This window comes from Pseudomonas sp. LS1212, assembly GCF_024741815.1.
In the GTDB taxonomy this organism is placed as follows: Bacteria; Pseudomonadota; Gammaproteobacteria; order Pseudomonadales; family Pseudomonadaceae; genus Aquipseudomonas.
In genome coordinates, this window is the sequence record NZ_CP102951.1 from 1,565,001 (window position 1) to 2,024,918 (window position 459,918).

The 459,918-nt window shown below is 59.9% G+C and carries 416 protein-coding genes, 4 tRNA genes, 5 rRNA genes, 1 other RNA gene and 20 pseudogenes (2 of these 446 running past the window's edge); 273 read left to right on the forward strand and 173 right to left on the reverse strand.

Annotated elements, in window-relative coordinates; all coding sequences use genetic code 11:
• Both NVV94_RS07340 and rrf (NVV94_RS07345) read left to right on the forward strand, forming a co-directional pair.
• Positions 1-1,685: ribosomal RNA gene (locus NVV94_RS07340) — 23S ribosomal RNA — on the forward strand; it begins 1,207 nt to the left of the window's first position.
• Positions 1,686-1,830: 145 nt separating this feature from the next.
• A 5S ribosomal RNA gene (gene rrf, locus NVV94_RS07345) occupies positions 1,831-1,946 on the forward strand.
• Positions 1,947-2,049: 103 nt separating this feature from the next.
• Here the strand turns inward: rrf (NVV94_RS07345) and NVV94_RS07350 are convergent.
• A pseudogene (locus tag NVV94_RS07350) lies at positions 2,050-2,466 on the reverse strand (xylose isomerase); the annotation flags it as partial.
• Between the two features lie 472 nt (positions 2,467-2,938).
• Between NVV94_RS07350 and NVV94_RS07360 the strand changes: the two are divergent.
• The 7 genes from NVV94_RS07360 to NVV94_RS07390 all read left to right on the forward strand — a co-directional run bounded on the left by NVV94_RS07360 (position 2,939) and on the right by NVV94_RS07390 (position 9,353).
• Positions 2,939-3,919, forward strand: a complete 981-nt coding sequence (locus NVV94_RS07360; RefSeq protein WP_258446550.1) for a quinone oxidoreductase — start codon at positions 2,939-2,941, stop codon at positions 3,917-3,919.
• Positions 3,920-3,933: 14 nt separating this feature from the next.
• The gene (locus NVV94_RS07365) at positions 3,934-4,782 is read left to right on the forward strand and encodes a TauD/TfdA family dioxygenase (protein ID WP_258446551.1); all 849 of its coding nucleotides are present in this window, start codon (positions 3,934-3,936) and stop codon (positions 4,780-4,782) included.
• Between the two features lie 92 nt (positions 4,783-4,874).
• Entirely contained in the window at positions 4,875-5,927 is a 1,053-nt protein-coding gene (locus NVV94_RS07370; RefSeq protein ID WP_258446552.1) for a 3-keto-5-aminohexanoate cleavage protein, read from the forward strand.
• A 102-nt stretch (positions 5,928-6,029) separates the two neighbouring features.
• Positions 6,030-7,361 (forward strand): MFS transporter, encoded by a 1,332-nt coding sequence (locus NVV94_RS07375; protein WP_258446553.1) that lies wholly within the window; start codon positions 6,030-6,032, stop codon positions 7,359-7,361.
• A complete protein-coding gene (locus NVV94_RS07380) occupies positions 7,358-8,023 on the forward strand; it encodes a DsbA family oxidoreductase (RefSeq protein ID WP_258446554.1) in 666 nt (221 codons plus the stop codon). Before NVV94_RS07375 ends, NVV94_RS07380 begins: the two co-directional genes overlap by 4 nt.
• The gene (locus NVV94_RS07385; protein ID WP_258446555.1) at positions 8,020-8,346 is read left to right on the forward strand and encodes a Rieske 2Fe-2S domain-containing protein; all 327 of its coding nucleotides are present in this window, start codon (positions 8,020-8,022) and stop codon (positions 8,344-8,346) included. The genes NVV94_RS07380 and NVV94_RS07385 overlap by 4 nt, the downstream gene beginning before the upstream one ends.
• On the forward strand, positions 8,343-9,353 hold the full coding sequence (locus NVV94_RS07390) for a YeiH family protein (RefSeq protein WP_258446556.1): 1,011 nt from the start codon (positions 8,343-8,345) through the stop codon (positions 9,351-9,353). Before NVV94_RS07385 ends, NVV94_RS07390 begins: the two co-directional genes overlap by 4 nt.
• Positions 9,354-9,810: 457 nt before the next feature.
• Here NVV94_RS07390 and NVV94_RS07395 read toward each other — a convergent pair whose 3' ends face one another.
• Positions 9,811-10,833: an AraC family transcriptional regulator gene (locus NVV94_RS07395; protein ID WP_258446557.1), complete on the reverse strand. Its 1,023-nt coding sequence runs from the start codon at positions 10,831-10,833 to the stop codon at positions 9,811-9,813.
• A 244-nt stretch (positions 10,834-11,077) separates the two neighbouring features.
• On the opposite strand from NVV94_RS07395, the gene NVV94_RS07400 reads away from it, so the two are divergent.
• The 8 genes from NVV94_RS07400 (at position 11,078) to NVV94_RS07435 (ending at position 24,000) form a co-directional block, all read left to right on the forward strand.
• The gene (locus NVV94_RS07400; protein ID WP_258446558.1) at positions 11,078-11,644 is read left to right on the forward strand and encodes an alpha/beta hydrolase; all 567 of its coding nucleotides are present in this window, start codon (positions 11,078-11,080) and stop codon (positions 11,642-11,644) included.
• Positions 11,645-11,770: 126 nt separating this feature from the next.
• Entirely contained in the window at positions 11,771-13,783 is a 2,013-nt protein-coding gene (locus tag NVV94_RS07405; RefSeq protein ID WP_258446559.1) for a DUF1302 domain-containing protein, read from the forward strand.
• Between the two features lie 40 nt (positions 13,784-13,823).
• Positions 13,824-15,182 carry a DUF1329 domain-containing protein gene (locus tag NVV94_RS07410; protein ID WP_258446560.1) on the forward strand — a complete coding sequence of 453 codons (1,359 nt, stop codon included), beginning with the start codon at positions 13,824-13,826 and terminating at the stop codon, positions 15,180-15,182.
• Positions 15,183-15,308: 126 nt separating this feature from the next.
• Positions 15,309-16,382, forward strand: coding sequence for a YCF48-related protein (locus NVV94_RS07415; RefSeq protein ID WP_258446561.1), 1,074 nt, complete (start codon positions 15,309-15,311; stop codon positions 16,380-16,382).
• Between the two features lie 31 nt (positions 16,383-16,413).
• Positions 16,414-18,873: an RND family transporter gene (locus NVV94_RS07420; RefSeq protein ID WP_258446562.1), complete on the forward strand. Its 2,460-nt coding sequence runs from the start codon at positions 16,414-16,416 to the stop codon at positions 18,871-18,873.
• Positions 18,874-18,966: 93 nt separating this feature from the next.
• Entirely contained in the window at positions 18,967-20,745 is a 1,779-nt protein-coding gene (locus tag NVV94_RS07425) for an acyl-CoA dehydrogenase C-terminal domain-containing protein (RefSeq protein ID WP_258446563.1), read from the forward strand.
• Between the two features lie 51 nt (positions 20,746-20,796).
• Complete coding sequence (locus tag NVV94_RS07430) at positions 20,797-22,443, forward strand: fatty acid--CoA ligase (RefSeq protein WP_258446564.1); 1,647 nt, start codon at positions 20,797-20,799, stop codon at positions 22,441-22,443.
• A gap of 234 nt (positions 22,444-22,677) precedes the next feature.
• Positions 22,678-24,000 (forward strand): DUF1329 domain-containing protein, encoded by a 1,323-nt coding sequence (locus tag NVV94_RS07435; protein ID WP_258446565.1) that lies wholly within the window; start codon positions 22,678-22,680, stop codon positions 23,998-24,000.
• 53 nt (positions 24,001-24,053) lie between these two features.
• Here NVV94_RS07435 and ppk2 read toward each other — a convergent pair whose 3' ends face one another.
• The 4 genes from ppk2 to NVV94_RS07455 are packed head-to-tail and all read right to left on the reverse strand — an operon-like array spanning position 24,054 to position 30,629.
• Positions 24,054-24,878 carry a polyphosphate kinase 2 gene (ppk2, locus tag NVV94_RS07440; RefSeq protein WP_258446566.1) on the reverse strand — a complete coding sequence of 275 codons (825 nt, stop codon included), beginning with the start codon at positions 24,876-24,878 and terminating at the stop codon, positions 24,054-24,056.
• Positions 24,879-24,881: 3 nt separating this feature from the next.
• On the reverse strand, positions 24,882-26,330 hold the full coding sequence (locus tag NVV94_RS07445) for an efflux transporter outer membrane subunit (protein ID WP_258446567.1): 1,449 nt from the start codon (positions 26,328-26,330) through the stop codon (positions 24,882-24,884).
• 1 nt (position 26,331) lies between these two features.
• Entirely contained in the window at positions 26,332-29,541 is a 3,210-nt protein-coding gene (locus NVV94_RS07450; protein ID WP_258446568.1) for an efflux RND transporter permease subunit, read from the reverse strand.
• Positions 29,538-30,629, reverse strand: a complete 1,092-nt coding sequence (locus NVV94_RS07455; protein WP_408733483.1) for an efflux RND transporter periplasmic adaptor subunit — start codon at positions 30,627-30,629, stop codon at positions 29,538-29,540. The genes NVV94_RS07450 and NVV94_RS07455 overlap by 4 nt, the downstream gene beginning before the upstream one ends.
• Positions 30,630-31,101: 472 nt before the next feature.
• Here NVV94_RS07455 and NVV94_RS07460 point away from each other — a divergent pair, with 472 nt between their 5' ends.
• The 6 genes from NVV94_RS07460 to rrf (NVV94_RS07485) all read left to right on the forward strand — a co-directional run bounded on the left by NVV94_RS07460 (position 31,102) and on the right by rrf (NVV94_RS07485) (position 38,623).
• The gene (locus NVV94_RS07460) at positions 31,102-32,883 is read left to right on the forward strand and encodes a SulP family inorganic anion transporter (RefSeq protein ID WP_258446570.1); all 1,782 of its coding nucleotides are present in this window, start codon (positions 31,102-31,104) and stop codon (positions 32,881-32,883) included.
• 541 nt (positions 32,884-33,424) lie between these two features.
• Positions 33,425-34,963: ribosomal RNA gene (locus NVV94_RS07465) — 16S ribosomal RNA — on the forward strand.
• A gap of 123 nt (positions 34,964-35,086) precedes the next feature.
• A tRNA-Ile gene (locus tag NVV94_RS07470) sits at positions 35,087-35,163 on the forward strand.
• 10 nt (positions 35,164-35,173) lie between these two features.
• A tRNA-Ala gene (locus NVV94_RS07475) sits at positions 35,174-35,249 on the forward strand.
• A 221-nt stretch (positions 35,250-35,470) separates the two neighbouring features.
• Positions 35,471-38,362 (forward strand): 23S ribosomal RNA (locus tag NVV94_RS07480).
• A 145-nt stretch (positions 38,363-38,507) separates the two neighbouring features.
• Positions 38,508-38,623, forward strand: a 5S ribosomal RNA gene (gene rrf, locus NVV94_RS07485).
• The 16S, 23S and 5S rRNA genes sit together here with 2 tRNA genes alongside, the layout of an rRNA operon.
• Positions 38,624-39,021: 398 nt before the next feature.
• On the opposite strand, the gene lpdA is transcribed toward rrf (NVV94_RS07485), so the two are convergent.
• From lpdA to NVV94_RS07505, 4 genes are read right to left on the reverse strand one after another with little or no spacing between them, the layout of a single operon-like run.
• Positions 39,022-40,410, reverse strand: a complete 1,389-nt coding sequence (gene lpdA, locus NVV94_RS07490) for a dihydrolipoyl dehydrogenase (RefSeq protein WP_258446571.1) — start codon at positions 40,408-40,410, stop codon at positions 39,022-39,024.
• Between the two features lie 2 nt (positions 40,411-40,412).
• The gene (locus tag NVV94_RS07495) at positions 40,413-41,714 is read right to left on the reverse strand and encodes a dihydrolipoamide acetyltransferase family protein (protein WP_258446572.1); all 1,302 of its coding nucleotides are present in this window, start codon (positions 41,712-41,714) and stop codon (positions 40,413-40,415) included.
• Positions 41,715-42,773 (reverse strand): alpha-ketoacid dehydrogenase subunit beta, encoded by a 1,059-nt coding sequence (locus tag NVV94_RS07500; protein WP_258446573.1) that lies wholly within the window; start codon positions 42,771-42,773, stop codon positions 41,715-41,717. It lies immediately after the preceding gene.
• A gap of 1 nt (position 42,774) precedes the next feature.
• Positions 42,775-44,007 carry a 3-methyl-2-oxobutanoate dehydrogenase (2-methylpropanoyl-transferring) subunit alpha gene (locus NVV94_RS07505; protein ID WP_258446574.1) on the reverse strand — a complete coding sequence of 411 codons (1,233 nt, stop codon included), beginning with the start codon at positions 44,005-44,007 and terminating at the stop codon, positions 42,775-42,777.
• Between the two features lie 232 nt (positions 44,008-44,239).
• Between NVV94_RS07505 and bkdR the strand changes: the two genes are divergently transcribed.
• The 3 genes from bkdR (at position 44,240) to NVV94_RS07520 (ending at position 47,883) form a co-directional block, all read left to right on the forward strand.
• On the forward strand, positions 44,240-44,725 hold the full coding sequence (gene bkdR, locus NVV94_RS07510) for a Bkd operon transcriptional regulator BkdR (RefSeq protein WP_166364004.1): 486 nt from the start codon (positions 44,240-44,242) through the stop codon (positions 44,723-44,725).
• A 360-nt stretch (positions 44,726-45,085) separates the two neighbouring features.
• Complete coding sequence (locus NVV94_RS07515) at positions 45,086-46,327, forward strand: glutamine synthetase family protein (RefSeq protein ID WP_258447640.1); 1,242 nt, start codon at positions 45,086-45,088, stop codon at positions 46,325-46,327.
• Positions 46,328-46,437: 110 nt separating this feature from the next.
• A complete protein-coding gene (locus NVV94_RS07520; RefSeq protein ID WP_258446575.1) occupies positions 46,438-47,883 on the forward strand; it encodes an MFS transporter in 1,446 nt (481 codons plus the stop codon).
• Positions 47,884-47,922: 39 nt separating this feature from the next.
• Here NVV94_RS07520 and NVV94_RS07525 read toward each other — a convergent pair whose 3' ends face one another.
• The 4 genes from NVV94_RS07525 to flgA all read right to left on the reverse strand — a co-directional run bounded on the left by NVV94_RS07525 (position 47,923) and on the right by flgA (position 50,500).
• Positions 47,923-48,618 (reverse strand): flagellar brake protein, encoded by a 696-nt coding sequence (locus tag NVV94_RS07525; protein WP_408733484.1) that lies wholly within the window; start codon positions 48,616-48,618, stop codon positions 47,923-47,925.
• A 141-nt stretch (positions 48,619-48,759) separates the two neighbouring features.
• Positions 48,760-49,227 carry a flagella synthesis protein FlgN gene (locus tag NVV94_RS07530; protein ID WP_258446578.1) on the reverse strand — a complete coding sequence of 156 codons (468 nt, stop codon included), beginning with the start codon at positions 49,225-49,227 and terminating at the stop codon, positions 48,760-48,762.
• A gap of 46 nt (positions 49,228-49,273) precedes the next feature.
• Complete coding sequence (flgM, locus tag NVV94_RS07535; RefSeq protein ID WP_258446580.1) at positions 49,274-49,588, reverse strand: flagellar biosynthesis anti-sigma factor FlgM; 315 nt, start codon at positions 49,586-49,588, stop codon at positions 49,274-49,276.
• A gap of 159 nt (positions 49,589-49,747) precedes the next feature.
• Positions 49,748-50,500 (reverse strand): flagellar basal body P-ring formation chaperone FlgA, encoded by a 753-nt coding sequence (gene flgA, locus NVV94_RS07540; RefSeq protein WP_258446581.1) that lies wholly within the window; start codon positions 50,498-50,500, stop codon positions 49,748-49,750.
• Positions 50,501-50,556: 56 nt separating this feature from the next.
• On the opposite strand from flgA, the gene NVV94_RS07545 reads away from it, so the two are divergent.
• The 63 genes from NVV94_RS07545 (at position 50,557) to NVV94_RS07855 (ending at position 117,565) form a co-directional block, all read left to right on the forward strand.
• Positions 50,557-51,483, forward strand: coding sequence for a chemotaxis protein CheV (locus NVV94_RS07545; protein ID WP_258446583.1), 927 nt, complete (start codon positions 50,557-50,559; stop codon positions 51,481-51,483).
• A 51-nt stretch (positions 51,484-51,534) separates the two neighbouring features.
• Positions 51,535-52,362, forward strand: a complete 828-nt coding sequence (gene cheR, locus NVV94_RS07550) for a protein-glutamate O-methyltransferase CheR (RefSeq protein ID WP_258446584.1) — start codon at positions 51,535-51,537, stop codon at positions 52,360-52,362.
• Positions 52,363-52,606: 244 nt separating this feature from the next.
• Positions 52,607-53,014 (forward strand): flagellar basal body rod protein FlgB, encoded by a 408-nt coding sequence (gene flgB / locus NVV94_RS07555; RefSeq protein ID WP_258446585.1) that lies wholly within the window; start codon positions 52,607-52,609, stop codon positions 53,012-53,014.
• 3 nt (positions 53,015-53,017) lie between these two features.
• Positions 53,018-53,461, forward strand: coding sequence for a flagellar basal body rod protein FlgC (gene flgC / locus NVV94_RS07560; RefSeq protein ID WP_258446586.1), 444 nt, complete (start codon positions 53,018-53,020; stop codon positions 53,459-53,461).
• 16 nt (positions 53,462-53,477) lie between these two features.
• The gene (gene flgD, locus NVV94_RS07565) at positions 53,478-54,179 is read left to right on the forward strand and encodes a flagellar hook assembly protein FlgD (RefSeq protein WP_258446587.1); all 702 of its coding nucleotides are present in this window, start codon (positions 53,478-53,480) and stop codon (positions 54,177-54,179) included.
• A 28-nt stretch (positions 54,180-54,207) separates the two neighbouring features.
• Complete coding sequence (gene flgE / locus NVV94_RS07570; protein ID WP_258446588.1) at positions 54,208-55,527, forward strand: flagellar hook protein FlgE; 1,320 nt, start codon at positions 54,208-54,210, stop codon at positions 55,525-55,527.
• A gap of 475 nt (positions 55,528-56,002) precedes the next feature.
• Positions 56,003-56,743: a flagellar basal body rod protein FlgF gene (locus NVV94_RS07575; RefSeq protein ID WP_258446589.1), complete on the forward strand. Its 741-nt coding sequence runs from the start codon at positions 56,003-56,005 to the stop codon at positions 56,741-56,743.
• 46 nt (positions 56,744-56,789) lie between these two features.
• Positions 56,790-57,575, forward strand: a complete 786-nt coding sequence (flgG, locus tag NVV94_RS07580) for a flagellar basal-body rod protein FlgG (RefSeq protein WP_258446590.1) — start codon at positions 56,790-56,792, stop codon at positions 57,573-57,575.
• Between the two features lie 52 nt (positions 57,576-57,627).
• Positions 57,628-58,323 carry a flagellar basal body L-ring protein FlgH gene (flgH, locus tag NVV94_RS07585; RefSeq protein ID WP_258446591.1) on the forward strand — a complete coding sequence of 232 codons (696 nt, stop codon included), beginning with the start codon at positions 57,628-57,630 and terminating at the stop codon, positions 58,321-58,323.
• 12 nt (positions 58,324-58,335) lie between these two features.
• Entirely contained in the window at positions 58,336-59,445 is a 1,110-nt protein-coding gene (locus NVV94_RS07590; RefSeq protein WP_258446592.1) for a flagellar basal body P-ring protein FlgI, read from the forward strand.
• A 9-nt stretch (positions 59,446-59,454) separates the two neighbouring features.
• The gene (flgJ, locus tag NVV94_RS07595) at positions 59,455-60,669 is read left to right on the forward strand and encodes a flagellar assembly peptidoglycan hydrolase FlgJ (RefSeq protein ID WP_258446593.1); all 1,215 of its coding nucleotides are present in this window, start codon (positions 59,455-59,457) and stop codon (positions 60,667-60,669) included.
• A gap of 10 nt (positions 60,670-60,679) precedes the next feature.
• Complete coding sequence (flgK, locus tag NVV94_RS07600; protein ID WP_258446594.1) at positions 60,680-62,725, forward strand: flagellar hook-associated protein FlgK; 2,046 nt, start codon at positions 60,680-60,682, stop codon at positions 62,723-62,725.
• Between the two features lie 13 nt (positions 62,726-62,738).
• Complete coding sequence (locus NVV94_RS07605) at positions 62,739-64,307, forward strand: flagellar hook-associated protein 3 (RefSeq protein WP_258446595.1); 1,569 nt, start codon at positions 62,739-62,741, stop codon at positions 64,305-64,307.
• 109 nt (positions 64,308-64,416) lie between these two features.
• Positions 64,417-68,007, forward strand: coding sequence for a glycosyltransferase (locus tag NVV94_RS07610; RefSeq protein WP_258446596.1), 3,591 nt, complete (start codon positions 64,417-64,419; stop codon positions 68,005-68,007).
• 171 nt (positions 68,008-68,178) lie between these two features.
• The gene (gene vioA / locus NVV94_RS07615) at positions 68,179-69,297 is read left to right on the forward strand and encodes a dTDP-4-amino-4,6-dideoxy-D-glucose aminotransferase VioA (protein WP_258446597.1); all 1,119 of its coding nucleotides are present in this window, start codon (positions 68,179-68,181) and stop codon (positions 69,295-69,297) included.
• A 9-nt stretch (positions 69,298-69,306) separates the two neighbouring features.
• Positions 69,307-70,032 carry a WbqC family protein gene (locus NVV94_RS07620; protein WP_258446598.1) on the forward strand — a complete coding sequence of 242 codons (726 nt, stop codon included), beginning with the start codon at positions 69,307-69,309 and terminating at the stop codon, positions 70,030-70,032.
• Positions 70,025-71,005, forward strand: a complete 981-nt coding sequence (locus NVV94_RS07625; RefSeq protein ID WP_258446599.1) for a hypothetical protein — start codon at positions 70,025-70,027, stop codon at positions 71,003-71,005. Before NVV94_RS07620 ends, NVV94_RS07625 begins: the two co-directional genes overlap by 8 nt.
• Positions 71,002-71,568 carry a GNAT family N-acetyltransferase gene (locus tag NVV94_RS07630; protein WP_258446600.1) on the forward strand — a complete coding sequence of 189 codons (567 nt, stop codon included), beginning with the start codon at positions 71,002-71,004 and terminating at the stop codon, positions 71,566-71,568. Before NVV94_RS07625 ends, NVV94_RS07630 begins: the two co-directional genes overlap by 4 nt.
• Entirely contained in the window at positions 71,565-72,344 is a 780-nt protein-coding gene (locus NVV94_RS07635) for a phytanoyl-CoA dioxygenase family protein (protein ID WP_258446601.1), read from the forward strand. The genes NVV94_RS07630 and NVV94_RS07635 overlap by 4 nt, the downstream gene beginning before the upstream one ends.
• 4 nt (positions 72,345-72,348) lie before the next feature.
• Positions 72,349-73,101 (forward strand): bifunctional 2-polyprenyl-6-hydroxyphenol methylase/3-demethylubiquinol 3-O-methyltransferase UbiG, encoded by a 753-nt coding sequence (locus NVV94_RS07640; protein ID WP_258446602.1) that lies wholly within the window; start codon positions 72,349-72,351, stop codon positions 73,099-73,101.
• Entirely contained in the window at positions 73,098-76,631 is a 3,534-nt protein-coding gene (locus tag NVV94_RS07645; RefSeq protein WP_258446603.1) for a glycosyltransferase, read from the forward strand. The genes NVV94_RS07640 and NVV94_RS07645 overlap by 4 nt, the downstream gene beginning before the upstream one ends.
• Positions 76,632-76,919: 288 nt before the next feature.
• Positions 76,920-77,846 carry a ketoacyl-ACP synthase III gene (locus NVV94_RS07650; RefSeq protein ID WP_258446604.1) on the forward strand — a complete coding sequence of 309 codons (927 nt, stop codon included), beginning with the start codon at positions 76,920-76,922 and terminating at the stop codon, positions 77,844-77,846.
• A 341-nt stretch (positions 77,847-78,187) separates the two neighbouring features.
• The gene (locus tag NVV94_RS07655) at positions 78,188-79,036 is read left to right on the forward strand and encodes a flagellin domain-containing protein (RefSeq protein WP_258446605.1); all 849 of its coding nucleotides are present in this window, start codon (positions 78,188-78,190) and stop codon (positions 79,034-79,036) included.
• Between the two features lie 69 nt (positions 79,037-79,105).
• Positions 79,106-79,459 (forward strand): flagellar protein FlaG, encoded by a 354-nt coding sequence (locus NVV94_RS07660; protein WP_258446606.1) that lies wholly within the window; start codon positions 79,106-79,108, stop codon positions 79,457-79,459.
• An 83-nt stretch (positions 79,460-79,542) separates the two neighbouring features.
• Positions 79,543-80,967 (forward strand): flagellar filament capping protein FliD, encoded by a 1,425-nt coding sequence (fliD, locus tag NVV94_RS07665; RefSeq protein ID WP_258446607.1) that lies wholly within the window; start codon positions 79,543-79,545, stop codon positions 80,965-80,967.
• Between the two features lie 150 nt (positions 80,968-81,117).
• The gene (fliS, locus tag NVV94_RS07670; RefSeq protein WP_258446608.1) at positions 81,118-81,510 is read left to right on the forward strand and encodes a flagellar export chaperone FliS; all 393 of its coding nucleotides are present in this window, start codon (positions 81,118-81,120) and stop codon (positions 81,508-81,510) included.
• A gap of 22 nt (positions 81,511-81,532) precedes the next feature.
• The gene (gene fliT / locus NVV94_RS07675) at positions 81,533-81,826 is read left to right on the forward strand and encodes a flagellar protein FliT (protein WP_258446609.1); all 294 of its coding nucleotides are present in this window, start codon (positions 81,533-81,535) and stop codon (positions 81,824-81,826) included.
• A 166-nt stretch (positions 81,827-81,992) separates the two neighbouring features.
• The gene (locus NVV94_RS07680; protein ID WP_258446610.1) at positions 81,993-83,468 is read left to right on the forward strand and encodes a sigma-54 dependent transcriptional regulator; all 1,476 of its coding nucleotides are present in this window, start codon (positions 81,993-81,995) and stop codon (positions 83,466-83,468) included.
• Between the two features lie 213 nt (positions 83,469-83,681).
• Positions 83,682-84,887 (forward strand): PAS domain-containing sensor histidine kinase, encoded by a 1,206-nt coding sequence (locus NVV94_RS07685; protein ID WP_258446611.1) that lies wholly within the window; start codon positions 83,682-83,684, stop codon positions 84,885-84,887.
• Between the two features lie 2 nt (positions 84,888-84,889).
• Complete coding sequence (locus NVV94_RS07690) at positions 84,890-86,278, forward strand: sigma-54 dependent transcriptional regulator (protein ID WP_258446612.1); 1,389 nt, start codon at positions 84,890-84,892, stop codon at positions 86,276-86,278.
• Between the two features lie 112 nt (positions 86,279-86,390).
• Entirely contained in the window at positions 86,391-86,720 is a 330-nt protein-coding gene (gene fliE / locus NVV94_RS07695) for a flagellar hook-basal body complex protein FliE (RefSeq protein WP_258446613.1), read from the forward strand.
• Between the two features lie 15 nt (positions 86,721-86,735).
• Complete coding sequence (fliF, locus tag NVV94_RS07700) at positions 86,736-88,514, forward strand: flagellar basal-body MS-ring/collar protein FliF (RefSeq protein WP_258446614.1); 1,779 nt, start codon at positions 86,736-86,738, stop codon at positions 88,512-88,514.
• Positions 88,507-89,526: a flagellar motor switch protein FliG gene (gene fliG, locus NVV94_RS07705; RefSeq protein WP_258446615.1), complete on the forward strand. Its 1,020-nt coding sequence runs from the start codon at positions 88,507-88,509 to the stop codon at positions 89,524-89,526. The genes fliF and fliG overlap by 8 nt, the downstream gene beginning before the upstream one ends.
• 282 nt (positions 89,527-89,808) lie before the next feature.
• On the forward strand, positions 89,809-90,579 hold the full coding sequence (gene fliH, locus NVV94_RS07710; RefSeq protein ID WP_408733485.1) for a flagellar assembly protein FliH: 771 nt from the start codon (positions 89,809-89,811) through the stop codon (positions 90,577-90,579).
• Entirely contained in the window at positions 90,569-91,927 is a 1,359-nt protein-coding gene (fliI, locus tag NVV94_RS07715; protein ID WP_258446617.1) for a flagellar protein export ATPase FliI, read from the forward strand. The genes fliH and fliI overlap by 11 nt, the downstream gene beginning before the upstream one ends.
• Before the next feature lie 6 nt (positions 91,928-91,933).
• Positions 91,934-92,383 (forward strand): flagellar export protein FliJ, encoded by a 450-nt coding sequence (gene fliJ / locus NVV94_RS07720; RefSeq protein WP_258446618.1) that lies wholly within the window; start codon positions 91,934-91,936, stop codon positions 92,381-92,383.
• Between the two features lie 89 nt (positions 92,384-92,472).
• Positions 92,473-92,778 carry an STAS domain-containing protein gene (locus NVV94_RS07725; protein WP_258446619.1) on the forward strand — a complete coding sequence of 102 codons (306 nt, stop codon included), beginning with the start codon at positions 92,473-92,475 and terminating at the stop codon, positions 92,776-92,778.
• A 7-nt stretch (positions 92,779-92,785) separates the two neighbouring features.
• On the forward strand, positions 92,786-94,489 hold the full coding sequence (locus tag NVV94_RS07730; protein WP_258446620.1) for a fused response regulator/phosphatase: 1,704 nt from the start codon (positions 92,786-92,788) through the stop codon (positions 94,487-94,489).
• 71 nt (positions 94,490-94,560) lie between these two features.
• Positions 94,561-94,866, forward strand: a complete 306-nt coding sequence (locus NVV94_RS07735) for an Hpt domain-containing protein (RefSeq protein ID WP_258447641.1) — start codon at positions 94,561-94,563, stop codon at positions 94,864-94,866.
• Positions 94,867-94,945: 79 nt separating this feature from the next.
• A complete protein-coding gene (locus NVV94_RS07740) occupies positions 94,946-96,229 on the forward strand; it encodes a flagellar hook-length control protein FliK (RefSeq protein ID WP_258446621.1) in 1,284 nt (427 codons plus the stop codon).
• Positions 96,230-96,353: 124 nt separating this feature from the next.
• Complete coding sequence (gene fliL, locus NVV94_RS07745) at positions 96,354-96,851, forward strand: flagellar basal body-associated protein FliL (RefSeq protein WP_258446622.1); 498 nt, start codon at positions 96,354-96,356, stop codon at positions 96,849-96,851.
• Positions 96,852-96,860: 9 nt separating this feature from the next.
• Positions 96,861-97,829 (forward strand): flagellar motor switch protein FliM, encoded by a 969-nt coding sequence (fliM, locus tag NVV94_RS07750; RefSeq protein ID WP_258446623.1) that lies wholly within the window; start codon positions 96,861-96,863, stop codon positions 97,827-97,829.
• Between the two features lie 48 nt (positions 97,830-97,877).
• Positions 97,878-98,336: a flagellar motor switch protein FliN gene (gene fliN / locus NVV94_RS07755; RefSeq protein ID WP_258446624.1), complete on the forward strand. Its 459-nt coding sequence runs from the start codon at positions 97,878-97,880 to the stop codon at positions 98,334-98,336.
• Positions 98,337-98,771: a flagellar biosynthetic protein FliO gene (fliO, locus tag NVV94_RS07760; protein ID WP_258446625.1), complete on the forward strand. Its 435-nt coding sequence runs from the start codon at positions 98,337-98,339 to the stop codon at positions 98,769-98,771.
• A complete protein-coding gene (fliP, locus tag NVV94_RS07765; protein ID WP_258446626.1) occupies positions 98,771-99,523 on the forward strand; it encodes a flagellar type III secretion system pore protein FliP in 753 nt (250 codons plus the stop codon). The genes fliO and fliP overlap by 1 nt, the downstream gene beginning before the upstream one ends.
• Before the next feature lie 28 nt (positions 99,524-99,551).
• Positions 99,552-99,821 (forward strand): flagellar biosynthesis protein FliQ, encoded by a 270-nt coding sequence (gene fliQ, locus NVV94_RS07770; protein ID WP_258446627.1) that lies wholly within the window; start codon positions 99,552-99,554, stop codon positions 99,819-99,821.
• Between the two features lie 9 nt (positions 99,822-99,830).
• On the forward strand, positions 99,831-100,607 hold the full coding sequence (gene fliR, locus NVV94_RS07775) for a flagellar biosynthetic protein FliR (RefSeq protein WP_408733486.1): 777 nt from the start codon (positions 99,831-99,833) through the stop codon (positions 100,605-100,607).
• A 3-nt stretch (positions 100,608-100,610) separates the two neighbouring features.
• A complete protein-coding gene (gene flhB, locus NVV94_RS07780) occupies positions 100,611-101,747 on the forward strand; it encodes a flagellar biosynthesis protein FlhB (RefSeq protein WP_258446629.1) in 1,137 nt (378 codons plus the stop codon).
• A gap of 209 nt (positions 101,748-101,956) precedes the next feature.
• A complete protein-coding gene (flhA, locus tag NVV94_RS07785) occupies positions 101,957-104,086 on the forward strand; it encodes a flagellar biosynthesis protein FlhA (protein WP_258446630.1) in 2,130 nt (709 codons plus the stop codon).
• 11 nt (positions 104,087-104,097) lie between these two features.
• Complete coding sequence (gene flhF / locus NVV94_RS07790; RefSeq protein ID WP_258446631.1) at positions 104,098-105,420, forward strand: flagellar biosynthesis protein FlhF; 1,323 nt, start codon at positions 104,098-104,100, stop codon at positions 105,418-105,420.
• 119 nt (positions 105,421-105,539) lie between these two features.
• Positions 105,540-106,373, forward strand: coding sequence for a flagellar synthesis regulator FleN (gene fleN / locus NVV94_RS07795; RefSeq protein ID WP_258446632.1), 834 nt, complete (start codon positions 105,540-105,542; stop codon positions 106,371-106,373).
• Positions 106,367-107,110, forward strand: a complete 744-nt coding sequence (gene fliA / locus NVV94_RS07800; RefSeq protein ID WP_258447642.1) for an RNA polymerase sigma factor FliA — start codon at positions 106,367-106,369, stop codon at positions 107,108-107,110. Before fleN ends, fliA begins: the two co-directional genes overlap by 7 nt.
• Before the next feature lie 145 nt (positions 107,111-107,255).
• On the forward strand, positions 107,256-107,630 hold the full coding sequence (locus NVV94_RS07805) for a chemotaxis response regulator CheY (RefSeq protein WP_258446633.1): 375 nt from the start codon (positions 107,256-107,258) through the stop codon (positions 107,628-107,630).
• Between the two features lie 19 nt (positions 107,631-107,649).
• Positions 107,650-108,438, forward strand: coding sequence for a protein phosphatase CheZ (locus NVV94_RS07810; protein WP_258446634.1), 789 nt, complete (start codon positions 107,650-107,652; stop codon positions 108,436-108,438).
• A gap of 10 nt (positions 108,439-108,448) precedes the next feature.
• On the forward strand, positions 108,449-110,650 hold the full coding sequence (locus tag NVV94_RS07815) for a chemotaxis protein CheA (protein WP_258446635.1): 2,202 nt from the start codon (positions 108,449-108,451) through the stop codon (positions 110,648-110,650).
• A gap of 47 nt (positions 110,651-110,697) precedes the next feature.
• On the forward strand, positions 110,698-111,813 hold the full coding sequence (locus tag NVV94_RS07820; protein ID WP_258446636.1) for a chemotaxis response regulator protein-glutamate methylesterase: 1,116 nt from the start codon (positions 110,698-110,700) through the stop codon (positions 111,811-111,813).
• A complete protein-coding gene (locus NVV94_RS07825) occupies positions 111,813-112,553 on the forward strand; it encodes a flagellar motor protein (RefSeq protein ID WP_258446637.1) in 741 nt (246 codons plus the stop codon). Before NVV94_RS07820 ends, NVV94_RS07825 begins: the two co-directional genes overlap by 1 nt.
• 3 nt (positions 112,554-112,556) lie before the next feature.
• Positions 112,557-113,444 (forward strand): flagellar motor protein MotD, encoded by an 888-nt coding sequence (gene motD, locus NVV94_RS07830; protein WP_258446638.1) that lies wholly within the window; start codon positions 112,557-112,559, stop codon positions 113,442-113,444.
• A gap of 45 nt (positions 113,445-113,489) precedes the next feature.
• A complete protein-coding gene (locus tag NVV94_RS07835) occupies positions 113,490-114,278 on the forward strand; it encodes a ParA family protein (RefSeq protein WP_258446639.1) in 789 nt (262 codons plus the stop codon).
• Positions 114,278-115,147: a CheW domain-containing protein gene (locus tag NVV94_RS07840; RefSeq protein WP_258446640.1), complete on the forward strand. Its 870-nt coding sequence runs from the start codon at positions 114,278-114,280 to the stop codon at positions 115,145-115,147. The genes NVV94_RS07835 and NVV94_RS07840 overlap by 1 nt, the downstream gene beginning before the upstream one ends.
• A gap of 67 nt (positions 115,148-115,214) precedes the next feature.
• On the forward strand, positions 115,215-115,694 hold the full coding sequence (locus NVV94_RS07845; RefSeq protein WP_166364148.1) for a chemotaxis protein CheW: 480 nt from the start codon (positions 115,215-115,217) through the stop codon (positions 115,692-115,694).
• Positions 115,695-116,087 (forward strand): DUF2802 domain-containing protein, encoded by a 393-nt coding sequence (locus tag NVV94_RS07850; RefSeq protein WP_258446641.1) that lies wholly within the window; start codon positions 115,695-115,697, stop codon positions 116,085-116,087.
• A 365-nt stretch (positions 116,088-116,452) separates the two neighbouring features.
• Positions 116,453-117,565 (forward strand): CapA family protein, encoded by a 1,113-nt coding sequence (locus NVV94_RS07855; RefSeq protein WP_258446642.1) that lies wholly within the window; start codon positions 116,453-116,455, stop codon positions 117,563-117,565.
• A gap of 57 nt (positions 117,566-117,622) precedes the next feature.
• Here the strand turns inward: NVV94_RS07855 and NVV94_RS07860 are convergent, their stop codons facing one another.
• The gene (locus NVV94_RS07860; protein WP_258446643.1) at positions 117,623-117,925 is read right to left on the reverse strand and encodes an EscU/YscU/HrcU family type III secretion system export apparatus switch protein; all 303 of its coding nucleotides are present in this window, start codon (positions 117,923-117,925) and stop codon (positions 117,623-117,625) included.
• Positions 117,922-119,487, reverse strand: coding sequence for a flagellar hook-length control protein FliK (locus NVV94_RS07865; RefSeq protein WP_258446644.1), 1,566 nt, complete (start codon positions 119,485-119,487; stop codon positions 117,922-117,924). Before NVV94_RS07865 ends, NVV94_RS07860 begins: the two co-directional genes overlap by 4 nt.
• Before the next feature lie 260 nt (positions 119,488-119,747).
• Between NVV94_RS07865 and ccmA the strand changes: the two genes are divergently transcribed.
• From ccmA to NVV94_RS07930, 13 genes are all read left to right on the forward strand, one after another.
• Positions 119,748-120,329 carry a cytochrome c biogenesis heme-transporting ATPase CcmA gene (gene ccmA / locus NVV94_RS07870; RefSeq protein ID WP_258447643.1) on the forward strand — a complete coding sequence of 194 codons (582 nt, stop codon included), beginning with the start codon at positions 119,748-119,750 and terminating at the stop codon, positions 120,327-120,329.
• Entirely contained in the window at positions 120,326-120,994 is a 669-nt protein-coding gene (ccmB, locus tag NVV94_RS07875; protein ID WP_258446645.1) for a heme exporter protein CcmB, read from the forward strand. Before ccmA ends, ccmB begins: the two co-directional genes overlap by 4 nt.
• Positions 120,995-121,053: 59 nt before the next feature.
• Positions 121,054-121,818, forward strand: a complete 765-nt coding sequence (locus NVV94_RS07880) for a heme ABC transporter permease (protein WP_258447644.1) — start codon at positions 121,054-121,056, stop codon at positions 121,816-121,818.
• Complete coding sequence (gene ccmD / locus NVV94_RS07885; RefSeq protein WP_258446646.1) at positions 121,815-121,991, forward strand: heme exporter protein CcmD; 177 nt, start codon at positions 121,815-121,817, stop codon at positions 121,989-121,991. The genes NVV94_RS07880 and ccmD overlap by 4 nt, the downstream gene beginning before the upstream one ends.
• Positions 121,988-122,455, forward strand: coding sequence for a cytochrome c maturation protein CcmE (gene ccmE / locus NVV94_RS07890; protein WP_258446647.1), 468 nt, complete (start codon positions 121,988-121,990; stop codon positions 122,453-122,455). Before ccmD ends, ccmE begins: the two co-directional genes overlap by 4 nt.
• Positions 122,456-122,474: 19 nt before the next feature.
• A complete protein-coding gene (locus NVV94_RS07895) occupies positions 122,475-124,448 on the forward strand; it encodes a heme lyase CcmF/NrfE family subunit (RefSeq protein WP_258447645.1) in 1,974 nt (657 codons plus the stop codon).
• Positions 124,445-124,981, forward strand: coding sequence for a DsbE family thiol:disulfide interchange protein (locus NVV94_RS07900; RefSeq protein WP_258446648.1), 537 nt, complete (start codon positions 124,445-124,447; stop codon positions 124,979-124,981). The genes NVV94_RS07895 and NVV94_RS07900 overlap by 4 nt, the downstream gene beginning before the upstream one ends.
• Positions 124,978-125,454 (forward strand): cytochrome c-type biogenesis protein, encoded by a 477-nt coding sequence (locus tag NVV94_RS07905; RefSeq protein WP_258446649.1) that lies wholly within the window; start codon positions 124,978-124,980, stop codon positions 125,452-125,454. The genes NVV94_RS07900 and NVV94_RS07905 overlap by 4 nt, the downstream gene beginning before the upstream one ends.
• Complete coding sequence (ccmI, locus tag NVV94_RS07910) at positions 125,447-126,655, forward strand: c-type cytochrome biogenesis protein CcmI (protein WP_258446650.1); 1,209 nt, start codon at positions 125,447-125,449, stop codon at positions 126,653-126,655. Before NVV94_RS07905 ends, ccmI begins: the two co-directional genes overlap by 8 nt.
• 12 nt (positions 126,656-126,667) lie before the next feature.
• Positions 126,668-127,078: a hypothetical protein gene (locus NVV94_RS07915; protein ID WP_258446651.1), complete on the forward strand. Its 411-nt coding sequence runs from the start codon at positions 126,668-126,670 to the stop codon at positions 127,076-127,078.
• 286 nt (positions 127,079-127,364) lie between these two features.
• Positions 127,365-127,787: a GFA family protein gene (locus tag NVV94_RS07920; RefSeq protein ID WP_258446652.1), complete on the forward strand. Its 423-nt coding sequence runs from the start codon at positions 127,365-127,367 to the stop codon at positions 127,785-127,787.
• 41 nt (positions 127,788-127,828) lie between these two features.
• Positions 127,829-128,314, forward strand: coding sequence for an adenosine-specific kinase (locus NVV94_RS07925; protein WP_258446653.1), 486 nt, complete (start codon positions 127,829-127,831; stop codon positions 128,312-128,314).
• A gap of 61 nt (positions 128,315-128,375) precedes the next feature.
• Entirely contained in the window at positions 128,376-128,801 is a 426-nt protein-coding gene (locus NVV94_RS07930; protein WP_258446654.1) for a group II truncated hemoglobin, read from the forward strand.
• Between the two features lie 8 nt (positions 128,802-128,809).
• Here the strand turns inward: NVV94_RS07930 and NVV94_RS07935 are convergent, their stop codons facing one another.
• The 3 genes from NVV94_RS07935 to NVV94_RS07945 all read right to left on the reverse strand — a co-directional run bounded on the left by NVV94_RS07935 (position 128,810) and on the right by NVV94_RS07945 (position 132,009).
• Positions 128,810-130,651, reverse strand: a complete 1,842-nt coding sequence (locus NVV94_RS07935) for a potassium transporter Kup (RefSeq protein WP_258446655.1) — start codon at positions 130,649-130,651, stop codon at positions 128,810-128,812.
• Between the two features lie 206 nt (positions 130,652-130,857).
• Positions 130,858-131,454 (reverse strand): glutathione S-transferase family protein, encoded by a 597-nt coding sequence (locus NVV94_RS07940; RefSeq protein WP_408733453.1) that lies wholly within the window; start codon positions 131,452-131,454, stop codon positions 130,858-130,860.
• Positions 131,455-131,751: 297 nt separating this feature from the next.
• The gene (locus NVV94_RS07945) at positions 131,752-132,009 is read right to left on the reverse strand and encodes a bacteriocin immunity protein (protein ID WP_258446656.1); all 258 of its coding nucleotides are present in this window, start codon (positions 132,007-132,009) and stop codon (positions 131,752-131,754) included.
• 115 nt (positions 132,010-132,124) lie between these two features.
• Here NVV94_RS07945 and NVV94_RS07950 point away from each other — a divergent pair.
• Positions 132,125-133,344 (forward strand): IS3 family transposase gene (locus NVV94_RS07950; protein WP_408733454.1). Its coding sequence is split into 2 segments (ribosomal slippage): positions 132,125-132,470 and positions 132,470-133,344, totalling 1,221 coding nucleotides; the frame shifts between segments, so codons are not numbered across the junction.
• Here the strand turns inward: NVV94_RS07950 and NVV94_RS07955 are convergent.
• The 3 genes from NVV94_RS07955 to NVV94_RS07965 all read right to left on the reverse strand — a co-directional run bounded on the left by NVV94_RS07955 (position 133,341) and on the right by NVV94_RS07965 (position 136,291).
• The gene (locus tag NVV94_RS07955) at positions 133,341-134,357 is read right to left on the reverse strand and encodes an S-type pyocin domain-containing protein (protein ID WP_258446658.1); all 1,017 of its coding nucleotides are present in this window, start codon (positions 134,355-134,357) and stop codon (positions 133,341-133,343) included. The two genes, NVV94_RS07950 and NVV94_RS07955, sit on opposite strands and share 4 nt — an antisense overlap.
• Positions 134,358-134,633: 276 nt before the next feature.
• Entirely contained in the window at positions 134,634-134,894 is a 261-nt protein-coding gene (locus NVV94_RS07960; RefSeq protein ID WP_258446659.1) for a bacteriocin immunity protein, read from the reverse strand.
• Positions 134,894-136,291 (reverse strand): S-type pyocin domain-containing protein, encoded by a 1,398-nt coding sequence (locus NVV94_RS07965; protein WP_258446660.1) that lies wholly within the window; start codon positions 136,289-136,291, stop codon positions 134,894-134,896. Before NVV94_RS07965 ends, NVV94_RS07960 begins: the two co-directional genes overlap by 1 nt.
• A 501-nt stretch (positions 136,292-136,792) precedes the next feature.
• Here NVV94_RS07965 and NVV94_RS07970 point away from each other — a divergent pair.
• On the forward strand, positions 136,793-137,731 hold the full coding sequence (locus tag NVV94_RS07970) for a class I SAM-dependent methyltransferase (RefSeq protein WP_258446661.1): 939 nt from the start codon (positions 136,793-136,795) through the stop codon (positions 137,729-137,731).
• Between the two features lie 7 nt (positions 137,732-137,738).
• Here NVV94_RS07970 and NVV94_RS07975 read toward each other — a convergent pair whose 3' ends face one another.
• The 3 genes from NVV94_RS07975 to NVV94_RS07985 form a co-directional block, all read right to left on the reverse strand.
• Entirely contained in the window at positions 137,739-139,778 is a 2,040-nt protein-coding gene (locus NVV94_RS07975) for a mechanosensitive ion channel family protein (protein ID WP_408733455.1), read from the reverse strand.
• Positions 139,779-139,947: 169 nt separating this feature from the next.
• Complete coding sequence (locus NVV94_RS07980; RefSeq protein WP_258446662.1) at positions 139,948-140,946, reverse strand: sulfate ABC transporter substrate-binding protein; 999 nt, start codon at positions 140,944-140,946, stop codon at positions 139,948-139,950.
• Positions 140,947-141,038: 92 nt separating this feature from the next.
• Complete coding sequence (locus tag NVV94_RS07985) at positions 141,039-141,863, reverse strand: ion transporter (RefSeq protein WP_258446663.1); 825 nt, start codon at positions 141,861-141,863, stop codon at positions 141,039-141,041.
• Between the two features lie 565 nt (positions 141,864-142,428).
• Here NVV94_RS07985 and NVV94_RS07990 point away from each other — a divergent pair.
• Positions 142,429-142,770: a hypothetical protein gene (locus NVV94_RS07990; protein ID WP_258446664.1), complete on the forward strand. Its 342-nt coding sequence runs from the start codon at positions 142,429-142,431 to the stop codon at positions 142,768-142,770.
• Between the two features lie 3 nt (positions 142,771-142,773).
• On the opposite strand, the pseudogene NVV94_RS07995 reads toward NVV94_RS07990, so the two are convergent.
• The 10 genes and pseudogenes from NVV94_RS07995 to gcl all read right to left on the reverse strand — a co-directional run bounded on the left by NVV94_RS07995 (position 142,774) and on the right by gcl (position 154,627).
• Positions 142,774-143,936: pseudogene (locus NVV94_RS07995) on the reverse strand (IS3 family transposase).
• A 612-nt stretch (positions 143,937-144,548) separates the two neighbouring features.
• The gene (locus NVV94_RS08000; RefSeq protein ID WP_258446665.1) at positions 144,549-144,884 is read right to left on the reverse strand and encodes a DUF3077 domain-containing protein; all 336 of its coding nucleotides are present in this window, start codon (positions 144,882-144,884) and stop codon (positions 144,549-144,551) included.
• Positions 144,885-145,213: 329 nt separating this feature from the next.
• Positions 145,214-145,789: a PIN domain-containing protein gene (locus tag NVV94_RS08005; protein WP_258446666.1), complete on the reverse strand. Its 576-nt coding sequence runs from the start codon at positions 145,787-145,789 to the stop codon at positions 145,214-145,216.
• Positions 145,786-146,253 carry a helix-turn-helix domain-containing protein gene (locus tag NVV94_RS08010; RefSeq protein WP_258446667.1) on the reverse strand — a complete coding sequence of 156 codons (468 nt, stop codon included), beginning with the start codon at positions 146,251-146,253 and terminating at the stop codon, positions 145,786-145,788. Before NVV94_RS08010 ends, NVV94_RS08005 begins: the two co-directional genes overlap by 4 nt.
• 710 nt (positions 146,254-146,963) lie before the next feature.
• Entirely contained in the window at positions 146,964-147,881 is a 918-nt protein-coding gene (locus tag NVV94_RS08015; protein WP_258446668.1) for an urea transporter, read from the reverse strand.
• A 211-nt stretch (positions 147,882-148,092) separates the two neighbouring features.
• Positions 148,093-149,508 (reverse strand): pyruvate kinase, encoded by a 1,416-nt coding sequence (gene pyk, locus NVV94_RS08020; protein ID WP_258446669.1) that lies wholly within the window; start codon positions 149,506-149,508, stop codon positions 148,093-148,095.
• Complete coding sequence (locus NVV94_RS08025; protein WP_258446670.1) at positions 149,498-150,778, reverse strand: glycerate kinase; 1,281 nt, start codon at positions 150,776-150,778, stop codon at positions 149,498-149,500. Before NVV94_RS08025 ends, pyk begins: the two co-directional genes overlap by 11 nt.
• 165 nt (positions 150,779-150,943) lie before the next feature.
• Entirely contained in the window at positions 150,944-151,834 is an 891-nt protein-coding gene (locus tag NVV94_RS08030; RefSeq protein WP_258443234.1) for a 2-hydroxy-3-oxopropionate reductase, read from the reverse strand.
• A 175-nt stretch (positions 151,835-152,009) separates the two neighbouring features.
• Positions 152,010-152,792: a hydroxypyruvate isomerase gene (gene hyi, locus NVV94_RS08035; RefSeq protein WP_258443233.1), complete on the reverse strand. Its 783-nt coding sequence runs from the start codon at positions 152,790-152,792 to the stop codon at positions 152,010-152,012.
• A gap of 59 nt (positions 152,793-152,851) precedes the next feature.
• Positions 152,852-154,627: a glyoxylate carboligase gene (gcl, locus tag NVV94_RS08040; protein ID WP_258446671.1), complete on the reverse strand. Its 1,776-nt coding sequence runs from the start codon at positions 154,625-154,627 to the stop codon at positions 152,852-152,854.
• 254 nt (positions 154,628-154,881) lie between these two features.
• Between gcl and NVV94_RS08045 the strand changes: the two genes are divergently transcribed.
• Entirely contained in the window at positions 154,882-155,322 is a 441-nt protein-coding gene (locus tag NVV94_RS08045; RefSeq protein WP_258446672.1) for a heme-binding protein, read from the forward strand.
• A 166-nt stretch (positions 155,323-155,488) separates the two neighbouring features.
• Here the strand turns inward: NVV94_RS08045 and NVV94_RS08050 are convergent, their stop codons facing one another.
• Entirely contained in the window at positions 155,489-156,097 is a 609-nt protein-coding gene (locus tag NVV94_RS08050; protein ID WP_258446673.1) for a TetR/AcrR family transcriptional regulator, read from the reverse strand.
• A 119-nt stretch (positions 156,098-156,216) separates the two neighbouring features.
• Complete coding sequence (locus tag NVV94_RS08055) at positions 156,217-156,660, reverse strand: DUF3757 domain-containing protein (protein WP_258446674.1); 444 nt, start codon at positions 156,658-156,660, stop codon at positions 156,217-156,219.
• 224 nt (positions 156,661-156,884) lie between these two features.
• On the opposite strand from NVV94_RS08055, the gene NVV94_RS08060 reads away from it, so the two are divergent.
• The gene (locus tag NVV94_RS08060) at positions 156,885-157,811 is read left to right on the forward strand and encodes a DUF808 domain-containing protein (protein ID WP_258446675.1); all 927 of its coding nucleotides are present in this window, start codon (positions 156,885-156,887) and stop codon (positions 157,809-157,811) included.
• Here the strand turns inward: NVV94_RS08060 and NVV94_RS08065 are convergent.
• From NVV94_RS08065 to puuE, 8 genes are all read right to left on the reverse strand, one after another.
• Positions 157,801-158,181 carry a profilin gene (locus NVV94_RS08065; protein ID WP_258446676.1) on the reverse strand — a complete coding sequence of 127 codons (381 nt, stop codon included), beginning with the start codon at positions 158,179-158,181 and terminating at the stop codon, positions 157,801-157,803. The genes NVV94_RS08060 and NVV94_RS08065 overlap by 11 nt on opposite strands.
• 251 nt (positions 158,182-158,432) lie before the next feature.
• The gene (locus NVV94_RS08070; protein ID WP_258446677.1) at positions 158,433-159,218 is read right to left on the reverse strand and encodes an outer membrane protein OmpK; all 786 of its coding nucleotides are present in this window, start codon (positions 159,216-159,218) and stop codon (positions 158,433-158,435) included.
• Between the two features lie 413 nt (positions 159,219-159,631).
• A complete protein-coding gene (locus NVV94_RS08075; RefSeq protein ID WP_258446678.1) occupies positions 159,632-160,987 on the reverse strand; it encodes a nucleobase:cation symporter-2 family protein in 1,356 nt (451 codons plus the stop codon).
• A gap of 196 nt (positions 160,988-161,183) precedes the next feature.
• Positions 161,184-162,494 (reverse strand): urate hydroxylase PuuD, encoded by a 1,311-nt coding sequence (locus NVV94_RS08080; RefSeq protein ID WP_258446679.1) that lies wholly within the window; start codon positions 162,492-162,494, stop codon positions 161,184-161,186.
• Positions 162,495-162,542: 48 nt separating this feature from the next.
• A complete protein-coding gene (locus NVV94_RS08085; RefSeq protein ID WP_258446680.1) occupies positions 162,543-163,046 on the reverse strand; it encodes an ureidoglycolate lyase in 504 nt (167 codons plus the stop codon).
• Positions 163,047-163,172: 126 nt separating this feature from the next.
• The gene (alc, locus tag NVV94_RS08090; RefSeq protein WP_258446681.1) at positions 163,173-164,168 is read right to left on the reverse strand and encodes an allantoicase; all 996 of its coding nucleotides are present in this window, start codon (positions 164,166-164,168) and stop codon (positions 163,173-163,175) included.
• Positions 164,169-164,206: 38 nt separating this feature from the next.
• Positions 164,207-164,722: a 2-oxo-4-hydroxy-4-carboxy-5-ureidoimidazoline decarboxylase gene (uraD, locus tag NVV94_RS08095; RefSeq protein WP_258446682.1), complete on the reverse strand. Its 516-nt coding sequence runs from the start codon at positions 164,720-164,722 to the stop codon at positions 164,207-164,209.
• On the reverse strand, positions 164,719-165,648 hold the full coding sequence (gene puuE, locus NVV94_RS08100) for an allantoinase PuuE (RefSeq protein ID WP_258446683.1): 930 nt from the start codon (positions 165,646-165,648) through the stop codon (positions 164,719-164,721). The genes uraD and puuE overlap by 4 nt, the downstream gene beginning before the upstream one ends.
• Before the next feature lie 386 nt (positions 165,649-166,034).
• Here puuE and uraH point away from each other — a divergent pair, with 386 nt between their 5' ends.
• Positions 166,035-166,388: a hydroxyisourate hydrolase gene (uraH, locus tag NVV94_RS08105; protein ID WP_258446684.1), complete on the forward strand. Its 354-nt coding sequence runs from the start codon at positions 166,035-166,037 to the stop codon at positions 166,386-166,388.
• A 165-nt stretch (positions 166,389-166,553) separates the two neighbouring features.
• On the opposite strand, the gene NVV94_RS08110 is transcribed toward uraH, so the two are convergent.
• Complete coding sequence (locus NVV94_RS08110; RefSeq protein WP_258446685.1) at positions 166,554-167,183, reverse strand: LysE family translocator; 630 nt, start codon at positions 167,181-167,183, stop codon at positions 166,554-166,556.
• Positions 167,184-167,265: 82 nt separating this feature from the next.
• Entirely contained in the window at positions 167,266-168,615 is a 1,350-nt protein-coding gene (locus tag NVV94_RS08115; protein ID WP_408733456.1) for an NCS2 family permease, read from the reverse strand.
• Positions 168,616-168,977: 362 nt separating this feature from the next.
• Between NVV94_RS08115 and NVV94_RS08120 the strand changes: the two genes are divergently transcribed.
• Positions 168,978-169,751 carry a GntR family transcriptional regulator gene (locus NVV94_RS08120; protein WP_258446686.1) on the forward strand — a complete coding sequence of 258 codons (774 nt, stop codon included), beginning with the start codon at positions 168,978-168,980 and terminating at the stop codon, positions 169,749-169,751.
• 165 nt (positions 169,752-169,916) lie between these two features.
• Positions 169,917-170,612, forward strand: a complete 696-nt coding sequence (gene aqpZ / locus NVV94_RS08125; RefSeq protein WP_258447648.1) for an aquaporin Z — start codon at positions 169,917-169,919, stop codon at positions 170,610-170,612.
• 49 nt (positions 170,613-170,661) lie between these two features.
• Here aqpZ and guaD read toward each other — a convergent pair whose 3' ends face one another.
• The 4 genes from guaD to xdhA all read right to left on the reverse strand — a co-directional run bounded on the left by guaD (position 170,662) and on the right by xdhA (position 176,752).
• Entirely contained in the window at positions 170,662-171,966 is a 1,305-nt protein-coding gene (gene guaD, locus NVV94_RS08130) for a guanine deaminase (RefSeq protein ID WP_258446687.1), read from the reverse strand.
• 7 nt (positions 171,967-171,973) lie between these two features.
• Positions 171,974-172,819, reverse strand: coding sequence for a xanthine dehydrogenase accessory protein XdhC (xdhC, locus tag NVV94_RS08135; protein ID WP_258446688.1), 846 nt, complete (start codon positions 172,817-172,819; stop codon positions 171,974-171,976).
• A gap of 83 nt (positions 172,820-172,902) precedes the next feature.
• Positions 172,903-175,305 carry a xanthine dehydrogenase molybdopterin binding subunit gene (gene xdhB / locus NVV94_RS08140; RefSeq protein ID WP_258446689.1) on the reverse strand — a complete coding sequence of 801 codons (2,403 nt, stop codon included), beginning with the start codon at positions 175,303-175,305 and terminating at the stop codon, positions 172,903-172,905.
• Complete coding sequence (gene xdhA, locus NVV94_RS08145) at positions 175,298-176,752, reverse strand: xanthine dehydrogenase small subunit (RefSeq protein ID WP_258446690.1); 1,455 nt, start codon at positions 176,750-176,752, stop codon at positions 175,298-175,300. Before xdhA ends, xdhB begins: the two co-directional genes overlap by 8 nt.
• Positions 176,753-177,063: 311 nt before the next feature.
• On the opposite strand from xdhA, the gene NVV94_RS08150 reads away from it, so the two are divergent.
• From NVV94_RS08150 to istB (NVV94_RS08185), 8 genes are all read left to right on the forward strand, one after another.
• A complete protein-coding gene (locus tag NVV94_RS08150; RefSeq protein ID WP_258446691.1) occupies positions 177,064-177,723 on the forward strand; it encodes a GntR family transcriptional regulator in 660 nt (219 codons plus the stop codon).
• A gap of 2 nt (positions 177,724-177,725) precedes the next feature.
• Positions 177,726-181,214: a chromosome segregation protein SMC gene (gene smc / locus NVV94_RS08155; protein WP_258446692.1), complete on the forward strand. Its 3,489-nt coding sequence runs from the start codon at positions 177,726-177,728 to the stop codon at positions 181,212-181,214.
• 205 nt (positions 181,215-181,419) lie between these two features.
• On the forward strand, positions 181,420-182,265 hold the full coding sequence (gene zipA / locus NVV94_RS08160) for a cell division protein ZipA (RefSeq protein WP_258446693.1): 846 nt from the start codon (positions 181,420-181,422) through the stop codon (positions 182,263-182,265).
• Between the two features lie 184 nt (positions 182,266-182,449).
• The gene (gene ligA, locus NVV94_RS08165; protein WP_258446694.1) at positions 182,450-184,807 is read left to right on the forward strand and encodes an NAD-dependent DNA ligase LigA; all 2,358 of its coding nucleotides are present in this window, start codon (positions 182,450-182,452) and stop codon (positions 184,805-184,807) included.
• A gap of 151 nt (positions 184,808-184,958) precedes the next feature.
• On the forward strand, positions 184,959-186,122 hold the full coding sequence (locus tag NVV94_RS08170) for a putative zinc-binding metallopeptidase (protein WP_258446695.1): 1,164 nt from the start codon (positions 184,959-184,961) through the stop codon (positions 186,120-186,122).
• 165 nt (positions 186,123-186,287) lie between these two features.
• An RNA gene (gene ffs, locus NVV94_RS08175) (signal recognition particle sRNA small type) lies at positions 186,288-186,384 on the forward strand.
• Positions 186,385-187,202: 818 nt separating this feature from the next.
• Positions 187,203-188,717 carry an IS21 family transposase gene (gene istA / locus NVV94_RS08180; RefSeq protein WP_258443136.1) on the forward strand — a complete coding sequence of 505 codons (1,515 nt, stop codon included), beginning with the start codon at positions 187,203-187,205 and terminating at the stop codon, positions 188,715-188,717.
• Between the two features lie 17 nt (positions 188,718-188,734).
• On the forward strand, positions 188,735-189,490 hold the full coding sequence (istB, locus tag NVV94_RS08185; RefSeq protein ID WP_258443137.1) for an IS21-like element helper ATPase IstB: 756 nt from the start codon (positions 188,735-188,737) through the stop codon (positions 189,488-189,490).
• Between the two features lie 345 nt (positions 189,491-189,835).
• On the opposite strand, the gene NVV94_RS08190 is transcribed toward istB (NVV94_RS08185), so the two are convergent.
• Positions 189,836-190,468, reverse strand: coding sequence for a LexA family transcriptional regulator (locus NVV94_RS08190; protein WP_258446696.1), 633 nt, complete (start codon positions 190,466-190,468; stop codon positions 189,836-189,838).
• Between the two features lie 126 nt (positions 190,469-190,594).
• Here NVV94_RS08190 and NVV94_RS08195 point away from each other — a divergent pair, with 126 nt between their 5' ends.
• The 8 genes from NVV94_RS08195 (at position 190,595) to NVV94_RS08230 (ending at position 198,616) form a co-directional block, all read left to right on the forward strand.
• Complete coding sequence (locus NVV94_RS08195; RefSeq protein ID WP_258446697.1) at positions 190,595-190,789, forward strand: hypothetical protein; 195 nt, start codon at positions 190,595-190,597, stop codon at positions 190,787-190,789.
• Between the two features lie 230 nt (positions 190,790-191,019).
• Complete coding sequence (locus NVV94_RS08200) at positions 191,020-191,508, forward strand: phage regulatory CII family protein (protein WP_258446698.1); 489 nt, start codon at positions 191,020-191,022, stop codon at positions 191,506-191,508.
• Complete coding sequence (locus tag NVV94_RS08205) at positions 191,501-191,704, forward strand: TraR/DksA C4-type zinc finger protein (protein WP_258446699.1); 204 nt, start codon at positions 191,501-191,503, stop codon at positions 191,702-191,704. Before NVV94_RS08200 ends, NVV94_RS08205 begins: the two co-directional genes overlap by 8 nt.
• A complete protein-coding gene (locus NVV94_RS08210) occupies positions 191,701-194,475 on the forward strand; it encodes a bifunctional DNA primase/polymerase (RefSeq protein ID WP_258446700.1) in 2,775 nt (924 codons plus the stop codon). Before NVV94_RS08205 ends, NVV94_RS08210 begins: the two co-directional genes overlap by 4 nt.
• A 327-nt stretch (positions 194,476-194,802) precedes the next feature.
• Positions 194,803-195,300: a hypothetical protein gene (locus NVV94_RS08215; RefSeq protein ID WP_258446701.1), complete on the forward strand. Its 498-nt coding sequence runs from the start codon at positions 194,803-194,805 to the stop codon at positions 195,298-195,300.
• Positions 195,301-195,503: 203 nt separating this feature from the next.
• Positions 195,504-195,851: a phage holin family protein gene (locus tag NVV94_RS08220; RefSeq protein ID WP_258446702.1), complete on the forward strand. Its 348-nt coding sequence runs from the start codon at positions 195,504-195,506 to the stop codon at positions 195,849-195,851.
• 169 nt (positions 195,852-196,020) lie between these two features.
• Complete coding sequence (locus NVV94_RS08225; protein WP_258446703.1) at positions 196,021-196,590, forward strand: terminase small subunit; 570 nt, start codon at positions 196,021-196,023, stop codon at positions 196,588-196,590.
• Between the two features lie 4 nt (positions 196,591-196,594).
• Positions 196,595-198,616 carry a phage terminase large subunit family protein gene (locus tag NVV94_RS08230; protein ID WP_258446704.1) on the forward strand — a complete coding sequence of 674 codons (2,022 nt, stop codon included), beginning with the start codon at positions 196,595-196,597 and terminating at the stop codon, positions 198,614-198,616.
• A 1-nt stretch (position 198,617) separates the two neighbouring features.
• Here the strand turns inward: NVV94_RS08230 and NVV94_RS08235 are convergent, their stop codons facing one another.
• Complete coding sequence (locus tag NVV94_RS08235) at positions 198,618-199,058, reverse strand: hypothetical protein (RefSeq protein WP_258446705.1); 441 nt, start codon at positions 199,056-199,058, stop codon at positions 198,618-198,620.
• On the opposite strand from NVV94_RS08235, the gene NVV94_RS08240 reads away from it, so the two are divergent.
• From NVV94_RS08240 to NVV94_RS08365, 26 genes are all read left to right on the forward strand, one after another.
• Entirely contained in the window at positions 199,057-199,299 is a 243-nt protein-coding gene (locus NVV94_RS08240; RefSeq protein WP_258446706.1) for a hypothetical protein, read from the forward strand. The two genes, NVV94_RS08235 and NVV94_RS08240, sit on opposite strands and share 2 nt — an antisense overlap.
• A gap of 40 nt (positions 199,300-199,339) precedes the next feature.
• Complete coding sequence (locus NVV94_RS08245) at positions 199,340-199,546, forward strand: phage head-tail joining protein (protein WP_258446707.1); 207 nt, start codon at positions 199,340-199,342, stop codon at positions 199,544-199,546.
• Positions 199,543-201,024, forward strand: coding sequence for a phage portal protein (locus tag NVV94_RS08250; protein ID WP_258446708.1), 1,482 nt, complete (start codon positions 199,543-199,545; stop codon positions 201,022-201,024). The genes NVV94_RS08245 and NVV94_RS08250 overlap by 4 nt, the downstream gene beginning before the upstream one ends.
• Positions 201,021-202,160, forward strand: coding sequence for a head maturation protease, ClpP-related (locus tag NVV94_RS08255; RefSeq protein WP_258446709.1), 1,140 nt, complete (start codon positions 201,021-201,023; stop codon positions 202,158-202,160). The genes NVV94_RS08250 and NVV94_RS08255 overlap by 4 nt, the downstream gene beginning before the upstream one ends.
• 2 nt (positions 202,161-202,162) lie before the next feature.
• Positions 202,163-202,510 carry a head decoration protein gene (locus tag NVV94_RS08260; protein WP_258446710.1) on the forward strand — a complete coding sequence of 116 codons (348 nt, stop codon included), beginning with the start codon at positions 202,163-202,165 and terminating at the stop codon, positions 202,508-202,510.
• 62 nt (positions 202,511-202,572) lie between these two features.
• Positions 202,573-203,562, forward strand: coding sequence for a major capsid protein (locus NVV94_RS08265; RefSeq protein WP_258446711.1), 990 nt, complete (start codon positions 202,573-202,575; stop codon positions 203,560-203,562).
• 2 nt (positions 203,563-203,564) lie between these two features.
• The gene (locus NVV94_RS08270) at positions 203,565-203,879 is read left to right on the forward strand and encodes a hypothetical protein (RefSeq protein ID WP_258446712.1); all 315 of its coding nucleotides are present in this window, start codon (positions 203,565-203,567) and stop codon (positions 203,877-203,879) included.
• On the forward strand, positions 203,876-204,538 hold the full coding sequence (locus tag NVV94_RS08275) for a hypothetical protein (RefSeq protein WP_258446713.1): 663 nt from the start codon (positions 203,876-203,878) through the stop codon (positions 204,536-204,538). Before NVV94_RS08270 ends, NVV94_RS08275 begins: the two co-directional genes overlap by 4 nt.
• Positions 204,531-205,043 (forward strand): hypothetical protein, encoded by a 513-nt coding sequence (locus NVV94_RS08280; RefSeq protein ID WP_258446714.1) that lies wholly within the window; start codon positions 204,531-204,533, stop codon positions 205,041-205,043. The genes NVV94_RS08275 and NVV94_RS08280 overlap by 8 nt, the downstream gene beginning before the upstream one ends.
• A 26-nt stretch (positions 205,044-205,069) precedes the next feature.
• Entirely contained in the window at positions 205,070-205,600 is a 531-nt protein-coding gene (locus NVV94_RS08285) for a phage baseplate assembly protein V (protein WP_408733487.1), read from the forward strand.
• Positions 205,601-205,641: 41 nt separating this feature from the next.
• On the forward strand, positions 205,642-205,863 hold the full coding sequence (locus tag NVV94_RS08290) for a hypothetical protein (RefSeq protein WP_258446716.1): 222 nt from the start codon (positions 205,642-205,644) through the stop codon (positions 205,861-205,863).
• Between the two features lie 3 nt (positions 205,864-205,866).
• On the forward strand, positions 205,867-206,193 hold the full coding sequence (locus NVV94_RS08295) for a GPW/gp25 family protein (RefSeq protein WP_258446717.1): 327 nt from the start codon (positions 205,867-205,869) through the stop codon (positions 206,191-206,193).
• Positions 206,190-207,071 (forward strand): baseplate J/gp47 family protein, encoded by an 882-nt coding sequence (locus NVV94_RS08300; protein ID WP_258446718.1) that lies wholly within the window; start codon positions 206,190-206,192, stop codon positions 207,069-207,071. The genes NVV94_RS08295 and NVV94_RS08300 overlap by 4 nt, the downstream gene beginning before the upstream one ends.
• A 1-nt stretch (position 207,072) precedes the next feature.
• Positions 207,073-207,678 carry a phage tail protein I gene (locus NVV94_RS08305; RefSeq protein ID WP_258446719.1) on the forward strand — a complete coding sequence of 202 codons (606 nt, stop codon included), beginning with the start codon at positions 207,073-207,075 and terminating at the stop codon, positions 207,676-207,678.
• Entirely contained in the window at positions 207,675-209,186 is a 1,512-nt protein-coding gene (locus NVV94_RS08310) for a phage tail protein (RefSeq protein WP_258446720.1), read from the forward strand. Before NVV94_RS08305 ends, NVV94_RS08310 begins: the two co-directional genes overlap by 4 nt.
• Positions 209,183-209,575 carry a phage tail assembly chaperone gene (locus NVV94_RS08315; RefSeq protein WP_258446721.1) on the forward strand — a complete coding sequence of 131 codons (393 nt, stop codon included), beginning with the start codon at positions 209,183-209,185 and terminating at the stop codon, positions 209,573-209,575. The genes NVV94_RS08310 and NVV94_RS08315 overlap by 4 nt, the downstream gene beginning before the upstream one ends.
• An 88-nt stretch (positions 209,576-209,663) precedes the next feature.
• On the forward strand, positions 209,664-210,830 hold the full coding sequence (locus NVV94_RS08320; RefSeq protein WP_258446722.1) for a phage tail sheath family protein: 1,167 nt from the start codon (positions 209,664-209,666) through the stop codon (positions 210,828-210,830).
• 12 nt (positions 210,831-210,842) lie between these two features.
• Positions 210,843-211,352: a phage major tail tube protein gene (locus tag NVV94_RS08325; RefSeq protein WP_258446723.1), complete on the forward strand. Its 510-nt coding sequence runs from the start codon at positions 210,843-210,845 to the stop codon at positions 211,350-211,352.
• A 12-nt stretch (positions 211,353-211,364) separates the two neighbouring features.
• Entirely contained in the window at positions 211,365-211,670 is a 306-nt protein-coding gene (locus tag NVV94_RS08330) for a phage tail assembly protein (protein ID WP_258446724.1), read from the forward strand.
• Between the two features lie 132 nt (positions 211,671-211,802).
• Entirely contained in the window at positions 211,803-214,331 is a 2,529-nt protein-coding gene (locus NVV94_RS08335; RefSeq protein WP_258446725.1) for a phage tail tape measure protein, read from the forward strand.
• Between the two features lie 9 nt (positions 214,332-214,340).
• Positions 214,341-215,186: a phage tail protein gene (locus NVV94_RS08340; protein ID WP_258446726.1), complete on the forward strand. Its 846-nt coding sequence runs from the start codon at positions 214,341-214,343 to the stop codon at positions 215,184-215,186.
• Positions 215,161-215,367: a tail protein X gene (locus NVV94_RS08345; RefSeq protein ID WP_258446727.1), complete on the forward strand. Its 207-nt coding sequence runs from the start codon at positions 215,161-215,163 to the stop codon at positions 215,365-215,367. The genes NVV94_RS08340 and NVV94_RS08345 overlap by 26 nt, the downstream gene beginning before the upstream one ends.
• Positions 215,368-215,433: 66 nt before the next feature.
• On the forward strand, positions 215,434-216,489 hold the full coding sequence (locus NVV94_RS08350; RefSeq protein ID WP_258446728.1) for a phage late control D family protein: 1,056 nt from the start codon (positions 215,434-215,436) through the stop codon (positions 216,487-216,489).
• Between the two features lie 23 nt (positions 216,490-216,512).
• A complete protein-coding gene (locus tag NVV94_RS08355; RefSeq protein WP_258446729.1) occupies positions 216,513-217,064 on the forward strand; it encodes a glycoside hydrolase family 19 protein in 552 nt (183 codons plus the stop codon).
• A complete protein-coding gene (locus NVV94_RS08360) occupies positions 217,061-217,576 on the forward strand; it encodes a lysis protein (RefSeq protein ID WP_258446730.1) in 516 nt (171 codons plus the stop codon). Before NVV94_RS08355 ends, NVV94_RS08360 begins: the two co-directional genes overlap by 4 nt.
• Before the next feature lie 155 nt (positions 217,577-217,731).
• Positions 217,732-218,526 carry a DNA adenine methylase gene (locus tag NVV94_RS08365; RefSeq protein WP_258446731.1) on the forward strand — a complete coding sequence of 265 codons (795 nt, stop codon included), beginning with the start codon at positions 217,732-217,734 and terminating at the stop codon, positions 218,524-218,526.
• 52 nt (positions 218,527-218,578) lie between these two features.
• Here the strand turns inward: NVV94_RS08365 and NVV94_RS08370 are convergent.
• A pseudogene (locus NVV94_RS08370) lies at positions 218,579-219,271 on the reverse strand (SOS response-associated peptidase).
• 557 nt (positions 219,272-219,828) lie between these two features.
• On the opposite strand from NVV94_RS08370, the gene NVV94_RS08375 reads away from it, so the two are divergent.
• The 4 genes from NVV94_RS08375 to NVV94_RS08390 all read left to right on the forward strand — a co-directional run bounded on the left by NVV94_RS08375 (position 219,829) and on the right by NVV94_RS08390 (position 223,105).
• Positions 219,829-220,227, forward strand: a complete 399-nt coding sequence (locus tag NVV94_RS08375) for a hypothetical protein (RefSeq protein WP_258446732.1) — start codon at positions 219,829-219,831, stop codon at positions 220,225-220,227.
• 511 nt (positions 220,228-220,738) lie between these two features.
• Positions 220,739-221,500, forward strand: coding sequence for a hypothetical protein (locus tag NVV94_RS08380; RefSeq protein ID WP_258446733.1), 762 nt, complete (start codon positions 220,739-220,741; stop codon positions 221,498-221,500).
• A gap of 36 nt (positions 221,501-221,536) precedes the next feature.
• Positions 221,537-222,526, forward strand: a complete 990-nt coding sequence (locus NVV94_RS08385; RefSeq protein ID WP_258446735.1) for a hypothetical protein — start codon at positions 221,537-221,539, stop codon at positions 222,524-222,526.
• 348 nt (positions 222,527-222,874) lie between these two features.
• Positions 222,875-223,105, forward strand: coding sequence for a hypothetical protein (locus NVV94_RS08390; RefSeq protein ID WP_258446736.1), 231 nt, complete (start codon positions 222,875-222,877; stop codon positions 223,103-223,105).
• Between the two features lie 417 nt (positions 223,106-223,522).
• On the opposite strand, the gene NVV94_RS08395 is transcribed toward NVV94_RS08390, so the two are convergent.
• From NVV94_RS08395 to NVV94_RS08435, 9 genes are all read right to left on the reverse strand, one after another.
• Positions 223,523-224,083: a hypothetical protein gene (locus tag NVV94_RS08395; protein ID WP_258446737.1), complete on the reverse strand. Its 561-nt coding sequence runs from the start codon at positions 224,081-224,083 to the stop codon at positions 223,523-223,525.
• 440 nt (positions 224,084-224,523) lie between these two features.
• Complete coding sequence (locus NVV94_RS08400; RefSeq protein WP_258446738.1) at positions 224,524-224,928, reverse strand: hypothetical protein; 405 nt, start codon at positions 224,926-224,928, stop codon at positions 224,524-224,526.
• 569 nt (positions 224,929-225,497) lie between these two features.
• Complete coding sequence (locus NVV94_RS08405) at positions 225,498-225,824, reverse strand: hypothetical protein (protein ID WP_258446739.1); 327 nt, start codon at positions 225,822-225,824, stop codon at positions 225,498-225,500.
• A 184-nt stretch (positions 225,825-226,008) separates the two neighbouring features.
• Positions 226,009-226,332, reverse strand: a complete 324-nt coding sequence (locus NVV94_RS08410; RefSeq protein WP_258446740.1) for a DUF3077 domain-containing protein — start codon at positions 226,330-226,332, stop codon at positions 226,009-226,011.
• A 420-nt stretch (positions 226,333-226,752) separates the two neighbouring features.
• Positions 226,753-227,463, reverse strand: a complete 711-nt coding sequence (locus tag NVV94_RS08415; RefSeq protein ID WP_309304293.1) for a TonB-dependent receptor domain-containing protein — start codon at positions 227,461-227,463, stop codon at positions 226,753-226,755.
• A 13-nt stretch (positions 227,464-227,476) separates the two neighbouring features.
• The gene (locus NVV94_RS08420; RefSeq protein ID WP_258446741.1) at positions 227,477-227,677 is read right to left on the reverse strand and encodes a hypothetical protein; all 201 of its coding nucleotides are present in this window, start codon (positions 227,675-227,677) and stop codon (positions 227,477-227,479) included.
• A gap of 304 nt (positions 227,678-227,981) precedes the next feature.
• A protein-coding gene (locus NVV94_RS08425) for an IS3 family transposase (protein WP_258446742.1) occupies positions 227,982-229,144 on the reverse strand; the annotation gives its coding sequence in 2 pieces (ribosomal slippage) (positions 227,982-228,889 and positions 228,889-229,144; 1,164 coding nt in all).
• A gap of 114 nt (positions 229,145-229,258) precedes the next feature.
• Positions 229,259-230,032, reverse strand: a complete 774-nt coding sequence (locus NVV94_RS08430) for a ParA family protein (RefSeq protein ID WP_258446743.1) — start codon at positions 230,030-230,032, stop codon at positions 229,259-229,261.
• Positions 230,033-230,302: 270 nt separating this feature from the next.
• Positions 230,303-231,067: a tetratricopeptide repeat protein gene (locus NVV94_RS08435; protein ID WP_258446744.1), complete on the reverse strand. Its 765-nt coding sequence runs from the start codon at positions 231,065-231,067 to the stop codon at positions 230,303-230,305.
• Between the two features lie 680 nt (positions 231,068-231,747).
• On the opposite strand from NVV94_RS08435, the gene NVV94_RS08440 reads away from it, so the two are divergent.
• On the forward strand, positions 231,748-231,981 hold the full coding sequence (locus tag NVV94_RS08440) for a hypothetical protein (RefSeq protein WP_258446745.1): 234 nt from the start codon (positions 231,748-231,750) through the stop codon (positions 231,979-231,981).
• A 48-nt stretch (positions 231,982-232,029) separates the two neighbouring features.
• A complete protein-coding gene (locus tag NVV94_RS08445; RefSeq protein ID WP_258446746.1) occupies positions 232,030-232,995 on the forward strand; it encodes a J domain-containing protein in 966 nt (321 codons plus the stop codon).
• Positions 232,996-233,107: 112 nt separating this feature from the next.
• Here NVV94_RS08445 and NVV94_RS08450 read toward each other — a convergent pair whose 3' ends face one another.
• Positions 233,108-233,392: a type II toxin-antitoxin system RelE/ParE family toxin gene (locus NVV94_RS08450; protein ID WP_258446747.1), complete on the reverse strand. Its 285-nt coding sequence runs from the start codon at positions 233,390-233,392 to the stop codon at positions 233,108-233,110.
• Entirely contained in the window at positions 233,382-233,624 is a 243-nt protein-coding gene (locus NVV94_RS08455) for a CopG family ribbon-helix-helix protein (RefSeq protein ID WP_258446748.1), read from the reverse strand. The genes NVV94_RS08450 and NVV94_RS08455 overlap by 11 nt, the downstream gene beginning before the upstream one ends.
• A gap of 173 nt (positions 233,625-233,797) precedes the next feature.
• Here NVV94_RS08455 and NVV94_RS08460 point away from each other — a divergent pair, with 173 nt between their 5' ends.
• A complete protein-coding gene (locus NVV94_RS08460; RefSeq protein ID WP_258446749.1) occupies positions 233,798-234,700 on the forward strand; it encodes a helix-turn-helix domain-containing protein in 903 nt (300 codons plus the stop codon).
• On the opposite strand, the gene NVV94_RS08465 is transcribed toward NVV94_RS08460, so the two are convergent.
• The 10 genes from NVV94_RS08465 to glaH all read right to left on the reverse strand — a co-directional run bounded on the left by NVV94_RS08465 (position 234,697) and on the right by glaH (position 248,050).
• Complete coding sequence (locus NVV94_RS08465; RefSeq protein ID WP_258446750.1) at positions 234,697-236,133, reverse strand: cytosine permease; 1,437 nt, start codon at positions 236,131-236,133, stop codon at positions 234,697-234,699. The genes NVV94_RS08460 and NVV94_RS08465 overlap by 4 nt on opposite strands.
• The gene (locus NVV94_RS08470; RefSeq protein ID WP_258446751.1) at positions 236,130-236,285 is read right to left on the reverse strand and encodes a hypothetical protein; all 156 of its coding nucleotides are present in this window, start codon (positions 236,283-236,285) and stop codon (positions 236,130-236,132) included. The genes NVV94_RS08465 and NVV94_RS08470 overlap by 4 nt, the downstream gene beginning before the upstream one ends.
• 77 nt (positions 236,286-236,362) lie before the next feature.
• Positions 236,363-237,874 carry an aldehyde dehydrogenase gene (locus tag NVV94_RS08475; protein WP_258446752.1) on the reverse strand — a complete coding sequence of 504 codons (1,512 nt, stop codon included), beginning with the start codon at positions 237,872-237,874 and terminating at the stop codon, positions 236,363-236,365.
• Positions 237,875-238,050: 176 nt separating this feature from the next.
• Positions 238,051-239,529 carry a DUF1254 domain-containing protein gene (locus NVV94_RS08480; RefSeq protein WP_258446753.1) on the reverse strand — a complete coding sequence of 493 codons (1,479 nt, stop codon included), beginning with the start codon at positions 239,527-239,529 and terminating at the stop codon, positions 238,051-238,053.
• A 370-nt stretch (positions 239,530-239,899) separates the two neighbouring features.
• Positions 239,900-241,276 carry an aspartate aminotransferase family protein gene (locus tag NVV94_RS08485; protein WP_258446754.1) on the reverse strand — a complete coding sequence of 459 codons (1,377 nt, stop codon included), beginning with the start codon at positions 241,274-241,276 and terminating at the stop codon, positions 239,900-239,902.
• A gap of 68 nt (positions 241,277-241,344) precedes the next feature.
• Positions 241,345-242,757, reverse strand: a complete 1,413-nt coding sequence (gene gabP, locus NVV94_RS08490) for a GABA permease (protein ID WP_258446755.1) — start codon at positions 242,755-242,757, stop codon at positions 241,345-241,347.
• Between the two features lie 110 nt (positions 242,758-242,867).
• Positions 242,868-244,148: a 4-aminobutyrate--2-oxoglutarate transaminase gene (gene gabT / locus NVV94_RS08495; protein WP_258446756.1), complete on the reverse strand. Its 1,281-nt coding sequence runs from the start codon at positions 244,146-244,148 to the stop codon at positions 242,868-242,870.
• A gap of 99 nt (positions 244,149-244,247) precedes the next feature.
• Complete coding sequence (gene gabD, locus NVV94_RS08500) at positions 244,248-245,696, reverse strand: NADP-dependent succinate-semialdehyde dehydrogenase (protein ID WP_258446757.1); 1,449 nt, start codon at positions 245,694-245,696, stop codon at positions 244,248-244,250.
• Between the two features lie 13 nt (positions 245,697-245,709).
• Positions 245,710-246,978 carry an L-2-hydroxyglutarate oxidase gene (gene lhgO, locus NVV94_RS08505; protein WP_258447650.1) on the reverse strand — a complete coding sequence of 423 codons (1,269 nt, stop codon included), beginning with the start codon at positions 246,976-246,978 and terminating at the stop codon, positions 245,710-245,712.
• Positions 246,979-247,072: 94 nt separating this feature from the next.
• On the reverse strand, positions 247,073-248,050 hold the full coding sequence (gene glaH / locus NVV94_RS08510; RefSeq protein WP_258446758.1) for a glutarate dioxygenase GlaH: 978 nt from the start codon (positions 248,048-248,050) through the stop codon (positions 247,073-247,075).
• Between the two features lie 195 nt (positions 248,051-248,245).
• Here glaH and csiR point away from each other — a divergent pair, with 195 nt between their 5' ends.
• The 3 genes from csiR to NVV94_RS08525 all read left to right on the forward strand — a co-directional run bounded on the left by csiR (position 248,246) and on the right by NVV94_RS08525 (position 251,099).
• A complete protein-coding gene (gene csiR, locus NVV94_RS08515; protein WP_258446759.1) occupies positions 248,246-248,965 on the forward strand; it encodes a DNA-binding transcriptional regulator CsiR in 720 nt (239 codons plus the stop codon).
• A gap of 95 nt (positions 248,966-249,060) precedes the next feature.
• The gene (locus tag NVV94_RS08520; RefSeq protein WP_258446760.1) at positions 249,061-250,422 is read left to right on the forward strand and encodes an erythromycin esterase family protein; all 1,362 of its coding nucleotides are present in this window, start codon (positions 249,061-249,063) and stop codon (positions 250,420-250,422) included.
• 2 nt (positions 250,423-250,424) lie between these two features.
• The gene (locus NVV94_RS08525) at positions 250,425-251,099 is read left to right on the forward strand and encodes a phosphoribosyltransferase (protein ID WP_258446761.1); all 675 of its coding nucleotides are present in this window, start codon (positions 250,425-250,427) and stop codon (positions 251,097-251,099) included.
• On the opposite strand, the gene NVV94_RS08530 is transcribed toward NVV94_RS08525, so the two are convergent.
• From NVV94_RS08530 to NVV94_RS08600, 15 genes and pseudogenes are all read right to left on the reverse strand, one after another.
• Positions 251,096-251,260, reverse strand: coding sequence for a hypothetical protein (locus NVV94_RS08530; protein ID WP_258446762.1), 165 nt, complete (start codon positions 251,258-251,260; stop codon positions 251,096-251,098). The genes NVV94_RS08525 and NVV94_RS08530 overlap by 4 nt on opposite strands.
• Positions 251,261-251,344: 84 nt before the next feature.
• Complete coding sequence (locus NVV94_RS08535) at positions 251,345-252,055, reverse strand: GntR family transcriptional regulator (protein WP_258446763.1); 711 nt, start codon at positions 252,053-252,055, stop codon at positions 251,345-251,347.
• 21 nt (positions 252,056-252,076) lie between these two features.
• Positions 252,077-252,781 carry a FadR/GntR family transcriptional regulator gene (locus tag NVV94_RS08540; protein WP_258446764.1) on the reverse strand — a complete coding sequence of 235 codons (705 nt, stop codon included), beginning with the start codon at positions 252,779-252,781 and terminating at the stop codon, positions 252,077-252,079.
• Between the two features lie 82 nt (positions 252,782-252,863).
• A complete protein-coding gene (locus tag NVV94_RS08545; RefSeq protein WP_258446765.1) occupies positions 252,864-254,177 on the reverse strand; it encodes a C4-dicarboxylate transporter DctA in 1,314 nt (437 codons plus the stop codon).
• Positions 254,178-254,367: 190 nt separating this feature from the next.
• Positions 254,368-255,594 (reverse strand): RtcB family protein, encoded by a 1,227-nt coding sequence (locus NVV94_RS08550; protein WP_258446766.1) that lies wholly within the window; start codon positions 255,592-255,594, stop codon positions 254,368-254,370.
• A gap of 206 nt (positions 255,595-255,800) precedes the next feature.
• Positions 255,801-256,298: an Lrp/AsnC family transcriptional regulator gene (locus tag NVV94_RS08555; RefSeq protein ID WP_258446767.1), complete on the reverse strand. Its 498-nt coding sequence runs from the start codon at positions 256,296-256,298 to the stop codon at positions 255,801-255,803.
• 13 nt (positions 256,299-256,311) lie between these two features.
• Positions 256,312-257,166, reverse strand: coding sequence for an ABC transporter ATP-binding protein (locus NVV94_RS08560; RefSeq protein WP_258446768.1), 855 nt, complete (start codon positions 257,164-257,166; stop codon positions 256,312-256,314).
• A gap of 3 nt (positions 257,167-257,169) precedes the next feature.
• Entirely contained in the window at positions 257,170-257,883 is a 714-nt protein-coding gene (locus tag NVV94_RS08565; RefSeq protein WP_258446769.1) for an ABC transporter permease, read from the reverse strand.
• The gene (locus NVV94_RS08570) at positions 257,880-258,584 is read right to left on the reverse strand and encodes an ABC transporter permease (protein WP_258447651.1); all 705 of its coding nucleotides are present in this window, start codon (positions 258,582-258,584) and stop codon (positions 257,880-257,882) included. Before NVV94_RS08570 ends, NVV94_RS08565 begins: the two co-directional genes overlap by 4 nt.
• A gap of 93 nt (positions 258,585-258,677) precedes the next feature.
• On the reverse strand, positions 258,678-259,457 hold the full coding sequence (locus NVV94_RS08575; RefSeq protein WP_258446770.1) for an ABC transporter substrate-binding protein: 780 nt from the start codon (positions 259,455-259,457) through the stop codon (positions 258,678-258,680).
• 259 nt (positions 259,458-259,716) lie between these two features.
• A complete protein-coding gene (locus tag NVV94_RS08580) occupies positions 259,717-260,763 on the reverse strand; it encodes an ornithine cyclodeaminase (protein WP_258446771.1) in 1,047 nt (348 codons plus the stop codon).
• 42 nt (positions 260,764-260,805) lie between these two features.
• On the reverse strand, positions 260,806-261,723 hold the full coding sequence (gene ctlX / locus NVV94_RS08585; RefSeq protein WP_258446772.1) for a citrulline utilization hydrolase CtlX: 918 nt from the start codon (positions 261,721-261,723) through the stop codon (positions 260,806-260,808).
• 266 nt (positions 261,724-261,989) lie between these two features.
• Positions 261,990-262,439 carry a hypothetical protein gene (locus tag NVV94_RS08590; protein WP_408733457.1) on the reverse strand — a complete coding sequence of 150 codons (450 nt, stop codon included), beginning with the start codon at positions 262,437-262,439 and terminating at the stop codon, positions 261,990-261,992.
• 204 nt (positions 262,440-262,643) lie between these two features.
• Positions 262,644-262,949 carry a hypothetical protein gene (locus tag NVV94_RS08595; RefSeq protein ID WP_258446773.1) on the reverse strand — a complete coding sequence of 102 codons (306 nt, stop codon included), beginning with the start codon at positions 262,947-262,949 and terminating at the stop codon, positions 262,644-262,646.
• 31 nt (positions 262,950-262,980) lie between these two features.
• A pseudogene (locus NVV94_RS08600) lies at positions 262,981-263,280 on the reverse strand (sensor histidine kinase); the annotation flags it as partial.
• On the opposite strand from NVV94_RS08600, the gene NVV94_RS08605 reads away from it, so the two are divergent.
• Positions 263,197-263,427, forward strand: a complete 231-nt coding sequence (locus NVV94_RS08605) for an alpha/beta hydrolase (RefSeq protein WP_258447652.1) — start codon at positions 263,197-263,199, stop codon at positions 263,425-263,427. The pseudogene NVV94_RS08600 and the gene NVV94_RS08605 overlap by 84 nt on opposite strands.
• 124 nt (positions 263,428-263,551) lie before the next feature.
• On the opposite strand, the gene NVV94_RS08610 is transcribed toward NVV94_RS08605, so the two are convergent.
• Positions 263,552-267,979 carry an NEL-type E3 ubiquitin ligase domain-containing protein gene (locus NVV94_RS08610; protein ID WP_258446774.1) on the reverse strand — a complete coding sequence of 1,476 codons (4,428 nt, stop codon included), beginning with the start codon at positions 267,977-267,979 and terminating at the stop codon, positions 263,552-263,554.
• A gap of 235 nt (positions 267,980-268,214) precedes the next feature.
• Here NVV94_RS08610 and NVV94_RS08615 point away from each other — a divergent pair.
• A pseudogene (locus NVV94_RS08615) lies at positions 268,215-268,367 on the forward strand (MbtH family protein); the annotation flags it as partial.
• Between the two features lie 58 nt (positions 268,368-268,425).
• Complete coding sequence (locus NVV94_RS08620; RefSeq protein WP_258446775.1) at positions 268,426-269,094, forward strand: thioesterase II family protein; 669 nt, start codon at positions 268,426-268,428, stop codon at positions 269,092-269,094.
• Positions 269,095-269,370: 276 nt separating this feature from the next.
• Here NVV94_RS08620 and NVV94_RS08625 read toward each other — a convergent pair whose 3' ends face one another.
• From NVV94_RS08625 to NVV94_RS08640, 4 genes are all read right to left on the reverse strand, one after another.
• Complete coding sequence (locus NVV94_RS08625) at positions 269,371-270,267, reverse strand: patatin-like phospholipase family protein (RefSeq protein WP_258446776.1); 897 nt, start codon at positions 270,265-270,267, stop codon at positions 269,371-269,373.
• A 39-nt stretch (positions 270,268-270,306) separates the two neighbouring features.
• Complete coding sequence (locus tag NVV94_RS08630; RefSeq protein ID WP_258446777.1) at positions 270,307-271,821, reverse strand: FAD-dependent oxidoreductase; 1,515 nt, start codon at positions 271,819-271,821, stop codon at positions 270,307-270,309.
• Between the two features lie 254 nt (positions 271,822-272,075).
• Positions 272,076-272,579 (reverse strand): DUF1772 domain-containing protein, encoded by a 504-nt coding sequence (locus NVV94_RS08635; protein ID WP_258446778.1) that lies wholly within the window; start codon positions 272,577-272,579, stop codon positions 272,076-272,078.
• Between the two features lie 158 nt (positions 272,580-272,737).
• Complete coding sequence (locus NVV94_RS08640) at positions 272,738-272,968, reverse strand: hypothetical protein (RefSeq protein ID WP_258446779.1); 231 nt, start codon at positions 272,966-272,968, stop codon at positions 272,738-272,740.
• A gap of 168 nt (positions 272,969-273,136) precedes the next feature.
• Between NVV94_RS08640 and NVV94_RS08645 the strand changes: the two genes are divergently transcribed.
• A complete protein-coding gene (locus tag NVV94_RS08645) occupies positions 273,137-275,500 on the forward strand; it encodes a DNA polymerase II (protein WP_258446780.1) in 2,364 nt (787 codons plus the stop codon).
• A 37-nt stretch (positions 275,501-275,537) separates the two neighbouring features.
• On the opposite strand, the gene NVV94_RS08650 is transcribed toward NVV94_RS08645, so the two are convergent.
• The 8 genes from NVV94_RS08650 to NVV94_RS08685 form a co-directional block, all read right to left on the reverse strand.
• Entirely contained in the window at positions 275,538-276,758 is a 1,221-nt protein-coding gene (locus NVV94_RS08650; protein ID WP_258446781.1) for an aminotransferase class V-fold PLP-dependent enzyme, read from the reverse strand.
• Positions 276,759-276,893: 135 nt separating this feature from the next.
• Positions 276,894-277,790 (reverse strand): EamA family transporter, encoded by an 897-nt coding sequence (locus tag NVV94_RS08655; protein ID WP_258446782.1) that lies wholly within the window; start codon positions 277,788-277,790, stop codon positions 276,894-276,896.
• Between the two features lie 80 nt (positions 277,791-277,870).
• On the reverse strand, positions 277,871-279,100 hold the full coding sequence (locus NVV94_RS08660; protein WP_258446783.1) for an acetyl-CoA carboxylase biotin carboxylase subunit family protein: 1,230 nt from the start codon (positions 279,098-279,100) through the stop codon (positions 277,871-277,873).
• Between the two features lie 93 nt (positions 279,101-279,193).
• Positions 279,194-280,522 (reverse strand): acetyl-CoA carboxylase biotin carboxylase subunit family protein, encoded by a 1,329-nt coding sequence (locus NVV94_RS08665; RefSeq protein WP_258446784.1) that lies wholly within the window; start codon positions 280,520-280,522, stop codon positions 279,194-279,196.
• A gap of 39 nt (positions 280,523-280,561) precedes the next feature.
• The gene (locus NVV94_RS08670) at positions 280,562-281,941 is read right to left on the reverse strand and encodes an acetyl-CoA carboxylase biotin carboxylase subunit family protein (protein ID WP_258446785.1); all 1,380 of its coding nucleotides are present in this window, start codon (positions 281,939-281,941) and stop codon (positions 280,562-280,564) included.
• Between the two features lie 13 nt (positions 281,942-281,954).
• Complete coding sequence (locus NVV94_RS08675; protein ID WP_258446786.1) at positions 281,955-282,707, reverse strand: hypothetical protein; 753 nt, start codon at positions 282,705-282,707, stop codon at positions 281,955-281,957.
• A gap of 103 nt (positions 282,708-282,810) precedes the next feature.
• The gene (locus NVV94_RS08680; protein WP_258446787.1) at positions 282,811-283,107 is read right to left on the reverse strand and encodes a (2Fe-2S)-binding protein; all 297 of its coding nucleotides are present in this window, start codon (positions 283,105-283,107) and stop codon (positions 282,811-282,813) included.
• A gap of 105 nt (positions 283,108-283,212) precedes the next feature.
• Complete coding sequence (locus NVV94_RS08685; RefSeq protein WP_258446788.1) at positions 283,213-284,490, reverse strand: MFS transporter; 1,278 nt, start codon at positions 284,488-284,490, stop codon at positions 283,213-283,215.
• Between the two features lie 157 nt (positions 284,491-284,647).
• Between NVV94_RS08685 and NVV94_RS08690 the strand changes: the two genes are divergently transcribed.
• On the forward strand, positions 284,648-285,097 hold the full coding sequence (locus NVV94_RS08690) for a helix-turn-helix domain-containing protein (RefSeq protein WP_258446789.1): 450 nt from the start codon (positions 284,648-284,650) through the stop codon (positions 285,095-285,097).
• An 855-nt stretch (positions 285,098-285,952) separates the two neighbouring features.
• On the opposite strand, the pseudogene NVV94_RS08695 reads toward NVV94_RS08690, so the two are convergent.
• A pseudogene (locus NVV94_RS08695) lies at positions 285,953-286,267 on the reverse strand (transcriptional regulator); the annotation flags it as partial.
• Positions 286,268-286,283: 16 nt separating this feature from the next.
• Between NVV94_RS08695 and NVV94_RS08700 the strand changes: the two are divergent.
• A pseudogene (locus NVV94_RS08700) lies at positions 286,284-286,523 on the forward strand (FAD-dependent oxidoreductase); the annotation flags it as partial.
• Positions 286,524-286,534: 11 nt separating this feature from the next.
• Here the strand turns inward: NVV94_RS08700 and NVV94_RS08705 are convergent.
• From NVV94_RS08705 to NVV94_RS08720, 4 genes are all read right to left on the reverse strand, one after another.
• Positions 286,535-287,269, reverse strand: a complete 735-nt coding sequence (locus NVV94_RS08705; RefSeq protein WP_258446790.1) for an ABC transporter substrate-binding protein — start codon at positions 287,267-287,269, stop codon at positions 286,535-286,537.
• A 347-nt stretch (positions 287,270-287,616) separates the two neighbouring features.
• The gene (locus NVV94_RS08710; RefSeq protein WP_258446791.1) at positions 287,617-289,029 is read right to left on the reverse strand and encodes a hypothetical protein; all 1,413 of its coding nucleotides are present in this window, start codon (positions 289,027-289,029) and stop codon (positions 287,617-287,619) included.
• A gap of 265 nt (positions 289,030-289,294) precedes the next feature.
• Positions 289,295-290,131 carry a nitrilase family protein gene (locus NVV94_RS08715; protein WP_258446792.1) on the reverse strand — a complete coding sequence of 279 codons (837 nt, stop codon included), beginning with the start codon at positions 290,129-290,131 and terminating at the stop codon, positions 289,295-289,297.
• Positions 290,128-291,594, reverse strand: coding sequence for a cytosine permease (locus NVV94_RS08720; protein ID WP_258446793.1), 1,467 nt, complete (start codon positions 291,592-291,594; stop codon positions 290,128-290,130). The genes NVV94_RS08715 and NVV94_RS08720 overlap by 4 nt, the downstream gene beginning before the upstream one ends.
• Before the next feature lie 201 nt (positions 291,595-291,795).
• Here NVV94_RS08720 and NVV94_RS08725 point away from each other — a divergent pair, with 201 nt between their 5' ends.
• From NVV94_RS08725 to NVV94_RS08760, 8 genes and pseudogenes are all read left to right on the forward strand, one after another.
• Positions 291,796-292,698 carry a LysR family transcriptional regulator gene (locus tag NVV94_RS08725; RefSeq protein ID WP_258446794.1) on the forward strand — a complete coding sequence of 301 codons (903 nt, stop codon included), beginning with the start codon at positions 291,796-291,798 and terminating at the stop codon, positions 292,696-292,698.
• Between the two features lie 89 nt (positions 292,699-292,787).
• Positions 292,788-293,220 (forward strand): annotated as a pseudogene (locus NVV94_RS08730) (DUF2063 domain-containing protein); the annotation flags it as partial.
• Between the two features lie 352 nt (positions 293,221-293,572).
• Positions 293,573-295,950 (forward strand): annotated as a pseudogene (locus NVV94_RS08735) (type VI secretion system Vgr family protein).
• Positions 295,951-295,976: 26 nt separating this feature from the next.
• A complete protein-coding gene (locus NVV94_RS08740; RefSeq protein ID WP_258446795.1) occupies positions 295,977-298,619 on the forward strand; it encodes a pesticin C-terminus-like muramidase in 2,643 nt (880 codons plus the stop codon).
• Entirely contained in the window at positions 298,616-299,098 is a 483-nt protein-coding gene (locus NVV94_RS08745; RefSeq protein ID WP_258446796.1) for a hypothetical protein, read from the forward strand. The genes NVV94_RS08740 and NVV94_RS08745 overlap by 4 nt, the downstream gene beginning before the upstream one ends.
• Positions 299,099-299,242: 144 nt before the next feature.
• Positions 299,243-299,737, forward strand: coding sequence for a lysozyme inhibitor LprI family protein (locus NVV94_RS08750; RefSeq protein ID WP_258446797.1), 495 nt, complete (start codon positions 299,243-299,245; stop codon positions 299,735-299,737).
• 354 nt (positions 299,738-300,091) lie between these two features.
• The gene (locus NVV94_RS08755) at positions 300,092-300,538 is read left to right on the forward strand and encodes a cupin domain-containing protein (RefSeq protein WP_258446798.1); all 447 of its coding nucleotides are present in this window, start codon (positions 300,092-300,094) and stop codon (positions 300,536-300,538) included.
• An 85-nt stretch (positions 300,539-300,623) separates the two neighbouring features.
• Positions 300,624-300,959, forward strand: coding sequence for a hypothetical protein (locus NVV94_RS08760; RefSeq protein ID WP_258446799.1), 336 nt, complete (start codon positions 300,624-300,626; stop codon positions 300,957-300,959).
• On the opposite strand, the gene NVV94_RS08765 is transcribed toward NVV94_RS08760, so the two are convergent.
• Positions 300,939-301,385 (reverse strand): Lrp/AsnC family transcriptional regulator, encoded by a 447-nt coding sequence (locus NVV94_RS08765; protein ID WP_258446800.1) that lies wholly within the window; start codon positions 301,383-301,385, stop codon positions 300,939-300,941. The genes NVV94_RS08760 and NVV94_RS08765 overlap by 21 nt on opposite strands.
• Positions 301,386-301,537: 152 nt before the next feature.
• Here NVV94_RS08765 and NVV94_RS08770 point away from each other — a divergent pair, with 152 nt between their 5' ends.
• On the forward strand, positions 301,538-302,377 hold the full coding sequence (locus NVV94_RS08770; protein ID WP_258446801.1) for an alpha/beta fold hydrolase: 840 nt from the start codon (positions 301,538-301,540) through the stop codon (positions 302,375-302,377).
• Positions 302,378-302,443: 66 nt separating this feature from the next.
• Here NVV94_RS08770 and NVV94_RS08775 read toward each other — a convergent pair.
• Positions 302,444-302,698 (reverse strand): annotated as a pseudogene (locus tag NVV94_RS08775) (OsmC family protein); the annotation flags it as partial.
• Between the two features lie 289 nt (positions 302,699-302,987).
• Between NVV94_RS08775 and NVV94_RS08780 the strand changes: the two are divergent.
• Positions 302,988-303,560, forward strand: coding sequence for a DUF922 domain-containing Zn-dependent protease (locus NVV94_RS08780; RefSeq protein WP_258446802.1), 573 nt, complete (start codon positions 302,988-302,990; stop codon positions 303,558-303,560).
• Positions 303,561-303,658: 98 nt separating this feature from the next.
• On the opposite strand, the gene NVV94_RS08785 is transcribed toward NVV94_RS08780, so the two are convergent.
• The 3 genes from NVV94_RS08785 to NVV94_RS08795 form a co-directional block, all read right to left on the reverse strand.
• Positions 303,659-304,801 (reverse strand): glycerate kinase, encoded by a 1,143-nt coding sequence (locus tag NVV94_RS08785; protein WP_258446803.1) that lies wholly within the window; start codon positions 304,799-304,801, stop codon positions 303,659-303,661.
• Between the two features lie 81 nt (positions 304,802-304,882).
• A complete protein-coding gene (locus NVV94_RS08790; RefSeq protein WP_258446804.1) occupies positions 304,883-306,016 on the reverse strand; it encodes a sugar diacid recognition domain-containing protein in 1,134 nt (377 codons plus the stop codon).
• 102 nt (positions 306,017-306,118) lie between these two features.
• Positions 306,119-307,027: a LysR family transcriptional regulator gene (locus NVV94_RS08795; RefSeq protein ID WP_258446805.1), complete on the reverse strand. Its 909-nt coding sequence runs from the start codon at positions 307,025-307,027 to the stop codon at positions 306,119-306,121.
• A gap of 136 nt (positions 307,028-307,163) precedes the next feature.
• Here NVV94_RS08795 and NVV94_RS08800 point away from each other — a divergent pair, with 136 nt between their 5' ends.
• From NVV94_RS08800 to NVV94_RS08825, 6 genes and pseudogenes are all read left to right on the forward strand, one after another.
• Positions 307,164-308,219: a tartrate dehydrogenase gene (locus tag NVV94_RS08800; protein WP_258446806.1), complete on the forward strand. Its 1,056-nt coding sequence runs from the start codon at positions 307,164-307,166 to the stop codon at positions 308,217-308,219.
• A 106-nt stretch (positions 308,220-308,325) separates the two neighbouring features.
• The gene (locus NVV94_RS08805) at positions 308,326-309,681 is read left to right on the forward strand and encodes a dicarboxylate/amino acid:cation symporter (protein ID WP_258446807.1); all 1,356 of its coding nucleotides are present in this window, start codon (positions 308,326-308,328) and stop codon (positions 309,679-309,681) included.
• 518 nt (positions 309,682-310,199) lie between these two features.
• Positions 310,200-310,675 (forward strand): annotated as a pseudogene (locus NVV94_RS08810) (GNAT family N-acetyltransferase).
• Between the two features lie 662 nt (positions 310,676-311,337).
• Positions 311,338-313,569 carry an S-type pyocin domain-containing protein gene (locus tag NVV94_RS08815; protein ID WP_258446808.1) on the forward strand — a complete coding sequence of 744 codons (2,232 nt, stop codon included), beginning with the start codon at positions 311,338-311,340 and terminating at the stop codon, positions 313,567-313,569.
• The gene (locus NVV94_RS08820; RefSeq protein ID WP_258446809.1) at positions 313,566-313,823 is read left to right on the forward strand and encodes an immunity protein; all 258 of its coding nucleotides are present in this window, start codon (positions 313,566-313,568) and stop codon (positions 313,821-313,823) included. Before NVV94_RS08815 ends, NVV94_RS08820 begins: the two co-directional genes overlap by 4 nt.
• 192 nt (positions 313,824-314,015) lie before the next feature.
• Entirely contained in the window at positions 314,016-314,282 is a 267-nt protein-coding gene (locus NVV94_RS08825) for a bacteriocin immunity protein (protein WP_258446810.1), read from the forward strand.
• 93 nt (positions 314,283-314,375) lie between these two features.
• Here NVV94_RS08825 and NVV94_RS08830 read toward each other — a convergent pair whose 3' ends face one another.
• On the reverse strand, positions 314,376-314,993 hold the full coding sequence (locus NVV94_RS08830) for a LysE family translocator (RefSeq protein ID WP_258446811.1): 618 nt from the start codon (positions 314,991-314,993) through the stop codon (positions 314,376-314,378).
• A gap of 209 nt (positions 314,994-315,202) precedes the next feature.
• Between NVV94_RS08830 and NVV94_RS08835 the strand changes: the two genes are divergently transcribed.
• Positions 315,203-316,090, forward strand: a complete 888-nt coding sequence (locus NVV94_RS08835) for a LysR substrate-binding domain-containing protein (protein WP_258446812.1) — start codon at positions 315,203-315,205, stop codon at positions 316,088-316,090.
• Positions 316,091-316,103: 13 nt separating this feature from the next.
• Here NVV94_RS08835 and NVV94_RS08840 read toward each other — a convergent pair whose 3' ends face one another.
• The 12 genes from NVV94_RS08840 to NVV94_RS08895 form a co-directional block, all read right to left on the reverse strand.
• On the reverse strand, positions 316,104-317,723 hold the full coding sequence (locus NVV94_RS08840) for a methyl-accepting chemotaxis protein (protein ID WP_258446813.1): 1,620 nt from the start codon (positions 317,721-317,723) through the stop codon (positions 316,104-316,106).
• Between the two features lie 479 nt (positions 317,724-318,202).
• The gene (locus NVV94_RS08845; protein ID WP_258446814.1) at positions 318,203-319,057 is read right to left on the reverse strand and encodes an SPFH domain-containing protein; all 855 of its coding nucleotides are present in this window, start codon (positions 319,055-319,057) and stop codon (positions 318,203-318,205) included.
• 39 nt (positions 319,058-319,096) lie between these two features.
• The gene (locus NVV94_RS08850; protein ID WP_258446815.1) at positions 319,097-319,534 is read right to left on the reverse strand and encodes an NfeD family protein; all 438 of its coding nucleotides are present in this window, start codon (positions 319,532-319,534) and stop codon (positions 319,097-319,099) included.
• Between the two features lie 142 nt (positions 319,535-319,676).
• Positions 319,677-320,057: a hypothetical protein gene (locus tag NVV94_RS08855; protein ID WP_258446816.1), complete on the reverse strand. Its 381-nt coding sequence runs from the start codon at positions 320,055-320,057 to the stop codon at positions 319,677-319,679.
• On the reverse strand, positions 320,054-321,469 hold the full coding sequence (locus NVV94_RS08860; protein WP_258446817.1) for a PAAR domain-containing protein: 1,416 nt from the start codon (positions 321,467-321,469) through the stop codon (positions 320,054-320,056). The genes NVV94_RS08855 and NVV94_RS08860 overlap by 4 nt, the downstream gene beginning before the upstream one ends.
• 449 nt (positions 321,470-321,918) lie before the next feature.
• Positions 321,919-322,107 carry a hypothetical protein gene (locus tag NVV94_RS08865; RefSeq protein WP_258447849.1) on the reverse strand — a complete coding sequence of 63 codons (189 nt, stop codon included), beginning with the start codon at positions 322,105-322,107 and terminating at the stop codon, positions 321,919-321,921.
• A 166-nt stretch (positions 322,108-322,273) separates the two neighbouring features.
• A complete protein-coding gene (locus tag NVV94_RS08870; protein WP_309304282.1) occupies positions 322,274-322,969 on the reverse strand; it encodes a tRNA (adenine(22)-N(1))-methyltransferase TrmK in 696 nt (231 codons plus the stop codon).
• A gap of 152 nt (positions 322,970-323,121) precedes the next feature.
• Positions 323,122-325,320, reverse strand: a complete 2,199-nt coding sequence (locus NVV94_RS08875; protein WP_258446819.1) for an OsmC domain/YcaO domain-containing protein — start codon at positions 325,318-325,320, stop codon at positions 323,122-323,124.
• Positions 325,321-325,326: 6 nt separating this feature from the next.
• Positions 325,327-325,611, reverse strand: coding sequence for a hypothetical protein (locus tag NVV94_RS08880; RefSeq protein ID WP_309304283.1), 285 nt, complete (start codon positions 325,609-325,611; stop codon positions 325,327-325,329).
• Positions 325,612-325,948: 337 nt separating this feature from the next.
• Positions 325,949-326,599: a DUF2459 domain-containing protein gene (locus NVV94_RS08885; RefSeq protein ID WP_258446820.1), complete on the reverse strand. Its 651-nt coding sequence runs from the start codon at positions 326,597-326,599 to the stop codon at positions 325,949-325,951.
• A 278-nt stretch (positions 326,600-326,877) separates the two neighbouring features.
• The gene (locus NVV94_RS08890; protein ID WP_258446821.1) at positions 326,878-327,204 is read right to left on the reverse strand and encodes a DUF3077 domain-containing protein; all 327 of its coding nucleotides are present in this window, start codon (positions 327,202-327,204) and stop codon (positions 326,878-326,880) included.
• A gap of 566 nt (positions 327,205-327,770) precedes the next feature.
• Positions 327,771-328,640 (reverse strand): LysR family transcriptional regulator, encoded by an 870-nt coding sequence (locus NVV94_RS08895; protein WP_258446822.1) that lies wholly within the window; start codon positions 328,638-328,640, stop codon positions 327,771-327,773.
• 127 nt (positions 328,641-328,767) lie between these two features.
• Here NVV94_RS08895 and NVV94_RS08900 point away from each other — a divergent pair, with 127 nt between their 5' ends.
• From NVV94_RS08900 to NVV94_RS08960, 13 genes are all read left to right on the forward strand, one after another.
• Positions 328,768-329,484, forward strand: coding sequence for an AzlC family ABC transporter permease (locus NVV94_RS08900; protein WP_258446823.1), 717 nt, complete (start codon positions 328,768-328,770; stop codon positions 329,482-329,484).
• Positions 329,474-329,782 carry an AzlD family protein gene (locus NVV94_RS08905; RefSeq protein WP_258446824.1) on the forward strand — a complete coding sequence of 103 codons (309 nt, stop codon included), beginning with the start codon at positions 329,474-329,476 and terminating at the stop codon, positions 329,780-329,782. Before NVV94_RS08900 ends, NVV94_RS08905 begins: the two co-directional genes overlap by 11 nt.
• A gap of 49 nt (positions 329,783-329,831) precedes the next feature.
• A complete protein-coding gene (locus NVV94_RS08910; RefSeq protein WP_258446825.1) occupies positions 329,832-330,473 on the forward strand; it encodes a LysE family translocator in 642 nt (213 codons plus the stop codon).
• A gap of 365 nt (positions 330,474-330,838) precedes the next feature.
• Positions 330,839-331,306 (forward strand): Lrp/AsnC family transcriptional regulator, encoded by a 468-nt coding sequence (locus tag NVV94_RS08915; RefSeq protein WP_258446826.1) that lies wholly within the window; start codon positions 330,839-330,841, stop codon positions 331,304-331,306.
• Positions 331,307-331,854: 548 nt separating this feature from the next.
• Positions 331,855-333,294, forward strand: a complete 1,440-nt coding sequence (locus NVV94_RS08920) for an APC family permease (protein ID WP_258446827.1) — start codon at positions 331,855-331,857, stop codon at positions 333,292-333,294.
• A 136-nt stretch (positions 333,295-333,430) separates the two neighbouring features.
• Positions 333,431-334,267, forward strand: a complete 837-nt coding sequence (locus tag NVV94_RS08925; RefSeq protein ID WP_258446828.1) for a polysaccharide deacetylase — start codon at positions 333,431-333,433, stop codon at positions 334,265-334,267.
• Positions 334,264-335,343, forward strand: coding sequence for a C45 family peptidase (locus NVV94_RS08930; protein WP_258446829.1), 1,080 nt, complete (start codon positions 334,264-334,266; stop codon positions 335,341-335,343). The genes NVV94_RS08925 and NVV94_RS08930 overlap by 4 nt, the downstream gene beginning before the upstream one ends.
• Before the next feature lie 22 nt (positions 335,344-335,365).
• Positions 335,366-335,785 (forward strand): VOC family protein, encoded by a 420-nt coding sequence (locus NVV94_RS08935; RefSeq protein ID WP_258446830.1) that lies wholly within the window; start codon positions 335,366-335,368, stop codon positions 335,783-335,785.
• Positions 335,786-335,811: 26 nt separating this feature from the next.
• Positions 335,812-336,627, forward strand: a complete 816-nt coding sequence (locus tag NVV94_RS08940; protein ID WP_258446831.1) for an SDR family NAD(P)-dependent oxidoreductase — start codon at positions 335,812-335,814, stop codon at positions 336,625-336,627.
• A gap of 44 nt (positions 336,628-336,671) precedes the next feature.
• Entirely contained in the window at positions 336,672-337,700 is a 1,029-nt protein-coding gene (locus NVV94_RS08945; protein WP_258446832.1) for a Rieske 2Fe-2S domain-containing protein, read from the forward strand.
• Positions 337,697-338,656, forward strand: a complete 960-nt coding sequence (locus NVV94_RS08950) for a PDR/VanB family oxidoreductase (RefSeq protein ID WP_258446833.1) — start codon at positions 337,697-337,699, stop codon at positions 338,654-338,656. Before NVV94_RS08945 ends, NVV94_RS08950 begins: the two co-directional genes overlap by 4 nt.
• Before the next feature lie 73 nt (positions 338,657-338,729).
• Complete coding sequence (locus NVV94_RS08955) at positions 338,730-339,446, forward strand: amidotransferase (RefSeq protein ID WP_258446834.1); 717 nt, start codon at positions 338,730-338,732, stop codon at positions 339,444-339,446.
• A gap of 343 nt (positions 339,447-339,789) precedes the next feature.
• Positions 339,790-340,245: an REP-associated tyrosine transposase gene (locus tag NVV94_RS08960; protein ID WP_258446835.1), complete on the forward strand. Its 456-nt coding sequence runs from the start codon at positions 339,790-339,792 to the stop codon at positions 340,243-340,245.
• A gap of 144 nt (positions 340,246-340,389) precedes the next feature.
• On the opposite strand, the gene NVV94_RS08965 is transcribed toward NVV94_RS08960, so the two are convergent.
• Positions 340,390-341,295: a cation diffusion facilitator family transporter gene (locus tag NVV94_RS08965; protein WP_258446836.1), complete on the reverse strand. Its 906-nt coding sequence runs from the start codon at positions 341,293-341,295 to the stop codon at positions 340,390-340,392.
• A gap of 269 nt (positions 341,296-341,564) precedes the next feature.
• Here NVV94_RS08965 and NVV94_RS08970 point away from each other — a divergent pair, with 269 nt between their 5' ends.
• Positions 341,565-342,107 (forward strand): DUF4174 domain-containing protein, encoded by a 543-nt coding sequence (locus tag NVV94_RS08970; protein WP_258446837.1) that lies wholly within the window; start codon positions 341,565-341,567, stop codon positions 342,105-342,107.
• Positions 342,108-342,121: 14 nt separating this feature from the next.
• Here NVV94_RS08970 and NVV94_RS08975 read toward each other — a convergent pair.
• From NVV94_RS08975 to NVV94_RS08985, 3 genes and pseudogenes are all read right to left on the reverse strand, one after another.
• Positions 342,122-343,157: pseudogene (locus NVV94_RS08975) on the reverse strand (class I SAM-dependent methyltransferase).
• Between the two features lie 245 nt (positions 343,158-343,402).
• Positions 343,403-344,302 carry a bile acid:sodium symporter family protein gene (locus NVV94_RS08980; RefSeq protein WP_258446838.1) on the reverse strand — a complete coding sequence of 300 codons (900 nt, stop codon included), beginning with the start codon at positions 344,300-344,302 and terminating at the stop codon, positions 343,403-343,405.
• A gap of 126 nt (positions 344,303-344,428) precedes the next feature.
• Positions 344,429-345,040 carry an HD domain-containing protein gene (locus NVV94_RS08985; protein ID WP_258446839.1) on the reverse strand — a complete coding sequence of 204 codons (612 nt, stop codon included), beginning with the start codon at positions 345,038-345,040 and terminating at the stop codon, positions 344,429-344,431.
• A gap of 554 nt (positions 345,041-345,594) precedes the next feature.
• Between NVV94_RS08985 and NVV94_RS08990 the strand changes: the two genes are divergently transcribed.
• From NVV94_RS08990 to NVV94_RS09000, 3 genes are all read left to right on the forward strand, one after another.
• The gene (locus NVV94_RS08990) at positions 345,595-346,365 is read left to right on the forward strand and encodes a phytanoyl-CoA dioxygenase family protein (RefSeq protein ID WP_258446840.1); all 771 of its coding nucleotides are present in this window, start codon (positions 345,595-345,597) and stop codon (positions 346,363-346,365) included.
• A 146-nt stretch (positions 346,366-346,511) separates the two neighbouring features.
• On the forward strand, positions 346,512-347,297 hold the full coding sequence (locus tag NVV94_RS08995; RefSeq protein WP_258446841.1) for a sulfite exporter TauE/SafE family protein: 786 nt from the start codon (positions 346,512-346,514) through the stop codon (positions 347,295-347,297).
• A gap of 274 nt (positions 347,298-347,571) precedes the next feature.
• Positions 347,572-347,751: a hypothetical protein gene (locus NVV94_RS09000; RefSeq protein WP_258446842.1), complete on the forward strand. Its 180-nt coding sequence runs from the start codon at positions 347,572-347,574 to the stop codon at positions 347,749-347,751.
• 44 nt (positions 347,752-347,795) lie between these two features.
• On the opposite strand, the gene pbpG is transcribed toward NVV94_RS09000, so the two are convergent.
• The 3 genes from pbpG to NVV94_RS09015 all read right to left on the reverse strand — a co-directional run bounded on the left by pbpG (position 347,796) and on the right by NVV94_RS09015 (position 349,412).
• Positions 347,796-348,731: a D-alanyl-D-alanine endopeptidase gene (pbpG, locus tag NVV94_RS09005; RefSeq protein ID WP_258446843.1), complete on the reverse strand. Its 936-nt coding sequence runs from the start codon at positions 348,729-348,731 to the stop codon at positions 347,796-347,798.
• A gap of 248 nt (positions 348,732-348,979) precedes the next feature.
• The gene (locus NVV94_RS09010) at positions 348,980-349,153 is read right to left on the reverse strand and encodes a hypothetical protein (protein ID WP_258446844.1); all 174 of its coding nucleotides are present in this window, start codon (positions 349,151-349,153) and stop codon (positions 348,980-348,982) included.
• 85 nt (positions 349,154-349,238) lie between these two features.
• Positions 349,239-349,412: a hypothetical protein gene (locus NVV94_RS09015; protein WP_258447850.1), complete on the reverse strand. Its 174-nt coding sequence runs from the start codon at positions 349,410-349,412 to the stop codon at positions 349,239-349,241.
• 203 nt (positions 349,413-349,615) lie between these two features.
• Between NVV94_RS09015 and NVV94_RS09020 the strand changes: the two genes are divergently transcribed.
• Positions 349,616-350,434, forward strand: a complete 819-nt coding sequence (locus NVV94_RS09020) for a shikimate 5-dehydrogenase (RefSeq protein WP_258446845.1) — start codon at positions 349,616-349,618, stop codon at positions 350,432-350,434.
• 6 nt (positions 350,435-350,440) lie between these two features.
• On the opposite strand, the gene NVV94_RS09025 is transcribed toward NVV94_RS09020, so the two are convergent.
• Complete coding sequence (locus NVV94_RS09025) at positions 350,441-351,085, reverse strand: YceH family protein (protein WP_258446846.1); 645 nt, start codon at positions 351,083-351,085, stop codon at positions 350,441-350,443.
• A 99-nt stretch (positions 351,086-351,184) separates the two neighbouring features.
• Between NVV94_RS09025 and NVV94_RS09030 the strand changes: the two genes are divergently transcribed.
• Positions 351,185-351,694: a DUF1993 family protein gene (locus tag NVV94_RS09030; protein ID WP_258446847.1), complete on the forward strand. Its 510-nt coding sequence runs from the start codon at positions 351,185-351,187 to the stop codon at positions 351,692-351,694.
• 48 nt (positions 351,695-351,742) lie between these two features.
• Here the strand turns inward: NVV94_RS09030 and sstT are convergent, their stop codons facing one another.
• Positions 351,743-352,972 carry a serine/threonine transporter SstT gene (sstT, locus tag NVV94_RS09035; RefSeq protein WP_258446848.1) on the reverse strand — a complete coding sequence of 410 codons (1,230 nt, stop codon included), beginning with the start codon at positions 352,970-352,972 and terminating at the stop codon, positions 351,743-351,745.
• A gap of 223 nt (positions 352,973-353,195) precedes the next feature.
• On the reverse strand, positions 353,196-354,104 hold the full coding sequence (gene nhaR, locus NVV94_RS09040) for a transcriptional activator NhaR (protein ID WP_258446849.1): 909 nt from the start codon (positions 354,102-354,104) through the stop codon (positions 353,196-353,198).
• Positions 354,105-354,236: 132 nt separating this feature from the next.
• On the opposite strand from nhaR, the gene NVV94_RS09045 reads away from it, so the two are divergent.
• Together NVV94_RS09045 and NVV94_RS09050 are read left to right on the forward strand one after the other, a co-directional pair.
• Positions 354,237-354,482, forward strand: a complete 246-nt coding sequence (locus tag NVV94_RS09045; RefSeq protein WP_258446850.1) for a hypothetical protein — start codon at positions 354,237-354,239, stop codon at positions 354,480-354,482.
• 31 nt (positions 354,483-354,513) lie between these two features.
• Positions 354,514-355,272 (forward strand): TerC family protein, encoded by a 759-nt coding sequence (locus NVV94_RS09050; protein WP_258446851.1) that lies wholly within the window; start codon positions 354,514-354,516, stop codon positions 355,270-355,272.
• A gap of 67 nt (positions 355,273-355,339) precedes the next feature.
• On the opposite strand, the gene NVV94_RS09055 is transcribed toward NVV94_RS09050, so the two are convergent.
• On the reverse strand, positions 355,340-355,510 hold the full coding sequence (locus tag NVV94_RS09055; RefSeq protein ID WP_258446852.1) for a hypothetical protein: 171 nt from the start codon (positions 355,508-355,510) through the stop codon (positions 355,340-355,342).
• A 220-nt stretch (positions 355,511-355,730) separates the two neighbouring features.
• On the opposite strand from NVV94_RS09055, the gene NVV94_RS09060 reads away from it, so the two are divergent.
• Entirely contained in the window at positions 355,731-356,411 is a 681-nt protein-coding gene (locus NVV94_RS09060; protein WP_258446853.1) for a peptidase C39 family protein, read from the forward strand.
• A gap of 63 nt (positions 356,412-356,474) precedes the next feature.
• Here the strand turns inward: NVV94_RS09060 and NVV94_RS09065 are convergent, their stop codons facing one another.
• Complete coding sequence (locus NVV94_RS09065) at positions 356,475-357,758, reverse strand: FAD-binding oxidoreductase (protein ID WP_258446854.1); 1,284 nt, start codon at positions 357,756-357,758, stop codon at positions 356,475-356,477.
• Positions 357,759-357,942: 184 nt separating this feature from the next.
• On the opposite strand from NVV94_RS09065, the gene NVV94_RS09070 reads away from it, so the two are divergent.
• Positions 357,943-358,019 (forward strand) — tRNA-Val (locus tag NVV94_RS09070).
• Positions 358,020-358,209: 190 nt separating this feature from the next.
• Here the strand turns inward: NVV94_RS09070 and NVV94_RS09075 are convergent.
• On the reverse strand, positions 358,210-358,458 hold the full coding sequence (locus NVV94_RS09075) for a hypothetical protein (RefSeq protein WP_258446855.1): 249 nt from the start codon (positions 358,456-358,458) through the stop codon (positions 358,210-358,212).
• Positions 358,459-358,632: 174 nt separating this feature from the next.
• Here NVV94_RS09075 and NVV94_RS09080 point away from each other — a divergent pair, with 174 nt between their 5' ends.
• The gene (locus NVV94_RS09080; protein ID WP_258446856.1) at positions 358,633-359,193 is read left to right on the forward strand and encodes an SPOR domain-containing protein; all 561 of its coding nucleotides are present in this window, start codon (positions 358,633-358,635) and stop codon (positions 359,191-359,193) included.
• A 103-nt stretch (positions 359,194-359,296) separates the two neighbouring features.
• The gene (locus tag NVV94_RS09085; RefSeq protein ID WP_258446857.1) at positions 359,297-359,722 is read left to right on the forward strand and encodes a GTP pyrophosphokinase; all 426 of its coding nucleotides are present in this window, start codon (positions 359,297-359,299) and stop codon (positions 359,720-359,722) included.
• A gap of 4 nt (positions 359,723-359,726) precedes the next feature.
• On the opposite strand, the gene NVV94_RS09090 is transcribed toward NVV94_RS09085, so the two are convergent.
• Together NVV94_RS09090 and NVV94_RS09095 are read right to left on the reverse strand one after the other, a co-directional pair.
• Complete coding sequence (locus NVV94_RS09090; protein ID WP_258446858.1) at positions 359,727-360,416, reverse strand: endonuclease I family protein; 690 nt, start codon at positions 360,414-360,416, stop codon at positions 359,727-359,729.
• A gap of 4 nt (positions 360,417-360,420) precedes the next feature.
• Positions 360,421-360,669: a DUF1654 domain-containing protein gene (locus NVV94_RS09095; protein WP_258446859.1), complete on the reverse strand. Its 249-nt coding sequence runs from the start codon at positions 360,667-360,669 to the stop codon at positions 360,421-360,423.
• Positions 360,670-360,951: 282 nt separating this feature from the next.
• Between NVV94_RS09095 and NVV94_RS09100 the strand changes: the two genes are divergently transcribed.
• On the forward strand, positions 360,952-361,140 hold the full coding sequence (locus NVV94_RS09100; RefSeq protein ID WP_258446860.1) for a YgdI/YgdR family lipoprotein: 189 nt from the start codon (positions 360,952-360,954) through the stop codon (positions 361,138-361,140).
• A 47-nt stretch (positions 361,141-361,187) separates the two neighbouring features.
• Here the strand turns inward: NVV94_RS09100 and NVV94_RS09105 are convergent, their stop codons facing one another.
• Positions 361,188-362,276, reverse strand: coding sequence for an asparaginase (locus tag NVV94_RS09105; RefSeq protein WP_258446861.1), 1,089 nt, complete (start codon positions 362,274-362,276; stop codon positions 361,188-361,190).
• A gap of 394 nt (positions 362,277-362,670) precedes the next feature.
• Between NVV94_RS09105 and NVV94_RS09110 the strand changes: the two genes are divergently transcribed.
• The 7 genes and pseudogenes from NVV94_RS09110 (at position 362,671) to NVV94_RS09140 (ending at position 369,278) form a co-directional block, all read left to right on the forward strand.
• Positions 362,671-363,630, forward strand: coding sequence for a sugar ABC transporter substrate-binding protein (locus NVV94_RS09110; RefSeq protein WP_258446862.1), 960 nt, complete (start codon positions 362,671-362,673; stop codon positions 363,628-363,630).
• 46 nt (positions 363,631-363,676) lie between these two features.
• Complete coding sequence (locus tag NVV94_RS09115) at positions 363,677-365,230, forward strand: sugar ABC transporter ATP-binding protein (protein ID WP_258446863.1); 1,554 nt, start codon at positions 363,677-363,679, stop codon at positions 365,228-365,230.
• Positions 365,227-366,216: an ABC transporter permease gene (locus tag NVV94_RS09120; RefSeq protein ID WP_258446864.1), complete on the forward strand. Its 990-nt coding sequence runs from the start codon at positions 365,227-365,229 to the stop codon at positions 366,214-366,216. The genes NVV94_RS09115 and NVV94_RS09120 overlap by 4 nt, the downstream gene beginning before the upstream one ends.
• Before the next feature lie 2 nt (positions 366,217-366,218).
• On the forward strand, positions 366,219-367,247 hold the full coding sequence (locus tag NVV94_RS09125) for a LacI family DNA-binding transcriptional regulator (RefSeq protein WP_258446865.1): 1,029 nt from the start codon (positions 366,219-366,221) through the stop codon (positions 367,245-367,247).
• A gap of 9 nt (positions 367,248-367,256) precedes the next feature.
• Complete coding sequence (gene rbsK, locus NVV94_RS09130) at positions 367,257-368,174, forward strand: ribokinase (RefSeq protein ID WP_258446866.1); 918 nt, start codon at positions 367,257-367,259, stop codon at positions 368,172-368,174.
• Positions 368,171-368,263: pseudogene (locus NVV94_RS09135) on the forward strand (RbsD/FucU domain-containing protein); the annotation flags it as partial. The gene rbsK and the pseudogene NVV94_RS09135, both read left to right, overlap by 4 nt.
• A gap of 46 nt (positions 368,264-368,309) precedes the next feature.
• Entirely contained in the window at positions 368,310-369,278 is a 969-nt protein-coding gene (locus NVV94_RS09140) for a nucleoside hydrolase (protein WP_258446867.1), read from the forward strand.
• 21 nt (positions 369,279-369,299) lie between these two features.
• On the opposite strand, the pseudogene NVV94_RS26820 reads toward NVV94_RS09140, so the two are convergent.
• Positions 369,300-369,479: pseudogene (locus NVV94_RS26820) on the reverse strand (hypothetical protein); the annotation flags it as partial.
• A 187-nt stretch (positions 369,480-369,666) separates the two neighbouring features.
• Here NVV94_RS26820 and NVV94_RS09145 point away from each other — a divergent pair.
• On the forward strand, positions 369,667-369,969 hold the full coding sequence (locus NVV94_RS09145; RefSeq protein WP_258446868.1) for a hypothetical protein: 303 nt from the start codon (positions 369,667-369,669) through the stop codon (positions 369,967-369,969).
• Between the two features lie 126 nt (positions 369,970-370,095).
• Positions 370,096-370,413, forward strand: a complete 318-nt coding sequence (locus NVV94_RS09150) for an I78 family peptidase inhibitor (RefSeq protein ID WP_258446869.1) — start codon at positions 370,096-370,098, stop codon at positions 370,411-370,413.
• Between the two features lie 55 nt (positions 370,414-370,468).
• Here the strand turns inward: NVV94_RS09150 and NVV94_RS09155 are convergent, their stop codons facing one another.
• Complete coding sequence (locus NVV94_RS09155; protein ID WP_003179963.1) at positions 370,469-370,681, reverse strand: cold-shock protein; 213 nt, start codon at positions 370,679-370,681, stop codon at positions 370,469-370,471.
• Positions 370,682-370,973: 292 nt separating this feature from the next.
• Entirely contained in the window at positions 370,974-371,273 is a 300-nt protein-coding gene (locus NVV94_RS09160) for a hypothetical protein (RefSeq protein ID WP_258446870.1), read from the reverse strand.
• 385 nt (positions 371,274-371,658) lie between these two features.
• Between NVV94_RS09160 and thrS the strand changes: the two genes are divergently transcribed.
• From thrS to NVV94_RS09205, 9 genes are all read left to right on the forward strand, one after another.
• Positions 371,659-373,581, forward strand: coding sequence for a threonine--tRNA ligase (thrS, locus tag NVV94_RS09165; protein WP_258446871.1), 1,923 nt, complete (start codon positions 371,659-371,661; stop codon positions 373,579-373,581).
• On the forward strand, positions 373,581-374,132 hold the full coding sequence (gene infC / locus NVV94_RS09170; RefSeq protein ID WP_178118997.1) for a translation initiation factor IF-3: 552 nt from the start codon (positions 373,581-373,583) through the stop codon (positions 374,130-374,132). Before thrS ends, infC begins: the two co-directional genes overlap by 1 nt.
• A gap of 60 nt (positions 374,133-374,192) precedes the next feature.
• A complete protein-coding gene (gene rpmI / locus NVV94_RS09175; protein ID WP_002553160.1) occupies positions 374,193-374,387 on the forward strand; it encodes a 50S ribosomal protein L35 in 195 nt (64 codons plus the stop codon).
• 29 nt (positions 374,388-374,416) lie between these two features.
• Positions 374,417-374,773: a 50S ribosomal protein L20 gene (rplT, locus tag NVV94_RS09180; protein ID WP_085577453.1), complete on the forward strand. Its 357-nt coding sequence runs from the start codon at positions 374,417-374,419 to the stop codon at positions 374,771-374,773.
• Positions 374,774-374,879: 106 nt separating this feature from the next.
• A complete protein-coding gene (pheS, locus tag NVV94_RS09185; RefSeq protein ID WP_258446872.1) occupies positions 374,880-375,896 on the forward strand; it encodes a phenylalanine--tRNA ligase subunit alpha in 1,017 nt (338 codons plus the stop codon).
• A 36-nt stretch (positions 375,897-375,932) separates the two neighbouring features.
• The gene (pheT, locus tag NVV94_RS09190) at positions 375,933-378,311 is read left to right on the forward strand and encodes a phenylalanine--tRNA ligase subunit beta (RefSeq protein ID WP_258446873.1); all 2,379 of its coding nucleotides are present in this window, start codon (positions 375,933-375,935) and stop codon (positions 378,309-378,311) included.
• A 3-nt stretch (positions 378,312-378,314) separates the two neighbouring features.
• Positions 378,315-378,617, forward strand: coding sequence for an integration host factor subunit alpha (ihfA, locus tag NVV94_RS09195; protein ID WP_002553164.1), 303 nt, complete (start codon positions 378,315-378,317; stop codon positions 378,615-378,617).
• Positions 378,598-378,954, forward strand: a complete 357-nt coding sequence (locus NVV94_RS09200) for a MerR family transcriptional regulator (protein ID WP_258446874.1) — start codon at positions 378,598-378,600, stop codon at positions 378,952-378,954. The genes ihfA and NVV94_RS09200 overlap by 20 nt, the downstream gene beginning before the upstream one ends.
• A 91-nt stretch (positions 378,955-379,045) precedes the next feature.
• A tRNA-Pro gene (locus NVV94_RS09205) sits at positions 379,046-379,122 on the forward strand.
• A gap of 78 nt (positions 379,123-379,200) precedes the next feature.
• Here the strand turns inward: NVV94_RS09205 and NVV94_RS09210 are convergent.
• From NVV94_RS09210 to NVV94_RS09235, 6 genes and pseudogenes are all read right to left on the reverse strand, one after another.
• Positions 379,201-379,800 (reverse strand): annotated as a pseudogene (locus tag NVV94_RS09210) (tyrosine-type recombinase/integrase); the annotation flags it as partial.
• 240 nt (positions 379,801-380,040) lie between these two features.
• Positions 380,041-380,940 carry an alpha/beta hydrolase gene (locus NVV94_RS09215; protein WP_258446875.1) on the reverse strand — a complete coding sequence of 300 codons (900 nt, stop codon included), beginning with the start codon at positions 380,938-380,940 and terminating at the stop codon, positions 380,041-380,043.
• A 99-nt stretch (positions 380,941-381,039) separates the two neighbouring features.
• On the reverse strand, positions 381,040-381,990 hold the full coding sequence (locus NVV94_RS09220; RefSeq protein ID WP_258446876.1) for a PDR/VanB family oxidoreductase: 951 nt from the start codon (positions 381,988-381,990) through the stop codon (positions 381,040-381,042).
• Positions 381,991-382,015: 25 nt separating this feature from the next.
• Positions 382,016-383,068, reverse strand: a complete 1,053-nt coding sequence (locus tag NVV94_RS09225) for an aromatic ring-hydroxylating dioxygenase subunit alpha (protein ID WP_258446877.1) — start codon at positions 383,066-383,068, stop codon at positions 382,016-382,018.
• A gap of 47 nt (positions 383,069-383,115) precedes the next feature.
• The gene (gene fdhA, locus NVV94_RS09230; protein WP_258446878.1) at positions 383,116-384,309 is read right to left on the reverse strand and encodes a formaldehyde dehydrogenase, glutathione-independent; all 1,194 of its coding nucleotides are present in this window, start codon (positions 384,307-384,309) and stop codon (positions 383,116-383,118) included.
• Positions 384,310-384,366: 57 nt separating this feature from the next.
• A complete protein-coding gene (locus tag NVV94_RS09235) occupies positions 384,367-385,809 on the reverse strand; it encodes an NAD-dependent succinate-semialdehyde dehydrogenase (protein WP_258446879.1) in 1,443 nt (480 codons plus the stop codon).
• A gap of 271 nt (positions 385,810-386,080) precedes the next feature.
• Between NVV94_RS09235 and NVV94_RS09240 the strand changes: the two genes are divergently transcribed.
• From NVV94_RS09240 to NVV94_RS09305, 14 genes are all read left to right on the forward strand, one after another.
• Positions 386,081-386,920 (forward strand): p-hydroxycinnamoyl CoA hydratase/lyase, encoded by an 840-nt coding sequence (locus NVV94_RS09240; RefSeq protein WP_408733488.1) that lies wholly within the window; start codon positions 386,081-386,083, stop codon positions 386,918-386,920.
• Between the two features lie 19 nt (positions 386,921-386,939).
• A complete protein-coding gene (locus NVV94_RS09245) occupies positions 386,940-389,045 on the forward strand; it encodes an acetate--CoA ligase family protein (protein ID WP_258446881.1) in 2,106 nt (701 codons plus the stop codon).
• A 55-nt stretch (positions 389,046-389,100) separates the two neighbouring features.
• On the forward strand, positions 389,101-389,565 hold the full coding sequence (locus NVV94_RS09250; protein ID WP_258446882.1) for a DUF3237 family protein: 465 nt from the start codon (positions 389,101-389,103) through the stop codon (positions 389,563-389,565).
• 9 nt (positions 389,566-389,574) lie between these two features.
• Positions 389,575-391,230 carry a GMC family oxidoreductase gene (locus NVV94_RS09255; protein ID WP_258446883.1) on the forward strand — a complete coding sequence of 552 codons (1,656 nt, stop codon included), beginning with the start codon at positions 389,575-389,577 and terminating at the stop codon, positions 391,228-391,230.
• Positions 391,227-392,309 carry an aromatic ring-hydroxylating dioxygenase subunit alpha gene (locus tag NVV94_RS09260; protein WP_258446884.1) on the forward strand — a complete coding sequence of 361 codons (1,083 nt, stop codon included), beginning with the start codon at positions 391,227-391,229 and terminating at the stop codon, positions 392,307-392,309. The genes NVV94_RS09255 and NVV94_RS09260 overlap by 4 nt, the downstream gene beginning before the upstream one ends.
• Positions 392,293-393,102, forward strand: a complete 810-nt coding sequence (locus NVV94_RS09265) for an alpha/beta fold hydrolase (protein ID WP_258446885.1) — start codon at positions 392,293-392,295, stop codon at positions 393,100-393,102. Before NVV94_RS09260 ends, NVV94_RS09265 begins: the two co-directional genes overlap by 17 nt.
• Before the next feature lie 53 nt (positions 393,103-393,155).
• Positions 393,156-394,565 (forward strand): NAD-dependent succinate-semialdehyde dehydrogenase, encoded by a 1,410-nt coding sequence (locus NVV94_RS09270; RefSeq protein ID WP_258447654.1) that lies wholly within the window; start codon positions 393,156-393,158, stop codon positions 394,563-394,565.
• Positions 394,566-394,579: 14 nt separating this feature from the next.
• Entirely contained in the window at positions 394,580-396,031 is a 1,452-nt protein-coding gene (locus NVV94_RS09275) for an aldehyde dehydrogenase (protein WP_258446886.1), read from the forward strand.
• 21 nt (positions 396,032-396,052) lie between these two features.
• Positions 396,053-397,744, forward strand: a complete 1,692-nt coding sequence (locus NVV94_RS09280; protein ID WP_258446887.1) for a GMC family oxidoreductase — start codon at positions 396,053-396,055, stop codon at positions 397,742-397,744.
• Positions 397,741-399,231 (forward strand): aldehyde dehydrogenase, encoded by a 1,491-nt coding sequence (locus NVV94_RS09285; protein WP_258446888.1) that lies wholly within the window; start codon positions 397,741-397,743, stop codon positions 399,229-399,231. The genes NVV94_RS09280 and NVV94_RS09285 overlap by 4 nt, the downstream gene beginning before the upstream one ends.
• A gap of 876 nt (positions 399,232-400,107) precedes the next feature.
• Positions 400,108-401,202: a methyl-accepting chemotaxis protein gene (locus tag NVV94_RS26825; RefSeq protein WP_408733489.1), complete on the forward strand. Its 1,095-nt coding sequence runs from the start codon at positions 400,108-400,110 to the stop codon at positions 401,200-401,202.
• A 216-nt stretch (positions 401,203-401,418) separates the two neighbouring features.
• A complete protein-coding gene (locus tag NVV94_RS09295; protein WP_258446890.1) occupies positions 401,419-402,378 on the forward strand; it encodes a LysR family transcriptional regulator in 960 nt (319 codons plus the stop codon).
• 44 nt (positions 402,379-402,422) lie between these two features.
• On the forward strand, positions 402,423-403,895 hold the full coding sequence (locus tag NVV94_RS09300; protein WP_258446891.1) for a carotenoid oxygenase family protein: 1,473 nt from the start codon (positions 402,423-402,425) through the stop codon (positions 403,893-403,895).
• A 418-nt stretch (positions 403,896-404,313) separates the two neighbouring features.
• The gene (locus NVV94_RS09305; RefSeq protein ID WP_258446892.1) at positions 404,314-405,348 is read left to right on the forward strand and encodes an aromatic ring-hydroxylating dioxygenase subunit alpha; all 1,035 of its coding nucleotides are present in this window, start codon (positions 404,314-404,316) and stop codon (positions 405,346-405,348) included.
• Positions 405,349-405,641: 293 nt separating this feature from the next.
• Here the strand turns inward: NVV94_RS09305 and NVV94_RS09310 are convergent, their stop codons facing one another.
• A complete protein-coding gene (locus tag NVV94_RS09310; protein WP_258446893.1) occupies positions 405,642-406,694 on the reverse strand; it encodes an amidohydrolase family protein in 1,053 nt (350 codons plus the stop codon).
• 163 nt (positions 406,695-406,857) lie between these two features.
• On the opposite strand from NVV94_RS09310, the gene NVV94_RS09315 reads away from it, so the two are divergent.
• The 12 genes from NVV94_RS09315 to NVV94_RS09370 all read left to right on the forward strand — a co-directional run bounded on the left by NVV94_RS09315 (position 406,858) and on the right by NVV94_RS09370 (position 421,610).
• A complete protein-coding gene (locus tag NVV94_RS09315; RefSeq protein WP_258446894.1) occupies positions 406,858-408,021 on the forward strand; it encodes an acyl-CoA dehydrogenase family protein in 1,164 nt (387 codons plus the stop codon).
• 34 nt (positions 408,022-408,055) lie between these two features.
• Positions 408,056-408,277 carry a hypothetical protein gene (locus NVV94_RS09320; protein ID WP_258446895.1) on the forward strand — a complete coding sequence of 74 codons (222 nt, stop codon included), beginning with the start codon at positions 408,056-408,058 and terminating at the stop codon, positions 408,275-408,277.
• A 225-nt stretch (positions 408,278-408,502) separates the two neighbouring features.
• Positions 408,503-409,822, forward strand: coding sequence for an MFS transporter (locus NVV94_RS09325; RefSeq protein ID WP_258446896.1), 1,320 nt, complete (start codon positions 408,503-408,505; stop codon positions 409,820-409,822).
• 43 nt (positions 409,823-409,865) lie between these two features.
• Positions 409,866-412,004, forward strand: coding sequence for a PQQ-dependent dehydrogenase, methanol/ethanol family (locus NVV94_RS09330; RefSeq protein ID WP_258446897.1), 2,139 nt, complete (start codon positions 409,866-409,868; stop codon positions 412,002-412,004).
• Positions 412,005-412,052: 48 nt separating this feature from the next.
• Entirely contained in the window at positions 412,053-412,241 is a 189-nt protein-coding gene (locus NVV94_RS09335) for a carotenoid oxygenase family protein (protein WP_258446898.1), read from the forward strand.
• Between the two features lie 231 nt (positions 412,242-412,472).
• Complete coding sequence (locus tag NVV94_RS09340) at positions 412,473-414,083, forward strand: DUF1302 domain-containing protein (protein WP_258446899.1); 1,611 nt, start codon at positions 412,473-412,475, stop codon at positions 414,081-414,083.
• A gap of 64 nt (positions 414,084-414,147) precedes the next feature.
• Entirely contained in the window at positions 414,148-415,512 is a 1,365-nt protein-coding gene (locus NVV94_RS09345; protein ID WP_258446900.1) for a DUF1329 domain-containing protein, read from the forward strand.
• 73 nt (positions 415,513-415,585) lie between these two features.
• Positions 415,586-416,635 (forward strand): YCF48-related protein, encoded by a 1,050-nt coding sequence (locus NVV94_RS09350; protein ID WP_258446901.1) that lies wholly within the window; start codon positions 415,586-415,588, stop codon positions 416,633-416,635.
• Positions 416,636-416,651: 16 nt separating this feature from the next.
• A complete protein-coding gene (locus NVV94_RS09355) occupies positions 416,652-419,150 on the forward strand; it encodes an RND family transporter (protein ID WP_258446902.1) in 2,499 nt (832 codons plus the stop codon).
• A gap of 35 nt (positions 419,151-419,185) precedes the next feature.
• Positions 419,186-419,677, forward strand: coding sequence for a DUF3237 domain-containing protein (locus NVV94_RS09360; RefSeq protein ID WP_258446903.1), 492 nt, complete (start codon positions 419,186-419,188; stop codon positions 419,675-419,677).
• A 77-nt stretch (positions 419,678-419,754) separates the two neighbouring features.
• Positions 419,755-420,363 carry a TetR family transcriptional regulator gene (locus NVV94_RS09365; RefSeq protein ID WP_258446904.1) on the forward strand — a complete coding sequence of 203 codons (609 nt, stop codon included), beginning with the start codon at positions 419,755-419,757 and terminating at the stop codon, positions 420,361-420,363.
• 84 nt (positions 420,364-420,447) lie between these two features.
• Positions 420,448-421,610, forward strand: a protein-coding gene (locus NVV94_RS09370; protein ID WP_258443255.1) for an IS3 family transposase whose coding sequence is annotated in 2 segments (ribosomal slippage) — positions 420,448-420,703 and positions 420,703-421,610 — 1,164 coding nt in all. Because the reading frame shifts where the segments join, the coding sequence is not laid out codon by codon here.
• 119 nt (positions 421,611-421,729) lie between these two features.
• Here the strand turns inward: NVV94_RS09370 and NVV94_RS09375 are convergent.
• On the reverse strand, positions 421,730-422,200 hold the full coding sequence (locus NVV94_RS09375) for a MarR family winged helix-turn-helix transcriptional regulator (RefSeq protein WP_258446905.1): 471 nt from the start codon (positions 422,198-422,200) through the stop codon (positions 421,730-421,732).
• Between the two features lie 291 nt (positions 422,201-422,491).
• Here NVV94_RS09375 and NVV94_RS09380 point away from each other — a divergent pair, with 291 nt between their 5' ends.
• Positions 422,492-423,454, forward strand: a complete 963-nt coding sequence (locus tag NVV94_RS09380) for a MarR family transcriptional regulator (protein ID WP_258446906.1) — start codon at positions 422,492-422,494, stop codon at positions 423,452-423,454.
• Between the two features lie 167 nt (positions 423,455-423,621).
• Here NVV94_RS09380 and NVV94_RS09385 read toward each other — a convergent pair whose 3' ends face one another.
• The 3 genes from NVV94_RS09385 to NVV94_RS09395 all read right to left on the reverse strand — a co-directional run bounded on the left by NVV94_RS09385 (position 423,622) and on the right by NVV94_RS09395 (position 426,372).
• Positions 423,622-424,116 (reverse strand): flavin reductase family protein, encoded by a 495-nt coding sequence (locus NVV94_RS09385; RefSeq protein ID WP_258446907.1) that lies wholly within the window; start codon positions 424,114-424,116, stop codon positions 423,622-423,624.
• Between the two features lie 143 nt (positions 424,117-424,259).
• Positions 424,260-425,756: a 4-hydroxyphenylacetate 3-hydroxylase family protein gene (locus tag NVV94_RS09390; RefSeq protein WP_258446908.1), complete on the reverse strand. Its 1,497-nt coding sequence runs from the start codon at positions 425,754-425,756 to the stop codon at positions 424,260-424,262.
• Positions 425,731-426,372: a TetR/AcrR family transcriptional regulator gene (locus NVV94_RS09395; protein WP_258446909.1), complete on the reverse strand. Its 642-nt coding sequence runs from the start codon at positions 426,370-426,372 to the stop codon at positions 425,731-425,733. The genes NVV94_RS09390 and NVV94_RS09395 overlap by 26 nt, the downstream gene beginning before the upstream one ends.
• 523 nt (positions 426,373-426,895) lie before the next feature.
• Here NVV94_RS09395 and istA (NVV94_RS09400) point away from each other — a divergent pair.
• The gene (istA, locus tag NVV94_RS09400; protein WP_258443136.1) at positions 426,896-428,410 is read left to right on the forward strand and encodes an IS21 family transposase; all 1,515 of its coding nucleotides are present in this window, start codon (positions 426,896-426,898) and stop codon (positions 428,408-428,410) included.
• Positions 428,411-428,427: 17 nt separating this feature from the next.
• On the forward strand, positions 428,428-429,183 hold the full coding sequence (gene istB / locus NVV94_RS09405) for an IS21-like element helper ATPase IstB (RefSeq protein ID WP_258443137.1): 756 nt from the start codon (positions 428,428-428,430) through the stop codon (positions 429,181-429,183).
• Between the two features lie 674 nt (positions 429,184-429,857).
• On the opposite strand, the gene NVV94_RS09410 is transcribed toward istB (NVV94_RS09405), so the two are convergent.
• From NVV94_RS09410 to NVV94_RS09450, 9 genes and pseudogenes are all read right to left on the reverse strand, one after another.
• Positions 429,858-431,285: a carotenoid oxygenase family protein gene (locus NVV94_RS09410; RefSeq protein ID WP_258446910.1), complete on the reverse strand. Its 1,428-nt coding sequence runs from the start codon at positions 431,283-431,285 to the stop codon at positions 429,858-429,860.
• Positions 431,286-431,478: 193 nt separating this feature from the next.
• Positions 431,479-432,221: pseudogene (locus NVV94_RS09415) on the reverse strand (radical SAM protein); the annotation flags it as partial.
• The gene (pqqD, locus tag NVV94_RS09420; protein WP_258446911.1) at positions 432,193-432,468 is read right to left on the reverse strand and encodes a pyrroloquinoline quinone biosynthesis peptide chaperone PqqD; all 276 of its coding nucleotides are present in this window, start codon (positions 432,466-432,468) and stop codon (positions 432,193-432,195) included. The pseudogene NVV94_RS09415 and the gene pqqD, both read right to left, overlap by 29 nt.
• Positions 432,465-433,220, reverse strand: coding sequence for a pyrroloquinoline-quinone synthase PqqC (gene pqqC, locus NVV94_RS09425; RefSeq protein ID WP_258446912.1), 756 nt, complete (start codon positions 433,218-433,220; stop codon positions 432,465-432,467). Before pqqC ends, pqqD begins: the two co-directional genes overlap by 4 nt.
• 11 nt (positions 433,221-433,231) lie before the next feature.
• Positions 433,232-434,143 (reverse strand): pyrroloquinoline quinone biosynthesis protein PqqB, encoded by a 912-nt coding sequence (gene pqqB / locus NVV94_RS09430; protein ID WP_258446913.1) that lies wholly within the window; start codon positions 434,141-434,143, stop codon positions 433,232-433,234.
• 67 nt (positions 434,144-434,210) lie between these two features.
• Positions 434,211-434,282: a pyrroloquinoline quinone precursor peptide PqqA gene (pqqA, locus tag NVV94_RS09435; protein WP_258447655.1), complete on the reverse strand. Its 72-nt coding sequence runs from the start codon at positions 434,280-434,282 to the stop codon at positions 434,211-434,213.
• A gap of 376 nt (positions 434,283-434,658) precedes the next feature.
• Positions 434,659-434,778 (reverse strand): annotated as a pseudogene (locus NVV94_RS09440) (transposase); the annotation flags it as partial.
• Between the two features lie 11 nt (positions 434,779-434,789).
• Positions 434,790-435,065: pseudogene (locus NVV94_RS09445) on the reverse strand (aldolase/citrate lyase family protein); the annotation flags it as partial.
• Positions 435,062-435,226, reverse strand: a pseudogene (locus NVV94_RS09450) (MaoC family dehydratase N-terminal domain-containing protein); the annotation flags it as partial. The pseudogenes NVV94_RS09450 and NVV94_RS09445, both read right to left, overlap by 4 nt.
• 1 nt (position 435,227) lies before the next feature.
• Here NVV94_RS09450 and NVV94_RS09455 point away from each other — a divergent pair.
• Positions 435,228-435,779: pseudogene (locus NVV94_RS09455) on the forward strand (LysR substrate-binding domain-containing protein); the annotation flags it as partial.
• Positions 435,780-435,884: 105 nt separating this feature from the next.
• Here the strand turns inward: NVV94_RS09455 and NVV94_RS09460 are convergent.
• From NVV94_RS09460 to NVV94_RS09480, 5 genes are all read right to left on the reverse strand, one after another.
• A complete protein-coding gene (locus NVV94_RS09460; protein WP_258446914.1) occupies positions 435,885-436,334 on the reverse strand; it encodes a DoxX family protein in 450 nt (149 codons plus the stop codon).
• A gap of 221 nt (positions 436,335-436,555) precedes the next feature.
• Positions 436,556-436,762: a hypothetical protein gene (locus NVV94_RS09465; protein ID WP_258446915.1), complete on the reverse strand. Its 207-nt coding sequence runs from the start codon at positions 436,760-436,762 to the stop codon at positions 436,556-436,558.
• A gap of 328 nt (positions 436,763-437,090) precedes the next feature.
• Positions 437,091-437,969, reverse strand: coding sequence for a response regulator transcription factor (locus tag NVV94_RS09470; protein WP_258447656.1), 879 nt, complete (start codon positions 437,967-437,969; stop codon positions 437,091-437,093).
• A gap of 86 nt (positions 437,970-438,055) precedes the next feature.
• Positions 438,056-439,474, reverse strand: a complete 1,419-nt coding sequence (locus NVV94_RS09475) for an aminotransferase (protein WP_258446916.1) — start codon at positions 439,472-439,474, stop codon at positions 438,056-438,058.
• Positions 439,475-439,529: 55 nt separating this feature from the next.
• Positions 439,530-440,630 carry a polyamine ABC transporter substrate-binding protein gene (locus NVV94_RS09480; RefSeq protein ID WP_258446917.1) on the reverse strand — a complete coding sequence of 367 codons (1,101 nt, stop codon included), beginning with the start codon at positions 440,628-440,630 and terminating at the stop codon, positions 439,530-439,532.
• Positions 440,631-440,851: 221 nt separating this feature from the next.
• Between NVV94_RS09480 and NVV94_RS09485 the strand changes: the two genes are divergently transcribed.
• Positions 440,852-441,292 (forward strand): hypothetical protein, encoded by a 441-nt coding sequence (locus tag NVV94_RS09485; RefSeq protein WP_258446918.1) that lies wholly within the window; start codon positions 440,852-440,854, stop codon positions 441,290-441,292.
• Positions 441,293-441,440: 148 nt separating this feature from the next.
• Here NVV94_RS09485 and NVV94_RS09490 read toward each other — a convergent pair whose 3' ends face one another.
• A complete protein-coding gene (locus tag NVV94_RS09490) occupies positions 441,441-442,193 on the reverse strand; it encodes an enoyl-CoA hydratase-related protein (protein WP_258446919.1) in 753 nt (250 codons plus the stop codon).
• 150 nt (positions 442,194-442,343) lie between these two features.
• Between NVV94_RS09490 and NVV94_RS09495 the strand changes: the two genes are divergently transcribed.
• The 3 genes from NVV94_RS09495 to NVV94_RS09505 are packed head-to-tail and all read left to right on the forward strand — an operon-like array spanning position 442,344 to position 445,513.
• A complete protein-coding gene (locus tag NVV94_RS09495; RefSeq protein ID WP_258446920.1) occupies positions 442,344-442,802 on the forward strand; it encodes a MarR family winged helix-turn-helix transcriptional regulator in 459 nt (152 codons plus the stop codon).
• Positions 442,795-443,985 (forward strand): HlyD family secretion protein, encoded by a 1,191-nt coding sequence (locus NVV94_RS09500; protein ID WP_258446921.1) that lies wholly within the window; start codon positions 442,795-442,797, stop codon positions 443,983-443,985. The genes NVV94_RS09495 and NVV94_RS09500 overlap by 8 nt, the downstream gene beginning before the upstream one ends.
• A complete protein-coding gene (locus NVV94_RS09505) occupies positions 443,978-445,513 on the forward strand; it encodes an MDR family MFS transporter (RefSeq protein ID WP_258446922.1) in 1,536 nt (511 codons plus the stop codon). The genes NVV94_RS09500 and NVV94_RS09505 overlap by 8 nt, the downstream gene beginning before the upstream one ends.
• A 9-nt stretch (positions 445,514-445,522) precedes the next feature.
• Here NVV94_RS09505 and NVV94_RS09510 read toward each other — a convergent pair whose 3' ends face one another.
• Positions 445,523-446,131, reverse strand: coding sequence for a cupin domain-containing protein (locus tag NVV94_RS09510; RefSeq protein ID WP_258446923.1), 609 nt, complete (start codon positions 446,129-446,131; stop codon positions 445,523-445,525).
• A gap of 49 nt (positions 446,132-446,180) precedes the next feature.
• Positions 446,181-448,139 carry an FAD-dependent oxidoreductase gene (locus NVV94_RS09515; protein WP_258446924.1) on the reverse strand — a complete coding sequence of 653 codons (1,959 nt, stop codon included), beginning with the start codon at positions 448,137-448,139 and terminating at the stop codon, positions 446,181-446,183.
• A gap of 187 nt (positions 448,140-448,326) precedes the next feature.
• Between NVV94_RS09515 and NVV94_RS09520 the strand changes: the two genes are divergently transcribed.
• The 10 genes from NVV94_RS09520 to NVV94_RS09565 form a co-directional block, all read left to right on the forward strand.
• A complete protein-coding gene (locus NVV94_RS09520; RefSeq protein ID WP_258446925.1) occupies positions 448,327-449,376 on the forward strand; it encodes an ABC transporter substrate-binding protein in 1,050 nt (349 codons plus the stop codon).
• A gap of 101 nt (positions 449,377-449,477) precedes the next feature.
• Positions 449,478-450,227, forward strand: a complete 750-nt coding sequence (locus NVV94_RS09525; protein ID WP_258446926.1) for a class II aldolase/adducin family protein — start codon at positions 449,478-449,480, stop codon at positions 450,225-450,227.
• 122 nt (positions 450,228-450,349) lie between these two features.
• The gene (locus NVV94_RS09530) at positions 450,350-450,997 is read left to right on the forward strand and encodes a TetR family transcriptional regulator C-terminal domain-containing protein (protein WP_258446927.1); all 648 of its coding nucleotides are present in this window, start codon (positions 450,350-450,352) and stop codon (positions 450,995-450,997) included.
• Positions 450,998-451,107: 110 nt separating this feature from the next.
• Complete coding sequence (locus tag NVV94_RS09535; RefSeq protein WP_258446928.1) at positions 451,108-451,830, forward strand: response regulator; 723 nt, start codon at positions 451,108-451,110, stop codon at positions 451,828-451,830.
• Positions 451,831-451,835: 5 nt separating this feature from the next.
• The gene (locus tag NVV94_RS09540; protein WP_258446929.1) at positions 451,836-452,609 is read left to right on the forward strand and encodes an ABC transporter substrate-binding protein; all 774 of its coding nucleotides are present in this window, start codon (positions 451,836-451,838) and stop codon (positions 452,607-452,609) included.
• On the forward strand, positions 452,606-454,900 hold the full coding sequence (locus tag NVV94_RS09545) for an ATP-binding protein (RefSeq protein WP_258446930.1): 2,295 nt from the start codon (positions 452,606-452,608) through the stop codon (positions 454,898-454,900). Before NVV94_RS09540 ends, NVV94_RS09545 begins: the two co-directional genes overlap by 4 nt.
• A gap of 177 nt (positions 454,901-455,077) precedes the next feature.
• Complete coding sequence (locus tag NVV94_RS09550; protein ID WP_258446931.1) at positions 455,078-456,487, forward strand: amino acid permease; 1,410 nt, start codon at positions 455,078-455,080, stop codon at positions 456,485-456,487.
• A gap of 393 nt (positions 456,488-456,880) precedes the next feature.
• Positions 456,881-457,672, forward strand: a complete 792-nt coding sequence (locus NVV94_RS09555; protein ID WP_258446932.1) for an enoyl-CoA hydratase/isomerase family protein — start codon at positions 456,881-456,883, stop codon at positions 457,670-457,672.
• A gap of 15 nt (positions 457,673-457,687) precedes the next feature.
• Positions 457,688-458,848 carry an acyl-CoA dehydrogenase family protein gene (locus NVV94_RS09560; protein ID WP_258446933.1) on the forward strand — a complete coding sequence of 387 codons (1,161 nt, stop codon included), beginning with the start codon at positions 457,688-457,690 and terminating at the stop codon, positions 458,846-458,848.
• A gap of 14 nt (positions 458,849-458,862) precedes the next feature.
• Positions 458,863-459,918, forward strand: the 5' portion of a protein-coding gene (locus tag NVV94_RS09565) for an acetate--CoA ligase family protein (protein WP_258446934.1). 1,035 nt of this gene lie beyond the right edge of the window; only the first 1,056 of its 2,091 coding nucleotides appear in the window; it begins with the start codon at positions 458,863-458,865; its stop codon lies beyond the right edge, outside the window.

Here is a 459,918-nt window from a genome sequence, read left to right on the forward strand (position 1 = left end):
AGTTGAGAAGCTGGCTGGAGGTATCAGAAGTGCGAATGCTGACATGAGTAACGACAATGGGTGTGAAAAACACCCACGCCGAAAGACCAAGGTTTCCTGCGCAACGTTAATCGACGCAGGGTTAGTCGGTCCCTAAGGCGAGGCTGAAAAGCGTAGTCGATGGAAAACAGGTTAATATTCCTGTACTTCTGGTTATTGCGATGGAGGGACGGAGAAGGCTAGGCCAGCTTGGCGTTGGTTGTCCAAGTTTAAGGTGGTAGGCTGGACTCTTAGGTAAATCCGGGGGTTCAAGGCCGAGAGCTGATGACGAGTGCTCATTAGAGCGCGAAGTGGTTGATGCCATGCTTCCAAGAAAAGCTTCTAAGCTTCAGGTAACCAGGAACCGTACCCCAAACCGACACAGGTGGTTGGGTAGAGAATACCAAGGCGCTTGAGAGAACTCGGGTGAAGGAACTAGGCAAAATGGCACCGTAACTTCGGGAGAAGGTGCGCCGGTGAGGGTGAAGCATTTACTGCGTAAGCTCATGCCGGTCGAAGATACCAGGCCGCTGCGACTGTTTATTAAAAACACAGCACTCTGCAAACACGAAAGTGGACGTATAGGGTGTGACGCCTGCCCGGTGCCGGAAGGTTAATTGATGGGGTTAGCTAACGCGAAGCTCTTGATCGAAGCCCCGGTAAACGGCGGCCGTAACTATAACGGTCCTAAGGTAGCGAAATTCCTTGTCGGGTAAGTTCCGACCTGCACGAATGGCGTAACGATGGCGGCGCTGTCTCCACCCGAGACTCAGTGAAATTGAAATCGCTGTGAAGATGCAGTGTATCCGCGGCTAGACGGAAAGACCCCGTGAACCTTTACTATAGCTTTGCACTGGACTTTGAATTTGCTTGTGTAGGATAGGTGGGAGGCTTTGAAGCGTGGACGCCAGTTCGCGTGGAGCCATCCTTGAAATACCACCCTGGCAACTTTGAGGTTCTAACTCAGGTCCGTTATCCGGATCGAGGACAGTGTATGGTGGGTAGTTTGACTGGGGCGGTCTCCTCCTAAAGAGTAACGGAGGAGTACGAAGGTGCGCTCAGACCGGTCGGAAATCGGTCGTAGAGTATAAAGGCAAAAGCGCGCTTGACTGCGAGACAGACACGTCGAGCAGGTACGAAAGTAGGTCTTAGTGATCCGGTGGTTCTGTATGGAAGGGCCATCGCTCAACGGATAAAAGGTACTCCGGGGATAACAGGCTGATACCGCCCAAGAGTTCATATCGACGGCGGTGTTTGGCACCTCGATGTCGGCTCATCACATCCTGGGGCTGAAGCCGGTCCCAAGGGTATGGCTGTTCGCCATTTAAAGTGGTACGCGAGCTGGGTTTAGAACGTCGTGAGACAGTTCGGTCCCTATCTGCCGTGGACGTTTGAGATTTGAGAGGGGCTGCTCCTAGTACGAGAGGACCGGAGTGGACGAACCTCTGGTGTTCCGGTTGTCACGCCAGTGGCATTGCCGGGTAGCTATGTTCGGAATAGATAACCGCTGAAAGCATCTAAGCGGGAAACTAGCCTCAAGATGAGATCTCACTGGAGCCTCGAGCTCCCTGAAGGGCCGTCGAAGACTACGACGTTGATAGGTTGGGTGTGTAAGCGCTGTGAGGCGTTGAGCTAACCAATACTAATTGCCCGTGAGGCTTGACCATATAACACCCAAGCAATTTGCTGCTCCTGTAAAGAGCAGGGCCAAATTGCGGTAGTGAAGACGAAACGAACCGAAAGTTTGCGACGCACAAATCATCACATACCCGATTCGCCAAGACGTCGAAAGACGGCCTGGCACCAGAATTTCTTGACGACCATAGAGCATTGGAACCACCTGATCCCATCCCGAACTCAGCAGTGAAACGATGCATCGCCGATGGTAGTGTGGGGTTTCCCCATGTGAGAGTAGGTCATCGTCAAGATTAAATTCCGAAACCCCATCTGCGTAAGCAGATGGGGTTTTGTTTTTGCCCCGCAAAAACTCCAGGCGACACCGACGCTGTAGATACCGTTTTGCCCCTTACCGGGCAAGTCATCCTCGGCGCTGCCCTGCAGCACACCGTAATGGCCGAAACCGTTTTGCTCGGGGACGATGCGAACGCCTTTCAGATGGACCTGGCAGATATTCGGAGCCAGCGCCTGCAGTGCCGGTAGTGGCTGTTCTTCGTGTTGCTCGAAGTCGAAGTACAGATCGTGCAGGTCGGCCTGTTGGGCCAGGTAATGCAGGTCGGACTCGATAAGGTCCATGACCCGCGAGAGGTGACCTTCATAGCGTGAATAGACACGGATGTTGCGGGTGCCTATCGCCCTGGCAATGGCGATTACCTGGTCGACATCCTCTTTGCGCGTGCTGCTGATCTCCAGATGAACATCGAGGCCCAGCGCCAAGGCTTTGCGGGAAAAGTCCTGGAGTTGCTGCGAAGTCATGTTGCCAAGGCTGTTCTATCCGAGACAACGCCTGTTCTTTGCACAAGGTGCGTGTCGAGGGAAGGCGAGTGCCTCCCAGCAACCGGCCCGCGAGAATTTGCTGACGGATTTGCAGATAGAGCCGGCGATACAGTGGAACCGAACGGGTGCGATCCAGCTCGATGCCTGTCAGCAGCCTGCCGTCGGAGAGCTTCACTCTGTTTTTTACCTCGATGGTTTTGGCTTGCCCGGGTACTTGCCCGGCGCATTATGTAGCGTCTGTTGCGCAGAGGAAAATTTGATCCGCTGAGCCGCAGTCATTGTCGGTTCCAGCATCGCGGTGCATGGCAGCCCCAGGCTCAGGCGTTCTCAACGGCACCGGGCTTGTCACGAAATGAAAAGCCGTTGTCGTCTGATGAGAAGCGTCCCGTCAGCCTGCGTCATACAGTCAGTCCAATCAGAACAAAACGGCGCACTACGCCAAAATCGCAGATTGGAGAAAACAGGCATGGCCAAAGCCGTACGCTTCTACGAAACCGGTGGTCCCGAAGTCCTTCGCTATGAAGACGTCGAGGTTGGCGATCCCGGCCCGGGTCAGGTTCGTCTTCGTCATGTGGCTGTCGGCCTGAACTATGCCGACACCTACTTTCGCAATGGCACCTACCCGATCCCGCTCGCCAACGGCATGGGGGTCGAGGCATCCGGCGTGGTGCAGGCAGTGGGCGAAGGCGTGACCCATGTGGGGGTCGGCGACCGCGTCACTTACACCGGCTTTCTCAACACCCTGGGTGCCTACAGCACCGAGCGTCTGATCTCGGCCGCGCCCCTGATCAAACTGCCGGAAACCATCGGTTTCGAGACCGCAGCGGCCATGACCATGCGCGGCCTGACGTCATCGTACCTGATGCGCCGCATTTACAATTTCAAGGCCGGCGACAGCATTCTGCTGCACGCCGCCGCGGGTGGTGTCGGTCTGATCGTCTCGCAATGGGCCAAGCTCCTTGGGCTGACAGTCATCGGCACCGTGTCCACCGAAGCCAAGGGCGAAATCGCCCGGGCCCATGGCTGCGACCACGTCATCAACTACAGCCACGAAGACGTCGCCCAGCGCGTTCGCGACCTGACTGACGGCGTTGGCGTCAATGTGGTGTTCGACAGCGTCGGCAAGAACACTTTCATGGGGTCTCTGGATTCGCTCAAGCGCCGCGGTCTGATGGTCTGCGTAGGGACTGCCTCCGGTCCGATCCCGGCCTTCGACCCGGTGCTGCTGGCGATGAAGGGATCGCTGTTCCTGACCCGCCCAGCCCTGGCCGACTATATCGCCGAACCGGCAGAGAAGGCTGCCCTGGCCGGCGAGTTGTTCGACCATGTCGGCAGCGGCCGGATCAAGATCGAGATCAACCAGCACTACGCATTGCAGGACGCGGTGCAGGCCCATCGTGACCTGGAGTCGCGCAAGACCACGGGCTCGTCGATTTTCGTCATTTAAGGAAGCCACCTGCCATGAAAGTCGAACAATTGGCCAGCAACATCGGCGCGGAACTGGTCGGCGTCAACCTCGCCGACGCCCTCCATGACGACGGCCTTTTCGCCGAGATACGGGCCCAGTTGCTCAAGCATCGAGTGGTGTTCCTGCGCGACCAGGACATCAGCCGCGCCGAGCACGTGGCCTTCGCCCGCCGCTTCGGCGAGCTGGAGGATCACCCGGTGGCCGGCAGTGATCCGGAGCACCCGGGCCTGGTGCGCATCTACAAGAACCCGGACCAGCCGATGGACCGCTACGAGAACGCCTGGCACACCGATGCCACCTGGCGCGAAGCTCCGCCCATGGGCTGTGTACTGCGTTGCGTGGAGTGCCCGCCGGTGGGGGGCGACACCATGTGGGCGAACATGGCGGTGGCCTACGAGCGTCTACCCGATGACGTGAAGGTGAAGATCGCCGAACTGCGCGCCCGCCACAGCATCGAGGCGAGCTTTGGCGCGGCCATGCCGATCGACAAGCGCCTCGCGCTCAAGGCCCAGTATCCGGACGCCGAGCACCCGGTGGTGCGCACCCACCCGGAAACCGGCGAGAAGGTGCTGTTCGTCAATGCCTTCACCACCCACATCAGTAACTACCATACCCCCGATCGCGTGCGCTTCGGCCAGGACGCCAACCCGGGCGCGGCCGACCTGCTGCGCTACCTGATCAGCCAGGCATACATCCCCGAGTATCAAGTGCGCTGGCGCTGGAAGCCCAACAGCATCGCCATCTGGGACAACCGCAGCACCCAGCACTACGCCGTAATGGATTACCCGCCTTGCCATCGCAAGATGGAGCGCGCCGGCATCATGGGCGACAAGACTTACTGAAAACCGCTACTGAACAGCCCCAGCTGCACGCATACATCCGCCCGTTCCGGCAAACCCCGCCGGGCGGACAATCATAATAAAAGGAGTAATTCATGCAATTTTTCGACGATTCCCTGCACCCCGAAAACATGGAGAAGGTGGTCATTACCGTCGCTCCGTACGGCCCGGAGTGGATGCCGGAAGACTTCCCCGAAGACATTCCACTGACCATGGACGAGCAGGTGCAGAAAGCGGTCGATTGCTTTGATGCCGGTGCCACCGTATTGCACCTGCACGTGCGTGAACTGGACGGCAAGGGCTCCAAGCGCCTGTCCAAGTTCAACGAACTGATTGCCGGGGTGCGTGAAGCCGTGCCGGACATGATCATCCAGGTCGGTGGTTCGATTTCCTTCGCACCCGAAAGCGATGGCGAAGCGGCCAAGTGGTTGAGCGACGACACCCGCCACATGCTGGCTGAGCTGACGCCCAAGCCAGACCAGGTCACCGTGGCCATCAACACCACCCAAATGAACATCATGGAGTTGCTCTATCCGGAATATCTGGAAGGCACTTCCCTGGCCAACCCGGCCTATCAGGCCGCCTACAGCGAAATGACCGTGCCGGCCGGCCCGGCCTGGGTCGAAGAGCACTTGCGTCGCCTGATGGCGGCGGGCGTGCAGCCGCATTTCCAACTGACCGGCATGCATGCGATGGAAACCCTCGAGCGCCTGGTGCGCAAGGGCGTCTACATGGGCCCGCTGAACCTGACCTGGATCGGCATCGGTGGTGGTTTCGATGGCCCCAATCCGTTCAACTTCTTCAATTTCATCCACCGCGCACCGGACGGTTGCACCGTGACGGCCGAATCGCTGTTGAAGAACGTGTTGCCGTTCAACACCATGGCACTGGCCATGGGCATGCACCCACGGGTGGGTATCGAAGACACGATCATCGACCAGAAAGGCAAGCGCTTCACCTCCGTGCAACAGATCGAGCAGACCGTGCGCGTCGCCCATGAACTGGGTCGCGAAATCGCCACCGGCAAGGAAGCGCGCGAGATCTACCGCATCGGCGTTCAGTATCAAAGCATCGAAGAAACGCTGCTGGCCAACGGCATGGCGCCGAACCGCAAGGCCGGTCAGAAAGGCGTGCCCCAGCGCGGTTGATCGGAAGTGGGGCGGGGGGCTGACGGCTTCTCGCCCCGCTCATGGGAACAAGCTCGACTAGCCTTATAACAATAAATAGCAGTAAAGCTCCGAGGAGGCAGCATGGCCTTTCACCCCAGCACAGCAGACGATGATGAGCATACCTCTGTCGGTATTGCGCGCCGTTACGCCTGGATCGTCTTCGCGCTGACTTTCGGCCTGTTGATTTCCGACTACATGTCGCGTCAGGTGTTGAACGCCGTGTTCCCGATGCTCAAGAGCGAGTGGGTGTTGAGCGACGGCCAACTTGGCCTGCTCAGCGGCATTGTCGCCTTGATGGTCGGTCTACTGACGATTCCCCTGTCGCTGATGGCCGATCGCTTCGGTCGGGTCAAAAGCCTGGCGCTGATGGCGCTGCTGTGGAGCCTGGCCACCCTTGGCTGCGCCCTGGCGCAGGACTACCAGCAGATGTTTATCGCCCGTTTCCTGGTCGGCGTCGGCGAGGCCGCGTACGGCAGCGTCGGCATCGCGGTGGTGATCTCCGTGTTTCCCAAGCACATGCGTGCAACGCTCGCCAGTGCCTTCATGGCCGGCGGCATGTTCGGGTCGGTATTGGGCATGGCCCTGGGCGGTGCGATTGCCGCGAAGCTCGGCTGGCGCTGGTCGTTCGCCGGTATGGCGCTGTTCGGCCTGCTGCTGGCGGTGCTTTATCCGATTATCGTCAAGGAGGCACGCATCGCCCCGCAGCGTGCTGCAAAGGTGGCGAACAAGGCCGCAGCAGCGGTCAAGCGACCGTTGCGCACGTTGTTTTCCAGCCGTTCGGTGATCGCGACCTATGTCGGCAGCGGCTTGCAGCTGTTCGTCGGCGGCACCGTGATTGTGTGGATGCCCAGTTACCTGAATCGCTACTACGAAATGGGTACCGACAAGGCCGGTGGCGTAGCGGCGATCATTGTGCTGTGCAGCGGTGCGGGGATGATTCTCTGTGGCATGCTCAGCGACCGTCTGTGTCGCCAATCGCCAGAGCGCAAGGTCGCCCTGGCCATCGCTTACTGCCTGGGCAGCTGCCTGCTGCTGTCGCTGGCGTTCGCCCTGTCGGCCGGGCCCGCGCAACTGGCGTTGATCTGCCTGGGGATGCTGATTGCCGCAGGCACCACCGGCCCTGCCGGGGCCATGGTTGCCAACTTGACGCACTACTCGGTCCACGGCACTGCCTTCGCCACGCTGACGCTGGCCAACAACATGCTGGGCCTGGCCCCGGGGCCGTTCATCACCGGCCGGGTATCTGATGCCATCGGCCTGCACGCAGCCTTCCAGCTGGTGCCCCTGGTCAGCATCGCGGCGGCGGCGGTGTTCTTCTATGCCAGGCACCATTACCACAACGATATTGCTCGCCTGAAGGGTGAGTGCGTCAATGACACGGCCAGCGGAGCGGCGTTCGAGGTGAAATCGTGAGTCGTAGTTTGCGTATCGATGTGTTCTTCGACTTCATCTGTCCCTGGTGCCTGATCGGCAAGCGCCAACTGGAGCGCGCCCTGGCCCAGTTGCGCGCCCGGCAGCCGGATGTCGAGGTTGAACTGGCGTGGCAGGGTGTTCAGTTGCTGCCACACCTGCCGGCGCGGGGCGAGCCCTTCGCCGCGTTCTACCTGAATCGACTGGGTAGCGCCGAGGCCGTGCGCCAGCGCCAGGCCCAGGTACAGCAGGCCGCCGCGGCGGTTGGACTGTCCATCGACCTGAGCGCGATTGGCAAGATGCCCAATACCGCCGATGCCCATCGCCTGCTGGAGCGTGCCGCCGCACTTGGCACCCCGGCGCAGCGTGACGACTTGCTCGAGCGCCTGTTCGCCGCCTACTTCCATGACGGCGAGGACCTGGGTTGCAGTACCACCTTGTTGGCCATCGCCGAGTCGTGCGGCTTCGACCGCGCGGCCGTGGCCGACTGCTTGCGGGGTGACGCCAGCCCCTTTGTCGGCAGCACAACACGAGGCGTCAGCAGCGTGCCCTGTTTCCGCTTCAACCGTCACCTGACGATAGCCGGGGCACAGCCTGCCGAAGTGCTGCTCAGTGCGATGTGCGAAGCGCTGCTGCATAGCGAACCCGAGCAGCAGCCGTCATGAGCCCGCGTGTAAAAGTGCCTGCCGACAAAGTCCCGCAGGCCGGGGGCCGCACGCTCTTCGAATTCGATAGCAGGAGCGTGGCGCTGTTCAACGTAGATGGGGCGCTCTATGCCATCGACGACAGCTGCCCGCATCAGGGCGCCTCGCTCTGCGGCGGGCGCCTCGATGGACGGGTGATTCAGTGCTGTGCCCATGGCCTGCGCTTCGACCTGTCCAGTGGCTACCTGCTCAACTCGACCAAGCTCAAGGTCGCCAACTACCCGGTCGAGGTCGTCGACGGCCAGGCATTCATCGTTATCGCCCCAGAGGAGTCCGCGCCATGAGCGCCATTGCTCTCACCAGCATCCATAGCCGAGCGCGCGAACTGGCGCCCGGTTTTATCGTCAGCCTGATCGTCGCGGCGGCGGCGACCTTCCTCTCCGAACACTATGGTGCACCGGTCATGTTGTTCGCCCTGCTGCTTGGCATGGCGCTGAACTTTCTCTCCGGCGACAGCAGTTGCAAGGCTGGCATCGAGTTCACCGCGCGTACCGTGTTGCGTATCGGGGTAGCCCTGCTGGGCATGCGCATCACCCTTGAACAGATCGCCGCGCTCGGCTGGAAGCCGTTGGCCCTGGTGGTGATCCTGGTGGTGGTGACGATTGGCATCTCGGTGGTAGCGGCCAAGGCCCTGGGCTTCCAGCGCCTGTTCGGTATGCTCACTGGCGGGGCCACCGCGATCTGCGGTGCATCGGCCGCGTTGGCACTGGCGGCGGCGCTGCCCAACCACCCGCAGAAAGAGCGCGCCACGCTGTTCACCGTGATCGGCGTGTCGGCGCTGTCTACTGCGGCGATGATCGTATACCCCATGATTGCCAACTGGTTCGAGCTGTCGCCGCAAGTCGCCGGGGTGTTCCTTGGCGCGACCATCCATGATGTCGCCCAGGTGGTCGGTGCCGGTTACAGCATGTCGACCGAGACAGGCGATACGGCCACGGTGGTCAAGTTGATGCGCGTCGCCATGCTGCTGCCGGTGATCCTCTGTGCCGCCATGATCACCCGCATGCAAGGCGCCGACCCGACCGGCAAACGGCCGCCGCTGCTGCCCTGGTTCGCCGTCGGCTTCCTGGTTCTGGCCTGCGTCAACAGTACCGGCTGGGTGGCACCGGCGGTACAGGGCTCGATCAACGAACTGTCGCGCTGGAGCCTGGTGGTTTCCATCAGTGCACTGGGCATGAAGACCCAGCTCAAGGAGCTCGCTGCGGTCGGCATCAAGCCGATCCTGCTGATGGTGGGGGAAACGGTATTCCTCGTCGCCCTGGTGCTGCTGTTGTTGCACTGGGGGCTGTAAACCCTGGCAGCCAAAAGCTGCACAATCTTGCGCTAGCACAGCCGCACTACGTTGACTCCATGGCGTAGTGGGGCGCTCGACCGGGGCCACAAGCGACGGTTCCTTTGCGGGCGGCTGTGACGGCAGCTGCCCGTTTTTTTATGGGCGTTGCAAATTTCTGTAGCCGCTGCCGCAGGCTGCGCTGGAGTCCCGCAGGGGCTCCTTGACGGTCTTGAGATCTTGCGCCTGCTTCGCAGGCGAGCGCAGCCTGGCGGCAGCGGCTACGCCGACCGTAGTACGCCGAACTCTTGTAGCCGCTGCCGCAGGCTGCGCTGGAGTCTCGCAGGGGCTCCCCGGCGGTCTTGAGATTTTGTGCCCGCTAACGCGCGCGAGCGTCGCGGCGGCGCATCGAGCCTTCAGCAGCGGCTACATAGACCAGCAGCGCCAGACTCCGGAATTCTGTGAAGAGCCTTTTTGTTCAGCTGTCGCTCTTAAGCGTGTGTGTTTTTTGCGCACTGCGCCAAGAGGCAGGCGGCATCCCAAACTGGCTGATGAACCAGCGTGTAAAGGAACTCGCCATGGAATAGCCCAGCATATCGGCAATACGCCCCAACGAATAACCCGGGTTCTCCAGGTAGCGCAGCACCAGATCGCGGCGAACTTCGTTTATCAGGTCATTGAAGGTGCAGTCGTCCTCTTTCAAGCGACGCTGCAGGGTGCGCACGTTCATGCCCTGGGTCTGGGCGATCTGCTCGATGGTGGCGCGTCCCATCGGCAACAGCAGGTAGATGGCTTTGCGTACTTCAAACAGGATCGACGGCCCTTCGCTGCTCTCCAGCGAGTCGAGGTAGCGTTGGGCGTAGCGTGCCATCCCTGGGTCGGCATGGGGGTTGGCCATGTCCAGGTTGGCGTCGGGGCAGACAATGCCATTGAATTCGCTGCCGAACTCCAGCTTGCACCCAAACAGCCGGCGATGCAGTTGCAGGTTATCGGGGGGCTGGTGGGTGAAGTTGACGCTGTAGGGGTGCCAGTGCGTACCGAGCAGGGCGGCGCACAGGCGGAACATCACGCCGATGGCCAGCTCATTGGCTTGCCTGCAGGGCATTGGCGACTCGGTGACCACTTCCTCGCGGATGATCACCATCCTGCCTGCTTCCTCGATAAAGATTGCCAATGAATCGTTCATCAGGTGGCGGTAATGCACCAACACCTGCAGCGCGTCGCGCAGCGTCCGTTGGTGGGTGAGCAGCAGGCTGACGACACCGAAGTCCGAGAGCTGACGCGACTCGGCCATGCTCAGGCCAAAGAACTGGCAACCACTGGCAGAGGCCGAGTTTTCCAGCAGGCGCACCGCTGCGTCGATGGGAATACGGTGCTCGGGGGTTTGCAACAGGGCTTTGCTCAGGCCGACATCGGCCAGCAGGGCTTGTGAGTTCAATCCCAGGTACTGGGCCACTTCAAGGTAGTTGGTCAAGACGGCGGCGCGAACGAGCTTTGTCATGGCGTTTCCTGGAGTGGTTCCGGTGGAAATGAGCGTGGCTGACTATATCCAGCAAGTCATGAAATGAAAAGTTTCTGGTTCCACTGTTTGGTATCGGATCAGGGCAATTTGCAGGGTGTCATCAAAAGAAAAGCGGCTGACGTCAAATGAAAAGCGCACGGGATGGGGGCTCTTTAATGTCGGTACTACAAAAAGCTTCTGGCGCATCAGCCAGTCGAGTCATCGAGAAGGCGAAGGTGTTCAAGTGGACAAACTACAAACTGCCGCAACCGTTCTGATCGTACCGGGTTTGCGCGAGCATGTTGCCGAGCATTGGCAAACGCTGCTTGAGGCCAGATTGAGCAAAGTGCACAGCGTGCCGCCGCTTGAGACCGACAAGCTCGACTGCGCCGCCCGGGTCCGGGCCATCGAGCACGAACTCGCGCAGATCGAAGGGTCGGTGATTCTGGTAGCACACAGCGCCGGTGTGCTGATGGTGGCGCACTGGGCTGCCAGGCACAGCCGCCCGATCAAGGGCGCTCTGCTGGCCGCGCCGCCCGACCTCGATGCCAGCTGGCCGCAAGGTTATCCGACCCCTGAAACCCTGCGTGCCAATGGTTGGGATCCTCTGCCCAAAGGCGCGCTGCCTTTTCGCAGCATAGTCGCCGGCAGCAGCAACGATCATCTGGCCAGCCTGGAGTCCGTCACCCGCATGGCCCGCGGCTGGGACAGCGAATTGGTCAATCTTGGTGAAGTCGGCCACCTCAACCCGGCTTCGGGCTTTGGCCACTGGCCGCAGGCCGAAGCACTCATCCTGGAACTGGATCGCTAGTCAGGTACCTGCCTGGACGCAAGCGTCCGGCAACTACACTAACTGCTGAAAAACGCAGCCCTTTCACCGGGTTTGCGCAAGGACGGCTGCGCTTAAAAACAAGTACAAAAAGGCGGAGACAGCGTAATGCATAACAATAAGAATCATAGCCACACACCCTCGCGCCGCAGTCTGCTGGCGTTGGCCATTCTCGCCGCCTCCATTCCGGCTGCCCATGGTTTCGAATTCGAAACCGGCAACCCTGACTGGTCCGTGCGCCTGGACAACACCGTCAAGTACAACTATGGCGTGCGCACCGAAAGTGCCGACAAACGCATGCTGGGGACGCCGAACAACAACGACGGCGACTACAACTTCCGCAAGTCCGGGACCAATATCACCAACCGTATTGACCTGTTGACCGAGATGGATGTGGTCTACCAAAGCAGCATGGGCTTTCGCGTCAGTGCCGCCAGCTGGTACGACAAGGCGTATGAAAACACCGGTTCCAATTCCAATCCGTTCGTCAACGGCAATGGCGAAACCTCGGGCCTGGTGGCCAACGACCCACGTCTTGCTCCAGTCACCGGGGACAATGTCGGCAATGGCAGCCCCCACCTGAGCAACTACGCCCAGCGCTATTACACCGGCCCCTCCGGCGAGATTCTCGATGCCTTCGTGTTCTACAGCACCGAAGTGGGTGAAGAGTCCCTGTTCAGTGCCAAGGCCGGGCAACACAATGTGTTCTGGGGCGAGACGATTCTGAACCCGGTGCATTCGATCAGCTATGGCCAGTCCGGCCTTGACCTGGCCAAGCTGGCGGCTTCGCCCGGTACCGAGGCCAAGGAACTGTTCGTCCCGCGCAACCAGGTTTCGATGTCCTTCACCGTCAATCCCGAGTTGACCGTGGGTGCCCAGTATTTCCTGGATTGGAATGCCGCCCGCCTGCCTGAGGCCGGTACCTACTATGGCGGTTCCGATCTGCTGGGTTTCGGCGCGCAATCGTTCCTGCTCGGCAACACCAATGCCGTGATCCCTGGAAGCCCGCTGGGTTGTGGCCTGGCGCCATGCAATGCGTTGACCAATGTGCGTCGTGGCCATGATCTGAAACCGGACAAGCACGGTGACTGGGGCGTGATGGCCAAGTGGTCGCCGCAGTGGCTGGACGGAACCCTGGGTGTCTACTACCGCAAGACCTCGGACATCCTGCCGCAGGCCTGGCTGAACGGCACTGGCTTGAGTTCGGCCAATCCCAACGGTACGCCGCCAGCGGGCATGGGGCCGGCGGTGGTCAACACGCTGAACTCGCTGAGCACCGCCACGTATCAATTGGCCTATGGCGACGACATTGACGTCTTTGGCTTGAGCCTGTCCAAGGATATCGCCGGCATCAGCGTCGGCAGTGACTTGAACATCCGTCACAACATGCCGCTGGCCAGTATCCCGGCCGTGCTCAGTTCCACCTCACCGTTGAGTCTGGGTAACGGTCTGGACCTGTTGCCTCCTCGTACGGCTGCCACCGGTATCGTCTACGACACCCCGGAAAAAGGCGACAGCATGAGCGCCACCGGCGAGACGCTGCACTGGACGATCAACGGCCTGATGACCATTCCCAAGACGCCGCTGTTCGACTCGGCCGTGCTGCTCACCGAGCTGTATTACAGCAACCTGCTCAAGCTCGATAGCAAGAACGAGGCGCTCTACAAGGGCAAGAGCAGCTACCGCGGCATCGATGCACCGACCCGGGACAACTGGGGCATCGCGGTCAACTTCACGCCGACCTGGTACCAGGTGTTCCCGGGTGTGGACATGAGCATGCCGATGTCCGTCAACGTGGGGCTGGACGGCGTTTCACCCGTGTCCGGCGGTGGCGCGGAAGATACCGGCAACTATGCGGTCGGCATCGGCGCTGCGGTTTACAACAAATACTTTGTCGACCTCAAGTACGTGGACGCCTTCGGCAAGGCGGACAAGTGCGATGTCAGCGGTGTTGGTGGCGGCGCTGCAAATTCTGGAAGTGGCGATGGCTCCACGCCGAACGCCTTCAGCGGTAATGAAAACTATGCGTGCTACGCCGGTGGCTATTCAGCCTTCTCGGGCGGCGGTGCGACCACCGAAGACCGTGGCGCCCTGTACCTGACGCTGAAAACCACCTTTTGATTCACCCATTGCTTAGCAATTAAGCAGGAGAAAAACAAAAATGAAATTCACGCAAACTCTGCTGGCCGCTTCCCTGGCCATGATCGTTGCCGCTCAAGCACAGGCAGCCGTACCGGCGCAGGATGCGGCCAAACTGGGCAGCAGCCTGACCCTGGTGGGCGCCGAAAAGGCCGCTAACGCCGATGGTTCCATTCCCGCCTATGCCGGCGGCCTGACCACGGCCCCGGCAAGCTTCAAGGCCGGCGACAGCATGCGCCCGGACCCTTTTGCCGGCGAAAAACCGCTGTTGGTGATCAATGGCAAGAACGTCGATCAGTACAAGGGCATGCTCACTGCCACCACGGTGGAGCTGGCCAAGCGCTTCGAAAGCTTTCGTGTCGACGTCTACCCGACCCATCGCACCGTCGCACTGCCGCAGGCGGTGCTGGACAACAGCCTGAAGAATGCCAACGGCGCCAAGTCCCTTGAAGGCGGGTTGGCCATCGACAACGTACTGCCCGGCGTGCCGTTTCCGATCCCGCAATCGGGCAGCGAGGCGATGTGGAACTTCCTGCTGCGCTACCAGGGGGTCAACATCAACTCCAAGTACGATTCCTGGAACGTCGACTCGGCCGGCGTGCCGAGCCTGGCAACTACGGGGCAAGCGTTCATCACCTACCCGATCTACGAGAACCTGTCGCAGCCGATCAGCAGCGCTGACGTGTACTACCAGATGAAGCTGTACTACACCGGCCCCGCGCGCCGCGCCGGTGAGGCGATCATGCTCAAGGACGCTGCCAACCCGCTGGAGCAGCCGCGCCGCGCCTGGCAGTACCTGCCTGGCCAGCGTCGGGTCAAGCTGGCACCCAATCTGGCTTATGACACGCCTAACCCCGGTACCGCAGGTGCGGGCACTTACGACGATGTTTTCGTGTTCAACGGCGCACTGGATCGCTACGACTGGAAACTGGTCGGCAAGCAGGAAATGATCGTGCCCTACAACACCTACAAGCTGACCTACGCCCAGGATCCCAAGGCCCTGACCACCCCCAACCATCTTGCACCCGACTTCGTACGCTGGGAGAAACACCGCATCTGGGTCGTAGAGGGCAACCTCAAGGCCGGCGCACGGCACGTCTACCAGAAGCGCCGCTTCTACCTGGATGAAGACAGCTGGGCTGCTCTGGCCTCCGACCAATACGACGCACGTGGCCAGCTCTACCGTGGCTCGTTCGCCTTCCTCAGCCAGAGCTATGACAAGCAGGTTCCGGATTCCACGCCCTTCATGATCTACGACCTGATCGGCGGCTCCTACAACATCAACGGCGTGGTAGGCCCTTACGGTGGCATCCGCTACATCGAGTCGCTGTCCAAGGCGCAGTGGTCGCCGGAGTCCCTGGCGGGCGCCGGCATTCGCTAAGCACAATGTGACAAGGCGCCTGCTCGGTCCATTGTCGGTGTGGTGGCCGAGGGTCCAGGGTGCCTGATTTCAACGCCGGGTCGCACGCTGTGTGCCCCCGGCGCAGTTTCCTCAAGAGGACGCCGTATGTGTTCGTTCAAGAAGTGCGTGCAGCTGGCGTTGGGCGCCACGCTGGCACTGTTGCAGGGAATCGCTCAGGCGGCCAGCTACGTTGACGTGCTCGACCTGCCGGCCAGGCCCAGTGCCTTGGCGGTACACAGCCCCTTGCTGGACACCGCCCGTGCGGGAGAGCGTCTGGTCGCCGTCGGCCAGCGTGGGCACATTCTTTATACCGATGATGCCGGCAAGCACTGGCAGCAGGCCGGCGTACCGGTCAGCGCCGACCTCAATGCCGTGTATTTTCCTTCAGCTATGCAAGGTTGGGCGGTCGGCAACGATGGCGTGGTGCTGCACAGCAGTGATGCCGGCGCGACCTGGAGCAAACAGCTCGATGGCCGTGAGATCGGTGCCTTGCTGGTCAAGCATTACGATGCGCTGGCCAGTGCCGAGCCTGCCAGCGAACAATGGGTCCAGCTTGCCTCCGAAGGCCAGCGGCTGATCGAGGATGGCGCCGACAAGCCGCTGCTCGACGTCTGGTTCGCCAATGACAAAATCGGCTACGTGGTCGGTGTGTTCAACCTGATCCTGCGTACCGAAGACGGCGGCCAGCACTGGACGCCCTTTCAGGACCGTACCGATAACCCGCAGGGTTTTCACCTAAACGCCATCGCCTCCACTGGTGATGCGCTCTACATCGCCGGAGAACAAGGCCTGCTGCTCAAGTGGGATGACGCCCACCAGCGCTTCATGGCCCTCCAGACACACTATCAGGGCAGCTTTTTCGGTGTTGTTGGCAAGCTTGGCGAAGTACTGGCGTACGGCCTGCGCGGCCATGTGTTTCGCAGCACTGATGGCGGCTCCAGCTGGAACCCGCTGGATACAGGCCTGCAGGTCAACATCACCGCCGCCACGGTGGGCGCCGACGGCCGCTACCGGCTTTTCACCCAGGCCGGGCACATGCTGGTCAGCCAGGCGCAGGGTGCGCGACTGCAGCTGGTGGCGCAGCAAAACCAGTCACCGGTAGCCGGCGCCATCATGGCCGGCGATGGTTCGCTGGTACTGGTTGGCAGTCGTGGTGCACGTGCGCTTTCCCAAGAATAAGAACCAGATAAATTAGAGCGAGTACTCTGACATGGGCAATATTCAGCAAGACACCATGCCGGTGATTTGCGACTTGCACGACTTCGATCGAAGCTCCGGTAACCTGCTGGAACGGTGGGTGTTCAACTACCGTCCGCTGTTCATACTGCTCATGGCACTGATCACCCTGGTGCTGGGCTACATGATGGTGACTCGCCTGGAGTTGCGCCCCAGCTTCGAGAAGATGATTCCGCAAAGCCAGCCGTATATTCAGAATTTCCTGGAGAACCGCAAGTCGTTGCGCGGCCTGGGCAGCTCGGTACGGGTGGTGGTCGAGAACACTCAGGGCGATATCTTCGACCCCGAGTATCTGGGCGTGCTCAAGCAAGTCAACGACGAGCTGTTCCTCACCGAAGGCGTCGACCGCGCCTGGATGAAGTCGCTGTGGAGCCCGGCGGTACGCTGGACCGAAGCCACCGAGGAGGGTTTCCAGGGCGGCCCGGTCATGCCCGATACCTACCAGGGGTCGCCCGAAGACATCGAACAGCTGCGCCAGAACATCAACCGCGCCGGCATTGTCGGTAGCCTGGTCGCCAGCGACTTCAAATCGACCATGTTGATCGTGCCGTTGCTGGACAAGGCTTCGGCCACCGGTCAGGGCATCAACTACCATCAGTTCTCTCGGGCTCTCGAAGAGCAGTTGCGCGACAAGATCGAGTTCGCCGGTGACAGCGCGGCGCGCAAGGCCGGGGAGGAGGGCGAGGGCAAGTACAAGGTCCGCGTGATCGGTTTCGCCAAATTGATGGGCGACCTGATCGACGGCCTGATCCAGGTGATGATGTTCTTCGGCCTGGCCGTGATCACTTCGCTGGTCATCATTTACCTGTACACCCGTTGCATCCGCAGCACCCTGTTGGTGATCTTCTGCTCGCTGACGGCGGTGGTCTGGCAACTGGGCATCGTTGCCTGGCTGGGTTACGCCATCGATCCCTACTCGGTGCTGGTGCCGTTCCTGATCTTCGCCATCGGCGTGTCCCATGCGGCACAGAAGATGAACGGGATCATGCAGGACATCGCCCGCGGCACCCACAAGCTGATTGCCGCACGCTACACCTTCCGCCGCCTGTTCATCGCCGGTGTCACCGCGCTGCTGGCTGACGCGGTCGGCTTCGCGGTACTGATGCTGATCGACATTCCGGTGATCCAGGACCTGGCCATTACCGCCAGTATCGGCGTGGCCGTGCTGATCTTCACCTCCCTGCTGCTGATGCCGGTGGCACTGTCCTATATCGGTGTCGGCCGCAAGGCCGCCGCGCGTGCATTGAAAATCGACACCCGGGCCGCCGAGCATCGCGGCTTCGGCAAGCTGTGGGATTTTCTCGACCGATTCACTACCCGCAAGTGGGCCCTGGGCATTGTGCTGGGGGCATTGGTGATGGGCATCGCCGGCTTCGTGGTCAGCCTGCAGCTGAAAATCGGCGACCTTGACAGCGGCGCCCCGGAGCTGCGCGCCGACTCGCGCTACAACCGCGACAACGCCTACATCACCAGTCATTACGCGCTGTCCAGCGACCTGTTCGCCGTGATGATCAAGACCCCGCCCGAAGGCTGCCTGAACTATCAGACGCTGATCCTGGCCGACCGCCTGGCCTGGGAGCTGCAGCAGTACCCGGGCGTGCAAGCGACCTCATCGCTGGTCAACGCGGTACGCCAGATCACCGCCGGCTCCTTCGAGGGCAACCCCAAGCTCAACAGCATCCAGCGCAACCAGAATGTACTGAACTATGCCGCGCAACAGGCCTCGGTCAATGCGCCGGAGTTGTTCAATACCGACTGTTCGGTGATGCCGGTGATCGCCTTCCTCAAGGATCACAAGGCCGAAACGCTGGACGCCGTGGTGGCGATCGCCGACAAGTTTGCCAGGGAAAACAGCACCGAGGATCGCCAGTTCCTGCTGGCCGCCGGCACCGCCGGCATTGAGGCGGCGACCAACATCGTGGTGCGCGAGGCCAATCGCACCATGCTGCTGTACGTCTACCTGGCGGTGACGCTGTTCTGCCTGATCACCTTCCGCAGCTGGCGCGCGACGCTGGTGGCGCTGCTGCCGCTGGTGCTCACCTCGATCCTCTGCGAGGCGCTGATGGTGGTCATGGGCATCGGCGTGAAAGTCGCGACCCTGCCGGTCATCGCTCTGGGTGTGGGGATTGGCGTTGATTACGCGCTGTACCTGCTCAGCGTGCAGTTGCACTACCAGCGCCGCGGCATGTCGCTGTCGGAGGCCTATCGCAATGCGGTGGCGTTTACCGGCCGGGTGGTCGGCCTGGTCGGCATCACCCTGGCTGCCGGTGTGGTGTGCTGGGCCTGGTCGCCGATCAAGTTCCAGGCCGACATGGGCATCCTGCTGACCTTCATGTTCGTCTGGAACATGATCGGTGCGCTGATCCTGATTCCGGCCCTGTCCTGGTTCCTGCTGCAAAGGACCGGCACGCAGCCGATCGAGGCCCACTCATAACCTCTCTGGAATTTATTGCGCACACCCGAGCGCGTGACACTTCTATTGATCAGGGCATGTGCGATGCCCTCAATTTGACTGAGTATTGGAATCATGTCTGATTACAAAGCCCCCCTGCGTGACATTCGCTTCGTACTGAACGAGGTCTTTGAAGTATCGAAGTTGTGGGCCGAGCTGCCGGCCATGGCCGATGTAGTCGACGAAGACACCGCCAATGCCGTGCTCGAGGAAGCGGGCAAGGTTGCCACTGGCCTCATCGCACCGCTCAATCGCAGTGGCGACGAACAGGGTTGTTCCTGGAGCGACGGCGTGGTGACCACGCCGGAAGGTTTCCCGGCAGCCTATCGTGCCTTTGCCGAAGGTGGCTGGGTCGGCGTGGGCGGTGACCCGGCGTATGGCGGAATGGGCATGCCCAAGGTGATCGGCGCCCAGGTCGAGGAAATGGTCAACGCGGCCAATCTCTCCTTCGGCCTGTATCCGATGCTGACCGCCGGTGCCTGCCTGGCGATCAAGGCCCACGCCAGCGACGAGTTGAAGGCCGCCTACCTGCCGAATATGTATGCCGGCGTCTGGACCGGTTCCATGTGCCTGACCGAGCCGCACTCCGGTACTGACCTGGGCATCATCCGCACTCGCGCCGAACCGCAGGCCGATGGCTCCTGTAAAGTCAGCGGCACCAAGATCTTCATCACTGGTGGCGAGCACGACCTGACCGAAAACATCATCCACCTGGTGCTGGCCAAGCTGCCCGACGCACCGGCCGGGCCGAAAGGCATTTCGCTGTTCCTGGTGCCGAAGTTCCTGGTCAATGCCGACGGCAGCCTGGGTGAGCGCAACCCGGCCAACTGCGGTTCGATCGAACACAAGATGGGCATCCTGGCGTCGTCCACCTGCGTGATGAACTTCGATGAGGCGGTCGGCTATCTGGTCGGCGAACCGAACAAGGGCCTGGCGGCCATGTTCACCATGATGAACTACGAGCGCCTGGGTGTCGGCATCCAGGGCCTGGCGTGCGGCGAGCGTTCCTACCAGAACGCCATCGAGTACGCCCGCGATCGCCTGCAAAGCCGTTCGCCGACCGGCCCGCAAGCCAAGGACAAGGTCGCCGACCCGATCATCGTGCACCCGGATGTGCGCCGCATGTTGCTGACCATGAAAGCCTGCAACGAAGGCAGTCGTGCGTTTTCGACCTACGTGGCCATGCAGCTCGATACGGCCAAGTTCAGCGAAGACCCGGCCGCGCGCAAACGCGCCGAGGAGCTGGTGGCGCTGCTGACGCCGGTGGCCAAGGCCTTCCTCACCGACCTGGGCCTGGAAGCCACCGTGCACGGTCAGCAGGTGTTCGGTGGCCATGGCTATATTCGCGAGTGGGGTCAGGAGCAACTGGTGCGTGACGTGCGCATCACCCAGATCTACGAGGGCACCAACGGCATTCAGGCGCTGGACCTGATCGGGCGCAAGGTGGTGGGCACCGGTGGTGCGTTCTACCAGTTGTTCGCCGACGAAATCCGCCACTTCACGGCCACCGCCGACGCCAGCCTCGCCGAGTTCGTCAAACCGTTGAACGCGGCCCTGGACAACCTTGATGAGTTGACCGCCTGGGTACTGGATCGCGCCAAAACCAACCCACATGAAATTGGCGCCGCTTCGGTGGAATACCTGCAGGTATTCGGTTACACAGCCTATGCCTACATGTGGGCGTTGATGGCCAAGGCCGCCATGGGCAAGGAAGCGCAGGACGAGTTCTACGCCAGCAAAATGGGCACCGCACGCTTCTACTTTGCGCGCCTGTTGCCACGTGTCCATTCATTGGCAGCATCGGTCAAGGCCGGTAGCGAATCGCTTTACCTGCTCAATGCCGATCAGTTCTGACCCCGTGAGCTGGAGAGTGATCTCCAATTAACAGAATTAGGAAGACCCACCGTGGTGACAACAAAAATAATCGCGCCCGCGCAAGGCGCATATGCCTACCCATTGTTGATCAAAAGCCTGTTGCTCTCGGGCGCGCGCTACGCACCGGAGCAGGAAATCGTCTACGCGGACAAGCTGCGTTACAGCTACCGGACGCTCAATGAGCGAATCAAGCAATTGGCCAACGCGCTGACGAACGCCGGCGTAAAGGCAGGGGACACGGTGGCGCTACTGGATTGGGACAGCCACCGCTATCTGGAGTGCTTCTTTGCCGTGCCAATGATCGGTGCGGTGTTGCACACGGTCAATATTCGCCTTTCCCCGGAGCAGGTGCTGTACACCATGAACCACGCCGAGGATGACCTGGTGTTGGTGCATGATGATTTCCTGCCCTTGATCGAGCAGATTCATGGTGAGCTGACGACCGTCAAGGGCTATATCCAGCTCAGTGATGTCGGCGCGACGCCGACCGAGCTGCCGGTGGTGGGGGAATATGAAAGCCTGCTGGCGCAGGCTGACGGTCACTTCGACTTCCCTGACTTTGACGAGAACTCGGTGGCGACCATTTTTTACACCACCGGTACCACTGGAAACCCCAAGGGCGTGTACTTCACGCACCGCCAGTTGGTGCTGCATACACTCAATGCGGTGGGCACGCTGGGCGTGTACCAGGGCTTGCCGTTGTTACGCTCCGACGACGTGTATATGCCCATCACGCCGATGTTTCATGTGCATGCCTGGGGCGTGCCTTATGTCGCGACGCTGATGGGGATCAAGCAGGTTTACCCGGGGCGGTACGAGCCCAATAGCCTGGTCAGGTTGTACCGCGAAGAAAAGGTCACCTTTTCCCATTGCGTGCCCACGATTCTGCAGATGATCCTGGGTTGTGATGAAGCGGCGCAGACTGACTTCAACGGTTGGAAAATGCTTCTGGGGGGAAGTGCATTGACCCAGGGCATCGCTGCCCAGGCGACGGCAAGCGGTATGCGCGTCCATAGCGGGTACGGGATGTCCGAGACCTGCCCGTTGCTGTGTTTGACCCACTTGCGTGAGTCGGATCTGGAACAACCGGCGCAAGCACAACTGGCTGCTCGCACCAAGACCGGGGTTGCAGTGCCGATGGTCGATTTGCGGATCATCGATGCCAACGGAATCGACGCGCCTCACGATGGCGTGGCGCAGGGTGAGATCGTGGTGCGTGCGCCCTGGTTGACCCAAGGCTACCTGAAGGAGCCCGAGCAAGGCGCGCAGCTCTGGGAGGACGGTTGGATGCACACCGGCGACATCGCCTCGATCGATGCCCTGGGTGTGGTGGAGATCAAGGACCGGATCAAAGACGTCATCAAGACGGGCGGGGAGTGGATCAGCTCGCTGGAATTGGAGAGCCTGATCAGCGAACACCCGGCCGTCGCTTCGGTTGCGGTGGTGGGCATTCCTGACCCGCAGTGGGGTGAACGTCCCGTGGCCCTGGTGGTGTGCGCGCCGGGAGAAGAGGTTGACTCCAAAGTGCTGGAGGCCCATCTGCATCAGTATGTTGAAAGCGGCCGTATCAACAAGTGGGCGATTCCCAGGCAGATCAGATTCGTTGCCGATATCCCCAAAACCAGTGTCGGCAAGATCAACAAGAAGCTGATCCGGGAAAACGAGTTGTCTCGGTAAGCGCTGCAAATCGAGCGTACTGGTCAAAAGGCCCTGTTATCTGGGCGGGGCCTTTTTTCCTGGTCGGGGGAGGGCTATGCCGACTCGGATAGCATCAAAACTGTCATCAATAGCAAAGTAACTGACGTCAAATGAAAAGCGCACCGGATGAGGACTCCTTAATGTCATCACTATAAAAGCTTCTGGCGATTGAGCCAGTCGAATGCTTAGCCCACTAAGCAGGAGAATAACAAAATGAAATTCGTGAAAAGCCTACTGGCTGCTTCGCTGGTCATGGCGCTGGCCATTGATGCTCAGGCGTCCGTGTCGAGTCAGGAAGCAGCCAAACTGGGCGCCAGCCTGACCCTGGTGGGTGCTGAAAAGGCTGGTAATGCCGATGGCTCCATTCCAGCCTATGACGGCGGTTTGACGACCGCTCCGGCCAGCTTCAAGACGGGCGATAGCATGCGGCCGGACCCTTTTGCCGGCGAAAAACCGCTGCTGGTGATCAATGGCAAGAACGTCGACCAGTACAAGGGCATGCTCACTGCCACCACGGTGGAGTTGGCCAAGCGCTACCCAAGCTACCGCATCGACGTGTATCCGACCCACCGCACCGCAGCACTGCCGCAGGCGGTACTGAACAACAGCCGCAGGAATGCCACCGCCGCCAAGTCCCTCGAAGGCGGGTTGGCCATCGACAACGCACTGCCCGGCGTGCTGTTCCCGATCCCGCAATCGGGCGCCGAGGCGATGTGGAACTTCTTGCTGCGCTACCAGGGGGTCAGCATCAATTCCAGGTACGACTCCTGGAACGTCGACTCGGCTGGCGTACCGAGCCTGGTTGTCACCGGCGAGGCGTTCATTTCCTTCCCGATGTACGAAAACTTGTCGAAGCCCATCGATAACTCTGAAATTTACCATCAGATGAAGTTGTCCTACACCGGTCCTGCGCGCCGGGCCGGCGAGTCGATCATGCTTAAAAACGCCGTCAACCCGACGCAGCAGCCGGGTCGAGGCTGGCAGTACCTGCCTGGCCAGCGCCGCGTCAAACTGGTATCGATCCTGGCCTACGATACGCCTAACCCCCATACCGCCCGCGCACTGGATCGTTACGACTGGAAGCTTTTGGGCAAGCAAGAAATGATCGTGCCCTACAACACCTACAAGCTGACCTACGCCCAGGATCCCAAGTCGCTGACCACCCCCAACCACCTCGCACCCGATTTCGTGCGCTGGGAGAAACATCGCGTCTGGGTCGTGGAGGGCAACCTCAAGGCGGGCGCACGGCACATCTACCAGAAACGCCGCTTCTACCTGGATGAAGACAGCTGGGCCGCTCTGGCCTCCGACCAGTACGACGCGCGTGGCCAGCTCTACCGTGGCTCCTTCGCCTTCCTCAGCCAGAGCTATGACAAGCAGGTTCCGGATGCCACACCTTTCATGACTTATGATCTGGCGCTCGGCACTTACAACATCAATGGTGTGGTAGGCCCTCACGGCGGTATCAAGTACATCGAACCGCTGTCGACTGCTCAGTGGTCGCCGGAGTCCATGGCGGGCGCGAGCATTCGCTAAGCACAGTGTGGCAAAGCGCCCGTTCGGACTCCCTCGCCTTGCGGCGAGGGGCCTCAGAAGGGTTCGGCAATGTATTTGAAGGGGTAATCGGTTGCCTTGTAATCACCGATCTTGCGTTTGGGCAGCTTGATCCTGGGTTGCTTGATCTTCTTGTAGGGGATGTGCTCCAGCAGGTGAGTGAGCAGGTTCAGCCGCACGCGTTTCTTGTCTTCCGAACGGGCGACATACCAGGGGGCCCATTCGGTATCGGTGGCTTCGAACATCTCGTCCCGGGCCCGGCTATAGTCGTCCCAGCGATCATAGGAGCGGATGTCCATGGGCGACAGCTTCCAGGTCTTGCGGCCGTCGGTGATGCGGTCTTCGAGGCGTCGCGTCTGCTCTTGCGGGCTGACTTCCAGCCAGTACTTGAACAGGAGGGTGCCGGAGTTGACCATAAGGCGTTCGAAACTGGGCGTCAGTTCGAGGAAATTGCGCACTTGGCTTGCGTCGCAAAACTCCATGACCCGCTCGACGCCCGCACGGTTGTACCAGCTGCGGTCAAAGATCACCACTTCACCGGCCGCCGGAAAATGTGGCATATAGCGCTGCAGGTACATCTGGCTTTTTTCCCGGTCGGTCGGCGCCGGTAATGCCACGACGCGGAAAATCCGCGGGCTGACGCGTTCGGTCAGTGCCTTGATGGTGCCGCCCTTGCCCGCACCGTCGCGGCCTTCGAGTACCACCACGACCTTGGCCCCGGTGGCGACCACCCATTGCTGCAACTTGACCAGTTCGACGTGCAGCTTTTCGAGCTGTTTCTCATAGTCCTTGCGGCTGAGCTTCTGCTCTGGTTGTGCGGCAGGATCAAGCGTTGCACGATCACGTTTTTTCTTCGCCATTGCTCAGCCTCCAGGTGCGTTTGAAACCTCGGCACGCCCGCTGCCCGTCAGGTCGTCAGCCTTGCTCACCCAACCGCCACCGGTCGCCTTGTACAGATCGATCATGGCTGTGAACACCGAGCCCTGTGTGCGGGTGTAATTCAACTCGGCGTCGAACAGGCTGCGTTCGGCGTCCAGCACCTCAATGTAGCTGGTGTAGCCGTTGTCGTAACGCAGCCGCGCCAACCGGGCGTAGGTACGCAGCGCCTCGACCTGTTTTGCCTCGGAGGCCAACTGTTCGCGGGTTTTGCTCGATGCGACCAGGGCGTTCTCCACATCCCTGAAGGCCGACTCAATGGCTTGCTGGTAGGTCAGCAGGGCTTGTTGTTGAAAGGCTTCTGCTTGTTGCACCTGCCCGGCAATACCGCCGGCCGTGAAGATCGGCATGCTCGCCGCGACACCATAAGACCAGGTTTCGGCCGGCCCGGTGAACAGGTCCGAGAGTTGGTTGCTGACCGAACCGAGCAGCCCGGTCAGGGAAATGGTCGGGAAGTACAGGGCCTTGGCCGCGCCGATCCGGGCATTGGCTGCAATCAGGTTCAGCTCGGCCTGGCGCAGATCGGGTCGCCGCTCCAGCAAATCCGAAGGTAAGCCGGCAGGCACCGATGGCAGCGTCAACCGGGCCAGCTCGCGCCCTCGTATGATGGGCCCCGGGTTGCGCCCAAGCAGCACGGCCAGCGCGTTTTCCTGTTGCGCGACCAGGGATTCGAATTGCGGTACGGCGGCCAGGGCACGCTCGTACTCCGATTGGTTCTGGGCCAATTCCATTTCGGAGATGACGCTGGCGCCGAAGCGCAGTTTGAATATTTCGTAGGAGTCGCCCCGTACCTTGGCGGTGGTGCGGGCAATTTCCAGCTCCCGGTCCAGATCGCGCAGGGTCACGTAACTCGATGCCACCGACGCTACCAGGCTCAGTATCACGGTGCGGCGTCCTTGCTCGGTGGCAAAGAGTTCGGCTCGGGCGGCTTCATTCAGGCGCCGCAATCGGCCCCAGATATCCAGCTCCCAGCTGGCGCTGAGAATGGCCTGGTAATTGTTGAAAATGGGATCGATGGACGAATCGAGGGGGACCGGGCCGTTGTCTCGGGCCGCCCGGGACCGTTGACCCTGCGCATCGGCCCCCATTTGTGGAAACATCCGCGAACGCACCTCGCCGTAGCGGCCCTGGAATTCCTCTACCCGTGCAGCGGCGATCCGCACGTCCTTGTTCTCCAGCAATGCCGTGCGGATCAGGTCATTGAGGACGGGGTCCTGGAATTGCTCCCACCACAGTGTATTGGATAGATCCCTGGCCTCCTGGTCCGCATAGCGATAGGCCGCGGGAGTATCTATTTCCGGGCGCTGGTAGTCCGGGCCCAGCATGCAGCCCGCCAGAACCAGGCACAGCCACAGTGACAGGGGGCAGGTGCGCATCTCATTGCCCCTCCTGCTGGTCTTGCGCTGCACCGCTGGGTATCTGCGGCACCGGTGTCGAGTCGTCCGGCTGAACGGGCTGGGGGGCGCCTCCCATTTTCCCGGACATTCGCTCCACCAAGTAGTAGAACAGCGGGATGAAGAAAATCGCGATCACTGTCGCCGCCAACATCCCGCCAATCACCCCCGTGCCGATGGAGTGACGGCTGTTTTCGGATGCACCGACGGCAATGGCCAGCGGAACGCAGCCCAGGATGAATGCCAGGGACGTCATCACGATAGGCCGCAGGCGCTCCCTGGCGGCGGTCATCGCGGCATCGTAGGCAGACATTCCGCTTTCCCGGTTCAGCACCGCGAACTCGAAGATCAGGATGGCGTTCTTTGCCGCCAGGGCCACCAGCATGGTCAGGCCGATCTGGAAATACACGTCATTGCTCAACCCCCGGAGCAAGACGGCGAGCATGGCGCCGAATATCGCAAAGGGCACCGCCAGCAGTACGCCTACGGGCAGGGACCACTTCTCGTACTGGGCCGCCAGGATCAGGAAGACCATGACCAGGCCAAAAACGAACACCCGGGAGGAGGTGCCGCCGCTCTTTTTCTCCTCGAATGCCTCGCCACTCAAGGCCAGGGCATAGTCGATGGTCATGATCTCGGCGCTCACTTGCTCCAGGGCCTGGAGCGCTTGCCCGGAGCTGTAGCCAGGTGCCGCGTTGGCGGTGAGCTTGACCGCCGGGAAGTTGTTGAAGCGCGTCAGCAGATCGGGCCCGGTGACGTAGCGGGTGGTCAGCAGGGCCTTGAGCGGCACCATCTCAAGGTTTTTGCTGCGTACGTAGATCTGTTGCAGATCGTCGGCCTTGAGGCGATAGCTGGGCTCGGCCTGCAGGATGACCTGCCACAAACGGCTGAATTTGTTGAATTGGGAAACGTACAGGGAGCCGAACATGGTTTGCATGGTGCTGTAGACGTCTTCCACCGGCACGCCCAGCGTCTCGGCCTTTTCTCGATCCACGTCGACCAGCAATTGCCGGGAGTACGCGTTGAAGGTTGAGGTAATGGCGCCCAGCTCCGGGCGCTGCCTGGCTTTTGCCAAAAGGTTTGCGACCATCTCGGCCAATTGGTCGGTGGTGGCGTCCCCCTTACTCTGGACCCACACCTCCATGCCGCCGGTGGTGCCCAGGCCGGGAATGGAGGGCGGATTGACGGGCAGGATGATGCCCTCCTGGATCTGAGAGAAGGCCTTGGCAGATGCCCGGATGACGGCCGGGGCGCTTTGTTCGCTGATGGTGTCCGAGTCCTTGTAGCGCTTTTCGAAATCCTTGAACCCCACGAAGAAGGTCCCGGCATTGTTCTTGTTCTGGCCGTCGAGCAGGCTGTAGCCGTTGACGATGGCAACGCCCTCGACGGCTTCATTGGCCATGAAGAAGTCACTGGCCACTTTGCCGACCGCACCGGTGCGATCCAGGCTGGCGGCATCGGGCATGATCACGGCGCCCAGCAGATAGCCCTGGTCTTCCGGCGGCAGGAAGGCGCCGGGAATGCGCTGCGCCATCAACAGGATCAGCACAATCATGCCGGCAAAGAGCAACAACGCCAGCACGAAACGCTTGATCATGAAGGCCACCGAGCGGGAGTAGCCTTCGGTCATGCGTTCGAAGCTCCGTTCGAACCAGCGGAAGAATCTGTTCTTTTCACCATGCTGGGGCTTGAGCAGCAGCGCTGCCAGGGCCGGCGACAACGTCAGCGCCACCACGCCGGAAATCACCACGGAGATGGCGATGGTGATGGCGAACTGCTTGTAGAGTTGGCCGGTGATACCGCCCATGAACGCCACGGGGATAAACACCGCACACAACACCAGCACGATGGCCACCACCGGGCCTGCCACTTCATCCATGGCCCGTTTGGCGGCTTCCTTGGGTGGCATCTTGTGCACCTGCATGTTGCGTTCGACGTTCTCGATCACCACGATGGCATCGTCCACCACGATGCCGATCGCCAGGACCATGCCGAACAGCGTCAGCATGTTCACGGAAAACCCCAGGGCCGACATGCCGATGAAGGTCCCGACGATGGACACCGGCACCGCCAGCACCGGGATCAGGGTGGCACGCAGGCTCTGCAGGAAGATGTAAACCACCACCACGACCAGCACCAGGGCTTCGAAGAAGGTGTGTATCACCTCAGAGATCGACGCACGGGTAAACGCGGTCGTGTCCATCACGATCTTGTATTCGATCCCCTCGGGAAAGGTCGTTTTCATTTGCGCCAGGGTCGAGGTGACCGCCGCAGAGACGTCGAGGGCGTTCGCGCCGGGCTGCTGATACACGGCGATCATTGTTGCCGGACGTCCCTGGTAGGTGCTGCGCAGGGAGTAGTCTTTCTGGCCGAGCTCGGCCCGCCCGATGTCCTTGAGGCGAACGATCGCCGCGCCGTCCTTGCTGGCGCGCAGGATGATGTTCTCGAATTCCGCAGGTTCGGTCAGACGGCCCTTGGTGGTCACGGCAAAGGACTGCTCCACGGGCTGGCCCGTGGGCGATTGACCGACGCGGCCGACCGCGAACTGCTGGTTCTGGTTGGCCACGGCTTTCTGCACGTCGGCGGCGGTGATGCCCAGCTGGGCCATGCGGTCGGGCTTGAGCCAGATCCGCATGGCGTAATCCGGGGTGCCGAAAATGCTGGCCTGGTTGGCACCGGGGATGCGTTTGATCGCATCGAGAATGTAGAGGTTGGCGTAGTTGGCGACGTAGGTGCTGTCATAGCGGTCGCCGGCGGAGTACACGGCGAGGACCATCATGAACGCCGAGGACTTCTTCTGCACCTGTATACCCTGGCTCTGGACGGCAGAGGGCAGTTGCGGCAAGGCCAGGTTGACCCGGTTCTGCACGTCGACCTGGGCCAGGGCGGGGTCGGTGCCAATCTCGAAGAAGACGTTGAGGGTCATGTTGCCCGTCGCCGAACTCGACGAGTTCATGTAGATCATGTTGTCGGCGCCGTTGACCTGCTGCTCGATGGGCGCCGCCACGTTATTGGCCACGACCTGCGCATCGGCCCCCGGGTAGGTGGCGGCAACCGTGATTTGCGGCGGCGTGATGTCCGGGTACTGGGCGACCGGCAGTTGGACCATGGCCACTGCACCGGCCAGGGTGATGATGATGGAGATCACCGAGGCGAAGATGGGCCGATCGATACAGTAGTGTGAAATGCTCATGGGCTGTGCCCGGTATCTTTAGCCGGCGGGCTGGTTTTAGGCGGTTGCGTCGGCGCTCCGCCTACAGTCGCTGGCGCAGGCGCCTCGATGATATTCAGCGGCCCTCCAGACGTGACCCTGATCGCACCATCGACCACTATGCGCTCGCCGGCTTGCAGGCCCTGGGTGATAAACCAGTCATTGCCCTGCCAATCACCCACCTCGACAATGCGTTGCTCGGGCTTGCCTTGTGCATCGATCACCCACACGAAATGGCTCTTGGCACCCTCCAGGACAGCCTTCTGCGGCACCAGGATGGCATTTGGTCGGGACGCTCCCTTGGCCAGTGCCCGCACGAACTGTCCGGGACGCATCAGGCCATTCGGGTTGGCGACAACCGCCCGGACCAGAAAGGTACCGGTTTCCTGGCTGAAAGAGGGCGCTGTAAAGTTGAGGCGGCCGCGGTCAGGTACCACTGTGCCGTCGGCCAGCACCACTTCGACGACAAAGTCGTTATTGGGCGGGAACTTCAGACGCCCGGAAGCCACCTCGTCGCGGTGCTTCAGCGTCTCGTTTTCCGAGAGGCTGAAGTTGATGTAGATAGGATCCATTTGTGACACGGTCGTCAGCAGTCCCTGCTCGCCTGGCGTCACGTAACTGCCTTCCTGCTTTTTGGCAAAGCTTGAAAGGCCGGTGAGGGGAGAGGTGATAGTGGTGTAACCGAGGTTCAGTTGCTCGGTGCGCACGACACCCTCGGCGGCGAGTACGGCGGCGCGGGTCTGGCGCTCGTCGCCGACGGCGGTGTCCAGATCCATCTGGCTGACCGCGTTCTGTTTCGCCAGGGGGCGGACACGGGCCAGGGTTGCCTTGGCCACTTCCCAGCGCGCCTGTTGCTGGGCCAGTTGCCCCTTGGCCGACAGCAGGGCCGCCTCGAAAGGTTTGCGGTCCATCTGGAACATGACTTGCCCGGCCTTGACCAACTCGCCTTCGGTGTAGAGCCGTTTTTCCAGGAAGCCGGCGACACGGGCGCGGATTTCCACCTCGCGGGAGCTCTGGGTCTGGGCGACAAATTCGAAGGTCACCGGGGTATCGCGCGCGGTGACGGTCATGACCGTGACATCCGGGACCTGCCGCGCCAGGGTGGCCGGCTCTTCGCCGCAGCCGACAAGCAGGGCCAGGGCACCCGCCACAAAGGCGACAGACAAGCCGGTTATGCCCATGCCCATGCCCATGCCCCATGAAGGTCTCTGGAAAACAGCGTGGCCACGATTGCTTCACAGAAGCTGACCCGTGGTCGGCGGCATTTCTTGATCAAAAACTGGCTTGTGAAGCGTAGTCCAATCTCGTGACCACGAAGACGAGGGGGGCCGGCCAAACCGGGCTTGCCTGACGCTACTTCTCGTTCCCACGCTCGTGGGAATGCCTCTCCTGACGCTCTGCGTCTCTTTGCTGCGCGTCTGCCACTGCATTCCTTTGCGGCGCGTGGGAACGAGGGGACAGCTATGCTGCTTTTCAGCACTTCAGAGCGCAAATGCCTTTCTCAAACGCATCTGTGCTGCCCACCAAGGGGGCCACGGTTTTATGAGCGATTCCAATGCTTCGCCCCCCCTCCCGGAGCCGGGTCGGATTGCACGGCGAGTGAAGGCGGGTGATCAGACCGGTTGGGGGCACTGGATGCCGGGGCTGCAGACGCTGCGCGGATACCAAACGGCCTGGTTGCGGCACGACATCATGGCCGGACTGGTGCTGACCACCATGCTGGTGCCTGTCGGTATCGCCTACGCACAAGCTTCAGGCCTCCCCGGCATCTATGGCCTCTACGCGACCATCATCCCGCTACTCGCTTACGCGTTGTTCGGGCCTAGCCGGATTCTCGTGCTGGGCCCGGACTCCTCATTGGTGGCGGTCATCCTCGCCGTCGTCCTGCCACTCTCCGGCGGCGATCCGCAACGCGCGGTTGCCCTTGCGGGCATGATGGCAATCGTATCGGGGACGGTATGCATCCTGGCCGGGGTGGCGCGTCTTGGCTTTGTCACCGAGCTTCTATCCAAACCGATCCGCTACGGGTACATGAACGGGATAGCGCTGACCGTATTGATCAGCCAACTGCCCAAGCTCTTCGGCTTATCGATCGAAACCGACGGACCGCTGAGAAACCTGTGGGCCATCGCCACAGCGGTGATGGAGGGAAAGACCAACTGGACCACGTTCATGGTCGGTGCTGCCACCCTGGCGGTAATCCTGCTGCTCAAGGGCTACAAGCGCCTGCCAGGCATCCTGATCGCCGTGGCAGGCGCGACCGTCGCCGTTGGTGTGCTGGACCTTGCCGCGCGCGCCGGAGTGTCGGTCCTCGGCTCCCTCCCGCAAGGCCTGCCCGGGTTCGCCATCCCCTGGATCAACACCACCGATATCGTCCCCGTCCTGATCGGCGGTTGCGCCGTGGCCCTTATCTCGTTCGCCGACACCAGCGTACTCTCGCGTGTCTATGCGGCGCGGACCCGCACCTATGTCGACCCGAACCAGGAGATGGTGGGGCTTGGCATCGCCAACCTCGCCGCCGGATTCTTTCAGGGCTTTCCCATCTCCAGCAGTTCGTCGCGTACGCCCGTGGCCGAAGCGGCAGGGGCCAGAACCCAGCTGACCGGCGTTGTCGGCGCGCTTGCCGTGGCCTTGCTGCTGCTGGTAGCGCCCAACCTGCTGCAACATCTACCTACCAGCGCACTGGCTGCGGTGGTGATTGCATCGGCCATTGGCTTGATCGAGGTCAGTGACCTGCGGCGAATTTATCGCATCCAGCGCTGGGAGTTCTGGCTATCAATCGCCTGTACGGTCGGCGTGGCCGTGTTCGGCGCGATTGAGGGCATCGGCCTTGCGATCGTGATTGCCGTCATCGAATTCCTGTGGGATGGCTGGCGTCCGTATTGCGCGGTGCTTGGACGCGTCGAGGGTATCAAGGGCTACCATGACATCAAGCGCTATCCCGACGCGCGCCTGATCCCCGGGCTGGTTCTGTTTCGCTGGGACGCCCCCTTGTTCTTCGCCAACGCCGAGCTGTTCCATGACCGAGTGCTGGATGCAGTGGCCGTATCTCCTACGCCAGTGCGTTGGCTGGTAGTGGCGGCGGAACCGGTCACCAGCGTGGACGTGACCTCCGCCGACATGCTGGCCGAATTGATCGAAACCTTGCAGGCGGCTGACATCGAGTTGTGCGTTGCCGAAATGAAGGATCCCGTCAAGGACAAGCTCAAGCGAATCGGGCTGTTCGCGCGGCTTGGCGAACAGGCGTTTTTTCCTACTGTAGGTGCCGCCGTCGACAGCTATCTATTGATCCATCCGGTTGACGGGAACGCTGAGGGTCGCTGAGCCAAGTAGTTGTGTTTTCGGGCTATAAAAGGCTAATTTCAAGGGGCTTTGAATTAACCCTTGACGCCCCTGTGGATCTCTCTATAATTCGCCCCACTTCCGGCGCAGACGAAACGGAAAACTCCTTGAGAATCAAAGAGTTAACCGAAGTAAGCAGCGAAGAAGCCGCTTCGATCTTCCGATCGAAGGTGGTGGAAAAAGGTGGTTGACAGCGGTTTGAAACGCTGTAGAATTCGCCTCCCGCTGACGAGTGATCGAAGCGAGTCAAGTGCTTGAAGTTAAACGAGAAAATCGAAAAACTTCTGAAAATAAACGCTTGACAGAGACAGAGGAAAGCGTAGAATTCGCGCCTCGGTTGAGACGAAAGAATCAACCAACCGCTCTTTAACAACTGAATCAAGCAATTCGTGTGGGTGCTTGTGAGCTCAGACTGATAGTCAGAAAGATTATCAGCATCACAAGTGGCTACATGAGTAATCATATAGTTCATTTTGAGATTGCTGAGCCAAGTTTAGGGTTTTCTCAAAACCCAAGCAGTATTGAACTGAAGAGTTTGATCATGGCTCAGATTGAACGCTGGCGGCAGGCCTAACACATGCAAGTCGAGCGGCAGCACGGGTACTTGTACCTGGTGGCGAGCGGCGGACGGGTGAGTAATGCCTAGGAATCTGCCTGATAGTGGGGGATAACGTTCGGAAACGGACGCTAATACCGCATACGTCCTATGGGAGAAAGTGGGGGATCTTCGGACCTCACGCTATCAGATGAGCCTAGGTCGGATTAGCTAGTTGGTGGGGTAAAGGCTCACCAAGGCGACGATCCGTAACTGGTCTGAGAGGATGATCAGTCACACTGGAACTGAGACACGGTCCAGACTCCTACGGGAGGCAGCAGTGGGGAATATTGGACAATGGGCGAAAGCCTGATCCAGCCATGCCGCGTGTGTGAAGAAGGTCTTCGGATTGTAAAGCACTTTAAGTTGGGAGGAAGGGCATTAACCTAATACGTTGATGTTTTGACGTTACCGACAGAATAAGCACCGGCTAACTCTGTGCCAGCAGCCGCGGTAATACAGAGGGTGCAAGCGTTAATCGGAATTACTGGGCGTAAAGCGCGCGTAGGTGGTTCGTTAAGTTGGATGTGAAATCCCCGGGCTCAACCTGGGAACTGCATCCAAAACTGGCGAGCTAGAGTAGGGCAGAGGGTGGTGGAATTTCCTGTGTAGCGGTGAAATGCGTAGATATAGGAAGGAACACCAGTGGCGAAGGCGACCACCTGGGCTCATACTGACACTGAGGTGCGAAAGCGTGGGGAGCAAACAGGATTAGATACCCTGGTAGTCCACGCCGTAAACGATGTCAACTAGCCGTTGGAATCCTTGAGATTTTAGTGGCGCAGCTAACGCATTAAGTTGACCGCCTGGGGAGTACGGCCGCAAGGTTAAAACTCAAATGAATTGACGGGGGCCCGCACAAGCGGTGGAGCATGTGGTTTAATTCGAAGCAACGCGAAGAACCTTACCAGGCCTTGACATCCAATGAACTTTCCAGAGATGGATTGGTGCCTTCGGGAACATTGAGACAGGTGCTGCATGGCTGTCGTCAGCTCGTGTCGTGAGATGTTGGGTTAAGTCCCGTAACGAGCGCAACCCTTGTCCTTAGTTACCAGCACATTATGGTGGGCACTCTAAGGAGACTGCCGGTGACAAACCGGAGGAAGGTGGGGATGACGTCAAGTCATCATGGCCCTTACGGCCTGGGCTACACACGTGCTACAATGGTCGGTACAGAGGGTCGCCAAGCCGCGAGGTGGAGCTAATCTCAAAAAACCGATCGTAGTCCGGATCGCAGTCTGCAACTCGACTGCGTGAAGTCGGAATCGCTAGTAATCGCGAATCAGAATGTCGCGGTGAATACGTTCCCGGGCCTTGTACACACCGCCCGTCACACCATGGGAGTGGGTTGCACCAGAAGTAGCTAGTCTAACCTTCGGGAGGACGGTTACCACGGTGTGATTCATGACTGGGGTGAAGTCGTAACAAGGTAGCCGTAGGGGAACCTGCGGCTGGATCACCTCCTTAATCGAAGACATCAGCTGTCTTATAAGCTCCCACACGAATTGCTTGATTCATTGAAGAAGACGATAGAAGCAGCTTTAAGCTCCAGGCTGATAGCGCCAAGCTAACAGTTACAAGCTCGAAATTGGGTCTGTAGCTCAGTTGGTTAGAGCGCACCCCTGATAAGGGTGAGGTCGGCAGTTCGAATCTGCCCAGACCCACCAATTTTGTTATGGGGCCATAGCTCAGCTGGGAGAGCGCCTGCCTTGCACGCAGGAGGTCAGCGGTTCGATCCCGCTTGGCTCCACCATAAACTGCTTCGAAAAGCTTAGAAATGAGCATTCACTTTGAATGTTGATTTCTAGTCTTTTGATTAGATCGTTCTTTAAAAATTTGGGTATGTGATAGAAAGATAGACTGGATAGCACTTTCACTGGTGTTTATTCAGGCTAAGGTAAAATTTGTGAGTTTAATCGCGAATTTTCGGCGAATGTCGTCTTCACAGTATAACCAGATTGCTTGGGGTTATATGGTCAAGTGAAGAAGCGCATACGGTGGATGCCTTGGCAGTCAGAGGCGATGAAAGACGTGGTAGCCTGCGAAAAGCTTCGGGGAGTCGGCAAACAGACTGTGATCCGGAGATGTCTGAATGGGGGAACCCAGCCATCACAAGATGGTTATCTTGTACTGAATACATAGGTGCAAGAGGCGAACCAGGGGAACTGAAACATCTAAGTACCCTGAGGAAAAGAAATCAACCGAGATTCCCTTAGTAGTGGCGAGCGAACGGGGATTAGCCCTTAAGTTGATTTGAGATTAGCGGAACGCTCTGGAAAGTGCGGCCATAGTGGGTGATAGCCCTGTACGCGAAAATCTCTTGTCAATGAAATCGAGTAGGACGGAGCACGAGAAACTTTGTCTGAATATGGGGGGACCATCCTCCAAGGCTAAATACTACTGACTGACCGATAGTGAACTAGTACCGTGAGGGAAAGGCGAAAAGAACCCCGGAGAGGGGAGTGAAATAGATCCTGAAACCGTATGCGTACAAGCAGTGGGAGCAGACTTGTTCTGTGACTGCGTACCTTTTGTATAATGGGTCAGCGACTTATATTCAGTGGCGAGCTTAACCGAATAGGGGAGGCGTAGCGAAAGCGAGTCTTAATAGGGCGTTTAGTCGCTGGGTATAGACCCGAAACCGGGCGATCTATCCATGGGCAGGTTGAAGGTTAGGTAACACTGACTGGAGGACCGAACCGACTACCGTTGAAAAGTTAGCGGATGACCTGTGGATCGGAGTGAAAGGCTAATCAAGCTCGGAGATAGCTGGTTCTCCTCGAAAGCTATTTAGGTAGCGCCTCATGTATCACTGTAGGGGGTAGAGCACTGTTTCGGCTAGGGGGTCATCCCGACTTACCAAACCGATGCAAACTCCGAATACCTACAAGTGCCGAGCATGGGAGACACACGGCGGGTGCTAACGTCCGTCGTGAAAAGGGAAACAACCCAGACCGTCAGCTAAGGTCCCAAAGTTATGGTTAAGTGGGAAACGATGTGGGAAGGCTTAGACAGCTAGGAGGTTGGCTTAGAAGCAGCCACCCTTTAAAGAAAGCGTAATAGCTCACTAGTCGAGTCGGCCTGCGCGGAAGATGTAACGGGGCTCAAACCATACACCGAAGCTACGGGTATCACCTTAGGGTGATGCGGTAGAGGAGCGTTCTGTAAGCCTGTGAAGGTCAGTTGAGAAGCTGGCTGGAGGTATCAGAAGTGCGAATGCTGACATGAGTAACGACAATGGGTGTGAAAAACACCCACGCCGAAAGACCAAGGTTTCCTGCGCAACGTTAATCGACGCAGGGTTAGTCGGTCCCTAAGGCGAGGCTGAAAAGCGTAGTCGATGGAAAACAGGTTAATATTCCTGTACTTCTGGTTATTGCGATGGAGGGACGGAGAAGGCTAGGCCAGCTTGGCGTTGGTTGTCCAAGTTTAAGGTGGTAGGCTGGACTCTTAGGTAAATCCGGGGGTTCAAGGCCGAGAGCTGATGACGAGTGCTCATTAGAGCGCGAAGTGGTTGATGCCATGCTTCCAAGAAAAGCTTCTAAGCTTCAGGTAACCAGGAACCGTACCCCAAACCGACACAGGTGGTTGGGTAGAGAATACCAAGGCGCTTGAGAGAACTCGGGTGAAGGAACTAGGCAAAATGGCACCGTAACTTCGGGAGAAGGTGCGCCGGTGAGGGTGAAGCATTTACTGCGTAAGCTCATGCCGGTCGAAGATACCAGGCCGCTGCGACTGTTTATTAAAAACACAGCACTCTGCAAACACGAAAGTGGACGTATAGGGTGTGACGCCTGCCCGGTGCCGGAAGGTTAATTGATGGGGTTAGCTAACGCGAAGCTCTTGATCGAAGCCCCGGTAAACGGCGGCCGTAACTATAACGGTCCTAAGGTAGCGAAATTCCTTGTCGGGTAAGTTCCGACCTGCACGAATGGCGTAACGATGGCGGCGCTGTCTCCACCCGAGACTCAGTGAAATTGAAATCGCTGTGAAGATGCAGTGTATCCGCGGCTAGACGGAAAGACCCCGTGAACCTTTACTATAGCTTTGCACTGGACTTTGAATTTGCTTGTGTAGGATAGGTGGGAGGCTTTGAAGCGTGGACGCCAGTTCGCGTGGAGCCATCCTTGAAATACCACCCTGGCAACTTTGAGGTTCTAACTCAGGTCCGTTATCCGGATCGAGGACAGTGTATGGTGGGTAGTTTGACTGGGGCGGTCTCCTCCTAAAGAGTAACGGAGGAGTACGAAGGTGCGCTCAGACCGGTCGGAAATCGGTCGTAGAGTATAAAGGCAAAAGCGCGCTTGACTGCGAGACAGACACGTCGAGCAGGTACGAAAGTAGGTCTTAGTGATCCGGTGGTTCTGTATGGAAGGGCCATCGCTCAACGGATAAAAGGTACTCCGGGGATAACAGGCTGATACCGCCCAAGAGTTCATATCGACGGCGGTGTTTGGCACCTCGATGTCGGCTCATCACATCCTGGGGCTGAAGCCGGTCCCAAGGGTATGGCTGTTCGCCATTTAAAGTGGTACGCGAGCTGGGTTTAGAACGTCGTGAGACAGTTCGGTCCCTATCTGCCGTGGACGTTTGAGATTTGAGAGGGGCTGCTCCTAGTACGAGAGGACCGGAGTGGACGAACCTCTGGTGTTCCGGTTGTCACGCCAGTGGCATTGCCGGGTAGCTATGTTCGGAATAGATAACCGCTGAAAGCATCTAAGCGGGAAACTAGCCTCAAGATGAGATCTCACTGGAGCCTTGAGCTCCCTGAAGGGCCGTCGAAGACTACGACGTTGATAGGTTGGGTGTGTAAGCGCTGTGAGGCGTTGAGCTAACCAATACTAATTGCCCGTGAGGCTTGACCATATAACACCCAAGCAATTTGCTGCTCCTGTAAAGAGCAGGGCCAAATTGCGGTAGTGAAGACGAAACGAACCGAAAGTTTGCGACGCACAAATCATCACATACCCGATTCGCCAAGACGTCGCAAGACGGCCTGGCACCAGAATTTCTTGACGACCATAGAGCATTGGAACCACCTGATCCCATCCCGAACTCAGCAGTGAAACGATGCATCGCCGATGGTAGTGTGGGGTTTCCCCATGTGAGAGTAGGTCATCGTCAAGATCAAATTCCGAAACCCCATCTGCGTAAGCAGATGGGGTTTTGTTTTTGCCCCGCAAAAACTCCAAGCGACACCGATGCTGTAGCCGCTGCCGCTGCCGCTGCCGCTGGCTCGGTGCGCCGTTGCGACGCTCGCGCGCGTTAGCGGGCGCAAGATCTCAAGACCGCCGGGGGAGCCCCTGCGGGACTCCAGCGTCGCAGCGGCGCACCGAGCCTGCGGCAGCGGCAAAGATCGGCGTTGATTCGGGTTTTCGGACATAAACTCAGTCGTGCACTGCTGTTTTTCGTTCCCCACGCACAGCAAAGGAATGCATCCCGCGATCAGGAGACCGAGTGGAGTCTGAAACGCACAAGGCCCGCCATATTGGCGGGCCTCGTGTGATCAGGCAGACAACCTCAACCTAGAGGTGCAACGCATGCCCCAATGCGCGCAACGCCGCTTCCTGTACCGCTTCACCCAGGGTAGGGTGGGCATGGATGGTACCGGCGACATCTTCAAGCGTTGCGCCCATCTCCAACGATTGGGCAAAGGCCGTCGACAGCTCCGAGACCCCGACCCCGACGGCTTGCCAGCCCAGGATCAGATGGTTGTCCCGACGCGCGACCACGCGCACGAAGCCGCTTTTGGATTCCAGCGTCATCGACCGGCCATTGGCTGCGAAGGGGAACTGTGCCACCAGACAATCCAGGCCCGCTTGCTGCGCCGCCTCCGGTGTCGTGCCGGCCACCACCAGTTCCGGGTCGGTAAAGCACACGGCGGCGATGGCGGTGGGGTTGAACTCGCGGTGCTTGCCGGCAATCAGCTCGGCAACCATCTCGCCCTGGGCCATGGCCCGGTGTGCGAGCATCGGTTCGCCGGTCAGGTCGCCGATCGCCCAGACATTGCGCATGCTGGTCAGGCAACGGTTGTCGATTGCGATCGCCGGGCCGTTCATCTTCAAGGCCAGGGTTTCCAGGTTGAAGCCCTGAGTGCGCGGGCGGCGACCGACCGCGACCAGCACCTGGTCGGCCTGCAGTTCCATCTGTTCGCCGTCCGGCGTGCGTACCTGCAAGGTCTGGGTAGCCTCGCTGTAACCTTCGACACTGTGCTTGAGGTAAAGCTTGAGGCCCAGCGCCTTGAGTGACTCGGCTACAGGCAAGGTCAATTCGGCATCGTAGGTTGGCAGGATCCGCTCGCGCGCTTCGACCACGCTGACCTCGACCCCCAGCTTGCGGTAGGCGATGCCCAGTTCCAGGCCGATGTAGCCGGCACCGACCACGATCAGGTGCTTGGGCAGGGCGCGCGGGGCGAGGGCTTCAGTGGAGGAAATGATCGGGCCACCGATGGGCAGCATCGGCAGGTCGACGCTCTGCGAACCGGTCGCCAGCAGCAGGTGTTCGCACTGGATGCGCACATTGGCGCTTTGGACCTCGACCGTCTTGCCGTCGATGATCCGGGCCCAGCCTTGGACCACTTCGACCTTGTTCTTTTTCAGCAGCGTGGCGACGCCGGTGGTGAGGCGATCGACGATGCCGTCCTTCCAGCTGACGCTCTGGTTGATGTCCAGGCTCGGCGCCTGGACCTTGATGCCCAGGTTCGACTGCTGGCTGTGCTTGTGGGTCTGATGAAACTGCTCGGCGACGTGTATCAGCGCCTTGGACGGGATGCAGCCGATGTTCAGGCAAGTGCCGCCCAGGGCCTGGCCCTCGACCAGAACGGTCGGGATGCCCAGCTGACCGGCACGAATGGCCGCGACATAACCGCCGGGGCCGCCGCCGATGATCAGCAAGGTGGTGTTCAAAGTCTGCATACTCACTCCACAAACAGGCTGGCGGGTTGTTCGAGCAGGCCGCGAATGGCCTGGATGAATTGCGCGGCGTCCATGCCGTCGACCACCCGATGGTCGAAGGAGCTGGAGAGGTTCATCATTTTGCGAATGACAATCTGGCCCTTGATCACCATGGGCCGTTCCACGATGCGGTTGACGCCGACGATGGCCACTTCCGGTGCGTTGATCACCGGGGTACTGGCGATGCCGCCTAGGGCACCCAGGCTGGTCAGGGTGATAGTCGACCCCATCAGCTCGTCACGGGTTGCCTTGTTGGTGCGGGCAGCCGTGGCCAGGCGTGCGATCTCGCTGGCGTTGCTCCACAGGCTGCCGGCTTCGGCATGGCGCAACACCGGCACTTTGAGGCCGTCGTCACTCTGGGTGGCGATGCCCACATGCACCGCGCCGAGCCGGGTGATGACCTGCGCTTCGTCGTCATAACGGGCGTTGATCTGCGGGAACTCACGCAGGGCCACAACCATGGCCCGTACCAGGAACGGCAATAGGGTCAGGCGACCGCGGCTGTCGCCCCACTTCTGATTGAGGTGCACGCGCAACTCTTCGAGTGCGGTGACGTCGATCTCTTCGACATAGCTGAAATGCGCGACACGGCGTTTGGTGTCCTGCATGCGCTGGGCGATCTTGCGGCGCAGGCCGATGACCGGAATCTGTTGCTCGTCGGTGCGCTTGGCATAGGCGGCGACCGCGGCCTGGGTGGCATCTTGCGGCGCGTTCAGGAAGGCGTCGAGGTCTTCGTGAAGGATCCGCCCGGCGGGACCGCTGCCGTGCACATAACGCAGCTCGATACCGGCATCCCAGGCGCGCTTGCGCACGGCAGGGGAGGCCAGCGGGCGCTCGTCGGCCTGACGCGGCACCGGAACGTTGCGTGCAGGGGCAGGGGCGCTGGCAGCAGGCGATAGCGGCTGCGGCGCAGATTGTTCTGCCGGTTTGCTCGCGGCCACCGGCGCAGGTGCAGGCGCAGGTGCAGGTGCCGGGGCTTCTGCGACCGTGGCGTCCTTGGCCGACGGCTGATAATTGCCGGCGCCTTCGACTTCGATGCTGATCAGCACGCTGCCTACCGCCATGACTTCACCCGGCTGCCCACCGAGGGCAATGACCTTGCCGTGTACCGGGGAGGGGATATCGACCATCGCCTTGTCTGTCATGACATCGGCCAGTATCTGGTCTTCGACCACCATGTCGCCGACCTTGACGTGCCACTGCGACAGTTCTACTTCAGCGATGCCTTCGCCAATGTCCGGCATCTTGATGACGTGCGTACCCATTCAGACCTCCATGACCCGTTGCAAAGCCGCACCCACGCGTGAGGGGCCAGGGAAATACGCCCATTCCTGGGCATGGGGATACGGCGTATCCCAACCGGTGACGCGCTCGATCGGGGCTTCGAGGTAGTGGAAGCAATGCTCCTGGACCAGTGCTACCAGCTCGGCGCCGAAACCGCAGGTGCGGGTAGCCTCGTGCACGACCACGCAGCGGCGGGTTTTCTTCACCGAGTTGACGATGGTTTCCAGGTCCAGCGGCCAGAGGCTGCGCAGGTCGATGACTTCGGCATCGATACCGGTTTCCTCGGCGGCGACCTGGGACACATAGACCGTGGTGCCGTAGGTGAGAATGGTCACTGCGTTGCCTGGGCGGGTGATCGCGGCGCTGTCCAGCGGTACGGTGTAGTAACCGTCGGGCACAGCGCTGGCCGGGTGTTTCGACCAGGGCGTAACCGGGCGGTCGTGGTGGCCATCGAACGGGCCGTTATACAGGCGCTTGGGTTCGAGGAAGATCACCGGGTCGTCATTCTCGATCGAGGCGATCAACAAGCCCTTGGCGTCGTAGGGGTTCGAGGGCATGACCGTGCGCAGGCCGCAGACCTGGGTGAACATGGCCTCCGGGCTCTGGCTGTGGGTCTGGCCACCGTAGATGCCGCCACCGCAGGGCATGCGCATGGTCATCGGGGCGATGAACTCACCGGCCGAGCGATAACGCAGGCGAGCCGCTTCCGAGACGATCTGGTCGGAGGCCGGGTAGAAGTAGTCGGCGAACTGGATTTCGACCACTGGGCGCAGGCCGTAGGCACCCATGCCCACTGCCGTGCCGACGATGCCGCTTTCGGAAATCGGTGCATCGAATACCCGCGAGCTTCCGTATTTGGCCTGCAGGCCTTCGGTGCAGCGGAACACGCCACCGAAGTAGCCGACGTCCTGGCCGTAGATCACGACGTTGTCATCACGCTCCAGCATGATATCCATGGCAGAGCGCAGGGCCTGGATCATGGTCATGGTGGTGGTAGTCATGGCGTTTTCTACCTGAATGTTAGTGTTGTGATCGTTCATGTCAGATCCCCAGCTCCTGGCGCTGCCGACGCAAGTGCTCTGGCATTTCCTTGTAGACGTCCTCGAAAATCGTCGCGGCGCTCGGCATCTGGCCGCCGGCGAGGGTTCCGTAGCGTTCGGCTTCTTTCTGCGCGGCGATGATCTGGGCTTCAAGCTCGGCGCTGACCGCCTGGTGCTCTTCTTCGGACCACTGGCCGATGGCGATCAGGTGCTGCTTGAGACGTGCGATCGGGTCACCCAGCGGGAAGTGGCTCCAGTCGTCGGCAGGCCGGTACTTGGACGGGTCGTCCGAGGTCGAGTGCGGGCCGGCGCGGTAGGTCACCCATTCGATCAGGGTCGGGCCAAGGTTGCGCCGGGCGCGTTCGGCAGCCCAGGCCGAGGCGCTGTAGACGGCCATGAAGTCGTTGCCGTCGACGCGCAGTGAAGCGATCCCGCAACCCACGCCGCGGCCGGCAAAGGTGGTGGACTCACCGCCAGCGATGGCCTGGAAGGTTGAAATCGCCCACTGGTTGTTGACCACGTTGAGAATCACCGGGGCGCGGTACACATGGGCGAAGGTGAGGGCGGTGTGGAAGTCCGATTCGGCGGTGGCGCCATCGCCGATCCAGGCCGAGGCGATCTTGGTGTCGCCCTTGATCGCCGACGCCATGGCCCAGCCGACTGCCTGGACGAACTGGGTGGCGAGGTTGCCGGAAATGGTGAAGAAGCCGGCATCGCGCACCGAATACATGATCGGCAGCTGCCGTCCCTTGAGCGGGTCGCGCTCGTTGGAAAGCAGTTGGCAGATCAGGTCGACCAGGGGCACATCGCGCGCCATCAGAATGCTCTGCTGGCGGTAGGTCGGGAAGCACATGTCCGTCATGTTCAAGGCCAGCGCCTGGGCGCTGCCGATGGCTTCCTCGCCAAGGCACTGCATGTAGAAGGACATCTTCTTCTGGCGCTGGGCGACGACCATGCGACTGTCGTAGATACGGGTCTTGAGCATGGCGCGCATGCCCTGGCGCAGGATCTCTACCGGAATGCCCTCGGCCCACGGGCCAAGTGCCTGGCCGTGTTCGTCGAGCACGCGAATCAGGCCATGGGCCAGGTCGGCAGTGTCGGCGGGGTCGACATCGATAGGGGGCTTGCGAACCTGGCCGGCATCGCTCAGGTGCAGATAGGAGAAGTCGGTCTTGCAGCCAGGGCGGCCGGTCGGTTCGGGAACATGCAGACGCAGGGGTTCATAGGAGTTCATGCTTTCTCTACGCTCGCTCAGTCTTGTGTTTTTGTTGGGCGTCGGAGCTGTGCAACCTTTGATACTTAGTCTGGCTCAGGGTGCGGGACCCTGCTGACTCATCAGTCATCAAAATTGACGTGGCTTAATCATATTCCTGGGCCTGGAGAATATTTCTCTCAAGTTCGTTGCGTTTGCGCTGAGTTGTGGATAAATATTCTCTATAAATTAAAAAGACAGGTGAATTTATCTCATGCGCAAACTGGACCGTACCGATATCGGCATTCTCAACAGCCTTCAGGAAAATGCCCGCATCACCAATGCCGAGCTCGCCCGCTCGGTGAACCTGTCGCCCACGCCCTGTTTCAACCGGGTCAAGGCCATGGAGGAATTGGGCGTGATTCGCCAGCAGGTGACGTTGCTGGCGCCTGAGGTACTGGGGCTGGACGTGAACGTTTTCATTCATGTCAGCCTGGAAAAACAGGTCGAGCAGTCCCTGCACCGTTTCGAAGAAGAAATCGCCGTGCGCCCGGAGGTCATGGAGTGTTACTTGATGACGGGCGATCCGGACTATCTGTTGCGTGTCCTGCTGCCGAGCATCCAGGCCCTGGAACGATTTCTCGATTACCTGACCCGCCTGCCGGGCGTGGCCAATATCCGCTCCAGCTTTGCCCTCAAGCAGGTGCGCTACAAGACGGCGCTGCCGTTGCCGGCCAATGGGCTGACCCTTCCCGGCTAAGCGTCATGCCGATACCTGTAGCCGCTGCCGAAGGCTGCGCTCGCCTGCGGAGCAGGCGCAGGATCTCAAGATCGCAGAGGAGCCCCTCCGGGACTCCAGCGTCGCAACGGCGCACCGAGCCTTCGGTAGCGGCTACAGGACGTGTTTCGTCATTGGATATATGATTTATCCGCGAGGTGCTTGATATTCCGAACGCCCGGTGCATATGTTGTACATATCACCGTTCGCGGTTTTTCCAGGCAGTTCAAGGATCGAGTCATGACCCCCAAAAGCCAGCGCTCACTTGCCGAGCGATTGCAGGGTATCGAAGAGGTCGAGTGCGTCACGCCCGACCTCAATGGCGTCCCGCGCGGCAAGGTAATGACCCTGGAAGGGTTTCTGGAAGGACGGCGCCTGCAGATGGCGCGCGGGGTGCTGTTGCAGTGCATCATGGGCGGCTACCCGCCCATGCGGTTCTATGGCAGCGATGACGGCGATCTCGCGCTGGTAGCCGACCCCAATCACATCCACCACCTGCCCTGGAGCGAGCGGCCGCGTGCCCTGGCCATTTGCGATGCCAATGAGTTGAGTGGCCAGGGTTCGGGCCTGTCGACCCGCAGCCTGCTCAAGACCGTGATTGCCCGTTACGCGGCGCGCGGGCTGGCCCCGGTGGTGGCCACGGAACTGGAGTTCTTTGTCTTCGCACCCAACACTGACCCCATGCAACCCTTCGAGCCGCCGGTGGGCCTGGATGGTCGCCGCGAAGGCGGGCAGTCGGCATTCAGCATCAGCTCCAACAATGGCCTGCGTCCGTTTTTCACGCAAGTGTATGAATGCATGGCGGCGTTTGGCCTGCCGCGCGACACCTTCATGCATGAGATGGGCGTCAGCCAGTTCGAGATCAATTTGCTGCACGGCGATCCCTTGCTGATGGCCGACCAGACCTTCCTGTTCAAGCACTTGCTCAAGGAAGTCGCGCTCAAGCATGGCTTGAGCGTGGTGTGCATGGCCAAGCCGCTGGCGAAAACGCCGGGCAGTTCGATGCACATCCATCAAAGCGTGGTCGAGCTCGGCAGCGGGCGAAACGTGTTCAACGATGAGGCCGGAAAACCGACGGCTGCCTTCTACCAATTCATCGCCGGGCAGCAAGCCTGCATGGCGGAGTTCACCGCGCTGTTTGCGCCCAACGTCAATTCCTATCAACGCCTGTCCCACCCTTATGCCTCGCCGAACAATGCCTGCTGGTCAGAAGACAATCGCGCCGCAGGCCTGCGAATTCCAGCCAGTGCCCCGACCGCGCGCCGGGTCGAGAACCGCTTGCCGGGTGCCGATGCCAACCCATACCTGATTATCGCGGCGAGCCTGGCGGCAGGGTTGCACGGTATCGAGCATAGGTTGCAGCCCACCGAGGCGATCCAGGGCGAGTTCGAAGTGCCCGATCATTTGTTGCTGCCATGTACCTTGCCGGCAGCATTGGAACGTCTCAAACGCAGTGAGTTGGCCAGGGCACTTTTTGGCAAGGAATTCATCGAAGGCTACATCGCCACCAAGACCATGGAGTTGGCCAGCTACCTTGATGAGATCAGCCCATGGGAGCGTCGAGTACTGGCGTCGCAGGCTTGATGACCACGGCGCAGTTGCTGTTTATTTCGTCACTGCACCAGCGCGGGGCGCTTTTTCACTTATTCTTGTAAACACTTTTTCACCTCACTCAAGGAGCGCACGGAACGCCGATGCGACAGATCTGGAAATCTTTTCGTGCGCTGTACTTCGCAACGCTGATGATGTTGATCGGTTCTGGCCTGTTGAGTACCTACCTTGCCCTGCGGCTGGCTGCCGCTCATACCGACGGCCTGTGGGTCGGCGCCTTGATGGCGGCCAACTATTTCGGCCTGGCCCTGGGTGGCAATATCGGTCACCGCTTGATTGCCCGGGTAGGGCATATCCGCGCTTATGTCACCTGTGCCGGCATTGTCGGTGCGGCGGTGCTGGGGCACGGCCTGATCGACTGGCTGCCGGCCTGGTTGTTCCTGCGGGTGATCGTCGGCCTGGGGATGATGTGCCAGTACATGGTCATCGAGAGCTGGCTCAATGAGCAGGCCGATGCCAAGCAGCGTGGCGCGGTGTTCAGTGGCTACATGATCGCCTCGTACCTGGGGCTGGTGCTCGGGCAGTTGATTCTGGTCATGCACCCGCAGCTGGGGCTCGAGTTGCTGATGCTGGTCGCGATGTGCTTTACCTTGTGCCTGGTGCCCGTGGCGTTGACTCGGCGGATTCACCCGGCCCCCCTGCACCCGGCGCCGATGGAGCCACGCTTCTTCATCAAGCGCGTTCCGCAATCGCTCAGTACGGTTCTGGGGGCGGGGCTGATCGTCGGTTCCTTCTATGGCCTGGCCCCGCTTTACGCGTCGCAGCAGGGCCTGAGTACCGAGCAGGTGGGTCTGTTCATGGGCAGTTGCATCCTTGCCGGGCTGCTGGTGCAGTGGCCGCTGGGCTGGCTATCGGATCGCTACGACCGGGCAGTGTTGATCCGTACGGCGGCCATCTGCATGGCAGTGGCGGCCTTGCCGCTGGCCATATTGCCGACGGTGCCGCTCGAAGTACTGTTCGCCGTCGGCTTCATCGTGTCCTTGCTGCAGTTCTGCCTCTACCCGCTGGCGGTAGCCTTTTCCAATGACCACGTCGAAGGCGAGCGTCGGGTCTCGTTGACGGCGATGCTGTTGGTGACCTACGGCGTGGGTGCCAGTATTGGTCCGCTGGTGGCTGGCGTGTTGATGAAACTGTTCGGCAGCCAGATGCTGTACGCTTTTTTCAGCTTCTTCGCGCTGGTGCTGGTGTGGCGCATCCGGCCCAAGGCCGTCACCAATTTGCATCAGGTCGACGATGCACCCCTGCTTCACGTGGCGATGCCGGCCGCCAGCTCGCCCTTGGCGGCGGCCCTTGACCCGCGTGTGGATGAGCAAGTGGTACATGACCAGATGTACACCACGGTTGAACCTGAAGGCGACGCCGTGAGCACGCCAACCGAGCCCGTGCCCGATCAAGTGCCAGAGCCGCAGCCACAGGAACAGGCAGTGCCGCAAGCCGAAGTGCAGGCACCGCTGGCAACGCCGCTGCGCGCTGAACCCGCTGCCGATCTGGAGCAGGGACTGCGCAGGCACAAGCGCGAAGGGGAGTGAACAGCTTCCCTCGCCCGGGCCGGGCGAGGGAATCGAGGCTCAATAGTCGTCGTCTTTATCGAAGCGACGGGCTTCGCGCTGCAGTTGATAGACGAAGCGCTCGACCTCCCGTTGCACCAGGCCGCTCATGTTGTGGAAGCGCACACCGGCAAAGGTGGTGTTGAGCCTTTCTTCGAAGTGCAGGTAGCGCAGTTCTACCGGCGCGCTCATTTTGCCAAAGGGCAGTGCGGCACCGAAGCGTTCATAGACCTGGCCCAATTGCAGGCGTTCGCTGACATCACCCTCGAACCGCAGCTTGCAGCCCGTCGCGGAGATGTCCAGCAGCTTGCCTGCGAGCACGCCCTTGCCTTTGAGCTTGCTGCCGTCAAGTTCCACACTGACCAGTTGCGACAGCTTCAACGCAGCCCGGAAGGCATTGCGGCGTTGGTGATACACCACCTCTTCGGGCAGGCTGCCCCGGTAGCAACGACCGCTGTCGGCGTCGTCGATGGTCATTGCCTGGGTCGATTCCCAGGCAATCCGCACGCCATCATGAAACCCTTCGATGCGGAAGGGCTCACCCTTTTCCAGGAAACGCTCGCCATCGCGCGGGACCATTTCGTCCAGGGCAATGGTTTGCGCATCGCGGTCCAAGGCAACAAGATAAGTCTGGAAGCGCTGGTTGCGTTCGTGAAAGGTGATGATCAGAGGATCATTACTCTCGAGCAGCATCCGCAGGTTCGCGGCGATTTCCATAGGTGTGCTGAGCACTTTCGGAGGCTGCGGGGCATCTTCCGCGCTTTGGGCATTGAACACGGTTCATCAATCTCCAGGCTAAAACGACATCACGCAAGAGCTGCTATTTTGCCATCAAGCTCCACGCCGAATACAGAAAAATCAAGCCTGCGAGAATGTTCGCGGCTTGGAAAGCGGGGAGGTCGAGCCTCGGTTGTCGTAAAGCGAAGGGGATTCGCCGCCCATCAGAATTCTGAGCTGATTGGACGTGGCCATCTGCTGCAATTGAATGGACCGGCCATTGCTGGCGTTGGCGGCGTGACAATCGCTCATCAACCGAGCCAGAACATCCAGCCGGGCGAGCAATTGGCTACCCAGGTGCGACTGGCTGGCCAGAACCTCCACGCCACTGCGCTCAGGGCTCAAGTTCAGGCTGGCCAGCAACTCGCTGCGCAAGCGGCCGTGTTGATCGAGCAACACGATCAGCGATTGTTTCTGGGCCAGGATATTTTCCAGCAGCGGCATATCACGACCATGCAAGGCGAGGGCTTCGGCCTGCAGCAACTCCAGCAGATGTTGTGCAGGGAGAATGTCTTCTTCGATCAATTGCAATAATTTGGTGTCGTGCATGGCTGGCTCTGGTTTTCAGCGTCCAGAAGGTCGCGCAGGCGAAGGCCTAGCGCTGGGCTTCGAAGTTAAGCAGTTTGCTGGCGACACGGTTGCTGTCGACTTTATAGCTGCCGTCGGCGATCGCGGCTTTCAACTCGGCGACTCGCGCCTTGTCGACAGCCGGTTGCTCGCGCAGCTTGTCAGTGACCTTCTGCAACTGTTGTGCCTCTTGACTCAAGTGCACCGACTCCCCGCTGATACTGCTGTCGGCAGCCTTGGGCGCTGCAGCAGGCTGGCTGGCTGCTGCTTCCTGGGTGCCGCCGGTGCGAGTACTACTCGTCACCGCAGGGGCGTTATTCAGACGACTGATGTCGATAACCATGATGGAAAAAACCTCTGGGAATTTGGACGCTTGCCTTGTTTTCGGCCAAACCCAAAAAAACTTTAGGCGCAAATCAAGCAGGGCTTCACGCCAAGGCCGTGGACCTCGATCAGACACAGTGTAGGAAAAGCGGTTCCCTGCCGCCAGCAGTCGTTTGCTCTACATGGCGACTTCCACTTGCCCCGGGCCTGTGACCCGCGCCTTGACCACGCGCCTGGAGTTCAGGTTGCGCACCCGGATCTGCTCGCTGACGCCGCCCTTGGACAGGGCTTCGCCCGGCATGCGCACGCTCAGCGTGCCGCTGCGGGCAGTAATGACGACCTGGTCGCCCTTGCGAATCACCTCGGCCTGTTCCATATGGGTGGGTGTCAGGACCTGGTCGATGACCGTTGCGCGGACCAGCTTCTGTCCGAGTGCCTGGTCCAGGGATGTCAGGTAACCCTGGCTTAGCAGGCCGACATCCCGTTCGCGCAGGGTGATGTCCTGCTCGCCCAGGACGCTTTCGCGCTTGAGCGGCCGGGTGGTGGTGACCACCTCGCGAAACAGGCGTACCTGCGCGGGCACGAATACCGTCCAGGGGGCCGTGCCATCGCAACGAACCCGCACTGTAACCCGGCCCAGCGGCTGCGCCGGACTTTCCAGGCTTGCTGTCAATTCCTTGTCGCAGTGCGGCATGCGCAGGCGCGGGTCGAGCTGATTGACCTGGATCTCATAGCGCCCTTCGGTTTGGCTGGTCGCCAAAAAATCTTCGACGGTGAATTCAAGAAACCCTTGAGTGACACCGATAAGCTGTTCGGGCAAGGTAACGGAGTCCGCCAGCAGCCGATTGCCAGAGAGCATCAGGCAGGTCGCGGTCAGGACACAGAACAAGCTGCGTGTCAGGCGTCGAAAAAATGTCGTTTTGGTGTTCATAAGATTTGAAAAAGCAAGGCCCGTGCCGATTGATGACACGCCCTAAGGAGTCTGACATGGCTGGTGTAATGGATTCGGTGAACCAGCGCACTCAACTGGTAGGGCAGAATCGCCTTGAACTTCTGCTGTTTCGGCTCAATGGGCAGCAGTTGTACGGGATTAATGTGTTCAAGGTTCGCGAGGTGCTGCAATGCCCCAAGCTGACCCTGCTGCCCAGATCCAGCCCGGTAGTGCGCGGTGTCGCGAGTATTCGTGGGGCGACCATCCCGATCCTCGATCTGGCGATGGCGACCGGGTTGCCCGGTCGATTGGATATCAAGGACACCTTCGTGATCATCACGGAGTACAACACCAAGATTCAGGGGTTCCTGGTGCATTCGGTCGAGCGCATCGTCAACATGAACTGGGAAGAGATTCATCCGCCACCCAAGGGGACGGGGCGCGATCATTACCTGACGGCGGTGACGCGAATCGATAACCAGTTGGTTGAAATCATCGACGTGGAGAAAATTCTCGCCGAGGTGGCGCCGACCTCCGAAGCCATTTCGGTGGGTGTGATCGACCCCCAGATCCAGCACAAGGCGACTTCCCTGCGGGTGCTGACGGTGGATGACTCCTCGGTGGCGCGCAAGCAGGTGAGCCGTTGCCTGCAGGCGGTCGGCGTCGAGGTCGTGGCCTTGAACGACGGGCGTCAGGCCCTGGAGTACCTGCGCAAGCTGGTGGAGGAGGGCAAGCGGCCGGATGAAGAGTTCCTGATGATGATTTCCGACATCGAGATGCCGGAAATGGACGGCTATACCCTCACGGCCGAAATCCGCAACGACCCACGCATGCAGAAACTGCACATCACCCTGCATACTTCGTTGTCGGGTGTATTCAACCAGGCGATGGTCAAAAAGGTTGGGGCCGATGACTTTCTGGCCAAGTTCAAACCCGACGACCTGGCATCCCGGGTGATTGACCGGATCAAGGCAACGCAATAACGGCCAGGGGCGCGGCCCCTGGCGGTACTGATGATTTAAGAGGCGGCATCTTTGTCTACGGGTAATTTGGATTTCGAACAGTTCCGGGTCTTCCTGGAAAAAGCCTGTGGCATCTTGCTGGGCGAGAATAAGCAGTACCTGGTCTCCAGCCGTCTCAACAAGCTGATGGAGCAGCAGGGCATCAAGTCACTGGGTGATCTGGTGCAGCGGATTCAGACGCAGCCGCGCAGTGGTCTGCGCGAAATGGTGGTCGATGCCATGACCACCAACGAGACGCTCTGGTTTCGCGATACCTATCCCTTCGAGGTGCTCAAGAACAAGGTCTTGCCCGAGCAGATCAAGGCCAACCCCGGTCAGCGCCTGCGCATCTGGTCGGCGGCCTGTTCGTCGGGGCAGGAGCCGTATTCGATCTCCATGGCGATCGATGAATTCGAGCGCAGCAATCTCGGCCAGTTGAAACTGGGCGCCCAGATTGTCGCCACTGACCTGTCGGGCAGCATGCTGACCAACTGCAAGACGGGTGAGTACGACAGCCTGGCGATTGCCCGCGGGTTGTCCCAGGAGCGCTTGCAGCGTTACTTCGATCCCAAGGGGCCGGGGCGCTGGGCAGTGAAGTCGCCGATCCGAAGCCGGGTCGAGTTCCGTTCGTTCAACCTGCTCGACAGCTACGCGGTGTTGGGCAAGTTCGACATCGTGTTCTGTCGCAACGTGCTGATCTACTTTTCGGCGCAAGTGAAGAAGGACATCCTGATGCGTATCCATGGCACGCTCAAGCCGGGCGGCTATCTGTTCCTGGGGGCGTCAGAGGCGCTCAACGGTTTGCCGGATCATTACCAGATGGTTCAGTGCAGTCCGGGGATCATTTATCAGGCAAAGTAAAACCTGTGAAGAACTGAGGAGGCCAGCGGCCTCCTTTTTTTTCGCGCTGCAGAAACTGGCAAAAAAACGGCAGTGCACTTGCCGCTTTACTGGCACGCAGCGGAAATGCCTTGCCGCTTTTCTGGCATTGCCGCTTGCCTGCCTGTCTGGAAACCCTTGAATTAAAGGACTTTGCTCGCTTGGCACGAGGCTTGCTAAATCTTCGTCAACGAACCATCAGGTCAGCCCTTTAAGGTTTCCCGACATGAGCATCAGCTTCGACAAAGCGCTCGGCATCCACGAACAGGCACTGGGCTTTCGCGCCCAACGCGCCGAAGTGCTGGCCAATAACATCGCCAACGCCGACACCCCGAACTACAAGGCGCGCGATCTCGATTTCGCCACGGTGCTGGCATCGCAGAACGACAAGGTCAAGAACGGCACCTTCTCGCTGGAGCGGACCAACTCGCGACATATCGATGCTCGGGGCTTGAACATGGCGGATGCGTCACTGCAATACCGCACGCCGATGCAGCCATCGATCGACCAGAACACCGTCGATGCTCAGTTGGAACAGTCCAGCTACGCCGAAAACGCAGTCGGCTTCCAGGCCAGCTTCACGCTGCTCAACAGTAAATTCAAAGGGCTGGTATCGGCCCTGCGCGGAGAGTAGTTCATGTCTCTAGCCAGTGTTTTCAATATTGCCGGTAGCGGCATGAGTGCCCAGACCACTCGCCTGAACACCGTCGCCAGTAACATCGCCAACGCCGAGACCGTCTCTTCGAGCATCGATCAGACCTACCGTGCTCGTCACCCGGTGTTCGCCACCACCTTCCAGCAGGCACAAGCCGGCGGCAGCGCGTCGCTGTTCGAGGATCAGGATGCGGCAGGGCAGGGTGTGCAGGTCTTGGGTGTGGTCGAGGACCAGAGCAATCTCGAAGCGCGTTACGAGCCCAATCACCCCGCCGCCAACAAGGACGGCTACGTCTATTACCCCAACGTCAACGTGGTTGAGGAAATGGCCGACATGATCTCGGCCAGCCGCTCCTTCCAGACCAACGCGGAATTGATGAACACCGCGAAAACCATGATGCAGAAAGTCCTGACCCTGGGTCAGTGATAAGGGGCCAGGCGCGATGAGCACGACAGATACCAGCAACAGTGTCAGTAATTCGGTACTGACATCGCTGCAAAAGAAGACCGACACCACCAACGCCAATACCGGCACCGCCGGCAGTGCCCTGGGCAAGGATGCTTTCCTGCAATTGCTGGTCACCCAGATGCAGAACCAGAACCCACTCGACCCGCAGGACAACGGCGAGTTCGTGGCGCAACTGGCGCAGTTCAGCAGCCTGGAGAGCATGCAGTCGCTTAACAGCTCGGTGAACACCATTGTCAGCTCCTTCCAGTCTTCCCAGGCGCTGCAGGCTTCGTCGCTGGTAGGGCGCAGCGTCATCGTGCAATCCGACACAACGGAGGTCGACACCAGCAAGGGCATGACCGGCTCGGTCAACCTGAGCTCGTCGAGCACAGCGACCTCGGTCGGTGTGTATGACAGCAAGGGCGCGCTGGTGCGTACCCTCGATCTGGGTACCCAGGCCGCAGGCGCCGCGAGCTTTACCTGGGACGGCAAGAATGGCGACGGCGAATTGGCAGCGGCGGGCAAGTACACCTTCAAGGCCACCGCCACCATCAATGGCGTCGCCACGGCCATGACCACCAACCTGCCGGCTACTGTCAACAGCGTGACCATGGGCACAAACGGCGGTGAGATGAGCTTGAACCTGGCAGGGCTGGGCAGCGTCGCCCTGTCGAAAATTCAGTCGATTGGAATCTAGAGCCGGCTAACGCGGCGGGAGTGAGAACATGTCTTTCAATATCGGCCTCAGCGGGCTCTATGCGGCCAACAAAGCGCTGAACGTTACCGGCAACAACATCGCCAACGTGGCCACCTCCGGCTTCAAGTCCTCGCGTGCCGAGTTCGCCGACCAGTATGCGGCGTCGATCCGTGGTACCTCCGGCAAGACGGTTGTCGGAAGCGGCGTAACTACCGCGGCGGTGTCCCAATTGTTCACCCAGGGCAACATCAGCTCCACCGGCCAGAGCCTGGACCTGGCAATCAACGGCAATGGCTTCTTCGTGCTCAGCGACAATGGCTCGAAGATCTATACCCGTTCCGGTGCCTTCTATAGCGACAAGCAAGGTTATGTAGTCAATTCCAGCGGCAGCAACCTGCAGGGTTATGCCGTCGATGCCAACGGCAAATTGATGAATGGCGTGTTGACCAATCTACAGATCGACACCACGAACCTGTCGCCAAGCCCTACCGGGCAGATCAAAGAGACGGTGAACCTCAACTCCACGGCGACCACGCCTACCATCACGCCCTTCGATGCCACCAACGTCGCGAGTTACAATTACACCTTCAATACCGACGTCTACGACAGCCAGGGCAATGCCCACCAGATGAACCAGTATTTCGTCAAGGATGCAGTCGCCAACTCCTGGACCATGTACACCACCATCGACGGTCGCAACCCGGCCGATCCGACGTTGACCACCCCCCTCAGCAACAAGCTGCCGTTCAAGTCCGACGGCACGCTGGACACTGCCAGCATGACGGCCGGCGCAGTGGCCGGTGGCCTGACCATCAACGCCGACAAGACCTTCAGCCTTGCCGGCTGGCTACCCGCGGCGAAACAGCCCAATGGTACCTGGGCCGCCAACGGTGCCGCCGCCAAGGCGGGTGGCATTGGCCTGGATATGCTCTCGACTACTCAGAACAACGCAGCTTCAGCCACCACTGCCAAGAGCCAGGATGGTTATGCGACAGGTGAGTTGGCCGGTCTGGTCGTCGACACCAGCGGCAACCTGTTCGCCAGGTTCACCAATGGCCAGGACAAGGTCATTGGCCAGGTCGCCATGGCGAATTTCGCCAACCCCCAGGGCCTGACTCCGGTGGGGGGTACCGGCTGGACGGAGTCCTATGCGTCGGGCGTGCCGATCATCGGCGAGCCGGATACCGGCACCCTGGGGGCGATCGCCTCCGGTGCGCTGGAAGATTCGAACGTCGATCTGACCAGTGAACTGGTCAACCTGATCAAGGCGCAGAGCAACTACCAGGCAAACGCCAAGACCATCTCCACCGAAAGCACCATTATGCAGACCATCATTCAGATGACCTGACGGGTAGCCATATAGCCATGAAGCCCCTGCCAGCAGGGGCTTTTTTATAAGTGACAGGTTATGGATTCAGGAACTGAAATGCGTGACTCGTTGAAGCGTTCTCACGGCTCCCTGGGCAAGGCAGTGCTCATCGTCCTGCTACTTTTCCCCGCGCAGTTTCAGGCTGCGCCAGCGCCCTGGTTTCAATGGCAGAGTCTGGCGACAGGGCGCTATTTCTGCACGCAGACAAACCTCGGGGAGGGCTGGGTGAGGTTTTCCGGGCCTTATAACAACGCCGGGTGTCGGCGCTGACGGCAGGCCTTGCCGGTAGCGGCAATTCACCGCCGTATTTCCGACTCGATACATTCCGCCTGCCGTATCCGTAATTGGCTGTAAGGCCTTGTTTTATTGGGCTTTCGAGTCGTTCCGCGAAGTTGGTTCAAAAATTGCTTTTGCATACGTCGAAGCGATCGCGGGTTCGTGAGAGGAGTGCGTTGTGGACAAGATGCTTTACGTGGCAATGACCGGTGCCAGCCAGAATGCGCTGGCACAGAAGGCGCACGCCAACAATCTGGCGAACATTTCCACCAGTGGTTTTCAACGTGACCTGGAGCAGGCGCGATCGATGCCGGTGTTTGGTGACAGCTTTCCGGCGCGTGCCTATGCCATGGCTGAGCGGCCGGCGACCGATTTCACCCCGGGCGCGCTACAGGAAACCGGGCGCGATCTGGATGTGGCTGTCGGCGGTGATGGCTGGATTGCCGTGCAGACCCCTGATGGCGGCGAAGCCTATATGCGTACCGCCAGCCTGAATGTCGATGCGCTGGGCGTGTTGCGCGCCGGCAACGGCATGCCGGTGATGGGCAACGGCGGGCCGATCGCGGTGCCGCCGGAGCAGAAGATCGAAGTCGGTCAGGACGGCACCATCAGCATCCGCGCCATGGGCGAGGGGCCGCGGGTGATGGCCGAGGTCGACCGCATCAAGCTGGTCAACCCCGACCTCAAGAACATGACCAAGGGCACCGACGGCATGATCCACACCAAGGACGGCAAGCCCGCCGAGGTCGATGCCAACGTCCAGGTCGTCTCCGGCTTTCTCGAGGCGAGCAACGTCAACGCCGTCGAGGAAATGACCTCGGTGTTGGCGCTGTCGCGTCAGTTCGAACTGCATATCAAGATGATGACCACGGCCAAAGAAGGCGATGAAGCCATGGCTCGGGTTTTGCAAATCAGCTAACCAAACATGACGTGGCGCCGTAAAACAGGCGTGCGAGGAGAACAGAATGCTTCCGGCTCTTTGGGTCAGCAAGACAGGCCTGTCCGCTCAGGACATGAACCTGACCACCATTTCCAACAACCTGGCCAACGTGTCCACCACCGGCTTCAAGCGTGACCGCGCCGAGTTCCAGGACTTGTTGTATCAGGTGCGTCGCCAGCCGGGCGCGCAATCGACCCAGGACAGCGAGCTGCCTTCGGGCCTGCAACTGGGTACCGGTGTGCGGATTGTCGGCACTCAGAAGAACTTCAGCGCCGGTAGCCTGCAAACCACCGACCAGCCCCTGGATATGGCGATCAACGGCCGTGGGTTCTTTCAGATCCTGCAACCCGATGGCACCGTTTCCTATACCCGTGACGGTACCTTCCACCTGAACTCCGACGGCCAGATCGTCACCGCCAGCGGCATGGCCCTGGAGCCCGCAATCGTCGTGCCTGCCGATGCGCAGACCTTCACCGTCGGCCAGGACGGCACCGTCTCGGTGACCACGGCCGGCAACCCCGCCGCCCAGGTGATCGGTAACCTGCAAACCGCCGACTTCATCAACCCGGCCGGTCTGCAAGCGGCAGGCAGCAACCTGTTCCTGGAAACCGCCGCCAGTGGCGCGCCGCAAGTCGGTACCCCGGGCCTGAACGGTTTTGGCACCACGCAGCAGAACACCCTGGAAAACTCCAACGTCAGTACCGTTGAAGAGCTGGTCAACATGATCACGACCCAGCGCGCCTACGAGATGAACTCCAAGGTGATTTCCACCGCCGACCAGATGCTCTCGTTCGTTACGCAAAACCTGTAAGCGCATTCATCAGCAAGCCGCAAGGCGCCTGCAACACCGTGAGGTCAGTGTCATGAGTCGGTTGTTTTCTGTTCTTGCCCTGGGTGGCTGTGTTCTGCTGGCCGGCTGCGTCAGCCCGCCGCCCAAGCCCAACGACCCTTACTACGCGCCGGTGTTGCCACGCACGCCACTGCCGGCGGCGGCCAACAACGGCTCGATCTACCAGGCCGGGTTCGAACAGAATCTGTACGGCGACCGCAAGGCATTCCGGGTCGGCGACATCATCACTATCACCCTCGATGAGCGCACCCAGGCCAGCAAGAACGCCGGCTCCCAGGTCGCCAAGGACAGCAAGGCCGACATTGGTTTGTCCTCGCTGTTCGGGTCGAGCCTGACCACCAACAATCCATTCAGTGATGGCGACCTGAGCCTCAGTGCCGGCTACAGCGGGTCCCGCGCGACCAAGGGCGACAGCAAGGCCGCCCAGGGCAATACCCTGACCGGCTCGGTCACCGTGACGGTGGCCGATGTGCTGCCCAACGGCATCCTCGCCGTGCGCGGCGAGAAATGGATGACGCTCAACACCGGTGATGAGCTGGTTCGCATCGCCGGCCTGGTCCGCGCCGATGACATCACCACCGACAATACCGTGTCGTCGACCCGGGTCGCCGATGCGCGCATCACCTATTCCGGAACCGGTGCCTTCGCCGATGCCAGCCAACCGGGGTGGTTCGACCGCTTCTTCCTCAGCCCGCTTTGGCCTTTCTAGGTTCCGATGACCATGCTCAATTTCAAGCATCTGCTGGCCACGGCATTGCTGCTGTGCGCAGCCTTCCCGGTCCAGGCCGAGCGGCTCAAGGATATCGCCAGTATTTCCGGCGTGCGCAGCAACCAGTTGATCGGTTACGGCCTGGTCGTGGGGCTCAACGGCACGGGTGACCAGACTACCCAGACGCCTTTCACCCTGCAGACTTTCAACAACATGCTCTCGCAGTTCGGCATCAAGGTGCCGCCGGGTTCGGGCAACGTGCAATTGAAGAACGTCGCGGCCGTGTCGATCCACGCGGATCTGCCGGCGTTCGCCAAGCCGGGGCAGGTGGTCGACGTCACCGTCTCGTCCATTGGCAACTCCAAGAGCCTGCGCGGCGGCAGCCTGCTGATGACCCAGCTCAAGGGGATCGACGGCAACGTCTATGCGATCGCCCAGGGCAACCTGGTGGTCGGTGGCTTCGATGCCGAAGGCCGCGACGGCTCGAAGATCACCGTTAACGTTCCGTCGGCAGGACGGATTCCCGGCGGTGCGTCGGTCGAGCGTACCGTGCCCAGTGGTTTCAACCAGGGCAACAGCCTGACCCTTAACCTCAACCGTTCCGATTTCACCACCGCCAAGCGTATCGTCGACAAGGTCAACGAATTGCTCGGACCGGGCGTGGCGCAGGCCATCGACGGTGGTTCGGTCCGGGTTACAGCGCCATTGGACCCAAGCCAGCGGGTCGATTATCTGTCGGTGCTGGAGAACCTGGAAATCGATCCGGGCCAGGCCGTGGCCAAGGTCATCATCAACTCGCGCACGGGCACCATCGTCATTGGTCAGAACGTGAAGGTTTCGCCTGCGGCGGTGACTCATGGCAGCCTGACCGTGACCATTACCGAGGATCCGATCGTCAGTCAGCCCGGGCCGTTTTCCAACGGCGAGACTGCTGTGGTGCCGCGTTCGAAGGTCAATGCCGAGCAGGAAGCCAAGCCAATGTTCAAGTTCGGCCCTGGCACCACCCTCGACGAGATCGTGCGGGCGGTCAACCAGGTCGGTGCGGCACCGAGCGACCTGATGGCGATTCTCGAAGCCCTGAAACAGGCCGGCGCCTTGCAGGCCGACCTGATCGTGATTTGAGGTAGCGCCATGGACATGCCCAAGCGGGGAATTACCAGCGTCGCCGACAGCGGCGCCTATACCGACCTCAACCGCCTGAGTGCCTTGAAGGTCGGGGACCGCGACAGCGAGGGCAACCTGCGCAAGGTCGCCCAGGAATTTGAATCGCTGTTCCTGAATGAGATGCTCAAGTCGATGCGCTCGGCCAGCGACGTGCTGGCCAAGGACAACCCGCTCAACACCGAAACCACCAAGCAGTATCAGCAAATGTACGACCAGCAGCTGTCGGTCAGCCTGTCCAAGGAGGGGGGCGGTATCGGGCTGCAGGACGTGCTCATGCGTCAACTGTCCAAGAGCAAGGCGCGCACGCCGGCGCCCACCAGCAGCCCCTTCGCCCATGCCGAGCCGGTCCAGCGGCCGCTCTGGGCGACCCGCAGCGCGGCGGTCGACAGCAAGGCCGGCGACGGCGCGCCGAGCACTGTGCGCAACGACACGGCGCTGCTCAATCAGCGGCGCCTGGCGCTGCCGGGCAAGCTCACCGACCGACTCCTGGCCGGTATCGTGCCGTCGGCGTCGGCCGATGCCACGGCAGGCGCGAACAAGAGCATCGACACCTCCGGCATCAGCAAAAGCGAAGTGGTCAGGGGCAGTTGGGAACCGGCCCGGGCCTATGCCGCGCCGAACACGGAGATGCGGATCCTGGGGCGCAGCATTGTCCAGCCACCGTTGGCGCCGGGCAAAAAAGCCTTCAGTTCGGCTGACGAGTTTGTCGCCACTATGCTGCCAATGGCCAAGGAGGCCGCCGCGCGCATCGGCGTCGACCCCACCGTGCTGGTGGCCCAGGCCGCGCTGGAAACCGGCTGGGGCAAATCGGTCATGCGCCAGGGCGATGGCAGCAGTAGCCACAACCTGTTCGGCATCAAGGCCACCGGTAACTGGCAGGGCGACCAGGCGCGGGCAATCACCAGCGAATTCCGCAATGGGCAGATGGTTCGCGAGACGGCCGAGTTCCGTTCCTACGACTCCTACCAGGACAGTTTCCACGACCTGGTCAGCCTGCTGCAGAACAACGATCGCTATCAAGGTGTGCTGAAGTCGGCCGATAACCCGGAACAGTTTGTGCGCGAGCTGCAAAAGGCCGGCTATGCCACCGACCCGGACTACGCCAGCAAGATCACGCAAATCGCCAAGCAGATGAAGTCTTATCAGAACTACGCCATGGCAGGCAGTTCCACGAATCTATAAGGGTTGAACCATGTCGAATCTGATCTCGATCGGGCTGAGTGGGCTGAATGCCAGTCAGACGGCTCTGTCTGTCACCAGTAACAACATTACCAACGTTTCGACCTCTGGTTATTCGCGCCAGCAAACCGTTACCACGGCCAGCCCTCTTCACAATATCGGCGTGGGGTACATCGGGACCGGCACGACCCTTTCCGATGTGCGCCGGATCTATAACGACTACATGGACAACCAGCTGCGCACCAGCACCGCGCTGAACGCCGATGCGACGGCGTACCAGGCCCAGGCCAGTGGCATCGACAAGCTGTTGTCGGACAACAGCACGGGCATCAGCTCGGTATTGACCAGTTTTTTCTCTGCCTTGCAAAGCGCTTCGGCAGCGCCAGCCGATAGTGCCACTCGCCAGTTGCTGTTGACCCAGGCGCAGACCCTGACCGGCCGCTTCAATGCGATCTCGTCGCAGATGGCGCAGCAGAACGAGAGCATCAATACCCAACTGTCGACGCTGACCGGTCAGGTCAACAAACTGTCGTCGTCGATTGCCTCGCTCAACCAGCAGATATCTGCCATGTCGGCCAGTGGCTCGACGCCTAACAGCCTGCTCGATGCCCGTAACGAAGCCGTCCGCTCGTTGAACGAATTGGTTGGCGCCACCGTGCAGGAACGCGATGGCATGTACGACGTGTACCTGGGCAGCGGCCAGGCGCTGGTTACCGGCGTCAACGCCAACACGTTGACGGCCGCACCGAGTGCCGCGGACAAGAGTCAGTATGGGCTGACCATCAACTATCAGGGGTTCAGCTCCGATGTCACTTCGGTGGTGACCGGTGGCGAAATCGGTGGCCTGTTGCGCTACCGCAACGACATCCTCAATCCGGGGATGAATGAGCTTGGCAGGGTGGCGATGGTGGTCTCCGATGCCATCAACCAACAGCTGGGGCAGGGTGTCGATGCCAACGGCGAGTTCGGCTCCTTGTTGTTTTCCAGTATTAATAGCGCCACCGCGATCACCCAGCGCAGCCTGGCTGCAAGCGGCAACAGTGCAGGCTCCGGCAACCTGAACGTGACCATCGGCGATTCCAGCAAGCTGAGCACCCACGACTATCAGGTCAAGTTCACCAGCGCCACGGGTTACACCGTTACCCGTTCCGATGGCAGCGCCATGGGCAGCTTCGATCTTGGCGATAACCCGGCGCCGGAAATCGATGGCTTTACCTTGTCGCTCAATGGCGGCGGCCTGAGCGCAGGCGACAGCTTCAAGGTGATTCCGAGCCGTGCCGGTGCCGGCGCCATCACCTCCAATCTTACCGATGGCAACAAGCTTGGCCTGGCCGGGCCACTGACCGCCACGGCGACCGGCAGCAACACCGGCACATCGACTATCACCCAGCCGAACCTGACCAGCAAACTCGATATCTACGACAGTGCCGCGTTGGCCGAGCTGCAGGGTGCCGTGGAGAATTCGACACCGGTCAAGCTGGTCTTTGGGGCTGCCAGTGGCGGCTCGCAGGGCTATACCCTCTACAACGCCAAGGGTAACCCCATTGGCACTGGCACCATCGTGCCCGGCCAGGACAACAAGCTGAGCATCAATGTGCCGATGGTCGATGCCAGCGGCAACCCGATCAACGACGCCGGTGGCGTGCAGAAGACCTTCGCCTTCGAGACGACCATCGGTGGAACGCCGGACAGTACCGATAGCTATACCATCGCCTTCAACACCGCTGGCAAGTCGGACAACCGCAACGCCCAGGAGCTGCTGAAACTGCAGACGGCGGCCACGGTCGGGGTCAGCAATGGTAATGCCGGCACCAGTTTGACCGGTGCCTATGCCTCGTTGGTGGAGACGGTCGGCGCCAAGACGGCCAAAGCCGCTGTCGACGTGAAAGCGACCAGCGCGGTGGTGACCCAGGCCAAGGCCAACCGCGACTCGGTATCCGGGGTCAACCTGGACGACGAAGCGGCTGCGCTGGTCAAGTTTCAGCAGTACTACACCGCGTCTTCGCAAATCATCAAAACTGCGCAAGAAGCTTTCAGCACCCTGATGAACGCCCTCTAAGGATTAGTCGACCATGCGTATTTCCACTTCTCAGTACTTCGAGACCAGCGCGGCCAACTACTCGAAGAGTTTTGCCGATACCTCCAGGATCCACGAGCAGATCGTCTCGGGTGCGCGAATCCAGACCGCCTCCGACGATCCGATCGGTGCGGCCCGGCTGCTGCAGTTGCAGCAGCAGAGCTCATTGCTGACCCAGTACAGTGGCAACATGACGACCGTGACCAACTCGCTGAACCAGTCCGAAAGCGTGCTCGATAGCATCACCACGGCGCTGCAGCGTGCGCGCGAGCTGACGATCGGGGCTGGCAGCGGTTCGCTGAGTGATGTCGACCGGGCCTCCATCGCCAGCGAGATCGGCGAAATCGAAGCGAACGTCTTCAGCCTGCTCAACAGTCGTGATGCCAACGGCCAGTACATTTTCTCTGGCTCGAAAACCACCACCCCACCGTATGTGCGCAACGGTGATGGCACTTATACCTATCAAGGCGATCAGACCCAGCTCAGCCTGCAGATCTCCGATACCTTGAGCGTAGCGACCAACGACACGGGTTTCAGTGCATTCGAGCAGGCGGTGAATACCGCTCGCACCCGTTCGGCCCTGACCTTGCCAGCCACGGACGATGGCCGGGTGACCGTCTCGGCCGGGCATATGAACTCCCAAGGCAGTTACAGCAAGGCCTATACTGCCGGGCAGCCCTACACGCTGACCTTCGTCAGCAGTACGCAGTACACCATCACCGATGGCGCGGGCAACGACATCACCGCTGAAACCGCCAACAACGGCACGTTCGATCCCAACAAGGAAGGGGGGTCGGAAATCAACCTGCGTGGTGTGAGTTTTGACCTGGACATCACCCTGCAGCCGACCGACACCAACCCCGATGCGGTAATCGCCGGGCATGTCTTCACCCTGGACAGCAAACCGGACAACCTCAATGCCAGTCGTGCAGCGGCCAACGCATCGACTGCTCAAATCACCGGATCGAGTATCAGCAACAGCGGCGACTATGCCAGCACCTTCCCCAGTACCGGGGCAGTGATCAAGTTCACCAGCGCTACCGACTATGCCGTTTATGCCCAGCCCGTGACGGCTGACAGCAAGGCCATTGCCAACGGCACCATGAGCGGCAGTTCGATCACTGCTGCCGGTGTGACGTTCGACATCAGCGGTGCGCCGGCATCGGGCGACCAGTACGTGGTTCAGGTCAACAGCCACAAGACCCGGAATGTGCTCGACACCTTGAGCAATCTGCGTACCGCGCTGAACACGCCGGTAACAGGCGATCGCCAGGCTCAGCTCAAACTGCAGAATTCCCTGGACGAGGCGCTGGGCAACATCACCAGCGCCAGTGAGCGTGTCGACGTTACCCGTGGCTCGATCGGTGGCCGCGGCAATATGCTGGATATCCAGAAAGCGGAGAACACCAGCCTGGCGCTCGCCAACAAGAGCACTCAGTCGGCCATTGGCGACACCGACATGGCGACCGCTTCGATTGCCCTGACCCTGCAGCAGACCATGTTGCAGGCATCGCAACTGGCGTTCGCCAAGATTTCTCAGCTCAGCCTGTTCAACAAACTCTGAGTTTCGTGCTTTGACTGGCTGGTGGCGCCTGATTGAAAGGGCGCTGCCAGCACCCTGAATGTCTTTTTCCCCCGGTCGTCGTCGACGGCTGCCACACGAGTCCTGTTTCATGAGCCCGATGCCTCTCGTCACTATCGCTATTGCGGCCCAGCAACCTTACGGTTTCAGCCGTGCGTTGCGCAGCGCGTTGAGCCAGCAGTATGAAAACCTTGAGGTGTTGGTCTGCGATGACAGCCAGGGTGGCGAGATTCGGGCGATGGTCGAGCAGATCAGAGCGCAGTCAAGCGTGCCGGTGCGCTATCTGGCCAACGCGCTACCCCTGGGCCTGGGCGCCAACCTCCAGCAATGTGTCGAACAGTCACGTGGCGAGTTCATCAAGATTCTTCATGATGAGGATTGGTTGTTCGATAGCAATGTCAGTCTGCTGGCCAAGGTGCTGGTCGACTATCCCGATGTCACTGTTGCCGCCAGCCAGCGCTACCTGGTGGACTCATCGGACCGGGTGTTGCCAACCAAAGTAGAAAACGCGGGCTTTATCTTCGCTGATACATTGCTCAATGGCTCAGACTTACTGAATCTGTTTGAAGTCAACGACACGGATCTGATTGGCAGTTTAAGCAACACGTTGCTGCGGCGCGCGCAGGTTGTCCCCATCATTGCTGCGCTGACGATACCTGGCGAAAGCTTTCAGGTCATATTGGACCACATGATGGTGGTCTGTTTGTTGCGCAAGGGTAATCTGGTGCTATTGAACCAGGTGCTCGGCGCACAGCGTTATGAGCCATTGCGCATCAGCAGGCTGTCGGACTGGCAGGCCCTTAAATCACGTGAGATGAGCATTGCCCGTGAACTGCTGGCGGCCCGTGGGGGCAAGTCCGCTTCAGCGGGTAACCTGGATATCCGGCATATAGCGCTGCTCGATATGCCGGTCCAGGAATCGGAGCGTGAGTACGAGCCACTGCCGTTGATTCGTCTCATGGCGGTTCAACAAGACACCCTTATGGAGTATGTGGGGACCTACAGCCGTACTTACGATGAAGTCTATGCGCAGTGGCTCGAGTCCAAGGATTTCTCGAGCGCCCAGCGCGCGGCCCTGCCAGGCAGGATCGAAAAGTGGAGTTCAAAGGCAGGTTTTGTGGTGGTGGTCATCGATGACCAGCGTGCCTGCGAGTTGCAATCGACATTGCACAGCCTCGCCGCACAGAGTTATGCAGCGGTGGCGACGCTTGTGTTGTCGGTCAACTGCCATGCCCCTGAAGTCGTCGGCAATACGCTGTATGTGCCACTTTCATCCGATTGGCCGACGCAGCTCAATCAATTGTTGGGGGAGGTGGACGGCTACGACTGGTTCTACCTGTTGCGTGCTGGCGATAGTCTGGTTGAGCACGCCCTGTTATTGCTGGCTGAGCGTATCGCCGAGCGACCGCACATGCAGGCCTGCTATAGCGATGAGGATTTCCTGGACGGTGAGTGCTACCGCGATCCGGTATTCAAACCGGACTTCAACCTGGACCTGCTGCGCAGTTATCCCTATGTCGGGCGGACACTGGTGTTCAGCCGGGAAATGTTCATTGAGCTGGGTGGTTTCAGCCCCGGGCTGAGCGAGCTGAGCCCCCATGATTTGTTGTGGCGGATCGTCGAGTGCAAAGGGCTTCAGGCGATCGAGCATATTGCGCAGGTGCTCGTTCATTGCCGTCAATCCTACTCCCAATGGTTGAGCCTGCCTGACGTCAGCAGCCAAAGCGCCGGGCTGGTTTCGCGCCATCTCAATCGCATGGGGCTGGCTCATGAGCTGTTGCCTGGCGGGTTCGCCCTGGTCAATCGGATTCGCTACGCCCATGGCGTACAACCCATTGTATCGATTGTCATTGTCAGTCAGGGGCGTTTGAGTCGTCTGCAAAACTGCCTCGATAGCTTAATGGAGCGCACGCAGTACGCTGCCTACGAGATTGTGATCGTCGCCGCTGCGAATGAGTCCCGCCAGAGCCGGAGCTGGTTGCAAGGCATCGCAGCGCTGGGAAGCGATCAATTGAGCGTGGTTTGGGCAGATCAGGTGCATGACACACTGGCCAAGCGAATCAATGTCGGGGCTCGACAGGCACGCGGCGAGTACCTCTTGATGCTCAGCCAGGACTGCGGCGTTATCGACGGCAGTTGGCTGGCGGAGATGATGAACCACGGCCAGCGCAGTGAAGTGGGTATCGTGGGCGCCAAACTGTTCAACCAGGCCGGCACCGTGGAGCATGCCGGGCTGATCTTTGGTCTGGGCGGCGTAGCGGGACCGGCATTCAAAGGCGAACAACCCAATAGCCCCGGTTACATGCATCGGCTTAGCGTCGTGCAGAACTATGGCGCTGTCAGCGGTGCCTGTCTGCTGGTTCGCAAAGCGCTGTTCGATAAGCTCGGCGGGCTCGATGAAGGATTGCAGCAGGGGGTCGGTGTCGAAGTGGACCTCTGTCTTCGCGCGCATGAGGCAGGCTATCTGACGGTTTGGACACCCTATGCAAAGTTGCTGCTGCGTGCGGCGCCGGCCAATGAATCGACTCAAGTCAGCGCCCCGGACTCGATCGCGGACACCGAAAAGCTGACGCTGACGAAATGGGCGCCGAAGTTGGCCCGCGATCCGGCTTACAACCCCAACCTGACGCTAGGCGGTACGGGCTTCAGCTTGAGCGCCACTCCCCGTCTGGGCTGGCAGCCTTTCGCGAGCAGTCCCGTCTTGAGAGTTCTCGGCTTGCCCGTCAACAAGGGGGCGGTTGGGCATTATCGTCTGATCAACCCACTGACCGAGCTCGAACGTCAGGGGCAAGTTGAAGGTGTCCTGCATTACCGAACGCCGCAGATCCTCGAAATCGAGCGCATGGCGCCCGACGTGATCATCTTTCAGGGGCGTTACAGTGCCGGGCCCGTCGAAGGAATGGCAACGATCAAGGCGAGCACGCGGGCGTTCAATGTTTTCGAACTGGATGATTATCTTTTGGACATCCCGGCGCAGAACGAGCACAAGCGTTACTTGAGCAAGGATCTCAGGGAAAGCTTGAAAAAGGGCGTCGGCCTGTGCGATCGATTGGTGGTCTCCACCGAGCCACTGGCCGACGTGATGCGCGAGATGAATCAGGATATTCGCGTGGTGCCGAACATGCTCGCGCCGCAGTTGTGGGATGGCCTTCAGAGCCTGCGCCGAACCACCCGCAAGCCTAGAGTCGGCTGGGGTGGCGGCACCAGTCATACCGGCGATCTGATGCTCATTGCCGAGGTGGTCAAGCAATTGGCCGAGGAGGTGGATTGGGTATTTTTCGGTATGTGTCCTGCGCAACTATTGCCCTACGTCCATGAGTTCCACCCGACGGTGCCGCTGGACCTGTACCCGCGCAAGCTTGCCAGTCTCAACCTGGATCTGGCGTTGGCACCGTTGGAGCAGCACGTTTTCAACGACTGCAAGAGTAATCTGCGCTTGCTGGAATACGGCGCCTGCGGCTATCCGGTGATTTGCAGTGATACGAAGGCGTATCGCGGCAATCTGCCAGCCACCCGGATCGCTGGCAACTCGACAAACGAGTGGGTAGAAGCGATCCGGATGCATCTGGCTGACCGCGATGCCAGCGACAGGATGGGGGACGGTCTGCGCGAAGCGGTAATGCGCGATTTTGTTCTGCGTGGCGATTGCCTTCAGCAGTGGCTGCAGGCCTGGCGGCCCTGATGCGGGAGCGCGATAGCGGCGGCAAAACCTGCCGCTGTCGCGCTCAAGGTTCGTTCGCTTTTTTGGCCGACTTTTTGCTCTGACTATAGAAGGTCGGGTAAACGTCATTTTCATGGCGAGCGCTCGCTGTGATGCCTCAGGGCATTTCCAATCGACAAGAGCGCCGTATCCATGGTCAAGACTACGCCCGTCACCAGCCCTTTACTGCCTCCTTTGGAGGAGTTCATTCCCTATCTGGAGCAGATATGGAAGAGCAAATGGCTGACCAATGGCGGCACCTACCATCAGCAGCTTGAGCGAGAGTTGAGCGAGTACCTGGGGGTGGAGCATCTGTGCCTGTTCGCCAATGGCACCCTGGCGCTGGTAACAGCGTTGCAAGCCTTGCGCATTACCGGCGAGGTCATCACAACCCCTTATTCTTTCGTGGCTACGGCGCATTCGCTGCTTTGGAACAGCGTAAAGCCGGTGTTCGTCGACATCGATCCGCACACCTTCAACCTTGATCCGGACCGGATCGAAGAAGCCATTACCCCGGCAACCACGGCGATCATGCCGGTCCACTGCTATGGCATTCCCTGTCAGGTCGAGGCGATTGAGCGCATTGCCGATACCTACGGCTTGAAAGTCATCTACGATGCCGCGCATGCGTTCGGTGTCCGCCAGGGTGGCATGAGTGTTCTCAAGCATGGCGATCTGTCGGTGCTCAGCTTTCATGCCACCAAAGTCTTCAACACCTTCGAGGGCGGCGCGATCATCTGCCCGGATGCGAAAATCAAGCAGCGTATCGACTACTTGAAAAACTTTGGCTTTGCCGACGAAACCACGGTCATGGCGCCGGGCATCAACGGCAAGATGAATGAAGTGCAGGCGGCTTTCGGTGTCCTGCAACTGCGTCATATCGAAAAGGCACGTGCAACGCGCCAACGGATTTTCGAGCGTTACCGCAGCGCCCTGGCCAAAGTACCCGGGGTACGAATGCTGGCGCCGGGGGCGGATGTCGAGTGGAATTACGCCTACTGCCCGGTGCTGATCGATGAGCAAAAGTTCGGCATCAGCCGCGACGAGCTGTATGACGTCTATCGCGCCCGTGACATTCTCGTGCGGCGCTATTTCTATCCGCTGATCAGCGAATTCCCCATGTACCGTGGCTTGCCGAGTGCCGATATCACTCGCTTGGGCAATGCTTTCGAGGTTTCCCGGCAAGTGCTTTGCCTACCGATCTTTCCGGACCTGGCGCCGGAGAAGCAGGAAGAGATCATTGAGATTCTTCTTGGCGCGCGGGCTGATTGAGTGAGTCCAATGCCAGCAGTCCAACCCGTTAGCAAACGCATCGTCTTGATGCAGCCTTATTTCCTGCCGTACCTGGGTTACTTCCAGCTCATGGCCGCTGCCGACTGCTTTGTGATCTACGACAATGTCCAGTTCATCAAGAATGGCTGGATCGAGCGCAATCGCTACCTGCTCGATGGGGAAGCGAAGTGGTTCGGCGTGCCGCTTGGCAAGAGCAGTCATACCCGTCTGATTCTGGAAAGGCAGGTCTCGCCATTATTTGACCTGGACGCGTTGCTGAACCGTCTCGACTTTGCCTACCGAAAGGCGCCTCGCCAGCGCCTGATGCTGGACTGGCTCAAGGCCTTGCTGTCACCGGCAGCGGCAAACATCGCCGAGCTCAATGAGCGACTGTTGCGCGCGTGTTGCGATCTTTTGGGGTTGCAGGTTCCTATCCTGCGCGCCAGCGAGTTGATCGAAAACAGTCGGTTCAGCGGTGAGGCGCGGGTCATTGAAATGGTTCAGGCCCTCGGCGGCACCCATTACCTCAACCCCATGGGTGGCAAGGCGCTCTACCAGCAGGAGCATTTTGGCCGTGAGGGTTTGATGCTGGAGTTTCTGCGGCCGTACTTGCCGGCTTATCCACAAGGAGGGCGGGATTTCCTGCCGGGCTTGTCCATCCTCGATGCGTTGATGTTCAACGAGCCTGCGGTGGTGGCCGACTGGGCGCGTCAGGGAGTAGTAGAGCGTGGCTGAAGCAATTGGAGGCTATTTCGAACTCGAGTTGGGAAAGGGCAGCGTTCTTTATCCACGGGCCCAGGCTTTCAACAGCGCTCGATCGGCCTTGCAAGCGTTCCTCAAGTGCGCTGAGGTGCGGCGTCTTTTCCTGCCTGATTTCATTTGCCCGGTGATGATCGATGCGGCTCGCGCTGCTGGCATCGAAGTGCTGCGCTATGAGGTCGATCATCGGTTGGAGCTGGCTGGCTCTCCGTCGCTCGGTTCCGGTGACTACCTGCTTTATGTCAATTACTTCGGACTCATGGATGGGTATGTTCTGCATACCCTGGCACAGCAGTACCCGGGGCAGTTGATCATCGATAATGCCCAGGCGCTGTTCTCCCCGCCGGTGCTGACGGTGCCCACCCTGTACTCGCCACGCAAATTTGTCGGCGTACCGGACGGGGGGTGGCTGCTCAACGCCCCCAGCGTCTCGCCCATGCCTGTGGCAGCCGATAGCAAAGGGCGGCTGGGTGCGCTGCTGGGGCGTCTTGGCGGTGAACCGGAGAGTCACTATGCGGACTTCATCGACGTGGAGCAGGCCATCGCCGACGATGGCCTGTTGGGGATGTCGGCCGTCACGAGCAAGCTCCTCGCCAGCCTGGATTACCCAGCGCTATGCCAGCGCCGCACGGATAATTTTCAACGGGTCGGGCAGGGGCTGGGTGAGCTGAATGGCTTTGCAGGCGTTGCCGACGCGCCTGTGGCTGCGCTGTGTTACCCACTGTTGCTCGACAGTGCGCAGCGGGCCCGCCAGGTCCGCGCCTTTCTTCTCGAGCAGCGGATCTATGTGCCGACCTATTGGCGTGAGCTGTTGAATGACCCGGCGGCAGGCAAGGCTGCCCGGGACTTGAGCGAGCGTCTGCTGCCGTTGCCGATCGATCAGCGCTATGGCGCCAATGATATGGATCGGCTGGTCTCAACCCTTTATCAAGCTGTGAGGTGTTCGTGAGTATTCGTGGCAATCGAGTCCTGCTGAGGGCGCTTGAGCTTGATGACCTGCCATTGCTGCATCGCTGGAGTAATGACGAGGCGCTCTGGTCATTGCTCGGCGGTTGGCATTTCCCGACCTCCCTTGACGCTCAGCGCGATTGGTTGCTGCGGCTCAAGGACGATCGGCTGAATCAGCGCTTCGGCATCGAGACTGTCGATCACGGCCTGATCGGTACCGCCAACCTGGTCAGCATCGACTGGAAAAACGGCACGGCCGAACATGGCATGATGATCGGCGAAAGCGACCTGAGAGGGCAGGGCTATGGCGTCGACACGATCGCTACGGTCATGCGCTATGCCTTCGACGAGCTGGGCCTGAGCCGCCTCGACACGACCATCATCGAGTACAACGAAGCCTCACTGGCCACCTATACGCGCAAGTGCCCATGGCGCGTGGAAGGTGTTCAGCGCAAGTGGTACTACCGCAACGGCCGACGCTGGGATCGTTATCTGGTTGGGGTCACCTGCGAGGATTACCGCCAATGGCTTGAACAGGCCGGTGAGTCGGGGCCAAAGGCATGACCGACTACTGGCAATCCTTGCGTCAGAACGGTTTCGTTTGTTTGCCGTCCCTGATCGACGACGCCTTGCTCGAACCGTTGCGAGACGACTTGGCTTGCGCCATCGAAACCTGTCGCGTGGTTCAGCAGGAGAACGGCATCACCCAGCGCACCGAGCAGACTGCGCACCATGTGCTGACCCATGACAGCCATTTCATCGAGCTGCTGGAGCGTTTTTCCGGCTGGGGTATTACCGAGCTGTTGCAACGCATGCTCGATGGGGCGGTGATCCTCAATTCTTTCGGTGGGCTGAACAATCTCAATTCCACCAATGCCTACGTTCGCAATGTTCACCGTGACGTGCGGTCCTGGTCGGCCGAATCCATGCAGATGGCCCAGGCGCTGGTGCTACTGGACGACTTTACCCAGGACAACGGCGCGACCCTGTTCCTCCCCGGCTCGCATCATTCGGCACAACGGCCCGATGAGGCCGTATTCGAACGCGAGGCGGTCAAGGCATTGGGGCGCGCCGGCTCCATCTACCTGTTCGACTCACGGATCTGGCACGCCGCCGGGGTCAACGCGACCAACAACCCGCGTCGCTGCCTGACCCTGACCTTCACTCGCAGTTTTCACAAGCCGCAGTTCGATTACTGCAGGGCCCTGGGCGAAGCGTTCTGCCTGGGGCAATCGCCGCACGTGCAGCAACTGCTGGGCTGGTATGCCCGTACACCTTCCACTCTTCACGAATGGTATCAGCCTGAAGACCAGCGCTTTTACCGTAAAAGCCAGGGATAAGCCCATGACTGCCCGCGACTACAACCAGGAATTCCAGGACAACAACCACCGCAGTTATTTCTATGACTTCGATGGGCGTCTGCGCCGCTATATGATCGACACATTTTCACCTTGGCTGGTTAACGGGCCAGCGCTGGAAATGGGTTGTTTCGAGGGTGAGTTCACACAACTGTTCGCTGACCGCTTCGATGACCTGACAGTTATCGAAGCGGCCAGCGATCTCATCGAGCATACGCGCGCGCGCGTGCCGGGTTCGGTCAAGTTCGTCTGCAGCACATTCGAGACTGCCGAGTTGGACCAGCGTTACGACAATATCTTCCTGGTTCATACCCTTGAGCATCTCGATGATCGTCAGGCCGTGCTGCAACGCTTGAGCCGCTGGTTGACGCCAGGCGGCCGATTGTTCATAGCGGTGCCCAACGCCAATGCGCCGTCACGGCAGATTGCGGTCCACATGGGGCTGATCGAGCACAACAGCGCCGTCACCGAAGGCGAGCGCCTGCATGGTCACCGGATCACCTACACCCTGGACCGCCTGGAGCATGAAGTGCGCAGTGCTGGCTGGAAGGTGCGGCACCGCGGTGGGGTTTTCTTCAAGCCACTGGCTAACTTCCAGTTGGACAAAGGCTTGCAGGAAGGGTTGATCGATGACCGCTACATGGATGGCTGTCATGCCTTGGGCATGCAGTATCCGGAGCTTTGCGCGAGCATTTTCGTGGTCTGCGAGCATGCCATGGCGACAGGAGTGAACGCATGACCAGTCGTCTGCATGGCAAGCTGGCCAGCCCCTATTACATTTACGCGCCTGCCTACCGCGAGACGTCTTCGGGCGTCTGCGTATTGCACTACCTGTGTCATGCCTTGAACCTGAGCGGGCATGAGGCCTATGTCACCGGCACCGACGTGGTCAATCCGGATCTGCGCACGCCCGTGCTGGACAACGTCATGTTGGCGCGACACCAGGGCGCGGGCCGTGAGCCGATCATGGTCTACCCCGAAGTGGTGACTGGAAACCCACTGGGTTCGCAGGTGGTGGTTCGTTATCTGCTTAATCGTGACGGGTTCCTGACAGGCAAAGGTGTGGAGTTCGGTGAGGATGATCTGATCTTTTACTATGCCCATGACTTTCGCGGCCGGGCCGGTGAGGAGAACATGCTCACGCTGCCGGTGATTGACTCCGAGCTTTTTTCGCCGCCCGCATCCCCCGTGAAGCGCAGCGGGGCTTACCTCTATCAACACCGTTTCCCTGCCAACCAGATCGACTTCTCTCAACTGCCTGACGACGTCGAAGTGCTTTCGCTGGCCAATCCAAAGACCTTGGCGGAGTTGGCCGACGTATTCAAGAGCGCGGCGGTGCTGTACAGCTACGAAGTGTCGGCGACCTGTACCGAAGCCATGCTATGTGGTTGCCCGGTTATTTACCTGAAGGGTGGCAGTATCGAAACGCTGCCCTTTACCGAGCATTTCGGTGAGGCCGGCGCAGCCATGTGCGACGAGCCTGGCGGGCTGGAGCGGGCGCGAGCCACGGTGCTGGAGGCTCGACAACGCTGGCTGGAGATCGAAACGACCTTTTGGCCGCAACTTGAACGCTTCATCGCCTTGACCCAGAAAGCGGTCAGTGACCATGCCGAAAACCGCGAGCGACGTATGCTGGGGAACTGGCTGAAGGCTCGACGCCTGACGGCTGTACAGCATCGGCTGGTGGAACAGTACCGCCAGGCACAGACCGCGCAGCCGCGCCTTGCGGTATTGGTTCGCGACCTCCATGGCAATGCAACTGCCATGCAGTCAACGCTCGACAGTCTGGCAATCTGGCGCAACCAGTCGCCCACGTTACAGCAGGTGGTACTGAGTATCCTGCCGCCGCCGCCTGAACTTTCACCGGATGTCGAATGGCTGGCGTGCCAGGCCAATCTTGCCGGCCAGCTCAACGGGTTGATACAGAAAGCTGGTTTTGACTGGTTTGTCCTGCTGGAGGCCGGTGACCAGATCATTGAAAGCGGTGCCCTGATGATTGATCTGGAGCTGCCGGCCGCGCAGTCCTGCCAGATGATCTACTGCGATGAAGTGCACCGTAGCGGTGAGGAACAGGGGCTCGCGCTGCGCCCGGGTTTCAATCTGGATTATCTCCTGAGTTTCCCGCTGGGTATGGCCCGCCACTGGTTGTTCCAGCGCGAGCGCGTGATCGCTGCCGCAGGCTTCGATGCCGACAGCGAGCAAGCGCTGGAGTTCGACTTGATCCTGCGCATGATCGAAGTCAACGGAATGGACGGCATCGGTCATATCGACGAGCCGCTGTTGATCTGCAATGCGCCAGTGCTGCAGGACAACCCCCATGAACTGAAAACCTTGCGCCGGCATTTGCAGGTTCGGGGTTATGAACGGCATCAGATCAGCCAGCCGTTGCCTCGGCATTACCACGTTCAGTATGGACATGCCGAGCAGCCGCTGGTGTCGATCATCCTGACGTGCCATGAGCAGTTGGCCGAACTGCAGCGCTGCCTGCAAAGCATTCTGGAAAAAACCGCCTATCGTCGCTTTGAGGTCCTGATTGTCGATAATGACAGCCAGTCACCCGAGGCGCTTGAATGGCTGGCGGGGGTCGATGCGCTGGACAGCGAGCAGATACGCGTGCTGCGCCACGGCGGACGCTACAACCGCGCGGCCATGCTCAACCGGGCTGCGACCGTGGCTCGCGGTGAATACCTGATGCTGCTCGACAGCAACACGGCGGCAGTGCGCGAGGACTGGCTGAGCGAAATGCTCAATCATGGCCAGCGACCGGAGGTAGGTATCGTCGGGGGGCGCCTGGTCAACCCGCAAGGCAAGGTCGAGCAGGCGGGGCTGATTCTGGGGCTGCAAGGGGCAGCCAGTTGCCCGTTCGCCGGGCGGCCGATGAACAGCCCGGGGTACATGCAGCGCTTGTTGCTGGAGCAGAATTTCAGCGCCGTCAGCGGCGATTGTCTGCTGATTCGAAAAGCGCTATTCGAGCAGGCGGGAGGCTTCGACGAGGCGGTTTTCCAGGTCTCGGGCCACGACGTCGACCTGTGCCTGAAAACCGCCAACCTGGGCTACCTGACGGTGTGGACTCCCCACGCCGTGCTGTTGCAGGACCCTGCCACAGCAGACAGGGCGTCCGGCCTCGCTCCGGCGGCCTTGCAGGCGCAGCGCGAACAAGAACGCGATGCGCTGTACGCGCGCTGGTTGCCGAACCTTGCCAGCGACCCTGCCTACAATCGAAATCTTTCGCTCAGCGGCAATGGCTTCGACCTTGAGCGCAACCCTGAGTTGAGCTGGCGGCCTTTGTCCTGGCGGCCGTTGCCGGTTGTGCTGGGCTGCCCGCTGGAGGGTCAATGGCCGCGCGCCGAGCGACTCATGGAGCCTGCCGGCAGATTGCGTGACGCCGGTTATATCGACGCCCTGCAGAGCAGCCGGCTGTTGTCACTGGTTGACGTGCAGCGTTTCAATCCTGATGTGCTGGTCATGCAGGGCGCGCTCGAACCCGAGCGGATGAAGCTGATGGCTTCAGTCCAGGCCTGCACCGGTATTTTCAAGGTGGCCGAGCTGGATATCCGCTTGCCTGGTTTGCACGGTGACGGCATCACCGCCGAGGGCCTGGAGAAACTGCGTGCCGGGTTGGCGCTGGTCGATCGGGTAGTGGTCGGCAGCCCGTCGCTGGCCGAAGCACTCCGGGATTTGCACGGTGACATTCGAGTTGTGCAGAGCCGGCTACCGGCTGACCCCTGGCTGGGGCTCAAGCCCGTGCGTCAGGCAGCGGCCAAGCCGCGGCTTGGTTGGATACTGCAGCCGGACCATGAATTCGATCTGGCGCTTTTACTGGAGATCACCAGAAGCCTGGCCGACGAGGTGCAGTGGACCATGATTGGTGAATGCCCGGCCGCTGTGCGCCCCTGGATCGAAGATTTGCGCAATCGGGTCGATGATCATCTGCTCCCGGGCGCATTGGGTGCGCTGAATCTGGACCTGGCGCTGGTGCCCCTGGGGTCCAACCTGATCAACCGATGCCGCGACAACCTGCATCTGCTACAGCTCGGTGCCTGCGGTTATCCAGTCGTGACAAGCGATGTGGGTTGTCACGTCGATGGCTTGCCACTGACGCGGGTCGACAACAGTCTGGAGCCGTGGCTCGAGGCGATCAGGGCACACCTGGCGGACCTGCCGGCTACGGCCGCGCGCGGGGATCAATTGCGCCGGTGTGTAAGGGAGCATTGGATGGCGGATCAGGCCTATCTCGACCAATGGCGCGCCGCCTGGCTGCCGGATTGATCCCTCGGCGCAGGGTTGTCACGTCCTCTCTGGCGACGAGGATGGCCCTGCGCCACCGAAGAAAATGCGATCGTGCCTTTAATTGGTGGTGACCTATGAGTCATATTGCGCATCTTCACTGTAATGTAATCTTGGGTGATGATGGCGCATAGCTTCTTGTGCAACCTTGCGCAAGCCTGCGGTATCCCTCGCTGTCGCTCGAAGCAGACGGCGGGTCATCCCCGTTTTGTTGGCACCGCCGGCTCATGCGAGCGGTGATTATCAGCGATCTTTTATTGGGAAGCCGTGATGATTGGCATAAAAAGCATAGCGAGTTACGTCCCGGCGGACGGTCTGGACAACTACGCGCAGGGTGCCAAATTTGCCAAGGATGAAGAGTTCATTCTGGGAAAAATCGGCTCGCAGTTCCTGCCGCGCAAGAGCGACATGCAGGAAACCTCCGACCTGTGCGTCGAAGCGGTCAATGCACTCTTCGCCAACAATCCCGAGCTCAAGCGCGAATCCATCGACGCGCTGATCGTCGTCACCCAGAATGGTGACGAAGAAGGGCTGCCGCATACCGCTGCTATCGTTCAGGACAAGCTCGGTCTGCCGACCCACGTCGCCGCTTTCGATATTTCCCTGGGATGCTCTGGCTATGTTTATGGCATTTACGCACTCAAGGGGTTCATGGAAGCAGCCGGCCTGAAGAATGGCTTGCTGGTAACCGCTGACCCTTACTCGAAGATCGTAGATCCAGAAGATCGCAACACCACCATGCTTTTTGGTGATGCCGCTACGGCCACCTGGATGGGCGAAGAGGCGCCCTGGCAGTTGGGCAAGGCGAAATTCGGTACCGATGGCTCGGGTGCTCCGCACCTGAAGGTCAGCGACGGTGTGTTTTTCATGAACGGTCGTCAGGTGTTCAATTTCGCACTGCTCAAGGTTCCTGCGCACTTGCACGAATTGCTGGGCGAGTCAGGGCTGACATCCGCCGATATCGATGCCTTCTGCATTCACCAGGGCAGTGCGGCGATCGTCGATGCCGTCGCTCGGCGTTTCGAGGAAGCGCCGGAGAAGTTCATCAAGGACATGGTCGAGACCGGTAACACTGTGTCTTCGAGCATCCCCTTACTGCTGGAAAAGCACGTCATGGATGCCTCGTGGAAGCGCGTGGCCCTGAGTGGTTTTGGTGTTGGCCTGTCGTGGGGGTCGGCGATCATCTATCGCCCTTGACCTGGCCGGTACTGAAAAAGGCGCTCCTGCGAACAAACGCGGAGCGCTTTTTTTATGCTTTCTGAACAGCATTCCACGCTTGTCTGCCCAAGCCCCATCGCGATGCTGACGACTCGGTCAACCAGGCAAACCACCCCCAACGCCTTTCCCAGAGCCCCAGCCCCTCGAATACCTCGCCAACCCATTGATTTCCGGGAGGTGGCAGCATGATGGCATTTTTTTTTATAAAAGCCCTCAAGCAACCTGCGAAGTCGACGATAACCATTACGAAGGTTCTCTAGGCCACACCCGGCGCTTGCCAGGGCCGGAAGCCGCAGTATCCAACCCACGAGGAATTCGTCATGGCTTTAACCGTAAACACCAACATTTCGTCTCTGGCTGTTCAAAAGAACCTGAACAAGTCTTCCGACGCGCTGGCTACTTCGATGAACCGCCTGTCGTCCGGCCTGAAAATCAACAGCGCTAAAGACGACGCAGCCGGCCTGCAAATCGCCAGCCGTCTGACCACTCAGATCAAAGGTCTGACCGTTGCTACCAAGAATGCCAACGATGGTATCTCCATCGCTCAGACTGCTGAAGGCGCAATGGTTGAAACGACGAACATCCTGCAGCGTATGCGTGAACTGTCCGTTCAGTCCCGCAACGACTCCAACAGCGCCGCAGAACGTACCGCACTGAACTCCGAATTCCAGGAAATGGGCTCCGAGCTGACCCGTATCGCCAACAGCACCACCTTCGGCGGCGGCCTGAAGCTGCTCGACGGTACTGCCGGTACCCTGCAGTTCCAGGTTGGTTCGGCTGTCGGTACCGATGAGCGCATTTCCCTGACCCTGACCGGTGTATTCACCGCCAGCGGCCTGGGCCTGGGCACTTCCACCATTTCCGGTGCTGCCGGTTCTGCTGCTCACGCTGCTATCGACTCCGCAATCACCACGATCGACGCCGCTCTGGTAACCGTGAACTCGGCTCGTGCCGACCTGGGCGCCAAGCAAAACCGTTTGTCCAGCACCATCTCCAACCTGAACAACATCGTCGAGAACGCCACTGCTTCGCGCAGCCGTGTACAAGACGCCGACTTCGCGGCCGAGACTGCTGAACTGACCAAGCAGCAAACCCTGCAACAGGCTTCCACCGCGATCCTGTCCCAGGCTAACCAGCTGCCGTCCGCTGTACTGAAGCTGCTCGGCTAATATCGGTCTTGCGGTGAGCGACGGAAGGGCATTGCATGCCCTTCCGTTTTTGATTTGTGAGGTGTGGACATGGATATGAGCGTCAAGCTGAACTTGTCTTATCCGGCGGCTGCAGCTCAGGGCAGCGCTGGCAAAAATGCCGCGCAGTCAGCGCTGCAGGCATCGCCCGACCTCAAAGCCGACGCTGCGAAAGAACCGCCAAGGGCAGAATTGGATAAAGCGGTGAAGGAAATCCAGGACTTCGTGAATTCCGCGAAGCGTCAACTGGACTTCTCCGTCGATGACTCGACCGGCAAGGTCGTGGTCAAGGTCATTGCGACCGACAGTGGGGAGGTGGTCAGGCAGATCCCTTCCGAAGCTGCGCTGAAGCTGGCGCAAAGTTTGAGCGATGCCGGCAGCCTGTTGTTTGAAGGCAGGGTCTGAAGCTGGCACAAGATATGTAGCTGTCGATGGCTGGGCGCGCGCTCGTCAGAATAGCGACAGCCACCGACCGAAGGAGATGAACGATGGCCACACTATCCGTACCCGGTATTGGCAGTAACATTGACACCGGCGCAATCGTGAAGGCGCTGGTCAATGCCGAGAAGGCGCCCAAGCAGGCGCAGATCACTGCCCAGAAAACCACGGCGTCGGCGACACTGTCGGCCATCGGCTCGATCAAGAGTGCTCTGGATACATTTCGAGAGGCGCTGGCCAAGCTCAATGGTACCAACTCGTTCATCGGTCTGACGGCGACGTCTTCCAATGACAAGGTGGCAACCGCGACGTCCAACAACAAGGCGGCGGCCGGTAATTACGCCTTGGTGGTCGACCGTTTGGCCACTGCATCAAAGGTCACGAGTGCCAAGGTTGTGGGCGGGGCGTCCACGGTCATGACGGCGTCGGCTACAACCCTGACGTTGACCCAGGGCACTGGCACTGATCCAGGTGATGTGGCCAATTCGTACTCGATCGACATCGCGGCCAATGCGACCTTGCAGCAAGTGCGTGATGCCATCAACACACAGGTGCAGTCCAAGGGTATCACTGCCAACCTTGTGACCGACTCCAACGGTGACTCTCGCCTGGTGATGTCCTCGACCACCACAGGCGCCGGCACCGAGCTCTCGCTCAGTGGCATTCCTGCACTGACAATCGACGGCACAGTAGCGGGGGGAGCCGGTGCGGCAGGACGTCTTGGCGATGCGCCGCAAGATGCGGCCTACACAATCGACGGCCTGTCGATGACCAGCTCGACCAATAGCATCGATTCTGCGATCAGCGGGGTAGCCCTGAAATTGACCGGTGCTGGCAGTTCGACCGTGTCGGTCTCTTCAAGCACCGATAGCTTGAAGACCTCGGTGCAGGCTTTCGTCGATGCGTATAACACCTTGATGACGGCAGTCAACGCCCAGACCAAAGTGACGGTCACTGCTGGTGCTGCCAGCACCAGCGCGGGCACTGCCACGGCTGCGGGAGCGCTGACGGGTGACGCCACCATGCGCAGCCTGATGAGTTCGGTGCGCACCGAGCTCACCAAGGTGACTGGCAGTGGCTCGTTGAATGTGTTGTCCCAGATTGGTGTCAATACCGTACAAAAGACCGGACTGCTCGAGCTCAATTCGACCAAGTGGGACACTGCGATGAAAACCGGCGCTGGCGATGTGGCCGGGCTGTTCACGGGCGATGATGGGCTTCTCAAGCGCTTGACGGCTGCGACCGATGCCTATGCCCAAACGGGTGGCATTCTCGCGTCGCGTCAGACTTCCCTCAACACCAGGTTGACCAATCTGGGTAAAGATCAGGCTGCCCTGGATCGTCGGATAGAGAGCCTGACCACCTCCCTGACCTTGAAATACAACGCCATGGATACGCTGGTCGCCCAGCTGACTGCGACCAATTCCAGTATCATGACCACCCTTAATGCGCTGAATAACTCCAAATCCAATTGATCGGTGACGCGGCTTGCGGGCCCGGGCGCTTCCTCAGGATGCGCCTGGGCCTTGTTGTTTTCGGCATGTGTGAGGCTAAAGTTTTTTACGACCAAGTCGACACAAAGGGTATGAAGGCCATTTACTTTTGGCGTGTATCGAGGAACGAATATGAATCCCATCAAAGCCCTTCGGCAATACCAGAAGGTCAGCTCCGTGGCGCAGACATCCGAAGCCAGCCCCCATCGTCTTGTGCAGATGCTGATGGAAGGTGGTCTGGATCGCCTGGCCCAAGCCAAGGGCGCGATGAGTCGCGGTCAGATCGATCAAAAAGGCATCATGCTCAGCAAGGCGATCGAGATCATCGGAGGCTTGCGCGAGGGCCTGGATCCCGAGAAAAGTGAAAGCCCCGAGTCGCTGCAAGAACTGGACAGCCTCTATAGCTACATGATGGTCCGTCTGGCTGAGGCCAATCGCCTGAACGATGCCGATATGATCGATGAAGTTGCTCGGCTGCTGATCACCGTCAAGAGCGGTTGGGATGCGATCGCCACTGCCGAGTGAGACCGGTGCATGAGGATCCGACATGAGTGCATTACAGCGTATTGAAGAAACCCGGCACGCCCTGATCGATGCCTTGCAGGCGCGCGACTGGCAGGCCATCGGTGAGCTCGACATGGCCTGCCGTGCTTGTGTCGAGACGGTCTTGCAGGAACAGCTGCTCAACGAGGGTGAGCTGCGCGACAACCTCGAAGGGCTGCTCGGCGTATACCGGCAGTTGATTGAAATTACAAGCGGCGAGCGTCAAGCAATAGTTGATGAGATGACGCAGATCAACCAAGCGAAGAGCGCGGCAAAGGTTTACCATTTGTTCCGCTGACTGGGTTGATCGAAAAGTAGTGCGCCATAAATTTGACTGTGTACGGTTTTTTGACTTAACTAGTGGCTGATTCAATAATTCAGGCGTCTACGAGCTGAACAGAGCCAAAGATGTCGAGCATGCCCTGCTTACGGGGCGCCGAGTTGACTAGGGAAGTTGCTATTGCATGTGGCGTGAAACCAAAATTCTGCTGATCGATGACGATAGCGTCCGCCGCCGCGACCTGGCGGTGATCTTGAATTTTCTCGGCGAAGAAAATTTGACCTGCACAAGCCATGACTGGCAGCAGGTGGTCGAGTCGTTGTCATCCAGTCGTGAAGTACTCTGCGTCCTGGTCGGGACCGTCAATGCTCCGGGTGCTCTTCTGGGCCTGCTTAAGACAGTGGCAACCTGGGATGAGTTCCTTCCGGTTCTGCTTTTAGGTGAAAATTCTTCGGTCGACCTGCCCGAAGAACAGCGCCGCCGTGTGCTGTCGAGCCTGGAAATGCCTCCCAGCTACAGTAAATTGCTCGATTCGCTGCACCGGGCCCAGGTCTATCGCGAGATGTACGACCAGGCGCGCGAGCGCGGCCGCCAGCGCGAACCGAACCTGTTCCGCAGCCTGGTCGGCACCAGCCGTGCCATCCAGCATGTGCGCCAGATGATGCAGCAAGTCGCCGACACCGACGCCAGCGTATTGATCCTGGGCGAGTCGGGCACCGGCAAGGAAGTGGTAGCGCGCAACCTTCACTACCACTCCAAGCGTCGCGATGCGCCTTTCGTGCCGGTCAACTGTGGTGCCATTCCCGCCGAGTTGCTCGAGAGCGAATTGTTCGGCCATGAGAAGGGCGCCTTCACCGGTGCGATCACCAGCCGTGCCGGCCGCTTCGAGCTGGCCAATGGCGGCACCCTGTTCCTCGACGAAATCGGCGACATGCCGCTGCCCATGCAGGTCAAGCTGCTGCGCGTGCTGCAGGAGCGCACCTTCGAGCGGGTCGGCAGCAACAAGACCCAAAGCATCGATGTGCGGATCATTGCCGCTACCCACAAGAACCTGGAAAGCATGATCGAGGCCGGTACCTTTCGCGAGGACCTGTACTACCGCCTGAACGTGTTCCCGATCGACATGGCGCCGTTGCGCGAGCGCGTCGAAGATATTCCGTTGCTGATGAACGAGCTGATCTCGCGCATGGAGCACGAAAAGCGCGGCTCGATCCGCTTCAACTCGGCGGCGATCATGTCGCTGTGCCGGCACGGCTGGCCGGGCAACGTCCGTGAGCTGGCCAACCTGGTTGAGCGTATGGCGATCATGCATCCTTATGGGGTGATCGGTGTAGTCGAGCTGCCGAAGAAATTTCGCTATGTCGACGACGAAGACGAACAGTTGGTCGACAGCCTGCGCACCGACCTGGAAGAGCGGGTGGCGATCAATGGCCATCCGCAGGAGCTCAACGCCGGTGCGATGCTGCCACCTGAAGGCCTGGACCTGAAGGATTACCTGGGCGGGCTTGAGCAGGGGCTGATCCAGCAAGCGCTGGACGATGCCAACGGGATCGTCGCACGCGCCGCCGAACGTCTGCGCATTCGCCGTACCACGCTGGTGGAAAAGATGCGCAAGTACGGCATGAGTCGCCGTGAAGGTGATGAACAGGCGGATGATTGACGCTGGTCGGTTGCAACAGGGGCACATGGAAGTGCCCGGTGCAGTCAATGCGCACCCTGCCTGATCTGGCGCAATGCCCTGTCTGGTTGAATGTCCGCAGTTTGTTAACCTTCTGAAACATCCCCCATCGTCTGCTGAAATTTTCCGGCACGTCTATTGCTATAACCCTCGCAACACACCGTTTTATGACGGTTAGCCACGCGAGAGAGCACGATGCCAAAGGCCGCCCCCACTTGTGTCCCCGATCTCGAAGGGCGAGGCGCCATCGAACAGGAAAGCCGACCCGGCCTCGAGCAGGCCTTCGCGCTGTTCAATCAAATGTCGACCCAGCTCAATGACTCCTACAGCCTGCTCGAAGCGCGGGTGACCGAGCTCAAGGGCGAGCTGGCCGTGGTCAGCGCCCAGCGCATGCAAGAGTTGGCGGAGAAGGAGCGGTTGGCCAACCGTTTGCAGAACTTGCTCGACCTGCTGCCTGGCGGGGTCATTGTGATCGATGGGCAGGGCGTGGTGCGCGAAGCCAATCCGGCGGCCTGTGATCTGCTCGGGCGGCCGCTGGTGGGTGAGCTGTGGCGGCATGTGATTGCTCGCTGCTTTGCGCCACGTGTCGACGATGGCCACGAAATCTCTTTGCGCGACGGTCGGCGCCTGTCGATTGCCACGCGCTCGCTGGATGCGGAGCCTGGTCAGCTTGTGTTGCTGAACGACCTGACCGAGACCCGTCATTTGCAGGATCAGTTGGCCCGCCATGAGCGGTTGTCTTCGCTGGGGCGCATGGTCGCTTCATTGGCGCACCAGATCCGCACGCCGTTGTCGGCAGCGTTGCTCTATGCCAGTCATTTGACCGAGCAAGCGTTGCCGGTGGAAACCCAGCAGCGCTTCGCCGGGCGCCTTAAAGAGCGGTTGCACGAGCTTGAGCATCAGGTGCGCGACATGCTGGTGTTTGCCCGAGGCGAATTGCCGTTGACCGACCGTATTGCCCCCAGGGCGCTGTTTCAGGCCTTGCAGGCGGCGGCGCAGAGCCACCTGCAGGGCCAGCCGGTCTGCTGGCAGTGCGACAGCCATGTCGGTGAGCTGCTGTGCAATCGCGACACGCTGGTCGGGGCCTTGCTCAATCTTGTTGAGAATGCGATCCAGGCCAGTAGCGAACCGGTTCGCTTGAAAGTCCATCTGTATACCCGTGGGCAGACCGTGCGCCTGTGCATCAGTGACAGTGGCGCGGGCATCGAGCCCGAGTTGCTGGCGCGCCTGGGCGAGCCTTTCCTGACGACCAAGGCCACGGGTACGGGCTTGGGGCTGGCGGTGGTCAAGGCTGTGGCGCGGGCACATCAGGGTGGTCTGCAATTGCGCTCGCGGCAGGGACGAGGCACTTGTGCGCTGGTCGAGCTTCCACTGATCGGCCCTGCGGCGCAAAAGGAGTAGCCATGAAGGCCATTAACGTACTGCTGGTCGAAGATGATCGCGCTTTGCGCGAAGCACTGGGCGATACCTTGCTGTTGGGCGGTCATGCCTATCGCGCGGTGGGTTGCGCCGAGCAAGCCCTGGAGGTTGTCGGCACTGAGGCGTTCAGCCTGGTGATCAGCGACGTCAACATGCCGGGCATGGACGGTCATCAGTTGCTTGCGCAGTTGCGCGCACGCCAGCCGCAGTTGCCGGTATTGCTGATGACGGCTCATGGTGCGGTGGAGCGGGCGGTCGACGCCATGCGCCAGGGCGCGGCGGATTATCTGGTCAAGCCGTTCGAGCCCAAAGCGTTGCTCGATCTGGTGGCAAGGCATGCGTTGGGCTGTGTCGGTGCTGCCGAGGCCGAAGGGCCGATCGCTGCCGAGCCGGCCAGTGCCCAGTTGCTGGAGCTGGCCGCACGGGTGGCGCGCAGTGATTCGACGGTGCTGATCTCCGGCGAGTCCGGCACCGGCAAGGAAGTGCTGGCCCGCTACATCCATCAGCAGTCGCCCCGCGCCAGCCAGCCCTTCATTGCCATCAACTGCGCAGCGATCCCCGACAATATGCTCGAGGCCACCCTGTTCGGTCACGAAAAGGGTTCGTTCACCGGCGCCATCGCCGCGCAGCCGGGCAAGTTCGAACAGGCCGATGGCGGCACCTTGCTGCTGGACGAAATTTCGGAAATGCCCTTGGGCTTGCAAGCCAAGCTGCTGCGCGTATTACAGGAGCGTGAAGTGGAGCGGGTAGGGGCGCGCAAGCCGATTGCCCTGGATATTCGCGTAATCGCCACCACCAACCGGGATCTGGCTGGTCAAGTGGCCCAAGGGCTGTTTCGCGAGGACCTGTTCTATCGTCTGTCGGTTTTTCCCCTGGCCTGGCGGCCGCTGCGCGAACGCACCGCCGATATTCTGCCGCTGGCCGAGCGCCTGCTCGCCCGGCATGTCAACAAAATGAAACACACGGCCGTGCAGTTATCGCCACAGGCCCGGGCGTGCCTGCTGGCCCATGCCTGGCCGGGCAATGTCCGGGAGCTGGACAATGCCATCCAGCGGGCCCTGATCCTGCAGCAGGGGGGCATCATCCAGGCCGGGGATTTCTGCCTGCAGGGGCTGCCGTCGGCGTTGCCGCAAGGTGCCGGTGCCCCAGTGCCGGCCCCGATGGCTTTGAGTGTCAATGATTCGGCAGGCGCGCTCGGCGATGACCTGCGCCGGCGCGAATTCCAGGTGATCATCGACACCCTGCGCGCCGAGCGCGGGCGGCGCAAGGAGGCCGCCGAACGGCTGGGGATCAGCCCGCGCACCTTGCGCTACAAGTTGGCGCAGATGCGAGATGCGGGCATGGACGTCGAGGCCTGTCTGTACGCCACATGATGGCGGCGGCGTTTTTGTCGGTGGTTTGCTGGAGCTGGCACCCTTGTTGCTATCTCCTGTGCAGTAGCGGCGTGAGCGTCAAAAAATTGCGGGCCGTCGGAGAGAGAAGTCCATGAGCCAAGGTATTGAATTCAATCGATTGATGCTGGACATGCGGGCCATGCAAATGGACGCAATGGCCCAGCCGAAATCTGCTGTGCAGGCGCCTGAAATCGGCTCCAGCAGCTTCTCGGACATGCTCGGTCAGGCCGTCAACAAGGTCAACGACACCCAGCAGGCCTCCAGTCAATTGGCCAGTGCCTTCGAGATTGGCAAGAGCGGCGTCGACCTGACCGATGTGATGATCGCTTCGCAGAAAGCCAGCGTCTCGTTCCAGGCACTGACCCAGGTTCGCAACAAGCTGGTTCAGGCGTATCAAGACATCATGCAGATGCCGGTATAAGGGCGAGATTGAGTCATGGCAGAAGCAGTCGATAACGTGCCGGCCAAGAGCACCCTGGCGGCTGGCAAGCCGCCGCTGTTCGGGCTTTCGTTCCTGGAAAACCTTTCCGAAATGACGGTGCTGCGTCAGGTGGGCCTGTTGGTCGGCCTGGCGGCGAGCGTTGCGATTGGTTTCGCCGTTGTGTTGTGGTCGCAACAGCCTGACTACCGACCGCTGTTCGGCAGCCTGGCCGGGATGGACGCCAAGCAGGTGATGGATACCCTGGCGGCCGCCGATATTGCCTATACCGTGGAACCCAACTCTGGCGCACTGCTGGTCAAGGCCGAGGATTTGTCTCGCGCCCGCTTGAAGCTGGCTGGCGCCGGCGTTACGCCGAGCGACGGCAACATCGGTTTCGAAATTCTCGACAAGGACCAGGGCCTGGGCACCAGCCAGTTCATGGAGGCCACTCGCTATCGGCGTGGCCTGGAAGGTGAGCTGGCGCGGACCATTTCCAGCCTCAACAACGTCAAGGGTGCTCGCGTCCACCTGGCCATCCCGAAAAGCTCGGTGTTCGTGCGCGATGAGCGCAAGCCCAGTGCTTCGGTACTGATCGAACTCTACTCGGGCCGATCGCTGGAGCCGGGCCAGGTCATGGCCATTATCAATCTGGTTGCCACCAGCGTTCCCGAGCTGAGCAAGTCGCAAGTCACTGTCGTCGACCAAAAGGGCAACCTGCTCTCCGATCAGGCGGAAAACTCCGAACTGACCATGGCTGGCAAGCAATTCGATTACAGCCGCCGCATGGAAGGCATGCTGACCCAGCGCGTGCACAACATCCTGCAGCCGGTGCTGGGTAACGATCGCTATAAAGCCGAAGTCTCCGCCGATGTGGATTTCAGTGCCGTCGAGTCGACCTCCGAACAGTTCAACCCGGACCAGCCGGCCCTGCGCAGCGAGCAGTCGGTGAACGAACAGCGTTCGAGCAGCATGGGCCCGCAAGGGGTGCCGGGCGCGTTGAGCAATCAGCCACCGGGCCCGGCCTCGGCACCGCAACAGACCGGCCAGGCCCAGGCCGCCGCCGGCATGGTTCAACCCGGTCAGCCGCTGCTCGATGCCAACAGCCAGCAGATCATGGACCCGGCCACCGGCCAGCCGATGCTGGCGCCGTACCCGGCTGACAAGCGTCAGCAGTCGACCAAGAATTTCGAGCTGGACCGCTCCATCAGCCACACCCGCCAGCAGCAGGGGCGTCTGAACCGCCTGTCGGTCGCGGTCGTGGTCGACGATCAGGTCAAGGTCGATCCGGCGACCGGCGAAACCACCCGTGCACCCTGGGGCGCCGACGAATTGGCGCGCTTCACCCGGCTGGTGCAGGATGCCGTCGGTTTCGATGCCAGCCGCGGCGACAGCGTCAGCGTGATCAACGTGCCGTTCGCCGCCGACCGTGGGGAAGTCATCGCCGAAATTCCGTTCTACTCCCAGCCGTGGTTCTGGGACATCGTCAAGCAGGCCATGGGGATCATCTTCATTCTGGTCCTGGTCTTCGGTGTGTTGCGTCCGGTCCTGAACAACATCACCGGCAAGGGCAAGGAGCTGGTCGGCGTCGATGGCGATCTGGAACTGGGCGGCATGGGCAGCCTGGATGGCGAGCTGGCCAACGACCGGGTCACCCTGGGCGGGCCGCAAAGCATCCTGTTGCCGAGCCCGAGCGAGGGCTATGACGCCCAGTTGAATGCAATCAAGAGTCTGGTGGCTGAAGACCCGGGCCGTGTGGCTGAGGTCGTAAAAGAGTGGATTAACGCCGATGAGTGATAACCGAGCCTTGACCGCCAAACTGACTACGGTCGACAAGGCGGCAATCCTGTTGTTGTCTTTGGGCGAAACCGATGCTGCGCAAGTCCTGCGGCACATGGGGCCAAAGGAGGTCCAGCGCGTGGGCGTGGCCATGGCGCAAATGCGCAATGTGCACCGCGAGCAAGTCGAGCAGGTCATGAGCGAATTCGTCGATATGGTCGGCGACCAGACCGGCCTGGGTGTCGGTTCCGATGATTACATTCGCAAAATGCTCACTCAGGCCCTGGGAGAAGACAAGGCCAATGGCCTGATCGACCGCATTCTGTTGGGCGGCAATACCAGTGGCCTCGATAGCCTGAAGTGGATGGAACCGAGGGCCGTGGCCGACGTGATTCGTTTCGAGCACCCGCAGATCCAGGCCATCGTGGTGGCCTACCTGGACCCCGACCAGGCCGGCGAGGTGCTTGGGCACTTCGACCAGAAGGCGCGCCTGGATATCATCTTGCGGGTATCGTCGCTCAACACCGTGCAGCCAGCCGCCTTGAAAGAACTCAACCAGATTCTCGAGAAGCAGTTCTCCGGCAACTCCAATGCCGCGCGCACCACGCTGGGCGGTATCAAGCGTGCGGCCGACATCATGAACTTCCTCGACAGCTCCATCGAAGGCCAGTTGATGGACGCCATTCGCGATGTCGACGGCGACCTGTCCGAGCAGATCGAAGACCTCATGTTCGTCTTCAACAACCTCTCCGATGTGGACGACCGCGGTATCCAGGCGCTGTTGCGCGAAGTGTCGTCCGATGTCCTGGTGCTGTCGCTCAAGGGTGCCGACGAGCGGGTCAAGGAAAAGATTTTCAAGAACATGTCCAAGCGCGCTGCGGAGCTGCTGCGCGACGACCTGGAAGCCAAGGGGCCGGTGCGGGTCAGCGACGTGGAAACCGCGCAAAAGGAAATTCTCACCATCGCCCGCCGTATGGCCGAAGCCGGAGAAATCGTGCTCGGCGGCAAGGGCGCGGAAGAGATGATCTGACGGCGGTGTGCCGAACCTGTAGCAGCTGCCGCCAGGCTGTCGCAGTGGCGCACCAGCTGGAGTCCCGCAGGGGCTCCCCGGCGATTTCAAGATCTTGCGCCCGCTTCGCACGCGAGCGCAGCCTGCGGCAGCGGCTACGCCGACCGAGGTGAGTCGAACATTTGTAGCCGCTGCCGCTAGGCTGCGCTCGCGTGCGAAGCGCGCGCAAAATCTCAAGATCGCCAGGCAGCCCTAGCGGCCGCGGCTACAGAGGCGGCGATGTATTAACTTTGAGTGCGTGGAATCATGTCGAACAACGAGCATTTGAGTGAGCTGATTCGCGCCAGGGATGTCGGGGCCTTCGATGTCTGGTCATTGCCCAGCTTCGATCCGCACCAGCCCGAGCCTGAACCGGAGCCCGAGCCCGAGCCACCCTTCGAGGAAGAAATCGAAGAGGTCCCGCTCGAGGAAGTCCAGCCGCTGACTCTCGAAGAGCTCGAAAGCATTCGTCAGGAAGCTTACAACGAGGGCTTTGCCACCGGCGAGAAAGAGGGCTTTCACAGCACCACGCTCAAAGTCCGCCAGGAAGCGGAAGTAGCGCTTGCGGCCAAGCTTGGCCGGCTCGAAACGCTGATGGCGAATTTGCTCGAACCGATTGCCGAACAGGACACCCAGATCGAAAAGTCGCTGATCAGCCTGGTCAGTCATATCACCCGTCAGGTGATCCAGCGCGAGCTGCGCAGCGACTCCAGCCAGATCGTCCATGTGCTGCGCGAGGCCCTGAAGCTGCTGCCAATGGGTGCCGACAACATCCGCATTCATGTCAACCCGCAAGACTTCGAGCTGGTCAAGGCGCTGCGTGAGCGGCATGAAGAAAGCTGGCGCCTTCTCGAAGACGAAGCGTTGCAGCCCGGCGGCTGCCGCATCGAAACCGAGCACAGCCGCATCGACGCGACGATCGAAACGCGGATCGAGCAGGCCCTGGCACAACTGTTCGACCAGCTGCATGACCAGAACCTGCACCCGGCGGCTGCGGATCTGACCATCGACCTGGACAACCCCGATGCGCCTTGACCGCACCAGTTTCGGCAAGCGCCTGGATGCCTATGCAGGTGCCGTCGACCTGCCCGGCCAGCCCGTGGTCGAAGGGCGTCTGTTGCGCATGGTCGGCTTGACCCTGGAGGCTGAAGGCCTGCGTGCGGCCATGGGCAGCCGCTGCCTGGTGATCAACGACGACAGCTACCATCCGGTACAGGTCGAAGCCGAGGTCATGGGCTTTTCCGCCGGCAAAGTGTTCCTCATGCCAGTGGGCAGCGTCGCCGGCATTGCGCCGGGGGCGCGTGTCGTACCGCTGGCCGATACCGGTCGCTTGCCCATGGGCATGAGCATGCTCGGGCGTGTGCTCGACGGCGCCGGTCGGGCCCTGGACGGCAAGGGCGGAATGAAGGCTGAAGACTGGGTGCCGATGGATGGCCCGACCATCAACCCGCTCAAGCGCGACCCGATCAGCCAGCCGCTGGACGTGGGCATTCGCAGCATCAACGGCCTGTTGACCGTCGGCCGTGGTCAACGCCTGGGCCTGTTCGCCGGTACCGGCGTGGGCAAGAGCGTGCTGCTGGGCATGATGACCCGTTTTACCGAGGCCGACATCATCGTGGTCGGGCTGATCGGCGAGCGGGGCCGGGAGGTCAAGGAATTCATCGAACACATTCTGGGCGAAGAAGGCCTGAAGCGGTCGGTGGTGGTGGCTTCACCCGCTGACGATGCACCGCTGATGCGTCTGCGCGCTGCCATGTATTGCACGCGTATCGCTGAATATTTCCGCGACAAGGGCAAGAACGTCCTGTTGCTGATGGACTCGCTCACCCGTTTCGCCCAGGCCCAGCGCGAGATCGCCCTGGCCATCGGCGAACCGCCGGCGACCAAAGGCTACCCGCCTTCGGTGTTCGCCAAGCTGCCCAAGCTGGTGGAGCGAGCCGGTAACGCCGAAGCCGGCGGCGGTTCGATCACGGCGTTCTATACCGTCTTGTCCGAAGGCGATGATCAGCAGGACCCGATTGCCGACTCGGCGCGGGGCGTTCTTGACGGGCATATCGTCCTGTCCCGACGCTTGGCCGAGGAGGGGCACTACCCGGCCATCGACATCGAGGCCTCGATCAGCCGGGTCATGCCTCAGGTCGTCAGCCCCGAGCAGATGAGTCGCGCCCAGCATTTCAAGCAACTCTGGTCGCGCCTGCAGCAGAGCCGCGATCTGATCAGCGTCGGCGCCTACGTGGCCGGTGGCGACCGGGAAACCGACCTGGCCATTTCGCTGCAATCATCGTTGGTGCAGTTCTTGCGCCAGGGGCTGCACGACAACGAGAGCCTGCAGCAGAGTCGCGAACAGCTTTCGTCGATCTTTGCGCCGGCGGCAAAGGGGTAAGCGGTCATGGCCCAAAGCCGTGCGGCACGCTTGACCCCGGTCGTCGAAATGGCCGAAGACGCCGAGCGCAAGGCCGCCCAGCGCCTAGGGCATTTCCAGGGGCAGGTCAGCCTGGCCGAAACCAAGCTGGCCGAACTGGACCGCTTTCGCGCCGATTATCAACAGCAATGGATCACCGAGGGCAGCAAGGGCGTTTCCGGGTTGTGGCTGATGAACTATCAACGCTTTCTCAACCAGCTCGAAACCGCCGTAGCCCAGCAAAAGCAAAGCCTGGCCTGGCACCAGAACAACCTCAGCAATGCCCGGGGCACCTGGCAGCAGGCCTATGCCCGGGTCGAAGGCCTGCGCAAGCTGGTCCAGCGTTATATCGACGAGGCGCGGCAAATCGAAGACAAGCGTGAACAGAAACTGCTCGACGAATTGTCCCAGCGCCTGCCCCGGCATGACCACTTCTGATCGGGTAATTGCCAGGGTGCGTTGCTGCACCCGCGACAGGCTGCTAAACCTCCACGGTAGGGAACTGCCAACACCAGGGAGCACACACCATGGCCGTAGAAACTGATTTGTCCCAGGATGGGAGCGAGTTGACCATCACCATCAAGGGTCGATTCGACTTCGGCAAGCATCAGCAATTTCGCGAGGCTTACGAGTGCCTCGACTGCACGTCAAAATCGATCGTCATCGATCTGAAAGAAGCCACCTATCTCGACAGTTCCGCACTGGGCATGCTTCTCTTGCTCCGCGATCATGCCGGTGGCGAGGATTCCAACATTCGCATGGTCAACCCCAATTCGGATGTACGAAAGATTCTCGCCATCTCCAATTTCGAAAAACTGTTCGACATCCGTTGACCTGACCATGTCGACCCTCGACGCGTTGACGGTACTGATCGCCGAAGACAATGCTGCCGACCGCTTGCTGCTGTCGGGCATCGTCCGGCGTCAGGGCCATGTTGTCCTGGCCGCCGAAAATGGCGCGCAGGCCGTCGCGCTGTTTTCACAGCAGCGCCCGCAGCTGGTCCTGCTCGACTTGATGATGCCGGTGATGGACGGCCTGGAGGCTGCGCGCCGGATCAAGGCGCTGGCGGGCGAAGCCTTGGTGCCGATCATCTTTCTCACCTCGTCGGTCGACGATCAAACGCTGGTGCGCTGTCTGGAGGCTGGCGGTGACGACTTTCTGACAAAGCCTTACAGCCAGATCGTCCTGGGCGCCAAGATCAAGGCAATGGACCGCTTGCGACGCTTGCAGGCCACGGTCCTGGAGCAACGCGACCAGCTTGCCCGTCATCACGAACACCTGCGCGGCGAGCAACGTGTCGCCAAGGCGGTGTTCGATCAAGTGGCGCACTCCGGTTGCCTGAGCTCACCGAATATCCGCTACCTGCAGTCGCCTTATGCCTTGTTCAATGGCGATCTGTTGCTGGCGGCATTCACCCCCGCTGGCGATATGCAGGTGTTGCTGGGTGACTTCACTGGCCACGGGCTGCCGGCGGCGGTGGGCGCCATGCCCCTGGCGGAAGTCTTCTACGGCATGACGGCCAAGGGCTATGGGTTGGCCGAGACCCTGCGCGAAATGAACGCCAAGCTCAAGCGGATCCTGCCGGTGGACATGTTCTGCTGTGCGACCTTGCTGTGCCTGCGTTTCCAGCAGCAGGTAGTAGAGGTGTGGAACGGGGGTATGCCCGATGGCTACCTGCACCGCGTGGCCACCGATGAGCGCGTGCCACTGGTATCGCGGCATTTGCCGCTGGGCATCCTGCCGCCCGAGCGTTTCGATGACAAGACCGAAGTAGTGCCGCTGGCATTGGCCGATCGGATTTTCCTGCTGTCCGATGGCGTGATCGATACCTGTAATGCGCAGGAGCAATTGTTTGGTGTCGAGCGTTTACAACAGGTCTTTACTGCCAATCGGCAACCGGAGTTATTGTTCGAGGACATCCTTCAGGCATTGGCGACCTTTGGCGGTAAAACCCGTGACGATGTCAGCATGGTCGAAATCAGCATGGTCGAACCCGGCGTGCTCGTGCCGCCCCCGCTGGTCTATTCCGATAGCGGTGCATCGAGCCCGCTGGACTGGTCGATGACCTTTGAATTGCGTGCCGAGACCCTCAAGCGATTCAACCCTGTGCCCCACTTGTTGCAGCTGCTGCAGGAAATTCACGGCTTGCGAGCCCAGAGTGGCGCGCTGTTCAGCGTGCTGGCCGAACTCTATTCCAATGCCCTGGAGCACGGGGTGCTCGGGCTTGATTCCAGCCTCAAGCGCGATGTCGCCGGGTTTACCCGCTACTATCAAGAGCGCAACCATCGGCTGGCGCTTCTGCAAAGCGGTTTTGTGCGCCTGCACCTGCAGGTCGTGCCTCACGCGCTGGGCGGGCAGTTGTGCATCGAGGTCCAGGACAGCGGCAAGGGCTTTGACGTGCGCCAGGTTCTGGCGCGGCCGCAGGCCGAACGAGGATTGTCCGGGCGCGGGCTGGACCTGATACGGCAGTTGAGCAGCAATGCCCACTGGACTGACGGTGGTCGAGTTGCGCGCGTAGAGTTTGCCTGGGAAGCTCTGGCATAATCCCGGCTTGATCAAGGAGTGAACAAGTGAAGCATCTCGATTACGACGTGCTCAGAGCTTTGCAGGACGTCATGGAGGATGAGTACCCGTTGTTGCTGGATACCTTTCTCGACGATTCGCAAAAGCGACTGAGGCAATTGCAAAAAGCCAAGACCGTCCAGGAGCTTGGCGAGGCTGCCCATACCCTCAAGGGCAGCAGCAGCAATATGGGGGCCGTGAAGCTGGCCGACCTGTGTCGGCAGATGGAAGTGTGTATAACGCAACAGCCCCTGCGTGGCGTGGAGTACCTGCTCAACAGGATTGATCAGGAGGTCGCCCTCGTTCTGAAACTTTGTCGCGAGGAACGCCGGCGCTTTCCCTCAAGCCCGGTGCGTTGATCGGTTTTTCAGCGGCTGGCCCGGTTTTTGCCTTGTCTGTCTCGACTGTGCCATGCGCCGTGTACAGAGGAGACCATTCATGCCGCTCGCTTCCAATCCATTATTGCAGTCCGCCTCTGTGGCCAGACCACAGTCAGTCGGCGCCAGCTCACCCGACAAGGTCGCCGATGCGGGCAAGGACAAGGCGTCCGGTTTCGCCGAGGTCTATGCGCAGCAATCGGAGGGCAAGCCCGCTGCGGTCAAGGATGCGCCCGGCACGGCGGCGCGCGACAAGGTTGCCGACAGATCTTCCGGCGATACCGACGAGCAAGGCATTGCCGCTGAACAGTCAGGCGTTGCCGCTGGCGGCAACGCCTTGCCTGCCGATGCGGTGCAGGCAGTGGCCGATGACTTGGCCTGCATCACTGAGCCGGGAGTGGTGGACGGCGATCCCGCCAGCGTCCTGCTTGACGCGCAACTGCTGCAGGCGGCAACCGTGACGCCACCGGCCGCGCCGGCAGCCCTGGCGGCTACCGTTCAGGCACCGACACAGGAGCAGGTGCAGCCTGCTTTCGACCCCTCCAGCGATCCGCTGGCGGACCTGCCGGTGGTACGCCTGGCGCTGGAGCAATCGGCGCAGGCCCTGGGAACCACCTCGGCCCATGCGGCGAGCCAGTCGGCGGATGCGGGGCAGCCCGAAGCGATGCCGGGGCAGGGGACTGTCAATGGCTTGGCGGCCATGCTCGACAAACAGGCCGCCGACAGCACGGGCGCGGAACCCGGTGAACAATCCTTCAGTGGTTTGCTCGACGACGGCCTCAAGGACCTCAAGGGGGCCTCAAGCGACACCCGGGTCGATAACTTTGCCGACCGCCTTGCTGCATTGACCCAGGCGGCTACCCCCAAGTCGGCCAATGCCGTGCCCGTGGCCGCGCCATTGAATCAGCCGCTGGCCATGCATCAGGGCGGTTGGACCGAAGGCCTGGTCAACCGGGTCATGTACCTGTCCAGCCAGAGCCTGAAGTCGGCCGATATTCAACTGGAGCCCGCTGAACTCGGCCGGCTGGACATTCGGGTCAATCTGACAGCGGATCAGCCCGCGCAGGTCGCGTTCAGCAGTGGCCATGCCGGCGTTCGCGAAGCGCTCGAAGGGCAGGTCCATCGGCTCAAGGACATGTTCGCCGAGCAGGGGCTGGGGCGGCTGGACGTCAGCGTGTCCGATCAATCCCGGGGCCAGGAGCAGGGCCGCGAGGCTTCGCGCGGCGGTGCTTCCTCTGCGCGACGCGCTGATGGTGGCGAGCCTGTCGAAGGCGTTGACGCAGTGGCTCAAGCCGACACCCCAAGCGTAGTACTGGGCTCAAGCGCAGTGGACTACTACGCCTGATCCGGTTCTATCCTGCGACCGCAGCGCGGTCGCGTTCAAGAGGGTGATCCATCCGTTCTGGCATAACACTTGCTCCAGCCAATTCGTGTGACTGTGAACACTCGAATAGCGACGGATTATTGGCATGGCAAAGAGCGACGCATCGAAAGACCCCGCCGGCAAAGGCAGGCTCAAGCTGATACTTCTGGTGGTGTTGGCCTTGCTGCTGGCTGTCGGTCTGTCCGTGAGCGCGACCTGGTATTTTCTGCACAAGGCCGACAGCAAGCCGGCGGCTGCTCCTGAAGTGGCGGTCAATGCCAAGGCTGCTGCGGTTTACGAAGCGCTGACGCCTGCCTTCGTGGCCAATTACAACCAGAACGGTCGCCCACGCTACATGCAGGTCAGCATCACCTTGCAAGGGCGGGACCGGGCGGCGCTGGACGCCTTGAAAGTGCACATGCCGCTGATTCGCAACAACCTGGTGATGCTGTTCTCCGCCCAGAGTTTCGACGGCCTGGCGACGCCGGTCGGTCAGGAAATGCTGCGTCAGAAAGCGACTGCCAGCGTGCAGGAAGTCGCACAGAAAGAACTGGGCAAAGTGGTCATTGACCAATTGCTCTTCACCAACTTCGTACTGCAGTAGGAACACGACATGGCCGTGCAGGACCTGCTGTCCCAGGATGAAATCGATGCCCTCTTGCATGGTGTCGACGATGGGTTGGTTCAGACCGAGAATGCCGCCGAGCCTGGCAGCGTCAAAAGCTATGACCTGACCAGCCAGGATCGGATCGTGCGCGGACGCATGCCGACCCTGGAGATGATCAACGAGCGGTTTGCACGCTATACCCGCATCAGCATGTTCAACATGCTGCGGCGTTCGGCCGATGTGGCCGTCGGTGGCGTGCAAGTGATGAAGTTCGGCGAATACGTCCATTCGCTGTACGTGCCGACCAGCCTGAACCTGGTCAAGATCAAGCCGTTGCGCGGCACGGCACTGTTCATTCTCGACGCCAAGCTGGTGTTCAAGCTGGTGGACAACTTTTTTGGTGGCGACGGTCGCCACGCCAAGATCGAAGGGCGCGAGTTCACGCCGACCGAATTGCGCGTGGTACGCATGGTGCTGGATCAGGCCTTCATCGACTTGAAGGAAGCCTGGCACGCGATCATGGAAGTCAATTTCGAGTACATCAACTCGGAAGTGAACCCGGCCATGGCCAACATCGTCGGGCCGAGCGAGGCGGTCGTGGTTTCGACCTTCCATATCGAACTCGATGGGGGCGGTGGCGACCTGCATGTGACCATGCCGTACTCGATGATCGAGCCGGTGCGCGAGATGCTCGATGCCGGTTTCCAGTCCGACCTGGACGACCAGGACGAACGCTGGAGCAAGGCCCTGCGCGAGGACGTGCTGGACGTCAGCGTGCCGCTGAGCGCCACCGTCGCCCGCCGTCAGTTGCGCCTGCGTGACATTCTGCACATGCAGCCGGGCGATGTGATTCCGGTCGAGTTGCCGGACGAACTGATCATGCGCGCCAATGGCGTGCCGTCGTTCAAGGCCAGGCTGGGTTCCCACAAGGGCAACCTGGCGCTGCAAATTGTCGAGCCGATCGAGCGCCGCTGATTGGCGCTGCGGCATTCAACTTGATTTTCTGCCCGTCGAGGACTTCTGATGGCTAACGAATACGAAACAACTTCTGCCGAAGACCAGGCTCTGGCCGATGAGTGGGCTGCCGCCCTGGGCGAGGCCGGTGAAGGCGGGCAGGCCGATATCGATGCCTTGCTGGCCGCGGATGTGCCGTCCTCCCAGCGGCTGCCGATGGAAGAGTTCGCAAGCATGCCGCGCAACAACGAATTCGTGAGCCTCGAGGGCCCGAACCTGGATGTGATCCTGGACATTCCGGTGACCATTTCCATGGAGGTGGGGGCCACCGACATCAACATTCGCAACCTGCTGCAGCTCAATCAGGGCTCGGTGATCGAACTCGACCGGCTGGCCGGCGAGCCGCTGGACGTGCTGGTCAACGGTACGCTGATCGCCCATGGTGAAGTAGTCGTGGTCAACGAAAAGTTCGGTATCCGTCTGACCGACGTGATCAGCCCAAGCGAACGTATCAAGAAGCTGCGCTGAGTGAACAGGTTACTGGCAATTCTGGTGTGCCTGCCGTTGACCGCGCTGGCAGGGCAAGCGGACGCCCCGGCGGTCGCCCCGGCAACCACTGACGGTGTGGCCGGGCAGTTGACCCAGCTGGTGCTGGGTCTGCTGCTGGTGCTGGGGCTGATCTTCTTCCTCGCCTGGCTGCTGCGACGGGTGCAACAGGTCGCACCGCGTGGCGGGCAGGTCATCGAGCTGGTGGCTTCGCGGGCGCTGGGGCCGCGCGACCGCCTGGTGCTGGTGCAGGTGGGCAACGAGCAGATCCTGCTTGGGCTCACGCCTGGGCGCATCACCCCCTTGCATGTCATGGCGCAGCCGGTCGAGGTGCCAGCCACTGCCCAGCAGGCCACGCCCGAGTTCGCCCAGCGCCTGATGGAGCTGTTGGGCAAGGATCATAAGGACAAGAAGTGATGGGCGCGTTGCGCATTTTGTTGACGCTGCTGTTGCTGTTGGCAGCGCCGCTGGCGCTGGCCGCCGATCCGCTGTCGATCCCGGCGATTACCTTGTCCAGTGGTGCCGATGGGCAGCAGGAGTACTCGGTCAGCCTGCAGATCCTGCTGATCATGACGGCGCTGAGTTTTATCCCCGCCTTCGTCATGCTGATGACCAGTTTCACCCGGATCATCATTGTCTTTTCGATCCTGCGCCAGGCCCTGGGCCTGCAGCAGACGCCGTCGAACCAGATCCTGACCGGCATGGCGCTGTTCCTGACGATGTTCATCATGGCGCCGGTGTTCGACCGGGTGAACCAGGATGCCTTGCAGCCCTATATCAACGAGAAGCTCAGCGCCCGGGATGCGATCGCCAAGGCCGAGGTGCCGATCAAGGACTTCATGCTGGCGCAGACCCGCCAAAGCGACCTGGACCTGTTCATGCGCCTGTCCAAACGTACCGACATCGACGGCCCCGACCAGGCGCCGTTGACCATCCTGGTACCGGCCTTTGTCACCTCGGAGCTGAAAACGGCCTTCCAGATCGGCTTCATGATCTTCATTCCGTTTTTGATCATCGACCTGGTCGTGGCCAGTGTGTTGATGGCCATGGGCATGATGATGCTGTCGCCGCTGATCATCTCCTTGCCGTTCAAGATCATGCTGTTCGTGCTGGTCGATGGCTGGGCGCTGATCATCGGTACGCTGGCCGGCAGTTTCGGGGGCGTATAGGTGTTCGGAATCTTGCGAGGAATACACCATGACACCTGAGGTGGCAGTCGATCTGTTCCGTGACGCGTTGTGGCTCACCACCTTGATGGTGGCCGTGCTGGTCATACCCAGCCTGTTGGTGGGGCTGCTGGTGGCGATGTTTCAGGCGGCGACCCAGATCAACGAACAGACCTTGAGCTTTTTGCCGCGCCTGCTGGTCATGCTGGTCACCCTGATCGTGGCGGGGCCCTGGCTGGTGCAGACGTTCATGGAATACATACTGTCGCTGTACGGCAGTATCCCGCAGTTGATCGGCTGAGCCATGTCCTTGTTGCAGCTGACCGACGGCCAGATCGGCACCTGGGTGGCGAGTTTCATCCTGCCGCTGTTTCGCGTGACGGCCGTGCTGATGACGATGCCCATATTTGGCACTCCGCTGGTTCCGGGGCGAATTCGGCTGTATTTCGCCCTGGCGATCACGGTCGTCATTGTGCCTGGCTTGCCAGCGATGCCTGAGGTTCGCGCGCTCGATCTAAGCGCCTTGATGCTGATCGCTGAGCAAATCATTATCGGCGCGTTGCTCGGCTTCTCGCTGCAACTGTTTTTTCAGGCATTCGTCATCGCCGGGCAAATCGTCGCGATTCAGATGGGCATGGCCTTCGCTTCCATGGTCGACCCAACCAATGGCGTGTCGGTCGCGGTCATCGGGCAGTTTTTCACGATGCTGGTGACGTTGCTGTTTCTGTCCATGAATGGCCACTTGGTGGTGTTCGAGGTGCTCACCGAAAGCTTCACGACGCTACCGATCGGCAGCGGGCTGCTGGTCAATCACTTCTGGGATCTGGCAGGAAGGCTGGGCTGGGTGCTGGGGGCGGCATTGTTACTGGTGTTGCCGGCGGTCACCGCATTGCTGGTGGTCAACGTCGCCTTCGGTGTCATGACGCGGGCGGCGCCGCAGTTGAACATTTTCTCCATCGGCTTCCCGCTGACGCTGGTGCTGGGGTTGGTCATCCTCTGGATTGGCCTGGCCGATATCCTCAACCAATACCAACCGCTGGCTTCCGAAGCCTTGCAGTGGTTGCGTGAATTGTCCCGGGCGCGCTGACAAATGGCAGAGAGCGAAAGCGGTCAGGATAAAACAGAAGACCCCACGGAGAAGCGCAAGCAGGACTCGCGCGAAAAGGGCGAGATTGCGCGCTCCAAGGAGCTCAACACCCTGGCCGTGATGCTGGCTGGCGCAGGCGGCCTGTTGGTATTCGGCGGTGGCCTGGCGCAGATGATGATGGATCTGATGCGGATCAATTTCACCCTGTCGCGTGAAGTTATCGTCGATGAGCGCTCGATGGCCCTGTTCCTGCTGGCCTCCGGGAAAATGGCCCTGGTGGCGGCGCAGCCGCTGCTGCTGGTGATGTTGATCGCTGCGGTGGTCGGGCCCATTTCATTGGGTGGCTGGTTATTCGCAACAGGCTCGCTGGCACCCAAGTTCAGTCGGATGAACCCCCTTTCCGGGCTCAAGCGGATGTTTTCCACGCATGCACTGACAGAGTTGCTCAAGGCGCTGGCGAAATTCTTTGTCATATTGCTGGTGGCGTTGCTGGTGCTCTCTTCGGATCGCGATGACTTGCTGGCCATTGCCCACGAGCCCCTGGACCTGGCGATTATTCACAGTGTTCAGGTGGTTGGCTGGAGCGCCTTGTGGATGGCTTGTGGCTTGTTGTTGATCGCGGCGGTGGATGTGCCGTTGCAGCTCTATCAAAGCCGTCAGAAGCTGTTGATGACCAAGCAGGAAGTGCGCGACGAACACAAGAACACTGAAGGCCGTCCGGAGGTGAAGCAGCGCATCCGTCAATTGCAGCGTGAAATGTCGCAGCGACGAATGATGGCGGCGATCCCTGAAGCCGACGTGGTCATCACCAACCCGACTCACTATGCGGTCGCGCTCAAGTACGACCCGGAGAAGGGGAGTGCGCCGGTGTTGCTGGCCAAGGGCAGCGACTTCATCGCCTTGAAGATTCGCGAGATCGCCAGCGAGCACAATATCCAGTTGCTTGAATCGCCGGCGCTGGCGCGTTCGATCTACTACTCCACCGAGCTTGAGCAGGAGATTCCGGCGGGGCTTTATCTGGCGGTGGCGCAGGTGCTGGCGTATGTCTATCAGATTCGCCAATACCGCGCCGGCAAGGGCAAGCCGCCGGAGCCGTTGAAGGACTTGCCGATTCCGCCGGATCTGCGTCGCGATTCCTGATTCTCTAGCGGCCGATAGGGCCTCATCGCTGGCAAGCCAGCTCCCACAGAGATCCGGCTACTGTGGGAGCTGGCTTGCCAGCGATGAGGCCCTGACAGGCAATCCATGATTCCTCCGAACATCCCGCAAGAGTTGGAAAGCTTCTTGCAATGGCAGCTGCTGCAACGCCTCTGGCGTCAAAAGTTTGCTTGAGTTCACGAGGAAGACCGGTGGATCGCTCTCAATTAATCAACACTGCCCGCAGCAACCTGGTCGGCCTCGGTCGAGGCAACCTGGGTGTGCCGCTGTTGCTGTTGGTCATGCTGGCGATGATGATGTTGCCGGTGCCGCCGTTTCTGCTGGACGTGTTCTTCACGTTCAACATCGCACTGTCCATCGTCGTGTTGCTGGTCTGCGTGTACGCCTTGCGCCCGCTGGATTTTGCCGTATTTCCCACCATTCTGCTGGTGGCGACCCTGCTGCGCCTGGCCCTGAACGTAGCGTCCACGCGAGTGGTGATGCTCCATGGGCATGATGGCCACGCCGCTGCCGGCAAGGTGATCCAGGCCTTCGGCGAGGTCGTGATCGGCGGTAACTACGTGGTCGGTATCGTGGTGTTCGCGATCCTGATGATCATCAACTTCGTGGTGGTCACCAAGGGCGCCGGGCGGATTTCCGAGGTCAGCGCGCGCTTCACCCTCGATGCCATGCCCGGCAAGCAGATGGCGATCGATGCCGACCTCAATGCCGGCCTGATCGACCAGGCCCAGGCCAAGAGTCGGCGTACGGAAGTGGCCCAGGAAGCCGAGTTCTATGGGTCGATGGACGGTGCCAGCAAGTTCGTGCGCGGCGACGCTATTGCCGGCCTGTTGATTCTGTTCATCAACCTGATCGGCGGTATGGCCGTCGGTATCTTCCAGCACGACATGACCTTTGCCGATGCCGGCAAGGTGTACGCGTTGTTGACCATCGGTGACGGTTTGGTGGCGCAATTGCCATCACTGCTGTTGTCGACTGCTGCCGCCATCATGGTAACCCGGGCTTCGGGCTCCGAAGACATGGGCAAGCAGATCAATCGGCAGATGTTCGACTCGCCCAAGGCCCTGGCCGTTTCCGCCGGCCTGATGCTGGTCATGGGGCTGGTGCCGGGCATGCCGCATGTGTCCTTTATCAGCCTGGCGCTGGTGGCCGGCGGCGCTGCGTATCTGGTCTGGCGCAAGCAGAACATGGTCAAGGTCCAGGCGCTTGCCGAAGTCCAGCGTCAGCAGGACCTGCTGCCTTCGCCCCAGCGCGCCATGGAAACCAAGGAGCTGGGCTGGGATGATGTCACCCCGATCGACATGATAGGCCTGGAGGTCGGTTACCGACTCATTCCGCTGGTCGATCGCAATCAGGGTGGTCAACTCCTGGCGCGGATCAAGGGGGTGCGCAAGAAGCTCTCCCAGGACCTGGGGTTCCTGATGCCCACGGTGCATATTCGCGACAACCTGGACCTTGCGCCCAGCGCGTATCGCTTGACACTGATGGGGGTGATTCTCGCTGAAGCCGAGATCTATCCGGAGCGCGAGCTGGCGATCAACCCTGGTCAGGTATTCGGCGCCCTCAATGGCATCACCGCCAAGGATCCAGCCTTCGGTCTGGATGCGGTGTGGATCGAAGTCAGCCTGCGCAGCCAGGCGCAGTCGCTGGGTTACACGGTGGTCGATGCCAGCACCGTGGTCGCCACGCACTTGAACCAGATCCTGCACAAGCATTGCCATGAGCTGATCGGTCACGAAGAGGTTCAGCAACTGCTGCAGGTGTTGGCCAAAAGCTCGCCGAAACTGGCCGAAGAAGTCGTGCCTGGCATTCTCTCGCTGTCCGGCTTGCTCAAGGTGCTGCAGGCGCTGCTGGCCGAGCAGGTGCCGGTGCGCGATATTCGCAGCATTGCCGAGGCCATCGCCAACAATGCCGCCAAGAGTCAAGATACTGCCGCGCTGGTCGCTGCGGTGCGCGTCGGATTGTGTCGCGCTATCGTGCAAAGCATTGTCGGGCTTGAGTCCGAGCTACCTGTGATCACCCTTGAGCCAAGGTTGGAACAAATATTGCTCAATAGTTTGCAGAGGGCCGGCCAGGGTCAGGAAGAAGGCGTTCTGCTGGAGCCAAGCATGGCCGAGAAGCTTCAGCGTTCGTTGATCGAAGCGGCCCAGCGTCAAGAGATGCAAGGCCAGCCGGCGATCCTGCTGGTGGCAGGGCCGATACGTGCGATGCTGTCGCGATTCGGCCGCCTGGCCGTACCGAATCTGCATGTACTGGCCTACCAGGAAATACCCGATAACAAGCAAGTCACCATCGTTGCGACAGTAGGGCCCAACGGCTGAGGTAGGGGGTTATGCAAGTTAAGCGTTTTTTCGCCGCCGATATGCGTCAGGCCATGAAGCTGGTTCGTGATGAGCTGGGGGCTGATGCCGCCATCATCGGCAACCGGCGGATTGCTGGCGGTGTCGAGCTGACGGCAGCGCTGGACTACAAACTGTCTGCGCTGGCGCCGCGGGTGCCAAATGTCGAACTCGAAGACGAGCTGCGCAAGACCCAGTCGCGCATCGTCTCGGCCCAGGCCGAATTGAGCACCCGGGGTGACAGCGATGCGACCACCAACCGCCAATTGTTTGCCGGCTTGCCGCTGACCGCTTCCGAACCTTTGGTCGAGCCGCACTTCGATGAGCCGCCGCCCCGTCCGGCCGCTGCTGCGCCGGCTTCGGCCGCCGTCGATCAACGTGTGTTCGAATCGATGCGTTCGGAACTCAACGGCCTGCGCGAACTGCTCGAAGTACAACTCGGCTCGTTGGCATGGACCCAGCTGCAAGGCTGCAAGCCGCAGCAGGCCAACCTCTGGCGTCGCCTGCAACGCATCGGCCTGGCAGGCCCCTTGTCGCGCGAGCTGCTGGAACTGACCTGCGAGATCGAAGAGCCGCGGCACGCCTGGCGCATGCTGCTGGCACACCTGGCGCGCAAGATCGCCACGCCCGAGGTCGAGCCGCTCGAAGAGGGCGGGATCATCGCGATGGTCGGCCCGGCCGGCATGGGCAAGACCACCACCCTGGCCAAGCTGGCCGCCCGCTATGTGCTCAAGTACGGCGCGCAGAACCTGGCGCTGGTGAGCATGGACAGTTTTCGTATCGGCGCCCAGGAGCAACTCAAGACCCTGGGGCGAATCCTCAATGTGTCGGTCACCCATGTCGACCCCGGCCAGTCCCTGGCCCAGGCGCTGGAGCCGCTGCTGCGCAAGCGCGTGGTACTGATCGATACCGCCGGCCTGCAGGCCAGCGATCCGGCCTTGCGCATGCAGCTCGAGAGCCTGGCCGGGCGTGGGATCAAGGCCAGGAACTATCTGGTGCTGGCCACGACCAGTCAGAAGCAGGTGCTCAGTGCCGCTTATCACAGTTACAAGCGTTGCGGGCTGGCCGGCTGCATCCTGACTAAACTGGACGAAACCGCCAGCCTCGGCGAAGTGCTGAGCCTGGCTATCAGTCACCAATTGCCGGTCGCCTATCTAACCGATGGCCCGCGCATTCCGGACGATTTGCATCTGCCGCGCAGGCATCAGCTGGTCAGTCGCGCAGTGAGCGTGCAAATGCAGGAGGAGCCCAGCGAAGAGGCCATGGCCGATATGTTCGCTGATCTCTACCACAGCCCGAACAAGCGTGTTGGCTGAGGTGAATATGAAGACGTTGCAATCTACCTACATCGATGGTCTGCCGTGCATTTTTCAAGGTGTTGAAAGCGCAGCCAGTCATGTGGCCTCGGTCTAAGTAAGACAAGGTAAAAACGAACATGGGCAGCATGCATCCCGTACAGGTGATCGCGGTGACCGGCGGCAAAGGTGGCGTCGGCAAGACTAACGTGTCAGTGAACTTGTCCCTGGCCCTGGCAGAGCTTGGCCGGCGAGTCATGCTGCTGGACGCCGATCTGGGGCTGGCGAACGTCGACGTCCTGCTGGGGTTGACCCCCAAGCGAACCCTGGCCGATGTCATAGAGGGGCGCTGTGAGCTGCGCGATGTCCTGTTGCAGGGCCCTGGCGGCGTTCGTATCGTGCCGGCGGCGTCCGGGACCCAGAGCATGGTGCATTTGTCGCAGGCCCAGCACGCAGGCCTGATCCAGGCTTTCAGCGACATCGGCGACAATCTCGATGTGCTGGTGATCGACACGGCTGCCGGCATCGGCGATTCGGTGGTCAGTTTCGTCCGTGCGGCCCAGGAAGTCTTGCTGGTGGTCTGTGACGAGCCGACGTCGATCACCGATGCCTATGCACTGATCAAGCTGCTTAACCGCGACTACGGGATGAACCGTTTCCGGGTGCTGGCCAACATGGCGCAAAGCCCGCAGGAAGGGCGCAACCTGTTCGCCAAGCTGACCAAGGTCACCGATCGCTTCCTGGACGTCGCCTTGCAGTATGTGGGCGCGGTGCCCTACGACGAATGCGTACGCAAGGCCGTGCAGAAGCAGCGAGCTGTCTACGAAGCCTTCCCTCGTTCCAAGTGCGCGCTGGCATTCAAGGCCATTGCGCAGAAGGTCGATACCTGGCCATTGCCGGCCAACCCGCGCGGGCATCTGGAGTTCTTCGTCGAGCGCCTCGTGCAGCGGACCCATGCAGGACCGGTATCATGAGTGCGAGCGGCTATCGGATGTACAGCAGGGCCTCGCGTGACTCGCAGTATGAATTGATCGAACGCTATGCGCCGTTGGTCAAACGCATTGCCTATCACTTGCTGGCACGTTTGCCGGCCAGCGTTCAGGTCGAAGACCTGATCCAGGCCGGGATGATCGGTTTGCTCGAGGTGTCGACCAAGTATGACTCCAGCAAGGGGGCCAGTTTCGAGACCTACGCCGGGATCCGCATTCGCGGGGCGATGCTCGACGAGGTCCGCAAGGGCGACTGGGCACCACGTTCGGTGCATCGCAACACCCGCATGGTGAGTGACGCAATTCGTTCAATCGAAGCTAAAACCGGACGTGACGCTAAAGATCACGAGGTTGCGGCCGAACTCCAATTGAGTCTCGATGATTATTACGCAATCTTGAACGATACATTGGGCAGCCGACTGTTCAGTTTCGACGACCTGTTGCAGGACGGCGAGCATGAAGGGCTGCATGAGGATGGCGCCAATACGTCGCTCGAGCCTTCGCGTGATCTTGAGGATGAACGCTTTCAGGCGGCACTGGCCGATGCGATTGCCAACCTGCCGGAACGCGAACGCCTGGTGCTGGCCCTGTATTACGACGAGGAACTGAACCTCAAGGAAATCGGCGAGGTTCTGGGCGTCAGCGAGTCCCGGGTCAGCCAGTTGCATAGCCAGTGTGCCGCGCGTCTGCGCGGGCGCTTGGGGGAATGGCGAGCGCGTTGAAGGCTGTGTGAAATGCTCAGGGCCGAGCGCAAACCGCATGCGCACACTGCGCTGCAGTCACGAAGTAAATAACCGCTTTTGATTGAATGCGTGCCCAGGTGCTGGGCGCGTTTAAGACTGCTTGGAGGTCGAATTGGACAAGAACATGAAAATCCTCATCGTTGACGATTTCTCGACGATGCGGCGGATCATCAAGAACCTGTTGCGCGATCTGGGTTTTACCAACACGGCCGAGGCCGATGACGGCGTGACTGCGTTGCCGATGCTGCACAGCGGCAACTTCGATTTCCTGGTCACCGATTGGAACATGCCCGGCATGTCCGGCATCGACCTGTTGCGCCAGGTGCGCGCCGATGACCGCCTCAAGCACCTGCCGGTGCTGATGGTGACTGCCGAAGCCAAGCGCGAGCAGATCATCGAAGCGGCCCAGGCCGGTGTGAACGGCTATGTGGTCAAGCCCTTCACCGCACAAGTGCTGAAAGAAAAGATCGAAAAGATCTTCGAGCGCGTCAATAGCTGATATCTGTCACGGGGGCGCTATGGAGCACAACATTTCGTCTTTGGGGGACTTTGAGTCGACCCTGAAGAAACATGCCAACGAGTTGGTGAGCAGCCTGGAAAAGGGCAAGTTCGGCGACGCGGTGCAACTGATCCATGAGCTGAACCAGACCCGTGATCGCGGCCTGTACCAGGAAGTGGGCAAGCTCACCCGCGAGTTGCATAGCGCGATCGTCAGTTTCCAGATTGACCCGCACATGCCGCAGGCCGAGGAAGTTTCACAGATCACCGATGCCACCGAGCGTCTTTCCTACGTGGTCAGGCTGACCGAGGGTGCGGCCAACCGCACCATGGACCTGGTCGAGAAGAGTACCCCGGTGCTCAACGAGCTCAGCGAAGAGGCCAAGGGCCTCGGTGCCGATTGGCAGCGCTTCATGCGCAAAGAAGTGGCGGTGGCGGAGTTTCGTGAACTGGCCCAGCGTGTCGACGCTTTTCTGACACGCAGCGAGCAAGGTACGCGCGCGGTTGCCGAGAACCTGCAGGACATCTTGCTGGCCCAGGACTATCAGGACCTGACCGGCCAGGTTATCAAGCGCGTGACCCAGCTGGTGACCGAAGTCGAGAGCAACCTGCTCAAGCTCGTGCTGATGGCCAGTCAAGTCGACCGCTTCGCCGGTATCGAACACGACCGCGAACAGCTGCGTGCGGAAAAAGATCAAGAAAAACATCCGACTCGGGGTGAAGGTCCGCAGATTCATGCCGATAAGCGTGAAGACGTCGTAAGCGGTCAGGACGATGTCGACGATCTGCTATCCAGTCTAGGGTTCTAGGGAGCACCAAATGAGCTTCGGCGCCGATGAAGAGATCCTTCAGGATTTTCTGGTAGAGGCCGGCGAAATTCTTGAGCAATTGTCCGAACAGCTGGTCGAGCTTGAAAGCCGCCCGGATGACGCCGATTTGCTCAATGCAATTTTTCGCGGTTTTCACACTGTAAAAGGGGGCGCCGGCTTCCTCCAGCTCAATGAGCTGGTGGAGTGCTGCCACATCGCCGAGAACGTCTTCGACATCCTGCGCAAAGGTGAGCGCCGGGTCGACTCCGAGTTGATGGACGTGGTGCTCGAGGCGCTGGATGCGGTGAACGGCATGTTCGGCGAAGTGCGCGAGGGCACTCGGATCACCGCGGCCACGCCGCAGTTGCTCGAAGCCCTGGCGCGCCTGGCAGAACCTGCAGGTGAGGAGCAGGCAGCGGCGTCGATGGCCGTTGCCGCAGCACCGGAGGTCGTAGCCGAGCCGGCTGCGGAGGACATCACCGACAATGAATTCGAGCAGCTGCTCGACTCGCTCAATGCCGTCAAGGCCGAGGCCGAGGCTCAGGTTTGCGCTGCGCCTGCCAGCGATGAAATTACCGACGCCGAATTCGAATCACTGCTCGATCAGTTACACGGCAAGGGGCAGTTTGCGCCCGATGCGATCAGCCCTGTGGCCAGCCAGGCGCCTGTTGCGGCTGCCGGCAGCGAAGCCAGCAATGAAATCACCGACGATGAATTCGAAGCACTGCTCGATCAGCTGCATGGCAAGGGTGCCTTCAGTGTCGAGGCTGTCGCGACGCCAGCAGTGGCGGTCGGTGAGTCGTCCGCAGGCCCGGCTCGCGGCGATCACATCAGCGAGCAGGAATTCGATGCCCTGCTCGACGAGCTTCATGGCAAGGGCAAGTTTGCCGGCGCACCGACTGCCTCGGTACCGGCAGCAGACACCGCAATAGCCCAGCGGCCGGTTACGAAGAAGCCCGAGCCTGCTGCACCGGCCTTGGCCCCGGCTCCGGCGCCGGCCCGTCAGGCCTCGCCGGCACCGGACAAGCCCGCTGCCAGCGAAGCCGAGACCACCGTGCGGGTCGATACCGCGCGACTGGACGAAATCATGAACATGGTGGGCGAGCTGGTGCTGGTGCGTAACCGCCTGGTGCGGTTGGGCCTCAACACCGGCGACGAGGCGATGTCCAAGGCGGTATCGCACCTGGATGTGGTCACTGCCGACTTGCAGACGGCGGTGATGAAGACCCGCATGCAGCCGATCAAGAAAGTCTTCGGTCGCTTCCCGCGACTGGTACGCGACCTTGCCCGGCAGTTGAAGAAAGAGATCAACCTGGAACTGGTCGGCGAAGAAACCGACCTGGACAAGAACCTGGTCGAGGCCCTGGCCGACCCGTTGGTGCACTTGGTGCGCAACGCGGTCGACCACGGTGTCGAGACGCCGGAGGAACGCGAAGCATCGGGCAAATCCCGTGGCGGGCGCGTGGTGTTGTCGGCCGAGCAGGAAGGCGACCATATCCTCTTGTCGATCTCCGACGACGGCAAGGGCATGGACCCGAGCGTGCTGCGCGCCAAGGCCGTGGAAAAAGGCCTGATGGACAAGGATGCGGCCGATCGCTTAAGCGAATCGGACTGCTACAACCTGATCTTCGCCCCGGGCTTCTCGACCAAGACCGAGATCTCCGACGTGTCCGGCCGTGGCGTGGGCATGGATGTGGTCAAGACCAAGATCGCCCAGCTCAATGGCTCGATCAACATCTACTCGACCAAGGGGCAGGGGTCCAAGATCGTCATCAAGGTGCCGTTGACGCTGGCGATCATGCCGACGCTGATGGTCATGCTCGGCAATCAGGCGTTTGCGTTCCCGCTGGTCAACGTCAACGAGATCTTCCATCTGGACCTGTCGCGCACCAACGTCGTCGACGGCCAGGAAGTGGTGATCGTGCGCGACAAGGCACTGCCGTTGTTCTACCTCAAGCGCTGGCTGGTCAGTTCCGCCGCCCATGAAGAGCAACGTGAGGGCCATGTGGTGATCCTTTCGGTGGGCACGCAGCGGATCGGATTCGTCGTCGACCAACTGGTGGGCCAGGAAGAGGTGGTCATCAAGCCATTGGGCAAGATGTTGCAGGGGACGGCGGGCATGTCCGGCGCCACCATCACCGGTGATGGCCGCATTGCGCTGATTCTCGACGTCCCGAGCATGCTCAAGCGCTACGCCGCGCGACGTATTTGACCCCGGTGGCGCGGGCCGCAAGGCTCGCGTCGCCTAATGGAGTGTTTATGGCAGTCAAGGTCCTGGTGGTGGATGATTCCGGTTTTTTCCGCCGCCGCGTTTCGGAGATCCTTTCGTCCGATCCGAGTATCCAGGTCGTCGGTACCGCGACCAACGGCAAGGAAGCAATCGAACAGGCGCAATCGCTCAAGCCCGATGTCATCACCATGGACTATGAAATGCCCATGATGGATGGCATCACCGCCGTACGGCATATCATGCAGCGCTGCCCGACGCCGGTGTTGATGTTTTCCTCGCTGACCCACGAGGGGGCGCGTGTGACCCTCGACGCACTGGACGCCGGTGCGGTCGATTATCTGCCGAAAAATTTCGAAGACATCTCGCGCAACCCCGAGAAGGTCAAGCAACTGCTGTGTGAGAAAGTCCACACCGTTTCCCGCAGCAATCGCCGTTTCAGCGGCTACGGCCAGCCGTCGCCAGCGCCGGTCAGCAGTGTGCAACCGACTGTCAGCAGCTTGACGGCCGCAGCACCGGCTGCTGCGCGCAGCGTGCCATCGCGGGCACCGGCACCGGCCGTTGCCGCACCTGCGCCCAAGCGCAAGGCCTACAAACTGGTGGCAATCGGCACGTCTACCGGTGGCCCGGTCGCGCTGCAGCGGGTGTTGACTCAGCTGCCCGCCAACTTTCCGGCACCCATCGTATTGATCCAGCACATGCCGGCGGCCTTCACCAAGGCATTCGCCGAGCGTCTGGACAAGCTGTGCCGCATCAGCGTCAAGGAGGCCGAGGACGGCGATGTGTTGCGTCCCGGCCTGGCCCTGCTGGCACCCGGTGGCAAGCAGATGATGGTCGACGCGCGCGGCACGGTGAAAATCCTGCCGGGCGACGAGCGCCTGAACTACAAGCCAAGCGTGGATATCACCTTCGGCTCGGCCGCCCGCGCCTACGGAGACAAGGTTCTGGCGGTGGTGCTCACCGGCATGGGGGCCGACGGCCGTGAGGGTGCGCGCCTGCTCAAGCAGGGCGGCAGCCATGTCTGGGCCCAGGATGAGGCCAGTTGCGTGATCTATGGCATGCCCATGGCCATCGCCAAGGCCAACCTCGCCGATGGGATTTATAGCCTGGACGAGATCGGCCGGCACCTGGCCGAGGCGTGCATCTGATGGATGTACTGAGCCTTATCGGACTGATCCTGGCCTTTGTCGCCATCATCGGCGGCAACTACCTTGAAGGCGGCCATCTGATGGCCCTGCTCAACGGTCCGGCGGCCCTGATCGTGATCGGCGGGACCCTGGCAGCTGCCTTGCTGCAGTCGCCGATGAGCGCCTTCAAGCGCGCCTTGCAGATCTTCGGCTGGATTCTGTTCCCGCCACGCATCGACCTGGCAGGCGGTGTCGATCGCGTCGTCAACTGGAGCCAGACCGCGCGCAAGGAAGGCTTGCTGGGCCTGGAGGCGATTGCCGACACCGAACCGGACAGCTATGCACGCAAGGGCCTGCAGTTGCTGGTCGACGGTGCCGAGCCGGAAGCCATTCGCAGCATTCTCGAAGTGGATTTCTACACCCAGGAAAACCGCGATGTGCAGGCCGCCAAGGTATTCGAATGCATGGGCGGCTACGCGCCGACCATCGGCATCATCGGTGCGGTCATGGGCCTGATTCATGTGATGGGCAATCTGGCCGACCCCTCGCAATTGGGTGATGGCATCGCCGTGGCGTTCGTCGCCACCATTTACGGTGTGGCCAGTGCCAACCTGGTGCTGTTGCCGGTTGCCAACAAGCTCAAGTCCATCGCCATGCGCCAGTCGCGCTACCGGGAAATGCTGCTCGAGGGCATTCTCTCAATCGCCGAAGGCGAGAACCCGCGTTCGATCGAACTGAAGCTTCAGGGCTTCATGGAGTAGCGCATGGCTCGTCGTCGTCCGCCCCAGGAGCATGAAAACCACGAGCGCTGGCTGGTCTCCTATGCCGATTTCATCACCCTGTTGTTTGCGTTTTTCGTGGTGATGTATTCGATCTCATCGGTCAACGAGGGCAAGTACAAGGTGCTGTCCCAGGCGCTGATCGGGGTATTCAACGACGCCGATCGCAGCCTCAAGCCGATTCCGATCGGCGATGAACGGCCAGTGACGATCAAGCCGGCCGAGCCATTGATCAAGGATAGCGAGCAGCTCGATGCAGGGCTGGCCCAGGCCTCGATCGATCCATTGCAGACCATCGCCAACGACGTGCGCGATGCCTTCGGCGACTTGATCAAGTCCGATCAGTTGACCGTGCGTGGCAACGAGCTGTGGATCGAAATCGAGCTCAATTCCTCGCTGTTGTTCGGCAGCGGCGATGCCATGCCCAGCGACGTGGCCTTCACCATCATCGAGAAGGTCGGGAAGATCCTCAAACCCTTCGATAATCCAGTGCATGTCGAAGGCTTTACCGATGACCTGCCGATCCGTACGGCGCAATACCCGACCAACTGGGAGCTGTCGTCGGCGCGGGCGGCGAGCATCGTTCGCATGCTGGCGGTGGAAGGGATCAACCCGGTCCGCATGGCTTCGGTCGGTTACGGCGAATTCCAGCCGATTGCCAGCAACGGCACGGCCGAAGGGCGGGCGCGCAACCGCCGCGTGGTGCTGGTGATCTCCCGTAACCTGGAAGTGCGCCGCAGCATCACTGGCGCCGGTAGTGCCAATGTCAAACCCGATGCCGCGTTGAAGCGTGCTGGCACACAAACTGCACCGGTGCCCGTATCGCAGTCGGTCGGGGCCAAGGTCGTCAATTCCCCGTCACCGACCTTATAACGTGTCTCGGTCGGGCCAACTGCCGTGCCGGGAGGAAGCCGCACAATGAGAGTCTGGGCAGTAGCCAATCAAAAAGGTGGGGTCGGCAAGACCACCACGTCCATCGCTTTAGCCGGCTTGCTGGCAGAGGCGGGCAAGCGCGTGGTCGTGGTCGATCTCGACCCCCACGGCTCCATGACCAGCTATTTCGGGCATAACCCCGATGAGCTGGAACACAGCTGCTTCGATCTGTTCCTGCACAAGGGCGCGGTGCCGCAGGGGCTGCCTGGGCAATTGCTGTTGCCGACCAGCGACGAACGCATTTCGCTGTTGCCGTCGAGCACTGCGCTGGCGACCCTGGAGCGTCAATCGCCCGGGCAGAGCGGCCTGGGCCTGGTGATCGCCAAGAGTCTGGCGCAGCTGTGGCAGGACTTTGACTACGCCGTGATCGACAGCCCGCCGTTGCTGGGTGTGCTGATGGTCAATGCGCTGGCGGCGAGCCAGCAGCTGGTGATCCCGGTGCAGACCGAATACCTGGCGGTCAAGGGGCTCGAACGCATGGTCAGCACCCTGGCGATGATCAACCGCTCGCGCAAGCAGGCGCTGCCGTTCCAGATCGTACCGACGCTGTTCGACCGCCGCACTCAGGCCTCGCTGGGCACCTTGCGGGTGCTGCGTGATGGCTATCCGGACAACATCTGGCAGGGTTTCATTCCGGTCGATACGCGGCTGCGCGATGCCAGCCGGGCCGGGCAGACGCCCTCGCAATTTGACGGCAAGAGCCGCGGGGTAGTGGCCTACCGCACGCTGCTCAAGCATTTGCTCGCCCAACAACTTGTCGCGCAGGTGGCCTGATGAATCGTCCGGTCAATATCGCCGTTCGGCCGCAACTGGCCCTGCAATCCTACCTCGATGCGCTGTTGCAGGAGGCCACTGAAGAGCTGGCGCCCGAGCCTGTGCCGATGCCTGAGCCGGTTTCGCAGCAGAGCATCGCGCTGGACGAGTTCCAGGCTGCAGTGCTGGAAGAACAGGCCCGCGATGCGGCAGTCGCTTCGGTGGCCAAGGCCATCGGCAGCGTTACACCGGTCGTGCCTGTCGAGCTCAAGGCAGCGCCGGTCAAGGTCGAGGTCCCCGAGCCACCGGCGGCTGCGATCCAACCGCTGGAACCGTTGGTGGACGTGTACTTGCCGGCCGCCAACCATGCCGCACCGCCGCGCGTGACCAGCGATGGACGCCCGGCCTGGGCGGCCGAGCCCTTCGAGTGTCTGTTGTTCGATGTGGCGGGCCTGACCCTGGCCGTGCCGCTGGTCTGCCTGGGCTCGATCTATTCACTGGCCGGGCACGAGCTGACGCCGCTGTTCGGCCAGCCTGATTGGTTTCTCGGCATCCTGCCCAGCCAGGGCGGTAACCTCAAGGTGCTCGACACGGCGCGTTGGGTCATGCCCGACCGCTATCGCGATGATTTCCGGCAAGGCCTGCAATACGTGATCTCGGTCCAGGGCTACGAGTGGGGGCTGGCGGTACATCAGGTCAGCCGGTCGCTGCGCCTGGACCCCAACGAAATCAAATGGCGGACCCAGCGCGGGCAGCGGCCCTGGTTGGCCGGAACCGTCATTGAACACATGTGCGCGTTGCTGGACGTGTCTGAACTGGCCGAGCTGATTGCCAGCGGTGCGGTCAAGCAGATGCAGGGCGCAACACCTGCGGCCAAACATAAAAAATAAAGGGGTCGCGCCTGGCGCGCGGCTGAACTGAGCAACCGTCAACGGCGGATTTTGAGGGGTTATGGGTATGAACAAATCGTCTGCACAAGGTTCCGAAGATCCTATTCTGCAGTGGGTAACCTTTCGCCTGGACAACGAGTCGTACGGCATCAATGTGATGCAGGTCCAGGAAGTCTTGCGCTACACCGAGATCGCTCCGGTTCCCGGTGCGCCGAGCTACGTGCTGGGCATCATCAACCTGCGCGGCAACGTGGTCACGGTGATTGACACCCGCCAGCGTTTTGGCCTGGCGCCGGTGGAAGTCAGCGACAATACCCGTATCGTGATCATCGAGGCCGACAAGCAAGTGGTCGGGATTCTGGTCGACAGCGTGGCCGAAGTGGTCTATCTGCGCCAGTCGGAAGTCGAAACCGCACCGAACGTCGGTAACGAAGAGTCGGCCAAGTTCATTCAAGGCGTGTGCAACAAGAACGGCGAATTACTGATCCTGGTCGAGCTGGACAAGATGATGACCGAGGAAGAGTGGTCCGAGCTGGAGAGCATCTGATTGATCTTCGAGGTCGCCGTTATCCTCCTGGGCATTCTCTGGGCTACGAGCCTGGGGATGTTCCTGGCGCATACCAAAAAACTGCGCCTGCTTGCCGAGCAGCAGGCCCGGGACAATGTGCTGCGCGACCAGCGCATCAAGGACCTGGGCAAGCGGCTCGATGACTACCAGAACGGTAGCGTCGGCATGGGTGAGGTGCTGCACGAGTTGAAAGCGGTCGTCGCGCCGCTGCCGGACAAGCTTGCCCAGCTGGAACAGCGCGACCCCAGCAGCCTGTCCTTCGCCCAGGCCGCCAAGCTGGTGGGCATGGGCGCCAGCGTCGACGAGTTGACCCAGTCCTGTGGCCTGACTCAGGCTGAAGCGGAATTGATGAGCAAGGTGCATCGCGGCTGAGCCCCTGGCGCCTACCCGCTACGTGGCAAACGGGTAGGCCACTTGTGGGGTAGGCGCGTGCCCCCTGCAAACGACGACAGTCAATGTGCTTTCAGGTGTGCTTCCAACTGTTCGAACCACCGATTTCAGCGATGCGATCAAGGGGGACGCGTTTGTCTGGGCGCGGGAAATTGGAGAGTTTGCTGCGAACGAAGTTTATTCCTTTCGGGCCTACGTACGGACTCATGGCAATCACCGTGTTTGAGAGGAATCATGTCGAATGATCTTCTCTGCGGTTCCATCGCCACTGCAGATGGCAACTATTCCACGTAATATTTATTTATACGTTGCCGGTTTACGTTATTCGGGATATCCGGGAGGGTGCCATGGCAGCTGTTACCGATACGCTGAAGCTGTTTCTCGCCGGCGACGTCATGACCGCCCGCGGCATCGACGCAGTACTGCCGCATCCCGGCGATCCGCGGCTTTATGAAGCTTACGTCAAGAATGCCGGCGATTACGTCCAGCTGGCAGAAGAACTCAATGGTCCAATTACCCGCCCAGTCGATTTCTCCTATGTCTGGGGCGCTGCGCTGGATGAGTTCGAACTTCGCCAGCCACACGCACGCATCATCAATCTGGAAACTGCGGTGTCCCGCCGCGGACGACCGGAGCCAAAGGGCATCAATTACCGCATGAGCCCGGAGAACTTCCCGGCCATCAGCGCAGCCGGCATCGACTGCTGCGTGCTGGCCAACAACCATGTGCTGGACTGGGGGCCAACCGGCCTGGCCGATACGCTAGATACCCTGTCGAGCAAGGGTATATGCAGCGCCGGCGCCGGGCACAACCGGCAATCTGCCGAAGCGCCCGCCGTGCTGCCGCAGCCTGGCGGGCGGCGCTTGCTGGTGTTTGGCCTCGGCGCACCCGACAGCGGCATTGCGCCGGACTGGGCCGCCACGGATAGGCGCGCGGGCGTCGCGCGGCTGGAGGATCTGTCGATGCAAAGCCTGTGCCCTGTGGCCAAACGGATTATCGAGGGCAAAAAACCGGGGGATCTGGTGGTCGCCTCCATTCACTGGGGCGGCAACTGGGGGTTCGATGTCCCGCGCGAGCAGGTCCGGTTCGCCCATGCCTTGATCGACGAGGCCGGAGTTGACTTGGTGCACGGGCATTCCTCGCACCACATCAAGGGCATCGAGGTGTACCGCGAACGCCTGATTCTCTATGGCTGCGGTGATCTCCTGAACGATTACGAAGGCATCGAGAACCACACAACCTTTCGCGGCGACCTGGGGCTTCTCTACTTTGCCGCGTTGGACCCGGGCGGGCACCTGCAGTCGCTGGACCTGATACCCACTCGCCTGCGTCGCTTTCGCATCTGTCGCGCCGAAGGGGATGACCGTCAATGGTTGCACGACACCCTTTCTCGCGAGTGCGCACGCTTGGGCAGCAGCATCCAGCCGGGCGCGAAATATGCCTTCGAGTTGCGTTGGTAGGAGCACGACGATACCGGCCTGGTGACGCAGAGCGTGGTAACGAGATCAACCGCCGATTCAACTGTTGGGCATTGCATCCCGCTCGGACGCTTCAACCTGCGGCGCCTTGCCCTTCAAGTGCCAGGCAAACGCAATGATCTCCGCAATCGCGCGGTACATCGCTTCGGGTATGCGGTCGCCCAGCTCCATGCGCGCCAGCAGCTTGACCAGCTCGGCATTCTCATAGATTGGCACTTCATAGTCGCGAGCGATCGCCAGGATCGCCTCGGCCAGTTCATCGTCGCCCTTGGCGGTCAGCACAGGGGCCTGGTGGCCGTCGTAGTGCAGCGCAATGGCCTGGCGCGGTGGTTTTTCATTCATGCGGTTTCATCGACCCAACGTTGTTCAAGGTGCGTACGCGGACCTTGCGGCGGCGTTCCGTGATGGCAATTCAGCTCGGCGACCGTCAGGCCGCTGGCGATCAGGCGTTCGCGCAGCAAGCCCAATTGACTGTCGACCAGGCGGGCAGTGGCGGGGTGTTCGGCCCACAGTTGGCTGGACAGGCTGCCGCGAACCAGTTGCGCCTGCACTTGCAGGGGGCCTAGCGGGTACATGTCGAATGCCAGTTCCACGCGCCAGAGCAACTCTTTGGGGTCGCGTTTTTCGGCGTGTTGTTCGGCCTGCTGCTGTGGGGTTTCTTCGCGTTGCAGCTTGACCTGCAAGGGTATGAACTCCTGCTGGTTGCGCAGAGGGATTTCCAGTTGCCAAGTCGTCTGCAGGTTGCCTTCAGGGGTGCTGCCAGTTTGCGCAAGGCTGGCCAGCTGATGGCTTTGCACGCGCGAGACAGCCGCTGCGGCAAGCTTGAGCAGGTGTTCCAGGTCGCCCTCATCCTCCTGGGCCGACAACAACCGGGAGGGCAGGGGAAAGGCCCCCGGGTGCGGCTTGGCACTAACCTGGCCCAGGGTTCCCAACGCGCTGCGAACAAAACCCGGTAGCACCTGGGCGAGGGTGGAGGCGGCAGCCGCCGGGTTGAATTCGGTGTTGCCCGGTAGCGCCGGCAGAATCTGCGCGACCAGACGAAACAGCTGGGCTTTCAGATCCGGAGCCAGCGCCTGGGTTTGCCCACTGAGCAGCCTGGCTTCCAGAAAAGCGCCGCTGTCCCCCAGCGCCTGGGCGAGCCCCTTGGCATCGCTGAGTTGACGGATGTCGGGCAGGCTCGCCAACAATTGGTCGGCGTTGACACGTACTGCGGCGGGCAGCTGCTCGCTGTCAGAGAGTTTTTGCAATGCACTCAGCAAGCCTTGCACAGAGCCCTGGCGTGCTTGCTGGCTTGCCAGTTGTTGGGTGAGCGCCAGTTGATCGAGGCGACCGCCCAGAGGCACGAAACTCAGCGCCCGGGAACCCTGCACCTGGGCGCTGAGCAGGCTGCCCAGCGCCAGTGGGCGAGGGCTGTCCAGGCTCAGCGTGGCGCCGGCCTGGGCGGTATTGAGCAGGCTGACCATCGCGCGGTAAACCGCAGGCAGGCCCGGGCCTTGTGGCAACAGTTGGCAGGTCACGACCTTGCCCTGCAACAAAGTGCCTACCGGCAGTTGCCGGGTATCAAGCTGTGTCAGGGTGGTGGCACTGAGCGCTTGCTGCAGGCTGATCATCAGGTTGTTGGGCGAAGCCTGCGTCACCGCCAGCTGTGTGCCCTGGGACAACGGCTGCTTGCTTGAGACCTGGACGTTGGTTTCGCGCCCACTGGCCAGGGTCAGCTTGAGCAGCAGCTGGAAGTCCTGTGCCGTCTGTTTCAGCGAAAGCACTTCGGCCTTGGCGGTTTCGCCAGTTGGCAACAAGCCATCGAGCGATTGCATCAACTTCAATATTTCCCCACCGGGTACTGCCGGTCGTGGCGTTCCGGGTGTGGCGGCCACGGGGGCGAGGCTGTTGATTTCGCCTGTCATCGAGTCACAACCTGTCGAAATTGCCCTCTTTGCAGTAGGACATGGCATGTATAATGCCGCCCGATCTTTCGGGGAGCCTGGAAGCGCAGGTGTACACACGGCTCTTTCGAACAGGCCGGCATTCTTTCGCTACGCAACCAGTATAACGGCTGCCAGGCAGCCGACTTGAACCGCGGCACAGACCGTCATTTCATTGATAAGGCGATTGCGTGACTCCTCATCTCGAAGCCGTAGGGCTGGCTTGTGAGCGTGACTGGCGGATGCTGTTCGAAAATCTCGAACTGCAACTGGGCGCCGGTGACATGCTGCAAATCAGCGGCCCCAATGGCAGTGGCAAGACCAGCCTGTTACGCCTGCTCGCCGGGTTGATGCGGCCGACCCACGGCCAGGTGCTGCTCAACGGCAAGCCGCTTGAGCGACAGGACAGCGAACTGGCGCGGATTCTCCTGTGGATCGGCCACGCCGCCGGGATCAAGGACCTGCTCAGCCCCGAAGAAAACCTGGCCTGGCTCTGCGCGCTGCACCGTCCTGCCGAGCGCAAGGCCATCTGGCAAGCCCTGGAAGCGGTCGGTTTGCGGGGCTTCGAAGACGTTGCCTGTCATACCCTGTCGGCCGGCCAGCAGCGCCGGGTGGCGTTGGCCCGCCTGTACCTGGACAGCCCGCCGCTGTGGATCCTCGACGAGCCCTTCACCGCGCTGGACAAACAGGGCGTGGCCCAACTCGAGCAGCACCTGACCGAGCATTGCGAGCAGGGCGGCATGGTGGTCCTGACCACCCATCACACTCTCGAACGCAAGCCTGCCGGTTATCGGGAAATCAACCTGGGGCAATGGGCCGTATGAGTGTTTTTACCTTGTTGCTCAGCCGCGAAGCCCGGCTGTTGTGTCGCCGCCCCGCAGAGCTGGCCAACCCCTTGGTATTCTTCGCGATTGTGATTGCGCTGTTCCCGCTGGCAGTCGGCCCCGAGACTCAATTGTTGCAAACATTGTCACCGGGACTGGTCTGGGTCGCGGCTCTTTTGTCCGTCCTGCTCTCGCTGGACGGGCTTTTCCGCAGTGATTTCGAGGACGGATCGCTTGAGCAGTGGGTCCTTTCGCCGCACCCCCTGCCTCTTCTGGTACTGGCCAAAGTACTGGCACACTGGTCGTTTTCCGGGTTGGCGCTAGTGCTGCTGGCACCGCTGCTGGCGCTGATGCTGGGCTTGCCAGCGGCCTGTTTGCCTGTATTGTTGGCATCGTTGCTGCTTGGTACGCCCGTCCTGAGTCTGCTGGGCGCCGTGGGTGCGGCCCTGACAGTCGGTTTGAAGCGTGGCGGGCTGTTGCTGGCATTGCTGATTCTGCCTCTCTATATCCCGGTGTTGATCCTCGGTAGTGGCGCCTTGCAGGCGGCCCTGCAAGGAATGCCGGCGACCGGTTACCTGCTCTGGCTTGGTAGCCTGACCGCCCTGGCGGTAACCCTGACACCCTTTGCAATAGCGGCTGGCCTGAAGATCAGCGTCAGCGAATAATGAGGTTCCGGCCATACATGGACCGGCAAAGCCCTGGATGTACCGTGATGAAAAGCAGCGTGATTAGCTGGACGTGGTTTCATAAGTTGGGCTCGCCCAAGTGGTTCTATGGTATCAGCGGGCGAATGCTGCCCTGGCTGAGCATCGCCGCCTTGCTGTTGATGGGTGTCGGCGTGGTCTGGGGCCTGGCCTTCGCGCCGCCGGACTACCAGCAGGGCAACAGTTTCCGCATCATCTATATCCATGTGCCGGCGGCCATGCTGGCCCAGTCCATTTATGTGATGCTGGCGGTGGCCGGCGTGGTCGGGCTGGTCTGGAAAATGAAAATCGCCGACGTCGCCCTGCAATGCGCCGCCCCCATCGGCGCCTGGATGACCGCCGTGGCGCTGGTCACCGGTGCCATCTGGGGCAAGCCGACCTGGGGCAGCTGGTGGGTCTGGGATGCCCGACTAACGTCGATGCTGATCCTGCTGTTCCTGTACTTCGGTCTCATTGCATTGAGCCAGGCGATCAGCAATCGTGAGAGCGCGGCCAAGGCCTGCGCAGTACTGGCCATCGTCGGGGTGATCAACATCCCGATCATCAAATACTCGGTAGAATGGTGGAACACCCTGCACCAGGGCGCGACCTTTACCCTCACCGAGAAACCGGCGATGCCGGCCGAGATGTGGCTGCCGCTGCTGCTCACGGTTTTGGGTTTCTACTGCTTCTTCGGCGCCGTGCTGCTGCTGCGCATGCGTCTTGAAGTGCTCAAGCGCGAGGCGCGCAGCAACTGGGTCAAGGCCGAAGTGATGAACACCCTGGGTCAGGAGGCGGCACGATGAGTTTCGCCTCGTTCAGTGATTTTCTGGCCATGGGACACCATGGCCTCTACGTCTGGTCGGCCTATGGCATCTGCCTGCTGGTACTGGCCGTCAACGTCGCCGCGCCGTTGCTGGCACGTCGTCGTTATCTGCAAGAAGAGGCGCGTCGTCTGCGCCGGGAGAGCCGCAAGTGAATCCGCTGCGTAAAAAGCGTCTGTTTATCATTCTGGCTTTGCTGGCGGGGGTGGGTATTGCCCTGGCCCTGGCCCTGAGCGCCCTGCAGCAGAACATCAACCTATTCTACACCCCGACCCAGATCGCCAATGGCGAAGCGCCACTGGATACCCGCATCCGTGCCGGCGGCATGGTCGAGAAGGGCTCCCTGCAGCGCTCCGGCGACTCGCTGGACGTACGTTTCGTCGTCACCGACTTCAGCAAGTCGGTGACCATCACCTACCGTGGCATTCTCCCGGACCTGTTCCGCGAAGGGCAGGGCATTGTCGCCCTGGGCAAGCTCAACGCCGACGGCGTAGTGGTCGCCGACGAAGTCCTGGCCAAGCATGACGAGAAATACATGCCGCCGGAAGTGACCAAGGCGCTCAAGGACAGCGGCCAGTCCGCGCCGGCGCCAGCCCCTACACCCGCCAAGCAGGGTTGAGACCATGACCGTTGATCTGATGATTCCCGAGCTGGGTCACCTGGCCATGATCCTGGCGCTGTGCTTTGCCATCGTCCAGGCGATCGTGCCGCTGCTTGGCGCCTGGCGTGGCGACCGCTTGTGGATGAGCCTGGCGCAGCCCGCTGCCTGGGGGCAATTTGCCTTCCTCGCATTTGCCTTCGGCTGCCTGACCTACGCCTTTATGGTCGACGATTTTTCCGTCGCCTATGTGGCCAGCAACTCCAACAGTGCCTTGCCGTGGTACTACAAGTTCAGCGCGGTGTGGGGCGCCCATGAAGGCTCGCTGCTGCTCTGGGCCCTGATTCTCGGTGGCTGGACCTTCGCCGTGTCGATCTTCTCCCGGCAGTTGCCGCAGGTGATGCTGGCGCGGGTACTGGCCGTGATGGGCATGATCAGCATCGGTTTCCTGCTGTTCCTGATCATGACCTCCAACCCGTTCGAGCGCCTGTTGCCACAGGCGCCGATGGATGGTCGCGACCTCAATCCGTTGCTGCAGGACATCGGCCTGATCGTCCACCCACCGATGCTGTACATGGGTTACGTCGGGTTCTCGGTGGCATTCGCCTTTGCCATCGCCGCCTTGCTGGGCGGGCGTCTTGACGCGGCCTGGGCGCGCTGGTCGCGGCCCTGGACCATCGTCGCCTGGGCCTTTCTCGGCATCGGCATCACCCTGGGCTCCTGGTGGGCCTACTACGAATTGGGCTGGGGCGGCTGGTGGTTCTGGGACCCGGTCGAAAACGCCTCGTTCATGCCGTGGCTGGTCGGTACTGCGCTGATCCATTCGCTGGCCGTGACCGAAAAGCGCGGCGTGTTCAAGAGCTGGACCGTTTTGCTGGCCATTGCCGCGTTCTCGCTGAGCCTGCTGGGTACCTTCCTGGTCCGTTCCGGCGTCCTGACCTCGGTGCATGCCTTTGCTTCGGATCCTGCGCGCGGCGTGTTCATCCTGATCTTCCTGCTGTTCGTGGTCGGCGGCTCGCTGACCCTGTTCGCCCTGCGCGCGCCGGTGGTCAAGAGCCAGGTGGGCTTCGGCCTGTGGTCACGCGAAACGCTGCTGCTGGGCAACAACCTGGTGCTGGTGGTGGCGGCCTCGATGATTTTGCTCGGCACCCTGTACCCGCTGGTGCTCGATGCCCTGACCGGGGCCAAGCTGTCGGTCGGCCCGCCGTACTTCAACGCCTTGTTCATTCCGTTGATGGGGCTGTTGATGGTGGTCATGGCGGTCGGCGTGGTGGTGCGCTGGAAAGACACGCCGGTCAAATGGTTGGCGGGCATGCTGACCCCGGTGCTGGTCGGCAGCGCCATCATTGCGCCACTTTGTGGGCTGATCGTCGACGACTTCGATTGGCCGGTATTGACCACCTTCGCCCTGGCCGCGTGGATCGTGCTGGCTGGCGTGCGCGATATCCTCGACAAGACCCGCCACAAAGGCCTGATCAAGGGCATGCGCGGCCTGAACCGCAGCTACTGGGGCATGCACGTTGCGCACATCGGCATCGCCGTTTGCGCCATGGGCGTGGTGCTCTCGAGCAACAACAGCGCCGAACGTGACCTGCGCCTGGCGCCGGGCGAGTCGATGGACCTTGCCGGTTACCACTTCATCTTCGACGGTGCCAAACATTTCGAAGGGCCGAACTTCACCTCGGACAAGGGCACCGTGCGGGTCATCAAGGATGGCCGCGAAGTCAGCGTGCTGCACCCCGAGAAGCGCCTGTACACCGTGCAGCAGTCGGTCATGACTGAAGCCGGGATCGACGCCGGGTTTACCCGTGACATCTACGTGGCCCTCGGCGAGCCGCTGGGCGAGGGCGCCTGGGCGGTGCGGGTGCACGTCAAACCGTTCGTGCGCTGGATCTGGTTCGGTGGCCTGTTGACCGGCCTTGGCGGGCTGCTCGCAGCCCTCGACCCGCGTTATCGGGTCAAGATCAAAAGCCGTGTACGTGATGTCCTGGGCATGTCTGGAGCGACTGCATGAAACGTTGGATCATGGTGTTGCCGCTGGCGCTGTTTCTGCTGGTGGCGGTGTTTCTCTATCGGGGCCTGTACCTGAACCCGACCGAATTGCCATCGGCGATGATCGGCAAGCCGTTCCCGGCGTTCTCCCTGCCTGCAGTGCAAGGCGACAAGACCCTGACCCAGGCCGACCTGCTCGGCAAGCCGGCACTGGTCAACGTCTGGGGGACCTGGTGCATTTCCTGCCGGGTCGAACACCCGGTGCTGAACAAGCTGGCCGAGCGGGGAGTGGTCATCTACGGCGTCAATTACAAGGATGACAACGCCGCGGCACTGAAGTGGCTGAGTGAATTCCACAACCCCTACCAGCTCGACATACGCGACGAGCAGGGCACCCTGGGCCTCGACTTGGGCGTCTACGGTGCACCGGAAACCTTCCTGATCGACAGCAAGGGGGTGATCCGGCACAAGTTCGTCGGCGTGATCGACGAAACCGTCTGGCGTGAACAACTGGCCGGCCTCTACCAGGGCCTGGTCGACGAGGCCAAACCATGAGGCGCTGGCTCGTTGCCGCCGTCCTGGGCCTGAGCTTGGCGGGCGTGGCCCATGCGGCCATCGACACCTATGAGTTCGCCAACGACGCTGAACGCGAACGCTTTCGCCAGCTGACCAAAGAGCTGCGTTGCCCCAAGTGCCAGAACCAGGACATCGCCGATTCCAACGCGCCGATCGCCGCCGACCTGCGTCGCGAGATCTTCCGCATGCTGGGCGAAGGCAAGGACAATCAACAGATCGTCGACTTCATGGTCGACCGCTACGGTGATTTCGTGCGCTACAAGCCGGCGCTCGACTCGCGTACCTGGGTGCTCTGGTTCGGCCCGGCCGGGCTGCTGCTGGGCGGCGTCGTGCTGATTGCCGTGATTGTCCGGCGTCGTCGCAGCCGGCGTCCCGAGGGTGCCACCGAACTTTCCGAAGCGGAGCGTCAACGCCTCGCCAAACTGTTGGACAAAGACCAAACCCATGATTGATTTCTGGCTCGCTGCAGGCCTGCTGTTGCTGGTAGCCCTGAGTTTTTTGCTGATTCCCGTCTTGCGTGGCCGTCGTGCCCAGCAGGAAGAAGACCGTACCGCGTTGAACGTTGCCCTTTATCAGGAGCGTGTGGCCGAGTTGCAGGCCGAGCAGGACGAAGGGGTGCTCAGCAGCGCGCAAATGGACACGGGGCGCGCCGAGGCCGCGCGTGAATTGCTTGCCGACACCGAAGGCGCCGATGTTGCGCGCGAATCGCGTCTGGGCAAGCCGTTGCCGATTCTCGCGGCACTGCTGGTACCGGTGCTGGGCTTGGGCCTGTACCTGCATTTCGGTGCCAGCGACAAGGTCGAACTGGCCCGCGAGTTCGCCCAGGCGCCCAAGACCATGGAAGAAATGACCCAGCGCCTGGAGCGCGCCGTCGCCGCCCAGCCGGACTCGGCCGAAGGTCTGTACTTCCTGGGCCGCACCTACATGGCCCAGAACCGTCCAGCCGATGCGGCGAAAATCTTCGAACGCACCCTGGCCGTGGCGGGTCGCCAGCCTGAGCTGCTGGGGCAATTGGCCCAGGCCCAGTATTTCGCCAACGGCAAGAAATGGAACCCGCAGATCCAGGCGCTGACCCACGAAGCCCTCAAGGCCGACCCCAAGGAGGCCACCAGCCTCGGTCTGCTGGGCATCGCCGCGTTCGAGGGCGAGCGTTACCAGCAAGCCATCGACTATTGGAAACGCCTGTTGGAGGTATTGCCGGCCGACGACGCTTCGCGGCCTGCCCTTGAAGGCGGCATCAACCGGGCCAGCGAGAAACTGCAGGCCAGTGGCGGCAAGGTTGAAACGGCGCCAGCCGTTGCAGCGAAGGGCGAAGTTCGGCTCAAGGTCCGCGTCGAGCTGAGCGCCGAGCTCAAGGCCAAGGTCCAGCCGGGTGACAGCGTGTTCATTTTCGCCCGCGCAAGCTCGGGCCCGCCCATGCCGCTGGCGGCCAAGCGCCTGACGGTCGCCGATTTGCCGGTCGAAGTCGAGCTGAGCGATGCCGACGCAATGATGCCGCAATTGAAACTGTCGAGCTTTCCTGAAGTCCAACTGGTGGCGCGCATCTCGCGTGCTGGCCAGCCGACCAAGGGTGAGTGGATCGGTCGCAGCAAACCGCTGGCCAGCAGCACCACGGCGCAGCAACACCTGACCATCGACAGCCCGGATTTGTAAGAGAAGACTGCTATGACCGCCATCGCTCGCATCACCCTTTTGACACTGGCACTGGGATTGAGCGCCTGTGCGGTCCAGCCACCCAGCCCTACCGCGCCGCCCGTACCGACACGGCCACCCTCGGGGCCCGCCGTAAAGCCGGTGCCGGGCCCGGGCACAGCCCCGACCAAGCCACCGGCACAAACGCAAAAGCCCATGCCGCGCACCTCGGCCAGCTTCGCCCCGCCACCCGGCGGCGCCAGCCACTGGGACCCACGGCTGGGCGTCTACGTGTTGGAAAACGAGACGGACACCTTCTACCGGCAACGTACCTATTACCGCTGGAACAACGGCTGGAGCTGGTCGACCAGCCTGAAGGGGCCGTGGCAGGAGACCGATAGCAGCGGGGTGCCGGGCGGATTGGGACGGGCGTTCGGGCAGTAGCATCTGTGTCCGGCCCGGATGAAGGTCCTTCGGCCCTTGGCGCAGCCTAAGGGCAGCGGCTACAAGAGTTCGGCGCACCACGCTCGGCGTAGCCGCTGCCGCTAGGCTGCGCTCGCCTGCAAAGCAGGCGCAAGATCTTGAGATCGCCGGGGAGCCCCTGCGGGACTCCAGCGCAGCCTCCGGCAGCGGCTACGCCGATCGTGGAACGTCCTGTAGCCGGCAAAATTTTTTGGTCTATCCTTTCGAGTTTCCACCCACCGCAGCAGACCCTCTGCAGGAGGAACTCATGGAACAAACCATCGAAAAGCAAGGCCGTTGCCTTTGCGGCGCCGTCGAGTTTTCGCTCAGCCTCAGACACCCGACCTTTGGCGCCTGCCACTGCAGCATGTGCCGCAAGTGGGGCGGTGGGCCGCTGTTGACCGTCGACACCGATATCCCGGTGCAGTACACCCGCCAGGACCAGATCCAGGTCTATTCTTCTTCCGATTGGGCCGAACGCGGCTTCTGTGCCACCTGCGGCAGCCATCTGTTCTATCGTCTCAAGCAGAGCGGGTTTTATGCGGTGCCGGTCGGCCTGCTTGATGAACCCGAGGACCTGACCTTCGACCTGCAGGTGTTCATCGACGAAAAACCGTCCGCTTATTGCTTCTCCAATCAGACTAAAACCATGACGGGAAAGGAGGTCGCGGCTTTGTTCAGCCAGCAATGATCGCAAAGGGCTGCCACGCTCAACGGTAGGAGCATCGCACCATGCAATTGACTACAGTGAAAGTCGACAAGCCGGATGAGACCAACTTCATCCTGGGCCAGGCGCACTTCATCAAGACTGTCGAGGACCTCCATGAAGCGTTGGTGGCGGCCGTGCCCGGCATCAAGTTCGGCCTGGCATTTTGCGAGGCTTCCGGCCAGTGCCTGGTGCGCTGGTCCGGCACGGACCCGGCCATGATCGAACTTGCCCAGAACAACGCGACGGCCCTGGCTGCCGGGCATAGTTTCATCATTTTTCTAGGGGACGGCTTTTACCCGCTCAATGTGTTGAACACCGTCAAGGCCGTGCCCGAGGTCTGTCGTATTTTCTGCGCAACGGCCAACCCCACCGAAGTGATTGTTGCGCAGACGACGCAGGGGCGGGGAATCCTGGGCGTGGTCGATGGGTTCTCGCCGAAGGGGCTGGAGGGCGACGACGACATTGCATGGCGCAAGACCTTGCTGAGGAAGATCGGCTACAAGCTTTGAGCGTGTCTGCCGCCTGCATGTGCCGGAGGTATACTGCCTTTTTTTCCAGAGGGTTTGTCTTGTGAGCAGCAGTATCCCTTTCGGCGTTGGCGATGCCTCCTACCAGGCAGCAGGCGGCATCGACGGCCTGCGTCGGCTGGTCGACGACTTCTACCGGCTCATGGATGAACTGCCCGCAGCGGCCGAGCTGCGTCGCATGCATCCGGCCAGCCTTGAGCCAGCGCGCGACAAGTTGGCCTGTTTTCTCAGCGGTTGGCTGGGTGGCCCGAAACTCTACAGCGAGAAGTACGGTGCCATCTCGATTCCGGCCTTCCATGCGCAGTGGCCTATCGATGAAGCCGGCAGTGGCGCCTGGTTGAATTGCATGGAGCAGGCCATCGCGCTGCAAGGCTACCCGGCGGATTTCGCCGAGTACCTGCTGGCCCAGTTACGGGTGCCTGCGCAGCGTGTGGTTCAGGCCAGTGCCAACCGTCATGGGCAGCGTTAGGCGCTACCTTACATTTCGACCTGAGTGCCCAGCTCGATCACCCGATTCAACGGCAGGTTGAAGTACTTCAGGTTGCTGTTGGCATTCTTCAACAGAAAGGCGAACAGCGTTTCTCGCCAGCGCGCCATGCCGATGCGCTTGGTCGGGACAACCGTCTCGCGGCTCAGGAAATAGGTGGTACGCATCGGGCTGAAATCCAGGTCACTCAAGTGACAGAGGCTCAATGCTACCGGTATGTCAGGCTCCTCGATAAAGCCAAAGTGCAGGTTCACCCGGAAGAAGCCTTCGCCATAAGCTTCGACCTCGAAGCGCCGATCCGCAGGGACGCGAGGGCTGTCTTCGGACACCACGGTGAGCAACACCACCTGTTCGTGCAAAACCTGGTTATGCAGCAGGTTGTGCAACAGCGCATGCGGGACAGCGTCCGCCCGGGCAGTCAGGAACACGGCGGTGCCTTGTACGCGATGCGGGGGCTGTGCACCGATGCTGCTGATGAACAGAGGAAGTGGAAGAGTGGTCTCGTCCAGCCGCTCGACAATGATCCTGCGGCCGCGTTTCCAGGTCGTCATCAGCGTGAACAGCGCAATGCCGGCGATGACGGGAAAGGCACCGCCTTGAAAAATCTTCGGCGCATTGGCCGCGAAATAGAAGCTGTCCACCACCAGAAAACCGAGCAGCATCGGAATCGCCAGCCAGCGAGGCGTTTTCCAGAGCAGCAGGACCACCGCCGATGCCAGTAGTGTGGTTATCAACATGGTGCCCGTCACGGCAACCCCGTACGCTGCGGCCAGTGCACTGGAAGATTCGAAGCCGATTACCAGAAACACGACGCCCACCATCAGTGCCCAGTTAACCATGCCTATGTAAATCTGCCCCTTCTCCTGGCTGGAGGTATGCTGGATGAACATACGCGGTACATAGCCAAGCTGAATGGCTTGGCGAGTCAGGGAAAAGGCCCCGGAAATCACCGCTTGCGAGGCGATGATGGTTGCCAGCGTAGAGAGCCCGACCATCGGCAAGAGCGCCCAGTTCGGCGCCAGGAGATAGAAAGGGTTGCGCACAGCCTCAGGATTTCCCAGGATCAAGGCGCCCTGGCCGAAGTAATTCAACACCAGGCCTGGCAGTACCAGGATGAACCAGGCGCGAGCAATCGGCTTGCGGCCGAAGTGGCCCATGTCTGCATACAGTGCTTCTGCGCCTGTCAGTGCGAGCACTACGGCGCCGAGAATGGCCACGCCAATCCCCGGATGAACGATGAAAAATTGCACTGCCCAAGCGGGGTTGAGTGCTTGCAGCACTTCGGGACGTTGCAGGATACCGTAGATTCCCAGGGCGCCGAGTACCAAAAACCAAAGCACCATGACCGGGCCGAACAGGATGCCGATCCGTGCGGTACCGTGTTTCTGGATCAGGAACAGAGCCACCAGAACCACCACGGACAAGGGGACAACCCAGTGCTCTATCCCATCGAACGCAAGCTGCAGCCCCTCGACAGCGGAAAGTACCGAGATAGCCGGGGTGATCATGCTGTCACCATAGAACAGCGCAGCACCGAACAAACCCAGCAAGACCAGTATTTTACTCAGTTGCGGAAAGGGCGTAGCGGCGCGACGGGCCAGGGCCGTCAAGGCCATGATGCCGCCCTCGCCCTGGTTGTCGGCGCGCAGGATAAACAGCACATACTTGATCGAGACCACCCAGATCAGCGACCAGAAAATCAGCGAAAGTACACCGAGCACACCATCATGGTTGGCCTGCACTCCATAGTGCCCGGCGAACACCTCCTTGAGGGTGTAAAGCGGGCTGGTGCCAATGTCGCCATACACCACACCCACGGCTGCAACCAGCATGCCTGCCGCTGAAGTTTTTGCATGGGACTCTTCGATTGCGGGGGGAGCTGGTTGATTCACTGGTTGTTTCTCGTAAATAGAGGTGCGAAGTGTTGCGCAGGCATGTAGGCGCTGTGCCTGGGTCAAGGCGACCAGTATCGTTGCGGGGCAAAATGTCTGCCGTAAAAAAGCCGTAAAATTCTTGCTGGCGGCGCGGTCCCGACCTGTCAATCAGCCGCCGGAATCGTCAGCCCGCGCACCACCGCAGGTCGCGCCAGGAACCGCTCGAGCGTGCCGGTGACGTTGGGGAAGTTGTCGATCCCCACCAGTTCTCCCGCCTCGTAGAAATTGATCAGGTTGCGAACCCAGGGGAAGGTGGCGATGTCGGCGATGGTGTAGGTATCGCCCATGAGCCATTCGCGGTTTTCCAGTTGTTGATTCAGGACATTGAGCAGGCGCCGGGATTCTTCGACGTAACGGTCACGCGGGCGCTTGTCTTGGTAATCCTTGCCGGCAAATTTATTGAAGAAGCCGAGCTGGCCAAACATCGGCCCGATCCCGCCCATTTGGAACATCAGCCACTGGATGGTCTGGTAACGGGCGGCGGGGTCTTGCGGCAACAGTTGGCCGCTCTTTTCGGCGAGGTACAGCAAAATCGCACCGGACTCGAACAGCGGCAGCGGTTCGCCGCCGGGGCCGTCGGGGTCAATGATGGCCGGGATCTTGTTGTTGGGGTTGAGCGACAGGAACTCCCGTGACAGCTGGTCGTTGGTATCGAAGGCGACCCGATGGGGCTCGTAGGCCAGCCCGGTTTCTTCGAGCATGATGGGGTTTGGGGAGCAATGGAACCGAAAACCAACGTAAGCCAGAATTAGAGTTCGTTTTACTCGTCAGCGACTGTGCATTAACGGACTTTGATTCGTGAAACGGGTTTATGGCACTGTTTTTCGGGTGTTGATGGCCTTTCTGGTGATCGCCGAAACGGGGCGGTTTCATAAAACGGTGGTTTTATCGAACCCTCCACGCAGCACACGGGTTTGCGGCAGGCCGCTGGCCTTAAGTGCACTTTCTGTTTCATTGCTCCCCGAACCCCCGAAACTGGGATTTCCCTGAAAGGTCGATCAGAAGCGCGGTTTAAAGCCCGGTAAACCGTTGGCCAAGCACCAAGCCTGAATTATCTGCACGACACCGTCAGGTGACTCATCAGTACCGTCTTCTGGGTAATAAAGAAGATCCGATCCTGCTGGGTGAGGCACTACTTTGTTGAAATGTTCTACTAGCACGCCTCGTTCCTCCTCAGTTCCCGAATCGTCGATAGCTTTGATCAGGGCTTTGAATTCCTGTTCAGTGTAATCCGCAAGGTTGGTCTTCAGCTTCATCACTTCGTCCCTCGATGTATGTCTATATGGTGCTTTGATGTAACATGAACGAGCCCCATGAAAGACAGGACACCGTTTCCCCCTTACGATAAGGGATAGGCAAACGGTGATGTTTATGACTAACAGCAACGATAAGAGTGGGGAGCTTTTGGGTCAGGAGCGGCGGCGCCGCTGGAGCCCGGAGCAAAAACTGGCCATGGTTCGCGAGAGTCTTGAGCCAGGGCAAAGCGTTTCGGTGGTGGCTCGGCGCAACGGTATCAATGCCAACCAGCTGTTCCTGTGGCGCAAGCTGTACCAGGATGGCAGCCTGTCGGCGGTCAGTGCTGGCGAAGCCGTGGTGCCTGCCTCCGAGCTGAGCGATGCGCTCAAGCAGATCCGTGAACTGCAACGGATGCTGGGCAAGAAAACGATGGAAGCAGAAATCCTCAAAGAGGCTGTGGAGATCGCCCGGTCGCGAAAATGGATTGCGCACTCACCCTTGTTGCCGGGGGACGACCAGTGAAGCGGGTCAGCGAATGTCTCGGTGTGGCGCGCTCGCAATTAACGGTTCGAATCAAGCAATCAGCCTTGCCCAAGGTACGGCGAAACAGGCCCGTGGACGACGCTGAACTGGTGGTTGAAATCCAGCAACAGGTCAGCGAGCTGCCCAGCTATGGCTACCGTCGTGTCTGGGGATTACTGCGTCGCGCACGTGAAATCCAGTTGCTGCCCGCGATCAACGTGAAGCGGGTTTACCGGGTCATGCGTGATCACAATCTGCTGCTTGAGCGTCGACTCAAACAGCCCGGCGTGCCACGTCGACACGAAGGCCATATTGCCGTGAAAACCAGTGATACGCGTTGGTGCTCGGACGGCTTTGAGTTCCGTTGCGAGGACGGCGCCAAACTGAGCGTGACCTTCGCCCTGGACTGCTGTGATCGCGAAGCCATCGGCTGGGTCGCCAGTCCAACGGGATACAGCGGGGATGATATCCGTGACTTGATGCTGGAGAGCGTGGAAAAGCGCTTTGGCGACCAACTGCCCGCCACGCCGGTGCAATGGCTAAGCGATAACGGTTCGGCCTATACCGCCGAACAGACGCGCCTGTTTGCTCGGCAGATCGGTTTGCAACCGGTGACCACGCCAGTACGCAGCCCGCAGAGCAACGGCATGGCTGAGAGCTTCGTGAAGACGATCAAGCGTGATTACGTGGCGCATATGCCCAAGCCGGATCGAGAAACGGCGCTACGCAACCTGGCAATTGCCTTCGAGCATTACAACGAGCAGCATCCGCACAGCGCCCTGAAATATCGCTCGCCGAGGGAGTTCAGGCGCTTGGCCGCAGCATCAATTTAACGGGGAGTTGGTGTCCGGTTTTTTAGGGGCAAGTCCATAACAGCTCTCAGGTTGTCCACGTCGTACACTGCACCACCATCTTTAATCAGCTCGACGTGGTGCAGCTCGAAGGAAATACGCTTTCCTACATGCTCGCTCTTAGGTGCCGCTGGGGCAAAACCTTTCGCCATGTCTGAGAGATTGCGTGGTTTGAATTGTCGACTCAATTCTGGATCGGCAGCGACGGCTTTCCAAAATGCCTTCCTGAAGGCATCGAAGCTTGAAAACTCGCGGCCTCTGAGCTGGTCGGCAATTCGCGTTGGGACTGGGGAACCCAGTCCGGTACTTGCGCCGGCGAGCCAAATCCCCGTCACGTCTTGACCAACGCCTGTGACCACGCCCGGCGCACCACGCACATTGAGCGAGATATAGACCGGCAGGATTTGCGGCTGACTCGGGAACCAGATAATGGCGTCCCGGAAGTCGGGTGGGTTTGCCGGATGCTCATAGCGTTGCTCGGCCTGTTCGGCTTCGGGAAAGACAAACGCCGCAGGTAATTGCGGGGCACCTTCCAGCGCTGGAATACCCAGCACCCTGCTGGTATCGACGGCAGGTGTCCAGATCAACTCTACGCCGTCGCCCAGATCCGCGACCAGTTGATCACCGCGTGCGGTGGCAGCAATCACCGGGACACTTCGCCACGCGGAGTTGTTGCCGGTGTATACCCCGAACGCGCTGACCGATTCTCCAGGCAGGTGTTTGACGTTGACCCGCACACCGATGTTGGCCACGGCCAGATTGGCGAACTCTTCGGTGCTGTAAAACGCGGTGTCAGACGCAAAGGTATTGGGCCAGAGCATAGCAACGGTGCCCGCAATGCCACCTGCGACAACGCCTGCGCTGACGGCAGCACCGGACAAACCCAGCGACAACGAGCCACCGACTCGCCCAGCCAAGGTCAGTGCCGTGGTTGAGCCACCGATCAGTTGAAGAGGTGTGCCCGCCGAGGTGATGGCCTCACGGGTGCTGAGCACGGCATAGGTGCCGTAATTGCCCAACCCCTCAAATGGCGCTGGGCCATCGGGATAGCAGACCTGCCCATTAACCACGCTGATGGATTTGGCAAATGTGCAATCCTGGACGGCAGGTGATTTTAATTGTTCGGCTTTTTCGCGTTCTTCATATCGGCGATGGCCTTCATCTTGTCGAGCGCGGTCGGCCTTTTGAGCTGCTTGATATCGGCGGCGTATCTCTTCCTCTTGCGCCTAAGTTTCGCGGGCGCAAAACTTGGATCTCCCCTGAAAGTTCGATCAGAAGCGCGGCTTAAAACCCGGTAGACCGTTGGCCAAGCACCAAGCCTGAATTGTCTGCACGACTCCTTCTGCTGAGTTGTCCGAACCATCTTCAGGATAGTAGATCAGGTCAGAACCACCTGCACCCGCAGCAAGGCTGTTCAGGTGTTCTATTAACCCAGCCTGGAAATCCTCTGTTCCTTCACAGTCTTTTATACACTGAATCAATGCTTTGAACTGGTCTTCGGTGTAGTCAGAAAGTGCGCCCTTAAGCTCCATCACTGAGCCTCCCTATGAATATCTATATGATTTTTGGGGGTGTTAGCCCGCAGGTTATCCACGTCATAAACAGCACCGCCGTCAGCGATATGCTCAACATGGTGCAGCTCAAAGGAAATCCGCTTTCCTATCTGATCGCGCACGCGAGTCGTTGGTGCTAGTCCCTTTACAAGCCTTTTAATGTTGTCTTGATTGAATTGACTGCTCAGGGCTGGATCATTTCCAACCTCGATCCAAAACGCTTTCCTGAAGGCATCGAAACTGGAAAACTCGCGGCCTCTGAGCTGGTCGGCAATGCGCGTTGGGACAGGGGAACCCAGTCCGACACCTGCCCCGGCGAGCCAAATCCCCGTCACGTCTTGACCAGCGCCTGTGACCACGCCCGGCGCACCACGCACATTGAGCGAGATATAGACCGGCAGGATTTGCGGCTGACTCGGGAACCAGATAATGGCGTCCCGGAAGTCGGGTGGGTTTGCCGGATGCTCATAGCGTTGCTCGGCCTGTTCGGCTTCGGGAAAGACAAACGCCGCAGGTAATTGCGGGGCACCTTCCAGCGCTGGAATACCCAGCACCCTGCTGGTATCGACGGCAGGTGTCCAGATCAGCTCTACGCCGTCGCCCAGATCCGCGACCAGTTGATCACCGCGTGCGGTGGCAGCAATCACCGGGACACTTCGCCACGCGGAGTTGTTGCCGGTGTATACCCCGAACGCGCTGACCGATTCTCCAGGCAGGTGTTTGACGTTGACCCGCACACCGATGTTGGCCACGGCCAGATTGGCGAACTCTTCGGTGCTGTAAAACGCGGTGTCAGACGCAAAGGTATTGGGCCAGAGCATAGCGACGGTGCCCGCAATGCCACCTGCGACAACGCCTGCGCTGACGGCAGCACCGGACAAACCCAGCGACAACGAGCCACCGACTCGCCCAGCCAAGGTCAGTGCCGTGGTTGAGCCACCGATCAGTTGAAGAGGTGTGCCCGCCGAGGTGATGGCCTCACGGGTGCTGAGCACGGCATAGGTGCCGTAATTGCCCAACCCCTCAAATGGCGCTGGGCCATCGGGATAGCAGACCTGCCCCTTGGCCACACTAGTGGATTTGGCAAATGTGCAGTCCTGGACGGGAGGTGGTTTTAGTCGCTCGGCTTTTTCACGTTCGTCACATCGACGAAGGAATTCATCTTGTCGGGCACGCTCGGCTTTTTGAAGCGCTTCGTATCGACGTATCTCTTCCTTTTGTTCCCGCTCACGCACTAAGGCAATTTGTGCTTTAGAGGGTCCAGATGGCTCCATTCTGCGCGGTAAGACACCAATGACGTAGGGCCATTTTTTAGACCGTATCAACCCTCGACGTTTGAGTGACTCATCACTTTCCTCAGACAACTTCTGGGACATTATCGGTACCCTGCACAAGTCAAATCCATTTACCAGGGCCGAAGAGTAACCGCAGTAAGCCAGTGGTCAAATACTGGCTTATAGCCATTTTGATTGAGGGAGGGGCAGGTAAGGGAGCCTACAGAATCAGGTTGAGCTAAGCGGCCTGAGTCCTATTGAATACAGGGGTTTGCGGACAGGCGCTGGGCTTAAGAGCACTTTGCTGTTCCGGCGCTCCCTAAACCGGGATTCATGGCTTACGTTGGTTTTTGGTTCCATTGATGATGCCCACGGTAAAGCTCGGAAAGGGAGGAGACGGGCTGGCCCGACACGACGAAACCTCGAACGAAGATAATTCGCAAATGGGAAATTGTTGCGGATGCGAATGCTGTCATGTTGGGGCGGGGCGTACAAGTGGGATGTTGCCCGCGATGCAGGCGACGCGGTCCCTCTTCAATCAGCAAGGCCAGCCGCAACCATTGTGTTTAAAATGCCCCCCATCACGAATGACTGAAAACCCCCATGACCCCCGACGCCATCGCCACCCTGCAACACCTTCTCGTCAGCGCCCTGAGCCCCCCACCTGAAGAAACCCGCCGCCTGTTCCACGGCCGGGGCCGGCGCTGGCCGGGGCTTGAACATGTCACGGTCGACTGGTTGCAAGGCATTGTCCTGGTGTCGCTGTTCAGGGAACCAGCCGATGCAGAGCTGGCTGCCCTCAAACACATGCTCATGGCACTGACCCAATCGCCCGCCTGGTCGCAAAGCCAGGCGCACACCCTTGTGTTGCAGCACCGTTACCTGCTGGAGAGCACGGCCGAGTGGCTGCTCGGTGAAGTCGTCGATGAGTGGCTCATCACCGAAGGTGGCCTGCGCTACAAACTGGATCTGGGTAAAAAGCAGAACACCGGTTTGTTTTTGGACATGCGTTACGGCCGCCGCTGGGTTCAAGCCCAGGCCCAGGGCAAGCGCGTGCTGAACCTGTTCGCCTACACCTGCGGTTTCTCGGTAGCGGCCATGGCCGGTGGCGCCGAGCATGTGGTGAACCTGGACATGGCCAAGGCGGCGTTGAGCCGTGGGCGGGAGAATCATCGGCTCAACGGGCATGATCTGGATCGGGTGAGCTTTCTGGGGCATGAACTGTTCAAGTCCTGGGGCAAGGTCAAGAAATATGGCCCTTATGACCTGATCATCATCGACCCACCCTCGTTTCAGAAAGGCAGCTTTGCCCTGACCAAGGATTACCAGCGTGTCCTGCGCCGGCTACCCGAGTTACTGACCGCCCAAGGCACGGTGCTGGCCTGCGTCAACGACCCCGCCATAGGCTCCGATTTCCTGATCGAAAGCGTCGCCAACGAGGCGCCGGGCCTGAGGTTTGAACAGCGCCTGGAAAACCCGCCCGAGTTTGCCGATGCCCATGCCGAGGGTGGGTTGAAGGCGCTGGTGTTTTCGCAGGCATGAGCCGTGCTCACGCTATCTCGCCGGTTCGAGGTAACGAAGCCTGTGGATAGTACTGGGCAAAACTCACCTTGTCGGTCTGGTCCACCAGTTTCTTCAGGCGCTCGTTGAAGGCGCGATTGATGCCATATTGGCCGCCGGAAATGGTGCGGAACTGTGCGGTCAAGGTGATGCCGTTGAGGTCCATCTTGTCGACCCCGAACACTTGCAGTGGCCCTTGCAGGTTGTGCTTGAGCAGCGGGTCGTCGCTGATCGAATGGCCGACCTGGCGGATCATGTCCAGGGCGGTATCGATGTCGCTTTCGTAACTGACCTGGATCGAGAAAAACGCATAGGCGAATTGCCGCGACTGGTTGGTAACGGCCTTGATCTGGCCGAACGGCACCGAGTGCACGAAGCCTTTGCCGTCGCGCAGGCGCAGGGTGCGGATGGTCAGGCTTTCGACGGTGCCGGCGTGGCCGGAGTCCAGTACCACCCAGTCGCCGATGGCAATGGTGTCCTCGATCAGGATGAACAGGCCTGTAATTACGTCCTGGACCAATTGCTGCGAGCCGAAGCCGATGGCCAGGCCGACGACGCCTGCACCAGCCAGCAAGGGCGCGACGTTGATGCCCAGGTTGGCCATGGTGGTGATCGCGCAGATCACCACCAGGATGATTTTGACGGCATTGCGCAGCATCGGCAGGATGGTTTTGGCCCGGGTGCTCGGCTGGTGGCCGCCACGGCGCCCGACCGGGGGCTTGAGGGCTTCCTGGATCGCAGTGTCGATGACCACCCACAGCAGCCAGGTGACCAGCAGGACCAGACCGATGCTGCTGAGTGAATCGCTGATGGCGCGGGCCATGGAGTTCTTCAGGGCGAACTCGATGACCGAGAAACCCCAGATCCTTCCTGACAGCTCGATGAAGGCGATCGCCAGGATGATCCGCAGTGCGGCGTGGGTCAGGCTGCGCAGTAATTCCTTGTAGGGTTGCAGGCGTTGCTCGGCGACTCGCGCGGGCACCTTGAACATATGCTGGAACAAGGTACTGAGAAACACCGTGGCGATGAGCAACAAGGACGTGAGCAGAGCGTTTTGCAAAACCCTCTGGCTTTCCTGGCCGGCGCCGATCAGGTTCACCGCCGAAACCAGGATCATCAGCAGGATGGGGTAGTACCAGAGGCTGGAAAATATCCGCAGCGTTTCCTGTACCGCGTGGTTTTGCCGGCGCTGGTCAAAATCGCGATTGCGGATCAGATGTGCCACGGGTCTGCGCAATTTGACCACCAGTATGGCAAAGGCCAGGGTCGCCAGCAGGCCGGTCAGCACGGCAACCGTACTGGTGACATTGCTGCCCAGTTGCCGGGCGATCTGCGGGCTGGTCAGGGCGTCGCTCAAGGCCACCAGAGAACCGACCAGGAACAGGGGCCGGGGCAGGTAGTGGCGGATGATGCGCACGGCGGCGCGCCGGTGTCCGCTGTCGAATGCGGTGATCAGGCACAGCACGATACAGTTGATGATCAACCCGCAGCTGGTGGCGTAGCCCAGGCACAGGGCCAGCGCTCGTGCAGGCGAAGGCTCGAAGAAACGACTGGCGTACAGCATCAGGGGCAAGCTGATCATTGCCGGGAGTATGTAGTGCAGCAAGTAGCCCAGCAGGCGTTGCGCACGCGGCCGCTCAAGCAATAGTGATTGGCGGTTGAAATGGCGGGTGAGCATTTGGCCGAGCAGGTTCAACGGCGCAAAGGTACCCAACCAGGCCAGCGAGAGCAATGCGAAGTCACCGATCAGGCCGAGCGTCGAGCGGGACGCTTGCTGATTGACCAGTTGATCGATTTCATCGGCGGCGCGATCGGCACGCAGGCGCCAGTCATCGAGCACATGGCCGTCCAGCTCAAGGCTGTGCTGTATATCGTCCAGGCCCGACGAGATCGTCTCCAGCAAGCCGCCCTGCACGATCACCACCGGCTCGGCCTTGGCCGGTTGGGCGGGGGGCGGTGCTTCGGCGTAGGCGTTGGAACCGAGGATACAGCTCAGCAACAACAGATATTTGAGCGTTGATCTGAACACGGCCTGGGTCACTCCTGTGAAGTCTTGCTGGACAGAAGATACTGAGGAACAGATCAGAAAGGATAGGGGAAGATCGCTGTGTCGGTCATATGCGCAATCCCCCGGATTGCGCAAAAACCTGTAGGAGCTGCCTTGGCTGCGATCGCCCGCAAAGCGGGCACCGACAGTCTTACTGCCCGCTATAAATCTGGTCGAACACCCCGCCATCATTGAAGTGCGTCTTCTGCACCGTACGCCAGTCCCCAAACGTCTTCTCCACCGACAGGAAATCCACTTTAGGGAAACGATCGGTGTACTTGGCCAACACCGCCGGATCACGCGGGCGCAGGTAATTGGCCGCCGCAATTTCCTGAGCCTCGGGCGACCACAGGTACTTCAGGTATTCCTCGGCAGCAGCGCGAGTGCCTTTCTTGTCGACCACCTTGTCGACCACACTGACCGGTGGCTCGGCCTCTGCCGAAACACTTGGGTAGATCACCTCGAACTGATCGCGACCGAACTCGCGGGCAATCATCTCCGCTTCATTCTCGAAGGTCACCAGCACGTCGCCGATCTGGTTGGTCATGAAGGTCGTCGTTGCGGCGCGGCCACCGGTATCGAGCACCGGCGCCTGCTTGAACAGCTTGCCGACAAAATCCTTGGCCTTGTTCTCGTCGCCGCCGTTCTTGAGCACATAGCCCCAGGCCGAGAGGTAGGTGTAGCGGCCGTTACCCGAGGTCTTTGGGTTGGGCACAATCACTTGTACGCCATCCTTGAGCAAATCCGGCCAATCCTTCAGCGCCTTGGGGTTGCCCTTGCGCACGATAAACACCGTGGCGGAGGTGAACGGCGCACTGTTGTTCGGCAGACGGGTGACCCAGTTGTCCGGCACCAGTTTGCCGTTGTCGGCCAGGGCGTTGATGTCGGTGGCCATGTTCATGGTGATGACATCGGCAGGCAGGCCGTCGATCACCGAACGGGCTTGCTTGCTGGAGCCACCAAAGGACATCTGCAGGGTGATGTTTTCCTTGTGCTCGGCTTGCCAGTGCTTCTGGAAGGCGCTGTTGTAGTCCTTGTAGAAATCACGCATCACGTCATAGGAGACGTTGAGCAGGGTGGGGGCGGCCTGGGCAACGCTGCCCAAAGCCAGGCCTGCGGCCAGGAGCGAGGCGCTGAAGAGTTTTTTCACTGCGCAATCCTTGTGGGTGATGAGACGAAGGCAATATGCCCGCAACTATAACGGCCGCGGGTTTGTCGTAAAAAGACTAAAAGGTACTTTGGTTATTCTACTTTCCTGAACAGCGCATTGCTGCACCGCGAACAATAGGCAGCACCGTGTTCATGGTTGTTTTTCCGGCACACTGGGCAGTCGTGCTGCAAGCGTTCACCGCGCATGGCGTTGGCCAGCTCTGCGGTGAAAATGCCGGTGGGCACGGCAATGATCGAATAGCCCGTGATCATCACCAGCGACGACAGCACCTGGCCCATGGGCGTGCGCGGCACGATATCGCCAAAGCCGACGGTGGTCAGCGTGACAATGGCCCAGTAGATCCCAGTGGGGATGCTGGTGAAACCATGCTCGGGGCCTTCGATCACATACATCAGCGTGCCGAACACCGTCACCAGCGTCGAGACACCGAGCAGAAACACAGTGATTTTCTGCCGGCTGCCGGCCAGGGCCGACAACAGGTAATTCGCCTGCTTGAGGTGTGGGCCGAGCTTGAGCACCCGGAAGATCCGCAGCATCCGGATGATACGGATGATCAACAGGTACTGCGCGTCGGCGTAGTAGAGGGCGATGATGCCCGGCAGGATCGCCAGCAAATCCACCAGCCCGAAGAAGCTGAAGGCATAGCGCAGGGGCTTGGGCGAGCAGTACAGGCGCAGCAGGTACTCGATGGCGAAGATTGCGGTAAAGCCCCACTCGATGCCGGCAAGCAGGCCTGCATAGTCGCGATGGATGCTTTCGATGCTGTCCAGCACCACGATGATCAGGCTGGTCAGGATGATCAGCAGCAGGGCGCTGTCGAAGCGTCGGCCGGCTACGGTGTCGGTCTGGAGAATGATGATGTAGAGCTTTTCTCGCCAGGGTTGGGGCTTGTCCATGGAAATTGGGTTCCGATTACGATGGCGGACAGACTAGGTGGCGGGGGGGAGATTGTGCAATATGTCGAGGTTCAGTGAATGGGCTTACCTATTAGTTCTGCCAGGGGCTATCCGGGTTCTCGCTCAGCGATCCCGGCATGGAGGAACGCTTTACGAAATATCCGGATGATACGGATGATCAACAGGTATTGAGCGTCGGCATAGTAGAGGGCAATGATGCCTGGCTATATAACATTTAGTTATATGGTTTTGTATCTTATCCAATAATATCGGATTGATAAACAGGAGCCTAGGCTCAAGCGTTCATTACGGGTCCATCAGGTGCGAAGTACTCACTAGCGGGGAACTCTGAAAAAGACTTCCAAATTGGGTGAAATACCCACCTCAGGCGGGTATCTCACCAGAGATGGGAGTCTTTTTCACAGTTTCCTTAGTGATGGGAGCGCTGCTTACTCATGAGTGAGCGCTTCAGACCTAGCAGAACTGATAGGTAGACAGCGCTGAATAAGAAAATTTATAGTTTGTTCGCAAGTCGCTAGCTATCAATCATTTTGAGGGAACCATAATGAGCGATTCTGAGGAAGAAATTAATGGGTTCATCGTGCATAAGGGCGGTCTTGAGGACATGGAACCGGGTGTAACATATAGCCGCCTCGATGACGAAATTCGTGGGATGACCATAACGGACAATTTCGCGGAAGAATTAAGAGCGATTCCTATTGGTGAATATCTTCGGGTTTGGGGGAAATTTGACAATATCACAATGGGCGATCAGTGCGAACAGGGAGAATTGTCCCGCGTCGATATTGGCGCTGGAAAAATCTATCTTAAATCAACTACCTACAATAGAACAAATGAAGTTTCGATAGGTAAGATCTCCTGGATTGAAAAAGGCCATACAGTGTAGTGGTCAACTAATCCCGGACACTGCGTTAAGTTTTTCCTCAACCACGGCGGGCGCCAGCCCGCCGTTGAATTGATGTGGCCGTTGCCAGTTGTACCTGTGCATCAGAAATCGGCCAATATCCTGCTGAGCCAGCTTTGCACTCATGTAGCCCACGGCCGGCACCCATTCCGTTTTCAGACTGCGAAACAACCGTTCCATCGGCGCATTGTCGTGGCAGTTTCCGCGTCGGCTCATGCTCTGCTTGAAGCGATAGCGCCACAGTCGCTGACGGAAGCTTCGGCTGCCATATTGGCTGCCTTGATCCGAATGAAACAGCACGTTCTGAGGCCGACCACGCTGCTCATAGGCCATGTCCAAAGCCTTGATCACCAGGTCGGCATCGGGCTTCGATGAAAACGCCCAACCCACCACGCGGCGGGCGAACAGATCGATCACAGCAGCCAAATAGTGCCAGCGACCTTAAGCCCAGACATAAGTGATGTCACCGCACCAGACCTCATTTGGCGCCGACACAGTGAACGCCCGATCCAGCACGTTCGGGATATCCGGCCGCTCCACCGTCGCCTTTTTGTAGGCATGTGAGCCGGGTTGCTTGCTGATCAGTTTCATTTCGCTCATCAGCTTGCGCACCTTAAATCGCCCAATCTCTATGCCGTCCTCTCGCATCATGAACATGATGCTTCGGCTGCCCGCCGCGCTGCGGCTTTGGGTGAACAGCTCGTTCACGCGGCTGCGCAAAACCAGCCGCTCAACGTCTGGAGATCGACGTTTGCGGCAGTACATGTAATAGCAAGATCGGGTGACTTCAAATACCGAGCACAACAGATCAACAGGCTCTTCAGCACGGAGTTGATCAATTAACGCGAACGCTCGTGTTCCTCGGCCATCAAGAGCGCGGTGGCCTTTTTTAATATAGATTTTTCCCGTTCCAGCCGACTGATCCGGGCTTCCAACTCCTGGATTTTTTGCTGTTCGGGCGTCAGCGCTTTACTGGTCGGAGTTACACCATTTCGCTCTTCCTGAAGCTGGTTAACCCATCGACGCAGGGCCGACTCCACCAGCCCAAGCGAACGGGCAGCTTCGAAATGACTGTAGCCCTGGTCGAGCACCAGACTGGCAGCTTCGCGCTTGAATTCGGGCGTAAAGGAACGACGTTGCTTGGTCATCAGACACCTCTCTATGGCGAGCATTCTCGCCTAAATGGGTGTCCGGATTCATTAGACCACTACACAGGGTCTGGTGCGTCGATCTGTGCAGAATCCAGATAAAGTGTTTGACCCTAACATCGGTGTATACGGTGGATGGAGGGATAAAACCTATAAGGATTACAGTGGAAGCTAGCGTTGTGGCCGGTGTGATCCATAGCACCGGTTCAAACATTAAGTAATCTCAGCTCACAAGGTAAGAGCTGAGATTTTTATGTAATTTTCCAACACAATAGTCAATGCTCCGCGCTAACCGTCTATCGATTTGGTCTTTCCCTTCCTAGGGAAGGTGTTAACTAGCCACCTATATTTTGATGCCCCTGCCATTTGGGACTCAAAAAATCGGTGGCCTGCCAACAATCAGTCTTTGGCTCTTCTTAATTCATTGCTTTTTCTTGAATAGCGCCTTTTCTCCGCGCGTTTCGCGCATCACAGGCGCACCTCTCCTAAGCCAGCGATAGCACACTTTCGTATGGTCAAATCACTTCGGGTACACGCAACGGACGTTGAAGGGATTGCCGCGTTAACCGAGGGTGTCTGATGTGCCCTCTCCGCTTGGGAGAGGGCGTTGATTTAAAGGTTTGCGTGGGCAGGCTCAGTGGCTCGTTTCACTGCCTGGTTCTCAATCCCATCCAGCAGCGCGTCGACCAGCCCCTTCGCAGCTTCAGCCGAGTGCAGGTTTGCCCATAGCAGGCCTTTTCTTTCGTGTCCGGCAGGATGCTCGCAAGCTTGCTGCGCCGTGTCGCAGACGCCTGCGAGCAACAGCGAGATATGCACCAGGGCATCTTCCAGATCGATACCTTCACGCACGGCGAACAGTGGGTCGTGGCCGGCGTCGCAGGAGCCGAAGGCGGTAGAGGCGGTTTTTGAGAGAAGGTAGGAAGGTGGATCGGGAACGATTTTATTCATGGCAAAGTTCTCATTAGAAATGTGGAACTGCCACGCTTTGCGACCAAACAAATTGGGTGGCAGCTGTACGCAGGTTGGTCGACCGGTCCCAATGAGCAAACACCGGCAGGGCACGAGGCCCTCCATACGCACAGCTGCCATAACAATTATCGCAGACGTTAAAAAACGCCAGCGACAGAAGTACGGGCGTCTGTGCGCTCATCGGTTCGGGCGACCAAGCCCGGTCGCTGAATTGGCAGCGACCGGGCAAGCCTAACGTGCACGGGAGCGCGGTGCAAGGCTCCCCTTGGCATTGAGGTTTATGCTAAGTGTCGACGTACCGGACTGGCTTAAAGCATGCCTATGTAAGGAGTCAGGTTCCTCACTGTTTGAGTGAGTCCCTGACGCAGGATCATCTCGAGGTATTGCTGCCCGGTCATCGGCGGACTTTTCAACGATCGCCGCTGGTCTTGCACAGCTGAGAGCACTGCAGCTTGGTCAAGATCCCAGAGATCCGCGATGAAATCGTCGGGATGTATCGCTTCAATGTCGTAGCCATCCAGCCTTTCGACCGGGAAATCCTTCAAGTTGAAGGTCACGATAACCTCAGCCTTGCAGCGGATTGCAGCAGCAAGCACATGGCGATCGTCAGGGTCGGGCAGACTCAAGTCTGCACAGAGGGATTCATAGCCTGTGACCAATGCATCAGGAATGGACCTGTCCATTAGCTCGGAAGTGCGGTCCAACTGCTCCCTGGTCAAGTCGTCTCGATTGATAAGAAGATTACGCTTCCATTCTTCATGTATTTGTTCAGTCCAGCGAGCCCGATACAAACCTGTAAGGCTCAACCACATGAGGAGTGAGCGAAGTGGAGCGGGATAAAGTACGCAAGCGTCGAATACTGCCGTGAAGGGGGAGTGTCTCATTCATAGCCCATCCGAAGCTCCTGATCCAGTTGGGTCAATGACTCCATGGTCTGGCGACTGTCCTCGTCTCGATGCTGTTTGTACGCCATCAAATCGGAGAAACGAACGCGGCGATGACGGCCGGTCCTGGTAAATGGCAAAGCTCCTTCCTCCAGCAGCTTGATCAGGTGCGGACGCGAAACGTTCAGCAGGTCAGCGGCTTCCTGGGTTGTCAGTTCTGCATGAATTGGCACTACCTTCACCGCGTTGCCTATTGCAAGCTCTCCCAGAATATCGACGAGTAAACGTAAGGCAGAGGTGGGTAGCTCGATCTTGTGCGGCTTGTCGTCCTTGTCGAAAATTTCTATGAGTTGAGTTTCGCGCTGGGTAGAGAGGAACGTCGCGAGCGTGCGTTGACCTTCCGTAGCTGCCGCCACTTCTCGCTCTACAGGAAGAATCGTTCTGGAAAGCTCGGTGGCGATCATGATTGAACTCCGTCTTGGGGCATAAATACTGACCCGGTCAGGCTAATCGAAATAATCGAAAATCGCAATAAACGAAACGAGGTTGCGCAAGCTTTGGTAATGTATACCGCCCGTCGCTATCTATCGGTTCTGCCCGGGGGGGCCGGTGCAATCGCGGGGTGCCGCCATTGGGCTGGCCCTACGTGATTCGGACGAATCAACCAGGAGCATGGATGGTTCGGCGCACCACAATCGGCGTAGCCGCTGCCGCCAGGCTGCGCTGGAGTCCCGCAGGGGCTCCCTCGGCGGTCTTGAGATCTTGCGCCCGCTAACGCGCGCGAGCGCAGCCTTCGGCAGCGGCTACAGGATCGCGTTCGACCTCGACTGGGGGCAAACGCAACCCTGCTGGGCGCGCGAACGCCGTGCAAGGTTGTGCAACCTTTGGTCATGCATGACGACCGTTACTACCTGTTCTGCTAGTTGTGCACCGGAGGGGGGCGGTGCAATGGGGGGGCGCCATTGGCTGGCCCTACGTGATACAGAAGAATCAACCAGGAGCATGGATGGTTCGGGGCACAACGATCGGCGTAGCCTCTGCCGCCAGGCTGCGCTGGAGTCCCGCAGGGGCTCCCCGCCGATCTTGAGATCTTGCGCCTGCTATGCAGGCGAGCGCAGCCTTCGGCAGCGGCTACGCCGGGCCAGTTACGCCCAACCCTACAGGGAACGCAGGCTTATTGTGCGCGCGAACGCCGTGCGAGATTGCGCAGGGTCTGGTCCATCGGGGCACTGGCTTGCGTCGTCTTGGGCAGCAAGCGGCCACCGGCATGGAGTAGCCAGCAGGCGAGGATGAATGGCGCCGTCAGCGCAGGCATTGACAACGCTATGAAGCCAAATTGCAGTGCAATCGCCAGGACGATGGCCAGCAAGGGCCGCCAGGGTTGTTGGCGCGTATGGCTCAACGCCAACGCCGCGAGGGCTGCGTTGAACCCGAAAAGGCCGTAGAGCGCAGCGTTGGCGTCGCCACTGAGCAGTGCAACGCTGCCGCCGATGGCCGACCCCAAGAGTGCCCAGGCCGCCGCATAGCGGTCGGCGATGAGCAGGCCGATGGCGATCAGCAGGCCCGCCAGCGGTTGATCGAGCAGGAAGATCTGGCCCAGGCCTCGAGCCAGGGCGAACAGGGGGTTGGGTTCTACCTGTACCGTGCTGGCGCTGGTGGGTTCGATTGCCATCAGCAATGCCCAACCCAGCAGGACGAAGGGGCTGGTGTAGGCGGGCAGGTGTTGGCCGCGGTCGGCGCGCTTGAGCCATTGGTGCACGAGGATGCTGCTCAGGCCGCTGGCGGCGATGATCAGCGGCGGCAGGATGGCTGACCAGGGCAGTTGATGGCAGATCAACAGGCCGATCAGCACGCCGTTGTAGCTGTACAGGCCGCTTTGACGGTCGCTGCGGTTGTAGCCGCGCCGTTGTGCGGTGAGCAAACCGGTGAGCGCGCCGAGCAGGGCGCCGCCGAACAGGTCGGGGGCGGTGATAAGGATCGCCAACAGGCAGAACAGGCCGCACAGCGGGTTGCGCTGGAGCAGGACCTGGCTGAAGCCGTTGAGCAGGGCAGTGGCCCAATCGGGGCAGTGGATCAGGTTCTTCGTGGACATGGGGGGCAGTTGAAAGGGTGGGGTGGACCGGAGGCGCTTCGTGTGAGCGCGGTTCTTCCGGAGTTGTGGTACTCGGATTGTGAGCGGTGTCTCCTGTGGGAGCGGGCTTGCCCGCGATGCAGGCACCGCGTTGTTTCAGTTGATCCGTGTCGATGCAATCGCGGGCAAGCCCGCTCCCACAGGGGGCAGGCATTGCCCGAGAAAACGTGGCTTAGATCAGGGTCTCAATCCGCAATGAATTAGTCGAACCTGGCTGCCCAAAAGGCACACCCGCGGTGATCAACAGCGTGTCGCCACGGCCAGCCATGCCCTGGGCCTGGGCGATCTCCAGCGCCGTGGAGCAGACTTCATCGACCTGGCGCAGGCGATCGTTGACCACCGAGTGCACGCCCCAGGCCACGGTGAGGCGACGAGCGGTTTGCAGGTTCGGTGTCAGGTTGAGGATCGGCACGCTCGGGCGCTCACGGGCAGCGCGCAGGCTGGAGCTGCCCGACTCGCTGTAGTTGACCAGTACGGCCACCGGCAAGATGCTGCTGATACGGCGGATCGCGCAGCTGATCGCATCCGATACCGTGGCTTCGGCCTTGGGCCGGTTGACATCCAGCTGCGCCTGGTAATCGGGGCCGCTTTCGACCTGGCGAATGATCTTGCTCATCATCTGCACGGCTTCGAGCGGGTAGTCGCCCGAGGCGGTTTCGGCCGAGAGCATCACCGCGTCCGCACCTTCGGCCACGGCATTGGCGACGTCGGTGACTTCGGCGCGGGTCGGTGCCGGGGAGAAGCGCATCGACTCGAGCATCTGCGTGGCCACCACCACCGGTTTACCCAGCTGACGGCAGGTGGCGATGATGCCTTTCTGGATTTGCGGCACGCTTTCGGCCGGGACTTCGACGCCCAGGTCGCCACGGGCAACCATGATCGCATCGCTCAGTTCGGCGATTTCCCGCAGGTGAGTGACGGCCGAGGGCTTTTCGATCTTGGCCATGAGAAAGGCGCGTTCGCCGATCAGCTCACGGGCTTCGCGGATGTCTTCCGGGCGCTGCACGAACGACAGGGCCACCCAGTCCACGCCCAGCTCCAGGCCGAAGTTCAGGTCACGGCGGTCCTTGGCGGTCAGCGGGCTCAGGGCCAGCACAGCCTGGGGCACGTTGACGCCCTTGCGATCGGACAACTCGCCGCCGTTGAGCACTTCGGTGTCGATGGCATCGTCATGCTTGGCGGTCACGCGCAGGCGCAGCTTGCCGTCGTCGAGCAGCAGGTCCATGCCTGGCTCCAGTGCGGCGATGATTTCCGGGTGTGGCAGGTTGACACGAGTTTCGTTGCCAGGGGTGCTGTCCAGGTCCAGACGCAATACCTGGCCGCGTTGCAGCTGGACCTTGCCGTCCGCGAAACGGCCCACGCGCAGCTTCGGCCCTTGCAGGTCCATGAGGATGCCCAGCGGGTAGTTCAGCTGGCTTTCGACTTCGCGGATCCACTGGTAACGCATGGCATGGTCGCTGTGCTCGCCGTGGCTGAAGTTCAGGCGAAAGATGTTCACCCCGGCTTCAACCAGCTGACGAATGTCGTCGATGCCCTGGGTGGCAGGACCGAGCGTCGCGAGGATTTTTACTTTTTTATCAGGCGTCATGGTGGGGGCTCTCGAGGATCAGGATGGCGCGGAAATCGTTGACGTTGGTCCGGGTCGGCTCTGTCACGATCAAGGCGTCGAGGGCGGCGAAGTAGCCGTAGCCGTTGTTGTTGTCCAGTTCGTCGCTGGCGCTCAGGCCCAGGGCCTCGGCGCGGGCATAACTGTCGGGCGTCATCAGGGCACCGGCGTTGTCTTCCGAGCCGTCGATGCCGTCGGTGTCACCGGCCAGCGCGTAAACGCCGGGCAAGCCCTTGAGGTTTTCGGTCAGGCTCAGCAGGAACTCGGCGTTGCGCCCGCCACGGCCATTGCCGCGCACGGTCACGGTGGTTTCGCCACCGGAGAGGATCACGCAGGGCGCGGCCAGCGGCTGGCCGTGCAGGACGATCTGCCGGGCGATGCCGGCATGCACCTTGGCCACTTCCCGCGACTCGCCTTCCAGGTCGCCGAGGATCAGCGGGCTGAAGCCGGCCTGACGGGCCAGTACGGCGGCCGCCTCGAGCGATTGCTGGGGGCGGGCGATCAATTGGAAGTGGCTGCGGGCCAGGCACGGGTCGTCGGCCTTGATGGTTTCGGAGTCAGGATTTTGCAGCCAGTTGCGTACGGCCACCGGGGCTTCGATGCCATAGCGCTTGAGGATCGCCAAGGCTTCGGCCGAGGTGCTCGGGTCGGCCACGGTGGGGCCGGAGGCGATGACCGTGGCCAGGTCGCCCGGTACATCGGAAATCGCATAGGTGTAGACAGTGGCCGGCCAGCAAGCCTTGGCCAGGCGGCCGCCCTTGATCGCCGAGAGGTGCTTGCGCACGCAGTTCATCTCGCCGATGGTGGCGCCGGATTTGAGCAGGGCCTTGTTGATGGTCTGCTTGTCCGCGAGGCTCAGGCCGTCGGCGGGCAGGGCGAGCAGGGCAGAGCCGCCGCCGGACAACAGGAAGATGACGCGGTCGTCTTCGCTCAGGTCGCTGACCATTTCCAGCACGCGTTTGGCCACGGCCAGGCCGGCGGCGTCAGGCACCGGATGCGCGGCTTCGACCACTTCGATTTTCGAGCAATTGGCGCCGTGGCCGTAGCGGGTCACGACCAGGCCGGACACTTCGCCTTCCCAGCAGCGTTCGACCACTTCGGCCATGGCCGCGGCCGCCTTGCCGGCACCGATGACGATGACCCGGCCGCTGCGGTCCTTGGGCAAGTGGGCTTCGAGGACCTGGCGTGGGTGCGCGGCTTCGATGGCCGTGGCGAACAGCTCGCGGAGGATTTTTTGCGGATCGACCGACATGGCAGGCTCCCGTTTGTTGTTTTTTTTGGTTGGCCGGGAGAGCTGTGTCGTGGCCATCGCTGGCAAGCCAGCTCCTACAGGGTAGATGCGCTTAACCTGTAGGAGCTGGCTTGCCAGCGATGAGGCCCTGACAGGCACCCCATCATCCCCGGCCTTACAAACTGCTTACTTATCGCGAATCGAGAAATTCGCCATGTGCTCCAGCCCCTTGATCAGCGCCGAGTGGTCCCAGTTGCTGCCACCGATGGCCGCGCAGGTGCTGAACACCTGTTGCGCGTTGGCGGTGTTGGGCAGGTTGATCGACAGCTCGCGCGCACCCTGCAGGGCCAGGTTCAGGTCCTTCTGGTGCAGGCTGATGCGGAAGCCCGGATCGAAGGTGCCCTTGATCATGCGCTCGCCGTGCACTTCGAGGATCTTCGACGAAGCGAAGCCACCCATCAGCGCTTCACGCACCTTGGCCGGGTCGGCGCCGTTCTTGGCGGCGAACAGCAGGGCCTCGGCGACGGCCTGGATGTTCAGGGCGACGATGATCTGGTTGGCCACCTTGGCGGTCTGGCCATCGCCGTTGCCGCCGACCAGGGTGATGTTCTTGCCCATGCTCTGGAACAGCGGCAGTGCGCGCTCGAAGGCATCGGCGTCGCCACCGACCATGATGCTCAGGGTCGCGGCCTTGGCGCCGACTTCGCCACCGGAAACCGGTGCGTCGAGGTACTGCGCGCCCTTGGCGTTGACCTTGGCGGCGAAGCCTTTGGTCGCGGATGGCGAGATCGAGCTCATGTCGATGACGATCTTGTTCGGGCTCAGGCCGTCGGCGATGCCGTTTTCGCGGAACAGTACGTCTTCGACCTGCGGGGTATCGGGCACCATGATGATGATGAATTCGGCTTCCTGGGCCACTTCCTTCGGGTTGGCCAGGGCCACGGCGCCTGCGGCGATCAGGTCAGCCGGTGCTGGATCGTGGTGGGCGGACAGGAACAGGCTGTGGCCTGCCTTCTGCAGATTGAGTGCCATGGGGTGGCCCATGATGCCGGTGCCGATAAAGCCGATTTTAGCCATGAGAATTGCCTCTTTTCTTGTAAGGGGGCCGATGTAGCCGCTGCCGAAGGCTGCGCTCGCCTGCACAGCAGGCGCAGGATCTCAAGATCGCCGGGGAGCCCCAGCGGGACTCCAGCGCAGCCTGCGGCAGCGGCTACAGGTGTTCAGTCAGTCGGGGCCAATCGGCGCCCTGGTTTCAGATCACGTTATGGGTTTTCAACCAGCCCAGGCCGGCTTCGGTGGTGGTCAGCGGCTTGTATTCGCAGCCCACCCAGCCCTGGTAGCCGATGCGGTCCAGGTGTTCGAAGAGGAAGCGGTAGTTGATCTCGCCCGTGCCCGGCTCGTTGCGGCCGGGGTTGTCGGCCAGCTGGATGTGGTTGATCTGCGGCAGGTGCGTGGCCATGGTCCGCGCCAGGTCACCTTCCATGATTTGCATGTGGTAGATGTCGTATTGCAGGAACAGGTTGGCGCTGCCGACCTTCTCCTGGATCGCCAGGGCCTGGCGGGTGGTGTTCAGGTAGAAGCCGGGAATGTCGCGGGTGTTGATCGCTTCCATGACCAGCTTGATGCCGGCCGCTTGCAGCTTGTCGGCGGCGTACTTGAGGTTGGCGACGAAGGTCTCTTCGACCACGGCGCACTCAAGGCCTTGCGGACGGATACCGGCCAGGCAGTTGACCTGGGTGTTGCCCAGCACCTGGGCGTAGGCGATGGCCAGATCCACGCCAGAGCGGAACTCCTCGACGCGGTCCGGGTGGCAGGCGATCCCGCGCTCACCCTTGGCCCAGTCGCCGGCAGGCAGGTTGAACAGCACCTGGGTCAGGCCGTTGGCATCGAGTTGTGCCTTGATGTCAGCCGAGGTGAAATCGTACGGGAACAGGTACTCGACCCCGGTGAAGCCGGCATCGGCGGCAGCCTTGAAACGGGCGAGGAAGTCCTGCTCGGTGAACAGCATGGACAGGTTGGCGGCGAAACGCGGCATGGTTGTCTCCTTGCGTAAACGGTGTGCCCTCTCCCCAGGCGGGGAGAGGGACGGGTCAATCAATCGAGCATCGAAATCGCGGTTGGCGCATCGTCGCCGACCAGGGCGAGGTCTTCGAACTCGTTGACGGCGTTGATTTCAGTGCCCATGGAAATGTTGGTCACGCGCTCCAGAATAATCTCGACCACGACCGGTACCTTGAACTGAGCCATCAATTCCTGGGCCTTGCGCAGCGCCGGCTGGATTTCGGCCGGTTCGAACACGCGCAGGGCCTTGCAACCCAGGCCTTCGGCGACGGCGACGTGGTCGACGCCATAGCCATTGAGTTCCGGTGCGTTGAGGTTCTCGAACGCCAGTTGTACACAGTAGTCCATGTCGAAGCCGCGTTGCGACTGACGAATCAACCCCAGGTAGGAGTTGTTCACCACGACGTGGATGTATGGCAGGTGGAACTGCGCGCCCACGGCCAGTTCTTCGATCATGAACTGGAAGTCATAGTCGCCGGACAAGGCCACGACCTTGCGCGCGGGATCCGCCTTGACCACGCCCAGGGCTGCCGGAATGGTCCAGCCGAGCGGGCCGGCCTGGCCGCAGTTGATCCAGTGGCGTGGCTTGTACACATGCAGGAACTGCGCGCCGGCAATCTGCGACAGACCGATGGTGCTGACGTAGCAGGTGTCCTTGCCGAACACCTGGTTCATCTCTTCATACACACGCTGCGGCTTGACCGGCACGTTGTCGAAGTGGGTCTTGCGCTGCAGGCTGCCTTTGCGCTGCTGGCAGTCTTGCAGCCAGGCGCTGCGGTCCTTGAGCTTGCCGGCGGCTTTCCACTCGCGTGCCACTTCCAGGAACATGTCCAGGGCAAAACCTGCATCGGAAACGATGCCCAGGTCCGGGGTGAATACGCGGCCAATCTGGGTCGGTTCGATGTCGACGTGAATGAAGCGGCGGCCTTCGGTGTAGACGTCGACCGAACCGGTGTGACGGTTGGCCCAACGGTTGCCGACACCCAGAACCACGTCGGATTTCAGCAGGGTGGCGTTGCCGTAGCGGTGCGAAGTCTGCAGGCCGACCATGCCGACCATCAGCGGGTGGTCATCAGGAATAATGCCCCAGCCCATCAGGGTCGGGATGACTGGGATGCCGGTCAGTTCAGCGAATTCCACCAGCTTGTCGCTGGCATCGGCGTTGATGATGCCACCACCGGCAACCAGCAACGGACGTTCAGCGGTGTCGAGCATGGCCAGGGCTTTTTCGACCTGGATGCGGCTGGCGGCCGGCTTCTGTACCGGCAGCGGCTCGTAGGCTTCGATGTCGAATTCGATTTCGGCCATCTGCACGTCGAACGGCAGGTCGATCAGCACCGGGCCTGGGCGGCCGGAGCGCATTTCGTAGAAGGCTTTCTGGAACGCGTAAGGGACCTGGCCGGGTTCCAGTACAGTGGTCGCCCACTTGGTCACCGGCTTGACGATGCTGGTGATGTCGACGGCCTGGAAGTCTTCCTTGTGCATCCGTGCACGGGGTGCCTGGCCGGTAATGCAGAGAATCGGGATGGAGTCGGCAGAGGCGCTGTACAGGCCGGTGACCATGTCGGTGCCGGCAGGGCCGGAGGTGCCGATGCACACACCGATGTTGCCGGCCTTGGTGCGGGTGTAGCCCTCGGCCATGTGCGAGGCGCCTTCAACGTGGCGAGCGAGGACGTGATCAATACCGCCGACTTTCTTGAGGGCAGAGTACAGCGGGTTGATGGCTGCACCGGGAATGCCAAAGGCGGTGTCAACACCTTCGCGGCGCATCACCAGAACGGCTGCATCAATTGCTCTCATTTTGCTCATGGTTTTGTGCCTCTTGTGTTTTGTAATTGTATACAACTTGCTTTGCGCAGAGTGTATTCACGGGTGGCGAGTAAGGTCAATCCATTTTCGTCGCTGCCAGTGGATTCGCTGAAACGCCCGTTTGAACGGCTCATTGGTCGGTTTGAATCGACGAGTTGAAAATATTGTATACAAATAAATATCTCATTGTGTTCTATTTGTCGTACGGAATTTTCACTTGCCCTTTGGGCTTCTCATAACAAGAGGACGTACGCATGAACGCTCTGACCTTGAAAGTCGCTGTCAGCCTGGTAAACGAGGCCCTCGCGGCCGGGCGCAGGATCGCTGCCGCGCCGTTGACCGTGGCGGTACTCGATAATGGTGGTTACCTGCTGGCGCTACAGCGCGAGGATGGCGCCAGCCTGGTGCGCCCGGACGTGGCGCAAGGCAAGGCCTGGGGCGCCATTGCCCTGGGCAAGGACTCGCGCCTGCTGGCTCAGGATGCGCAGCAGCGGCCCTGGTTCTATGCGGCGTTGAATGAACTGGGGCGTGGCACGGCGGTGCCGGCACCGGGTGGGGTGCTGATTCGGGATCAGGCCGGGGTGGTGATCGGGGCGATCGGGATCAGTGGGGATACTTCGGACATCGACGAGCAGTGCGCGATCAGTGCGATCGAGGCGTTGGGGTTGCAGGCGCAGGTGGCAGTGGTTGCCTGATTAACGAGCGCTGCGCGCTCGATCGCGGGCAAGCGGAGCGCCGCCCGGCCCGCTCCCACAAGGTTTGATGTCGTCCACGAAATTGTGATTCAACACAGATCCGATGTGGGAGCGGGCCGGGCGGCGCTCCGCTTGCCCGCGATAAGGTCCGTAGGACCTTCCAGAATCAAACCTCCGGCGCACACCCCTTGAGCACCAACCGAATAATGGTCTGCGCCGCCGCTTCATAATCGACATCGTCAAGCTTGGCCTTGCCGGTCACCACCGAAATCTGCCAGTCGAAGTCCGCGTAGGTCTGGGTCGCGGCCCAGATGCTGAACATCAGGTGATTGGGGTCGACCGGGGCGATCTGGCCACGGTCGATCCAGGTCTGGATGCAGTCGATGTTGTGTTTGGCCTGGGCGTTGAGGTGCTCGACCTGGTCCGGGCTCAAGTGCGGGGCACCGTGCATGATTTCGCTGGCAAACACCTTCGAAGCGAAGGGCAGGTCGCGCGAGATGCGGATTTTCGAGCGAATGTAGCCACTCAACACTTCATTGGGTTCACCGTCCGGATTGAACGGCGTGGACGCCTGCAGAATTGGCTCGATGATACTTTCCAGGACCTCGCGGTAGAGGTTTTCCTTGGATTTGAAGTAGTAGTAGACATTCGGCTTGGGCAACCCGGCCTTGGCCGCGATATCGCTGGTCTTGGTGGCGGCAAAGCCCTTGTCGGCGAACTCTTCACTGGCTGCGCGCAGAATCAGTTCTTTGTTGCGCTCGCGAATGCTGCTCATGGTGCTGGGGGGTCCTTAGATGCTGCGAGCGCGGATGGTAGCACCGAAAAACACCCGGGAGAATGCGACGCACTTGTAAGGACGCTGACCCGACCCGGAATTTCCGGGTCGGGGGGGCTTCACTGGGGGATTTCGCTGAACGCGCAGGCACCGCTGGCTTTAGATTCGCATTCGAAGTACTTGATGCCGAAATGGCCTTCCTTCTCTTCCCAGTTCTCGACTTTTTCGAGTTTGACCCGGATGTCGGGATTCACTTCCGGACGGTAGCGCAAGTCCACCAGGCTGGCGTTCTGGGTCTTGTAGGTGCACTTGGAGAGAACCCCCATCTGGGTGCCTTTTTGTTCGTCCGGGTAGAACAGGCCGCTGCTGAACTCGGTCACGTCACCGGTGGTGGCGCCTTGGGCAACGCCGATCCACTCGTACATGCCATTGGCCGTTGGGGCTGTGTAGACACCGTGGGTGTTCTTGATGCTGGAAACGTCCGGGCAGTATTCGATGTCGGCGGCCAGGGCACCACCGGCGAACAGGACCGAAAAAAGCAAAGGTAAAGTGCTATAACGCATGGGTTGCTCCATGATTTTCAGAAAGGGTATGCCTGTGAGGGAAGGGGTTCGCCTCTGGTCAGCAGGCCAGACCATGCTAGGGGGCAACGGGACAGGAAAAAGCAGGGACAACGGCTCAGAGCGTGTAATCCAATACGGATTCTGTTGTGTGAACGGGTTTTATGTGCGGTTACAGGCAGCCCGTGATAAAAGCCACCTGACATTCAGAACTCAAGGATATTGATATGGCAGGAAGCAGTTTGCTGCTCTTGATCGATGACATCGCCACGGTGCTCGATGACGTCGCCCTGATGACCAAGCTGGCCGCGAAGAAGACCGCCGGCGTGCTGGGCGATGACCTGGCGCTCAACGCTCAACAGGTCAGCGGGGTTCGTGCCGAGCGGGAACTGCCGGTGGTCTGGGCGGTGGCCAAGGGCTCGTTCCTGAACAAACTGATTCTGGTGCCGGCAGCCCTGGCGATCAGTGCCTTCATACCTTGGGCGGTGACGCCGCTGTTGATGGTGGGTGGCGCCTTCCTCTGCTATGAAGGCTTCGAAAAGCTGGCGCACAAACTCCTTCACAGCAAAGCTGAAGACGCGGCCGAGCACGCCGAGCTGGTCGAGGCGGTAGCCGACCCTGCCATCGATCTGGTGGCATTCGAAAAAGACAAGATCAAAGGCGCAGTGCGCACGGACTTTATTCTCTCGGCGGAAATCATTGCCATCACCCTGGGCATCGTCGCCGATTCGCCGCTGACCCAACAAATCGTCGTGCTCTCGGGCATTGCCATCGCCATGACCATCGGCGTGTACGGCCTGGTCGGCGGCATCGTCAAGCTCGATGACCTGGGGTTGTGGCTGACGCAAAAAACAGGGCGAGTGTCCCAGGCTATTGGTGGCGCGATACTGCGCGCGGCGCCTTACATGATGAAGAGCCTGTCGGTCATCGGCACGGCGGCGATGTTCATGGTCGGCGGCGGGATTCTGACCCACGGTATCCCCGCGGCCCACCACTGGATCGAGAACGTCACGCAACGACTCGAGCCAATAGTCGGTGCCTTCACCTTGATAGTGCCGACCCTGCTCAGTGCGCTGGCCGGTATCGTCGCGGGTGCCGTGGTGCTGATGCTGGTCACTGGAGTGGGAAAGCTGTGGCGGTCGGTCAGAAGTTGAGGACGACCAGGTAGGCGGCAAATCGATCGAGGATTCTCAATGCCTTGTTGCAAGGAAAGTCTTCGTCATAGATCCCAATCAGGATCTCCTCTGATGTCTTGACGCACACACAGCCTTGCGAGCCTTTCCTTCCATGAAGAATCCAGCGATCGGCCATTAGCGTGAAATATTTGGCGCCTTCTATCCTGAAGCCGTAATACAGTGCCTCTGTCGGGGCACTGAACGTACTCATCAGCCCCAGCACTTCATCCGGCATAAGGTCAAAGCCGGCAGATGCAGCCCATATCTGCCCATCTTGTCCCGCGATGGCGGCCTGTTTGAGACCCGCACCTACCAGGTTCACGTCAACATAAGACTTCCAGATATTCATGACGTACCTTCCAGAAATTAGCCGCCCATTCGACAGTTCCACTGTGTGGAAGTCCTGAGTTGCCGGGTACTATCAGTTCTGTCAGGTTTTGGCGGTTTCGTAGATTAAATTGGCATATAAAAGATTTTTTTATCGTGTTCTGGATTGTTTCGCCGGTTTTTCCGCTTGAACCCAAAGCGCCCGACCCGATTGACTCGGGCCGGGCGCCGGCAGGCTGCAGGTCAGGGCGCTTATACAAACGCCATGCTTGATCAGAAGTGCACTTTGACCAGCAGACTGGCGGTGTTCTGATCGGTGTCGAACGAAGGCGAGTCTTCGATGCCGTACTTGTCTTTCCAGTAGTCGTATTCGATACCGACGTACAGTTGCTTCTCACCCCAACGCAGCGCCTTGCCCAGGTCGTACTTGATCTGGGGGTTGAAGTGCAGGTTGGAGTGGTAGGTGCCGCGCGCGTTTTCGTCGTTGTCGACGATCCAGTCCATGAAGCCGTCGATCTTGATATCGGAGCGGCCCACGGGAATGGTGTAGGACCAGACCGGGGTGATCTGCCAGACATCGTCGCCCGGGCGGTCACCATCGCTGGTGCGCTGGTAGAAGTTCAACTGGAAGTAGTCAAAGCCCGGAATCGCCAGATCGAAACCTGGACCGATCAGGTAGGAGTCTACGTCGCCTTCGCCAAACTCGTAGGTCATGGCCAGCAACACATCCTTGATCGGGCCGAACTCGAACTTGCGATCGAAGATCTTGCCCATCGACAGGCGCGGGCTGACTTCACCGTAGTAAGTGTTGTCGCCGACCAGGAAGTCCTTGTCACCGTTGTAAAAGATCTTGTCGACGAACAGGAAGTTGTCGCCGTACTTCCAGCCGTCGGCATGTTCGAAGGTGACGGTTTGCTGGGTCGACGGGTTGACGGTGAAGTCCTTGCCGTACAGGTAAGTCAGGCTGTTGTCCTGCCAGTGAAGCCAATCGCCGGCCATGGCCTGGCTGCCGGCCAACAGGCTGCCTGCCAAGATCACGTTCGAGATAGTGCGTTTCATTCGGTTGCTCCCAGGGTAGATGGTTCTCGTTTTTTTGTTTGTTCCAGCGCTCTCGATCGGCGCCGTTTTCAGGTAAAGCTGTCTTTTGGGTCAGTTTTTTTCATCTGGCCGCAGTTTGTTGGCAAGAGCTGGGCCGCAATGCTCGATCGGCCGCAGATATCCTGCTCGACAAAGGTCTGAACAGAGGAAAGTTGTACGTGCTGACTTTGACGCATGCCAACCGATGGTCTGCTTGACTGATCGGTCAGTAATCTCGGGCGAGATTCTTTACGCCTGGCTTGAGCGGCCGCGGAGGATACTGGCTCGCGTGGTACTGCTCAAGCGTTCCGTTATGTTACGGGCGTTGAAAAATGGAGCACTTGGTCAGAAAAGAGACCAAGGGGCAGCGTCATCCGGACCGCTGCCCTGTTCGATCAATGATGCTGTACCGCTTGCTCGAGTTCCCGGCGCTCCGCACCGCCCAGCACATTGAACAACAGGTTCAAGAACAGGGCGCTGAGGGTCGCCATGGCGATGCCACTGTGGGTAATCGGTTCCAGCCAGTGGGGCATATGGGCGAAGAACTCCGGGCGTACGACCGGAATCAGGCCCATGCCGACGCTGACGGCCACCAGCAACTGGTTGCGGCGGTCGCTGATGTCGGTTTCCTGGAGGATCTTGATACCGGTCGCTGCGACCATGCCGAACATGGCGATGGCCGCACCACCCAGAACAGCCGGTGGAATAGAGGCCACCAGGAACGCCGCCTTGGGCAGCAGGCTCAGGCCGATCAACAGGCCCCCGGCTACCGCCGTGACGGAGCGGCAGCGCACGCCGGTCATCTGCACCAGGCCGATGTTCTGGGCGAAGGAGGAGTGAGTGAAGGTGTTGAGAAAGCCGGCGAAGAACGAGGCGGTCGCATCACACAGCAGGCCACGACGCAGCATGCCTGGCGTGACTTCCCGGTCGGTGATCTTGCCCAGTGCCAGGAACATCCCGGTGGACTCGACGAAGATGATCACCACCACCAGGCACATCGACAGGATCGGTGCGAGGCTGAAGGTCGGCATGCCGAAATGCAGGGGCGTGACCACGCGCAGCCACGGCGCTTCGGCCAGGCCACTGAGGTCGACCATGCCGATCATGCCCGCGATCACATAACCCAGGCCCATGCCGATCAGCACCGAGACATTGACCCAGAAGCCGCGCATGAAACGGTTGATCAGCAGAATGGTGGCCAACACCAGAGCGGCAACGGCCAGGTAGACAGGCGCGCCGAATTGCGCCGCGCCACTGCCGCCTCCGGCCCAGTTGACCGCAACCGGGAACAGCGACAGGCCAATGGATGTGATCACGGTACCGGTGACCAAAGGCGGGAAGAAGCGCACCACCTTGGACATGAAGGGCGCAATCAACATGCCGAAGAATCCGGCGGCGATGGTCGCGCCAAAGATACCGGTCATGCCGACGCCTTCCATGCCGGCCATGGCGACCATGCTGCCGACGGCGGCAAAGCTGGCACCCATCATCACCGGCATGCGAATGCCGACCGGGCCGATACCCAGCGATTGCACCAGGGTGGCAATGCCGGCGACCAGCAGGTCGGCGTTGATCAAGAAGGCGATTTCTTCACGGGAGAGGCCGGCGGCTTGTCCGATGATCAGCGGCACCGCGATGGCGCCTCCGTACATCAGCAGCACATGTTGGATACCCACCAGGATCAGTTGCAGCAGTGGCAAGGGCTCTCGTGGTGGCGCAGGAGGGACGTGCGCCTTGAGTGACTCGGACATGCAACACCTCGGATTTTGTTCTTATTGTTCAGCATTTTTACGGTGTCAGGCTGGACGCCTGTAGCCGCTGCCGCAGGCTGCGCTCGACCGCAACGCGGTCGCAGCCTTTGGAAATCGCCGGGAGGTCCTGCGGACCTCAGCGCAGCCTGCGGCAGCGGCTACAGAGATTGGCGGCCGTCAGGGGCCGCCGGGTACATCAATGGGTCGGAGCCCCCTTGGCAATCCAGGCGCCGATCAGGTCACGTTCCTGCTGGGTCATCTGGGTGATGTTACCCAATGGCATGATCTGGGTGGCTACAGCCTGGGCCTGGATGCGCGGCGCCATTTGCTGGATTTGTTGGGGGGTGTCGAGCATCACGCCACCAGGCGCGGAACTGAACAGCGGGCTGGTCGGCTTGGCCGAGTGGCACACGGCGCAACGTTCCTGGATGACGCTGTGGATCTTGTCGAAGCCGGCGTCATCGAGGCTTGCCACCGGCGCTTGCTCGACCGCCTTGGCCGGTGCGGCCTCGAGTGCAGGGGCTTCGCTCGCTTTCTTGCCACCCTGAGCGGTTTCCGGCAGCGGCTGGTATTCGATCTTCGGCGTGGCAGCGACTTCAGGGCCTTTGTTCATCTGCGCAGGGCCGGTGACGTAGGCCAGGCAGATCATGCCCAGGGCAGCGACAGGCAGGGTCCAGGCGAACTTGTGGCTGTCGTGGCGGGTGTTGAAGTAGTGACGCACCAACACGGCCAGCACCGCGATCCCGGCCAGGATCAACCAGTTGTACTGGCTGCCGTAAGTGCTCGGGAAGTGGTTGCTGATCATGATGAACAGCACCGGCAGGGTGAAGTAGTTGTTGTGGCGCGAACGAAGCAGCCCCTTGGCCGGCAGCGTCGGATCGGGGGTGCGGTTCTCGGCGATCGCCGCAACCAGCGCGCGCTGGGCCGGCATGATGATGCGGAACACGTTGCCGACCATGATGGTGCCGATGATGGCGCCGACATGCAGGTAGGCACCACGGCCGCTGAACACTTTGCTGAAGCCGTATGCGGCGGCAATGATCAGCACGAACAGGATCAGGCCGAGCAGTGCAGGGCGCTTGCCCAGTGGCGAATCGCAGAGCAAATCATAGATGAACCAGCCGGCAACCAACGAACCGATGCCGATGGCAATCCCTTCGGCGCCGGTCAGGCCGCTGCCTGGCGCGAGCAGGTAAAGCGTCGGGTTGGAGTAGAACACCACGCACAGCAGCGCAACGCCCGACATCCAGGTGAAATAGGCTTCCCATTTGAACCAGTGCAGGTTGTCCGGCATGGTCGGCGGGGCCAGCTTGTATTTTTCCAGGTGGTAGATACCGCCACCGTGAATCGCCCACAAATCACCCGCCAACCCGTTTTTGGGGTTGACCCGGTTAAGGTTGTTTTCCAGCCAGACGAAATAGAACGAGGCACCGATCCAGGCGACCCCGGTAATCATGTGAACCCAGCGCACGCTCAGGTTCAGCCATTCAATCAAATGTGCTTCCACAGTACTAACCTCTTGCCTGTCACCGTCGGTCGATGGCCAGGCCTTCTCTTATTGGTGGGGGTCGAGGATCAACAGCTCATCCTCATTGAAAAAATGCTCATCGCAGTTATTGCCTGTGCCACTGCGATCAACCACCAGGAAGTCATCCCGCTTTTCGATCGTCAGCACCGGGTGGTGCCAGACGCCGCGATGGTAATTAATGCCCTGCCTGCCATTACTGACAAAGGCGCGGACCAAACCTGATACAGGTGCATCGCCAAGTGGCGCGACCACGATCAGAAAGGGGTTGCCGAGCAGCGGTATGAACGCCTGGCTGCCCAGCGGATGGCGCTCCAGCATGCGGACGGTCAAGGGCATGTCCTGCGCGTCGGCGCGGAAGATGCTGATGATCGCCTTGTCCTCCGGCGAGGCGGTTTCGACCTCGGCCAGACGATGGAAACGCATGGTCGAGCCATTGTTGATCATGAAGTGGTCGCTGCCGTCGGTTTCGATCACGTCACCGAAGGGGGCGAAGGCTTCTTTGGTCAGGGGCTCAATCACTAGTTTGCGCATGCTGGTTCTTCTTTTCTGAATGTTCGTTGTTGTCTGGTCTATCGCATCGCTGGCAAGCCAGCTCCCACAGGGATCGAGGTGTACTCCGGACCTGTGGGAGCCGGCTTGCCGGCGATAGGGGCCACGCTATTTAGCGACCTTGCCCAAAACGCGCAGACGGCTTACACCACCATCCGGGAACACGTTCAGGCGAATGTGCGTGATCGGGCCCAGTTCCTTGATCTGCTCCTTGAAGCTGTGCTCCTGGTGCATCTCCAGTTTCTGGCTCGGCAACAATTCACGCCAGAACAGGCTCTGGGTTTCGATCTGGCTATCGGTACCGCCTTTGACGAATGCACCCTGGATCGAGCAGCTGTCCGGGTAGTTGCCCTTGAAGTGCAGGGTATCGACGACCACTTGCTCGACGATGCCGGCATGGCCCAGCGCAACGATGACCCAGTCATTGCCGGGGGTGCGACGGCGCGCGGTTTCCCAGCCATCGCCCATGTTGATGCCGCGACCCGGGTTGAGGATATTGCTCATGCGGCCGAAGTGCTCGTCGGAGCAGGCCAGGGCGCGACCACCGTTCAGTGCGGCAGCCAGGTCGACCTGTTCGTTGTCGCCGGTGGCCGCCCAGTCGCGGAACGGCACGCCGTACACGCGCAGACGGGCTACGCCACCATCGGGGTAGATGTTGAAACGCAGGTGGCTGAAGGCCTGGTCGTTGCTGATTTCGTGGTAGTGGTGGCTGTTGCCTGAAAGCTCCACGGCCGACAGGACTTCGACCCACTGGGTCTGGTCGGTCGGGTCGCCTTCGGCCACGAAGCAGGCTTCCAGGGATGCAGACGGCGGGAAGTTGCCGGTGAAGAAGGAGGTGTCGATATCCACGCCCTTGATCGAACCCGGTACGCCCAGGCGGATGACCGCACTGTCGTAACCTTCGAAACGCTTGCGGCGCGATTCCCAGCCGTCCATCCACTTGCCGTTGTCGTCGAACACGCCCTCCTTCCACACGGCAGGGGTCGGCTGGAACAGGCGATTGACGTCGGCGAACCAGTCGTCGGTGACGGAAATGGCTTTGGTGCCCAGGCGGGCGTCGGCCAGGTTGACGAACTTCTCGAAGGGTACTGCGTATGCTTTCATTTTTTCTTGTCTGCCTTGAATGAGTGGATCTGGCTCACTTAGAGCTGCAGTAATCGGAACAGGGCGATCTTGTTGATCTGCGCCAGTGCTTCCTTGAACTCGGCCTCGACCGAGTTATGGATACGCGTTTCGAACGCGGCGAGAATCTGGTGCCGGTTGCTGCCTTTCACCGCCATGATGAACGGGAAGGCGAACTTGGCTTTATAGGCGTCATTGAGCTCGGTGAAGCGCTGGAACTCTTCGGCCGTGCATTGGTGAATACCGGCGCCAGCCTGTTCATTGGTGCTGGCTTCGGTCAGTTCGCCCTGCACGGCAGCTTTGCCGGCCAGGTCCGGGTGAGCGTTGATCAGGGCCAGTTGGCTTTCGTGATCGGCACTGAGCAGGACGTCGCTCATGCGCTGGTGCAGGGTTTCGATCACATCGATCTCGGTGCCCTGGCCCAGGTCGAAGGCCTTTTCGGCCACCCATGGCGAATGTTCGTAGATGTCGGCGAAGGCCTCGACAAAAGCGCTGCGGTCGAGGGTCGACGGGGTCAGTGTCTGGAAGCGGTTCATTGCGCGTTCTCGGCATTGAATGGGTGGGTGGCGTGCCAGTGACGGGCAATGTCCACGCGCCGGGTGAACCAGACCTGGTCATGGCTCTTGGCGTATTCGAGGAAGCGCTTGAGCGCAGCCAGGCGAGCCGGGCGACCGATCAGGCGGCAGTGCAGGCCGATGGAGAGCATTTTCGGGGCATCGCTTCCTTCGGCATAAAGCACGTCGAAGGCGTCCTTGAGGTACTGGAAGAACTGTTCGCCGTTATTGAAACCCTGCACCTGGGTGAAGCGCATGTCGTTGGTGTCCAGAGTGTAGGGGATCACCAGGTGCGCCTTGCCGGTCGGGTTGTTGCCTTCCCAGTAGGGCAGGTCGTCGTCATAGGTGTCGCTGTCATAGAGAAAGCCACCTTCCTCCATCACCAGGCGACGGGTGTTCAGGCCGGTGCGGCCGGTGTACCAGCCCAGCGGGCGTTCGCCGGTGATCTCGGTGAGGATGCGGATCGCTTCGAGCATGTGCTCGCGCTCCTGGTTCTCATCCATGTACTGGTAGTCGATCCAGCGGTAGCCATGGCTGCAGATCTCGTGGCCAGCCTCGACCATGGCGCGGATCACGTCCGGATGACGCTGGGCGGCCATGGCCACGGCGAAGATCGTCAGCGGGATGTCGAATTCCTTGAACAGCTTGAGGATGCGCCAGACGCCGGCACGGCTGCCGTATTCATACAGCGATTCCATGCTCATGTTGCGCGCGCCTTGCAGCGGCTGGGCGGAAACCATTTCCGAGAGGAAGGCCTCGGACTCTTTGTCCCCATGCAGGATGTTGCGCTCGCCACCTTCTTCGTAGTTGAGGACGAACGACAGGGCGATGCGGGCATTCCCCGGCCAGCGAGGATGGGGAGGGGTGTTGCCGTAACCGATCAGGTCGCGAGGATAGTCAGCGCTCACTGCAGTCTTCCTTCTTGTTCGTGATAACAGGGCGTGGCTACCCGCTCAGGGATGTGCGCCACGGCGATGGAGTGATTGTATACAACTTTATATTCATTTTGTAAGCCTGTTTTTTTTGCATTTCTTTTGCGCTGCCATCAAGGCTATAGCGTGCAAAAAACCTGCCCGATCGGTCAACTTAAACCGCCGGGACGCATGAGTAGCCTGATTTTTGAAAGATTCGCCGACCAATGGGCAAGGGCGGGTGACCGCAGATAAAAGCGCGATTTATTGTGTACAATTTTTTTGAAAAGTGTCTTAATAATCCCACTGCCGCCGCCATTCGCGCTCCGCAACGGCGCGGCCTGGGTATTTTTGCAACCGATCAGATAAAAGCGAGCAACCCAATGGGACGTTTGACCACACACGTACTGGATGCAGCCCATGGCTGCCCTGGCAGCTCGATCAAGGTCGAGCTTTACCGCGTCGAAGGCCAGCAGCTGGAGCTGGTCGCCACTGCGCTGACCAACAGCGACGGTCGTTGCGACGCGCCGCTGCTGCAAGGCGATGACTACCGCAGCGGTGTCTACCAATTGCAGTTCAGCGCCGGCGACTATTACCGCGCCCGAGGGGTGCAGTTGCCGGAGCAAGCGTTTCTCGACGTGGTCGTGCTGCGCTTTGGCATCAGTGCCGAGCAGGATCACTACCATGTGCCGCTGTTGATTTCACCTTATAGCTACTCCACCTACCGGGGCAGTTAGTCCCGATTCCTGGTCCGAATCTTCGTAGGTATTTGCCCGCTCTCACTGGCGGGCTTTTTTATGCCTGCGATCTGGCGACCGCTATGCGGTCGATCGCGGGCAAGCCCGCTCCCACAGGGGGGGGCGCCGGCTTCTGTGGGAGCGGGCTTGCCCGCGATGAGGCCATCAGGCACGACTCAACAACGAAGCCGCCCCAGCCCCGCCGAACAACCCCGCACTCACCCGGTTGAACCAACTCTGCCCCTTGCCGCTGCGCAGGTAGCGCGCCGCGCCATGGGCGCTCAGGCCGTAGGCCAGCTTGCAGGCAAGGTCCAGCACCGCCCAGGTGGCAATCATGATCAACAACTGGCCGAGAAACGGTTTGTCGGCACTGAGAAACTGCGGCAGGAAGGCGGCGAAGAAGAGGATGTCCTTCGGATTGCTCGCGCCCAGGGCGAAGGCACGCCAGAACATCGCGCCAAAGCGCGGGAGCGGGGTGACCTCGGGTACTTCGCTGGCGTGCCCCGGTTGCCGCGACTGTTGCCAGCTCTGCCAGGCCAGGTAGAACAAGTACAAGCCACCGACGATCTTCAAGGCGCTGAACAACTGCTCCGAAGCCAGCAACAGCGCGCCCAGCCCCAGCGCCGATGCACTGAGCAGGCAGATCGACGCGCTCACCCCACCGAGAAACGCCGGGTAAGACCGGCGCAAACCGTAATTCAGGCTATTGCTGATCATCAGCAGGGAAAGGGGGCCGGGGATCAGGATCACGATCAATGCCGCACCACTGAACAGTAGCCAGGTTTCAAGACTCATTACTTTTCTCCCCCCTTATTTTTCTCTTTATGTGCAAAAGCCTCACCCGAGGGTGAGGCTTGTTTGACCAATGTTGTCGCAGTTACAAGAAGATAAACTTGGCGACAAAGATCGCACAAAGTGCATACAGACTGACAGAGATTTCTTTGTGCCTGCCGGTACCGACCTTGAGCACGACGTAGGTGATGAAGCCCAGGGCGATACCATCGGCGACCGAGAAGGTCAGCGGCATCATGATTGCGGTGACGATCGCCGGAATGGCGTCGGTCGATTCTTCCCAGTCGATATGGGCCATGCCGCCCATCATCAGCATCGCCACATAGATCAGTGCACCGGCGGTTGCGTAGGCAGGAATCATGCCTGCCAGTGGTGCGAAGAACATGGCGACAATGAACAGCACGCCAACGACGACGGCGGTCAAACCGGTGCGGCCACCGGCCGCCACACCCGCGGCACTTTCTACGTAGCTGGTCACGGGAGGCACGCCGACCACCGCGCCGAATACGCTGGAGGCACTGTCGGCCTTGAGCGCGCGGGACAGGTTTTCGATGCGGCCGTCGGCATTCACCAGGTTGGCCCGCTGGGCGACGCCCATCAGGGTGCCGGCGGTGTCGAACATGTGCACGAAGAGGAAGGCCAGGACCACGCTGATCATGCCGACGTTCAACACGCCCGCCACGTCCATGGCCATCCAGGTCGGTGCCAGGCTCGGCGGCATGGAGAAGACCCCGCCGTATTCCACCAGGCCAAGGCCCCAGCCGGCGAGCGTCACGGCAATGATGCTGATCAGAATCGCACCGAACACACGGTGGTAGCTCAATACCGCGATCATCAGGAAGCACACTGCGGCGAGCAGTGGGCCGGGTTCACGCAGCGAACCCAGCTTGATCAGGGTTGCTGGACTGTCGACGACAATGCCGGCGGTTTTCAGGCCGATCAGGCCGAGGAACAGCCCGACCCCCGCGCCCATGGCATAACGCAGGCTCACGGGAATGCTGTTGAGCAGCCATTCACGTATCCGCGAGAGGGTCAGTATCATGAACAGCACACCGGAGACGAACACTGCGCCAAGGGCGGTTTCCCAGGAGTAGCCCATGGTCCCGACCACGGTGTAGGTAAAGAACGCGTTGAGCCCCATGCCCGGCGCCAGGCCGACTGGCCAGTTGGCATACAGGCCCATCAGCAGGCAGCCCAGGGCTGCAGCGATGCAGGTGGCGACAAAGGCTGCACCGTGATCGATCCCGGCATCGGCCATGATGTTCGGGTTCACGAAAATGATGTAGGCCATGGTGATAAAGGTCGTCACACCTGCGATCACCTCGGTTTTGACGGTGGTGCCATGCAACTTGAGTTTGAAAATCCGCTCCAGCCAACTGGTGCTCAGCGGTGGGGCGAGATCCAGCGTAGGGGCTTCGGATTTGTTACTTTCCACAGCATGTACTCCTCAAGGCTCTTCTTGTTTTCCAGAACCGTACCTGCGCGTGCACTAGGGGGTTCTGCGAGGCGGATAGGGATGGCGCAGGCGTCCGGACCGGTTTGTTGACCGTGGAGTCAGGAAGTTGCACGAGAGGATTATGCTTTTGTATACAAATAAAGCAAATAATGTTTTTGCGATTGTCGGCAATTAATTCGTCATAGCGGCTATAACCGCCATCTCGGCCTGCAGAAATGGCTGCCGATGTGTACAATTGCCAGTACCTTTACCCGTGTTTTTTCACGCAAGGCTTGCCATGGACCCACTGGCTGGTATTACAGTCAGGGTCTCACAGCCGGAATCTTTACCCTAGAGTGCCCATGAACGATCAGCTGCAACCTCTCAAGAAACCCTCGCGTGCAGGCAAGGCCGGCCGTAGCGGAACCCAGGACGACATCGTCTATGCGCATATCTTCGAGGCGATTCTCGAGCAACGCCTGGCGCCGGGAACCAAGTTGAGCGAGGAAGCCCTGGGCGAGATCTTCGGGGTCAGCCGCACCATCATCCGCCGGGCGCTGTCGCGTCTGGCCCATGAAGGCGTGGTGCTGTTGCGGCCCAATCGCGGTGCGGTGGTCGCAAGCCCGAGCGTCGAGGAGGCGCGCCAGGTGTTCTTTGCCCGGCGCATGGTCGAGCGCTCGATTACCGAGCTTGCCGTGCAACACGCCACGGCCGAACAGATTGCCGAACTGCGACAGATGGTGCAGGACGAACGCGACAGTTTCTCCCGCGGCGATCGTGGCGCCGGTATCCGCCTGTCCGGGGAGTTCCACCTCAAGCTTGCGGAAGCGGCGATGAATGCCCCGCTGATCAGCTTCCAGCGCAGCCTGGTGTCGCAGACCTCGTTGATCATCGCCCAGTACGAAAGCGGCAACCGCTCGCACTGCTCCTACGATGAACACACCCAGCTGATCGATGCCATCGAAGCCCGCGATGCGGTGCTCGCGGTGAATCTGATGATGCACCACATGGATCACATCGACAGCAAGCTCAACCTTGATGAGGAAAGCGCGTCAGATGATCTGCATGCGGTGTTCTCGCACCTGCTGCAAACCAGGAAGCCCGGGCGTTCCAACCCCACCTCCGTCAAAGGCTGAGTCCAGTGGCAGCGACCGCGACCACGAGTTCGCGGTGCTGGCGCGAATTTAGGCGTGTGCTAGATTCACTGTCAATCAACCGTTCAACCCAGCAAACCCTGATCGAGCAAATGGAATTGCGACTTAACCGTTAGCGTTCAATTATGCGAGGACAGGTTCATGTCAATGCCCCTGAGCAAGCGGATGGCGGCTGAATTGATAGGTACGTTCTGGTTGGTGTTGGGGGGTTGTGGCAGTGCAGTACTGGCTGCAGCCTTTCCCGATGTAGGCATCGGTTTGCTCGGTGTCTCTTTCGCGTTTGGTCTGACTGTCCTGACGATGGCGTTCGCCATCGGCCATATTTCCGGGTGTCATCTCAATCCTGCCGTCTCCGTCGGGCTGGTCGCGGGCGGGCGCTTTCCTGCCAAGGAGCTGCCGGCCTACATTGCCGCGCAGGTGATTGGCGGCATTCTGGCGGCGGCATTGATCTACTTCATTGCCAGCGGCAAGGCCGGATTCGACCTCTCCGGTGGCCTGGCTTCCAATGGCTATGGCGAACACTCGCCGGGCGGTTACTCGCTGGCTGCAGGTTTGGCCAGTGAAGTGGTGATGACGGCGATGTTCCTGCTGATCATCATGGGTGCCACGGACAAGCGAGCGCCGGCAGGCTTTGCGCCAATTGCCATCGGCCTGACACTGACGCTGATCCACCTGATCTCCATTCCAGTGACCAACACCTCGGTCAACCCTGCTCGCAGTACGGGCCCGGCATTGATTGTCGGTGGCTGGGCGATCCAGCAATTATGGATGTTCTGGGTGGCACCGATCATTGGTGCGATCATCGGCGGCGGGCTCTACCGCTGGCTGGGCAAGGAAGACTGATTGGCTGCAGCTGCAGGTACACCTCGGTGGCCCGCAGCCGCATGCACGCTTAACGCTGGTGAACGAGCTTGCCGGCAGCATAGGTCTGCTGCACGGTGCGGTCATCACCCAGCGTCATCAGAACGAACAAGGTCTCTTCAATGCTGCGCGACTGCTGGATCCGGTAGGACAGCAGTGGCGTGGCGTTGTAGTCCAGTACCACGAAGTCGGCGTCGCTGCCCGCTTGCAGGCTGCCGATGCGGTCTTCCAGGCGCAACGCCCGGGCGCCGCCCAGGGTGGCCAGGTACAGTGACTTGAAGGGGCTCAGGCGGGCCCCCTGCAGTTGCATGACCTTGTAGGCTTCGTTGAGCGTCTGCAGCAGCGAGAAGCTGGTGCCGCCGCCGACATCGGTGCCCAGGCCGACGTTGAGCTTGTGCTTCTCGGCCATCGGCAAGTTGAACAGGCCGCTGCCCAGGAACAGGTTCGAGGTCGGGCAGAAGGCGATGGCCGAGCCGGTCTCGGCCAGGCGCTGGCATTCCTCGTCGCACAGGTGCACGCCGTGGGCGAACACCGAGCGCTGGCCGAGCAATTGGTAATGGTCGTAGACGTCCAGGTAGCCCTTGCGCTCGGGGAACAGCGCCTTGACCCACTCGACTTCCTTGAGGTTTTCGCTGATGTGGGTCTGCATGTACAGATCCGGGTACTCGCTGAGCAATTGCCCGGCCAGGGTCAGCTGTTCCGGCGTGCTGGTCGGCGCGAAGCGCGGGGTCACGGCGTAATGCAGGCGGCCCTTGCCGTGCCAGCGATCGATCAGCGCCTTGCTTTCGACGTAGCTCGATTCGGCCGTGTCGGTCAGGTAGTCCGGGGCGTTGCGGTCCATCATCACCTTGCCGGCAATCATCCGCAGGTCCAGGCGCTCGGCCTCTTCGAAAAAGGCCTCGACCGATTCCGGGTGCACGCTGCCGAACACCAGTGCGGTGGTGGTGCCGTTGCGCAGCAGTTCTTCGATGAAGATCTTCGCGACCTGATCGGCATGGGCCTTGTCGGCGAACTGGCGCTCGCACGGGAAGGTGTAGGTATTGAGCCAGTCCAGCAGCTGTTCGCCGTAGGAGCCGACCATGCCGGTCTGTGGCAAGTGGATATGGGTGTCGATGAAGCCGGGGGTAATCAGCGCATCCTGATAGTGGATGACTTCGACCTCGGCGGGCAGGCTGGTGAGCAGCACCTCGGCCGGGCCTACGGCCGCGATCTTGCCGTCTTCGATCACCAGCAGGCCGTCGGCGAAATATTCATAGGAGGCCTCGATACCCACTTCGGCAGGGTCGGCGAGGCTGTGCAGGATGGCGGCGCGATAGGCTTTACGGGTCAGGCTCATAAGGCTCTCATTGAATGGCTTGGCTGCGCCGTGAAGAGGGCAGCAATTGGGCAATGGGTTCGGCGTGGGTAGTGGTTTGCTGGCCGAAGTTTGCGTTGTAGGTGGCGATGATTTCGGCGGCGATGGACACGGCGATTTCGATCGGCAGTTTGCCCTTGACCTCGGCGATGCCCATCGGGCAGCGCATGCGCTGTACCACCGCCGGGTCAAAGCCGCGGTCGCGCAGGCGGTGTTCGAACTTGACGCGCTTGGTCCGCGAGCCGATCAGGCCGAACCAGGTAAAATCGTTGCGCTTGAGAATCGCCGCCGTCAGCTCCAGGTCGAGCTGATGGTTGTGGGTCATGACGATGCAGTAGCTGCCCGCTGGCAGGTCCTGGACTTCATCGACCGGCTCCTCGCTGACGATCTTGATCACGCCGTCGGGGATCTGCTCGGGAAACTCCTGTTCACGCGAATCGATCCAGCGCACCCGGCAGGGCAGGCTGGCCAGCAGCGGTACCAGGGCGCGGCCGACATGGCCGGCGCCAAACACGGCGATCTGCGCCTGGACCCGGCCCATGGGCTCGAACAGCAGCACGGTGGCGCCGCCGCAGCACTGGCCCAGGCTGGCGCCCAGGCTGAAGCGTTCCAGGTGCGTGTCCTGGCGACCGCTGGCGAGCATCTCGCGGGCGATTTTCATCGCCTTGTATTCCAGGTGGCCGCCACCGATGGTGTCGTACAGGTGCTCGGCGCTGACCACCATCTTGGAACCGGCATTGCGCGGCGTCGAGCCGAGCTCTTCGATTATGGTCACTAGCACGCAAGGTTCGCCACGGTCCTGCAGGTCGGCCAGGGCGCTGATCCAGTTATGCATGTTTCTCACCTCTCCTGTGGGGCGGCCTTGTGGGAGCGGCCCCGGCCGCTCCCACAAAGACCGCTCCCACATTCAGACGCATTTCAGACTATTTCCGGTGCGGCTGGCTCGTTGGCTACCAAGTGCTCCGCCACCGCCTTGCGCATCTGCTCACAACCCCACAGCACCCGCTCCGGCGTCGCCGGCGCATCGATCTGCGGTTGCTCGCGGTAGTCGGCCAAACTCGCCACGGCGTCCTTGATCGCACACCAGGCGGCGATGCCGAGCATGAACGGCGGTTCACCGACGGCCTTGGAGTGGAATACGGTGTCTTCCGGGTTCTTGCGGTTCTCGACCAGCTTGACCCGCAGGTCGATCGGCATGTCAGCCACGGCCGGGATCTTGTAGCTCGCCGGGCCATTGGTGACCAGCTTGCCCTTGGCGTTCCACACCAGTTCCTCGGTGGTCAGCCAGCCCATGCCCTGGATGAATCCGCCTTCGACCTGGCCGATATCGATGGCCGGATTCAACGAGGCGCCGACATCGTGGAGGATGTCGGTGCGCAGCATCTTGTACTCGCCGGTCAGGGTGTCGACGATCACCTCGGCGCAGGCAGCGCCGAAGGCAAAGTAGTAGAACGGCCGACCACGAGCCTGGGAACGGTCGTAGTAGATCTTCGGCGTCTTGTAGAAACCGGTGCTCGACAGCGACACCTGGGCAAAGTAGGCCTGCTGGATCAGCTCTTCGAACGTCAGGATCTGCTCACGCACGCGCACATGGCCGTTGCGGAACTCCACGTCCTCTTCGCTGACCTTGTACTGCCGCGCGGCGAATTCCACCAGGCGCTGCTTGATGATTTCCGCGGCGTTCTGGGCAGCCTTGCCGTTCAAGTCGGCGCCGCTGGATGCCGCGGTCGGCGAGGTGTTGGGCACCTTGTCGGTGTTGGTGGCGGTGATCTGGATGCGGCTGAAATCAACCTGGAACACCTCGGCGACCACCTGGGCCACCTTGGTGTTCAGGCCCTGGCCCATTTCCGTGCCGCCATGGTTCAGGTGGATGCTGCCGTCGGTGTAGATGTGCACCAGGGCGCCTGCCTGGTTGAGGAAGCTGGCGGTGAAGGATATCCCGAACTTGACCGGGGTCAGCGCCAGGCCTTTTTTCAGCACCGGGCTGTTTGCGTTGAAGCGGCGGATCGATTCGCGGCGTTCGGCATAGTCGCTGCTGGCTTCCAGTTCAGCGGTGATTTCCTCGAGCATGTTGTGCTCGACAGTCTGGTAGTAATGGGTGACGTTGCGTTCGGTCTTGCCATAGTAGTTGGCCTTGCGCACGGCCAGCGGGTCGAGCACCAGGTGCCGGGCAATGCGGTCCATGACCTCTTCGATGGCGACCATCCCTTGCGGGCCGCCGAAGCCGCGGTAGGCGGTATTGGAGGCAGTGTTGGTCTTGCAGCGGTGGCCGTTGATGGTCGCATCGCCCAGGTAGTACGAGTTGTCGGAGTGGAACATGGCCCGGTCGACAATCGAGTTCGACAGGTCCGGTGAGCAACCGCAATTGCCGGCCAGGTCCATGGCGATGCCATGCAGGCGACCGCTGTCGTCGAAGCCCACATCATATTCGATGTAGAAGGGGTGACGCTTGCCGGTCATGATCATGTCTTCGACCCGTGGCAGGCGCATCTTGGTCGGCTGCCCGGTCAGGTGCGCGATCACCGCGCACAGGCACGCCGGGCTTGCCGCCTGGGTTTCCTTGCCGCCGAAACCGCCACCCATGCGGCGCATGTCGACCACGATCTTGTTCATCGACACATCGAGCACTTCGGCGACCAGCTTCTGCACTTCGGTGGGGTTCTGGGTCGAGCAGTAGACGATCATGCCGCCGTCTTCGGTGGGCATCACCGAGGAGATCTGGGTTTCCAGGTAGAAGTGTTCCTGGCCGCCGATGTGCAGCGTGCCTTGTAGCCGGTGCGGGGCAGTGGCCAGGGCGGTGGTCGAGTCGCCGCGCTGATGGGTATGGCTGTCGAGCACGAAATGTTTCTTGCGAAAGGCCTCGACCACATCCAGCACCGGTTCCAGGTCCTCGTACTCGATGATCGCAGCCATGGCCGCCTGACGTGCGGTCTCCAGGTCGCGGGCGGCGACGGCGACCACCGGTTGGCCGACGAACTCCACGGTATCGATGGCCAGCAGCGGGTCGCCCGGCATCAATGGGCCGATATCTTTGAGGCCCGGCACATCTTCATGGGTAATGGCGATGCGCACGCCTTCGAAGGCGTAGCAGGGCGTGGTATCGACCTTGACGATGCGGGCATGGGCGCGATCGGACAGGCGTGCATAGACATGCAGCTGGTTCGGGAATTCCAGGCGGTCGTCGATATACACCGCTTCGCCGGACACGTGCTTGTCGGCGCTGTCGTGCTTGAGGCTGCGGCCCACGCCCGTGGTCAGGTCCTGCTGAAACAGGGCGGCGAGCTCGTCCTGGGTTTTCGGGGTGCAGTGATGATTAGACATAAGCGGTCACCCGAGTCTCGATGTGCGGCGTTTGCAGTTCGATGAAGTATTTGCGCAGCAGGTTCTGCGCGCTGAGCAGGCGGTATTCCTTGCTCGCACGGAAGTCCGACAGCGGCGTGAAATCTTCGGCCAGGGCCTTGCAGGCGCGTTCGACAGTGGCCTGGTTCCAGGCTTTGCCGAGCAGTGCGGCTTCACAGGCCTTGGCCCGTTTCGGCGTGGCCGCCATGCCGCCGAAGGCAACCCGTGCCTCGGCAACCAGGCCGTCTTCCAGGCGCAGGTTGAATGCGGCGCAGACGGCGGAAATATCGTCGTCCAGGCGCTTGGACACCTTGTACGCGCGGAACGTCCATTGCGCCTGGGCACGGGGCACGATGATCTTCTCGATGAACTCGCTTTCCTGGCGCGCCGTGATGCGGTAATCGATGAAATAGTCTTCCAGTGCCAGTGTACGGGTGGTGTCACCCTTGCGCAGAACGATCTGCGCGCCCAGGGCGATCAGCAGGGGCGGCGAATCGCCAATCGGCGAGGCGTTGCCGATATTGCCGCCCAGGGTCCCCTGGTTGCGGATCTGCAGCGAAGCGAAGCGGTGCAGCAATTCGCCGAAATCCGGGTATTCGGCGGTCAGGGCGTCATAGCAATCGGTCAGGGACGTGGCCGCGCCGATTTCCAGGCGATCGTCGAAACGTTCGATGCGCTTCATTTCGGCGACATTACCCACATAGATCATCACCGGCAGTGTGCGGTGGAATTGGGTGACTTCCAGCGCCAAGTCAGTGCCGCCGGCCAGCAGTCGGGCTTCGGGGTGCGAGCCGTACAGGTCGGCGAGGTCGGCCACGGTCAAGGGCACCAGGCAGCGCTTGTCGCCGCTGTTCAGTTCGCCGATGTCCTTCGGCGCGATGGCCTTGAGGGTCGCGACGGTCTGCGCTTCACGGGTATCGAACTGGTCGCCGCGCGCCTGGCAGCAGGCCTGTTCGGCAGCCGCCAGGATCGGCCGGTAGCCGGTGCAGCGGCAGAGGTTGCCGGCCAGGGCTTCCTGGGCCTTGTGCAGGTCTGGTGCATCGCTGTTCTTTTGCAGGGCAAACAGCGACATGACAAAGCCAGGGGTACAGAAGCCGCACTGCGAGCCGTGGCAATCGGCCATGGCCTGTTGCACGCTGTGAAGCCGGCCCTGGTGCTTGAGGTCTTCAACGCTGATCAGTTGCTTGCCGTGCAGCGACGAAACAAAGGTCAGGCATGAGTTGAGGCTGCGGTAGCGTATGTGCTCGCTGCCGTCGTCAGCGGCGCTCAATTCGCCGACCACGACGGTGCAGGCGCCGCAATCGCCGCTTGCGCAGCCTTCTTTGGTGCCGGATTTTCCCAGATGCTCGCGCAGATACTCGAGCACTGTCAGGTTCGGATCCAGGGCATGCTCACTGCGCAGCTCCTGGTTAAGTAGAAACTGGATCACGGAAGGCCTCACAAGCGGATTATTGTTGTTGATCGATATGAGCTGAATTTAGTCAGATCTGACTTTTTGGTCAATGTTTTTCTGACTTTCAGGTCAGGAAAATTTGCACAAACGGTTCATCTCGATCGACGGTCCTTTATATAAGGGTAGAACGTCGTGGGCACAGTACCCGGGCACTATTATTCTTTGCGGGTTCTTGCAGGCTTCTTGCGCGTTTCGTGCCACATTCGAGCGTTTCTCCCCTGCGCTTGCAGGTATCAAGTGCGCTACACTGCGCCGCTTGTACAGATCGATGATTTCGAAGGACAACAATGACGTTCAAGGCGCCGGACAGCCTCTGCGAACAAATCGCCCATTACCTTGCCGAACGCATCATTCGCGGGGAGCTCAAGCCTGCCGAGCGCATTCAGGAGCAGAAGGTTACCCAGGCCTTGAACGTCAGCCGTGGTTCGGTGCGCGAGGCACTGTTGATTCTCGAACGGCGTCATCTGGTGACGATCCTGCCCCGGCGCGGCGCCCATGTGACCGAGTTGAACGAACACAATGTGCGCAGCCTCTGCGCCCTGATGAGCGAGATGTATATCCTGCTCGGCAATGCGGTGGCCAAGGGCTGGAAGGTTCAGGCGGACCTGGCGCCGTTCCTGCAGATCCAGCAGCGCCTGCAGGCCAGTTTCGAGCGTCAGGATATCAAGACGTTCGTGGAAGACAGTTTCAATGTGATGCGCGCGGCCTATCCGTTCGCCGATAACCCGTACCTGCAGGAAACCGTCGAAAACCTGCAGCCGGCCATGAGTCGCACCTACTACCTGGCCCTGGATCAGCGCAAGGCGGAAATGAGCGAGTACCTGACTCTGTTCGCTCAGTTGCTCGAGGCGGTGGTGGCGCGTGATCAGCCACGTATCCGTGTGGTGCTCAGCGAGTACACCCAGCGCAGTTGCAACCTGGTGCTTGCTGCGATGGCGGTCGCCTAGGCATGCGCCTCAAGTGCATCAAGCTGGCCGGGTTCAAATCGTTCGTCGACCCGACGACGGTGAACTTTCCCAGCAACATGGCCGCTGTGGTCGGGCCCAATGGTTGCGGCAAGTCCAATATCATCGATGCGGTGCGCTGGGTCATGGGCGAAAGTTCGGCGAAAAATCTGCGCGGCGAGTCGATGACCGACGTCATCTTCAATGGCTCGACCACCCGCAAGCCGGTCAGCCAGGCCAGTATCGAGCTGGTATTCGATAACTCCGACAGCACCCTGGTCGGCGAATACGCCAGTTACGCGGAGATTTCCATTCGGCGCAAGGTGACGCGCGACAGCCAGAACAGCTATTTCCTCAACGGCGCCAAATGCCGTCGTCGTGATATCACCGATATTTTCCTCGGCACGGGCCTGGGCCCACGCAGCTACTCGATCATCGAGCAGGGCATGATCTCCAAGCTGATCGAGGCCAAGCCCGAAGACCTGCGCAACTTCATCGAAGAGGCCGCCGGCATCTCCAAGTACAAGGAGCGCCGCCGGGAAACCGAGAACCGCATTCGCCGCACCCACGAGAACCTGGAACGCCTGACCGACCTGCGCGAAGAGCTGGAGCGCCAGCTCGAACGCTTGCACCGTCAGGCCCAGGCCGCCGAGAAGTATCAGGAATACAAGGCCCAGGAGCGTCAGCTCAAGGCGCAGCTCTCGGCCCTGCGCTGGCAGGCGCTGAACGAACAGGTCGGCCAGCGCGAGGCGGTGATCGGCGATCAGGAAGTCGCCTTCGAGGCACTGGTGGCCGAGCAGCGCAATGCCGATGCCAGCATCGAGCGCCTGCGTGATGGCCATCATGACCTGTCCGAGCGCTTCAGCCTGGTGCAGGGGCGTTTCTATTCGGTGGGCGGCGACATCGCGCGGGTCGAGCAGAGCATCCAGCACGGCCAGCAGCGCCTGCGTCAATTGCAGGACGATCTGAAGGAGGCCGAACGGTCGCGACTCGAGACTGAGTCGCACCTGGGCCATGACCGTACCTTGCTGGCGACCCTGGGCGAAGAGCTGGCCATGCTCGAGCCCGAACAGGAAATGACCAGCGCCGCTGCCGAAGAGGCTGCCGCTGCCCTGGAAGAATCCGAAAGCACCATGCATGGCTGGCAGGAGCAGTGGGACAGTTTCAATACCCGCTCGGCCGAGCCCCGGCGCCAGGCCGAGGTGCAGCAGTCGCGCATCCAGCAGCTGGAGCACAGCATGGAGCGGCTGGCCGAGCGCCAGCGCAGGCTCGGCGAAGAGCTGACCCTGCTGGCAGCCGACCCTGAAGACGCGGCCATTCTCGAGCTGGGTGAGCAACTGGCCAGCAGCGAATTACTGCTTGAAGAATTGCAGGCGCGCGAAGAGCAGAAGGTCGAGCGCCTCGAACAGCTTCGCAACGCCTTGCAACAGGCTTCCCAGGCCCAACAGCAGGCCCAGGGTGAATTGCAGCGCCTCAATGGCCGGCTGGCCTCGCTCGAAGCCTTGCAGCAGGCTGCGCTCGACCCCGGGACAGGTACCGCCCAGTGGCTGCGTGAACAGGGGTTGGACCAGCGCCCGCGCCTGGCCGAAGGGCTGCGGGTGGCGTCCGGTTGGGAATTGGCGGTGGAAACCGTGCTGGGGGCTGACCTGCAAGCGGTGCTGGTCGATGATTTTGCCGGTTTCGATCTGGCCGGGTTCGCCCAGGGCGACTTGCGCCTGCTCGATCCGGGCCACGACGCAGTGCGCGTGCCGGGCAGCCTGCTCGACAAGGTCGAGAGTGCAGTTGATCTGGCGCCCTGGCTGGCCCAGGTCAAACCGGTCGAAGACCTCGATGCGGCGCTGGCACTGCGCGCCAGCCTGGCGCCGGGCGAGAGCCTGATCAGTCGCGATGGCTACTGGATTGGCCGGCATTTCCTGCGGGTTCGCCGCGCCAGCGACGCGCAGAGCGGGGTGCTGGCGCGCGCGCAGGAGCTGCAAAGCCTGGGGGGCGAGCGCGAGGAGCGCGAAGCGGCGCTGGCGACCCTGGAAGAACAGTTGCAAGGCTTGCGCGAGCAGCAGAAGCAGGAAGAGGAAAGCCGTGAGCAACTGCGCCGACGCCTGCAGGATGAGGCGCGCCAGCAGGGCGAGCTCAAGGCACAGCTGTCGGCCGGCAAGGCCAAGATCGAACAACTGACCCTGCGCCGCCGTCGGCTCGATGAAGAATTGACTGAACTGGCCGAGCAGCGTGCCGTCGAGCACGAGCAAGTCGGCGAGTCGCGCCTGCAATTGCAGGACGCCCTCGATATCATGGCCCAGGACACCGAGCAGCGGGAATTGCTGCTGGCCCAGCGCGACAGCCTGCGCGAGCGGCTCGATCGGGTCCGCCAGGAAGCCCGCCAGCACAAGGATCATGCCCATCAGCTGGCCGTGCGCCTGGGTTCCCTGCGGGCCCAGCATGACTCCACGCGCCAGGCGCTGGAACGCCTGGAACTGCAATCGGAGCGCTTGACCGAAAAACACGAACAACTGAGTCTGAACCTGGAGGAGGGCCAGGCGCCGCTCGAAGAGCTGCGGCTCAAGCTTGAAGAGTTGCTGGAGCGGCGCATGGCCGTCGACGAGGAAATGCGTCAGGCGCGCATGCAGATGGAAGACGCCGACCGCGAGCTGCGCGATGCCGAGAAGCGTCGCACCCAGGCCGAACAGCAGTCGCAACTGTTGCGGGGCCAGCTCGAGCAGCACCGGATGGAGTGGCAGGGCCTGAGCGTCAGGCGCAAGGCCCTGCAGGAACAATTGCACGAAGACGGCTACGACTTGCACGGGGTGTTGGCCACCCTCGCCAGCGAAGCCAATGAACAGGAGGCCGAACAAGAACTCGAGCGCATCGACGCAAGGATCCAGCGTCTGGGCGCGATCAACCTGGCGGCCATCGACGAGTATCAGCAGCAGTCCGAGCGCAAGCGTTACCTCGACGCTCAGGACGCCGATCTGGTCGAAGCCCTGGACACCCTGGAAAACGTCATTCGCAAGATCGACAAAGAGACCCGCACCCGCTTCAAGGATACCTTTGATCAGATAAACGGCGGTTTGCAGGCATTGTTTCCAAAAGTTTTCGGTGGCGGCAGCGCATATTTGGAACTGACGGGCGAAGATTTACTCGATACAGGGGTAACGATCATGGCGCGTCCGCCTGGCAAGAAGAACAGCACCATTCATTTGCTCTCTGGTGGAGAGAAGGCCCTGACCGCACTGGCCCTGGTATTCGCCATTTTCAAACTGAACCCGGCGCCGTTCTGCATGCTCGACGAAGTGGACGCGCCGCTCGATGATGCCAACGTTGGACGCTATGCGAAGCTGGTGAAGGAAATGTCGCAAACGGTGCAGTTCATCTACATCACCCACAACAAGATCGCCATGGAAATGGCCGATCAGCTGATGGGGGTTACCATGCACGAGCCGGGTTGTTCGCGTCTGGTGGCGGTGGACGTAGAGGAAGCGATGGCGATGGTCGAGGCCTGATCGGTGGCGATCAGGCAAGACAACGTGTCAATTGCCGGGGACATGTGCGACAGACGGTGTAAAGTTGTCTTTGGTCGTGCTAGTTTAGTGTTTACTTTTTTGTATGCGTGGGGAAAACGCCTGTCAGAACATAGAGTTGGCGCCACGTTTTAAAGGGGTTTAAACCCTTTATTTTCAGCATTTTCTATTCGAGGCACAGGATTACATGGAAATCGGTCTGCGCGAGTGGCTGATCGTCATCGGCATTATTGTCATTGCCGGTATTCTTTTCGATGGCTGGCGCCGCATGCGTGGCGGCAAGGGCAAGTTGAAGTTCAGGCTGGACCGCAGCTTCTCCAACCTGCCGGACGACGAGCCCAGCAGTGCTGAAGTGCTCGGCCCGCCGCGCGTGCTGGACGAGCACAGGGAGCCGCAACTGGACGAGCACGACCTGCCGTCCATGAGTGCGCCCATGCGCGAAAACGGCAAGCGGGGCAAGCGCACCGCCGAGCCTGCGCAGGGTGACATGAACCTGAAGCTCGACCTGGATGAACCAGGCTTCACCAGCCGTGACGGCGACTTCCCGGACGAAACCCGGTCGGCCAGCTTCAGCGCGAGCGAAGGCAAGGAACTGCCGCCGGTCGAGGAAGTGCTGGTCATCAGCGTGATCTCCCGCGATGAAGGCGGCTTCAAGGGCCCGGCGCTGCTGCAGAACATCCTGGAAAGCGGCCTGCGTTTCGGTGAGATGGACATTTTCCACCGTCACGAAAGCATGGCCGGCAATGGCGAAGTGCTGTTCTCCATGGCCAATGCGGTCAAGCCAGGGGTGTTCGACCTGGATGACATCGACCATTTCAGCACCCGCGCAGTGAGCTTCTTCCTCGGCCTGCCGGGGCCGCGTCATCCCAAGCAGGCCTTCGACGTCATGGTGGCCGCCGCCCGCAAGCTGGCCCATGAGCTCAATGGCGAGCTCAAGGACGATCAACGCAGCGTGATGACCGCCCAGACCATCGAACACTACCGTCAGCGCATTGTCGAATTTGAACGCCGCGCCTTGACGCATAAACGCTAGGCTTTGGATTCAGAGTGAGCCCGAATCGCGGGCAAGCCCGCTCCTACAGGGGGTATGTGCAAACCCTTGGGAAAACTGGCTTCTGTGGGAGCTGGCTTGCCAGCGATTGGAGCGCCACGAACTCCAGAGAATAAACACAGAGAGCAGCCTCGGCTGCTCTTTTGCTTTGCAAGAGAACACCGAAATGAATGCGGACGAAGCCAGAATCCTAAAGCTACGAGCTGAGCTAAGGGACTATAACCACTATTATCATGTGCTGGATGCTCCAAAGGTCCCGGATGCCGAGTACGACAGGCTTTTCCGCGAGCTTAGGAATTTGGAGGAGCTTCATCCAGAGTTGGTTACCAGTGACTCTCCGACGCAACGGGTTGGTAGCGCAGCCCTGTTCGCATTTAGTCAGGTGCGTCATGCAGTCCCGATGCTCAGCCTTGGAAACGCTTTTGAAGAGTCTGAGTTGTTCGAATTTAATCGAAGGGTAATCGAAGGCCTGGACCTGCCTGCCGGCGACCTGTTCGGCGGCGGGCAGTCCATCGAGTACACCTGCGAACCCAAGCTCGACGGCCTGGCGGTCAGCCTGCTGTACCGCGATGGCCTGCTGGTGCAGGGCGCCACCCGTGGCGACGGCACCACGGGGGAAGACATCAGTGTGAATGTGCGCACCGTGCGCAATATTCCCCTCAAGCTCAATGGCAGTGGTTGGCCGGCGGTGCTGGAAGTGCGCGGCGAAGTGTTCATGTCCAAGGCCGGTTTCGAACGGCTGAACGCTACGCAGATGGAAGTCGGTGGCAAGACCTTCGCCAACCCGCGCAACGCGGCGGCCGGCAGCCTGCGTCAGCTGGACTCGAAGATCACCGCCAGCCGCCCGCTGGAGTTCTGTTGCTACGGCCTGGGCCAGGTCTCGGCAAACATTGCCGACACCCATATCGGCAACCTCGAGCAACTCAAGGCCTGGGGCCTGCCCATCAGCCGCGAACTGAAGCTGGCCAACGGGATTGATCAGTGCCTGGAGTACTACCGCGACATTGGTGTGCGGCGTAATGACCTGGCGTATGAAATCGATGGCGTGGTGTTCAAGGTCAACAGCCTGGCCTACCAGCGTGAGCTGGGCTTTCGTGCCCGCGAGCCACGTTGGGCGATTGCCCACAAATTCCCGGCGATGGAAGAGCTCACCGAGCTGCTCGACGTGGAGTTCCAGGTCGGCCGTACCGGTGCGGTCACGCCCGTGGCGCGGCTCAAGCCGGTCAAGGTCGCGGGCGTCACCGTGGCCAACGCCACGCTGCACAACATGGACGAAGTGGCGCGCCTGGGCCTGATGATCGGCGACACGGTGATCATCCGTCGTGCCGGTGATGTGATCCCGCAAGTGATGCAGGTAGTCCTCGAACGGCGCCCGGACAATGCCCGCCCGGTGCATATCCCCGAGCAATGCCCGGTGTGTGGTTCGCAGGTCGAGCGCACGCAACTGGTCAAGCGCAGCAAGGGCAAGGAAACCGTCAGCGAAGGTGCCGTGTACCGTTGCGTTGGCCGGCTGGCCTGCGCGGCGCAACTCAAGCAGGCGATCATTCACTTCGTTTCGCGGCGCGCCATGGACATCGAAGGGCTGGGCGAGAAGAGCGTCGAACAGTTGGTCGACGAGGGCCTGGTGTCGTCGCCGGCCGACCTCTACACCCTGGGCTTCGAGCAGATCGTCGACCTGGAAGGCTTTGCCGAGCTGTCGAGCAAGAACCTGCTCGAGGCCATCGAAGACAGCAAGCGGCCGACGCTGGCGCGCTTCATCTACGCGCTGGGCATCCCTGACGTGGGCGAGGAGACGGCCAAGGTGCTGGCGCGCTCGCTGGGGGGGCTGGAGCGGATCATGGCGGCCTTGCCGCAAGTGTTGACCTACCTGCCGGATATTGGTCTGGAGGTGGCTTCGGAGATTCACGCGTTCTTCGAGGACGAGCATAACCGCACGGTCATCGCGCAATTGCTCGAACGTGGTTTGCAGTTGCAGGATCAAGGCGAGTTACATCCCGAATTCGCCGCCAGCACCAGCCTGGCCGGCATGATCGCCAAGCTGGACATCCCTTCGGTCGGCCCCACTGGCGCAGAAAAGCTGGTGGCCCGGCTCGAAACGCTGGACAAGATCATCGCCGCCGACGGCATCGACCTGCGCCAGGCGCTCACGATCAAGCAGGCTACGGCTGTGCGCGAATTTTTCAGCGTTGCGGAAAATGCCGAACGGGCGAGGGCGGTCGAAGCGCAATTGCGTGAGTTCGGCATGCACTGGGGCAGCGAGAAAAAGCTGGTCGAAGGCCTGCCGCTGGCCGGTCAGACCTGGGTGCTCACCGGCTCGCTCGAGCGCATGAGCCGCGATGTCGCCAAGGACAAGCTCGAAAGTCTCGGGGCGAAGGTGGCAGGCTCGGTCTCGGCCAAGACCCACTGCGTGGTCGCAGGGCCTGGCGCCGGTTCGAAGCTGACCAAGGCCAATGAGCTGGGTCTTGAGGTCCTGGACGAAGACGCGTTCATCGCCTTTCTGAATAAGCAGGGTATCGAAGCCTGAGTTGTAGCCGCTGCCGCAGGCTGCGCTGAGGTCCGCAGGACCTCCAGGAATGTCGAAACCTTGCGCCCGCGTTGCAGGCGAGCGTCGCAGCGGCGCACCGAGCCTGCGGCAGCGGCAAGGTCCGTCGTTGCACCAAAGAAGGGAGTTCGACATGTACCGTCTTTTTGAACAGCTCAGTTCCAGACTCGCCGCCCCATTCATCAGCCAGGACAGCCGCCAGGGCAAGGTCTGGCAATGCCAGTGCGGTCAGTCGGTCTTCTTTCGCAATAGCCAGTGCCTGGCCTGTGGCTCGGCGTTGGGCTATTGGCCGGGGCAGAACGTGCTTTCGTCATTGCAGCCAGGTGCCGAGCCGGGCACCTGGGGGCTGACTTCGGATCCGCAGGCCGGGGTATTCCATCGCTGCGCCAATCTCGACACACCGGCGGCCTGCAATTGGCTGGTGTCGGCCCGGGCGCAGGATCCTCACTGCATCGCCTGCAGCCTGAACCGCACCATCCCGGATCTCTCGATCCCGGAAAACCATGAGCGCTGGCGCAAGGTCGAGACGGCCAAGCGTCGCCTGGTCGCGCAGTTGCTGAATCTCGGGCTATCGGTGATTTCCAGGTCCGAGGATGAAGAGGCCGGCCTGGCTTTCGACTTCATCGGTGTCGACCTGGAAGGCAAGACGCCTGTTACGGGGCACGCCAATGGCCTGATCACCCTGGATATCAAGGAAGCGGACGACGCTCATCGAGAAAAGATCCGGCAGCAGATGCATGAGCCTTATCGGGCGCTGCTTGGGCATTTTCGTCATGAAGTGGGGCACTACTATTGGGATCGGCTGGTTGCCGGAACCCCCTGGCTGGACGAGTTCAGGGGGCTGTTCGGCGACGAGCGTGCCAGCTATGCGCAAGCGCTCGAGCGCCATTACGCCGAGGGCGCGCCGCTCGATTGGTCGAGCCGGCATGTCAGTGCCTATGCGACCATGCACCCCTGGGAAGACTGGGCAGAAACCTGGGCTCACTACCTGCACATGATGGATGCGGTCGATACCGCGCTGGGGTTCGGCATGAGTTCCCGTTCTCTGGAGCTCGATTACCTCCCCTTCGATTCGCAGAGTCTGTATCGGCCCGAGTATGCCGGTGGCGTTGAGTTCCTGTCATTCGTCAATGCCTGGATCGAGCTTTCCGGCATGCTCAACGAGCTGTCGCGCAGCATGGGCCAGCCCGATTTCTACCCCTTTGTACTGTCGGCCCCGATAATCGCCAAACTGCATTTCATCCACCTGGTCATCCAGCAGGCCGGCGGCCGCGCCGATCAATGGGTGAACCTCTGACGAAGCGGTTCTTCCAGGTTCGGTGCTTTCTGCCCGCCGTTTCATGCCGCGTGCCCAAGTGCTTGAGCGCTCAGCATTTTTTATTGTGATCCAGAGGTTGTAACTTCGCGCAGGACCGGTACAATGGCGCGGCTCGCCGACTGGTGAGCCGCGTTATGGTGACCCCATCGGTCCCCCCGCAACGATCAGCCGTGAACCCGGTCAGGCCTGGAAGGGAGCAGCCGCAGCGGTGACATTGTGTGCCGGGGTGTGGCTGGTGGGGTCGCCACCTATCTCTAAATCCTTGATTCTACAAGGATTTCTCAGTCAAAAATCTCGAAGTGTGACAGCGTTTAGGTACACCTAAGTGGTGCACTGTGCTGTGCATTCTAGCGCCTGAAATCCTTGCCTCCAAGCTCCTAGGTGCCGCTCTGCTCCGCTGATTGGGCATTTACTTGTTTCGCTTTTAATCAATGGCCCACGGTTCCAGTTAGTCTGGGCGCTATGGGCGCAGCATGCCTCCCGATGGTTGTAGCGGGTAAATTGGTTGCGGTCATAAACATCCCGCAGCTGGGTTATGGTGCCCGGAAAGACTCTCGGAGTGGGCCGTCGGTTCGGCACAGGCGTGACATCGTTGCATATCACGGCGGCGTAGTGGGGCTGGCAATCGATCAAGGAGCTGCGGGCACTGCCGATATAGAGCCATCAAGACATCGTCGCAGGTGATCGATGTCCGTTGGTGGGAAACGTTTGAGTGAGTAAGCTGCTAAGAAATTACGCTGTCTTTCTGTTATGTCTGGTGTTGCCGGGTTGCTCCAGTTTTTTTTCCGGCAGTCGTGAAGTACCGATTTCCGAAGAGCAGAAAACCAGGCTTTATAATCTTGGAAAAATGTCCCCTGTCATATTGCCGTCGGTCAATGTGCGGATTCCGCGGCCATCCGGCCACCTATTCCACGATGATCCGGCCACCCATTCCACGCGCATCCGGCCACTGATTCCACAGCCATCCGGCCACCCTTCAGGCAGGCAGCCACGCAGGATTAATTCACTACCATCGACCTCTTTTTTCGAAGCAGAGAGGTCGTCGTGGAGCGTTTATCCATGCGTAAGATTCGAGAAGTTCTGCGCCTCAAGTTTGAGGTGCGTCTATCTGCTCGCCAGATCGCGGTCAGCTTGCAAGTGGGGCGAGCCACTATCGGTGACTACCTCAATCGCTTTGCTGCCTGCGGGCTGACTTGGCCCTCTGCGCTGACCGACGCCGAATTGGAACGTCAGTTGTTTCCGCCTGCGCCGACCATCCCCAGTGAGCAGCGTCCGATGCCTGACTGGGCATGGGCTCACGCCGAACTGCGCCGCCCCGGCGTCACCCTGGCTCTGCTTTGGCAAGAGTACCGGCTCAGCCACCCGCAAGGCTTCCAATACAGTTGGTTCTGCGAGCACTACCGGCTCTGGGCCGCCAAGGTCGACGTGGCCATGCGCCAGGAACATCGCGCCGGCGAAAAGCTGTTCGTCGACTATGCCGGCCAGACCGTGCCGGTCATTGACCGGCACACCGGCGAAATCCGCCAGGCCCAGGTCTTCGTCGCTGTCCTCGGCGCCTCCAGCTACACCTTTGCCGAGGCCACCTGGTCGCAGCAACTGCCCGATTGGCTGGGCTCGCACGCCCGCTGCCTCGCGTTTCTCGGTGGAGCGCCCGAGATCCTGGTGCCGGATAATTTGCGCAGCGGCGTCACCAAAGCGCATCGCTACGAACCGGACATCAACCCCAGCTATCGCGATCTGGCCGAGCATTACGGGGTCGCCGTGTTGCCCGCTCGCGCCCGCAAGCCCAAGGACAAGGCCAAGGTCGAAGTCGGCGTGCAGGTGGTCGAACGCTGGATCCTCGCGGCCTTGCGCAACCGCCAGTTCTTCTCGCTGGGCGAACTCAACACCGCAATCGGCGTGCTGCTGGAGCGACTGAATCAACGACCCTTCAATAAGCTGCCCGGCTCGCGCCGCTCGGCCTTCGAGGCGCTCGACCAACCCGCGCTGCAACCCCTGCCGGAACAGCCCTATGTCTACGCCGAATGGAAAAAGGTGCGGGCGCACATCGACTACCACGTCGAAGTCGACGGCCATTACTACTCGGTACCGTACCAACTGGTGAAGCACCAACTCGAAGTGCGCCTGACCGCACAGACCGTCGAGTGCTTCCACGCCAACCAGCGCGTGGCCAGCCATGTGCGATCGCCGCACAAAGGTCGCCACACCACCCAAACCGAGCACATGCCCAAGAGCCACCGCGAACATGCCGAGTGGACGCCGCAACGGCTGATCCGCTGGGCAGAGCAGACCGGGCCAAACACCGCGGGTGTCATCGCCCACATCCTCGAGCGCCGAATCCATCCGCAGCACGGCTTCCGTGCTTGCCTGGGCATCCTGCGCCTGGGCAAACAGCACGGTGAAGAACGGCTGGAAGCCGCTTGCCAGCGCGCCCTGGCGCTGGGCGCATGCAGTTACAAGAGCCTCGAATCGATCCTGCGCCAAGGGCTGGAGCGGCTACCGCTGGCCCAGCAGAACCTGCCGCTGTTGCCCGATGAACACATCAACCTGCGCGGCCCCGGCTACTACCACTGACCTGAAGGAATACGCCCATGCTCCCCAATCCCACCCTGGACAAGCTACAAACCCTGCGCCTGCACGGCATGCTCAAGGCGCTGAGCGAGCAACACGCAACGCCCGACATCAACAGCCTCAGCTTCGATGAGCGCCTGGGGCTGATGGTCGATCGCGAGCTGACCGAACGTGAAGATGCGCGCCTGAGCACTCGCCTCAAAGCCGCCCGACTGCGCCACAACGCCTGCCTGGAAGACATCGATTACCGCAGCCCGCGTGGGCTGGACAAGTCCCTGATCCTGCAACTGGGCAGCGGCCAATGGCTGCGCGACGGCCTGAACCTGATCATCGGCGGCCCCACCGGCGTGGGCAAAACCTGGCTGGCCTGCGCACTGGCCCACAAGGCCTGCCGGGACGGCTACAGCGTGCGCTATCTGCGCCTGCCGCGCTTGATGGAAGAACTGGGTCTGGCCCACGGCGACGGTCGCTTCGCCAAACTGATGGCCGGTTATGCCAAGACCGATCTGATCATTCTGGACGACTGGGGAGTGGCGGCGTTTACCGCTGCGCAACGGCGCGACATGTTGGAGCTGCTGGACGACCGCTACGGGCACCGCTCGACACTGGTGACCAGCCAGATGCCGGTAGACAAATGGCATGAACTGATCGGCGATCCGACCTTGGCCGACGCCATCCTCGACCGGCTGGTGCATAACGCTTACCGCATCGAACTCAAGGGTGAATCGATGCGCAGGCGCTCGATGAAATTGACTGCAACAGGGACTTCAGACTAACAATGCAAACCTGCGTCGCTGCGCTCCGACTGCCCGGCCGGATGGCCGTGGAACAGGTGGCCGGATGTGCGTGGAATGCCCGGCCGGATAAGCGTGGAATGAGTGGCCGGATGGCGTGGAATCCGCAGGCGAGACGATGATTTGCAGGCCGGTACGACGTTGGAAAGCCTCAACGGTGGCGCGGCGGCTACAGGTGGATGGGTGCAAATAGACTTTGCAGATCGGTTGGTGTTGTTTGGCTGGCATGCCTGGACCTCTGTGGTGAGAAGGTTGCGGGCCAGACAATACTTAAACGAATTTGCGAGGTCAATACCAATGCGTATTGATCGAATGAATGGTTAAGCGTTAAAAAATCTCGACTTTAGAAACAACCACGCCGCAGATAAGGGCGTCATCAGGGAATTCGATGATCGGATCGGGCCAGGATGGATTAAGAGGTTTGAGGAACTGACGCGGCCCTTCGATCACGAGCTGCTTGAACGTAGCTTCCCGGCTGTCCGCCAGTTTGGCAATAACGAGTGACCCGTTTTCATAGTCCTTCGCTGGATCGACGAAGATGATGTCGCCCTCCCTAAAGGATCTCCGTTCGTGCGGGTTGAACATTGACAGGCCTCTCACGCGGAGCGCGAAGGTCGCACTACTATGCGAAACGGCACAAGGAAGCCAGTTCTCTACATCTTGCAGCTCAAGCACTTCCTGCATTTCGCACCAGGCCCCTGCCTGCACCCATGAGATCAAAGGAACAAAGCCGCGAATTCTTGGGCCTAGTTCAACGTTCGAATTGGGGCCGGGAAGGATGTCGGGGGCTTCGCCCCCTTTCCAGAGCCATTCGGTCGTTACTCCAAGGGCTTTCGCGATTTTCTCGACGTTTGCCTGACGGGGGCTGGCTGAAACCCCAGTCAAGATCCTGTGAATGGTCGGTTGCGGCACCCCAGATTTCCTACCTAGCTCGCCTTCTGACCAGCCCAATTCGTGCATTCGTATTGCTACGCGGTTCCCTATCACGGTCTGTTGCTCTGATTCGTTAACGTATCGAAAGTGTATTGCCTCGGTCAATTCGTTTGGGTATTATAATTTCAATTCGATAACGCATCGGTGGGTGCAATGACCATTCAAGAGATGCTTCAAAAACTGATCGAGCTGGGTTTCTCGCAGCGAGCAATCGCTGATCGTGTTGGGACGACTCAGCCAACAATCTATCGGGCAACGAAAGGGGCGGCGGTTCGCTACGAGGTGGGCAAGGCTATCGAGCTTTTGTATGAAGAACAGATCAAGTCTTCTGGTCTCCGCCAGGAGTAAAGAATGCTGAGCTGGGCGCTCTCACCACAAGAACCTGCCCAGCTCAGCACAAGGTAGTGCATCGCACTGCCATTTCCCCGCCATTCGGTTCCCTCTCACCACAAGATTCACCGGATGACTAGAACGACATGCCGTGTCGCACAACACATTTGAACAGGCACATCGGTCGTGGTCGTAGGATAGGGCTTGCCCAATCCTATGGCTACACCGTTAATCGAGGTTTAACGGTTATGAGTCGTATCGATACATTACCGGGCATTGGCCTGGTCCTTTCCCTGCGGCAAGCGCTCTACCGCGCTGGTCGTGACTACCATGGCGGAATCACCCGCCTGGCCTTTGATATGGGCATCGACATTGATGCTCTCCAGAAGAAACTCAAACACGATGAGGAGCGCCGTTGGCTGTCGCCAGACGAGCTGGAGGAAGTCCTACAATGGACAGCCGACACGCGGGTGCTTGATGCCCTGTGCAGGGCGGCTGGAGTCGTTTGGTATCGCCCGGAGCCTGTTCCTGCGACCAATGAGGCGCTAAAAGCTGTCGGCAAGCTGCTCGAAGAGGCCGGCGAGTTCGTCAGCAGCATGCACGATGGCGCGGCGGACAATATCTGGGAGCTGCATGAAGTGCAGAATCTGGAACAGCGCGGTATGGACGTCATTCGGCAGGTGTTGGCCATCATGGCAGGCGCCCGTCAGGCCATGGAGGATCGTGCGAATGGCTGATGTTGCTGATCTGGCCAACGACCAGGCTGACTACTTCCTGCAGATATCATTGCAACGACAGTTGCGGGCTAATGCGAAGCCAAGCGCGCAGGTCTGCGAGGACTGCGACGAACCTATCCCAGTGCTGCGTCAGCAGTCGGTCGCAGGTTGTGAAACCTGCGTCAGTTGCCAAGAGCTGCGGGAGCGGCGTCGATGAGTGAGCACCAAGGACTGCCGACAGCTGCATGGGCGCGGCGCTACATCGAAACCTTCGGGCTTGCCCTGGTGCCGATTGAACCAGGCGAGAAAGGGCCAAAGGGCAATGGGTGGAACAAACCTGGTGGTTACATTACCGAGGCTGATGCTGCCGAAGCTTTCTGGCAGAAGAGACCATCGCACAACCTTGGGGTGGTTCTGGGGCCGAGCCGAGTCTGTTCGCTTGATGTCGATGACGTGGAACTGACCCGGCTTGTTCTGCAGCAGCTGTTGGGCATGGATCTGGACACCCTTGCAGATGCCTATCCGACCACAGTAGGAAACCCGGCGCGCTTTCGCGTCATGTTCCGCGTACCGGATGGTGTCGAACTGACTCGACACTCCCTGGTCTGGCCAAACAAGACCGACCCGGATGGGTCGATCCTCAAGGGCATCATGGCCCAGGTGAAGGCTGCGGTAGATGCTGGTGATGCCGCTCGGGAGGCCACTTTCCGAATGGCCGCCGAGCCCTTCAAAAAGATTACTGTGTTCGAGCTGCGGGGCGGCCTGGTGCAGGATGTCTTGCCACCCTCCATCCACCCTGGAACAAAGCGGCCGTATACCTGGCGCAACCCGCCATCGCCTGAGGGGCTGCCGGAACTTCCTCCTGAGTTGCTGAGCATTTGGCAGGGATGGGACGAATTCAAACCCGGTGCTGAAGCGGCTTGTCCATGGCTGCCCAAAACCTTGGCGCCGCCAGTATCCGCTGCGCCCAAACCACGGCCATCGGTAGAGCGTTTCGGTAAGGCGCTGCCCGAAGTGATTCCCGAGTTCAATCGTTGCTACGACTTGGCAACGCTGATCGAGGCGCATGGGTACAAGCGAGTCAATAACAAGTGGTTATGCCCACAGAGCAGCAGCGGTCTGCCCGGGGTGACAATCAGCGAGGGCAAGCTCTATTCGCACCACAGCTCTGACCCGCTGAACAACGGGCACAAGAATGATGCGTTCGATGTGTTCTGCATCCTCCAGCACAACGGCGATACGCGAGAAGCGACGAAGGCAGCTGCTCGCTTGTTGGGCTTGGACGCGAAGTCGCGTCCGCCGTCCCCGCCGCCCTTGGGCGAGCTTCCCCGAGCCCCATCGGGTAATGAGGCCGGGGGGCAGCCGGTCACGCTGGAAGAACTCGATCATCTGATTGCTGAAGACCTTCCCCGAACCCCATCGGAGGGGAGCTCGCCCAGCGTCGCCGGCTCCTGCGACACCGGGGGCGCGGGGGGCGAAGCCCTGCACATTGACAGCGCGATGCGCCGTTTCGCTCTGGTTGAGGGCACTACTCAGGTGTGGGACATGGATAAGGGGCGGCAGATGAAGCGCTCCGGGTTCGAGGCCCTGGTCGGTAAGGCTCTGGCGAAAGAGTGGATGGAGCGCACCAATAAGAAGTTGGTTGCTGCTGAGCAGGTGCAGGAGTTCGAGCAAGCTCGGCGCATGTCCACCAAAAAGGGCGGGGCATTGAAGCTCGAACCCATCGAGCGTTACGTCTACATCGACGGAACCAAGGACGTATGGGATCGCGAGAAGAAGCGGCGGATCGCCGAGGGTGCCGTCAAGATGGCCCTCGGCGATGCCTATTCGCTTTGGCTGAACAGTCCAAGCCGGCGGGTGGTGGATGTTGATCACATCGTGTTTGATCCGACCATGACCAAGGATCCCAGCACGTATATCAACACGTTTGAGGGGTTGCCACTGGAGCCGGTGCGGGATGACGCCGCGTGTGAAAACCTGGGCTGGCTGATTTCGTTCCTGTGTAACCACGACGCCGAAGCGTTGGATTGGCTGTTGAAGTGGCTTGCGTTCCCCTTGCAGCACATGGGGGCCAAGATGGATACGGCGGTGCTGTTCCACTCGACAATGGAGGGCTCGGGTAAAAGCCTGTTGTTCTCCGACGTGCTTGGCGAGCTGTATGGTCAGTATGCAGCCACGGTCGGGCAGTCCCAGTTGGAGGGGAGTTTCAATGCTTGGCAGAGTCGCAAGCTGTGGGCAGTTTTCGAGGAGGTTGTCAGCCGCGATCAGCGTTACAACCAGGTTGGCAAGATCAAGCACATGATCACTGGCAAGACTGTGCGTATGGAGTCGAAGTTTATCAATGGTTGGGAAGAGGCCAACCACATGAATGCCGCATTCCTTAGCAACGAGATCATGCCCTGGCCGATCAGTGAAGATGACCGTCGAATGTTGGTCATGTGGCCCTTGGAAACGCTGCCGGTCGAGCGCCAGAAGGCTATCGGTCGTGAGTTACTGAATGGTGGGGTGTCAGCCTTGTACGGGTGGCTCTTGAGCATCGACCTGGGCGAATTCAATCAGCGCACTCGACCTCCGAAAACTGAGGCTCGGCAGCGGCTGGTGGCGCTGAGCCGGACGGCATGGCAAACGTTCTTGCACTTGTGGCGGATCGGTGAACTTGGGCATGGTCTGTGGGGCTGCTGCTTGTCGACGGACGTGTATGCCATGTTTCTTGAATGGTGTTCGCGCAACAGAGAGCACTCGATGAGCCAGACGAAGTTCTCGTTAATGATCAGCGCGACGGTGGAGAAGACGCGGGCAATCCCCTGGACCGATGGCAATAACCGACGATTCGCGGCGTTCTTCTTCCCACCCGATGGTGATCCTTCCCTGCCCCCATCCACAAAGTCGGCCGAGCTGGGCACGTGCGTCGTCGAGTGGCGGGCTAGGGCGAAGCTTGCGGGCTGGAATGTCGATGGCTGGGACCATGTGAAGGGGCTGGCAGCATGAGTACGACCGTTAGCGTGTCGGGTGTGTTGGGTTTGTGTTGGGTCACTTCTATAGGCCAACACTCATACGGTCCGCAGTTTTCGCGGGTTGGCGGGAGTCCGTGGTGGGTGTGTTGGGTTTGCCTTCGCGCACGCGCAGGCGCGCAACTTTTGCTGGCAATCAACAACAGAAAAATAAATCCCATGCGAACCCTAAAAAACTCAACAAACCCAACACACTAAACACAGAAACCTTTAATGCTTTGAATTTATTCAGCTTTTCCTGTGTTGGGTTTGTGTTGGGTTTTGTAATTGTGTGTTGGGTAGCGTTTTATGGAGGGAGCCGGTGATGATGAAGGACATCGAAGGCCTGGAGCTGGCCGAGCGCCTGGTGCTGGTTGAGGGCTTGATGCGGCATTGGGCGGAGCAACGCGCCCGGCTCGGCCTGGAGGCCGGGTTGGGTAGCCAAATGGGCAGCATCATGGAGTGGAAAGGTGCCGCTCCGAGGGGCGGTACATCAGGTGCCCGAATCTTGCTGGGTGGTGCTGGTCTGGATCACTCTGCAGCAGAAGTCGACGCGGCTGTTGCCGAGTTGGGGCGCCGTGACAAGCGCGGTGCGGTCTTGGCAAAGCTTGCCGAGTTTCGTTACCTCTTCGGCGTGTCGATCCGGGAACAGATGCGCGAGGTTGGCCTGGCAGAAGATGCTGACCGAACCTACCGTAACTGGGTCAAAGCGATGCACTTGCAAATACTGTCGATCCTGATCGTCCGCTCCGGGCCTAACCGGCGCCATACCGTTCGTCGGTTCAATATGCGCCGAGCATGCGTCGAGGGTGCGCCGAAGTAGCGCCGAAGCGACGTACCGAAAATTGCCTCTTTTCGGTTTTTCCGGTCAGGGGTAAAAAGTCGCCACGATATGAAAAGTGCGCTTAGGCGCTTCCCCCATAAGCACTGTGCTGTGCAACCCGCCACGACCTGTCGGTGCATCGAGAACCCTGCCGCATGGCGGGGTTTTCTTTTTCCGGCGCCGTGCATTGCCATGAGGCTTACATGAACAGCGAGCAACAAGCTTTAGTCGAGATGCCACTCTGGATGGTGATCATCATGTCACTGGTCGGTGGGGTATCGGGTGAGATGTGGCGGGCGGATAAGGCGGGTGTCCGTGGCTGGGCTTTGGTCCGCAGGATCGTGCTGCGCTCGGGCGCCTGCATTGTGTGTGGTCTGTCCACCATCATGTTGCTCTATTCCGCTGGCATGTCGATCTGGTCGGCGGGCGCCTTCGGTTGCTTGACGGCAATGGCGGGCGCCGACGTGGCTATTGGCCTGTACGAGCGCTGGGCCGCCAAGCGGCTTGGAGTGTGCGAAGCCCCGCCAGCCGGGCGCGAGCCGGGTCTCTGATGCGGATGCACCGTCTCGGTGCGCCCGAGAGGGCGGGGACCCTGGGGTATATCCGGAGGTACGGGGTCGGAAACCCGCGGGACTTTGTTAGCAGCAGGTTCACCAGCTTAGTGAACTGCGGTGAACTGGTGAACACCCCGTATTCATTGGGTGAACTGGACATTTGATCATGACCGTATTGAGCAAATCAGAGTTTGCTGCGCGGCGTGGCTGGGCGAAATCCTACGTTTCCAAACTGGCCAAGCAGGATCGGCTGGTGCTGACCGAGGATGGCAAGGTCGATCTTGAAGCGACCGAGGCACTGCTGGCCGAGTCGTCGGACCCCAGCAAGTCAGCCGTAGCGGCCCGGCATGAGGAGGCTCGGGTTGAGCGAGATGTGCGCAGTCAACTCGCACCAGCCGCCGACACACCTGCGGTGCTGCAGACTGCTAAGGGCCCCGACTTCCAGAAAGCCCGGGCTCACCGAGAGTACTTCCTCGCCCAGCTGGCTGAGGCTGAATTCCACAAGGTCCAGGGCAACCTGGTCGAACGCGAAGCAGTGGCCAATGCGGCCTATACCGCTGGGCGAATGGTGCGCGACCTGATGTTCGGGTTGTCACCGCAACTGGCGCCGGAGCTAGCCGCGATGAGCGACCCCTGGCAAATCGAAAAACACCTGACCGGAGCCTTTCGCCGCGTCTTCGAGGATGCGGGCCGGATGACTACCGCCGATCTTGAACAAGCCATGACCCAGAGCTGAGCCTATGCCCACCGGATACGCAAACGGTGCCGAGGTGTACCGCGAAGCGTATTGCCGTGGGCTGCAGCCCGACCCTGAACTGTGGGTCGATGAATGGGCTGATGAATTCATGCGGATCCCGAGGGATACCGGTGCAGCCGAGCCCGGCCAATACCGCACGGCGCGGACCCCTTACGCACGCGAACCCATGCGCTGCCTGTCACCTGGTCACCCATGCAAGCGGGTGGTGACCATGGTGGCCTCGCAGCTGATGAAAACCCAGATCGCGCTGAACTGGATCGGCGCGCTGATCCACATGTCGCCGTCGAACATCCTGACCCTGCTGCCCAGCTTGAGCCTGGCCAAGCGTGTGTCGGCGCGGATCGGCAAGACCATCAAGGCGACCCCGGTTCTGCGCGAGCGTGTTGCCTCGCCGCGTTCGCGGGATTCGCGCAACACCATGGACACCAAGGAGTTCGAGGGCGGTTCGCTGTACGCGACCACAGCGGGCTCGGCGGCCAACTTGGCCGAACTGTCGGCCCGCTTCGTTTACGGCGATGAGGTCGACCGCTGGGATGTGGACGTGGACGAAGAGGGCGACCCGATCGAGCTGGCCGAGACTCGGGGCAGTACGTTCGGGCGCAATGCCAAGTTCTACTTTTCCAGCTCGCCAACGATCAAGGGCGCTTCGCGGATCGCCGACCTATTCGAGATCAGCGACCAGCGTTACTACTACGTGCCGTGCCCGACTTGTGGGCACATGCAAACCCTGGAGTGGGAGCGGCTGCTGTATTCGCCGGACTTTCGCACGGTGCATTACCAGTGTGCGGGTCCAGACTGCGACGTGCTGATCGAGGAACACCACAAGGGTGACATGCTGGCCCGTGGCGAATGGCGTTCCCACGCCGAGGGTGACGGCGAAACGGTCGGCTTTCACCTGAACGCGCTGTACGCACCACTCGGCTGGCAGGACTGGGCATCGCTGGCCAAGCAGTACGAGAAGGCCAGAAAAGCCCAGGACCGTGGTGACCTTGAGCCCATGCAGGTGTTTTACAACACGCGCTTGGCCAAGGTCTGGGACAGCGCTCAGGAGCAGACCAAGGCGGACGTGCTTCAGGCGCGGGCGCTGCAAGAAGACTTCGTGCTCGGCACTTTGGCTGTTGGCGTGCTCGCGCTGACCGCATCGGTCGACGTCCAGGCCAACCGTCTGGAAATGATGGTCACCGGCTGGGGTGTTGGCCTGGAGCGTTGGGTGGTCGATCACCAAGTGATCATGGGCGACCCGTCGGATGAGCGCACTTGGTCCGCCCTGGACGAAAAACTCAAAGAGCGCTATCGACACCCTTGCGGCGTTGGCCTGGCGATCCTGGCCACGGCGATCGACTCCGGCGGTCACCACACCCATGAGGTCTACCAGTTCTGCCGCGTACGGCGCTGGCGCAACATCTTTGCCGTGAAGGGCGCGAGCAAGTCGGGCAAACCGGTCATTGCTCAGCGGCCATCGCTGGTCGACGTGACCTGGAAAGGTCAGACCGAGCGCAACGGTGCCGAACTGTGGATTGTCGGTACCGACACGGCCAAGGACTGGATCTACAACCGCTACGCCTTTGAGACAGGACCGGGGGCACTGCACTTCGCCAAGGACTTGCCGGAGGACTTCTTCCCGCAATGCGTGGCCGAGCGCAAGGTTGCCCGTTATGTGAAGGGCTACAAGCGGATTGAGTGGGTCAAGGGCAAGGCCGACCGCAACGAAGCGCTCGACCTGATGGTGTATGGCTTGGCCATGGCGTACTACCTGGGCCTGCATCGCTACGGCGAGCACGACTGGGATCGGCTGCGCCAAGCCCTGGCCCAGGCCAGCCTGTTCGACGACGCGGATCAGACCAAAGCGGTGGTCGCCGAGCGCTTGCCCGACGATGAGCCGGAACAACAGCCGCCCCGGATCTTGCAACCGGGGGCCACTTCGGCGGCCCAACCGGTCGCTCGTCCTGCGCCGCAGCCCATGCAGCGGCGCAGCTCCAGCAGCGGCTACTTGAAGAGACGCTGAGTCAGGAACTCAGTCCGAACACGGGGCTGATGATCCGTGCACCAATGCCAAGGGCTTGGCCAACTAGGCCTCTGAACGCTTCACGGCCTTCCTCTTTGGCGGTGTTCGCAAGTTGTTCACCGATTGAAGCTTTCGAGCTGACGCTGTCTGGAATTGCTTTCAGCGCTTCCAGCCCTTTGGCAGTCAGCACAGCATCTTCAACTCGTATGAAGCCATGTGTCGAGCCTGCCATATAGCCAGCATCAATCAGCCATTGCGCAGTCGCGATGAAAAACTCTGCGTTCGAAGACGGAAGCTCCATTCCGTGCCTTTCATCGAACTCCATAGCGACATCAACGAATGACTCTGCCATCAAGTATTTGGGGATGGGAAAACTTTGGTACAGCGCGGCAAAAATCTTGCCAGTGATGTCGTCGAACATCTCAATATTGGAGACAGCCATGTCACAAAACTCCGAGTCAAAAATAGATAATGTCAAGGCATCTGCCGAGCTGCAGGGTGAACTGCGACGGGTGATAGCGGACCAGCTTACCGGAAGGATGGACTGGGTCCGAGCACGCACCTACTGGGCCCTGCGGCTACCAGGTATGCCAACCGATGAATTGGCGGAAGCGCTGGCCCACGTTCTGGCAGGCGGTAGTTTCCGTCAGGAAATCAATTCACGGAATCAGAACTTTCTCTGACTTCGTGTCGTGTGCAGCATAGTTCTGCGAGAGATCCCCCATGGCTTATACCCAGAAGCACCTTGACGCGGTCGAGCGGGCGATTGCGCGTGGTGAAAAAGTCGTGCGCTATACCGACCGCACGGTCGAATACCGCTCGATTGATGAACTGTTGAAGGCCCGCGATGTGATCCGCACCAGCCTGACTGAGGCAGCTGGACCCCGTTCCCGCGTGGTGCGGATCTACCATGGAGGCAAAGGACTGTGAGCGGGCGCTATCTCACATTGTCGCGTTCTGGTCTCTTGGTCCCTGAACGGATCAAGGCCAGTTATGAGGGGGCTGCTGAAGGACGCCGGTCGTCCAGCTGGGATGCGCCGGATACAGGTGCTAACAGCCTGATCATGCCGGCCCTGCGTAACCTGCGCTCGCGGTCGCGGGCTGCAGTTCGCAACGACCCCTATGCTGCCAACGCGATCGATCGGCGAGTCAGCAACCTGATCGGTACCGGCATCACCCCTCAGCCGCGACTGGCAGACAAGGCCCTGCGCACGCTGATGCAAGAGCTGTGGGAGGACTGGGTTGATGAGTCGGACGCTGACCAGCTGACCGACTTTTACGGCCTGCAGGCCCTGGTGGCACGCACCGTCGAACAGTCCGGCGAATGCTTCATCCGCTTGCGGCCACGCCGTCAGGAGGATGGCCTGGCAGTGCCACTGCAGCTGCAGTGTCTGGCGCCGGAATTTGTCCCGCATGACAAGTTCGAGGTGACCAAGACCGGCAACGTCATCCGCGCCGGAATCGAGTTCAACAGCCTCGGGCAGCGGGTGGCGTACTGGTGTTATCGCACCCACCCGAGCGACATGGTCGCGCTCAGTGCGGGCTACAACATGCTGGTGCGGATCCCGGCCAATCAGATGCTGCACATCTTCGAGCCCCTGGAGCCCGGCCAGCTTCGTGGTGTGCCACGCCTTGCACCGGTGCTCAAGCGCTTGCGCAGCCTCGACAACTACGACGACGCGGTGCTGTTTCGCCAGGAGGTGGCCAACCTCTTCGCTGGCTTCATCCGCAAACCGGCGGCAGAAGGCCCGCCGATGCTCGATCCCGTGACCGGTGCGCCTATCAAGGTCGGCAGCGATGGCTTTACCCCAATGGTGGCCCTTGAGCCGGGGACCATGCAGGAGCTACTGCCAGGTGAAGAGGTGGAATTCTCCACGCCACCTGATGGCGGCAACAACTACCCCGACTTCATGCGTCAGCAACTAATGGCCGCTGCGGCCGGGGCAGGTCTGCCATATGAGCTGATGACCGGCGACATGCGCGATGTAAACGACCGGGCAATCCGTGTGGTGCTCAACGAGTTTCGCCGTCGCCTGGAGCAGCTCCAGTTCGCGGTATACGTCCACCAGCTGTGCCGCCCGGTACGTGCTGCCTGGATGGATCTGGCGGTGCTGTCCGGTGCGCTGGCGCTGGACGATTACGGACAACGGCGCCGCGAGTACCTGCGCACCCGGTGGGTTCCGCAGGGTTGGGCATACATCCATCCGGTTCAGGACGTGCAATCGAAAGTCATGGAGATCAACGCAGGGTTGGCCTCACGCAGTGAGATGTGTCTGCGCTCCGGTACCGACGCCGAGATTGTGGACGCCGAGAACGCCGCAGATGCGGCTCGGGCCCGTGACTTGGGCCTGAACTACAGCACCTTGTCGGCCATCGATGAGGATCCCGACGAGAAGGAGAAACCATGAAACCGCTGATGCCGTTTCGTATCTACAACAAGGCCAAGGCCACGCTACCGGTCGAGGATGAACATTGGTACCGGATCAAGGCTGAGGTCCAAGCCGATCAGACCGTTATCGAGATTTACATCTATGGCGAGATCGGGGGCTGGGGCATCACTGCCAACCAGTTCATCCAGGACCTGAAGGCGCTTGATGACGGCGTGTCACCGGTGGTGGCCGCCTTCAATACCAACGGCGGCGACCTGTTCGACGGCCTGGCCATCCACAACGCACTGAAGCGACTGGGGGAGCGTTGCACATCCCGAATCGATGCTCTGGCGGCCAGCGCTGGAAGTGTGGCCGCTTGCGGCGCGCACCGCGTCGTCATGGCCTCGAACTCCATGCTGATGATTCACAACCCCTGGACCTGGACGTCGGGCGATGCCGAGGATCTGCGCCGGGTTGCGGATGTGTTGGACCAGACCTTGGAGGCCATCATTGCCACTTACAAGGCCAAGGCGCCGGACATCGATGACGCTGAGCTACGGCGTATGGTCAACGATGAAACCTGGCTGACCGCCCAGGAAGCACTGGCCCTGGGGCTGGCAGATGAGATTGGCAGCGGCGTCGAGGTCAAAGCCTGCCTAGGACAGGGCGCGACGATGAAGCGCTACCGTAATACGCCGAAAGCGCTGCTCGACCAGCTGCAGGATGTGCAGCCGGCGCCGTCTGCACAGGACGACTTGCCCGCCCAAGTCGATCCGCCCGAACCCGCCGTCACCGACTCGGCCAAGCTCGCGCTGATGATCACTCAGGCGTGCGGCAAAGCGGGTATCAGCAACCTGGTCGAGCCGTTGATTGATTCGACCAAGCTGGCGGACGAAGCCACGGTGCAGGCCGCGTTGACTCGTGCCAAAACGGTGCGCGACCTGTGTGTCGCGGCGCGCTTGCCGGAGCTGGCCGTCGAGTATGTCCAGGCCGGGCTCGATGCGCCTGCAGTACGTGCCCGCCTGTTCGACAAGCTGGTCGGCTCGGGCAAGGGCTTTGAGATCGACAACAGCTTGCCCTCGGCCGATGACGAGCCGGAGAAGGTCAAGGCCCACCTACCCAATCCCAGCACCATTTGGTCTGCCCGTCGGCAGGCAACCCGTAAAGGAGCATGATCATGAGCAACATCCACCGCGAGCCGGTTCACGCCGGGGAGTTTCTGCTGTCCGAAGGTTCGGGAAAGATCTCTCGCGAAGCGATCAACGTGGTAGCAGGCCCAGCCCTGCTGGCCGGTCAAGTACTCGGTATGGTGACCGCCACGGGCGAGTTCGCACCTTACAACCCTGTGGCTGAGGATGGCAGCGAGAACGCCGCCTGCATTCTGTTCTCCTCGATCGGAGAGTCCGAAGTGGTACGTCGCGGGCGAGCAGTAGTGCGCTTGGCTGAGGTCAGTGAAAACTTGCTGACAGGACTGGACCTGGACGCCGAAAAGGCCTTGGCGACGCACTTCATCATCGTTCGCTGACCCTTCTGTAATTCATTCTCGACCCCGCCCTGAGCGGGGTTTCTACTTTCTGGAGTACACCCATGGCTGATATCGCCATTTTTGAAGACGATGCCTTCGGCGTTGCTGCATTGACTGCGGCCATCAACGAGCAAGAGTTTGTGCCAGGTCGTCTGGCCAGTCTCGGCTTGTTCGAAGAGGAGGGCGTGACCACTCTCACCGTGCAGATCGAGAAAGACGGCGACAAGCTGGCCCTGGTGCCAGCAGGCGAGCGCGGTACTTCTGGGCTGGTGGTCGGCGGCAGCAAGCGCATCCTGCTGCCGTTTAACACCGTCCACCTGCCGGAGCGCTTCACCATCAGGGCTGACGAGATCCAGGGCATCCGGGCCTTCGGTACTCAGACCGAGCTGCAGGCCGTTCAGGATGTTGTCAACAAACGCCTGGATAAGGCGCGTCGCCAGTTGGACGCGACCCACGAGTTTCACCGCGCACTGAACGGCAAGGTGCTCGATGCTGATGGAAGTACAGTGTTGCTGGATATCTATGAGCGCTTCGGTGTTCAGCGACAAACCCTGTCAATGGGCCTGAATGACCCTCAAGCCAACGTGCAAGTGCAGTGCGTGGAAGCACTGGACATGCAAGAAGATGCACTCGGCAACGTCACTACCACGTCTTCGCGTGCGTTCTGTGGCAAGACGTTCTGGAAGAAACTGATCGCCCATCCCTCGGTGGTCGAAACCTACAAGGGCAGCCAGCAGGCAGCAGCCTTGCGTGGTGATGGTCGTGAAGCCTTCGAGTTCGGTGGCATTACCTGGGAGCGCTACCGTGGCAAGGTTGCGGGCATCGCATTTATCGCCGATGACGCAGCACGGCTGGTACCGGAAGGCGTTCCTGAAATGTTCCTGTCGGCGTATGCGCCGGCTGACTACATGGAAACCGTCAACACCCAAGGCCTGCCGTACTACAGCAAGCTGGAGCCGCTGCCATTCGGTAAAGGGGTCGCCGGTGAAGCCCAGTCCAACCCATTGCACATCTGCACCCGACCTCGCGCCATCATCCAGCTGAGTCTCTAATCATGAGCTTTCGTGAGCTGGTCGACGATTTGGACGCCACGGTGTTCGACGTGCTCGGCGACCCCGTGCTGATCGATGGCCGTGAAGTCCTCGGCATGTTCTCGGCGCCCTGGCTGCAGCCCAAGTTCGGCCAGATCAATACCGGCTTACGCGAGCCGCACCTGGTCATCCGGGTTGCTGACGCCGAAGGCGTTATCGAGCGGCAGCAAGTGGTGGTGGATCTGCCCATCCATGATGGCGGTGGAAGTTACATCGTCGTCAGGCCGGAGCCGGGTGGCGATGGCCTGGTGACTTTGGTGCTGAGGAAATCCCCATGAGTGTCGGCAGCTACGTCAAGCAATCGGCCAGCAGTGGCATGATCACCTTGCAGGCTGATCAGTCGGATCTGAAAGCGTTCGCCGATTTCGCGGCTTTGGTTCCCAAGGCAGCGACTGCAGCGCAGCGCCGCGCCATCAACAAGACGTTGCGTTGGTTGCGTACCCACATCGCCCGAGCGGTTAGCCAACAGGAGCGCGTTGCGGTCACCGCTGTACGGCAGCGCTTGCGTGCCTATCCACTCAACGGCAATGGCCAGGGCAAGCTGTGGTTCGGCATCAACTCGATCGAGGCCAGCCGCGCTGGTCGGCCTCGGCAAACCCGGGCGGGTGTGTCGCTGGCAGGTCGTCGCTATCAGGGAGCGTTCTTCAAGAAAGTCTACGGCGGCCAGCCCGACATCTGGATACGCACAGCCAGCAAGCACTTCAAGGCCAGCGATTACCCAGACAGTGAAGTGTCTGGAGGAGGTGGTGCCAGCTCCGGATGGATCTCGGAAAACGGCAGCCGCTACCCCCTGGCCAAAGCCAAGATATCCCTTGAGGACGTGCGGCCACACTTCGAGTCTTGGTCCAAGCGCGCTCACCAGCAACTGCTGAAAGTCCTGGAGCAGGAACTTAACTTTGAACTGCAGAAGTATCTGCGAGGAACTGACCGTGTCTGAGTCTGAGTTCAGCCTCGAGCTGTTGTACAGCGCAATAGAGGCTCGCATTGCCGAGGCCATTCCAGGTCTGGCCTGTGTATGCACCATGCCTCACATGCTCAATCATGTGGCATTACCCGCTGTAGTGATCGAGCTGGTCGAGTTTGAGCCAGGCCAGGATCCAGGGACAGGTGAAACAGCCGTGGAAGTGCGCTTCGAAGCGCGCTTCATCGTCGGCAGCGAAGATGTGCAGTGCCAACAGAAAGTCGCGTTCGCCGCGGCTCAGTTGTCGGTGTTGTTGCGTCTGCAGACTTGGGGGTTAGCGGTTGAGCCAGCCGAGTTCGTGCGTGCTGCGCAGGACTGGACCCGGCCCGAGTTGGACGGTTATGCGGTGTGGGTGGTCGAGTGGACCCAGGGTATCTACCTCGGCGAGGAAGAATGGCCATGGCCCAACCAGCCCCCCGGCACTCTGGTACTGGCCGTGGGCCCAGACGGTGAGCGGGTTCATCCGGAGGACCTGCAGTGAACCACGCAAGCGCAGCGCATGACCGCATGCTGGCCGGTCTGATTATTCCGTGTCGGGTGGTGGCGGTCGATCTGGCCGCCGCCATGGTCCGCGTGTCCGACGGCGGCAGTTGGACCAGCGCCTGGGTGCGTTGGCACAGTCAGGCCGCTGGCAAGGCCCGCCACTGGCGGGCGCCGAGCTTGGACGAGCAGGGTGCTTTGATCAGTCCGAGCGGTGAGCCAGCGCAGGGCACGTTCGTGCCGGGGCTGTATGGCAACGCCGGCGCTCAGCCGGACAACCGCGACCATGTCGAGGTGTGGCGCTTCGAGGATGGTGGTTCGCTGGTCTACGACTGGCAGGCCAGCAGCTACACCATCGAGCTGCCCAGCGGTACCGCGACCGTCAAGGTCGGTGGCAGCACGGTGGTCGTTACGGATAACGCGATCACCGCCCAGGCCAGCAACATCACCTTGACCGGCAACGTGCAGATCAATGGGCCGTTAGGCGTGACAGGCGATATCCACGGCGGCGGCAAGATCATCGATACGGCCGGCAACACGGCCAACCACAACCACTGACCAGCCCGACTTGATCGGGCTTTTTTCTGCCTGGAGGCATCATGGCCAAAGCCGATGACAAACAACTACCGAGCGAATCACCTGCGGTACCGAAGGCCGTTGCTCAGGTGTATCGCGACACGCTCTACACCTCTCGCGTGCTGATCCTGCCTGATGGCCGAACGCTCGCGGTGGTCAAAGGCCGCGTCACTGCCGCGGCCGGGGACGCTGTCGCACAGCGTTACCTCGGCGATCATCCTGACCTTGAGCTGCTGACGGAGTAACCCATGATCGGAATGGATCGCCGCACGGGTCAGCCTGTTTCCGGTCTGGCGCATCTGCGGCAGTCCATCGAAGACATCCTGACCACCCCGCTGGGCAGTCGGCGGATGCGCCCGGAGTACGGCAGCAAGCTGCGCCGCTTTGTCGACCTGCCTGTTTCCGAGGGTTGGAAGAGCGCGGTGCAGGCCGAGGTGGCCAGGGCGCTGAGTCGCTGGGAGCCGCGTTTGAAGCTGGAGCGGGTGAGGGTAGTGGCGGTGGTCGGTGGTCAGATCACCCTGCAGCTGACCGGCCTGTACCTGGGCGAACGCGCGATAGTTGAGGTAACGGCATGAGCACCATCCAGCTGTCGGCGCTGCCCGCGCCGCAAGTGCTGGAAGACCTCGATTTCGAGGAAACCTATCAGGGCGAGTTGTCAGCCTTTCGCCTGTACATGGGCGACAACTGGGATGCCCTGCTGGAGAGCGACCCGGTCACCAAGCTGTTGGAACTGGGTGCCTACCGGCGCCTGCAGAATCGGGCACGGGTCAACGACGCGGCCAAGGCCTTGCTGCTGGCTTATGCCAAGGACAGCGACCTTGACCAGTTGGCCGCCAACGTGCGGCTGCAGCGCCTGGTGATTCAGGCCGAGGATCTGGCCGCTGTGCCGCCGGTCGCGGCGGTGCTCGAGGAAGACGACGCGCTGCGCGAACGTATCCAGCTGGTCTATGAAGGGCTGACCACGGCCGGGCCGCGCAACAGCTACATCCTGCATGCGCGCAACGCCTCAGCCTTGGTCGCCGATGCCACCGCCGAAAGCCCGACGCCGGCGGCGGTGGTGTTGACGGTGCTGAGTCTGGAGGGCGACGGAACCGCCACCCCCGAACTGCTGGAAACGGTGCGGGTCAAGGTGAGTGACGATGATGTGCGGCCGTTGGGAGATCGCCTGACGGTGCAAGGCGCCGAGATCCTGCGTTATCGGATCGATGCCGTGGTGCATATGGTCGGTGGTGGCCCGGAGACTGAGGCCACGCTGGCCGAGTGCAATAGCCGTCTGCTGGCCTGGATTAACCCCCGGCGCCGCCTGGGCGTCGAGGTCGCCCGTTCTGCGGTGGATGCCCAGTTGCACATCAACGGTGTCAGTCGGGTCGAGCTGGGCGACTGGGCGGACCTTCGCCCAAGCAAGGCCCAGGCCGCCTGGTGTGAGGGTGTGACCGTGACGCGGGGGAGCTGAGATGAACAGTCTGCTCCCGCTCAACAGTACCCAGCTGGAGCGCGCTATCGAAGCGGCCAACGACGAAACCATCAACGCACCGCTGCGCACTCTGTACAACCCCGACACCTGCCCGGCACACCTGCTATATCACCTGGCCTGGGCCTGGTCGGTGGATCGCTGGGACGATACCTGGTCGGAGGCGGTCAAGCGCTCGGTAATTCGCTCGGCGTTCTACGTGCATGCGCACAAGGGCACCATCGGCGCGCTGCGCCGGGTGGTCGAGCCGCTGGGTTACCTGATCGAGGTTCGCGAGTGGTGGGAAGGCGTGCCCGAGGGCGTGCCGGGCACTTTCGAGCTGCAGGTCGGCGTGCTGGATACCGGCATCACCGAGGAAATGTATCAGGAGCTGACGCGGCTGATCGATGACGCCAAGCCGGTAAGCCGGCACCTGATCGGCCTGGCCATTTCCCTGGCCACTAGCGGTTACATGCGACTGGGGCTGGGCTTGTCCGAGGGCGAGGAAATCGACGTGTACCCGCCCATGTCACACGACATCGAGGTCGGCGGCAGCTTTGGCCATGTTGGCCGTGAACATCAAATTGAATATCTGGATGTGTACCCATGACCACAGCGAACAGTCAGTTTTTCGCCATCCTCACGGCGGTGGGCGAGGCGAAACAGGCCAATGCCAATGCCCTGGGCGTGCCCTGGACGTTTTCCCAAATGGCGGTTGGCGATGCCAACCTGACCGACCCGGTACCGTCCCGCGAGCAAGCCCAGCTCATCAACGAGCGTCGTCGGGCACCGCTGAATCAGCTCAAGGTAGACCCGGCTAACCCGAACATCATCATCGCCGAACAAGTCATTCCGCCTGACGTCGGCGGCTGGTGGATTCGGGAAATCGGCCTCTACGACGCGGAAGGTGATCTGGTGGCGGTGGCCAACTGCGCGCCGAGCTTCAAGCCGCTGCTCAACCAGGGCACCGGTAAGACCCAGGTGGTGCGACTGAACATCATCGTAACCAGCACGGCCAATGTGCAGCTAAAGATTGATCCGGCGGTGGTGTTGGCCACGCGCTCCTATGTTGATGCGGCCATTCTGGAGGTGTTGCCGAAGAACAAGACGCCGGGTGAGTACACGCGGGTCAAGATCAATGACCGGGGGCTGGTAGTGTCAGGCGATAACCCGTCGACGCTGGCCGAAAACGGCATCACCGATGCCTACACGAAAGAGCAGGTCGCTGCAGTCATTCTGGAGGCGCTGCCGAAGGACAAGGCGCCCGGCGAGTACACACGGGTCAAGATTAATGATCGCGGGCTTGTGATCTCGGGTGATAACCCGTCCACGCTGGCTGACAACGGTATCACCGATGCCTACACGCGGGAGCAAGTCGACGCGATCATTGCTCAGGCTTCGGCGCTTCCCTTCGCCGCCCTTGAGTACCCGACGGTGGCAACAGCTGATGGACGCCTGGCTGTCACTGGTGCAGCCGTGGCTGGGACGGGCGGAAGCGTCTCAGTTCCAGCTGGGGTGATGATCGCGTTGGCCGAGGCGGACATTCCGGCGGAGAGCGGTCGGCCACGGGTGATGACGACTATGGCCTGGACCAGCGCCGCGTTGCCGGTGAATTCGACGTACTACCTGCGGGCCAGCATCAAGGATCGGGCGTTGTTAGTCTATGTGGCTCCTGGTACCGACTCCGACGCGGTGCCCGCGTCCCTGCGGTCGGACGCTGGACAGGCCGCATCGGGCTTTGACTCGACGGTGATCGACGTGCTCCTGGCCAAGGTCGTGACCGGCGCAGCTGGCTCGGCACCCACCGTCACGGCGCTGGCAAACAAAAAGCGGCTTGAAGCCACGGCCAGCTGGCAGGCCGCATACGGAAAATACACGCTTGCTCTCAACTGGGCTCGGACTCCGCGAGCATATGTCGCTGGCATGGCGGACTACGACTCGTATCAAAAGACCGACTACACAATCGTGGCTGAGCCGCTTGGGAACAACGGTAGCGGCCAGCAAATTGGTTCAAATGGTGGCTTCAGCGACCGTTACGTGGGCAGGGTTTACATTGCCGCCTATGCCGCCGGGGTCGGTGACGGGGTTATCAACGTGCGCGTACGGTGGGAAGCATGATGAAGGCGCTCATTCAAGATGGATTGGTTGTCGGCTTCGCAACCGGCGATTCCCTCGGGGAGCCAATTCCGGCGGATTTGCCTGTGGGGTTCGGCTGGCGGTTCGAAGATGGGGAGTTCATCCCGGCGGCTGACCAGCCGATTTCGAAGGAGGCGCTGGCATCCGCAGAGCGCGCCTGGCGCGATGGGCGAGTGGATGCAACCGAATGGCTGGTGACCCGGCACCGCGACGAGCAGGACCTGCAGCGCGAAACCACACTGACGCCCGAGCAGTTCACCGAGCTACTGACGTACCGTCAGGCACTGCGCGACTGGCCGCAAACCGAGACTTTCCCGGACGCCCAGAATCGCCCCGTAGAGCCGCCCTGGATCGCTGAGCAAACCCAATAGAGCCCCGCACTGTCGGGGCTTTTTCTTTCCCGCAACACACCCACAAGGCCCTGCACTGCGGGGCTTTTGCATTTCTGGAGTCTCATAGATGAGTGGATTCTTTCACGGCGTGACCGTCACCAACGTCGACACCGGTGCGCGCACCATCGCCTTGCCGTCGTCCTCGATCATCGGCCTGGTCGATACTTTCACTGAAGCGCCGGCGCACAGCGCCAAGGTCAACGATCTGGTACTGATCACCAGTGAGCGTGAGGCTATTGCTGCCTTTGGCCCGGACTCGGCGATCACCAAGGCCTGCCAGGCCGTCTACATGCGCGCCAAGGCGGTGATTGTGGCCTGTGGAGTGGCCAAGCTGGAAGACTCGGCGCTGCAGACCTCGGCGATCATTGGCGGTGTGCTGGCCGACGGCAAACGCACTGGCCTGCAGGCGCTGCTGGACGGCAAAAGCCGGTTCAACGCCCAGCCGCGGCTGTTGGTGACTCCCAAGCACAGCGCCACTCAGGCGGTCGGTACCGCCCTGGTGGCGCTGGCTGACAAGCTGCGTGCCGTCGCCATCCTGGACGGCCCGAACACCACTGACGAAGCGGCCCAGGCCTATGCCGAAAACTTCGGCGCCAAGCGGGCGTTTCTGGTCGATCCGGGGGTCAAGTACTGGGATACCACCGCCAGTGCTACGGTCGACGCGCCTGCTTCGGCCTGGGTCGCGGGGCTGTTTGCCTGGACCGACAGCGAGTACGGGTTCTGGGCCTCGCCGTCGAACAAGGAGTTTGTCGGCATCACCGGTACCGGCCGCCCAATCGAATTCCTCGACGGTGACGAAACCTGCCGGGCCAACCTGCTCAACAACTCGAATATCACCACCATCATTCGTGATGACGGTTACCGCTTGTGGGGCAACCGCACCCTGAGCAGCGATCCGAAATGGGCGTTCGTCACCCGCGTGCGCACCATGGACATCGTCATGGACGCGATCCTCTACGGCCACAAGTGGGCGGTGGACCGCTCGATCACCGCGACCTACGTCAAGGACGTGACCGAGGGCCTGCAGGCGTTCATGCGCGACCTGAAGAACCAGGGCGCAATCATCAACTTTGAAGTCTTCGCTGACACCGAGCTGAACACGGCCAGTCAGCTGGAGCAGGGCAAGGTGTATTGGAACATCCGTTTCACCGATGTGCCGCCGGCCGAAAACCCGAACTTCCGCGTCGAAGTCACCAACCAGTGGCTCACCGAAGTCCTCGACACTGCCGCTTAAGGAGCCGCACACATGTCAATGATTCCCGAAACCCTGGCGAACCTGAACCTGTTCGTCGACGGCGTCAGCTTTCAAGGTGACGTGCCCAGCCTGACCCTCCCCAAACTCACGCTGAAGATGGAAGAACACCGCGCTGGCGGGATGGATGCCCCTATCGAAATCGATCAGGGCATGGAAAAGCAGGAGGCGGGATTCGTCACCACCGGCGTGCGCCGCGAGTCGTTGAAGTTCTTCGGCCTGGCCGACGGCACGGCCTTCAACGGTACGTTTCGGGGCGCCTTCAAAGGCCTGAAAGGCAAGGTAACGCCGGTGATCGTCACCCTGCGCGGCGCGCTGAAAGAGGTCGACATGGGCGACTGGAAGCCCGGCGACAAGGCCGAGATCAAGCACAACGTCGCGCTGACCTACTACAAGCTGGAAGTCGACGGTCGCCTGGTTTACGAAATCGACCCGCTCGGTATGAAGCGCGTTATCAATGGCGTCGACCAGCTCGCCGCCCAACGTTCGGCCCTGGGCCTGTAAGGAGTTTTCCCGATGAGTAAAGCAACCCCAAAAATCCCGGCCTGGATGGACCTGCGCGACGATGCCGTTACCGTAACGCTGACCAAGCCAATCGAGGCCAATGGCGTGCAGGTCGACAAGCTGACCCTGCGTGCGCCGACCGTGCGCGATATCCGCGCCGCCACCCAGGTCAGCAGCGGCGATGACGAACAGCGCGAGCTGAGCCTGTTCGCCTCGCTGGCCGAGGTCAACCCCAAGGAGCTGGAGGTCCTGGCGCTCAAGGATTACACCCGCCTGCAGGCCGGCTATTTTCGCCTGGTGCAGGATGACGAGCTTTGAACCTGTCGTGCAGAGGCGCTTGGCCCAGCGATTGGCCAAAGAGCTGAACTTTTCCGCTGCCGAAATCGAGACCATGCCGTTTGATCGCGTGGTCTGGTGGCTGATGGATTGAAGGCAAACAGGGGGTAGCGCATGGCAAGTAAATTGGCGCTCGCGCTGGTCATTGGCGGCGCCGTCAGTTCGTCGGTGGGCGCCGCCTTCAGCACGGTCGAGGGTCGGATCAAGAAGCTGGAGGACAAGGGCAACAAGGCCAAGGTGCTGAAAAGCACCATTGGCGAAACCATGCGCCTGCGCGATGAGTGGAAGAAGGCCCACGACAGCGGGGCGGCCTCGGCGGCCGGGTTGTTGCGCAAGCTGGAAAGCAACCTCGACAGTTTGCGCAAACAGGGCGTGCAGGTCGGCAACCTGCGCAAGGAGTACCAGCAGCTGCAGCGGGTGGCCAAGGGCACGGACCTGCAGGTCAAGGGACACCAGCAGGTCGAGCAGGGCAAGACCGGGCTCAAGTCGAGCATGGGCCAGGCCGTGGTTGGCGTCGGCGCCCTGGGCGTAGCCGGCAAGATCAGCGCGGATTATCAGGCCATCATCCGTGACATTGCGATCAAGTCGAACGTGGCCAATCAGCCGCAAGAGGCCGAGATGTCGCGCACGGTGATTCAGACCTCGCAGGACACCGGCATGGCCCGCAACGACGTTGCCGATCTGGTCAATCAGTTGGTCGGCGCCGGCATGGAGTTGGACAAGGCGCTGGCCTATGCGCCGGTGGCGGCCAAGTTCGCCATTGGCCAGGGTGCCAGTGGCGTCGACACGGCGAGCATGATCCAGGCGTTGCAGCAAAACGCCAAGATCACCGACCCCAAGGACATGGAGAAGGCGCTGGAGGCCATCGCCCTGCAGGGCCAGGCCGGCAGCTTTGAAGCCGCCGACATGGCCAAGTGGTTTCCGCAGCTGTTGGCGGGGATGGAGAAGAACGGCAGCACCGGTTTGGACGCGGTCAGTTCGCTGGGTGCGATGCTGCAGGTGCAGATGAAGACTGCCGGCGGCTCGGATGAAGCGGCCAACAACCTCAAGAACTGGATGGAGAAAATCGGTTCAGGCGAGGTGGTGGACGCCTACAAGAAAGCGGGCATCGACTATCAGGCCTCGCTCAACACTGGCATTCAAAGCGGGATGTCCACCCTTGAGTCCAGCTTTGCCCTGGCCATGAAATACGTCCAGGCCACCGACCCGGCCAAGGCCGCGAAGATGGCCGAGGCCCAAGCCAACATCAGCAAGGAAACCGATCCCGAGAAAGCCAAGGCGATGCTCAACGCCCTGGAGGCGTCCCTGCGCACCGGCGATCTGTTCGCCGACATGCAGGTCAAGGCGGCGCTGACCGCCTACGGGCAAAACCGGGGGCTGTATGAGCAGCTGAAAAATGACTCGAAAGACGCGGCGGGCATTCTCGACAAGAACCTTGCCGAGCGCCGCGACACCTCGGCGCAGGCCTGGGCCGAGACGGGGCAAGCGGTTGACGACGCCATGCGCAGCATCGGTGACGCCATTCGCCCGGCCACCGATCTGGTGGCCAAGGGCATTAAGGCAGTTGCCCATGGGCTGACCAAGTTGTCGGATGGCTCGCAATCGGTCGTGCTGGGCGTCACCGCCGCCGGCGCAGCGTTCATGGCCCTGAAAACGTTACTGAACGGCTTCAAGGTTGCCCGAGGTTTGGCCAACATCGGGCGTGGTGCTTTGCTCGGCCGTGGCGGTTCCAGCGCGCTGGGGGGCATTACCGATGCTGTAGCGGGCAAAGGCCGGACCGGCATCAAGCCTGTGGACGCTGGCCTAAAGGCCCTGGGCGGCCTTATGGGGGCCAGTAACGACGCCAACGGTGGCAGCAGCAAGGATCCGCAGCGGGTGTTTGTGGTCAATGCCGACGCCATGGGCGGCCCTGGGGCGGGCTCTGCCGGGGCGCGGCGTTCGCGTCGTCGCCGGGGTAACCCGGCGGCTGCAGCTGGCGCTGGCGTGGGTGCGGCAGCCGCTGCCCCTGGGCGCTTTGCTGGGCTGCTGGGCGCCGCTGGCAAGCTGAGCAAAGCCGGGCGGGTGATGCCGGGCGGTGCGCTGCTCGATGCCGGTATCGGCGCCCTGACTACGGCGCAGAGCGCCACGACCCAGGAGGAAAAGGCCGAGGGCTACGGCGGTGCGGCGGGGAATCTGGGCGGGACCATGGCCGGTATGGCCGCTGGTGCGGCGATTGGCTCGGTGGTACCGGTGATTGGTACCGCTATCGGTGGCGCGGTGGGGGCTTTTCTCGGCGGTATGGGCGGGGAAGCCCTGGGCGGCATGCTGGGTAAATCGTGGTTTGGTGGCGAGGACAAGGCGGCCGCTGTGGCCAAGGCCGACAATGCTGGCGCACCCGGTGCCGTGGTGCGCTCGCTGGCCGAAACGTCACCCGCTCCAGCGGCCGCCCCGGCGCTCGCCAAGGCGGTCGAGGCGGCCAAGCCGGTACCGCCGCCGGTCGATCAGCAGTTCACCTTCTCGCCGAGCGTGGCAATAACGGTGCAAGGCGACGTGAAAGACCCGGCGCAATTGGCCAATGAGCTGGCCCCGCACTTGCGACAACAATTCGAAGAGTTCGCACGTCAGGCTTCTGCCCGGCAAATGACCGACGCACCACACGTTTAAGGAGGGGCCATGCCTTACATGGAGCAATTGCAATCAGGGCTCAAGTCCGTGGTGGCAGCGGGCGAGGCAGGGCGTACCAGCCTTGACGGCATGCTGGGCCCGCTCAATGGCGCTATCGGCGACATGACCGGTGCGGCGGCCGAGCTGGAGGGGTTGCCTTTCATCGGGCCGGCCATCGGCGCCAAGCTGCAGCGGACCATGCGTGCGGTCAACGCGGCACAGTCCATGGTCGGAGAGGTTGCGGCCAGGTACAACCAGGCCGTGACCGCCGCTGCGCAGGTACAGGAACGCCTGGGCACGCTCAAGGAACAGGCGGCCAAGGCCGGTGCTGCCATCAATCGCATTGCCGGAAAGATCAGCCCTTCGCTGAGCAACATTCTGCCCACCGGCGCACTGGCCCCAGCGACCACGCCGGCGGCTGAGGCGGTGAAGCCGTTCCCGCACCTGCTGATCGTGCAGCCGCTGCACCCGAACGCCCAGCCGTACTACTTCAACCTCGACACCGCGGCGTTCGATGAGCTGCGCCGGCAGACCGCTTTCCGCTGGGCGGGCCAGGAACGCCTGACCCGTAGCATCGCCCAGCAGGCCGTCGGCCAGGGCGAAGACAAGCTGAGTCTCAAGGGCGCGATTTTTCCCGGGCACAAGGGTGGCCTCAAGCAGCTGGACACCCTGCGCAGCATCGGCCGCGCCTTGCAGCCGCTGAGTCTCACCACGGGCTACGGCGAGGTGCTGGGCACCTGGTGCCTGCTCAGTCTGGACGAAGAACAGAGCAGTCTGCTGGCCGGCGGCATCCCGCGTAAACAGACCTTTAGCCTGGAGTTTGTGAGCTATGGCGACGACCTGCAGAACGTCTGACGGGGATGTGCTCGATGTGATCTGTCAGCACTTCTATGGCCACCTCAATGGCGCTGTCGAAGCGGTGCTGAATGCCAACCAAGGCCTGGCCGATGAACCGCAGCCGTACCGGGCTGGGGTGCTGATCGTGCTGCCGGATCTGCCGGTACCGACCGAGGCGCTGGTAATGCTGTGGGATTGATCCCGCGTTATGCGTAACGACGAAGCCCCGCCTTGTGCGGGGTTTTGCATTTCTGGAGTGCATACCATGCAACCCGCTTTCCGCCTTGTCGCTGACGGCAAGGACATTACTGCACTGATAAACGACCGCCTGCTGATGCTGCGCACCTCGGACAAGCCCGGCATGGAGTCGGACGAATTCGAACTGCGCATTGATGACCGCGATCAGGCAGTGGCGCTGCCTTCGCGGGGCGCTCATATCGAAGTCTTCCTGGGCCAGAAGGGTCACGCCCTGGCGCGCTTGGGGCGCTACACGGTCGACGAGGTCGAGCTATCGGGACCGCCTGACACGCTGGTGATACGCGGCAAGGCCAGCGACATGCGTGGCAGCGGCAAGACCACCCGCAGCGGCAGCTGGGAGGGCGTGCCCCTGCAGGAGATCGTCAGCAACCTTGCCGCCCGTAATGGCTGGCAGCCGGTGTGCCCGGTGACCACCAAAGTCCCCCGCGTCGACCAGCTCAACGAGTCGGACTTCAACTTCATCACCCGCCTGGCCAAGCAGTACGACTGCACCGCCAAGGTGGCTGACGGCAAGCTACTGGTAATGCCGCGTCAAGGTGGGCAGAGCGCGAGCGGCAAGGCCCTGGGCACGGTCACCATTACCCGCCAGGACGTGAGCCGCTATCAGTTCCGCCTGGGCGACAAGACCACCCACAAGGCCGTGCAAGCCAAGCATCAGGACAAGAAAACCGGTGCGCTCAAGGTGGTCGAGCTGGGCAACGATGAATCCCCGGATGGCCTGCCGCCGGTCCACACCGACCGGCATATCTACCCGAACAAATCCGCCGCCGAACAAGCCGCTAAGGCACGCTTGGCCGCGTTCAACCGCAGCACCGCCGGCGTGCGCCTGGAAATGCCTGGCCGCACCGACCTGTTTGCCGAACGCATGATTAACGCCCAAGGCTTCAAAGGCGGTCTCGACGGTGAGTACCTGGTGGACTCGGTGGAGCAGGTTTTCACCCAGTCCGGCTGGACCACCACGGTCGAGTGCAACGGCGGCAAGAAGGGCAAGGCCAAGGCCAAAGGCAAGAAAAAGAAAGCAACCAAGCCACTGCAAGTGGTGCAACTGTCACCGACGGCCTGAGTGCCCATCAAAGGAGAAGCCCTATGTCTATCACCGCGCAGCAGCTGCTGCAGATTCTTCCCCACGCCGGCCGCAACGCCGGCGTTTTTGTTCCTGGCCTGAATGCCGCCATGGGCAAGTACGCCATCATTACCCGTTTGCGCATGGCGGCCTTCATCGCCCAGATCGGCCATGAATCGGGCCAGTTCCTCTACGTCCGCGAACTGGGCGGCAGTGCCTACCTGGCCAAGTACGACACCGGCAGGCTTGCCCAGCGCTTGGGCAACACGCCCGAGGCAGACGGTGACGGCCAGAAGTATCGCGGTCGTGGCCTGATTCAGGTGACCGGGCGGGCCAACTACCAGGCCTGCAGCGAAGCCCTGTTCAGTGACAGCCGGTTGCTCAACACCCCCGAGTTGCTCGAACAGCCGGTGTACGCCTCGATGTCGGCAGGCTGGTACTGGCAGAGCAAGGGGCTCAACACCTTGGCTGATAAGGGGGACTTCCGGGAGATCACCAGGCGCATCAACGGTGGGTTCAACGGCATGACTGATCGGCAGGCGCTGTATGACCGAGCGCTGGAGGTGCTGCAGTGAAAGCCCTGGATTGGCGCCTGGCAGTCGTAGCGTTGTTGCTGGGACTCGCCCTGGGCGGCCGGGGTGCCTGGCTGTGGCAGGCGAACAGCTACGGCAAGACGCTGGCCGAGCAGGCCGGGGCCTACACGGCTGAGCGCGAAGCCGCCGCCACGGCGGTGATCGATTGGCAGGTGGCAGAGCAGGTCCGGCGCCGGGCGCTGGAAGATCGCCTGCAGGTGAATGATCAAACCCACTACAAGGAATTACTTGATGCCCAACAGACTCACGCCCGCTTGCGTGACCGCCTTGCTACTGCTGATCTGCGGCTGTCAGTCCTACTCGACAGCACCGCCCAGGATAGTGGCTGTGGGGTGCCAGCCGCCACCGGCAGCGGCGGCGTGGTTCATGGAGCCATACGAGCCGAACTTGACCCAGCGCATGCTCGACGAATTATCAGCATCACCAATCACGGCGACCAAGGATTGATTGCCCTGAAGACCTGTCAGGCCTACGTGCGAGCAATCGCACAATGAGTTGAAAAGGAGCGGGCCGAGTGGATGCGTCAACATCCGCTCGACCCGCCGAACCCGCAGACCCTTCCTGCAAGTCCAGCCGAGGCTCCTGCTCCGTGCACAAAGCGCGGCGAGCCTAACACCTGTTTATCCATACAGTAAAGACTTGCTATCAAATGACGACTCCAATCATTCCCTGGATGGGTGGCAAACGCCGTCTAGCCGACCGCTTGATCCCTCTCTTTCCCCCTCATGAATGTTACGTCGAGGTCTTCGCCGGTGGTGCTGCGCTGTTCTTCATGCGTCCACAGCCTGCGCCGGTTGAAGTGCTCAACGATCTCAACGGCGACCTGGTGACGCTCTATCGGGTGGTGCAGAACCACCTGGAGGAATTCGTCCGCCAGTTCAAATGGGCGCTTAGCTCGCGTCAGATCTTCGAATGGCAAAAAATGACCCGGCCTGAAACCCTCACCGACATCCAGCGCGCCGCCCGGTTCTTTTACCTGCAGCAGCATGCGTTTGGTGGCAAGGTGACCGGGCAGACTTTCGGTACCGCGACAACCGGTCCGGCCATCAACCTGCTGCGGATTGAGGAAAACCTCTCAGCTGCCTGGCAGCGACTCGCGGGGACCTACGTCGAAAACCTTTCCTGGCTGGAGTGTGCCGAGCGCTATGATCGAGCGCACACCTTCCATTACATGGACCCACCGTACTGGCAGACCGCAGGGTATGGGGTCGGCTTCCCCTTCGAAAACTACGAGCGCATGGCCGAATTCATGCGGCGCTGTAAGGGCAAGGTGATGGTCAGCATCAACGATCACCCTGACATCCGGCGTGCTTTCGAGGGCTTTCACTTCGAGTGCCTGGACATTCGCTACAGCAACACCAATCAGCGCCAAGGTAAGGCGGATGTAACGGGTGAACTTGTGATCATGAACTGGGTGCCCGCCGATCTAGGAGGGTTGTTCTGATGCTGTCGGCGCAGGCACTGGCGCACTGGCTACTTGATTTAGGGCTACTGGCTCAAGCGTGGGGTAGGACCAGGTCTGGCCCCTGATTTCTCACGTTCCCCACTGCTGGGCTGACTCGGTACCATTCAAACACCTCTGAGGGTTCGCCCAGGCTAAGGACGATCTGCTCGGCTTGCTCTTTGGAGGTGGTGGGGGCCAGCCATTCCCTGGCCAGTTCCGGCGTCAGGACTATCGGGCGCCGGTCGTGCACGTCGACCATGCCGCCGGCACTGTCGGCGGTGATGATGACGAATCCATCATGCTCGTTCGGCTCAGTGTTGGCCTGCCCAGTACTGGCGCTGAACTGGCCAATGCCGGCACAAAGTGAGGGTTGGCCATCACGACGCCTGATCAGGTAGGGTTGCTTTTTGGGGCCGCCTTCATCGACCTACTCGAACCAATTGTCGACTGGTACGATGGCTCGGTGCGGCCAGATAGCCCGGAAGAACGGGCCATGAGCGACCTTCTCTACCCGTGCATTAATTGGTGCAGCTCGGTCTTTGGCCCAGTGCGGCCGCCAACCCCAGCGCAACAGGTCCGCGTGCAACACTCCGTCTTCCAGGCGGAGTAGGGCCACACGGGTGGTCGGAGCGACGTTGTATCGTTCAAGCGACTGCTCGCCGACGCTGTTGGCCAGCGGGTAGCTCATGCTCAAGGCATCCACAAAATCGTGGATGCCACGGTACTGGCTCAGTCTTCCGTACATCCCCGTTCTCCCGGGTCGCATGGAACGAATCCCTGCCCGTGGCAAGCCTCACAATCTTCGCGCTGAGCGAACGAATCACATCAGGTCGGACAGCACTTAAACGGCGAGTATCTCACCCGGTCCCGTAGCATCCGGTACCGTGCCCAACTTTTTTCCTCGAACGCTTCCTGCGCCAGATTAACCAACGCCCTGTAGGCATCAGGATTTTCAACACCCTCAAGCATTCTCCCGTTGACCATCCGCGCCGCTTCAACAAGGCGGCAGGTTCTGCCGTTTTTCGCAATAAAGTGGAGGCCCCTGATCACTCCAAGTTAGACCGAAGTGCGAAGCACTAGACGTAGGTGATCACCTTCTGGGCTCACCATGCCATCAAAGGTGAAGGCATCTGTTCGGTTATCTTCATAGCGGCTGGTACGTTAATAAGAAATATTGAATTCAAGGATTTTTATTATTTCCAAACATTATAGCTCTTAATTATTTATTGTATTTTAGTAGTCTATGCTTTCGGAAAGTGCAATGGATGGCGTTAAAGAAGAATAAATCAAGGGCCGCCTGCCATGAACTTTGGAATCTTATCAATTACTGCTGCTACGATTATTATTTCAGGTTGTGCTTACTCACAGAAAAACTTTAAAGAGATTGGCGATTTTGCTGATCGAGGCGATTACGTGGCCGTGGCTTTTCGCTCGACTGTAGGTGTTGTGGTTTCGGGTATGGTCGATGTTGTGAGTTTGGGTGGCACGTTAACGCCAGAACAGGCTCAGGAGACCTGGACGTCACCAACTCAAGGTGCCAACACAACAAATGGATTTAGTAACTGTCCGAATGATGGTGGCCTTGATATCGGTGGTGGTTGTTATGATCCTCATGCGGTAGAAAGGATGCCGAAGAAAGAAAGAACCAATCAATCATCTCCATCTGGAGGGGCTGTCGGTCAAAATTCTGGTGTGCGTTAATTTAATCAACCATAAATTTAATTGCGCTTGGGGAGTTTCTTAAGCAGTACAGGTGAGTGATGCTATGCGTTCTCTGGTGTTTCCTATTGTTTGAGTAGCTCTCTGGCGAGATTTTCAGAGGTTCTGATATGTTCGGCTGCTGCGGTGCAGAAAGCAGAAAATTTAAATTTAGAGCGGGGAAGTTTAGGGGGAACTGCAGGAAGAGAAGTGCTTGGATAAATGGGGAGAGGCGAGGCTCGAGAGGTTGAGCCGTTGCTGGTGTCTTTGCCACACCGGTGTCGTCATTTGCCGCTGCTGAAATATGGAGTTTTTCCACTAACACGACTGCATCAAGTCGTTGTCCTTATGCTCGCTAAAATTAGGCGATACTGTTTCATCAGATTTACAAAAAAATATTTTTTGCGAAACATTAGAGTGCTTCTATAGTTGAATTTGTTGGACTCTTATTTCGGTGTGGCTAAAGGGATGGTTAGTCAAATAAAAAACTCGTGAAACTCGTGAGTAGAGTAAGATGAAAAAATACGTCCCGATTTACTTGGCCGCTCAATTGGTACTGACGTCATGCGCTTCTACCGATACCGGCAGTTCTCAAAGCACAGACCATAATACTTTTGACATGCTGGGGGCTGCCTTCAGTGTGCTATTAGGGCTAGCCGTCACACAGTCGTCGGGTGATGCGGCGCAGGGTCAACAAATAATGCAGCAATCACTCAATGTATTTAGCGCAGGCAGTAGTGACTCAGACGACGCGGGTTCAGCCATCCTAGCCTCGAACTCCACTTCAACCCCCAGTGTCACGGATGCACCTTCCTATGATGCGGGGACGTTTGATGACTCTAAATATAAGCCAGGTAGTGGGTGCGAAAAGAATCTTTCTTATTTGTCTACTCGCCTAAAAAAGTTCAGTCCGGATATGATTAATAAAGTAAGGGATTCGATTCTTGCTACTGACATGATTGCCATGATGTCAACCATTAATCAACAGGGTCTTTCCCCGCAGGTCGCGATACAACAATCACTCCAGCAGGCCGACGCGTTCGATCAGTCGGCGAGTGAGGCTCTAAGTACCGTGCAACAGGTTGATGCATTTGGTACGACCGACGCGGAATTTGAAAAGGCGATCAACTCCGGGAAGGTATCTGTTACCCACTGCTCAGGTATACACGATTCGGCTTTGTGTGCGGCGATTGTCAATAAATATGGCGCCATTGCCTCTAGGGCATCGGCGGCGAATTTGATGTGTTTCAAAAGAACCAACCAATGGCCCCTATGATCATCTCTCTCAATGCACTGAAGGGTTGATAAGAACATGGATCGCACACTCTGGAGTCTACGTGGTCACACTTTTTTGGAAAAACGCCAATGGGTGATGAGCGGGTCATTGTTGCTGTTCGCTATAGCCATTATTCCAGACATCACCATGGCCGGTGATAAAGTTGTCCCGAATCGTCCCTTTAATGAGACCGTCGAGAATTGCAAGGCCTATAAGGATGAGGCCTATCAAGCGCTACATGATCAATTCCAAAAAGAGTTGAGTTGCATCTCCTCGACAAGGGCCAATATTTCCAAGGGCGAAGAGTGTAACGATTTGACCGGACGAGTACACAAGGGGATCATAGCCTGGCCCCACTGCCAGGATGCCGAGTATCATTGTGCACTGGTCAGGGCTTCGGAAGACGCTACTCAGTGCATGAAACAGGCCAAGTCGCAAGAAGGTCTTGGATCGCCTAAGACCGACAAAATGCTTTCAGATGTCATCAAGGCGGATACACTGGCTTCCGAGATAAAGGAAGATTACCATGTATTAAGGGATCCAATAGGATACCTGAATGATAAGGTGGTTGAGCATCTCACTGAAGCCAATAAGCATGCGTTTATTAATTCCGTATTTAATGAAGATGGAAAGCTCAATCCGTATGGGGTGAAGGTAACTGATCAGTTTTATAATTGGGGCTTTAAAAAGATGACTTTGGATTCAAGGCTAATGAGTAATAATCCTATTATTCAAGCGATCCAGAGTGAAAGCTTTACGGCCTTGGGGAACATGCAGCAACAAATGCTTGGGGAAATACAAGATTTACGGAACTCCATTAAGAACATGGAGATGCACTACCCGCAACCTGCCCCCCCCACCAAAACCTTCAATCAGGCAAGCACGCCAAGCAAACCGGTTATCTCGAAAACAACTGCCCCGTCATCACCGGAGTGTGCCATTCTCAGTAATGGCGAAGAGGCCTCCAATTTGTCCATTGATCATCCTGAGAAATTTGCAGCCCTAATCCAGAAATGCGGTGGATAGCGAGGCATTGGCCTTGGATTAAAAAAGAGCTTGGTTATTTGGCAACAGCCAGATGAGTCAGTTTAGGCGCGGAAACGGTGGTACAAAAATTTTACTTTAGGTTTCACGTGTAGCTAGAGACCTTGTAAATCAATGCGGCCGAGCAACATATGTCCAATCCATCATGGCGTAAAAGCGCTGGTTGCTAAGAGAACGCGTTGCGTGAATGTCCACAGTCGATCTCAGCCTGTCATTTTCGGAAGCTCCGATGCGGTAAATTGGGCGTGCAGTTCTGATCAGGAGGATGCCGGGTAGTAGCGTAAGGACGTCTATACTGCGCTGGCAAAGTAATCGGAAGCGGTGGACTCGATGCGTAAGGATAGAGATAGCAAGGAAGACCAGAGCCTGGGCGAAAAGATGCAGGCAGGCGAGCCGCTGATGGAGCATGCGATGCAGGCGTTACGCCGGTACTACGAAGCGCAAGAGGTGCAGCCTGCGGAAGAAGTGGAAAAGCTGCGCCTGGAAGCGGAAGCGCTGTTCACTGCTGTTCACGAGTATCAGCGCCAAGCCCTAGGCGGGCCTTCACCTCGGTTGCATTGAGTGAAACTCCGAAGCGGCAAAGGCAGCAATCGACCCGAAGCGGTCCGTCGCGAAAGGCGGCAGCCGGCCAAAAGTGGACGGATCCGTACCAAGCTGAGTTGGCCACGCTATGAGACTTTGAGGTCTCCAAGGAAGCAGGGCCTATTCACGCCCTCGCATCCGAAAGGGCCTACCTGGCATCTGCATTGCGGTCCTACAAGGCGGGTCGATAGCGTCTCATCCCGTTGCGGCTCCGGTCGTAACCGGCATTAGAACCCCCGTAAGCTTTAGAGCGCTCTCGCAATTAGACTCACTGTCGTCGGCGCCGAGGCTGCGAAGCCAGGAAGTGGATAATTAGAGTAGAAATATAAATCCGCCTCCTTTCCCACTCGGATTCAATTTAAAATCCGCAATGGCCATCCACATTAATTTCGGCGCTCATGTTTTTTTTATTTTTATTTGTGTTTGGTAGCATGTGCTGAAGGTAAAGACTTTCGTTCCATCCGATGCAAAACCTATTAGTTCGAAGAAAGTTTTAACGTGCGATGCGTAACTTAGCTGCGTATCTACTGAAGCCCCTTGCGGTGTTATCATCGTTCTCACTTCCTCTAGAGACATGCCAGCCTCGCGACCTTTTATGATATTTTCTGCGAGCTTGGAAAATTTGAGACACATGTTGTATTTCTCTTCCTCTATACTAGGGTCCCGCTCCGCATAACAGACATTGTATATCGCCCTGGCATACTCAATGGGAGCTATGCCAGGACTATCGTATATATCAGAGGCAAATTTTACCATTGACTCAGGGGGCGGCTCTTGGGCTTCCGAAAAGACTTCTTCAAGTGCCATGTCTATAGACTTCCCTTCGTTTCTTTTCTCCGCAATCTCAAGCGCAATTATGGCTGTTTTCTCACAAAACTTAACATCTTCCTTGCTTGGCTCTGCTTGCCCTATTGTGCAGCATAAGAACAGGAGTATGGGAAATACCGTGATTTTCATTCTGCTATCCTGACTTTGGTGGCCGGCGGCTTTTTCAAAAAAACAGTATAGCTTGCTTTTTGGCGGTGGTTGCTTTGAATTATATAGCTTAACACTGCCTGTATTAATGCTTATCATAAGCTGTTTACTGGGCTCAACACACCATACTGCGTCAGGTATGACACCGCACAAGGAATGTATTTACATAGAGGTGGCGCATGCCGTACTTCCAGCGCTGCCAGTCGATGCAAAGAGCCCTGCTTTGCTGGGCCTTTTGCCCTATCTATTGGCCGCTTCTAACCGCCGTGACACACCAGCGTCTCACGTTAAGCCCTCTGCGTTAACCTTACGCACAATCGCCAATCAGGTCGCTCGGCGCTCTTTGCGCTCTCTTAATCGTACAGTAGTGGACTGGCAAGTAATGAGCAATAAATGCAGTATATCCAAGATAATATTAAAGTCTAATTTTTATCAGAAATATGATTTCTGACGAGACAGTTGTTATAAACAAATTCGCCCAACTCCCCTTTTGACAGCATAGGGCTATCACACACAAGCTTTATCAAATCTAATTTCTGCTTCTTGTCCGCCTCGTTCATTGAGGAAACCTCGCTAAAGCGGTACTCAGCTCTCTCAAGCATACTTTTTTTCTCATGCCCGCCATCTCTAAGATCAGCCACCGACTCCACAAATCTCCTATCTCCGTAACACAATTTTTTCTTTAGAAGTTGCATCTCTTGAGCCTTTATTTCCCAATACTCAGCCTCACTTTCCAGCTCCTGCCTAGTCATCGACTCGGCAGCGACCGGCCCAGCCAAGACAACCAGTAATCCACAACGCACAACAAGCACATGCAGAACGCTCATAATATTACCCTTCTAGCCACAGTCTAATGACGTGGCTTTTGACTAAGATGCACACAAATGTAGTTGTCGTCCAAAAGTTTAGCCAGCCATGGCTATGCGCAAAAATGAATTAAAAAGATACTAGTTATTCCCTGCTCAAAAAATAGAATCAGGGGGCACGATAGTGATGATGCTGAATGGCAACTAATGGGGCGATTTCAGCCGGTTCCAGCAGGCAGCTTTTGGCCGTTTGCTGCCCCAGCAAAAAGCCCGGCAGCGGATTTCGTTTAAATGTTTGGGTGGTACAAAAATGGTACGGGTAAAAATAGAATTGTCTAGAGGTCGCGTAATACAAGGGGCTTAGCAATAGTCCATCCAATCCATCATCGGCGCCACGCTGAAGCGACGGGAGAGGGCGGGTGACGTGTTTGGAGCAGATGGTGGGAGCACCGGAAATCTGGAAAGGATGGGGCGAGGGAGGTGGTGTCTATCAGGAATGGAATTTTGAAGGTTGGACAGGGGATGGTTGGAACGGTGCATATCCAGAAACCGTAAAGCTCTGAAATTGCGATACGCCCCCTTTTTTCGCCCTATTTTTGCAAAGGCGCAGGCATAACCGAATCCCATTCAGTAACGTAAGCAGTCTTGCCTTTTTTATCAAACAGACAGAGCTCCTGCCCTACCTTGTTCTTCATATGAGCCTGGGGATAACGCCCCTGCAGCAGTACCGCAACATAACCGACCCGATCATCGAACTGCGCTGTTCGGCCTACGGCCACGGCCTGTTTGAGTTGGCTCGCTTTGGTACACGAGGCAATGACTTGTTTGTCGAACTCGGCCCATTGCTCGGTACTGGAAGCGAGTGCAGGTCCAGTCGTGATGGCCAAGAGTATCGCTGTGAAGGAAATTACTTTCATGATCGCCTTGTTGTAACCCGTGGATGGGGCTGCGCTGCTGGATTGCCGTGGATGGTACCCCCGGAGACAGAGGTACCGCTACGATCAGAAAGTGTCGATTGTGTGTTAGAAGAATGCCAGCAAATCTCGACACCGAGGGTTGCTGGCAAACGTCTTACGAGAAAACAATTAGGGAACTCAGCTCTTAGCGCTCAGCTTTGGCCGAACGTCCATCCCCCTCGATTTCAACCCCATCCACCACCGCATCCACCAGCGCCTTGGCCAGTTCGATGGAATGAAATGTCGACCACAACAACCCCTCATTCGCCTCAGTGTTCATACAGGCATGGTGGGCAGTATCCCGCGCACCTTTTAGCGCAAGCGAAGCGTGCACCAACGCATCTTCCGCATTAATCCCGGCACACACGGCGAGCAAAGACCCATGCCCTGCATCACAGCTGCCGAACGGGGTAGTTACAGTCTTGTAGAGTTTGCCACCAGGCGGTGGATCGGGAACGATCTTGATCATGATAAAGCTCCTGTACCAGTAAATAGGAGCTACCACTTTTCGCTTGCACACGAGTGGGTGGCAGCTGTGCGCAGGTGTGCAAGACCGAGGATACAGGACCCGGCAGGCGCGAAGGCCTCCCACGCACAGCCGCCATAAAACACTTCGCGAAGAAAGTACTCCGGAGAGGGTTATAGCGCTGTTTGGTTCTATATGCACTCGAGCTTGCACACTCGGTCACTGATTTTGCAGCGACCGAACGAGCGTAGAGTGCAGACCAAAGCAACGCAACCGTCAGGAGGGCGACACGGGTTGTAGGATAATTCCTTAAAGCAAAATCAAGATAGTAATTTGTCTTGAGTTACGTCGAAGAGGATGCAACTCAACACATTTTCATACCCCAGGTTGTCACGGTGTAACGCAACAACCTGGCAGTACCCATCAGAACTCCATACGCAACCCGACCGTTGCATTGCGCGGCGGGCCGAAGTAGCTGGAGGAAGTGCTGGTGTAATACTCCTCGTCCAGCAGGTTGTTGAGGTTGAGGGTGGCGCTCAGTTGCTTGGTCAGTGGATAGCGCGCCATCACGTCGACCACGGCACAGTCATCCTGGGTGAAGCGCACACCCAGCGGGCCCATGCCATCGCTGTAGATTTCACTCTGCCAGTTGACGCCGCCGCCGAGGGTCAGGTCGTTGCCGATCTGCCGGAAGGTGTAGGTGGTGAACAGTTTGGCGGTGTTCTGCGCGACGTTGGTGTTGAGCTTGCCACCCTCGCTGTCCTGCATGATGTTGCGGCTGAAGCTGGCGCTGGCTTGCCAGTCGGCGGCCAGTTCACCCGAGATCTCCAGCTCGAAGCCACGGGTCTTGGTCCCCGACTCGGCGCGGTAGGCCTGGTTGCCGTCCGGGGCGAACACGCCAGGAATGGCCACGGCCAGGTTGTCCTGTTCAATCTGGTACAGGGCCAGGCCAAGGTCCAGGCGGTCGTCGAAGAAGGCGGCCTTGCTGCCGACTTCATAACCTTCGCCTTCGAGAGGGTCGAGGTAGGTGCCTTGTTCGGTCATGCGGCTCTGTGGCTTGAAGATGCTGGTGTAGCTGCCGTACAGCGACCAGTTCTCGTCGAGGTCGTATACCAGGCCAGTGAAGGGGATCAGATCAGGCGGTGCATCAGTGCACCGCTTTTACCTGCCCGCATTCATCAACCCTGATGCGCTTCAGCGATTTTTGAAGATCATCGAGTGCGAAGTTGATAGCGTCAGCTTCAGCCTGACGACCGGCAGCAGACATTTTGTCTGCCGCTTCCCGAAGTGATGCGATTGATTGCTTGATGGTTTCTGCTACTGCGTTAGCCTTGTTCACGCCTTCCATTTCGATGCTCCAATGGCTGGCCTCCTTGCCGTTATAAAAGGGTAACACTCGGCATTTTCCGAGTGCAGCGATGACCCTACCATCAAAGAGCTATCTGCAAAACGGTATCCTGCCAAAACAATCTGGAATTGATTATTTCAGATCTTAACTCCGCTCTCTCCTGAACAAACATCCAATCTCAAGGAAAACCTGAATGTGGAGTAGCGCAAGGCGAGAATGCCAGGCACAAAGAGGTGTCTGATGAGAGATCCAGAGGTCGTCAATCGTTAATCCCGCCAGATTAGCAGAGGCAACCTTGTAGTGGTCAACTAATCCCGGACACGACGTTAAGTTTTTCTTCGGCCTGAGCTGGCGCCAGCCCACCGTTGAATTGATGGGGGCGAATCCAGTTGTACCGATGCATCAAGAAATGGCTGATATCGCGCTGGGCTTCTTGAGCAGTTCGGTAGCCCATGGTCGGTATCCATTCAGTTTTCACGCTGCGAAACACACGCTCCATCGGCGCATTGTCCCAGCAATTACCCCGGCGGCTCATGCTCTGGCGCATGCGATAACGCCACAGCCGCTGGCGAAATAAACGACTCCCATACTGCGACCCTTGATCCGAGTGAAACAGCAGGCCCTGAGGTCTTCCTCGTTGCTCATAGGCCATATCCAGTGCCTTGATAACCAGCTCGGCGTCCGGCTTTTCCGACAATGCCCAACCCACTATCCGGCGCGCGCAAAGATCTAGCACAACAGCCAGATAATGCCATTTCCCTTGGGCCCAAATGTAGGTGATGTCGCCGCACCACACTTGGTTGGGGGCCGAGACATCGAACTCCCGATTCAAGATGTTCGGGATATCCAACCGTTCGACCGTCGCTCGTTTATAGGCATGAGAACCTGGCTGTTTGCTCACGAGGTCAAGCTCACGCATCAAGCTGCGTACCTTAAATCGCCCCAGTTGCTCGCCGTCTTCACGCATGATCGACAAGATGCTGCGGCTGCCCGCAGCACTACGACTTTCTGTGAACAGTTCATTGACCCGACTGCGCAGCCGAAGCCGCTCAATATCAGGAGTCCGGCGCCTGAGACGCTGGGCGTAGTAACACGAGCGGGTGACTTCAAACACTTTGCACGGCCAATCAATCGGCTCGTGGACGCTAAGCTGATTGATCAGCGCGTACGCTCGTGATCTTCCGACATCAAGAGCGCGGTAGCCTTTTTTAGTATCGATTTTTCCCGTTCAAGGCGGGCGATCCGGACTTCCAGTTCCTGGATTTTCTGCTGCTCCGGGGTCAGCGCTTTGCTTAGCGGGGTGACACCTTGGCGCTCCTTCTGAACCTGCTCAACCCAGCGGCGTAGTGCCGACTCGCCGACGCCGAGTGAACGACTGGCTTCGATGTAGCTGTAGTTTTGCTTGAGCACGAGGTCGGCAGCCTCGCGTTTGAATTCAGCGGAAAAGGAACGGCGTTGTTTGGTCATTTGACACCTCGATCTGGCGAGCATTCTCGCCTAAATGGGTGTCCGGTTTCATTAGACCACTACACCTGGACTTGGCGCAAAGCATTCATCAGCGAAACACGATCGGGTCAGGGCTCAGGGACGCTCTTCCAGCAAGTCGAACAGCGCCTCGAACTGCCGGGATAGCTTGTGGTGCGAATCCAGATAGATCAGCGGTTTGCATGCCAGGTGTGACTCACGCATTTTCACTGAACTCATCAGATACACAGGCAGTATCGGCATCTTCTCGCCAATCAATTCTTCGAGCAGCCGTTGCGGCAGAGCATTGCGGACCTGGTATTGGTTAACGACGATGCCTTCAACCTCGAGCCTCTCGTTATGGTCACCTTTGATTTCCTCGATTTCTCGAAGCACAGCGTAAATCGCCTGACGAGAAAAGCTGTCGCAATCGAATGGGATCAAGCAGCGGTCGGCTGCAATCAATGCCGAGATGCTGTAAAAGTTCAGGCCGGGCGGTGTATCAATGTAGATCCGCTCATAATCTTCATCGAGCCTGTCGAGCAGCTTGCTCAGCTTCTGAGTTTTGAATCGTGTCTCGAGCTTCGATTGAAGGTCGCCCAGTTCCGGCGAGGCCGCAATCAAGTAGAGGTTGTTGAAGGGCGTTTCGTGGATATTGACGTGAGGTTTTATTAAGGCAGGCCCCGGGAAAAGCGTCTGCTTGAAGAAGTCCGAGATTCCAAGGGGGGCATCATCACCGCCCAGACCCGTCAGGTAACGGGTGGAGTTTGCATGGGCATCCAAATCAATCAGTAATGTGCGGTAGCCCTCAAAGGCACTGATTGCCGCGAGGTTGCAAGCAATGCTGGATTTCCCAACGCCACCTTTCTGGTTGAACACCACACGCCTCATGACACCTCCCGACGAGTACTATGTACTGGAATTCTACTCTTCCCTGGTTATAGGAACGTCTACTTTTAGAGTGCTCCGCGGCAATGACCAATGTGATAGCGGACCCGCTCAAGCCCGGAGCCTCGGGCCGCTTCTGGCCGAGGCAGTGTAAAAACATTTTAGAGTAGGTTTGACAGTCAGAACCGGAACGAAAATCGCTGGTTTCTGGCTGACCAATTGAAAAAACTCCCTGAGCTTTGATCCCCCGAGGAGTTGTATCCCTTCGTGAACTCAGCCGCCCACCAGGTAGGCCCCGAACGGAATCCGATATTTCAGCTTCTTGCAGCTGCCAGGGGCGGGCTGATGCCCCGGCGGGCGATCAGGAAACCAGATTCGGCATTTGCCCGGAGGCGGCCAATGGCCGCGGGGAATGTCCATCTCGTCGAACGCGGGATCTGGCTCGGAGGAAGTCGCTTGAAACTCTCCTTCGGAACGTGGCCTGCCAACCGCCCGCGATTCCGATTCCCACTCTGCCTCTGCGGGAGCGAAGGTGGCAGAGTGCTCCTCAGTTTCCGGGGCGGATTGCTCGGCAGCGGCAATTTCTGCTTCGCGGCGCCTTTCGACTTCATCATCCAGACCCTCCTGTACTGCAACCAGGTCCTCTTCGGCGTTGGGTGGGGTACTCGAAGCCTGAGCCTGCTGCGCCGCCTGGATCAATTGGATGTTGCGGTTGCGTAACTCGACGTTGCGACCAACCCGCATGTTGGAGCGCGCCGCCAGCGCTTCAGCCTGCTGGTACTGCCCCTGCTGAAGACGCAACACACCGAGGTAGTGCAGCGTCGCGGGATTGTTCGGCTGGATATGCAGCGCACGCTCCAACGTGGCAGCGGCTTGGTCTAACTGGCCATCCTCAAACTGCTGCGAGGCGGTTTCCATTAGGGTGGTTGATGCGTTGTTACTTTGCTGGGAGGCTCTTCGCTCGGCAGCAACCGAGCAAAGCGACGCGGCTGCGCAGAACACCAGGATGAGACCCGGCAGAAGACTCTTGGTTTGCATCAGGGGATGGACTCGGTTGGTCTCAGACGGCACTGTCGTAAAACAGGCCTCCAGCGCTGCTCGGCCGGGGTTGGTTCACTACCCCGTCATCACTGAAGATGGGGCTTCTATCGACCTGACCAGTATCCTGAAGTTCCCGTTGGAGCGGCCACTGCAACGATGCGCTCTGTGGACATCTCTATCGAAAGGCAGAGCTGCTGAATGAACAGATCCTCCGTCTCGCTGCAGGAGATATCCAAAAGTCCACCCGGTACGGAGAGGGCTCCATATTTTGCTGCGTTCGTTGCAAACTCATGCAACAGCAGAGCGAAGCTCGTGACTGCACTACCGGTTGCAAGGTCAGCGGGCGTTGTTGCCGAACGGGCGCTTCGCTACTGCAACTCCGTGTTCGCCACTTCTCGCAAGGCTATCGCCAGCCATGGCTGATCGGCGCCGGCAAGTGCCCCCACCTGCCGGGCCTGTGTCAATTCAGGAAGTGCCGTGTCCTTGTGACAAGCTCATGTGTGTCACTCCAGATGGCGGAGGGCTGACGGCCGTAGTTCCAACGAGGTGATGAGTGACTGAATTCTGGATCTGAACGTTGACGCCTTGATGCCTTGCGCCCCTCAAGGCCTGCGACTCAAACACGCGTTCACTGCTATATTTTTTAACTGGCGGCGGCAATTAGGGAGGGCGTGTCCATGTTTCTAATCGGCATAACTCTTATAGTGATTGGTTGGGGCACGCGCCATTGGGTGGAGCGCCGCAAGTTCTACCGTAGAACTGGAGTAGGTTTGGAACAATTCCCTTCCTATACACGTATGTTGATCACGCGTTTTATAGAAGGCATTGTCGCGCTCATTGGTGGTATAGCTTCGTTGGGTGGTATTTTGATCATCGGCTATCATGCGCTTGTCTATTTCAATGTTTTGTAGCCAGGTAGGGCTGTGTGCAGTTTCAGTACTCTTTGGCGAGTAATAGCTATGGCTACCAGTGAATTGGACTTTCCTACCCACTACAACACGCTTAAGGTCGCGAAAAATGCGCCGCCAGAGATCATAAAAGCCGCCTATAAAACGCTGACACAGAAACACCATCCCGACAAAAACCCGGGAGACAAGAACGCTGCGCGAAACATGCAGCTGATCAACGAAGCGTATGAAGTGCTGTCTGACCCCGTGCGAAGGGCGCAGCACGACGCCTGGATTGAGGCAGAGCAAGAAAGACGTATGCGCGCACACTTCGCAAAATTGCACGCTCAGCAGGCGCATGCGCAACCGGAGCCTTCTCAGGATCCCCAGCCGCCATCCCGCCCACCACGGCCAAAGAAACTCCTGTCCAGGCTTCAGAAAGCGCTCTTTTTGCTGGTAGGCGTGGCGTATGGTCTGCGTGCAATCGGCGTTTTCGATGTAAACCAGAGCCCGCCGACTCAGCAGCCAATTCCACCTGCACCGTCCACCACTGCTTCCCCACCGTCACTTGCCACTTCAACCCGGCCACCTGCGGCAACCCCAGGCATTCAAAACGTCAAGCCTCGATTGTGCGTACCCATGCCTGCGAACCCGCAAGGCACACCGTGGCCAACCGCAGCTGGCTACGTCAAGGGTGAACGGATACTGGCGGCAAATGGCCTGTCAATGCTCACAATCGACAACATAAAAAGTTCGACCTCTATTTATGTGAAACTCAAGCAGCTTGGAAGCGGCATAACTGTTCGCCATGTTTATGTACCTGCAGGCCGAACATTTACCCTGTATAAACTCGAGCCCGGTCATTATAGGGTTACGTACAAGGATGTCAGGGGGGGGTGTAATTTCAAGACCGAAGTGTTCAAGCTTGTAGAAGACAGGAGTTATAGCGAGCCTGCCTACAGTAATCTTGCGATCAGAATTCTCGATGAGCCTGATGAAAAGAGGCGGAATGATGGCGTCATCGAAGGTGAGTTCTGACGCTTACTCACTTCGCGAAAATATTTTAATTGGGATTATCCCCGGCCTCCCAATGAGTCAGGTTCAAAGGTCGACTGCCCAGACGAGAAATGAGTGCGCTTTACTCTAGCCCCTACCAACTAGAAGGGGGCGAACGCCGAGTATGAAAAACCGACAAAATCTGCAAGCGGTTATTACGAACGCGGTAGGGGATCAGATACGGCCAGTCCGCAATGGCCCATTCCCGCGTACCTGATATCCGGCCTTCGCGGCCCATGGCGGGAAACAGGGCCAGCTTGTCAACGCTTGCAAAGACAGCCTCAGAAAATCGGTTGGCGGCTTCAGGGTTTTCTAACGCGATGTACGCAGCCTCCTCTTCAAGATCCTTTAACGCCCCTCTGAGCCACTCAACCCTCATGCGCGCTCCACTTTTTCGCTCTAAGCGCGGCGACTTCTTCGTCGCTGGCGAAATCGCCGGCGTCAGCTTCCTCTACAGCTTTCTGAATTTTCGCAATCTGCCAGGCTTCACGTTCCACGTATTCGCGCAGGGCGTCTACAGCGAGGTACGATTTGGTGCGGCCGGTGGCTTTTGCGAGGCAGGCAAGCGTTTCCGCCAGATCATCTGGCACGCGCAGTGACATCATCGACATGGAAGCCTCCGTTTCGAGTCAGGTGTAATACAGTGAATGACATCGTAACACGCCGAGCTGCACAAGCAGTTTTTTGCATCCCATTTCGTTCTCTGCTAGAAGTCCCCAGGATCAATTGCTTCCCAAGCACCATCGCACCGTCTCTCAGCCAAAAAAACAAAAAAGGCGAGGCCATGCTCCGCAAAACGCCCCAGCACCCCAACGCCCTTTCCCCCCAAGCCTGGGCTGCCTTCATGCCCACCCCCGCGCAACTCTCCAGCGAAGACAGCGGCTGGGCATCGATCACCGCACGCCGTCACCAACACCCGCCCAGCGGCTACATCCAGCCACCGCCACTTGCCGCGCACTTTATCGTGATCCACCTCGACACCCCTGGCGATCTGGGCGTAAAGCTCAACGGCCAATGGCTGCGCGGGCACAGCCAGCCGGGGCAGATTTCCATCATGTCGGCCAACCAGGAGAACGCCTGGGAATGGACATCAGCCATCGATTCACTGCATGTCTGCCTCGATCCGCAGGTCCTGAAGCGGACAGCCCGCGATATCGACATGGCGGGTTTTGAATTGATGGATGGGATAGGCCTGGAGAACAAGGCGATCTACAACATCGGCCTGGGTCTGCTCGACGAATTGCGCGGGGAGAAGTTGGGTTCGCGGGCGTATGTTCAGGCACTGACCCAGACCTTCTGCCTGGAACTGCTGCGCAGCCATTGCAACCTTCATCCCGACGAGCCGGATGAGCGTCTGGCGCTGTCACCGCACAAGCTCAAAGCCGCACTGGACTTCATTGAAAACCATCTGGCGCAGAATATTTCGGTGCAAGACATTGCGGCGGCGGCCAGGACCAGTCATTTCCATTTCGCCCATACCTTCCGCCAGGCCATGGGCGTTTCGCCGTACCACTATCTGCTGCAACGACGTATCGAGCGGGCCAAGGTTCTGCTGCGCGAAACAGATGCGCCGATCAGTGAAGTGGCGCTGGCGACCGGCTTTTCCAGCCAGAGCCACTTCACTGCCTGTTTCCACAGGACGAGTCAGGAAACCCCCAAACGCTTTCGTGAGCGCAACGACGGCTAGCGATAACCGCCCTTGCCCGCGGGTTGTACCCATAGCCGCGTGACGATGCAGTACACCAGTGCGGCAACCAATACCGAGGGCAGGGACGCCGTGGTGAAGGCATAGGGGCCATGGCTTTCATAGGTCAGTGGATCGAGCAGGCTGACGTAGGTGGCGCAGCCGGCGACCATCGCCAGCAGTGCCGCCGGGTTGTAGCCGCCCCAGAAGCGGTAGGGGCTGTCCGGGCCGTTGTCGAACAGTGCGCGCACGCCGACGCGACGTTGGCGCATGAGGTAGTAGTCGGCGATCTGGATGCCGCACAGGGGCGCAAAGCCCACGCCGATGAAGGCCAGGAAGGTGCCGAAGTGGGCGAAGAACAGTTCGGGGATGAACAGGCCGACGGCGGCCACCGGCAGGATGGTGATTAACAACAGTGCCGGCCAGGACAAGGTTTCCAGTGCCTTGAAGTGCCGCAGGCCGATGGCCGACGCGTAGACCCCGGCCACGGCGGTCCCCAGGTTGGCGGCCGCCACGAACAGCAGGGCGATGATGCCGTAGGCAGGCCCACCGATTGTCCGCAGCCACTCCGCAGGGTCGGAGACCTGCAACACCAGCACCCCGGCGATGCCGATCAGGCTCAGTGCCGGCACCGGGGCGGACATGCCCAGCATGATCGGCAGGGCAGCGGTGCGGCCCTTGGGCGCCATGCGCACCATGGCGCCGATGTAGGGCCACCAGGACAGCAGCGAGGCGATGCCGATTTCCACGCCTGTGGTGTAGTTCCACAGCTTGTCCGTTGCGGCGGCCGCCGGCACGGCGGTGGAGAGTTCGTCCCAGCGCTGGCTGACGATGATGTAGAGCACCCAGAAGCCGACCAGCACATGCACGACGAGGATCTTGGCAACTCGATCGACGCCGCGTGAGCCCTTCAAGAGGAAGCAGAACACCAGCGAGCAGGCCAACAGGATGGTCAACGGCACGAGCAGGGCGCTGTTCCCGTCCTCGATCCAGCCCAGCGCCAGGAGCAGTTGCGTGGTCGACTTGGCGAAGAAGATCAACAGCAGGGAGTTCCAGCCGATGATCGAGATGAACTGCATGGCGCTGACCAGTACCCAGCCACGGTTGCCGAACTGTGGCTTGGCCGAAGCGATGGAGTCGACGCCGAAGCGCATGCACACCGGCACCACGGCCAGGGCCACCAGCAGCATGCCGATCATGCAACCGGCGCTCAGGGCGATGGCGCCCTGAGTGAAGGGCAGGTAGGCACCGACGTAGCCGCCGATCAGGTAGCACCAGGTCGCGGCCGCCGCGGTAGCCAGGGAGATGCCGAGTTTCCAGCTGCCCCAGGTACGCTCGTGGCGCAGCAGGGGCAGGGCGCTTTTGTCGGCTTCGATGGCGCTGTCGTCGGCGGCGCTTGCGGTAGTGCCGTTCAAGGTGGAGAGAGGCTCGCTCATAGGTTCCACCCCGCTACCAGTGCGACGATCGGCAGGACAACGCCGAGCAGCAGCAGCCAGAACCAACTCATGCCATCGAAGTCCTCGCCTTGCTCGGCCGGGTTCTCCAGCAAGCGCAAGCGTCTTTCCAGTTCGCCAGTTTGTTGTTGCATTTGTTTGGCCCTCACCAGATGTCTTTCGAAAATCCCGCCGCCCGCAAAGCGCGGCGGGGTGTCGGGTGAAACGCTACTCAGCGCTGCCCGGGGAACGCATCTTCATCACGGAATGGGAACCACCAGAAGTCCTGGGCGGAGGCGGCCGGGTCCATCATCACGAACTTGCTGTGGCGGAAGTTATCCAGCCCCTCGGCCCCCAGTTGCCGGCCCATGCCCGATTGCTTGCGCCCGCCGAACGGCCCCGCATCGTTATCCAGCAGAGGGGCGTTCACCCAGACCATGCCGGCTTCCAGTTCGTGGCTGGCGCGCATGCTTTCTTCCAGGTTGGTGGTGTAGATCGTCGAGCCCAGGCCATAGCGCGAATCATTGGAGAGCCTCAGGGCTTCGTCGAGGCTGGCCACCTTGCAGATCGGCGCCACTGGCCCGAAGCTTTCGTCGTGCATGATGTCCATGCTCGCGGCGATGTCGGTCAACACCGTGGCTTCGGCAAACCAGCCTTTGTCCAGCCCGCGCGGGCGGCCACCGCCGGCACCGACGCGGGCGCCTTGTTCGATGGCCCGGTGCAGAATCCGCTCATAGCGTTCGCGCTGGGCCTGGGATGCCAGCGGCCCCATGTCGACCTTGTCCAGGCCATTGCCCACGCGGATCAGCCGGGCATGATGGACCAGGCGCTCGACGAACGCATCGTAGACCGCCTCGTGCACATAGAAGCGTTCGGAGGAGGCGCACACCTGGCCACAGTTGAGGTAGGCGCCGAAGGCCGCACCGCGCGCAGCGATATCAATTGGTGCCGAGGGCATGACGATGAAGGGGTCGTTGCCCGAGGTTTCGATCAGGGTGCGCTTGTACTGCCCCGCGCATTCCCGGGCGATGCTGCGGCCGGTCTCGATCCCGCCAGTGAACGCGACCATGTGCGTATCGGCATGCCGCACCAGTTGCTGGCCGACGTCGGCGCCCCCGGTCAGTACCTGGACCAGGCCCTGGCCCAATTCGGCGAAGGCCTGGACGAACTGCAAGGTGGTCAGCGAGGTCAGCTCGGAGGGCTTGATGATCACCGCGTTGCCGGCCACCAGCGCGGCGGCGGCCTGCCAGCAGAGCAGGCACAGCGGGTAGTTGAAGGGCAGAATCAGCACCACAACGCCCAGCGGTTCCTTTAGCGAGAAGTTGAATTGCCCGTCCACCACGGGGCCTGCGACCCGGCCGATCTCATGCCGACCCAGTTCCGCGTAGTAATCCACGGCGGTGGCCGACCAGGAGACTTCGTCGAAGGACTCCTTGTAGGTCTTGCCGATTTCCCGGGTGAGCATCTCGGCGTAGAGCGGGCGCAGCTGGCGGATTTCGGCGGCCACTTCGTGCATGGCTTCGGCACGGTGCAAGGCATTGCTGCGGTTCCAGCGCTGCTGCGCCTGGTTGGCAATGGCGACTGCGCGGTTCACTTCTTCGCGGGTAGCATCGCCGATCTGGCCGATGCGCTGCTCGGTGGCCGGGTCGACCACGTCGTAACTCGCGGGGTTCATGCCGACCTGCAATTCACCGTTTATCCAATGACGACCGCTGAGGCGGGCAAACTGTTCAAGAGCATTCATGGGGGGCGCTTTTCCTTCAGTCGATGGAATGGCGCATCCGGCAGACGCCCAAGCGATGTTGCCTGGCGGCGGGCCGCGGATGCACAAGAGGCAAACCAAGGTTATGCCTCTGGCCGTCCACGGCTCTTTCAGGTTCCTGCTGGTTTTTATGTAATCCTGCGAATTGTTTTTCCGAGCTACTTGGCCGCCAAAACCCCCGGAGGCTGCCAAGTCCCTTCGCCGGCCGGCAGAATCGACGGCGGTGTGCCCTTGGGCCAATACAGGCGCATCACAAGGTAGATAGGGCCGTTGGGTGCGGGCAGCCAGTTGGCTTCCTTCTTCCTGCCGGGCGAGTCCTTCTGGATATACAGGGTCAGCGATCCATCCTTGTTCTTCTGCATGCCGCGCAGCATCGGCGAGTTGATGAGGTAGCGATTGATGGGGTTCTTGATCAGGAGCTGGCTCTTGCCGTCATACATGGTCACCGACCAGAAGGCATTGACCGGTGGCAACTGTCCGGCGGGGAACGTGAGGGTGTAGTTGTGTTTGCTGCCATCGAGCGGTTCGCCGGACGCATCGGTACGGGTCATCGGGTAAGTGGCTTCCACGGCATCGTTGCCGTAGATACCGCCCTTGGCTGCACTGGCACGCATCAGCCAATTGCCCTTGAAGAAATCACGGTCGCCGAAGAACGAACCGACCTTCCAGCCATTGAGATTCTTCATGCCGTTGCTCAGGAAATCGTCCACCTTCTCGTCACCGGCCTTCATGCCCAGCAGGATGGCAGCCTTGTGTTCTGCCGAGAGGTCCTTGTACTCAAAGGTCTTGCCAGGCCCGATGCCGATGCTGGCCAGCCTGGCCCGCAGATCCTTTTCTTCTGGCGCCGGTGGGACGAATTGGAGTGCGGCGTCCAGGTATTGATAGAAGTTATCCTTGATCCCGGCCGTGGTGGCGGGGAGGAAGTCGACCTTCGGTGCGGCCGGCGGTGCCGGTTGCTTGAGGAAGGCCGACAGTGGTTGGGCTTTGTATCCGGCCTGCACCTTCACCACCTTTGGCATGTCGGCGGGGTTGAAGAGTTGAGTCCGATAGGCGGCGACCGCGAAGGGGGTTGTCGAGGCAAAGACCTTCTTGATACCCGGGGGCGTCTGGCCATTCCAGTCGGGACCTACGACGAGGTAGTCGCCCGGTCCGCTTCCCGTTGCACGGCTGCCGATATAGCCGAAGTTGTAGGTATTGGCGTCGGTGAGCATCACCGAGTAGTAGCGCTTTTTATCCACCGCGGGCACCGACAGCACCATGGGCTCGGCGCGTAAATCCATCCACAGGATCGAGTAGGGCGTGTCGCTGTTGGGCGTGACGATGGCCGTGTCTTCGTAGGTAAAGACGCGGGCTTCATTTCTGATCTGGTTGAACGGTGCCTTGTATTGCGGGTTGCTCGTATCCACGGCGAATTCATACATCACCGCGTAGTTCATGACCAGCGGCAGCCCATAGATGAACGCTTCCTCGGCGATGGCCCTGGTTTGGGCGATGTCTGGCGCGGCGACGCCTTGGGCAACGTCTTTCTTTTCGGCCTGGGAAACCGGGTCGTCTTTCTTTTCGCAGCCGGTAATCAGGCTGGCCGCAACTGCAAGGATGGCGACCCATTTCATGTGCACTGAAGGTTGGGGGTTCATTGCAGTGCGGCTCCGGTGGGGTTAACTAAACGAACGGCTGCCCGCCGAACCCTCTGGGCAGTCGTTGCCGCCCGGGAAGTTCGCTGAGTTTTTGCTGCCATTAGGCGCGCCAGTTAATGGCCGCATGCGCCATGGCGGCCACAGGCCAGGTGCCCGGCGTCCCTGTAATGGGTGACCATTGAGGGATCTCCTTCGCCGTGAATGAGATGCAAGTATTTAGCGTAGCAGGTGGGGGATTGCGTTGTATTGGAGGGCTTGCCCGCGATGGCATCACTGCGCTGATACAGACAAACCGCGTTGCCTGTATCGCGGGCAAGACCCGTTCCTGCAATTCCCACGCGGAATGGAGTGGGAACGAGGTGGCGATAAATCAGCGGTTGGCGTCAACCCACTGCTGGGTATCTTCCAGGGCCCGACCAAACACCTCCAGAATCGCCCGGATGTCCGCCTCGGTGGAGATCAGTGGCGGGCAGAAGGCAATCGCGTCACCCATGTTGCGGGTGATCATGCCATGCGCCTGGGCGCGGCCGGCCAGGTAGCGGCCGAGCTTGCCCACCACCTCGAACGGGGCCTTGGCCTGGCGGTCGGCAACCAGCTCGACAGCCGCGATCAGGCCCACACCGCGCACTTCACCCACCAGCGGGTGGCCGGCGAATTCGCGCAGGCCGGCCTGCAGGATTTCACCCATGGCGGCCGCATGCCGGACCAGGTTGTCTTCCTCGATGATCTTGAGGTTTTCCAGCGCCACGGCGGCGGCAACCGGGTGGCCGCTGCCGGTGAAGCCGTGGCCCAGGGTGCCCAGGCTGTGGCTCTGGTCGGCGATGCCCTGGTACAGCTCATCGTTGATCAGAATCGCCGAGATCGGCTGGTAGGACGACGACAGCTGCTTGGACAGGACCATCACGTCCGGGCGGATGCCGAAGGTCTGGCAACCGAACATATTGCCGGTACGGCCAAAGCCGCAGATCACTTCGTCGGCCACGATCAGCACATCATGCTTGCGGCATACGGCCTGGATCTTGTCCCAGTAGGTGCGCGGCGGCACGATCACGCCACCGGCGCCCATCAGCGGTTCGGCATAGAAAGCCGCGACGGTTTCGGCGCCTTCACGCAGGATCAGGCTTTCCAGCTCGGCTGCCAGGCGGTCGGCAAACTGTTCTTCGCTCTCGCCGGGCAGGGCGTTGCGGTAGTGATGCGGGCTACCGACATGGTGGAAGCCTGCCAGCGGCACGTCGAAACCGCGCTGGTTGGCCGGGATGCCGGTCAGGCTGGCGCTGACGATGGTGATGCCGTGGTAGCCGTTGACGCGGCTGATGAACTTCTTCTTGGCCGGCTTGCCGATGGCGTTGTTGCGGTACCAGATCAGCTTGACCACGGTGTCGTTGGCTTCGGAGCCGGAGTTGGTGAAGAACACCTTGCTCATGGGCACCGGGGCCATGGCGATCAGCTTGTCCGCCAGCTCGATGCTCGGGGCATGGGACTTGTGGCTGAACAGGTGATAGAAGGGCAGCTGGCGCAGCTGGTTTTCGGCAGCCTTGATCAGGCGCTCGTTACTGAAACCCAGGGCGGCGCTCCACAGGCCCGACATGGCTTCGATGTACTGCTTGCCCTGGTCGTCGTAGACGTGAATGCCTTCACCGCGCTCGATGATCAGCGGGCCGACTTCTTCATGCACGCGGGCATCGGTGTAGGGGTGCAGTTGGTGTTGTTTGTCTTTCTCGGCCAGCGACAGCTCTTGCTTGCTCATAACGTCTCTCTTTTCAGAAAAGAAGGGGCTTCAAAAGGGAAAGGGGCGCTTGCGCCCCTTGAATGGCATCAGCGATCGGTGGATACCGGTATGCCGCCCTGGGCGATCACGCGTGCCTTGGCCTTGGCGTGCCGGCGGCTTACCAGCAGGCCGGAACAGACCACCAGCACACTCAACACGGCAGTGGCGACCACTTCCAGCTGATGGTCGGGACGGAACAACATCACCACCAGCACCATGGAAATGAACAGGATCACCGCCCAGGTCAGCCACGGGAACAGCCACATGCGGTAGTCCAGTTGCTTGCCTTCGGCGGTCAGTTTCTTGCGCAGGCGCAGCTGGGAAACGGCGATCACCAGGTACACCAGCAGGGCGATGGTGCCGGAGCTGGCCATCAGGAAACCGAACACCTTGGACGGCACCATGTAGTTGGCGATCACGGTCAGGAACGCAGCACCGGTCGACAGCAACACCGCATAGATCGGTGTACCGCTGCTGGTGGTGTAGTTCGCACAGGCCGGGGCTTCGCCGCGCTTGCTCAGGGAGAAGAGCATGCGCGAGGCGGTGTACAGCGAGGAGTTCAGGCAGCTGGTGACCGAAGTCAGCACCACCACATCGATCAGCATCTTGGCGTTGGGCACGCCGAGGATTTCCAGCACGGTCACGTACGAGCCTTCGGTGGCCAGGCGTGGGTCGTTCCAGGGCACCAGGGCCACGACAATGAAAATCGAGAGGATGTAGAACAGCGCGATCCGCCAGATCACCGAGTTGGTGGCCCTGGAGATCTGCTTCTCGGCCGCGTCCGACTCGGCCGCAGCGATGGTCACAACTTCCGCCCCCAGGAACGAGAACATGGTGATGAGCATGGCACTGATCACCGCGCCGAAGCCGTTGGGCATGAAGCCGCCGTTGTCCCACAGGCGCGAGACGCCGCTGACGCCGGTTTCGGGCAGCAGCCCCATGATGGCGCAAATACCCAGGGTGATGAAACCGACGATGGCCAGCACCTTGACCAGTGCCAGCCAGAACTCGAACTCGCCGTAGTTCTTCACGCTGAACAGGTTGGTGGCTGTCAGCAACAGAGTGATGACCAGCGACAGCACCCAGATTTCCAGTTGCGGAACCCAAGAGTTGATGATGGTGGCGGCGATGTTGGCCTCGATCGGGATGATCAGGACCCAGAACCACCAGTACATCCAGCCGATACTGAAGCCGGCCCATTTGCCGATGGCGCGGTCTGCATAAGTGGAAAAGGAACCGGTGTCGGGCGATGCCACGGCCATTTCGGCCAGCATGCGCATGACGAGAATCACCAGGATGCCGGCGAAGATGTACGCCAGCACGGCAGCGGGCCCCGCCTCTGCGATAGCGCGACCGGAGCCGACGAACAGGCCTGCACCGATGACCCCGGCAATCGAGAGCATGGTGACGTGACGGGATTTGAGCCCGTGACTGAGGTTGTTATTGTGCTTGTTATTCATGGTCTTACCTTTCTCAAGCAGCGTCCTTGCCGAAGCGAAGACAGGGCGGCCCCGGCACGCGGATAGCGGGGCCACCATGGTCAGCTCATTGCAGTGACAGACGGCGAGCCTTACGCCAGTTCGTCGAAGCACTCGCCGATGATGCGCAAGCCACGCTGAAGATCGGCGTCGCTGACGGTCAGCGGCACGAGGATGCGCAGGACGTTGTAGTAGGTGCCGCACGACAGCAGGATCAGGCCCTTGTCGCGGGCGCGAGCGACGATCTTGCCGGTCAATTCGGCGGCCGGTTTGTTGGCATCGCCGCCTTCGCACAGTTCCACGGCGACCATGGCGCCGAGATTGCGCACTTCCAGGACGCAGGCGTGCTTTTCGCCGATCTGGCGCAGGCCGCTGCTCAGGATTTCGCCGACCGATTTGGCGCGGTCGAGCAGCTGCTCTTCTTTGAAGGCCTCGATCACCGCCAATGCGGCGGCGCAGGACACCGGGCTACCGGCGTAAGTGCCGCCGAGGCCGCCAGGGGCGACCGCGTCCATGATTTCAGCCTTGCCAGCCACGCCCGCCAGCGGGAAGCCGCCGGCGATGGATTTGGCGAAGGTGGTCAGGTCGGCAGCGATGCCCATCTGCTCCATGGCGAAGAAGGTACCGGTGCGACCGGCGCCGGTCTGTACTTCATCAGCGATCAGGACGATGCCGTGCTCGTCGCACAGGGCACGCAGGCGCTGCATGAAGGCTTTCGGGGCGACGGTGAAACCGCCTTCGCCCTGTACCGGCTCGAGAATGATCGCGGCGATGTCGCTGGCTTGCGCGTCGTTCTTGAAGATGCGTTCGATGCTGGCGATGGCGTCGTCGGTGCTGATGCCGTGCAGTTCGTTAGGGTACATGGCGCGGAAGATGCCGCCTGGCATCAGGCCCATGCCGGCAGAGTAGGGCACCACCTTGCCGGTCAGCGACAGGGTGTAGTGGGTGCGGCCATGGTAGGCGCCGGTGAAGGCGATCACGCCGGTGCGGCCGGTGTGGGCGCGGGCGATCTTGATGGCGTTCTCGACGGCTTCGGCACCGGTGGTGACCAGCAGGGTCTTCTTGGCGAAGTCGCCCGGGACCAGTTTGTTCAGTTTCTCGCACAGCTCCACGTAAGGCGCGTAGGCGAATACATGGAAGCAGGTATGGGTCAGCTTGGCTTGTTGTGCCTGCACGGCGGCCATGACTTTGGGGTGCAGGTGGCCGGTATTGAGCACGGCAATGCCGCCGGCGAAATCGAGGTACTCGCGACCTTCGACGTCCCAGACAGTGGCGTTTTCGGCGCGATCGGCGAAGATCTGGTGGATCTGGCCGACGCCACGGGGAATGGCGTCCATACGACGTTGCTGCAGGGATTGGTTGGTATCGCTCATGCTTGCCTCACGGGCCGCAACAGCAGCGGCCTTGTTATATGAAAACGTTGTATGAAAACGTTGTATGAAAAATGGTGAATTCTCAGATGCCGGTGCTGCTCAGATGCCGATGCAGAGGTACTTGATTTCCAGGTAGTCCTCGATGCCGTACTTGGAGCCTTCGCGGCCCAGGCCCGAGGCCTTGATGCCACCGAACGGCGCCACTTCGTTGGAGATGATCCCGGTGTTGACCCCGACGATGCCGTATTCCAGCGCCTCGCCGACGCGGAACACACGGCTCAGGTCGCGGGCATAGAAGTACGAGGCCAGGCCGAACTCGGTGTCGTTGGCCATGGCGATCACTTCGGCTTCATCCTTGAAGCGGAACAGCGGCGCCAGCGGGCCGAAGGTTTCTTCCTTGGCGACCGCTGCGTTGCGCGGTACATCAACGAGGATGGTCGGCTCGAAGAAGGTCCCGCCCAGGGCATGCGGCTTGCCACCGGCGACCACTCGAGCGCCTTTGCTCACGGCGTCCTCGATGTGTTCCTCGACCTTGGCCATGGCCTTGGCATCGATCAGCGGGCCAGTGGTGATGCCGTTTTCCAGGCCGTTGCCGATGTTCAGTCTGGCCACGGCAGCGGTGAGTTTTTCGACGAAGGCATCGTAGACACCATCCTGGATGTACAGGCGGTTGGCGCAGACGCAGGTCTGGCCGTTGTTGCGGTACTTGGAGATCAGCGCGCCATCGACGGCAGCGTCCAGGTCGGCGTCATCGAAGACGATGAAGGGGGCGTTGCCGCCCAGCTCCAGGGAAACCTTCTTGATGTCCTTGGCGCACTCGACCATCAGCTGGCGACCGATTTCGGTGGAGCCGGTGAAGGTCACCTTGCGCACGATCGGGTTGCCGGTCAGCTCGCCGCCGACTTCGCCGGCGCTGCCGGTGACCACGCTGAACACGCCTTTCGGAATGCCGGCGCGCTCGGCCAGTTCAGCCAGGGCCAGGGCCGAATAGGGTGTCTGCGAGGCGGGCTTGAGGACCATGGTGCAGCCGGCGGCCAGGGCCGGGCCGGCCTTGCGGGTGATCATCGCCGAAGGGAAGTTCCACGGGGTGATGGCCGCAGTCACGCCGATGGGCTGCTTGATGACCATCAGACGCTTGTCGACCTGGTGGCCAGGGATCATGTCGCCATACACGCGCTTGGCTTCTTCGCCGAACCACTCCAGGAACGACGCGGCATAAGCGATTTCGCCACGGGACTCGGTCAGCGGCTTGCCCTGTTCCAGGGTCATCAGGCGCGCCAGGTCTTCCTGGTTGGCCATCATCAGGTCGAACCACTTACGCAATTTATTAGCGCGTTCCTTGGCGGTCAGGGCACGCCAGGCCGGCAGCGCCTTGTCGGCGGCTTCGATGGCGCGGCGCGTCTCGGCTGCGCCCATTTTCGGCACGCTGCCGATGATTTCGCCGGTGGCCGGGTTAGTGACCTTGAGGGTCTGGCCGTTGTCGGCATCTACCCATGCACCGTCGATATAGGCTTGTTGGCGGAACAGTTGCGGATCGTTGAGTTGCACGCTTGAGTCCTCGTTATTGGGTCGCAATGGAAGCCGCCAGAGGGGCGGGGCGGGTGGAATTGACGGGTTTGACGAAACTGGCGCCACTGCTTGCGAGCTGCTCGCGGACCTTGTCGACGATGTGCGCGCCGATCGGGATGGCCGAGGTTGCCGCAGGCGATGGGGCGTTGCAGACGCTGACGCTGCGGGCGGTGTTGACGAACAGGAAGTCGTCGATCAGCTTGCCGTCCAGCGACACGGCCTGGGCGCGTACGCCGGCCGGGTAGGCGGTGAGGTCGCTCTTGTTGATGCTCGGGCAGTACTTCTGCACTTCCTTGAGGTAGCCACCCTTGAACAGCGAGTTCTTCATCTCGATCAGGCCCGGGCGCAGGTTCTTCATCAGCACCTTGAGAATGCCCGGGGTGGTCAGGGTTTCGAACATGTCCGACAGCGAGATATCGGTCTTGCGATAGCCTTCGCGCTTCATCGCCAGCACCGCGTTGGGGCCGACGGTGACGGTGCCGTCGATCATGCGGGTCAGGTGCACGCCGAGGAACGGCATGGACGGATCCGGGATCGGGTAGATCAGGTGGTTGACGATCTGGTTGTGCTGCTTGGGCAGCAGGTAGTATTCGCCACGGAACGGGCAGATGATGAAGTTCGGCTTGATCCCGAGCATGCGCACCACCCGGTCGGCCATCAGGCCCGAGCAGGTGATCAGGAAGCGCCCGTGGTGCTCCTGGTTGCCGGTGCGTACCACGACTTCATCGGGGCGTTCGTCGATGGCGACCACTTCGCTGTTGTAGCGGATCTCGCCACCGGCGGCTTCGAACTCGCGGCCCATGGCAGCGGTAACTTGTGCGTAGTTCACGATGCCGCTCGACGGCACGAAGATACCGCCCAGGCCGACGATGTTCGGCTCGCGCTCGCGCAGCTCTGCGGCCGACAGCCAGTCACGCTTGATGCCATTGGCCTCGGTGCGGTCCCACAACGCGCTCATGCGCTGCATTTCCAGCTCGTTGGTCGCTACCAGCAGCTTGCCGCACTCGTCGTAACGGATGCTGTGCTTGTCGCAGAAGGCCTTGGTGGCCTTGTTGCCTTCCAGGCAGAAACGCGCCTTCAGGCTGCCCGGCGTGTAATAGACGCCGGCATGGATCACGCCGCTGTTGTGGCCGGTCTGGTGCCTGGCCGGGCCGGATTCTTTTTCCAGCAGGAGGATTTTTGCGTCCGGATAGACTTGGGTCAGTTGCATGGCCGTGGACATACCCACAATGCCGCCACCGATGATGATGAAGTCGTACACAGCCATTGGCTTGCACCCACCTGAATGATGTTGTTGTTTGGGAACGACGAGGGCCACACATGGTGGCCCTGGTCATTTCGGCTCTTGGCAAACCTTACTGGCCGCGCTGGTACAGGGTTTTCTGGTAGCTGATGTAGCCGCGCTGGCGCATCAGCTCACGGCGCAGGCCCTCGTGGGCGGTGAAGCGGTCACGGCCGTGCAGCCAGAACATGTTGTTGACCAGCACGAAGCTGCCGATCGGCACCGGTACCGAAACCTTCTTCTGGCTGCCTTCCAGGGACTCGCTCATGGCGTTCAGCCAGATGCCTTCCTCGAAGTCCTTGGGCTGCACGAACTGGTCGATGTAGCGCATGGTCGGGCGGCCTTCGGCGTCGTTGTCGAATACGGCGTGGAACACGTCTTCACGCACGTTCTTGCTCGGTGGCGCGGTGAAGCGCATTTCACGACGAGCCAGCGGATGAGTGTAGTACTGGTTCAGGTCTTCCCAGTCGTCCAGGTGCAGCAGCAGGGTGTTGCCGCCTTCCATGTTCTGCTCGTCGATTTTCATCATCAGCACGTAGTCGGTGCGCTCTTTGACGAAGGTGCCGTCGTTGTGCAGTTCCATCACCCGGTGTGGCTGGCGCAGGTAGCTGTCGGAGTTGTCGGTGTTGACCACCACGAAGCGGGCGTAGAACTGGCCGCTCATGGCGTCGAAGTTGGAACGACCGATCAGGTGGGCCACGGCCGAGGAGAGCTTGACCATGTCATCGGCCTGGGTCACGTCACACAGGCCTTCGGGGGTGATCAGCATGCCGCCGGTGGCGCGGTCCAGGATGGTGTTGACCAGCACCGGGCGCAGGGTGCCTTCGCACAGCTCGTCGAGAATCTGGCCTACGCGGAAGCGCAGGAACGACTTGTACTCCAGTGCCTGGACCGGCCACTCGGCCACCGCCTTGACGAACGCGTCGACGGTTTCCTTGGCAAATTTCAGCTCCAGCAGGCGCGGCGACTGGCTGGAGTGGGTGAGGGTGAAGCCCTTGCTCTCCGATGGCAGCGGCATCACAAGGTCCTGAATCTGAGTAAAGGCGTTCATGGCAGTTCCTGGGCAGAAGGTAGTGATTAGCGCCTTCCAGCGTTGGTCTGGATCAGGCATGGAGCAAAAATATCGCCATCCGTTAAAAATGTCTACATTTTTGTATAGAGGCGACAAAATATATTTTCGTCTAATGTTTTTCGGCTGATAGATGTTTGGGTATGATTGGGCTTTGTCGATTTCAGGAGCAGCACCTTGGATAGCCTCGCCCCCAGGCAGAACTCTGCAATCAGCGGGTATGAGTGGCTCAAGCAGGACATCATCCGTGGCGTATTCAAGCCCGGTGAAAAACTCCTCATGAGCGGGCTCAAGGAGCGCTATGACCTGGGTGTCGGCCCGCTGCGCGAGGCGCTGTCACAGCTGGTGGCCGAGCACCTGGTGGTGGTCATCAGCCAGAAGGGCTACCGCGTCGCGCCCATGTCGCTGCAAGAAATGCAGGACATCTACGATGCCCGCGCCAACCTGGAAGCGATGATCGTCGGCCTTGCCATCGAGCGCGGCGACGACGCCTGGGAGGCGCAGATCCTGGCGCAGTCCCACACGCTATCGAAAGTCATGGATGTGAAAACCCGCGAGCAGGTACTCGACGTCTGGGACGAGCGGCACAAGGCCTTTCATACCGCCATCGCTGCCGGTTGCGGTTCCAAGCACCTGTTGCAGGCGCGCGGCTATCTGTTCGATCAGGCCGAGCGCTACCGCCATTTGTGGCTGACGCAAACGGTGTTTTCCGAAGAAGCCCTGGAACTCAAGCGCAAGGAGCATGCCGCGCTGGTCGAGGCCATTCTTGCGCGCGATGCACCGCGCGCCACGGCCATGATGCGCACCCACCTGATGACGCCTGTACCGATCATTGTCGAGGTCATGCAGCGCGGTGAACACAAGGCGGCCGTCGCTTCAATCGCCCCGCTGGCGTGACAGCGCCGCTCGATCGATAACGTTGGTCGACTGAGCGGAACATCGGGCGTGCGATAGAGTCTTCCGTTCATCATTGCTCGTCCTTGAGGTGGTCGATGAACTCGCCAGCCCGGCACCCGCTGCAGCATTTATCCCATCGTCGCAAGGACGGTGACCCGGCTGTGATTGCCCCCTTGTTAAAGCAATACGCCGAACCCTTGCCCGCCCTCGACAGCCCCGAATTCGGCAAACTGTTCGACCGCTACGGCGATGCCCGGGTGGTGTTGATCGGCGAAGCCAGCCACGGCACCTCGGATTTCTATCGTACCCGGGCAGCCATCACCAAGCGGTTGATCGAGCGCCACGGTTTCTCGATCGTGGCGGTCGAAGCGGATTGGCCCGACGCCGGCCAGATCGACCGTTGCGTGCGCGGGCTGGGGCCGTCGGCATGGAAGCACAAGGCGTTCACCCGCTTTCCGGTGTGGATGTGGCGCAATACCGACATCGACAGGTTCGCCCGCTGGCTGCATGCCCACAACCGCGCACTGCCGCCGGGGCAGCGCGTCGAGTTCCGGGGCCTGGATGTCTACAGCATGCGCAACTCGATTGCCGAGGTGCTCGGCTATCTGGAGCGAATCGACCCGCAGCTGGCCCATGAAGCCCGCCATCGCTACGGCTGTCTCACGCCCTGGCAGGACGACCCGGCGCTGTATGGTCATTTCGTCGAGCGACTGGGTGAAATGCCCTGCGAGCAAGCGGTGGTCGAGCAGTTGAACAGCTTGCTGGGCGAACGGCTCGGGCGTTTCATCAAGGAAGACGAGGCCTTTTTCGGCGCTACCCAGAATGCCCGCGTGGTGCGCGCCGCCGAACAATACTACCGAGCGATTTACCGCAGCTCCGAAGCCTCGTGGAACCTGCGCGACCAGCATATGTTCGATACCTTGCGGGCCTTGCTCGATCATCGGGGCAACGATGCCAGGGCCGTCGTCTGGGCGCATAATTCACATATCGGCAATGCAGCGGCCACCTCGATGGGCTGGAGCGGCGAGCTCAATATCGGGCAGCTTTGCCGACTGGCCTTTGGCCGCGATGCGGTACTGATCGGCATGGGCACTGATCGCGGTGAGGTTGCGGCGGCCGATGACTGGGATGGCGAGGTGCAGGTCAAGAAGGTCCTGCCCTCGCGGGCCGACAGTTGGGAGCAGCAATTTCTCAAGGCGGGCGTGAGCGCCTCGCTGACCGACTGGCGCGAATCCGCGCGCGGGAATCTGCGTGAGGCCTTGTCGCAGGTGCTGCTCGAACGTGCGATCGGCGTGATCTACCGGCCCGGGTCCGAGCGCAGGAGCCACTATTTCGAAGCGGTCCTGGCCGAGCAGTTCGATGCGTATGTCTGGATTGAAAAAACCCGTGCGGTGACGCCGCTACCCGCGCCGCACATCACAAGCCGGGAAGAGGACACCTTTCCGTTTGGAGTGTGAGCATGCATTCCTATCAATCGTTTACCCCGGCGTTCAGGGATCGCCGGGCGGCCGGCAAGGCACTGGTCGAAGCGCTGCGCCCGCTGGTGGCTGAAACACCCCTGGTACTGGCGCTGCCTCGTGGCGGCGTGCCGGTGGCCTATGAGATCGCCATGGCGTTCAAGGCGCCGCTGGACGTCATTCTGTCGCGCAAGATCGGCGCACCCGGCCACGAAGAGTTCGCCATCGGCGCTATCGTCGATGGTCCCGAGCCGATCTGGGTCGTCGATCAGATCATGCTTGACTCGATGGGGATGTCACCGCACTGGTTCGAGGCCGAGAAAGAGCGGCAACTGGAGGAAATCCGCCGGCGCCGCGCGGTCTATTGTGGCAATCGGCCATCACCCCTGCTCGCCGGACACGACGTCATAGTCGTCGACGATGGCGTCGCGACCGGTAATACCGCCCGGGTCGTGCTGATGTCGCTGGCGGGATTGCAAATCAAGCGCCTGATTCTCGCGGTCCCCGTCGGGCCTCGGGAAAGCCTCGAGAGCTTGCGACCGCTGGTCGATGAGCTGGTCTGCCCGGTCGTACCCACATGGTTCGGGGCGGTTGGCGCGCATTACCAGCACTTCGAACAAACCACCGACGAGGAAGTCATCGAGTTGCTGGAAAAAGCCCGGCGAGAGGAAGGCTAGCCGGGCTCTTCGGAGGCGTCATCGCCGGCGATGTCCGCGTCCTCTGGCACGACTTCGAGTTCATCGAGGTCTTCGGTGTCGTCGGCATCATTCAAGGCCGGCAGATGGTCCGGAGCATTGGGGTCAGGTTTTTCGGGCGTGCGAGGGGTCTTGATATCCATACAAACCTCGAGTGGACGTTCAACAAGATCGTTCACGTTAGAAACCCTGGTCGCGCGATCGTTCAGTCAATCGATGGCCATTGGTCACGCGCTGAAGATTTTGAGGACATCCCCGGCCACGGCGACCCGCCGTGTCACCAGCTTGGCTTCGATCCGGTCCAGGTGCTGATGCATCAAGTGCAGCGCGCTCTGTGCATCATGGCCTTCGATCGCATCGACGATCGCCGCATGCTCCTGCCAGGCGCAATGGCTGCAGGGGTGTTCTTCGTACTGAGCGATGATCAGCGAGGTCAGTGGCAGCAGGCCGTTGAGGAAGTGCGCCAGCGGCGCATTGCCGGCCAGGTTGGCCAGCTGCAGGTGAAACTCGCCGCCCAGGCGAATGGCGGCGCAGCGTTGGCCTTGTTCGTGATGCTCGCGTTCGTTGGCGATCAGTTCACGCAACTGGCGAATGTGTGCAGGCTTTGCGCGTTGGGCCGCCAGGCTGATCAGCGTGGTTTCAGCCAGGCGGCGGGCGTACAGGATCTGCGCGGTCTGCTCGCTGTCGGGGGCCGCGACCTGGGCTTTGTGATTGGGCCGCTGGAGGATCACCTGCTGGTGCGACAGCCGCGCCAGTACGCCGCGAATGATTGTTCGGCTGACACCGAAAATCTGCGCCAGTGCCTCTTCGGTCAGCGGGGTGCCGGGGGCCAGGCGTTGTTCCAGGATAGCGTCGAAAATCTGCGGGTAAATGGACTTGATCGATGCTTTGCTTTCGCCTGCTGAAGCGGGCTGCTGAGTGGGTGCACAGGCGTTCATCGTTTGCCTCCGGGGTTGGCGTCAGTTGCCCAGGTTGTCATCGGGAATATTCAGGGTAATGCCCATGCGCAGGCCTTCCTGGAGGATGTGCTTGCGCATTTCGGCGCTGGCCAGGGCGCTGTTCTTGTTGCGGATGGCGCGAACCACCGCTTCGTTTTCCTGCAGGCGTTCGGCCAGGTGTTCAGGCGAGTTGCGCAGCATTTCGGCGCTCTGCTTGAGGGCGTTGCTGGTTTGCTGCACGACATTCTGGAAGATCGGGTTGGAGGTCAGGGCGAACAGCTCTTCATGGAACGCGATGTAGGCGTTCATGCCGGCTTCGCTGTCATTGGCTTCCAGTGCTTCGCGCATGTCCATCAGGGTCAGGCGCAGTTGGCCGACTTCCTTGCTGCTGATCGTCTGGGCGACCAGCCCGACGATAAACGGCTCAAGGGTGTAGCGCAGTTGCAGCACATCCTCGAGGCTCGCGCCGGCAACCGTGGTCTCGCTGCGGGGTGGTTCGACCGCAACGCCGTCGAGCACCACTACGCCTTTGCCAGGCATCGAGCGCACCAGGCCCAGGGTTTCCAGCACGATGACCGCCTCGCGCAGGCTGGGGCGGCTGATACCCAGCTGCTCGGCCAGCTCGCGTTGCCCTGGCAGCATGTCGCCCGAGCGCCACTGGCCACGCGCCAGGGCTTCACGCAATTTCTCCACTACCGAATTCACAACTGTTGAAGAGGTAATCACTGTTCGCTCCGTGAGTTACATAAAAGACTCAATTGTTGCGCCGATGCCGGGCCGCGACAAACGCAGGCCCGGCACCGGATGTTCAGAACTCCTGCTGATGGGCGTTGGGCGGCGCTTTTTTCGACAGGAAGATAAAGCCTTCCTTGCCGGAGAGTACGTTATTGGCCCGGGTGATATCGATGTCCTTCTCCCAACGGGCGATGGCGACGGTGGCCACGCAGTTGCCGATGAGGTTGGTCAGCGCCCGACCGATGCCCATGAACCAGTCCACGGCCAGTACCAGCACCAGGCCGACCACCGGTATGGCCGGAATCGCCGTCAGCGTTGCGGCAAGAATCACCAGGGCAGAACCGGGGATGCCGTGGGCGCCCTTGGAGGTGATCAGCGAGACCGCCAGAATCGTCAGCAAATCCGACATCGACAGCGGTGTGCCGGTGGCGTTGGCGATGAAAACGATGGCCAGCGTCAGGTAGATAGAGAAACCATCCAGGTTGAAGGAGTAGCCGGTCGGAATCACCAGACCAACGGTGGAGCTGCCAATGCCCAGGTGTTCGAGCTTGCGCATGATTTGTGGCAGCACGGCATCGGAAGACGCGGTACCGAACACGATCAGCAGCTCTTCACGCAGGTATTTGAGGAAGGGCAGCAACCGCATGCCCGACAGACGCATCACCAGGCCCAGGACCAGCAGGACGAATGCGATGCAGGTCAGGTAAAACAGCGCAACCAGGCCGCCCAGGTGTTGCAGGGAATCCAGGCCGTATTTGCTGGTGGTGTAGGCGATGGCGCCAAACACACCGATGGGGGCCAGGCGCACGATCATGCCCATGATGCGGAAAATCACGTGGCTCAGCTCATTGATCAGCCGCGAAATCCCCGAGGCCGATTCACCCACCAGATTCAGGGCGCTGCCGAACAGCACCGAAAACAACAGCACCTGCAGGATGTTGTTGTCGGCGAAGGCGCCGACCACCGAGGTCGGGATCAGGCCCAGGAGAAATTGCGTGGTGCCGTGCATGTGCTGGCTGCGCTCGGCCAGGTCACCCATGTCTGCGGTCGAGAGCTGGTCCAGATGAATATTGGCGCCGCTGCCGATGCCGGTGCTGAAGGCGAACACCAGACCGATGATCAGTGCCAGGGTGGTCAGGACTTCGAAGTAGATGACGGATTTGAGGCCGATCCTGCCGACCTTCTTCAGATCGCCGGCACCGGAAATGCCGCTGACCACCACACAAAAAACGATCAAGCCGATGAGCATCTTGATCAGCTTGATAAAGCCATCGCCGAGCGGTTTCAGTTGTGTGGAGTATTCGGGAAAGCTGAGGCCGCACGCGATGCCGAGCATCAGGCCTACAACTACTTGGAAGAAGATCGAACGTGAGCACCATCTGAGCATGGGGAGGATCTCTGTCGGTGTCCTGGCTTCGCTGCCGGAGGCGGTGAGCGCGGACTTAATTGTTGTGGTCTTACCGGTATGTCCAGTGCACGCTCAGATTACGCTTTTCCTTGGGGTGCGCAAGGGGTTTTTTGCGGGTTTTGGGGTTTTTTGGTTTTACCGGTCTGACCAGTTGTGGCGCTTGACTCTGTCATCCCTTTACACACACCACCTGACGCAGGGTATGCACGACTTCCACCAGCTCGCGCTGCGCTTCCATGACCTGGTCGATGTCCTTGTAGGCCATCGGGATTTCATCAATGACGTCGGCATCCTTGCGGCATTCCACATGCGCGGTGGCGCGCACCTGATCGGCAACGGTGAACAGTTTTTTGGCCTGGGTCCGGCTCATGACGCGGCCCGCGCCGTGGCTGCAGGAGCAGAACGACTCCTCGTTGCCCAGGCCGCGGACGATGAAGCTCTTGGTGCCCATGGAGCCCGGGATGATCCCCAGTTCACCCTTTTGCGCCGACACCGCGCCCTTGCGGGTGACCAATATCTCCCGGCCGAAATGCCGCTCCCGTTGCACGTAGTTGTGGTGGCAGTTCACGGCTTCGAGTTCGGCATCGAAGGGCTTGGCAATGACCTGGCGCGCCGCGCCGATGACCGCGTGCATCATCAAGGCGCGGTTCTGCCGGGCGAAATCCTGGGCCCAGCCGACGGCCTCCACATAGTCGGCGAAGTGCCGGCTGCCTTCCTCTAAATACGCCAGGTCGCGGTGGGGCAGGTTGGCGATGTGCTGGCACATGTCGGCCTGGGCCAGTTCGATGAACAGGCAGCCAATGGCGTTGCCGACCCCTCGTGAACCGCTGTGCAACATGAACCAGACTTGGTTGGCTTCATCCAGGCAGACTTCGATGAAATGGTTGCCGGTACCCAGGGTACCCAGATGCTGGCGGTTGTTGGTCTTTTCCAGGCGCGGGTACTTGTCGGTGATCGCCTTGAAGCGTCCAGCCAGCGCTCTCCAGGCATGCTCCGCCGAGCCGGGTACGATGTCCCAGGCTCCCGTGTCGCGCTTGTTTCGGCCGAAACTGCGGCCGTGGGGCACGGCCTTCTCGATGGCACTGCGCAGGCGGCCCAGGTTGTCCGGCAGGTCGGCGGCGGTGAGTGAGGTGCGCGCGGCGATCATGCCGCAACCGATGTCCACGCCCACGGCGGCCGGGATGATCGCGCCGACGGTCGGGACCACGCTGCCGATGGTCGAGCCCTTGCCCAGGTGCACATCCGGCATCACGGCCAGGTGCTTGAAGATGAAGGGCATCTTCGCGGTGGCGATCAGCTGGGCCTTGGCCTCGGCTTCGACAGGTACGCCGTGGGTCCAGAGCTTGATCGGCTTGCCGCCGGGGACTTCGAGGAGTTCGTAGGTGGGGGTTGGCATGGGGTATTCCTCCGCGGGGGGCAGGAATATTTTACGCTGTTCTTGCGGGACTATCGCTTGTAGCCGCTGCCGAAGGCTGCGCTCGCCTGCGCAGCAGGCGCAAGATCTTGAGATCGCCGGGGAGCCCCTGCGGGTCTCCAGCGTCGCAGCGGCGCACCGAGCCTTCGGCAGCGGCTACAGGAATTGCGGCGTGCCAGAGAACGGGATCAAGTCAACGCCGTCGCCGTATTCTTGACCACCGCCAACTCCGGATGCGCCACCAGCTTGTCAATGTGCAGCTCATCATTGTTCAGCCAGGTTTCCGTCAGCACCCGATAGTGCTCCATGTCCTTGCAACGCATGCGCAGGCTGTAGTCGAACGGGCCGCTGATGAGTTGGCATTCGAACACCTGCGGGCAGGCCTTGACGCAGGCTTCGAAGGCTTTCTGGGCCGCACGCCCGCTCTGGTTGGAGAGGGCGACCAGCACCAGCAGCGACAGCCCCGGGGAAACCATCTGCACATCGATGATCGCCCCGTAACCACGAATCACTCCCCGCCGTTCGAGCTTGCGCACCCGTTCCAGGCAGGGCCTGGGCGTGAGGTGCACCAGCGATGACAGTTTTTCGTAGGTGATCCTTCCATGGTGACGCAACACATCGATGATCGCCTCATCGATGCGGTCCAGTGGAGTCGAGGTGTGGGAGCCGTTGGCCTTCGTATCCATTGTCAGGTCTTTTTCACTTCAATCGGTTGGACAGGAATTGCTGCAGGCGCTCACTGCGCGGCTGGTCGAGTATCTCGGCGCTGCCCTGTTCCTCGACCCGCCCCTGGTGCAGAAACAACACCTGGCTCGAAACCTGCCGGGCAAAACCCATTTCGTGGGTGACCATGACCATGGTACGACCTTCCTCGGCCAGCGTCTGTATGACTTTGAGCACTTCGCCGACCAGCTCGGGGTCGAGCGCCGAGGTCGGTTCGTCGAACAGGATGATCTCCGGCTCCATGGCCAGGGCCCGGGCTATGGCGACGCGCTGCTGCTGCCCGCCCGAGAGGAATGCCGGGTATTGGTCGGCCACCCGGCCCGGCAGGCCGACCTTGTCCAGATAGGTGCGGGCGCGCGCCTCGGCCTCCTGCGCGCTGACGCCGAGCACGCGGCGCGGAGCCATGCAGATGTTCTCGAGGACGGTCATGTGGCTCCACAGGTTGAAATGCTGGAAGACCATCGACAGACGCGTGCGCAGGTTCTGCAGCTGCGCCGGGTGAGGGGCGCGGGCGCCGCCTTTGCCCGGGCGCATTTCGATGGTCTGGCCATCGAGGGTGATGCTGCCGGCGTCGGGTTGTTCGAGGAAGTTGATGCAGCGCAGCATGGTGCTTTTGCCGGAGCCGCTGGCGCCGATCATGCTGATCACATCGCCGGCTCTGGCGTTCAGCGAAACGCCCTTGAGCACCTCATGTTCGCCATAGCGTTTATGCAGGTCCTGGACCTTGAGCTTGACGGCCGCGCTGTCGGCAACGGCACTGTTGCGTGCGCCCGGGCGTGAATGGGTTGGTGCGTCCTGGTGAGACGACAAGGCCTGTGCGGACTGTTTCATGGGTTAGCCTCGGGTAGGAGCAAGAAAGGTCATCCAGCGGCGCTCGGCCAGGCGGAACGCGCCGACCAGGGCGAATGACAAGAGCATGTACAGCAGCGCAGCGATACCGAACGACTGGAACGTCAGGAAAGTCGCGGCATTGGCGTCACGGGCCACCTTGAGGATGTCGCCGATGGTCGCGGTAAAGGCCAGCGACGTGGCGTGCAGCATCAAGATCGCTTCATTGCTGTAGGCCGGCAACGAGCGACGCAACGCCGCCGGTATCACCACGAACAGGTTCAGGCGCCAGCCGTACAAGCCATAGGCCCTTGCCGCTTCGATTTCGCCATGGGGAATGTTGCGGATGGCCCCGGCGAATATTTCCACGGTGTAGGCACAGGTATTGAGCACGAAGGCGAGCAAGGTGCAGTTCAGCGCGTTGCGGAAAAACTGGTCGAGCAGGGCGTTGTCACGGACCACTTCCAGGCCATAGAGCCCGGTGTAGCAAATCAGCAGCTGGATATACAGCGGCGTGCCGCGAAACAGGTAGGTGTAGAACTCCACCGGCCAGCGCACCCAGAAATGCTCGGAAACCCGGGCAACGGCCAACGGGATGGAAATGAAGAAGCCGAACACCATCGAGACAATGAACAGCCAGAGCGTCATGGCCACGCCCGACAGGCCGTTGCCATCGCTCCAGATAAACGCATGGCCGTATTGCTGCAGTAGTTCAATCATCGCGCCAGCCCCTTGATGCCGATGTTGTAGCGTCGCTCCAGGCGTTTGAAGACCTGGTTGGAGAGGGTGGTGATCACCAGGTACACCAGCGCCGCCAGGATCAGGAAATACAGGGTGTTGTTGGTGGTCTTGCCAGCGTTCTGCGCGGCCTTGACCAGGTCCGACAGGCCAATGATCGAGACCAGTGCGGTGGACTTGAGCAACACCAGCCAGTTATTGCCCAGGCCCGGCAGGGCAAAACGCATCAGTTGCGGGAACAACACCAGGCGAAAGCGCTGGGCCTTGCTCAGCCCGTAGGCGGTGGCGGCTTCCAGTTGCCCGGCTGGCACGCTCAGAATCGCCCCGCGAAAGTTTTCGGTGAAGTAGGCGCCGTAGATGAAGCCCAGGGTCATGACCCCGGCATTGAAGGGGTCGATTTCCAGATAATCCCAGCCCATCAGCTCGGTCAGGTCGTTGAGCCACAATTGCAGGCTGTAGAAAATCAGCAGGATCAGCACCAGGTCCGGCACGCTGCGGATCAGCGTGGTGTACATCGTCGCCGGCACGCGCAACACACGCACCTTGGACAGCTTGCCGGTGGCGCCGAGCAGGCCCAGCGCCAGGCTCAGCAGCAGTGACAGCATGGCAAGCTTGAGGGTCATCCAGGTACCTTGGGCCAGCAAGGGGCCAAAGCCCTGCAGGCTCAAGGCCTGCAGGCCCATCGAGTCGAGGAGTTCATTCACGGGAAGAGTCTCTGTAAGGCGGGAGACGAAGACCAACACTGACCCGGTGGCACCGGGTCAGTGGCCGGTGATTCACTCGTTGTAGATGTCCAGCTCGCCGACGTATTTCTTCTGGATCGCGGCGAAGGTACCGTCGGCATGCACGGCGGCGATGCCTTTGTTGATCAGTGCCTTGAGCTCGGTGTCGTTCTTGCGCAGGCCCATGGCGATGTCCAGGGGCAGGGTCGGGTCCTTGATCGCCGGGCCGCTCTTGAAGTCGGCGCCTTCTGGCTTGGACAGGAAGTTCAGTTCGGCTTCGAGCTTGTCGGTCAGGGTCGCATCCAGGCGTCCGTTGATCAGGTCGGCGTAATTCTGGTCCTGGGCCTGATAGGCCATGACTTGAACCCCGAGCGGGGTCAGCTTGGCGCGGGCGTAGGCCTCTTGCAGCGAGCCCTGCAATACACCGATCCGCTTACCCTTGAGCGATTCGGGGGTATCGCCGAAGCCGGCATTCTTGCGGGTGATGACTGAAGTCGGGCTGAGGAACAACCGGTCGGAGAAGTCGATCTGTTTCTGCCGCGCGGGAGTGACGGCCATGGATGACATGATCGCGTCGAACTTGCGTGCGCGCAGGGCCGGGATCATGCCGTCGAATTCGTTGTGCACCCACACGCATTTGACCTCGAGCTTGGCGCAGATCGCGTTGCCGAGCTCAATATCGAAGCCTTGCAGGCTGCCATCGGCGGCAACGGATTCAAAAGGGGGGTAGTCGGGGAAGACGCCAAAGCGGATTTCTTTCCATTCCTGGGCCTGCGCCACGCTGGCGCACAGTGGCAGGACAAGCGCAGCGAGGAGCTTTTGCAGTGAGGTCATTTTCAGAATCCCTGTGTGTTGTAGTTGGATTAGGGCAGTAGAAAGTTGTCTGGCCTTGGCTTGGTCGTTTGATGACTCTTCGGTCGGGCCAAGAATGCGTGAAGCCTGGGTTTTTTTTGTGTCGTTAAACCTTTGTGAGCTGCGGAAATCGGCTGTTAAAACTTTTGTTACAGCTGAATCGGCTGTGGCATCGCCTGTTTAGGCTTTGTGGCAGCGTTTTTCTCACCTGCCGCGTTCAGAACGCGGCAGGCAAGAGGGCTCAGGCGCGCTTCTTTTGTGGCGCCGCCACCTGTGGCTGCAGGCGGGCGAACAGGTCCTTGGGGTTTTGCAGATCAGGCACCAGTTCGATCTCGCTGCCGATGTCCAGGGCCCGAGCCACGTCGAGCACGTAGCGCAGCGCGGAATAGTCTTCCAGGGCAAAACCGACCGAGTCGAACAGGGTGACGTCCTGATCGCTCTCGCGAGCGGCGACTTCGCCGTTGACCACGCGCCAGAACTCGGTGACAGGCGAGTCCGCCGGCATCTGCTGGATCTCGCCTTCGATGCGGCTTTGCGGTTCGTACTCGACGAACACCCGGGCACTGTCGACGATGTCGCGGTGCAGTTCGGTCTTGCCCGGGCAGTCGCCGCCGACGGCATTCAGATGCATGCCGGGCTCGATCATGTCGGCGGTCAGGATGGTGGCGTAAGCCTTGTCGGCGGTCACGGTGGTGACGATATCGGCACCGCGCACGGCCTCGACGACCGAATCGGCGATAACGACCTTGATCGCCGGGAAGAGGGCAAGGTTATCGGCCAGTTTGCGCGTGGCCTGCGGGTCGATGTCGTACAGGCGAATCTCGTTGATGCCCAGCAGGGTATGGAAGGCCAGCGCCTGGAACTCGCTCTGCGAGCCATTGCCGATCAGCGCCATGCTGCGCGAGTTGGCGCGGGCCATGTAGCGCGCGGCCAGGGCCGAGGTGGCGGCGGTGCGAATCGCCGTGGTCAGGGTCATTTCGCTGAGCAGCACAGGTTTGCCGGTGTCGACGTCACCCAGCGCACCAAAGGCCATGACCGTGAGCATGCCGCTTTGGGTGTTTTTCGGGTGGCCGTTGACGTACTTGAACGCGTAGAGCGAAGCGTCGGAAACCGGCATCAGCTCGATCACGCCCTCGGGCGAGTGGTTGGCCAGCCGCGCGCATTTTTCGAAATCCTGCCAGCGCAGGTAATCCTCACGAATGTATTCGGCCATTTCAGACAGGCACTGGAGCAGGCCTTTGCGGGCGACCAGGTGGCTCAAGTCGTTGACGTCGATATAACGGGTCATGCTGATTTCCTTCTTTGAGCTTTTTTTTTTGAGAGGGGGGGATCAGTTGCGCGTCGGCAGATGGACTTCGGCGAGCATGCAGCGGGCGCTGCCGCCGCCGATGCGTTCGATATGGTCGATGTTCACCACCACCGGCCGGGTGTGACGTTCCACATGCTGGCGCTGGGCCGGCAGCAACGACTGCCAGGCACTGCGCGACATCACCAGCAGGGGCTGGCCGTCCTTGTCGTGCACTTCGAGCATGTTGCCGGCGAAGGCTTCGAGCTGGTCGTAGTCGAGCGCCAGGATGTCCTTGCCGGTGTCGTGCAGGGAGCGTTGCAGCGCCTGGCGCTCGGCTTCTTCAGGCAGTGCCTGCAGGCAGACCACGGAAAGCTCGCGACCGACGCTCATCATCACGTTGCTGTGGTAGATCGGCGCCTGATGGCGATCGACCGCGTGGAAGGCACAGATGCGGTAGTCCAGCCGCTCGGCGAACTGACGCAGGGCATCGACGTGGGTGCGACCGGAATGGCAGGCGTAGCTGATCCGGTTTTCCCGGTCCAGGACCATGCTGCCGGTGCCCTCCAGGAAGATGTTTTGCTGCTCCAGGGTGCTCAGATCGATGGTGGTGCGGATGGCGAAACGCTGTTCGAGTACCTGCAGCACACCCTTGTTGCGCTCCAGGCGACGGTTCTGGCCTTCCATGGGGTAGAGCACCAGGCTGCCGTCGGCATGGCTGCTCCACCAGTTGTTGGGGAAGATCGAGTCCGGGGTATGTGGTGCTGGCGTGTCCTGCACAACCAACACTTCAACGCCATTCTCGCGCAGGGTCTGGACATAGCCGTCGAACTCTTCCAGCGCTTTTTGCTGCGCCCGTTCAGGGTCCAGCAATGGCTGTTGGAAGCGATTGTTGACGGCGGTATCCGGGTTGAAGGCGAACCGCGTGGGGCGGATCATCAGGACGGTATTTGTTGTTTGCATTTGGCACGCATCCAGGGCTTGGCAATGTGCTCATTTTCCGCTGGATGACGCCGGGGTTCCGGCTGAACTGGGTAGGGTATTCAGCCGGGAAAGCTGAAAAGTGGGGTGTGGCAGCCGAAACGGCTGTGGTGGGAGGGGCGGGCGGTGTTCCGCTATCTCGTTCCCACGCGCCGCAAAGGAATGCAGTGGCAGACCCTCCGCGTCGAGACGCAGAGCGTCAGGAGAGGCATTCCCACGCGGGAACGAGAAAATGCTCGATTTGCCGCTCATACAAAAAGCGGCTGCCCTGAAATACCTGATGCAAATCGGCCCTGAGTGCTTACGCTTTCGTCGTCAGTCTCGATCGCCTGGTTGAGATATTTGGCCCGATCCGGCGTAAAGGTCACTACCATCCCGGTGCGGCTGCAGGTCAGGGTGTATTCCTGGCTGGGATCGATCAGCAAGTCTTCGCCCCGCAAACCCTGCCATTGGGCCAGGTAGTTCAGTGCACCGTATTTCTCCAGCTTCTTCAGCTGGCGGTCCACGCCGCCTTTCCAGCCGAGTACCGGGAGTTCGCCAGCTTGGCAGCGTTCGGCGATGTCGGGGGATTTGAGGGCGCGCTCGCGGCCCAGTTCCCAGCAGCGGATCAGGCCTTTGTCGGTGCCTTGCCAGGTTTCGAACCAGCCGAGGCTGGGGCGGATGGGGGTCGTGATCGAACGATGGACAATCATTGTCATTGGATCTCCTTGGGTGTCTCGGGATGGATGGCAATATGCTACTAATTGGCCGCAGCTGCATCCTTGAGGGAAAACCTTAGGTTACATTTGGACAGATCGCCATTCTGATGGTGGGGCTGCTGTGCAGCCCAATCGCGGGCAAGCCCGCTCCCACAAGCTTCGCGCGTAACATGCAGGCGCGGCGGGGGCGCTTAGCCTTCCCGGTCATACGCTCAAAAACACCTCATACAACGCAACGTTCTCCTCTTTCTCCAGAAGAAACCCATCGTCCTCGGCATAGTATTTGGCCTTTTCCGGATGCTCGCCGGCAAAGCGCCGCACAGCCTCGATCGAATCCCAGACGGTTATCAACAGGAAATGGGTCTGCGCCCCCTCGTCGCGGCGGGTGAAGTACACCTTCAACAGCCCGTCGACCGAGCCGTAGTCAGGCGCAGCTCGCACTTTCATGAACTGTTCGTACTGCTCGGCATCCTCGCTTTTCGTTCTTCCGTGCCAGAGTCGGACAATCATCTTGCACCTCGCTTCAAGGCGTTGCCTGTCGTTACACCAGGGCCTTGTCTTGTCGGCAATCGAGCACCAGGCACGCTCCGTCCAGTTCACTGCTGGCTACCTTCAGGCTGAACCCATGAAGGCTGACAATCGCCGCGACTATCGACAAACCCAGGCCGAAACCGCTGTGCTGTTGTCCATTTTCAGCCCGATAGAAGCGTTTGAACACTGCTTCGCATTCGGCCTCGGGGATGCCGGGGCCGCTGTCATGGACTTCGATGCGGGTGCTGCCTTGCTGGTTGCTGGCGCGCAGGATCACCCGGCCACCGGGCGGGGTGAACTTGATGGCATTGCCCCGGCGTATGTTGCCCTGGCGGGGTTCGACCCGTTGCTCAATGAGGGTCGCGCCTATGCGCAACGCTTGCAGGCCCATGGCGTGGGCCTGCATGTCGCGTATACGAAGGCCTGGTGCATGACTTTCTGCGCATGTCGATGGTGACAGGTGAGATCGACGCCATTTATGACGAGTTGGCGGGTGCATTGCGCGTGGCAATGCACCCGTCGGCGTGAACCGGAAGTTTTAGCATCGAGGCTGCCCGGGCGGCCTCGATCACGTCTGTTTCTCAGCCCGAAATTCCCGTTGGGCGAGGCTGTTGTTCCAGCTCGGTCTTCTCATTGACCAGTTCCCGTTTCCCGGTTTGATACGTCAGGGTCAACGCCAGGTAGCGCTCCTTGTATTGCTCTTCGGTCAGTTCGGCCTGTTGTTCCCATAGCGTGCTTTGGCTCGCTTCAAAACGTTGGTCGATGGGGGCGAAGTCGCTGGCGTATTTGTGCTCCAGGAAGTCGATCCAGAAATCTCGTTCAGCGATGAAGTCTTGCAACTGGGAGGTTTCTTCCAAGGCCAGAATTTGTGCTTCTGCCGCATCCAGTTTCGCCAGAGAGACCCCGGCAATCTCCTGGAAATGCATGGTCCTGGGCTGGCCGGGCAACTCCAGCCGATGGGCAAGCCCTATGCGATAAGCGAGGTGGACTTCCAGGTCATCGACAGTGTCCACGCCCGTGATAGCCGTGCGATCGGCAATATCCCGAGTGGCAATGTCATTGAGTTTTTCCAGGCGAAACAACCCGCGCGCAAGGGTAAGCAGCCCGCTGGAATCCTGTGCGTTCAGCGCCCGGGAGTGGACGTTGAATACCAGCGTCTTGACCTCCAGGGCACTGAAGATCACCAGGACACTGTCCGCGCAGGTTCTGGGGATGGTTGCCAGGTCGAACAGCTCCTTGCGCAGGGCCGTGTTTTCATAGGCAGCATCGACTGCCTGCCAGACGCGTCGCGTCAGGTCATTGCGCGTGTGCTTGAAGTCAGAGGTCCCGGTCAGGTCTGCCAGCACGCGCATGAAATGCTCCGATGCCGGTTCGGCCGAAAGGCGCTCCCAGCGTTCATTTTTTTGTGCCCACAGCGAATCATCGGCATCAGGTAACCAGAATGTGCGCACGTGAGGCGCGGGAATAGTGCTATGGCTTGGGCCACTGGGGTAGAAATGGTTACGGTCATGATAATCGGCCAGCCGTACCAGTGAGTTGGCGGACAGCGGGTTATCGTGCAGAACGATATGCTGGACCAGACGCGGGTCTGCCTCGAACAAGGTGTCGGGAAGCTCGCGGATCCGGTTGTCGCGCAGGTCGACACGAACCAGGTCCAGGCGATCGAGCAGTCCGGTGGGCAAGCGATCGATACCGGTGTCGCGTAAACGTAGAATCCGTAAAAGATTCAGGTGGCTCACGTCCGGTAATTCACTGATGCGGTTAAGACTCAGGTTGAGTTCCTCAAGTCGCCTGAGCCCACCGAGCGTGGCGATATCCGCTGCGCTCAGGCGAATTCGATTGGCCTGCAGGTTCAGCGCCCTGAGCGAGGTCATCCGTCCCAATGCCGGCGGTAAAGTCGTGAGTTGATTATCGCTGATATCCAGCCATTGAACACCGCTGAAATGCCGCATGAACCCTTCGGGAATCTCAAGCAACTGTGCATCATGCAAATTCAGGTCGACCACATGGCTGAAGTCGGTACCCGGCGGTAGTTCGGGTAGTTGTCCGATTCGACTGCCTTCCAGGTTCAGCCGATAACCCAGCAGGCTGCCGTCTGGGCGGTCGAGGCGGGCGGTCTGTCGCCGCCAGCAGCGCCGTAACTGATTGGCGACTTGTACGCGCTCGGGTGGTCTGCGTGACGTCGACGGGCCAGATTCATGCACCCACCGGCTCAGCGCCTGGTCGAGGCTTTCGAACTCACGTTGACGGCGCAGCAGCGCCACCCGGGCATCAGCCCCCGATATGCGCAGCGCGCTCAGGAGGTTTTCGATCTGCTCATTGGAAAAGTCCGGGTAGAGTCGACGAACCTGACCGGCCACCGATGACCTCCGTGCTGTAGGGTCGCCACGTCCACTCAAGGGGTAGCCAATCCGCCCATCGTCAAGTCGCCGGGGTGGGTTGAACCAGGCGCGATCCGGCGCCTGGCCGAGCATCCGCGCGGCGTCCTGGCGTTTTGTGGTGGCCAGCCTTGCCAGCGCAAGGCGCGGATCGTCGGCGGTTTCAGGGCTTGTAAGGTCCACTGCGCTTTGCTCGTGCAGATGCAGCGACAGCTTGTCGGTGTCGGGATTGATCACCGAGTCGAGGTAGAATCCTTCAATGGCCCGATTCAGGCGAACTTCACGCAGGTGTTTCCTGGCTGCTTCGGCCATGGGCAGTGGCACCCGCATTTGCGTGGTCAAGCGTGTTCGTTCGGCGCTGGTGGCGGCGTCGATCAGTTGTTCGACCACCGGCAAGGGCAGCCCGGGGAACTCGCGGCATACCGTCGTTTCGGGCCCGGTTACCGGGCGGTTGCGTGCACTGTAAAGCGTGTCGAACAGCTTTGGACGCTGTTCTATGGCATGCTCGGCAATCTGTTGCGCGGTCAGGAATTCATCCGTGTCCTCACTACTCGACAGCAATTGTGCCTGCTCATTGAGCACATCCCAGATACTGCTCAGAACGACGTCACCGCGGATAGTTGCCAACGTGTTTTGGATACCCGATATCGGGTCCGCTGCCTCCATCTGTTCGATAAAGCGAGTGAGCTTCTGATCCAGCTGCCAACGCGCAACGGCATCGAGCAATGCGCCTGGGGGCGCCAAGTTGTTCAGGTGAATTCGCCGCAGCGCTGCCTCATCCAGCCCTGTCACGGCCAACACTTGCTCGATAGCTTCATTGGAGAGCGCCGTAAAATTCGAACCCAGGCGTCTGAACAGGTAGTGCTCGCCTTGCCACTCCAATGGGCTATCCAGCGCTGCCCGCCAGGCGCCGACACCGTTATGTTCAAGGATGGGGGCATAACCCTGGGCCCTGCTCGGGTGGCGCAGGCGCCACTTGCCCGTTGCAGGGTCAAAGTAGGTCGAATAGGTTTTGCCGTCCATGCGGACATAGTGTCGGTTGCCGACTGCAAGCAGGCCTTGTTCGTCTTCGCTGGCCTGGGCAGAAAGCGCCGGGTCAACCTCGTAAGGCGTCAAGTCCGGACTCCACAGCCGGCTCTGGCCGCTGTCGAGGGTGATAGGCACCAAACCGTCGAAAAACCTTGAAGCGGCAGACGTCGTGGCGCCAATCACTGCACCCACGCCTGCCACCAGTGCCACGTTCTGCGCTACGTCGGTCAGGCGAGAGAGCGCCTCGCGGCGGTCACCTCCGCGCCAATCCTCGATGCCGTGGAACACTTCGCTCATCAGCTCAACCGCCGTAACGGCCAGCACGACTTCCGCCACGCCCGGGACAAAAAACGAAGCCGCACTCAGCAGGTTCATGCCAAACGTCTGCGCTTGCCTCCGTTTTTCTTGCAGGGTCTTGAGGTCTTCGTCTGCCGTCGGTACGGCCAGGAAGCGAGCATCGGCCATGGTTTTTTCAATCGACAGCCGAACCCATTCATCGAACGGATCAACCTGGACGAGAAGGGTACGCAGGTCCAGGCTGGCGTTGTCAGCGAGCGCCTGCTCCAGCGCCTGCTGAAATGTCGGCATGTTTTTGCGCGGCACCAGCTGATAGAAAAGCTTGCGGTAGTCCTCCTGTTCCAGGCGCCCCTTCAAATAGTTTTCACAATCGTCCCAAGTGGTGAATTCCTTGAGTGGGGAAACGGAGTCACCCGAGATGTAGATAACCAGCTTCGACAGCCGGTATTGTCTCTGGGCATAGAGGTCAAAGGTGCCAGTGGGCCTCCATGTCTCGAACAGCATGATGTTCGACAGTGGCTGCCCCAGCATGTTCAGGCGCTTGTGATAAACCTTGAGGCCTTCCAGGGTCACATCGGCCTTCAGCTCGCTGACCTCGAGCAACATGCGATACGCAAGCCCCGATATCTGCTTTTTAATGACCGCAATGTACGTAGCCACGGCCAGGTCGTGGCGCTTGTTGTCCTTGAGGGCTGAACGAACGCGCGCCTGGGCCTGAGGCGCCGTTTCGTGTTCACTGGCAGCCGGGTTGAAAATGGCGTTGAGGTGAGCCTGGTACTTTGCGCCCAGGTCCAGGGTCCGGCACAGGTCGACAAATTGTTCGGGCTTGATCTGTACGGGCAGGGGGCTGTCGTCGCCGCGCACCAGCCCGCTCCAATTGTTAGAGGCCCATGAACTGGCAGGGCTGGCCTCGAAATTATGCAGCGCCGCTTGCAGTAGAGACTGTTTGAAAGAGCTGTTGCGCCACTCGCGATTGCCCACTGGGCGTAAATCCGAGACCAGCGTTGTCGAGCCCTGAAGGTAAAAGTCGCTATAGATGTCCAGCCCGTTGCCGAACTGCCTGCGCAAGGCGTCGCTCAATAACGGTGCGGCAAATTGATGGATGCCGCGCAGCCCCTTGAGCAGCTCGCGTACCTTGCCATGATATTGATGACTCAAAAGCAGAGTTTCGCTCAGTGCCTTGAGTGCTGCTGGGTCGGCTGTGTTCAGCCAGGCGGGGAGATTCTGTTGTACCAACAGCTCGTTGAACGCGCCTGCAGATTCAATGCTGGATAGGAGGGCGGTTGGATTTTCTGATCCAGACATATGATCGCTCCGTGATGTGATAGGAGCGGCCAGCATAAATTCGTGCGCCGGGGCGAAATCGATAACTAATTACTTTTGTCGGGTCGTGCAAGGCGCACCCGTTGCCAGGTGCGCCTTCACGCGCCATTAGGTTGGTGACGACATAGCTGTCCAGATTGGCTTGCTGGCCCAGTTCGCCCAGGGCGCTGTGGGGAGAGGTGGCTATTCGGGCGACAAACGGCGATATTCGATCTGACCTGAATACAAGGCAATCCCCGATGGCTGGCGCGCCGTGGGCAAGAGCGGCCTGAAAAAGAAGGACTGCCTGGCCTGCATCGACGAAGTCTGGACCAACATGCGGCCGCTGAGCCTTCGCCAGAAAATGGCAGCAAGCGCGGCGGCTCAATAAGGAGACCCAAGTCTCGACACTGACCCTGTTTTGCCTGCCTTACTCGGGCGCCAGTGCCATGGTCTACAGTCGCTGGCGACGCAAGTTGCCGGCATGGCTGAACCTGCGCCCGGTCGAGTTGCCAGGGCGCGGCGCGCGGTTTGGCGAACCCCTGCAGACCGACATGCAGGCCCTGGCCCGGCAACTGGCCGGCGAGCATCGGCTGGCGTCCCAGCAACCCTACGCGCTGTTGGGCCACAGCATGGGGGCGCTATTGGCCTTCGAACTGGCGCACGAACTCCAGGCGCTGGGTTGCCCTGCGCCCGTTGCCCTGTTTGCCAGCGGAACCGCAGCGCCGACGCGGCGCGAAGATTACGATCGCGGTTGGGCCGAGCCCAAGAGCGATAAAGAACTGATCGACAACTTGCGCAACCTGCAAGGCACGCCTGAAGAGGTACTGGCCAACGACGAGCTCATGAGCCTGACCTTGCCGGTGCTGCGCGCCGACTTTCTGTTGTGTGGCCGCTACTGCTACCGCCAGCGGCCAGCCTTGCGCTGCCCGGTGCATGTGCTGGGCGGTGAGACGGACAAGGCCAGCGAAGAACAATTGCTGGCCTGGAGGCAGGAAGGCTGCGGCGATTTCTCACTGGAGGTCTTTCCGGGCGGGCACTTCTTTATTCACGAGCATGAAGAGCGAGTACTGGGGGTGCTGCAGGCATCGCTGGAGCCGCATCGGTTGTCGGCGTGAACTCAAGGGCATAAGGACATAAAAAAGCCCGGCGGGTGAGGCCGGGCTTTTGGGTGGGGTACTGCGGATGGGCGACTCATGCACTGATGGTGGTCCGGGAACGAGAGAACGCGCCGTTAGTGGCTCAAAAGGCTGTCGCAGTGGCGCACCCGCTCGACCGCATGGCGGGCGCAGTTTCTGATATTGCCGGGAGCCCCTGCGTGTCGTGCGCGACCCCGGCTCATGCGTTGCACGCAGTACATCAGACACGATAGTGGAGCGCACCGAGTGATGTACTTAGAGTATATCGCAGGGCCTTGCATCATCCTCGCGATGATGATGCGGTGCCAGGGTGTGATGAGGATCCGTGTTCTGCAATCCGCCCTCCAGCCAGTGGAGCGTGGCTTCCTCTGCACGACGGATCAGCTCACCGGTTTGCGAGAAGTCATAGGTGTTGACGGCCAGCGGGCACAACGGAGGGACGACGATCAGCTCACATCGACCGCTGAAGCGATCGACGTCGGCCAGGAGTTGGCGCATTGCCATCAAGTTGAGCGAATGCATCACGATGGCCAGCGCACCACGGGGCGGCGCCTGCAGTACGCATGGCGACCCCGTCGGTATGATCACCAGCCGGGTCGCGCCCAGGGAAACCGCCGCGCTGATCGGGGTATTGCTGGAAACACAACCGTCTATCAACGACCGGCCCGCGATGGTCACCCCCGGAAATACCGCCGGGATGGCCGCGCTGGCGAGCAGCGCCTCTTCGATCTCCCCCGAAGACAGGATGACCTCGGTACCGTCCAGCACGTCAGTGGCAACAACGTGACAGGGCAAGGCGGCCTCCTCCAGACGCCGATAGGGTAGCTGCGAGGCGATGAGCGCGCGCAATTGGCGGGGCAGCGCGAAGTGGTCGCGCCGCCCGAGCAGGCACAGCACGGTGCCCAATGTCGAGAAGGGAAAGATATCCGTGCGCCGCAAACTCATCCAGATTTGCTCGAGGCGCGCGATGCCGGCTTCGTCCGGGCTCGCGGCATAATAGGCCGCGTTGATCGCACCCACCGAGGCACCGACGATAAAATCCGGCTTGATCTGCTCTTTGTTCAGCGCCTTGAGCATGCCGACCTGGACTGCGCCCAGGCTGCCACCGCCGGCCAGTACGAATGCGGTCTTGCGGGTTGTCTGTTCAATCATGCAAACCGTCCGGACACTTATCCGACCTGCGCGAAGGGGTCAAACCTGCAATGCCGCCTCGATGCACAGGTTCTCCAGATCTCGGCCGACCGATGCCGCCGCGACCAGTTCGCCGGCACGGAAAAAGCGTGCAGTGAAGTCCCGCTGCGGCAAGCTGCCGTAAATCCGAACCTCATCCCAACCGCCGGCATAACCGGTGTAGCGAAGGTCCAGGCCATAGTGGTGGGTCCAGAAAAACGGTACATCCGTGAAGGCCTGTCCGGCACCGAGCATATTGGCAGCGGCAGCCTGGCCCTGGCGCTGGGCATGGACCCAGTGCTCGATCCGGATCGGTTCACCGCCGTAGGGGTAGCGTGCAACATCGCCGGCTGCGAAGAGGCCGGCAACCGATGTCTGCAGGTTGGCATCGACCAGGATACCGTCCTCTACCGCAAGCCCTGCCGCCGCCGCGAGCTCGGTGCGCGGCGTGACGCCGGTGCCCAGTAGCAGCAGGTCGGCGTCAATCGCGGTGCCGTCCGTCAAGGTCAGCACCTTGCCGTTGAAGCCTTTGACGGAGGAGCCCAGGTGAAATATCACTCCCTGTTCCTGGTGCAGGCCGGTGATGAAACCGCCCAGTTCGCGACCGAGCACAGCCTCCATCGGTACCTCCTCAGGCGCTACCACATGCACCTCGAGCCCGCGCGAGCGCAGGGCCGCCGCGGCCTCCATGCCGATGAAACCGGCGCCGATCAACGCCACCGACGTTGCCTCCTTGCTTGCCTCGACAATGGCCCGGGCATCGTCCAGCGAGCGCAGTACGAAGGCATTGGGCAGGTCGAACCCGGCAATGGGCAAGCGCCGCGGTTGCGCGCCGGTTGCAATCAGCAAGGCGTCATAGGGCAGTTGTTCGCCTGCTGCGGTGATCACCTGGCGCGCTGCGGTATCGATCGCGCTGACGTTGCAGCCCAGCCGCAGGTCGATCTTGCGATTGGTATAGAACTTGGGGCCCCGCAGCGGGATCCAGTCTTCCGGTGCGGTCCCGGCCAGGTAGTCCTTGGACAGATTGGGGCGATCATAGGGGGCCGACGGATCGGCGCTGAGCATCGACAATGTACCGCCATAGCCCAGCTCGCGCAGCCGCAAGGCCGCCGCATAACCGGCAGCGCCGCCACCGATGATCACGATGCGTTCGGGTCGGGGTTGCTGTGCGGGTGGTTGCGCCGGCCAGTCGACGGTTGCCTCGGCCCGCACGAACAGGGTCTGGCCGACGATTTCCAGGCGCCATGTTGTCAACGCCGAGAAGGCGGGTGCCCGCAACGCGGCCCCCGTGCGCAGGTTGAAACAGGCATGGTGCCAGGGGCAACGGATTTCGTCGCCGATCACCAGGCCTTCGGCCAGTGGCGCACCATAGTGGCTGCAGCGCCCGCTGAGCGCGTGAATGCCGTCATCGAGTCGCACCAGCAGGGCGGGATCGCCATTGACATGGCCGGCGAGCACGCCACTCTCCGGCACGCTGGCCAGGGGTACGCCTTTGCTGAAGTCGGGACCGGGGGGAGGGGGGTCTGTTTGTGCCATCGTGCGGCTCCTTGGATGGAAAATCCGCCGGCTCTGCAGCCGTTTTGCAATGACCAGATGATCAGGGGCGTTGGATTGAGCCAGTGGGGGCCAAGCCAACTTCATCTGTCAGTATAGGCGAGAGATCAGGTTGGGTTTTTTGGGTGTCTGTCGGGCCTCATCGCTGGCAAGCCAGCTCCCACAGGTATGGTGGGGGTTTTGTGGGAGCGGGCTTGCCCGCGATGAGGCCCTCACAGACCACCTAAAAATCCACCTCACCCCACAGCCCCCACCCGCCAAAGCCCCAGCATCAACAACACCAATGCCACGGCAGCCGTGATCGTGCGCACATGGTTCCAGCGCGTCCATTTGACGACGTAATCGCTCCAGAACCCCGCCGCTTCAGCGCTCGAGGCATCGATCCACTCCAAGGCATTATTGAGCGGCACGTTGAAGGCCATGGTCACCACGACGTTGCCCACCAGATAGAGCACACCCCCCAGCAAAAGCAGGAAACTGCCCGGGCTTTGCCAGCTCACCAGCGAATAGATGACCAGTACCCCGCAAGTCGCCGCCGTGCCGAGAAAGAGCGACAGGAACAACGGATTAAGCACCGTAACGTTGATCGCCTGCATGGCGGCAATGCCGCTGGGCGCGGGGATTCGGGCCAGGGCCTTCATCACGAAGTTGGAGAAGGCGTAGAACAGCCCGGCCATCAACCCGCAACCGACGGCGGCGAAGAGAGTCACGAGGAACAACAGTGCGGTGAGGAAGGTCATGTGCTGGGCCTATGCGTAAGGGGGCAGTAACCCGTCAAGCATAGCTAGCCGATTTATCGAGGAGAATTCATCGCTGGCAAGCCAGCTCCCACAAGGACTCCATCATACCTGTGGGAGCTGGCTTGCCAGCGATTGACCGCGAAGCGGTCATGAAGCAATCAGCGTTTGCCCATCGAGCGGCGGGTGCCGTTCGGCGCGCGGCCAGGGGTCTTGTCGTGACTGGATTTGCCAGCCCCCGGGTAACGCGGCTGGTCCTGTTTTTTTGCAGAAGCAAAGGCTGCCGGCTTGAACGGGAAGGCGAACGCGGGAATGCCCGGCTTGCTGTCCTGGCTGTCGCCGCTGGTTTGTTCAGGGGTGGGCTCGACAGGCAGCGGGTGATCGACAGACATGAAACGCTCCGGGAAGTGCAAGGTGATCGGGACACGCTGAGGCGCCCAAGGCGCGGCAGTATACCTGTACAACCAGGGCAACGGCTGTGGTTCAAACCGGTTGCAGGCGCAATCCTGACTGATGGCAAGTAGAATCGTACTATTGAATGCGTTTTCGAGGTTGCAGTGGTGGATCTACAGCAGGGTTTTCTCCTGACCCGGCATTGGCGCGATACGCCCGACGGCACCGAAGTGGAGTTCTGGCTGGCCACCGACGACGGCCCCCGGCATATCCGCCTCCCTCATCAACCCTCGGTGGCCTTCATTCCTGCCGAGCAACGCGAACAGGCCGAGGCGCTGCTGCGCGGCGAGCGTGGCGTCGAGCTGCGCCCGCTGGGCCTGTGCGACTTCCACCACCGCCCCGTGCTGGGGTTGTATTGCCAACAGCACCGCCAGTTGATGAACCTCGAAACGCTGCTGCGAAACGCCGGCGTCGATGTGTTCGAGGCCGACATCCGCCCGCCGGAGCGCTACTTGATGGAGCGCTTCATTACCGCACCGGTGTACTTCGGTGGTACGCCCAATCGCGGCGGCACATTGCTCGACGCGCAGATGAAGCCTGCGCCGGACTACCGCCCCAACCTGAGGCTGGTCTCGCTGGACATCGAAACCAATGCCCACGGCGACCTGTACTCCATCGCCCTGGAAGGCTGCGGCGAGCGGCAGGTCTACATGCTCGGGCCGGCGAACGGTGCGGCTGAGGCGCTCGACTTCCAACTCGACTATTGCGACAGCCGGGCGCAATTGCTGGAGGCATTGAACCGGTGGCTCGCCCGCCACGACCCCGACGCCATCATCGGTTGGAATCTGGTGCAGTTCGACCTGCGCGTGTTGCACGAGCATGCGCAGCGCCTGAAGGTGCCGCTGCGGCTCGGACGCGATGGCGATGTGATGGGCTGGCGTGAGCACGGTGGTCGCAACAACCACTACTTCGCAGCGGCGGCCGGAAGGCTGATCATCGATGGAATCGAGGCGCTGCGCTCGGCGACCTGGAGCTTCCCCTCCTTCAGCCTGGAAAACGTCGCGCAGACGCTGCTCGGCGAGGGCAAATCCATCGACAACCCGTACCAGCGCATGGACGCCATCGACCGCATGTTCGCCGAGGACAAGCCCGCGCTGGCACGCTACAACCTCAAGGACTGCGAGCTGGTCACGCGGATTTTCGCCAAGACCGAACTGCTGACCTTCCTGCTCGAGCGCGCCACCGTCACCGGCCTGCCCACCGATCGCAGCGGTGGTTCGGTCGCGGCCTTCACACACCTGTACATGCCGCTGATGCATCGCCAGGGCTTCGTCGCACCGAACCTTGGCGAACGACCGCCAGAGGCCAGCCCCGGTGGCTTCGTGATGGACTCGCGGCCCGGTTTGTACGAATCGGTGCTGGTGCTCGACTACAAGAGCCTCTACCCGTCGATCATCCGCACCTTCCTGATCGACCCGGTGGGGCTGGTGGAGGGCATGCGCCACCCGGAGGACAGTGCGTCGGTGCCCGGTTTTCGCGGGGCACGCTTCTCGCGCACGCGCCATTGCCTGCCGGCGATTGTCGAGCGTGTCTGGCAGGGCCGCGAAGCGGCCAAGCGCGAGAAGAACCAACCGCTCTCCCAGGCCCTGAAGATCATCATGAATGCCTTCTACGGGGTGCTGGGCTCCAGCGGCTGCCGCTTCTTCGACCCGCGCCTGGCGTCATCCATCACCCTGCGTGGCCACGAGATCATGCTCAAGACCCGCCAACTGATCGAAGCCCAGGGCTATGCGGTGATCTACGGCGACACCGACTCCACCTTCGTCTGGCTCAAGGGGGCGCACGAGGAAGCCGCAGCGGCGCAGATCGGCCGCACGCTGGTGCATCAGGTGAACCAGTGGTGGCGCGAGCACCTGCAACACGAATACGGGCTGCAAAGCGCGCTGGAGCTGCAGTTCGAGACGCACTTCCGGCGCTTCCTCATGCCCACTATCCGTGGCGCCGAGGAGGGCAGCAAGAAACGCTATGCCGGGCTGGTCACCCGTGCCGACGGCAGCGAAGAGATGATCTACAAAGGGCTGGAAACCGTGCGCACCGACTGGTCGCCGCTGGCCCGGCAGTTTCAGCAGGAGCTGTACCTGCGCATCTTCCATCGGCAACCCTATCAGGACTATGTGCGCGATTACGTGCGCCGCACCCTGGCCGGCGAGCTTGATGAACTGCTGATCTACCGCAAGCGCCTGCGCCGGCAGTTGGGCGACTACCTGCGCAACGTGCCGCCCCATGTGCGTGCGGCGCGTATCGCCGATGAGTACAACGACCGGCAGGGCAGGCCGCGGCAGTACCAGAATGGTGGCTGGATCAGCTATGTGATCACGGTCGCGGGGCCTGAGCCGCTGGAAACGCGCAGCGCGCCGATCGACTATGACCACTATGTGACGCGGCAGCTGCAGCCGGTGGCGGATGCCATATTGCCGTTCGTGCGGGACGATTTCAGTACGTTGATCGGTGGGCAGCTGGGGTTGTTCTGAGCCCGCACCCTGCGGGCGGGCCCAGCGATGTCGGTGTTCAACCCAGCGAGCGCATTACCGCCAAGGTCTTCTCGATGTCTTGCGGGCTGTTGACGATGCCGGCCGAGAACCGCACCGTCGAATGGCGATAGGGCGTCGCGCTGGCAATGATTTTGTGCTGCTTGAGGACCTCCACCACCTCTCGCGGTGAATGCCCCTTGACCTCGCAACACACGATCCCGGCCGACAACTGCGCCGGGAGCGGTGTGTGCAGGGTGACATGCGGCATGGCGTCCAGGCCTTCCTTGAGCAGACCATTGAGTTGCGAAACCCGGTCGGCAATGCGTTTGCGGCCAAGCTTCCTGTTGAACTCGAACGCTTCGATGGTCGCCCACTGGTTTTCGAAAGCCAGAAAGCCCCCCGGGCTGACCCAGGAGGCCTCGGTCGGCCCTTGCGGATCGCGCTGCTGCCGCCACGCATTCGAGGGCTCGGCCGCCATGATGGTGGGTATGGTCGGAATGACCTGCGCCCAGTGCTCGGCCTTGGCCCAGACCAGGCCTGTCCCGTGAGGGGCCATTATCCATTTGTGCGTGCCGGCGCTGAAAAAATCACAGCCAAGGCTCGCAACGTCCTCATCCACGCAGCCGAAACCGTGCACGCCATCGACCACATAGAGAATCTGGTCGTCGGCCTTGCGCCTGCGGTTGGCCTGCGCGATCACTTCACCGATTTCTTTGAGCGGCAGGCGTACGCCGGTACCCGAATGCACCCAGGTCATGGCGACCAGCCTGGTGTTCGGACGGATCGCATCGCCGATTCGTTGCACGATCGCGTCGACGGTCACCTCACTGCGGTCGCGATACAGTTCGATGCGGCGGATGCTGCCCCCCAATTTCAACATGGCCAGGCGCATGGCTTCATCATGGGTGTACCACTCATGGTGAGTCGTGAGGATCTCCTGGTCGGCCCGCAGGTGCAGGCCGTTGTAGATCATCGACAAGCCTTGAGTCGTGCTGGTCGTCAACGCGACCTCCTCGGGCTTGCCGCCGATGTACTCGGCGGCAGCGGCGCAGACCTTGCGCCAAACCATATCCTGCGGTTTGGCAAACATGTGATCCTCAAGGTAGGTGTAGGGGTTTTCGTCGAACGCCTTGCGATGTCGGGCCAGTGCTTCACGTACAGGTAGAGGCATGGAAGCCAGGAAAAAATTGGAGATGTGCACGTAATCGGGCGACAGGTTGAACTGAGCCCTGACCGATGTCCAATCATGAGAGTCCATGGGTATTTTCGAGTCCTTGTCCGCTGCCAAGCCAACATTGCTCAGCATAGCGCTGCCGGCAATACTAGCGCTCAGCGTGCCTCTCATGAAATCGCGACGTGTAAAGGCCATTGATGATTACCTTGCAGGGAGGGCTCAGGCCACGGGGCGCAGAGGACGAGCGAACAATGCGTTGCTGATGCGCTGGCCGTACAGGCCAACCGCAAGGCCGAGGACAATCAGCGCCATGGCGAGCAGTTTGGTGTACGAAAGGCTCTCGTTGAAAATCATCACCGAGCCGAGCATGCCGAAAATAGGCACCAGCAACGACAGCGGGGCCACCGTTGAAACGGGGTACTTCTTGAGCAGCGAATTCCACACCCAGTAAGCGAACAGGGTGTTGGGGTAAACCTGGAACAGGATCGACAGCACCGCAGTCAAATCCAGCTGGTTGGCCAGCGCCACGTAGCCGGCAGAGCCATTGACCGCATAGTCCAGAGCGAACAGCGGAATGGGTGCAAAGGCGCTGGACCACACGAGAAAGGCGAACACCTCTGTGGTCTGGGCTTTTTTATTGATGATGTTGGCCACGCTCCAGGCAATGGCCCCGAACAGCACCATCGCCAGGCCGGCCATCGTCACAGAGCCATCGCTGATGAAAATGATGCTCAACAGGCCGCCAAGCGCAATGGCGATGCCGATCAGTTGAAATTTGGTGAGGGCTTCCTTGAACACCCACGAGCCGAGCAGGATGGTGAAGAAGGCACTGAACTGGAGCACCAGTGAAGCGATGCCGGCCGACAGGCCGGTCTTGATCCCCAGGTTCACGACCCCCCACAAGCCGATGCCGAACACCAGGCCATAACCCACAATGTAGCGCCATGCCACGTTGGGCTTGGCGATGAAGAATATGGCGGGCAGGGCGCAGAGCGAGAAACGGATACCGGCCAGGATAAAGGGGTCCACCGTTGCCAGGCCCAGCTTTATGACCGAAAAGTTGAAGCCCCAGATGGCGGTGATGAGAATCGCAAGTAATAGATGTCCAGGTTTCATGTGTAGGTCGCCAAGTAGTCCATCATTCAGGGAAGAGGCCGCACGCAGCCTGTAAACCAGTCGTCATCGGTCAAGCGCGGTCAGGCTACGGCCTCGGTGGCCGGGCACAGCGCTACACCGTCAAAGAGGTTGCGCAGCCAGGCCTTGGCCTGGTTCGGGCTCGCCAGCTTCACGATGCCTGTCAGCGGCGCCTCATGGGCGGAGTAGGTGACGTGCCGGGGCAGCGCCGCGCCAATGGGGAGCTCATGCCACTGGACAATGGCGCTGCTGTCGCGAAACGCCGTTGCCCCGCTGAGCCCTGCAAAGGTTGCGTCTGGATGCGCGTGCCCCGGGAATGCAAACCAGCCGAAGCAGTCGGGCGAAGCGTTCGAGGGCTCACGGGGCTCGATCGGATACGTGTGCAAATGGATGCGCAGTTCCAGAGAGGGGAGATGGATACCGGTGGCCATTTCGAAGGTTGCGACTACATCCGCGCCGCCCACTCGATGGCCAACTTCCAGAAACACAGGGTTATCGCCATCCATGATGGCTTCCAGGTGAAAGGCCCCGTCGCGGATTTCCACCGCCGCCAGCGCCTTGCCGACCCACTCGCGCATGGCCGGTGTGGTTTCCATCTGAAAGGAGCCCAAGGGTTCACCGTGCTCCATGTAGGCCAGGCACGTGCCGACATACTCGCTGGAAGTCATCTCGTAGATCCGGCCGTGTTGAACCAGCCCGTCGAAATGGCGCACCGGCCCGTCAATGAACTCCTCGACTTCAAATGCCTCGAGCCGCAGCGCACTGTTGTCCATTCGCTGACTCACTGCTTGCGCTGCCAGGGCGACGCTGTCGTGCACTTCCACATCCACACTCGATGCGCCGCTATGGGGCTTGATCACGGTTTTACCGGACCAGGGGCAGGCATCGGGTCGTTGCATGAAAGCATCCAGTGACAGGAAGCGAGGCACCCGCAAGCCGCTGGCTGCAACAGCGTCCTTCATGAGCAGCTTGTTACGTACCAGGCTGACCTGCCGAACGGACGGCCCCGGCACGCCGAAGGCTTCCCTGAGGCGTGCTGCGTCGAGCAATTCATACTCGGACATTGAAATGATGCGGTCGAAACACATCGGCCCCTGTATCAGCCACGCGTACGCTTCGTCGAAGGCACTGGACAGTCCGGGGCGTACGACCCGCGTGCAATTCAGATCGGCAGGGAGTGTGTCGATGATGGCCTGTACACCCAGATAGGTGACGTGGTGCGCCGTGTGATCGATGCCACGGTGGTACTCGATTCGGGCATAGGGAACGCGATGTAAAATCAGGATATTCATAATCTGAAACCTTTAAAAAGCGCCGCCTGACTGCTTCATGGGCAAAAGTCAGAACGTTGATGTTGTGTGCGTCGAGCCTGCAAACTCAGGGTGTCAGGAGGCAATCCGTTGCGATTGCCCAGGCAGCAGGCGGGCCAGTTCCATCAGCCATTGCTCGCGCAGCGTCTGGATCACGTCACGGATATCGACCCGGTCCACATGCAGCACGATGCACACCTGGGCCGCAAAATCGCTGTTATCGCGTGGGACCCGTCTGATGTGGCGTTTCTCCAGGCCCAACCAGGTGAACTCGTAGGCGACCAGCTCCTTGTGGTTCAGGCCATGCAAGGTGGCTGACGCCAGCAGCGCGTAGGTGAAAGGGTGATGATCAGTGGTGATGTCGTGGGGCTCGAAGTCCATGTCCCTCGGCACGCCCAGCATGATGGTGGCGGCTGTGCAGGTGGGGGCATTCAGGGCGGCGGGGACGTCGACACCAAAGACCGAGTCAATCCAGGTTTCGAACAGATCCAGGCCGTAGACCCAACGTGCCAATGACCAGATTTTCATTCCGGCGGGGCGACGATTGGGCTCCACAACGGCAGCGCGCGTACCGTCCTCGTTCAATTTGATTTCATTGTGAAACGGCCCGCGTGCTTGACCGATCAAGTGGTTGATCTGCTCGCCCGTGGCAAGCAGCGTCTGGCGCTCGCGATCGTTGAGGCGGGCCGGCAGCACCTGGGCGATTTCCACCGGGTAACGGCCATCGGCGCTGATCTTTTCGGTAATGAATGTCAGCGAACCCAGGCCGTCGTGGGAAAACTCGCGGCGGTAGGGAATCAACTGCTCGGCAAGCACGCCTTTTTCGACATAGGGTGCGACTTCGCAAAAGGCACTGGCGGGGTCATCGCCGCTACCGACGAGCACCACGCCACGGTTGTTGCCTTCACACATGGGCTTGATCACGAAGCCTTGCCGGTGGCGGTCGGCAAAGCGCAGCACGTCCTCTACGCAATGGATCGCAGAAAAATCCGGTACCAGCACGCCCATGCCCTCAAGCGTGGAGCGCTGTGCCGTTTCATGGGTGCGATACACGTATTTATCGAACGCACTCAGGGCCTTGCTGGCATCATCGACAGGCAGCCCGAGACGCTCAAGCAGTGCGGCGCCGCTGGCAACCGCATTGTCAGAGAAGACCAGGCCGGCACTGATACGTGACGCGTGTGGGCCAAGGCTTTCGATGGCGCGCTCGACAAAGTCGGCTGACAACGGATCGACATCGAATACGGCGTCGCTGATCGATAGATCAAGCGCTTGCGGATTGCTGCGAATCAGCCAGGTTTCAGCGCCCCAACGTACATGGGCGTAATTGCGCATCCGAAAAACTTCGGCGATGCGGCTCAAGTTGTAATCGATGATCAGCAGTACAGGCACATTGGGTGACATGTCGCTTCTCCTCTACGGGCATCTGGCCAGCGATTGTTATTAGTGGGTTGCGCAGGTCACGTTGTCGCCAGGCTGCCTCTGTCGAGACTTGGCATAGCGAATGTCAATGGCTTGAGCCGAGAGCTGGCTCAACAAGGTGAACGTCTGTCGGTGATCGTTGCGTGCGAACGCCCAGAGCATTTGCCCCAGGAACACTTCGCGGGCTTGGGCCGGGATTTCGTCGCCTGGTTTGAGCAGTACATGGGAAACCACCGGGTCCATTGCCAGAGGCCTGACTTCCACGTGCTCGAGCACGCCGGCCTCAGCGAAATAGACCCGGAAGAACGTCGCGATATCGCTGGGGCAAACCCCGTTGCATGTATATGAAATTTCGGCCAGGTAGCGCTCGAAGGTGCGGCGGGCGTTTGCATCATCGGCGCTGGCAAAGATCAGCAGTTCAAGCCAAAGCGACAACAGACTCTGGCCTTGGGTCATCGAATTGACGCTGTGGGAAATCAGGCTGCCGCCCACGCGCGGGTTGATTTCGATCAGGTCCCAGGCCTTGCCGGTAAAACGCGCCTCTATGTGGAAGCATCCCCAGTTGAGCTGGACTTCATCGACGACTTTGCCGATCCATGCGACCCCCTCGGCGATAGCTTCGGGCGCGAGACTGACTGGCGGGCTGGTGCAGCAGTTTTCCAGCACCGTGTCGGCAGATTCGGTCATTTCGCATTTTTCGTGGATGGCCACGACATGTGCATTGCCATCGACCACCAACACTTCGAAGCTGAACTCGCGCCCGGTAATGTAGTGCTCGGCCATGAAACTCAGCGGGCCGTTGAAGGCGGAGGCGTACAGGGTGTCTTTTGCAGCGCAGGCGCGGATGCCCTCCAGCCCCGCCCACGTGGTGTTTTCGCGCAGCGGGAATGCGCCATAAGAAGCAATGCCATGAATGGGTTTGATGAAGTAACGCTTGTCGTCCTCCTTGAGCAGGGCGAGGGAAACAGGTGACAGCTCGATCGCACGCGCGGCCGAAAGCCCGGCGTCGGCCAAGCGGTTGCGAACGGCCAGTTTGTTGCGCAGTTTGAGCGTGTGCTCCCAGTCCAGGTCGTGAATCCCCAGGCGGCGAATGGCATAAGCCATCAGGTGGCGATACCCTTCCCAGACGGAGATACAGCACAGCACATGCTCGCCCTGGTCATGCAAGGTATCGATGCAGGCGTCCACATCACTGACCTGCAATTGGTGAGAAGCGGTTGAGTAAAGCTCGTCTGCCCAGCCACGTAGATGGTCGAGACGCTGTGGAACATGCTCGGGAAGTGGCAATGACGACAACACAAAGCATTTTAACTGGCGACGATCGAGTTCCGCTTTAAGGTCTTCGAGAAATGAATAGCCGCAATGGCTCAGGATCAGAACACCCGACGTATTATCTGTCATTGCCGAGCCTTCCTTAAGCCGCTGCTACGTGTTTGTGAGCGAGGGTGTCTTCATACAGTTCGGTGAAGTACATCGCGAGAATTTTCTGGTGTTCGGCAAGGTACTGTTTCAGTGCGTCTATATCGGCAGGGCCTTTGATCAGGAATCGCAGTGCGGCCCACACTTCGCCAGGATGATCGTCATTGATGTCGGTGTGGGAGTGGGAAATTTGCCCGACAATATTTTTTTCACCGACCGATGTTTTAAGGGCGTCGAGTTTCTTGGGTTCGAGTTTAACGTTCACATATTCAACCAGGTAGGAATATGCCACCACGCCGAGCGGGCCTTCATGATCCAGCAAGTAGGAGAAAAACCCGGTCAGCAACTTGGTCGATAAGTAGGGTTCGGTCGCCAGGAACGTCTCGCGACTGACACCCGCGCGGCTCAGGTCCTGAATGAACAGCTCGTCGTGGAGCATTTCCTCTTGTTCATAATGCGCCCAGATCTGCGCAGCCTCAGGGCTGACCTTGGCAATTTCGGTGAGCGCCTTGGCTTCCGAGACGCGCAGCATGCGAATGCGCCAGGCGGTTTCGATCAGGTGGCGCTTGTAATACTCACTGTCGACATTTTTGCCTTCCAGGTGAGCAGCCTCAGGCACCGTTTCATACCACTGCTCTACCTGACGATCGATCAGCCGATCAATCTCGGCGCGCAGCGTTACGGATGCGGCGGCATTCAAAAAGGGAGTGCGATCGCCATAGCCAACGTTTTTTACACGGTTCAACATGATTCAGCCTCATCGGATAATTAGGTGAAAAGATCGATCAGTGGCGCGTCAAGGTCGTTTGTAAGGAACACTCCTTTTGGGCGTGAATAATGGTTGTAAATCGCTAGGTGACGACTTCTACAGTCGCTGCCCCCTTTAATCGGCATTGGCAGGCAAGTCGATAGTCGGCACCGGAATAACCGAGCATGTCGATAAACGCCACTTCGTCGGCATCTTGTTCGCTTAGTTGCTCATGGCCTTCGATGACTCTTATGACGCACGCCCCGCATGCACCCATTCTGCAGCCAAATGGAATGATGTTTTTTCCATTGGGCTCGTATTCGATATCCGTCATCGGCGCATTGGCCGGTAGAAGAAAGTCCTGTTGGTGCGATACCACAGTCAGTTTGTGGAGTGTCATGGCAACTCGATTCCGTCATAAGTTTAGTGCAGGGCGTTCCGCAACTGCGAAGTTGAGGTTGTTATTGATATCGAACGCGTACAACTTTGTTGCGGTAGAGTGCGCTTACGGCTGGATGACTTTCAGGTATAACCAGTACAGCCAGGCGATAGCGCTGATCAGTGCTCCCATCAGACAGACTGCGCTCCAGCCCCAGAGTGCATAGACCTGGGTCGACGCGATTGCACCCAGTGCGCTGCCGACGGAGTAAAAACACATGTAGGCGCCTACCAGGCGGCTCTGGGCATCGGGCCGGGCGGCAAAAATCAGGCTCTGATTGGTGACATGTACCGCTTGCACGGCAAAGTCGAGGAGGATCACGCCCACCACCAGGGCCAGCAGAGAGGTTTCGGCGAATGCGGTGGGCAGCCAGGACAACGTCAGCAGCGCCAGGGCAATACCGGTAGTGCGCTGGCCAAGCCCTCTGTCCGCCCAGAGGCCGGCTTTCGAGGCGGCGAGGGCACCGGCGATGCCGGCCAGGCCGAAAAGACCGATCTGGGTGTGGGACAGAGAGAGTGGCGGCGCACTGAGCGGCAACACCATTGAAGTCCAGAGCACGCTGAAGGCGGCGAATATCAGCAAGGCGAATGTGCCTCTGACCCTGAGTGTGCGTTCAGTGATGAAAAGCTTGAACACCGATGCCATCAGTGCCGGGTAGGACGCGTTGAGGCGTGGCAGGCCCGCCTTGGGCATCATTTTGAAAAGTACCGCCGCCATGACCAGCATCAGCGTTGCCGAGACGAAATAAACAGCTCTCCAACCGGCGAAGTCAGCGATGACGCCCGACAGGAATCGCGCCAGCAGAATACCCAGCACCACCCCGCTGGTGACGGTGCCCACCGCCTGGCCGCGTTGCGCAGGGGTAGCCAGTGCTGCCGAATAGGCCACGAGCACCTGGACCACGACGGCCATCAAGCCAACCATGATCATTGCGCTGAGCAACGCCGCCCACTGTTGCGCAAACCCGACAACCGTCAGGGCAACGGCTGAAAGCACGATTTGGGTGAGGATCAGCCACTTGCGGTTGAGCAGGTCGCCCAAGGGCACGATGAACAGCAGCCCTGCGGCGTAGCCGACCTGTGTAGCGGTCACCACCACGCCGATCGTGCTGGGCGGTACGGACAGGCTGCGCGCCATGGAGTCGAGCAAAGGCTGGGCGAAATAGACGTTGGCGACTGCCAGTGCACAGGTCACCGCGAACAGAAGCGTAAGCGATTTCGTCAACGTGACCGGTTGGCGGGTTGCATGGGCTTGCTCGCGTCCCCTGGCGGCCACGTCTGCCAGCGCTTCTGCGGGGGCCTCTATGGCATTCGCGGTTAGCGGAACGATGATTTTTGACGTCATGTTGGCCTTCCCTGGCAGTCATCTGGTTTTAAAATAAAACCACTTGATTGCTTTCTATCAAAACAGGTTTTAATCTGCAACTAGTTTTTGCGAGCCCTTATGTCCTGACTTCGGGAGGGTGGAAGCAGGCGGTTGATCGTTAAGGCAGAGGCCACCGATGGCTAAACAAGAGTCCCTGGAATGCAGCGAATGCCCCGTGGCCCGGACCTTGGAGGCGATCGGTGATCGTTGGTCACTGATGATCATCCGTGACGCGTTTGACGATATTCGCCGGTTCAGCGAATTTCAGAAAAGCCTTGGCCTGGCCAAAAACATTCTCGCCTCGCGACTCAAGGCCCTGGTCGAGTTGGGTGTTTTCGAGGTCCAGCCGGCTTCCGATGGCAGCGCCTACAAAGAGTACGCCCTGACGGAAAAGGGCCGTTCGGTGTTTCCGATCGTCGTGTCCATGCGCCAGTGGGGTGAGCGTTATATGTTCGGCGCCGGAGAAATCCATTCTATTTTACTGGACAACGACCACGACCGGCCCGTGGAGGTGATCGAAGTCCGTTCAGCCCAGGGCAAGATGCTCGGGCCGCAAGACTGTCATCGACGCCGGATCGTCAAATAAACGCGGCAGGCGCGGCTCAAACCGGCAGGCGCAACGTCTCGACCAGTTGCCGCTCTTCCTTCTTCGCCGACCGGGCATGACGGCCAATCTATCCACTTGCCCACTTCACTAGTGTCCGGTAAAAAATGGGGAGGCTGGGAATGGGATGATTGGCTCGCGAAGGGGTGAGCATATCCAGATACTGTAGTGGCCTTGCTGGCCCGTTCCGCCCTTACGGCGGGTCACTTTTGACTGGGCAAAAGTAACCAAAACCCCTGTCCCTGCATCCGGCCCTACGCTGCGCTTCGGGTCCCTTCACTCCGGCATTGCTCCCGCCGGGGCGCACCGACGGGCCGTCCCTGGCCCTTCGGTGCTTGCTCGGCTCCTGCCTCGCACCCAGCTCCGCAATGCCTGCGTTCAGCCTCCTGAAGGGACGTTCGGTGGTGGCTGGACGATCGCGGAAATCAAAAGCATTCGAAGCAAAAGCAGATCCGGGTTTTTGCTTTTTGCTTTTTGCTTTTTGCTTCGCTTCTAGATGCGCGCAATTGCAGGCGACACCGATTGTCCCTTCAGGAGGCCGAGTGGAGTCCCCACGGGAGCAATGACGGAGCGAGGGAACCCGGAGCGCAGCGCAGGGCCGTATGCAGGGACCAAGGGTTTTGGTTACTTTTGCCCCAACAAAAGTAACCCGCCGTAAGGGCGGAAGGGGCCAGCAAGGCCGCTACAGCATCTGGATCTGCCCACAAAACCAAGTCGCAACGAGCCGATCATGGCTCAAGCCCAGGCAACGCAAGGGGTAAAAAGCACCCCCTGCATTTTTAACCGGACACTAGTGACGCAGAGCGTGGGAACGAGAGAAAAGCGCCCACGTAGCAATCACTCAGACACATCAACCACCGCAATCACATCCGAACCGCCCCCCGCCTTGCTGTCCCGACGCTCATTCATCCAGCTGACCACCTGCGCCCCAAACGCAGGCGGTGCCTTGCGCCCGACTCGCCGTGCGAGGTCCAGGATTGTCTGCTGGGCCAAGGCTTCTTCCATGCGCTTCTGCGCCGTCAACATCACGCCGTGAATCGCGCAGGTGCCGTCCACGGCCCACTCCGGTGGCGAGCCATCGAACAAGGCGCAGCGCTCGCGCACCTCGCGGCAATCGAAGATTGACTTGCGACCGTCGATGGCGATGACGATGACGATGGCGATATAGCCCGAATCGGTTGCGCGCAACACCGTAGTGGTGGCCGGCGGCGGCTTCGCCGGGATTGAAACCGCGACTGAAATGCCGGCGCGCCTGCGTGCCGTACTGGGTGATGATGCGGACATCAACGTCATCGTCGTGGACCGTGGCAATAAAATCGGCGCAGCGCTGGGCGATGGAATCCGCCCAACGATCGTCGAAGCGTCCGAAGAACTCGGCGTCAAATGGCATTTGAACGCATCCGTGGCCCCGACTCACCATTACCGTGCAGGCTGATCAATCAACCAACGAAGCTTCAACTGTTGCAAGCGTCCATCACGATTCATCTCATCCAGCGCCTGTTGCCAGCGCGCTACCTGCCGAACATCGGTCTGGGGCGAGAATGCAATATAGGTTTCTTGCTTCATCAACGACATCTGATAATGCAACTGGCTCGGCTCCAGCCCGACTTCCCGGGCCAGGGTCGCGGCCGAAAGGGTATCGGACACCACGAGATCGGTCCGGCCCAGCAGTAGAAGACGCATCATCTGTTCTGGTGTTTCCACGCCGTACAGATTGCCCAATCCCTGTTTGCGCAAGTACTCATAGACCATCCATTTTCGCGGCACAGCGATCCGTCCCAGGGCGCTCGCCTGCTTCAGGTCATGCACCGCTTGCATGTGTCCATTGCCTGCATACAGCGCCATTTCCACCTCCATCAACGGGCCGACCCACTGGTAGTGCGCCTCACGCTCGGGAGTACGAAACACGCTAAAAACCGCTGTGTTCGGCGCGGTACGGGCAACCAGCAAGCCGCGCAGCAAGGGAATCCGGTCCATCTGCACGTGGTCCCCGGTCCGCTCAGCCAATGCGCGCACCACATCCACACAGAAGCCCACCAACTCACCGCCCTGCTGAAAATGCAGTGGCCGATGGTTATCGGTGAGCAGATGCAGATCGGCCGCAACCGCAGTCAAGGTAAAAAAGCACAGCAGGCAACCGGCGATCAGCTTCATGAACCGAACTCAAGACCATAAGATGGGAAGCTTAGTCCGAGTGCGTGGGTGTCGCAGTCAATCGGCGGTTATTGCGTGGCGTCAAACGCTTCTTCCTGGAAACGCCAGACCATATTCCCCGTCACGGCCTGAATCCAGGCATCGCTGAACTCGCCCGATGGGCGAGGTATCACTTTACTCGGAGAGGGGCCACGAGCCCGTCGCTCACGTGGCGGGCACTTGTTCGATTCCGCAGTTTCCATCACGGGTGGCTGAGTCGAGGGATTTTTTCGGCGCCATGTAAAGCAGATCCGGCCTCGTTCCCACGCGGAGAGGCGGGAACGAGACAACGAGAAAACCAGACAACCTCAGGGGGAAGGTGCAAGAGCGCCGTCGGGCAAGGGGGCATTCTGCTTCATTGCCGCCCCCTCCAGTTGAGAACGTGCTTTGCCACGCCGTTGCTCCCAACGCTCTCTCCTCAAGGCAAGGTTCTTGCCTTCAATGAAGTCGATGTACTTGGTGAGGAATTCGACGAACTGTGGTTTGAAGATCCCGTTGTGGCCATCGATGATCCCGCCCTCGGTATAGACCACGGCGACGGGGCTATTGGGTACCTTGTGTTCCGGCAGCCGTTGCAGGCTCATCCCGGCAAATGAAAGGTTACCGGTGAAGTCGAAATGGGAAATGACCTCTCTATTGCTGTAGTCCGCAGCCACTAACGAATCCGGGGTGCCGGGCGCCAACGTCATGGTGTGCGTGCGCTGGGGTTCGAACTCGCCCAACGCTTCACCGTAGAGGTTGCCTTGATAGTCGTTGCTGAAGGGGGGGCGGAACAGACGCGTGAGCCCGCGTGCGATGGGGAAGAAGAACTGTCTGGGCGAGTCGTTGTCGGCGGAAAAAACCACGAGCTGCGGCGCCTGGTTATAGGAAAACCGGATCTGGCGGTAAAGGCTGTCGATCTTGGCGTACTGGTAGGCTTCGAGCGCAGGGTTGAGCAAAATATTGACATCGCCAAAGCTGTCGATCGGCACGATCTGGTCGGCCATCTCGGCCGGGGTCGTCTGCGAAGGGTCCTGCAGGCTACTGGCCAATCTCGGCGCGCGTTCGGTGAGGTAATACTCCAGGGGGCGTGCGATCGATTTCATCAGCACCTGCCCACCGAAGCTATGCCCGATACTCACCAGCCCCATGTAGGGCTTGCGGGTGTCTGGCTGAGGGATGTTTGAACGTACGCCCAGCGCGTTGGTTCGCAAGTAGATGCGATGCAGGCGCTCGATAAATTCACTGACGTCACCATCGCCCACCCGTTCGGCGGCCGTTTTTCGCCACCACATGGTTGCATAGTCGAGCACACCGGGCAGCGATTTGCCCCGCCAGCCCACATAGACACCGATCAGTTTGAAGGTGGAGTTTCCCGTGATGTTCTGGCGCGCGGTGGCGTACTCGGGAGCGGCCAGCTTGTCACCCAGCGACTTCAGTGTGTCCTTGAAGTCCAGGTAATTGGTGTCTGTCTCGGTGTCGGCGTTGTGGTGCCAGCCATGGATAAAGAGCACGACATAGGTGTTGGTGGTTTTGGCGGACTGCTTGATCAGGTTGATTGTGTCCTGGGCTTTTGCCGGGTTCCACCAGGAGCCGAAGTCATCGACTTGAACCACGCGCAGTTCATAGTTGGCCTCGGTGACGTCGGGGGCCTTGAATTCCTCATGGTAGAGGGAACAGCTGGACATCAGCAGCAAGGCTACCAGCGCGACGATCACTGCGGGCACTTGGGGTTTCGACATGACGACTCCCTGAAACACGTGCTGCCTGTTGTAACTGCTCAGGGTCCGTGTTGACCCTGTTTTCGACTCACTGATTGCGCGGATCGCCTGGCAAGAAAGCGTCCGTCACCTCCAGATAGCGAGGAGCGGCGTGGACAGCGTGCCGTTCAAGTCTTCTCCAATGAGTCAAGTCGACAACAACGAAAATGACAATAGATTGTGCGGTCTGCCGGCGCTACAAGCGGGTAGAGGCAGACCACGATGGATGAACGGTACTGCGAAGACGTCAGGAGCCCGCGCCGTACAGCCGGGGGCGGCGATCGCGGTGCAGGTCGTTACGGTCGCTGATGCGCTTGTTGCGCGCTTCGGCGAGGTTCAAGGTCGCCAGCAACACCTGCTCGCCGCCAAGCTCGGTCGGGCCTGTCACAGGATAGCCATCGGCGTCGACGATCACCGAGCCCTGCACCCAGCCAACCCCGCGCTCGTGGCCATGACGATCACAGGCGGCGATGAACATCCGGTTGACCGAAGCATTGGCCTGTACCCGTACCACCTCGGCAGGGCGCTCGGTCAGCGGCCGCGGGCCATCGGGCCAATTGACCGGTGCACAGAGCAGCTCTGCACCCGCCAGCGCCGGCAGCCGAACCCACTCGGGGAATTCCAGGTCGTAACAGATCATCATGCCGATACGGCCAAAGACCGTTTCCACCACGGGCGGTGCGGCATCCCCGGCGCTGAAGATCGCATTTTCCGCATCCCAGAGGTGTGCCTTGCGGTACACCGCACGCAGCCCCCGGGCATCGATCATTGCCGCACTATTGGCCAGCCCATCGTCCGCCAGCCGCTCGCAGAAGCCACCGACGATGACGATCTCCAGCTCACGGGCCAACGCCTGCCACAAGCACAAGGTCGGCCCCTCCGGGGTTTCCGCCAGGGCCAGGGCCTCGGCCCGGTCGGCGAAAACGTAGCCGCTCTGCGCCAGTTCGGGCAGCACCACCACCTGGGCGCCGCGCGACGCCGCCGTACGAATGGCCCGTTCGGTCAGCTTGCGGTTGTAGGCAAGGTCGCCAACCTTCGGCGCCACTTGGCAGCACGCCACATGGATAGTGTTCAGTGCATTCACTTGGCGAAGCTCTCTGTCATCGAATCGATTACCTTGCCTTCGTGCTCAAGGTCAATTGAACGGCTGAGGATGAAATAGGTGAGGCCAGAGACGACGAGGCCGACCAGCCAGGAGATATCCACGCCCTCCAACAGCCGCGCCATCGGGCCGACAAACACTTCCTGCCCGGCACTGGCATCGAAGATGTAGAAGAACGGCACCATCGCAGCGAACCCCACCAGGTAAGACACGATTCCACGGAGCTGCCAGGCACCGTAGATGCCCTTGGGGGTAAAGAAATGCGGGATCGCGTAACGGCCCTTGCGCACGAAGAAATAGTCCACCAGATTGACCGCGGTCCAGGGCACCAGGAAGTACAGCAGCAACACCAGGAAGGTATTCAGAATCGCGATGCCATCGCCTTTGATCGACAGCACGCAGCTCAACAGGATGATGCTGATGGCAAAGATCGACATCACCCGGGCGCGTGGCGTGGGCGTGATCTTCTTGATCGAATCGACACCGGTCAGCAGCGTCAGCATGGCGCTGTAGGTGTTGAGCGCGATGATCGGCAGAAAGCCCAGAACCGATACCAGGACCAGCACATTGCCCAGCCCAGGAACCATCGCGGAACCGACCTGGTTCAGCGCTACCAGCGCATCGGTGGCTTGCAACTGCTGCGCCAGCCAGGCACCGAGCCCGATCATCCAACTGCCCGACAAGGAAGCCCCGAGGAATACCGCCGTGATCAGCTTGGCGCGGCTGGTGTTCTTCGGCAGGTAGCGCGAATAGTCGGACACATAAGGCGCATAGGAAATGTTGTAGCTGGCGCCGATGGCAAACAGCGTGGCAAACGCGATCCAACTGAATCCGAGCGTGCTGGCCGGTGCGGCCTCACTTTGGCCGACCCCGAACATCAAGGCGACGGTGACTAGCGTATACAGCGGCAAGGTCGCCATCAGCGCCCACTTGAACGCCTTGTGCATCAGGTCGTGGCCGTAGATCGCCAATAGCGCACCGACCACCACCACCGCACAGGCCACGAGGGTCGGATCAAGGCCGAACACATCTTCAAGGCCATTCATGATCAGCGAGACGTTCACCACGTTGAAGCCGACAAACACGAACATCGTCGCCATCAACGCCAGAATCACCCCGCGATAGCCGAACTGGGCCCGCGACTGGATCATCTGTGGCAACCCCATCTCCGGCCCCTGGGAGCCGTGGAAGGCCATGAACAGGGTGCCGAACATGATGCCCAACGCGCCGGCCAGCATCGTCCACAATGCCGACAGTCCCAGGCTTGGGCCAACAAAGCCGATGGAAATGGTAAAGAAATGGAAATTGCCCAAAAACCAGAAAGGCCCCTGGCTGCTGAGCTTGGCGTGGCGTTCGTTTTCCGGAATGTAATCGATCGAATGGCCTTCGATGGCCAACCCGCCACTCGCTTCGACGGCGTGAGCGGACTGATGGGACCCTGACATACGATTCTCCTTGGCATTGAATCGACTGTGGTAATTGTTTTTATGGGTGCAGCTGTCAGCGTGTCGGTGCTAATGCGCACTGAGACTTGCGGCTGAGCGCCGGTTCCGTTGCAATGTAGGCATTCGGCCGGGGCGGTAAAATATCCCAGGCCAACTGTTTACATAGATACCTGTCTATGTAACGGCCAATCGGGAGCGGGCATGCTGGGAAACGTATCTGAGCTGGATCTACGCCTGATCCGGGTATTTCTGGCCGTGGTGGAGGCGGGCGGTATCTCGGCCGCGCAAACCACGCTCAACACCACCCAGCCCACCATCAGCGCGCAGCTGGCATCACTGGAAGCGCGCGTGGGCTTTCGTCTGTGCGAACGCGGCCGCGCCGGCTTTGCCGTCACGCCCAAGGGCACCCAGTTCGTCGACGCCGCCCGCCGCCTGCTGGCCGCCGCCGAAGGTTTTCGCGTCGAAGTCCAACACATCAACCGCACCCTATCGGGCAACATCAACATCGGCCTGCTCGGCCAGATCGACCCAGTGGCCAACAAGAAAATCGCCCTGGCCATCGCCCGCCTGCGCGCTCGGCATGAGGGGTTGTATTTCCACTTCACCGAACTGTCGTCTTCGTTCCTGGAAGAGAAGATCATCAACGGCCACCTGGACCTTGCGATCGGCTATTTCTGGCACCGCTTGCCCAGCATTGATTACTTTGCGCTGTTCAAGGAAACCCAGATCGCCTATTGCGGGCCGACGCATCCGTTGTTCGACAAGGTAGGCACACTCAACAGCCAGGACGTGGCCGAGCATGACTGGGTCTGGCCCAGCCACCCGCTGCCGGAAATGCCGGCGCCCACCTCGATCGAGCGACTGACCGCGCTGACGGACAGTATGGATGGGGCGGCGTTGTTGATCCTGTCGGGCCAGCACCTGGGGTTTCTGCCGCAGCACTATGCGGCCAGGCATGAGCAGCTGGGGCAGTTGCATCCGCTGAATCAGGAGCAGTTGCGGTATGAGGTCGACTTTCATGCCGCCGTTCGTCACTCGGCGCGGCAGCGGGATGTGGTGAGTGCTTTTCTGGCGGAGTTGATGGATGTTTTCGGCGCAAGGTGATGCCATCGCGGGCAAGCGGAGGATGTTCGGCTCGTTGCGACTTGGTTTTGTGGGCAGATCCAGATGCGATCCAGCCGAAGCTGTTGTAGCCCTGGCTGGCGGAACTGGCCCATTACGAATGGGTGGAAGGCGCGCTGTTGCTGAGCGACCTGAGTGAGCCTGCGCATGACCCGGAGGGTAATCTGCTCGATGGCGTTCCTCTGCTGTCGCAGCTTGCCTGGCCGTTGGCCTACCACTGGCCGGTCAGCGAAATCGGCCCTGACTACCTGCCGCAAGCGGCACCGCCAGAGCCGACCTTGCTGCTGGCACGGCGCGGCGCGGACCTGCACGTGCACTTCGCGCCTGGCGCCCCTGGCCCACGCGTTGCTCGCTTCTCTGCAGGAGCGGCATTGCACCGGTCGCCAGCACCTGGAGGCGCTGGCCGAGGCCATTGACGTCGATGGCGCGGCCATCCTGCCCCAGGGCCTGGCCCTGCTGGAAAACCTGCGCGTGCAGGGCGTGGTGCTCGGTACCCGCGCCTAGCATCTCTTTTTCCTCGCTCCCACGCTCTTTCCTCGTTCCCACGCAGTGCGTCACTAGTGTCCGTTAAAAACTGAAGGGGAGGCTTGCCCCTTTCATCTGTCGAAAAGCACCCCGCCGATTGGTAGCGGCCAGACTGCCTGTTGTGCAGCCAGACAGGCTGAGCTTCCGAACATTGCGTAGTCCATTTCCCAAATGCGGTGTAGCGGGGGTGCCCTTGTGGCGCTTTCTCTGCACACTGGCTGCCCACGATTTCAAGGGCACCCTTGTGATGACCACGACGGCCTTTGACTCAAGTCCGTATGAGGGGCCTTTCCAAAGATGGAGGTGTCCCATTGCCGCATAGAGGGATCTCATGCTCAACGAACTGCGCATTTTCTTCGACCACAGCCGGCACAAACTCTGGGTCCGCGGCATCAACAACGCACGGCTCGACGTCCTGGCCTTCGAGGGCGAAGAGCGCCTGAGCCAGCCGTTCAACTACTGCGTGGAATTCACCTGCACCGAGCAGGACATCGCCGCCGAGCAGATGCTCGACCGGGACGCCAGCTTCAGCCTGCACGCCGCGCCGCAAAAGCTGCCGTTCCTGGGCCTGCCGGTGCCCGAGGTCAAGCCGCTGCGCACTTTCTACGGGGTGATCACCGGCTTCCAGCGCCTGTCCGCCTCTCGCGACGAAGCCCGCTACGAAATTACCCTGCAGCCGCGCCTGACGCTGCTCGATCGGGGCCAACAGTTCCGCATCTACCAGCACCAGTCAGTGCCGGACATCGTCGAGCATATCCTGCGCAGCCGTCACGAGTTCCGCGGGCAGGACTTTCTCTTCACGCTGGCCCGTGACTACCCCAAGCGCGAACAGGTCATGCAGTACGGCGAAAGCGACCTGGCCTTCATCGCCCGCCTGCTGGCCGAGGTCGGCATCTGGTATCGCTTCACCAGCGACGAACGCCTGCACATCGACGTCGTCGAGTTCCACGACGACCAGCGCCACTACCAGTTCGGCGTCAAGCTGCCATACCGCCCGCCCTCCGGGCTGAGCAGCAGCGACCAGGACGGCGTGTGGAAACTGCAGACCAACCACCAGGTGGTGGAGCAGCAGGTCAACTTCCGCGCCTACCACCACCGCGATGCCAACGCCTGGCTCGATGGCAAGGTCGACCAGACTCGTGGCGCGAAAACCACCTACGGCGAGGCCTATCACTACGCCGAAGCCTACACCGTGCTCGGCGACCGCTACGCCCAGGACGAAGACCTGCAAAGCGAAAGCGGCTACTTCTACGCGCGCTTGCGCCACGAGCGCTACCTCAATGGCCAGACCCAGCTCAGCGGCACCAGCAGCAGCGCCACCCTGGCGCCCGGTCAGGTGCTGAAGATCTCTGGCGGCGCACCACAGGCCTTCGCCCCGGGCGCGGTGATCACCCAACTGACTACAAAGGCCGCACGCGATTGCAGCTTCGAAGCCAGTTTCCAGGCCATCCCCTATGCGGAAAGGGTGTGCTTTCGGCCGCCGCTGGGGGCCAAGCCGCAAATCGCCGGCACCGTGCCGGCCCGGGTCACCAGCACCCGGGCCAACGACCCCTACGGCCACATCGATCTGGAAGGCCGCTACAAAGTCCAGTTCCTGTTCGACCGCGACGCGTGGAAGCTCGGCCAGGAAAGCCTGTGGCTGCGCCTGGCCCGGCCCTACGCCGGCGACACCCACGGCCTGCACCTGCCGCTGATTGCCTGCACCGAAGTGGCCGTGGCCTTCGAACAGGGCGACCCTGACCGGCCCTACATCGCCCATGCCCTGCACGACAATAAGCACCCCGACCACGTCACCCTGAAGAACTACCGGCGCAACGTGCTGCGCACCCCGGCCAACAACAAGCTGCGCATGGAGGACAATCGCGGGCAGGAGCACGTCAAGCTCAGTACCGAGCACAGCGGCAAGAGCCAGCTCAACCTGGGGCATCTGGTCGATGCCCAGAAACAGAAACGCGGCGAAGGTTTTGAATTGCGCACCGATGGCTGGGGTGCCATACGGGGTGGCAAGGGCCTGTTCATCAGTGCCGATGAGCAGGCCAAAGCCCAGGGTCCGGTGCTGGAAATGGGCGCGGCCATTGACCGCCTGCAACAGGCTGGCGAGCAATTGCAAAAACTCTCCGTCGATGCCCAGGCGAGCCAGGCCGAGCCGGCGGACGTACAAGCGCAAATAAGCCTGCTCAGGCAGGACCTGGAACAGCTGAAATCGTCCGTCCTGTTGCTCAGCGCGCCCAAGGCATCGCGCTCACCAGCGGCAAGCACCTGCAGTTGGCGGCACAACACAACCTGATGCTCAACGCCGGGGGCGAAGCGGACATCAGCGTGGTCAAGCGCCTGTTCATGGGCGTGGGGCAGGGGCTGAGCCTGTTCGTGCGCAAGCTGGGCATCAAGCTGATCGCCAACCAGGGGCCGGTGAGCGTCCAGGCGCAGAACGACAAGCTGGAACTGCTGGCCCGGCATGGCCTGGAGATCACCAGCAGCGAAGACGAAATCCACATCACGGCCAAGAAGAAAATCACCCTCAATGCCGGCGGCAGCTACATCACGCTCGATCCACACAGCATCGAGTCCGGTACAGCGGGCGACTACGTGATCAAGTCCGCGCACTTTGACTATCAGGGCGCAGCCAAGCAGGCGCTGGACATGCCGCCGTTGCCTCCATTGACCGAGCATGCCACCGAGTCCCTGAAGCGTACGGATATCTCTGGCTGACCCCTTTGCAAGGAGCAAAACATCGCATGGCTAACTTGTTCACTTGGCTGTTTGGACACCGCGACCGTGACCGCGACGCTCGGTTCGATGTGCGCCATCCCCCGATCCTGCCGACGCCCGACACAGGCCCCGTCCGCTCCTCCTTGCCAGCCGAGGCCAATGCCGACACGCTGCCACCGGTACAGAACTGGAGCCATCCCTTCAAGGACACGCGCAACCCGCTGCTGCAGTTGACCCATTTGGCCAAGGCGAAAGCGGGCTACTACCCGCTGGGGATCAATGGCCTCTGGCATGGCGGCGTGCATTTCGACAACGGCACCGCCGGCACCCTGGATCAATCCAGCGTGCATTGCCTGGCTGACGGTGAAGTGGTGGCGTACCGCATCGACCAGCACTCGCCAACCACGTCCTACATCGCCAACAAACTGCCGGTTCAGAGGCCCTTCTCGCGCAATTTCGTGCTGGTGCGTCACCGTCTGCAGGCACCGAAGATCGAGGGCAGCGCGGACACGCCGCCCAGCCTGACCTTCTTCAGCCTGTATCTGCACCTGCAGGACTGGGCTGATTACCAAACTGACGCCGCCATGGCCCGCCCGGCGTTCTGGCCCGAACAGAACCTGCGGGTCAAGGCGAACGTCTCTGACTCGCGACGGGGTACGTCGGCACCGAGGGGGCTGACGGCTTTCAACAAAGCGGCCGATAACGCCCATGATCTCGATCTACTGGCACCTGGAGCGCCGGTGGTAGTCAGTGGTGAAGGCAAATACCGCAAACTGGAAAACGTCCGAGGACCGGCGTTACTGTGTAATGCGGATGGTACGCTACAAGGCTATATTGCATTCCGCTACCTGGATCTCGTCTGCGGAGCGACCTATCGTGTCAACTGCGATCGTCTGAACGTTCGCCCTGTCCCCCACATGAGCAGCGAAGTACTGTTGGAATTGCGGTATCAAACGGAAGTCACCATCAGTGGCGAAGGCGAATTCCGCAAGCTGGAAAGCATCGCCCAGTATGTGCTGTTCACCTCGTTGCAGGGTGAACGGACACCGCAAACAGGAAACGTGGTGGTGCCCGATCGTCCCGTCACGATCAAGGCTGGCGATCTGATCGGGCACATCGGCCTGTATCAGGACAGCCATGCAGACCGACCGGAAAAAAAACTGCACCTGGAGGTGTTCAGTGGCGATGACGTGGACCTTTTCATCGAAGCCAGTCGCGCCTGGGCAAATCGCCTGCCGGCCAGCAGCAAGACCTGGCTGAAGTTGGCCAAGGGCACCGCCGTGGTGGCGCATCAGGACAACTACAGCGCTAGGCAACGGCCCATTCCGGATGTAAACAGCACCCCGAGCGACGCCGACCTGCTGGTCCCCAAGAGCCTGCTCGATGGCCTGCCTGCCGAGAGAAAAATTGCAGTTCCGGCGACCAGCATTGGCCAGAAGACCTATAACTGGTACCGCCTCGATGGACTGCTGCATGACGCCGACAACAACCTGCTCGACGGCTGGGTGCGCGAAGAAGTGGGCGTCACCCCCTGGGTCAGTCCCTGGTCGTGGGACGGCTATGACCTCGTCCAACACTTCGACCTTCCCCGGCAAATGCTGGCCTCCTTCCAACGGGCTACTGGCGGCTTCAGCGAAGCGCAGCTCGAACGCTTCAGCCGCATGGCCGACGAAGGGGACAAGGGGCCGATCAAGCAGCGGCTGCACGACCTCATCGACCGCAACCGCGACGGCCAGATAACCGCCAAGGAATTGCAGGCAGCCCTCCATCTGCCCGCCCATGCCCAGTCGATCTCGCAATTGATCATCCGCGCCGAAAGCGAGTGGTACTACCGAACGCTGAAGTGGGACGCGCTGGATGAAATACTCGGCCATAGCGGTTCAACCCCGCACCTGAATTGGTTGGCGGAGAAAGAGCGGCTCAAGCAACTGAGCTGGTGGGATGAGGTGGCGGAGAAGGTTGGGCTGCCCGGGTACGGGAAGGTGTATCACTTTCATCCGGTGGGGTTGGTGGGGCATTTCGCTGCGGTGAGTGATGACAACGATCTGAAGTGGCTGAAAGTGCCTTATGGTCAACTGACCTTTGATGTGGAAGGCAACGATATAGAGGATGAGTCACATCCGTTGTACAGATACTTCAGTCGAGTTGTGCATTGGCCGGGTGGTGCGTCGGGCATCACTATTGGTCGGGGTTACGATCTCGGTCAACGGCCGGATCCAGGAAGTGATCTGCGTGCGGCCGGTGTTGAACAGCCGCTGTTATCCTGGCTGATTGGGGCTAAAGGATTACAGGGAGATAAAGCGAAGAATTATCTTGCCCAGGCTCCAGTGGTGATCCGAAAGCATAAAATTACTAGAAAGCAGCAGTATGATCTGTTCTTGCCAGTGTATGAATATATGAAGAGAGAAGTGATTCGCATATCAGACATCAAACTGATTAGGGATAATTACGGTACGCTCAAGTGGAATGCTGTAGACAGGCAGATCCAGGATATCGTGATCGACCTAATCTACAGAGGTGACTATGGTAAAAATACGAGAACTTTCATTCAAAAGCCATTTGTAGAAAATAATCTTGGAGAAATAAAAGAGGCAATCTCCAACAGAACAAACTGGCTGAGTGTTCCAAATGACAGATTTAAACGGCGGTCGGAGTATTTAGAAAAATGAAAATATATTTTTTGTTTACTTTGGCATTTCTTGCGGCGGGCTCGACTGAGGCCAAGGAGTTTGATTATAGTCGAGTACTCATGGCCGGAACAGATCGTGTAGGAGATCTGTTCGTTCGGTATCTTTATCCGTCGGAGGAGGGATGCATTGTTATTCAGAACTTGGTTCCTGGGGGAAGAGGAAAGGTTTCCGCAGAGAAAGAAATTTGCTCATTGGATGGGAGGAGCTTTGATGACTACACGGCAGTAGATTTGAAGGCTGGAAATTTCAAAGATGGCAAGCTTTTTTTGGAACTTGGAGTCACTCCGCTACAGCCAGTCGGTGAAACAGTTAAGACTTGCGAAGTCGTGTTCCATGGCGGCGTGGCAGATCACCTTTCCTGCAAGGAAAAGCTAACGAAGGAGAATGGGGCTTGCAACTCCGAAGCATTAGATTCTAGAGTTCCCGAGCCCCAACCGGGACGGAAAGATGACCGCTGAAAAACTATAAGCAGTGATTCAACTGTTAGCCCTTGCACAGTCGATTTTGCAGTTGATCATCTACTACGAAAGCGAGTGGTACTATCGGCCGTAGAAGTGGGACGTGTTGGATGCGCTGCTCGGCCATACCCGTATTGGTGGAATATGTATAAAGCACTTATTGTAACATCGTTGATTGTTTTTCCGCTGCTTGGTTATTCCGATGGAGTAGACGAAGGGGAAGGGATTGTTGGCAAGGAAAAAGTTGATAAAATTGTTGATAGTTGTTTGCGCTATGATCGGATAGACGATCCAGGCGACGTAGTGGCATGCCTTCAGAAAGAGTATTCACTTTCCGATGCGATCTTGAATAAGCAGTATCATAAAATGGTGTCTGGTCTGAACTTTTTGTTAAGGACCGAGCCGGGCGAGCGCTCCGAGCGTCGTATGAAAACTCTCAGGCAGTCTCAACGTCAATGGGTTTCATTTCGTGATAAGGAGTGTGAGTTTTTAAGGGCTGCCGAATACCACGGTCCATCAGGAGAGATTAACTTCTATGTCTGCTTGGTTGATCAGACTTATGAGCGTGCAAATAAGCTTTCCGAGTACATAAACTGCTATGGTCGATTTAGATTAGTATGTCCGCTTGCGGCGGGGTAGGGGCGGGTTGATAGAGAGAGCGCATACAACGCGCCTCAAGCGTCAAGCACAGAGCATGCCGGACTCAATTAGTACTGATTAAAGCGGGCACCCAATGGCCAACGCCCGTTTTTTTGCTCTTTTGTTGAACAAGTGCGATAACCCCCAAGCTCCCCCTTCGGGTTTACCGAACACGAGTGACGCAGAGCGTGGGAACGAGAAAGTGGACGTGTACGTGAGCGCTTTTGTATTTTCATGTATCTATCCAGGCTGCGTACACGCTTGCTTTAAAAAACCTGCCATTGCGACACATCCACAGTACACGCCTCGATCAAAGTAGTGCTTCCACTTCCTCTCCTTCGAAAGGGCATGATCATGCGATGCAAACTTCTCCTGGCTACCGCTGCAGCACTCGTCTCAATGGCTGGCTATGTTCAAGCTCAGGAGGTGACGCCAGGCGCTGAGGCCAGCCATGAGTCGCAGTCGGTAGAAAGTTGGCAGAAAGGTATCCAGCGCACGGATCTGCTGCGTCAGAATCTGGACGTGTCCGAGCATGAAGTTATCCAGGCCCGTGTTGATATCGAGCCGGGTGTGGCCTCCCCCAAGCATTCCCATCCAGGCACGGAGGTGGCGTACGTGCTCAAGGGCACGTTTGAGTATCAGCTCGAGGGGCGGGCACCTGTCACGCTCAAAGCGGGTGATTCCTTGTTTATCCCCGCTGGCGTTGCGCATGTCGCGAAGAATATCGGTCAGGACAATGCGTCAGAGTTGGCGACGTACATTGTAAAAAAAGGCGAACCACTCTTGATGCTGGAAAAGTGAGCGACATGAAATCCGAGCATTCAAGCCCAATTCTCGTACTGGAGCGGCTGGCGATATCGGTGCCATTGGCCGCAATGTCACCGCCATGCTGATCGCCAAAGGCCACAAGGTTCGCGCCCTGGTTCGGCACGAGGATGAGCGCGCTCAAAGCTTGCGAGCCCTGGGGGCCGACGTCGTGCTGGGGGAGGCGCTCGGCAGGACGATCCACTACCGTGACGTTCCGCTCTCGGATTGGAGCGAAAGGCTTTCACAAGCAGGCGTTCCGGCTCACCTGCTCAGCCATCTCAAGGTGATGGCGAAACTTCGTGGGCAGGGGCGATATGACCGCATGACTGACGACCTGTTCAAGCTCACTGGGGAGAAGCCGACCAGCATGCGCGACTTCGTGAAGCTTCATGCTTCAGCGTTTACTGCGGGGTGAAGCCTGCTTGCGTACGGCACTGGACAAGACCAGTGAGGTCGTTACGGAGCCATGCACGGCAAGCGTATCGACTACTCGCTCCAGATCAAGGGGTTGTGCAAACGCACAACGCACGATGAAGCAATCCTCACCGGTAATCCGATCGGCTTCCAGAACTTCGGGCATTTCGTTGAAAAGTTTGAGGTAATCCTTGATGTGCTCGTGGGTTGTGCGGATGCGGATGATCGCCTGCAACCCCAACCCCAGCTCACGCAAATTGATCCTGGCGCCATACCCCTCGATGACTCCAGCCAATTCAAGCTTTCGCACGCGCTCGCTCATGGCAGGCTGTGAAAGGCCAATACGCTTGCCCAGTGATGCCAGGCTTTGCCGTGCATCCAGTTGCAACGCCTCCAGTATCTGCCGGTCTTTATTATCCAGTTCCATACCAATCTCAATTAGTGATCCGATGAGTCATCGGTAACAAGCCTGAATTTTGGATGATTTGCCATTGGTGGGCGATGTGTCATTGGCTATCTTCTGCTCGCCATTGGTGCAGGGCGCAAAAGCTGGGAACAATGATTTCCCTGGAGCACAGCATGATCTATTTTTCACACCCTGCATCGGTTCGCTTGCAACGGCGTTTCTGGAAAAGGGGTTCTATTCAATCTTGGCGCAAGGAAATCAGAGTGAGTGAGATAGAACGCACACCAGTGATATTCATCAATGGTTTGATCGGTACGTTGAGAGACCCTGAAATCCATCGGCAGCTAGGTGGGAGGCCTTCACTAGCGCCTGACTTGCTGGGTTACGGGGCACTGCGCAACGCTTCAGTACACGAGATCACTATCAACACGCAGGTTGAGCGAATTCGAGAAGCGATCGAAGAGCATTTCGATAAGCACCCGGTGCACCTCGTCGGCCACTCGGTAGGAGGAGTGGTCGCCTATCTGTTTGCCCAACGTTACCCGGAACGTGTAGTCAGCATCATCAGCGTTGAAGGCAACTTCACCTTGAAGGATGCGTTCTGGTCATCGTCTGTTGCGCAAATGACGCAGGAGGAAGCTGAGGCCATGTTGGCTGGGTTTCAGGCTGACCCCGGTGCCTGGCTAGCACGCTCTGGAATTCCAGACCAACCCGAGAAACTAAGTACGGCGCGTACCTGGCTGGAAAATCAACCCGCCAGCACGCTGCAAGCGATGGCCAAGTCCGTTGTAGTGATAACGGAGAAACCCGATTATCACACCGCATTAAAGGAGCTGTTTGCCGCTGTACCGGTTTACTTGCTTGCCGGTGAGCATTCCGTTGGCGATTGGGATATTCCCGGTTGGGCCAAACACGAAGTCGTCAGCCTGACCATCATGCCGAAAGCTGGGCATCTTATGATGCTGGAAAACCCCGGCGCCTTCGGTCGCATAATCGCTGAACTATTGGACTGATCGCCCCCGATCTCATCGGTGCATACGGCCTGCCGGAAGAACCGGCTGGCCGCCTGGGTGCCTTGGTTAAACCAGATTGATCGTGACGTCGATGTTGCCATGGGGCGCTTTGGAGTACGGGCAGGTCTGGTGTGCGGTATCAACCAGCGCCCGTGCGGCAACAGGGTCCAACCCCGGAAGGCTTACATTCAGGCGCGCCCGGAGGAAATAGGCATTATCGGTATTGCCCAGGTCCACTTCAGCGTCGACGGTTGGGGCGGCTGGAAGAGTCACCTGCAACTTGGCAGCCGCCTTGCCGATTGCGCCGATGAAGCAGGCTGACGGCAGCTGCTACAGGGTCCGTATTTGCCCCAAAGATAACGCTTGCCCGGTAAGGGGCAAGACGGTGTCTACATAGGTTCGGCGTACCCCGGTCGGCGTAGCCGCTGCGACACTGGAGGCCCGTAGGGGCTCCCCTGCTGTCCGGCAGAGCTTCTATGAAGACTGCGTCAGGTATAAGTTGGCGCGTAAATGACGGGGTTGATCAACTTGTGCTGCTGCCAGCAAGGCTGGCGACCCATTTCATGCAGGCTGAATATTCAGAGTGGCGCAGGGCGGCGAGGAGGGGAGGGTGAATAGTATCTGGTTGTTGGTGCTGGCCCCTCTGGTTCACGCTGCGGAACCGGTCAGCTCGACGGTTCGTGAGGAGCACTATCTGGTGTATGGCCGGACCATTGACGATATTCGGCAATCGATCAGCGACAGAACCCCGGTACGCAACGCGCGAGGCGCCTTCGCTGGCAATACGAAGAGCCACTACCAAACGACCTACAGGCTGGCCCCCGTCTCGCAGACGGGGTGTGCCCTGAAGGATGTCGCGGTGAAGGTCGAATCAGTCATTACGCTCCCACAGCTGGCGCCCGGCACCCTGTCCCCGGCGGTCGCGGACGAGTGGCGGCGTTACTACACCGCGCTTCGGGCACACGAGTACCTGCATGTGGAAAGCGGTAAGGAATCGGCCAGAACGACGCAGCAATGGCTGGCCAGCATGAAAATCAGTGGATCATGCCATGCAGCGAGGCCTCATGTTCGAGTCGCCATCGAGGCGTACATCCTTAAGCTGGATGAGCGCGATCGGCACCTGGATGTCATCACCGATCATGGCCGGACGCAAGGCGCCCGGCTGGATGCTCGGGTTCGATAGGGTCTGCGATACCTTGTGATTGCGGGCAGTACCACTCCATTAATATTGCCGGGAAGGTGAAGGCGGTCTCTTTGTTTGTGGATGTCGATCTTCTATGTCTAGCCAATACGTTTGGCTACACACAGTAGACGCGCGATATCCCGTGCCCGCTCTTTCAACAGCACAGGAGCCTGGCGACAGGCCTCCTGGAGCGTCATCGGGCCCGAGGTCAAGGCAAATGCTGCATCGATACCCTGTGCATAAAGCTGCGCATAACCCTCACCCAAGGTGCCGGCCAGGACGATGACGGGCACCTGGCATTGACCGGCAATCCGGGCAACGCCCAGCGGCGTCTTGCCGCGCAGTGTCTGCGCGTCGAAACGACCTTCGCCGGTAATCACCAGGTCAGCACCTTGTAACCGGTTCGCCAACTCGGTGAGTTCAGCAACCACCTCGACCCCCGGCCGGAAGGTTGCCTGAAGAAATGCCTTGGCTGCAAAGCCAATACCGCCAGCCGCTCCGGCGCCGGGTACATGTCGAACGTCTTCGTTCAGCAGCGCCGCACATTGATCCGCATAGTGCCCCAAGGCATCGTCGAGCAACTGTATTTGCTCGCTATCGGCACCTTTCTGGCGAGCAAAAGTGAAAGAGGCTCCGTGTGGCCCGCAGAGTGGATTATCCACATCGGCGGCGACTTCAACACGCACATCGGACAATCGTGCATCAAGGGCCTGGATATCGATACTCGCTAATGCGGACAGTGCAAGACCACCCGCGGGTATAAGGTTGCCTTGACTGTCCATGAAGCGGGCACCCAGCGCCCTGAGCATGCCCGTTCCACCATCGTTGGTGGCACTGCCGCCAATGGTAAGGATGAGTTTTTTCGCACCGGCATTCAGCGCTTCGATGATGAGTTCGCCAGTGCCTTCAGTCGAGCTTGAACACGCGTTGCGTTGCTCGGTCGCAACCAACTGTAAACCGCTGGCTTCTGCCATTTCGATGATCGCCGTTCGCGACTCAGGCAACCATCCCCATCTGGCCGTGACGGGTTCACCGAGCGGCCCGGTGACACGAGCGCTCCGTAGCTCGCCGGCCACGGCTGACAGGATGGCGTCAATGGTGCCCTCGCCACCATCGGCCATGGGGCACTTGACCAGCTCAGCGTCAGGAAAGACATCCTTCAGGCCCGACGCTATCGCATCGGCGACGTCAGCCGCGCTCAAGCTGTCCTTGAATGAATCGGGAGCGATGACGATTTTCATAAAATTCTCCAAATGCGACGAGAATTCATGCTGACACGTTGGTATGACACCAGCTTTAGGCAGGGCTACAGTAACACCGCATTAAATTTGTTCATCTGAACAAATGGGTGGGTCCGATTCAGTATGTGGGAGCAGATGCACTCCTAGATACAGCTCCAACAACTCATCCAGCCGACTCATATCTTTCCCGCTCAGCTCCGTGATCCGTTCCATTCGGTAGCGCAGGCTATTGCGATGAATGCCCAAGGCATCCGCGCAGGGTTGTGCCTGGCCGTGATGTAAACACCAACTGCGCAGCGTGCGCATCAATTGCCCGCTGCTGTCCTTGGCCTGGATCTCGAGAAGGGGAGCCAGGAGCGCATCCAGCACACCGTCCTCTCGATGAGCCCAGAGAAATGACGGCAACTGATAACGAGAGAGCGATAGCAATTTTTGCTGCGCAACAATAGCCTCGCCGTATGCAAATAACTCAGCGACACGTCGGTAGCCTCGACGCAAACTCTCGAGGGTCTCTGCCCGTATGCCGTATGCGATACGCGCTACCTTCCAGCCTTGCGACTCAAGCTTCTCGATTGTTTTCTCAGGGCTGGGGACCAAGTTAGAGGGGCAGCACCACAAGACCGAAGACGAGGATGTGCTCATACACCAGCTATCGGGATATCTCGACTTCAACCAGTCCGCCATGGCTGAAGAGGTTAGTTCTTCATCCAGTTTGATCAGCAGAGGCGTTCGCACAAGCTGCGGCTTGAGTCCCAGTTGACGGGCTTCGTCGACCAACCGAGGAGAGCTGCCTGCCTCGCCCAATAGCATGGCCACCAGATCTTCGCTGCGCTGCTTGCGCCACTGTTGCTCAATCTGCATATGGCTCTGGGCGACGAGCATTTCGGCAGTCATTTTGACCAGCTCGGCATAGGTGCGCAGCTGTTGTGGATCCCCCGTAATCCCCAGTACCCCAATCAGGCGCCCATCATGCAACAGCGGCAGATTGATTCCCGCCTGGACGCCTTTCAGGTTATGCGCCGCCTGCTCATCGATTTCGACTACCCGATGGTTAGCCAGAACCAGCTGTGCGCCCTCATGGCGGGTATTGATGCGATTGCTCTCACCGCTGCCAAGGATCAAGCCCTGGTTATCCATGACATTCACGTTATAGGGCAGTATCGCCATCGCGCGATCAACGATGTTCTGCGCCAACAGGTGGTCGAGTTCGAACATGTTCAGTGCTCTGCTCAAGTGGGGGTTTGGTCAAACATACAACAAGCACCTCCAAACATTGTCATTCCGCCCGAATGATTTAGTCCGATAGCGCAAGCGTCTTTAATTGTCTTCGACGTTATCGATGTTCTTGAAACGCTCGATCAGAAAGTCGATCAGGCTGCGTACCCTCGCTGATAAATGCAGTTGTTGCGGGTAGACCGCATACACGTCAGCGCGGGTGGGCGTCTGGTCTTCCAGCACCAGGCGCAGCCGGCCACTGCGCACATAGCGTGCGATGTCCCATTCGGCCCGCAGCAATATCCCAAACCCCTCCAGCGCCCAGTTCAGCGCCACCTCCCCATCGTTGCAGCCCAAGGCTCCATGCACCTTGATGTTTTCTGTGCGGCCACCGTGGTCAAAACTCCAGACGCCATAGGGCGACTCGTTCTGGCGGATGAAAATGCAGTTGTGATTTTGCAGCTCGGCCAGCTTCTGAGGCGTTCCGTATTTATCCAGGTAGAGCGGTGAGGCACACAACAAGCGGCGATTGGAGGCGATCTTTCGTGCGTGGAAGGCGGCGTCCGGCAAGGAGCCAAAACGAATGCCCAGATCGAAACCGTGCGTTGCCAGATCCAGTGGGTGGTCGCTGATTTCCAGTTGAATTTCGACCTCGGGGTATTGGGCGAAGAACGCTGCCAGGGCCGGGCCTATATGGCGACGGCCAAAACCCAGTGAAGCATTGACGCGAATCAAGCCCTTGGGTGTTGCTCTGCTGCTGCTTATCAACTGCTCAAGCTCATCGATCTGCGTCAGGATGCGGGCGGCATGTGAGAAGTACAGCTCTCCTTCCGAGGTCAGGCTCATCGAACGCGTGGTCCGGTTGACCAGGCGTATGCCAAGCCTTGCTTCCAGCGCGGTCAGGCGTTTGCTCACCGCCGGCGGCGTGACACCCAACTCCCGAGCAGTCGCTGCCAGGCTGCCTTTATTGGCGAGCAGGTAGAAAAAAGACAAATCCAGGGTCTGGTTCATTCGTAACTCAAAGTTATTTATGTAGTTATTTTGGGTAACTCACACCTCTTTGTTCACTACATATACTCCACCCACACCCTGCATGGACAGCCCAGTCCGACGGGAACAACAAGAACGTAACGAGTGGAGTTGATTGATGAGCGCATACAAAATTGCTGCGGTTCCTGGTGATGGCATCGGTGTTGAAGTGATTGCTGCTGGCGTTGAGGTGCTGCAAGCCCTGTCGAAAAAATCCGGCTTCGAACTGGATTTCAAACACTTCGACTGGAACTCCGATAACTACCTGAAAAACGGTTACTACATCCCGGAGGGTGGTCTGGAAGAGCTGAAGACCTTCGACGCCATCTTCTTCGGTGCCGTCGGTGCGCTCAACGTACCGGATCACATTTCGCTCTGGGGCCTTCGCCTGCCGATCTGCCAGGGCTTCGACCAATACGCCAACGTGCGTCCGGCTCGCGTACTGCCAGGGGTAAAAAGCCCGCTGCTCAACGGTGACCAGATCGACTGGGTGGTGGTGCGGGAAAACTCCGAGGGCGAGTACTCCGGCAACGGTGGTCGAGTGCACAGAGGCCTGCCCGAAGAAGTTGCTACCGAAGTCTCCGTGTTCACCCGTGCCGGGGTAGAGCGCATCCATCGCTTTGCTTTCGAACTGGCGCAGAGCCGTCCTCGCAAGCACCTGACCATGGTCACCAAGTCCAACGCCCAGCGTCACGGCATGGTGTTGTGGGACGAGATCTTCTATGAAGTCGCCAAGGATTTTCCGGACGTCAAGATTGACAAGGAACTGGTCGACGCGGTGACCACGCGCATGGTGCTCAAACCTTCGACGCTGGACGTTATTGTCGCCACCAACCTGCACGCCGACATCCTGTCCGATCTGGCCGCCGCTTTGTCCGGCAGCCTGGGCATCGCGCCGACCGCCAACCTGAACCCTTCGCGCAAATTCCCTTCGATGTTCGAACCGATCCATGGTTCGGCCTTTGACATCACTGGCAAAGGCGTCGCCAACCCGATCGCGACGTTCTGGACGGCGGCGATGATGCTCGAACATCTGGGCGAAGCGGCAGCGGCCAAACACCTGATGTCTGCCATCGAGGCCGTGACCGAGAGCGGTCTGCATACCCCGGATCTGGGCGGTACGGCCACCACCCGGCAGATCACCGATGCCGTGATCGCGTTGATCAATCGCTGATTTTTTTCGCTGATTCAAGTAGTACTGCGGCACAACGCCCCGCGGCGGATCGATGATCCGACCCCTTGGCATCTCCTGACAACTATAAAAAAATCAGGGCCCTGTCATGAAAAGAATACTTGGCAAACTCTACGTACAAGTCCTCATCGCCGTCATCCTCGGCGCCATCGTCGGGGTGTTCGTTCCCGAAACCGGAACAGCGCTCAAACCCCTGGGCGACGCTTTCATCAAATTGATCAAAATGCTCCTCGCCCCGGTGATCTTCCTGACCGTGGTCACGGGTATCGCACGCATGGAAAACATGAAGGAGCTGGGCCGTGTCGGCTTCCGGGCGTTGATCTACTTCGAAGTCGTGTCCACGCTGGCGCTGGTCGTTGGCCTGGTGGTGGTTGATGTGTTCAAGCCCGGCGCAGGCATGAATATTGATGTTGCCACGCTGGACACCTCCAGCCTGGCGACCTACACCACGGCCGCAAAACACGCGTCGTTCATGGACTTTGTGATGAACATCATCCCCGACACCATCGTGGATGCCTTCGCCAAGGGCAACGTGCTGCAAATCCTGCTGTTCTCCATACTGCTCGGCATTGCCCTGGCACATGCGGGGCCGCGTGGAAAGGTGTTCGTCGACACGCTCGATAGCCTGATGCAGGGGATGTTCCGCATCGTCAACATGGTCATGCGCCTGGCACCCATTGGCGCCTTTGGAGCGATTGCCTTCACCATTGGCAAATACGGCTTCGGCTCGCTGTTCTCCCTTGGCAAGCTGATGGCTTGTGTGTACTTGACCTGCGCGGTATTCGTGATCTTCGTACTGGGCCCGATCTGCCGCTACAGCGGTTTCAGCCTGTGGAAGTTTCTGCGGTTCATCAAGGAAGAATTGTTCACCGTATTGGGCACCAGCTCTTCGGAATCGGTGCTGCCGCAGATGATTACCAAGATGGAAAAGGCCGGTGTGTCCAAACCTGTAGCCGGGATGATCATTCCCTCCGGTCTGACCTTCAATCCGGATGGTCAAGCGATCTACTACACCATCGCAGCCATCTTCATCGCCCAGGCGACGAATACGCCGCTAACCCTCACTGATCAATTGATCGTGCTGGCGGTGCTGATGTTTACGTCCAAAGGCTCTGCGGGCGTTACCGGTTCGGGATTCATCATTCTGGCGGCTACGCTGTCTTCCCTTGGGACCATTCCGGTGGCGGGAATGGTGTTGTTGCTGGGCGTCGACCGGTTCATGTCGGAAGCGCGAGCGATCACCAACACCATCGGCAATGGCGTCGGCACCATGGCCATTGCCAAATGGGTCGGGGCGCTGGACACAGTGAAAATGCACAAAGCGCTCAATGGCGGGGTCGAAGAGGAGAAAACCGAGACGGTTCAGGCAAAGGTTATCCCGGCCCCTTCATCGGTGGCGGCCAGCTCTTCGCTGCCAAGCCTTGAAGAAGCCACTCAGGCGTAAGGTAGATGGCGCTGAACTTTGTCACGTTTAGCGCCATCGTTGAATAAGAGTCGCCGGCTGCGCTCGCGTGCACAGCAGGCGCAAGATCTTGAGATCGCCGGGGAGCCCCTGCGGGACTCCAGCGCAGCCTGGCGGCAGCGGCTACGCCGACCGTGGTGAGCCAAACTCATGTAGCCGCTGCCGCAGGCTGCGCTCGCGTGCGCAGCAGGCGCAAGATCTTGAGATCGCCGGGGAGCCCCTGCGGGACTCCAGCGCAGCCTGGCGGCAGCGGCTACGCCAATCGCGGTACGCCGAACTCATGTAGCCGCTGCCGAAGGCTGCGCTCGCGTGCGCAGCAGACGCAAGATCTTGAGATCGCCGGGGAGCCCCTGCGGGACTCCAGCGCAGCCTGGCGGCAGCGGCTACGCCGACCGTGGTGAGCCAAACTCATGTAGCCGCTGCCGCCGGCTGCGCTCGCGTGCGCAGCAGACGCAAGATCTTGAGATCGCCGGGGAGCCCCTGCGGGACTCCAGCGCAGCCTGGCGGCAGCGGCTACATCCGAGCTGATCCGCAACCTGACCAGTTCTATGCCTATGAATCCTCGGACTGGGAACAGGAGGACGTGGAGGTCGACGGTCGCTTCTACATCCACGACGCCCACCTGGCGCGCTATTGGCAGGAGCCGCAGTGGAGCGCCAACCTGATTCTGGTCGACGGCTTCATTGCCGGCTTCCTGCTGATCGAGCGAAGCGAGTTGCCGGGGCTGCAAGCCCTGGAGCTGGCGGACCTGTTCATTCTGAAGAAATACCGCCGACTGGGCATCGGCCGGGCCCTGGCCACGCAGGTGCTAACGAGCGGGGAGCATGCCTGGCTGGTACGGTTCTACCAACAGGATGAAACGGCCCGGTCGTTCTGGCGCGCAGTGCTGGACGACCTGCCTCGGCCGGTGCATAGCATCGAGCCGGATGACGACCCGCAATTGTTGAGCTTCCTGGTGACACCGGCAATCCATTGAGCGTGCTCGGGGCTGTTTGCGCTTCGCACACCCGCCATTTCCCGAGGCCCCGGCCATGGCGAACGGAGGTTGTGCGACTGATCCGCACTTTTTCAACCCACCCGCCACTTCCGCTGCAATCGGCGTACATCTAAAGTCAGAGAGCACCTTCAGGGGACTCCAGGTCCCGTTGATATCGCCCCGCCGAGCCCTATCGCCGGCAACCTGACAGGAACATTCCGTTCAAGGTCAATGCAGGCGATCTTCCTGACAGTTCTCTCGCCCCCATGCTCTGAAAAAAAGAGTGGTCGTAGAGCGACTTTATACGCAGAACTGCGATCAGCAACAAGCCAGAAGACTTCTACAAAAACAAATAGTTTTAGTCGTCCCATAAAGAAAGTCATCCTACCTTAAGTTCAGATATTTCAATCATTGGCCAAAAACCAAACCCTCGATGCGCGCAACACAACCAAGAAACAACCTACGCATTTCTCGGATCCATTACCAAACACCATTCGCTAACATGCAGATACTTGCTCAAGCGCTTAATTTTTCGCAGCCGGCGCCGAGCAAGCAACGCATAAAAAATAATACTCAACAAGCAACCTTTGCGCTCGAACATCGAGCCTAAACCATTCGCTCTCTAAGTAGCTTGACACTGAGCAATGTCACGGAGAACAAATATGTGTGGCCGTAAGGTACATGAAATTCCAGCAATCCACATTGGTGCTCAGCCACCACCCGGTATAGACCCCATAGGGGGAGGTTTCAGCCAAACTTCAAAAATATTTCAAAACAACAGTCACTTCGGCTTCCAGCCGGCAGTCGGAATGGTTTTGCACAAACTACGGAACACCGTCAAGGCATTGGCAGAGGAGTATAAAGCCCTATCCAACCAACTACCGCAAACCATTGAGTATGAACTGGCCGCAACAAGGCTTGAGGGCCAAACCAACCCGCTTCCGCCCGCTGAATCAATCATTCGCGAGTTGGGCGTGCGTAACAAACTATTGCTTCGTAAGACCGCTGAGTTCCATAACAAAACGGCTATCGCCAATGGATTTTATGGCTCCGATCCCATTAACACGCCGTTGCAGATGTTCTACAAAAAAGCCCTGACCATGGAGAAGAGGGTGGGGCCGGACGGCATAGCAATGCGGGCGTGGCAAAAATCTTACAGAGCGGCTCACGATGCTCGACTGCTCTCTCAAACCATCCAGTTGCTTAACCAGCAATCCGTCAATGTGCAGAACCGCCTCCGCGTTGTGCAGGCAGAAGATCAGGCACGATTGGCGGTGGAGCGGGAAGCGCAGCGGGCAGCCGCTGAACAAGCTCGTATTGCAGCAGAGGCTGAAGTTAAACGACTAGCCGCTGAAAAAGCTCGTATTGCAGCAGAAGCTGAAGCTCAACGACTAGCCGCTGAAAAAGCTCGTATTGCAGCAGAAGCTGAAGCTCAACGATTAGCCGCTGAACAAGCTCGTATTGCAGCAGAAGCTGAAGCTCAACGATTAGCCGCTGAACAAGCTCTTATTGCAGCAGAAGCTGAAGCTCAACGATTAGCCGCTGAACAAGCTCGTGTTGCAGCAGAAGCTGAAGCTCAACGATTAGCCGCTGAACAAGCTCGTGTTGCAGCAGAAGCTGAAGCTCAACGACTAGCCGCTGAACAAGCTCGTGTTGCAGCAGAAGCTGAAACCCAACGAGTAGCCGCCGCCGAACAGGCTCGACTTGAGGCACTGGCTGAAGATCAGGCCCGTCCGCAGCCCCGCACTTTCGCTAACAGTGGGTCAATGGCGGCCGTCGGTCCGGTTTTTACCGCCACGACCGGAAGCGTCATCACCAATACCGCTACATCATTAGCGCTCAGGAACGCACTGCGCGCAGCAGTATCCGCCGCAATCGGAGCGCTCGTCACCGCGGCAACACCCGTTATTGTGGGGTTCGCCGCACTGCTTGCGCCATCGAGACTGGGTAACAGCGATCTCTATTCTGTGAGTGTTCCGCTGTCAGAACTCGCGCCTGACTTAACCGAAGACCTGCACGGACTCGCAGCGGTCCAGGGAGAGGTCAACCTGAGAGTGTCCCTGGGTTCACGGAGGATTGGCAACCAGACGCAGATCGTAGTCGCCACCACAGACGGTGTATCGGTACCTTCCACCGTACCTGTCCGACTCGCACAGTTTGACCCACAAAAGAAAGTCTACGTTTCCACCAGCACTGGCCCCCAATCCGTCACCACGACCTGGACGCCGGTGGTGGAGTCGCCCCCCCGATCGACCGAGTCTCCGGCGGCCGAAACTGACTTGCCGGTATATGAAGGCGCTACCGCCACCCCTGACGAAGGACGAATCGATACTTTTCCACAGCTGGATCAATTCAGCTTTGGTGGTTTCATCACCGTATTTCCTGCGGAGTCGGGCATTCCGCCTCTCTATGTCGTATTTAACAGTCCGTACGATGGCGCCACTGCCACGGGGGAGCACAGTGGACGCGACTTCAATCCGGATCAGGCAGGTGGACCGATAGTTGAACTGGACTGGAAGACCGCAATGATCACCCAGGAAGGGATTGACGCAGTCAAGTTACATACTGCTCGACTCGATCAATCTGACGCCAACGACATAATGATTGAACGTCTTGAAAAAATCCTGAAAGGCGATTTGGATATAACTGATACGGATCGACGCTACTACACTCATGAAATCAGGGAGCTTGAAAGATTTCGGGGGATGGGGCTCAGCGATGACTTCAAACCCCAAAATGGCTCCTCAGCCTGGAATAATGCTCATACAGCTACGCTGGAAGACTACAAACTCAACGGCGACGAGATGTTGCTGTACTCTAACGAAGCAATACAAGCAGGGGACAAGCAGATAAACCGCATATATGAGCAACTGCTAAAAGGAGTATTTGAATGAACACTATCGAGCAAATTGTAAGAAATGAGCCGATTGCAGATGTCGTTTCAGTTTTCGGAGTTGGGCTCGCCTACCCATCGCTCGATAGAATGTTCGGTAAGTATCGGTTTGAAGTCATAGCAAATGGCGAACTGCTGAAAACCTATGCAAAGCTTTTTGAAGAGGGCGTACTGGCTAACGGCGACGGCCCGATAGCCATCAAAGGCCCAAACTGGAAAGAACCAAAGTTCGTGACAGAAAAAAGATACGTCTAAGGAAGGTCTAAAGTAGCCACCGTGGGTGAACGGGGAAAATTTGAGATTCACCCGACGGTAAGCCTGGATTAAAATCCACATAATCTGAGTAAAACTCAATAACAAACAGCGCTCCGCTACCTGCGTCACACTGGTAGCGTAGGGTGCTGGCAATTTAGGTGCCACCCAAAATGACTAAGCAAGGAACGTAATATGGCCATTAAAAATTTTTCCGAATATACCGAAAAAGAGTTTTTACTGCTCGTCAAAAAAATCTGTAATTCAGAATTTACAACAGAAGACGAACAAATACAGGCCGTGCTTGATTTTGAGCAGCTGACCGAGCACCCCGACGGCTCTGATTTAATTTATTATGCGCCGTCAGAGCAAGAAGCAACTCCAGAAGTCATTCTCGCAAAAATCAAGGAGTGGCGTGCCGCTAACGGCAAGCCGGGATTCAAGCCCATACAACCTGAGTAAAGTCCAATAACACCCAGCACTCCGCTACCGGCCTCATATAGGTAGCGGAGTCGTTCAGAAGTGTAACGCAATACCAACGAAAATCCGGACTCCTCAATGCCCAAAACCGGGCAATACCAAGCAGGTGCCCAGGCCAATCAGCGCCGTGCCTATGACTTTGTCGACCACACCCTGTTTCTCCAGCATGCGTCTATGCAGTATTTCAGCAGAGAAGAACACCGCAACGAAACTGAACCACACCCAATGAAAGAACGACATGAACAACCCATAGGAAAAGTTGGCCGCCATCGAGCTGCCGGCCTGGACCACTTGGGTGTAGGTGGCGACCAAAAAGAGCATGGTCTTTGGATTCAACGCGTTGGTCAGAAAACCGGTACTAAACGCCTTCCACAGAGTCGGTACATGACCGTTGGCGCTACCCAGTGTCAAGGTGGTGGTGTTGATCAGGGATTTGATGCCCAGGTAGATCAGGTATCCCGCCCCCAGGAATTTCATCGCCATGAACAGGGGCGGTGAGTGGGTGATGACCACGGCAATGCCCAACACCGTATAAAACACATGCACCTGAACACCGCAGGCGATACCCAATGCAGCCATCAGGCCGCTGCGGCGCCCGTAGGCGTAACTGTTGCGCGTAACCATGGCAAAGTCGGGGCCAGGGCTGATGACGGCCAGAATGGTAACGGCCGCAACCGCCAGTAGTTCGTTCATGAATAGGCTCCGCAGGGCACGGCTAACCGTGCCGCAGTTAAGACGCTATGCCAGGCGTATTTTTGCGCTACGCCTGATCACAGATTGTTGATGACATACCTCTAGCATCGCCACGCACAGATACTGCGGGCTGCGGCCATGATGGAGATTTGCTAGCGGGTGAAAAAGCGATTTATAGTCGCGTAAATCTGTGAGAAATCATCGTCTATATGAGCCTCCCGCCGCTTGCCGCCTTTCGCTTTTTCAACGTCGCAGCGCAAACCCAGAGCTTTGTCCGGGCAGCCGAGTTGCTGCACGTGACCCACGGCGCCGTCAGCCGCCAGGTGCGCTTGCTGGAAGAGGCGTTGGGGGTTGAGCTGTTCGAGCGGCGCAACCGGGCCATTTTTCTCAACCACGCCGGGCGTACGCTCTACAACGTCACGGGCCCGATGTTCGAGCAATTGCAAAGCACCGTTTACCGGTTGCAGCAGGAGTCGCGCGAAGACGTGCTGGTGTTGTCCTGCGAGCCGACCATCGCCATGAAATGGCTGATCCCGCGCCTGCCGGACTTTCACCAAAAGCACCCTCATTTGCAGGTCCAGTTGCTGGCAGCGGGCGGCCCCATCGATTTCACCCGGTCTGGCGCCGACTTGGCCATTCGGCGTGATGACTTTCACTGGGACGAGTCGGTGCACAGCGTGAAGATCTGTGACGAGTGGATCGGCCCTGTCTGCACAGCCGTCGCACGGCCGCCCGCTGACCTGCTCGACGGCGCGCGATTGCTGTACAGCAAGACGCGGCCCATGGCGTGGGACAACTGGCTGCGCTTGCAGAATCTGTCAGCGCGTGACGCCCTCAAGGCCGAGTACGAGCACTTCTACTTGTGCGTGCAGGCAGCAGCTGCGGGGCTGGGGATTGCCATGGCGTCGTTTCTTATGGTGCAGGACGAGCGGGAGTCGGGCCAGTTGCTGGCACCCTGGGGCTTTGTCCAGGACGGCTCGGGCTATTGCCTGTTATCACCGAGACCCTTCGACGAAAGCCCCAAATGCATCACGTTCCAGCAGTGGATTGCCAGGCAGGCGATGCTGAGTATCGAGCAGCTCAATCGCCAGGGCTGACGATGCCGAGCGCTCAAGCACTCATATGTGAAATCACCCCATTCAGGCCGACAGACAACTGGTGCAGATCCTCGCTCGCCACTTGCGTACGCTGCACGTTGCCCTCGTTGGTGGTCGCGATGGCGGTGATTTCCGTCAGGTTGCGCGAGATGTCTTCGGCCACCGACGTTTGTTCTTCGGCCGCTGTCGCAATCTGCCGATTCATGTCGCGAATCGCTTCGACCGCTGCAGTAATGCGCTCCAACGACTGGCCTGCCTGGGTGACCTGGTCCACGCTTTGCTGGCTGCGAGACTGACCACTTTCAATGGCGTTCGCCGCGTCGACAGCGCCGGTCTGCACTGAATTGATGATCTGGTGGATTTCAGCGGTGGAGGCTGCAGTGCGTTGTGCCAGGGTCCGCACTTCGTCCGCCACCACCGCGAACCCTCGTCCGGCATCGCCGGCGCGCGCCGCTTCGATGGCGGCGTTGAGTGCCAGCAGGTTGGTTTGCTCGGCAATGCCACGGATGACTTCCAGAACCTTGCCGATGCGGCCGCTGTCGCTTTCAAGGCGGCGGATCACCTCGGCGGTGTTGCGGATTTCATCGCGCATCGCGGTAATGGAGTGGATCGTTGCGCTCATGACCTTTCCTCCCTCCTGCGAGCTGCGGTCAGCCTCATCGGCAGCCTCTGCCGCCTGCACCGCGTGACGCGCCACTTCCAGCGCGGTCGCGGACATTTCAGTCATGGCCGTCGCCACCTGGTCGGTACGGTCGAACTGTTCGCGGGTGCCTTGCGCCATCAGCGCAGCGATGGCCTTCAGTTCGCTGCCGGCCGTGTCCAGATGGGTGGTGCTGGACTTAAGGCGCGTGAAAGTTTCAGAAAGAAAATCACGCAGCGTGTTAGCTGCCGTCGCCAGGCGTCCCAGTTCATCCTGGCGATCAACGCTGACGCGGTCACGAAAATGTCCCTCGCTCATTTGCGCGACGTAGTCGATGAGCAATCGAATGGGCCCGACAATGTTGCGATTGACCCTCCACAGGGCCAGCGCCCCGACCAGCAACGCGGAGGCCAGTATCACCAGGGCCCCCAGCAAGATGGTTTGTTTGGCGGCATTATCGATCAGCGCCGACTGGCTTTCACTCTGCTTGCGCAAACCGGTCACCAGCTCGTTCATCTGCTCGCTGGCGGCGCGGTCCACGCCCTGGACCGCCTTATCGCCGGTCACCGGATCGCCACCCGATGCGTTGAAGGCATCCAGTCCCTTGCGGTAGGCGACGCCCAGGTTACGGTGCTGGTCGCGTAGCCGGTCGATCTTTTCTTTCACCTGCGATTCAATGCCAGTCAGGGCGCTGAGTTGGCCAAGTGCGTCCTGCACACGCTGTTCCTGATCCTCGAACTGATTCCAGTACTTGTCTCGATCGGCAGGGTTCTTGCCGCGCAACAATACGTTTTTCCATTCTTGCACCTGAACCTTGAATTGCAGGTTGGCCTGGTCGATAAGTTGCGAGGCTTGCAACGGGCCTTCCACCAAGCCCCGGTAGGCCTGCACGCTATTGGAAAGGAAATGGAAGCAGGCCAGCGCGATCACAAGTATCAGCGCCAGGCTACCGCCGAGCAACGCGAGGATCTGAAATCGCAGGGATTTCGACATAAGACAATCTCACCAAAGGGAATGCGGCCGACGGCCGAACAGGTTTCAAAACTCGCCACATCCCTGTGCCGCCGCGCAGGGTAACCGCTGGGCGGAGACAGCCCATGTGATCGGCTGGGAAGTGGCGTTCTTGAGCGGTTTTTGAGGGGAGGGCGACGATCGGTATTTCGGGCTTGGCGCTGCACATTTGTGTGACAATTGATGGTTGGTCAGCGGGTGGTGAGATCGCCGCTGGCACTCATTCCTGGCAGGAGAAGTTCATCCCTATTGGCCAATCTGTTTCACTGCCCATGCTTCTCGAAGCGGCCCCGATGTAGGAGCGGGCTTGCCCGCGATGCAGGCAACACGGTCTTGATGCTTTCACCGCAGCCCACCGGTCACGCTGCTGGAATAAATTCCGGCAGCGTCGGTAGCCAACACGACTCCGTTCGCCGGTGTCACCAGTAGCCTATTTGCCGATCTTAACAACCGAGTCGGATTTAGGCCTTGGTACCGCCAAGGAGCCCGCGAACGGTTTCTTGAATATCTGCCGGAAGAACGACCATCTTGGCATTCGGGCTACCGGCAAGTCGTTCGATTGCGGTTATGTAGCGCTCGCCAAGAAGATACATCGCAGGGCCTGTTTCACTGCCGATTGCGTCCTTGACCATGGTGATCGATTTGGCCGAAGCCTCGGCCAGGTTGATCTGGGCCTGTGCGTCCAGCTTGGCAGACTCTTGCCGAGCCTCGGCTTCAAGGATGGCTGCCTGTTTTGCACCTTCGGCACGAGTCACTTCTGCCTTGCGTTCACGTTCTGCGGCTGCCTGGCGTTCCATTGCGCCCTGCATCGACTCGGACGGCTTGATGTCTTGAATCTCGACCGACCGAACAGTGATCCCCCAGTCTGTGGTCTGTTCCGACATGGCCTCACGCAATTCTGCCTTGATCCGATCGCGACTCGAAAGGGCTTCGTCCAGGTCCATTTTGCCCACGATTGCGCGAAGGGAGGTCATGGTCAGGCTCGAAACCGCGATTTCGTAGTCCTGCACACCGTAAGCCGCTTTCTGCGGATCGATGACTTTGGCGAAGCAGAGCGCATTCGCAAGAATCACGGCGTTGTCCCGGGTGATGATTTCCTGCTGTTGCACATCCAGGATCATGTCCTTGGTCGGCAATCGGTATGCAACAACGTCCATGTAGGGGATTACGATGTTGAGCCCGGGTTTGAGTGTTGTCTTGTAACGGCCAAGGCGCTCAACGATCCACTCCTGTCCTTGGGGAACGATGCGGACACCTTGCCAGATGGTGATGATGACAAACAGGACAAAGACGCTTGCGATAAATAGACCTGACATCTGTTCTTACTTCCTTATAAGTGGCCCGGCTTTGCCGGATCAAGCGTGATCAACACGTACAGTGTTGCCTTCGATGGATACGATGCGTACCCGTTCACCTGAACTGATTTCGGAATTGGAAACACAAACCCATTCCTCACTGCCCAGGATTGGTTTTTGGAATCGCACCCGGCCCTTCTGGAATTTGCCGACAGTGGCCGTCAGTAATCCGACCTCGCCAACGACCTCATCGGCCGTCCACCGATGGTCAGGCGTTCGGCGTTTGAAGACCTTGAACCAGAGAAATGCCATCAGAGAGGACAGCACTGCCCAACCCAGTAGTTGTGCAGTGGTCGAAAGCACCGGCCAGGTCCAGGAGAGCAGGCCAACAAGCACTGCTCCAATACCGAACCAGAGTACGAAAAAGGTTGCTGTGAAAATTTCTGACACGACCAGGGCCAAGCCGAGGGCGAGCCAGATCCACCATTGCATTTCCATTGGTGCTCCATTCATTTTGGGCTCAGGGTTTCGAAGTATCTGTGATGCATTGCTTCAAAGCACCCGATTCCGATGTTAGCCCTGCGCTGCAGTAGGTTCGCGGCCGAGGGCCGTTATCAACCTCAATTGGGTGCGCATGACGTTACCTCAACTTGACCAACGTGAACGCAATAGCTCCCCAGACCAAAATAATTCCCGATATCACGATCTTGATATTCAGAAGTCGCTTCAGGTGGGGAGGGAAATTTTTGATGTCAACAGGGTCCATCACACCTGCACGGATTCCCGGTCCCGGCCACGTCACCATTCCTGTTATCTTTGCGATCAGCATTATCCGTCCAAACCAGCCTTGATATCGCAGGCCCGCACTCCAAATAGCAATATGCTCACTATTTTTCAATGCTTTCAACATCGCATCCAAATGGCGACCCAAGTAAAGACTGTAAGCGAATGAAACAAGAATCAACAAAAATGGCCCGCCAACAAACATGATGGCGGCCCAAGGGGACCAAGCGTCAATCACCGTTGTTTGGCCTCATACAGTTTCTCCCCTAGGAACTCTCCTGCAACACCACCAGCAGTTGTGCCTATCCATGCGCCAGTTCCTACCACGGCAGCAACACAGACAACACCTCCGATCCCCGTGGTAACCCCAAGTGCCAAACAAATAGGACTGCTAGCCAAATAAGCCAGCTCTCCACCTCCATAGCCGGCTAAGGCTGACAATGCAAACTTCCCTCCTTCAGTAAACTTGATCTTCTCGCAGGCTTCATCAGATTCGGCATTACAAACCGCAGTGATAGCCGCTGCCATAGAAATGCCGCCGATACCAATGCCGACCCAGCCGCCCCACTGCATGTACTTGGCAGCACGGCTGATCGAATCCACATGCGTCGCATAACCCGGTATCTGTCCCGGTGCCCCGGCCTTGTCCCAATGATGCACCAGACTGCGGCTGGATATTCCGAGCGCTGTTTTTAACTTGGGGTGGTCGCCAAGCGTTGTATGTCCGCGCAGGCGAGTGGAATTCAGTAGATGTACATCCAGTTGGGACATCAGGCGCTTGCGCTCGGCGAAGAACTCCGCCGACTTGAGGTGGCCATGCCGGCGATAGCTGTCCTGATGCAGACGCTCCATAGCTTGCAGCGTATTGCGCAGGTTGGTCAGATGCTTTTCCATCACCGCCGCACCGACCCCAAGCCAGGTCGAGGTCTGACCGATAAAGGCGGCAATTTCAGCGCCGTGGCGGAACGTGAACTCGGCTTCCTCTGGTGTCAGCGGATCGAGAGCAGCCTTGACCTCTTGTGCGGCCTGCATCAGTTGCGCTTCCTGATAGGTGCAGGAGGTATTGTTCGGATCGCTCAGCACGATCATCGAGCCGGCTTTGATGTCGTTCAGATTGGGGTTGAGCAACTGAAACTTGTGCATCACCGCCGGGTCGCGCACTGTGAATAGCGAGGCCTCAAGCTGTTCACGCGTCATGCTCTTGGGCGCGATGTAGAAGCCAGGCTCCTGAGGCTCTACGCTGTTGAATACCACAGGAGTCGAGGGGCTCGAAGGCGCGAAACTGGAATGACGTGGCGCAGCCGAGGGATTGCTTGCGGCTGGGGTGGTCGGTTGAGCGGCTGTTCGGGTGGCTTGCGGTGCAGCGCTTCGGCTTGACTCGTAGGTGGACTTGAAGAGCGAGGGGATCAGTGTGGCTTTGCAGGGACAAGTGCTGATGCTGTCCAGTGTACCGGCAACGAGTCTTCCATGACTGTTGATGTAGGGCACCCCGCCAGAGATGACGTAGGTCTTTCCATCCTTCCCGCAGGTGACCCGATCGCCTTCGCGGGCATGGGCGATGCCGAACATCATCACGCGTGTGTCTGCTTCCTGAACCGTGCCGCCGCAGCTGGTTTTGTCGCCTTTGCGGATGAAGTGTCCCTTAGCCATTGAATTCCCTTTTTTATTGAGGTGCGCTCAAACGAGAGGGCGCGCACGCTTCTGCTGACGATGGATTGCCCGGACTCATACGTGAGTGGGAATCGAGCAAAGTGCCGAGCCAGAGAATTACCGAAAGGGAGTCGAGGAGATGCAGGAGTTTTCCCAAGCATTAATCAGAAAGGTCGGAAAACTTGTGGCGTACGATTTTTTCCGAATGCAGCAGCGCGGAGAATGATCACCAGCAAGCCAAGCCCCATTCGTGGGCACTCGGGAAGGCCTGCGGCAGATGCAGCCCATCGTTGGACTGCCATAGACGTTTTCGACTATGCCCCAATAATGTGGGAGCGGGCTTGCCCGCGATGCAGACGACGCGCTCCATCTGATTCACAAATATGGCCGGGCAACGATCTGCATACCGATTAATCCAACTCGCAGACGCACCCGGCCAAACCTGCTCGTTACAACTTGGCCTCAGGTCTAGCTTTCGAGTCCTTACCCTCAGCCCCATCTACCAACGCATCCTCGGCATTGATCCCGCCGCGCACGGCGAACAAGGGCTCATGACCTGCGTCGCAGGAGCCGAAGGGAGTGGTGACGGTTTTGAGGATGGTGCCGGCGGGTGGTGGATCCGGGACGATTTTCATCATAGCGACGTTCCTTGATTAGTGAAGTCGCCACGTACGTGACCAAACGATGGGTGGCGACTGTACGCAGGTTGGTCAACCGGGAATCAAGGAGCCCGGCCGTTCCTCGCCTGTTTTCGCCTTGCCTCATCGCCGCTCGGCGACTTTTCGTACAAACTCTAGACCGGGCTCAAGCCAGCAGCTCGGTGATCCACCGGGCCTGCCGGGCGATGTCCTGCACCTTCTCCTCGGGCACGGCCTGCCGCGCCCGGGCGAAGTTGGTCAGGGTCTGCTGCTTCTGGCGCAGCATGCGCTGCCACTTGACCAGGAACGCCGGGCTGCGTGCCTGCATCTGCAGCGGGCCGAAGTACAGCTCCTCGGCGGTGTACATCACCGGCCCGGCGCGCTCGGCGACGATGATTTCGTAGTCGAAGCGGTTTTCCCGCAGCACTTCCTCGCAGAGGATGCGGTAACCATTTTCCATCAGCCACTGGCGCAAAGGCTGCTCGCCGCCGTTGGGCTGCAGGATCAGGCGCTCCTGGCCGCTCAGACACGCCTTGCCGCTGTCGAGGATATCGCGGATCGTCTCGCCGCCCATGCCGCAGATGCTGATCGCCGTGATCCCGTCTCCCGGCTCGATCGCCGCCAGGCCATTGGCCAGGCGCACGGTGATCCGCAGGTCCTGGCCGTTCTCGCGCACGGTGCGTTCGGCCGAGCGAAACGGCGTCAATGCCACCTCGCCGGCCACCGCCGCCGCGATGGCGCCACGGCGCAGCAACGCCACCGGCAGGTAGCCGTGATCCGAGCCGATATCGGCCAGGCACGCCCCTGCTGGCACATGCGCCGCCACGCGCTCCAGGCGCATAGACAATGTCTGTTCGTTCAACTGCAGCCCCTTTTCACCACGAACGTCCGGCACCTTTGGCCGGACCGGGGCGCGATTCTGTCGAGCAACGCCGTGCATTTCAAATTTATGCGACCAGGGCCGTGGCTCGTTCACCCACCTCTGTTCATGGTGAGGAACACTCAAGCCGAGCCCTAATGCGCCGCCACATTGACCCGCGTCATGTGCAGTTTTTTGTAGCTGTCGATTAGGCGCAGGTGCCTATCGAGCCCCTCCAGTTTCATACTCGTAGGCGTTAAGCCGAAGAAGCGCATGCTGCCGTCCACTGACCCCATCACCGCGTCCATCCGCTGATTGCCAAACATCCGGCGGAAATTGACCTCGTAATCGCCCAGTTCCAGGTCGTCGTCCAGCAGCACCTCCAGCACCACATTCACGGCCTGATAAAACAATCCGCGCTCGACCGTGTTGTCGTTAAACTGCAGGAAAGTTTCCACCAGCTCTTTCGCCTGTTCAAATTGCTGCAAGGCGAGATAAATCAGCAGCTTCAACTCTAGAATCGTTAACTGACCCCAGGCCGTATTGTCGTCAAATTCGATGCCGATCAATGTGGTGATGTCGGTGTAGTCATCCAGCTCACTGTCTTCCAAACGCTCAACCAGTGCTTCCAGGCTGGCATCATCCAGGCGATGCAGATTCAAAATATCGGCCCGGAACAACAGCGCCTTGTTAGTGTTATCCCAGATCAGATCATCCACCAGATAAATTTCCGAATAATCCGGCACCAGAATGCGGCAGGCCGTTGCGCCTATGTGCTCATAAACCGCCATGTACACTTCTTTGCCCATGTCTTCGAGAATGCCGAACAATGTCGCGGCTTCCTCTTCATTAGAGTTTTCACCCTGACCAGAGAAATCCCACTCAACAAACTCGAAATCCGCCTTGGCACTGAAAAAGCGCCACGACACCACACCGCTGGAATCAATAAAGTGTTCAACAAAGTTATTCGGCTCAGTCACCGCATTACTTTCAAAGGTAGGCTGAGGTAAATCGTTCAGGCCTTCAAAACTGCGGCCCTGCAGCAGTTCCGTAAGACTGCGTTCCAGCGCCACCTCAAAGCTTGGGTGCGCCCCGAACGAGGCAAACACACCGCCGGTACGCGGGTTCATTAAGGTGACGCACATCACTGGGAACTCCCCGCCCAGCGACGCATCCTTCACCAGCACCGGAAAGCCTTGCTCTTCCAACCCCTGAATACCGGCCAGAACACCGGGGTATTTCGCCAGCACTTCGTGCGGCACATCAGGCAGTGCGATTTCACCTTCCAGAATTTCGCGTTTTACCGCGCGCTCGAAGATTTCCGACAGGCATTGCACCTGCGCTTCGGCCAGCGTATTACCGGCACTCATTCCATTGCTGAGGTACAGGTTTTCGATCAGGTTGGACGGGAAATACACCACCTCGCCGTCCGACTGGCGCACATAGGGCAGCGAGCAGATGCCGCGCTCTACATTGCCGGAGTTGGTGTCGTACAGATGTGAGCCACGTAACTCGCCATCGGGGTTGTAAATCTGCAGACAGTACTCGTCGAGAATTTCAGCCGGCAGCGCATCTTTGGGGCCAGGCTTGAACCAGCGCTCGTTCGGGTAATGCACGAACGCTGCGTTGGCGATGTCTTCTCCCCAAAACTGATCGTTGTAGAAAAAATTACAATTCAGTCGTTCGATAAATTCGCCCAACGCCGACGCCAACGCGCCTTCTTTGGTCGCTCCCTTACCATTGGTAAAACACATCGGCGAGTGCGCATCGCGGATATGCAGCGACCACACATTGGGAACAATATTGCGCCACGAAGCGATTTCAATCTTCATGCCCAGGTCCGCCAAAATGTCCGACATATTGGCGATGGTTTGCTCCAGCGGCAGATCCTTGCCCGCAATATAGGTGCTCGCGTCTGAAGCCGAATTGAGCATCAGCAACGCCTGGGCATCGGCATCCAGATTTTCCACCTCCTCAATCACAAACTCAGGCCCGGTTTGCACCACTTTTTTCACCGTACAACGGTCGATGGAACGCAAAATGCCCTGGCGGTCTTTGGCGGAAATACCCGCCGGCAACTCGACCTGAATCTTGAAAATCTGATTGTAGCGGTTTTCCGGATCAACAATGTTGTTCTGCGACAGGCGAATGTTATCGGTGGGAATATTGCGAGTTTCGCAGTACAACTTCACAAAGTAAGCCGCACACAAAGCCGATGAAGCCAGAAAGTAATCGAACGGACCAGGTGCCGAGCCATCGCCCTTATAGCGGATAGGTTGATCGGCCACCACCGTGAAGTCATCGAACTTGGCTTCAAGCCGAAGGTTGTCGAGAAAGTTGACCTTGATTTCCATGCGGGATTACCATAATAACGAGTAAAACGATTTGGCCGCTATTATCCGGTTTTTCAGCCGAAAGTCTTGTGCCTCATCAGGGGTCAGGTCCCGAAGCGCCGTATTCACCTTTTCCGCTGCCGCCATCAATTGCGCTTCTTCACGCATGCATTGCAGGTTGTTCGGATCGCTCAGCACGATCATCGAGCCGGCTTTGACGTCGTTCAGATTAGGGTTGAGCAACCGAAGCTTGTGCATCACCGCCGGGTCGCGCAGTTTGAACAGCGAAGCCTCAAGCTGTTCCCGCGTCATGCTCTTGGGGGCGATGTAGAATATCCCTTTTTATTGAGGTGCGCCCAAGCGAGACGCGCACGCTTCTGCCGACGATGGATTGCACCGACTCACGTGTGAACGGGAATCGAGCAAAGTGCCGAGTCAGAGAATTAACTCAAGGGAATCGAGGGTAAGCAGGACATTTCCCAAGCATCAGCCAGAAAGGTCGGAAAGCCTTGGCGTACGATTTTTTCCGAATGCTGCAGCGCCGAGAATGATACCCGGCAAGCTCCACTCGCAGGTGCTCGGTAATGCCTGCGGCAGCTACAGCCCATCATTGGTCTGGACGTTGAACGCGACCCCGTCGAACCGCTAACTAGCGAGCAGCCAGGCAAGATCCGCCAGCCGCTGTCGCCCGGTGCAACTGCGACATGACATTCCCCGCCGTAACCACTCCTGCAGGCGACATCGGGCAGCCGCTCGCGGCCAGCGCCTCTGCGACCCAGGTATTGCAGGTATAAAACAGCGAATAACTGCCCTCGGCCTGATAGAACCGGCTCTCGCCATACAGGCCAGGCCCGAGCGCTGCCAAGGTGCCCGTCGCTGAATGGGTGAAGGTCCCGGTCACGAATGCGAGCAGTCGCCGGTAGCCGTCCTCCGTCACCCGCACCTCGATGACCTCGCTTCCAGCGAAACGCCGCCTGGGGTCCCCGGCAATCTTGACCACATGCAGTACGCTTGCCGTCGACCCGAACAAAGCCCGCAGGGCGAGGCCCAAGGTTGCCTGTGGGGCCCGGTAAAAGGCCTCGTCACCCCAGCCGAACTCGACGAAGTCGCCGTCGCCGAACGCTTCGGCCAGTGCGGGAAGCACCTGAAGCAGATCGGGGCGCGCAATCGCCAACCCGGTATGCAGGCCATGATTCACTACATAGAGGGACCGCCAACCGCCGCCCTCAACCCTCGGCGGGGCCGTCGCGGTAGCGCAACCGAACAGCGTCAGGACCAGGGCCAGCACTACAATGCGCATACACAAGGGCTTGGAGGCTCGCTAACGAAACGTGGGAAAACCCCGGCAGGGGCGCTGTATACAAGCATAGAAGCTGGCTCGCGCGCCCAGGCAGGCATTCGTGGGCCGCACGGCCGGTTAGCCCGCACCTGAGCCAGGTCCCGAGCATTGCATCAGCTTGCCGACCTGAATCGCGATGGCGTTCTTGTTTGTTGCTGATGTGCGGATCCTGCCGGTCAAACGCGACTTTAACTATCCGCCAAAGCCGCGCCCAACCAAACCACTCTAAAACCTACCGCTTACAACCTGCTTTCAGGTTCATGTCGGGGGCTCATACCCTCAGCCCCATCCACTAACGCATCGACAATCGCCTTGGCCATCTCAATCGAATGCATCGTCGACCACATCAGGCCTTTCTCGTGAACCCCGGGGCATTCACTGGCTGCATAAGCCGTATCCGTCGCGCATCTGAGCAACAGCGAAGCATGCACTAACGCATCCTCGGCATTGATCCCGCCGCGCACGGCGAACAAGGGCTCATGGCCTGCGTCGCAGGAGCCGAAGGGGGTGGTGACGGTTTTGAGGATGGTGCCGGCGGGTGGTGGATCGGGGACGATCTTTATCATAGCGACGTTCCTTGATTAGTGAAGTCGCCACGTACGTGACCAAACGATGGGTGGCGACTGTACGCAGGTTGGTCAACCGGGAATCAAGGAACCCGGCAGGGCCGAAGCCCTCCCGCGCACAGCCGCCATAAAGCGTTGCAGCAGGCACAAAAAAACGCCGGCAATGCTTTTGGAGGCGTTTGTACGCCTTGATTTTCGCAGGTGACCAAACCTGATCGCTGAATTGGCAGCGACGGAGGGAAGGTTAGCGTGGTCGGGGGGAGGGTGCAACAGTCGATGAGTTGGCGCTGCGATGGTAGGGCTGATTTCCGACCTGCTCGATCAGTTTGCACAGGGTAGAAAACGGCCCTGGCTGTGTAAAAACGCGGGCACCGTCTTGAAGACTGCGTTGCTACGTAAAATCTGTCAGCGCTTGGTTGGGCGACTAGACCAAAAATTTGCGTAGAAACGCGATTTTCGCCCCGATCCTGACAGTCAAACCTGCTCTAAGACGTTTTTACACAGCCTCGACCCATAGCGGACATTCGTGACGTGCCCAACAAGAGGGCTGAGGTTCCGCCCGCCATTCAGGTGCAAAGTGGATCTTTGAGTGTTCGCACGACCTGGTCGTACATCGCATCCACGGCACGGGACCCCTTTGAATCGCGGCTGCGCATCAGGACGACTTCCACCACTGGAAGCTCGGGCAGCCCTTGTCGCCCGTCAAGCATTTTCAAGCTTGGCGGAAGACTGCATCGGGTGAGCACCGCTACCGCCATACCGCTCTCTGCCACAGCTAACTGACCGCCAACGTTAGGGCTGTTGTAAACGACCCGGTACTCACGTTGCTGGGCTGAAAGCGCTGCAAGGATCTCGGTGCGCAGGTGTCCGCCGAGTTCGTGCACGGCGATGGGCAGGGGATGGCGTTTCCACACCTCATGCTGCTCGGCCGCTCCCCACACCAGCGCTTCCCTGAACAGCAGCTCGCCCCGTGAAGGCGCATCACGCGTGACCAAAGCCAGATCGATTTCACCGCGGTCGACTTTTGCCCACAGCGCGGTGGACTCCTCGCACACCAGGGTTACCTCGACTTCGCTGAATCGGGCGGCAAAGCTGCGCAACACCGGCACAAGATAGGTCACCGCATAATCGTCCGGGACGCCGAAGGTCACTCGCCCTGAAAGCGTTCCGCCATGCATCGCGAGCACCAGCGTCGAATGGGACTCCAGCACCTTGCGGGCGTGGCCGAGCAGATCATAGCCAGCAGGGGTCAGGGAAAGCTGCCTGGGCTCACGATTGAGCAAGGGACGGCCAATGCTGTCCTCCAGCTTCTTCAGCTGCATGCTCACCGCTGACTGGGAGCGTGAGACTTGTCTCGCCGCGGCTGTCATAGAGCCCGTATCGACAACCGCCACGAAGGTCCGCAGCCAGTCGATCTGCAAATCCCTGGAGTGCATCGCCGGTTCCTGCCATTCGTAAATCGAATGCGCCTTATAACACTTATTCGCTTTTCTGGATTCAATTCAAACCCGCAAAATGCTGCCCAGATTGCAGCACGCCGTGACAAAGAGAGGAGGCGACGTTTTGTTGAGTATTGATAAAAGCTCGGTCGAGCTGGATTTGAGCGAGGTATGGGGTGGCTTCAAACAGCTCTTGCCCATTTCCTTGTTCGTAGTGGTCTTCGGGGTGGCCTTCGGTCTTGCTGCCGCACAGACGGGGCTGGACGATGCGTCGACCCTGCTCATGAGTACCTTGGTGTTTGCCGGCGCGGCGCAGTTTGCCGTTCTTGATCTGTGGGGGGAGCACGTCCCGATTGTTCCGCTGATCATCACGGTGTTTGCGATCAATGCCCGGCATCTTTTGATGGGGGCGACCTTGTATCCCTGGCTACGCGATCTTCCACGGGCCAAGCGCTACGGTGTGATGATGGTGGTATCGGACGCCAACTGGGCGATGTCGATGCAGGCATTCAATAGCGGCAAGCCGGGTATGGGCCTGCTATTGGGCGGCGGCATTGCCTTGTGGTCGGCATGGGCATTGGGCAGTTGGCTGGGCCTGTATTTTGGCAGCGCGATCCAGGACCCGGTGAGCCTGGGCCTGGACATGGTGATGGGCTGCTTCCTGCTGGCGATGGTAATCGGGGGGCAAAAGAACCTGCGCATGCTGATCATCTGGACCGTGGCGGCCGGCTCGTCGCTGTTGGCGTATTGGTACCTGCCTGAAAACAGTCATGTCGTCGTCGGGGCATTGGCGGGCGGCCTTCTGGGTGCTGTGTGGACGGAGAAGAAAATTGAGCATTGAAAGCGCAGGCTTCGGCACATTCGTCATCATCCTGATCATGGCAGTGGTCACCCTGGCCACGCGATGGGGTGGTGTTTTCGTGATGTCCTTCGTCCCCATCAACTACCGGGTGCAGCAGTTCATCAGCGCCATGTCCGGTTCGGTGCTGGTGGCCCTTTTGGCGCCCTTGGCGGTCGCTGGTGACAACGGCGCGCGGCTCGCCTTGCTGACTACGGGGAGCGTGATGCTGCTGCTCAGGAAACCCCTGCCGGCGATCGCGGCTGGGTTAGTAGTAGCGGCCTTGTTCAGGCAGCTCTGAGTTGTCCTGTAACATGCAATACCCTTCCAATCACCCACGAGCCTGAAAAATGGATCTTCACTCAATTCTCGCTTTTACTCTGGTTGCAGCGATTGCCATCGCCAGTCCGGGTCCTGCTACCTTGATGGCGATTAACAACAGTCTGGCCTATGGGCCGCGCTACGCACTGTGGTCCTCCCTGGGCAATGCCTGCGGACTGTTCTGCCTGTCGGCAGCTGCCATGCTGGGGCTGGGTGCCTTGCTCGCCAGCTCTGAATGGTTGTTCAACGCCGTGAAGATCATGGGCGCCGGCTATCTGTTCTACCTGGGTGCCAAGCAGTTGTTCAAAAAGAGCCCGATGCTCGCGGACGATGTTCGAGCTGATCGGAATGAGAGCAGGCCATCACGTTCAAAACTGTACAAATCAGCCTTCCTGACAGCGGCCACCAACCCCAAGGCGACGATGTTTTTCACTGCTCTGTTCCCACAATTCATCGACCAGAGCGCAGCACTGCTACCGCAGTTTCTTCTCCTCACGTCGATATTCATGGCGTTGTCGTTGGTTTCATTGAGCCTGTATGCCGCGCTTGCCTCCCGGGCCAAAGGCATGCTGACACGGCCCGAGTTTTCTCTGTGGGTCAGTAGGCTCGTGGGGTCGACTTTCATCTTCTTCGGTGCGGCCATCCTCACTATGCGCCGACAGGTCGCTTAAGTGACGATAGCGAACCTCCATGAGTGACCGATATCGATCCAATGTCCCGTAGTGAGCGTCCGCTTTTGGCCCAGGCTGTGTAAAAACGTTTTAGAGCAGGTTTGACTGTCAGGATCGGGGCGAAAATCGCGTTTCTACGCAAATTTTTGGTCTGTCGCCCAACCAATCGCTGACAGATTTTACGTAGCAACGCAGTCTTCAAGACGGTGTCCGCGTTTTTACACAGCCTGGGCCGAAAGCAGAAGTCGAATGCTGGTCCTAGTCTCCCCATTGTTCCAGCCATCAGCCTATATCTGCTAGCCTAGCCTCCTTTGATCCAGCCGCAGTACAGCCAAGCCAGTCCCCACCCCCCGGAACCTCCACCCATGCCAATGTCATCCCTCGACCCCCTGGACCTGGACATCGTCCGCGAACTGCAGGAAGACGGTCGTCGTGCCTTCCGCGAGGTGGCGCGCAATTTGTCGGTGCCTGAAGCCACCATCCGCACCCGCGTCAAGCGCATGCAGGATCACGGCATCCTGCAGATCCTGGCCTTCACCAACCCCGCCAAGCTTGGCGATGCGAAGCTGGCGTTGATGTTCGTCAATGTGGCGCCGCAGGATCACGAGCGGGTGGTGGATACGCTTGGGCGTTGGTCGGAGGTGAGTTACCTGTCTACAACCATGGGCACGGCTGATATTTGCGTGCAGGTGTTGTGTAGCGATAACGACAGTTTGTGGAAGCTCAAGCAGCGGATGCGCAGCCTGCCGGGAGTGGAGGAGGTGCGGATGATGCAGGAGGTGAAGGTGCACAAGATTCGGTTCACTATTCCGGGGGGGGAGGTGGAGCTTTAACCTGCGAGTCTGGAACTCTTGGGCTCTGCGGTTTGCGACTCTGCGACCGCTTTGGTCGGGCGCGACTCCGAGTCGATCGCGGGCAAGCCCGCTCCTACATCGGGTCGGTGTGCCTCGGTGGGCGTAGCCGCTGCCGCCAGGCTGCGCTGGAGTCCCGCAGGGGCTCCTCTGGCGGTCTTGAGATCTTGCGCCCGCTAACGCGCGCGAGCGCAGCCTTTGGCAGCGGCTACATCTATGGTCACCCCCCGTCATCCGCGTTCGTTGGGTGACCTTTTTGCGTACTTACCTATTTGCGACGTCGTCCGCACCCTTTGTTGAGGCGTGGCTGTCTGCCTGTTTGCCTCTCTAACCCTCATTCTTGACCCCTTGCGTGCCTTGCGCGCTGGCTTGGTGCGTCTGCACCACATTTTCACAATGCGTATCTATTAACGACTAATGCTGCGCATTGCGCAATTACATCGTAAAAAAATAGTGCGTATGCGCAAAAACAGTGGTTATTATTGACCCATCGCAAGCTGTAACAAAAAATAAGCGAGAGGGTGGTAGCCATGAACGAGAACAAAAACGGCCTTGAGCCGGCTCCAGGCTTTGAGAAGACGATTCGCTGGTGGGACGGTGTTGCCATCACCCTCAGCTTGCCCGCGGCGTTGTTTGTCGGGCTGGGTTATTCGATGGGTGCCATCGGCGCCTGGGCGGCGATTGCGTTGTGGGCGGTGATTGCGGCGGTGGCGGCGTTGCATAACTGGGTGTATTCGGAAATGGGCGCGATGTTCAGCCACAAGTCCGGTGGTATCGCGCTGTATGCAAACGAGGCCTGGAGCAAGCGCTTTCCGGCGCTGGGGCCTCTTGCGACGTACGCTTACTGGTTTGCCTGGGCGACGGCGCCGGCGATCTGGGGGCTGGCGGTTTCGCAGATTCTTACTGAGCAGTTCTGGCCGAACGCGGCTTATACGCTGGACCTGGGTGTGATTACGCTGGATTTGCCGCAGCTGATTGCCCTGGGTGTGGCGTTGCTGTCGTGGGCGCTGAGCATGATCGAGCTGCGGTTTACCATGATTCTTATCACCCTTGCCGGGGTGTTGTTGATGGTGCCGGTGGTGATTTTTGGCAGTGGTTCTTTTGTCTCGCATTTGTGGAGCACTTCTTCCTTTACCTGGCGCATTGGTGAGGGGGTGGAAGGGCTGCGCACGGTGCTGGCCTGGTTGTTTGTGATGGCGTGGTCGGCGTATGCGGTGGAGGCGGCGGCTTCATTCATTCCTGAGTACCGGGACACGGTGCGTGATACGCGCAAGGCGTTGCGGGTGTCGGCGTTGATTCTGTTGCTGGTGTTTACCCTGACGCCGTTGGGGCTGGCTGGGCTGCTGGGTGAGCAGGGGCTGGCGGAGCATCCGAACGGGTTCTTGCAGGCGGGGATTGTGGCGTTGCTCGGTGGTGGCGCGGCGGTGATTACGATTGTGTTGATTGCCGGGATTCTGGTGCTGTCGGTGATGGGGACGGCGGATGCGGCGCGGGCCTTGTATCAGAGTTCGCGGGATGGGCTGACGGTGCGGCAGTTTGGGGTGCTGAACCGTAGTGGCGTGCCGGCGCGGGCGGTGACGGTGCAGTTGGCGATCAATGTGGCGTTGGTGCTGTTTGTGGGGAATGCGTTGGCGGTGATTGTGGCGGGCAACGTGGGGTATGTGTTGGCGCATTTGTTGGCGGTGGCGGGGTTTGTGGTGTTGCGCAAGGATCGGCCGGAGGCGGCTCGGCCGATTCGGTTGCCGCGGCGGTGGGTTGCGATTGCTGGCGGGTTGGCGGTTTTTGATGGGGCGATTTTGGTGGTGGGGGCGACGAGTTCTTCGATTACCGGGTATGGCGGGTACAAGGAGGTTGGGATTGCCATTGCGGTGTTGGGAGTTTCGCAGGTGATGTACCGGTTGCGGCGGTGGCAGGATCGGGGGTTGCCCGCGGTCGGTGGGGTAGAGGTGCAGAAGGGAATGCATTCGTGAGGTTGGTGGTGGTTTGAGGATTTTGCGCCTGCGGTGCAGGCGAGCGTCGCAGCGGCGCACCGAGCCTTCGGCAGCGGCTACAGGTGACCGTCGAACGGCTCCTGAATTGATTCAACGCAGATCTTAAGGAACACCCATGAACACTGAAAATTTGTTTGGCCTTAAATGGCCAGATCGGCGGCCTGTTGCCGTTTCATTGACCTTTGACGTGGATGCCGAGGCGGGTTTTTTGGGCGATAGCCCCACGTTTGCCCGGCGTTTGACCAGTTTGTCGGAAGGGCGGTTCAGCGTTAAGCGCGGGGTGCCGCGGATTCTGGAGTTGCTCGGGCGCCATGGCATCAAGGGTTCATTTTTTGTGCCGGGTCATACCGTTGAACAGCATCCGGGGTTGATCGACCAGCTGTTGCAGCAGGGGCATGAAGTGGGTCATCACGGGCACATGCATCTGCGCAGCGACAAGGTGTCGGAACAGCAGCAGGTCGAGGAGATGGAGCGAGGTCTTGCGGCGTTGATCAAGGCTGGTGCGCCGAAGCCTGCGGGGTATCGCTCGTCGTCCTGGGAGTTGACCCCGGAGACCTTCGACCTGGTCATCAAGCATGGCTTCAAGTACGACTCCAGCTGCATGGGCGACGACCGCCCCTATATCGAAACCTGCAACGGCCAGTCGATCCTCGAACTGCCGGTGCACTGGTCGCTGGATGACTGGCCGATGTTCGGCTGGAGCATCGACAACGGCGGCAATTTCACGCACCCGCGCACCCTGACCGATGTGTGGCTGGCCGAGTACGAATCGGCCCGCCGCGACGGGCGCCACACCACCTTCACCATGCACCCGGAAGTGATCGGCCGCGCTGCGCGTTTCGAGCAGCTGGAGCGTTTTGTCGAGCGCCTGGTCAGCGATGGCGATGTGTGGTTTGCGCGCCTGGATGAAGTGGCCCGGCATGTGGGCCCGCACCTGGAGAAAGCAAGATGAGTTATGTGTTCCGTTCCACCGTGACCGACCCACGCGGCCGTGGCCGCGAGTTCGGTGAGTGCCACGCGGCGCAGATCCGTGCTTCGGTCGAGGCCTACCGTGGCCTGTTCGAGCGCAGTGCTGGCGGGCCAGTGGATATGTTGGGCCTGGGCGGCAAGGCCCTGGTGGAGATCGCCGCGTTTGCCGCGCCGCTGCATGAAGAAATCCTCGGCATGGCCGAAGGCGCGGGGTTGGATGCGCGGGAAATCGGCGCGATCAATGCGCGTACCGAGATCCTGGCCTTTCTCGGCGCCAAGTTGCGCGGCGAATGCTCGACCGTGGTTCACGTCGACCCGGCGCGCCCTGCGCCCATCGCCGTGCAGACCTGGGACTGGTACTCGCAGTTCGAAAACCAGTGGCTGGTGTGGGAGATTCCCCATGCCGATGGCCGCCTGACCACCACCGTCACCGAGTACGGCATCGTCGGCAAGATCGGCGTGAATAACCGTGGCCTGGGGGTGCATTTCAATATCCTCCATCACTTCAGCGACGGCCTGCGCATTGGTGTGCCGGTGCACGTGGCCTCGCGCTGGATGCTCGACAGCCAGAGCGACATCAACGATGCCCTGCAACTGTTCGCGGCCACCGATTTCTCGGCCTCGAGCTCGTTGACGGTGCTCACCTCCAAGGGCGGCGAAGGCGCTGCGCTGTCGGTGGAGATTTATCCCGAAGGGCCGGCCTTTGTCTTCCCGGGAGCCGATGGCTTGCTGGTGCATACCAATCATTTTCTCGATGCCACGGCCAGCCAGGGCGACACGGAGTGGAGTGTCTATCCGGACACGCTGCTGCGCCATGACCTGCTGACCCGGCGCCTGGCCAACCGTCGCGACCTGACGCCGGCCAAGGTGATCAGCGCGATGAACAGCCACCTCGGCAGCACAGGCGCCGTGTGCTGCCACCCCGACCCGAACAGCTCGGCCGACCAGTACCAGACCCTGGTGACGGTGGTCATCGATGTCGCGGCCGGTTCTCTGCAAGCCCTGGCGGGCGGGCCATGCGTCCACGTCGCGGGCATTTCCGAACAGTCACATTCTTAAGCAAGCCGAAGGAGTCATTCCCATGCTCAAGCTCAAACGTCTCGACAACATGGACATCCTCACCAACAACGTTCAGCGCCTGGTGGACTTCTACCACGGCACCCTGGGCCTGGGTTTCTTCCTGCCTTACCAGGCCGAGGAGCGCTGGGCGGCCATCGAGATGGGCAACGTGACGCTGTACATCTTCCACACCGAGAACCAGGCGAACGTCGAGCGCCGCACGGCGGTGAACCTTGAAGACGCACCGGGCTTCGACTCGTTCGCCTTCGAAGTGGAGAACCTGGACGCGGCCATGGATTACCTGCACGGCAAGGTCGAGTGGGTGACCGCCGAGCCCATCGAATGGCAGCACCCGAGCGGCACCCACTACCGCTACCGCCCGATGTTCGACCCGGACGGCAACATGCTCTACGTCACTGAGCCGCACAAAGTCGGCGTTTGAAATCGGCCCCCTACGGAGAAAATACAATGACAATTTCCATCTCCAGCCAGCAGGCCAAAATCGCCCCGCAAAGCGTGTTGGACCTTGCCCCTGAAGCCCAGAAGTTCGCCGGCCGCGTGGCCCTGATCACCGGTGCCGGCCGTGGCGCCGGTCGCGCCCATGCGCGCCTGCTGGCAGCGCGCGGTGCGGCGGTGATCGTCAATGACATCGATGAAGACGTGGCCCGCGCTACTGCGGCAGACATCGTCGAGGCCGGCGGCAAGGCCGTGGCCATGGCGGCCGACATCACCGACAAGGCCAGCGCCGAAGCCCTGATCGACAAGGTGCTGACTCAGTTCGGCCAGCTCGACATCCTCGTGCACAACGCCGGGATGATGTATTCGCTGACGGGCCTTGAGCAGACTGACGACGCCAATTTCAACCAGCTGCTGGCAATCAACGTGCATGCGCCGCTGTACCTGACCCGCGCCGCGCTGCCGGGCCTGCGCCGCAGCAAGGCGCCTCGGGTGATCTTCATCAACTCGCAATGGGGCCAAGTGCCGGACGGCCATTCCTACGCCTACATGGTCTCCAAGACCGCGCAGCTGGGCCTGATGAAAACCATGGCCAAGGAGTTTGTCGGTGAGGGGATTCTGGTCAACGCCATCACCCCCGGCGCCATCCTCACGCGCATGGTGCCGGAGGAATACATCGAAGGCGAAAAGCAAGCCATCCCGCTGGGGCGCCTGGTGCACCCCGAGGAAATCGCGGCGGCGGTAGCGTTCCTGGCCAGCGACGAAGCGGCGTTCATTACCGGCCAGGTGCTGGCGGTGAACGGCGGTGCGTTGGTGGTGGGCTGCTGAGAATAGAAAGCCTGAGAATAAAAGCCTGATCCGAGGACAAGAACATGACTGAACAAATAACCCAACGCCAACGCGCCGAAGCCGCCATGCGCCGCCAGTGGTTCCCGGTGGCCCGCTGTGCTGACCTGGACACCCCGCAATCAGCCACCCTGCTGGGCGAGCGCTTGGTGGTGTACCGCACCGAGTCCGGCCAGGCCGTGGTGCAAAGCGCCCGCTGCCCGCATCGCGGTGCCGACTTCGCCCTGGGCAAGGTCCACGGTGAAAGCATCGCCTGCCCGTACCACGGCTGGCGTTTCGCTGCCGACAGCGGCCAGTGCAACCATGTGCCGTCGCTGCAGGACCAGTGCAAGATCCCGCCCCAGGCGTCGATCAAGACGTACCCGGTGATCGAGCGTTTCGCCCATGTGTGGACGGCACTGGGAGATCCGGCCCAGGACCTGTACGACCCTGAGCAATGGCGTGGCATCGAGTTCGATTGGCTGGCGGCCAATCCGCTGCATTCGCCGACCGGTGTTGCCGTGGCGATCGAGAACTTCCGCGACGTGGCGCATTTTCCGTTCGTACATGAAGTGTCCATGGGCCCGACACCCCATGTGGTCGAACCGCTGAAGGTGAGCCGCGAAGGCCTGGATGTACGCATGGAGCGGCCGCTGGATGCAGGTGTTGGTGAGTGGGCCAACGATGGCGATTGCATGATGTTCTATCACTGCGCCGCACCAGGCCTGGCCAGCATTACTTATGACTACGAGCGCCTGGGCAAGCGCATCGTCGCCGGCTTCCCGTCGCCGGTGGCCTATGACGAAGTGAAGATCTTCTGGGCCGTGGCCAATGCCCGCGACTTCAAGGGCGCCGACCTTGAGGAAAACCTGCGCATCGAAGAGATGGTGTACCTGGAAGACATGCCGATTGCCGCCGGAATCTTCCCGCGTGAAATCGACTGGGATGGGGTGTTTGTCGAGCACTCGGTGCCGGCTGATTTGTTCACCTTGAACTACCGTCGTGCCTTCCGTGAGTTCATGGAGAATGCCGTGCCTGAGAACGTCGCTCCCCTGGGGCAACGAGGCGTAGCATGAACCGCCCAAGCGAAGGCATGGACGTGCTGATCAGCGCCATGCGCCTGGAGGCCGAGGGGGTGATGTCCCTCGAGCTTCAGGCCGTGGCCGAACAGACGCTGCCGGAATGGGAAGCGGGGGCGCACATCGATGTGCGCCTGCCGTCGGGTATGACGCGGCAGTACTCGCTGTGTGGCGACCCGCTGGATCGTCGGCACCTGCGCATTGCGGTGCTGCGTGAAGAGAAGGGCAGGGGCGGTTCGCGGGAAGTGCATGACGGGCTGCGGGTTGGCCAGCGCATCAACATTGGTGCGCCGCGTAACGCCTTCCCGTTGGCGACCGCCGACGCTTATCAGTTCGTGGCGGGTGGCATTGGCATCACGCCAATCCTGCCGATGATCCTTGCCGCCGAGCGCGCCGGTATCCCTTGGCACCTGGTGTATGGCGGCCGCTCGCGGCGGTCGATGGCGTTTCTTGAGCGCTTGCTGCCGCATGCGGGTGAGCATGTGGAGATTCTCCCGGCCGATGAATTCGGCCTGCTCGACCTTGAGCGTATTGCGACACGCGCCGCTGCGGGTGCCGAGACCTACAGCTGCGGCCCGGGCGTATTGCTCGATGCCTTGACGGCGCGTTTTGCCGAGCAGGAACTGGAACAGCGCCTGCACCTGGAGCGCTTCAGTGCCGCGTCCGTGGTGGCGAAGGAGGGCGAGGCGGACCTCAAGGTGATACTCGCCCGCAGCGGCAAGGAAATCGACGTGCCGTCCAACTGCTCGATCATGCATGCCTTGCGTGCGGCGGGGCATGATGTGCCGTCTTCGTGTGAACAGGGCGTGTGCGGCATGTGCGAAACCCGTGTGCTCGATGGTGTGCCGGACCACCGCGACATGCTGCTGACCGACCGCGAACGCGAGCGTAACAATGTGATGATGGTCTGCGTATCGCGGGCCAAGACTTCGACCTTGCTGCTCGATCTGTAATACTCCTCTGCGTAATACTTCCAGTGCCGGGCAGGGATGTCCGGCCATCCTTTTTTCAGGTGTTCACACGCCCATGCTTTCTATCTGCATTCTCGAAACCGATATTCTGCGGCCCGAACTGATCGGGCAGTACAGCGGCTATGGCCGGATGTTCGAGCGCTTGTTCGCGCGCCAGCCGGTGCCTGCACGCTTCAGTGTGTTCAATGTGGTCCGGGGGGAGTACCCGCCGGATGGGCAAGTGTTCGATGCGTATCTGGTGACGGGGAGCAAGGCCGATTCGTTCGGCAGCGATGCGTGGATTGAAACCTTGCGTGGGTTTTTGCTGCGGCGTTATGAAGAGGGCGCCAGGTTGCTTGGGGTTTGCTTCGGGCATCAGCTGCTGGCGTTGCTGCTGGGCGGGCGTTGTGGCCGGGCGGCGAAGGGCTGGGGTGTGGGCGTGCATCGTTATCGGCTGGAGCAGACATTGCCCTGGATGACACCGTCTGCCGAGGGATTTGGGATGTTGGTGTCCCATCAGGATCAGGTCACTGTGCTGCCGGAGGGGGCGCAGTTGCTGGCTTCCAGCGAGTTTTGCCCGGTGGCGGCGTATCGCATTGGGGAGCAGGTGTTGTGCTTTCAGGGGCACCCGGAGTTTGTCGAAGGGTATGCGCGGGGGCTGCTGGATTTGCGGCGTGAGGCATATGGCGAGCCGTTGTACCAGAAGGCAATATCGACTCTCAATGAAGGCCATGATGGGGCGCTCATAGCGCAGTGGATGTTGCAGTTCGTGCAGGCAACACAATCCCAGTAGCCGCTGCGACGCTCGAGCGCGAAGCGGTCGCGCTCTTCAGATCGCAGGAAGGTCCTGCGGACCTTGGCGCAGCCTGCGGCAGCGGCTACGCCAACCGTGGAATGCAACGCCACCGTGGAATGCCGAACCTTGTAGCCGCTGTCGAAGGCTGCGCTCGAGCGCGAAGCGGTCGCGCTTTTTAGATCGCAGGAAGGTCCTGCGGACCTTGGCGCAGCCTGCGGCAGCGGCTACGCCAACCGAGTCAAGCCGAGCCCTTTGCAATGTCCTGAAAACGCATGAATTTCCCGAGAGGTCTCTTTGCCGCTAGGCTTTCTTCCGAATTTTCGTTGGAAGAGAGGCAAGGATGCCCCGGCCAAATGCTCATCGGCTATACACCGGACGTGTCAGCGAGTTCGGCCGTATCTACCTGGTCACCACTGTCGTAGACCAACGCAACCCCCTATTTTCCGATTGGCACATCGGCCGCCTTCTGGTCGGGCAACTCAGGTCCGCGCATGAGGCGGGCTTGGTTGACTCCCTGGCTTGGGTGGTGATGCCAGATCATTTTCACTGGCTGTTCCAGTTGCAAAACACATCACTCGCTTGCCTGATGAATCGCGTTAAATCGCGAAGCAGTCGAGCGGTGAATCGGAGGACCGGGAGCAGTGGGCGTCTTTGGCAGAAGGGGTATCACGACAGAGCGGTTCGGTGGGAGGAAGATCTCAGGCAGATTGCGCGTTATGTGATTGCCAATCCGGTGCGGGCGGGGTTGGTTCGGCGGGGTGGGGATTATCCGTTGTGGGATGCTGCTTGGCTTTGATCTGGAATTTTTGCGGGCGCTTTGCGCCCGAGCGCAGCCTGCGGCAGCGGCTACATCGACCGTGTTGCGCCGAGCTTTTGTAGCCGCTGCCCAAAGGCTGTCGCAGTGGCGCACCAGCTGGGCTGCGGCAGCGGCCCCACGGCTTCATATCCACCGCCGATCCCGGGTAAACCCAATGGTAATCCACCGATTAGGCCCTTCACGCCCAATGCCGTCGGCAATCTCCGCCCGCACCTGGTCCAGTTCGGTCACGCGCCAGGCGTTCATGGCTTCGGGCAGCACGATATGGATCTCGACAAAGAAGCCGCGACCAATCTGCAGCGCCGAATGCGTAAACGCCTCGAAACCGTAGCGCTGGCTCATGCGGGTCATCAGTCGGCTGATTTCTCCGTCCAGCTCGCTGGGGGTGATCTTGAGGATCTGGCTCACGGCCTTGATCACGGTTTTGGCCGGCCCCGGCATCAGCGCCAGGGCGAGAACGGCCATGATGCCCGGGTCGATATACGGCGTGAGGAACGCATAGGGCCCGTCCTGCAGGACATAGCCCACGACGAACGCCAGCAGCAGTGCGGTGGTAATGGACATCGACATCCACCAACTCTGTACATCCAGTTCGATCAGCTCTGACTGCACCTTGCGGTTACGCCGCCGCACGTATTGATGCATCAAGGCACAGACCAGGGCGGTTACGGCGGTGTAGACAATCGCCCCATCGAACACCAGCGAGTGCCCACCCTGCAGGAAGCTGCTGATGGCATTGACGAAACCATAGGCGCAGAGCGTCAGCAGGACGCTGCCATTGAGCGCCAGCGCCAGCGGCTCGATGTGCCAGTAGCCGGTCTGAAAACGCCGGCCGGTACCCTTGACCAACAAGCGCGCCACCACCAGCGAAAGGAAGGCCATGCTCGAATCGATGGCGTTGAACAGGCCGTCGAACACGATGGACTGGGAGCGGCAGTACAAGCCGAACACAATCCCGCTCGCGGCCATCAACGAGGTGACCAGGATCGAGACTTTCAGCAGATGTTGTTCGAGTTCATGGGTTTGCATACCGCGAGGTCCTGATGTCGTCAAACAGGAGCAGATTTTGCTCCAAGGGCAGGACGATACTAGGGGTGATATTTGCGCATGTAAATGGTTTGCCGTCGGTAAAATTGCGCAATGCGCACAAATTAATTAATAAATGTGGATATTGCGCATCAATGAGCGCGACCAAGCCCGTCCCCGGCCCACACAAAAGTCAGAAATTCAGGCCGCTAGCCTGGACCTTTGGCCACGATGCGCAATCATTACTGCATGGATATCAAATGGAGGTGCGCATGCTCATCCGGTCGCTGACCCTTGCCGCTCTGCTGGCCGCCGCCGGCCCCTTGATGGCCGCTGACAGCGATGCTCCCCTGGCCCAGGAACGCGGGAAATCCCGACCGCTGATCATCATCGCACCCAGCTCCGTGGACCCGGCCCTGGTCAAGCTGAAGAAGGCCCTGGACGAGCCCGCCAATCGCAAGGCGTTCACCGAGCGCAACATGGTGCTCTACACGGTGATCAATATGATGGGCCAGCGCAACGGCAAGGATCTGGACGCGCAAACCACCATGGCGCTGATCCGCGAACTCAAGCTGGGCGCAGGCGCCCAGACCAAGGTCATTCTGGTAGGCAAGGACGGCGAAAAGAAAATCGAGCACGCCGGCCCCATCGAGGCCAAGGAAATCTTCAGCACCATTGACCAATTGCCCGCCGAGGAAAAAGAGGCCGCGCCGCCCCCTCCGCCAGCGCCCGAGGACACGCAGGCCAAGGGCGGCAAGGATAAAAAGACCAAGCCCACCAAGCCGCTGGGGCCGCCCAAGCCGTTGGAGGATTGATCGCATTGCTGTGATTACTTGCGTGCCTCCAGGATCAGGTTGAACGGGGTTTCCGCCGCCCGGCGAAATTGCGTGAACCCCGCCTCGGTGAAGACATTGCGCAGGCGCGCTTCTCCGGCTTGTGCACCCAGGCCAAGGCCGACTTCCTGAGACAGCGAGTTGGGTGTGCAGATGAAGGTCGAGGCGGCGTAGAACAGCCGTCCCACGGGTGTCGTGTTGTCGTCGAGCTTGTCGTTGGCATAAGGCTCCACAAGCAGCACCGTTCCGTCGGGCTTGAGCGATTGATAGGCATGCCTGGCCGCACCGACCGGGTCGCCCATGTCGTGCAGGCAGTCGAAATAGCAGATCAGGTCGTAGTCGTTGCCGGGGTAGTTCTTGGCGGTGCCCTGGACGAACGTTGCGCGATCGGCTACGCCGCCTTCCTGCGCGCGTTGCGTCGCGGTGCTGATAGAAGGGGCGTGGTAGTCGAAACCGACGAAACGCGAGGCCGGGAAGGCCTGCGCCATGATCACCGTCGAGGCACCATGCCCGCAGCCGACATCGGCCACTTTGGCGCCGGCCTTGAGCTTGTCGACGACGCCATCCAGGGCTGGCAACCACTCTGCCACCAAGTGTGCCCGATAGCCGGGCCTGAAGAAGCGCTCGGTACCACTGAACATGCACGGATGGTGATCGCCCCAGGCCAGGGCGCCATTGCCGCGCATGGCGGTGACCAGTTTGTCCTTGTCATGAAACAACGCCGCAATCACTACGGCGCCGCCGGCCACATAGAGCGGTGACCAGCACCAGGGCTTGTTCCTCTGGCAGGCGGAACTGCCCGTCCTTGTGTTCCATGTAGCCGGATGCGGCGTGGGCACTGAGCCATTCACGGACCAGGCGCGCGTTGCAGCCGGTCTTGCTGGCGAGTGCTTCGGGGGTAATGGGCTGGCTGTCGGCCATGGCCTTGTAGAGGCCGAGCTCTTCGCCAAGGATCATGCTCGCGAGTATCGCTGCTCCGCCCATGTCGGATACCAGCTTGCCCATGAAGTCGTTGAGTTTGGCCTCGTCCATTGCGTGTTCTCCTCCAGGAAGGTCACCGTGCACGGGCGTTGCGGGTCGAGCCGACAACCTGGCCGGTGGTGGGATCACAGACTCGGATACGGCAATTTCATGTGTAGGGGGATCATTAAGTCTAGTTCGCCATCCGGTGGGCTCAACCGCGCTCGACGAACCGGACCCACCCGGTTTGATCCGCACGGCAGAGTTTGTACGCTCCTACAAAGGTTCAGTGCCGCCAGAAGCCTCGGGTACGGCCGTCAGTTGGCGGCCTCGGCGTCCTTGATGGCCAACTCCTTGCCGTGGGTCACATTGACCCACCAACCGAAACCGGCCGCAGTGAAGAACATGAGGAAACTGTAGAGGGCCGCCGGGATGGCCATGGTCGGGTTGTTCAGCAGTACCGGGCTGAGCGCCATGGCGATGGCCAGGGTGCCGTTGTGGATACCGATCTCCATGCCGATGGCCACCGCCTGGCGCTGCGGCAGCCGCAGCAGGCGCGGTATCCAGTAGCCGATGCCGAGGCTGAGCAGGTTGAACAGCAGCGCGGCGCCGCCCACCACCGGCGCGTAGTCGACGACTGTCTGCCAATCCTTGGCGAAGGCCAGCACGACCGTGACCACCAGGAACAGCGCAGAGACGATCTTCATCGGCCGCTCCATGCGCGCGGCGAAGCGTGGTGCCAGCTTGCGGATGAGCATGCCCAGGGCAACCGGCACCAGGACGATGGCGAATACTTGCAGCACTTTGGCGAACTGCAGGGGGATGGCCTGGTCGCCCTCCATGAAATGCGCCAGCGACAGATTGACCAGCAGTGGCATGGTCAGGATCGCGATCACCGAGTTCACGGCCGTCAGGGTTACGTTCAGTGCCACGTCACCGTGCGCCAAGTGGCTGTAGAGATTGGCGGTGGTGCCGCCCGGTGACGCGGCCAGCAGCATCAGGCCAACGGCCAGGGCCGGCGCGAGGGCAAAGCCCTTGGCGATGAAGAAGCAGATCAATGGCAACAGGAGCAACTGGCAGGCCAGGCCAATCAGTACCGGCTTGGGGAATTTCACGACTCGGGCGAAGTCGGCCAGGGTCAGCGACAGCCCCAGGCCGAGCATGATGATGCCCAGGGCAATGGGAAGGAATGCGGTGAGCAGGGGCGTAGCAGTCATTGTTGTCGTTCTCGCGGCGTGGTAAACCCGGCATTGGAGTGAGCAGTCTAGCCAAGGGAAGGGCAGGGGAATTCGCCTTGGCAGCCAGAGTGGTCGCCTTGCGGGTCACCCCAATGGCTCGCCACATCATTGGTTGTCGCCGGTAATATCGCGCTGGTCTGTAGTGCTAGCGATCGACTTGTACAGCGACTGCCTGGGCTGGGCAAACACCCGGCGCAGCATGGGTTCGAAGAACGCCAGTGGCAGGGTTTCGCCTTGCGGGTCGAACGCCGCGGCGTCGTAGCGGGCGCAGAACTCGATCGTCTGGCGGTATTGCGGGTGCCCCTCGAATTGCTCGCGCAGAAACCGGTCCATGCCCAGGTGGTGGAAGAAGTAGTAGCCCTGGAAGATCGCGTGCTTCTCGATCATCCAGTGGTTTTGCTCGCTGACGAAGGGCTTGAGCAAGGCGGCGGCGATGTCGGCATGGTTGTAGGTGCCCAGGGTATCGCCGATGTCATGGAGCAGGGCGCACACCACATACTCTTCATCCTCGCCGGCGCGGTAGGCCAGGGTCGCGGTCTGCAGCGAGTGGGTCAGGCGGTCCACCGGGAAGCCGCCGAAGTCACCGTCGAGCAGTTTGAGGTGGGTGAGGATGCGGTCGGGTAGTCCTGCGGCGTAGCCGGGAAAGTGGCCGGCAATGAGGGCCCAGTCCTCGGCAGTACTGTCATCCATGTGGGTGAAGTTGGCGCGATTGCTCATCAGGTTTCTCCTATTGGGTGGAGCTTGCTGCCGACCAGTGTAGGAGGGTCGTTGCGTGGGCCCAATCACGTGTAGTGCCAGCTTGGTATCCTTGGTGGCCAGGTTCGAGAGGTTTGCAATCCTTTGCGATCTTTTACGACCGCTTTGCGGCCGAGCGCAGCCTGCGGCAGCGGCTACATCGACCGTGTTGTGCGGAACCTTGTAGCCGCTGCCGAAGGCTGCGCTCGGCCGCGAAGCGGTCGTAAAATCACACGGCTCAAGGCAAATTGGCTTGGCACAACTCGACAAAACGCTGCGCCGCCGGCGAGCGGGAGCGCCCCGTCAGCTCGATGGCGCTCAGTTCAGTGACCAGGTTCAAGACCTACGTCCCGCCAGTTCCGATGCAATAGGTACAAGTAGAGTACCTTTCCTGGCGTCGGGGGGCTCCCGCTTCATTGCCGGCCGACCGCTGGATGGCAGGGGCGTGGCGTACTTCCGCTATTCTCTGAGCTGACCGGCGAGAAGGTATTCAAACGCCGGGAATCTGGAAAAGGCGTGTTTGCCGGGAGCACTTCATGGCCGTGATCGACCCTTCACCCAGTTTGACGGCAACCTGTCTTCAGGCGTTGCACCGTGAAGGGTTCGTGCTTTTGCCAGCCGTGCTCGACGGCGCTCAGGTGGTAACCCTGCGTAACGCCATCGACCAGCTCAAGCCCCGGCATTGGGACTACAGCGGCCTGCTCGATCACTATAAATGCGTGTTCAACCGTGACCCGCTGTGGTTGCCCTATCTGGACCTGCCCGGGGTCATCGAACTGGCCGAAGCAGCCTTGGGCGCCGACTGCCACATCATCGGCCAGACCGCCTGGCGCTGCCATCCGGGCTTCGTCGGCCTCGAACCGCACCTGGACTATCTGGTCATGGAACTGCCGCAAAGCCTGCTGGCCGATCCTGCCTTCCTGTTGCCGATGCAGATCTGCACGGCGCAGATTTACCTTGACGACATCGACGCCAACCTCTGCCCGACGCTGGTAATCCCCGGCAGCCACCGTGCCGGCCGGCCACCGGCCAAGGGCGAGAGTCATTGGCATGGCCGTGCCGCGCAACCGGTACTGTGCCGCGCAGGCGATGCGCTGGTGTTTCGCAGCGAACTCTGGCATGCAGGCAGCAGCAACCTGACCGCCGACCGTAGCCGATACCTGTTGCAGGTGCACTATGGCCGCCGCATGGTGGCGCAGAAGTTCTCGCCATACCTGCAGTGGCAGTTCAACCCTGATGTGCTGGCGGCGGCTACGCCGAGGCAGCGGCGGTTGCTGGGAGAGCATGAGGAGGCGGAATACGATTGATGTTACTCCAGAGCGTGGGAACGAGGGGGCGAGAGGCGGGGCGACGAAAGGTAATAACGTAAGAGCATATCGGTATAAGAGGTTATAAGAAAAATCGCTATGCTGCCGACCTTTATATGACCGCGTTTGGTTGGCAGAGCATGGTAATGGAACTCAGTATTTTCGGTTTTATCGTTGCCGGTTTGGTCGTCGGGTTCATTGTCGGGATGACCGGCGTGGGCGGCGGCTCCTTGATGACGCCCATCCTTTTGGCGTTCGGCATCAATCCCGCCACCGCCGTCGGCACTGACCTGCTTTATGCCGCAATCACCAAGTCCGGCGGCGTGCTGGTCCATAAAAAGAACGACAACATCGACTGGTCGATTACCGGATGGCTGACGCTGGGCAGCGTGCCGGCAGCAGCGCTTACGCTGTGGTTCTTGAACAGCCTGCATACCAACCCCGACGCCATGAACGCCGTCATCAAGCAGTCATTGGGCTTCGTTTTGCTGCTGACTGCACTGGCCATCCTCTTCAAGAAACGACTGCTGGCATTTGCCCATAAGCATGCAGGTGACCACTATCACCTCAGCGGCCGGAGCTTGAATGCGCTGACCGTGGTCACCGGTGTGATACTCGGCACAATGGTGGCACTGACCTCCATCGGTGCCGGCGCGCTGGGCACCGTGGCGCTGTTTATTCTTTACCCCTTCCTTGCCACCAAACGCCTGGTGGGTACGGAAATCGCCCACGCCGTGCCCCTGACGCTGGTCGCAGGCCTGGGCCATGCGAGCATGGGCAACATGGATTGGAGCTTGTTGAGCTACCTGCTGATCGGCTCGCTGCCAGGGATTTACATGGGCAGTCATTTGTCGGGCCGCATTTCTGACGAAGTACTGCGTCCTTGCCTGGCCGTCATGCTGGTGTTCATCGGGTACAAGCTGGCGTTTTGATTTGGCTTTAATACTCACCCTGAGCATCGCCATGGCAACCGCTTTCGCTCCTTTGTCATAGCAGAATTGGCTGATCTCTTTCCACGCAGCGCGCGGGAAAGAGATCAGTGGATCACCGCACACCTTGTAGAGGCGGTCGTAATTACAGGCGAGCGCCCTACAATCCAGCAGAACCCTCTCCTTCCGAAGCCCCAGCCTCAATCCCATCCAACAACGCATCAACAAGTGCCTTGGCCATTTCGATTGAATGCAGGGTTGACCACAGCAGCGCCAGTTGCAGCAGGTCCAGGCCAGTAATCTGAACGAAGAGGCCAAGGCTGCTGCCGTGGCTGCCGCCCAGGCGATGATCGCCTCGACGGCAGGCGCGTTGATGACTGCCACGGCGGCCTTGACCCAGGTGCTGCTGGAGGAAAGCAAGAGTACGTCAGGGGCGCTGGTCAGCACCCGGGCGTGAACAGGCGGGGGCGCTTGCTGGTGTGGCCAGCAAGCGGTGTCGGATCAATCTGAGACCCGAATCAAGCCTGGCTGGGGCGTTTGTTTGTCGGCCTTGTAGCGCACGGCGACGGCAGGCGCCGAGCCGCTCTTGCCGGTTTCCAGCCATTTGCGCATGCGGCTGGCGTCGGCGAAGTGGGTGTATTTGCCGAACGCATCGAGAATCACCATGGCCACCGGGCGGTTGTTCATGGTCGTGAGCAGTACCAGGCAATGGCCGGCCTCGTTGGTGAAACCGGTCTTGGTCAGCCTGATGTCCCAGTTGCTCTTTTTGATCAGGTGGTTGGTGTTACGAAAACCCAGGGTGTAGTTGGGTTTGCGAAAGGCCACGGTCTTTGCGGGGGTAGTGCTCAGCTGGCTCAGCAGGGGATAGTTGCGCGAGGCCAGCAACAGCTTGCTCAAGTCGCGGGCGGTCGATACGTTGTAGGTGGACAGGCCGGTCGGCTCCACGTAGCGGGTATGTTTCATGCCCAGGGCCCTGGCCTTGGCGTTCATGGCAGCTATGAAGGCGCCGTAGCCACCCGGGTAGTGGTGCGCAAGGGTCGCGGCGGCACGGTTCTCCGACGACATCAGAGTGATGAGCAACATTTCCCGGCGGTTCAGCTGGCTACCGAGCCTCACCCGCGAATACACGCCTTTCATTTCCCTGGTCTGGGCGATGGTTACCGTGAGGATTTCATCCATCGATTGTTTGGCGTCGAGCACGACCATGGCGGTCATCAGCTTGGTCACCGAGGCGATCGGCAGTACGGCGTCGGGATTGCGCGCGTAGAGCACCTGGTTGGTCTGCAGGTCAATGAGCAGGGCGCTGCGCGAAGCCAGTTTGAGTTTCGAGGGGTCTGGCTTCGCAGTGGGAGGTTGTTGGGCAATAGCGTGCGACGTGACGGTGGCAGTGCCTGTGAATAGCAACAGCAGGCTCAAGATCGAAAGGAAGGTTTTCACGTGTAGCGCTCACTAGTAGTTAAGTATGCCGTTGGCGAAGCAAGGGCTAATCCAGAAAAACCGTGACATTTTATGAGTATGGCTTAGGCGCTGTCGATTGCAGGGCCAGCGGGATGCCGTACATAAAATAAATAATTCGCTGGTTTTTTCCTTTAAGGAATGCTCTTTGCAGATCACTCCAATAAAAAGCCCCGCAACAAGGCGGGGCAAGGGGTGTGCGGAGCAACGCACGATGAAAGTTGAGGCGATCAGTGCCTGGACACGATCGACTGAAACAGGGCCTCGGCGGCGGGCAACGAGGTCAGCGGCGCACTGATCGGCTCACCCTCCTGAACCAGGTACCAGCAGGCCAGCAGGCCTTTGTCTCTGAGCGAGGCCGGCACCGCGCTGCCGATGACGGACATGATTTTTACCGAGTGCATTGGAAGTCTCCTTCAGTTCATGAAGCAAAGGTACGCCGCTCCACGATTCGGGAGAAATCATCGCGCTCGATAGTGCTCATTGATGTCAATGAGGCAGGCTCGCGCGTAATCCTGCCTCAAGCGTCGCAATTACCAGCGTGGCGGCCCCCAGCAGCGGGCCTGGGCCATAATAGCCGCGGCCATCACCATGGGCGGATGCCTGGCCTGCCACGGCCAGCGCAGGGATGAGCAAGGCAATCCTGGGGATATGACGAATCATGATGGCATCCCTCTGACGCAACCCCAGCACTGGTGTCTGCGATAGACCCGGATATTGTCGCTGGGGATACCACTATGCCAGCCGAACTGTAAGCTTTGGCACGCGCAAAAAGTAAAGGTTATGTAAGGGCAGATGAACGGTCATCCGTTCGTTTCAGTGGGGCATAATGCGACCGTCTTGAAGCCTTGCAATGGAGAAAAACGATGCCGCTCATCCCTGATAAAGACACCGTTCTGTGCATGTCGCTGGCGGGAAGGCCGGGTAACTTCGGCGTACGCTTTCACAACCATCTGTATCAGCAGCTCGAGCTGAATTACTACTACAAGGCCATGACCACGGGCGACCTGCCGGCAGCAATCGGCGGCATTCGCGCGTTGGGGATTCGCGGTTGTGGCGTCTCGATGCCATTCAAGGAAGCTTGCATAGACCTGGTCGATGAGCTCGATGCCTCGGCGGCAGCGATCCAGTCGATCAACACCATCGTCAATACGGCTGGCCATCTGAAGGCCTACAACACCGACTACATTGCCATCAGGCAGCTGATCGAGCGCCATGGGCTGAACCGCCAGGCCTCGTTCGCCTTGCGCGGCAGCGGCGGCATGGCCAAGGCGGTGGCGTCGGCGCTGCGCGATGACGGATTCACCCAGGGCACGATCATTGCCCGTAACGAACAGGCCGGGCGAGCGCTGGCCGATGCCTGTGGTTATGACTGGCGCGCCGAGCTGGGGGCGTTGCGCCCGCAAATGCTGGTCAATGTGACACCCATCGGTATGGCTGGAGGTGCAGAAGCCGATCAGCTGGCGTTCGAGGCGCAGGCGATCGATGCGGCGCAGACGGTATTCGACGTGGTCGCGATGCCGTCGCAAACGCCGATGATCCAACGGGCTCGGGCACAGGGCAAGCCAGTGATTACCGGCCTTGAGGTCATCGCCATCCAGGCGCTTGAGCAATTCGTGCTCTATACCGGGGTGCGACCGGACCTGGAGCAGGTCCGGCTGGCAACCGAGTACGCGCGAAGCTAGGCCGTATTATTCAAGCCTGGCCAGCCGCTCCTCGAGAGCGGCAATGCGCGCTTCCAGCTCGTCGATGCGCTCGGCCGACACGGCCGGGCCCGACGAGCGTTCCGGGCCGTTCTGGCGCGCGGACAGAATGGCCTCGATATCGGCCGGGTCACCCAGTGCGTGAGTGTAGCGGTCTTCGCGCTGGCCCGGCTGGCGTGGTATCAGCAGGGCGAAGCCGCGCGCGATCAGGCGTTCGAGCTGGTGCACGACCTGTTCGGCATCTTCGAACTCATGCATGCGACCGCTGCGGGTCAGCAGTTCGTTGACGGTCTGCGGGCCGCGCAGGAACATCAGGCCGAGCAGGATGACCTGGGCCGGAACCAGTTCCATGGCCTTGTCGATGCGATGCTCCCAGCGGTCGGCTCGGCTGCCCATCACCAGGCGGGCCATGCCCTGGCCTTCGAGTGCGCGCAGGCTCTGGCCGACCTGGCCCTGGGTCAGGTTCATGACCGGCTCGCGGCTGGTTTTCTGGTTGCAGGCCAGCACCAGTGCATTGAGCGTCAGGGGGTAGGTTTCGGGGCTTGTGGCCTGTTTCTCGATCAGCGAACCCAGAATCCGGATTTCCGTACTGTTGAGCGTGGCGGCAGAAGGAGTATCGTGTTCGGCGGACATGGCCCTGTCTCTATGCGAATGAAAGCCCTAGCCTAGGTGCAGGGCGCATGGAAAGACAAGCCACCCCCTCATTGTGTAATCAACCCATCAGGATATTTCATGAGTATTTCTCTGTACGCAGCCTCCGTTCCGGTCTTCAAGCAGATGCTCACAGCCCTGAGCGGCGTATTGGCCAAGGCCGAAGCCCACGCCACGGCCAGGAAGATCGACCCCAACGCTTTGCTGCAGGCGCGTTTGTATCCGGATATGTTCCCGCTGACCCGTCAGGTGCAGATTGCCGTGGATTTCGCCAAGGGCGTGTCGGCGCGTCTGGCCGATGTGGAAGTGCCATCCTACCCGGACACCGAGCAATCCTTCGCCGAGCTGCAAGACCTGTTGAAAAAGGTGCTGGCATTCATCGACGGCATCAAGCCCGAGCAGATCGATGGCCAGGAAGGGCGCGAGATCGTCACTCGCCCGGGTACTGACAAAGAGAAGCGCTTCACCGGCCAGAGCTACCTGCTGACCTACGGCCTGCCGCAGTTCTTCTTCCACGTGACAACCACCTACGCCATCCTGCGTCACAACGGTGTGGAAGTGGGCAAGCGCGACTTCATGGGCGCTTTCTGATTCAACCGCTGTGCCCGACGCGCAAGGCGTCGGGCAGGCACTGACGGATCAGGCGCGTACGGCCGGCTCTTCCTGGGCCAGGCACGCGGCGGCAGTGAAGAGGACGTCGGTGGAGGAGTTCAACGCGGTTTCCGCCGAATCCTGCAAAATGCCGATGATGAAGCCCACCGCGACCACCTGCATGGCGATCTCGCTGGGAATGCCGAACAGGCTGCACGCCAGTGGAATCAACAGCAACGACCCTCCCGCAACGCCCGAAGCGCCGCACGCGCAGATAGCAGCCACCACGCTCAGCAGTACCGCCGTTGGCAGATCGACGGCAATGCCCAGGGTGTGTACCGCGGCCAGGGTCAGCACGGTAATGGTAATCGCCGCACCCGCCATATTGATGGTTGCGCCCAGCGGGATCGATACCGAATAAGTGTCTTCATGCAGCCCCAGTTTCTCGCTCAACGCCAGGTTGACCGGGATATTGGCCGCCGAACTGCGGGTGAAGAAGGCCGTGATACCGCTTTCGCGCAGGCAGGTGAGGACCAGCGGATAGGGGTTGCGACGCAGCTTCCAGAAAACGATGAGCGGGTTCATCACCAGGGCGACGAAGAGCATGCAGCCGATCAGCACCAGCAACAGGTGCAGATAGCCGAGCAGGGCGCCCAGGCCCGATTGCGCGAGCGTCGAGGCGACCAGGCCGAAAATGCCCAGCGGCGCGCAGCGAATGACCGCATGCACGATCAGGGTGACGCCATTGGACAAGTCACCGAGCACGGTGCGGGTGGTTTCACCGGCATGGCGGATGGCGATGCCCAGGCCGATGGCCCAGGCCAGGATGCCGATGAAGTTGGCGTTCATCAGGGCGCTGACCGGGTTTTCCACCACGCTCAGCAGCAGGCCCTCCATGACTTCACTGATGCCGCCCGGGGCTGTGACCGGCACTTCATGGGTTGCCAGTGCCAGGGTCGAGGGGAAGGTCATGCTGGCGATGACTGCCACCACCGCGGCGCCAAAGGTGCCGAGCAGATAGAGGACCAGGATCGGGCGGATATGGGTTTCCTGGCCGTGCTTGTGGTTGGCGATCGAGGCCATCACCAGCACGAACACCAGGATCGGCGCCACGGCCTTGAGGGCCGAAACGAATAGTTTGCCGACGAAGGCCAATTGCAGGGCAACGGCCGGGAACAGCAGCGCCAGGGCGATGCCGGCGATCAGGCCGATAAGGATCTGCATCACCAGGCTGGTGCGGTTGAGCAGGTTCATGACGGGGTTGGAGGCAGCGATCATCGATGTTTCTCTGTCTTGTTCAAAGGGCCGGCCTTGTGGGCCTGGCCGTGAGGCGCCGGGGCTTGCGCCAGCGGGTGGCCGGCGCAAAAAGGGGCGCGACTTTAGCACACTGGGCAGGGGCAGGGCGCGTGGGGGGTTGTCGCGATTTCAGGGTGGTCTGCACCACGGTGTTCGGTATACCGGTCGGCACCCTGATCGCCGACGTCCTGGGCTGACTCACATCTCAAGTCGCCGCCTGACCTGTAAACAGCTCCCGTCGAGCTCCCTCGGTGATGGCGACAATACCGGGGTGGCTGACCTTGCGCTCTACCGAGATGGCATAGAACGACTCGGTAACCGCATCGGTCTGGCCGATCAGTTTGACCCCGTACTGCTTCCTGATTTCATCGGCGATCACGCTCGGGGCGATGAAGACGCCGCTGCCCGACTGGCCGAAGGCCTGCATCAAGGCGCTGTCATCGAACTCACCAATGATCCGTGGTTGCAGTTGTTGCTCGGCGAACCAGCGCAGCAGGCGGCTGCGCACCACGGTTTCCGGCCCCGGGATCAGTAATGGCGCGTGGTGCAGGCAGGCCGGGAAGGCCTGGCCGCAGCGTTCGGCCAGTGCCTGGGTGGCAAAGAAGCTGATTCCGCATTCGCCGAGTTTCTGGCTGTAACCCTTGATGTCCAGATGGCTGGGCATGGGGCTGTCGGAAATCACCAGGTCCAGGCGCTGGATCGCCAGGTCGGCGAGCAATCGTTCGAGCTTGTCTTCGCGGCAGGTAATGCGGATCGGCTCGGCCAGCTCCATGGTCGGCGCGATGAGGCGATAGACGATGGACTTGGGCACCACATCGGCCACCCCGACCCGGAACTGGATCTGCTGTTCATCGGGGTGCGCCCGCAGCATGGCCTCCAATTCGCCACCAAGCTGAAACATTTGCTCGGCATAGGGCAGGGTCTGGCGCCCGGTTTCGGTCAGTTCGAGTTGGCGACCGACCCGGCGAAACAGCTCGATGCCGTAGGTTTGTTCGAGCAGGGTGATCTGGCCGCTGATGGTCTGCGGTGTCAGGTTCAATTGCTCACCGGCGCGCACGATGCTGCCGGTCTTGGCCACTACCCAGAAGTAATGCAGTTGCCGGTAATTGAGCATGTTGCCTCCCGAATCGTAAAAACCGAAGTATAGCCGGTAAAAATACGAATTTTCCTGATGTATTGCTGTCTTTAGAATGCAGCGCTATCGAGGAGCCAGCATCAGAAGGTTGGCGGTTTACGGGAGAAATACATGATTGAACTCAAATCCATCGGTACTCCGCTGGTCCTGGTGATGGCGATGTTCGCCCTCAGCGGTTGCGAGCAGGCCGAAAAATCCGCCCAGCAAATGCTCAACCAGGCGGCCGAATCGGCCAAGCAAGCGATCGATAAAACCAACGAGGCAGCGCAACAGGCCTTGCATGACGCCACTCATGGTGTGCCTGAAAACAGCGCGGCGCCTGAGGGGCAGCGCAAAGACACCTCCCGGGAAATTTAACCAGACGGCGTTGCCGCATCAGGATTGATCAATGGAATACCTGTTAGAACTTGCTGCAAGCCCTACCGCCTGGGTTGCCCTGGCGACCCTGGTGGTGATGGAAATCGTGCTGGGCATCGATAACCTGATCTTTATCTCGATTCTGACCAACAAGCTGCCAGTGGCGCATCGGGCCAAGGCCCGGCGCATCGGTATCAGCATGGCGTTGGTGTTGCGCCTGGGCTTGTTGAGCACCGTGGCCTACATCGTGCAGTTGACCGAGCCGGTCGTCGAGGTGTTTGGCCAGGTGTTCTCCTGGAAGGACATGATACTGATTGCCGGTGGTCTGTTCCTGTTGTGGAAAGCCACCAAGGAGATCCACCACAGCGTCGACCCGGTCTCCCAGGCCGAACAGCTTGAGGAGGGCGTTTCACAGCGGGTATCGCTGGGCTTTGCCGCAGCGATCGGTCAGATCCTGATGCTTGATATCGTCTTCTCCATCGACAGTATCATCACTGCCGTGGGCATGACCGAGCACCTGCCGATCATGATTATCGCGGTGATCGCTGCGGTGTTGGTGATGTTGCTGGCGGCCGAACCGCTGGCCAGGTTCATCAATGACAACCCGACGGTGGTCATGCTGGCCCTGGGTTTCCTGATCATGATCGGCATGACCCTGATCGCCGAAGGCTTTGGCGCTCATGTGCCCAAGGGCTATGTCTACGCTGCAATGACGTTCTCGGCCGCAATCGAAGGCTTGAACATGCTTTCGCGGCGGGCCCGGCAGAAGCGGGCTGCGGTCGAAGCCTGACTTGAAACACGACGGCCGTCCCCGGTGAGTACCGGGGACGGCCGTTTTCGTTTGTCCGCAAAAAGTATCAGTGGGCCGAAGCGTGTCTGGCGTGGCCCTTGCGCAGGTGTTTTGGCGACTCAGGTTGTGGCAGTCGAGGGTGGTGCCGGCGCGCGATTCGCAGTACCCCCCAGAGCATGGCGGCGGCGACGGCCAGCCAGGCGCCGATCAACATGAGGATGGTCATGGTCAGGCTCATGAATGCCTCCTTCGACTTCGCAAGCTCGCGCTCGCTACAGCTCATAGTCTAGTCGTTGCCGTGTTTCAGGCTGTTGACCGATGGTCCAGCCGCTTGGGCCGGTTTGCTCTATGGCGCATGGCCAACTGCACACAAAGGCTATACCCGTTGACGCTGCCGTCCTATTATCGGGAGCCGAGCCGGATGGTCGACGTTCCGGCACCAGAACAAGTGACTGATAATGCTGAATCGATTGCGATCCGCCTTGCCCAAACGCCTGATGCTGGCAGGCGTCATGGCCCTGACGCTGACTGCTTGCGCAGGCACCGTCGACCCCGAGATCCGCCGGTTGCCCGAGCGCGTTGAGCTCAATGGGGTGCCGTTTTTTCGCGGCAACGCCAATCAGAGTGGTTCCATGGCCCTGGCCAGCATGCTCTCGCAACAGGGCGTGAGAATTACCCCGGGGCTGCTCGACAAACCCTTGAAGTTGCCGGGTTCAGTGGCGACGCTGGAGGGCTCGATCGAGAACGTCGCTCGTGAGTACGGCATGCTGGTCTATCCGCTCGATCACAACCTGCCGGCCTTGCTGACCCAGGTTGCGGCGGGCAATCCGGTGCTGTTGCGCTACAGCGACGGCGTAGCGTTCCTGGGAGGGCCGCGGTACGCCTTGCTGGTCGGTTATGACAGCTACAAGCAGCGGGTTTTGCTGCGCTCGGGCATGAATCGTCGCTTGCAGGTCGACTTCGGCAGCTTCACGTCGGCGTGGGAGAAGGAAGGCAGTTGGGCCGTACTGGTGCAAAAGCCCAACCAACTGCCGGCCCAGGTCGACCGCCAGCGCTGGCTGAAGGCTGCCAATGAACTGGCGCAGGCTGGGCAGGAGCAGGCCGCGGCGCAGGCGGTGAAGGCGATCGGTGCCAAGTAATTTCAACACCGATGACCCTCCCCCTCGTTCCCACGAGCGTGGGAACGAGGGGGAGAGGGCGAGTTAAACCCCCAGACGATCCCGCAGGCTGTAGTACCAGGCGCCCATCGCCGTAAACGGCGTGCGCAACAACTGCCCGCCCGGGAAAGGGTAGTGGGGCAGGTCGGCAAAGGCATCGAAGCGCTCGGCCTGGCCACGCAGGGCTTCGGCCAGTACCTTGCCCGCCAGGTGGGTGTAGGTCACGCCATGACCGCTGCAACCCTGGGAGTAGTAGATGTTGTCGCCCAGGCGACCGACTTGCGGCAAGCGCGAGAGGGTCAGCAGGAAGTTGCCGGTCCAGGCATAGTCGATCTTCACGTCCTTGAGCTGCGGGAATGCCTTGAGCATCTTGGGCCGGATGATTGCTTCGATGTTCGCCGGATCCCGGGCGCCATAAACCACGCCGCCGCCAAAGATCAGGCGCTTGTCGCCGGACAGGCGGTAGTAATCGAGCAGATAGTTGCAGTCTTCGACGCAGTAATCCTGGGGCAGCATCGTGCGGGCCAGCTCTTCGCTCAGTGGTTCGGTGGTGATCACTTGGGTGCCGCATGGCATGGATTTGGCGGCCAGTTCCGGTACCAGGTTGCCCAGGTAGGCGTTGCCGGCAACAATCACGAACTTGGCGTGGACCTTGCCCTCAGGGGTGTGCACCACCGGATTGGCGCCACGTTCGATACGAATTGCAGGGGATTGCTCATAAATGGCCCCGCCGAGCGATTCCACCGCAGCCGCTTCGCCCAAGGCCAGGTTCAGCGGATGGATATGGCCGCCGCTCATGTCGAGCATGCCGCCGATATATTGGTCGCACGCAACCACTTCGCGAATGCGACGCTGGTCCATCAGTTCCAGTTGGGTGTGACCGAAACGTTCCCAAAGGCGTTTCTGCGCCTCCAGATGGCCCATCTGCTTGGGCGTGATAGCGGCGAATACACCGCCGTCTTTCAAATCGCACTGGATATTATATTTGGCAACGCGCTCACGAATGATCCGGCCGCCCTCGAAGGCCATGTGCCCCAGCAGTTGTGCCTGCTCGGGCCCGACGGTGCGCTCGATCACATCGATATCGCGACTGTAGCTGTTGACGATCTGGCCGCCGTTGCGACCCGAGGCGCCGAAACCGACCTTGGCGGCTTCAAGGACGGTAACCTTGAAACCGTGCTCGAGCAGGAACAGCGCACTGGAAAGGCCCGTGTAGCCGGCGCCGATCACGCACACGTCAGTGTAAACGTCATCTTGCAATGCCGGGCGCTTGGGGACGGCATTGGCCGATGCCGCGTAATACGACTGTGGGTAGGTAGTGTTCGCCATCCTGCAACCTCTGTTTAATATTTTTAACGAATGCGCTGATCCTACCCTAGATAAATTCGGTTCACCAGACGGGGCGATAAAATCGATAAACCGGTTATTCATAAAAAATCCGCAGATTCATAGGCTTAGCTAAAAAAAAGAAGTTGACACCCCTATGAAATTCCGTAGAATGCCGCCTCACAGCAGGCACGTAGCTCAGTTGGTTAGAGCACCACCTTGACATGGTGGGGGTCGTTGGTTCGAGTCCAATCGCGCCTACCAAACAAAATCCGCTCTGCTGGGCGGTGTAGAAAAGGGCGATCCGAAAGGGTCGCCCTTTTTTGTTTTGCGTTCCCTCAAATCAACCGCGTCGCCGGCATCGCGGGCAAGCCCGCTCCCACAATGATTCGGCCGCCGTTGATCCTTGTGGGAGCTGGCTTGCCAGCGATGCGGCCATCACAGTCACCGATAATCAGTCGTCATCGTCATCGTCATCGTCGTCTCGGTCACGGCGGTCACGGCGGTCATAGCGATCATGGCGCTCATAGCGGTCGTCACGATCGTAGCGGTCACGGCGATCGTATCGAGAGTGGTGCCTGTGATCCCGGTCGCGCCATCCATCATCGTCGCGATCATAGTGATGGGGGTAGCAGCCCGCCAAAGCCAGGACCATGGCCGCCAGGCTGAATTTCGAGAGGTGTTTAAACACTGCTTTCAGCACGATTGTCTCCTCGGGCGCGAGGGTAATTCGCTCGCGTTATCCCTAGGACAACCAAGTCGTGCAGGTGTTTGATTGTGCTCGCAAAAATACTGGGGCGGTGGCGCGACGATATGGACGCCGCCAAAGCCGGCGCACGATGATAAAATGCCGGTCTTCTCAGCTGGAGGCAAATGTGTGCGCAGATTGGCGGTGGTAATGGCAGTGCTGGCGTTGACCGGTTGCGGGAGCGATGTAGAGGTCGCGCACAAAGCCGTGGCCGATCAACTCGCGAACCCCAAATCGGCCAAGTTCACCAATGTCCGGGTGACCGATCAGGGTAATGTCTGCGGTCAGGTCAAGGGCAAGGATGCGGCTGGTGTGTATGGCGGCTATCAGAGTTACGCCGCGATCAAGAGCGACAGCCAGTTCAAGGTCGTTTTCGATCCGGACGGGACCAATGCCGAGATCCGCACCCTGTGCGGCGGTGCGCCCGTCAGCGAGGAAGCTTACGCCGACCCGGGGCAGGCGGTGGGTAGCTGGGATGTGCAGATCGTTTCGGGCAGCAACATGGGCGCGCTATCCGACATGACGGCACGCCTGATCGAGCGTGGCTTCATTCCATCGGTGGTTGCCCGGGACGGTGAGCAGCGGGTCCTGATCGGTCCTTTTGCCGACAAGGCCCAGGCCGATGACAAAAAGGCGCAGTTGATGAGCTCCATGGGGATCGAGTCGGTGGTGGTCAAGCATCGGGAGTAACGCCAGAGGGCGACTCGCCGTGACGTGTGCACTCAGGCTATGCTCTGTGCAGGGATGAAGCAGGGTGTGTCTGTGGCGCGCAACATCCGAGAGGAACTGCCAGATGTCCACATTAGAGCGGGCTATTGCGGTTGCGGCCAAAGCCCATGAGGGGCAGCGTGACAAGGGCGGTGCAGCTTACATATTGCATCCGCTGCGGGTCATGCTGCGGGTCGATACCACCGAGCAGCAGATCGTTGCCGTATTGCACGATGTGCTCGAGGATTCGGCGATGACCCTTGCCGACCTTGCGCGTGAGGGTTTCCCGCTGAAGGTACTGGCGGCGGTCGAGGCCTTGAGCCGGCGGCCGGATGAAAGCTATCAGGCGTTCGTCGAAAGGCTTGCCCAGGACCCGCTGGCCAAGGTCGTCAAGCTTGCCGACATTGCCGACAACAGCGACCTTTCGCGCATCGCCGCGCCAGGCCCTGAAGACCTGGCGCGGCTCGAGCGCTACCGGCGTGCCGCCAATTATCTACTGGCCCGGCGGTGAGGCGTCAACCGCACGCATTGAGGTTCACCGGCCCGACAAAGTCATTGCCGCGCCCCATTACGCAGGCGACGCGCTGGTTACGCTGGCGCTCCCACTCCTTGGCCGGGTAGGTCTTGTCCCAGGCTTCATAGAGCTGGCGGTCCTGCTTGGACAGCCGCAGGTTGTACTGCTTGCTCATGTAGAAGTAAGTGCGAGCGATCATGCCGCGGATGGAAGGGCGCGGCATGACTTTCCTGGCCTTGAAGTCGACCTGGGTCAGGCAGGAGCCGTATTGGCCCGATTGCACCGGTAGCCAGCCGAAGCTGTAGTTGCTGCGGTCGCCATTCACCTCGCCGATGCTCGGCACCAGGTTGTGCAGGTCGGCTTCGGCGCGCTGGTACACCTGGTCGTTGCGCGCACAGTTCTTGCGCCCGCCGTCCTGCCAGCACTGGCGTTGATGGCCGATGTGCCAGGCCGGGACGATGTGTTCCCATTCGATGCGGGCCGCGCGATTGGCGTTCTTGCGCGGCACATAACCGCAGGCTTCCAGGTTCACGCGATTGCCGTTGTATTTGCAGCCGCAGTAGAACTCCGTGGACTGCGGCGCATACAGGCGCCATGCGATTTTCTTGGCCTCCTTGAAAGTGCGCGGCGCATCGGCCTGGGCGGTAAGGGTGAAAAACAGACAGAACACAGCAAAACCACGAACACTCATTCGCTCAATCTTCCTTCGGCACGACCCAGAACAATTGCACGCCGCCATCATCGCGATGAGCCAGCGTCACATTGTCGTTTTCAGCGATTTCTTCGAGCAGGGTTTCCCAATCGCTGGATGACTCGTGCTCGAGGCGAAAAATCAGGGCTGACCTGGATTTTTGCGCGGTGGGGGAGTTGATGATCTTCTGAATACGCAGGCCTAGCTGTTCATAGCTGCTGGCGGGGGTCGATGCTGCAGAAGTAGTTGCCACGAAGCATTCCTTATTTTAGCTGTACGTGCATACAGTATTTCACTGTAGGCCAAATCGCAACAACTCGTGAGTTGAAGTGCGCTTCTGACAGTGGAAGAGGTGATTTGGTGTCGTCTGTCGAAATTTTTTTTACAGGCCGGCGCTTGCGCGGGATTTGCCTGGCCAGAGATGAGCAGGAAGTGTCCTTGGGTCTACACATCGCCGGGATCGGCGCTACGCTTTTGGATGCGCTGTCCAGCCGAGAAGAGGGGCTGACATGAACGGGAGAGCGTTGGGGCTTGGGTGGCTGGTTGCAGCCTGGCCGGCTGTTCGTCATCGTCTGTGGTGATGCTGCAAGATGGTACGCAATACGTGACCAAGGATTCGCCGAGGACCTATACCCGGGACGGCTTCGTCCAGTTCACGGATATTTCCGGGCGCCACGTCAGGGTCAGGGCTGACGAGGTCGCCAACATCAAGGAAGAGGATTGAGCGAGTGCCGACCCGCTCGCGAGGAGGGGGCGGCAGCGTTCACGCGATCAGTATTCCCAGAACATCCGTTGCAGTTCCTTGCTGTCCTGGGTCTTGGTCAGGGCAACCATGGCCAGGATCCGGGCTTTTTGCGGGTTCAGGTCATGCGCCACCACCCAGTCGTTCTTGTCGTCGGGTTGCTCGGCATTGCGCAGCACGAAACCGCCGGCGTTGACGTGCGATGAGCGAATGATCTGCACGCCATCCTTGCGCAAGGCCTGTAGGGAAGGCACTACGCGCGAAGACACCGAGCCATTGCCGGTACCGGCATGGATGATCGCCTTGGCACCGCCCTGGGCCAGAGCCTTGTAGGCTGTGTCGCTGACATTGCCATAGCCGTAGGCAATATCGACGGCCGGCAGGCTGCTGATGGTCTTGATATCGAATTCCGAGTCCACCGTGTGGCGCTTGGCGGGCAGACGGAACCAGTAGGACTTGCCTTCCACCACCATGCCGAGCGGGCCCCAGGGGCTCTTGAAGGCCTCGGTCTTGATGTTGAGCGTCTTGCTGACGTCGCGACCGGACTGGATTTCGTCGTTCATGGTTACCAGCACGCCTTTGCCGCGTGCTTCCTTGCTGCTGGCTACCGCCACGGCGTCGTAAAGGTTCAGCATGCCGTCGGCCGACATCGCCGTGCCAGGCCGCATGGAGCCTACGACCACGATGGGTTTGGCGGTTTTCTCCACCAGATTGAGGAAGTAGGCGGTTTCTTCCAGGGTGTCGGTACCATGGGTGATCACGATGCCGTCCACATCCGGGCTGTCGGCCAGTTCGGCGACGCGCTTGCCCAGTTGCAGCAGGTTTTCGTTGGAGATGCTTTCGGATGCGATCTGCATGACCTGCTCGCCACGCACGTTGGCCAGAGTGGCCAGTTCCGGCACGCCGGCGATCAGTTTGTCGACACCGACCTTGGCGGCCTGATAGGTCGCGCTATTGGCGGTGCTGGCGCCGGCACCGGCGATAGTGCCGCCGGTGGCAAGGATTACCACGTTGGCGAGTTTCTGCTTGTTTTCGACTTCCTTGGCCGAAGTGGCGGCGGGAAGTAACAACAGCAAGGCCATGGCGCCTGGGGCGAAGGTCTGTAGCGCAGCTTTCATCGTTTTTCTCACTTATGGGTTGAGTAGCTGTGTTGCCTCGGGTCCCCAGCAGAATCCGTACCACTTCAGGTACTTTCCGGCTTTTGCCATTAACTCCTTGATAAACATTGAAATACTTTCGTTCGGTGAACTAGGCTTGCGAGTGCAATAGTCGAAAACCCGAACGGGATTACATGGCCCGGTTCGGATTCCCGAAGATTTAAGGAAAAGTCCTACGGACTTTTAGGGGGTTGGCCAAGTAGGCTGGGGGGCTGCGAGTTGAGTTGACAAACTCTCGCAGTGTTCGCATAGTTTACCAACGCAAACGTTTGCGCGGCCAATGATCAGCTTAAGGCCTCACCCAGGCAGCCCGACAAGTTTGCAAGCACAATAATCATAAGATCGGAGTGAACACATGAAGCAACCCTTTGCCGGACGCTTGCTTGTTGTCGCCATGCTGGCTGCCGTATCCGCCGTCACGCCACTCTCTGCCGCGTTTGCCCAAACCCCCGAAAAGCCCAAGGTCGCCCTGGTGATGAAATCCCTGGCCAATGAATTCTTCCTGACCATGGAAGACGGTGCCAAGGCGTATCAAAAAGAACACCCCGCCGATTTCGACCTGGTTTCCAACGGGATCAAGGACGAATCCGACACTAGCAATCAGATCCGCATCGTCGAGCAGATGATCGTCTCCAGGGTCGATGCGCTGGTCATCGCTCCGGCCGATTCCAAGGCCTTGGTGCCGGTGATCAAGAAGGCCATGGATGCCGGCATCAAGGTGGTCAACATCGACAACCAGCTCGACCCCGGCGTGCTCAAGAGCAAGCACATCAGCGTGCCTTTCGTGGGGCCCGACAACCGCAAGGGCGCACGCCTGGTCGGTGACTACCTGGCAGGCAAGCTGCAGGCCGGCGATGAGGTCGGCATTATCGAAGGGGTGTCGACCACCACCAATGCCCAGCAGCGCACGGCGGGCTTCAAGGATGCGATGGAGGCCGCGCAGATGAAGGTCGTTTCCATCCAGTCCGGCAATTGGGAAATCGACAAGGGCAATGCGGTGGCGGCGGCGATGCTCAATGAATATCCAAACCTCAAGGCCTTGCTGGCGGGTAACGACAGCATGGCCCTGGGCGCCGTCTCCGCCGTTCGGGCGGCGGGCAAGGCGGGCAAGGTCGAAGTCGTCGGTTACGACAACATCAATGCGATCAAGCCGATGCTGCAGGACGGCCGGGTGTTGGCCAGCGCAGACCAGTACGCAGCCCGGCAGGCGGTGTTCGGCATCGAGGCGGCGCTGAAAATGCTCAGGAACGAGCCGGTCGATGTGGATGCCAACAACGTGATCCAGACGCCGGTCGAGCTGATCACCAAGCAGTAGCAACATGTTGCGCCTGCCTGCCCGGCAGGCGCCTGGAGAATGCCTGATGTCTGCGACTGCTTCGGCTGCCGTGCTCTCGGTCAGCGGTATCGGCAAGACCTATGTGCAACCGGTACTGGCCGATATCGACCTGCAATTGTTGCGTGGCGAGGTCCTGGCCTTGACCGGTGAAAATGGCGCCGGCAAGAGCACGCTCTCGAAAATCATCGCAGGCCTGGAGTCGCCGAGCGCCGGCAACATGCAGTTCCGGGGGCAACCCTATCGGCCGGGCAGTCGCGCGGCCGCGGAAGCCCTGGGCGTGCGCATGGTCATGCAGGAGTTGAACCTGCTGCCGACCCTGACCGTCGCCGAAAACCTGTTTCTCGACAATCTGCCCGGCAAGGGTGGCTGGATCAATCAAAAGCGCCTGCGCCAGGCTGCGCTCGCAGCGATGGCTCAGGTCGGCCTGGAGGCGATCGATCCGGACACTCTGGTCGGCGAGTTGGGTATCGGTCACCAGCAGATGGTCGAGATTGCCCGCAACCTGATCGGCGATTGCCATGTGCTGATCCTCGACGAGCCGACCGCGATGCTGACGGCCCGTGAGGTCGAACTGCTCTTTACGCAGATCGAGCGGCTGCAGCGGCGCGGGGTGGCCATTGTCTACATCTCTCATCGCCTCGAAGAGCTGGCGCGCATTGCCCAGCGCATCGCCGTGCTGCGCGACGGTCAACTGGTCTGTGTCGAGCCCATGGCACGCTACGACAGCGCGCAACTGGTCAGCCTGATGGTCGGTCGCACGGTGGGCGAGCACATTGAACCGGCCTCGCGGCAGATCGGCGAGCCGATACTGGCGGTAAAGGGGCTCGGCCGGGCGGGCAAGGTGCACGATGTCTCGTTTCAGGTTCGTCGTGGCGAGATCTTCGGGATTTCCGGGTTGATCGGGGCAGGGCGGACCGAGTTGCTGCGCCTGATCTACGGCGCCGATCCAGCCGACAGCGGCACCATCGAATTGGGTTCGCCGCCAAGGCCTGTGAGTATTCGCTCGCCGGTCGATGCGGTGCGTCACGGGATCGCATTGATCACAGAGGATCGCAAGGGCGAAGGCCTGCTGTTGTCGCAGTCGATCGAGGCCAATATTGCCCTGGGCAATATGCCGGCGATTTCTCGCGGCGGGCTGGTCGATGGCAGGGCCGAGCAGGCCCTGGCCCGGCGCCAGATCGATGCCATGCGCATTCGCAGCTCGAGTGCCGATCAGGTGGTTGGCGAGCTGTCCGGCGGCAACCAGCAAAAAGTAGTGATTGGTCGTTGGCTTGAGCGCGACTGTACGGTGTTGCTGTTCGATGAGCCGACCCGCGGCATCGATGTCGGGGCGAAGTTCGATATTTATGCGTTACTGGGTGAGTTGACCGCTCAGGGCAAGGCGCTGGTGGTGGTATCGAGCGATCTGCGTGAACTCATGCTGATCTGCGATCGCATCGGCGTGCTCTCGGCGGGACGCTTGATCGATACATTCGAGCGTGACAGCTGGACCCGGGACCAATTGCTGGTGGCCGCCTTTGCCGGCTACCAGAAACGTGATGCGCGGCTCGATGAGCCTGCACTCAGGAAGGATTCATGAAGACCTCTACTCTCACTGTGGCCACCGCCGGCAAGCGCGGCGGCAGCTTCTATGGCTTGGGAAGCTATCTGGGCCTGGCCAGTGCCTTGCTGGCACTGATTGCGCTTTTTTCGCTGCTCAGCAGTCACTTTCTCTCCTATGCCACGTTCAGCACCCTGGCCAACCAGATCCCGGACCTGATGGTGCTGGCGGTGGGCATGACCTTTGTGTTGATCATCGGCGGCATCGACCTGTCGGTGGGCTCGGTCCTGGCCCTGGCGGCCTCGGCGGTCAGTGTGGCAATTCTCGGCTGGGGCTGGAACGTGCTGCCGGCGGCCTTGCTGGGGATGGGCTGCGCGGCGTTGGCGGGCACCATCACCGGTTCGATTACCGTGGCCTGGCGGATTCCATCGTTCATCGTCTCGCTGGGCGTTCTTGAAATGGCCCGGGGCGTGGCCTACCAGATGACCGACTCACGTACGGCTTATATCGGTGATGCCTTCGCCTGGCTGTCCGAGCCGATGGCCTTCGGCATTTCGCCGTCCTTCATCATCGCCTTGCTGGTGATCATCCTGGCCCAGGCCGTGCTGACGCATACGGTGTTCGGGCGCTACCTGATCGGCATCGGCACCAACGAGGAGGCCGTGCGCCTGGCCGGGATCAATCCCAGGCCCTACAAGGTCCTGGTGTTCTCGCTGATGGGCCTGCTCGCCGGGCTGGCGGCGCTGTTTCAGATCTCCCGGCTGGAAGCGGCCGACCCGAACGCCGGTTCCGGTCTGGAGCTGCAAGTCATCGCCGCCGTGGTCATCGGCGGTACCAGCCTGATGGGCGGCCGTGGCTCGGTCATCAGTACGTTCTTCGGTGTGCTGATCATTTCCGTGCTGGCCGCAGGGTTGGCGCAGATCGGTGCCACTGAGCCAACCAAGCGAATTATTACCGGGGCGGTGATTGTCATCGCCGTGATCCTTGACACCTATCGCAGCCGGCGCGCTCGCCGGCGGACCTGAAAATGGCAACGATCAAAGATGTAGCCGCGCTGGCGGGCATTTCCTACACCACAGTTTCCCATGTGCTGAACAAGACGCGCCCGGTGAGTGAGCGTGTACGGTTGAAAGTCGAGGAGGCGATTGCCGAGCTCGATTACGTGCCCAGTGCCGTGGCGCGTTCGCTCAAGGCCAGGAGCACTGCCACCATCGGCCTGCTGGTGCCCAATAGCATCAACCCGTACTTTGCCGAACTGGCCCGGGGTATCGAGGACTGTTGTGAGCGCAATGGTTATTGCGTGATCCTGTGTAACTCCGACGACAACCCGCAGAAGCAGCGCAACTACTTGCGGGTGCTGCTGGAGAAGCGAATCGACGGCCTTATCGTGGCGTCGGTGGGGGAGCAGGTCGACCTGCTCAGCAGTCTGGCAACCGTGCGCACGCCGATGGTCATCGTCGACCGTGAGCTGGAGGGTGTCGATGCCGACCTGGTGCGCATCGATCATGAACAGGGTGCTTACCTGGCGACCCGGCATCTGCTTGATCTCGGCCATCGCGATATCGCCTGCATCAATGGCCCCACCGTCACCAGCGTCGCGCAAATGCGCCTGTCCGGTTATCGCCGGGCACTGGATGAGGCAGGGGTGCGGGTGGTTTCGCAGCGGGTGGTCGAAAGTGATTTCACCAGCCCGGGTGGCTACGAGGCGGCGGTGAAACTGCTCGAGCATGATCGTCCCACAGCGATATTCGCGGCCAACGACTTGATCGGCATGGGGGTGTTGCGAGCGGCCGCCGAGCGCAATATCCGGGTGCCGGGTGAGTTGTCGGTGATCGGCTTCGACGATATCCAGATGAGCAAATATGTGTATCCCGCGTTGACCACGGTAGGGCAATCGATCCGCGAGCTGGGCGAGATGGCGGCCGAGATGTTGCTGCGCAGGATCATGCAGCCCGACGGGGGTATCGAGCACAAAATCGTGGCACCGAGCATCGTCCTGCGCGAATCCACGGCGCCGCGCTCGGGCCATTTCAATGATTACCGCGCAAGCCCGTGAGGCATGGACATGGACGTGAACGTTGTAGTGGTGGGCAGCTTGAACATGGACCTGGTAACCCGCGCCGAGCGCTTGCCGCGTGCCGGCGAGACCCTGGCCGGTGAATCCTTTGCGACGGTGGCCGGTGGCAAGGGGGCCAACCAGGCCGTGGCGGCGGCGCGCCTGGGTGCCAGGGTGGCAATGATCGGGTGCGTCGGCGCCGACGCTTATGGCGAGCAGTTGCGCGCGGCGCTCGAGCGCGAACAGATCGATTGCCAGGCGGTGACGTCCGTCGAAGGGGTTGCCACTGGCGTGGCGTTGATCGTGGTCGATGCCAGCAGCCAGAATGCGATCGTGGTCGTGGCCGGCGGCAATGGCCAGTTGTCCCCTGCGGCCGTGGCGCATTTCGACGGGCTGCTGCAACAGGCCGAAGTGATCATCTGTCAGCTCGAAGTGCCCCAGGCGACGGTTGAACATACGCTTGCGCGCGGGCGAGCATTGGGCAAGACCGTCATTCTAAACCCTGCCCCGGCTGCCGGGCCGCTGCCCGCCGATTGGTATGCGTCGATCGACTACCTGATCCCCAATGAGAGCGAAGCGGCAGCCTTGAGCGGCTTGCCGGTGGTTTCCCTGGAATCGGCCGAGGCGGCTGCGGGTCGTCTGCTGGCGCTCGGGGCGGGTAAGGTCATCATTACGCTGGGTGAGCAGGGCGCGTTGTTTGCCGACGGGCAGTGTTTCGAGCACTTTGCGGCGCTGCCGGTTCAAGCGCTGGATACCACGGGGGCAGGGGACACGTTCGTCGGCGGCTTTGCGGCGGCGCTGGCCCAGGGCAAAAGCGAACGCGAGGCCATTGCCTTCGGTCAGGTGGCGGCGGCCCTGTCGGTCACGCGGGCCGGCGCGCAGCCGTCGATTCCCGGTCTCAATGACGTTCAGGGGTTCAGGCCATGAAAAAGACGCCTTTGCTCAATGTGGCCTTGTCGCGATTGGTTGCCTCGCTGGGGCACGGTGATATCGTCGTGATTGCTGATGCCGGGTTGTCGCACTGGTTGCCGGCGTGACGTTCTAGCTCGGTGAGGGTTGGCGATGGTCGAAGTGACAGCGGTAAAGACTCTGCGGCATGACTTGATCATCGACACCGATCCCGGCGTCGACGATGTGGTGGCCTTGCTGGTGGCGCTGGCATCGCCCGAGGCGCTGAATGTGCTGGCCATCACCACGGTGGCGGGCAATGTTCGGGTGGAAAAGACGTCACGCAACGCCTGCCTGGCTCGGGAGTGGGCAGGGCGCGAACAGGTGCCGGTCTATGCCGGCGCCGCGAGGCCTTTGCAGCGCGCGCCGATTTACGCCGAAGACATTCATGGCCAGGAAGGTTTGCCGGGGTTCTGCGTCCAAGAGCCTCGGCAAGGCTTGGCGACCGGTGGTGCGGTCGAGCACTTGATTGACATCTTGTCCAAGGCCGAGCCGCACAGCATCACCCTGGCCATGCTCGGGCCGCAGACCAACCTTGCCTTGGCGCTGCGCCAGGCGCCGGACATCGTTCGCGGTATCCGCGAGGTGGTTGTGATGGGTGGGGCGCAGACCATGGGTGGCAATATCACCCCGACGGCCGAGTTCAATCTCTATGCCGACCCGCACGCGGCCGAGGTGGTGCTGGCCAGCGGCGCGAGGGTGGTTTATCTGTCGCTGGATGTCACTCACCGGATATTGACCAGCGAGGCACGGTTCAGGCAGCTCGCTACATTGGGTAATCGGGCTGGCGCTCTGGTCGTTGCGATTCTGCAGGCCTATGTCGCAGCCGACATGGAGCGCTACGGCCTGTCGGGAGGGCCGGTGCACGATGCGTGTGTGATTGCTTACCTGCTGCAGCCCGAATTGTTCCGTGGTCGTCCAGTTCATATGAGCGTCGACTGCCATGAGGGGCCGACCTTCGGTCAAGCCCGGATCGAGGGTGGGAGGGGTTCAGGATTGTCGGCCAACGTCCTTTGGATCGAAAATGGTGACCCCCAAGGCGTCTTCGACCTTCTCTGTGCCCGTCTGGCTCGGCTGGGATGATGTTTCGGCGTGGAAAGGCGTGTCGATGCCGTATCGCTCGAGCACTTGCCCAATGAATTGGTGAGCGGCTTCACCCCCCAGTTCCTTGACCAGCAGATCGATGGCGATAATGGCCAGCTCCTCAGTGGTGCCTGGACTGTAAGCGCTATGCCCGTCTTGTCGCGTGACCTTGATATCGGCGTCTATGGAGAGAGTCGACATAGGGTTTCTCCATACATGATGTGACGTGAACTGATTGTCGGTTGCAAGGATTGTATCGCTGATTATGGTACGTCCCCGGCTTCAATGCTGGCAGTAAACCATTTTGCCGCGGCTCTGGCATTGCTACTTAGGCATAAGGGCGGGAGCGTGGCAAACTTAAGCATCTTTCATTGCCTGGAACCCCGTTGTGCAAATCGATCTGAATGACCCTGCGCAGTTCACGCGCGAGGCTGTGCGCCAGCTGATTGCCGCGGCCGACGGTACGGTTCACAACCAGTTGCGGGTTACCCGGGAGGGCATTGCCTTCATGTCGACCGTGGTCGGCGGGGCCGATACCGATGGCCTGTCCTTTCGTCTGGAAACCTGGGCCGCCGGTTCCGGTTGCGTGGGGCCGGTAGCGGCCAGCGATGAAGTCTGGGTGCAGCAGATTTTCAATGCCTTGCAGCAGAACTGGCCCAACCCGCCTTTTGATTACATCGATGTCTACTGAATTAAATATCCGGTCACGATTTGTTATCCCTTCGTGATACCGGGTCAGGCAGACTTGCGGCGTTTTGCAACCAAACGCGACTCGCGGTGTCGCACAAGCAGCCATTATTTTTTACAAGGAGGATTCATGTCTCGCATGCGTGCATCATTGGGAGCTGTGCTGGCAGCCATCGTTCTGGCCGGCTGTTCTTCGTCGGGTTCGACCTCCAAAGCGCCTGAGGTCGCCGCGTCGAATTCCGATGGTCGTTGCCAGGCCGGCGCCGCCGATTTTGCCATCGGCAAGCAGGCATCGCCCGCGTTGCTGGAACAGGCGCGTACGCGCGCAGGGGCGCAGACTGCGCGCATCCTCAAGCCGCACGATATGGTCACGCTGGAGTACCGCTCCGATCGGCTGAACCTTAACGCCGATGACCGCGGTGCAATCATCCGGGTCAACTGCGGCTGAATCGCAGGCACAAAAAAACCCGTCTCAAGGACGGGTTTTTTTCGTTCGGGGAGAATTACTCCGGACGAACTTGAGCAGCTTGCATGCCCTTCTGGCCTTTCTCTGCTACGAAAGAAACGGTTTGGCCTTCTTTCAGGCTTTTGAAACCGTCGGATTCAATAGCTTTGAAGTGTACGAACAGGTCGTCACCGCCACCTTGAGGAGTGATGAAGCCGAAGCCTTTCTCATCGTTGAACCATTTTACGGTGCCGGTTTGGCGATTAGACATGGTGTATCTCCAAGAAACATAATATTCAGTAGTGCTGTGCTGCTCAGGCCAACTGGGCACACGGAGACATCATAGTCTAAATGTACGCCTGAGAACCTTTTTAGATGCGCCTGTTGCGAAACATTTGACTGGATGTTTCCCCGTTTTTGGCCTCTGACCCCCGGTTTTGCTGGGGATGAGGCCAAATGAGGGGGGCTAAAAAAAAGCTGAGAAATCTGCATTAATCAGATGAAACGGCCTTTTTTCAGCCCTCGGCGGCCCACAAGGCGCATCTGTCGTGGCCAGCCTGAGCTCAATTTGCGGTGCCGCAGGTCTTCTCTACCTCACTCAAAAGGCGATTTACCAGGGCTACCCGCGGGCCGTCCCGGTTCAGCTCTTCAACCTCCGTTTTCGTGAATTTCTTGTCAATGACCTTTGCGCTGCAATCGCAATGCTTGAGCGCGGTTGACTTGCTCACTTTGTTTTGCATGGCGGCCGCCTCACAGTCGTCCATGTACTTCTCGCGTTCGCCCTTGGGCCAGTCGGCATGGGCGCTCAAGGGCAAGGTCATGGCGCAAGCGACGATCAGGGAGAAAAGGGGCTGAAAACGCATACCGGTTACTCCTTGTGTTCAGGTAGTTCAAGAGTAGAACCCTCTTGGTATCTGAGGGGAAAAAATCCCTTCGAGTTCACCCGATGCCGCCAATTTGCACAATTTGCACAATTTGCCCTGGATTGCCCGCGCCAGCGCCAAACACGCGGGTTTTCTGTGCTAGGATGCCCGGCTCGGGAACGTCTGCTGGCCGCATCTGGCCGCGCTTCCCGGTAAACCACCCGAATTCGTGTTAATCCAGTCACTCTGGTTCGTATCCTGGTTGGCCTGACGGCTCCTGCCAATGTAAGGCAGGCGTTACCAAACGGCCTGGTTCGAATCTTGTACTGGCTCATCCCAACCCACGTGACCTTTGGTAGGGGTCACCACTAGGAGAGGAGGCGCCATGCCAACTATTACTCTTCCCGACGGCAGTCAACGTTCGTTCGATCATCCCGTGACTGTTGCTGAAGTCGCCGCCTCGATTGGCGCCGGCCTGGCCAAGGCCACCCTGGCCGGCAAGGTCAACGGCAAGCTGGTCGACGCCTGCGATCCGATCGAGGCCGATGCCACCCTGCAAATCATTACGCCCAAGGATGCCGAGGGGCTGGAGATTATCCGCCACTCCTGCGCCCACCTGGTGGGTCACGCGGTCAAGCAGCTTTATCCGACCGCCAAGATGGTCATCGGCCCGGTCATCGACGAAGGCTTCTACTATGACATCGCCTACGAGCGTCCTTTCACGCCCGACGACATGGCCGCCATCGAACAGCGCATGAATCAGCTGATCGACAAGGACTACGACGTCGTCAAGAAAGTGACCCCGCGTGCCGAAGTGATCGATGTGTTCAAGGCCCGTGGCGAAGAGTACAAGCTGCGCCTGGTCGAAGACATGCCGAACGAGCAGGCCATGGGCCTGTACTACCACGAAGAATACGTCGACATGTGCCGTGGCCCGCACGTGCCGAACACGCGCTTCCTGAAGTCGTTCAAGTTGACCAAGCTTTCCGGTGCCTACTGGCGCGGCGATGCCAAGAACGAGCAACTGCAGCGCGTCTATGGCACCGCCTGGGCGGACAAGAAGCAGCTGGCGGCCTACATTCAGCGCATCGAAGAAGCCGAAAAGCGCGACCATCGCAAGATCGGCAAGCGCCTGGGCCTGTTCCATACCCAGGAAGAAGCCCCGGGCATGGTGTTCTGGCACCCCAACGGCTGGACCCTGTACCAGGTGCTCGAGCAGTACATGCGCAAGGTGCAGCGTGACAACGGCTACCTGGAGATCAAGACCCCGCAAGTGGTCGATCGCAGCCTGTGGGAGAAATCCGGGCACTGGGCCAACTACGCCGAGAACATGTTCACCACCGAGTCGGAAAGCCGCGACTACGCGATCAAGCCGATGAACTGCCCGTGCCACGTGCAGGTGTTCAATCAGGGTTTGAAGAGCTACCGCGAGCTGCCTATGCGCCTGGCCGAGTTCGGTGCCTGCCACCGCAACGAGCCATCGGGTGCCCTGCACGGCATCATGCGTGTGCGTGCCTTCACCCAGGACGATGCGCACATCTTCTGTACCGAAGAGCAGATGCAGTCCGAGTCGGCCGCCTTCATCAAGCTGACCCTGGACGTCTACGCCGATTTCGGCTTCAAGGACATTGAGCTCAAGCTGTCCACTCGTCCGGAAAAACGCGTCGGTTCCGACGAGCTGTGGGATCGCGCCGAGAGCGCATTGGCCGCGGCGCTGGACAGCGCGGGCCTTGCGTACGACCTGCAGCCGGGCGAGGGCGCCTTCTACGGGCCGAAAATCGAATTTTCGCTCAAAGATTGCCTTGGCCGCGTCTGGCAGTGCGGTACACTGCAGCTCGATTTCAACCTGCCGATCCGTTTGGGCGCCGAGTACGTCTCCGAAGACAACGGCCGCAAGCACCCGGTCATGTTGCACCGGGCGATCCTCGGTTCCTTCGAGCGTTTTGTCGGTATCCTGATCGAGCACTACGAGGGTGCGTTCCCTGCGTGGCTGGCTCCGACTCAGGCAGTGATCATGAATATCACTGATAAACAAGCAGATTTTGCTCACGAAGTGGAAAAAAATCTGCTTGAAAGCGGATTTCGTGCCAAGTCTGACTTGAGAAATGAAAAGATCGGCTTTAAAATCCGCGAGCATACTTTGCTCAAGGTTCCTTATCTCCTGGTTATCGGGGATCGGGAAGTCGAAACGCAAACTGTCGCTGTGCGTACACGTGAAGGCGCTGACCTGGGCTCCATGCCCGTCGCCCAATTCGCTGAATTCCTCGCTCAAGCGGTTTCCCGGCGTGGTCGCCATGATTCGGAGTAATTATTATTAAGCGTGAAATGAGACAAGATAAACGAACTGCACCGAAGGCCCCGATCAACGAGAATATCTCGGCACGCGAGGTTCGGTTAATTGGCGCTGACGGCGAGCAGATTGGCATCGTCTCGATTGATGAAGCGCTTCGTATCGCTGAAGAAGCGAAGCTGGACCTGGTAGAAATTTCTGCCGACGCAGTACCTCCGGTTTGCCGTGTCATGGACTACGGCAAGCACATCTTCGAAAAGAAGAAGCAGGTCGCTGCCGCGAAGAAGAACCAGAAGCAGGTCCAGATTAAAGAGATCAAGTTTCGTCCAGGGACGGAGGAAGGGGATTACCAGGTAAAACTGCGCAACCTGGTACGTTTCCTGAGTGATGGGGACAGGGCCAAGATTTCCTTGAGATTTCGCGGCCGTGAGATGGCTCACCAGGAGCTGGGGATGGAGCTGTTGAAGCGGGTCGAACAAGACCTGCTCGAATATGGCTCGGTCGAACAGCATCCGAAGATGGAAGGACGCCAGCTGATCATGGTCATCGCCCCCAAGAAAAAGAAGTAATCAACAGGGCACGGCAGGCCTTGCGATTATGTTTATCCACTGAATGCGGAGTATCCGAACATGCCAAAGATGAAAACTAAAAGTGGTGCTGCCAAGCGGTTTCTGAAAACTGCTAACGGCATCAAGCACAAGCACGCTTTCAAGAGCCACATCCTGACCAAAATGTCGACCAAGCGTAAGCGTCAACTGCGTGGTAGCAGCTTGCTGCACCCGTCCGACGTGGCAAAAGTCGAGCGCATGCTGCGCCTTCGTTAATTTTTGGTTAAGAATAGAGGAAGTTACTCATGGCTCGTGTAAAGCGTGGCGTCATTGCCCGTAAGCGTCACAAGAAAATTCTGAAACTTGCTAAAGGCTACTACGGCGCGCGTTCACGCGTATTCCGTGTTGCCAAGCAAGCGGTAATCAAGGCAGGTCAATACGCCTACCGTGACCGTCGTCAGAAAAAACGTCAGTTCCGCGCTCTGTGGATCGCTCGTATCAACGCCGGTGCGCGTACCAACGGTCTGTCCTACAGCCGTTTCATCGCCGGCCTGAAAAAAGCGTCCATCGAGATCGACCGTAAGGTTCTGGCTGATCTGGCAGTGAACGAAAAAGCGGCGTTTGCTGCGATTGTCGAGAAAGCTAAAGCCACCTTGGCTTAAGTACCCACGACAATCACTGCCGGGCAGTTCTGCCCGGTGGTGTTAAACGTCATAAATAGGGGAAGAGCCTTAAGCTCTTCCCCTATTTCGTATCTGGAGTCTGTACATGGAAAACCTGGATGCGCTGGTCTCTCAAGCTCTGGAGGCCGTGCAACAAGCTGAAGACATCAATGCCCTGGAGCAGATCCGGGTTCACTTCCTTGGCAAGAAGGGTGAGCTGACTCAGGTGATGAAGACCCTGGGCAGCCTGCCGGCCGATGAGCGTCCGAAAGTCGGCGCGCTGATCAACGAAGCCAAGGAGCGTGTTACAGAAGTCCTCAACGCGCGCAAGGCGTTGTTCGAAGAAGCAGATCTCGCTGCCAAGCTCTCCGCCGAGTCCATTGACGTAACCCTGCCTGGCCGTGGCCAGACCTCGGGGGGGCTGCATCCGGTTACCCGGACTCTGGAACGTATCGAACAGTTCTTCACTCATATTGGCTACGGCATTGCCGAAGGCCCTGAGGTCGAAGACGACTACCACAACTTCGAAGCGCTCAACATCCCAGGCCATCACCCGGCCCGCGCGATGCATGACACCTTCTATTTCAATGCCAACATGCTGTTGCGTACCCACACCTCGCCGGTTCAGGTACGGACCATGGAGTCAAAACAGCCGCCGATCCGCATCGTCTGCCCAGGCCGTGTCTATCGTTGCGACTCGGATATCACTCACTCCCCGATGTTCCACCAGGTCGAAGGCCTGCTGGTCGACCGCGATATCAATTTCGCCGACCTGAAAGGGACCATCGAGGAGTTCCTGCGCGTGTTCTTTGAAAAAGAACTGGCAGTGCGTTTCCGTCCTTCGTTCTTCCCGTTCACCGAGCCATCGGCCGAAGTCGACATGGAGTGCGTCATGTGCAGCGGCAAAGGCTGCCGTGTCTGCAAGCAGACTGGCTGGCTGGAAGTCATGGGCTGCGGCATGGTTCACCCGAGCGTGCTGCGTATGTCCGGCATCGATCCGGAAGAGTTCTCGGGCTTTGCCTTCGGCATGGGCGTTGAGCGTCTGGCCATGCTGCGTTACGGCGTGAATGACCTGCGCCTGTTCTTCGACAACGACTTGCGGTTCCTTGCGCAATTTCGCTAGGTCGCACGCCCGTAACGAATCTTTCAGGAGAGCAGGATGAAATTCAGTGAACAATGGCTGCGCGGCTGGGTAAGCCCGCAGGTAAGCCGCGACGAGTTGGTCGCCCGTCTGTCGATGGCTGGCCTTGAAGTCGACAGCGTTACCCTGGCTGCCGGCGAATTCACCGGCGTTATCGTCGGTGAAGTGCTGAGCACCGAACCACACCCCGATGCCGACAAGCTGCGCGTCTGCCAGGTCAGCAACGGCAGCCAGACCTTCCAGGTCGTCTGCGGCGCGCCGAATGTGCGCCCGGGCCTGAAGATACCTTTCGCCACCATCGGCGCCGAACTGCCGGGCGACTTCAAGATCAAGAAGGCCAAGCTGCGTGGCGTCGAGTCCAACGGCATGCTTTGTTCGCAAGTCGAGCTGCAGGTCGGCGAGGGCAATGATGGCTTGATGGAGTTACCGGCCGATGCGCCGGTAGGCCAGGACATCCGTGTCTACTTGCAACTGGACGACGCCAGCATCGAGGTCGACCTGACCCCGAACCGCGGTGACTGCCTGTCCCTGGCGGGCCTGGCCCGTGAAGTCGGCGCGCTGTATGCCGCCCAGGTCACGCGTCCGGTTGTGGCCACCATCCCTGCCGTGCACGACGAAGTGCGTCCGGTTGAAGTGTTGGCGCCAGAAGCTTGCCCGCGTTACCTCGGCCGAGTGATCCGTAACGTCGATCTGACCAGGCCGACACCGCTGTGGATGGTCGAGCGCCTGCGTCGCGCTGATGTGCGTAGCATCGACGCGGCTGTCGACATCACCAACTATGTGATGCTGGAGCTGGGTCAACCCCTGCACGCCTTCGATCTCGCCGAAATCAACGGCGGTATCCGCGTGCGCATGGCCGACGAAGGCGAGAAGCTGGTCTTGCTCGACGGTCAGGAAGTCACCCTGCGTAGCGATACGCTGGTGATCGCCGACCACACCCGCGCTCTGGCCATTGCCGGCGTGATGGGTGGCGAACATAGCGGCGTGTCCGCGACCACTCGCGACATTTTCCTGGAAAGTGCTTTCTTCGATCAGATCTCTGTCGCTGGCAAGGCGCGTTCCTATGGCCTGCACACCGACGCTTCGCACCGCTACGAGCGTGGTGTGGACTGGCAGTTGGCCCGTGAAGCCATGGAGCGCGCCACCGGCCTGCTGCTGGAAATCACTGGCGGTGACGCTGGCCCCATTATCGAAGCTGTCAGCGAGCAGCATCTGCCGGCGATCGCGCCGATCTCGCTGCGTGCCCAGCGCATCACCCAGATGCTGGGCATGGAAATGGATTCGGTCGAAGTCGAGTGTCTGCTCAGCGCCTTGGGCCTGACGATTTCTGCCGATGGGGCAGGGCAGTGGCGTGTTGAAGTGCCAAGCCATCGCTTCGATATCAGCCTGGAAGTCGACCTGATCGAAGAACTGGCGCGTCTGTACGGCTACAACCGCCTGCCGGTTCGCTACCCGCAAGCCCGCCTGGCGCCACAAGCCAAGGCTGAAGCGCGTAGCGATCTGCCGGAGCTGCGCCGTCTGCTGGTGGCCCGTGGTTACCAGGAAGCGATCACTTACAGCTTCATCGATCCGAAACAGTTCGAGCTGTTCAACCCGGGCGTCGAGCCTCTGTTGCTGGCCAACCCGATTTCGAACGACATGGCCGCCATGCGCTCGTCTCTTTGGCCTGGTCTGGTCAAGGCACTTCAGCACAACCTGAACCGTCAGCAGGATCGCGTCCGCCTGTTCGAAAGCGGCCTGCGCTTCGTCGGTCAGCTGGAAGGCCTGAAGCAAGAGCCAATGCTGGCCGGTGTGGTGTGCGGCAGCCGTCTGCCGGAAGGCTGGGCGCAAGGTCGCGATGCCGTGGACTTCTTCGACGTCAAGGCCGACGTGGAAGCGGTACTGGGCTTTGCCGGTGCCCTGGATTCGTTCACCTTCGTTGCGGGCAAACACCCTGCGTTGCACCCGGGTCAAACCGCTCGCATCGTGCGTGAGGGTCGCGAAGTCGGTTACCTCGGCGCTATCCACCCTGAATTGTCGAAAACCCTCGGTCTGGACCGTCCGGTGTTCGTTTTCGAGCTGGTTCTGGCCGAAGTGGCGTTGGGCAAGATGCCAAAATTCCACGAGTTATCGCGCTTTCCTGAAGTGCGCCGTGACCTGGCATTGCTGGCCGACAAGGACGTTGCAGCCAGTGCCGTGCTTGAAGTAATCCGTGAAAATGCAGGCGAATGGCTCACGGACCTCAGGCTCTTTGATGTTTATCAGGGTAAAGGCATTGATCCTCATAGAAAAAGCCTTGCAGTTGGCTTGACCTGGCAGCATCCATCGCGCACTCTTAATGACGATGAGGTGAATTCCACGACGCAAGCGATCCTCACCTCGCTCGAACAAAGGTTGAACGCCACGTTAAGGATGTAGCGTATGGGGGCTCTGACGAAAGCTGAAATGGCCGAACGTCTTTATGAAGAGCTGGGCCTGAACAAACGGGAAGCCAAGGAATTGGTCGAACTGTTTTTCGAGGAAATCAGGCACGCTCTCGAAGACAACGAGCAGGTCAAGTTATCCGGTTTCGGCAATTTCGACCTGCGCGACAAGCGCCAGCGGCCTGGCCGCAATCCAAAGACGGGAGAAGAAATCCCGATCACGGCTCGCCGTGTGGTCACCTTTCGTCCAGGGCAGAAGTTGAAGGCCCGAGTTGAGGCATATGCTGGAACCAAGTCATAACGACGAGCTTCCGCCGATTCCTGGCAAACGCTACTTCACCATTGGTGAAGTCAGTGAACTTTGCGCTGTAAAACCCCACGTACTCCGGTACTGGGAACAGGAGTTCCCTCAGCTCAACCCGGTCAAGCGCCGCGGAAACCGCCGGTATTATCAGCGCCAGGACGTGCTGATGATCCGGCAGATCCGCGCCTTGCTCTACGACCAGGGCTTCACCATCGGCGGCGCACGGCTGCGCCTGTCCGGCGACGAGGCCAAGGACGACACCACGCAATACAAGCAACTCATTCGCCAGATGATCGCGGAACTGGAAGATGTACTGGTGGTGTTACGCAAGTGATACAACGCGATAAAAATACTTCCACATTTCAAAAGCTTAAGGTATATTCTTAAGCGTTCCCGCAAGTACGGGGACAGGTTTCACGCCTAGTCGGGGCGTAGCGCAGTCCGGTAGCGCACTAGCATGGGGTGCTAGGGGTCGAGTGTTCGAATCACTCCGTCCCGACCATATTTTTCAATGACTTAGCCCAATCTTCTCAGGTTGGGCTTTTTCATGCGCGTGAATTTTGCGTGACTTCTCGATTTTTCATGCCTGCTTCCTCTTCAAAATTGTCAGCACCGGTCCACGCGAGTCGGTTGCTGATACCATGTTTGCAGCTTCAATCAGATGCCCGAGCTCGGCGCCCGAGTAGTGACTGGTGATGCTGCCGTTCTTGTGCCCCAAAAGGGCCTTGCGATCTTCTTCGGTGACACCTGCGGCGCGGAGACGCCGACCAAATGTATGCTTGAGGTCGTTAATCCTGATCGATGCATACCCAGGGTGAGCGGGGCGAAGGTTTTCCTCCTGCCAGAGTTTCGCCGCTCTCACCCGTGCTTTTTTCCAGGCTGAGTCGTTCATGCGGTGCATCGCGGTGCCGTTGTAGGGAAAAACCCATTCCCGGCTGATTCCGCGCTGCTTGTCGATGATCGACTTCGCCACGTTGTTCAGCACAACCAGGCGCTCGTCGCCGTTCTTCACCCCGGACCGCTCATGCCGGCCGCCGAAGTCCGCGGGGATCAGAAATACACTGGTGCCCAGTTCCGGTACCGCGATCTCCCATTACCACTTCAATTTGCAGACCTCGCCTGTGTTCACCTTGAACAAGGCCATTGTCTGCAGGTGCAACTCCCCGAAAAGAATCGACTTGTAGTGGTCAACTAATTCCGGACTCAAGCGCAACCTCAAGAAGTCGATCACGGGTGCTGGGTGCTGGGTGCTGGATTTGCTGAGGTGATGGTTACTTCCATTGCGAATTCTCAAAAAGTATTCACGTTCAATCAATAGGGAGGCGATCGTATTGATGGAGCTTTCGAAAAGTCGTAACAAGTACGTCATCCGACCTAGCCTTTGCGGGGTGCCTGGCACAGGTCGGTTGAAAACGTTAATTTATGCTTGGAAGGCAGGGGTGGTTGTAATGAAGTTATGCAATTCTTCAGAGAAAGAATCAAACTCGGCACCTACTTGAAATATAGGTGATATGTGGTTGTGTCCGGCCAAGAAGTGCATGGGTGGCCAGCAACCATTTCGTTCGAAAAATTGGTCAAGCAATTCTTTGGCTTGTTGCTGGAAGTTAGGAGGATCTAGTTCTGATACGGTAAAAAGTAAAGGAATCTTTGCATCCAAAAGCTTCGGCAGTGGAGATTGACTAGCAAATTGACTAGTGTCCTCACCAAAGTAAGCGGCTTCCCTTTCGCTGTGCGCAAGAGTAGTCAGGTCATAAAGGCCAGACATCATGATGGCCGAGGATACCGGGCCACCTGCGCTGCAGTGTTCCGCAACAAATCCTGCAACGTGAACAGCGCCTGCCGATTGCCCCCAAAGAACAATTCGCGTTGTATCGCCGCCATGTATTGAAGGATTGTCGACAAGCCAGCGGATTGCCATATGGATATCCTCTTTACCTGCCGGATAGCGATAATTGGGGGCCAGTCGATAATTCATGACGACCCCGATAAAACCTTGCCGGGCTGCCCAACGGCCAACGTTGGAATAGAAAGGATCGCTTGGGTGACCCTTGGATCCAGCGACAAAGCCTCCGCCATGCACGAAAATTACGATCGGAGGTTTCTCAGCCAGGTGCCCTGCCGGCTGGAAAAGATCTAACCGATGACGCTCGTGTGTGCCATAGGCTAGATCGCGAGTTTCTAAGCAGGTGGTTGAGTCCTGGCTTGGTGCTCCGGGGAGGTACAGTGCTTTGGTGGCAATGATTTGCTCGAGGCTTAGGGTGCTTCCTAACTGGGCAATTTGCGTGCGAAGAGCATCGGGCATTTTATTATGAGAGGTCATCAAGGTGCTCCAATTGTAATGCAGGGTGAAGGGTATCCCGCGGCGTAGATTGTGTTGTCTGCTGAATCAAGTCCTTGTCTGGGCAACGTTCAATTTCATCTAGATGTCCAAGACCAATACAGCTGTTTTAGATCGCGAGCAGCAAGGAGTGAATTGATCATTACACGCCTGCTCATCTTCTGTGAGAAACATATCCCGATGCTCGGGAGTTCCTTCCAGTACTCTGGTAAGGCAGGTCCCACATACACCTTGCTCACAGGCAATTGGAATGTCGAAGCCGTGTTGATGCAGTACCTGAACGACACTTTGGTTGGAGGTCACCTCTAATAACTGACCGGTGCTCGCGACCTTGATGGTGAAAGCGTCATCCTGTGAGGTATTGACCGGCGAAGCGCTAAAGTATTCTCGGTGAAGGGTATTGGGAGGCCAGCCCAGTGCCTTTGCTGTACCAAGGATGTGCTCCATGAAGCCGGTAGGGCCACACACATAAAGGTGTGTGCCTGGTTCAGGATGGGCGAGTACCGTCTCGGCCTGCAATTGTGTTGCCGGCTCTTCGTCAAAGTGAAAATTTACTCGATCGCGGAATGCCGAGTGCTCCAGACGGTCCAGAAAGGCCGCTCGCTCTTTCGAGCGAAAGCAGTAGTGCAGTTCAAAGTTTGCCTGGGTCTGCTCCAAGCGTTCTGCCATGCACAGAATGGGCGTGATGCCGATGCCACCTGCAAACAATAATGTACGGTTCGCCTGTTGGGTGAGTTCGAAGAGATTGCGAGGTTCGCTGATGTGCAACCGATCGCCACACTGGACCTCTTCATGCATACAGGTCGAACCACCTCGCGAGTCAGGACTCTTAAGCACACCTATTTGGTAGCGATGGCGCTCGTGAGGCGGATTGCAAAGTGAGTACTGGCGGATCATTCCATTTGGAAGATGTACATCAATATGCGCACCGGCGCTGAACACCGGTAGCGGACGACCTTCGAGGCTCGCAAGCTCAAATGTACAAATGTCCTTTGCTTCGTCAGTGCGCGACACTACAACTACTTCAATCATGATTAACCCTCTACATCGGCTGGTATCAGTGGCTGGCAACCAATTGCGCAGTCATGTGCTCGCAGGCGATAAGGCGATCTAGAACGCGTCGCGATTGGACGCCGCCGGCATCAATGTTGAGCTTGAGCAGGTCGCGATGTGGGTTTTCCAGAAGATTGCGTTGCTGGCGCTCGAGCATGTCCAAATCTTCACTGAAGATTTTTCCTTGGCCCTCTCGAATGCTGTCAGTCAGCGATGAGTCCGCAGTGTTGAAGTTACGTGCCATCCCCCAAAAGTACCAGATAGAGGTTTCTGTTTCGGGGGTGATGAAATCCACAACGATACTTGAAACCTTATGTGCCGGGGCAGCGTGGTACCCACCGTGCCCAGCATGCGCGACGCCAACTTCGATTAACACGTGACTGGGAGGGGTGAAGCGACAGATCTGCCAGCGATCTACCGGGACGTCATCGGCTAAATTATTGCCTCGTAACGCCATACGCCAGAAGGGCGGGGCCATGATGTTTTCCATATGGCGCGCGGTCACTACTTCATCACCATCAGTCGTTGTAACGGGTGCTGCCTCGTCGATTTCTTTCTGACCAATACTCGAAGCATGGACATAGGTCTCGTGGGTCAAGTCCATGAGGTTGTCGATCATCAGTCGATAGTCACAGGCGATATGGAACAGTCCTCCCCCGTAAGCCCACTCGTCGCTTACGGCCCACTCTAGATGATGAATCAAAGCAGGGTCTGCTTGATGTTGGTCACCAGGCCATACCCATATGAAGCCATAGCGCTCCACCACGCAGTAGCTTTTATTGCAGGGAAACCCGCGCACCCTCTGCCCGGGCATCGAGACTGTTTTGCCGTCACAACCCATGACCAATCCGTGGTAACCGCACACTAGGTTGCCATCTTCTACATAACCAAGTGAAAGCGGTGCTCCGCGATGGGGGCAAAAGTCTTCAATTGCAACGACCTGCTGATCTTTACCGCGGTAAAATACGATTTTTTCACCACAGATCTGCCTGCCCAACGGCTTTTCGGCAATTTCGTCTGGTGTACAAGCGACATACCAGGCGTTCTTTGGGTACATGCTCACTCTCCTCAGAGGCTTATTTTTGTTGGGGACAGCTGCAGTACTTACGAACTGAACAGACGATGTGGGTCGATGACGAATTTTTTCGGTACGCCGGCGTCGAACTCGCCGTAACCCTGGGGCGCCTCGTCCAAGGTGATGACTTGTACTCCAACCACTTCGGCAATGTTGATGCGGTCCCACATGATTGCCTGCATCAATTGGCGGTTGTACTTCATCACTGGGGTCTGGCCGGTATGGAAGCTATGAGATTTAGCCCAGCCCAGGCCGAAGCGGATACTTAGGCTACCCATTTTAGCGGCGGCATCGATTGCACCCGGGTCTTCAGTGACATAGAGGCCGGGGATGCCGATCTTGCCAGCGACACGGACCACGCCCATGAGTGAGTTCAATACCGTGGCCGGTGCTTCGTGCTGCGCGCCGGCATGACCATGGCCGCGCGCTTCGAAGCCAACGGCATCGACTGCGCAATCGACTTCTGGTTCTCCCAAGAGGGCGGCAATCTGCTCATGCAGTGGGGTGTCCTGCGACAGATCGGCGATTTCAAAACCTTGGGCCTTGGCATGGGCCAGGCGCACTGGGTTGACGTCGCCAACGATGACCACTGCCGCACCCAGCAGGCGCGCAGAGGCTGCTGCCGCCAAGCCAACCGGACCGGCACCGGCAATGTACACCGAGGTTCCGGGACCAACGCCAGCGGTTACGGCACCGTGGTAACCGGTCGGGAGAATGTCGGAGAGGCAGGTCAAGTCACGGATTTTTTCCATGGCCCGGTCGCGGTCTGGCAGTTTTAGCAGGTTGAAGTCGGCGTACGGCACCAGTACGTATTCGGCCTGGCCACCGACCCAATCGCCCATGTCCACATAGCCATAGGCGCCACCGGCACGAGCCGGGTTGACGGTCAGGCAGACGCCCGTGTGTTGTTCCTTGCAGGAGCGGCAGCGACCGCAGGCCACGTTGAACGGCACCGAGACGAGGTCGCCAACCTTGAGGTGCTCTACGTCGCGGCCAGCTTCGATGACCTCACCGGTGATTTCATGCCCCAGCACCAGCCCGACCTGAGCGGTGGTACGGCCGCGCACCATGTGCTGGTCAGAGCCGCAGATGTTAGTGGACACAACCCGCAGGATCACCCCGTGTTCGATACGCTTGCCGCGTGGGTCCTGCATTTTGGGGAAGTCGATCGATTGCACTTCAACTTTGCCATCGCCGAGATAAACTACGCCTCTGTTGGACATATTCCGCCTCTTATTGTTGTTGTCCTGATGATTTTTCAGGTCTATTGGGAAACTGCTTCAGCTCAAACTGACCAATTTGGTAGACAGATAGCCGTCAAGTCCTTCGCTTCCGCCTTCGCTACCAAAGCCGCTGTGCTTGACACCACCGAAAGGTGTTTCGGCGAAATTGATTTGCATGTTGTTGATACCAAGCATTCCGCACTCGACTTCATTGCTCAGTGTGTGCGCTGTCTTGATCGATTCGGTGAATCCGTAGGCTGCGAGCCCAAAGGGCAATCGATTCGCGAGCTCTAGTGCTTCTTCCAAATGGCTGAAAGTGGACGTCAGTGCCAGCGGCCCGAATGGCTCTTCCTGCATGACCCGCGATTCGGCTGGTACGCGAGCCAGCAGGGTAGGGCGAAAGAAATGACCTTCGCGCCCTATGTCCTGTGCTCCGCAATGTAGTTCTGCACCTCTGTCCAAGGCATCCTTGATTAGGCCCTTGAGTGCATGGGGGCGCCGGCTGTTGGCCAATGGCCCCATCTGAGTTCCAGGCTGCAGGCCGTGACCGACTTTCAATGCAGCTGTCCGCTCGACGAAGCGTTGAACGAAAGCGTCATGTACTCGTTCGTGTACATAGAAGCGAGTCGGCGATATGCAGACTTGCCCTGCATTACGAAACTTGTTTTCCACGCAAATCGCAGCTGCCCGGTCCAGATCAGCGTCCTCGAACACCAGGACGGGAGCGTGTCCTCCCAGTTCCAGGGTGCTGCGCTGCAATTGCTGCGCGGCTAGACTGCCCAGTTGGCGGCCCACAGCGGTTGAACCGGTGAAGGAAATTTTTCGGATGACATTGCTGCGCAGAAGATAGTCGGAGATGAAGCTGGGGTCGCCGGTAACAACGCTTAACACGCCTGCGGGCAGGCCTGCATCGGACAGTGCCTGGGCTAGCGCAAGGCACGTTGCAGGGGTTTCCTCAGCAGGTTTAATGATGCACGTGCAGCCGCTGGCCAGGGCTGCAGCAATCTTGCGTGCGGGAATCACGGCTGGAAAATTCCAGGGCGCAAAAGCGGCTACCGGCCCGACAGGTTCACGCAACACCTGGTAGCGGATATCAACAGAGCGTGCAGGGATTATCCGTCCATAGGCGCGCCGGCCTTCTTCGGCAAACCACTCGAAAATATCGGCGGCGGCTGCGATCTCGATGCGTGCTTCGGTCAGAGGTTTGCCCTGTTCAAGCGTCAGGTTTGCTGCCAGGGTGGGTAAGCGTTCTCGGAGAAGCTGCGCGGCTCGTTTTAGCAGGTTGCCGCGTTCCATTGCAGAGGTTTGACGCCAGGACTTGAAAGCAGATTCAGCACCATTCAATGCCTGGTCGAGGTCATCGGCTGTGGCATGGGGTAGATGGCCAATCAACATACCACTTGCAGGATCATGCAATGCTGTTGTGACACGGCCGGCGGCAGCTTGCCAGCGACCGACAAGAAACAGCTGCAAAACGGGATAATCGGTCGCGACCATCATGGCGAGTTCCTTTGGCGGGAGGATGGGAGTGCCTTGCGTATAAGCAAACCTTATGTAAGTTTAATTTCTACGTCAAGCCCTCGCTTGGAGCCCAAAACCACCGGTAGGGCAAACAAAAACATGCTCATGGCTTGACTGCATGTATGGAAGCCTTATATAAGTTATATGTGCTTTCGTCGTAGCTGATCAATTCACATTGACAGCCTCTCGTCAGCCATATAAGTATTGCTTACATTGTGCTCACCTATACTTACAACAGGAGCTCCCTCTCATGAGCGAAACACCTAAAGACCAACCACCGGTGCTGCTGAAAATCGAAGATGGCATTGCTTGGGTGACCCTGAATCGTCCAGAAAAACGCAATGCCATCAACCCTGGCATCGTCTATGCGATGCGCGACATCATGGCGCAGATCGAAACTGATGATCGTTGTAAGGTGATGGTGCTGACCGGCGCAGGCAACGCCTTCTGCGCTGGAATGGATTTGAAGGAGTATTTTCGCGAAACCGATAACGACCCGGTCGAGCGAGCCCGTTTGGTACGCGCCAACGGCGACTGGCAGTGGCGGCACTTGCGGGTTTTCTCCAAGCCCACCATTGCCATGGTCAATGGCTGGTGTTTTGGCGGGGCCTTCACACCCTTGATTTCTTGCGACCTGGCTATCGCTTCGCAAGATGCTGTTTTCGGTCTTTCGGAAATCAACTGGGGCATCATTCCGGCAGGTGTGGTCAGCCGTGCTGTGGCTGCCGTGGTCCGCGAACGAGAGGCGATGTACTACATCATGACAGGCGACAAATTCGACGGCCGCCGCGCTGCGGAAATCGGCCTTGTCAATGAGGCTGTACCGGCTACACAGCTCCGTGAGCGGACGATAGAGCTGGCGCGCAAGTTGATGGACAAGAACCCAACCGTGCTCAAGCAAGCCAAGATCGCCCACCGAATTGCCTCGGAAATGAGTTGGGAGCAAGGGGCCGATTATTTGATGGCCAAAAGTGACCAATCACTGCTGCATGATACCGAGCGTGGTCGCGATACCGGCATGAGCCAGTTTCTGGATGAAAAATCCTTCCGCCCAGGGTTGGGTGCCTACCGCCGCGATACCAGCCTTTAATTTTTTAGGGAGTGACACTGTGGACGTGACTCGCAATTCATTGACGCGGCTGCTGCAACCGCGCTCGCTTGCAGTAGTGGGGGCTTCTCCGGAGCCAGGGTCGGTGGGCAATCTGGTGTTGAACAACCTGTTGCGCTTCAACTACCCCGGTTCGCTGCACCTGGTCAGCCGTAGCCGCGACGAAGTGCTGGGTCGCGCCTGCGTGCGCTCTATTGATGACTTACCCGAAGGCATTGATGCCGCAATCATTGTCGCTCCTCAGGTTGCTATTGCTGATGCATTGGCTGCCTGCGGGCGACGAGGGATAGGTGGTGTCGTAGTTTTCGCGTCCGGCTTTGCCGAGATGGGTGAAGCCGGTCAAGAGGCTCAGCGGCAACTAACCGAATTAGCTGCTGCGCATAACATCGCCCTGCTGGGCCCAAACTGCATGGGGTTCGTCAACTTTCTTGCTGCAACCCCCATGACGTTCGAGCAGGTGCAGCCGCAAGCGCTGCGGCCTGGCCCGCGGCTGGGAGTGATCGCACAAAGTGGTGCTATGAGTGGCAACCTGCGCCAGGCGCTGTTGGCCAAGGGCTTGAACGTAGCCTGCTCATTGTCCACGGGTAACGAAGCCGCTCTGGGGGCGGAGGATCTGCTGGCCCACTTGGTGGATTCAGACGATATCGATGTGTTTGCCTTGTTCGTGGAGATGATTCGCAAGCCTCAGGTTTTTCTGGAGGCCGCCGCCAAGGCACGTTCAGTGGGCAAACCGATTGTCTTGATGCATCCGGGACGCAGCGCCAGGGCGAGAGAGGCCGCGCAATCTCATACCGGCGCACTGGCAGGCGACCACTTGATCATGCGCACGCTGGTCGAGCGAGAGGCTGTGGTGGTGGTTGAAAGCCTCGATGAGTTGTTCGATACCTGCGCGATTCTTGCGCGCTACCCCACGCCGGTCAAGCAGTCGGCGACTGCAGTAGCCTCCAATTCTGGAGCGGTTAAGGGGATAGCCATCGATTTCTGCGAAGACCTGGGCTTGCCATTGGCAGATCTGCAGCCGCGCACCGTAGCGGCCCTGGCGGCGGTACTACCGGACTTTGCGACTGTAGAGAACCCTCTCGATTTGACGTCCAAAGGCATGCAGCAGCCTGAACTGTTTGGCTTGTGTGCTCGGGCATTGCTGGATGACCCCGACGTGGGAAGCCTGCTGATGCCATTGATGGGCGGTGGCCCCACGCAGCAGATGGACAAGGTGCGTTCTTTGCTGCCTGTGATGACCGATTCGCAAAAACCCGTGGCTTTTGCCTTCATGGGGGATGGCTCGGCGTTGGCCGACGAGGTCACAGCATGTATCAGAGACAGTCAGGTACCGTTTTTCCGTTCACCCGATCGTGCATTGCGTGCCTTGGCGAAGGTGCATGAGTACGGTCGCTTGTTCCATGCTGCTCAGGTCCGTAGTGACGTAAGGTCGGTACCTTTGCTCGAGGGCCTGAACAGCGGACCGTTGGCCGAGTACAAGGGTAAGCAGTGGTTGGCTGAGTTGGGGCTTGAAGTGCTAGACGGTCGCCTGGCGCGGAGCGTTGATCAGGCTGTGGCTATTGCCGCTGATATTGGCTACCCGATAGTCCTCAAGGCCCAGGCCGATACGCTGACCCACAAGAGTGACATTGGCGGGGTAGCGATCGGTTTGAAGGATGAGCCGAGCCTGCGCCAGGCCTGGAGCCGGATGATGGATCAGGTAGGCGACGCGATGCCGGGGCTGACGCTGGACGGTTTGTTGGTTGAGCGTATGTCGGCGCCGGGTTTGGAACTGGTGGTCGGCGCGCGTCGCGACCCGCAGTGGGGGCCTGTAATCCTGATTGGGTTGGGCGGTATCCATATCGAGGTGCTTAAGGATGTGCGGTTGATGGCTGCTGATTTGAGTGAGGCACAGATCCTGGAACAGCTTCGTCTGCTCAAAGGTGCCGCACTGCTGGACGGAGTGCGTGGCCAACCGCCTAGGGACATCAATGCCGTGGCCAAAGTAGTGCGTCGAGTGGCGGATTTGATGCTCGGCAATCCGAACTTGCTGGAAATCGATATCAACCCATTGGTGGTCCAGCCGCAAGGTTGCGTGGCACTGGATGCGTTGTTGGTCGTTGCCTGAGAGGGCCGAAGTTTTTTCCGCCTGCTGCATTACAGAAATTGGAGGGATAACAATAATGAACCTCACGTTGAACCAAGAGCACATTTTTGACATCCGTATCGACTTTGACCAGCGGCAGCGCTTCGGTCCAGTCTGTGGCGGTGGGGAAGTCGGCTTTACCTCAGTGGCGGGCGGGGTGGTCGAAGGCCCGCGACTCAATGGCAGAGTGATCCCCCATGGGGGGGCGGATTGGGCAGATATTCGGCCCGATGGCGTGGTAGTGATCAATGCTCATTACCTGCTCGAACTCGATGACGGCACCACGGTGTATGTGCAAAACCGCGGCTTTGTGGTGCCAGCCCAGCGCCCTGTCGATGCCTCACCGGATCAGTTGATTCAGCCGGCCTACTTTCGTTTGGCGCCAACTTTCAAGGTCCCGGTGGGGCCTCATGACTGGCTGAGCCGCACGGTGATCGTTGGTTGCGGCGAGCGACACCTGAACCCGGATTACACGTTGTTTCGCTATTACGCCATGGGCTGAGGCTAACGGATGAACACTTTCGATTTCATCATCGTTGGCGCCGGTTCGGCCGGGTGTGTGCTGGCCAATCGGTTGAGCGCCGACCCTTCTCACCGCGTGCTCCTACTAGAAGCTGGACGTACGGACAACATGCCCTACATGAGTATGCCGTTGGCGTTCCGCAACATGTTCACCAACCCGGCTATTGACTGGGGCTATGTGAGCGAACCGGAGCCTTATGCCGACAATCGCCGCCTTCCGGTTTTTCGCGGCAAGGTCCTGGGTGGATGCTCATCGGTGAACGGAATGCTCTATGCCCGCGGCCATTCCCGCGACTATGACGAGTGGCGGGACATGGGGTTGAAAGGATGGGGCTATGAGGATGTGCTGCCGTACTTTCGTCGCAGTGAGTGTAACTGGCGTGGCACGTCACGTTTCCACGGAGGCGAGGGGCTCATGGGTGTTTCTCGACACCAAGGTGATGCGCACCTTTACGATGACCTGGCACGGACCGCGCAGCGATTGGGACATCGCTCGGTCGATAACTTCCACGGTGAGGATCAGGAAGGCTTCGGCGCGCCTGACTTCACCGTTGCCAAGGGGCGTCGGGCAAGCACTTCGCAGGCATTTCTGCACCCAGTACGTGCTCGGCACAACTTGGTAGTGCGAACGGGCTGTATGACCACTCGCGTGTTGTTCAAGGGCCATCGGGCCATCGGGGTGGAGTACATCGAGCATGGCCAGCGCCATCAGGTGTTCACCGATCGCGAGGTCATCCTCAGTGGTGGTGCGTTCAACTCACCACAGTTGTTGATGCTCTCGGGTATTGGCCCGGCCCTGTCACTTCGCAAGCACGGCATCGACGTGCACCTGGACCTGCCCGGTGTCGGGCAGAGTCTTCAGGATCACCATTCCATCCGGGTAGAGTTCGCCGCCAACGGTCCGATTGCCTTCGACTCGCAATTGCGCTACGACCGTTTGGCCCGTTCGGTGATTCAGTGGAAGTTGTTCGGCACCGGGCCTGCGGCTGGGCTACCGGTCAGCGGCATGCTGTTCTATCACAGTGAAGTGGGGCTGGACCGCCCCGATGGCCAGACGCTGATCAGTCCCGTGGCAGGTCATGCCAAGGTCTGGTACCCACTGGTAGGTAAGGGTGTTGGTCATCAGCTTTCCACCGCCAATGTGTGCTTGCGACCCGACAGCAAGGGTCATGTTCAGCTACGTTCGGCAGATCCCCTCGCCAAGCCAGCGATCCAGTTCAACCTGCTGCAGGCCGAAAGTGATCGGTTGTTCTTTCGTCGTGCCGTGCGCGGCATGCGTGAGTTCTTTGCAACGCAGCCGGCTGCACGATTGGTCAGCCATGAGCTAGTGCCGGGTACCACTGTCCAGAGTGATAGTGAGATCGATCAGTTTGTACGCAGCATGATTGGCACTGCGTTTCATCCTGCCGGTACCTGCGCCATGGGCTTGGGTGCCGACGCGGTAGTGGATGCCGGACTGAGTGTGCATGGCATCGAAGGGTTGCGGGTGGCCGACGCGTCGGTAATGCCACGCATTGTGGGCGGCAATACCAATGCGCCAGTGATCATGATCGCGGAAAAGGCTGCCGACCTGATCTTGTGCAAACCAGTAAGTAGCGTATCGAAGCCTGAATTAATTACCTCACCAATGGGAATGAACCAATGAAGTATTTGAAAGAGTGCTGGTACATGGTCGGATGGGCAGACGATTTTGCTCCGGAGACGCTCGTGCCGTTCACCTTGTTGGGTGAGGCCGTGATTATCTTCCGCAAAAGCGATGGCTCGTTCGGTGCCCTTGAGGATCGTTGCTGTCACCGCCTGGCGCCCTTGTCCTGCGGCCGCCTCGAAGGTGATGACGTGCGTTGCATGTATCACGGTCTGAAGTTCAATGCCCAGGGCGCCTGCATCGAGATCCCCGGGCAGGATCGCATTTCGCCAAAAGTACGGGTGCGCAGTTACCTCGCGTTGGAACGCCACAGTGCGGTCTGGCTGTGGATGGGTGAGGGTGAGGCGGACGAACAGCTGATCCCTGAATTCATCGGGATCAACCATCCCGACTGGGCGATGCTGCCCGGGCAGATGGATTACCAGGCCCATTACCGGCTAATCAACAACAACCTGCTGGACCTTTCCCATTTGACCTACGTGCACAATGCGGCGGATTCGTTTGCAGCCGAAGATCAATGGGCTTTGTCAAAAATGCAGGTGCAGCAGATACCGCGCGGTGTCCGTGTCGGGCGCTGGATCGAATCTGCCCGCCGACCCGGTATCCTCGGGCAGTCGGACGAAATAACCGATCACTGGAGCACGTTTGACTTCCTCGTGCCTGGCGTTTTCCTCCTGTACATCTACGTATTCGAGGCGGGGACGGCGGCACGCTGCAATCGCCAGGAGCCGCCGGCAGACCTGCCGCCGCTGCGTAAGACCTTCACCTGCCAGGCAGTCACACCCCTCACCGAGAAGACCACGAGCTACTTCTTTGCCGTCGGCCCGAACGCTGAGAACGCCGATAAAAAACATCTGTTTCTCCAAATGACCAAAAATGCTTTTGCCGAGGACCAGCAGATCATCGAGGCGCAGCAAAAGTGCATTGATCGTTCGCCGGGGGTTGCCGTGATACCGCTGGCGATGGACCAGGCCGTCATGGCCTTCAATCGCATGTTTGATGAGCTGATCGCCGCGCAGGCAGGTCAGGGCAGTCATCTCAACTTTAAGGAGGTCGTGACCGATGCAGTGCATCAATAAGTGGATACCCAGCTTTGATGGCTGCTTGATTCATTGCCAAGTGGAGGGCAACTTCGACGCGCCAGCAGTGCTGCTAAGCCACCCTCTAGGCTGTGATCTGAGCTTCTGGGATGAACTTGCGGCAGCACTTGCGGAGCATTTCAAAGTCATTCGCTATGACAGTCGCGGTCATGGTCGCTCCGACAGTCCCGAAACCGAATTCGGCGTCGACACATTAGGCCGTGATGCTCTGGCAGTGCTCGCTGCACTCGAGGTGAATCGTACTCATTTTGTCGGGCTATCCCAGGGCGGGATGTGCGGGTTATGGCTGGCGGCTGAAATGCCCGGGCTGATTGAGCGGCTGGTGGTTGCCAACAGCGCAGCATTTATTCCCAGAAAGGAGGGGTTTGCGGCACTGGCTGAAAAGGCTCGGGAAGAGGGGCTGGCCGAGATTGCACGGACAATGATCCATGGCTGGCTCAGTGATGATTTCAAGGCCCGCGAACCGCATTTGACCAACAACCTGGTGGCGCGGATGGCCTCGATGTCCGTGCAGGGGTTCATCGCCAATCTTGCCGTTTTGAGGGATGTCGATCTGCGCCAGTCACTCGGTGCAATTGAGCTCCCGGTGCTGGTGATCTGCGGAGCAGATGAGCCGCCACCACTGCAGATGGCCGCGCAGGGAATCGCGTCGGCCGTGAGCGGTTCTACGTTAATCACGTTACAAGGCGTGGCTCATCTCAGCAGCCTTGAAAATCCGACCCTGTTCAATGAGCGGGTACTGCACTTCCTGTCGGAGCCGGACAGGAGCTGACGAATTCATCATTTACTCATGAGAGGCCTGCCGTGAACTACCCCGAGATCAAGATGTACATCGATGGCCAATGGATTGCTGCCGACGGCCGCGATACCCAGCCGGTCATCAACCCCGCCACTGGCGCAATCATCGGCCAGGTGCCATTGGCTACAGCTGACGACCTTGACCGTGCGCTAGAGTCTGCACAGCGTGGATTTGCGCTGTGGCGGGCCACGCCAGCGCTGGAGCGGGCGCGAGTGCTACGCCGCGCTGCGGACTGGTTGCTGGCGCGGCGCGATGAGATCGCCGCCATTGCTACTTTCGAGCAGGGCAAGCCCTTGGGAGAAACCCGCATTGAGCTGCAAGCCGCCGCCGAATGCCTGGAGTGGTATGGCGAAGAGGGGCGACGTGCGTATGGACGGGTGATTCCGCGTCAACCCGGTTCGCGCACAATGGTCGTCAAGGAACCCGTGGGCCCCGTGGCAGCGTTCGCGCCCTGGAATTTTCCGTTGGGCAACCCGGCGCGCAAGCTGGGCGCGCCGATCGGTGCCGGTTGTTCGGTCATTCTCAAACCGCCAGAAGAAGCACCGGCCTCGGCGATGCTGATCGCTCAAGCCTTGATCGAGTCTGGATTGCCGGCAGGCGTCATGAACATTGTCTACGGGGTACCGGACCAGGTCTCGCGGCACCTGCTGGCATCTCCCATCATCCGCAAGCTGTCGTTCACCGGCTCGACTGCGGTCGGCAGGCACCTGATGAAACTGGCGGCCGACGGTGGCCAGCGTACGACCATGGAACTGGGAGGGCACGCCCCCGTTCTGGTGTTCGATGACGCCGATCTGGATCAGGCGCTGAACCTGATGGTGGGCAGCAAGTATCGCAATGCCGGTCAGGTGTGCATCTCGCCGACCCGATTTTATGTCCAGGAAAACGTCTACTCGCGCTTTCTTGAAGAGTTTACCTTGCGTGCCCGCGCCGTGACGGTCGGTAACGGCCTGCAAGCAAGTACACGCATGGGGCCGCTGGCCCACGAGCGGCGTGTCGAAGCGATACAGGCACTGGTTGAGGACGCCCGTCGCCAAGGCGGGCAGATTCACACTGGCGGTCATCCTATCGCGCTCGATGGAGGGTACTTCTTCGAGCCCACGGTGATTAGCCAATTGCCCCTTAGTGCACGGGTCATGAATGAGGAACCCTTCGGTCCGCTGGCACTGATACAGCCGTTCAGGACTTTTGATGAGGTCATCGAACAGGCCAACAGACTGCCTTTTGGCCTGGCCGCCTATGCCTTTACCCAATCGGCGAAAACCGCACTTCTCGTGGGCGATGCGTTGGAGGCAGGGATGGTCGGCATCAACACGACGGCTGTAGGCTCGGCCGATGCCCCGTTCTGCGGGATCAAGGATAGCGGCCATGGTGCTGAAAACGCCATCGAAGGACTTGAAGCCTGCCTGACCATTAAGCAGATCAGCCAAGGCTGAACCCGGGAGGGATCATGCATCATTGCCAATTGTTGATAGATAATAATCCGACTGCAGCCAGTCAGCAGCGAACATTCGAGCGCCTGAACCCACTGACCGCCGAGGTGGCCACCTGCGCCGCCGCCGCAAGCCCTGACGATGCGCGGCGCGCGGTCGACGCCGCCGCACAGGCGTTTCTCGGCTGGAGCGAGACAGGGCCGAATGCCCGGCGCACATTGCTGCTTCGGGCAGCGGATTGCCTGCAAGCCAAGGAGCCGCAATTTGTAACGGCCATGGCTGCTGAAATCGGCGCCACTGCTGGTTGGGCCCGTTTCAACGTAATGCTGGCGGCCAATATGTTGCGTGAAGCGGCTGCCATCACCACTCAGATTACCGGTCAGGTCATTCCGTCGGACAAACCCGGTTGCCTGGCCATGGGTATTCGCCAGGCCGCTGGCGTGGTGTTCGGCATAGCACCCTGGAATGCACCGGTGATTCTGGGGGTGCGTGCACTGGCCTGGCCGTTGGCATGCGGCAACACGGTCGTACTCAAAGCGTCGGAAATCTGTCCCTATACCCACTACCTGATCGGAGAAGCCCTCTGTGAAGCAGGCTTTCCCAGCGGGGTGGTGAACGTTATCAGTCATAGCGCGCAGGAGGCTGCGGCGGTGGTCGAGGCGGTGATCGAGCATCCCGCGGTGCGGCGCATCAACTTCACCGGGTCTACCCGAGTGGGCCGACTGATAGCGGAATCGGCTGCGCGCCAGCTAAAACCAGTGCTACTCGAACTAGGCGGAAAGGCACCGTTGCTGGTCCTCGACGATGCGGATCTGGACGAGGCCGTGAAGGCGGCAGCATTCGGCGCGTTCATGAATCAAGGGCAAATCTGTATGTCCACCGAGCGGCTAGTCGTGGATGAGCAGGTTGCCGACGCGTTCGTCGACAAGCTGGCCAGCAAGGCCGCGACCCTCACAGCGGGTGACCCGCGCGAGGGCCGCAGCCCTCTTGGCTCAGTGGTAGACAAGCGCTCGGCCCTAGCCCTGCAGGTGCTTGTCAATGATGCCTTGGCCAAAGGGGCCACTTTGGTCTGCGGTGCTGCCAAGGGGGAGTTGCTGATGGATGCCACAGTGCTCGACCACGTCACCCCCGACATGCGCATTTACCATGAAGAAAGTTTCGGTCCGGTGGTCTGCGTGGTGCGGGTCAAAGACGAGACCCAGGCCATCGCTGTAGCCAATGACAGCGAGTACGGGCTATCGGCAGCAATTTTCAGTCGCGACATCGCCCGCGCCTTGCGGGTTGCCAAACGGATCGATTCCGGCATCTGCCACATCAACGGTGCCACGGTGCACGATGAAGCACAGATGCCCTTTGGCGGCGTGAAGGCCAGTGGTTATGGACGGTTTGGCGGCACGGCCGGGATTGATGAGTTCACGGACTTGCGCTGGATTACCGTGGAAACCCAGGTTGGGCATTTTCCTCTTTGAAGCACATGAGTTGAACCTGATATGCACACAACAACAAAAGCGGGTTACGACTACATCATTGTCGGCGCAGGTTCGGCAGGCTGCGTGCTTGCCGAGCGCTTGAGCGCAGACGGACGGTATTCGGTGCTGGTGCTGGAAGCAGGGGGGAGTGATCGCAGGTTTTTATTGACCATGCCCATGGGCTTTCTCAAGGCTCTGCGTCGGCCTGAATTTATCTGGGACTACAAGTCCGAGGCCGAGCCCACCCTCAATGGTCGATCAATCCTGATACCCCGGGGCAAGGCCTTGGGCGGTTCGTCGTCGATCAATGGCATGCTCTACATGCGTGGCCATCCACGTGACTACGATCAATGGCGCGACATGGGCTGCGAAGGGTGGGGCTATGCCGATGTGCTGCCCTATTTCAAACGTGCCGAATGCAGCTGGCGCGGCAGTGACGCCCTGCATGGCGGTACAGGCCCTTTGAGCATTACGCCGATCGAAACCCGGGGGCGCCTGCACGAGCCGTTGATGCGAACTGCCGAAGCGGTGGGGTACCAGACCAGCGATGATCTGGATGCGCAGCCGGAAGGGTTTGCCCGGGGTGAAGTGACCATCGATGCGCGCGGGCGCCGCGCCAGTACGGCGCGTGCCTACCTGCACGGTGCGCTCAAGCGCCCGAACCTGACGGTCATCACCCAGGCGCTGACCCAGCGGGTACTGCTGGACAATGGCTGTGCCGTAGGCGTCGAGTACCTCAAGGACGGCCAGCTGCAACGGGCCATGGCCCAGCGTGAAGTGATCCTCAGTAGTGGTACCTACAACTCAGCGCAACTGTTGATGCTGTCAGGCATCGGCCCCCGTGACGAATTGCAGCGTCATGGCATCGAGGTACTCAAGGAACTCCCCGGGGTAGGCCGCAACCTGTCGGAGCACCCACGGGTCAACATCGACTTTGAAGCCAGCCGGCCGGTGACCTTCATCAACGAGCTGCGCCTGGACAAGGCTTTGTGGTCGGTGGTGCGGTGGAAATTGTTCGGTACGGGGGCATTCGCCAGCCAGATCAATAGCTGCAACATCGTGCTGCGTACCCGGGATGACTTGGAGCAGCCCGATATCCAGTTGTTGTGCAACCCGGTTCGCCTCGATGCCGGGCTCTGGTTTCCCGGTGTGGTCAAACCCAAGTCTCATCGCCTGTCCGTGTCGATCTGCCTGCTGCATCCGCAAAGCCGTGGCTGGATGACCCTGCGTTCGCGTAACCCGGCCGACCCACCGAAAGTGCAGTTGAACATTTTCGATAATGAAGAAGATTTTGCCACGCTGAGGCGAGGCATCGAAGCGGTACGCAGGATTTATGCTACCCGGCCCCAGGCCGACTGGGTCGGCGCCGAAGTCTTGCCGGGCATCGAGATCCATAGCGACGCCCAACTGGACGCCTTTATCCGCGAAACGGCTGGGGTTACTCAGCACCCTGTAGGCACCTGCAGCATGGGCCATGGTCCGCTGGCAGTAGTGGACCCGCAACTTCGGGTGCACGGGGTAGGTCGGCTGCGCGTGATCGATGCCTCGATCATGCCTACGGTTCCCGGCGCCAATACCAATGCTGCGGCGATCATGATCGGCGAAAAAGGTGCCGATCTGGTGTTGGGACGCTCAAATTCCACTTCAAGTGCTACACGACAGAACGCAGCCTCTACCCCTCAAGCCATTGATAATCAGGAGTTGTCATCATGACCGTACAAGAGCGCATTCAAACGCTGCAGTCGGGCTTTCTCGCCCAGCCACAGCAACTGTATATCGATGGTCACTGGCAGGCAGCCCAGTCTGGTGAGACCTTTGAGGTCTTCAACCCGGCGACAGGGAAAGTATTTGCTCACGCTGCTGCAGGCGCAAGCGCGGATGTCGACCTGGCGGTACGTGCGGCACGCCGAGCGTTCGACAGTGGCCCATGGTCAAAGATGAACGGTGCCCAACGCACCCATCTGCTGTGGAAGCTTGCGGAGCTGATTAGTACCCATGCCGACGAGCTAGCGTTGCTCGAATCGCTGGACAACGGCAAGCCACTGGCCGCTGCACGGATGATCGACATGAACGGTGCTCCGGAAATCCTGCGATACAACGCGGGCTGGGCAACCAAACTGACGGGCGAGACCATTCCCGTGTCAGTGCCTGGTGAGCACCATGCCTATACGGTGCGCGAACCCGTCGGGGTAGTAGGCCAGATCGTTCCCTGGAACTTCCCGATGTTGATGGCGGTGGGCAAGCTGGCCCCCGCTTTGGCTGCTGGTTGCACCATTGTATTGAAACCTGCCGAGCAAACGCCCCTGACCACCGTGCGCCTGACGCAATTGATCGAGCAAGCGGGCTTTCCGCCAGGGGTGTTCAATCTGGTCACCGGGCTTGGGGAGTCGGCGGGCAAGGCGCTGGTCGAGCATCCGATGGTGGACAAAATCTCGTTTACCGGTTCAACCTCGGTCGGCAAGGCGATCATGGCTGCGGCGGCGCGTACACTCAAGCGTGTCACTTTGGAGCTGGGCGGCAAGTCGCCCACTTTCATCTTCGCCGACGCAGATCTTGAGCGTGCTATTCCGGCCGCAGTACAAGGGATTTTCAGCAACTCTGGGCAGGTGTGCGTGGCCGGCTCTCGTTTGTATGTACACCGCAAGGTCTATGACCAGGTGCTGGAAGGTATTTCTGCCCGGGCCCAGCAACTGCGTGTAGGCGCGGGTACGGATGAAGGTACTGAAATTGGTCCGCTGGTTTCCCTCGAGCAGAAGCAGCGTGTCAGCGGTTTCATCGAAGCTGGTCGCAGGGAGGGTGCGCAAGTGGTGGTGGGCGGGCAGTCGCCTGACCGTGAAGGCTATTTCGTCAACCCGACCGTGCTGGCTCATACCACACCGCAGATGAGCGTGTTCCGCGAGGAGATCTTCGGGCCGGTACTCAGCGCCATGATCTTCGATGACGAAGACCTGGATACCTTGGCCGAGCGCGGTAATGACAGCCCTTACGGACTGGCTGCCTCGGTCTGGACCCGTGACATCAGCACCGCACACCGCCTGGCTCGCAAGCTGAAGGCCGGAGCGATTAAGGTCAACACCCCGTTTGGCATGGACTTCGCCTTACCCTTCGGCGGCTTCAAGGAATCGGGTGTCGGACGAGAAAATGGGCAGGAAGGGGTTCTTGCCTACACCGAAACCAAGTCTGTAATCGTCGGGCTGTGAACCCGGGCCATGATGGGGGTGTGGCTAGTGGTGAACGCTAGCCCAACCCACCACGGCGTGTGTGCTTGATCGTCGTACACAAAGGGGGGCGTGACACCGCTCTCCTTCCCTCCCTGCGAGCCAATAGGGCTTCGCTTGAATCACTTGCATCCACTGCACTGGGGCGCCAGTGCGATTAGGGAAATCTGCTACTAGGAGGGGATTAAGCCGCCATCCTCCGGCACGCCAGTGCAAGTGCGTTTCGCTAGACATATCGAGACTATCATGTTGAATCTGACGATTAGAGCCCGCCTGGCGGGCGTGGCTCTGCTTTCCCTTGGCGCTTTGATTGCGGTGGGGCTCTCCGGGGTTCTTGCTGCCGGACGTCTTGGCACAGTGCTGGATGCAATCAGCGAACGAAGTGTGCCAGCCCTTACCAGTCTGATGACCGTGCGCATTGCTCAACTAGATGGGCAAATCATTTTGGCTAATAGCCTTGGTTCCTACATTGATGAACTAGACGCCTATGCGGCGACTAAGCCCGATGCCTCGCTTGAACAAGCGCATACCTATTTTCAGGAGGTCCTCGACTCCAAGCGAGAAGCTGATCGCCAAGCAGCCGAGGGTATGGCGCGCTACCTCAAGGCAATGTCGCAGTCGACGAAACCCCCTGGCTGGGAGGCGTTCGAGGACCACTGGCAGGAGTGGCGCGAGGAGGGGAAGCAGGCCGAGGATTCGCTACAGCAGATCGTTTCTGCGCAGCACTGGGCCCAGGTGCTGCAGCATGTCCAGATGTTGCGCAGCTACGGATTGGCCGTTACCTCAGCCAGCTTGGCGGTTGCTGAAGGGCTTGAGGGACTTATCGCCTCGACCACCGCCCAGGTTCAGGCTGACCGGATGGTAGCGCAGCAGGTACGCAGCGGTTCTCAATGGGGGATCGGTGGCTTTTTCGTTGTCGCGGCGCTGACGTTGCTCATTGGTTCGGCCCTGGTGGGGCGCAGCATTGTCGGGACGCTGGAGCGATTGCGAGCCGCCATCGTTAAGGCTGCGTCAAGCAAGGATTTCACCGGGCATGTGGACACAAATGGCGCAGCAGAAGTAGGCCAGGCGGCACAGGCTTTCAATGAGTTGCAGGAACGTCTTCGACTCTCGCTTCGAGAGGTTTCCACCTACGCCGAGTCTGTATCGACTGCATCGGGAAGCTTATCGGCCATGTCGCAGCAGGTCTCGCAGTCTTCTAGTGGACAGAGCGAGGCGGCGCAGGAGATGGCGATGGCCATTCGCGAAATGACCAGCAGTATCCAAAGCATTTCCGAAGGTACCCAGCGTGCTCTGGAACTCGCCCGTGAAGCGGCTTGTGAGGCAGAGCGTGGCGGCAAGATCACCTTGCGCAACAGCGTTGAGATGGAGCGAATCTTAGGATGCGTTTCGGTTGCGGGTGACCAGGTCCAAGCGCTCGGCGTTCAGACTATTCAAGTCTCGGGCGTCATGAAGGTGATTCGCGACGTTGCCGACCAGACAAACCTGCTCGCATTAAACGCTGCTATTGAAGCTGCTAGGGCAGGCGATCTTGGCCGTGGTTTCGCCGTCGTGGCGGATGAGGTTCGGCAGTTGGCTGAGCGCACGGCTGGCTCGACTGAGGAGATCAGCCAGGTGGTTCAGGAAATGCAACGCTCGGCGCAGAGTGCTGTGGGGGATATGACAGAGGTCGTCAGCGGTGTCGAAGGCGGCCGGCGACTGTCCGACGAGGCTTCTGATTGCATGCAGGCCATCCACTCCAGCGCAGGGCGCGTTAGCCAGACCGTTGATGAGATTGCCGCATTGTTGGCCGAACAGAGCGAGGCCGCTCAGAATCTGGCTTTGCGGGTCCAGCAGGTGACTGACATGGTTGCCGAGAATAATCGATCAGCACGTGAAGCAGCTGCGGTGGCAGCAGACCTGGATGGACTATCGGCTTCGCTGCGCGAGGTAGCGGGGGCATTCCGGGTCTGATATGAGTCTCGTGTATGCGCGGTTGGGTACACCCCTCGCACTGCATGGGGTAACCTCCTGAACGTAGCGATGGTGGGCTGACAATCCACCGGCCATAGAGCCCCGCCAGGCGTCGAGCCCAGACCTGCGCAAGCGCGGCTACATTCCCCCGTCCCACCACCCAAGGTTTCATCTGCGGTACTATTAATCAGGTATCCTTACTTAGCAGGTTCCTTCGTGCCGTCCATCGATCTGAATGCACTGATGCTTTTTCACGAGATCGCCACTGCCGGGAGCCTGGCCCGCGCAAGCGTTCGTTGCGGTGTACCCAAGGCCACCCTCAGCCGCCAATTGCGGGCTCTGGAGGAGAAGTTGGAATTGGTCCTGGTCAAGCGCAATGCCCGGGGCGTTATGCTCACTGAAGCCGGGAAGGCAATCCTGGAGCACTGTGAGCGCATCCGCACTGAAGTGGCGAGCGTCACCGACCTAGCAAGCGAGACGCACTCGGAGCCCACCGGTACCCTTCGCATCAGCATGCCCTTCGGCTTCGGCGGAGCGGTGGTGACCCGCGTAATTGCTTGCTTCGCCCGCCAGTACCCCCAGGTTAAACTGGAGATAATGGCGACCAACAATCCGGTAGACCTCGGCGAAAGCGCCTATGACGTTGCCATTCATGTCGGCCGGGTTGGCAATCCAAATCTACCTAGCCGCTTACTAGCAGAACTGGAACGGGGGCTCTACGCGAGCCCAGAGTTCATCGCACGCTCAGGTAAACCAAACTCAATCGAAGACCTTGCAAAGGTCGATTGGGTTTTGCTGGACACACATTTGCGCGACGGTACCTGGCCAGTTGGGGCCGGCAACGCCGACAGTGCAAAAGTGCGCGCCTTGGTGTCGGAAATTGGCGTTGCTTTCCAACTGGTTCTGGAAGGGGTCGGATTATCGATACTGCCGGTGGCCATGTGCACCGCTGAAGTGGCCGCCGGCCGCTTGCAACGCCTGCTACCCGAGCTTTCGTTACCACCCACCCAAGCCTATGCCTCCTACGTCGAACGACGACATCAACCCGCACGGTTGAACGCATTTCTCGAGGTGCTGCGCGCGGAATTCAGTAACTACTCCAGAGCCAAGAGCGTTCCAGAAACGGAACAGCGGATTCCGTCCTCGGCTCTACCCGCACGCCCACATACGACTTAGCCTGTCATCTCGGTCCCATTACAAAACCTCAGCGAGGACGCCCGATGAAGACTTTCCCGCAACTGCCAATCTATACCGGCTTCAACCGACCAAACCGCATGGAGCTCGACATTCCCGACCTGGAGATCGAGGGTCAGTTGCCGGACATCGAAGGGGCGTTCTATCGCGTCGGGCCAGACCCGCACTACCCACCGCTGCTGGGGAATGACATTTACTTCAACGGCGACGGCATGATCTCCATGTTCCGTTTCGAGAAGGGGCGCGTAAGCCTCAAGACCCGCTACGCCCGTACTCAAAAGTTCCTCGCTGAGGAGAAGGCTGGCCGTCCCCTGTTCGGCGCCTACCGCAACCCGTACACCGACGACCCGAGTGTGGAAGGCATCAGTCGCAGCACTGCCAACACCAATATTTTCTTCCACGAGGGACGCCTGTATGCGATGAAGGAAGACAGCCTTCCCACGGAGATGGATCCCTTCACTCTGGAAACCATTGGCGATACCAGCTTCGGCGGAAAGGTGACCAGCGAAGCGTTCACTGCTCACCCGAAATATGACTATGCGACCGGGGAGATGATTGGCTTCGGTTACCACGCCAAAGGCATAGGGTCCGACGATGTCGCCTACTACGTAATCGACCGCCACGGCCAAGTGGTTCACGAAACCTGGTTCAAGGTTCCCTATGCCAACCTGATGCATGACTTCGGCGTTACCGAAGACTACGTGGTTTGGCCCATCGTGCCCGTCTGCACCAGCCTGGAACGCGCTCGTGAAGGCAAGCCGGTATTCGGCTGGGACAGTTCGAAGGATGTCTATCTTGCAGTTCTGCCGCGCCGCGGCGAGGGCAAGGACCTGCGTCTGTTCAGGGCGCCGAATCAGTTCTGCTCCCATGTGATGAACGCGTTCAACGACGGCAACAAAATCCATTTCGACACGCCGGCAGCTCGTAGCAACGGCTTCCCCTTCTTCCCGGACATCACCGGCGCCCCGTTCGATCGCGAAGGAGGCACCGCGCGTATGACGCGCTGGACCCTGGACCTGAGCTCCAAGGATGGCAGCTGGGAAGCTCGCACACTCTCGAACATGACGGGTGAATTCCCGAAGATCGATGAGCGCTACGCCTGCCACTCGTATCGCCACGGCTACCTGTGTGTCATGGATCCCAGTCTGCCGCTGGATCCCGCCACCGGACGCAGTATTTCCGGCCTTCTGATAAATGCTTGGGGCCATATCGACATGGCCACCGGAGTCAGCAAACAATGGTTCTGCGGGCCGAAGACCACCCTGCAGGAGCCAGTTTTTGTCCCCCGCAATGCAAACGCCCCCGAAGGCGATGGTTATCTGATGGGGTTGATGAATGTCTACGAGACCATGTCGTCAGCACTGGTAATCCTCGATGCGCAACATGTCGACGAAGGCCCTATTGCTACGGTCCACATTCCGACGCACTTGCGTAGCGGCTTGCACGGTAACTGGGTACCTGCAGATCAGCTGAGCAAAGGCAAAGCGCCGGTGGTTTGAGCCATCACGGTGTACAAAAGTGCGACCGCTGGTTGGATGGTCACGCCTTTTTGTTTTCGCCGCTTTGCCGAATTGCACGCGCCCCTGGTAGGCGACTGCGCAACAGGATGAAGGCCTTTCACGCAGGTAACGGCCCGTTCGAGACTTGATAGAGGCGATATGAGCAGACCAGGGCTGCTAGTTCCGGATGGGCAATCGGGAAAACCAAGCCGCTTGCTCACCGGAGTCTGCCTTCATGCGTCACGATTAGGTAGCTGACCTCTTGCAACGCGACGGGGAGTAACACCAGCGCGCCGGCGATGATGATCGGCGAGAAGGCAGCGGACCTCATTCTTGATTCGGCCGCACATGTTCCGGCGGCATCCATCAAACAACTACAAGAGGATTAGCTATGAAATACGTAAGGAATTGTTGGTACATGGTCGGCTGGAAAGAAGACTTTCCTGCCGGTGAAATCAAGCCGTTCACTCTTCTTGAAGAATCCATAGTGCTCTTCAGAAACGCAGAGGGCAAATTGGTGGCCCTGGCTGACCGCTGCTGCCACCGCTTGGCCCCGTTGTCGGTTGGGCGTCTCGAAAGCGATGGGCTGCGCTGCATGTATCACGGATTGAAATTTGCGGATGATGGACGGTGCATCGAAGTGCCAGGGCAGGACAGGATTTCCCCCCTTCTCCGCGTGCCGACTTATCCAGTAGTGGAGTTGCACGGTGCCGCATGGATCTGGATGGGGGATCCGGCAAAGGCTGACGAAAGCTTGATTCCTCCCTTTGTCGGCCATCTCCATTCTGACTGGTCGATGATTCCTGGTCGAATGGACTATGACGCGCACTACCGCCTGATCAATGACAATCTGCTGGATTTGTCGCATTTGACTTATGTGCATGGCTCCTCCGACTCCTTCGCTGCAGAAGAGCAGTGGGTTGATGCCAAGGTAAGCGTGCAGCGTTTGGAGCGGGGGGTTCGAGTTTCTCGCTGGATTGAGGGAACCGCTGGGGTGGGGAATGGCGAGAAGACGGACCGCTGGACCACTTACGACTTTCTGGTGCCGGGAATCTTCCTTCTTCGAGGTGATACCTATCCGCTGGGCACGGCGGAGAAGTTCAACCGCCAAGAGCCGGACTCAAGCGTAGCGCCGTTGCGTAAGACGCTGTCCTGCCAGGCAGTTACCCCGCTCACTGAGTTTACCAGCTGCTATTTCTTCGCGTTTGGTCCTTGGTCAAAGGAGCCCGACAAGAAAGAACTTTTCCTAAAAATTGCCCAGCAAGCATTCAGTGAGGACAAGGTCATCGTGGAAGCGCAGCAGCGTACCATCCGGCGCTCGCCCGGAGTGCGAGTCATTCCGCTTGCCGCGGACCAAGCCATTGTTCAGTTCAACAAGTTGCTTGAGCAGATGATGGAAGAGGAAGCACGGGGCGCAAGTGCTCCGGTAGAGGTTCCCTCCGCGGCAGGTTGATCCACCTGATCGCTCTATGCCGGCACTGAATTGATTCTAGTGCCGGCCAGCTTGGCTCTGCTTGTAATACGCCAGCCGTGATGACGTACAACGCCCCCGGACCTTCAGCATCCGCTTGGAAACTGCGTAGCAAGCAGCCTCCCATCGACTGAAACAGCAAACGCCCCGAACAAATCAGGGCGTTTGCTTGGCGTACCTTCAGCGTGTTTTCACACAACCTGGCGCGGTGGCTTTTTGCATCCAGTGTCCCGTCCTGAAAAAGGTTTAAACCTGTTTCAGGACGGGACAGGGGGTCAATCGAGCTTGAAAAGTCGCGTGGCATTGGTCTCGAAGAACTTCTTCTTGGCCTGGTCACTGATGTTCATGTTGTCCAAGGCCGTGACTTCGGCAGGATCGTATTGGTAAGGGTAATCCATGGCATACATGACGCGGTCTTCGCCGATCTGCTCTTGGGTGAATTTCACCGCAGGCTCCCAGGCCATGCCACTGTTGGTGATGTAAAAGTTTTCCTTGAGGTAGTCACTGGGCTTGCGCTCGAGCGGTTGCATGCTGGCGTAGCGCTTTGAACGTACGGTCGCGGCATGCATGTAGTCCAGGCGGAACATCCAGAAGGGTAGTGCCTCGCCCATGTGCCCGAGGATCATCTGCAGTTTGGGGAAACGGTCGAATACGCCGGCTGTGATGATGCGCAGGGCGTGCATACCGGTTTCAACCCCAAAGCCGAAAATGGCACCGTCCAAGCCACAGTCGAGCATCGGCTCGATCATGTTTTTTGGTGGCGTCATGGGGTGTAGGTAGATCGGTACATCCAGCGCTTCGGCGGCTTCGAAGATTTCCCAGAATTTGGGATCGGACAGGTATTCGCCATGAGTATGGGAGTTAATGATAACCCCCTTGAGCCCAAGTTCGGTGACTCCGCGGTGAATCTCCTTGGCGGCCGCCGCGGGGTCTTGAGGGGCTACGGCGGCCAGGCCAGCGAGGCGGCTAGGGTGACGTGCGACGGCCTCTGCAAGCCAGTCATTGGAGTAGCGGGCGAAGGAAACGGCGTCGGCTTTGTCCATGACCTGTACGCCTGGGGATGTCAGCGAGAGGATCTGCATGTCGATACCGGCAGCGTCCATATGGCGTAGGCGCTGAGACTCCATATCTTCCAGGCCGTCAATGATAAAGCGCGCCCGCTCACTGGTACCGCTGAGGTAAAAGCCCCACATGGTATTGAAGCCAGGATCATCCAGGGTCTTGCCCGTGGTCATGCGTCGATAGATATCGATCATTTCCGGCGGAGCGAAGGCTTCTTCGGTGGCGATGCGTCGATAGGGCGCCTTGCCCAGGTTCTGGTTTGTCATTGTTGTGCTCCAGATGAGTTATTGGAAGCATAACGTATATAAGGTTTGCATACGTTGTAAAGATGCGTCCATGCTATTTTGATCAAAATGAAGGCTTTACAATCTATATAAGATAGGCTTACATACTGCGCATAACTCCAATCAACCTACAGGGATCTGCTCCATGGCAAGCGCATTTGATTCTCAAAGCTTTCAGGCACTCCTGGATACCGTCGAACGCTACGTGAAAAACCGTTTGATGCCTCTCGAAGAGCTCGTCGAAGAGAAAAACGCCGTTCCGGAAGATATCGTTGCCGAGATGCGCGAAATGGGGCTTTTCGGCTTGGGCATCCCTCAGGAATATGAAGGCCTGGAGCTGGATATCGAGCAGGAGATGCAGGTACAGATGCTGTTTAGCCAGACCTCCCAAGCCTTTCGCCTGGTGTTCTGGCCTAACGTGGGGATTGGTAGCAAAGGCATTGTGTTGGCTGGCACTCCCGAGCAGAAGCAACGCTATCTGCCTAAGTTGGCCAGTGGTGAATACCGGGCGGCCTTCTGCCTGACTGAGCCTGAGGCAGGCTCCGATGCTGCCAGCTTGAAAACCACGGCGGTGCGTGACGGTGACCACTATGTGCTCAACGGTACCAAGCGTTTCATCACCAACGCCTTGCACGCCGATATTTTCACGGTGATGGCCCGCACGGACAAGAGTAAACCTGGCGCGGACGGTATCAGCGCCTTTATTGTGGAGCGCAGTACTCCAGGCCTGCACATTGGCAAGCAAGAGAAGAAAATGGGCCAGCGAGGCTCAGCCATTTGCGATGTGATTCTCGAGAATGTTCGCGTGCCGGCCGATGCCATCATTGGCGGGGCGCAAAACGAAGGTAAGGGCTTTCGCATTGCCATGCAGGTGCTCGATAGCGGCCGTGCCAGCGTGGCCGCCTCTGCCGTGGGGTTGGCTCGGCGGATTATCGACGAGGCGGCGCGTTACGCGTTGCAGCGCAAACAGTTCGGTCAGCCCATCGCGAATTTCCAATTGATCCAGGCGATGCTTGCCGACTCTGAAGCCGAATACCTCGCGGGTCTGGCACTGGCCCTGCGGGCGGGTCAGGCCCTGCAACAGGGCGAAGATGCACGCACGCTAGCGGCCTCTGCCAAATATTTCTGTTCGGAAATGGTGGGCCGCGTCGCTGATCGTGCCGTGCAGATTTTCGGTGGTAGCGGATATGTCGCTGAGTACCCGGTCGAGCGCCTTTATCGCGATGCGCGGGCCATGCGCATTTACGAAGGCACCAGTCAGGTTCTGCAACTGGTCATCGCCAAGACCATGCTCAAACGCTACGAGTAAGGCCTCAATAGGTCTTGTAGCGGGCCGACTTGATATGGCGGATCTGGCCGTTCTCGAGCCGGTAGTGGACCAGGCTGATGATGCGCAGGCTTTCGCCCAGGCGCAGTGGTCCGGCAATGAAGTCGGGCCAGTCTTCCAGCGACAGGAAGCGGCTGAGTCCTTCGAAGTCATTGCAATTGAAGCAGTCGATGTAAGCCTTGGAATCTGCGTGTTCATGGCCGGATTGCGCGTCGTCGGAGGCGTGCTTTTTATTTAAGTCGTCCTTATATAAATATCATTGCTATGGCTGCCTGAAGTCGCTAGGCTAAGGACGCAGGTGGCAGTTATGGCTTAAGCAGTCTCAACAACAAATAGAAGCCGTGCAGCGGCTCGGCAGGAGTGTGTGATGAGTATCTCCAGCACCCACCAGACCCCCGTGTCTGTGCAATCACCCGTGTCAACAACACTCAACTCCCGTGGTTACCGAGCCTGGCTGCTGTGCATGCTGGTGCTGGTGTATGCGTCCAGTTTCATGGATCGCATTATCATGGCGACGGTGGGCCAGGCCGTTAAAGAGGACTTGCAACTGAGCGACTTACAGCTTGGGTTGCTGGGTGGCTTGGCATTCGCGCTGTTCTATACCGTATTGGGATTACCGATTGCTCGTTTCGCAGAGCGTCGTAGCCGTGTTCGCATCATTGCCAGTTGCGTGATCGTGTGGTCGACAATGACCGCCTTGTGCGGCACCGCTAGTAACTTTGTTCAGTTGTTGCTGTTTCGCATGGGTGTCGGGGTGGGGGAGGCGGGGTGTGTACCTGCTGCACATTCACTGATTGCCGATCACTTCCCTCGCGAGCGGCGTGCCACGGCCCTGGCCCTGTTCTCCCTAGGCGTGCCACTGGGCGCCGCGGGCGGTGCTGTGCTGGGAGGATGGATGGTGCAGCACTATGGCTGGCGCGAGGCATTTTACGTAATGGGCTTGCCGGGTATCGCCTTGGGCCTGCTGGTGTACGCAACACTCCGCGAGCCCCAGCGTGGTCTGTCCGAAGAGTGTTATCAGGACAGTGACAATGTCCCGTCGTTCGTGACCGTATTGAAGCGACTGTTCGGTCTGGCAACGTTTCGTCGAATATCACTAGGTGCGGGGTTGGGCGGGTTTGCCGTCTACGGTATCAATCTGTTCATACCGGTGTACATGATCCGAGCCTTCGATATGAGTTACACCAAGGCTGGGCTGATGTTCGCGATCATTTCCGGCGGTGCGGGGATGATTGGTGGTGCGCTGGGCGGTGTGATCAGTGATTGGGCTGGGCGCCGTGGAGAGAAATGGTATGGCTGGGTACCGGCCTTGAGTTTTCTCGCCGCTGCTCCTTGCTACGTAGTCGGTTTCCTGCAAGAGAGCTGGCAGTTGAGCGTGGTTTGGATTGCCATCGGTTGTATGTTCGTGATGTTTCACCAACCTCCAACGTTTGCTGTGACCCAGAACCTGGCCGAGCCGCGGATGCGAGCATCGGCGTCGGCCATCCTGCTATTTGTACTCAATCTCATTGGAATGGGCCTGGGGCCACTGTTTATTGGCTTAGCCAGTGACCTTTATGCCGCTCGCGCCTTTTCGCTCGGTGATTACAGCACGCTATGCCCAGGTGGTATGGCTCCGGCGAATGCCGAAGCGATACTGGCTCAGGCCTGTCATGGTGCCTCAGTGATTGGCTTGCGCAGTGCCATCGTGACCTGTGCTGGGGGCTTCATCTTGGCGGCAATGGTGTACTACCTCGCTGGCAGGAGCATGGCCCGCGACTTGAATACCCGCGTTCACCCCTGAAGTAGCCAGGCAGGATAGCTACCATCCGGACGATGAGGACACCATGAGTTTAATGCCTACCTATACGAAAAAATGTGTTTTACGGCTAGTGGTAACCCTGATGGTGCTGACAGGCCTTGGGCCTGTGCAGGCAGAAGAGCGGGCTCCGGCAGCCGACAGTTGGCCACAGGGAGGAGGCTTCCGGAAGCAATACTACTCACCTTTACAGCAAATCGATGAGCGCTCGGTCGGACGGCTGGGGTTGGCCTGGGAGACCGACGCCAGTGTTCGTCGAGGTCGGGTTCAACGCGGAATGCAGGCAACCCCGGTAATGGCTGATGGTGTGCTTTATGCCACCGGTCCCTGGGGTGTGGTACAGGCCGTCGACGCTATCACGGGCAAAGAACTATGGCGTTTTGATCCTGAATTGGATGGTGCTTGGGCTCGTAAGACATGCTGCGATGTCAGTAACCGTGGGGTGGCCTTAGCGGACGGTCGCGTGTACGTCGGCCAGCTAGATGGCTACCTGGTTAGCCTCGACGCAAAAACTGGCAAGGTGCTTTGGAAGATCGATACTTTCATAGATCGCAGCCGAGGCTATACCTTATCCGGCGCCCCACAGGTCGCTGGCAATACGGTAGTAATTGGCAACGCTGGCGCCGAGTTTGGCGTGCGTGGCTATGTCACAGCCTACGACCTAAAGACCGGTGAACAGCGCTGGCGTTTTTTCACGGTGCCGGGCGATCCGAAAAACGGTTATGAAAGCCCGGAAATGGAGATGGCGGCCAAGACCTGGAGCAAAGACACGCTATGGGAGGCGGGTGGTGGCGGCACTGTTTGGGACAGCATGGTCTACGACCCACAACTTAACCTGCTGTACATCGGTGTCGGCAATGGCTCACCCCATCCAGTATGGCTGCGTAGTCAGGAGCAGACCGACAATTTGTTTCTGTCTTCAATTTTGGCCATCAACCCGGACACCGGACGCATGGTCTGGTATTACCAGACGACGCCGGGTGACAGCTGGGACTTCACCGCCACCCAGCCGATGGTGCTGGCAGAACTGAAGATAGATGCGCAAATCGTACCTGTACTGATGCAGGCACCGAAGAACGGCTTTTACTACGTACTGGATCGGCGCAACGGCAAACTGATCTCGGCCGAGAAGTACGTTACGGCAACCTGGGCTGACCATGTTGATCTAGCCACCGGGCGTCCGGTCAAGACCGAACAGGGCGACTACAGTAAGAGCGCTAAGCTGATCTACCCTTCACCCCTTGGCGGTCACAACTGGATGCCCATGGCTTTCAGTCCGCAAACCGGTCTTGCCTACATTCCTGTGATCGATGTAGCCATGGTGTTTTCCACCGAAAAAGCCTGGCATTACCAGAAGGGAAGCATGGATTGGGGATCGACCTACACGCCCTTTTTTGCCCTTCCTCAGCAGGCCTTGGCGCAATTGACCGCCAACCAGCCCAAGCCGCGCTTCGAGGAATACCTTATGGCTTGGGATCCTCTTAAACAGAAAGAGATTTGGCGTGTACCCAATAGTGGCATGTGGAATGGCGGGACCCTGGCGACTGGCGGAAATCTCGTATTCCAAGGTACCACCGATGGTCATTTGCGAGCTTACCGTGCTACGGACGGCCAGTTGCTCAAGGACATTCATGTTGGCACCGGCATCATGGCGGCGCCTATGAGCTACTCGATCAACGGTGAACAATACATTGCTGTCCTGGCCGGTTATGGCGGGCTGGTCGGCTCACAGCTGATGCCGGGTGCCGCTGCCTATGAGAACTCCAATCGTGGTCGATTGTTGGCATTCAAGCTCGACGGCACTCCCACGCCTCTACCCGAGAGGCGCCCAGAGCCGGGACTGAACGAATTGCCAGCGCGCTTGCCGGTAAACGCCGAAGCGCTGGCCCAGGGCGCGCACCTGTTCGCGCTACATTGTGCGCGCTGCCATGGCGGCGGGATTGGCGTAACACGTTCCAATTACCCGGACCTGTTCAACATGCCGCTGGGCATGCACACCGCGTTTGAACAGATCGTGCTCGGCGGCATCCTGGCTAATGGTGGTATGGCGTCTTTTGCGGATGTGCTGGATGCCAAGGGAGTAAGCAGTATTCAAGCTTATCTGATCGACACGGCCCACCGGCAGCGTGATGGTGAAACAGTCGCGCCGTCAGTACGTGGACACTGATAACAATAAGAACTTTTGCAGGAGAGTGCGAGATGACCCAAGCCCATTATGCGTCTGGACCTGCATACGGGCGAGATCAAGTCTTTCGCACCGGGGCCGTACTGCACCGTGCAAGAGCATGTACATATTGCTTCCCGGCAGTCGGGGCATGAAGGCAACCTGGCATTTGTCGTGGACCTGCGCTTGCGCTGTCAGGTTCACGGTAACTGGGTGAGCGCCCAAGCCCTGGCCCGCTGATTCCCACTTCCCCCTGTCGCAACCTACCGTAAGCACGGCCTGACTGCACATTCGAGGCGGTCGGCCGCTGCCTGCCTACGTCGCGATCATTTATTTTCACCTTACATAAGGCTTCCTGGCATTTACTCGTTGAAAAGAACATTTATATAAGTAATATTGTTATACGGCGCGGCGTCGACGACGACCTGCTGGTGGAACGACGTTCTTATAAAAATAAACGAGGAAGGCGTTGTGAAGAATTATCTCAACCGTAACAAGCGCATGTGGTTCGTGGTCCAGGCAGCGAGCGCCTGCATGGTCAGTTTGGCGGGCACGACCAGTGTGCAGGCTTACACCTTCGACACCGGCAACCCTGATTACAACCTAAGCCTTGGCGGCACGCTGCGTTACAACCTGGGCATGCGTGCCGAAGGCCGCCAGGATGATGTAGTGGCCGCCGGCAACAACAGCACCTACAGCTACGCCAAGGGTGGCATCTACACCAACCGCCTGGATCTGCTGACCGAGCTGGATGCCGACTTCCGGCAGACGGTAGGCATAAGGGTCAGTGGTTCAGCCTGGTACGATCAGGCCTTCAACAACTCGCCACCTGACGAGGTCACGAACTACACCAACAATCACTGGTCCGACACTGCCAGACGCTATAGCGAGGGACCGTCGGCCGAGTTCCTCGATGCGTACGTCTGGGGTGCTCATTCGTTCGCCAACGGCATGGATGTCACCGGGCGGGCAGGGCGTCAGGCGGTGCTTTGGGGCGAGGTCATCGCCTCGTCGGCGCACAGCATCTCCCACGCCCAGGCACCGACGGATCTGAACAAACTGTTTTCCAACCCGGGGGCCACGGCCAAGGAAACCGCCTTGCCGGTTGGCAGCCTGTGGGGCCAGCTGCAACTAAACCCGCAGTGGTCGGTGGAAGGTCAGTACTTCTATGAGTGGCGCCCCAACCGCTGGCCCGAAGGCGGTACATTCATGGCGCCGCTGGACTTCGTCCTGGAGGGGCCGGACACCGGCTTTGGCAGATTGCGCAACGGCGGTATCGACTCGCCCCATGCGCCCCAGTTTGGTGTCGCCGTACGCTATGCCCCGCAATGGTTCAGTGGCGCGACGCTTGGCCTGTATGCGCGGCAGTTCAACGAAACCAGCTTCTGGACAGACATTGACTTTGCCGGCGGTGAATACAATTTCCGCTACGCCGAAAAGACCAAGTTGTACGGCATCAGCCTGGCCAAAAGTTTCGAAGGCGTGAGTACCGGTTTCGAAATGAGTGTGCGCCAGGACGCGGCCCTGAACTCGACCTCGACACTGATCGATGGGGAAGGCGCCACAGGTAATACATTTCACGCCTTGGTCAACGGACAGATGTTTCTGGGCACCAACCAACTGTGGTCGTCCGCCTTGCTGATGGGCGAATTGGCTTACAGCCGCTGGATGAGCGTCGACCACAATGAGCAGTTGTTCAACCGCTGTGACACTGACGCCCGACGCGCTGTCGGTACTGACGATGTCGACTATGGCTGTGTTACCAAGAGTTTCTCCTCAGCCTTTCTGGTGTTTACCCCCCAATGGACCGCTGTCGCACCAGGATGGGACCTGTCTGCGTCCAGCAGCCTGAGCATCGGCTTGCACGGTAATGCCGCGACGCTCAGTGGTGGCAACGAGGGGGCTGGGAGCTATGGCATTTCGCTGACGGCTTCTTACAACCAAAAGCACGACTTTACCCTGGCGTTCAACGACAACCTGGCCAACAGCAAGCGCACCCCAGCGGGTATTGACACCACCAACGGGCTGCCGTTGCAGGATCGAGGCCGCTTTGTGTTCACCTACCAAACCTCAATTTTCTGATCGCCTAGCCGGCGACCTAGACGCACTGAATAAAAACAATCAAGCATTGTCAGGAGATTGCAGAATGAAAACTACACACTCAATGCTCACCGCCGTGCTCGCGACCTTCACACTGGTCGGTCATGCATTGGCAGCTCCCAGCGCTGCGGAAATCGCCGAGCTAGGCAACAAGCTCACCCCTTGGGGGGCTGAAAAGGCGGGCAATGCCGATGGCAGTATCCCGCCTTATACCGGCGGCCTGACAACGCCACCCGCAACGTATGATCCTGCCAGGCCAGGCTGGCGCACAGACCCGTTCCCGGACGACAAAGCGCTGTACACCATCGATTCCAAAAACATGGACAAGTATCCGGATAAGCTTTCGCCGGGCACTCAGGAGTTGATGCGCAGATACCCAACGTTTCAAATCGACGTGTACCCCACTCGGCGTACCGCAGCCTATCCACAAGCTGTGCTGGAGAACAGTCAGGCCAACGCAAGCCGTTGTACGCTCAATGAAAAAGGCGGGATAGCCGATCCTGCGGTATGCCATGGCGGTATTCCATTCCCGATTCCAAAGACGGGTCAGGAAGCGATTTGGAACCTGTTCGCGCGCTATTACGGCAAGGCGATCGAATATCAGTGGACTGCCAATTACGTCAAACCTTCTGGCGAAGTGGTCAGCCCCAGCGTGACCAACCGACAGGAAGCTTCGGGTTTTTATGCAGACCGCAAGCCGAACTGGCGCGGCTATACCCGAACTGAATACACGGGGCCGGCGCGACTACGTGGTCAAGCCACCTATTGGTGGGACATGTACAGCGATCTGGACCGCCAAGCCTGGACTTACAGTCCAGGTACCCGGCGTGTCCGCCTTTCCCCTGACTTGGCTGCAGATACGCCCATCGCGGCGTTGGGTGGCGCCGTGCTGTACGACGAGGCTTACCTTTACGACGGCAATTTCGATCGCTTCGACTTCAAGCTGGTCGGTAAGCAGGAAATGTACATCCCCTACAACAATTACAAACTGATGTACGCCGACGCCAATTCACCTTGCCATGCCAGCAAAGAATTGCTGCAGGCCAACTTCCCCAACCCTAATTGCATGCGTTGGGAGCTGCGCCGCGTGTGGCATATCAAGGGCACATTGAAATCTGGGCAGCGCCATGTGTTCGGAGAGCGCGACATCTATGTGGAAGAGGACGCTTGGTATGGTGGCATCCACGAAGGTCGTGATTCCGCTGGCAAGCTTTATCACATGACCCCAGTCGGCATTGCCGCGTCCTACGATATCAAGGCCCCGGCACAAGGCACTGCGATGTCGTTCGATTTGAGCACTGGCATTTACGTGTACAACGCCTTGGGGGTCAACGGCAATCGCCCGGTTGAGCCTCACTCGGAAAATCAGATGACTTCGAACTCTCTGAATCGATTCATTCTCAATCCTTGACGTAAGGAGGCGTGTGCAATCGCGATGAGGTTGCACACCCTTCGCCAGTACAAGAATAACAAGGTGAAAGATTATGTTGATCGAAAGAGTTGCCCAACTACTGGTTCTTATGCTGTTTGTTGTCAATGGGTACCCTGCCATGGCCGACTCACAGGATATCCCGGCACGTGTCAGTGACAAGTCATCGGTGAATCGCTTAACAGCGGTCGCCCGCACTCCACAGGGGTTGGTGGCTGTAGGCCCATGGGGGCGGATTTTGTTGGGCGACGCTGCAGGTAACCGCTGGCAGCAGGTACCTGTGCCAGTCAGTTCGGACCTGGTAGCTGTCAACTTTCCTGATGCAGTCAATGGTTGGGCTGTGGGGCATGACGGGGTCATCCTGCACAGCCAAGACGGGGGGCAGAGCTGGTCCAAGCAACTCGATGGCCGACAACTTGGAAAGTTGCTCACCGAATATTATGAGCCGCGAGTCGCCAGGGGCGAGGTGGATGCGAGCGTCATGGACAGCGTCGATCGCATGGTTACGGACGGTCCCAACATGCCTTGGCTCAATGTTTCGTTCAGCGACGCTCGCAATGGCCTGGTGGTGGGTGCGTTCAATCTCGCTCTGATGACTCACGACGGCGGTCAGACCTGGATACCGTTGCTTGAGCGTACGGCCAACCCGGAGGGCATGCATCTTTATGGCCTGGCGCGATCGGGGGCCGACCTGTATCTGGCGGGCGAGCGCGGGCTGCTACGACGCTGGAATCAGTCACGTAACACCTTCGAACCTTTACCCACGCCCTATCGCGGCACCTTTTTCGGGCTCTCGGCAAACGGAAATACATTGATCGCCCACGGACTGCGGGGCAACGCGTTTGCCAGCCATGATCGCGGCGATCACTGGCAACGTATCGAGACAGGAGCAGACGCATCTATTACCGCAAGCGCGACCCTGGCAGACGGCTCTTTGGTGTTGGCCTCCCAGAGCGGTCAGCTCATGGTCAGTGATCCTGCAGAAAACACCTTCGCCCCAATGACCCCTGCACGATCAATGCCCTATTTTGGCATCGCCGCGGGACCGGGCCGTTCAGTGATAGCGGTTGGCCCCTACGGTGTCCGCGTCGAAACGATCAAGTAATTTATCAGGGGGCACTATGGCTATCGACATGAATCAAAATGGCCTGTCTGGCACACCTGTCACGCTGCACGACTTTGACCGGCGTTCGGGCAATCTGATGGAACGCGCGTTGTTCAACCATCGGCTGCTGTTCGTCCTACTCTGTCTGTTCGCCACACTGGCGCTGGGTTGGCAGGCAACCCGCTTGGTAGTGAATGCGGGATTTGACAAGGTCATTCCTCAAAATCATCCCTATGTGCAGAACTATTTTGCCAACCAGGACAAGTTGGTCAGCCTAGGTAACTCGGTGCGAGTTGTCGTGGAAAACACCCAGGGTTCGATACTCGATCCTGGCTTTCTCGATGCCAGCTTCAAGATCAATCAGGCACTGTTCCTCACACCCGGGGTGGACAGAGCCTGGATGAGCTCGATCTGGATGGCCGCAGTGCGTTGGACCGCGGTCAACGAGGATGGCTTCGAGGGTGGGCCGGTCATGCCGGAAACCTACGACGGTTCCAGCAAGAGCCTTGAGCAATTGAACGCCAATATTCACAAGGCGGGCATTCTGGGCAGCTTGGTGGCCACCGACATGAAGTCGATTATGTTGGTTGTGCCCATGCAGGACCGGGACCCCGAAACCGGTGTACGACTGGACTACAGCACTTTTGCCTCCAAGCTCGAGGCTATCCGGCAGCAGTACTCGACGGTAGGCAAGGGCGGTAACGTCGACGTTCATATCATCGGTTATGCCAAGCTGGTGGGTGATCTGATCGATGGGCTGGCTAACATCGTTAACTACTTTCTGATCTCGATCGCCATCGCTGCCGTGTTTCTATACGCCTACACCCGCTGTGTGCGAAGTACTGTACTGGTGGTGGCCGCGTCCTTGGTCGCAGTGCTCTGGCAACTCGGCATCGTTGCCAGTTTGGGCTTTGAGTTGGACCCGTACTCGGTGCTGGTGCCGTTTTTGATCTTCGCTATCGGCGTCAGCCATGGCGCACAGAAGATGAATGGCATCATGCAGGATGTCGCCCGCGGAACGCCGGCCTATGTCGCTGCACGTTTTACCTTCCGCCGACTATTTCTGGCGGGACTCACTGCCATTCTCAGCGACGCAGTGGGATTTGCGGTGTTGATGATTATCGATATTCCGGTAATCAAGGAATTGGCCCTGACCGCCAGTATTGGCATGGCGACGCTGATTTTTACCAATTTGCTGCTGCTGCCCGTGGTGCTCTCATACACCGGCGTAAGCCGCACCGCAGCCGCTCGGGCATTGAGCACCGAGAAAAACGAAGACGCCGGCAGGGGACTGGGACGAGTACTGGACGGCCTGGCACGGTTCACCGAGCGCCGACATGCGGTGGCGGCATTGTCGCTGGCTCTCGTGCTGGCGGTGCTAGGGTATGGCGTTCGCAGTCACTTGGCCATTGGCGACCTGGATCCTGGTGCTCCGGAGCTTTGGCCTCAGGCGCGTTACAACCAAGACATTAATTTCATAAACGATCACTATCGATTGTCGAGCGATCAGTTTGTAGTCATGGTCAAGACGCCAGCAGACGCTTGCTCCACAAGTGAGACGCTCAAGGAGGTCGAGCGTTTCACCGTGATGCTACAGGAGTTGCCCGGGGTTCTGCAGGCTAGCGCCTTGTCGGATAACGTGCGCAACATGATCGCCGGTCTTAACGAAGGCAGTCCCAAATGGCTGACGATCTCGCGTGACCCCGCACTGACAGGCGTGGCCTCCTTTCAGGCCATGACAGACAATCCTGGGGCTGCAGACCGCATTTGCACCCTGTTGCCGGTGATCGCCTACCTCAAGGACCATAAAGCCGAAACCTTGAAGGCCGTGGTGGCTGCCGCCCAGGCTTTTGCCGACGAGAACTCCACCCCTGAGCGGCAGTTTCTTCTGGCAGCAGGCAGTGCCGGCATTGCGGCAGTGACCAACATTGTGGTCGAGCAAGCCAACCACACGATGCTCTTCTACGTCTTTGGCGCTATAACCGTGCTTTGCTTGATCACCTTCCGCAGTTGGCGCGCAGTACTGGTGGCGATCATCCCGTTGATGTTGACGGCGATTCTGTGCGAGGCCCTGATGGTGTGGCTGGGCATTGGCGTCAAAGTGGCGACCTTGCCGGTTATCGCTCTGGGAGTGGGCATTGGTGTCGACTATGCGTTGTACCTATTGTGCGTGCAATTGGTGCTTCAGCGTCGTGGTGTGCCTTTGAACCAGGCCTATCGCCAGGCGCTTGGTTTCACTGGCAAGGTGGTAGGACTGATCGGTGTGACCATGGCGGCAGGTGTGGTGACGTGGATTTGGTCACCGATCAAGTTCCAGGCTGACATGGGAGTTCTGCTGACCTTCATGTTTGTCTGGAACATGTTTGGGGCGCTAATTCTGATGCCGGCGCTATCGCATTTTCTGTTACAGACCCGAGTACCGTCGCCGCAACCTCAATCTTGCGCCGAAGATGTGAGTAAAGTGCCGCGCAAGGTCGATGCAGGTGTTCATCGGGTTGAAAATCTTAGTGTCTGAATGCAGTCATCATGACAATAACGAGAGAGATCGATATGAGTGAGCAAGAATTAGCACCGCATCCGTTTGAGCCCTGCTTCGAATTCGCCTTCACGATCAATATCAATCTGAGCAAGGGCCGCTACTTGCGGCCGGGGAACATGGGTGCAGAGCGAGCAGCGGTGTACGTGGAGTCAGGTACCTTCGAAGGGCCAAGCATCCGCGGTACGGTCGTACCCTTCAGCGGGGGGGACTGGCCGCTGGTAAGACCCAATGGGGTCATTGACTTCGATGCCCGTTATTTGCTCGAGGCTGACGACGGTACTCTGATCTATATGCAGAACCGAGGCTACCGGTGGTCCAGCCCTGAAGTACTGGCGCGGCTGATGCGCCAGGAGCCAGTCGATCACAGTGAGTACTACATGCGAGTTTCGCCAAAATTCGATGTGCCGGCAGGGCCGCATGACTGGCTAGATCGCCATGTGTTCGTAGGGGTGGCTGAGAAAACGCCTAGTTCCAACCGGATTCATTATTTTAAAGTGCTTTAACGCAATGCGCTGCGAGCTGAGCCAATAGCTTTGTAGCGCATATACATTGTTCTGCTGGAGAATAGGGAAAGTTGGCGATGGGTAAAAGATGTGCCGCAGACAGTGTGATCACCCGACAAGCCCTCCTGGATGCAGCTCTGGATGTATTTGCCGAATCAGGATGCGCGTTTGCCACCATGGAGATGGTGGCAAGCAGGGCGGGAATGAGTCGCGGTGCCATCTACTGGCACTTCAAAGGACGAACCGCATTGCTTGGTGCGCTGCTTGATGAGCGACGTATGCCAGTCGAGGATCTGAATTGTGCAGGGGTGGATTTGGAAAGCGCTATTGGCAAGTTGCAAGCAGCAGTAGAGGTGACACTCAGCGATCCTCGATCGCGTCAGTTGTGTGAAGTGCTGTTGCATAAAAGTAAGCTTGCGCGTGAAGACCACATAATCTCGATACGGCTAGGAGAGGCTCAGAGTCGATTGGCAAGTCAGCTCGAAATCATGTTGAATAATGCTGTTGAAAATAGGCAGTTAATAGCTGATTTTAACATTTTAACTACGATTCACTTTTTCGAAATTTGCTTTACGGGGTTAATGTTCGAGTGCCTGCGCAAGCCAGTAGAATGCACACAAAAAATTTCTTCTGTATTGCTTTGGCTGCGTGCCACGCTTAAGTCCGGTCAAGAGGTGGTTATTTAGCGATCTTGCATTGATTAGATTGTAGTGGTCTAATGAAACCGGACACCCATTTAGGCGAGAATGCTCGCCAGATCGAGGTGTCAAATGACCAAACAACGCCGTTCCTTTTCCGCTGAATTCAAACGCGAGGCTGCCGACCTCGTGCTCAAGCAAAACTACAGCTACATCGAAGCCAGTCGTTCACTCGGCGTCGGCGAGTCGGCACTACGCCGCTGGGTTGAGCAGGTTCAGAAGGAGCGCCAAGGTGTCACCCCGCTAAGCAAAGCGCTGACCCCGGAGCAGCAGAAAATCCAGGAACTGGAAGTCCGGATCGCCCGCCTTGAACGGGAAAAATCGATACTAAAAAAGGCTACCGCGCTCTTGATGTCGGAAGATCACGAGCGTACGCGCTGATCAATCAGCTTAGCGTCCACGAGCCGATTGATTGGCTGTGCAAAGTGTTTGAAGTCACCCGCTCGTGTTACTACGCCCAGCGTCTCAGGCGCCGGACTCCTGATATTGAGCGGCTTCGGCTGCGCAGTCGGGTCAATGAACTGTTCACAGAAAGTCGTAGTGCTGCGGGCAGCCGCAGCATCTTGTCGATCATGCGTGAAGACGGCGAGCAACTGGGGCGATTTAAGGTACGCAGCTTGATGCGTGAGCTTGACCTCGTGAGCAAACAGCCAGGTTCTCATGCCTATAAACGAGCGACGGTCGAACGGTTGGATATCCCGAACATCTTGAATCGGGAGTTCGATGTCTCGGCCCCCAACCAAGTGTGGTGCGGCGACATCACCTACATTTGGGCCCAAGGGAAATGGCATTATCTGGCTGTTGTGCTAGATCTTTGCGCGCGCCGGATAGTGGGTTGGGCATTGTCGGAAAAGCCGGACGCCGAGCTGGTTATCAAGGCACTGGATATGGCCTATGAGCAACGAGGAAGACCTCAGGGCCTGCTGTTTCACTCGGATCAAGGGTCGCAGTATGGGAGTCGTTTATTTCGCCAGCGGCTGTGGCGTTATCGCATGCGCCAGAGCATGAGCCGCCGGGGTAATTGCTGGGACAATGCGCCGATGGAGCGTGTGTTTCGCAGCGTGAAAACTGAATGGATACCGACCATGGGCTACCGAACTGCTCAAGAAGCCCAGCGCGATATCAGCCATTTCTTGATGCATCGGTACAACTGGATTCGCCCCCATCAATTCAACGGTGGGCTGGCGCCAGCTCAGGCCGAAGAAAAACTTAACGTCGTGTCCGGGATTAGTTGACCACTACAGATCACTCTATATCGTGGGGGCAGAGCCCCCGGCTATAATCGGACCAACTGTTTCAAGGTAGATTGACCCCAGCTGTTGTCAGGCAGAGGGGACTGTTCGCTGCGCAGCTCCTACCTTTCGCGAATCTTGCCAATCACCTTGTGCAAGGTACCGCGAAATTTCTCCAACTCCTTCTCACTCAAACCGCCGAACACCTGTTCTTCGATCAATTGCATGTCAGCTTGGCACGATTTGACGAGTGCGTGGCCGTTTGCTGTCAGGCTCATGGACAACAGTCGACGGTTTTCCGGATTTTCTGCGCGTACGAGCAAACCGCGGGACTCTAACGCTGTCAGCATCTGCCCCATCGTTTGGGGGGTGACGTAGAAGCGCCGAGATAAATCAGCTGACGACAAGCCTGAATGCTGAGCAACCACTGCCAGCAGGGTGAACTGTAGCGACGTGATGTTTTTTTCTTTAAGGGCAGGCTCGATCCACAACGCTCGCAATGCATGGAAGGCCTGGGCCATTATGTACATGGTGGTTTGCGTGGACGGGTGTTTGGTCTTGACGGTTGTTTCAGATTCAACGAATTTGTTCATGGGTTGCCATTAACGCTGTAAGAATGATTTCTATAAGGTAGCATTATATAGGGGGGGGCTCCAGATTCTTTGAAAGAGAGATCGACAACACCCACCTCTCAATTTTTTCTGGCGGGTTCCCAGGATTAGTCGATCCAGGGTTTGATGGGGCTCACCCGTAGGGGTTGGCTACTGCATAATACCCACAAGGTGATGCTCGGCCGCTTACGTTACGCTATGATCTGCGACTAACTTGACCTCTGTAATGAACCCTTTACCTCGGCTCTTTCAAGCATGACAAATCAGAAACACGTGGATCCGAACCTGGAGGCTCTCGGCCACCTGTACGCTCGAATCCCATTTCTCGTGCAGCGGCTGGATCAGGTCACCGCTGCCCTGTTCGCCCTTCATCACGGGCAACGCAGCACACCTACCCAGTTCCACTCGTTGGCTGTTCTACACTCACGCGGCCCCATGATGCAGGTCGATTTGGCGAGGCTGATGGGAGCGGACAAGTCAACGATCGGCTTGGTCGTGACGAACCTTTTAAAACATCACTTGATAGCACGCACGGTAGATGAGAATGACAGGCGCAGGAAGCTGGTCTCGCTAACAGAGAAAGGAAAGGATTTTTTGCATGCCGGACGTGAGAGTCTACAGAACGCTGAACGCGCTCTAATGGCTCCTCTTTCAGAGATGCAGTGGGAGCAGCTCTCTTTCCTGTTGAATAAATTGGCCCCCCAAGCGCCGACCTCCGAGCCTCTATCTTGGGTGCACAACCGGCCAACCTGGCTTGCCCGCCGCTGCCTGCAGTCCATCGAATCACGGTTGTCAGGTGAAACCGGGCTGTTTGGGCTGACCCTGCGCCAGTACGCAGTGCTGTACATCGTTTTCTGTCATCCAGGCATCAGCGAATCACAAGCAAGGCGATTTTTGGGCTACGAGACGTCCAATATCACTCTGGTCGCCAATATATTGGCCGATAAAGCAATGATTGAAAGAGGGCAGACAGCTCGTTTTTCTCGGAAGTGCTATCGTGTTAGCAAGTTAGGAGCGGATGTGCTTCGTACAATTGAGCCCCGGCTCCGAACGATAGAGTTTGAATGGTTATCAGGAATGAGCGAGCAGGAAAAGTGCACACTAATCGAATTACTCTGCAAACTGGTGGTGGCGCACGCAGATAAGGTCAAGGCACCTATTGAACCACTGGAAGAGGTATCGCGAATCCCGACTTGGCCTGCCAGCTGTATCAGCAGTTACATTTTCGTTGAATGATCGCCACTCCCGCCCCTGATTGTGGGGCGAGGGCGATCGCGTCGAGGGGCGCGCGGTCGTTCGTCGGCACGCGCTGCCGAGCAATCCCGAGACCCATCCCCAGGAGAGGCATAAGCTGCGCTAGCCAATGATGGAGCACCCCAGATCGGGCGTATAGAACACCTATTTCACGCGGATTTTGCAATATCGAAACGACCGTACTGCCCGTCACCGTACAATAGGCATTCCGATCGCTCTTGCGACAACAAAATCTCTTTAATATTACCAACAAATATAGTGTGCGTACCGACATCAATAACCTGCGCCGTCTCGCAGTCGAAACAAGCCTCTGCCGTCAAAAGTACCGGTGCTCCAGTGGCTAATTCCCCCCAGTCTCCGTCCTGAAAGCGCTCATCGGCACTCAATCGGCCAGCAAAACGGGTGGCGATTGAATTGTCGCGCGTCCCTAACAGGTTGACCGCAAACCGCCCACTTTTCAAAAATGTATCGTAAGATCCATTGCTGCGATTCATACAGCACAACAGCATAGGAGGATCGGCGGTTACCGAGCAAACGGCGGTCGCGGTAATTCCATACCGTCCACCCATTGGGTCTTGGGTTGTGATAACGCAGACACTTGCGGCGAGCCGCCGCATGCCTTCCTTAAAGATTTCCGGCTGCATGTCGCTCTCCCTTATTGTTTTTGAGCAGGAGCTCAACTAGTTAATTTATCGTTGCCCGAGGATGGCCTGAAAACCCGCACATGGAACATGCGGGTCAATAACTCAGTAACTGGTGGGCCTACGATTTCGTGACAACGGGATTTTCAGAGTTCAAGTTTGCGAGGCACTGGTTCGCTCAAGAAACGAGCGACCAGAGCACGGGCTCTATCTTTATTCGCAATGCGTTGGCTAACTTCGAAAGCGCGCGGCGAGGAACCTAAATAGAACCGCTCGTAAAGATCGCCGCGGCTTGCCAGTGCGGATCCGGCAAAGTCCCATGCCAAACGACACAAGCGGGTACGCAGTTCCACATCCACCTCACCTGCTCCCCGCAGATACTTGTTCAGTACCGGCCGAAGTTCCGAGTTTTCCAGCATCGACAACGTAGGAGTGGTCAATAGGTGGTGCGAACCCACCTGGCGAATAATCTCACCCACTCGCGGCATCCAGATCGGCATCATTGCCTGTAACGGTTGGAGTAACTCTCGATTCGGTAGTACCAGACCGTTGCCGTAGTCCATGGCTTGTTCTTCGGCCGCGACCAACGCAGCCCGGGTCAGCGATGCGTAGCTCCAGATCTCCCCCAGTAATTGCGCAGTGCGGGGCGAGCTATCGCCAACCGCTTCGGTCATCGCGGTGGCGATCCCCCAAGCAAATTCAAGCTTCGTCTGGGCTCGAATAAAGGTCTGTTGAAAAATGTTTGCCGCCCATGTGCGCCGGGTGACCTGATTGTGAACAGAGACGTTGCCGTCGATAAAAATCCGCTCCCTGGGCACTTCTACGTTGTCAAACACAACAAAGGCGTCCTGCTCATCAAAGCGGGCTGAAAATGGCTGATCAAAGATATTGTTTACGGTTGTATAGCTGTCGCGGCAGAAGAACTTAAGCCCCGGCGTATTGATCGGGATAGCGAAGGAGAGTGCGAACCGCTGGCCATCCTCTGAAACCGGGGTGGGAGAATAGACAATGAGTTCGTCTGCAAAAGGTGAAAGCGTGGCCAGCACCCGTGCTCCGCGCACCAAAATTCCCTGCTCAGTGTCCTCAACTTTCTGCAGGCAGACTTGCGCGTTGTCGCCGCCGTTGGGATGCTGTGATTTGTCGACCGTGGCGTTCAACAGCGCGTGTGTCAGCAACAAATCATTACGGCGCAGGTGCTTCTGATATTCCACCAGCCGTTCTGCACCCGCTTCGTTACCATTCTTCGCCCATTCAACATAATCACCTGCAAAACCTGCAACGGTGACATTCTTGTAGCACGGCGTTCTTCCCAATACGCCGACAGTCCTCTCGGCGACGCGTTGTATGCAGCGATGCCGATTCTGCAGATCTTCTTTCGAGCGAGGAATGACGTGGGTTATGTTGATCATCTCTCCGGTTTCAGGGTCAGCCGTAAGACAATCCTCCGCTGACTCATGCTGGAGGTCATAGATATCGGCTAGAACTTGAGCCGTAGCGCTGAGTTGAGGATGTTCCGTGACATCTTCAACGCGCTGATCCCCCATCCAAACCTCACGCTCGGATTTCATGCCTTTTAACAGTTCTGCTCCAGTACGCGCTGTCATAATTTCACCTGTTTTATACTTGTTTTTGGTTGCTGCCAACCGCAAAGCCACCTGGCTCAAGACCGGAAAACAACATGTGGATGAGTGAGTCGTATTTTGAGTTCATTTCCTGCCGAGTAAGGTTTCCATTTAACCAGTCACGCATTACCAGCATGAAAATGCCGAGCACGAGTTCCGCCAAAAGGGCCGAATCAACGTGACCTGATATTTGTCCTTTCTTCTTGGCATCATCGATTAGCTTCGCCATGCGCGCAGCCCAACTGTGAATAAATCGCTTCAGCTCGACTCGGCAGGTGCCGTCCAGGTAAAGGATCTCTTTCAGGAAGTGGCGGCAGAGCGCAAAGTTTTGTTCATGGTGGTCTGCTACTACGTCGAAGATAGTGCGTAACTGCTGCGGCAAACCATCGTCTGGCAGAGTCTCAAATCCAGCATTAATGAGCGGTTCGAGCTCCTCCTCGAATACCAGTAGCAGGAGTTCTTCTTTAGTCTTCGCATAGAGAAACACGGTTCCCGTTGCCACCCCGGCCGCAACTGCAATATCCCGAAGCCTCGCCATTTCAAACCCTGTTTCTGCGAATGCCTTACGAGCCGCAGCCATAATGGCTGATCGCTTAGCCGTTTTATTGCGCTCTCGGAGTCCGGTTGATAGTTCCATTTGCGCCATGCACCGTTGCTGCGTAGATAATGATCTGGATCATAAATGACCCGGATCATTTTGCAAGGGGATTTTGACCTGCTGACGTTTTTTGAGGCTTGGCTGCCTTGACCTTCGGGAACAAATACGCTGAAACCCACAGGCCATGCGCCTTCCCTTGATCAGCGTGATGCGGTTTTTGATGCTTTCAAGCGAGTAACTGGTCCTGGATGTCGATGTGGCGCTGAGGAAAAACCTCGGCCTAACGGTGATCTACACCGCAAGCGCCATGGGCGCGGGGGCATGAAGGGGTGCTAGATCACCGGGAGCCGAGGCTCGTTCCTCGGCGCTCATGCACGAGGGTGCGGATTCCGCGGCCATCCGGCCACCTATTCCACGATGATCCGGCCACCCATTCCACGCGCATCCGGCCACTGATTCCACAGCCATCCGGCCACCCTTCAGGCAGGCAGCCACGCAGGATTAATTCACTACCATCGACCTCTTTTTTCGAAGCAGAGAGGTCGTCGTGGAGCGTTTATCCATGCGTAAGATTCGAGAAGTTCTGCGCCTCAAGTTTGAGGTGCGTCTATCTGCTCGCCAGATCGCGGTCAGCTTGCAAGTGGGGCGAGCCACCATCGGTGACTACCTCAATCGCTTTGCTGCCTGCGGGCTGACTTGGCCCTCTGCGCTGACCGACGCCGAATTGGAACGTCAGTTGTTTCCGCCTGCGCCGACCATCCCCAGTGAGCAGCGTCCGATGCCTGACTGGGCATGGGCTCACGCCGAACTGCGCCGCCCCGGCGTCACCCTGGCTCTGCTTTGGCAAGAGTACCGGCTCAGCCACCCGCAAGGCTTCCAATACAGTTGGTTCTGCGAGCACTACCGGCTCTGGGCCGCCAAGGTCGACGTGGCCATGCGCCAGGAACATCGCGCCGGCGAAAAGCTGTTCGTCGACTATGCCGGCCAGACCGTGCCGGTCATTGACCGGCACACCGGCGAAATCCGCCAGGCCCAGGTCTTCGTCGCTGTCCTCGGCGCCTCCAGCTACACCTTTGCCGAGGCCACCTGGTCGCAGCAACTGCCCGATTGGCTGGGCTCGCACGCCCGCTGCCTCGCGTTTCTCGGTGGAGCGCCCGAGATCCTGGTGCCGGATAATTTGCGCAGCGGCGTCACCAAAGCGCATCGCTACGAACCGGACATCAACCCCAGCTATCGCGATCTGGCCGAGCATTACGGGGTCGCCGTGTTGCCCGCTCGCGCCCGCAAGCCCAAGGACAAGGCCAAGGTCGAAGTCGGCGTGCAGGTGGTCGAACGCTGGATCCTCGCGGCCTTGCGCAACCGCCAGTTCTTCTCGCTGGGCGAACTCAACACCGCAATCGGCGTGCTGCTGGAGCGACTGAATCAACGACCCTTCAATAAGCTGCCCGGCTCGCGCCGCTCGGCCTTCGAGGCGCTCGACCAACCCGCGCTGCAACCCCTGCCGGAACAGCCCTATGTCTACGCCGAATGGAAAAAGGTGCGGGCGCACATCGACTACCACGTCGAAGTCGACGGCCATTACTACTCGGTACCGTACCAACTGGTGAAGCACCAACTCGAAGTGCGCCTGACCGCACAGACCGTCGAGTGCTTCCACGCCAACCAGCGCGTGGCCAGCCATGTGCGATCGCCGCACAAAGGTCGCCACACCACCCAAACCGAGCACATGCCCAAGAGCCACCGCGAACATGCCGAGTGGACGCCGCAACGGCTGATCCGCTGGGCAGAGCAGACCGGGCCAAACACCGCGGGTGTCATCGCCCACATCCTCGAGCGCCGAATCCATCCGCAGCACGGCTTCCGTGCTTGCCTGGGCATCCTGCGCCTGGGCAAACAGCACGGTGAAGAACGGCTGGAAGCCGCTTGCCAGCGCGCCCTGGCGCTGGGCGCATGCAGTTACAAGAGCCTCGAATCGATCCTGCGCCAAGGGCTGGAGCGGCTACCGCTGGCCCAGCAGAACCTGCCGCTGTTGCCCGATGAACACATCAACCTGCGCGGCCCCGGCTACTACCACTGACCTGAAGGAATACGCCCATGCTCCCCAATCCCACCCTGGACAAGCTACAAACCCTGCGCCTGCACGGCATGCTCAAGGCGCTGAGCGAGCAACACGCAACGCCCGACATCAACAGCCTCAGCTTCGATGAGCGCCTGGGGCTGATGGTCGATCGCGAGCTGACCGAACGTGAAGATGCGCGCCTGAGCACTCGCCTCAAAGCCGCCCGACTGCGCCACAACGCCTGCCTGGAAGACATCGATTACCGCAGCCCGCGTGGGCTGGACAAGTCCCTGATCCTGCAACTGGGCAGCGGCCAATGGCTGCGCGACGGCCTGAACCTGATCATCGGCGGCCCCACCGGCGTGGGCAAAACCTGGCTGGCCTGCGCACTGGCCCACAAGGCCTGCCGGGACGGCTACAGCGTGCGCTATCTGCGCCTGCCGCGCTTGATGGAAGAACTGGGTCTGGCCCACGGCGACGGTCGCTTCGCCAAACTGATGGCCGGTTATGCCAAGACCGATCTGATCATTCTGGACGACTGGGGAGTGGCGGCGTTTACCGCTGCGCAACGGCGCGACATGTTGGAGCTGCTGGACGACCGCTACGGGCACCGCTCGACACTGGTGACCAGCCAGATGCCGGTAGACAAATGGCATGAACTGATCGGCGATCCGACCTTGGCCGACGCCATCCTCGACCGGCTGGTGCATAACGCTTACCGCATCGAACTCAAGGGTGAATCGATGCGCAGGCGCTCGATGAAATTGACTGCAACAGGGACTTCAGACTAACAATGCAAACCTGCGTCGCTGCGCTCCGACTGCCCGGCCGGATGGCCGTGGAACAGGTGGCCGGATGTGCGTGGAATGCCCGGCCGGATAAGCGTGGAATGAGTGGCCGGATGGCGTGGAATCCGCACACGAGGGTGCAGTGACCACAAGACGCCGTCACGTCGTCGTTTGTGCTGGTGCTTCCAATGCCCAGGAGGTCTTCGGTGATGCCAAGTGTCTGTGCTGTGTGGCAAGGGGGCGCACCAGCAAGTGACTGCTCCACCGCCTCGCGTTTGAATGATTCGGAAAAACATCGCCTAGCCTGGGTGATGCCTCCCCTTGCGTTGGGCATGATCAACCTTAAGTCAGCGTCCTCTCAGCACGGGACAGGCCAACATCATTGAATGGATGTGCTACTGGCGGGAGGAAAACCGGGTGGTGGGTACCCGCTACGACAAGCTGGCAAGGAGTTTTGCGGCCATCGTGTTGCTGGCTGCACATTACGCTGCCTGAGGCAGCACTTTTGTACAGATCTGTGTCGCTAACGCATTGGGGGAGTATGCGTGTGACCCGCGCGAGAGGGGGAAGCTTGACCTGCATGGATCCGTGGGAGGGGCAGGCCAAGCTTGGATTCGGGTCCGCGCTCGGGGATGAGCGTGATCCGTTACGTTACGACACTGGTAACTCGCTTGCCATTAAGGCATATAGTTCTTGAGTTCATCTTCCGGGATAAAGCATCCATGGAACTGGAATGGCATGTTGAACGGCAGCTTGACTGTCGCCAGAGGCGGCTGCGAAACGTCCCGCCCATCCAGAATCACCAGATCTGCGCGGTTCTCTTTTAGGCGGTTGACCACGGTGAGGATAAATCCGTCTCCTTCGGGAGCATCCTTGTGTCGCGGGACGAACAAGGGTTCTTGGGCTGAGGAGTCCGGCATGTCGTGGATTTTCAGCTCCTTCGTATCCCAGTCCACCTGGCCAATGCCGAAGTGAGGCGGATTGCGATAGATGGAGTAGCCGAATTTGTACTTCGACATCGCGAAGCGTTCGTCGAGTCTAGGCATGTCACCAAATGCGCCAGCCACGGGGCTCAGCGTGATCGCTTGGTCATCTGGTTTGCTCAAGTCAAAGGACAAGCGCGTGAGGGTTGTATTGGCTTCACGTGGGTCGCTCCAGGTGCCATCGACGTTGGGGAAGAAGCAAAAGACATTCCCTGAACTTACAAAGGCATCGACGTGAACGACATTACCCTCAGTGAAGCCGTTCATGAAGTGGCTGGTCATGACATTAGGGATTTCAAACCAGCGGATGTCGGACACCTTACCGTCGCGAGGCATGATACCCCACATCGACGGGAGGCTAGGGTCCCAGGCATAGAAGGGGCCCCCAGCTTCGATGCGCTTGATATCCGCGGTGAGCGGCATTACGGGGAAGATCACGTGGTCGCGGGTTACTACCCAGTCGTGGGCGACCCCCGGATAGGGCGTTTTGAAAAACTCTTCTCGTATCAACACCCCATTTTTATCGAACACGTGAAGCGACATGTCAGTGGTCGGTTCGCCATTTGCAAAAAGGCCAATCGACCACCATTCGCCCGTGATTGGATCAATCTTTGGGTGTGCCGTCACGCTTTTGCTTTTCAGGTCGCCAGCAAAGTGCTCAACCGGAAGTGTATCCAGCGTAATCGGATTTATTTGGTACGGATGGGAGTCCTCACGCAGAGCAAACAGACGTTGGTGGTGGGTGAAGGCGAATGTATTGGCGGTATTGTTGCGATTGGTGCCCTGGACAGAAGGGTCGTCTGTGAATTTGTTGCGATAGTTACCATAGAGGCGACGACGAGCTTCGCGCTCCTTCAGAAGCCGCTCAGTCTTGACGTAGCGCATCTTGAAAGAGACGTGCCCATCTTCGAACCGAAACATCGACAAGAGGCCATCGCCGTTGATGATATTGTCATCCTTCAGACTGGGAAACTCCCGGTCACCGCCTACGCGGTAGAGAGCTCCATTTAGCTCCTTGGGGATTTCTCCGATGACCTCACATTCAAAAACGTCGGCTTCGAAGCGGACTGATTGTTTGGTGACACCACCGAAGGATGCAACAGGATAGAAAGTCTCTGGCATTTTATTTTTGTCCCTTTCAAAAGGTCTGCGGTTCGAGATTGGCTGAAACCATATTTCGCTGAAGTCTTCCCAATCGGCAATTAGTAAGACGTCCTTACTTTATGGCCATTCGAGTCATATGGTCAATGCCGTTTCGACTTTCATGGGGCGCGTGGGGTTGAGGCATTGAGCAGAGAAGTCATCACCTACACGCGTAGTCGGGGGTGACGAAGATCAGCTTGCACGGGTTGCCGGCGACGGCGAGTTTTTCCCGGTACTCGTTGGTGATGCGCTCGGCGCGTTCGAGCTGGGCTCGGGTCGGCAGCAGGCCGAGACGGTTCAGGTGTGCCCAGCCATAGAACTGACAGGTGGCCAGTTCGACAAAGTCGGCCTCAAGGGCGATGCACAGCTCAATGAGTCGATCTTGTCGATCTTGTCGATGTTGTGCCGATGGGTAACGAAGTTCAGCACCATCGGATAACCGTGTGCCTTCACCGCGCGGGCCATCTCCAGCTTCTGTGCGAAGGCCTTTTTCGAACCGGCCAGCAGGTTGTTGACCTGTTCGTCGCTGGCCTGGAAGCTGATCTGGATGTGGTCCAGGCCAGCTTCTTTGAAGGCGGCGATCTTTTCCTCGGTCAGGCCGATGCCGGAGGTGATCAGGTTGGTGTAGTAGCCCAGGCGCCGACCTTCACCGATCAACTCGGCGAGGTCCTGGCGTACTAGTGGCTCGCCGCCGGAAAAGCCCAATTGCGCCGCGCCCATTTCCCTAGCTTCGGCCATCACCTTGAACCACTGCTCGGTCGTCAGCTCCTGGCCCTGGGCGGCGAAGTCCAGCGGGTTGGAACAATACGGGCATTGCAGCGGGCAACGGTAGGTCAGCTCGGCGAGCAGCCACAGCGGCAGGCCGACTTCGGGTTTTGCCGGCATCTCACTCAAGGACGATCCAGTGTTCGACACGGGCGACCTCCATGAATTGCTCGATGTCGTCACCGAGCTCAGGTACACCGGGGAACTGCTTGTCCAGCTCGGCAATGATCGCCGCTACATCACGCTGGCCATCGATCAGCCCGCCGATCAGGGCTGCGCTTTCATTGAGCTTGATCATGCCCTCGGGGTAGAGCAGGACATGCGCTTTTTGCGCCGGCTCGTACTGGAAACGATAACCCGGGCGCCATTTCGGGGTTTGCGCGCGATCAAAACTCATAGTGCGATTCCTTTGTGCCAGACCCGTTCGTTGGTGACGCTGTGATAGGGCGGACGGTTCAGCTCGTAGGCCATGCTCATGGCATCGAGCATGCTCCAGAGAATGTCCAGCTTGAACTGCAGGATTTCCAGCATGCGCTGCTGGCCCTCTACTGTAGTGTAGTGCTGCAGGGTGATCGCCAGCCCGTGTTCGACATCGCGACGGGCCTGGCCCAGGCGTGTGCGGAAGTATTCGTAGCCGGCCGGATCGATCCACGGATAGTGCTGCGGCCAGCTGTCCAGGCGCGACTGGTGGATCTGCGGGGCGAACAGCTCGGTCAGCGAACTGCTGGCGGCCTCTTGCCAGCTGGCGCGGCGGGCGAAGTTGACATAGGCATCGACGGCAAAGCGCACACCGGGCAGCACCAGTTCCTGGAAGCGCAGCTGGTCGGGGTCGAGGCCAACTGCCTGGCCCAGGCGTAACCAGGCCTCGATGCCACCGTCTTCACCCGGCGCGCCGTCATGGTCGAGCAGGCGCTGGATCCATTCACGGCGGATCTCGCGGTCCGGGCAGTTGGCGAGGATCGCGGCATCCTTGAGAGGGATATTGACCTGGTAGTAGAAGCGGTTGGCAACCCAACCCTGGATCTGCTCGCGGCTGGCGCGGCCTTCATACATCGCCACGTGGTAGGGGTGATGGATGTGGTAGTAGGCGCCTTTGGCGCGCAGGGCCTGTTCGAATTCGGCGGGGGACAGTGCTTTGGCGTCGCTCATGTCGGCTCCTGTTAGAGAGTGATGCTCATGCCGTCGAAGGCGACTTCGACGCCACGGCGATCCAGTTCGGCGCGCTCGGCCGAGTCTTCATCGAGGATCGGGTTGGTGTTGTTGATGTGGATAAGCACCTTGCGCTGCGCAGGGAAGCCCTCCAGCACCTCAAGCATGCCGCCTGGGCCATTCTGTGCCAGGTGACCCATTTCCCGTCCGGTGCGGGTGCCGACACCGCGGCGCTGCATTTCATCCTCCTCCCACAAGGTGCCATCGACCAGCAGGCAGTCGGCCTCACGCATCATCTGCAGCAGGTTGTCGTCCACCTGGCCCAGGCCCGGGGCGTAGAAGAGTTTGCCGCCGGTGCGCAGGTCTTCGACCATCAGCCCAAGGTTGTCGCCCGGGTGCGGGTCGAAGCGGTGGGGCGAGTAGGGCGGGGCGGCACTGCGCAAGGGGAAGGGGGTGAAGCGCAGGTTCGGGCAGGCGTCGATGACGAAGCTGCCTTGCAGTTCAATGCGCTTCCACTGCAGGCCGCTGTTCCAGTGGCTGAGCATGGTGAACAGCGGGAAGCCGGTGCTCAGGTCCTGGTGGACCATCTCGGTGCACCAGACCTGGTGCGGGCAGCCTTCACGCAAACTCAGCAGGCCGGTGGTGTGGTCGATCTGGCTGTCGAGCAGGACGATGGCATCGATACCGCTGTCGCGCAGGGCGCGGGCCGGCTGCATGGGCGCAAAGCTTTGCAGTTGCGCGCGGATATCGGGCGAGGCGTTGCACAGCACCCAGTGGACACCGTCGTCAGAGAGGGCAATCGACGACTGGGTACGCGCCGAAGCGCGCAAGGTACCGTCACGAAAGCCTTTGCAGTTCACGCAGTTGCAGTTCCACTGCGGGAAACCGCCACCGGCGGCGGAACCTAGAACCTGGATGTACATGGCCACTCCTGCCGCGTCTTGAAATAAAAACGCCCCGGCTGACCGAGGCGTTGTACCGCAAGCAGACTCAGCGGCTTGCGAAATACATGGTCACTTCAAAGCCGATACGCAGATCGATGTAAGCAGGTTTGGTCCACATGTGGGGCTCCTTAAGAGGTTCTCAGGGGAAACTAAATGGTCAGCACATATTTGAGCGCGAACGTTCAAATGCTTAGGTAGCTAGTCACTGGGGATACAGGGTTTGCTATATCGAAGTCTGCAAGAAAGCGCTCTGATGGTACGCAGCAATATTTCGATTGGTGACAGGAATACTTATATAATTGTTATTTCTTTTTTGCAATTAGCAATCACAGGTTTTTTTCCTCCAGCAGGGAGCCATCGAAACCAGCGGTCTAGGCAGCTTAGCCACTACAAATGGCTCAGTAGAAGCGTTGAACATTCCTTTCGTGTGAGCTGCTGGGATCTGGTCCTTGCATTTCACCGAGAACGGCGACTCAATCGAGTTGCGCTTTTATCTGTGTCTCAATCTTTTCGCGGATACGCTCGCTGTCATAACCCTTGTCTACCACGATCACCTCGGCAGACGGCAGCTGTGCAATGAGTTTGGGAGTTGCCGTGCAGTCGTTGATGTCGCCTCACCCCCGTACAAGATCCCGACCACCCCGGCATGACGTCGGCAAAGCTCCAGATCCGCAGCGTGGGCCCAGTGACCCGGAGCATTGACCCGAACCAGAACCTGTACATCGGGGCTTTCGCCCAAAAAGCGCTGCAGATTATCCCTGGCCTGTTCCTTGAGGTTTTCCTGCACGGCATCCTCCAGGTCGACGATGACCCGGTCAGCGCCGGTGGCGATGGCTTTGGGGATGCGCTCTGGACGCGTCGCCGGCACGAACAGGGCACTGCGAACAATCGATGTACTCATGGTGTTTCTCCCTCGAACTCGACCTCTCCGACCTGCGCGGTGCCGTCCTGGTTGCCCGCCCATACCTGCGCCTTGCCGCTGTCGATCAAACGTCCGCCCACCTCGAAAGGTTGGAGGGAGATCAGCGGCCGGACGCCACGGAAAGTGAAGCGCTTCAAGCGTACCGATGTCGGCCGAGAAGTGCTGGCCCATGCCACTGGAAGAAATGGAATCCATTCGAAGTTCGGTGGTGGGTGGCCGGTCTTCTTTCCGGGGAACGGTGGTCATCGGTACCACGCCGACGGTAGCCGAAATCGTTACCGTACCGCTGGTGCGCAAGATCAGAGAAGCGCATCCGAATCTTGCCGTCAGGTTCTCTTCGGCCTTCAGTGGCTACCTGCTGGACTGGGTGCAGCGCGGCGAATTGGAGCTGGCCATTTCCTACGACCCCCAACCTCTGCATACGCTGCGAATCGTGCCGGTGATGATGGAGAATCTCCAGCTGGTCGGCCCCGCCAGCGGTCTGACGGCTTTGCCTCTGGCGTCGATTTACACGCAAGTCGAATCCGGAGCGCTGAGTGCGGCCCCCTTGGTCGACCCCGTTCCCATGCGCAAACTGGTTCAGGTTTTTCCGGCAGACGAGTCAGTCCGGCAGCCAAGTTTGTCGGGGATGCATTCATCGAGATTGCCGCCGATCTGGTCAATCGCAAGATCTGGGCCGGACACATGCTATGAGCAGCCGGCGAGCCCAACTCGTCGGTACAAGCCCAGCAAACCTTGACCGAACTTTTGTTCCCCGCCACTGATGACACCATCAGGCTGGTGTGAAAGAACCGTGGTTCAAGTCGCATCAGTTGCCCCCTTGCTCGAAACTGGGCTGCTGGAAAGAGCCCTGCGCTCATGAAGGATGGCGACGCCCATCAGCGCTCCAACAATACTCAGATGCTCCAGCACCCAGAGTTTCTGGACGAACGCCTCTTCGCCACTCATTGACCAGAATGCATGGGCGATAGGGATGGTGAGCAGGGTGAAGACCGCCAGTGCGCCAGCTCCCAGCCAAACGTGGCGGCCCAGGATCACCAGCGCCGACCCGCCAAGTTGAACGAAAACAACTGCAGCAGCAATGGGGCCGGCTGGGGCCAGGCCGAAATGGGCCATTTCGGCCATGGCGCCCTCGAAGTCGAACAGTTTGGCCAGGCCGCTGGCCAGGAACATCACCGTCAGCAGCGTGCGCGCAACGATTGCAGAGGTGGAGGAGTTCAGAAACCAGGAAACGGGTTTTGGGCTCATTGCAGACTCCGCATAGACAGTGGGTGGGAGGCATTCGGCGTTCAGTCCGACCACTGTTCAGCATAGCGGCCCTCCCGATATGTATCAGTGTGGATATGAACACCGCCTGATACACCCGCATTGCTGTTGATCCGTCGATCGCGTGCGCTTTTCCGAACTCGGCCCATTGGCCTGGTGACTGCGCCAGGGCAGGTCCAGGTGGAGCTGCCCTGGTGGTGACCTCAATCGTTCATCAATTGGGCAATGCCGCGCGTGATGTGCTCAAGATTGGCATCGAGGGTGGTCAGGGTTTCGCGCACGTTGTCGGCGACTTCGGTGTGACCCCGCTGGTCGAGCCACTGAGCAAGCTGTTCCACTGCAGCGGCGATGGCCAGCTGATTCTCGTTGAGCCGGAAGAGCAGGGAAGAAATGAGCTCGTTGGTTGGCATGGCGTGGTCCTCCTTTGGGTGAGGAAAGCGTAGCAGCGGACAACAAAAATCCCCCACAGGGCGGCCTTTGTGGAACATCGCTTGAGCTAGGGTCAAAGCAGGCCGGTCCAGCCGACGTCTATTGAGGGGTGGACCTCTTCAGGAGAAGTCGGAAATGCACCATTCTTTTTTTAGATTATCGCTTATGGCAGGCCTTCTCGCCTCATTGGCGTCGTGTGCCAGCGGGACGCCATTACACCCATGCCGGCATTAGCGTGCTCTATCCCAATGGCGCCAAGTGGTACGCGGTGGTGGACTTCGGCGCGCACTGAAGCGTTGCGCGCAACTTTCAGGCAACGCTGGCATCGCGTTTTTGCGTCAACCAGTCGATGAACAGCGAGAACAGCTCTGCCTGGGAGCTGATGTCCAGCTTGGTGTAGAGGTTCTTGCGGTGCATGCGTACGGTTTCCGGAGAGATTTCCAGCACCTGTGCAGTGGATTTCACCGAGTGACCACGCAGGATCAGGTGCGCGATCTCGCGTTCGCGTACCGTCAGCAGGTTGCAGCCAAAGTTCATGAAGGCGGCTTCGATCTGCTGGTTGAGGCTGGACGGCGGGGCAGTGTCCGGTGGGTTGGCATCAACCCGTCCGAGCATCTGCTGCAGGCCGCCGGCGGTGCCGAAGCGGCGCAGCAGTTCGCGCACCATGGGCTCCACGGCGCGCAGCAGCGCCAGTTGCTCGGGGCTGAAGTGGCTGGCGCTGAGGCCCTGGAACATGCACAGGGAGATCTTGCTCTGCTCGTCGAGATCGACGATGTAGTAGCTGTCTTGCGCGCCGCCGCTCTTGAGGTAGTAGGTCTTGTAGTACTCGCTGTTGAAAAAATCATCCGGCGCGATTTCTGCTAGGTGGTAGAAGCCCTCGGCGAGGCCGTTGTCCACGGCCAGGCAGAACGGGTCCAGCAGGTAGCCGCGGGAGAAGTAGCGGTTGATGATCTCGTCGCGATGCACGCGCGGGATGCCTTGCTCGTACAGCAAGCGCGGTGGCTGGCTTTTGCGTTCAAGGCTGATCATCATCGATTCGATGGGCGTCAGGCCGCTGAGCGCGGCCGCCAGCTGTTCGAGGAAGGCCGTGCCGTCGATCGCCATGAAGGCCAGCGCCAAGCCGCCATGCCAGGCCTGCAAGGCCTGGAGCGGGAGCGTGGCAGGGGTATCGCTATGGGTATCGGTCATGCCCGGCAGTCTACTCGCCGGGCAGGTTGCAGGCAAAACGCCGGGCAAGCGCAGGGCACGCTCGCTACCCATGAGCTGCCGGTGGTTCATTGGCCCTGGTACTGTCCGCTGCGCTTGAGTTCATCGGCGGTTTCGAGGATGCATAGGCGCAAGGTCTCGACCACTTCATCGACCTGGGCGTGGGTGATGATCAGGGGAGGCGACATCACATTCAGGTGCCCGATCGGGCGCACCATCAAGCCTTTGGCTTGCGCGCGCAGGTGGATCTTCTCACCGATGTTCAGTGCGTCCGGAAACAGCGCCTTGGTCCGTTTGTCGGCGACGAACTCGATGCAGGCCATCAGTCGCTTGCAGCGCACATTGCCCACCAACGGCAGTTCGGCGAGGGTCTGCAGGCGCTGTTCCATGTAGGGGCCGACTTCCTCGACGTGCGCCAGCAGGTTTTCCCGCTCGATGATCTCGATGTTCTTCAGCGCGGCGATGCAGCTGACGGGGTGCCCGCTGTAGGTGAAGCCATGGGTGAAGCAGCGGCCCTTGCCAGGCTCGCCGATCACTTGCCAGATACGGTCGGAGAAGATGCAGGCGCCCAGAGGCAAATAGCCGGAGGTCAGGCCTTTGGCCGTGGTGATGATGTCCGGTTGCATGCCGAACACCTCTTCCGATGCGAAGAACGTGCCCAGCCGACCGAACGAGGTTACCACTTCGTCGGCGACGTAGAGCATGTCGTAGCGCTGGCAGACTTCCCACATGCGCCGGTGGTAGCCCTCTGGCGGAATGATCACGCCACCCGAACCCATGACGGGTTCGGCAAAGAACGCCGCGACCTTGTCGGCGCCGATGGTGAGGATCTTGTCTTCGAATTCGTCGACCAGGAAATCGAGGAACTGCGCTTCGCTCATGCCCTCCGGTGCCCGGTAATAGTTGGGGCAGGAGATGTGGTGGAAGAGGTCACTCATGAAGTCGAATTCAGGTGCACGGTCAGCGGCCTTGTTGCCGATCGACATGGTCAGGAACGTCGAGCCGTGATAGGCGCTGAACCTTGAGATGATGTGTTTCTTTTCGTGCTTGCCACGGCTGTTCTGGTAGTACTGGACCAGCCGGTAGGCGGTGTCGACCGCAGTGGAGCCGCCGGTGGTCAGGAACACATGATCGAGGTCGCCAGGGGCCAGGCTTGCGAGCTTCTCGCAGAGCTGGATAGCGGTGACATTGGCCATGTCGCAGAACGGGTTGGAGTAGGCCAGCTGGCGCACCTGGTTGGCGATGGCCTCGGCCATTTCTTCACGGCCCAGGCCGATATTGGTGCACCACATGCCGCCCACGGCGTCGAGGTAGCGATTGCCGGCAGTGTCATAGATATAGGCGCCGACGCCGGCGGCGATGTTCAACGAGCCTTGCTCACGGTGTTCGTCGAACATGTGGAAGCCGTGCATGTAATGGGCCTTGTCGGCGGCGACCAGTTTTTCCTGGTCGAATTGCGCGAAGAACGCTGGGGATTGAGTTGGCATAACCTTCACCTTCCATAGAGCAATAGAGTGGATGTCTGGCGGGCGTGGCCCGGCGTCACTTACCGGTCTTCACCGCGTTCCAGGTACGGGTGATCAGGCGAACGCTTGCCTGCGATTGAGTCTTCTGGGTGAACAGGCGCTGGAGCGTTCCCTGGTCCGGGTAGATCGCCGGATTGTCGCGAACCTGCGCGCTGACCAGTGCAGTCGCCGCCTGGTTGCTATTGGCGTAGCGGATGTAGTCGCTGACCTCGGCGATCACTTGCGGCTGCAGCAGGTACTCGATGAATTTGTGGGCGTTGGCCACGTTTGGCGCATCGACCGGGATGTAGAAGTCATCGAACCAGATCAGCGAGCCTTCCTTGGGGATGAAGTAGTCGAGCTCGATCTTCGCCCCGGCTTCCTCGGCGCGCGCCTGGGCGGTGGCGTAGTCGCCGGACCAGGTGGTGGACATGCACAGATCACCGTTGGCCAGGCCATTGAGATAACTGGTCGAATCGAACTTGCGAATGTACGGACGCACGGCCATCAGCACGTCCTGCGCGGCCTTGAGGTCTTTCGGGTCGGTGCTGTTGGGGTCGCGGCCCAGGTACGTCAGCGCCAACGGGATGATGTCGGTCGGCGAATCGAGCAGGGTCACGCCACAGTCGGCAAAGTGCGAAACGACCTTGGGGTCGAAGATCATGGCCAGCGAGCCGATTGGCGCGTCCGGCATGCGTTCCTTGATCTTGCTGACGTTGTAGGTCACGCCGTTGCTGCCCCAGGTATAGGGCGCCGAATAGGTCACGCCGGGGTCGTAGGTTTCCAGGCTCTTGAGTACATGCGGATCGAGATTCTGCCAGCTGGGCAGCAGCGTCTTGTCCAGTGGCTGGAACACCTTGGCCTTGATCAGCAGGGGTACCAGGGCGGCATTGAGCACCACCAGGTCGTAGCCCGAGCGGCCGGGCAGCAGCTTGCCCTGGACGGTTTCATAGGAGTCGAAGGTGTCGTAGGTCACCTGGATGCCGGTGGCCTTCTCGAAGTTGGCGATGGTGTGCTCGCCGATGTAATCCGTCCAGTTGTACAGCCGCAGGGTGTTGCTGGACGCCTGGGCGCCATGACTGAGCGCCGGTAGTGCGGCAAGCGCCGCACTGAGGAGTGCTACGAGGGCTTTGTGCATGTCAGTCCCACCTTCTTGTTGTTCTTGCGTTCGGGCCGAGCGGCTGACTCCACTCTCGGGCAAGCCCGGTGATTGCGCCATAACCCGATTGGGTAGGTGATGCGCAGAGCTGTGTCGAACGATTACGACCGACCATCCGAAGAAAGTCGCACTTTCCCCGGAAAGCTAGAATTCATGAGGGGGATCACTTCAACGCGTCCTTACGAAGCAGGAGGTTTACGATGAACATCGTATCTTCACTGGCGTTGGTGGTAGCGGTAGGGTGGCTCTCCGGGTGCGCGACTACGCCTGACAGTCAGATCGCCTCCGTTGCCCTGAACGCAACCAAGCATAATGCCGGGCATATCGCTCAGGCCACATTGGCCCCGATGGGCAGTGAAACGGAAATCTGGCTTTTCGTCGGGGGTGTACCGATGAACACGGCATTGCCCGCTCGTTTGTACACTTACATCTACGCAGGAACCTGTGCGAGCCTGGGCCCGAAACCGGCCTATGAGATGAACCAGAGTGTGAGGACGGATTTACTCCCGGCAGCGGGAATACAGCTCTGGAAAAGTGTACCGGTAGCCTATGATCAGCTTCGAACCGGCAGCTATGCGCTGGTTGTGCGGGCAAGCCCGGCGGATGGCAATCGCGATATTTTCTGCGGGAACATTACCTGACAACGCGAGCCTTCTGTAGCAGCTGCCGCAGGCTGCGTTCGGCCCACAGGGCCGCGCTCGACCGCTGCGGACGCATGGCTTCGAGATTGATAGAGGTTCTACAGACCTCGACGCAGCCTGCGGCAGCTGCTACGGCTATCGTAGCGATTCAACGACGCCGTTGCACAAAGCTCTCCAGCGCCTCGCGGCATTCCGGGCTTTGCAGGCGGGCAACGAAGTTCAAATTCTCCTCACGGATAATCGCCAGCACACTGTCCAGCTGAGGCGCTTTCATCAGTCGTTTGCTGATTTGCATGGCGGCAGGCGAGGCCTGTGCCAGGCGCGCGGCATAGTCCATGGCAAAGGCCAGGCATTCTTTACCCTCGTCGAACACATGAGTGCACAAGCCCAGCGCATGGGCCTGTTCGCCATCGATGCTTTCCCCACCCAGCAACAGCCGGGCAGCATGGCCGTGCCCCAGCCGTTGCGGCAGCAACAGGCTGGCGGCGAATTCCTGGCAGAGCCCGAGCTTGACGAAGGGCGTGGCGAAGCGGCTGGTGCGGGTGGCCATGACCATGTCGCAGTGGGGTAGCAAGGTCGTGCCGATACCGATGGCTGCACCGCACACCGCGGCGATGAGCGGCTTGTCCAACGCAACCACGGCGGCCATGAAGCGAAAAGCCGGGGCGTCGAGGTCGGTGGGAGGATGTTGCAGGAAATCCACCAGGTCGTTGCCAGCGGTGAAACAGTCCGCACCGCCGCTGATGACGATCACCCGAACCTCGTCGTCGGCACTGGCGGCGTTGAGCGTTTCGCTCAGGCTGTCGTACATGGCGTTGGTCAGGGCGTTGTATTTGTCTGGGCGGTTGAGGGTGATCGCCAGGCAATGCTGCTGGCGTTCGACCCGGATGTGCTCACTCATGCATGCGAATTCCTTGTGGACGTTAGCGTCAGCCTGATCGATCGGGTAGTCCCTGTCCATAGTCTTGTGGACTAGTCCATTTAAACGGTAGGCAACACAGTACAAGTATGCATATCATAAGCTAGCTTGTTAATTTTCCGGGGTCTGTTGATGCGTCCTACCGTTGGCTTCCTTCTGCATGACGTGGCGCGCCTGATGCGCAAGCGCTTTGAACAGCGCGCCCGTAATTTGGACCTGACCCGTTCTCAGTGGCAGGTGCTGGCCAAGTTGTCGGTCAACGAAGGCATCCACCAGAAAGGCCTGGCCGATCTGCTGGAGATCGAGTCGATCACCCTGGTGCGCCTGCTCGACAAGATGCAGGAGCGCGGGCTTATCGAACGCCGCAAGCATCCCACCGACCGGCGGTTGTCCCTGCTGTTTTTGACGCCAGCCGCCCATCCCTTGCTCGATATCATGCGCGGCCTGGGCGAGCAGACGCGCAGCGAGGCGATGGCCGATTTCACTGAGGCTGAACGCGAGCAGCTGCTGCAGATGCTGACGCGGATGAAAGAGCAGCTGTTGCACGCCTGCACCTTGCCGGTCGAACCAGAGAGCACAGAACATGACTGAAAACGTTCTCGAACGAGCCGAGGCCAGCGCCGATAGCGGTCGTGCCACGCAGGCTCCAGATACAGCGAATGTCTCAAGCGTTTCGCTACCCACGGAGCCAGCGAGCAGCGCTGCGCAGCGTCCGCGCTCGAGCAGGACCCGAACCGGGCTGTTCATGTTGTTGCCGGTGGTGTTGCTCGGTGCTGGCTGGGCCTACCTGGCAGGCGGGCGCTTCGTCTCCACCGACAGCGCCTATATCCAGGCCGAGCGGGTGGGTGTCGCCACCGATGTGTCGGGCCTGGTTGCTTCGGTCGAGGTCCAGGACAATCAGCAGGTCAGCAAGGGCCAGGTCCTGTTCCGTTTGCGCGGCGCCGCCTTCGAAACGGCCCTGGCCAGCGCCCGGGCGGAGTTGGGGACGGTGCGCAATGAGCTGATGAACCTCAAGGCCAGCTACGATCAAGCCCTGGCCGAAGTGGCCCAGGCCCAGGCGGAGTTGCCCTACCATCAGGAAAACCTCCGCCGCCAGGAGCAACTGCTGAAGGTTTCGGCGGTGTCGAAAACCAATTATGACGATGCGCACCACGCGCTGGAGACCAATCAACAACGCGTGGCCGTGGCCAAGGCCAAGGCCAAGGCGGTGCTGGCCCAATTGGGCGGGCAGGCCGGGCTGCCGGTCGACCGTTACCCGACCTATCAAAAGGCTCAGGCGGCGGTCGATGATGCGCAGCGGATGCTCGCCGATTCGGTGGTCAGGGCGCCTTTCGACGGCATCGTCACCCAGGTCGACACCTTGCAGGTCGGCTCCTATCTGCAGGCTTCCCAGGCGGGCGTGAGCCTGGTCTCGAGCGACAGGCTCTGGGTGGCTGCTTCACCCAAGGAAACCGAACTGACCCACGTGACAGTCGGCCAGCCGGTGGAGATCACCGTCGATAGTTACCCGGGCCAGGCCTGGCATGGCGTAGTCGAAAGCCTCAGCCCTGCGTCCGGCTCGAGCTTCGCCTTGCTGCCGGCACAGAACACCACCGGCAACTGGGTCAAGGTGGTGCAGCGGATTCCGATCCGGATTCGCATCGACGACGCCGCCGGAAAACCGGCCTTGCGCCATGGCATGAGCGTGGAGGCCCGGATCGATACCGGTCGAAGCCGTGGTTTGCCCGAGGGTGTCAGCCAGCTGTTCGCAGGCGAGGCGCCGGGCCATGAGTGAGGAGGGCGCTAATGCCCCCCCTGACTTCAACCGTCCGATGATCACACTGTGCGTGATCCTGGCGGTGATCATGCAGGCGCTCGATACCACCATCGCCAACGTCGCGTTGCCGTATATGCAAGGCAGCATCTCGGCCAGCTCCGACCAGATCAACTGGGTGCTGACCTCCTATATTGTCGCTGCAGCAGTGATGACGCCACCGTCGGCGTTCCTGGCCCGACGCTTCGGTCGCAAGCGGGTCTTGCTCTGGGCGATTTCGGGTTTCGTATTCACCTCGGTGTTGTGCGGGATAGCCCAGTCGATCGGTGAAATCGTGGTATTCCGCCTGCTCCAGGGCCTGGCCGGGGCGGCGCTGGTGCCGCTGTCACAAGGCATCCTGCTGGACATCTACAGCGAGCGCGAGCGCGGTTCGGCCATGGCCATGTTCGGCGTTTCGGTGATGGTCGGCCCCGTGCTGGGCCCCATGCTCGGCGGTTGGCTGACGGACAATCTGAGCTGGCGCTGGGTGTTCTTCATCAACCTGCCGATCGGCCTGCTGGCGTTGGCAGGCATGCTCAAGTACGTGCGCGAGACCGCGCCGGAAAAACAGGCACAACTGGACTGGCTGGGTTTCGGTTCCCTGAGCGTGGCGATCCTGGCGTTTCAGTTGTTTCTCGATCGCGGCGAGCAGCTGGACTGGTTTTCCTCCGGGGAAATCCTGATCGAAGCGGCAATAGCCTTTGCCGCGACCTATATTTTTCTCGTGCACACGTTCACCGCTGATAAGCCCTTTATCAGTCCTGCGCTGTTCAAGGACCGTAATTTCTCCGTTGCCGTCGTGTTTATCTTCACCATCGGCATTACCTACCTGTCTTCCCTGGCACTGATGACGCCCTACCTGCAAAAGCTGATGAACTATCCGGTGCTGACTGCCGGCATCGTCATGGGCCCGCGTGGCCTGGGGACCATGCTCTGCATGTTTTTGGCCGGGCGTCTGATGGGGCGCGTCGACACCCGTTGGTTGCTGCTGACAGGGTTGCTGCTTTCGGCGTTGTCGATGGAGATGATGACCGGCTGGACCCCGGCGGTCTCCATGAGCGCCATCGTCTATACCGGTTTCCTGCAAGGGGCCAGCCTGGGCTTTCTCTTCGTGCCGCTGAGTACCATGGCCTTCGCCACGTTGCCGCCGGCCTTGCGCGGCGATGGTGCCGGCCTTTACAACCTGTCGCGCAACATCGGTTCCAGCGTCGGCATCTCGATTTGCAGCGTGTTGCTGGCGCAGAACATTCAGATCAACCATGCCGATATCGTGAGTTACGTCACGGCCTTCAATCACGCGTTCCGTGACGTGACCATCCAGAACCATCTCGACCCACTGACCGCAGGCGGTCGTGCGGCACTGGATGCCATGATCAACGAGCAGGCCAGCTGGATCGCCTATATCAATGACTTCCGCTTGCTGATGATCCTGTCGCTGGCCGTGATCCCCTTGATTCTGCTGCTGAGAAAGCCTGCGGCCATGACTGAAGTCGCGTCCGTAACCGACTGACCTGCCGCGTCAGAACGTTGGTGGGGTAATGACCCAGATCACTATCGCATCGACGTCACCTGGGTTGCCGTAACGGTGCGGTTCCTGGCTGGAGAAACTGAAGCTGTCGCCCTCATTGAGCTGGAAATGGCGCTCGCCGACCCACAGTTCGAAGCTGCCGGACAGCAGGTAGCCGGCTTCTTCGCCTTCATGGCTGTAGCTCTGCTGGCTGTAGGTACCGGGCGGGAAGCGCGAATGGAGGATTTCCAGCTGCCGGTTGGGCTGCGGGGTGAGCAACTGGTCGACGATGCCGTCTTCATAGTGAACGCTCAGGCGGCTGTTCTTGCGCACCACGTAGCCGTTGTCTTCAGGTGCGGTATTGGCCTCGCTGGCAAAGAACCACTGAATGGTCACGCCCAGGCTGCGGGCGATGTTGAACAACGCCGGAATCGACGGATAGGCGAGGTTGCGCTCCAGCTGGCTGATGTAGCCTGCGGTCAGTTCGCTCATCTCGGCCAGCGCGGCCAGGGTCATGCCCCGGCGCTTGCGCAGGCCGCGAATCCGCGTGCCGAGAAAATGCGTCTCTGCCGCGCCGCTGGGCGCGGCGCCGGCAGGTGGCGTTTGGCTGCTGTTGCTCATTGCAGGCTCCAGGCCTCTGGCGGTCAAAGAGCCGGAGTATAAAACAGCATCAGATCTCCCAGGCGACTTTCAAACCTTCGAAAATCGCTTCCTCGGCCGTGCGCGGTGCCAGGCAGTCGCCAATGCGCTTGAACTCCACCAGCCCTTTCAGTTCGTCGGCCAGGGTATCCACCGGCTGATGCCCCTGGCACAGCACCAGCGTATCGATATTCTCGAACAGCATCGGTTCGCCACTGGCGGTGTGCTGCAGGTAGACAGTGTTGTCGTCGCAGCCGTACAGCCGGGCATAAGGAGTGATCGGGATGCCCAGGCGATGCAGTTCGCCGGCCAGGTGGTCGCGTACATACAGCGGCAGGTTTTCCCCGCAGTGCGTGCCGTTGACCGCCAGTTGCACTTGATGCCCGGCGCGCACCAGGCGCTCGGCGATGCCCGGCCCGATCCAGTCACAGCGCCAATCGACCACCATGACCGATCGGCCCGGCGTGACTTCCTCGCGCAGGATTTGCCAGGCATCCACCACTTGCAGTTCACCGCCGCGCTCGAACGCCGGCCAGTAGGGTTCGGCACCGGTGGCGATGATGACCAGGTCCGGGCGTTCACGTTCGACCAGTGCCCGGTCGACCCGGGTATTACGTACCACGCGTACCCCGGCCAGTTCCATTTCGCGTTGCAGGTTGGTGCTCGCGCCACCGAATTCGCTGCGCCGTGGCAGCAACTGAGCCAGCAGCACCTGGCCGCCGAGCTGGGCATTGGCCTCGTAAAGCGTGACCTCGTGACCACGACGCGCGGCGACCGCTGCGGCCTTCATCCCGGCCGGGCCGCCACCGGCGATCATGATGCGTTTGCGCGTGGCGGTCGGTTGCAGCTGGCCATAGCGCAGTTCGCGGCCGGTCTCCGGGTGCTGGATGCAGGAGATCGGCAGGCCCTTGTGGAAATGTCCGATGCAGGCCTGGTTGCAGGCGATACAGGCCCGCACGTCTTCGGCACGACCGCTGTCGGTCTTGTTCGGCATCTGTGGGTCGCAGATCAGCGCGCGGGTCATGCCGCAGACATCGGCCTGGCCACGGGCGAGGATCAGCTCGGCCTCCTGGGGCTGATTGATCCGCCCGGTAACGAACACCGGTACGGCCAGGCTGGCCTTGAAGGTGGCGGCGTCCCTGGCCAGGTAGGCCGCTTCGATGGCCATCGGCGGGACGATATGAACGGCGCCGCCCAGCGACGCCGAAGTGCCGGCGACGATGTGCACGTAGTCGAGCTGTTGCTGCAGGGCCTGCACCGCTGCCAGCGATTCGTCTTCGGTCAACCCTTCGGGGTCGCGCTCATCGGCGGAAATCCGCAAGCCGATGATGAACTGCTCGTCGGTACTGGCCCGCACGGTGGCGATCACCTCACGCAAAAAACGCAGGCGCTGCGGCAAGTCGCCGTTGTAGTCGTCGGTGCGGCGATTGACCCGGGGGTTGATGAACTGTGCCGGCAGGTAACCGTGGCTGGCGACCACTTCAACGCCGTCCACGCCCGCTTCGTGCAGCCGCCGGGCGGCGGCGCCATAACCGGCGACGATCTCATCGATCATCGCTTGGTCCAGTGCCCGCGGCATGACCCGGAAGCGTTCGTTGGGTACGGCCGAGGGCGAGTAGGCCACGGCCAGCAAGCCATCGCTGGACTCCATGATTTCCCGGCCCGGGTGGAAGAGCTGCGAGAGCACCACGGTGCCGTGGGCATGGCAGGTTTCGGCCAGGCGGCGGTAGCCCTCGATGCATTCGTCGTCGGTGGCCATCAGTACATGCGAGGTGTAACGCGCGCTGTCATGCACGCCCGCCACCTGCAGGATGATCAGGCCGACGCCGCCTTCGGCACGCGCTCGGTGATAGGCGATCAATTGCTCGTTGACCAGGTTGTCGGTGGGCATCGAGGTGTCGTGGCCACTGGACATGATCCGGTTCTTCAGGCGTTTGCCGCGGATCTGCAGGGGTTCGAACAGGTGTGCATAGGCTGGGCTGGACGGCATGGCTGGACTCCTGAATGCCCGTCGCTCGGGCTTTTTATTTATCTATAGAAATTTACCCTCAGTAAAAAATCAACTTGTTTTTTTAAAATCGATTGCGTAGCTTCAAATGGCGCCCAGCGTGGGTGCACCCTCACACAACAAAAAAACGGACGACGCGCAAGCGTCAGACCTGCTAGAGGAATCACAGATGCAAGCGAACAGGCTCAAGACGGTTTTCCATCCATTGCTCCTGTGCCTGGCCGTTGGCCTGGGCAGCGCCCAGGCGGCGCCGGGCATGGTCGTGGTCGGCTATGGTGGCGCAGGGCAGAAGGCCCAGGACGAGGCGTTCTTCAAGCCCTTCAGCGCCAGCGATGGCAAGCCGCTGATTCAAAGCGAATACAACGGGGAAATGGCGCGGATCAAAGTCATGGTCGACACCGGCAATGTCGATTGGGACGTGGTGCAGATCGAAGGCCCCGACCTGCTGCGCGGTTGTGAAGAGGGCATGTACGAGCGGCTGGACTGGAACCGCCTTGGCCACGCCGATCAGTTGATTCCCGATGCGGCGCAGGAATGTGGTTCCGCGGCGCTGGTGTGGAGCGTGGCGATTGCCTACGACCGCAACAAACTGGCCCAGGCGCCGACCTCCTGGGCCGACTTCTGGGACGTGAACAAGACCCCCGGCAAGCGTGGCTTGCGCAAGCGCGCCGTGTACAACCTGGAGTTCGCCCTGCTGGCCGACGGGGTCAAGGTCGAGGATGTCTACAAGGTCCTGAGTACACCGGCAGGGGTTGACCGCGCCTTCGCCAAGCTCACGGAACTCAAGCCACATATCCAGTGGTGGGAAGCCGGGGCGCAACCGCCGCAATGGCTGGCGGCGGGCGATGTGGTGATGACGTCCACCTACAGCGGCCGCGTTGCCACCGCTGCCCAAAATGGCAGCCCGCTGGCCCTGGTCTGGCCGGGCAGCCTGTATGGCATGGACTACTGGGCCATCATCAAGGGCTCCAGGCATGTCGATCAGGCCAAGCGCTTCATCGCCTATGCCAACCAGGCCGACGCCCAGGTCGATTACGTCAAACGTATCCCCTACGGTCCGACCAACAAACAGGCCGCCGAGCGCCTTGCCCCTGACCTCGCGAAATGGGTGCCCACCTCACCGCAGAACCTGAACGGTGCGCTGTCGATGGACGTGGCGTTCTGGGTCGACCATGGCGAAGAGCTCGAAGAACGCTTCAACGCGTGGGCGAGCAAGTAAGTACTATGGCTGGCGCCGCACATGCGCCGGCCATAAGCTTGTGCCCGACAATAAAAACCTGGGGAGCCATGTAGATGAATGACATTGCAGGAATCGATGCGATGATCGAACAAAGACTGCGTCAGGAGCTGGCGGCCTGTTATCGGTTGATTGCGCACTTTCGCATGACCGACCTGATTTTCACCCACATTTCGGTGCGTTTGCCCGGGCCCGATCATCACTTTTTGATCAACCCGTACGGCTTGATGTTCGATGAAATCACCGCCTCGAACCTGGTCAAGATCGACCTCAACGGGCACGCGGTCGAACCTTCGCCGTACCCGGTGAACCCGGCGGGTTTCGTGATCCACAGCGCCATCCACGGCGCGCGCGCGGATGCCCAATGCGTGCTGCACACTCATACCAGGGCCGGTTGCGCGGTGGCGGCGCTCAAATGCGGGCTGTTGCCGGTCAATCAGATCTCCATGGAGTTCTATGGCCGGGTGGCTTACCACGATTACGAAGGCATCGCCCTGGACCTGGACGAACAGCAACGGCTGGTACGCGACCTGGGTGACAAGTCGGTGCTGATGCTGCGTAACCATGGCTTGCTGACGGTGGGCGAGAGCGTGGCCCAGGCGTTCTTGCGAATGTACTACCTGGAAAAGGCCTGCGAAATCCAGCTGGCGGCGCAAGCCTGCGGCGAGATCGTTCTGCCGCCGGCGGCGGTGTGCGAGCATACCGAGCGACAGTTCAACGAGCCGGGTCGGCCGTTGGCCGAAGGCGAATTGAGCGACCCGGACGGGGTGCAGCTGGCGTGGGCGGCGATGTTGCGGTTGCTCGATCGCGTGGCGCCGGAGTATCGGGATTGATGTGAGATTGTTGCGACCGCTGCTCGAGCGCGTAGCGGTCGCAACGATGTCGAACACTGCGCAAATCCCCGACTTGCTGTACATTCGTTCAATTCAAGAGCGATCACCGGAGATGCGCCAGGATGTCCCAGGAAGCCCGTTTTTCCCGCCTCGAGCCCGAACTGCGCAAGGCCAATCTGATCGAGGCCACGCTGGTCTGCCTCAAGCGCCATGGCTTCCAGGGTGCCTCGATCCGCAAGATCTGCGCAGAGGCGGGCGTGTCGGTCGGGCTGATCAGTCATCATTACTCGGGCAAGGACGAACTGGTCGCCGAAGCCTACATGGCCATCACCGGCCGGGTCATGGGCATGTTGCGCGAAGCCATGGACCAGGCGGCGCCGAGTGCCCGGGCGCGACTCTCGGCGTTTTTTCGCGGTTCGTTTTCCGCCGAATTGCTCGACCCGCAACTGCTGGACGCCTGGCTGGCATTCTGGGGCGCGGTCAAGACGGCCGAAGCGATCAACCAGGTTCATGAACATTCCTATGGCGAGTACCGCGCCGTACTGCGCAAGGCACTCGACGAACTGGCGCAAGAGGAAGGCTGGACCGACTTCGATGCAGACCTGGCGGCGATCGGCCTCAGCGCCTTGCTCGATGGCTTGTGGCTGGAATCGGGGCTCAACCCCGGCACCTTCACGCCGGCGCAGGGCATCCAGATCTGCGAGGCCTGGGTCGATGGCTTGCAGGCCGGTGGTCGCGAGCGCTACAAACGGCTGGTCGAGAACTGTTGATCGCTCGTTCAGCAATGGCTACTCTGCCCATGGCTGGTCCCGGCCAGCGGCAAATCTAATAAATAGCTTGCCCCGAAACCGGTTTGGCGGCATTTGCAGGACACCAAGCAATGGCTCCTCGGGTATTGATCGTCGATGACGATCCGTTGATTCGCGAACTGCTTCAAGCCTACCTCTCCCAGGAAGGCTACGACGTGCATTGCGCTGCCACGGCGGAACTGGCCGAAGCCCACCTGGCGAACTCGCCGGTGGATCTGGTGATGCTCGACATCCGCCTGCCTGGCAAGGATGGCCTGACCCTCACCCGCGAGCTGCGGGTGCGTTCGGAAGTCGGCATCATCCTGATCACCGGTCGCAACGATGAGATCGACCGTATCGTCGGCCTGGAATGCGGCGCGGATGACTACATCATCAAACCGCTCAATCCGCGCGAGCTGGTCTCGCGGGCCAAGAACCTGGTGCGCCGGGTACGCCATGCGCAAACCCAGGCAGCCCCGGCCGCAGCGCCGCGCCAGCAGATCAAGCAGTTTGCCTCCTGGGCGCTGGACACCGACCGACGTCGGCTGATCGACCGCGAAGGCACTGAAACCCTGCTGACCCACGGTGAATATCAGTTACTGTGCGTGTTCCTGCGCAACAGCGGGCATACCCTGAGCCGCGACCAGTTGATGGACCAGATCCGCAACCGCGAATGGGTGCCCAACGATCGCTCCATCGATGTGCTGGTCGGGCGGTTGCGGCGCAAGCTGCACGACGATCCTGCCGAACCGCAGTTGATCATCACCATCCATGGGGCGGGCTACCTGTTCACGGCCAGCGTTGCGGCCGCCTGATTGCCATGGGGCGTCTGCTTTGTCTGTTGCTGATGCTGCTTGGCGGCCAGGTGTGGGCCGATGAGCGCATTCGCTATTGCGATTACCCGGTCTACCCGCCGATTTCCTGGAGCGACGGCAAGCAGGTGCGAGGCCTGGCCCCCAGCGTGGTCAAGGCGGTGCTGGGCAAGCTCGGCTACGAGGTCGAGATCGTCGTTCTGGGTAACTGGAAACGCTGTTTGCTCGACGCTGCCGAAGGCCGCGTGGATGTCGTGCTGGCCTACAGTTCGGAGCAGCGCGAGCAGAGCATGCACTTTTCCAAAGTACCGGTATTGCGTGAGGAAGTGGCGGTGTTTTTCAATCGCAAGCATCCGGTGCATTTCGAGCGCCTCGAAGACCTGGCCAGGTACCGCGGCGGGCTGCTGTTCGGGGAAAGCTACGGGCCGGACTTCGATCGGTTCGTCGCTCGCCACGGCAACATCGAATGGGTCTCGGACAGCCAGCAGAACTTCGGCAAGCTGGTTCGCGGACGAATCGACTTCATCACCCACGAACGCCGTACCGGCCAGCTCTATGTCGAGCACCTGCAAGGCGGTGCCGATATCCAGGCGTTGCCCAACTCCTTGAGCGTGGATTACCTGCGCCTGGCGGTTTCGCGTCGTTCCAGGCTGGCCGGGCAGATGCCGCAGATCGATGCCGAACTGCAGCGGCTGGCGGATGCGGGCATGATCGAACGGTGGCTGAACGAGAGCGAGGCGACCTACCGTGACATGATCAAGCTGCCGGTGGATGCACGATGAGCACGCGGCCGAGCGGATTGTTGCGGCGCCTGCTGCTGTTCATCCTGCTGTTCAGTCTGTGCTTCACGATACTGGCAAGCACCGTGCAGCTGTATATCGAGTACCGCCGGGAAATGCGCGATATCGAAGCGCGCCTGCAACTGATCCGTGACGGCTATCTGGCCAGCCTGGAGCGTAGCCTGTGGGACCTCAACCAGGAGCAGCTGAAGGTCCAGTTGCGCGGCCTGGTGGATTTTCCCGATGTGGCCCGGGTGACCCTGGACAGCAGCGATTTCCAGTTGCAGCAGGGTACCGATGCGCCTGCCGGGCCATTGCGTATCGAGCGTTTCGACCTGCGCTATCAAACGGCTCAGGGCGAGTCCCGGCACTTGGGCACGCTGCAAGTCAGCATCGATCTGGGGGCGGTTTATCGACGCCTGTTCGCAACCGGCCTGACCAGCCTGTTATGGATGGGCGTGTTCTTGTGTGGCCTGGCGGTCGCGCTGTCATGGCTGTTCTATCGCCTGGTGACCCGGCATTTGCTGGTCATGGCCGACTTCGCCGGGCGGATTGCCGCCGGGCAGTGGCATGAACCGTTGAAGCTGCACAAGCGCAGCGGCCCGGCCGAGGACGAGATCGATACCGTGGCCAACGCGCTGGATGACATGCGCCGAGCCATCCTCAGCGATATTCACCGGCGTGAGGTCGACCGCCTGGCCCTGCAGGACAAGCGCGACGAGCTGCAAAAAATGGTCGAGCGACGCACCGCCAGCCTGATGCGGGCCAAGGAGGACGCAGAGGCGGCGAACCTGGCCAAGTCACGCTTCCTCGCCACCATGAGCCATGAACTGCGCACCCCGCTCAATGGCATTCTCGGCATGGCCCAATTGCTGCGCGGCGCGGGCCTGGATGCGCGCGACGGCAAACGGCTGGAGGCGCTGTACAAGGCGGGCGAGGGGTTGCTGGCGATTCTCAATGAGGTGCTCTACTTCGCAAAACTGCAGGAAGGCGAAAGCGACCCGGAGCGGGTCGACTTTTCCCTGAGGCAATTGGTCGATGAGGTCGTTACCCTGCTTGAGCCCAAGGCGCAGGACAACCGTACCCGATTGCACTGCCATTTCGATGCCCAGGTGCTGGATCGGTACCAGGGCGCCGAGCAGTTCCTGCGGCAGGTGCTGAGCAACCTGCTGGCCAACGCGATCAAGTTCACCGAGGCCGGGCTGATCGAGGTCGAAGTCCGGATGCTCGGCGAAGATGCGCACGGCCAGCGCTTGTGGGTGAGTGTGACCGATAATGGCATCGGCATCGCCCCGGCGCTGCAGGAAAAAATCTTCGAGCGCTTCACCCAGGCCAGTGACGAAGTCGCGCAGCGCTATGGCGGTACCGGGCTGGGCCTGGCGATTTGCAAGCATCTGATCCAGCGCCTGGGTGGGCGGATCGGTGTGCAAAGCGAGGAAGGGCAGGGCAGTTGTTTCTGGTTCGAGCTGACCCTGCAGCCGGCCACGGGCAGCCTGGCGCCGGTGCCTGCCAGTGCAGCGACACCTTCACTGAATATTCTGGTGGTCGAAGACGTGGCGCTGAACCGTGAGGTGGTCAGCGGCCTGCTGGAGCGTGACGGTCACCGGGTCATCCTGGCCGAGGATGCCGAACAGGCCCTGATGCGTTGCCGGGCCGAGCGCTTCGAATTGATTCTGCTCGATGTGCATTTGCCGGGGCGCTCCGGGGTCGAGTTGTGCAGGCAGATCCGCAGCGAAGCGGGGCTCAACCAACAGACGCGGATCCTCGCCCTGACCGCCAGCGTGCAGCCGTCACTGGTGCGTGGCTACCTGGATGCTGGCATGCAGGGCGTACTGGCCAAGCCGTTGAAGCTCGAGCACCTGCGCCAGGCCCTGGCCGGCGAAGCCCCCCTGCCGGCGGTGGATGTCGACGAAGCGCTGGTGGATTGGCAACTGCTGCGTACCCACCGCGACCTGCTCGGCGATGTGAAGGTCAACGGCCTGCTGGAGACACTGCGCGGCACCCTCGACCAACATCAGGTGGCGTTGGAGGAAGCCTTGCAGGCCAACGACTGCACCGAGGTGGCAAACCTGGCCCATCGTCTGGCCGGCAGCAGCGCTTCATTGGGTTTTTGTGCCCTGGCCGACAGTCTGCGGGAGTTGGAGGAAGCTGCCCTGGCGGCAGACCAGGCGGCCCTGCAACGTCTGGAAGCGCCGTTCCTGTTGATTTTGCAGCGCTCGCGCGCCTTGTTGCAGGCCTTGATCGCAGAAGAATCGGGCTTCGTACAATCTCGTTACAACTCATTACATCTTTGATCCTGGCGTACAACGGGACCTTACATGACTTTCCAATAATCGATGGCATCCGTGCAAGACGCGGTCTTCGAGGCTTATTGGAGATAATAATAATGAATTGCCGTAAAGCTGATCCTTCCCTGCGCGATGACGTCCTGTCATCCGCTTCGCTCCTCATCCGATCCTGAGGGGCGCGTCATGACCGAATCCAAGGAAAAAATCACACTGACCCGTGCCCTGAAAAGCCGGCACATTTTCATGCTCTCGCTCGGGGGCGTCATCGGCACCGGCCTGTTCATGGGCTCGGGCGTGACCATCAACCAGGGTGGCCCGTTCGGCGCGATCCTGGCCTACCTGGTCGCAGGCTTGCTGATGTACCTGGTGATGGTCTGCCTGGGCGAGCTCTCGGTGCAGATGCCGGTGTCCGGCTCATTCCAGGCCCACGCCACGCGCTACATCGGGCCGGCCACCGGCTTCATGATCGGCTGGGTTTACTGGATGAGCTGGGCCACGACCGTTGGCCTGGAGTTCACCGCCGCCGGCATGCTGATGGAACGCTGGTTCCCGGACGTGCCGATCTGGTACTGGTCGGCGTTGTTCGTCGCCGTGCTGTTCTCCTTGAACGCCTTGGCCACCCGCGCCTTCGGTGAGGCCGAATACTGGTTCTCGGGGATCAAGGTCGCGGCGATCCTGGGCTTTATCGTCGTCGGCCTGCTGGTAATCTTCGGCGCCATCCCGCTAACCAGTGGCGAGCCTGCACCGATGATGTCCAACCTGCTCGGTGACTCGCTGTTCCCCAACGGCTTCTCGGCGGTGTTCGCGGTGATGATGACCGTGGTCTATGCCTTCCAGGGCTGCGAAATCATGGGCGTTGCCGCTGGCGAAACCGACCAGCCGGAGAAGAGCATTCCCCAGGCCGTGCGCAACGTGGTGTTCCGCGTGCTGATTTTCTATGTGCTGGCGATTGTCGTGCTCTCGGCCATCGTGCCATGGCAGCAGGCCGGCCTGATGGAAAGCCCGTTCGTGCAGGTGTTCGACATGGTCGGCATTCCCTATGCCGCCGACCTGATGAACTTTGTCATCCTCACCGCGATTCTTTCGGTGGGTAACTCGGGCCTGTATGCCTCCACGCGGATCCTATGGGCCATGTCCAAGTCCGGCATGGCGCCCAAAAGCCTGTCGACCTTGAGCTCACGGGGCGTGCCATTGCGCGCGCTGAGCATCACCCTGTGCTTCGCATTGGTGTCGTTGCTGACCAGCTTCGTCGCCGCCGATACGCTGTTCATGGTGCTGATGGCCGTCAGCGGCATGGCTGGCACGGTCACCTGGATCGTGATCGCCCTGGCGCAATACCGTTTCCGCCGCGAGTTCATCAAGGAGGGTGGCAAGGTCAGCGACTTGAAGTACTCGGCACCGTGGTTCCCGTTCCTGCCATTGCTGTGCATTGCGCTGTGCAGTTCGCTGTTTCTGTTCCTGGCGCTTGATCCGACCCAGCGGCCTTCGCTGTACTGGGGCTCGGGGTTCATTGCGATCTGCTATGGGGCGTATTTCGTGATCAGGAGCAGGCGCCAGGGTGCGGGGGAGGTGGTGTCGGTTCCGACGGTGTGAGGGTGGGTGTTTGACGGAAAAAGACGGCGGCTTCGGCTGCCGTTTTTTTTATGCGGTGCCTGCACTGCCGCTATCGCTGGCAAGCCAGCTCCCACAGGGGGACAGTTGTCGTACACAAATACGTGTACTGACATCAATCCCTGTGGGAGCTGGCTTGCCAGCGATTAGGCCTGCCCGGCCACCACCCTGTAGGCAGTTGTTCGAATATGTAACAGCCACCTCATCAATTTCTCGGTATTTCAAAATAAATACATATAAAACAATAAGTTAATAAAGATTTAGAGCCGAAAGCCCACTTTTTATCAAAGCATTGCCGCCTTACTGAACACTCGTTTAGTATGGCCTCCATAACGTCCCTCACCTCATGACAAACAAAACAATTCGAGGACTCGCATGACTGCTCAATCGTCGCTGCTCAGCCAGGTCGAAGCCGGTGTTGCCTGGATCACCCTCAACCGTCCGCAACAACGCAATGCACTGGACATTCCGACCCTCAAGGCGCTGCATGAACTGCTCGAGCAGTACAACGCCGACCCTGCCGTGCGCGTACTGGTACTGACCGGCAGCGGCCGCAGTTTCTGCGCCGGTGCCGACCTTGCCGAGTGGGCCGAAGCCGAAGCTCGCGGGGCGCTGGAAACCTACGGCTGGACCGAAACGGCCCATGCGCTGATGACCCGCCTGCACAGCCTTGACAAGCCGACCATCGCCGCCATCAACGGCACCGCCGTCGGCGGCGGGATGGACCTGGCCCTGTGCTGCGATTTGCGCATTGCCGCCCAATCCGCGCGCTTCAAGGCGGGCTACACCAGCATGGCCTACTCGCCGGACGCGGGCGCCAGTTGGCATCTGCCACGCTTGATCGGCAGCGAGCAGGCCAAACGCCTGTTGTTCCTCGATGAACTGTGGGGCGCCGAGCGTGCGCTGGCGGCCGGGCTGGTCAGCGAGCTGTGTGCCGACGACCAACTGACCCACTGTGCCGGTGACCTGGCCCAGCGTCTGGCCAGCGGCCCGACCTTTGCCTTTGCCCAGACCAAGAAGCTGATGCGCGAAGGCTTCCTGCGCACCTTGCCTGAGCAACTGAGCGCGGAACTCGCTGCAGGCCTGCTCTGCGGCCGCAGCCAGGATGGTGCCGAAGCACTGCGCGCTGCCGTGGAAAAACGCACCCCTGACTTCATTGGCCAATAAGCGGACGACTGCGCTATGAACTTCCAGCTCACTCAAGAACAAGAAATGTTGGTCGAAGCGGTTCGCAGCTTCGTCGCCAAGGAACTGCTGCCCCACGAAGAAGCCGTGGACCGCGCCGATGCCGTCTCGCCGGAACTCGCTGCACAGATCCGCGGCAAGGCCATTGCGGCCGGCTTCTATGCCTTCAACATGCCTGAAGAGGTCGGCGGCGGGGGCCTGGACTATCTGTCCCAGGCGCTGATCGAGCGTGAACTTTCCAAGGTTTCCTGGGCCCTGCACGTATTCGTCGCCCGGCCTTCGAAAATCCTCATGGCTTGCAAGGGCCAGCAAATCCAGGATTATCTGCTGCCGTGTATCCAGGGCGAGAAGATCGACTGCTTCGCCCTCACCGAACCCGGCGCCGGCTCCGACGCCAATGCGATCAAGACCCGCGCCGTGCGCGAGGGTGACGATTTCGTGATCAATGGCAGCAAGCACTTTATCAGCCATGCCGGGCATGCCGATTTCGCCATCGTCTTCGCGGTCACCGACACCTACGAGCACAACGGCAAGAAACGCAACGCCGTGACGTCTTTCCTGGTCGATCGCAACACCCCGGGGATGACCATTCGCCGTGGGCCCAAATGCGTCAGCAACCGTGGCTACCACACCTACGAAATGTTCTTCGATGACTGCCGCGTACCGGCCTCCAAGGTCCTGGGCGAAGTCGGCAAGGGCTGGGAAGTAGCCAACGCCTGGCTGACCGCAGGCCGGGTCATGGTCGCCGCCAACTGCGTCGGTCAGGCCCAGCGCGCAATGGATGTCTCGCTGCAGTGGGCGGCCGACCGCAAACAGTTCGGCCAACCTATCGGTACCTATCAGGGCGTGTCGTTCAAACTGGCCGACATGGCCACGCAGATCCGCGCCGCAGAACTCTTGACCCTGCACACCGCCTGGAAAATGGACCAGGGCACCATGACCGATGGCGAAGCCGGCATGGCCAAGCTGTTCGCCAGTGAAGTGCTCGGTCGCGTGGCCGATGAGGCTGTGCAGATCTTCGGCGGCATGGGCTTGATGGATGAGAGCCCGGTCGAGCGCATCTGGCGTAACGCGCGGATCGAGAGGGTCTGGGAGGGCACCTCGGAAATCCAGCGGCACATCATTTCCCGCGAACTGCTGCGGCCGCTGTTGCGCTGATCGGGAGAACGAATATGGTACGCGACAACCTCAAACGCCTGCTCGCACCGCGTCATCTGGCGTTCATCGGCGGGCGCAGCATGGCCCGCGCCCTGAAGCGTTGCGCCGAAGGCGGTTACCAGGGCCAGATGTGGCTGGTCAACCCGCAGCATGACAACCTCGAAGGTGTGCCGTGCGTGCGCTCGGTGGCCGATTTGCCCGAAGGCCCGGATGCGGTGTTCATCGCCACCAACCGCGACTTGACCCTGACCTGCGTGGCCGAGCTGGCCAGCAAAGGCGCGGGCGGGGTGATTTGCTACGCCTCGGGCTTTGCCGAGACCGGCGCCGAAGGCCAGGCACTGCAAGAGCAGTTACTCAAGGCCGCCGGCGACATGGCCTTGCTCGGCCCCAATTGCTACGGCCTGCTCGACTACCTGCACAGCTCGGCGCTGTGGCCGGTGGCCCATGGCGGCAAGGCGGTAGAGAAGGGCGTGGCGGTGCTGACCCAGAGCGGCAACTTCGCCTACAACCTGTCGATGAGCGATCGCTCTCTGCCGGTGGCCTATATGGCCTCGGTGGGCAACCAGGCGCAGCTTGGCGTTGCCGAGCTGATGGACGTGCTGCTCGATGAGCCCCGCGTCACGGCCATCGGCCTGCACCTTGAAGGCCTGAAGAATGTGCCCGGCTTTGCCCGTGCCGCGCACAAGGCGCTGGAGAAGGGCATCCCGATCATTGCCTTGAAAACCGGCGTGTCGCAGATCGGCGCCGAACTGGCGCTCAGCCACACCAGCTCGCTGGCCGGCTCCGATGCCTTGTACGACAGCCTGTTCGACCGCCTCGGCGTGATCCGCGTCAGCGGCCCGGTGAGCTTCGTTGAAACGCTCAAGGCGGCAGCCTGCGGCAACCTGCCGAGCGGCGACAGCCTGATTGCGCTGGCGTGCTCCGGCGGTGACGCCGGCTTTATCGCCGACTATGCCGAACGCAATGCCCTGACCCTGCCCAGGCTCAATGCGCAGCAGGTGACGGAACTGGCGCAGGTCCTGCCCAGCTACGCCAACCTGGTCAATCCGCTGGATTTCACCACAGCGATC

Excerpts from the sequence above, each read along its gene's own strand:
- NVV94_RS07945 (WP_258446656.1), bottom strand. The coding sequence starts at position 132,009 with ATGAAGCTGAAGACCAACCTTGCGGATTACACTGAACAGGAATTCAAA.
- NVV94_RS07740 (WP_258446621.1), top strand. The coding sequence starts at position 94,946 with ATGCCGCTCGCTTCCAATCCATTATTGCAGTCCGCCTCTGTGGCCAGA.
- NVV94_RS09530 (WP_258446927.1), top strand. The coding sequence starts at position 450,350 with ATGTCCCAGGAAGCCCGTTTTTCCCGCCTCGAGCCCGAACTGCGCAAG.
- flhB (WP_258446629.1), top strand. The coding sequence starts at position 100,611 with ATGGCAGAGAGCGAAAGCGGTCAGGATAAAACAGAAGACCCCACGGAG.
- NVV94_RS07895 (WP_258447645.1), top strand. The coding sequence starts at position 122,475 with ATGATTCCCGAGCTGGGTCACCTGGCCATGATCCTGGCGCTGTGCTTT.
- NVV94_RS08060 (WP_258446675.1), top strand. The coding sequence starts at position 156,885 with ATGGCAGGAAGCAGTTTGCTGCTCTTGATCGATGACATCGCCACGGTG.
- NVV94_RS08675 (WP_258446786.1), bottom strand. The coding sequence starts at position 282,707 with ATGTTGAACCGTGTAAAAAACGTTGGCTATGGCGATCGCACTCCCTTT.
- NVV94_RS08290 (WP_258446716.1), top strand. The coding sequence starts at position 205,642 with ATGGCCAAAGCCGATGACAAACAACTACCGAGCGAATCACCTGCGGTA.
- ctlX (WP_258446772.1), bottom strand. The coding sequence starts at position 261,723 with ATGCAAACAACAAATACCGTCCTGATGATCCGCCCCACGCGGTTCGCC.
- NVV94_RS08340 (WP_258446726.1), top strand. The coding sequence starts at position 214,341 with ATGCCTTACATGGAGCAATTGCAATCAGGGCTCAAGTCCGTGGTGGCA.
- NVV94_RS09060 (WP_258446853.1), top strand. The coding sequence starts at position 355,731 with ATGCTGAATCGATTGCGATCCGCCTTGCCCAAACGCCTGATGCTGGCA.
- NVV94_RS08070 (WP_258446677.1), bottom strand. The coding sequence starts at position 159,218 with ATGAAACGCACTATCTCGAACGTGATCTTGGCAGGCAGCCTGTTGGCC.
- NVV94_RS08260 (WP_258446710.1), top strand. The coding sequence starts at position 202,163 with ATGAGCAACATCCACCGCGAGCCGGTTCACGCCGGGGAGTTTCTGCTG.
- NVV94_RS08755 (WP_258446798.1), top strand. The coding sequence starts at position 300,092 with ATGCGATGCAAACTTCTCCTGGCTACCGCTGCAGCACTCGTCTCAATG.
- NVV94_RS08950 (WP_258446833.1), top strand. The coding sequence starts at position 337,697 with ATGAACCGCCCAAGCGAAGGCATGGACGTGCTGATCAGCGCCATGCGC.
- ligA (WP_258446694.1), top strand. The coding sequence starts at position 182,450 with ATGAATGCGGACGAAGCCAGAATCCTAAAGCTACGAGCTGAGCTAAGG.
- NVV94_RS08450 (WP_258446747.1), bottom strand. The coding sequence starts at position 233,392 with ATGAGGGTTGAGTGGCTCAGAGGGGCGTTAAAGGATCTTGAAGAGGAG.
- NVV94_RS08960 (WP_258446835.1), top strand. The coding sequence starts at position 339,790 with ATGCCCCGGCCAAATGCTCATCGGCTATACACCGGACGTGTCAGCGAG.
- NVV94_RS08765 (WP_258446800.1), bottom strand. The coding sequence starts at position 301,385 with ATGGAACTGGATAATAAAGACCGGCAGATACTGGAGGCGTTGCAACTG.
- NVV94_RS08890 (WP_258446821.1), bottom strand. The coding sequence starts at position 327,204 with ATGATAAAGATCGTCCCCGATCCACCACCCGCCGGCACCATCCTCAAA.
- NVV94_RS08065 (WP_258446676.1), bottom strand. The coding sequence starts at position 158,181 with ATGAATATCTGGAAGTCTTATGTTGACGTGAACCTGGTAGGTGCGGGT.
- NVV94_RS07405 (WP_258446559.1), top strand. The coding sequence starts at position 11,771 with ATGCATAACAATAAGAATCATAGCCACACACCCTCGCGCCGCAGTCTG.
- NVV94_RS08655 (WP_258446782.1), bottom strand. The coding sequence starts at position 277,790 with ATGAAACCTGGACATCTATTACTTGCGATTCTCATCACCGCCATCTGG.
- NVV94_RS09330 (WP_258446897.1), top strand. The coding sequence starts at position 409,866 with ATGAGTTTAATGCCTACCTATACGAAAAAATGTGTTTTACGGCTAGTG.
- gabP (WP_258446755.1), bottom strand. The coding sequence starts at position 242,757 with ATGAATAACAAGCACAATAACAACCTCAGTCACGGGCTCAAATCCCGT.
- NVV94_RS08335 (WP_258446725.1), top strand. The coding sequence starts at position 211,803 with ATGGCAAGTAAATTGGCGCTCGCGCTGGTCATTGGCGGCGCCGTCAGT.
- NVV94_RS07820 (WP_258446636.1), top strand. The coding sequence starts at position 110,698 with ATGGCAGTCAAGGTCCTGGTGGTGGATGATTCCGGTTTTTTCCGCCGC.
- NVV94_RS08790 (WP_258446804.1), bottom strand. The coding sequence starts at position 306,016 with ATGTTCGAACTCGACCACCTGTTGGCGCAGAACATCGTTGATCGCGCG.
- NVV94_RS09235 (WP_258446879.1), bottom strand. The coding sequence starts at position 385,809 with ATGATGGTCGCGACCGATTATCCCGTTTTGCAGCTGTTTCTTGTCGGT.
- hyi (WP_258443233.1), bottom strand. The coding sequence starts at position 152,792 with ATGCCGCGTTTCGCCGCCAACCTGTCCATGCTGTTCACCGAGCAGGAC.
- NVV94_RS08085 (WP_258446680.1), bottom strand. The coding sequence starts at position 163,046 with ATGCGCAAACTAGTGATTGAGCCCCTGACCAAAGAAGCCTTCGCCCCC.
- NVV94_RS08690 (WP_258446789.1), top strand. The coding sequence starts at position 284,648 with ATGGCTAAACAAGAGTCCCTGGAATGCAGCGAATGCCCCGTGGCCCGG.
- NVV94_RS07460 (WP_258446570.1), top strand. The coding sequence starts at position 31,102 with ATGAGCGATTCCAATGCTTCGCCCCCCCTCCCGGAGCCGGGTCGGATT.
- NVV94_RS07370 (WP_258446552.1), top strand. The coding sequence starts at position 4,875 with ATGCAATTTTTCGACGATTCCCTGCACCCCGAAAACATGGAGAAGGTG.
- fliP (WP_258446626.1), top strand. The coding sequence starts at position 98,771 with ATGGGCGCGTTGCGCATTTTGTTGACGCTGCTGTTGCTGTTGGCAGCG.
- NVV94_RS09105 (WP_258446861.1), bottom strand. The coding sequence starts at position 362,276 with ATGAAAGCTGCGCTACAGACCTTCGCCCCAGGCGCCATGGCCTTGCTG.
- NVV94_RS08965 (WP_258446836.1), bottom strand. The coding sequence starts at position 341,295 with ATGCAAACCCATGAACTCGAACAACATCTGCTGAAAGTCTCGATCCTG.
- NVV94_RS09310 (WP_258446893.1), bottom strand. The coding sequence starts at position 406,694 with ATGACAAACCAGAACCTGGGCAAGGCGCCCTATCGACGCATCGCCACC.
- flgD (WP_258446587.1), top strand. The coding sequence starts at position 53,478 with ATGAGCACGACAGATACCAGCAACAGTGTCAGTAATTCGGTACTGACA.
- NVV94_RS08935 (WP_258446830.1), top strand. The coding sequence starts at position 335,366 with ATGCTCAAGCTCAAACGTCTCGACAACATGGACATCCTCACCAACAAC.
- NVV94_RS08220 (WP_258446702.1), top strand. The coding sequence starts at position 195,504 with ATGAACAGCGAGCAACAAGCTTTAGTCGAGATGCCACTCTGGATGGTG.
- NVV94_RS09280 (WP_258446887.1), top strand. The coding sequence starts at position 396,053 with ATGCACACAACAACAAAAGCGGGTTACGACTACATCATTGTCGGCGCA.
- NVV94_RS08355 (WP_258446729.1), top strand. The coding sequence starts at position 216,513 with ATGTCTATCACCGCGCAGCAGCTGCTGCAGATTCTTCCCCACGCCGGC.
- NVV94_RS07835 (WP_258446639.1), top strand. The coding sequence starts at position 113,490 with ATGAGAGTCTGGGCAGTAGCCAATCAAAAAGGTGGGGTCGGCAAGACC.
- NVV94_RS08575 (WP_258446770.1), bottom strand. The coding sequence starts at position 259,457 with ATGACCTCACTGCAAAAGCTCCTCGCTGCGCTTGTCCTGCCACTGTGC.
- NVV94_RS07385 (WP_258446555.1), top strand. The coding sequence starts at position 8,020 with ATGAGCCCGCGTGTAAAAGTGCCTGCCGACAAAGTCCCGCAGGCCGGG.
- NVV94_RS07940 (WP_408733453.1), bottom strand. The coding sequence starts at position 131,454 with ATGCTCGAAGAAACCGGGCTGGCCTACGAGCCCCATCGGGTCGCCTTC.
- NVV94_RS08315 (WP_258446721.1), top strand. The coding sequence starts at position 209,183 with ATGATGAAGGCGCTCATTCAAGATGGATTGGTTGTCGGCTTCGCAACC.
- NVV94_RS09090 (WP_258446858.1), bottom strand. The coding sequence starts at position 360,416 with ATGAGTGTTCGTGGTTTTGCTGTGTTCTGTCTGTTTTTCACCCTTACC.
- NVV94_RS09365 (WP_258446904.1), top strand. The coding sequence starts at position 419,755 with ATGGGTAAAAGATGTGCCGCAGACAGTGTGATCACCCGACAAGCCCTC.
- NVV94_RS08045 (WP_258446672.1), top strand. The coding sequence starts at position 154,882 with ATGAACGCTCTGACCTTGAAAGTCGCTGTCAGCCTGGTAAACGAGGCC.
- NVV94_RS08660 (WP_258446783.1), bottom strand. The coding sequence starts at position 279,100 with ATGAATATCCTGATTTTACATCGCGTTCCCTATGCCCGAATCGAGTAC.
- NVV94_RS08110 (WP_258446685.1), bottom strand. The coding sequence starts at position 167,183 with ATGAGTCTTGAAACCTGGCTACTGTTCAGTGGTGCGGCATTGATCGTG.
- NVV94_RS08075 (WP_258446678.1), bottom strand. The coding sequence starts at position 160,987 with ATGTCCGAGTCACTCAAGGCGCACGTCCCTCCTGCGCCACCACGAGAG.
- bkdR (WP_166364004.1), top strand. The coding sequence starts at position 44,240 with ATGCGCAAACTGGACCGTACCGATATCGGCATTCTCAACAGCCTTCAG.
- fliQ (WP_258446627.1), top strand. The coding sequence starts at position 99,552 with ATGACACCTGAGGTGGCAGTCGATCTGTTCCGTGACGCGTTGTGGCTC.
- NVV94_RS07495 (WP_258446572.1), bottom strand. The coding sequence starts at position 41,714 with ATGGGTACGCACGTCATCAAGATGCCGGACATTGGCGAAGGCATCGCT.
- NVV94_RS08485 (WP_258446754.1), bottom strand. The coding sequence starts at position 241,276 with ATGAGCAAGCAAGAGCTGTCGCTGGCCGAGAAAGACAAACAACACCAA.
- NVV94_RS07590 (WP_258446592.1), top strand. The coding sequence starts at position 58,336 with ATGCTCAATTTCAAGCATCTGCTGGCCACGGCATTGCTGCTGTGCGCA.
- flgH (WP_258446591.1), top strand. The coding sequence starts at position 57,628 with ATGAGTCGGTTGTTTTCTGTTCTTGCCCTGGGTGGCTGTGTTCTGCTG.
- NVV94_RS09495 (WP_258446920.1), top strand. The coding sequence starts at position 442,344 with ATGCGTCCTACCGTTGGCTTCCTTCTGCATGACGTGGCGCGCCTGATG.
- NVV94_RS09375 (WP_258446905.1), bottom strand. The coding sequence starts at position 422,200 with ATGAACAAATTCGTTGAATCTGAAACAACCGTCAAGACCAAACACCCG.
- NVV94_RS09155 (WP_003179963.1), bottom strand. The coding sequence starts at position 370,681 with ATGTCTAATCGCCAAACCGGCACCGTAAAATGGTTCAACGATGAGAAA.
- NVV94_RS09355 (WP_258446902.1), top strand. The coding sequence starts at position 416,652 with ATGGCTATCGACATGAATCAAAATGGCCTGTCTGGCACACCTGTCACG.
- NVV94_RS08525 (WP_258446761.1), top strand. The coding sequence starts at position 250,425 with ATGCATTCCTATCAATCGTTTACCCCGGCGTTCAGGGATCGCCGGGCG.
- NVV94_RS08980 (WP_258446838.1), bottom strand. The coding sequence starts at position 344,302 with ATGACTGCTACGCCCCTGCTCACCGCATTCCTTCCCATTGCCCTGGGC.
- NVV94_RS09555 (WP_258446932.1), top strand. The coding sequence starts at position 456,881 with ATGACTGCTCAATCGTCGCTGCTCAGCCAGGTCGAAGCCGGTGTTGCC.
- NVV94_RS08565 (WP_258446769.1), bottom strand. The coding sequence starts at position 257,883 with ATGATTGAACTACTGCAGCAATACGGCCATGCGTTTATCTGGAGCGAT.
- NVV94_RS07360 (WP_258446550.1), top strand. The coding sequence starts at position 2,939 with ATGGCCAAAGCCGTACGCTTCTACGAAACCGGTGGTCCCGAAGTCCTT.
- fliE (WP_258446613.1), top strand. The coding sequence starts at position 86,391 with ATGAGCCAAGGTATTGAATTCAATCGATTGATGCTGGACATGCGGGCC.
- NVV94_RS09485 (WP_258446918.1), top strand. The coding sequence starts at position 440,852 with ATGAACATCGTATCTTCACTGGCGTTGGTGGTAGCGGTAGGGTGGCTC.
- NVV94_RS09395 (WP_258446909.1), bottom strand. The coding sequence starts at position 426,372 with ATGGAACTATCAACCGGACTCCGAGAGCGCAATAAAACGGCTAAGCGA.
- NVV94_RS08380 (WP_258446733.1), top strand. The coding sequence starts at position 220,739 with ATGAAAAAATACGTCCCGATTTACTTGGCCGCTCAATTGGTACTGACG.
- motD (WP_258446638.1), top strand. The coding sequence starts at position 112,557 with ATGGCTCGTCGTCGTCCGCCCCAGGAGCATGAAAACCACGAGCGCTGG.
- NVV94_RS08420 (WP_258446741.1), bottom strand. The coding sequence starts at position 227,677 with ATGGAAGGCGTGAACAAGGCTAACGCAGTAGCAGAAACCATCAAGCAA.
- NVV94_RS09225 (WP_258446877.1), bottom strand. The coding sequence starts at position 383,068 with ATGTACCCAAAGAACGCCTGGTATGTCGCTTGTACACCAGACGAAATT.
- NVV94_RS09385 (WP_258446907.1), bottom strand. The coding sequence starts at position 424,116 with ATGCAGCCGGAAATCTTTAAGGAAGGCATGCGGCGGCTCGCCGCAAGT.
- ihfA (WP_002553164.1), top strand. The coding sequence starts at position 378,315 with ATGGGGGCTCTGACGAAAGCTGAAATGGCCGAACGTCTTTATGAAGAG.
- NVV94_RS08255 (WP_258446709.1), top strand. The coding sequence starts at position 201,021 with ATGAAACCGCTGATGCCGTTTCGTATCTACAACAAGGCCAAGGCCACG.
- NVV94_RS08560 (WP_258446768.1), bottom strand. The coding sequence starts at position 257,166 with ATGAAACAGTCCGCACAGGCCTTGTCGTCTCACCAGGACGCACCAACC.
- NVV94_RS08430 (WP_258446743.1), bottom strand. The coding sequence starts at position 230,032 with ATGAGGCGTGTGGTGTTCAACCAGAAAGGTGGCGTTGGGAAATCCAGC.
- NVV94_RS08620 (WP_258446775.1), top strand. The coding sequence starts at position 268,426 with ATGGTCTACAGTCGCTGGCGACGCAAGTTGCCGGCATGGCTGAACCTG.
- NVV94_RS08465 (WP_258446750.1), bottom strand. The coding sequence starts at position 236,133 with ATGAGCGAGCCTCTCTCCACCTTGAACGGCACTACCGCAAGCGCCGCC.
- NVV94_RS07390 (WP_258446556.1), top strand. The coding sequence starts at position 8,343 with ATGAGCGCCATTGCTCTCACCAGCATCCATAGCCGAGCGCGCGAACTG.
- NVV94_RS08320 (WP_258446722.1), top strand. The coding sequence starts at position 209,664 with ATGAGTGGATTCTTTCACGGCGTGACCGTCACCAACGTCGACACCGGT.
- NVV94_RS07965 (WP_258446660.1), bottom strand. The coding sequence starts at position 136,291 with ATGTCCCAGAAGTTGTCTGAGGAAAGTGATGAGTCACTCAAACGTCGA.
- NVV94_RS09510 (WP_258446923.1), bottom strand. The coding sequence starts at position 446,131 with ATGAGCAACAGCAGCCAAACGCCACCTGCCGGCGCCGCGCCCAGCGGC.
- NVV94_RS26825 (WP_408733489.1), top strand. The coding sequence starts at position 400,108 with ATGGTAGCGCAGCAGGTACGCAGCGGTTCTCAATGGGGGATCGGTGGC.
- NVV94_RS08240 (WP_258446706.1), top strand. The coding sequence starts at position 199,057 with ATGTCACAAAACTCCGAGTCAAAAATAGATAATGTCAAGGCATCTGCC.
- NVV94_RS09115 (WP_258446863.1), top strand. The coding sequence starts at position 363,677 with ATGTCTGCGACTGCTTCGGCTGCCGTGCTCTCGGTCAGCGGTATCGGC.
- NVV94_RS08435 (WP_258446744.1), bottom strand. The coding sequence starts at position 231,067 with ATGCAAACCAAGAGTCTTCTGCCGGGTCTCATCCTGGTGTTCTGCGCA.
- flgC (WP_258446586.1), top strand. The coding sequence starts at position 53,018 with ATGTCTCTAGCCAGTGTTTTCAATATTGCCGGTAGCGGCATGAGTGCC.
- NVV94_RS07375 (WP_258446553.1), top strand. The coding sequence starts at position 6,030 with ATGGCCTTTCACCCCAGCACAGCAGACGATGATGAGCATACCTCTGTC.
- NVV94_RS08460 (WP_258446749.1), top strand. The coding sequence starts at position 233,798 with ATGCTCCGCAAAACGCCCCAGCACCCCAACGCCCTTTCCCCCCAAGCC.
- NVV94_RS07530 (WP_258446578.1), bottom strand. The coding sequence starts at position 49,227 with ATGCACGACACCAAATTATTGCAATTGATCGAAGAAGACATTCTCCCT.
- NVV94_RS07410 (WP_258446560.1), top strand. The coding sequence starts at position 13,824 with ATGAAATTCACGCAAACTCTGCTGGCCGCTTCCCTGGCCATGATCGTT.
- NVV94_RS09250 (WP_258446882.1), top strand. The coding sequence starts at position 389,101 with ATGAACCTCACGTTGAACCAAGAGCACATTTTTGACATCCGTATCGAC.
- NVV94_RS09220 (WP_258446876.1), bottom strand. The coding sequence starts at position 381,990 with ATGATTGAAGTAGTTGTAGTGTCGCGCACTGACGAAGCAAAGGACATT.
- gabT (WP_258446756.1), bottom strand. The coding sequence starts at position 244,148 with ATGAGCGATACCAACCAATCCCTGCAGCAACGTCGTATGGACGCCATT.
- pqqB (WP_258446913.1), bottom strand. The coding sequence starts at position 434,143 with ATGTACATCCAGGTTCTAGGTTCCGCCGCCGGTGGCGGTTTCCCGCAG.
- istB (WP_258443137.1), top strand. The coding sequence starts at position 188,735 with ATGCTCCCCAATCCCACCCTGGACAAGCTACAAACCCTGCGCCTGCAC.
- fliF (WP_258446614.1), top strand. The coding sequence starts at position 86,736 with ATGGCAGAAGCAGTCGATAACGTGCCGGCCAAGAGCACCCTGGCGGCT.
- flhF (WP_258446631.1), top strand. The coding sequence starts at position 104,098 with ATGCAAGTTAAGCGTTTTTTCGCCGCCGATATGCGTCAGGCCATGAAG.
- NVV94_RS08750 (WP_258446797.1), top strand. The coding sequence starts at position 299,243 with ATGTATAAAGCACTTATTGTAACATCGTTGATTGTTTTTCCGCTGCTT.
- NVV94_RS08365 (WP_258446731.1), top strand. The coding sequence starts at position 217,732 with ATGACGACTCCAATCATTCCCTGGATGGGTGGCAAACGCCGTCTAGCC.
- istA (WP_258443136.1), top strand. The coding sequence starts at position 187,203 with ATGCGTAAGATTCGAGAAGTTCTGCGCCTCAAGTTTGAGGTGCGTCTA.
- NVV94_RS08230 (WP_258446704.1), top strand. The coding sequence starts at position 196,595 with ATGCCCACCGGATACGCAAACGGTGCCGAGGTGTACCGCGAAGCGTAT.
- NVV94_RS09460 (WP_258446914.1), bottom strand. The coding sequence starts at position 436,334 with ATGAGCCCAAAACCCGTTTCCTGGTTTCTGAACTCCTCCACCTCTGCA.
- NVV94_RS08850 (WP_258446815.1), bottom strand. The coding sequence starts at position 319,534 with ATGGAAATGCAATGGTGGATCTGGCTCGCCCTCGGCTTGGCCCTGGTC.
- guaD (WP_258446687.1), bottom strand. The coding sequence starts at position 171,966 with ATGAGCCTGACCCGTAAAGCCTATCGCGCCGCCATCCTGCACAGCCTC.
- rbsK (WP_258446866.1), top strand. The coding sequence starts at position 367,257 with ATGGACGTGAACGTTGTAGTGGTGGGCAGCTTGAACATGGACCTGGTA.
- alc (WP_258446681.1), bottom strand. The coding sequence starts at position 164,168 with ATGAAAGCATACGCAGTACCCTTCGAGAAGTTCGTCAACCTGGCCGAC.
- flgG (WP_258446590.1), top strand. The coding sequence starts at position 56,790 with ATGCTTCCGGCTCTTTGGGTCAGCAAGACAGGCCTGTCCGCTCAGGAC.
- NVV94_RS09320 (WP_258446895.1), top strand. The coding sequence starts at position 408,056 with ATGGCGGATCTGGCCGTTCTCGAGCCGGTAGTGGACCAGGCTGATGAT.
- NVV94_RS09150 (WP_258446869.1), top strand. The coding sequence starts at position 370,096 with ATGTCTCGCATGCGTGCATCATTGGGAGCTGTGCTGGCAGCCATCGTT.
- NVV94_RS07640 (WP_258446602.1), top strand. The coding sequence starts at position 72,349 with ATGACTGCCCGCGACTACAACCAGGAATTCCAGGACAACAACCACCGC.
- NVV94_RS09020 (WP_258446845.1), top strand. The coding sequence starts at position 349,616 with ATGCCGCTCATCCCTGATAAAGACACCGTTCTGTGCATGTCGCTGGCG.
- NVV94_RS08795 (WP_258446805.1), bottom strand. The coding sequence starts at position 307,027 with ATGAACCAGACCCTGGATTTGTCTTTTTTCTACCTGCTCGCCAATAAA.
- NVV94_RS08210 (WP_258446700.1), top strand. The coding sequence starts at position 191,701 with ATGAGTGAGCACCAAGGACTGCCGACAGCTGCATGGGCGCGGCGCTAC.
- NVV94_RS08330 (WP_258446724.1), top strand. The coding sequence starts at position 211,365 with ATGAGTAAAGCAACCCCAAAAATCCCGGCCTGGATGGACCTGCGCGAC.
- NVV94_RS07515 (WP_258447640.1), top strand. The coding sequence starts at position 45,086 with ATGACCCTGGAAGGGTTTCTGGAAGGACGGCGCCTGCAGATGGCGCGC.
- NVV94_RS09525 (WP_258446926.1), top strand. The coding sequence starts at position 449,478 with ATGATCGAACAAAGACTGCGTCAGGAGCTGGCGGCCTGTTATCGGTTG.
- NVV94_RS08025 (WP_258446670.1), bottom strand. The coding sequence starts at position 150,778 with ATGTCGGTCGATCCGCAAAAAATCCTCCGCGAGCTGTTCGCCACGGCC.
- fliG (WP_258446615.1), top strand. The coding sequence starts at position 88,507 with ATGAGTGATAACCGAGCCTTGACCGCCAAACTGACTACGGTCGACAAG.
- NVV94_RS08625 (WP_258446776.1), bottom strand. The coding sequence starts at position 270,267 with ATGATTGAACAGACAACCCGCAAGACCGCATTCGTACTGGCCGGCGGT.
- istA (WP_258443136.1), top strand. The coding sequence starts at position 426,896 with ATGCGTAAGATTCGAGAAGTTCTGCGCCTCAAGTTTGAGGTGCGTCTA.
- NVV94_RS07805 (WP_258446633.1), top strand. The coding sequence starts at position 107,256 with ATGAAAATCCTCATCGTTGACGATTTCTCGACGATGCGGCGGATCATC.
- NVV94_RS08385 (WP_258446735.1), top strand. The coding sequence starts at position 221,537 with ATGGATCGCACACTCTGGAGTCTACGTGGTCACACTTTTTTGGAAAAA.
- NVV94_RS08580 (WP_258446771.1), bottom strand. The coding sequence starts at position 260,763 with ATGACCCGTTATATCGACGTCAACGACTTGAGCCACCTGGTCGCCCGC.
- NVV94_RS09470 (WP_258447656.1), bottom strand. The coding sequence starts at position 437,969 with ATGACCGATACCCATAGCGATACCCCTGCCACGCTCCCGCTCCAGGCC.
- NVV94_RS08375 (WP_258446732.1), top strand. The coding sequence starts at position 219,829 with ATGAACTTTGGAATCTTATCAATTACTGCTGCTACGATTATTATTTCA.
- NVV94_RS08455 (WP_258446748.1), bottom strand. The coding sequence starts at position 233,624 with ATGTCGATGATGTCACTGCGCGTGCCAGATGATCTGGCGGAAACGCTT.
- NVV94_RS09050 (WP_258446851.1), top strand. The coding sequence starts at position 354,514 with ATGGAATACCTGTTAGAACTTGCTGCAAGCCCTACCGCCTGGGTTGCC.
- NVV94_RS09560 (WP_258446933.1), top strand. The coding sequence starts at position 457,688 with ATGAACTTCCAGCTCACTCAAGAACAAGAAATGTTGGTCGAAGCGGTT.
- ccmB (WP_258446645.1), top strand. The coding sequence starts at position 120,326 with ATGAGTGTTTTTACCTTGTTGCTCAGCCGCGAAGCCCGGCTGTTGTGT.
- NVV94_RS07960 (WP_258446659.1), bottom strand. The coding sequence starts at position 134,894 with ATGGAGCTTAAGGGCGCACTTTCTGACTACACCGAAGACCAGTTCAAA.
- NVV94_RS09265 (WP_258446885.1), top strand. The coding sequence starts at position 392,293 with ATGCAGTGCATCAATAAGTGGATACCCAGCTTTGATGGCTGCTTGATT.
- NVV94_RS09300 (WP_258446891.1), top strand. The coding sequence starts at position 402,423 with ATGAAGACTTTCCCGCAACTGCCAATCTATACCGGCTTCAACCGACCA.
- NVV94_RS09515 (WP_258446924.1), bottom strand. The coding sequence starts at position 448,139 with ATGCCGTCCAGCCCAGCCTATGCACACCTGTTCGAACCCCTGCAGATC.
- NVV94_RS07655 (WP_258446605.1), top strand. The coding sequence starts at position 78,188 with ATGGCTTTAACCGTAAACACCAACATTTCGTCTCTGGCTGTTCAAAAG.
- NVV94_RS07545 (WP_258446583.1), top strand. The coding sequence starts at position 50,557 with ATGGCTGGTGTAATGGATTCGGTGAACCAGCGCACTCAACTGGTAGGG.
- ccmI (WP_258446650.1), top strand. The coding sequence starts at position 125,447 with ATGATTGATTTCTGGCTCGCTGCAGGCCTGCTGTTGCTGGTAGCCCTG.
- NVV94_RS07935 (WP_258446655.1), bottom strand. The coding sequence starts at position 130,651 with ATGCTGGTTGCAGCCGTGGGTGTGGTGTATGGCGACATTGGCACCAGC.
- NVV94_RS08925 (WP_258446828.1), top strand. The coding sequence starts at position 333,431 with ATGAACACTGAAAATTTGTTTGGCCTTAAATGGCCAGATCGGCGGCCT.
- NVV94_RS08720 (WP_258446793.1), bottom strand. The coding sequence starts at position 291,594 with ATGTCAGGGTCCCATCAGTCCGCTCACGCCGTCGAAGCGAGTGGCGGG.
- fliL (WP_258446622.1), top strand. The coding sequence starts at position 96,354 with ATGGCAAAGAGCGACGCATCGAAAGACCCCGCCGGCAAAGGCAGGCTC.
- NVV94_RS09120 (WP_258446864.1), top strand. The coding sequence starts at position 365,227 with ATGAAGACCTCTACTCTCACTGTGGCCACCGCCGGCAAGCGCGGCGGC.
- NVV94_RS09125 (WP_258446865.1), top strand. The coding sequence starts at position 366,219 with ATGGCAACGATCAAAGATGTAGCCGCGCTGGCGGGCATTTCCTACACC.
- gcl (WP_258446671.1), bottom strand. The coding sequence starts at position 154,627 with ATGAGCAAAATGAGAGCAATTGATGCAGCCGTTCTGGTGATGCGCCGC.
- NVV94_RS07925 (WP_258446653.1), top strand. The coding sequence starts at position 127,829 with ATGCAATTGACTACAGTGAAAGTCGACAAGCCGGATGAGACCAACTTC.
- NVV94_RS08940 (WP_258446831.1), top strand. The coding sequence starts at position 335,812 with ATGACAATTTCCATCTCCAGCCAGCAGGCCAAAATCGCCCCGCAAAGC.
- NVV94_RS07900 (WP_258446648.1), top strand. The coding sequence starts at position 124,445 with ATGAAACGTTGGATCATGGTGTTGCCGCTGGCGCTGTTTCTGCTGGTG.
- NVV94_RS08555 (WP_258446767.1), bottom strand. The coding sequence starts at position 256,298 with ATGGATACGAAGGCCAACGGCTCCCACACCTCGACTCCACTGGACCGC.
- NVV94_RS09240 (WP_408733488.1), top strand. The coding sequence starts at position 386,081 with ATGAGCGAAACACCTAAAGACCAACCACCGGTGCTGCTGAAAATCGAA.
- NVV94_RS08005 (WP_258446666.1), bottom strand. The coding sequence starts at position 145,789 with ATGAGACACTCCCCCTTCACGGCAGTATTCGACGCTTGCGTACTTTAT.
- NVV94_RS09200 (WP_258446874.1), top strand. The coding sequence starts at position 378,598 with ATGCTGGAACCAAGTCATAACGACGAGCTTCCGCCGATTCCTGGCAAA.
- NVV94_RS09045 (WP_258446850.1), top strand. The coding sequence starts at position 354,237 with ATGATTGAACTCAAATCCATCGGTACTCCGCTGGTCCTGGTGATGGCG.
- NVV94_RS08875 (WP_258446819.1), bottom strand. The coding sequence starts at position 325,320 with ATGGAAATCAAGGTCAACTTTCTCGACAACCTTCGGCTTGAAGCCAAG.
- pyk (WP_258446669.1), bottom strand. The coding sequence starts at position 149,508 with ATGACGCCTGATAAAAAAGTAAAAATCCTCGCGACGCTCGGTCCTGCC.
- NVV94_RS09540 (WP_258446929.1), top strand. The coding sequence starts at position 451,836 with ATGGGGCGTCTGCTTTGTCTGTTGCTGATGCTGCTTGGCGGCCAGGTG.
- NVV94_RS09270 (WP_258447654.1), top strand. The coding sequence starts at position 393,156 with ATGTACATCGATGGCCAATGGATTGCTGCCGACGGCCGCGATACCCAG.
- NVV94_RS08265 (WP_258446711.1), top strand. The coding sequence starts at position 202,573 with ATGGCTGATATCGCCATTTTTGAAGACGATGCCTTCGGCGTTGCTGCA.
- NVV94_RS07435 (WP_258446565.1), top strand. The coding sequence starts at position 22,678 with ATGAAATTCGTGAAAAGCCTACTGGCTGCTTCGCTGGTCATGGCGCTG.
- NVV94_RS08840 (WP_258446813.1), bottom strand. The coding sequence starts at position 317,723 with ATGTCGAAATCCCTGCGATTTCAGATCCTCGCGTTGCTCGGCGGTAGC.
- NVV94_RS07415 (WP_258446561.1), top strand. The coding sequence starts at position 15,309 with ATGTGTTCGTTCAAGAAGTGCGTGCAGCTGGCGTTGGGCGCCACGCTG.
- NVV94_RS08590 (WP_408733457.1), bottom strand. The coding sequence starts at position 262,439 with ATGACAATGATTGTCCATCGTTCGATCACGACCCCCATCCGCCCCAGC.
- NVV94_RS09550 (WP_258446931.1), top strand. The coding sequence starts at position 455,078 with ATGACCGAATCCAAGGAAAAAATCACACTGACCCGTGCCCTGAAAAGC.
- ccmA (WP_258447643.1), top strand. The coding sequence starts at position 119,748 with ATGCTGTTCGAAAATCTCGAACTGCAACTGGGCGCCGGTGACATGCTG.
- NVV94_RS09110 (WP_258446862.1), top strand. The coding sequence starts at position 362,671 with ATGAAGCAACCCTTTGCCGGACGCTTGCTTGTTGTCGCCATGCTGGCT.
- NVV94_RS08015 (WP_258446668.1), bottom strand. The coding sequence starts at position 147,881 with ATGTCCACGAAGAACCTGATCCACTGCCCCGATTGGGCCACTGCCCTG.
- NVV94_RS08245 (WP_258446707.1), top strand. The coding sequence starts at position 199,340 with ATGGCTTATACCCAGAAGCACCTTGACGCGGTCGAGCGGGCGATTGCG.
- thrS (WP_258446871.1), top strand. The coding sequence starts at position 371,659 with ATGCCAACTATTACTCTTCCCGACGGCAGTCAACGTTCGTTCGATCAT.
- pqqC (WP_258446912.1), bottom strand. The coding sequence starts at position 433,220 with ATGAGCGACGCCAAAGCACTGTCCCCCGCCGAATTCGAACAGGCCCTG.
- NVV94_RS08275 (WP_258446713.1), top strand. The coding sequence starts at position 203,876 with ATGAGTGTCGGCAGCTACGTCAAGCAATCGGCCAGCAGTGGCATGATC.
- NVV94_RS08480 (WP_258446753.1), bottom strand. The coding sequence starts at position 239,529 with ATGAACCCCCAACCTTCAGTGCACATGAAATGGGTCGCCATCCTTGCA.
- NVV94_RS08195 (WP_258446697.1), top strand. The coding sequence starts at position 190,595 with ATGACCATTCAAGAGATGCTTCAAAAACTGATCGAGCTGGGTTTCTCG.
- NVV94_RS08550 (WP_258446766.1), bottom strand. The coding sequence starts at position 255,594 with ATGCCAACCCCCACCTACGAACTCCTCGAAGTCCCCGGCGGCAAGCCG.
- NVV94_RS08595 (WP_258446773.1), bottom strand. The coding sequence starts at position 262,949 with ATGATTGTCCGACTCTGGCACGGAAGAACGAAAAGCGAGGATGCCGAG.
- fliS (WP_258446608.1), top strand. The coding sequence starts at position 81,118 with ATGAATCCCATCAAAGCCCTTCGGCAATACCAGAAGGTCAGCTCCGTG.
- NVV94_RS08680 (WP_258446787.1), bottom strand. The coding sequence starts at position 283,107 with ATGACACTCCACAAACTGACTGTGGTATCGCACCAACAGGACTTTCTT.
- NVV94_RS08610 (WP_258446774.1), bottom strand. The coding sequence starts at position 267,979 with ATGTCTGGATCAGAAAATCCAACCGCCCTCCTATCCAGCATTGAATCT.
- fliM (WP_258446623.1), top strand. The coding sequence starts at position 96,861 with ATGGCCGTGCAGGACCTGCTGTCCCAGGATGAAATCGATGCCCTCTTG.
- NVV94_RS08710 (WP_258446791.1), bottom strand. The coding sequence starts at position 289,029 with ATGTCGAAACCCCAAGTGCCCGCAGTGATCGTCGCGCTGGTAGCCTTG.
- NVV94_RS07425 (WP_258446563.1), top strand. The coding sequence starts at position 18,967 with ATGTCTGATTACAAAGCCCCCCTGCGTGACATTCGCTTCGTACTGAAC.
- xdhB (WP_258446689.1), bottom strand. The coding sequence starts at position 175,305 with ATGTCTAATCATCACTGCACCCCGAAAACCCAGGACGAGCTCGCCGCC.
- NVV94_RS08920 (WP_258446827.1), top strand. The coding sequence starts at position 331,855 with ATGAACGAGAACAAAAACGGCCTTGAGCCGGCTCCAGGCTTTGAGAAG.
- NVV94_RS07420 (WP_258446562.1), top strand. The coding sequence starts at position 16,414 with ATGGGCAATATTCAGCAAGACACCATGCCGGTGATTTGCGACTTGCAC.
- NVV94_RS08300 (WP_258446718.1), top strand. The coding sequence starts at position 206,190 with ATGAGCACCATCCAGCTGTCGGCGCTGCCCGCGCCGCAAGTGCTGGAA.
- NVV94_RS07845 (WP_166364148.1), top strand. The coding sequence starts at position 115,215 with ATGAACAAATCGTCTGCACAAGGTTCCGAAGATCCTATTCTGCAGTGG.
- NVV94_RS09545 (WP_258446930.1), top strand. The coding sequence starts at position 452,606 with ATGAGCACGCGGCCGAGCGGATTGTTGCGGCGCCTGCTGCTGTTCATC.
- NVV94_RS07635 (WP_258446601.1), top strand. The coding sequence starts at position 71,565 with ATGACCGACTACTGGCAATCCTTGCGTCAGAACGGTTTCGTTTGTTTG.
- fdhA (WP_258446878.1), bottom strand. The coding sequence starts at position 384,309 with ATGTCCAACAGAGGCGTAGTTTATCTCGGCGATGGCAAAGTTGAAGTG.
- NVV94_RS08725 (WP_258446794.1), top strand. The coding sequence starts at position 291,796 with ATGCTGGGAAACGTATCTGAGCTGGATCTACGCCTGATCCGGGTATTT.
- glaH (WP_258446758.1), bottom strand. The coding sequence starts at position 248,050 with ATGAACGCCTTTACTCAGATTCAGGACCTTGTGATGCCGCTGCCATCG.
- NVV94_RS08545 (WP_258446765.1), bottom strand. The coding sequence starts at position 254,177 with ATGCTCAGATGGTGCTCACGTTCGATCTTCTTCCAAGTAGTTGTAGGC.
- NVV94_RS08865 (WP_258447849.1), bottom strand. The coding sequence starts at position 322,107 with ATGATGAAAATCGTCCCGGATCCACCACCCGCCGGCACCATCCTCAAA.
- pheT (WP_258446873.1), top strand. The coding sequence starts at position 375,933 with ATGAAATTCAGTGAACAATGGCTGCGCGGCTGGGTAAGCCCGCAGGTA.
- NVV94_RS09315 (WP_258446894.1), top strand. The coding sequence starts at position 406,858 with ATGGCAAGCGCATTTGATTCTCAAAGCTTTCAGGCACTCCTGGATACC.
- NVV94_RS07645 (WP_258446603.1), top strand. The coding sequence starts at position 73,098 with ATGACCAGTCGTCTGCATGGCAAGCTGGCCAGCCCCTATTACATTTAC.
- NVV94_RS09255 (WP_258446883.1), top strand. The coding sequence starts at position 389,575 with ATGAACACTTTCGATTTCATCATCGTTGGCGCCGGTTCGGCCGGGTGT.
- NVV94_RS07685 (WP_258446611.1), top strand. The coding sequence starts at position 83,682 with ATGCCAAAGGCCGCCCCCACTTGTGTCCCCGATCTCGAAGGGCGAGGC.
- NVV94_RS09520 (WP_258446925.1), top strand. The coding sequence starts at position 448,327 with ATGCAAGCGAACAGGCTCAAGACGGTTTTCCATCCATTGCTCCTGTGC.
- NVV94_RS09160 (WP_258446870.1), bottom strand. The coding sequence starts at position 371,273 with ATGCGTTTTCAGCCCCTTTTCTCCCTGATCGTCGCTTGCGCCATGACC.
- NVV94_RS07970 (WP_258446661.1), top strand. The coding sequence starts at position 136,793 with ATGACCCCCGACGCCATCGCCACCCTGCAACACCTTCTCGTCAGCGCC.
- NVV94_RS08150 (WP_258446691.1), top strand. The coding sequence starts at position 177,064 with ATGACGTTCAAGGCGCCGGACAGCCTCTGCGAACAAATCGCCCATTAC.
- rpmI (WP_002553160.1), top strand. The coding sequence starts at position 374,193 with ATGCCAAAGATGAAAACTAAAAGTGGTGCTGCCAAGCGGTTTCTGAAA.
- NVV94_RS08990 (WP_258446840.1), top strand. The coding sequence starts at position 345,595 with ATGGCCGTGATCGACCCTTCACCCAGTTTGACGGCAACCTGTCTTCAG.
- NVV94_RS07825 (WP_258446637.1), top strand. The coding sequence starts at position 111,813 with ATGGATGTACTGAGCCTTATCGGACTGATCCTGGCCTTTGTCGCCATC.
- NVV94_RS08570 (WP_258447651.1), bottom strand. The coding sequence starts at position 258,584 with ATGGGCCTGCAGGCCTTGAGCCTGCAGGGCTTTGGCCCCTTGCTGGCC.
- NVV94_RS09500 (WP_258446921.1), top strand. The coding sequence starts at position 442,795 with ATGACTGAAAACGTTCTCGAACGAGCCGAGGCCAGCGCCGATAGCGGT.
- NVV94_RS08055 (WP_258446674.1), bottom strand. The coding sequence starts at position 156,660 with ATGCGTTATAGCACTTTACCTTTGCTTTTTTCGGTCCTGTTCGCCGGT.
- NVV94_RS07815 (WP_258446635.1), top strand. The coding sequence starts at position 108,449 with ATGAGCTTCGGCGCCGATGAAGAGATCCTTCAGGATTTTCTGGTAGAG.
- NVV94_RS07905 (WP_258446649.1), top strand. The coding sequence starts at position 124,978 with ATGAGGCGCTGGCTCGTTGCCGCCGTCCTGGGCCTGAGCTTGGCGGGC.
- NVV94_RS07610 (WP_258446596.1), top strand. The coding sequence starts at position 64,417 with ATGAGCCCGATGCCTCTCGTCACTATCGCTATTGCGGCCCAGCAACCT.
- NVV94_RS08285 (WP_408733487.1), top strand. The coding sequence starts at position 205,070 with ATGCTGGCCGGTCTGATTATTCCGTGTCGGGTGGTGGCGGTCGATCTG.
- NVV94_RS08200 (WP_258446698.1), top strand. The coding sequence starts at position 191,020 with ATGAGTCGTATCGATACATTACCGGGCATTGGCCTGGTCCTTTCCCTG.
- NVV94_RS08440 (WP_258446745.1), top strand. The coding sequence starts at position 231,748 with ATGTTTCTAATCGGCATAACTCTTATAGTGATTGGTTGGGGCACGCGC.
- NVV94_RS08915 (WP_258446826.1), top strand. The coding sequence starts at position 330,839 with ATGCCAATGTCATCCCTCGACCCCCTGGACCTGGACATCGTCCGCGAA.
- NVV94_RS08670 (WP_258446785.1), bottom strand. The coding sequence starts at position 281,941 with ATGACAGATAATACGTCGGGTGTTCTGATCCTGAGCCATTGCGGCTAT.
- NVV94_RS09085 (WP_258446857.1), top strand. The coding sequence starts at position 359,297 with ATGTCCACATTAGAGCGGGCTATTGCGGTTGCGGCCAAAGCCCATGAG.
- NVV94_RS08345 (WP_258446727.1), top strand. The coding sequence starts at position 215,161 with ATGGCGACGACCTGCAGAACGTCTGACGGGGATGTGCTCGATGTGATC.
- NVV94_RS08770 (WP_258446801.1), top strand. The coding sequence starts at position 301,538 with ATGATCTATTTTTCACACCCTGCATCGGTTCGCTTGCAACGGCGTTTC.
- NVV94_RS08605 (WP_258447652.1), top strand. The coding sequence starts at position 263,197 with ATGGACTTCGATGCGGGTGCTGCCTTGCTGGTTGCTGGCGCGCAGGAT.
- flgA (WP_258446581.1), bottom strand. The coding sequence starts at position 50,500 with ATGAACACCAAAACGACATTTTTTCGACGCCTGACACGCAGCTTGTTC.
- NVV94_RS08030 (WP_258443234.1), bottom strand. The coding sequence starts at position 151,834 with ATGGCTAAAATCGGCTTTATCGGCACCGGCATCATGGGCCACCCCATG.
- fliD (WP_258446607.1), top strand. The coding sequence starts at position 79,543 with ATGGCCACACTATCCGTACCCGGTATTGGCAGTAACATTGACACCGGC.
- NVV94_RS09410 (WP_258446910.1), bottom strand. The coding sequence starts at position 431,285 with ATGCCAGAGACTTTCTATCCTGTTGCATCCTTCGGTGGTGTCACCAAA.
- NVV94_RS08705 (WP_258446790.1), bottom strand. The coding sequence starts at position 287,269 with ATGAAGCTGATCGCCGGTTGCCTGCTGTGCTTTTTTACCTTGACTGCG.
- NVV94_RS07445 (WP_258446567.1), bottom strand. The coding sequence starts at position 26,330 with ATGCGCACCTGCCCCCTGTCACTGTGGCTGTGCCTGGTTCTGGCGGGC.
- sstT (WP_258446848.1), bottom strand. The coding sequence starts at position 352,972 with ATGATCGCTGCCTCCAACCCCGTCATGAACCTGCTCAACCGCACCAGC.
- NVV94_RS08995 (WP_258446841.1), top strand. The coding sequence starts at position 346,512 with ATGGAACTCAGTATTTTCGGTTTTATCGTTGCCGGTTTGGTCGTCGGG.
- NVV94_RS08225 (WP_258446703.1), top strand. The coding sequence starts at position 196,021 with ATGACCGTATTGAGCAAATCAGAGTTTGCTGCGCGGCGTGGCTGGGCG.
- NVV94_RS09490 (WP_258446919.1), bottom strand. The coding sequence starts at position 442,193 with ATGAGTGAGCACATCCGGGTCGAACGCCAGCAGCATTGCCTGGCGATC.
- NVV94_RS09345 (WP_258446900.1), top strand. The coding sequence starts at position 414,148 with ATGAAAACTACACACTCAATGCTCACCGCCGTGCTCGCGACCTTCACA.
- NVV94_RS07985 (WP_258446663.1), bottom strand. The coding sequence starts at position 141,863 with ATGGACAAGCCCCAACCCTGGCGAGAAAAGCTCTACATCATCATTCTC.
- NVV94_RS08845 (WP_258446814.1), bottom strand. The coding sequence starts at position 319,057 with ATGTCAGGTCTATTTATCGCAAGCGTCTTTGTCCTGTTTGTCATCATC.
- NVV94_RS09335 (WP_258446898.1), top strand. The coding sequence starts at position 412,053 with ATGCGTCTGGACCTGCATACGGGCGAGATCAAGTCTTTCGCACCGGGG.
- fliI (WP_258446617.1), top strand. The coding sequence starts at position 90,569 with ATGCGCCTTGACCGCACCAGTTTCGGCAAGCGCCTGGATGCCTATGCA.
- rplT (WP_085577453.1), top strand. The coding sequence starts at position 374,417 with ATGGCTCGTGTAAAGCGTGGCGTCATTGCCCGTAAGCGTCACAAGAAA.
- NVV94_RS08325 (WP_258446723.1), top strand. The coding sequence starts at position 210,843 with ATGTCAATGATTCCCGAAACCCTGGCGAACCTGAACCTGTTCGTCGAC.
- ppk2 (WP_258446566.1), bottom strand. The coding sequence starts at position 24,878 with ATGGCGAAGAAAAAACGTGATCGTGCAACGCTTGATCCTGCCGCACAA.
- NVV94_RS08520 (WP_258446760.1), top strand. The coding sequence starts at position 249,061 with ATGAACTCGCCAGCCCGGCACCCGCTGCAGCATTTATCCCATCGTCGC.
- NVV94_RS08745 (WP_258446796.1), top strand. The coding sequence starts at position 298,616 with ATGAAAATATATTTTTTGTTTACTTTGGCATTTCTTGCGGCGGGCTCG.
- NVV94_RS08310 (WP_258446720.1), top strand. The coding sequence starts at position 207,675 with ATGACCACAGCGAACAGTCAGTTTTTCGCCATCCTCACGGCGGTGGGC.
- xdhC (WP_258446688.1), bottom strand. The coding sequence starts at position 172,819 with ATGCATAACTGGATCAGCGCCCTGGCCGACCTGCAGGACCGTGGCGAA.
- vioA (WP_258446597.1), top strand. The coding sequence starts at position 68,179 with ATGGTCAAGACTACGCCCGTCACCAGCCCTTTACTGCCTCCTTTGGAG.
- NVV94_RS09465 (WP_258446915.1), bottom strand. The coding sequence starts at position 436,762 with ATGCCAACCAACGAGCTCATTTCTTCCCTGCTCTTCCGGCTCAACGAG.
- NVV94_RS08470 (WP_258446751.1), bottom strand. The coding sequence starts at position 236,285 with ATGCAACAACAAACTGGCGAACTGGAAAGACGCTTGCGCTTGCTGGAG.
- NVV94_RS07680 (WP_258446610.1), top strand. The coding sequence starts at position 81,993 with ATGTGGCGTGAAACCAAAATTCTGCTGATCGATGACGATAGCGTCCGC.
- NVV94_RS09025 (WP_258446846.1), bottom strand. The coding sequence starts at position 351,085 with ATGTCCGCCGAACACGATACTCCTTCTGCCGCCACGCTCAACAGTACG.
- NVV94_RS09505 (WP_258446922.1), top strand. The coding sequence starts at position 443,978 with ATGAGTGAGGAGGGCGCTAATGCCCCCCCTGACTTCAACCGTCCGATG.
- NVV94_RS07620 (WP_258446598.1), top strand. The coding sequence starts at position 69,307 with ATGCCAGCAGTCCAACCCGTTAGCAAACGCATCGTCTTGATGCAGCCT.
- NVV94_RS08000 (WP_258446665.1), bottom strand. The coding sequence starts at position 144,884 with ATGAATAAAATCGTTCCCGATCCACCTTCCTACCTTCTCTCAAAAACC.
- fliJ (WP_258446618.1), top strand. The coding sequence starts at position 91,934 with ATGGCCCAAAGCCGTGCGGCACGCTTGACCCCGGTCGTCGAAATGGCC.
- flgM (WP_258446580.1), bottom strand. The coding sequence starts at position 49,588 with ATGGTTATCGACATCAGTCGTCTGAATAACGCCCCTGCGGTGACGAGT.
- NVV94_RS08390 (WP_258446736.1), top strand. The coding sequence starts at position 222,875 with ATGCGTAAGGATAGAGATAGCAAGGAAGACCAGAGCCTGGGCGAAAAG.
- pheS (WP_258446872.1), top strand. The coding sequence starts at position 374,880 with ATGGAAAACCTGGATGCGCTGGTCTCTCAAGCTCTGGAGGCCGTGCAA.
- NVV94_RS08830 (WP_258446811.1), bottom strand. The coding sequence starts at position 314,993 with ATGAACGAACTACTGGCGGTTGCGGCCGTTACCATTCTGGCCGTCATC.
- nhaR (WP_258446849.1), bottom strand. The coding sequence starts at position 354,104 with ATGCTCAATTACCGGCAACTGCATTACTTCTGGGTAGTGGCCAAGACC.
- NVV94_RS08665 (WP_258446784.1), bottom strand. The coding sequence starts at position 280,522 with ATGTCACCCAATGTGCCTGTACTGCTGATCATCGATTACAACTTGAGC.
- NVV94_RS09480 (WP_258446917.1), bottom strand. The coding sequence starts at position 440,630 with ATGCACAAAGCCCTCGTAGCACTCCTCAGTGCGGCGCTTGCCGCACTA.
- NVV94_RS08010 (WP_258446667.1), bottom strand. The coding sequence starts at position 146,253 with ATGATCGCCACCGAGCTTTCCAGAACGATTCTTCCTGTAGAGCGAGAA.
- NVV94_RS07735 (WP_258447641.1), top strand. The coding sequence starts at position 94,561 with ATGGAGGATGAGTACCCGTTGTTGCTGGATACCTTTCTCGACGATTCG.
- NVV94_RS09215 (WP_258446875.1), bottom strand. The coding sequence starts at position 380,940 with ATGACCTCTCATAATAAAATGCCCGATGCTCTTCGCACGCAAATTGCC.
- NVV94_RS07730 (WP_258446620.1), top strand. The coding sequence starts at position 92,786 with ATGTCGACCCTCGACGCGTTGACGGTACTGATCGCCGAAGACAATGCT.
- NVV94_RS08815 (WP_258446808.1), top strand. The coding sequence starts at position 311,338 with ATGTGTGGCCGTAAGGTACATGAAATTCCAGCAATCCACATTGGTGCT.
- uraD (WP_258446682.1), bottom strand. The coding sequence starts at position 164,722 with ATGAACCGCTTCCAGACACTGACCCCGTCGACCCTCGACCGCAGCGCT.
- NVV94_RS09360 (WP_258446903.1), top strand. The coding sequence starts at position 419,186 with ATGAGTGAGCAAGAATTAGCACCGCATCCGTTTGAGCCCTGCTTCGAA.
- NVV94_RS08760 (WP_258446799.1), top strand. The coding sequence starts at position 300,624 with ATGCTGATCGCCAAAGGCCACAAGGTTCGCGCCCTGGTTCGGCACGAG.
- NVV94_RS08650 (WP_258446781.1), bottom strand. The coding sequence starts at position 276,758 with ATGGACTCTCATGATTGGACATCGGTCAGGGCTCAGTTCAACCTGTCG.
- NVV94_RS08970 (WP_258446837.1), top strand. The coding sequence starts at position 341,565 with ATGCTCATCCGGTCGCTGACCCTTGCCGCTCTGCTGGCCGCCGCCGGC.
- NVV94_RS08530 (WP_258446762.1), bottom strand. The coding sequence starts at position 251,260 with ATGGATATCAAGACCCCTCGCACGCCCGAAAAACCTGACCCCAATGCT.
- NVV94_RS09350 (WP_258446901.1), top strand. The coding sequence starts at position 415,586 with ATGTTGATCGAAAGAGTTGCCCAACTACTGGTTCTTATGCTGTTTGTT.
- NVV94_RS09065 (WP_258446854.1), bottom strand. The coding sequence starts at position 357,758 with ATGGCGAACACTACCTACCCACAGTCGTATTACGCGGCATCGGCCAAT.
- NVV94_RS08805 (WP_258446807.1), top strand. The coding sequence starts at position 308,326 with ATGAAAAGAATACTTGGCAAACTCTACGTACAAGTCCTCATCGCCGTC.
- NVV94_RS08445 (WP_258446746.1), top strand. The coding sequence starts at position 232,030 with ATGGCTACCAGTGAATTGGACTTTCCTACCCACTACAACACGCTTAAG.
- fleN (WP_258446632.1), top strand. The coding sequence starts at position 105,540 with ATGGGCAGCATGCATCCCGTACAGGTGATCGCGGTGACCGGCGGCAAA.
- NVV94_RS07915 (WP_258446651.1), top strand. The coding sequence starts at position 126,668 with ATGACCGCCATCGCTCGCATCACCCTTTTGACACTGGCACTGGGATTG.
- NVV94_RS08860 (WP_258446817.1), bottom strand. The coding sequence starts at position 321,469 with ATGGCTAAGGGACACTTCATCCGCAAAGGCGACAAAACCAGCTGCGGC.
- NVV94_RS07650 (WP_258446604.1), top strand. The coding sequence starts at position 76,920 with ATGATTGGCATAAAAAGCATAGCGAGTTACGTCCCGGCGGACGGTCTG.
- uraH (WP_258446684.1), top strand. The coding sequence starts at position 166,035 with ATGGGACGTTTGACCACACACGTACTGGATGCAGCCCATGGCTGCCCT.
- NVV94_RS07860 (WP_258446643.1), bottom strand. The coding sequence starts at position 117,925 with ATGAATGAAAAACCACCGCGCCAGGCCATTGCGCTGCACTACGACGGC.
- NVV94_RS08820 (WP_258446809.1), top strand. The coding sequence starts at position 313,566 with ATGAACACTATCGAGCAAATTGTAAGAAATGAGCCGATTGCAGATGTC.
- NVV94_RS09140 (WP_258446867.1), top strand. The coding sequence starts at position 368,310 with ATGGTCGAAGTGACAGCGGTAAAGACTCTGCGGCATGACTTGATCATC.
- NVV94_RS08215 (WP_258446701.1), top strand. The coding sequence starts at position 194,803 with ATGATGAAGGACATCGAAGGCCTGGAGCTGGCCGAGCGCCTGGTGCTG.
- NVV94_RS08825 (WP_258446810.1), top strand. The coding sequence starts at position 314,016 with ATGGCCATTAAAAATTTTTCCGAATATACCGAAAAAGAGTTTTTACTG.
- NVV94_RS08635 (WP_258446778.1), bottom strand. The coding sequence starts at position 272,579 with ATGACCTTCCTCACCGCACTGTTGTTCCTCGTGACTCTCTTCGCCGCC.
- NVV94_RS08785 (WP_258446803.1), bottom strand. The coding sequence starts at position 304,801 with ATGAAAATCGTCATCGCTCCCGATTCATTCAAGGACAGCTTGAGCGCG.
- zipA (WP_258446693.1), top strand. The coding sequence starts at position 181,420 with ATGGAAATCGGTCTGCGCGAGTGGCTGATCGTCATCGGCATTATTGTC.
- NVV94_RS09055 (WP_258446852.1), bottom strand. The coding sequence starts at position 355,510 with ATGAGCCTGACCATGACCATCCTCATGTTGATCGGCGCCTGGCTGGCC.
- NVV94_RS08800 (WP_258446806.1), top strand. The coding sequence starts at position 307,164 with ATGAGCGCATACAAAATTGCTGCGGTTCCTGGTGATGGCATCGGTGTT.
- NVV94_RS09010 (WP_258446844.1), bottom strand. The coding sequence starts at position 349,153 with ATGCACTCGGTAAAAATCATGTCCGTCATCGGCAGCGCGGTGCCGGCC.
- NVV94_RS07520 (WP_258446575.1), top strand. The coding sequence starts at position 46,438 with ATGCGACAGATCTGGAAATCTTTTCGTGCGCTGTACTTCGCAACGCTG.
- aqpZ (WP_258447648.1), top strand. The coding sequence starts at position 169,917 with ATGCCCCTGAGCAAGCGGATGGCGGCTGAATTGATAGGTACGTTCTGG.
- NVV94_RS08895 (WP_258446822.1), bottom strand. The coding sequence starts at position 328,640 with ATGCACTCCAGGGATTTGCAGATCGACTGGCTGCGGACCTTCGTGGCG.
- lpdA (WP_258446571.1), bottom strand. The coding sequence starts at position 40,410 with ATGCAGACTTTGAACACCACCTTGCTGATCATCGGCGGCGGCCCCGGC.
- NVV94_RS08050 (WP_258446673.1), bottom strand. The coding sequence starts at position 156,097 with ATGAGCAGCATTCGCGAGCGCAACAAAGAACTGATTCTGCGCGCAGCC.
- NVV94_RS08405 (WP_258446739.1), bottom strand. The coding sequence starts at position 225,824 with ATGAAAGTAATTTCCTTCACAGCGATACTCTTGGCCATCACGACTGGA.
- NVV94_RS07605 (WP_258446595.1), top strand. The coding sequence starts at position 62,739 with ATGCGTATTTCCACTTCTCAGTACTTCGAGACCAGCGCGGCCAACTAC.
- NVV94_RS08305 (WP_258446719.1), top strand. The coding sequence starts at position 207,073 with ATGAACAGTCTGCTCCCGCTCAACAGTACCCAGCTGGAGCGCGCTATC.
- NVV94_RS07865 (WP_258446644.1), bottom strand. The coding sequence starts at position 119,487 with ATGACAGGCGAAATCAACAGCCTCGCCCCCGTGGCCGCCACACCCGGA.
- NVV94_RS08630 (WP_258446777.1), bottom strand. The coding sequence starts at position 271,821 with ATGGCACAAACAGACCCCCCTCCCCCCGGTCCCGACTTCAGCAAAGGC.
- NVV94_RS09030 (WP_258446847.1), top strand. The coding sequence starts at position 351,185 with ATGAGTATTTCTCTGTACGCAGCCTCCGTTCCGGTCTTCAAGCAGATG.
- NVV94_RS08350 (WP_258446728.1), top strand. The coding sequence starts at position 215,434 with ATGCAACCCGCTTTCCGCCTTGTCGCTGACGGCAAGGACATTACTGCA.
- smc (WP_258446692.1), top strand. The coding sequence starts at position 177,726 with ATGCGCCTCAAGTGCATCAAGCTGGCCGGGTTCAAATCGTTCGTCGAC.
- NVV94_RS07990 (WP_258446664.1), top strand. The coding sequence starts at position 142,429 with ATGAGCGATTCTGAGGAAGAAATTAATGGGTTCATCGTGCATAAGGGC.
- NVV94_RS08400 (WP_258446738.1), bottom strand. The coding sequence starts at position 224,928 with ATGAGCGTTCTGCATGTGCTTGTTGTGCGTTGTGGATTACTGGTTGTC.
- NVV94_RS08880 (WP_309304283.1), bottom strand. The coding sequence starts at position 325,611 with ATGACGCGGGAACAGCTTGAGGCTTCGCTGTTCAAACTGCGCGACCCG.
- NVV94_RS08410 (WP_258446740.1), bottom strand. The coding sequence starts at position 226,332 with ATGATCAAGATCGTTCCCGATCCACCGCCTGGTGGCAAACTCTACAAG.
- NVV94_RS07690 (WP_258446612.1), top strand. The coding sequence starts at position 84,890 with ATGAAGGCCATTAACGTACTGCTGGTCGAAGATGATCGCGCTTTGCGC.
- NVV94_RS08955 (WP_258446834.1), top strand. The coding sequence starts at position 338,730 with ATGCTTTCTATCTGCATTCTCGAAACCGATATTCTGCGGCCCGAACTG.
- NVV94_RS07660 (WP_258446606.1), top strand. The coding sequence starts at position 79,106 with ATGGATATGAGCGTCAAGCTGAACTTGTCTTATCCGGCGGCTGCAGCT.
- NVV94_RS08170 (WP_258446695.1), top strand. The coding sequence starts at position 184,959 with ATGTACCGTCTTTTTGAACAGCTCAGTTCCAGACTCGCCGCCCCATTC.
- NVV94_RS09285 (WP_258446888.1), top strand. The coding sequence starts at position 397,741 with ATGACCGTACAAGAGCGCATTCAAACGCTGCAGTCGGGCTTTCTCGCC.
- NVV94_RS09535 (WP_258446928.1), top strand. The coding sequence starts at position 451,108 with ATGGCTCCTCGGGTATTGATCGTCGATGACGATCCGTTGATTCGCGAA.
- NVV94_RS08395 (WP_258446737.1), bottom strand. The coding sequence starts at position 224,083 with ATGAAAATCACGGTATTTCCCATACTCCTGTTCTTATGCTGCACAATA.
- fliN (WP_258446624.1), top strand. The coding sequence starts at position 97,878 with ATGGCTAACGAATACGAAACAACTTCTGCCGAAGACCAGGCTCTGGCC.
- NVV94_RS09475 (WP_258446916.1), bottom strand. The coding sequence starts at position 439,474 with ATGCCAACTCAATCCCCAGCGTTCTTCGCGCAATTCGACCAGGAAAAA.
- NVV94_RS08910 (WP_258446825.1), top strand. The coding sequence starts at position 329,832 with ATGGATCTTCACTCAATTCTCGCTTTTACTCTGGTTGCAGCGATTGCC.
- NVV94_RS09260 (WP_258446884.1), top strand. The coding sequence starts at position 391,227 with ATGAAGTATTTGAAAGAGTGCTGGTACATGGTCGGATGGGCAGACGAT.
- NVV94_RS08740 (WP_258446795.1), top strand. The coding sequence starts at position 295,977 with ATGGCTAACTTGTTCACTTGGCTGTTTGGACACCGCGACCGTGACCGC.
- NVV94_RS08235 (WP_258446705.1), bottom strand. The coding sequence starts at position 199,058 with ATGGCTGTCTCCAATATTGAGATGTTCGACGACATCACTGGCAAGATT.
- NVV94_RS09325 (WP_258446896.1), top strand. The coding sequence starts at position 408,503 with ATGCTGGTGCTGGTGTATGCGTCCAGTTTCATGGATCGCATTATCATG.
- NVV94_RS08475 (WP_258446752.1), bottom strand. The coding sequence starts at position 237,874 with ATGAATGCTCTTGAACAGTTTGCCCGCCTCAGCGGTCGTCATTGGATA.
- NVV94_RS07920 (WP_258446652.1), top strand. The coding sequence starts at position 127,365 with ATGGAACAAACCATCGAAAAGCAAGGCCGTTGCCTTTGCGGCGCCGTC.
- flgJ (WP_258446593.1), top strand. The coding sequence starts at position 59,455 with ATGGACATGCCCAAGCGGGGAATTACCAGCGTCGCCGACAGCGGCGCC.
- istB (WP_258443137.1), top strand. The coding sequence starts at position 428,428 with ATGCTCCCCAATCCCACCCTGGACAAGCTACAAACCCTGCGCCTGCAC.
- pqqD (WP_258446911.1), bottom strand. The coding sequence starts at position 432,468 with ATGAGTTTTGATCGCGCGCAAACCCCGAAATGGCGCCCGGGTTATCGT.
- NVV94_RS09275 (WP_258446886.1), top strand. The coding sequence starts at position 394,580 with ATGCATCATTGCCAATTGTTGATAGATAATAATCCGACTGCAGCCAGT.
- NVV94_RS08535 (WP_258446763.1), bottom strand. The coding sequence starts at position 252,055 with ATGAACGCCTGTGCACCCACTCAGCAGCCCGCTTCAGCAGGCGAAAGC.
- NVV94_RS08685 (WP_258446788.1), bottom strand. The coding sequence starts at position 284,490 with ATGACGTCAAAAATCATCGTTCCGCTAACCGCGAATGCCATAGAGGCC.
- NVV94_RS07395 (WP_258446557.1), bottom strand. The coding sequence starts at position 10,833 with ATGACAAAGCTCGTTCGCGCCGCCGTCTTGACCAACTACCTTGAAGTG.
- NVV94_RS07450 (WP_258446568.1), bottom strand. The coding sequence starts at position 29,541 with ATGAGCATTTCACACTACTGTATCGATCGGCCCATCTTCGCCTCGGTG.
- NVV94_RS08270 (WP_258446712.1), top strand. The coding sequence starts at position 203,565 with ATGAGCTTTCGTGAGCTGGTCGACGATTTGGACGCCACGGTGTTCGAC.
- NVV94_RS07725 (WP_258446619.1), top strand. The coding sequence starts at position 92,473 with ATGGCCGTAGAAACTGATTTGTCCCAGGATGGGAGCGAGTTGACCATC.
- NVV94_RS07810 (WP_258446634.1), top strand. The coding sequence starts at position 107,650 with ATGGAGCACAACATTTCGTCTTTGGGGGACTTTGAGTCGACCCTGAAG.
- NVV94_RS07525 (WP_408733484.1), bottom strand. The coding sequence starts at position 48,618 with ATGGAAATCGCCGCGAACCTGCGGATGCTGCTCGAGAGTAATGATCCT.
- NVV94_RS08945 (WP_258446832.1), top strand. The coding sequence starts at position 336,672 with ATGACTGAACAAATAACCCAACGCCAACGCGCCGAAGCCGCCATGCGC.
- NVV94_RS09305 (WP_258446892.1), top strand. The coding sequence starts at position 404,314 with ATGGTCGGCTGGAAAGAAGACTTTCCTGCCGGTGAAATCAAGCCGTTC.
- NVV94_RS08640 (WP_258446779.1), bottom strand. The coding sequence starts at position 272,968 with ATGTCTGTCGATCACCCGCTGCCTGTCGAGCCCACCCCTGAACAAACC.
- NVV94_RS07855 (WP_258446642.1), top strand. The coding sequence starts at position 116,453 with ATGGCAGCTGTTACCGATACGCTGAAGCTGTTTCTCGCCGGCGACGTC.
- flgB (WP_258446585.1), top strand. The coding sequence starts at position 52,607 with ATGAGCATCAGCTTCGACAAAGCGCTCGGCATCCACGAACAGGCACTG.
- NVV94_RS07365 (WP_258446551.1), top strand. The coding sequence starts at position 3,934 with ATGAAAGTCGAACAATTGGCCAGCAACATCGGCGCGGAACTGGTCGGC.
- NVV94_RS07840 (WP_258446640.1), top strand. The coding sequence starts at position 114,278 with ATGAATCGTCCGGTCAATATCGCCGTTCGGCCGCAACTGGCCCTGCAA.
- ccmD (WP_258446646.1), top strand. The coding sequence starts at position 121,815 with ATGAGTTTCGCCTCGTTCAGTGATTTTCTGGCCATGGGACACCATGGC.
- NVV94_RS08295 (WP_258446717.1), top strand. The coding sequence starts at position 205,867 with ATGATCGGAATGGATCGCCGCACGGGTCAGCCTGTTTCCGGTCTGGCG.
- NVV94_RS08120 (WP_258446686.1), top strand. The coding sequence starts at position 168,978 with ATGAACGATCAGCTGCAACCTCTCAAGAAACCCTCGCGTGCAGGCAAG.
- fliT (WP_258446609.1), top strand. The coding sequence starts at position 81,533 with ATGAGTGCATTACAGCGTATTGAAGAAACCCGGCACGCCCTGATCGAT.
- NVV94_RS09015 (WP_258447850.1), bottom strand. The coding sequence starts at position 349,412 with ATGATTCGTCATATCCCCAGGATTGCCTTGCTCATCCCTGCGCTGGCC.
- NVV94_RS08190 (WP_258446696.1), bottom strand. The coding sequence starts at position 190,468 with ATGCACGAATTGGGCTGGTCAGAAGGCGAGCTAGGTAGGAAATCTGGG.
- NVV94_RS07505 (WP_258446574.1), bottom strand. The coding sequence starts at position 44,007 with ATGAACTCCTATGAACCCCTGCGTCTGCATGTTCCCGAACCGACCGGC.
- NVV94_RS08930 (WP_258446829.1), top strand. The coding sequence starts at position 334,264 with ATGAGTTATGTGTTCCGTTCCACCGTGACCGACCCACGCGGCCGTGGC.
- NVV94_RS08985 (WP_258446839.1), bottom strand. The coding sequence starts at position 345,040 with ATGAGCAATCGCGCCAACTTCACCCACATGGATGACAGTACTGCCGAG.
- NVV94_RS07455 (WP_408733483.1), bottom strand. The coding sequence starts at position 30,629 with ATGACCGTCACCGCGCGCGATACCCCGGTGACCTTCGAATTTGTCGCC.
- NVV94_RS08205 (WP_258446699.1), top strand. The coding sequence starts at position 191,501 with ATGGCTGATGTTGCTGATCTGGCCAACGACCAGGCTGACTACTTCCTG.
- flgK (WP_258446594.1), top strand. The coding sequence starts at position 60,680 with ATGTCGAATCTGATCTCGATCGGGCTGAGTGGGCTGAATGCCAGTCAG.
- flgE (WP_258446588.1), top strand. The coding sequence starts at position 54,208 with ATGTCTTTCAATATCGGCCTCAGCGGGCTCTATGCGGCCAACAAAGCG.
- NVV94_RS07500 (WP_258446573.1), bottom strand. The coding sequence starts at position 42,773 with ATGAACGATCACAACACTAACATTCAGGTAGAAAACGCCATGACTACC.
- NVV94_RS08835 (WP_258446812.1), top strand. The coding sequence starts at position 315,203 with ATGAGCCTCCCGCCGCTTGCCGCCTTTCGCTTTTTCAACGTCGCAGCG.
- NVV94_RS08885 (WP_258446820.1), bottom strand. The coding sequence starts at position 326,599 with ATGCGCATTGTAGTGCTGGCCCTGGTCCTGACGCTGTTCGGTTGCGCT.